The organism is Pseudomonas sp. FP597, from assembly GCF_030687435.1.
In the GTDB taxonomy this organism is placed as follows: domain Bacteria; phylum Pseudomonadota; class Gammaproteobacteria; order Pseudomonadales; family Pseudomonadaceae; genus Aquipseudomonas; species Aquipseudomonas lactucae.
In genome coordinates this window covers 1,957,876-2,419,248 of sequence record NZ_CP117432.1, presented here as the reverse complement: position 1 = coordinate 2,419,248, position 461,373 = coordinate 1,957,876, and the positions used below count along the sequence as shown (strand labels likewise).

At 59.4% G+C, this 461,373-nt stretch carries 411 protein-coding genes, 11 tRNA genes, 3 rRNA genes and 14 pseudogenes (2 of these 439 cut by a window edge); 206 read left to right on the top strand and 233 right to left on the bottom strand.

Annotated elements, in window-relative coordinates; all coding sequences use genetic code 11:
* The 3 genes in view from PSH66_RS11310 to PSH66_RS11300 are tightly spaced (at most 16 nt apart) and all read right to left on the bottom strand, a layout consistent with a single transcriptional unit that may run on beyond the window.
* On the bottom strand, positions 1-541 hold the 5' portion of the coding sequence (locus PSH66_RS11310) for a glutathione S-transferase family protein (RefSeq protein WP_205489462.1). It extends 116 nt beyond the left edge of the window; 541 of the gene's 657 nt are visible here — the first part of the coding sequence; it begins with the start codon at positions 539-541; its stop codon lies beyond the left edge, outside the window.
* Positions 538-2,025: an FAD/NAD(P)-binding protein gene (locus tag PSH66_RS11305; protein WP_305429080.1), complete on the bottom strand. Its 1,488-nt coding sequence runs from the start codon at positions 2,023-2,025 to the stop codon at positions 538-540. The genes PSH66_RS11310 and PSH66_RS11305 overlap by 4 nt, the downstream gene beginning before the upstream one ends.
* A gap of 16 nt (positions 2,026-2,041) precedes the next feature.
* A complete protein-coding gene (locus tag PSH66_RS11300; protein WP_205489464.1) occupies positions 2,042-2,476 on the bottom strand; it encodes a nuclear transport factor 2 family protein in 435 nt (144 codons plus the stop codon).
* 175 nt (positions 2,477-2,651) lie between these two features.
* Between PSH66_RS11300 and PSH66_RS11295 the strand changes: the two are divergent.
* Positions 2,652-2,894: pseudogene (locus tag PSH66_RS11295) on the top strand (MFS transporter); the annotation flags it as partial.
* Positions 2,895-3,358: 464 nt separating this feature from the next.
* Positions 3,359-3,718: pseudogene (locus PSH66_RS11290) on the top strand (L-serine ammonia-lyase, iron-sulfur-dependent, subunit alpha); the annotation flags it as partial.
* A 518-nt stretch (positions 3,719-4,236) separates the two neighbouring features.
* On the opposite strand, the gene PSH66_RS11285 reads toward PSH66_RS11290, so the two are convergent.
* Positions 4,237-5,856, bottom strand: coding sequence for a GMC family oxidoreductase (locus tag PSH66_RS11285; RefSeq protein ID WP_205489465.1), 1,620 nt, complete (start codon positions 5,854-5,856; stop codon positions 4,237-4,239).
* 638 nt (positions 5,857-6,494) lie between these two features.
* On the opposite strand from PSH66_RS11285, the gene PSH66_RS11280 reads away from it, so the two are divergent.
* Both PSH66_RS11280 and PSH66_RS11275 read left to right on the top strand, forming a co-directional pair.
* Complete coding sequence (locus tag PSH66_RS11280; protein ID WP_205489466.1) at positions 6,495-7,250, top strand: class II aldolase/adducin family protein; 756 nt, start codon at positions 6,495-6,497, stop codon at positions 7,248-7,250.
* Between the two features lie 609 nt (positions 7,251-7,859).
* The gene (locus PSH66_RS11275; RefSeq protein WP_205489467.1) at positions 7,860-9,227 is read left to right on the top strand and encodes an FAD-binding oxidoreductase; all 1,368 of its coding nucleotides are present in this window, start codon (positions 7,860-7,862) and stop codon (positions 9,225-9,227) included.
* 76 nt (positions 9,228-9,303) lie between these two features.
* Here the strand turns inward: PSH66_RS11275 and PSH66_RS11270 are convergent, their stop codons facing one another.
* From PSH66_RS11270 to PSH66_RS11235, 8 genes are all read right to left on the bottom strand, one after another.
* Entirely contained in the window at positions 9,304-10,707 is a 1,404-nt protein-coding gene (locus PSH66_RS11270; protein WP_205489468.1) for an MFS transporter, read from the bottom strand.
* 193 nt (positions 10,708-10,900) lie between these two features.
* Positions 10,901-11,767 carry an alpha/beta fold hydrolase gene (locus tag PSH66_RS11265; RefSeq protein ID WP_205489469.1) on the bottom strand — a complete coding sequence of 289 codons (867 nt, stop codon included), beginning with the start codon at positions 11,765-11,767 and terminating at the stop codon, positions 10,901-10,903.
* A 92-nt stretch (positions 11,768-11,859) separates the two neighbouring features.
* Positions 11,860-12,840, bottom strand: a complete 981-nt coding sequence (locus PSH66_RS11260) for a YCF48-related protein (protein WP_205489470.1) — start codon at positions 12,838-12,840, stop codon at positions 11,860-11,862.
* A 19-nt stretch (positions 12,841-12,859) separates the two neighbouring features.
* Positions 12,860-15,208, bottom strand: coding sequence for an RND family transporter (locus tag PSH66_RS11255; protein ID WP_205489482.1), 2,349 nt, complete (start codon positions 15,206-15,208; stop codon positions 12,860-12,862).
* A 59-nt stretch (positions 15,209-15,267) separates the two neighbouring features.
* Positions 15,268-16,914 (bottom strand): DUF1302 family protein, encoded by a 1,647-nt coding sequence (locus PSH66_RS11250; RefSeq protein WP_205489483.1) that lies wholly within the window; start codon positions 16,912-16,914, stop codon positions 15,268-15,270.
* A gap of 93 nt (positions 16,915-17,007) precedes the next feature.
* Complete coding sequence (locus tag PSH66_RS11245; RefSeq protein WP_305429075.1) at positions 17,008-18,408, bottom strand: DUF1329 domain-containing protein; 1,401 nt, start codon at positions 18,406-18,408, stop codon at positions 17,008-17,010.
* Positions 18,409-19,156: 748 nt separating this feature from the next.
* Positions 19,157-20,332 carry a cell wall metabolism sensor histidine kinase WalK gene (locus PSH66_RS11240; RefSeq protein WP_205489471.1) on the bottom strand — a complete coding sequence of 392 codons (1,176 nt, stop codon included), beginning with the start codon at positions 20,330-20,332 and terminating at the stop codon, positions 19,157-19,159.
* A gap of 5 nt (positions 20,333-20,337) precedes the next feature.
* The gene (locus tag PSH66_RS11235; RefSeq protein ID WP_205489472.1) at positions 20,338-21,027 is read right to left on the bottom strand and encodes a response regulator; all 690 of its coding nucleotides are present in this window, start codon (positions 21,025-21,027) and stop codon (positions 20,338-20,340) included.
* A 97-nt stretch (positions 21,028-21,124) separates the two neighbouring features.
* Here PSH66_RS11235 and PSH66_RS11230 point away from each other — a divergent pair, with 97 nt between their 5' ends.
* The 4 genes from PSH66_RS11230 to PSH66_RS11215 are packed head-to-tail and all read left to right on the top strand — an operon-like array spanning position 21,125 to position 27,585.
* Entirely contained in the window at positions 21,125-22,606 is a 1,482-nt protein-coding gene (locus PSH66_RS11230; RefSeq protein WP_205489473.1) for an efflux transporter outer membrane subunit, read from the top strand.
* Positions 22,603-23,412, top strand: a complete 810-nt coding sequence (locus PSH66_RS11225; RefSeq protein WP_003173773.1) for a MipA/OmpV family protein — start codon at positions 22,603-22,605, stop codon at positions 23,410-23,412. The genes PSH66_RS11230 and PSH66_RS11225 overlap by 4 nt, the downstream gene beginning before the upstream one ends.
* A gap of 16 nt (positions 23,413-23,428) precedes the next feature.
* On the top strand, positions 23,429-24,547 hold the full coding sequence (locus PSH66_RS11220) for an efflux RND transporter periplasmic adaptor subunit (protein ID WP_305429073.1): 1,119 nt from the start codon (positions 23,429-23,431) through the stop codon (positions 24,545-24,547).
* Positions 24,544-27,585, top strand: a complete 3,042-nt coding sequence (locus tag PSH66_RS11215) for an efflux RND transporter permease subunit (protein WP_305429072.1) — start codon at positions 24,544-24,546, stop codon at positions 27,583-27,585. Before PSH66_RS11220 ends, PSH66_RS11215 begins: the two co-directional genes overlap by 4 nt.
* 181 nt (positions 27,586-27,766) lie before the next feature.
* Here PSH66_RS11215 and PSH66_RS11210 read toward each other — a convergent pair whose 3' ends face one another.
* Positions 27,767-29,098: a D-serine ammonia-lyase gene (locus PSH66_RS11210; RefSeq protein WP_205490791.1), complete on the bottom strand. Its 1,332-nt coding sequence runs from the start codon at positions 29,096-29,098 to the stop codon at positions 27,767-27,769.
* A gap of 1,071 nt (positions 29,099-30,169) precedes the next feature.
* On the opposite strand from PSH66_RS11210, the gene PSH66_RS11205 reads away from it, so the two are divergent.
* Positions 30,170-31,279, top strand: a complete 1,110-nt coding sequence (locus PSH66_RS11205) for an MFS transporter (protein ID WP_205490794.1) — start codon at positions 30,170-30,172, stop codon at positions 31,277-31,279.
* Between the two features lie 404 nt (positions 31,280-31,683).
* Here the strand turns inward: PSH66_RS11205 and PSH66_RS11200 are convergent, their stop codons facing one another.
* Entirely contained in the window at positions 31,684-33,336 is a 1,653-nt protein-coding gene (locus tag PSH66_RS11200; RefSeq protein WP_205490796.1) for a GMC oxidoreductase, read from the bottom strand.
* Between the two features lie 60 nt (positions 33,337-33,396).
* Positions 33,397-34,257 carry an alpha/beta fold hydrolase gene (locus tag PSH66_RS11195; RefSeq protein ID WP_305429070.1) on the bottom strand — a complete coding sequence of 287 codons (861 nt, stop codon included), beginning with the start codon at positions 34,255-34,257 and terminating at the stop codon, positions 33,397-33,399.
* Positions 34,258-34,499: 242 nt separating this feature from the next.
* On the opposite strand from PSH66_RS11195, the gene PSH66_RS11190 reads away from it, so the two are divergent.
* The 13 genes from PSH66_RS11190 to PSH66_RS11135 all read left to right on the top strand — a co-directional run bounded on the left by PSH66_RS11190 (position 34,500) and on the right by PSH66_RS11135 (position 46,883).
* The gene (locus PSH66_RS11190; RefSeq protein ID WP_305429069.1) at positions 34,500-35,207 is read left to right on the top strand and encodes an FAD-dependent oxidoreductase; all 708 of its coding nucleotides are present in this window, start codon (positions 34,500-34,502) and stop codon (positions 35,205-35,207) included.
* A 272-nt stretch (positions 35,208-35,479) separates the two neighbouring features.
* On the top strand, positions 35,480-35,713 hold the full coding sequence (locus tag PSH66_RS30135; RefSeq protein WP_205490891.1) for an FAD-dependent oxidoreductase: 234 nt from the start codon (positions 35,480-35,482) through the stop codon (positions 35,711-35,713).
* Between the two features lie 1,522 nt (positions 35,714-37,235).
* On the top strand, positions 37,236-37,991 hold the full coding sequence (locus tag PSH66_RS11185; RefSeq protein ID WP_205490802.1) for a hypothetical protein: 756 nt from the start codon (positions 37,236-37,238) through the stop codon (positions 37,989-37,991).
* A 109-nt stretch (positions 37,992-38,100) separates the two neighbouring features.
* Positions 38,101-38,331: an AlpA family transcriptional regulator gene (locus PSH66_RS11180; protein WP_205490804.1), complete on the top strand. Its 231-nt coding sequence runs from the start codon at positions 38,101-38,103 to the stop codon at positions 38,329-38,331.
* A gap of 4 nt (positions 38,332-38,335) precedes the next feature.
* Entirely contained in the window at positions 38,336-39,178 is an 843-nt protein-coding gene (locus PSH66_RS11175; protein WP_205490806.1) for a ParA family protein, read from the top strand.
* A gap of 82 nt (positions 39,179-39,260) precedes the next feature.
* Positions 39,261-39,470, top strand: coding sequence for a hypothetical protein (locus PSH66_RS11170; protein WP_205490809.1), 210 nt, complete (start codon positions 39,261-39,263; stop codon positions 39,468-39,470).
* 14 nt (positions 39,471-39,484) lie between these two features.
* Complete coding sequence (locus PSH66_RS11165; RefSeq protein ID WP_205519991.1) at positions 39,485-41,071, top strand: ParB family protein; 1,587 nt, start codon at positions 39,485-39,487, stop codon at positions 41,069-41,071.
* Positions 41,068-41,616 carry a DUF2857 domain-containing protein gene (locus PSH66_RS11160; protein ID WP_205490812.1) on the top strand — a complete coding sequence of 183 codons (549 nt, stop codon included), beginning with the start codon at positions 41,068-41,070 and terminating at the stop codon, positions 41,614-41,616. The genes PSH66_RS11165 and PSH66_RS11160 overlap by 4 nt, the downstream gene beginning before the upstream one ends.
* Entirely contained in the window at positions 41,613-42,809 is a 1,197-nt protein-coding gene (locus PSH66_RS11155; RefSeq protein ID WP_305429067.1) for an STY4528 family pathogenicity island replication protein, read from the top strand. The genes PSH66_RS11160 and PSH66_RS11155 overlap by 4 nt, the downstream gene beginning before the upstream one ends.
* 146 nt (positions 42,810-42,955) lie before the next feature.
* Positions 42,956-43,711, top strand: coding sequence for a PFL_4669 family integrating conjugative element protein (locus PSH66_RS11150; RefSeq protein ID WP_205519993.1), 756 nt, complete (start codon positions 42,956-42,958; stop codon positions 43,709-43,711).
* Positions 43,708-44,226, top strand: a complete 519-nt coding sequence (locus PSH66_RS11145; protein ID WP_305429065.1) for a DUF3158 family protein — start codon at positions 43,708-43,710, stop codon at positions 44,224-44,226. The genes PSH66_RS11150 and PSH66_RS11145 overlap by 4 nt, the downstream gene beginning before the upstream one ends.
* Positions 44,223-44,702, top strand: coding sequence for a single-stranded DNA-binding protein (locus PSH66_RS11140; RefSeq protein ID WP_205490814.1), 480 nt, complete (start codon positions 44,223-44,225; stop codon positions 44,700-44,702). The genes PSH66_RS11145 and PSH66_RS11140 overlap by 4 nt, the downstream gene beginning before the upstream one ends.
* A gap of 213 nt (positions 44,703-44,915) precedes the next feature.
* Positions 44,916-46,883, top strand: coding sequence for a DNA topoisomerase III (locus PSH66_RS11135; RefSeq protein ID WP_305429063.1), 1,968 nt, complete (start codon positions 44,916-44,918; stop codon positions 46,881-46,883).
* Between the two features lie 37 nt (positions 46,884-46,920).
* Here the strand turns inward: PSH66_RS11135 and PSH66_RS11130 are convergent, their stop codons facing one another.
* Positions 46,921-47,178, bottom strand: coding sequence for a hypothetical protein (locus tag PSH66_RS11130; protein ID WP_205490819.1), 258 nt, complete (start codon positions 47,176-47,178; stop codon positions 46,921-46,923).
* A 209-nt stretch (positions 47,179-47,387) separates the two neighbouring features.
* Between PSH66_RS11130 and PSH66_RS11125 the strand changes: the two genes are divergently transcribed.
* The gene (locus tag PSH66_RS11125; RefSeq protein ID WP_027912505.1) at positions 47,388-47,729 is read left to right on the top strand and encodes a helix-turn-helix domain-containing protein; all 342 of its coding nucleotides are present in this window, start codon (positions 47,388-47,390) and stop codon (positions 47,727-47,729) included.
* Between the two features lie 753 nt (positions 47,730-48,482).
* Here the strand turns inward: PSH66_RS11125 and PSH66_RS11120 are convergent.
* The 4 genes and pseudogenes from PSH66_RS11120 to PSH66_RS11105 all read right to left on the bottom strand — a co-directional run bounded on the left by PSH66_RS11120 (position 48,483) and on the right by PSH66_RS11105 (position 50,963).
* Positions 48,483-48,709: pseudogene (locus tag PSH66_RS11120) on the bottom strand (DUF2274 domain-containing protein).
* 88 nt (positions 48,710-48,797) lie between these two features.
* Positions 48,798-49,054: pseudogene (locus tag PSH66_RS11115) on the bottom strand (LysR family transcriptional regulator); the annotation flags it as partial.
* 7 nt (positions 49,055-49,061) lie between these two features.
* Positions 49,062-50,243: an MFS transporter gene (locus tag PSH66_RS11110; protein ID WP_205519995.1), complete on the bottom strand. Its 1,182-nt coding sequence runs from the start codon at positions 50,241-50,243 to the stop codon at positions 49,062-49,064.
* A 15-nt stretch (positions 50,244-50,258) separates the two neighbouring features.
* Positions 50,259-50,963, bottom strand: coding sequence for a type 1 glutamine amidotransferase domain-containing protein (locus PSH66_RS11105; protein WP_205519996.1), 705 nt, complete (start codon positions 50,961-50,963; stop codon positions 50,259-50,261).
* A 153-nt stretch (positions 50,964-51,116) separates the two neighbouring features.
* Between PSH66_RS11105 and PSH66_RS11100 the strand changes: the two genes are divergently transcribed.
* Positions 51,117-52,025, top strand: coding sequence for a LysR family transcriptional regulator (locus PSH66_RS11100; protein ID WP_179028440.1), 909 nt, complete (start codon positions 51,117-51,119; stop codon positions 52,023-52,025).
* A gap of 36 nt (positions 52,026-52,061) precedes the next feature.
* Here PSH66_RS11100 and PSH66_RS11095 read toward each other — a convergent pair whose 3' ends face one another.
* Genes PSH66_RS11095 through PSH66_RS11085 form a run of 3 tightly spaced genes read right to left on the bottom strand, consistent with a single transcriptional unit; the run spans position 52,062 to position 53,803 of the window.
* Entirely contained in the window at positions 52,062-52,901 is an 840-nt protein-coding gene (locus tag PSH66_RS11095; protein WP_179028441.1) for an MBL fold metallo-hydrolase, read from the bottom strand.
* Between the two features lie 21 nt (positions 52,902-52,922).
* Complete coding sequence (locus tag PSH66_RS11090; RefSeq protein ID WP_205490827.1) at positions 52,923-53,249, bottom strand: hypothetical protein; 327 nt, start codon at positions 53,247-53,249, stop codon at positions 52,923-52,925.
* A complete protein-coding gene (locus PSH66_RS11085) occupies positions 53,237-53,803 on the bottom strand; it encodes a sugar ABC transporter (RefSeq protein ID WP_205490828.1) in 567 nt (188 codons plus the stop codon). The genes PSH66_RS11090 and PSH66_RS11085 overlap by 13 nt, the downstream gene beginning before the upstream one ends.
* A 156-nt stretch (positions 53,804-53,959) precedes the next feature.
* Between PSH66_RS11085 and PSH66_RS11080 the strand changes: the two genes are divergently transcribed.
* The gene (locus PSH66_RS11080) at positions 53,960-54,862 is read left to right on the top strand and encodes a LysR substrate-binding domain-containing protein (RefSeq protein ID WP_069787745.1); all 903 of its coding nucleotides are present in this window, start codon (positions 53,960-53,962) and stop codon (positions 54,860-54,862) included.
* Here PSH66_RS11080 and PSH66_RS30130 read toward each other — a convergent pair.
* A pseudogene (locus tag PSH66_RS30130) lies at positions 54,852-55,118 on the bottom strand (DUF3363 domain-containing protein); the annotation flags it as partial. The gene PSH66_RS11080 and the pseudogene PSH66_RS30130 sit on opposite strands and share 11 nt — an antisense overlap.
* 885 nt (positions 55,119-56,003) lie before the next feature.
* On the opposite strand from PSH66_RS30130, the pseudogene PSH66_RS11070 reads away from it, so the two are divergent.
* The 20 genes and pseudogenes from PSH66_RS11070 to PSH66_RS10975 all read left to right on the top strand — a co-directional run.
* Positions 56,004-56,867, top strand: a pseudogene (locus tag PSH66_RS11070) (sigma 54-interacting transcriptional regulator); the annotation flags it as partial.
* A 160-nt stretch (positions 56,868-57,027) separates the two neighbouring features.
* Positions 57,028-57,585 (top strand): TetR/AcrR family transcriptional regulator, encoded by a 558-nt coding sequence (locus PSH66_RS11065; protein WP_205347505.1) that lies wholly within the window; start codon positions 57,028-57,030, stop codon positions 57,583-57,585.
* Positions 57,586-57,819: 234 nt separating this feature from the next.
* Positions 57,820-59,007, top strand: a complete 1,188-nt coding sequence (locus PSH66_RS11060) for an MFS transporter (RefSeq protein WP_205490830.1) — start codon at positions 57,820-57,822, stop codon at positions 59,005-59,007.
* Positions 59,008-59,012: 5 nt separating this feature from the next.
* Positions 59,013-60,128, top strand: a complete 1,116-nt coding sequence (locus PSH66_RS11055; RefSeq protein WP_179028444.1) for an FAD-dependent monooxygenase — start codon at positions 59,013-59,015, stop codon at positions 60,126-60,128.
* Between the two features lie 97 nt (positions 60,129-60,225).
* Positions 60,226-61,962 carry an FAD-dependent monooxygenase gene (locus tag PSH66_RS11050; protein WP_225908785.1) on the top strand — a complete coding sequence of 579 codons (1,737 nt, stop codon included), beginning with the start codon at positions 60,226-60,228 and terminating at the stop codon, positions 61,960-61,962.
* Between the two features lie 67 nt (positions 61,963-62,029).
* Positions 62,030-62,527 (top strand): hydroxyquinol 1,2-dioxygenase, encoded by a 498-nt coding sequence (locus PSH66_RS11045; protein ID WP_205347504.1) that lies wholly within the window; start codon positions 62,030-62,032, stop codon positions 62,525-62,527.
* A 27-nt stretch (positions 62,528-62,554) separates the two neighbouring features.
* On the top strand, positions 62,555-63,550 hold the full coding sequence (locus tag PSH66_RS11040; protein ID WP_179028445.1) for a hydroxyquinol 1,2-dioxygenase: 996 nt from the start codon (positions 62,555-62,557) through the stop codon (positions 63,548-63,550).
* Between the two features lie 98 nt (positions 63,551-63,648).
* Positions 63,649-66,825 carry an efflux RND transporter permease subunit gene (locus PSH66_RS11035; protein WP_305429054.1) on the top strand — a complete coding sequence of 1,059 codons (3,177 nt, stop codon included), beginning with the start codon at positions 63,649-63,651 and terminating at the stop codon, positions 66,823-66,825.
* A 14-nt stretch (positions 66,826-66,839) separates the two neighbouring features.
* Complete coding sequence (locus tag PSH66_RS11030) at positions 66,840-67,958, top strand: efflux RND transporter periplasmic adaptor subunit (protein WP_205490841.1); 1,119 nt, start codon at positions 66,840-66,842, stop codon at positions 67,956-67,958.
* Positions 67,959-68,678: 720 nt separating this feature from the next.
* Positions 68,679-69,260 (top strand): STY4534 family ICE replication protein, encoded by a 582-nt coding sequence (locus tag PSH66_RS11025; RefSeq protein ID WP_069787753.1) that lies wholly within the window; start codon positions 68,679-68,681, stop codon positions 69,258-69,260.
* A gap of 71 nt (positions 69,261-69,331) precedes the next feature.
* Positions 69,332-69,589 carry a hypothetical protein gene (locus PSH66_RS11020; RefSeq protein WP_069787754.1) on the top strand — a complete coding sequence of 86 codons (258 nt, stop codon included), beginning with the start codon at positions 69,332-69,334 and terminating at the stop codon, positions 69,587-69,589.
* Between the two features lie 100 nt (positions 69,590-69,689).
* On the top strand, positions 69,690-70,184 hold the full coding sequence (gene radC, locus PSH66_RS11015) for a DNA repair protein RadC (protein ID WP_205490844.1): 495 nt from the start codon (positions 69,690-69,692) through the stop codon (positions 70,182-70,184).
* A 52-nt stretch (positions 70,185-70,236) separates the two neighbouring features.
* The gene (locus PSH66_RS11010; RefSeq protein ID WP_205490847.1) at positions 70,237-70,983 is read left to right on the top strand and encodes an ABC transporter substrate-binding protein; all 747 of its coding nucleotides are present in this window, start codon (positions 70,237-70,239) and stop codon (positions 70,981-70,983) included.
* 106 nt (positions 70,984-71,089) lie between these two features.
* Positions 71,090-71,632, top strand: coding sequence for a PilL N-terminal domain-containing protein (locus tag PSH66_RS11005; protein WP_205490849.1), 543 nt, complete (start codon positions 71,090-71,092; stop codon positions 71,630-71,632).
* On the top strand, positions 71,629-72,300 hold the full coding sequence (locus PSH66_RS11000) for a chemotaxis protein (RefSeq protein WP_205490852.1): 672 nt from the start codon (positions 71,629-71,631) through the stop codon (positions 72,298-72,300). The genes PSH66_RS11005 and PSH66_RS11000 overlap by 4 nt, the downstream gene beginning before the upstream one ends.
* 9 nt (positions 72,301-72,309) lie before the next feature.
* A complete protein-coding gene (locus tag PSH66_RS10995; protein WP_069787759.1) occupies positions 72,310-73,029 on the top strand; it encodes a TIGR03759 family integrating conjugative element protein in 720 nt (239 codons plus the stop codon).
* Positions 73,011-73,559, top strand: a complete 549-nt coding sequence (locus tag PSH66_RS10990) for a lytic transglycosylase (RefSeq protein ID WP_069787760.1) — start codon at positions 73,011-73,013, stop codon at positions 73,557-73,559. The genes PSH66_RS10995 and PSH66_RS10990 overlap by 19 nt, the downstream gene beginning before the upstream one ends.
* Positions 73,556-74,071: an integrating conjugative element protein gene (locus tag PSH66_RS10985; protein ID WP_205490855.1), complete on the top strand. Its 516-nt coding sequence runs from the start codon at positions 73,556-73,558 to the stop codon at positions 74,069-74,071. Before PSH66_RS10990 ends, PSH66_RS10985 begins: the two co-directional genes overlap by 4 nt.
* 9 nt (positions 74,072-74,080) lie before the next feature.
* Positions 74,081-76,186, top strand: a complete 2,106-nt coding sequence (gene traD, locus PSH66_RS10980) for a type IV conjugative transfer system coupling protein TraD (protein ID WP_179028449.1) — start codon at positions 74,081-74,083, stop codon at positions 76,184-76,186.
* A gap of 90 nt (positions 76,187-76,276) precedes the next feature.
* Positions 76,277-77,008: a TIGR03747 family integrating conjugative element membrane protein gene (locus tag PSH66_RS10975; RefSeq protein WP_069787763.1), complete on the top strand. Its 732-nt coding sequence runs from the start codon at positions 76,277-76,279 to the stop codon at positions 77,006-77,008.
* A 286-nt stretch (positions 77,009-77,294) separates the two neighbouring features.
* On the opposite strand, the gene PSH66_RS10970 is transcribed toward PSH66_RS10975, so the two are convergent.
* Complete coding sequence (locus PSH66_RS10970; RefSeq protein ID WP_069787764.1) at positions 77,295-77,666, bottom strand: histone-like nucleoid-structuring protein, MvaT/MvaU family; 372 nt, start codon at positions 77,664-77,666, stop codon at positions 77,295-77,297.
* Between the two features lie 307 nt (positions 77,667-77,973).
* Here PSH66_RS10970 and PSH66_RS10965 point away from each other — a divergent pair, with 307 nt between their 5' ends.
* The 10 genes from PSH66_RS10965 (at position 77,974) to PSH66_RS10920 (ending at position 85,836) form a co-directional block, all read left to right on the top strand.
* Positions 77,974-78,309 carry an RAQPRD family integrative conjugative element protein gene (locus PSH66_RS10965; RefSeq protein WP_069787765.1) on the top strand — a complete coding sequence of 112 codons (336 nt, stop codon included), beginning with the start codon at positions 77,974-77,976 and terminating at the stop codon, positions 78,307-78,309.
* A complete protein-coding gene (locus PSH66_RS10960; protein ID WP_069787766.1) occupies positions 78,306-78,545 on the top strand; it encodes a TIGR03758 family integrating conjugative element protein in 240 nt (79 codons plus the stop codon). Before PSH66_RS10965 ends, PSH66_RS10960 begins: the two co-directional genes overlap by 4 nt.
* 17 nt (positions 78,546-78,562) lie before the next feature.
* Positions 78,563-78,934, top strand: a complete 372-nt coding sequence (locus tag PSH66_RS10955) for a TIGR03745 family integrating conjugative element membrane protein (RefSeq protein WP_069787767.1) — start codon at positions 78,563-78,565, stop codon at positions 78,932-78,934.
* A gap of 7 nt (positions 78,935-78,941) precedes the next feature.
* Positions 78,942-79,355, top strand: a complete 414-nt coding sequence (locus tag PSH66_RS10950) for a TIGR03750 family conjugal transfer protein (protein ID WP_069787768.1) — start codon at positions 78,942-78,944, stop codon at positions 79,353-79,355.
* Positions 79,352-79,993: a PFL_4703 family integrating conjugative element protein gene (locus tag PSH66_RS10945; protein WP_069787769.1), complete on the top strand. Its 642-nt coding sequence runs from the start codon at positions 79,352-79,354 to the stop codon at positions 79,991-79,993. Before PSH66_RS10950 ends, PSH66_RS10945 begins: the two co-directional genes overlap by 4 nt.
* Positions 79,990-80,802, top strand: a complete 813-nt coding sequence (locus tag PSH66_RS10940; RefSeq protein WP_069787770.1) for a TIGR03749 family integrating conjugative element protein — start codon at positions 79,990-79,992, stop codon at positions 80,800-80,802. Before PSH66_RS10945 ends, PSH66_RS10940 begins: the two co-directional genes overlap by 4 nt.
* A complete protein-coding gene (locus PSH66_RS10935) occupies positions 80,792-82,309 on the top strand; it encodes a TIGR03752 family integrating conjugative element protein (protein WP_205490858.1) in 1,518 nt (505 codons plus the stop codon). Before PSH66_RS10940 ends, PSH66_RS10935 begins: the two co-directional genes overlap by 11 nt.
* Positions 82,272-82,688, top strand: a complete 417-nt coding sequence (locus PSH66_RS10930; RefSeq protein ID WP_069787772.1) for a TIGR03751 family conjugal transfer lipoprotein — start codon at positions 82,272-82,274, stop codon at positions 82,686-82,688. The genes PSH66_RS10935 and PSH66_RS10930 overlap by 38 nt, the downstream gene beginning before the upstream one ends.
* Entirely contained in the window at positions 82,688-85,438 is a 2,751-nt protein-coding gene (locus PSH66_RS10925) for a conjugative transfer ATPase (protein WP_205519997.1), read from the top strand. The genes PSH66_RS10930 and PSH66_RS10925 overlap by 1 nt, the downstream gene beginning before the upstream one ends.
* Positions 85,439-85,563: 125 nt before the next feature.
* A complete protein-coding gene (locus tag PSH66_RS10920; RefSeq protein WP_069787774.1) occupies positions 85,564-85,836 on the top strand; it encodes an HU family DNA-binding protein in 273 nt (90 codons plus the stop codon).
* A gap of 114 nt (positions 85,837-85,950) precedes the next feature.
* Here the strand turns inward: PSH66_RS10920 and PSH66_RS10915 are convergent, their stop codons facing one another.
* Positions 85,951-86,238 (bottom strand): LasR-specific antiactivator QslA, encoded by a 288-nt coding sequence (locus tag PSH66_RS10915; protein WP_205490863.1) that lies wholly within the window; start codon positions 86,236-86,238, stop codon positions 85,951-85,953.
* Between the two features lie 168 nt (positions 86,239-86,406).
* Between PSH66_RS10915 and PSH66_RS10910 the strand changes: the two genes are divergently transcribed.
* From PSH66_RS10910 to PSH66_RS10890, 5 genes are all read left to right on the top strand, one after another.
* The gene (locus PSH66_RS10910; RefSeq protein ID WP_069787775.1) at positions 86,407-86,661 is read left to right on the top strand and encodes a helix-turn-helix domain-containing protein; all 255 of its coding nucleotides are present in this window, start codon (positions 86,407-86,409) and stop codon (positions 86,659-86,661) included.
* Positions 86,662-86,766: 105 nt separating this feature from the next.
* Entirely contained in the window at positions 86,767-87,723 is a 957-nt protein-coding gene (locus tag PSH66_RS10905) for a TIGR03756 family integrating conjugative element protein (protein WP_205490866.1), read from the top strand.
* Complete coding sequence (locus PSH66_RS10900) at positions 87,720-89,102, top strand: integrating conjugative element protein (protein ID WP_205490869.1); 1,383 nt, start codon at positions 87,720-87,722, stop codon at positions 89,100-89,102. The genes PSH66_RS10905 and PSH66_RS10900 overlap by 4 nt, the downstream gene beginning before the upstream one ends.
* A 3-nt stretch (positions 89,103-89,105) precedes the next feature.
* Positions 89,106-89,414, top strand: coding sequence for a hypothetical protein (locus PSH66_RS10895; RefSeq protein WP_205490870.1), 309 nt, complete (start codon positions 89,106-89,108; stop codon positions 89,412-89,414).
* Between the two features lie 10 nt (positions 89,415-89,424).
* A complete protein-coding gene (locus PSH66_RS10890) occupies positions 89,425-90,966 on the top strand; it encodes a conjugal transfer protein TraG N-terminal domain-containing protein (protein ID WP_205490872.1) in 1,542 nt (513 codons plus the stop codon).
* On the opposite strand, the gene PSH66_RS10885 is transcribed toward PSH66_RS10890, so the two are convergent.
* Positions 90,955-91,353, bottom strand: coding sequence for a DUF3742 family protein (locus PSH66_RS10885; RefSeq protein WP_205490874.1), 399 nt, complete (start codon positions 91,351-91,353; stop codon positions 90,955-90,957). The two genes, PSH66_RS10890 and PSH66_RS10885, sit on opposite strands and share 12 nt — an antisense overlap.
* A gap of 450 nt (positions 91,354-91,803) precedes the next feature.
* Here PSH66_RS10885 and PSH66_RS10880 point away from each other — a divergent pair, with 450 nt between their 5' ends.
* Complete coding sequence (locus tag PSH66_RS10880; protein WP_205490876.1) at positions 91,804-92,133, top strand: hypothetical protein; 330 nt, start codon at positions 91,804-91,806, stop codon at positions 92,131-92,133.
* Positions 92,134-92,245: 112 nt separating this feature from the next.
* A complete protein-coding gene (locus tag PSH66_RS10875) occupies positions 92,246-93,208 on the top strand; it encodes an ArdC family protein (RefSeq protein ID WP_205490878.1) in 963 nt (320 codons plus the stop codon).
* Positions 93,209-93,342: 134 nt separating this feature from the next.
* Here PSH66_RS10875 and PSH66_RS10870 read toward each other — a convergent pair whose 3' ends face one another.
* A complete protein-coding gene (locus tag PSH66_RS10870; protein WP_027912535.1) occupies positions 93,343-93,537 on the bottom strand; it encodes a hypothetical protein in 195 nt (64 codons plus the stop codon).
* 233 nt (positions 93,538-93,770) lie between these two features.
* On the opposite strand from PSH66_RS10870, the gene mobH reads away from it, so the two are divergent.
* Entirely contained in the window at positions 93,771-95,549 is a 1,779-nt protein-coding gene (gene mobH, locus PSH66_RS10865) for a MobH family relaxase (RefSeq protein WP_305429047.1), read from the top strand.
* 199 nt (positions 95,550-95,748) lie between these two features.
* On the opposite strand, the gene PSH66_RS10860 is transcribed toward mobH, so the two are convergent.
* The 15 genes and pseudogenes from PSH66_RS10860 to PSH66_RS10795 form a co-directional block, all read right to left on the bottom strand.
* Positions 95,749-95,964 (bottom strand): hypothetical protein, encoded by a 216-nt coding sequence (locus tag PSH66_RS10860; RefSeq protein ID WP_205490881.1) that lies wholly within the window; start codon positions 95,962-95,964, stop codon positions 95,749-95,751.
* 72 nt (positions 95,965-96,036) lie between these two features.
* Positions 96,037-96,813, bottom strand: a complete 777-nt coding sequence (locus PSH66_RS10855) for a class II aldolase/adducin family protein (protein WP_205490884.1) — start codon at positions 96,811-96,813, stop codon at positions 96,037-96,039.
* 34 nt (positions 96,814-96,847) lie between these two features.
* Complete coding sequence (locus tag PSH66_RS10850) at positions 96,848-97,435, bottom strand: VOC family protein (protein WP_205490886.1); 588 nt, start codon at positions 97,433-97,435, stop codon at positions 96,848-96,850.
* Positions 97,436-98,998: 1,563 nt separating this feature from the next.
* Positions 98,999-99,727 carry a hypothetical protein gene (locus PSH66_RS10845; RefSeq protein WP_205490888.1) on the bottom strand — a complete coding sequence of 243 codons (729 nt, stop codon included), beginning with the start codon at positions 99,725-99,727 and terminating at the stop codon, positions 98,999-99,001.
* 46 nt (positions 99,728-99,773) lie between these two features.
* Positions 99,774-101,075, bottom strand: coding sequence for an NAD(P)/FAD-dependent oxidoreductase (locus tag PSH66_RS10840; RefSeq protein ID WP_225908786.1), 1,302 nt, complete (start codon positions 101,073-101,075; stop codon positions 99,774-99,776).
* Positions 101,076-101,654: 579 nt separating this feature from the next.
* Positions 101,655-102,359: a methyl-accepting chemotaxis protein gene (locus PSH66_RS30125; RefSeq protein WP_370694847.1), complete on the bottom strand. Its 705-nt coding sequence runs from the start codon at positions 102,357-102,359 to the stop codon at positions 101,655-101,657.
* A gap of 201 nt (positions 102,360-102,560) precedes the next feature.
* Positions 102,561-102,887, bottom strand: a pseudogene (locus tag PSH66_RS30120) (methyl-accepting chemotaxis protein); the annotation flags it as partial.
* A 985-nt stretch (positions 102,888-103,872) separates the two neighbouring features.
* Positions 103,873-105,315, bottom strand: a complete 1,443-nt coding sequence (locus PSH66_RS10830; RefSeq protein WP_205491539.1) for an aldehyde dehydrogenase family protein — start codon at positions 105,313-105,315, stop codon at positions 103,873-103,875.
* A gap of 86 nt (positions 105,316-105,401) precedes the next feature.
* A complete protein-coding gene (locus PSH66_RS10825) occupies positions 105,402-106,976 on the bottom strand; it encodes an acetolactate synthase large subunit (RefSeq protein WP_205491541.1) in 1,575 nt (524 codons plus the stop codon).
* Positions 106,977-108,211: 1,235 nt separating this feature from the next.
* Entirely contained in the window at positions 108,212-110,053 is a 1,842-nt protein-coding gene (locus PSH66_RS10820) for an integrase arm-type DNA-binding domain-containing protein (protein WP_205491543.1), read from the bottom strand.
* A gap of 235 nt (positions 110,054-110,288) precedes the next feature.
* A tRNA-Gly gene (locus PSH66_RS10815) sits at positions 110,289-110,364 on the bottom strand.
* 60 nt (positions 110,365-110,424) lie between these two features.
* Positions 110,425-110,985 carry a CDP-diacylglycerol--glycerol-3-phosphate 3-phosphatidyltransferase gene (gene pgsA, locus PSH66_RS10810; RefSeq protein WP_078732521.1) on the bottom strand — a complete coding sequence of 187 codons (561 nt, stop codon included), beginning with the start codon at positions 110,983-110,985 and terminating at the stop codon, positions 110,425-110,427.
* A 32-nt stretch (positions 110,986-111,017) separates the two neighbouring features.
* Positions 111,018-112,841 (bottom strand): excinuclease ABC subunit UvrC, encoded by a 1,824-nt coding sequence (gene uvrC / locus PSH66_RS10805; RefSeq protein WP_078824239.1) that lies wholly within the window; start codon positions 112,839-112,841, stop codon positions 111,018-111,020.
* A 1-nt stretch (position 112,842) separates the two neighbouring features.
* On the bottom strand, positions 112,843-113,484 hold the full coding sequence (gene uvrY / locus PSH66_RS10800; protein ID WP_017530522.1) for a UvrY/SirA/GacA family response regulator transcription factor: 642 nt from the start codon (positions 113,482-113,484) through the stop codon (positions 112,843-112,845).
* Between the two features lie 151 nt (positions 113,485-113,635).
* Entirely contained in the window at positions 113,636-114,001 is a 366-nt protein-coding gene (locus tag PSH66_RS10795) for a helix-turn-helix domain-containing protein (protein WP_305429039.1), read from the bottom strand.
* An 82-nt stretch (positions 114,002-114,083) separates the two neighbouring features.
* On the opposite strand from PSH66_RS10795, the gene PSH66_RS10790 reads away from it, so the two are divergent.
* On the top strand, positions 114,084-114,323 hold the full coding sequence (locus PSH66_RS10790; RefSeq protein WP_078824237.1) for a DNA-binding protein: 240 nt from the start codon (positions 114,084-114,086) through the stop codon (positions 114,321-114,323).
* Between the two features lie 34 nt (positions 114,324-114,357).
* On the opposite strand, the gene PSH66_RS10785 is transcribed toward PSH66_RS10790, so the two are convergent.
* Complete coding sequence (locus tag PSH66_RS10785; protein WP_305429036.1) at positions 114,358-114,789, bottom strand: GNAT family N-acetyltransferase; 432 nt, start codon at positions 114,787-114,789, stop codon at positions 114,358-114,360.
* Positions 114,790-115,539: a carbon-nitrogen hydrolase family protein gene (locus PSH66_RS10780; RefSeq protein WP_305429034.1), complete on the bottom strand. Its 750-nt coding sequence runs from the start codon at positions 115,537-115,539 to the stop codon at positions 114,790-114,792.
* A gap of 620 nt (positions 115,540-116,159) precedes the next feature.
* Here PSH66_RS10780 and PSH66_RS10775 point away from each other — a divergent pair.
* Both PSH66_RS10775 and dkgB read left to right on the top strand, forming a co-directional pair.
* Positions 116,160-117,230: a 3-deoxy-7-phosphoheptulonate synthase gene (locus tag PSH66_RS10775; RefSeq protein WP_305429032.1), complete on the top strand. Its 1,071-nt coding sequence runs from the start codon at positions 116,160-116,162 to the stop codon at positions 117,228-117,230.
* 156 nt (positions 117,231-117,386) lie between these two features.
* Positions 117,387-118,205, top strand: a complete 819-nt coding sequence (dkgB, locus tag PSH66_RS10770; protein ID WP_305429031.1) for a 2,5-didehydrogluconate reductase DkgB — start codon at positions 117,387-117,389, stop codon at positions 118,203-118,205.
* On the opposite strand, the gene PSH66_RS10765 is transcribed toward dkgB, so the two are convergent.
* From PSH66_RS10765 to PSH66_RS10735, 7 genes are all read right to left on the bottom strand, one after another.
* On the bottom strand, positions 118,202-118,624 hold the full coding sequence (locus tag PSH66_RS10765; protein ID WP_078824232.1) for a chemotaxis protein CheY: 423 nt from the start codon (positions 118,622-118,624) through the stop codon (positions 118,202-118,204). The two genes, dkgB and PSH66_RS10765, sit on opposite strands and share 4 nt — an antisense overlap.
* Positions 118,625-118,749: 125 nt before the next feature.
* Positions 118,750-122,370 carry a transporter substrate-binding domain-containing protein gene (locus PSH66_RS10760; RefSeq protein WP_305429029.1) on the bottom strand — a complete coding sequence of 1,207 codons (3,621 nt, stop codon included), beginning with the start codon at positions 122,368-122,370 and terminating at the stop codon, positions 118,750-118,752.
* Position 122,371: 1 nt separating this feature from the next.
* The gene (locus PSH66_RS10755) at positions 122,372-123,004 is read right to left on the bottom strand and encodes a response regulator transcription factor (RefSeq protein ID WP_003173097.1); all 633 of its coding nucleotides are present in this window, start codon (positions 123,002-123,004) and stop codon (positions 122,372-122,374) included.
* 303 nt (positions 123,005-123,307) lie between these two features.
* On the bottom strand, positions 123,308-124,024 hold the full coding sequence (locus PSH66_RS10750) for an MgtC/SapB family protein (RefSeq protein ID WP_141064842.1): 717 nt from the start codon (positions 124,022-124,024) through the stop codon (positions 123,308-123,310).
* A gap of 223 nt (positions 124,025-124,247) precedes the next feature.
* Entirely contained in the window at positions 124,248-126,953 is a 2,706-nt protein-coding gene (gene mgtA, locus PSH66_RS10745; RefSeq protein ID WP_305429027.1) for a magnesium-translocating P-type ATPase, read from the bottom strand.
* A gap of 483 nt (positions 126,954-127,436) precedes the next feature.
* Complete coding sequence (locus PSH66_RS10740; protein ID WP_003173091.1) at positions 127,437-128,018, bottom strand: GNAT family N-acetyltransferase; 582 nt, start codon at positions 128,016-128,018, stop codon at positions 127,437-127,439.
* A gap of 14 nt (positions 128,019-128,032) precedes the next feature.
* On the bottom strand, positions 128,033-128,377 hold the full coding sequence (locus PSH66_RS10735) for an FKBP-type peptidyl-prolyl cis-trans isomerase (RefSeq protein WP_305429025.1): 345 nt from the start codon (positions 128,375-128,377) through the stop codon (positions 128,033-128,035).
* Positions 128,378-128,772: 395 nt separating this feature from the next.
* Here PSH66_RS10735 and PSH66_RS10730 point away from each other — a divergent pair, with 395 nt between their 5' ends.
* The 3 genes from PSH66_RS10730 (at position 128,773) to PSH66_RS10720 (ending at position 131,199) form a co-directional block, all read left to right on the top strand.
* Positions 128,773-129,018, top strand: coding sequence for a DUF3077 domain-containing protein (locus tag PSH66_RS10730; RefSeq protein WP_003173089.1), 246 nt, complete (start codon positions 128,773-128,775; stop codon positions 129,016-129,018).
* Between the two features lie 310 nt (positions 129,019-129,328).
* Entirely contained in the window at positions 129,329-130,825 is a 1,497-nt protein-coding gene (locus PSH66_RS10725; RefSeq protein WP_003173088.1) for a PAS domain S-box protein, read from the top strand.
* A 101-nt stretch (positions 130,826-130,926) separates the two neighbouring features.
* Positions 130,927-131,199, top strand: a complete 273-nt coding sequence (locus PSH66_RS10720) for a DUF1652 domain-containing protein (protein WP_042944462.1) — start codon at positions 130,927-130,929, stop codon at positions 131,197-131,199.
* Here PSH66_RS10720 and PSH66_RS10715 read toward each other — a convergent pair.
* Together PSH66_RS10715 and PSH66_RS10710 are read right to left on the bottom strand one after the other, a co-directional pair.
* A complete protein-coding gene (locus PSH66_RS10715) occupies positions 131,162-132,355 on the bottom strand; it encodes an MFS transporter (RefSeq protein ID WP_305429022.1) in 1,194 nt (397 codons plus the stop codon). The genes PSH66_RS10720 and PSH66_RS10715 overlap by 38 nt on opposite strands.
* A gap of 75 nt (positions 132,356-132,430) precedes the next feature.
* Positions 132,431-132,739, bottom strand: coding sequence for an RcnB family protein (locus PSH66_RS10710; RefSeq protein ID WP_003173086.1), 309 nt, complete (start codon positions 132,737-132,739; stop codon positions 132,431-132,433).
* A gap of 183 nt (positions 132,740-132,922) precedes the next feature.
* On the opposite strand from PSH66_RS10710, the gene PSH66_RS10705 reads away from it, so the two are divergent.
* The 4 genes from PSH66_RS10705 to PSH66_RS10690 all read left to right on the top strand — a co-directional run bounded on the left by PSH66_RS10705 (position 132,923) and on the right by PSH66_RS10690 (position 138,329).
* Entirely contained in the window at positions 132,923-135,085 is a 2,163-nt protein-coding gene (locus PSH66_RS10705) for a WG repeat-containing protein (protein WP_305429020.1), read from the top strand.
* 217 nt (positions 135,086-135,302) lie between these two features.
* On the top strand, positions 135,303-135,860 hold the full coding sequence (locus PSH66_RS10700) for a helix-turn-helix domain-containing protein (protein ID WP_042945660.1): 558 nt from the start codon (positions 135,303-135,305) through the stop codon (positions 135,858-135,860).
* A 10-nt stretch (positions 135,861-135,870) separates the two neighbouring features.
* Positions 135,871-137,217, top strand: a complete 1,347-nt coding sequence (locus PSH66_RS10695) for a glutamine synthetase family protein (RefSeq protein ID WP_305429019.1) — start codon at positions 135,871-135,873, stop codon at positions 137,215-137,217.
* 14 nt (positions 137,218-137,231) lie between these two features.
* Entirely contained in the window at positions 137,232-138,329 is a 1,098-nt protein-coding gene (locus tag PSH66_RS10690; RefSeq protein WP_141064848.1) for a DNA alkylation repair protein, read from the top strand.
* A 69-nt stretch (positions 138,330-138,398) separates the two neighbouring features.
* On the opposite strand, the gene PSH66_RS10685 is transcribed toward PSH66_RS10690, so the two are convergent.
* Positions 138,399-139,292 (bottom strand): LysR family transcriptional regulator, encoded by an 894-nt coding sequence (locus tag PSH66_RS10685; RefSeq protein ID WP_003173081.1) that lies wholly within the window; start codon positions 139,290-139,292, stop codon positions 138,399-138,401.
* A gap of 129 nt (positions 139,293-139,421) precedes the next feature.
* Between PSH66_RS10685 and PSH66_RS10680 the strand changes: the two genes are divergently transcribed.
* From PSH66_RS10680 to PSH66_RS10655, 6 genes are all read left to right on the top strand, one after another.
* Positions 139,422-141,068: a GMC family oxidoreductase gene (locus tag PSH66_RS10680; protein WP_003173080.1), complete on the top strand. Its 1,647-nt coding sequence runs from the start codon at positions 139,422-139,424 to the stop codon at positions 141,066-141,068.
* Positions 141,069-141,133: 65 nt separating this feature from the next.
* The gene (locus PSH66_RS10675; RefSeq protein ID WP_305429016.1) at positions 141,134-142,756 is read left to right on the top strand and encodes an MFS transporter; all 1,623 of its coding nucleotides are present in this window, start codon (positions 141,134-141,136) and stop codon (positions 142,754-142,756) included.
* A 225-nt stretch (positions 142,757-142,981) separates the two neighbouring features.
* Positions 142,982-144,931: a DNA topoisomerase III gene (locus PSH66_RS10670; protein ID WP_305429015.1), complete on the top strand. Its 1,950-nt coding sequence runs from the start codon at positions 142,982-142,984 to the stop codon at positions 144,929-144,931.
* A 128-nt stretch (positions 144,932-145,059) separates the two neighbouring features.
* A complete protein-coding gene (locus PSH66_RS10665; RefSeq protein ID WP_003173077.1) occupies positions 145,060-145,500 on the top strand; it encodes a CBS domain-containing protein in 441 nt (146 codons plus the stop codon).
* A gap of 8 nt (positions 145,501-145,508) precedes the next feature.
* A complete protein-coding gene (locus PSH66_RS10660) occupies positions 145,509-146,354 on the top strand; it encodes an NAD-dependent protein deacetylase (RefSeq protein ID WP_305429014.1) in 846 nt (281 codons plus the stop codon).
* A 510-nt stretch (positions 146,355-146,864) separates the two neighbouring features.
* Positions 146,865-147,194 carry a hypothetical protein gene (locus tag PSH66_RS10655; protein WP_003173075.1) on the top strand — a complete coding sequence of 110 codons (330 nt, stop codon included), beginning with the start codon at positions 146,865-146,867 and terminating at the stop codon, positions 147,192-147,194.
* 59 nt (positions 147,195-147,253) lie between these two features.
* On the opposite strand, the gene PSH66_RS10650 is transcribed toward PSH66_RS10655, so the two are convergent.
* Positions 147,254-148,156 (bottom strand): LysR family transcriptional regulator, encoded by a 903-nt coding sequence (locus PSH66_RS10650; RefSeq protein WP_003173074.1) that lies wholly within the window; start codon positions 148,154-148,156, stop codon positions 147,254-147,256.
* Between the two features lie 137 nt (positions 148,157-148,293).
* Between PSH66_RS10650 and PSH66_RS10645 the strand changes: the two genes are divergently transcribed.
* The 3 genes from PSH66_RS10645 to PSH66_RS10635 are packed head-to-tail and all read left to right on the top strand — an operon-like array spanning position 148,294 to position 150,879.
* Positions 148,294-148,992: a CoA transferase subunit A gene (locus PSH66_RS10645; protein WP_003173073.1), complete on the top strand. Its 699-nt coding sequence runs from the start codon at positions 148,294-148,296 to the stop codon at positions 148,990-148,992.
* Between the two features lie 34 nt (positions 148,993-149,026).
* Positions 149,027-149,686 (top strand): CoA transferase subunit B, encoded by a 660-nt coding sequence (locus PSH66_RS10640; RefSeq protein ID WP_003173071.1) that lies wholly within the window; start codon positions 149,027-149,029, stop codon positions 149,684-149,686.
* 11 nt (positions 149,687-149,697) lie between these two features.
* Positions 149,698-150,879: an acetyl-CoA C-acetyltransferase gene (locus PSH66_RS10635; protein WP_003173069.1), complete on the top strand. Its 1,182-nt coding sequence runs from the start codon at positions 149,698-149,700 to the stop codon at positions 150,877-150,879.
* A 170-nt stretch (positions 150,880-151,049) separates the two neighbouring features.
* On the opposite strand, the gene PSH66_RS10630 is transcribed toward PSH66_RS10635, so the two are convergent.
* Complete coding sequence (locus tag PSH66_RS10630) at positions 151,050-151,469, bottom strand: PaaI family thioesterase (protein WP_305429012.1); 420 nt, start codon at positions 151,467-151,469, stop codon at positions 151,050-151,052.
* A gap of 157 nt (positions 151,470-151,626) precedes the next feature.
* On the opposite strand from PSH66_RS10630, the gene PSH66_RS10625 reads away from it, so the two are divergent.
* Complete coding sequence (locus PSH66_RS10625; RefSeq protein ID WP_141064852.1) at positions 151,627-152,421, top strand: DUF4349 domain-containing protein; 795 nt, start codon at positions 151,627-151,629, stop codon at positions 152,419-152,421.
* Here the strand turns inward: PSH66_RS10625 and PSH66_RS10620 are convergent, their stop codons facing one another.
* Positions 152,422-153,507: a DUF1615 domain-containing protein gene (locus PSH66_RS10620; RefSeq protein ID WP_141064853.1), complete on the bottom strand. Its 1,086-nt coding sequence runs from the start codon at positions 153,505-153,507 to the stop codon at positions 152,422-152,424.
* Positions 153,508-153,651: 144 nt separating this feature from the next.
* On the opposite strand from PSH66_RS10620, the gene PSH66_RS10615 reads away from it, so the two are divergent.
* The 3 genes from PSH66_RS10615 to PSH66_RS10605 all read left to right on the top strand — a co-directional run bounded on the left by PSH66_RS10615 (position 153,652) and on the right by PSH66_RS10605 (position 159,622).
* Entirely contained in the window at positions 153,652-154,266 is a 615-nt protein-coding gene (locus PSH66_RS10615; RefSeq protein WP_305429010.1) for a LysE family translocator, read from the top strand.
* Positions 154,267-154,467: 201 nt separating this feature from the next.
* Positions 154,468-159,204 carry an RHS repeat-associated core domain-containing protein gene (locus tag PSH66_RS10610; RefSeq protein WP_305429603.1) on the top strand — a complete coding sequence of 1,579 codons (4,737 nt, stop codon included), beginning with the start codon at positions 154,468-154,470 and terminating at the stop codon, positions 159,202-159,204.
* Complete coding sequence (locus PSH66_RS10605) at positions 159,173-159,622, top strand: hypothetical protein (protein WP_370694829.1); 450 nt, start codon at positions 159,173-159,175, stop codon at positions 159,620-159,622. The genes PSH66_RS10610 and PSH66_RS10605 overlap by 32 nt, the downstream gene beginning before the upstream one ends.
* 84 nt (positions 159,623-159,706) lie before the next feature.
* Here the strand turns inward: PSH66_RS10605 and hemB are convergent, their stop codons facing one another.
* From hemB to PSH66_RS10590, 3 genes are all read right to left on the bottom strand, one after another.
* A complete protein-coding gene (gene hemB, locus PSH66_RS10600) occupies positions 159,707-160,681 on the bottom strand; it encodes a porphobilinogen synthase (RefSeq protein ID WP_305429009.1) in 975 nt (324 codons plus the stop codon).
* Positions 160,682-160,797: 116 nt separating this feature from the next.
* The gene (locus tag PSH66_RS10595; protein WP_305429008.1) at positions 160,798-161,640 is read right to left on the bottom strand and encodes a PhzF family phenazine biosynthesis protein; all 843 of its coding nucleotides are present in this window, start codon (positions 161,638-161,640) and stop codon (positions 160,798-160,800) included.
* Between the two features lie 2 nt (positions 161,641-161,642).
* Complete coding sequence (locus tag PSH66_RS10590) at positions 161,643-162,341, bottom strand: glutathione S-transferase N-terminal domain-containing protein (RefSeq protein WP_305429006.1); 699 nt, start codon at positions 162,339-162,341, stop codon at positions 161,643-161,645.
* A gap of 254 nt (positions 162,342-162,595) precedes the next feature.
* On the opposite strand from PSH66_RS10590, the gene PSH66_RS10585 reads away from it, so the two are divergent.
* Together PSH66_RS10585 and PSH66_RS10580 are read left to right on the top strand one after the other, a co-directional pair.
* Positions 162,596-163,297: a hypothetical protein gene (locus PSH66_RS10585; RefSeq protein ID WP_003173059.1), complete on the top strand. Its 702-nt coding sequence runs from the start codon at positions 162,596-162,598 to the stop codon at positions 163,295-163,297.
* 45 nt (positions 163,298-163,342) lie between these two features.
* Positions 163,343-164,398 carry a permease gene (locus tag PSH66_RS10580; RefSeq protein WP_305429005.1) on the top strand — a complete coding sequence of 352 codons (1,056 nt, stop codon included), beginning with the start codon at positions 163,343-163,345 and terminating at the stop codon, positions 164,396-164,398.
* 42 nt (positions 164,399-164,440) lie between these two features.
* Here PSH66_RS10580 and mnmH read toward each other — a convergent pair whose 3' ends face one another.
* Together mnmH and selD are read right to left on the bottom strand one after the other, a co-directional pair.
* Positions 164,441-165,544: a tRNA 2-selenouridine(34) synthase MnmH gene (gene mnmH, locus PSH66_RS10575; RefSeq protein WP_305429004.1), complete on the bottom strand. Its 1,104-nt coding sequence runs from the start codon at positions 165,542-165,544 to the stop codon at positions 164,441-164,443.
* Positions 165,544-166,578, bottom strand: a complete 1,035-nt coding sequence (selD, locus tag PSH66_RS10570) for a selenide, water dikinase SelD (protein WP_003173056.1) — start codon at positions 166,576-166,578, stop codon at positions 165,544-165,546. The genes mnmH and selD overlap by 1 nt, the downstream gene beginning before the upstream one ends.
* 212 nt (positions 166,579-166,790) lie before the next feature.
* Here selD and PSH66_RS10565 point away from each other — a divergent pair, with 212 nt between their 5' ends.
* Complete coding sequence (locus tag PSH66_RS10565) at positions 166,791-169,256, top strand: Ig-like domain-containing protein (RefSeq protein WP_305429003.1); 2,466 nt, start codon at positions 166,791-166,793, stop codon at positions 169,254-169,256.
* Between the two features lie 123 nt (positions 169,257-169,379).
* Here PSH66_RS10565 and PSH66_RS10560 read toward each other — a convergent pair whose 3' ends face one another.
* The gene (locus PSH66_RS10560) at positions 169,380-170,129 is read right to left on the bottom strand and encodes a TerC family protein (protein ID WP_003173053.1); all 750 of its coding nucleotides are present in this window, start codon (positions 170,127-170,129) and stop codon (positions 169,380-169,382) included.
* 28 nt (positions 170,130-170,157) lie between these two features.
* A complete protein-coding gene (locus PSH66_RS10555; protein WP_003173052.1) occupies positions 170,158-170,409 on the bottom strand; it encodes a hypothetical protein in 252 nt (83 codons plus the stop codon).
* Between the two features lie 133 nt (positions 170,410-170,542).
* Here PSH66_RS10555 and nhaR point away from each other — a divergent pair, with 133 nt between their 5' ends.
* Positions 170,543-171,445: a transcriptional activator NhaR gene (gene nhaR, locus PSH66_RS10550; protein WP_042944452.1), complete on the top strand. Its 903-nt coding sequence runs from the start codon at positions 170,543-170,545 to the stop codon at positions 171,443-171,445.
* Between the two features lie 161 nt (positions 171,446-171,606).
* A complete protein-coding gene (sstT, locus tag PSH66_RS10545) occupies positions 171,607-172,827 on the top strand; it encodes a serine/threonine transporter SstT (protein WP_003173050.1) in 1,221 nt (406 codons plus the stop codon).
* A gap of 69 nt (positions 172,828-172,896) precedes the next feature.
* Here the strand turns inward: sstT and PSH66_RS10540 are convergent, their stop codons facing one another.
* Entirely contained in the window at positions 172,897-173,406 is a 510-nt protein-coding gene (locus tag PSH66_RS10540; RefSeq protein WP_003173049.1) for a DUF1993 family protein, read from the bottom strand.
* A gap of 119 nt (positions 173,407-173,525) precedes the next feature.
* Between PSH66_RS10540 and PSH66_RS10535 the strand changes: the two genes are divergently transcribed.
* Positions 173,526-174,173 carry a YceH family protein gene (locus tag PSH66_RS10535; RefSeq protein WP_003173048.1) on the top strand — a complete coding sequence of 216 codons (648 nt, stop codon included), beginning with the start codon at positions 173,526-173,528 and terminating at the stop codon, positions 174,171-174,173.
* Positions 174,174-174,246: 73 nt separating this feature from the next.
* On the opposite strand, the gene PSH66_RS10530 is transcribed toward PSH66_RS10535, so the two are convergent.
* Positions 174,247-175,065: a shikimate 5-dehydrogenase gene (locus PSH66_RS10530; protein WP_003173046.1), complete on the bottom strand. Its 819-nt coding sequence runs from the start codon at positions 175,063-175,065 to the stop codon at positions 174,247-174,249.
* 156 nt (positions 175,066-175,221) lie between these two features.
* On the opposite strand from PSH66_RS10530, the gene PSH66_RS10525 reads away from it, so the two are divergent.
* The 3 genes from PSH66_RS10525 to PSH66_RS10515 all read left to right on the top strand — a co-directional run bounded on the left by PSH66_RS10525 (position 175,222) and on the right by PSH66_RS10515 (position 176,279).
* Complete coding sequence (locus tag PSH66_RS10525; RefSeq protein WP_003173045.1) at positions 175,222-175,575, top strand: hypothetical protein; 354 nt, start codon at positions 175,222-175,224, stop codon at positions 175,573-175,575.
* 235 nt (positions 175,576-175,810) lie between these two features.
* The gene (locus PSH66_RS10520; RefSeq protein ID WP_003173044.1) at positions 175,811-176,005 is read left to right on the top strand and encodes a hypothetical protein; all 195 of its coding nucleotides are present in this window, start codon (positions 175,811-175,813) and stop codon (positions 176,003-176,005) included.
* Between the two features lie 91 nt (positions 176,006-176,096).
* Complete coding sequence (locus PSH66_RS10515) at positions 176,097-176,279, top strand: hypothetical protein (protein WP_003173043.1); 183 nt, start codon at positions 176,097-176,099, stop codon at positions 176,277-176,279.
* A 3-nt stretch (positions 176,280-176,282) separates the two neighbouring features.
* Here PSH66_RS10515 and PSH66_RS10510 read toward each other — a convergent pair whose 3' ends face one another.
* Positions 176,283-177,350: an AI-2E family transporter gene (locus tag PSH66_RS10510; protein ID WP_141064984.1), complete on the bottom strand. Its 1,068-nt coding sequence runs from the start codon at positions 177,348-177,350 to the stop codon at positions 176,283-176,285.
* Between the two features lie 159 nt (positions 177,351-177,509).
* On the opposite strand from PSH66_RS10510, the gene yegQ reads away from it, so the two are divergent.
* Complete coding sequence (gene yegQ / locus PSH66_RS10505; protein ID WP_305429002.1) at positions 177,510-178,823, top strand: tRNA 5-hydroxyuridine modification protein YegQ; 1,314 nt, start codon at positions 177,510-177,512, stop codon at positions 178,821-178,823.
* Between the two features lie 5 nt (positions 178,824-178,828).
* Here the strand turns inward: yegQ and PSH66_RS30115 are convergent.
* From PSH66_RS30115 to PSH66_RS10475, 7 genes and pseudogenes are all read right to left on the bottom strand, one after another.
* Positions 178,829-179,419: pseudogene (locus PSH66_RS30115) on the bottom strand (methyl-accepting chemotaxis protein); the annotation flags it as partial.
* A gap of 315 nt (positions 179,420-179,734) precedes the next feature.
* Positions 179,735-180,508 (bottom strand): annotated as a pseudogene (locus PSH66_RS30110) (cache domain-containing protein); the annotation flags it as partial.
* A 71-nt stretch (positions 180,509-180,579) separates the two neighbouring features.
* The gene (locus PSH66_RS10495) at positions 180,580-181,899 is read right to left on the bottom strand and encodes a Na+/H+ antiporter family protein (protein ID WP_305429600.1); all 1,320 of its coding nucleotides are present in this window, start codon (positions 181,897-181,899) and stop codon (positions 180,580-180,582) included.
* A gap of 256 nt (positions 181,900-182,155) precedes the next feature.
* The gene (locus PSH66_RS10490; protein ID WP_305429001.1) at positions 182,156-183,475 is read right to left on the bottom strand and encodes a sensor histidine kinase; all 1,320 of its coding nucleotides are present in this window, start codon (positions 183,473-183,475) and stop codon (positions 182,156-182,158) included.
* Complete coding sequence (locus PSH66_RS10485; protein WP_003173037.1) at positions 183,472-184,140, bottom strand: response regulator transcription factor; 669 nt, start codon at positions 184,138-184,140, stop codon at positions 183,472-183,474. The genes PSH66_RS10490 and PSH66_RS10485 overlap by 4 nt, the downstream gene beginning before the upstream one ends.
* Positions 184,140-184,451 carry a PepSY domain-containing protein gene (locus PSH66_RS10480; protein ID WP_078823961.1) on the bottom strand — a complete coding sequence of 104 codons (312 nt, stop codon included), beginning with the start codon at positions 184,449-184,451 and terminating at the stop codon, positions 184,140-184,142. The genes PSH66_RS10485 and PSH66_RS10480 overlap by 1 nt, the downstream gene beginning before the upstream one ends.
* Positions 184,451-184,753, bottom strand: coding sequence for a PepSY domain-containing protein (locus PSH66_RS10475; RefSeq protein ID WP_003173035.1), 303 nt, complete (start codon positions 184,751-184,753; stop codon positions 184,451-184,453). Before PSH66_RS10475 ends, PSH66_RS10480 begins: the two co-directional genes overlap by 1 nt.
* 160 nt (positions 184,754-184,913) lie before the next feature.
* Here PSH66_RS10475 and PSH66_RS10470 point away from each other — a divergent pair, with 160 nt between their 5' ends.
* From PSH66_RS10470 to codA, 4 genes are all read left to right on the top strand, one after another.
* Positions 184,914-185,993, top strand: coding sequence for a patatin-like phospholipase family protein (locus PSH66_RS10470; protein ID WP_003173034.1), 1,080 nt, complete (start codon positions 184,914-184,916; stop codon positions 185,991-185,993).
* A 75-nt stretch (positions 185,994-186,068) separates the two neighbouring features.
* Positions 186,069-186,425 carry a 6-carboxytetrahydropterin synthase QueD gene (gene queD / locus PSH66_RS10465; protein ID WP_003173033.1) on the top strand — a complete coding sequence of 119 codons (357 nt, stop codon included), beginning with the start codon at positions 186,069-186,071 and terminating at the stop codon, positions 186,423-186,425.
* A 217-nt stretch (positions 186,426-186,642) separates the two neighbouring features.
* Positions 186,643-187,929, top strand: a complete 1,287-nt coding sequence (gene codB, locus PSH66_RS10460) for a cytosine permease (protein ID WP_305429000.1) — start codon at positions 186,643-186,645, stop codon at positions 187,927-187,929.
* 46 nt (positions 187,930-187,975) lie between these two features.
* The gene (gene codA, locus PSH66_RS10455) at positions 187,976-189,220 is read left to right on the top strand and encodes a cytosine deaminase (protein WP_003173030.1); all 1,245 of its coding nucleotides are present in this window, start codon (positions 187,976-187,978) and stop codon (positions 189,218-189,220) included.
* On the opposite strand, the gene PSH66_RS10450 is transcribed toward codA, so the two are convergent.
* The 5 genes from PSH66_RS10450 to PSH66_RS10430 form a co-directional block, all read right to left on the bottom strand.
* On the bottom strand, positions 189,221-191,371 hold the full coding sequence (locus PSH66_RS10450; protein WP_305428998.1) for a lipase family protein: 2,151 nt from the start codon (positions 191,369-191,371) through the stop codon (positions 189,221-189,223).
* Between the two features lie 13 nt (positions 191,372-191,384).
* Entirely contained in the window at positions 191,385-192,161 is a 777-nt protein-coding gene (locus tag PSH66_RS10445) for a hypothetical protein (RefSeq protein ID WP_042944449.1), read from the bottom strand.
* The gene (locus PSH66_RS10440) at positions 192,154-192,990 is read right to left on the bottom strand and encodes a DUF4123 domain-containing protein (RefSeq protein ID WP_305428997.1); all 837 of its coding nucleotides are present in this window, start codon (positions 192,988-192,990) and stop codon (positions 192,154-192,156) included. Before PSH66_RS10440 ends, PSH66_RS10445 begins: the two co-directional genes overlap by 8 nt.
* Complete coding sequence (locus PSH66_RS10435; RefSeq protein ID WP_305428996.1) at positions 192,990-195,020, bottom strand: type VI secretion system tip protein VgrG; 2,031 nt, start codon at positions 195,018-195,020, stop codon at positions 192,990-192,992. The genes PSH66_RS10440 and PSH66_RS10435 overlap by 1 nt, the downstream gene beginning before the upstream one ends.
* A gap of 304 nt (positions 195,021-195,324) precedes the next feature.
* Positions 195,325-196,311 (bottom strand): diaminopimelate epimerase, encoded by a 987-nt coding sequence (locus tag PSH66_RS10430; RefSeq protein WP_305428995.1) that lies wholly within the window; start codon positions 196,309-196,311, stop codon positions 195,325-195,327.
* Positions 196,312-196,531: 220 nt separating this feature from the next.
* On the opposite strand from PSH66_RS10430, the gene PSH66_RS10425 reads away from it, so the two are divergent.
* Together PSH66_RS10425 and PSH66_RS10420 are read left to right on the top strand one after the other, a co-directional pair.
* Positions 196,532-197,191 carry a carboxymuconolactone decarboxylase family protein gene (locus tag PSH66_RS10425; RefSeq protein ID WP_141064976.1) on the top strand — a complete coding sequence of 220 codons (660 nt, stop codon included), beginning with the start codon at positions 196,532-196,534 and terminating at the stop codon, positions 197,189-197,191.
* A gap of 267 nt (positions 197,192-197,458) precedes the next feature.
* Positions 197,459-198,610, top strand: coding sequence for an MFS transporter (locus tag PSH66_RS10420; protein ID WP_305428993.1), 1,152 nt, complete (start codon positions 197,459-197,461; stop codon positions 198,608-198,610).
* A gap of 58 nt (positions 198,611-198,668) precedes the next feature.
* Here the strand turns inward: PSH66_RS10420 and PSH66_RS10415 are convergent, their stop codons facing one another.
* From PSH66_RS10415 to PSH66_RS10365, 11 genes are all read right to left on the bottom strand, one after another.
* The gene (locus PSH66_RS10415; protein WP_305428992.1) at positions 198,669-199,379 is read right to left on the bottom strand and encodes a hypothetical protein; all 711 of its coding nucleotides are present in this window, start codon (positions 199,377-199,379) and stop codon (positions 198,669-198,671) included.
* Between the two features lie 461 nt (positions 199,380-199,840).
* Positions 199,841-200,098, bottom strand: coding sequence for a hypothetical protein (locus PSH66_RS10410; RefSeq protein ID WP_141064974.1), 258 nt, complete (start codon positions 200,096-200,098; stop codon positions 199,841-199,843).
* A gap of 143 nt (positions 200,099-200,241) precedes the next feature.
* The gene (locus PSH66_RS10405) at positions 200,242-200,787 is read right to left on the bottom strand and encodes a hypothetical protein (protein WP_305428990.1); all 546 of its coding nucleotides are present in this window, start codon (positions 200,785-200,787) and stop codon (positions 200,242-200,244) included.
* 661 nt (positions 200,788-201,448) lie between these two features.
* Positions 201,449-202,084 (bottom strand): CGNR zinc finger domain-containing protein, encoded by a 636-nt coding sequence (locus PSH66_RS10400; protein WP_141064973.1) that lies wholly within the window; start codon positions 202,082-202,084, stop codon positions 201,449-201,451.
* 96 nt (positions 202,085-202,180) lie between these two features.
* Positions 202,181-202,789: an adenylyl-sulfate kinase gene (cysC, locus tag PSH66_RS10395; protein WP_003173017.1), complete on the bottom strand. Its 609-nt coding sequence runs from the start codon at positions 202,787-202,789 to the stop codon at positions 202,181-202,183.
* Positions 202,782-204,011 carry a nitrate/nitrite transporter gene (locus PSH66_RS10390; protein ID WP_078823946.1) on the bottom strand — a complete coding sequence of 410 codons (1,230 nt, stop codon included), beginning with the start codon at positions 204,009-204,011 and terminating at the stop codon, positions 202,782-202,784. The genes cysC and PSH66_RS10390 overlap by 8 nt, the downstream gene beginning before the upstream one ends.
* Before the next feature lie 10 nt (positions 204,012-204,021).
* Complete coding sequence (locus PSH66_RS10385) at positions 204,022-204,792, bottom strand: bifunctional 2-polyprenyl-6-hydroxyphenol methylase/3-demethylubiquinol 3-O-methyltransferase UbiG (protein ID WP_305428987.1); 771 nt, start codon at positions 204,790-204,792, stop codon at positions 204,022-204,024.
* Entirely contained in the window at positions 204,792-205,937 is a 1,146-nt protein-coding gene (locus PSH66_RS10380; protein ID WP_305428986.1) for a hypothetical protein, read from the bottom strand. The genes PSH66_RS10385 and PSH66_RS10380 overlap by 1 nt, the downstream gene beginning before the upstream one ends.
* Entirely contained in the window at positions 205,934-206,659 is a 726-nt protein-coding gene (locus PSH66_RS10375) for an SDR family NAD(P)-dependent oxidoreductase (RefSeq protein ID WP_003173013.1), read from the bottom strand. Before PSH66_RS10375 ends, PSH66_RS10380 begins: the two co-directional genes overlap by 4 nt.
* 9 nt (positions 206,660-206,668) lie before the next feature.
* On the bottom strand, positions 206,669-207,397 hold the full coding sequence (locus PSH66_RS10370) for a sulfotransferase family protein (protein ID WP_003173012.1): 729 nt from the start codon (positions 207,395-207,397) through the stop codon (positions 206,669-206,671).
* The gene (locus PSH66_RS10365; RefSeq protein WP_305428985.1) at positions 207,394-209,280 is read right to left on the bottom strand and encodes an HAD-IA family hydrolase; all 1,887 of its coding nucleotides are present in this window, start codon (positions 209,278-209,280) and stop codon (positions 207,394-207,396) included. The genes PSH66_RS10370 and PSH66_RS10365 overlap by 4 nt, the downstream gene beginning before the upstream one ends.
* 304 nt (positions 209,281-209,584) lie before the next feature.
* Between PSH66_RS10365 and PSH66_RS10360 the strand changes: the two genes are divergently transcribed.
* Genes PSH66_RS10360 through PSH66_RS10350 form a run of 3 tightly spaced genes read left to right on the top strand, consistent with a single transcriptional unit; the run spans position 209,585 to position 213,109 of the window.
* Entirely contained in the window at positions 209,585-210,385 is an 801-nt protein-coding gene (locus tag PSH66_RS10360) for a glucose 1-dehydrogenase (protein ID WP_003173010.1), read from the top strand.
* Entirely contained in the window at positions 210,378-212,204 is a 1,827-nt protein-coding gene (locus PSH66_RS10355) for a glycoside hydrolase family 15 protein (RefSeq protein WP_305428983.1), read from the top strand. Before PSH66_RS10360 ends, PSH66_RS10355 begins: the two co-directional genes overlap by 8 nt.
* A 17-nt stretch (positions 212,205-212,221) precedes the next feature.
* Positions 212,222-213,109, top strand: a complete 888-nt coding sequence (locus PSH66_RS10350) for an alpha/beta fold hydrolase (RefSeq protein ID WP_305429599.1) — start codon at positions 212,222-212,224, stop codon at positions 213,107-213,109.
* Here PSH66_RS10350 and PSH66_RS10345 read toward each other — a convergent pair.
* Entirely contained in the window at positions 213,079-214,047 is a 969-nt protein-coding gene (locus PSH66_RS10345) for a GlxA family transcriptional regulator (protein ID WP_305428981.1), read from the bottom strand. The two genes, PSH66_RS10350 and PSH66_RS10345, sit on opposite strands and share 31 nt — an antisense overlap.
* 90 nt (positions 214,048-214,137) lie before the next feature.
* Here PSH66_RS10345 and PSH66_RS10340 point away from each other — a divergent pair, with 90 nt between their 5' ends.
* The 5 genes from PSH66_RS10340 (at position 214,138) to PSH66_RS10320 (ending at position 220,633) form a co-directional block, all read left to right on the top strand.
* Positions 214,138-214,818, top strand: coding sequence for a DJ-1/PfpI family protein (locus PSH66_RS10340; protein ID WP_305428979.1), 681 nt, complete (start codon positions 214,138-214,140; stop codon positions 214,816-214,818).
* Between the two features lie 177 nt (positions 214,819-214,995).
* A complete protein-coding gene (locus tag PSH66_RS10335; protein WP_003173005.1) occupies positions 214,996-215,511 on the top strand; it encodes a sigma-70 family RNA polymerase sigma factor in 516 nt (171 codons plus the stop codon).
* The gene (locus tag PSH66_RS10330) at positions 215,498-216,448 is read left to right on the top strand and encodes a FecR domain-containing protein (protein ID WP_305428978.1); all 951 of its coding nucleotides are present in this window, start codon (positions 215,498-215,500) and stop codon (positions 216,446-216,448) included. Before PSH66_RS10335 ends, PSH66_RS10330 begins: the two co-directional genes overlap by 14 nt.
* Positions 216,449-216,552: 104 nt before the next feature.
* Positions 216,553-219,039, top strand: a complete 2,487-nt coding sequence (locus PSH66_RS10325) for a TonB-dependent receptor (RefSeq protein ID WP_305428977.1) — start codon at positions 216,553-216,555, stop codon at positions 219,037-219,039.
* Between the two features lie 133 nt (positions 219,040-219,172).
* Positions 219,173-220,633: a mannose-1-phosphate guanylyltransferase/mannose-6-phosphate isomerase gene (locus PSH66_RS10320; RefSeq protein WP_305428975.1), complete on the top strand. Its 1,461-nt coding sequence runs from the start codon at positions 219,173-219,175 to the stop codon at positions 220,631-220,633.
* A 99-nt stretch (positions 220,634-220,732) separates the two neighbouring features.
* Here PSH66_RS10320 and PSH66_RS10315 read toward each other — a convergent pair whose 3' ends face one another.
* The 4 genes from PSH66_RS10315 to PSH66_RS10300 all read right to left on the bottom strand — a co-directional run bounded on the left by PSH66_RS10315 (position 220,733) and on the right by PSH66_RS10300 (position 225,128).
* On the bottom strand, positions 220,733-221,314 hold the full coding sequence (locus PSH66_RS10315) for a DUF4174 domain-containing protein (RefSeq protein ID WP_042944439.1): 582 nt from the start codon (positions 221,312-221,314) through the stop codon (positions 220,733-220,735).
* 164 nt (positions 221,315-221,478) lie between these two features.
* Entirely contained in the window at positions 221,479-222,111 is a 633-nt protein-coding gene (locus PSH66_RS10310) for a glutathione S-transferase N-terminal domain-containing protein (protein WP_003172997.1), read from the bottom strand.
* Positions 222,112-222,182: 71 nt separating this feature from the next.
* Positions 222,183-224,540: a DNA polymerase II gene (locus tag PSH66_RS10305; protein ID WP_141064965.1), complete on the bottom strand. Its 2,358-nt coding sequence runs from the start codon at positions 224,538-224,540 to the stop codon at positions 222,183-222,185.
* Between the two features lie 87 nt (positions 224,541-224,627).
* Positions 224,628-225,128: an SRPBCC family protein gene (locus PSH66_RS10300; protein ID WP_078823929.1), complete on the bottom strand. Its 501-nt coding sequence runs from the start codon at positions 225,126-225,128 to the stop codon at positions 224,628-224,630.
* Positions 225,129-225,225: 97 nt separating this feature from the next.
* Between PSH66_RS10300 and PSH66_RS10295 the strand changes: the two genes are divergently transcribed.
* Positions 225,226-225,627, top strand: coding sequence for a GFA family protein (locus PSH66_RS10295; RefSeq protein WP_141064964.1), 402 nt, complete (start codon positions 225,226-225,228; stop codon positions 225,625-225,627).
* 1 nt (position 225,628) lies between these two features.
* Here PSH66_RS10295 and mrdA read toward each other — a convergent pair whose 3' ends face one another.
* The 6 genes from mrdA to PSH66_RS10265 all read right to left on the bottom strand — a co-directional run bounded on the left by mrdA (position 225,629) and on the right by PSH66_RS10265 (position 233,034).
* Positions 225,629-227,521 (bottom strand): penicillin-binding protein 2, encoded by a 1,893-nt coding sequence (mrdA, locus tag PSH66_RS10290; protein ID WP_003172993.1) that lies wholly within the window; start codon positions 227,519-227,521, stop codon positions 225,629-225,631.
* Between the two features lie 232 nt (positions 227,522-227,753).
* Positions 227,754-227,869, bottom strand: a 5S ribosomal RNA gene (gene rrf / locus PSH66_RS10285).
* Between the two features lie 157 nt (positions 227,870-228,026).
* Positions 228,027-230,917 (bottom strand): 23S ribosomal RNA (locus PSH66_RS10280).
* Positions 230,918-231,151: 234 nt separating this feature from the next.
* Positions 231,152-231,227, bottom strand: a tRNA-Ala gene (locus PSH66_RS10275).
* A 30-nt stretch (positions 231,228-231,257) separates the two neighbouring features.
* Positions 231,258-231,334, bottom strand: a tRNA-Ile gene (locus PSH66_RS10270).
* Between the two features lie 163 nt (positions 231,335-231,497).
* Positions 231,498-233,034 (bottom strand): 16S ribosomal RNA (locus tag PSH66_RS10265).
* Together the 16S, 23S and 5S rRNA genes with 2 tRNA genes alongside form the textbook arrangement of a ribosomal RNA operon.
* Before the next feature lie 627 nt (positions 233,035-233,661).
* On the opposite strand from PSH66_RS10265, the gene rhtA reads away from it, so the two are divergent.
* Both rhtA and PSH66_RS10255 read left to right on the top strand, forming a co-directional pair.
* On the top strand, positions 233,662-234,549 hold the full coding sequence (gene rhtA, locus PSH66_RS10260) for a threonine/homoserine exporter RhtA (RefSeq protein WP_003172991.1): 888 nt from the start codon (positions 233,662-233,664) through the stop codon (positions 234,547-234,549).
* 168 nt (positions 234,550-234,717) lie between these two features.
* On the top strand, positions 234,718-234,999 hold the full coding sequence (locus PSH66_RS10255; RefSeq protein ID WP_042944436.1) for a hypothetical protein: 282 nt from the start codon (positions 234,718-234,720) through the stop codon (positions 234,997-234,999).
* A 99-nt stretch (positions 235,000-235,098) separates the two neighbouring features.
* Here the strand turns inward: PSH66_RS10255 and PSH66_RS10250 are convergent, their stop codons facing one another.
* The 3 genes from PSH66_RS10250 to PSH66_RS10240 all read right to left on the bottom strand — a co-directional run bounded on the left by PSH66_RS10250 (position 235,099) and on the right by PSH66_RS10240 (position 238,611).
* A complete protein-coding gene (locus tag PSH66_RS10250; RefSeq protein WP_003172989.1) occupies positions 235,099-236,907 on the bottom strand; it encodes an aminopeptidase P family protein in 1,809 nt (602 codons plus the stop codon).
* Between the two features lie 39 nt (positions 236,908-236,946).
* Positions 236,947-238,107, bottom strand: a complete 1,161-nt coding sequence (locus PSH66_RS10245) for a cysteine desulfurase family protein (RefSeq protein WP_305428972.1) — start codon at positions 238,105-238,107, stop codon at positions 236,947-236,949.
* A 234-nt stretch (positions 238,108-238,341) separates the two neighbouring features.
* On the bottom strand, positions 238,342-238,611 hold the full coding sequence (locus tag PSH66_RS10240; protein WP_003172987.1) for a hypothetical protein: 270 nt from the start codon (positions 238,609-238,611) through the stop codon (positions 238,342-238,344).
* Positions 238,612-239,009: 398 nt separating this feature from the next.
* Between PSH66_RS10240 and msuE the strand changes: the two genes are divergently transcribed.
* The 4 genes from msuE to PSH66_RS10220 all read left to right on the top strand — a co-directional run bounded on the left by msuE (position 239,010) and on the right by PSH66_RS10220 (position 243,069).
* Positions 239,010-239,573 carry an FMN reductase gene (gene msuE, locus PSH66_RS10235; RefSeq protein ID WP_003172986.1) on the top strand — a complete coding sequence of 188 codons (564 nt, stop codon included), beginning with the start codon at positions 239,010-239,012 and terminating at the stop codon, positions 239,571-239,573.
* A 9-nt stretch (positions 239,574-239,582) separates the two neighbouring features.
* Positions 239,583-240,725: an FMNH2-dependent alkanesulfonate monooxygenase gene (ssuD, locus tag PSH66_RS10230; protein ID WP_141063615.1), complete on the top strand. Its 1,143-nt coding sequence runs from the start codon at positions 239,583-239,585 to the stop codon at positions 240,723-240,725.
* Between the two features lie 76 nt (positions 240,726-240,801).
* A complete protein-coding gene (locus PSH66_RS10225; protein WP_181408598.1) occupies positions 240,802-241,953 on the top strand; it encodes an acyl-CoA dehydrogenase family protein in 1,152 nt (383 codons plus the stop codon).
* 12 nt (positions 241,954-241,965) lie between these two features.
* A complete protein-coding gene (locus PSH66_RS10220; RefSeq protein WP_003172983.1) occupies positions 241,966-243,069 on the top strand; it encodes a sigma-54-dependent Fis family transcriptional regulator in 1,104 nt (367 codons plus the stop codon).
* Here PSH66_RS10220 and PSH66_RS10215 read toward each other — a convergent pair.
* Positions 243,058-243,423 carry an antibiotic biosynthesis monooxygenase gene (locus PSH66_RS10215; protein ID WP_003172982.1) on the bottom strand — a complete coding sequence of 122 codons (366 nt, stop codon included), beginning with the start codon at positions 243,421-243,423 and terminating at the stop codon, positions 243,058-243,060. The two genes, PSH66_RS10220 and PSH66_RS10215, sit on opposite strands and share 12 nt — an antisense overlap.
* Positions 243,424-243,521: 98 nt before the next feature.
* Here PSH66_RS10215 and soxR point away from each other — a divergent pair, with 98 nt between their 5' ends.
* The 5 genes from soxR (at position 243,522) to PSH66_RS10190 (ending at position 246,864) form a co-directional block, all read left to right on the top strand.
* On the top strand, positions 243,522-243,962 hold the full coding sequence (gene soxR, locus PSH66_RS10210; RefSeq protein ID WP_305428971.1) for a redox-sensitive transcriptional activator SoxR: 441 nt from the start codon (positions 243,522-243,524) through the stop codon (positions 243,960-243,962).
* A gap of 88 nt (positions 243,963-244,050) precedes the next feature.
* Positions 244,051-244,509, top strand: coding sequence for a VOC family protein (locus PSH66_RS10205; RefSeq protein ID WP_003172980.1), 459 nt, complete (start codon positions 244,051-244,053; stop codon positions 244,507-244,509).
* 290 nt (positions 244,510-244,799) lie between these two features.
* Positions 244,800-246,002, top strand: coding sequence for a PepSY domain-containing protein (locus PSH66_RS10200; protein ID WP_003172979.1), 1,203 nt, complete (start codon positions 244,800-244,802; stop codon positions 246,000-246,002).
* Positions 245,999-246,538 (top strand): thiamine pyrophosphate-binding protein, encoded by a 540-nt coding sequence (locus PSH66_RS10195; protein WP_141063618.1) that lies wholly within the window; start codon positions 245,999-246,001, stop codon positions 246,536-246,538. Before PSH66_RS10200 ends, PSH66_RS10195 begins: the two co-directional genes overlap by 4 nt.
* The gene (locus PSH66_RS10190; RefSeq protein WP_003172977.1) at positions 246,535-246,864 is read left to right on the top strand and encodes a hypothetical protein; all 330 of its coding nucleotides are present in this window, start codon (positions 246,535-246,537) and stop codon (positions 246,862-246,864) included. The genes PSH66_RS10195 and PSH66_RS10190 overlap by 4 nt, the downstream gene beginning before the upstream one ends.
* A 61-nt stretch (positions 246,865-246,925) precedes the next feature.
* Here the strand turns inward: PSH66_RS10190 and PSH66_RS10185 are convergent, their stop codons facing one another.
* Positions 246,926-247,651, bottom strand: coding sequence for a UTRA domain-containing protein (locus tag PSH66_RS10185; protein WP_305428970.1), 726 nt, complete (start codon positions 247,649-247,651; stop codon positions 246,926-246,928).
* 351 nt (positions 247,652-248,002) lie between these two features.
* Here PSH66_RS10185 and PSH66_RS10180 point away from each other — a divergent pair, with 351 nt between their 5' ends.
* The 6 genes from PSH66_RS10180 to PSH66_RS10155 all read left to right on the top strand — a co-directional run bounded on the left by PSH66_RS10180 (position 248,003) and on the right by PSH66_RS10155 (position 253,327).
* Complete coding sequence (locus tag PSH66_RS10180) at positions 248,003-249,079, top strand: ABC transporter substrate-binding protein (RefSeq protein ID WP_305428969.1); 1,077 nt, start codon at positions 248,003-248,005, stop codon at positions 249,077-249,079.
* 143 nt (positions 249,080-249,222) lie between these two features.
* Positions 249,223-250,029, top strand: coding sequence for an alkaline phosphatase family protein (locus tag PSH66_RS10175; RefSeq protein ID WP_042944435.1), 807 nt, complete (start codon positions 249,223-249,225; stop codon positions 250,027-250,029).
* 5 nt (positions 250,030-250,034) lie between these two features.
* Positions 250,035-250,871 (top strand): ABC transporter permease subunit, encoded by an 837-nt coding sequence (locus tag PSH66_RS10170; RefSeq protein WP_176156617.1) that lies wholly within the window; start codon positions 250,035-250,037, stop codon positions 250,869-250,871.
* On the top strand, positions 250,858-251,658 hold the full coding sequence (locus PSH66_RS10165) for an ABC transporter permease (protein WP_003172972.1): 801 nt from the start codon (positions 250,858-250,860) through the stop codon (positions 251,656-251,658). The genes PSH66_RS10170 and PSH66_RS10165 overlap by 14 nt, the downstream gene beginning before the upstream one ends.
* A complete protein-coding gene (locus tag PSH66_RS10160) occupies positions 251,655-252,644 on the top strand; it encodes an ABC transporter ATP-binding protein (RefSeq protein WP_305428966.1) in 990 nt (329 codons plus the stop codon). Before PSH66_RS10165 ends, PSH66_RS10160 begins: the two co-directional genes overlap by 4 nt.
* 29 nt (positions 252,645-252,673) lie before the next feature.
* Positions 252,674-253,327 (top strand): HAD family phosphatase, encoded by a 654-nt coding sequence (locus tag PSH66_RS10155; protein WP_003172970.1) that lies wholly within the window; start codon positions 252,674-252,676, stop codon positions 253,325-253,327.
* 64 nt (positions 253,328-253,391) lie between these two features.
* Here PSH66_RS10155 and PSH66_RS10150 read toward each other — a convergent pair whose 3' ends face one another.
* Positions 253,392-254,576, bottom strand: a complete 1,185-nt coding sequence (locus PSH66_RS10150; RefSeq protein WP_003172969.1) for a thiolase family protein — start codon at positions 254,574-254,576, stop codon at positions 253,392-253,394.
* A 171-nt stretch (positions 254,577-254,747) separates the two neighbouring features.
* Positions 254,748-256,262 (bottom strand): polyphosphate:AMP phosphotransferase, encoded by a 1,515-nt coding sequence (gene pap / locus PSH66_RS10145; RefSeq protein WP_141063619.1) that lies wholly within the window; start codon positions 256,260-256,262, stop codon positions 254,748-254,750.
* 154 nt (positions 256,263-256,416) lie between these two features.
* Here pap and mnmC point away from each other — a divergent pair, with 154 nt between their 5' ends.
* The 5 genes from mnmC (at position 256,417) to PSH66_RS10120 (ending at position 263,786) form a co-directional block, all read left to right on the top strand.
* Positions 256,417-258,402 carry a bifunctional tRNA (5-methylaminomethyl-2-thiouridine)(34)-methyltransferase MnmD/FAD-dependent 5-carboxymethylaminomethyl-2-thiouridine(34) oxidoreductase MnmC gene (mnmC, locus tag PSH66_RS10140; protein ID WP_305428964.1) on the top strand — a complete coding sequence of 662 codons (1,986 nt, stop codon included), beginning with the start codon at positions 256,417-256,419 and terminating at the stop codon, positions 258,400-258,402.
* Positions 258,403-258,626: 224 nt separating this feature from the next.
* Entirely contained in the window at positions 258,627-260,399 is a 1,773-nt protein-coding gene (locus PSH66_RS10135; RefSeq protein ID WP_141063662.1) for an N-acetylglutaminylglutamine amidotransferase, read from the top strand.
* Positions 260,400-260,402: 3 nt separating this feature from the next.
* Positions 260,403-262,151, top strand: coding sequence for an N-acetylglutaminylglutamine synthetase (gene ngg, locus PSH66_RS10130; protein ID WP_003172964.1), 1,749 nt, complete (start codon positions 260,403-260,405; stop codon positions 262,149-262,151).
* A 163-nt stretch (positions 262,152-262,314) separates the two neighbouring features.
* On the top strand, positions 262,315-263,499 hold the full coding sequence (locus tag PSH66_RS10125; protein ID WP_305428963.1) for an osmoprotectant NAGGN system M42 family peptidase: 1,185 nt from the start codon (positions 262,315-262,317) through the stop codon (positions 263,497-263,499).
* 59 nt (positions 263,500-263,558) lie between these two features.
* On the top strand, positions 263,559-263,786 hold the full coding sequence (locus PSH66_RS10120) for a YheU family protein (RefSeq protein ID WP_003172962.1): 228 nt from the start codon (positions 263,559-263,561) through the stop codon (positions 263,784-263,786).
* An 8-nt stretch (positions 263,787-263,794) separates the two neighbouring features.
* Here PSH66_RS10120 and csrA read toward each other — a convergent pair whose 3' ends face one another.
* Complete coding sequence (gene csrA / locus PSH66_RS10115; RefSeq protein WP_003172961.1) at positions 263,795-263,992, bottom strand: carbon storage regulator CsrA; 198 nt, start codon at positions 263,990-263,992, stop codon at positions 263,795-263,797.
* Positions 263,993-264,119: 127 nt separating this feature from the next.
* A complete protein-coding gene (locus tag PSH66_RS10110) occupies positions 264,120-264,935 on the bottom strand; it encodes an SDR family oxidoreductase (RefSeq protein WP_305428961.1) in 816 nt (271 codons plus the stop codon).
* 328 nt (positions 264,936-265,263) lie between these two features.
* Here PSH66_RS10110 and PSH66_RS10105 point away from each other — a divergent pair, with 328 nt between their 5' ends.
* The gene (locus PSH66_RS10105) at positions 265,264-265,416 is read left to right on the top strand and encodes a DUF3309 family protein (RefSeq protein ID WP_015885095.1); all 153 of its coding nucleotides are present in this window, start codon (positions 265,264-265,266) and stop codon (positions 265,414-265,416) included.
* Between the two features lie 52 nt (positions 265,417-265,468).
* Here the strand turns inward: PSH66_RS10105 and PSH66_RS10100 are convergent, their stop codons facing one another.
* The 5 genes from PSH66_RS10100 to PSH66_RS10080 all read right to left on the bottom strand — a co-directional run bounded on the left by PSH66_RS10100 (position 265,469) and on the right by PSH66_RS10080 (position 271,117).
* Positions 265,469-267,556, bottom strand: coding sequence for an LTA synthase family protein (locus PSH66_RS10100; RefSeq protein WP_305428960.1), 2,088 nt, complete (start codon positions 267,554-267,556; stop codon positions 265,469-265,471).
* 291 nt (positions 267,557-267,847) lie between these two features.
* Positions 267,848-268,039: a PLDc N-terminal domain-containing protein gene (locus PSH66_RS10095; RefSeq protein ID WP_003172956.1), complete on the bottom strand. Its 192-nt coding sequence runs from the start codon at positions 268,037-268,039 to the stop codon at positions 267,848-267,850.
* A 67-nt stretch (positions 268,040-268,106) separates the two neighbouring features.
* Entirely contained in the window at positions 268,107-268,637 is a 531-nt protein-coding gene (locus tag PSH66_RS10090; RefSeq protein WP_305428959.1) for a hypothetical protein, read from the bottom strand.
* A gap of 41 nt (positions 268,638-268,678) precedes the next feature.
* Positions 268,679-269,194: an ankyrin repeat domain-containing protein gene (locus PSH66_RS10085; protein WP_078732399.1), complete on the bottom strand. Its 516-nt coding sequence runs from the start codon at positions 269,192-269,194 to the stop codon at positions 268,679-268,681.
* A gap of 96 nt (positions 269,195-269,290) precedes the next feature.
* A complete protein-coding gene (locus PSH66_RS10080; protein WP_003172953.1) occupies positions 269,291-271,117 on the bottom strand; it encodes a long-chain-acyl-CoA synthetase in 1,827 nt (608 codons plus the stop codon).
* A gap of 394 nt (positions 271,118-271,511) precedes the next feature.
* Here PSH66_RS10080 and PSH66_RS10075 point away from each other — a divergent pair, with 394 nt between their 5' ends.
* Positions 271,512-271,790 (top strand): DUF3509 domain-containing protein, encoded by a 279-nt coding sequence (locus PSH66_RS10075; protein WP_003172952.1) that lies wholly within the window; start codon positions 271,512-271,514, stop codon positions 271,788-271,790.
* A 74-nt stretch (positions 271,791-271,864) separates the two neighbouring features.
* On the opposite strand, the gene PSH66_RS10070 is transcribed toward PSH66_RS10075, so the two are convergent.
* The 4 genes from PSH66_RS10070 to aroC all read right to left on the bottom strand — a co-directional run bounded on the left by PSH66_RS10070 (position 271,865) and on the right by aroC (position 275,133).
* On the bottom strand, positions 271,865-272,134 hold the full coding sequence (locus tag PSH66_RS10070; protein WP_003172950.1) for a response regulator transcription factor: 270 nt from the start codon (positions 272,132-272,134) through the stop codon (positions 271,865-271,867).
* Between the two features lie 209 nt (positions 272,135-272,343).
* Entirely contained in the window at positions 272,344-272,874 is a 531-nt protein-coding gene (locus PSH66_RS10065; protein ID WP_141063667.1) for an acireductone dioxygenase, read from the bottom strand.
* On the bottom strand, positions 272,871-274,037 hold the full coding sequence (locus PSH66_RS10060) for an MFS transporter (RefSeq protein ID WP_181408600.1): 1,167 nt from the start codon (positions 274,035-274,037) through the stop codon (positions 272,871-272,873). Before PSH66_RS10060 ends, PSH66_RS10065 begins: the two co-directional genes overlap by 4 nt.
* A 4-nt stretch (positions 274,038-274,041) precedes the next feature.
* Positions 274,042-275,133: a chorismate synthase gene (aroC, locus tag PSH66_RS10055; protein ID WP_003172947.1), complete on the bottom strand. Its 1,092-nt coding sequence runs from the start codon at positions 275,131-275,133 to the stop codon at positions 274,042-274,044.
* 143 nt (positions 275,134-275,276) lie between these two features.
* On the opposite strand from aroC, the gene PSH66_RS10050 reads away from it, so the two are divergent.
* Both PSH66_RS10050 and PSH66_RS10045 read left to right on the top strand, forming a co-directional pair.
* Positions 275,277-276,239, top strand: coding sequence for an alpha/beta hydrolase (locus tag PSH66_RS10050; protein WP_141063669.1), 963 nt, complete (start codon positions 275,277-275,279; stop codon positions 276,237-276,239).
* Between the two features lie 99 nt (positions 276,240-276,338).
* Positions 276,339-277,145 carry a hypothetical protein gene (locus PSH66_RS10045; RefSeq protein WP_141063670.1) on the top strand — a complete coding sequence of 269 codons (807 nt, stop codon included), beginning with the start codon at positions 276,339-276,341 and terminating at the stop codon, positions 277,143-277,145.
* A 58-nt stretch (positions 277,146-277,203) separates the two neighbouring features.
* Here PSH66_RS10045 and PSH66_RS10040 read toward each other — a convergent pair.
* Positions 277,204-277,335: pseudogene (locus PSH66_RS10040) on the bottom strand (NAD(P)H-quinone oxidoreductase); the annotation flags it as partial.
* Between the two features lie 138 nt (positions 277,336-277,473).
* Here PSH66_RS10040 and PSH66_RS10035 point away from each other — a divergent pair.
* Both PSH66_RS10035 and PSH66_RS10030 read left to right on the top strand, forming a co-directional pair.
* On the top strand, positions 277,474-279,555 hold the full coding sequence (locus PSH66_RS10035; protein ID WP_176156614.1) for a carboxy terminal-processing peptidase: 2,082 nt from the start codon (positions 277,474-277,476) through the stop codon (positions 279,553-279,555).
* A gap of 117 nt (positions 279,556-279,672) precedes the next feature.
* Positions 279,673-281,439, top strand: coding sequence for a bifunctional diguanylate cyclase/phosphodiesterase (locus PSH66_RS10030; protein ID WP_305428956.1), 1,767 nt, complete (start codon positions 279,673-279,675; stop codon positions 281,437-281,439).
* Here PSH66_RS10030 and PSH66_RS10025 read toward each other — a convergent pair.
* The 4 genes from PSH66_RS10025 to PSH66_RS10010 all read right to left on the bottom strand — a co-directional run bounded on the left by PSH66_RS10025 (position 281,436) and on the right by PSH66_RS10010 (position 283,771).
* Positions 281,436-281,807, bottom strand: a complete 372-nt coding sequence (locus tag PSH66_RS10025) for a hypothetical protein (protein ID WP_003172941.1) — start codon at positions 281,805-281,807, stop codon at positions 281,436-281,438. The two genes, PSH66_RS10030 and PSH66_RS10025, sit on opposite strands and share 4 nt — an antisense overlap.
* On the bottom strand, positions 281,804-282,142 hold the full coding sequence (locus PSH66_RS10020) for a helix-turn-helix transcriptional regulator (RefSeq protein ID WP_003172940.1): 339 nt from the start codon (positions 282,140-282,142) through the stop codon (positions 281,804-281,806). The genes PSH66_RS10025 and PSH66_RS10020 overlap by 4 nt, the downstream gene beginning before the upstream one ends.
* A gap of 96 nt (positions 282,143-282,238) precedes the next feature.
* Positions 282,239-282,694, bottom strand: coding sequence for a YkvA family protein (locus PSH66_RS10015; RefSeq protein WP_003172939.1), 456 nt, complete (start codon positions 282,692-282,694; stop codon positions 282,239-282,241).
* Between the two features lie 345 nt (positions 282,695-283,039).
* On the bottom strand, positions 283,040-283,771 hold the full coding sequence (locus PSH66_RS10010; protein ID WP_003172938.1) for an FKBP-type peptidyl-prolyl cis-trans isomerase: 732 nt from the start codon (positions 283,769-283,771) through the stop codon (positions 283,040-283,042).
* A gap of 258 nt (positions 283,772-284,029) precedes the next feature.
* On the opposite strand from PSH66_RS10010, the gene PSH66_RS10005 reads away from it, so the two are divergent.
* Together PSH66_RS10005 and PSH66_RS10000 are read left to right on the top strand one after the other, a co-directional pair.
* Entirely contained in the window at positions 284,030-285,838 is a 1,809-nt protein-coding gene (locus PSH66_RS10005) for a di-heme-cytochrome C peroxidase (protein ID WP_305428953.1), read from the top strand.
* The gene (locus PSH66_RS10000; protein WP_305428952.1) at positions 285,835-287,001 is read left to right on the top strand and encodes a catalase family protein; all 1,167 of its coding nucleotides are present in this window, start codon (positions 285,835-285,837) and stop codon (positions 286,999-287,001) included. The genes PSH66_RS10005 and PSH66_RS10000 overlap by 4 nt, the downstream gene beginning before the upstream one ends.
* A gap of 88 nt (positions 287,002-287,089) precedes the next feature.
* Here PSH66_RS10000 and PSH66_RS09995 read toward each other — a convergent pair.
* The 12 genes from PSH66_RS09995 to PSH66_RS09940 all read right to left on the bottom strand — a co-directional run bounded on the left by PSH66_RS09995 (position 287,090) and on the right by PSH66_RS09940 (position 295,861).
* Positions 287,090-287,166, bottom strand: a tRNA-Asp gene (locus PSH66_RS09995).
* 19 nt (positions 287,167-287,185) lie between these two features.
* A tRNA-Val gene (locus PSH66_RS09990) sits at positions 287,186-287,261 on the bottom strand.
* Between the two features lie 258 nt (positions 287,262-287,519).
* Positions 287,520-288,017 (bottom strand): flavin reductase, encoded by a 498-nt coding sequence (locus PSH66_RS09985; RefSeq protein ID WP_003172935.1) that lies wholly within the window; start codon positions 288,015-288,017, stop codon positions 287,520-287,522.
* Between the two features lie 11 nt (positions 288,018-288,028).
* A complete protein-coding gene (locus PSH66_RS09980; protein WP_305428949.1) occupies positions 288,029-288,988 on the bottom strand; it encodes a PDR/VanB family oxidoreductase in 960 nt (319 codons plus the stop codon).
* A 50-nt stretch (positions 288,989-289,038) separates the two neighbouring features.
* Positions 289,039-289,779, bottom strand: coding sequence for an SDR family NAD(P)-dependent oxidoreductase (locus tag PSH66_RS09975; RefSeq protein WP_305428947.1), 741 nt, complete (start codon positions 289,777-289,779; stop codon positions 289,039-289,041).
* An 11-nt stretch (positions 289,780-289,790) separates the two neighbouring features.
* Positions 289,791-290,267, bottom strand: coding sequence for an aromatic-ring-hydroxylating dioxygenase subunit beta (locus PSH66_RS09970; protein WP_305428946.1), 477 nt, complete (start codon positions 290,265-290,267; stop codon positions 289,791-289,793).
* Between the two features lie 15 nt (positions 290,268-290,282).
* Positions 290,283-291,557: an aromatic ring-hydroxylating dioxygenase subunit alpha gene (locus PSH66_RS09965; protein ID WP_305428945.1), complete on the bottom strand. Its 1,275-nt coding sequence runs from the start codon at positions 291,555-291,557 to the stop codon at positions 290,283-290,285.
* 20 nt (positions 291,558-291,577) lie between these two features.
* Complete coding sequence (locus PSH66_RS09960) at positions 291,578-291,940, bottom strand: hypothetical protein (RefSeq protein ID WP_003176746.1); 363 nt, start codon at positions 291,938-291,940, stop codon at positions 291,578-291,580.
* Between the two features lie 17 nt (positions 291,941-291,957).
* Entirely contained in the window at positions 291,958-293,130 is a 1,173-nt protein-coding gene (iacA, locus tag PSH66_RS09955; protein WP_305428943.1) for an indole-3-acetate monooxygenase, read from the bottom strand.
* A gap of 364 nt (positions 293,131-293,494) precedes the next feature.
* Entirely contained in the window at positions 293,495-294,118 is a 624-nt protein-coding gene (locus PSH66_RS09950; RefSeq protein WP_141063678.1) for an NIPSNAP family protein, read from the bottom strand.
* An 86-nt stretch (positions 294,119-294,204) separates the two neighbouring features.
* Positions 294,205-294,735 (bottom strand): nuclear transport factor 2 family protein, encoded by a 531-nt coding sequence (locus tag PSH66_RS09945; protein ID WP_141063679.1) that lies wholly within the window; start codon positions 294,733-294,735, stop codon positions 294,205-294,207.
* 1 nt (position 294,736) lies between these two features.
* Positions 294,737-295,861, bottom strand: coding sequence for an amidase (locus PSH66_RS09940; RefSeq protein WP_003172928.1), 1,125 nt, complete (start codon positions 295,859-295,861; stop codon positions 294,737-294,739).
* Between the two features lie 192 nt (positions 295,862-296,053).
* Between PSH66_RS09940 and PSH66_RS09935 the strand changes: the two genes are divergently transcribed.
* A complete protein-coding gene (locus PSH66_RS09935) occupies positions 296,054-296,530 on the top strand; it encodes a MarR family winged helix-turn-helix transcriptional regulator (RefSeq protein ID WP_141063680.1) in 477 nt (158 codons plus the stop codon).
* 138 nt (positions 296,531-296,668) lie between these two features.
* Entirely contained in the window at positions 296,669-298,153 is a 1,485-nt protein-coding gene (locus PSH66_RS09930; protein ID WP_003172926.1) for an aldehyde dehydrogenase family protein, read from the top strand.
* Between the two features lie 116 nt (positions 298,154-298,269).
* Here PSH66_RS09930 and PSH66_RS09925 read toward each other — a convergent pair whose 3' ends face one another.
* The 3 genes from PSH66_RS09925 to feaR all read right to left on the bottom strand — a co-directional run bounded on the left by PSH66_RS09925 (position 298,270) and on the right by feaR (position 301,215).
* Positions 298,270-299,520 carry a hypothetical protein gene (locus tag PSH66_RS09925; protein ID WP_157135711.1) on the bottom strand — a complete coding sequence of 417 codons (1,251 nt, stop codon included), beginning with the start codon at positions 299,518-299,520 and terminating at the stop codon, positions 298,270-298,272.
* A gap of 150 nt (positions 299,521-299,670) precedes the next feature.
* Positions 299,671-300,135, bottom strand: a complete 465-nt coding sequence (locus PSH66_RS09920; protein WP_003172924.1) for a DUF4440 domain-containing protein — start codon at positions 300,133-300,135, stop codon at positions 299,671-299,673.
* 216 nt (positions 300,136-300,351) lie between these two features.
* Entirely contained in the window at positions 300,352-301,215 is an 864-nt protein-coding gene (gene feaR / locus PSH66_RS09915) for a transcriptional regulator FeaR (protein ID WP_232291294.1), read from the bottom strand.
* Positions 301,216-301,488: 273 nt separating this feature from the next.
* On the opposite strand from feaR, the pseudogene PSH66_RS30105 reads away from it, so the two are divergent.
* The 3 genes and pseudogenes from PSH66_RS30105 to PSH66_RS09905 form a co-directional block, all read left to right on the top strand.
* Positions 301,489-302,724 (top strand): annotated as a pseudogene (locus PSH66_RS30105) (chemotaxis protein); the annotation flags it as partial.
* A gap of 21 nt (positions 302,725-302,745) precedes the next feature.
* The gene (locus tag PSH66_RS30100) at positions 302,746-303,630 is read left to right on the top strand and encodes a methyl-accepting chemotaxis protein (protein ID WP_370694846.1); all 885 of its coding nucleotides are present in this window, start codon (positions 302,746-302,748) and stop codon (positions 303,628-303,630) included.
* Positions 303,631-303,734: 104 nt separating this feature from the next.
* On the top strand, positions 303,735-304,235 hold the full coding sequence (locus tag PSH66_RS09905; RefSeq protein ID WP_042944429.1) for a hypothetical protein: 501 nt from the start codon (positions 303,735-303,737) through the stop codon (positions 304,233-304,235).
* A 16-nt stretch (positions 304,236-304,251) separates the two neighbouring features.
* Here PSH66_RS09905 and PSH66_RS09900 read toward each other — a convergent pair whose 3' ends face one another.
* From PSH66_RS09900 to PSH66_RS09870, 7 genes are all read right to left on the bottom strand, one after another.
* Complete coding sequence (locus PSH66_RS09900) at positions 304,252-305,463, bottom strand: MFS transporter (protein WP_258317819.1); 1,212 nt, start codon at positions 305,461-305,463, stop codon at positions 304,252-304,254.
* A gap of 39 nt (positions 305,464-305,502) precedes the next feature.
* Positions 305,503-306,810 (bottom strand): FAD-binding oxidoreductase, encoded by a 1,308-nt coding sequence (locus PSH66_RS09895; RefSeq protein WP_003172919.1) that lies wholly within the window; start codon positions 306,808-306,810, stop codon positions 305,503-305,505.
* 122 nt (positions 306,811-306,932) lie between these two features.
* Positions 306,933-308,129 carry a multidrug effflux MFS transporter gene (locus PSH66_RS09890; RefSeq protein ID WP_305428939.1) on the bottom strand — a complete coding sequence of 399 codons (1,197 nt, stop codon included), beginning with the start codon at positions 308,127-308,129 and terminating at the stop codon, positions 306,933-306,935.
* On the bottom strand, positions 308,126-308,974 hold the full coding sequence (locus PSH66_RS09885; protein ID WP_078823877.1) for an alpha/beta fold hydrolase: 849 nt from the start codon (positions 308,972-308,974) through the stop codon (positions 308,126-308,128). Before PSH66_RS09885 ends, PSH66_RS09890 begins: the two co-directional genes overlap by 4 nt.
* Positions 308,975-309,040: 66 nt before the next feature.
* Positions 309,041-310,333: an FAD-binding oxidoreductase gene (locus PSH66_RS09880; RefSeq protein ID WP_305428938.1), complete on the bottom strand. Its 1,293-nt coding sequence runs from the start codon at positions 310,331-310,333 to the stop codon at positions 309,041-309,043.
* Between the two features lie 58 nt (positions 310,334-310,391).
* Entirely contained in the window at positions 310,392-310,814 is a 423-nt protein-coding gene (locus PSH66_RS09875; RefSeq protein ID WP_003172914.1) for a RidA family protein, read from the bottom strand.
* 33 nt (positions 310,815-310,847) lie between these two features.
* Positions 310,848-311,987 carry a tyramine oxidase subunit B gene (locus PSH66_RS09870; RefSeq protein ID WP_003172913.1) on the bottom strand — a complete coding sequence of 380 codons (1,140 nt, stop codon included), beginning with the start codon at positions 311,985-311,987 and terminating at the stop codon, positions 310,848-310,850.
* A gap of 185 nt (positions 311,988-312,172) precedes the next feature.
* Between PSH66_RS09870 and PSH66_RS09865 the strand changes: the two genes are divergently transcribed.
* The 4 genes from PSH66_RS09865 to PSH66_RS09850 all read left to right on the top strand — a co-directional run bounded on the left by PSH66_RS09865 (position 312,173) and on the right by PSH66_RS09850 (position 315,600).
* The gene (locus tag PSH66_RS09865) at positions 312,173-313,000 is read left to right on the top strand and encodes an AraC family transcriptional regulator (RefSeq protein ID WP_078823874.1); all 828 of its coding nucleotides are present in this window, start codon (positions 312,173-312,175) and stop codon (positions 312,998-313,000) included.
* Positions 313,001-313,131: 131 nt separating this feature from the next.
* Complete coding sequence (locus PSH66_RS09860) at positions 313,132-313,860, top strand: response regulator (RefSeq protein WP_042944422.1); 729 nt, start codon at positions 313,132-313,134, stop codon at positions 313,858-313,860.
* Positions 313,857-314,948: an ATP-binding protein gene (locus tag PSH66_RS09855; RefSeq protein WP_305428935.1), complete on the top strand. Its 1,092-nt coding sequence runs from the start codon at positions 313,857-313,859 to the stop codon at positions 314,946-314,948. Before PSH66_RS09860 ends, PSH66_RS09855 begins: the two co-directional genes overlap by 4 nt.
* Positions 314,949-315,237: 289 nt before the next feature.
* Positions 315,238-315,600, top strand: coding sequence for a hypothetical protein (locus PSH66_RS09850; RefSeq protein WP_141063685.1), 363 nt, complete (start codon positions 315,238-315,240; stop codon positions 315,598-315,600).
* Positions 315,601-315,698: 98 nt separating this feature from the next.
* On the opposite strand, the gene PSH66_RS09845 is transcribed toward PSH66_RS09850, so the two are convergent.
* The 9 genes from PSH66_RS09845 to PSH66_RS09805 all read right to left on the bottom strand — a co-directional run bounded on the left by PSH66_RS09845 (position 315,699) and on the right by PSH66_RS09805 (position 325,174).
* A complete protein-coding gene (locus PSH66_RS09845; RefSeq protein WP_003172907.1) occupies positions 315,699-316,643 on the bottom strand; it encodes a helix-turn-helix domain-containing protein in 945 nt (314 codons plus the stop codon).
* Positions 316,644-316,720: 77 nt separating this feature from the next.
* Positions 316,721-317,500: a 2-keto-4-pentenoate hydratase gene (locus tag PSH66_RS09840; RefSeq protein WP_305428934.1), complete on the bottom strand. Its 780-nt coding sequence runs from the start codon at positions 317,498-317,500 to the stop codon at positions 316,721-316,723.
* Entirely contained in the window at positions 317,497-319,104 is a 1,608-nt protein-coding gene (locus PSH66_RS09835) for a bifunctional 3-(3-hydroxy-phenyl)propionate/3-hydroxycinnamic acid hydroxylase (protein ID WP_305428933.1), read from the bottom strand. Before PSH66_RS09835 ends, PSH66_RS09840 begins: the two co-directional genes overlap by 4 nt.
* 61 nt (positions 319,105-319,165) lie before the next feature.
* On the bottom strand, positions 319,166-319,768 hold the full coding sequence (locus PSH66_RS09830) for an amino acid synthesis family protein (RefSeq protein WP_078732378.1): 603 nt from the start codon (positions 319,766-319,768) through the stop codon (positions 319,166-319,168).
* Positions 319,755-320,243 (bottom strand): VOC family protein, encoded by a 489-nt coding sequence (locus PSH66_RS09825; RefSeq protein WP_003172903.1) that lies wholly within the window; start codon positions 320,241-320,243, stop codon positions 319,755-319,757. The genes PSH66_RS09830 and PSH66_RS09825 overlap by 14 nt, the downstream gene beginning before the upstream one ends.
* 11 nt (positions 320,244-320,254) lie before the next feature.
* Positions 320,255-321,295: a YCF48-related protein gene (locus tag PSH66_RS09820; RefSeq protein WP_003172902.1), complete on the bottom strand. Its 1,041-nt coding sequence runs from the start codon at positions 321,293-321,295 to the stop codon at positions 320,255-320,257.
* A 12-nt stretch (positions 321,296-321,307) separates the two neighbouring features.
* Complete coding sequence (locus PSH66_RS09815) at positions 321,308-322,102, bottom strand: SDR family NAD(P)-dependent oxidoreductase (protein WP_305428931.1); 795 nt, start codon at positions 322,100-322,102, stop codon at positions 321,308-321,310.
* A gap of 28 nt (positions 322,103-322,130) precedes the next feature.
* The gene (locus tag PSH66_RS09810; RefSeq protein WP_305428930.1) at positions 322,131-323,621 is read right to left on the bottom strand and encodes an aldehyde dehydrogenase family protein; all 1,491 of its coding nucleotides are present in this window, start codon (positions 323,619-323,621) and stop codon (positions 322,131-322,133) included.
* An 11-nt stretch (positions 323,622-323,632) separates the two neighbouring features.
* Positions 323,633-325,174, bottom strand: coding sequence for an acetolactate synthase large subunit (locus PSH66_RS09805; protein ID WP_305428929.1), 1,542 nt, complete (start codon positions 325,172-325,174; stop codon positions 323,633-323,635).
* 239 nt (positions 325,175-325,413) lie between these two features.
* Between PSH66_RS09805 and PSH66_RS09800 the strand changes: the two genes are divergently transcribed.
* On the top strand, positions 325,414-326,172 hold the full coding sequence (locus PSH66_RS09800; RefSeq protein ID WP_078732374.1) for an IclR family transcriptional regulator: 759 nt from the start codon (positions 325,414-325,416) through the stop codon (positions 326,170-326,172).
* A 20-nt stretch (positions 326,173-326,192) separates the two neighbouring features.
* Here PSH66_RS09800 and PSH66_RS09795 read toward each other — a convergent pair whose 3' ends face one another.
* The 3 genes from PSH66_RS09795 to PSH66_RS09785 all read right to left on the bottom strand — a co-directional run bounded on the left by PSH66_RS09795 (position 326,193) and on the right by PSH66_RS09785 (position 330,557).
* On the bottom strand, positions 326,193-327,515 hold the full coding sequence (locus PSH66_RS09795) for a hypothetical protein (RefSeq protein ID WP_003172897.1): 1,323 nt from the start codon (positions 327,513-327,515) through the stop codon (positions 326,193-326,195).
* A 90-nt stretch (positions 327,516-327,605) separates the two neighbouring features.
* Entirely contained in the window at positions 327,606-329,027 is a 1,422-nt protein-coding gene (locus PSH66_RS09790; RefSeq protein ID WP_141063690.1) for an aldehyde dehydrogenase family protein, read from the bottom strand.
* A gap of 81 nt (positions 329,028-329,108) precedes the next feature.
* Positions 329,109-330,557 carry an APC family permease gene (locus PSH66_RS09785; RefSeq protein WP_042944419.1) on the bottom strand — a complete coding sequence of 483 codons (1,449 nt, stop codon included), beginning with the start codon at positions 330,555-330,557 and terminating at the stop codon, positions 329,109-329,111.
* 416 nt (positions 330,558-330,973) lie between these two features.
* Here PSH66_RS09785 and PSH66_RS30095 point away from each other — a divergent pair.
* A pseudogene (locus tag PSH66_RS30095) lies at positions 330,974-332,206 on the top strand (cache domain-containing protein); the annotation flags it as partial.
* Between the two features lie 150 nt (positions 332,207-332,356).
* Positions 332,357-333,112 carry a methyl-accepting chemotaxis protein gene (locus tag PSH66_RS30090; RefSeq protein ID WP_370694845.1) on the top strand — a complete coding sequence of 252 codons (756 nt, stop codon included), beginning with the start codon at positions 332,357-332,359 and terminating at the stop codon, positions 333,110-333,112.
* 46 nt (positions 333,113-333,158) lie between these two features.
* On the opposite strand, the gene PSH66_RS09775 is transcribed toward PSH66_RS30090, so the two are convergent.
* Positions 333,159-334,121 carry a helix-turn-helix domain-containing protein gene (locus PSH66_RS09775; protein ID WP_305428927.1) on the bottom strand — a complete coding sequence of 321 codons (963 nt, stop codon included), beginning with the start codon at positions 334,119-334,121 and terminating at the stop codon, positions 333,159-333,161.
* Here PSH66_RS09775 and PSH66_RS09770 point away from each other — a divergent pair.
* The 4 genes from PSH66_RS09770 to PSH66_RS09755 all read left to right on the top strand — a co-directional run bounded on the left by PSH66_RS09770 (position 334,120) and on the right by PSH66_RS09755 (position 337,865).
* A complete protein-coding gene (locus PSH66_RS09770; RefSeq protein WP_157135710.1) occupies positions 334,120-334,272 on the top strand; it encodes a hypothetical protein in 153 nt (50 codons plus the stop codon). The two genes, PSH66_RS09775 and PSH66_RS09770, sit on opposite strands and share 2 nt — an antisense overlap.
* A 62-nt stretch (positions 334,273-334,334) precedes the next feature.
* Positions 334,335-335,711 (top strand): aspartate aminotransferase family protein, encoded by a 1,377-nt coding sequence (locus PSH66_RS09765; RefSeq protein WP_003172890.1) that lies wholly within the window; start codon positions 334,335-334,337, stop codon positions 335,709-335,711.
* 37 nt (positions 335,712-335,748) lie between these two features.
* A complete protein-coding gene (locus PSH66_RS09760; protein WP_141063694.1) occupies positions 335,749-337,203 on the top strand; it encodes an aldehyde dehydrogenase in 1,455 nt (484 codons plus the stop codon).
* A 98-nt stretch (positions 337,204-337,301) separates the two neighbouring features.
* Entirely contained in the window at positions 337,302-337,865 is a 564-nt protein-coding gene (locus PSH66_RS09755; protein ID WP_305428924.1) for a cytochrome b, read from the top strand.
* Between the two features lie 268 nt (positions 337,866-338,133).
* On the opposite strand, the gene PSH66_RS09750 is transcribed toward PSH66_RS09755, so the two are convergent.
* Positions 338,134-338,210 (bottom strand) — tRNA-Asp (locus PSH66_RS09750).
* 19 nt (positions 338,211-338,229) lie between these two features.
* Positions 338,230-338,305: transfer RNA gene (locus PSH66_RS09745), tRNA-Val, on the bottom strand.
* A gap of 159 nt (positions 338,306-338,464) precedes the next feature.
* On the opposite strand from PSH66_RS09745, the gene rdgC reads away from it, so the two are divergent.
* The 3 genes from rdgC to sugE all read left to right on the top strand — a co-directional run bounded on the left by rdgC (position 338,465) and on the right by sugE (position 340,864).
* Positions 338,465-339,385 carry a recombination-associated protein RdgC gene (gene rdgC, locus PSH66_RS09740; protein WP_003172886.1) on the top strand — a complete coding sequence of 307 codons (921 nt, stop codon included), beginning with the start codon at positions 338,465-338,467 and terminating at the stop codon, positions 339,383-339,385.
* Positions 339,386-339,478: 93 nt separating this feature from the next.
* Positions 339,479-340,444, top strand: a complete 966-nt coding sequence (locus PSH66_RS09735) for a bile acid:sodium symporter family protein (RefSeq protein WP_003172884.1) — start codon at positions 339,479-339,481, stop codon at positions 340,442-340,444.
* A 105-nt stretch (positions 340,445-340,549) separates the two neighbouring features.
* Entirely contained in the window at positions 340,550-340,864 is a 315-nt protein-coding gene (gene sugE, locus PSH66_RS09730; RefSeq protein WP_003172883.1) for a quaternary ammonium compound efflux SMR transporter SugE, read from the top strand.
* Positions 340,865-340,986: 122 nt separating this feature from the next.
* On the opposite strand, the gene PSH66_RS09725 is transcribed toward sugE, so the two are convergent.
* From PSH66_RS09725 to PSH66_RS09710, 4 genes are all read right to left on the bottom strand, one after another.
* Positions 340,987-342,861, bottom strand: coding sequence for an MFS transporter (locus PSH66_RS09725; RefSeq protein ID WP_003172882.1), 1,875 nt, complete (start codon positions 342,859-342,861; stop codon positions 340,987-340,989).
* Positions 342,862-342,926: 65 nt separating this feature from the next.
* Positions 342,927-344,075 carry a TDT family transporter gene (locus tag PSH66_RS09720; RefSeq protein WP_003172881.1) on the bottom strand — a complete coding sequence of 383 codons (1,149 nt, stop codon included), beginning with the start codon at positions 344,073-344,075 and terminating at the stop codon, positions 342,927-342,929.
* A 106-nt stretch (positions 344,076-344,181) separates the two neighbouring features.
* Positions 344,182-344,493, bottom strand: coding sequence for a cupin domain-containing protein (locus tag PSH66_RS09715; protein WP_003172880.1), 312 nt, complete (start codon positions 344,491-344,493; stop codon positions 344,182-344,184).
* A 42-nt stretch (positions 344,494-344,535) separates the two neighbouring features.
* Positions 344,536-345,729, bottom strand: coding sequence for an MFS transporter (locus PSH66_RS09710; RefSeq protein ID WP_305428922.1), 1,194 nt, complete (start codon positions 345,727-345,729; stop codon positions 344,536-344,538).
* Positions 345,730-345,819: 90 nt separating this feature from the next.
* Between PSH66_RS09710 and PSH66_RS09705 the strand changes: the two genes are divergently transcribed.
* On the top strand, positions 345,820-346,359 hold the full coding sequence (locus tag PSH66_RS09705) for a TetR/AcrR family transcriptional regulator (protein ID WP_003172878.1): 540 nt from the start codon (positions 345,820-345,822) through the stop codon (positions 346,357-346,359).
* Between the two features lie 71 nt (positions 346,360-346,430).
* On the opposite strand, the gene PSH66_RS09700 is transcribed toward PSH66_RS09705, so the two are convergent.
* The 4 genes from PSH66_RS09700 to PSH66_RS09685 all read right to left on the bottom strand — a co-directional run bounded on the left by PSH66_RS09700 (position 346,431) and on the right by PSH66_RS09685 (position 349,608).
* On the bottom strand, positions 346,431-347,210 hold the full coding sequence (locus PSH66_RS09700) for an ABC transporter permease (RefSeq protein ID WP_003172877.1): 780 nt from the start codon (positions 347,208-347,210) through the stop codon (positions 346,431-346,433).
* Entirely contained in the window at positions 347,207-348,139 is a 933-nt protein-coding gene (locus PSH66_RS09695) for an ABC transporter ATP-binding protein (protein ID WP_003172876.1), read from the bottom strand. The genes PSH66_RS09700 and PSH66_RS09695 overlap by 4 nt, the downstream gene beginning before the upstream one ends.
* 135 nt (positions 348,140-348,274) lie before the next feature.
* Positions 348,275-348,892: a glutathione S-transferase family protein gene (locus PSH66_RS09690; protein ID WP_003172875.1), complete on the bottom strand. Its 618-nt coding sequence runs from the start codon at positions 348,890-348,892 to the stop codon at positions 348,275-348,277.
* Positions 348,893-348,948: 56 nt separating this feature from the next.
* Positions 348,949-349,608 (bottom strand): transglutaminase family protein, encoded by a 660-nt coding sequence (locus PSH66_RS09685; RefSeq protein WP_003172874.1) that lies wholly within the window; start codon positions 349,606-349,608, stop codon positions 348,949-348,951.
* Positions 349,609-349,797: 189 nt separating this feature from the next.
* On the opposite strand from PSH66_RS09685, the gene PSH66_RS09680 reads away from it, so the two are divergent.
* From PSH66_RS09680 to ltrA, 3 genes are all read left to right on the top strand, one after another.
* Complete coding sequence (locus PSH66_RS09680; protein WP_305428919.1) at positions 349,798-352,245, top strand: acyl-CoA dehydrogenase; 2,448 nt, start codon at positions 349,798-349,800, stop codon at positions 352,243-352,245.
* Positions 352,246-352,320: 75 nt separating this feature from the next.
* The gene (locus PSH66_RS09675; RefSeq protein WP_003172871.1) at positions 352,321-352,728 is read left to right on the top strand and encodes a PA2817 family protein; all 408 of its coding nucleotides are present in this window, start codon (positions 352,321-352,323) and stop codon (positions 352,726-352,728) included.
* 620 nt (positions 352,729-353,348) lie between these two features.
* Positions 353,349-354,716, top strand: a complete 1,368-nt coding sequence (gene ltrA / locus PSH66_RS09670; RefSeq protein ID WP_305428917.1) for a group II intron reverse transcriptase/maturase — start codon at positions 353,349-353,351, stop codon at positions 354,714-354,716.
* Between the two features lie 442 nt (positions 354,717-355,158).
* Here ltrA and PSH66_RS09665 read toward each other — a convergent pair whose 3' ends face one another.
* On the bottom strand, positions 355,159-356,142 hold the full coding sequence (locus tag PSH66_RS09665) for a LysR family transcriptional regulator (protein WP_305428915.1): 984 nt from the start codon (positions 356,140-356,142) through the stop codon (positions 355,159-355,161).
* 89 nt (positions 356,143-356,231) lie between these two features.
* On the opposite strand from PSH66_RS09665, the gene PSH66_RS09660 reads away from it, so the two are divergent.
* A complete protein-coding gene (locus PSH66_RS09660; RefSeq protein WP_141063700.1) occupies positions 356,232-356,858 on the top strand; it encodes an alanyl-tRNA editing protein in 627 nt (208 codons plus the stop codon).
* A 25-nt stretch (positions 356,859-356,883) separates the two neighbouring features.
* On the opposite strand, the gene PSH66_RS09655 is transcribed toward PSH66_RS09660, so the two are convergent.
* On the bottom strand, positions 356,884-358,458 hold the full coding sequence (locus PSH66_RS09655) for an alkaline phosphatase (RefSeq protein ID WP_305429598.1): 1,575 nt from the start codon (positions 358,456-358,458) through the stop codon (positions 356,884-356,886).
* A gap of 167 nt (positions 358,459-358,625) precedes the next feature.
* A complete protein-coding gene (locus PSH66_RS09650) occupies positions 358,626-359,285 on the bottom strand; it encodes a sulfite exporter TauE/SafE family protein (RefSeq protein ID WP_305428913.1) in 660 nt (219 codons plus the stop codon).
* 605 nt (positions 359,286-359,890) lie between these two features.
* On the opposite strand from PSH66_RS09650, the pseudogene PSH66_RS09645 reads away from it, so the two are divergent.
* The 4 genes and pseudogenes from PSH66_RS09645 to PSH66_RS09630 form a co-directional block, all read left to right on the top strand.
* A pseudogene (locus tag PSH66_RS09645) lies at positions 359,891-360,052 on the top strand (MotA/TolQ/ExbB proton channel family protein); the annotation flags it as partial.
* 51 nt (positions 360,053-360,103) lie between these two features.
* Positions 360,104-361,321 carry a phospholipase D-like domain-containing protein gene (locus PSH66_RS09640; RefSeq protein WP_003172863.1) on the top strand — a complete coding sequence of 406 codons (1,218 nt, stop codon included), beginning with the start codon at positions 360,104-360,106 and terminating at the stop codon, positions 361,319-361,321.
* A gap of 94 nt (positions 361,322-361,415) precedes the next feature.
* On the top strand, positions 361,416-363,155 hold the full coding sequence (locus PSH66_RS09635) for a dipeptidase (protein ID WP_305428910.1): 1,740 nt from the start codon (positions 361,416-361,418) through the stop codon (positions 363,153-363,155).
* 77 nt (positions 363,156-363,232) lie between these two features.
* Positions 363,233-367,894, top strand: a complete 4,662-nt coding sequence (locus PSH66_RS09630) for a dermonecrotic toxin domain-containing protein (protein ID WP_305428909.1) — start codon at positions 363,233-363,235, stop codon at positions 367,892-367,894.
* 51 nt (positions 367,895-367,945) lie between these two features.
* Here the strand turns inward: PSH66_RS09630 and PSH66_RS09625 are convergent.
* The 4 genes from PSH66_RS09625 to PSH66_RS09610 all read right to left on the bottom strand — a co-directional run bounded on the left by PSH66_RS09625 (position 367,946) and on the right by PSH66_RS09610 (position 368,360).
* A tRNA-Gly gene (locus PSH66_RS09625) sits at positions 367,946-368,021 on the bottom strand.
* Between the two features lie 3 nt (positions 368,022-368,024).
* Positions 368,025-368,100, bottom strand: a tRNA-Glu gene (locus tag PSH66_RS09620).
* A 105-nt stretch (positions 368,101-368,205) separates the two neighbouring features.
* A tRNA-Gly gene (locus PSH66_RS09615) sits at positions 368,206-368,281 on the bottom strand.
* Positions 368,282-368,284: 3 nt separating this feature from the next.
* Positions 368,285-368,360: transfer RNA gene (locus PSH66_RS09610), tRNA-Glu, on the bottom strand.
* A gap of 356 nt (positions 368,361-368,716) precedes the next feature.
* On the opposite strand from PSH66_RS09610, the gene PSH66_RS09605 reads away from it, so the two are divergent.
* Together PSH66_RS09605 and PSH66_RS09600 are read left to right on the top strand one after the other, a co-directional pair.
* Positions 368,717-369,487, top strand: a complete 771-nt coding sequence (locus PSH66_RS09605; protein ID WP_003172859.1) for a hypothetical protein — start codon at positions 368,717-368,719, stop codon at positions 369,485-369,487.
* Positions 369,488-369,621: 134 nt separating this feature from the next.
* Positions 369,622-370,440 carry an alpha/beta fold hydrolase gene (locus PSH66_RS09600; protein WP_305428907.1) on the top strand — a complete coding sequence of 273 codons (819 nt, stop codon included), beginning with the start codon at positions 369,622-369,624 and terminating at the stop codon, positions 370,438-370,440.
* A 36-nt stretch (positions 370,441-370,476) separates the two neighbouring features.
* On the opposite strand, the gene PSH66_RS30085 is transcribed toward PSH66_RS09600, so the two are convergent.
* The 4 genes and pseudogenes from PSH66_RS30085 to PSH66_RS09585 all read right to left on the bottom strand — a co-directional run bounded on the left by PSH66_RS30085 (position 370,477) and on the right by PSH66_RS09585 (position 374,928).
* Positions 370,477-371,181: a methyl-accepting chemotaxis protein gene (locus PSH66_RS30085; protein ID WP_370694844.1), complete on the bottom strand. Its 705-nt coding sequence runs from the start codon at positions 371,179-371,181 to the stop codon at positions 370,477-370,479.
* Positions 371,182-371,382: 201 nt separating this feature from the next.
* Positions 371,383-371,562: pseudogene (locus PSH66_RS30080) on the bottom strand (HAMP domain-containing protein); the annotation flags it as partial.
* Positions 371,563-372,558: 996 nt separating this feature from the next.
* The gene (locus PSH66_RS09590; RefSeq protein WP_305428905.1) at positions 372,559-373,971 is read right to left on the bottom strand and encodes a PLP-dependent aminotransferase family protein; all 1,413 of its coding nucleotides are present in this window, start codon (positions 373,969-373,971) and stop codon (positions 372,559-372,561) included.
* 195 nt (positions 373,972-374,166) lie between these two features.
* On the bottom strand, positions 374,167-374,928 hold the full coding sequence (locus tag PSH66_RS09585) for an SDR family oxidoreductase (RefSeq protein ID WP_305428904.1): 762 nt from the start codon (positions 374,926-374,928) through the stop codon (positions 374,167-374,169).
* A gap of 228 nt (positions 374,929-375,156) precedes the next feature.
* Here PSH66_RS09585 and PSH66_RS09580 point away from each other — a divergent pair, with 228 nt between their 5' ends.
* Positions 375,157-376,164, top strand: a complete 1,008-nt coding sequence (locus PSH66_RS09580; RefSeq protein ID WP_305428903.1) for an NADP-dependent oxidoreductase — start codon at positions 375,157-375,159, stop codon at positions 376,162-376,164.
* Between the two features lie 74 nt (positions 376,165-376,238).
* Here PSH66_RS09580 and pyrF read toward each other — a convergent pair whose 3' ends face one another.
* Entirely contained in the window at positions 376,239-376,937 is a 699-nt protein-coding gene (gene pyrF / locus PSH66_RS09575; RefSeq protein WP_003172851.1) for an orotidine-5'-phosphate decarboxylase, read from the bottom strand.
* 259 nt (positions 376,938-377,196) lie between these two features.
* Between pyrF and PSH66_RS09570 the strand changes: the two genes are divergently transcribed.
* Both PSH66_RS09570 and PSH66_RS09565 read left to right on the top strand, forming a co-directional pair.
* The gene (locus tag PSH66_RS09570; RefSeq protein ID WP_003172850.1) at positions 377,197-377,961 is read left to right on the top strand and encodes a response regulator; all 765 of its coding nucleotides are present in this window, start codon (positions 377,197-377,199) and stop codon (positions 377,959-377,961) included.
* On the top strand, positions 377,961-378,998 hold the full coding sequence (locus tag PSH66_RS09565; protein ID WP_003172849.1) for a HAMP domain-containing sensor histidine kinase: 1,038 nt from the start codon (positions 377,961-377,963) through the stop codon (positions 378,996-378,998). Before PSH66_RS09570 ends, PSH66_RS09565 begins: the two co-directional genes overlap by 1 nt.
* Here PSH66_RS09565 and PSH66_RS09560 read toward each other — a convergent pair.
* The 9 genes from PSH66_RS09560 to PSH66_RS09520 form a co-directional block, all read right to left on the bottom strand.
* Complete coding sequence (locus PSH66_RS09560; protein ID WP_003172848.1) at positions 378,995-380,056, bottom strand: AI-2E family transporter; 1,062 nt, start codon at positions 380,054-380,056, stop codon at positions 378,995-378,997. The genes PSH66_RS09565 and PSH66_RS09560 overlap by 4 nt on opposite strands.
* A 71-nt stretch (positions 380,057-380,127) precedes the next feature.
* Positions 380,128-380,946, bottom strand: coding sequence for a DUF4892 domain-containing protein (locus tag PSH66_RS09555; protein ID WP_305428901.1), 819 nt, complete (start codon positions 380,944-380,946; stop codon positions 380,128-380,130).
* A gap of 102 nt (positions 380,947-381,048) precedes the next feature.
* On the bottom strand, positions 381,049-381,903 hold the full coding sequence (locus PSH66_RS09550; protein WP_003172845.1) for an alpha/beta hydrolase: 855 nt from the start codon (positions 381,901-381,903) through the stop codon (positions 381,049-381,051).
* The gene (locus tag PSH66_RS09545) at positions 381,900-382,703 is read right to left on the bottom strand and encodes an alpha/beta fold hydrolase (protein ID WP_003172844.1); all 804 of its coding nucleotides are present in this window, start codon (positions 382,701-382,703) and stop codon (positions 381,900-381,902) included. The genes PSH66_RS09550 and PSH66_RS09545 overlap by 4 nt, the downstream gene beginning before the upstream one ends.
* A 97-nt stretch (positions 382,704-382,800) precedes the next feature.
* Entirely contained in the window at positions 382,801-383,244 is a 444-nt protein-coding gene (locus tag PSH66_RS09540; protein ID WP_003172843.1) for a hotdog fold thioesterase, read from the bottom strand.
* Between the two features lie 30 nt (positions 383,245-383,274).
* Positions 383,275-384,924, bottom strand: coding sequence for an AMP-binding protein (locus PSH66_RS09535; RefSeq protein WP_305428899.1), 1,650 nt, complete (start codon positions 384,922-384,924; stop codon positions 383,275-383,277).
* Positions 384,925-385,009: 85 nt separating this feature from the next.
* Complete coding sequence (gene sixA, locus PSH66_RS09530; protein WP_003172840.1) at positions 385,010-385,459, bottom strand: phosphohistidine phosphatase SixA; 450 nt, start codon at positions 385,457-385,459, stop codon at positions 385,010-385,012.
* Positions 385,456-385,803 (bottom strand): DUF4389 domain-containing protein, encoded by a 348-nt coding sequence (locus tag PSH66_RS09525; protein ID WP_305428897.1) that lies wholly within the window; start codon positions 385,801-385,803, stop codon positions 385,456-385,458. Before PSH66_RS09525 ends, sixA begins: the two co-directional genes overlap by 4 nt.
* Before the next feature lie 10 nt (positions 385,804-385,813).
* Positions 385,814-386,839, bottom strand: a complete 1,026-nt coding sequence (locus tag PSH66_RS09520) for an NAD(P)H-dependent glycerol-3-phosphate dehydrogenase (protein ID WP_141063709.1) — start codon at positions 386,837-386,839, stop codon at positions 385,814-385,816.
* Between the two features lie 195 nt (positions 386,840-387,034).
* On the opposite strand from PSH66_RS09520, the gene PSH66_RS09515 reads away from it, so the two are divergent.
* The 5 genes from PSH66_RS09515 (at position 387,035) to fabB (ending at position 393,983) form a co-directional block, all read left to right on the top strand.
* Complete coding sequence (locus PSH66_RS09515; protein ID WP_370694828.1) at positions 387,035-389,155, top strand: TonB-dependent receptor plug domain-containing protein; 2,121 nt, start codon at positions 387,035-387,037, stop codon at positions 389,153-389,155.
* 1 nt (position 389,156) lies between these two features.
* Positions 389,157-390,086 carry an ABC transporter substrate-binding protein gene (locus PSH66_RS09510; protein ID WP_305428894.1) on the top strand — a complete coding sequence of 310 codons (930 nt, stop codon included), beginning with the start codon at positions 389,157-389,159 and terminating at the stop codon, positions 390,084-390,086.
* Complete coding sequence (locus PSH66_RS09505; RefSeq protein WP_305428893.1) at positions 390,083-391,984, top strand: ATP-binding protein; 1,902 nt, start codon at positions 390,083-390,085, stop codon at positions 391,982-391,984. The genes PSH66_RS09510 and PSH66_RS09505 overlap by 4 nt, the downstream gene beginning before the upstream one ends.
* A gap of 250 nt (positions 391,985-392,234) precedes the next feature.
* Complete coding sequence (gene fabA / locus PSH66_RS09500; RefSeq protein WP_003172830.1) at positions 392,235-392,750, top strand: 3-hydroxyacyl-[acyl-carrier-protein] dehydratase FabA; 516 nt, start codon at positions 392,235-392,237, stop codon at positions 392,748-392,750.
* A 12-nt stretch (positions 392,751-392,762) separates the two neighbouring features.
* Positions 392,763-393,983: a beta-ketoacyl-ACP synthase I gene (fabB, locus tag PSH66_RS09495; protein ID WP_003172829.1), complete on the top strand. Its 1,221-nt coding sequence runs from the start codon at positions 392,763-392,765 to the stop codon at positions 393,981-393,983.
* A gap of 139 nt (positions 393,984-394,122) precedes the next feature.
* Here the strand turns inward: fabB and PSH66_RS09490 are convergent, their stop codons facing one another.
* On the bottom strand, positions 394,123-395,145 hold the full coding sequence (locus PSH66_RS09490; RefSeq protein ID WP_305428892.1) for an amidohydrolase family protein: 1,023 nt from the start codon (positions 395,143-395,145) through the stop codon (positions 394,123-394,125).
* A 139-nt stretch (positions 395,146-395,284) separates the two neighbouring features.
* Here PSH66_RS09490 and PSH66_RS09485 point away from each other — a divergent pair, with 139 nt between their 5' ends.
* Both PSH66_RS09485 and PSH66_RS09480 read left to right on the top strand, forming a co-directional pair.
* A complete protein-coding gene (locus PSH66_RS09485) occupies positions 395,285-395,701 on the top strand; it encodes an OsmC family protein (protein ID WP_003172826.1) in 417 nt (138 codons plus the stop codon).
* Positions 395,702-395,765: 64 nt separating this feature from the next.
* The gene (locus PSH66_RS09480; RefSeq protein WP_305428891.1) at positions 395,766-396,632 is read left to right on the top strand and encodes a pirin family protein; all 867 of its coding nucleotides are present in this window, start codon (positions 395,766-395,768) and stop codon (positions 396,630-396,632) included.
* A 97-nt stretch (positions 396,633-396,729) separates the two neighbouring features.
* On the opposite strand, the gene PSH66_RS09475 is transcribed toward PSH66_RS09480, so the two are convergent.
* The 4 genes from PSH66_RS09475 to PSH66_RS09460 form a co-directional block, all read right to left on the bottom strand.
* Positions 396,730-397,458: a dienelactone hydrolase family protein gene (locus PSH66_RS09475; RefSeq protein WP_003172823.1), complete on the bottom strand. Its 729-nt coding sequence runs from the start codon at positions 397,456-397,458 to the stop codon at positions 396,730-396,732.
* Positions 397,459-397,524: 66 nt separating this feature from the next.
* Complete coding sequence (htpG, locus tag PSH66_RS09470; protein ID WP_003172821.1) at positions 397,525-399,429, bottom strand: molecular chaperone HtpG; 1,905 nt, start codon at positions 399,427-399,429, stop codon at positions 397,525-397,527.
* Positions 399,430-399,518: 89 nt separating this feature from the next.
* Positions 399,519-399,971, bottom strand: coding sequence for a PaaI family thioesterase (locus PSH66_RS09465; protein WP_078823813.1), 453 nt, complete (start codon positions 399,969-399,971; stop codon positions 399,519-399,521).
* On the bottom strand, positions 399,968-400,444 hold the full coding sequence (locus PSH66_RS09460) for a PaaI family thioesterase (RefSeq protein ID WP_003172819.1): 477 nt from the start codon (positions 400,442-400,444) through the stop codon (positions 399,968-399,970). The genes PSH66_RS09465 and PSH66_RS09460 overlap by 4 nt, the downstream gene beginning before the upstream one ends.
* A 158-nt stretch (positions 400,445-400,602) precedes the next feature.
* Here PSH66_RS09460 and PSH66_RS09455 point away from each other — a divergent pair, with 158 nt between their 5' ends.
* Entirely contained in the window at positions 400,603-400,854 is a 252-nt protein-coding gene (locus tag PSH66_RS09455) for a hypothetical protein (RefSeq protein WP_003172818.1), read from the top strand.
* Positions 400,855-400,958: 104 nt separating this feature from the next.
* Here the strand turns inward: PSH66_RS09455 and PSH66_RS09450 are convergent, their stop codons facing one another.
* The 11 genes from PSH66_RS09450 to sdhC all read right to left on the bottom strand — a co-directional run bounded on the left by PSH66_RS09450 (position 400,959) and on the right by sdhC (position 415,220).
* Positions 400,959-401,696, bottom strand: coding sequence for a DUF599 domain-containing protein (locus tag PSH66_RS09450; protein ID WP_003172817.1), 738 nt, complete (start codon positions 401,694-401,696; stop codon positions 400,959-400,961).
* Positions 401,697-401,876: 180 nt separating this feature from the next.
* Entirely contained in the window at positions 401,877-403,190 is a 1,314-nt protein-coding gene (gene brnQ, locus PSH66_RS09445; RefSeq protein ID WP_141063716.1) for a branched-chain amino acid transport system II carrier protein, read from the bottom strand.
* A gap of 634 nt (positions 403,191-403,824) precedes the next feature.
* Complete coding sequence (gene sucD / locus PSH66_RS09440) at positions 403,825-404,706, bottom strand: succinate--CoA ligase subunit alpha (protein WP_003172813.1); 882 nt, start codon at positions 404,704-404,706, stop codon at positions 403,825-403,827.
* Positions 404,706-405,872, bottom strand: coding sequence for an ADP-forming succinate--CoA ligase subunit beta (gene sucC / locus PSH66_RS09435; RefSeq protein ID WP_003233235.1), 1,167 nt, complete (start codon positions 405,870-405,872; stop codon positions 404,706-404,708). Before sucC ends, sucD begins: the two co-directional genes overlap by 1 nt.
* 204 nt (positions 405,873-406,076) lie before the next feature.
* Positions 406,077-407,513 carry a dihydrolipoyl dehydrogenase gene (gene lpdA, locus PSH66_RS09430; protein WP_003172811.1) on the bottom strand — a complete coding sequence of 479 codons (1,437 nt, stop codon included), beginning with the start codon at positions 407,511-407,513 and terminating at the stop codon, positions 406,077-406,079.
* 105 nt (positions 407,514-407,618) lie between these two features.
* Positions 407,619-408,854 (bottom strand): 2-oxoglutarate dehydrogenase complex dihydrolipoyllysine-residue succinyltransferase, encoded by a 1,236-nt coding sequence (gene odhB, locus PSH66_RS09425; protein WP_305428887.1) that lies wholly within the window; start codon positions 408,852-408,854, stop codon positions 407,619-407,621.
* A gap of 44 nt (positions 408,855-408,898) precedes the next feature.
* Positions 408,899-411,730 (bottom strand): 2-oxoglutarate dehydrogenase E1 component, encoded by a 2,832-nt coding sequence (locus PSH66_RS09420; RefSeq protein ID WP_078823810.1) that lies wholly within the window; start codon positions 411,728-411,730, stop codon positions 408,899-408,901.
* Between the two features lie 261 nt (positions 411,731-411,991).
* Positions 411,992-412,696 carry a succinate dehydrogenase iron-sulfur subunit gene (locus PSH66_RS09415; RefSeq protein WP_003172807.1) on the bottom strand — a complete coding sequence of 235 codons (705 nt, stop codon included), beginning with the start codon at positions 412,694-412,696 and terminating at the stop codon, positions 411,992-411,994.
* Between the two features lie 11 nt (positions 412,697-412,707).
* A complete protein-coding gene (sdhA, locus tag PSH66_RS09410) occupies positions 412,708-414,480 on the bottom strand; it encodes a succinate dehydrogenase flavoprotein subunit (protein ID WP_003172806.1) in 1,773 nt (590 codons plus the stop codon).
* A 3-nt stretch (positions 414,481-414,483) separates the two neighbouring features.
* A complete protein-coding gene (gene sdhD, locus PSH66_RS09405) occupies positions 414,484-414,852 on the bottom strand; it encodes a succinate dehydrogenase, hydrophobic membrane anchor protein (protein WP_003172805.1) in 369 nt (122 codons plus the stop codon).
* Positions 414,846-415,220: a succinate dehydrogenase, cytochrome b556 subunit gene (gene sdhC, locus PSH66_RS09400; protein ID WP_003172804.1), complete on the bottom strand. Its 375-nt coding sequence runs from the start codon at positions 415,218-415,220 to the stop codon at positions 414,846-414,848. Before sdhC ends, sdhD begins: the two co-directional genes overlap by 7 nt.
* Before the next feature lie 365 nt (positions 415,221-415,585).
* Between sdhC and gltA the strand changes: the two genes are divergently transcribed.
* The gene (gene gltA / locus PSH66_RS09395; protein WP_003172803.1) at positions 415,586-416,875 is read left to right on the top strand and encodes a citrate synthase; all 1,290 of its coding nucleotides are present in this window, start codon (positions 415,586-415,588) and stop codon (positions 416,873-416,875) included.
* Positions 416,876-417,109: 234 nt separating this feature from the next.
* Here gltA and PSH66_RS09390 read toward each other — a convergent pair whose 3' ends face one another.
* The 3 genes from PSH66_RS09390 to PSH66_RS09380 all read right to left on the bottom strand — a co-directional run bounded on the left by PSH66_RS09390 (position 417,110) and on the right by PSH66_RS09380 (position 420,203).
* Complete coding sequence (locus PSH66_RS09390) at positions 417,110-418,768, bottom strand: cation acetate symporter (RefSeq protein WP_003172802.1); 1,659 nt, start codon at positions 418,766-418,768, stop codon at positions 417,110-417,112.
* Positions 418,765-419,076, bottom strand: coding sequence for a DUF485 domain-containing protein (locus PSH66_RS09385; RefSeq protein ID WP_003172801.1), 312 nt, complete (start codon positions 419,074-419,076; stop codon positions 418,765-418,767). The genes PSH66_RS09390 and PSH66_RS09385 overlap by 4 nt, the downstream gene beginning before the upstream one ends.
* 275 nt (positions 419,077-419,351) lie before the next feature.
* Positions 419,352-420,203 (bottom strand): glycine betaine ABC transporter substrate-binding protein, encoded by an 852-nt coding sequence (locus PSH66_RS09380; protein WP_003172800.1) that lies wholly within the window; start codon positions 420,201-420,203, stop codon positions 419,352-419,354.
* A gap of 332 nt (positions 420,204-420,535) precedes the next feature.
* Here PSH66_RS09380 and PSH66_RS09375 point away from each other — a divergent pair, with 332 nt between their 5' ends.
* A complete protein-coding gene (locus PSH66_RS09375) occupies positions 420,536-422,089 on the top strand; it encodes a glycosyl hydrolase family 17 protein (protein ID WP_042944407.1) in 1,554 nt (517 codons plus the stop codon).
* Between the two features lie 5 nt (positions 422,090-422,094).
* On the opposite strand, the gene PSH66_RS09370 is transcribed toward PSH66_RS09375, so the two are convergent.
* Positions 422,095-422,457 (bottom strand): hypothetical protein, encoded by a 363-nt coding sequence (locus PSH66_RS09370; RefSeq protein WP_305428886.1) that lies wholly within the window; start codon positions 422,455-422,457, stop codon positions 422,095-422,097.
* 235 nt (positions 422,458-422,692) lie between these two features.
* On the opposite strand from PSH66_RS09370, the gene PSH66_RS09365 reads away from it, so the two are divergent.
* Positions 422,693-423,991: a hypothetical protein gene (locus tag PSH66_RS09365; protein ID WP_003172794.1), complete on the top strand. Its 1,299-nt coding sequence runs from the start codon at positions 422,693-422,695 to the stop codon at positions 423,989-423,991.
* Positions 423,984-424,772 (top strand): VacJ family lipoprotein, encoded by a 789-nt coding sequence (locus tag PSH66_RS09360; protein ID WP_003172793.1) that lies wholly within the window; start codon positions 423,984-423,986, stop codon positions 424,770-424,772. The genes PSH66_RS09365 and PSH66_RS09360 overlap by 8 nt, the downstream gene beginning before the upstream one ends.
* Before the next feature lie 69 nt (positions 424,773-424,841).
* Here the strand turns inward: PSH66_RS09360 and PSH66_RS09355 are convergent, their stop codons facing one another.
* The gene (locus PSH66_RS09355) at positions 424,842-425,213 is read right to left on the bottom strand and encodes a DUF805 domain-containing protein (protein WP_080547076.1); all 372 of its coding nucleotides are present in this window, start codon (positions 425,211-425,213) and stop codon (positions 424,842-424,844) included.
* 136 nt (positions 425,214-425,349) lie between these two features.
* Positions 425,350-426,264 (bottom strand): DUF808 domain-containing protein, encoded by a 915-nt coding sequence (locus tag PSH66_RS09350; protein ID WP_042944405.1) that lies wholly within the window; start codon positions 426,262-426,264, stop codon positions 425,350-425,352.
* 281 nt (positions 426,265-426,545) lie between these two features.
* On the opposite strand from PSH66_RS09350, the gene PSH66_RS09345 reads away from it, so the two are divergent.
* The gene (locus PSH66_RS09345; RefSeq protein WP_042944402.1) at positions 426,546-427,151 is read left to right on the top strand and encodes a TetR/AcrR family transcriptional regulator; all 606 of its coding nucleotides are present in this window, start codon (positions 426,546-426,548) and stop codon (positions 427,149-427,151) included.
* 64 nt (positions 427,152-427,215) lie between these two features.
* Here PSH66_RS09345 and PSH66_RS09340 read toward each other — a convergent pair whose 3' ends face one another.
* Positions 427,216-427,656 (bottom strand): heme-binding protein, encoded by a 441-nt coding sequence (locus tag PSH66_RS09340; protein ID WP_003172789.1) that lies wholly within the window; start codon positions 427,654-427,656, stop codon positions 427,216-427,218.
* A 255-nt stretch (positions 427,657-427,911) separates the two neighbouring features.
* Here PSH66_RS09340 and gcl point away from each other — a divergent pair, with 255 nt between their 5' ends.
* The 8 genes from gcl to PSH66_RS09300 all read left to right on the top strand — a co-directional run bounded on the left by gcl (position 427,912) and on the right by PSH66_RS09300 (position 437,199).
* A complete protein-coding gene (gene gcl, locus PSH66_RS09335) occupies positions 427,912-429,687 on the top strand; it encodes a glyoxylate carboligase (protein WP_003172788.1) in 1,776 nt (591 codons plus the stop codon).
* A gap of 10 nt (positions 429,688-429,697) precedes the next feature.
* Complete coding sequence (gene hyi / locus PSH66_RS09330; RefSeq protein WP_305428881.1) at positions 429,698-430,480, top strand: hydroxypyruvate isomerase; 783 nt, start codon at positions 429,698-429,700, stop codon at positions 430,478-430,480.
* A complete protein-coding gene (locus PSH66_RS09325; protein WP_232291293.1) occupies positions 430,453-431,409 on the top strand; it encodes a 2-hydroxy-3-oxopropionate reductase in 957 nt (318 codons plus the stop codon). The genes hyi and PSH66_RS09325 overlap by 28 nt, the downstream gene beginning before the upstream one ends.
* Before the next feature lie 138 nt (positions 431,410-431,547).
* Entirely contained in the window at positions 431,548-432,828 is a 1,281-nt protein-coding gene (locus tag PSH66_RS09320; RefSeq protein ID WP_305428879.1) for a glycerate kinase, read from the top strand.
* A gap of 96 nt (positions 432,829-432,924) precedes the next feature.
* Positions 432,925-433,797, top strand: coding sequence for an urea transporter (locus PSH66_RS09315; RefSeq protein ID WP_003172784.1), 873 nt, complete (start codon positions 432,925-432,927; stop codon positions 433,795-433,797).
* A gap of 31 nt (positions 433,798-433,828) precedes the next feature.
* The gene (locus PSH66_RS09310; RefSeq protein ID WP_141063726.1) at positions 433,829-434,653 is read left to right on the top strand and encodes an ion transporter; all 825 of its coding nucleotides are present in this window, start codon (positions 433,829-433,831) and stop codon (positions 434,651-434,653) included.
* A 94-nt stretch (positions 434,654-434,747) separates the two neighbouring features.
* Positions 434,748-435,752 carry a sulfate ABC transporter substrate-binding protein gene (locus PSH66_RS09305; protein WP_078823798.1) on the top strand — a complete coding sequence of 335 codons (1,005 nt, stop codon included), beginning with the start codon at positions 434,748-434,750 and terminating at the stop codon, positions 435,750-435,752.
* Between the two features lie 250 nt (positions 435,753-436,002).
* The gene (locus PSH66_RS09300) at positions 436,003-437,199 is read left to right on the top strand and encodes an MFS transporter (RefSeq protein ID WP_003172781.1); all 1,197 of its coding nucleotides are present in this window, start codon (positions 436,003-436,005) and stop codon (positions 437,197-437,199) included.
* A 29-nt stretch (positions 437,200-437,228) separates the two neighbouring features.
* Here the strand turns inward: PSH66_RS09300 and PSH66_RS09295 are convergent, their stop codons facing one another.
* Entirely contained in the window at positions 437,229-439,010 is a 1,782-nt protein-coding gene (locus PSH66_RS09295; RefSeq protein WP_305428877.1) for a M10 family metallopeptidase C-terminal domain-containing protein, read from the bottom strand.
* Positions 439,011-439,222: 212 nt separating this feature from the next.
* Positions 439,223-440,344, bottom strand: coding sequence for a cytochrome P450 (locus PSH66_RS09290; RefSeq protein WP_141063728.1), 1,122 nt, complete (start codon positions 440,342-440,344; stop codon positions 439,223-439,225).
* Positions 440,345-440,419: 75 nt separating this feature from the next.
* On the opposite strand from PSH66_RS09290, the gene PSH66_RS09285 reads away from it, so the two are divergent.
* Positions 440,420-441,112, top strand: coding sequence for a helix-turn-helix transcriptional regulator (locus tag PSH66_RS09285; RefSeq protein ID WP_305428875.1), 693 nt, complete (start codon positions 440,420-440,422; stop codon positions 441,110-441,112).
* Between the two features lie 32 nt (positions 441,113-441,144).
* Here PSH66_RS09285 and phnN read toward each other — a convergent pair whose 3' ends face one another.
* Positions 441,145-441,717: a phosphonate metabolism protein/1,5-bisphosphokinase (PRPP-forming) PhnN gene (phnN, locus tag PSH66_RS09280; RefSeq protein WP_078732266.1), complete on the bottom strand. Its 573-nt coding sequence runs from the start codon at positions 441,715-441,717 to the stop codon at positions 441,145-441,147.
* A 571-nt stretch (positions 441,718-442,288) separates the two neighbouring features.
* Here phnN and PSH66_RS09275 point away from each other — a divergent pair.
* Positions 442,289-442,564, top strand: coding sequence for a DUF6124 family protein (locus PSH66_RS09275; protein WP_003172778.1), 276 nt, complete (start codon positions 442,289-442,291; stop codon positions 442,562-442,564).
* A gap of 89 nt (positions 442,565-442,653) precedes the next feature.
* On the opposite strand, the gene PSH66_RS09270 is transcribed toward PSH66_RS09275, so the two are convergent.
* The 10 genes from PSH66_RS09270 to ccmA form a co-directional block, all read right to left on the bottom strand.
* The gene (locus tag PSH66_RS09270) at positions 442,654-443,049 is read right to left on the bottom strand and encodes a hypothetical protein (RefSeq protein WP_003172777.1); all 396 of its coding nucleotides are present in this window, start codon (positions 443,047-443,049) and stop codon (positions 442,654-442,656) included.
* A gap of 15 nt (positions 443,050-443,064) precedes the next feature.
* Positions 443,065-444,249 (bottom strand): c-type cytochrome biogenesis protein CcmI, encoded by a 1,185-nt coding sequence (ccmI, locus tag PSH66_RS09265; RefSeq protein ID WP_003172776.1) that lies wholly within the window; start codon positions 444,247-444,249, stop codon positions 443,065-443,067.
* Complete coding sequence (locus PSH66_RS09260) at positions 444,242-444,715, bottom strand: cytochrome c-type biogenesis protein (RefSeq protein ID WP_003172775.1); 474 nt, start codon at positions 444,713-444,715, stop codon at positions 444,242-444,244. Before PSH66_RS09260 ends, ccmI begins: the two co-directional genes overlap by 8 nt.
* Entirely contained in the window at positions 444,712-445,248 is a 537-nt protein-coding gene (locus PSH66_RS09255; RefSeq protein ID WP_003172774.1) for a DsbE family thiol:disulfide interchange protein, read from the bottom strand. Before PSH66_RS09255 ends, PSH66_RS09260 begins: the two co-directional genes overlap by 4 nt.
* On the bottom strand, positions 445,245-447,230 hold the full coding sequence (locus tag PSH66_RS09250; RefSeq protein WP_305428872.1) for a heme lyase CcmF/NrfE family subunit: 1,986 nt from the start codon (positions 447,228-447,230) through the stop codon (positions 445,245-445,247). Before PSH66_RS09250 ends, PSH66_RS09255 begins: the two co-directional genes overlap by 4 nt.
* A gap of 3 nt (positions 447,231-447,233) precedes the next feature.
* On the bottom strand, positions 447,234-447,689 hold the full coding sequence (gene ccmE, locus PSH66_RS09245) for a cytochrome c maturation protein CcmE (RefSeq protein WP_003172772.1): 456 nt from the start codon (positions 447,687-447,689) through the stop codon (positions 447,234-447,236).
* Positions 447,686-447,862, bottom strand: a complete 177-nt coding sequence (gene ccmD, locus PSH66_RS09240; protein WP_003172771.1) for a heme exporter protein CcmD — start codon at positions 447,860-447,862, stop codon at positions 447,686-447,688. The genes ccmE and ccmD overlap by 4 nt, the downstream gene beginning before the upstream one ends.
* Entirely contained in the window at positions 447,859-448,614 is a 756-nt protein-coding gene (locus PSH66_RS09235) for a heme ABC transporter permease (protein ID WP_305428870.1), read from the bottom strand. The genes ccmD and PSH66_RS09235 overlap by 4 nt, the downstream gene beginning before the upstream one ends.
* A gap of 84 nt (positions 448,615-448,698) precedes the next feature.
* Entirely contained in the window at positions 448,699-449,367 is a 669-nt protein-coding gene (gene ccmB / locus PSH66_RS09230; protein WP_003172769.1) for a heme exporter protein CcmB, read from the bottom strand.
* A complete protein-coding gene (ccmA, locus tag PSH66_RS09225; protein ID WP_003172768.1) occupies positions 449,364-449,999 on the bottom strand; it encodes a cytochrome c biogenesis heme-transporting ATPase CcmA in 636 nt (211 codons plus the stop codon). The genes ccmB and ccmA overlap by 4 nt, the downstream gene beginning before the upstream one ends.
* Before the next feature lie 200 nt (positions 450,000-450,199).
* Between ccmA and PSH66_RS09220 the strand changes: the two genes are divergently transcribed.
* Together PSH66_RS09220 and PSH66_RS09215 are read left to right on the top strand one after the other, a co-directional pair.
* Positions 450,200-451,792 (top strand): flagellar hook-length control protein FliK, encoded by a 1,593-nt coding sequence (locus tag PSH66_RS09220; protein ID WP_003172767.1) that lies wholly within the window; start codon positions 450,200-450,202, stop codon positions 451,790-451,792.
* A complete protein-coding gene (locus tag PSH66_RS09215) occupies positions 451,789-452,118 on the top strand; it encodes an EscU/YscU/HrcU family type III secretion system export apparatus switch protein (RefSeq protein WP_003172766.1) in 330 nt (109 codons plus the stop codon). Before PSH66_RS09220 ends, PSH66_RS09215 begins: the two co-directional genes overlap by 4 nt.
* A gap of 40 nt (positions 452,119-452,158) precedes the next feature.
* Here the strand turns inward: PSH66_RS09215 and glp are convergent, their stop codons facing one another.
* Together glp and moaB are read right to left on the bottom strand one after the other, a co-directional pair.
* Complete coding sequence (gene glp / locus PSH66_RS09210) at positions 452,159-453,385, bottom strand: gephyrin-like molybdotransferase Glp (protein ID WP_141063736.1); 1,227 nt, start codon at positions 453,383-453,385, stop codon at positions 452,159-452,161.
* Complete coding sequence (gene moaB, locus PSH66_RS09205; RefSeq protein WP_003172764.1) at positions 453,369-453,908, bottom strand: molybdenum cofactor biosynthesis protein B; 540 nt, start codon at positions 453,906-453,908, stop codon at positions 453,369-453,371. The genes glp and moaB overlap by 17 nt, the downstream gene beginning before the upstream one ends.
* A gap of 76 nt (positions 453,909-453,984) precedes the next feature.
* On the opposite strand from moaB, the gene mobA reads away from it, so the two are divergent.
* Together mobA and PSH66_RS09195 are read left to right on the top strand one after the other, a co-directional pair.
* Positions 453,985-454,587 (top strand): molybdenum cofactor guanylyltransferase MobA, encoded by a 603-nt coding sequence (gene mobA, locus PSH66_RS09200; protein ID WP_305428868.1) that lies wholly within the window; start codon positions 453,985-453,987, stop codon positions 454,585-454,587.
* Between the two features lie 80 nt (positions 454,588-454,667).
* Positions 454,668-454,889 carry a YgdI/YgdR family lipoprotein gene (locus tag PSH66_RS09195; RefSeq protein WP_003172762.1) on the top strand — a complete coding sequence of 74 codons (222 nt, stop codon included), beginning with the start codon at positions 454,668-454,670 and terminating at the stop codon, positions 454,887-454,889.
* A 54-nt stretch (positions 454,890-454,943) separates the two neighbouring features.
* Here PSH66_RS09195 and PSH66_RS09190 read toward each other — a convergent pair whose 3' ends face one another.
* From PSH66_RS09190 to PSH66_RS09180, 3 genes are all read right to left on the bottom strand, one after another.
* Positions 454,944-455,834 (bottom strand): pseudouridine synthase, encoded by an 891-nt coding sequence (locus PSH66_RS09190; protein ID WP_305428867.1) that lies wholly within the window; start codon positions 455,832-455,834, stop codon positions 454,944-454,946.
* Between the two features lie 74 nt (positions 455,835-455,908).
* On the bottom strand, positions 455,909-456,244 hold the full coding sequence (locus PSH66_RS09185) for a hypothetical protein (RefSeq protein ID WP_003172759.1): 336 nt from the start codon (positions 456,242-456,244) through the stop codon (positions 455,909-455,911).
* A gap of 74 nt (positions 456,245-456,318) precedes the next feature.
* Complete coding sequence (locus PSH66_RS09180) at positions 456,319-456,558, bottom strand: glutaredoxin family protein (RefSeq protein WP_042945630.1); 240 nt, start codon at positions 456,556-456,558, stop codon at positions 456,319-456,321.
* 152 nt (positions 456,559-456,710) lie between these two features.
* Between PSH66_RS09180 and PSH66_RS09175 the strand changes: the two genes are divergently transcribed.
* A complete protein-coding gene (locus tag PSH66_RS09175; RefSeq protein WP_305428866.1) occupies positions 456,711-458,441 on the top strand; it encodes a monovalent cation:proton antiporter-2 (CPA2) family protein in 1,731 nt (576 codons plus the stop codon).
* Here PSH66_RS09175 and PSH66_RS09170 read toward each other — a convergent pair.
* Complete coding sequence (locus PSH66_RS09170; protein WP_042944396.1) at positions 458,428-459,636, bottom strand: ammonium transporter; 1,209 nt, start codon at positions 459,634-459,636, stop codon at positions 458,428-458,430. The genes PSH66_RS09175 and PSH66_RS09170 overlap by 14 nt on opposite strands.
* Before the next feature lie 345 nt (positions 459,637-459,981).
* Here PSH66_RS09170 and PSH66_RS09165 point away from each other — a divergent pair, with 345 nt between their 5' ends.
* The 4 genes from PSH66_RS09165 to PSH66_RS09150 all read left to right on the top strand — a co-directional run.
* Positions 459,982-460,296 carry a YqjD family protein gene (locus PSH66_RS09165; protein ID WP_003172755.1) on the top strand — a complete coding sequence of 105 codons (315 nt, stop codon included), beginning with the start codon at positions 459,982-459,984 and terminating at the stop codon, positions 460,294-460,296.
* 4 nt (positions 460,297-460,300) lie between these two features.
* Positions 460,301-460,690 carry a phage holin family protein gene (locus PSH66_RS09160; protein WP_003172754.1) on the top strand — a complete coding sequence of 130 codons (390 nt, stop codon included), beginning with the start codon at positions 460,301-460,303 and terminating at the stop codon, positions 460,688-460,690.
* The gene (locus PSH66_RS09155; protein WP_003172753.1) at positions 460,687-461,028 is read left to right on the top strand and encodes a hypothetical protein; all 342 of its coding nucleotides are present in this window, start codon (positions 460,687-460,689) and stop codon (positions 461,026-461,028) included. The genes PSH66_RS09160 and PSH66_RS09155 overlap by 4 nt, the downstream gene beginning before the upstream one ends.
* A gap of 93 nt (positions 461,029-461,121) precedes the next feature.
* A protein-coding gene (locus PSH66_RS09150) for an EAL domain-containing protein (RefSeq protein WP_141063741.1) crosses the window boundary here: on the top strand, positions 461,122-461,373 show its 5' portion. It continues 912 nt past the right edge of the window; 252 of the gene's 1,164 nt are visible here — the first part of the coding sequence; the start codon lies at positions 461,122-461,124; its stop codon lies beyond the right edge, outside the window.

The window sequence follows — 461,373 nt, the reverse complement described above, 5'->3', positions numbered from 1 at the left end:
GGTACTCAAGAAAGGGAGCCTGGGTGCGGGGGATATGGCTCAACGGTGCGGCCAGATCGAAATCCGCCAGCGTAAGTGAATCACCCACCACGAATTGCCGAGTGCGCAGATGCTCATTCAAAACAGAGGTATAGCGATTGATTGCACGCAATGCTTCCCCAACCAGCGACTCATCCTCGACATGCCCTTTGAGACGTTCCATGAAACGTTGCTCAATCAATACCGTTGGCCCACGGCGGAAATGCTCGGCAGCCCAGAACATCCACTTTAGGGTTTCGTACTTCGCGTTGCCCGCAGGCAACAAGGGCGCCCCCACCTTCTCTGCCAAGTAAATCATGATCGCAGAGGCCTCGAACAACACCACATCGCCGTCGACGAATGTCGGGATCGTGCCGTTCGGATTGAGCGCCAGATACTGCGGCGTGCGGTTCTGTCCGCTGAACAGATCGAGGAAGACGAACTCCACTTCCAGGCCCAGGTAAGCGGCCGTCGCCAGCACGCGACGGGTATTGCTCGAACCTCTGTCGCCATACACCTTCATACTGTTGCCCCCAGTGCGCACTGATCCATTGGCCTTGTACTGTCTTGCAAGTCACTAATCATCTGCGCTGTCTCGCTGGCTTGGCGCACTGATTGGTAAACCGAGTTGACCATGGGTGCCGCGAGATAGGAGGCCACACCCAGCATCCAGACTCTTTCGGGATGGCTGGATCCTGGCAGGCTGACTTGCAGCTGCGCCGATACATAAGGCGGCGTGCACGGCAGCAACGGGTCCACCTGCAATTCAAGGCCATCGTGGGTGGCATGGAAGTGCTGTTTGTGAAAACCGGTGGCGCATACCACGGCATCCACCTCTTCAATACCATCATGGCTGTCGTAAACCTGCCAATTGCCCTGCCACTCAAGTTTCTGCGGCACTTGCGTGGCAAGTTGCAGGAGACTTTCATCAATGAATCGCAGCAAAGTGGTTGCCGTTTGCAACGGTACGGCAAATAGATAGCGGCCAACCGCCTCCCAGCAATTTTGCAGGGCGGCAACCCGTACCGTCGGCGGGGCATTGCGCAACTTCATATCGGCAATATCCATGCAATGCACCAAAAGGTTTTGCCAGTCTGTCGCGCCACCGCTGGCCAAGGCCACTTCGCCACGCAATCGCTGCGTCGGATCAGTGGCACGATCAACCTGCTCGCGTAGCGAGCGGCCACTGATAGCTTTGGCAGAGCGCGCCACAATGCGCAGTAAATGCCAATACAACCGAGGACTCTCAAGGTTTAGCTGCGCAAAACGCACTTCATCCAAGGCCACTTTACAGACCCGCGGTGTGCCCGTTCGCACCCCGGGCAAGCGTCCGGATGGCGAGGCCATCAATACTTGGTGGCCGGCTCCGCACAGTAGCAACGCGCTGTCGATCGCCGAAAGCCGGCTGCCCAGGACCAATACCCGGGAGGGACGCTGGAAGTAATCAAGCAAGCGTTTTGCGGGGTAAGGCGTGGAAAAAACACCTGGCGCACCGGCGTGTGCACTGACCAGGGGCGGCACGAAGGCAGTGCCATTTCCCGTGCAAATCAGCACGTCCGACGCCTCGATAGCGTCTCCTTCGTCCAACTGCAATTGATAGTTACCCTGGGCAATCACCGTGATACGACGCACCGCAGAACAAATGACCCTGTGCTCGATGCCCCTGACCTGGGCGAGATCGCGATACTGGGCATACCGTTCCCTGAGGTAATCCGAGACCCAGGAGCGCGGAACAAAAGCATCTTCGTCGACAGTGATCCCCTTCTCCTGGAGATAATGCAGGAAATCATTCATGTCCTCGTCAAGAACCGACATCGTCTGCACCGAGGTGTTGCACAAGAAAAGGTCATGGGACGTGTTGAAGGCCATCGAGTTGGCAATGCCGTCGGGGTCGATGATCTCGATGCTGCTGACCGTCCCTGACCGTACAAGCTTGATAAAAGCGGCTACTCCGGTCACTGCCCCACCAATAATGGCTACCTTCTTGCCGCTCGAATTTTGACGCATAGCTGCCCCCTGCATCCTAGAGTGCCTGCGCCTTAGCCAGAGCCGGCAATAGCAACCGTATGCCATACCAACCCCAGTACACACGGTGGCAGGTGATCAATCCATTATCGATTTCCATCATTTCCATGAGGTCGATCTGTTCGCCCTTAGGGGTCTTGCGCGGGTATTCCCAGGTCAGTTGCCTGCCGTTGATGAACGCTTTATCACTGCGATACCACTCGGCGAGATCACTGGGGAATCGACGCACACTGTCCTCCATGAACCTTTGTATAGTGGCGCGCCCTATTAATATGCCGCTGCCATGGTCGGGATAGACCGCCAGCACCAGTGGTGTTTCGAATACCGCGTCCTCGCCGTACAGGGCCGCCGTCGCAGTGAGGTCGCGAACTCGGACCGTTGCGTGCCACGTTTCATAGATATGGATTAATCCGGGATCGATGGACAAGGTCATGGTCTCTCCTGAGATGACGGGCAGCGCTGTAAGGTGGCAAGACTATAATTGCCTGCGGCGGCTATATGTTTCGACCTGGCCCGAAGTGTCACGTCCGAAACGCTGCCTGATTGCGCCCTATGCATCAGACCGTTGTCATTCAGAAGCTTTTCAGAAAGCAGCAGTTTGACTTAACGAAACAGTCACGCACGTCAGTGTTTCCATACTGTCGCTGATGTTGCTCGTCCTGGCTCTGGCGGGCCTTGCGGGAACCTTCCTGATTGAAGCGCTCTTGAAAAATAGCCTGCATCGAACCGTCGTCGTTTTCCCAATCTTGATGGCGGTGATTGCACTGGCGCTTGTTCCATTCGGTAGCTCGGCGGTCACCACGACTGTCTTGCTGGGCTTCTGGGGACTGATTGCGACTGCTGAGGGAGTGATACGCTCAGTGAATGACCCGGAGCACCGTGCCTGATTTTTCCCCCGCTAAGCTTTCGCTAATCTCCCCAGATAGCTCGAGGGAATTTTTATGAACAACTTGTTGCGTGGACAGCTAAAAGAAATACGAATGGCTCGTGGCATCAGAACCCACCTAAATCTCTCAGCCGAATAGACATCATTCGGCCAAGAGCCGATACCCGAGAGTGACGACAAATCAAGTTAGAGCTCAATGATGAGCCTTGTGATGCGTACTAGCCCAGCTCGTATCAAGGAATCGACGAGCGCCCATCAGGATGTCCTCGTGCTGGACACAGTGTGGGCACCGATGCCGAATTGACCCAGTTGCCGAGATATCACTGACCCAGTCTGTTCCTCTCGAACCATTGCCTATGCGGAATTTGTGCAGATTTAGAGGTGGGTCAGTCTAGCTTCAGCTCGTGGGTCAATTCAGCGCCGGCGTCCACAGTCGGATGTCAGGGAGAGGTCGGTTCGGCTTGCGCGATGGCTGCGGCTGGTCTTGCAGAGATACTGGGGGCTACGCCTGAACAGGTCGAAAATGCAGCAGAGATCGGACTTGAGCATAACCTCGGGCTGACCTGTGATCCTGTTGGGGGGCTCGTACAAGTACCATGCATCGAGCGAAATGCGATTGCTGCGGTAAAAGCGATCAACGCCGCGCAAATGGCGATTCGTGGAGATGGGGATCACTTTATATCCTTGGATCATGTAATTCGAACCATGCGCGATACGGGCGCTGATATGCACGACAAGTACAAAGAAACGTCACGTGGCGGCCTGGCGGTAAATCTGATCGAGTGCTGATCATAGCCAAAACTAAAGTCTTAGTTGGCGCCTACTTCTGCGACGGCGCCATTGAAATCGCATTAAGCTAATGCGACACCACGGATGCCTGTAGGCACCGTCAATGCCCAGCAATTAAGGCGAGATCGATATCCGATCAAAGCTGCTTTTGCTCGCGACTGGCCGAAATAGCAACTCACTGGGTACTCTTGTATATCGATCATCGCCGTATTACTTCTTCGCGGACAGCGGGCTGCCATAATTATGAGGTTGAGCCAATTGCGCAACGGAATGAGCATGATTAACATACTTATCTTAAGCGTCTGACCACGCACATGCCGACATAGCGAACGAGTGAGAACGGTCGTTGGTGCCACACAGGCGACAAACCGGATTAATCACACGAGGCGAGACATCGGGACGCTTTCAGAGCTTGATACTACCGACTGATAAGAATCCAACGAGTAGTATCAAGCAGTCGAAAGTCAACTAATGGAGCCCTTATAGAAGAAACAAGAGCATCAAGTGAAAAGCCTGTTTTATTCTTTTCCGCGCGTCCACATTGCCGCCACTTTAGCCGCAATCATCATGATCGGTACGTTAGGATTACCAGAGATCAGTGTCGGCATAACCGAAGCATCCACCACACTTAGTCCTTCCAGCCCTCGCACGCTTAGGTCCGGATTGACTACTGCTCGCTCATCATTGCCCATCCGGCAGGTCCCTGCGGGATGGTATTGCTGAAATGCTTGTTCGCGAATGAATGCATCAATCTCGGCATCATCATTGAGCGCACGATCCGGCAAAAGCCGTTGTCCGCGATACAGTTTCATTTCGTCCGTACTCAATAGCGCACAGGCCCGCTTGAAACCTTCACGCATCACTTGGATATCCGCTGGCGCTGACAGCGAATTGTAAAATATGCGCGGACGATCATTCGGGTCCAGCGACCTCAGCGTAATCTCCCCCCTGCTCTCGGAAGCCATTAGTTGCACCTTGACTTGCAGGCAGTCTTGATAAGGCTTCTTCCACCCTGGAAACCAAGCATCCGCTTCCGGCGGAGGAATTTGGATGTAAAGTTGCAAATCAGGCTTTTTTAAAGAGGCTCGGGACTTGATAAAGCCAAGGATCACCCCGGGCAACGAGGACGACGGACCACTGCGGAACACCAACGCACGGAAAATATTGACCAGCGCTCGATCAAGCCTCAACGAACGGTGCAACGTACCGGTTTTTTTCCGCGCCCACATGACTGAGAATGCCAGATGGTCTTGCAGATTTTTCCCGACCGGGAGATCTATGAGGGGTTGGATGCCCATCGAGCTGAGATGTTCTGCTGGCCCAATGCCCGAAAGCATCAGCAGTTGAGGTGTGTTAATTGCACCCAAGCTTAACACTGTATGTGCGGCGTGCACGGTACAACGCTGTCCTTGCGTGAGGTATTCCACGCCGATGGCACGCTTACCGTCGAATAATAATCGGCTCGCCATCGCGTCTGTTCGCACAGTTAAATTGGGACGCGAGAGTACAGGATGTAGAAAAGCTTTGGCTGCCGAGGACCGTTGACCATTCTTGATGGTGTATTGCAAAACGCCTATGCCTTCGGGTTTCTCACCGTTGTGATCATTCGTGATCGGATAACCAAGTGCTCGGCAGGAGCCAAACCACGCGTCATAAACAGGGTCATCCAATTTGCCGGCGATGGCACCCAGCTCACCGGCCTCACCCCGCCATTCATCGCCTCCGCCTGCCCAAGTTTCGCACTCTTTGAAAAAGGGTAGCACCTCCTTGTAGCTCCAACCTGTCGCCCCATCCGCAGCCCAATTATCATAATCGGAAGGGTGACAACGGGTGTGCGCCATATAATTGATGGAGGATCCACCACCAATAACCTTGCCATGGGGAACGTAATTTCGACGCCCATTGAGGCCAGCGTCCGGCTCCGACATATCGTTCCAACGATATGCTTGCTTGGCCGTCATCGGTTGAATTCCCACAGGTAAGGCAATCATAGGATCCTTATCCCATCCGCCAGCCTCCAAAAGAAGAACGCGCGTAGCAGGGTCACGGGTGAGCCGATTGGCCAACACACAACCCGCCGATCCAGCGCCGACGATGACGTAATCAAATTTTTCCAGCCCCTGCTTGTCCTGACTCACCGGCACACCCTCGGATCATTGTGTTGGCTATTTTTATGGGTGATGAATGACGCTCATCTACTTGAGAATTTGAGCGTTAGGCGATTTTCACGATCATAGACATCGCCCATAAGTAGATTTTAGTCAGATATAAGGCGTTAAACAATCCCTATGGAAACGAATCGATAACGCAATTCGGCAAAAAAACAGGAAAAATGTCGAATTTGGCCCTATAAGTCCTCAGCTCGTGCAATACCGTCACGCTTGCCCAATCAACCATATTCTGATAAAACCTGACTAAAATCCATTTTGTGCGCAGATATCTAGGAGATAGCAACGGTGCAAAGAATCGTATCGGTGGGGGTCATCCCATACGAAGTAGATTGCGCCAACAGGACGGTGGCGCACTGGAACAACCTGGGCGCAGGCGATTTCTTCCAAGGTTACGGTAACTCACTAAACCGGCGAAAACCTGGCCACGCCCTCTCAGCCCCACTGGCAAGAACGGCGCTTTGCCGTTACGGCAACGTGCGCACAACCTACGGCGCTACATTGCTAGCGAACAACGTAGATAACCCCGAATTGGCACGACTTTCTAACCGGGGTAATGACGATTCCGCAGGGTTTTCTTCGCTTCTATTATCCCGGGGACACTAAAAATGCAGACTCAATCAATCAAAGACAGCGTAAGCCCCGAAGAGTGGGAGCTGCGCTGCGATCTTGCGGCTTGTTACCGACTCGTGGCGCTCTATGGTTGGACAGATTTGGTGTTCACCCACATAAGCGCCCGCCTCCCAGGGACCGCTCACGAGTTTCTGATAAACCCCTACGGACTAATGTTCGAGGAAATCACCGCATCCTCACTGATACGCATAGACCAGGAGGGCAACAAGATAGGGCACTCGCCGTTTGAAGTGAATCGAGCAGGTTTTGTGATCCATAGTGCCGTTCACGCTGCGAGGGAGGACGCTCAATGCGTCTTACACACCCACACCCGCGCGGGGATCGCCGTCAGCGCACAGGAATGCGGTTTACTCCCAATCTCACAACAGTCAACTTTCGTCCTTGGTTCACTGGGTTATCACGTATATGAAGGGGTCGCGCTACACGATGAAGAGAAACCAAGACTACAAGCCGACCTGGGCAACAATAAATTCCTGATACTTCGCAATCATGGTTTGCTCGCTGTGGGCGCCAGCATAGCGGATGCGTTCATGCACATGTATGTACTGGAAACCGCTTGCCAGATTCAATTGTCGGCACAGTCTGGCGGTCCGCTAATCATGATCCCGGAAGCGATTAAACTCACCGCCATGGCCGCCGCCAAAACTCAAACATCGGGGTTGGGCGGAAAACTTGTTTGGCCTGCCCTTCTACGAAAGCTCAACGCGGCCAACCCTGGTTACGATACCTGACACAACGAGAGAGGCAATCGGCCAGCGACGCTTGATGGGGGCAAGCCCATCAAGCACCGGCCACTCTGGATAAAGCTGAGTATTATTCGCCATGCTTATAGCTACACACCTTCGACTTCTGGCAAAACCAGACACACACTTGTGTATGTCGATCTGAAGCTTTGGCTGTTAGTCGCCCATGACTAAAGGTGCACCTGGATCACCTACTAGAAGTCGCTCACACAAAAACTGCCTGTGCACACGTATAGACCTGCGCAGCCCGGATAACTGTATAGAAGCTGACGGACTAAAGGGACCTTTAGGTGCTAGAACCTGGTGGCAAACGTCATGCTCCCTCTCAGGGATATTGCAGGTACACCACTACAATGTTTTTAATCAATAATATATCGCTACTGAAACATCACCGCCCATTCAGGCCTAATGCATTCTGGAAGCTAAACGAATTGAACGGGCTCAGTAGTCGCGACAATTACAAAATATAATGGGAGCGCACTTCCATGTGATCTCAACGACCACACGGAAAAATGCCCCACTCCGTCAACCGCCTCCAACCAACAATGGAAGCATCAGCATAACAACTATTGAAGAATAACTCAGGATGCTAGAATCATGTATGACAATCTATCTTATTGGTTTAGCTCAACCGAACCCTACGTACCTAATGAGGCCTTGAGCACGAGTGTAACGGTCGATATTTGTATAATAGGCGGCGGAGTAACGGGGCTGTCCACTGCTTATCACCTGCGTAAAACTGATCCACACGTCTCGGTAGCATTATTGGAAGGACAAATCATCGGCTACGGTGCCAGCGGCCGGAACGCCGGCCAATTGATTGTAGCCGCTGGAGATAATAATTTCCGGGCACAATTGAAACGCTATGGCGCGGATAAGCTCCGCGAGCTCCACACCTATGTGCATGAGGGTATCGATGTCATCCAAACAATGGCCCACGAGCATAATATTGATTGCGACCTAAGTCTAACCGGCTATTTATTAATGGGGCTCAAGTCCGAGGGCAATGGAAAACTGAACAGTTACATGAAGTTCAGCCAGAGTATTTTCCAAGACCAATTCCTTGAATCGATTCCTGAGTGTGATATTGCTAATGAGTTTGCCAGTGCACACTTTGGATCAGCGATATTTGACCGGCGTGGAGGGCAATTTAATCCGCTAAAATTTATTCGAGGTTTAAAACAGGTCGTCATGACACAGGGCACGAATATTTTCGAACAGAGCCCGGTAGCAAGTATTGAGCGCAACGCCTCGCACATCACCTTGCGTACGGGCCGCGGCGTCGTACGCTGCAATAAACTGGTGATTGCGACCAACGCCTACTCGCACCTTTTGCATGGACTTAAAGATGTTGCATTTGAACGTAACCAAACGCCCATCATGGTATATGCAAACGTGACGGCACCGCTATCTGCAAGTCAGTGGCAGCAATTGGGATGGGCTAGGCGATGTGGCGTTAATGTATTGTCGGATCTGTTTTATTCGTTCGCTCCCACTGCGGATGGGCGTCTTCTATACGTAGGTGGTTACTACACTCATGCGCCCTCCGGCAATGAAATGTCACCGGAGCTCAGTAACGGCTTTATGAACTGCGGACCGAAACAGCTGGCTACATTTTTCCCTAAACTTGCTGGCGTACCCAATGCACAAAGCTGGGGAGGACCTATCTCGGTTACTAGGGATTACATCCCTCACGTAGGCGTACTTTCTGACCCGCGGATATCTTACGCCAACGGCTGCTGGGGGCACGGAATGCCTTTAGGCGCCCGCAATGGACAGACACTATCAGACTTGGCATTGGATCTACAAAGCACGGATACGCGGACCTGGTTCGTCCAACGCGACAAATCCGATTGGCCTCCACGCGCGATAACACCATTAATAGTGCAAAGCGTATCTTCGGTTATGCGGTACGGCGTACGAAAAAAAGCTTCCAAGCTGGGTATGCGGTTCGATCCCGAATAACTCTAGCGATCATAAATGCTACGCACTTAATAGTATTGTGGCCCACCCGGATAAGGTGGGCGCACATGCATCAAACTCAAGGCCGGGAAGCTGAACAACCTGCGATATCGGAGATAAATTTTTCTACCCCAGGCTCACTCTCCACAGCGCTCGCTGCAACTCGCTGGTCAAATCTCCGGTAAAACGACAACATAATCAGCGACAGCGCATTCAAGCCCGCAGGAATCACCGAAGCGGCCAATGTAATGGCCATCACTGCCGAGCCCGGTTGTTGAGTGATACCTTCCTGGGTCTCGATCAACCCTCCGGACGCTAGTAACCCCCCAGTGACCAGCGCGCCCAGGGTTAAACCCAGACGCTCCATAGCGATGAATACACCACTCAAAAGTGCTTCCGGGGGTTGCTTGTCAGCCCTAATATCGCCCTGCCTAATACAGTCGGTCAGCATCGAGTAGGAAAAGACCTGATTGCCGCCCTCGCTCATCCCCGCAAGTACCACCACAGTTAATACGATAGCCACCGGTGTCGAAGCATCGAGGAAGAGATACCCGCATCCGGCAATGGTGGACATGAAGAGTGCAATAGAGAACGCGCCATATTTGCTCATCCGCTTGCCCAAATAAAGAAACAACGGTATGGCAAGAACCGACGAACCAAACGAAAGAAAGAACACCAGCGAAAGAAACTCTACGCCCTGATTCAACACATACGTCACATAGTAAGCTAGGGCAGCCGTCACTACGCCCGCACCAAGCATGTGAAGCAGCCAGACAGCGCACAATATCAGAAACGGACGGTTATGAGTCAGCGCCAACCATAGTTGAGAGGTGCTAATTTTCTCCGTCGCGACCTTGCGAACAGGCTCTTTCGACGCAAAGAAGGTGGTCAAAATACTCAGGGACATGATAGCTCCCATGACGGCTCCCATAGCCAAATAACCTGCTTTCCCGCCACCGCACTGCTCTACAACCAAAGGGGCCCCAGCGCCAGCCAATAGGCAACCCAGCATCGAATACATGCTTCTATAAGAGGTCAGCGCAGTGCCCTCTTGGTAGGTCGCGGCGATCTCGGAATTTAGAGCGCAATAAGGCACTAGAAAGGAAGCAAAGCAAAACGAACACAGACTGAACATTAGAGCCACGAAAATAGCCGATACCAGAGACGAGCTCGCGGGGGCAGCCCAGATCAGAAAGAACGTGGGCAATAGGGCCAAGCCAGCAAACAAGATATATGGGCGTCGGCGTCCCAGACGCGTAAAAGTGCGATCTGACAGGCCTCCGACCAACGGGCTAGCGAGGAGGTCAACCAATTTGGGCAGGACCGTAGCGGCGGTAGCAATGCCCACGGAAATGCCCAGGATATTGGTCATGTAAAACATTAGAAGAATGCCTGGCGCGACGGCATAGATGCCGCTGGATAAATCACCGAGGGTGTACAAAGCATAATTGACGGGACGTGACGGCTTAGCTTTTTGTTTCATCTTATTAACGCTCCGCAGAAATAACCACTGAACGACGCGGCTCGACGGAAGTATCGCCCAAATACAAATCTAGACGCTGCGCCATCGAATTTATCGATTACGTGCCCCGCAATCGATGAACACCGCGTCGTCCTGACGAATGTAGCGTTCCTGACAAGTCGCTGCCGTTTGGCCGGTCAGCATCGGTAACCAGTTAACGCGATGAAGCGAGCTCCAATAACGTCTTAATAGCTGCCAGGGCCTCCGGTTCATCCATTAGAGGTGGATGACCACGTCCTTTGACGGTCGTCAATGTGGCGTTGGGATGCTCAACCAGCATCCGCTCAGCACAGTCGGCGGTAAAGTACTCGGACAGTTCTCCTCTCAGTATTGCTGTCGGCACGTCGCGCGTAGCCCGGTATTGCGGCCAGTTGTCCGGGCGTTCGGCCTTGAGACGCGGGACATCGGCGAGAGAAAGCGGATCCACGTCGCGTGCGAATTTGCCGGGTTCGATTTCACGGTAAGCACGCAGAGTCAAATCCTCCCATCGTGCGTGTGTAAGTCCTGGGTAGCTGTCGCCAAAGTGCATCTTCATACGGCTGACCGCTTCGTCGAACGGATAGGCGTGGGTGTCGAAATTGCCGGACATCTTGTTGCTGGCGCTTTGGTTGATTTCCGTACCCTGGTCGTTCAATACGATGCCCCTGATACGCTCCGGGTTTTCAGTTGCCATGTCCATAGCCAGTAGCGCACCCAATGCGATGCCGAGCACCACGACCTTGTCTATTCCCAGGTGATCAAGAAGATCCCAGACATCTTGCTTTATTAGGTCGTAGTGATAGTCGGCCGCCGAGGTGAACGTCGCAGACAGCCCACGACCACGCAAATCTGGCGCGATCAACCGAATTCCCAAGCCTGAAAAAGTACGGCCCAACTCCGAGAAGTCCCTAGAGGAGCGCAAGAAACCGTGTAAGCACAGAAGCGGTACCGTGGCTCCCCCTTCAACGGGCCCGAAGTCACGATAAAACAATTGTGCTCCGGTAGACGACAAGAAACGACCTTCCTCATAACGCTCAGACATGGTGTAACTCCGGTATTGTCAGTTTATAAAAAGTTGCTTAATTGCAAGAAAGTTGTAGGGTTTCACAAATCGCGACGCATTTAGGGCATGCGTTACTCAGACCCTGGTACAAGCCCATGTCTTGAAAACAAGGCCCATTTATCTCCAGGCGTCGGCAGAGCGACAGTCAGTGAATCTCCAACATCATTTGGAACCGCGAAGAAGGTTTTCCCACCGTCGCGGCTGCGTCTTTGCAGGCCGTCCAGGCCCACCAGAAGCACATCAGCGCCATCACTGGCAATCGAAGTTATTGAGCGAGTGGTATCGAGATTTATTCGCGTCCAAGTCTGTCCGGCGTCCTCGCTGCGGAGCAGCGTCCCACGCTGCCCCCCTACTAGCAGCGTCTGGCTGTCGAGTGAAAGTCCACACCACAGCGAACCCGCGTATCCCGTGTTCAAGTAACGCCATGAATTCCCCTTGTCAGCTGAATACAACACCCGCCCCTGTTCAGCAGTGGCATAAACACTGCCGCTGTTATCCGCGAACAGACTAGTCAGGTTAAGGTCTGCAAGGTCTTTCAATTCAGAATTGGCCTCTTGTTCAACCCAAGTCTTTCCAGCGTCTTGAGTCACCAGTACAAGCGACCACAACCCAACTGCGACACCGTGCTGCGCATCGAAGAAATGCACAGAAAAAAGAGGCCGGTCCTCCTCCGTGATTAGCCGCTGGACTTGCCAGCGCCGCCCACCATCAGTGGTGGCCAGAACAGCTCCCCAGTGGCCGACCGCCCAACCATGCTCGGCGTCGACAAAACTCACTCCGGTCAAAGTGGAACTCACCGGAACATCATCAGCCTGACGAAAAGAGCGAGCCTGATCATCAGAGAGTAATACGACGCCATCCGCGCCCACGGCGACGACACGCGACCCCGCCCATGCAGCGGCCAGGATGGGTGAGCGCAGTGCCTGGACTGAATGCGCGGCGGGCGACGGTTGAAGCGGCCCCACAGATTCATCCGCGACCGCGCATGCAACCTGTAGCCCAATCCCCACAGCCGTGAGCCCGCATAGCGAATACCTCAATAATGCTTTCATGAATGCTGCTACTCCGGATTCAATGCGAGAGAAGACCAGGTGCACGGACGGGACGTTTCCGTGGAAACCATCGTTCCAGCCACACCGCAAACGCAGGAAGTACAGTCATGGCCATAATCATATTCACGAGAAACATGAAGGCGAGCAGTTTCCCCATATCGGCTTGAAACTTGAGTTCTGAAAACGACCAAGTCGCCACGCCGATCGCCAGGGTGATCGCAGTAAAGATCGTGGCCGTTCCTACTTCCAGAATTGAATACTCCAAGGCTTTGACAATAGGAATACCGTTAGCCATATGAAGCTGCAGTCGGTTGTAAATGTAGAAGGCGTAGTCCACACCTATGCCTACTGCGAGCACCATGACCGGAAGCGTCGCCACCGTGAGTCCGATCTGCAGCTCTTTCATAAACCAATAACCAACAAAGGTTCCGATGGTTAAGGGCAAGCAACACGCCAGCACTGCGCGCAAGTCTCGATAGGTCAAAAACACCAGCAGAATTATCGTCGTGTAGACATAGAGCATCATCGGAAATTCGCTATGCTCAATCTCCTCATTCACCGCAGCCAACACACCGGCATTTCCCGAAGCTAAGCGAATAGTCACGCCCGGTAACTTCTCGTTCGTACGAAAAGCTTTTACCGCTTCAATCACGCGATTGATCGTGGTTGCCTTGTGATCAGCCAGATAGATATGCACGGCCGTCATGCTGCAATCTTTGCGCATGATGCCTGGTAGTCTGCCGATCTCAACACCCAAAGCGGCGTAGTTGGCCGGGTCAATCGGGACTACGGACATCTTCGGGTTTCCCTCGTTGTAGCCTTCGTTGTACTGACGTAGAAGAGATGCGAACGAGAGAATCGACATAACCCCTTCAACCGGCTGAATGGCGGAGTCGAAGCGATCCTGATAAACCCCTATCTGCGGCTTTTCACAGGATCCGGGCGGAGCTTCAAACACCACAGTCAACCAGTCGAGCCCAAGATCATATTTGGAAGCAATCGACACCGCGTCTTTATTGAACCTGGCGTCCGGGCGCAGCTCGGGAGCCCCTGCCTGAAGCGTTCCCACCACGCGATCCCGACTCTGCCAAATGGCAGTGATCGAGATGATCATAGCCACAGCGAGTACTACCGCAGCGTTACGCGGCTCAGCGACCCGCGCTAAAGAACTTAGCCAACGCGCTCGATGTGCGGCCTTCAGCTCCACGCTCTCAGCATAGCCTTGCCCCACTCGTAGCAAGGATGCCGCCAGAGGGAGCATGATCAAGTTAGTGACTATTTTAAACGCCACCCCCAGAGCAGCTGTGATGGCTAGCTCCCTGACCATGGGAATTGGCATAAGGATGAGCGTTACAAACGAAACAAATGCGGTCACTAATGCCAACGATCCCGGAATGAACAAACCGCTGAAACTGGATCGCGCGGCGGCCTCCATACTTTTGCCGCGAGCCAATTCACGCACGATAAAATTCAACTGCTGCACACCGTGCGAAACCCCGATGGCAAACACGAGAAAAGGCACCAGCACACCCAACGGATCCAGACCGAAACCCAACAAATGCAACGCGCCGAATTGCCAGACCAGCGATACCAGCGAGCAGACCAATGGCAACAGCGTGAGCTTGAGTGACCTGCAGTACCAGTACACCGCCAGGCCAGTCAGGATCAACGCAATCACACAGAAATGCAGAACGGAAGCAGCGCCCTCGGAAATATCTCCAATTTGCTTGGCGAATCCGATTATCTGAATTTCATAGTCATCGTCTTCGAACTTAGAGCGGATGTTCGTCTCAATCCCACGATCGAACGCCACATAGTCAATGTGCTGACCCTGGGCATTGATTTCATCCAAGTCGGCAGTGATCATCGCACTGGATTGATCCCTCGCAACCAGACTGCCAACAAAACCACCCTGCATGACCGACTGTGAGATTGCGCCTATGCTGTCAGTAGTCAAATTCTCCGGGGTTATGGTGCCGGGGATGATCGGCTCAGCCCTGAAACCGTCCTCTGTAATCTCTGTCACAAAGGTATTTGGCGTCCACAACGATTGCACAGAACCACTTGCGACATTGGGCAAGAACGTTAGGGCTTGGGTTACGTCGTACAACTTTCTCAAGCCCTGCGGTGTCCAAATCGTCCCATGTCTGGCCTTGACGACGACGGTCAGGCGATTGGCCCCTAAAAGATCACTGCGGTATTTTTTGAACGTCTCAACATACTCGTGCCCTAATGGAAGTTGCTTTTCAAAACCTGCATCCATCCTCAGCTGGACGGCGAAGTAGGCCATCACCACCGTGAACAGAATCAACAGCCCAAGCACTACGCGCCGATAACCGAACAAACCATTCTCTAGCAGCTTCAACATCCGAACCAACACGCCCGAGCGTGTCGATTCGATTTCAGACGGGACTTTCATGGGCGGCCTCAGAAGTTACGAGATACGTTCAGACCGACAAAGTCGCGGTCACGCAACGGATTCGTCAAAGCATCGGAAGGTCCGAAGAACGAGGTGTAATTCACCCCGACTTGCCAATTCGCCGGGTTTTGTACGAAGTTCACATACATATTGACCGAGGTCACACCAGCCATGAACTGCTCATTGATATTGGGCGTGTAACCGAACATTCCTCGGCGCACGTACATGCCGGGAATGACCTGCCATCCGCTGATTAGCGAGCCGTCATAGACCCAGTTGAAATCGACGTCGATCCCCCCTGAGTACTTCGTACCTTTGGCATCACCAGGACTATTGAGAGCTCCCGTCTGTATTAGATCATTTTTCTGATTGCCCCATACCAGACCACCTGACGCGATGGGCGAGCCGCCATAGTTGTCATGCAACCCCGGATAGTTAATGACCACTGTTTCCGTGGTTAATGTTGCAGAGTCCGCGCCGAGAAAACTCAGTACGCCGCCCGCGTTGGAAGGTTGCAATGCGAAAATTGACGTGAGGTGCCATTGAAACTTCTTCTCATCGACCCAGCATTGTCCTCCTTGGGCCACACAACCACTGGCGGGATTCAGCGGAACAGCATCCTTGGGACGATATGAAAGCTCTGTGCCGATGGCCCAATCACCCACGGGAAAGTTGGCACTGACACCGTACATATGGCGATCTTCCGGGAACCGGTAGACTGTTAATCCATTCGCATCAAGCGTGGTTTGCGGAAGCTTGTCATGGTAGGTGATTGCATATAATCCAAGATTCAGATCGGTGCCTGCAGGCTTATAGCGCAACGCGACTCCGTACTGACCTCCGTCTCGTGCATCCTTGGTTTCCACACCATAGGCACGACTCCCCTTACCCACAACCGACGTCGACCAATAACTGCCAGTTGGCGGCAGATAACTCTCGTTCCATTTGGTTTGGACATAGGCTTCAACGTTGAACCCACCACCAATACCCGTGGCGAAGCTCACGATAGGTGCTGGCAGCACGTACTCTTTAACCTGAGCCCCGGGTTGCGACGCGCGGTTAACGTCGATAGCGTTGATGGCGTTTATACCGCCAACTTCGTAGATGTTTTCACCCCAACTCACAACTTGATTACCCACCCTGACCCTGGCCTGCTGGTCGCCAATTTCAAATGTTTTACTCACCCACAAATCAAGCAATTGGGTCCTGAACCGCATATCATCACGGGCACTTGAAGCTAAACCATTATTGATGACCGGCGCAGTGGCATTAAACGCATCCTGTCCACTGAGGTTACCCGTCGTTTCAGTGGCGGAAAAATCACGCAACCAAGTACCGCGAGCCATAAATGCCAAACCCTGCTCCGGCATTTTAAGCAGCAACTCATGGCTGCCTTTGAGATAGGTAGTGAATGGATCACCCTTATCGTAATTAATATCACCCTGATCACTCAGGCCACTGACTTGACCAAGCTTTCCGCCGCCCGATTGCGCACCGGTCGACGAGTTATAAGTCGGTGAAACCAGGGCATTGCTGGCGGACTGGGTACGGATACCCGTGCCCGCCGATATCGTCGAATCGAAACTTCCCCTAACGGTGTCGCTGTCATTTGAGAATGTAAACGCGTTCGCGCTGTTGCTGGTAACGGTAAACATCGCTGCCAGTGCGACTCCCAGTGGCATACCGAGATCGCTATCGCGGCGTATCGAAAAATATTTCATTTTAATTTCCCCACCGTCTTACTCTTATTAACGTTCGCTCATTGCGCGAAGATTTTCAGGATTGTAAAAACTCATTTTCATATGTGGATTACCGGCGCCATCGACAATCCACTTGAGGTCTTTACCGCTGGCAAGTGGCGAGCCATCCATGACATAGCGACCACTGGACAAGTTATATTGAACGAACGCATAAGAGTCGCACGTGCCAGTTTCGTATACCGGGATCACTTCGCCTTCCCGAACTTTTGAAATATTGCCCTGTGCGTCATAGTCAACAGCGCCGACCAACGCCCAGCTATCCTCATCTATATAAAATAGCCGTTTAGGAGCGGAATGGCGCATGCCTTCCTTTACGGTGGCCTCTACCACCCAGACACGATGCAGCTCATAACGCCGTTGCGATGCGGCAATAAAATCAGGCTGCATCACATCTTCGTATTTCGCTTTGAAGTCATACATGCCCAGGGCATTGTAAGGAACAATTAATTCTTGTTTCCCTAGCAACTTCCAATCAAATCGATCCATCAATCCTGCGAAAACGTAGGACTCATCAATATTATATTGATTTTCATAGCCAAGTTGCGGCGCGTCATAAGAATAGGACGGCATACGACGTGTACGCCGTTGCCCCGGAAAGTAATAGTAGGCTTCCGCAGGTTTATCGGCAGCGCCGGTGAACGTTGCCGCCTGCCCCGCCAAAGCTGCGGGTTGCAAAAAGCTAAAATACGCCATGCCTTCCACGCGACTTACATCGGCAAACGTCGTTCCGTCTTTAACGCCCCACGGATAATAGTTATATTGATCGGCCGTTGCCCTAATCCAATCCGAACTTCCTTTGCGAGGAGATACAGACACGATCAAGCTATATTGCTCTAGACCAACGCCGCGATAACGCAGTTTTGAGTTCCACATAGCTTCTACGCCACTGCTAGGTTTCGGAAAAGGAAATCCAGGCAAGTGGGCATCAACGAGTGAATTATTTTTATCATCAACGCGTGAAAAACCAACATTTTTTTGGGTGTTTTGCGCAACGAAATCCGGCACTCCGCAGGTACGCCGTGAAGGATAGACAGGCATGCTATAACCCTTGACCCCCTTTAAAAGCGCCACCTGCCCGGGGTTCAATTGCGTCGCATATTTCTCCATATTACTGGCGTCAATGGAAAATAGTGGGACGTCAGTTTTATATTGAAAAAAGTCTTTTCTAGGCTGCCCATAGGTCCAGCCAGGCAACATAGGCTGTGGCGCGCGCCATTCCGGAATACCGCTTGCTGTACCTGCCTGCTCCGCACCCGACGGCGTCATCCCAGCGGCTTGTAGCGACGAGCAGAAGACCGCCATCAGAAGATTAACGGTGATCAATGAGGGGGTGATGGCTCGTTTAACGTGGGCGCTTTTAGAAGCGTGCTTATACGTTTTTGTTATCACGACAGGATCCTCTATACGGACTGGCTTGAGACCCTCAGCAACGAATCAATCGGCGCGAAGGCAAGGTAGAGATAGTGATACAACCTCCGAAACCCGACGTTAGTCAATTTTCTAGGTTGTCACAATGCCAGCAAGCAGCTTTCATGCCTAAATTCATCGGCTGTATAAGCAAACATTCGCCATCAGCACAAAACCAAGCCTCCGAGGTGCTGACTAATGACAGTTTTTTTAAGAAATACCGCCTCGCTGTACCTGCTCCGAAAGGAGAAGCACGGCACAACTCACCAAACTGGTGCGTTATTCAGTAGTCTTGCTCTATTGACCAGCAAAAATGCTGACGAGAAAAACTTGAGGCACAATCACTGAGAATAGCGCTGAAAAGAGCCGATGAAAGCCTGCTCTCCGGCAAGCCGAGATTTGGAGATGGGTAATACCGTTACGTGCGGTGTGTTACGCGTTACGCGTTAAGCGCTTGCATGCGCTCTGGGAGGTAACAACGTAAGCAGGCGATGCAAGCCCTATCCACGCTTACTCCGTGGTCATGTTCAAAGAGTTGGCGAAATTGCTTGCCGGCCGAAAAAGCGAAATCACCACGTCAATTCTGCAAGTCAAGATTGACAAAATTAAGCTCCGTGCCGGAGCGAAAATGGCACTTTTCAGCCTTCAGCGCACATTTATATTCAGCTTCACTCGAACCGCTTCAATTGCGGTGTCATCCAAATATAGTCACCACCATATAGCTGACGGACTACACCGGAAACTCTGCCCTGATCAACGTCCCGCCCTGGGCACGGTTGCTGGCAGTAATGGCCCCGCCATGGGCCTGGCAAATTGCTCGCGCGATGGACAGGCCCAATCCGCTGCCCCCCGAGTAGCGCGCCCTGGAGCGCTCCGCCCGCCAGAAACGGTCGAAAACACTGTCCAGATGCTGCGCGGCGATACCCGGCCCCCGGTCACCAATTTCAATCACCACCCGGTCTTCAATACGACGCGCCATGATGTTCAATTCGCCGCCCCCTGCTGCGTAGCGCAGCAGGTTATCGACGAGGATGCTCAATACCTGTCCCAACCGATCACGATCAGCATATATACAAAGCCCCTCCTCAATAATGACTTCTAACCGAATAGCGGCCTCCTCTAATTGAGGCTGAAACCAAGCAAGCCGTTCGTTTACAAGTGCTGCCAGCGAAAAGTCGGCACGCGCCAAAACTAACTGACCCGCTCCGGCCATCGACAAGAGATGCAAGTCATCCACTAGCTTTCTGAGTTGATCGAGTTGACGTTTGACCATGCCCAACTGCACTACGTCGCTTGGAAATACCTCATCAAGCATGCCCTGGACCCGTCCCATGGCAGCATTCAACGGCGTGCGCAGTTCGTGGGCGATGACCGTGCTGGACTCACGCACATCTCGCTCGTAACGCTCCAACTGCGTGGTCATGCTGTTGAAATCGCTGACCAGCCGCTGCAGCTCATCAGGCGCATGCCGGTGTAGAGGCAGCCGCGTAAAGAAATCACCGCCGGCCACGCGCCGCGCCCCTTGGGCTATCGCTGAGAACTGGCTGGACAAGGGGCGCGAGAACCATAGGCCGCAGATGATGATAATCGGGATGAAAGCCAACACCAGACAGGCCAGAATCAGCCAGTCTCGATTGGCGATATCCGGCTGAAAGAACTCCACCGGATAGTATTGGGCGACCAACTGACGCAAACGTACCTCGTCGAGTTGTGGCTGGGCACGCAGGTGCAGCAGCTCTGCGCGCGGCCCTTCAGGCAAGTGCTGCAAGAAATACCAGTCCGAGAGCCTGAAGTTGATCCACATGCACATGGCGATCACCACTACAGCACCGATTGCCAGCAGGCTCATGCGCAGGCCGACCCAGCGCCACAAAGGTTTATCGTCAACTCGTGCCTTCTCGAACATGGTGCTTACCTGAATCGATAGCCAATGGAGCGCACCGTCACCAGGACCCCGGCAATGCCATGAGTTTCCAGCTTGCGTCGCAGGTTGTGCACATGGGCATCGACGACCCGCGCCAGGGCTTCGCTTTCCGGCAGGCAGATCTCCAACAACTCATCACGAGTGAACGCCTTGGACGGTGTCTTGAGCAACGTGACCAGCAATTTGAATTCAGTGGGTGTGAGGTCCAACAGCTGCGGCGGCCCATCAAGACGCTCGATGGCTGCGGTGAAGGCTGTGAGGTCCACCCGCAGATTTTCATGGCGCAGCAGCTGCTCCACCGGCTGGCTGCCCGCAGTGCGTCGCAACACCGCGTGCACCCGCGCCACCACTTCACGCGGGCTGTAGGGCTTGACCACATAGTCGTCCGCGCCATAGCGCAAGGCGCCGAGTTTCTCCGGCTCGTCGCCCATGGCCGTGACCATGATCACCGATGTGTCACTGCTACGGCGCACCGCGGACAACACCTCGGTACCACTCAATCGGGGCAGCATCACGTCCAGCAGAATCAGGTCGGGCTGCCAACTTTTGTGCAGGTCAAGACCGCGCTGACCGTCTTCGGCCAGGGCCACCTCAAAGCCATCCCGGCGCAGATAGGCTTCAAGAATATTGGCACTGTCGGCGTCGTCTTCGACGATGAGGATACGTTTTCCTGACACAAAGAAGCCTCTTGATGAAACCTTGATAATTCACGAACGGTTTATTGAAAGTCTGCTGCCAGTATTGCCCTACGCCCGACTTTCGCGAACCGATCCTATGCCGACCACCGCACCGCTGTCCAAGCCTATCAAGCCGCCTGAACGCCCCTGCGCGATTTTGCTGCTGATCGGCATGCTTGGCGGCTGCTCGCTGGCGCCGGCTTATCAGGCCCCTGCATTGTCGGTGCCGGACAACCAGCGAAGCGCAGCTGTGAGTGCATTACCCTCGTCAAAAACGAATGCCATAGAGGCGCTGTCCGAGGAAGAAAAACAGCTGCTGGCGGGTCTGGATTCATCAGAACAATTGCCGCAACTGGTCGATCAAGCCCTGAGTTTCAATCGCGACCTGCGCCTGGCGGTGTTGCGTGTCGAGCAGGCCCGCGCCCAATACGGTATTTCCCGCGCCGATCGCTTGCCTACGGTGGCCCTGAGGCTTCAACGCGACCGCCAGCACTTGCACGACAAGGCCGCCGACGAACGTTATGGACAGGACATCGCGGTGGCGTCGGTGGGCGTATCAGACTTCGAGCTGGACTTCTTCGGTAGAGTCCGCAGTCTGTCCGAAGCGGCGCAACATGACTACCTGGCGACGCGCTACGGTGCGCTGGCCGCGCGCAAGGCGCTGATCGTCGAAGTGGCTCGGCTGTATTTGCAGGAGCGCCTGCAGGCGGGCGTGCAGGTCGACACCCAGTCCATTTTCGACAACCAAAACCAGCTTCTGAGCGTGTTCGCAGGCCAGCAAAGTCAGGGCCTGATCGCCCAGGACGCGGTCGACACCCAGCGCATGGCGGCTCGTCGTGCCGCCATGCAATTGCAGGATGCGAGCGCTGAGCATGAGCGCGCCTTGCAAGCGCTGGCGTGGGTCACCGGCTATCAGGCCGCCCCTGCGAGCGCGACCACTCAAAGCCCTGCCATCGACCTCGACCCTCCGCCATGGCTGGTCGAACTGCCGTCCCAACGACTGTTGCAGCGCTTCGATGTACGACAATGTGAAGAAGCCCTGCGCGCGGCGAATGCGAACATCGGCGCCGCGCGTGCAGCGTTCTTCCCCTCGATTACCTTGAGCACCGGCGCTGGCATCGCCAGCCCGCGCTTGAGCAACCTGTTTTCCTCCGGCAGCGGCGCCTGGCTGTTCACCCCGCAACTGAACCTGCCGCTGTTCGACGGTGGCCGCAACCAGGCCAACCTGGACCTGGCCACCGCGCGCCAACAGTCCGCCGTCGCCCAATACGAAAAGACCGTGCAGGACGCCTTCCGCGAAATCGCCGACCTGTTGAGCCAACGCCAACAGGCGCTGGCCAACGCCACCACGCAAATCGATCTGGCGGCGTTGACCGCACTGAAAGCCAAGCGTGTCGAGCAACAGATTGCCGCCGGTGCGGCGGCACGTACGGAACACCCAGCGGCTGCCATTCGCCTGACTGAATCGGCTATCGAATTACGCAAGGCCACCTACCAATTGTTGTTCAACCGCCTGGCGCTGTATCGCGCGCTGTCCGGCGCACCGCTATTTTCCTCCGCTGAAAGGGTTTCACCATGAACTTGACCACTCCCCCGACCCGTACCGTGCTGTGGGGCGCCGCCTTGATGGCCTGCACCCTCGCGACCTCGGCACAGGCGGCCGACGCCGGCGCGGCAGCCGACAAGACCACCGCCACCCTGGGCCTTGGCATGGGTGTCACGCCGCGCTACATGGGTGCCGACCGTTACCGCGCGCTCGTGCTGCCGATGTTCAGCATCCAGCACGGCGTGCTGTTCGCCGACACCACCCGTGGCGTGGGCCTGCAATTTCAATCCGACAGCGGCTTTGGCGCCAGCGCGGCGATCAACTATGACCTGGGCCGCAAGGAGAAGGACAGCACCAGCCGCCCGGGCGACCGCGAGTTGAACGGCATGGGCGATGTCAACGGCGCCACCGTCGCCGACTTCACCCTCAGCCAACAACTGCTTGACTGGCTGTCGGTCAGCGGCGAAGCCGAACTGCGCATGGCCGGCGAACACCGTGGCAACCGCTACCGCTTCGGCCTGGAAGGCATCCTGTTTCATACCGACAGCGACACCCTGGCCCTGGACCTCGATGCGCACGCCGGCGATGGTCGCTACAACCAGACGTTCTTCGGCGTCACCCAGGCGCAGAGCCAGCGATCGCTCTACGGAAGATACAACGCCGATGCCGGTATCTACGCCTACTCCGCCGCCTTGAACTGGCAGCACAGCCTGGACGCGCACTGGTCGACACTGGCCAGCCTGACCCTGACCCAGTACGCCGACCAGGCGCGTAACAGCCCGCTGATCCGACGTGAAAGCGCTGGCCTGGGCATGTTCGCCATCAACTACACCTTCTGATAACGAGGCGCCAGGCATGCAGGGTATTGCTCAGTTGTTCCGTCCTTGGGGCCGTCCCCTGCTGCTCGGCGTTGCCTGCCTGATGGTGGCGGCCTGTTCGCGCGAGGAACCGGTGCCGGAGCCGGCCGTAAGGTCGGTGAAAGTCACCACCGTGCACGCCGCAGAGGCCGACGCTGCGCCGTTGACCGGTGTGGTGCGCCAACGCCAACGCGCCGCCTTGGCCTTTGAAGGCGCGGGCCGATTGATCGCGTTGAACGTCGACGTCGGCGATAGCGTGAAACAAGGCCAGGTGCTGGCAAGCCTGGACACGGCAGCCGTGCGGTTGCGCCTGAAACAGGCGCAGGCGGCCCTGTTCGCCAGCGTGGCGCAAACCGGCGAGCGCAAGCGCAACAAGCTGCGCCAGCAACAGCTGTATGCCCAGGGCAGCGTCGCGGCCAGCGCCGTGGAGCAAGCCGAAGCCGCGTGGCAAGCCGCGGTTGCACAGCAGGCCGCCGATGAAGCGGCGCTGGACCTGGTACGCCGCGATCAACGCCTGGGCCAACTGATCGCGCCGTTTGACGGCCGCGTCGTGGCCAGACCCGCGCAGTTATACAGCGAGTTGTCGCCCGGCCAAGTGGTAATGGAACTGGAGGCCGGCGGCGCGTTGCAGGTCATCGTGCAAATCCCGGTGGAACAGGCTGGCGGCCTCAAGCCTGGCGACCACGCCATCGCCAACGACCCGGCGGCGCCCGGCTCCACCCTGCCGCTGATACTCGAAGGCGTGTCGACACGTGCACAGAACGGCCTGTTGCAAAGCGCGCGTTTCCGCCTGGACGCCCGTGACCTCGCGCTCCCCAGCGGCGTGAACCTCAACGTGCGATTGGCGGCGCCTGCCGCGCTCACGCTGTCGATTCCGACCCAGGCGCTGCGCATGGGTGGCGACGCCAGCCAGGTGCAGGTGTTCGTCTATGACCCGGCCCAGGGCAAGGTCGCCCTGCGTGGGATCAGGATCGGCCTGATCGACCAGGGCCGTGTCGCCATCGACAACGGCCTTAAGGACGGCGAGCAAGTGGTCGTCACTGGCGTGGCGTTCCTCACCGACGGCCAGCCCGTCAACCTGCTCTCGCCCTCCAGCCGTTTGAGCACGCCCGAATGATCAATCTGACCCGTCATGCTCTGGGCGCGAGCCGCCTGACCTTATTCACCGCCCTGCTGATCCTGCTCGCAGGCGTGGCGACGTTCCTGAGCTTCCCGACCCAGGAAGAACCCTCGGTGACGATCCGCGATGCGCTGGTAAGCATCCAATTCCCCGGCCTGCCCAGCGAACGCGCCGAAGAGTTGCTGGCCCGGCCCACCGAAGAAAAACTGCGTGAGCTGTCGCAGATCAAAAACATCGTGACCACCGTCCACCCCGGCAGCGTGATTATCCAGGTGACGGCCCGCGATGAGATCAAGGACCTGGGCGTGCTGTGGCAGCAGGTACGCAATAAAGTCGCCGAGGCCGGCGCCAGCTTTCCAGCGGGTACCCAAGGGCCGTTTGTCGACGATAATTTCGGACGCGTCGCCGTCGCGTCCATCGCTGTCACCGCGCCCGGCTACAGCATGAGCGAGATGCGCGGGCCGCTGAAGCGCCTGCGCGACCAGTTGGGCGGGTTGCCCGGCATCGGCCAGGTGACGCTGCACGGTGTGCAAGACCAGCAGTTGTCGATCGACTTCAGCCCGCAGCGCCTGGCTGGGCTGGGCTTGTCTCCCCAACAACTGTTCCAGCAATTGCAGCAACAGAACGTGTTGGCGCCCGGCGGCATCGCCGACATTGGCGGGCAGATCACCACCCTGACCGTGACCGGCGAAGTACTTAGCGTGGAGCAACTGCGTCAGTTGCCGATCCAACTGCCCGGCGCCGACGGCACCGCGCAATCGGTGGCCCTCGGCACCATCGCGCAGATCTCGGTGATGGCGGCCGACCCGCCCCAGACCGCTGCGGTGTATCAAGGCCAGGACGCCGTGGTGCTGGCAGTGTCCATGGCGCCAGGACAGAACGTTCATCAATTCGGCGTGGCCTTGCGCAAGCGTTTGGCCCAGCTGGAACAGCAGCTGCCGCTGGGCTTCAGCGCCCATATGGTGACGTTCCAGGCGGATGTGGTCGATCAGCAGATGGCCAAGATGAAGCATGTGATGATCGAGACGGTGGTCATCGTCATGGCCGTGGTCATGCTGTTCCTGGGCTGGCACACCGGGCTGGTGGTGGGCGCGATTGTGCCGCTGACCATCCTCGGTACCTTGATCGCCATGCGCATGCTCGGGGTCGAGCTGCAAACCGTGTCGATCGCCGCAATCATCCTCGCGCTCGGCCTGCTGGTGGACAACGGCATCGTGATCGCCGAGGACATTGAACGTCGGCTGCACGCCGGTGAGGATCGGCGCCAGGCCTGCGAGGACGCCGGACGCACGCTGGCGATTCCATTGTTGACCTCGTCGCTGGTGATCGTGCTGGCGTTCTCGCCGTTCTTTCTCGGTCAGACCAGCACCAATGAATACCTGCGTTCATTGGCTGTCGTGCTGGCGCTGACGCTGCTCGGCTCGTGGTTGTTGAGCATCACCGTCACGCCGCTGCTGTGCCTGTATTTCGCCAAGGCCGCTCCCCAGGACACGGCAGAGGACAGTTATGACAGCGGTTTTTACCGAGGCTACCGGGCGGTCATCCGCCGCGTACTGCAGCACAAAGTGTTGTTTTTGCTGGCGATGCTGGGGTTACTGGCCGCCGCGATCTTCGAGTTGATGCGCGTGCCCTATGACTTTCTGCCTCAGTCGGACCGGCTGCAATTTCAGATACCCATCACCCTGGAACCCGGCAGCGGTTCGCGCAAGACCTTGCAAAGTGTGCGCGAGATCAGCCGCTGGTTGAGCAAGGAACCTCAGGTCATCGACAGCATCGGCTACGTCGCCGATGGCGGACCACGGATCGTGCTGGGTCTCAATCCACCCTTGCCAGCCCCAGAGACGGCTTACTGCACCGTCAGCGTTAAACCCGGTACAGATATTGATAAGGTCATCGCTGACACGCGCCGCTACCTGCTCGAACAACATCCCGAACTGCGCGGCGAACCCAAACGCTTTTCCATGGGCACCACAGAAGCCGGGATCGCGATCTACCGGGTGACCGGTCCGGACGAAAGTGTATTGCGAACGGTGGCAGGCAAACTTGAATCAGCCCTGCGTAACTTGCCAGGCACATTAGATGTGCGCGATGACTGGAACATACGCTTGACCCGCTACACCGTTGAGGTTGACCAACAAAGCGCCCGCCGCGCCGGTGTAGACACCCAAGCCATCGCTCAGGCGCTACAGCTGCACTTTGGCGGAATCCAGATTTCGTCATTGCAGGACAACGAAACCCGCGTACCAATGGTAGTGCGCGAGCCCGCAACGGCGATCAGTGCCTCCCCCGATCTAAACGGCATACTGGTTTACCCGGTCGATGGCTCGACGCCCCTGCCGCTGGCAGCCTTTGCCCATATCGTCGCGTCCAGTGAGCCCTCCACACTGATACGGCGCAATCAGGAACGGACTATCACGGTGGTCGGGCACAACCCGTCGCTGACGGCCACCTCGATCGTCGAACAGCTGGCGCCACAGGTGGCTGCACTGGCCTTGCCGCCGGGATACCGCATCGAACTGGGCGGCGAAATCGAAGACTCAGCGGACGCCAACCAGGCGCTGTTGCAATACCTGCCACACGCGCTGGTTGCGATGCTGCTGCTGTTCGTCTGGCAATTCAACTCGTTCCGCAAGCTGCTGATCGTGGTCTCCGCCATCCCTTTCGTATTGATCGGCGTTGCGGTCGCGCTGCTGATCACCGGCTATCCGTTCGGCTTCATGGCCACGTTCGGTTTGTTGTCCCTGGCGGGGATTATCGTCAACAACGCAGTGTTGCTGCTGGAACGTATCGAGGCAGAACTGCGCGATGGCCTGTCGGTGCACGAGGCCGTGGTGAATGCCGCCGTCAAACGCCTGCGCCCAATCGTCATGACCAAACTGACCTGCATCCTCGGGCTGATCCCATTGATGCTGTTTGCCGGCCCCCTATGGAAAGGCATGGCGATCACTATGGTGGGCGGCCTGGCGCTCGGCACATTGGTGACACTGGGGTTGATTCCGGTGCTGTATGTGTTGCTGTTCACCCGACGAAGCTGATTAAGATCATCAAACTTAGGCCGTTAAAGGTATAGGCCCTGCGCCAGTTTAAAAGCCGGCATCTGTCGGCTTTTAAACTGGCGTGATCGCTATAATCTAATACCTGTAAAGAAAGCGACCTCGAACGGTCACGGTACGGACCGCGGCTTGGCAAGTTCGTCGACGGTGAACCGCGGGCACCTCACCCCTTCAATGACTCACCTCGGGCATAGAACTTGTCATATTCGCCAGAGGGTACGAACAGCCCCCCAGTCGTCCATATGATATGGGTTGCATTCGCCAGATATGGCTCGAGCCCATTGGCGGCGGTGTATGCTCTTCCAGCAAGAGACTCGGTTACCCAGAGTGGACCGTCGAAGGCTGCAGTGGCAGATGGCTCGACCTTGATTGACTCCGCTTGCCAAGCAGTGTGGACGTGCTTAAACAGCATATCGTCATCAATCGTAAATACTCCTGAAAGCACTGGTCGCATCACCTCCACCGCGCGTTCAGATGCCCGGGGAACTGCCAGCCCGTCTGCCTCTGTGTGATTACTAAGCCCGATGTCATAGACGCTCGGATGGCCTCCACTATCATCTTTCATCGCAACCAAGAAGCATGGTGCTTCCGTAGGCTCGGCAAAGAAACAATGAACATATGATCCAAAGAGATGCGCCAACCCGAACGCAATCCCTCCGGGTGCGCCACCCACGCCACAAGGGATGTAGACGAATAGTGGATGATGCTCATCCACGATAACTTGCTGCTCAGCTAACTGCTTTTGCAACGCCAAAGCGGCAACGCTGTAACCAACAAAGAGAGAAAATGAACTTTCATCGTCGACGAAATGGCAATACAAGTCCTGCTCTGCCTCCGTACGCCCTGCGGCAACGGCGGCAGCATAATCTCCCTCATGCTCTACTACGTTTACTCCGCGATCCCGAAGCCGCGTCTTCTTCCACTCTTTTGCGTCCGCCGACATGTGAACGATGGCTTCAAAACCGAGAGCAGATGCGATAACACCTATACTCAAGCCCAGATTGCCAGTAGATCCAACTGCAACACTATACTGATTCAATAGCTCCTTCCCGGCGAGGCTGAGTACGTTTTTCGGATCACCTTCGGTGATCACTCCACGCCCCAACGCGATTTTTTCGGCGAACTCCAATACCTCGTGTATTCCACCGCGAGCCTTGATAGATCCTGCAATCGGCAGTCCGTGGTCTGCTTTTACGAATAACCTTCCGCTATCCGAGCTCAGGCCTAACGCGTCCTGAAGCTTAGGTACTTTAAGGAGCGGAGATTCAATAATGCCGTTGGACTGTTCCAGCTCAGGAAAAAGGGTGGTCAAAACTGGAGCGAATTTTTTAAATCGCTCCGAAGCCTTGAAGATGTCGGCCTCACCAATAAGTTCAGAGCCCCAAGCTTTTCCAGGCTTTCCACTAGCCCCCCGCCCTGGATTAATCCACATTACTGTTTGCTTGTTCCGCAGCGCGAGATCCACAGAATCCAGCGTATCTAGAGTACCGCTCATCGTTATTCACCCTAAGGTATTGATTGTGTGTGGCCCATTTCAAAAAGCACTACAGGCAGAGAAGATTCTTGCCGACCTAGCAGCAATCGTCATGATTGGGGCAGCGGGCTTTCCAGGGGTAGGGGCGCCATGATCGAAGCATCATCGACGCTATGGTCATCAACCCCATGCCGCCTCAGAGCAAGATCAAGAACGGACCTATTGTCGTTGCACAAAGGGACTTCAAGCGACAGCCTCCAAGAACAGCAGGCGGCGATTGGAGCTTTCAAAAAAATCATTCGTAAGGGGACGACCTGCTGACCGAGCCCCACGTGAATACAGTCACGAGCAGTACTATCGGTTTTTGTTATAGACATCCCGGCGCTCTCCTCTCTGCCCGCATCTCTAAAATGCTAGCGACCTAGAAAATTTCTCGAAAAAACATATGGTTGCGGATCTTAAGGGCCCTCTACCTCTTCCTAGAGGCCAGATTTGTAAGGATGGCATGCGGATTAAACGGCACTATAGGTTGAAGCAAAAATCTGACATAAGTCAATATATAGATCAAGACCCGTTCAGAAACCGTGCGGGAAAATCTGATGGATTCACGTACAAGGTCATATAATGATAACAAACTGGAGAAAGCGAAGCGGCGCATGTTGCGAGCGTTGTACCAAACCGGTATCTTTAACCTGACTAATGACAGGTTACGGCGTAAAAAATGAGCTGGCACGCTCAGGATCATATCGCCTACGTAGCAACCACTACCTCGGCTCAGCTATTCGCCACTGGAATCAACCGAGGATCGACACCCAGTTTTTAAATGAGCGCAAATCAAATCCGGTTCGCCGCAGGCCCGCAGTTGCCTCCCGCTGATTACGAAGCCGGACCCAGCATTCATGTAATGAGCCCGTACTACCTCTTAGGAACCTTGCTGTTGATTTTGGTCCCTCCTTCTTAATCGTCAGGTGCTCCCGGTTATTAACGCGTGCCCCCCTTGCCTAGGTTAAATAGAAAATGCACCTCTCTCATGTAAAATCTTATGAAAACCTATCGTTCGCCTTTCTGTCGCTTGTGCTGTGGACATTCTTTATGGCCTCCAGCGCCCCTACTCCGTTATATCTAATTTATCAACAGCAATGGGGGTTCTCCTCGATTGCCCTGACGTTAATATTCTCTATGTATGCTATTGGCATGCTTTCTGCGCTCTTTACAGTAGGCTCACTGTCGGATTATTTGGGTCGCAAGCCCGTCGTAGCAGGGGCAATTATTCTTGAATTGGTATCAATGATTATATTTTTACAAGCAGACAGCCTCACGCACCTCTTATTCGCTCGATTCATCCAAGGTTGCGCAACCGGGATGGCTACAGCCGTGCTGGGCGCCTTCTTGTTAGATATCAATAGTGACAGAGCGACAATTGCAACGAGCGTAATTCCGCTCCTGGCAACGGGCGCTGGCGTCGCTCTCTCAAGCCTAAGCGTCGACTTTGGACCGATGCCGCTTCAACTGATATATGCGCTGATTGCAATAGGCCTTGCATTCCAGTTAGTGGGAGTCCATATGCTTAATGAATCAATCTCTAAGCGCCCTTTGACTTTCAAAGCATTGCGCCCGTCACTAGCCATTCCAGCGTCCGCTAAGGCCACGTTCTTGGCTATCATGCCGATGAACATAGCAGTGTGGTCGTTAAATGGGTTTTTCCTGTCCCTGGTACCCTCCTTGGTAAAAGCCTCAATCTCAACCACCTCAACGAGCGTTGGAGGTATCGTAGTCAGTTTACTGAGTTTCAGCGGTGCAATGTCCGTAGTACTACTTCGGCGCAAGCGATCAGATTACACTAATCGACTGGGGATAATTTTATTAGTGATCGGCGTTGCAGGCATATTAGGCGGTGTCTACTCCAGCAAAACCTACATATATTATACTTCAACAATCATTGCTGGATTTGGAGTAGGCGCGTGCATTATCAGCATGACCAAAGAGCTTTTACCGCTAGCGTTACCATTTGAGCGAGCAAGTTTAATATCGGCTTACTGGGTTGCGAGTCAGCTCTCTCTTATCGTTCCGTCAATTTTAGTCGGCATATTAGTCCATTATGCAGGATTAACCATCGCCACCTATTACTACGGCGCCGTTGTACTTCTGCTATTAGTTATTTCTCCAATTGTGATGAGTCGGCGCTTAAAGACAATCAGCTAGCGTATGACTTTCATCAACAACCATGCGCTAGCTAGATGCCAACCCTATAGAGCGCAGCGCAAAAAAAGGCTGATCAACCTATTACGTCAATCAGCCAAAAATATAACATTACAAAATATATCGCTAATATTACAAAATTCGATAATCACCATACCAAACGATTAACATCCAGACAACAATCCAGCCGCCGACCCCAATTATTGAAGCTAAGACGCAACACATCCGATCGGCCACATCATTACTCTTGTCGGCTTCCTTTTTTGACAAAGAATTAGCACGAATGCTCCCTATCGATCTTATATTTATTTTCATTTATAAGCTCCCCTGATCAATACCTTATAGCACTCAAACAGGCCTTTTAACTCTATCGCTCCCTTATACTTGTAAGATCCCTCACCCCCACCTCAACGATTAACTTTATCGGCTGCCCTCCCACCAATGTAAGACGCGTTAATTATTAAATCAGCCACCCTTAGGGCGTTCGCAGCAATCGTAAGCGATGGATTAGTACCCGAACTGGTAGGAAAAAAAGAACTATCGACAACATACAAGTTATCTAACTCATGCGCTTTGTTGTTTCTGTCAAGTACACTATTGTGAGGTAAATCACCAAAACGACAAGTTCCACATGCATGACCTAAAATACTATTTTTTTCCGCAGCCGGATTCAAACGTGTGCGATACCCTTTGAATACAGATTTTACTTTTCTACGAAATAGGGCGAGCCGATCTCTATCTTCCTTATGAATTGAATATTCAATTCTGATTTGCCCATCCGCGCTCAAAGTCACCCGATTATCAGCATATGGAAAGTCCTCCATGATCCCTGCAAAGACCATTGTATCTCGCAGCGATGCTTTCACTCCCCATTCAATAATCGAAGACATCCTGGATGCAAGCAGGCCTAGCAACCTAGAGCTACGCGTCAGATCCTCTTTTACAGTATGTGCGATTACACTCACCGGCGGAAGATTGCCATTCGACTGTACGGTACCTAACTTGATACCGTCACTGACATATAAATCATTCCACGCCAATTGTTTGATTAGATCTTTTTCGCGCGGCGGCATACGCATCTTAACAATGTAGTAATCGAGAAAATGACGCATCAAATTTCGGCCAACCTGATCCGACCCGTTAGCGAGCCCACGCGGCCACTTTTTGGAGGCTGAGCGTAACAGTATAGCTGGAGTGCCAAGGGCTCCAGCAGCCAATATGATGGTAGTCCCCCTAAGCGTTACAAGCTTACCATTCCACAGACAAAGAAAAGACGTTACACGAGCAGCTTCAGTCTGCAGCTTGAGAACTTCACAATTGTCAGCGAGAACGGCACTATTCTCCTTTAATGCAGGTACAAGACAAATATTTACACTATCGCCCTTACAGCGCTTATCGCAGATAAAGCCGATGCATTCGCGACAACTAGGTCTATACTCGCATGCCATGGGGAGATGATAAGGATGACAACCCTGCGATGAGAGGTATTCGTACAGCTCCCCATTCGCTGGGCTATATGGCGGCGGAGGCAGAATCGAACGGCTTTCTTTGCCAGGCCGCAGGGGATCTAAGGTTGCTTTAACATTATAGAGAGCCTCCGCTTTCGCGTAATACGGCTCAAGTTCTCCAGATGCTATAGGCCACTTATCAGGAGTCTGCGCGCCCGAGGCACCATTGGCGTAAACAGATGGCTCGAAGTCGACTGGAAAAAACCGCTCCATGACCATCCCATAAAGCACACTCGATCCACCCGTCCCCTCACCCAGAATAGGTAAAACCGATTTTGAGCCCCCTCCCGTTACTTCAAGTATGGGGGAAGATAAGCGACCTGCTCGCTTAAGATAACTAGTGTACGAATTGTTAGAATGCTCGCCTTCGAAAAACGTCTCCGCCCACTTGCCAACGAGTGCATCAGGAGCCGTCAGATGGCTCGCTCCTTTCTCACAGAAAAGCACGCTCATGCCAGCCTGCGCCAGGCTTTGCCCGAGGGTAGCTCCTCCAATTCCCGTGCCTATCACGATCGCATCCCAATGACGCAGCTGAATTTCGGCAGGTGTCATGAACTCTCTCTCGCCTAGTAAAGTGATCTGAAAATGATCTTGCTAATTAGCTCTGACCGGCTAGTCGACTCGCTCTAAAAGCGCGTCTATCGCAGCCAACGATTGAGGCTCGTTTAACAATGGCGGATGCCCTCTGTCGGCAACAACGGTAAGGACTGCATCAGAGTTCAATTCAATCATCCGCTGCGCGATTTCATCCGTTAGCAGATCTGATAGCTCCCCTCTAATGAGTGCTACCGGCACAGCGCTTGCTTTGGAAAACTCATGCCAGAACTCGGGCCGCTCTGCCTGCATACGTGCTGATTCACGCATCGTGAGCAAATCGAAATCACGAGCGTATCGACCAGGCGCAATTTCACGATAGGCACGGAGCATCAAACGTACCCAATCATCTTTATCAAATCCCGGATAGATCGCCTCGTTGTGGTCTTGAACTCGCGCAACCGCCTCCTCAAATGAATAATCCGCACTTTCAGCATGGCCAGCCATTCGCTTAAGTGCCGGTAACGGTATTCGCCCCCCGATATCATTCACCACGATCCCCGCGACGCGCTCTGGTCTCTTGCCTGCCATTTCGATGGCCATCAAGCCACCTAATGTTGTCCCGATAATCACCACGCGCTCAATGTTCAAATGATCAAGAAGCTGCCACATATCCTCAATCAATAAGTCGAAGTGATAATCCTCTGCATTCGTCATGCGGGCAGAGTTTCCTCGTCCGCGCAGGTCGGGAGCGATGACTCGCCGGCCCGCAGCCAAGCGCGGCGCAAGGTCTTCGAAATCCCGAGAATTACGCATAAATCCGTGCAAGCAGAGCACGGGCGTTCCCGCTTCTCGCGATGTGTAGTCTCGATAGAACAGCTCTAAACCGGACCGACCCGTGAATAGCACGCTAGAGAATTGCGATTCGTTGTTAGGCATCACCCTGCTCCATTCTTAGAAATTTAGCCAAAGGCCCCAGGGGCACGGTCTCAAAATTGCCTGTAGCACCCGAAATCAGCTTCGTGCATAATCCGACTTAAGTCAACTTTAACAAAAATCTTATGGGCGTTTGACACTGCTTTGGCGGTGGGGGGATACAAAGTGAGTAAACACGTGATCGTAATTGGAGGGGGATCACTGGTCTCGCGGCTGCGACGGCGTTGAGCTTGCGAGGCCAAAAAGTGACCATTCTTGAGGCATCTGATCGTCCAGGGGGCCGAATCCAAAGACTTACACGTCATGGAGACTCGGTAGAGGCTGGAGCTCAAGGCATTCATTCAAATTACACAGAGATGCTCGGCTTGGTAGAGCACGCAGGGCTACGCGGAGATCTTATGCCATTGGATGGAAAGGTTTCCTACCTGGATCGTAACGGGGCTAGCCGTATCCCTAATGGCAATCTAGGTATAACTAGCCTGATGAATGGACGAGGAGTTCGTGACCTCTCTTGGTTTGTAGCTCGCTATTTAGCCCTCGCAAGGCGCTATCCTCAATTTGAAATTGTTCGCGATTTGCCCGCTTATGACAACATCTCAGTAGAGGAAGCGCTCAATTGGGCAGGCAGTGATTTTCGTGATTATATTTTACATCCAATGATGCACGCAATGACCAACACTGCTCTTGAATTCACCAATCTCTATCACATGCTTAATTCCACCAAATTGGAACTTACTACCAAAGTATTTGGCCTGCGAACGGGGATAGTAACCCTAGCGGAGCGATTGGCCTCCAAGTTGGAGGTCCGATACGAGAGTCCGGTACTTAAGATATTATCATCCGGACGCAAGGTTGATGGTGTTCTTCTTGATAGCGGCGAGACCATAAAATGCGACCATGTTATAGCCGCGTGCCTATTAATGTTTCCGCTCGAATTTTACCTTCAGAACTAGAAACCTCAGCTGAATTCCTAACGGAGTTTACTAACACCCCTATTGTGCTGGTATATTTTTTCCTAGACAGACCAGTTTCATCGCCTGCATATGTGTACATGGGACACCCTTATCGCGATGTCACATTTAATATGGCTATAAATCATAGCAAGAAAACACCCTATATGGTACCAAGCGGTAAGGCAATAATTTCTGCATAGTCATGCTATCCAAGCTCTGCGCTATTAATTACTCAACCAGACAATACGATCATTAGCCACGCCCTTCGAGATATGGAAGCATTCTTCCCTAACATATCAAACTGGGTCGATGAGGCTCAAGTTGTGAGACATCAATGGGGCATGGCTCGTTATGCACCTGGTGCTCATAGGAGGATTCTGGACTTCAAACGCCACGCCGAATCTCTACACGGCATCTCGTTCGCGGGCAATGATTTTGATGGTGTGCACATGGAATCCGGGGTTAGGAGCGCGCGGCGGGCGGCTCACCGCGCGGAGCAAACCTGATCGGTAACAGCCAGCTCCTGCCGAGGATATAGGGTGCAAAACGCATCAATAAACTTCCTAAACGCAAGGCTATGGGGAGTGGCGAACCCTATTGATCGGCAACTATTTAATAATTAAAAGTTTATAGAACGCTTTTAATTCTTCACCAAAAATCAATTTAGGACGTTAGCTTCAAATCAAAATCAGACCAATAAAAATGTCGACAACTGTAATAAGGCAAACACGTTCAAATACTCACTCGACACCATTATGCTTCGATATACGCCTAGAACACCTAAAACCATCACACAAAAATCAATACCCTCTCCAGAGTATCGGCATGTCCGACCAAGCACTAAAAAAATAAAAAGCGGAAGCCTTTAATTCACCCCCACATACAAACATAAACTTACAAACCAAGCCAGCCAGTAACCATAATAGATAACATGAAACACTCAACATCTTGAGCATACCACCCTTAACTCCATACGCAATATTGAATACAAGCACCCCTCACATACGATAATATTGAAAATACGCCCAGCGAAATCTATTAATACACTACCCAGACACACTTAACACTAATAAATCCAAGCGGATATCTTATTATCTAGCGATCCATAACACACATACAAATTCATGTATATTTTTCCTGAGACGCCCACCCAACCTATTGCTGCATTGATGACAAGGTCTTTTCCAATGCTAGAAATTCAGCATTCTGTTACCCCGTTTACAGCACTCATATGAATGCCCTTGAGCCAAACTCCAACTACGCCACACATAAAATTAATCCAATAATTCACGTACATATTTAAAGCTTACTATTTTCCCTGAATTCAAATTGCTCTTTAACCTGTCATTTTATGATGACTCTGTGTCGCAAAATTCCCCCCCCACGCCATCCACGCCGCTGCTGCGCCAATTCACTATCGCTAATTCCCTGCCCTTCCTCCCTGATGTCAGACGACGCAGGCGACGATGCTTGCAGTCCCACTACGATGCCCTGGCCCAACGCAGTCGAATCGGACCGGTACTGTGATCTGGTCACCTGGTATGGGCACGGCTTGCAAAACCAAACCGACCGCGATAACCTGACTTAAAGCTGTTTTTGTGCGTACCAGGTGCATTCAACGCCAGTCGTTGTATTTTTTCTCGGAATCTGAGATGAGCTGGGTCGGATTACGGCCCTGCTTCTACACATTTGTAATTTCTATCGACATTCGGATGAGCATAATGAGGACTGATAGAACCCCACAAAACCAAACAAAACCTGCTCGATTCCAGGTATTTTCACAGTCATCGCAGGGCGTCAATGTAACCCCAGTGCCCCGAAGGCGATGCGTCTGGAATTAAGCACACCAAGACAACATCGTCGCACCATATAGCCAGAGAGGCGATGTTTAGGCTCCTATTGAGCTGAGCGCTCTAATTCGACGCCTACAAATGAAGTACAGGACAGCAACCGCACGGAAGCCTAGGTCATAGCATTAGACGTTTAGACAGAACCTAGCGGGTCTGCCCTTGCATAGAAGCTGCCGCTATGTACAAAAATAATGGATCTGGTGTCGTCGAAAAGCTCTTCTACAAGCCCATTGAAGCGGCGATACGCTGGTGCGACCTGATTGCTCATGAGGCGCAGATTCTCGAGTCAGCCTGGGAAGATCCGGATCGTCTCATCAATAGCTTTCCTCACTGGCCATGCTTGCATGCAAGCTTAGGTAAGATCTTGGATGCCATTAGAAATCATGAGATGCCGTACGGAGCTTTAGGTATTACCGTTACTCACAGCACCCCAGTCGATCTAACGCTACTGACCATAAGACATTCGGACCTAAAGCGGTGGATGCTGCACTACCACCCAGATCAGCGACCGTCGTTTCTTTTTAACCAAACCGCAACTGACAAGGAAACTATTCATTACAGCACCTATTTGGTTTTACAGGCAGACCGTGATGCCCTCCAGGTACAGTTGAAAGCAACAGAAACCAAACTTCAATTTCTGATCGACGAGCTAAAGGCGGCCGGGCTGGAGCGCGAAAGCCTACGCCAGCACGCTGAGAACAGACAACAGCTTAGCGACCACAGCAAAGCAGGTTTTCTGAACGTAATCGGAGCCTTAGTCAACACCATACTGGGTTCGTCACAGGCAGGAAGAAAGCACTCTATCTTCGATAGTCAGGCCGCTGTTGTCGACTCTATAACTGCGCACTATGGTGGCGTCGCCGGACTGAGCAAACGCTCACTTGATGAAAAGTTTGCAGCCGGCAGACGTAGCCTTGCCAAGGCCAAAAGCTGAGCATTGCAGTGCAATGACGTCGCTTGCATTGCAATGACTCACGTCTTTTTCTGGCATTGAATCCAAGTCACTTCCCACCCAATGCCATCTGGCGCTAGGAGTGACTACCATGACCAATCAGTCCTCATCTTTCGTTGAAGCCACTCAAACGCCGGTCGAACGCCACATCATGCGCCGCGATGAGGTAGAACGGAAAACCGGCTTCAAACGTGCGCACATTTACAATCTGATGAAGGAAGGAAAGTTTCCTCAGGCCAAGCGCATTGGACTTCGCGCAGTCGGTTGGGACTCGCTGGAAATCGAGCAGTGGGTCACCGAACGCTTGGCGCAGCAGGGCTGATGCCATGCGTGTGGTATCGGTAGTTTCCACCAAAGGTGGTGTAGGTAAGACCACAGTAACCGCCAACCTCGGAGGTCTTATCGCGGATGCTGGACTGCGTGTTCTGCTGCTGGATCTTGATAGCCAACCCACCCTTTCCAGCTATTACAAGTTGAGCCATGAGGCTACCGCAGGCGCGTACGAGCTTATCGCGCTCAAACTGACAAACCCTGTGCAGATAGTTTCTAACACTGCGGTTGCCGGCCTCGACCTGATCCTCTCCAACGACGATCAAGGTCGGCTGAGTCAACTTCTGCTGCACGCCCCTGACGGGCGATTGCGGCTGCGCAATGTGCTCGACAATTTCAGCTCCCGCTATGACCTCTTGCTCATCGACACTCAAGGTGCGCGCAGCGTACTGCTGGAAATGGCCGTGCTCGCATCCGATCTCGCCATCTCCCCCATTACGCCGGAAATGCTCGCAGCCCGCGAACTGCGACGCGGCACCTTGAATCTGCTGAGTGAGCTAGAAGCGTTCCGTCACCTAGGCATTACAACACCACCGTTGCGACTGCTACTAAACCAGGTGAATGCCATTAGGGTGGACACACGAATGATCATCCGCAGCCTGCGCGAATCTTTCGCCGAGACTGCCAACATTTCGGTCCTAGACACCGTAGTGCCGGATCGAGTGGCGTACCTCAATGCCGCTTCCCTAGGCCTACCGGTCCACCGAGTCGACACACGCCAGTCACGTAAGCGATGCTCGCCAACGGCGCTGGAAACCATGCAAGCACTGGCCATCGAGTTGTTTCCGGAATGGCGCGAAGCGATCTCTACGGTAAGCAGGCGGTTGGAGGCTAAATGAAATAAATCGCCAAGCAGGCACTTTTCACCAAGTCATTTTTACCAATCTTGATGCCAACGGTGCTTGGCTAGGAGTCTTCTTGATGTTGGATCAACCCACCATCATCGCCCCACCTGCTATCCAACAACTCCACCCGCCTTGCGATGAGTATTGCACCGTAGTCTTTCGCCTGCAGGGCGGGCGCTCGGCCATGGGGTGGTTCCTTGCAGAACTATCCCGACATTTCGAAGGTTCGGGCACTACCGAGGTCGTCAAGTTCGAGGTCGGTGACCATTTGCGTAACCGGCGTTAACTGAGGTTGTTCCGATGAAAAAGCTCAGTCAGGAGCAGATCACCGACAAGCTGCACCAGGACCACTTCCCTCGAGCGCAGGAGTTGGAGCGGCTGTCCGATCCACTTACTGACACGCCTATGTTGGTCACGCTGGAGGAAATGCGGCCCTACGAACACAACCCGCGCTTCATCCGTAATCCGCTATACGACGATATCAAGGCTTCGATCCGTGAACGGGGGCTGGATCAACCGCCACCGATTACCCGACGGCCGGGTGAAACCTATTTCATCATCCGCAACGGCGGTAATACGCGCTTGGCGATTCTCGGCGAGCTGTGGCAGGAAACTCGCGACGAGCGCTTCTTTCGCATTCATTGCCTGTTCCGACCTTGGACCAATGAAATCACCGCCCTACTCGGCCATCTGGCTGAAAGCGATCTGCACGGCCAACTCACTTTCATCGAGCGGGCTCTGGCGGTAGCCAAACTCAAAACCATGCTCGAAGCAGAGGGGACTGTGTTCTCACAACGGGAACTGGCACGACATCTTGCCGCTGGAGGCTATCCGATTTCGCAGCCGCACATCAGCCGGATGCTGGACACTCTCGAACATTTACTGCCCGCGATTCCACAAACGCTGTATGCCGGATTGGGTAAGCCCCAGATCGAACGCCTGATCGGCCTACGCAGCCAGGCAGAACGAACCTGGAACCGATATCCAACCGCCCCCGTTGCGTTCGTCGATTTCTGGCTCGAGACCCTGGGCTATTTCGATGCAGAACCCGAGTCATTCGATCTTGAGCAAATCCAAGATGAACTGCTCGAACGCATGAGCCACTTACTCGGACAGTCCTACCGTATGTTGGCCCTTGAGCTGAGCGACACCCAACGGGTCATCTCGACGCCTGGCGTTGCCCTCACCGAGCCCTCGGAGAATATTCATTTGCCGAGCATTGATGAAGCCTCGGCAGGACTTCTTTCCTCCGATCCTCATCCCAAATCAACTGAGACCAAATCCCAGACTGAAACAGCGCAAGAGGAACTGCTCACACCGCCCCAAACGAATGCCATATCAGCAGTCAGCCCTCCGTCTCGCGTGCAACAGATTCGCGAACAGATCGATCGCGAGACCGCCACCGACGCAGCATCTTCGGTCGACACCTATGCGATCGACGACATCTGGACCATCGCTACAGCACTGGACAGCCCCGAACAACTGCGATCCGCCATTGCCACACTGGCGCGGGAAATGGCGGCCTATGCCGGACATCCCGAGAGCATCATCGACCAGCAGCATGGCTTGGGCTTCGCCCTGAACATCGAGCGAGTTGATCTTGCAGTGCCTCGCGCGACCGGCGTTCACCTACTGCTCCTGGCCCTGCTGCGCGCTCAAGACGACGTGAACTGGGAAGATCGTAAGCAACTGCCGTCAGCGCTGTTCGGCCAGTTGTTGTTGGGGATCTATCAACTTCCGCTGACAGATCGTCCCGCCCTGGATGTGGGACTGGAGCGATTGCCAGACAGCCTGCTCATCAAACTGTATCGGCTGATCCGCCTGGCCCGTCGCCTGATCGACCTAACGCTTCCCCCTGAAGATGAGTCACCGAAGGAGCTGCCATGAACCTTTCCTTCAATGTGCTCAACCAGGCCATGCTGACCCAGGTGCTACATGAACTGCGCCAAGGTAACCTGCAGCGCTGCAAGGCACTCGGATTGGGTGAAGACGACATCTATTTGTTGCAATCCTTACCGCCCACCACCCTGTCACGCCTGGCCCATGCCACCGTACCCTGGGTAGAGGTCAAGATCGACTCGCCGGTGCTGCACCGGTTGATCGAACAAGCCGAGCGCGACGAGCAGAACGAGCGCTTGATCAATCGAGCGCTCAAGCTCGGCGCCAGCAGCACCATCATGTATCAATGCTTCGGCTTGGCGCATTCGGAAACCGCCCTGCGCCGGCGTCTGCTCAAGATAGAAACCCGTAAGGGCCGCCCTCAACATTTGACCGAAGCCCAGGAACATGCGCTCTGGCAGCGATGGTGTCAGCTGCGCGCTCAAGACAGTACCGAGGATCAGCTCGACGCCATGATGATGCTGGCTGAAGAGCAACAGATCAGCTTGACCATCGTGTGGCAGCAGATCGACCAGTACAGCAACGGCACATGAACACTGCCCCTTCCAATCGCTGGCAGCGTGTCCTGCAGCAATGCACCCAGCAGTTGAGTGAACGCTGGCCCGTACGCCCCACCACTGAACATCCCTCCAACCAGGCCCTGCAGGCGGGCTTTTTGTTCAGTGGCCAATCTCACGAAGTCGTGCCACGTCGGCTGCTATTGGATAGTCGGCTGACGCCATTGGAACGCAATGCCTGGCAGGTATTTCGACTCATGCTGCAAGGCCAGGGCGTGGTCACACCGCGCTATGAGGATTTGCAGCCTTACCTTTCAAGCGTGCCCTACGGCGCGTCAGCCTCCCGTGAAACTATTGCTCGGGTGTTGACGATGCTCAGGTTGACGCGCTGGCTCAGTTTGGTAAGTCGCGGACGCGATCAGCTCAGTGGACGCCTTCAAGGTTCTCTGTACGTTCTGCACGATGAGCCGTTAACCCCCGCCGAAGCCATGGAACTGGATCAGGATTACCTGGCGCTGGTCGGACATGCCCTCTCTCATGCGACTAAGGCTGTGCGAATTGTCGCTCAGCATGTTTTGGAAGAAATCCGCCAAGACACCGATATCGATCAGGATCGGTTGCCGACCCGACTCGACAGTTGGAGCGACCATTGGACACAACAAGGATTGGGTCAGGCGATCGATAAAGCATTACACGATTCCGAACTGGGTGGCGATCACCGCGTTCGGAATCGTGCAGGCCCTCGTTCGGATTCCGAACCGGGCCTGAACGCCAGTGTTTCCCGCACCGTTCGGAATCCGAACGCCGCCTGTACTGTATTAAAAGAAAGTATTTGTACAGTACCGCGCGCGACCCCGGCGGTGGATAACCTGCTCTGGCCCACTCCGCTGCAACTGAGCCCAAGCGATCGTCAGGCCGTCGGCGTGGCGCTGAACAAGCTCAAACCCGCGGATCGGCAGGCGGTGCTCAACGAAGCGGGGGCACGCTGTGCGGTCGGTGGAATCCGCAAGCCAGCGGCGTATCTGATGGGCCTGATCCAGCGCGCACTGAAAGGCGACTTTCGTCCTTGGGCAGGTCAGGCAGAGTCGTCCCCCATTGCAGTACCGACTCCGTCCACACCGCCCCCCTCGCGCGCATCTCGACAACCGGGCGAACCTGCATCCGCCCTCGCCCAAGCGTGCCTAAATGAGCTACGCCAACTTCGCGGCAAAGGTTCTGGACGTCAGTAGATTTGATGCCACTGGCATCAAATCCATTGGCGTCTAAATGATTAACCCTCTTAAACCAAATCGAACAAACCGCATTCAGCTTTTTGGCTGTCCTTAGTCCTCACTTGTCGCAACGTTATCGTCCAAGCCGATGCGAGGACACTACCGTGGCCGATCACTATCAGCTCAACCTGGGCTCATTGCGCAGCAGCATCACCCTAACACTGCATACCCACCACGCCGCCCGTATCTGGCAAGGTCGAACCGCACGTGAAGGCGTCCATTCGATCATGGGCATGGCCGGCTACATCAGCGTCACCAATCTGATCAAACAAGCCGCAGCGCAGGACGACCCTTATGCCGATTGGGCTATCGTGCAACTCGAAGAAAAACTGCTGCAGGCTAAGGCTGGGATGCTGGAACTGACCCAACAATTAGATCGGATCAGACAGGACCTGCCAACGCAGATCGACATGAGCGACAACCTCAATATCCACCCGGTCACCTTGCCCTTGTACATCGGCAGCCAACTGGGGTTTCTCGCCGTCTACCTGCTAACTGACTACGACACCCTGGTGCGCCACACCCTGTTGGCCCATCACACCGCCTTGATCGGTCGTAGAGACATGGAAGCCTGGATCGACGACGGTGCCCATTTGCTGCGCAGCTTGTTTGGCCAGGTGCAGCGCTATCGACTTGCAGGTGTCACACGCGATGACATGGCCGCAAGTAATGCCCGCGCCATGGCGGCCATGGAGAAGTTTGGATTGCCCCCCACGGACATCCTTGAGGGGCATCGCCGTTCCCAGTTCGCGCCACCTATTGTTCGTCGGGGTGCTGGGGCGGTAGATGACACTGACGCGTCGACGGAGAACGCGATAGAGCCATCTGCGACAGTAGATGAGCCGGAGGACGAAGCATGAAGCCCATTATCTCGACTCAGCTAATCCCCCTCGAAACACTCACACCGGATGCCTATCGACAGCTCGAACACGCTGCCTCCCTAAAAGGCCTTTTAAAACCTTTTAAGGGTAAGGGGGAGTTGGAACTCCTGGCGCAGATGGCGAGGGAAATCGAGGCGCAATTATGTCACCTGATGGAGGCTGTGGCGCAGCAGGCCGGACAACCCCCTTACTCACTGCTGGATATTCGAATGGTGCTGCAGAACACCGGTGCGGGCAGCACCTTTTTGCGTTGGCGCACCCGCGATTTTGCTCGAATGGGTGTTGCAGTCTGGGAACGCCAGGTCTTCAACAAAGCCTTGCCCCAAGCCGTACGCGAGGGATTGCACCGTTTCGAATGCGAGCGTATCGCACTGAACTTGCAGATGAGCGTGGTGCACTCGCTCTACCGTCAGGCTTCAACCTGCGCGATCAAAATGGCCAGCGCCGAACGGCTGCTGCGCCAATTCACACCAGCAGCGGAGATATCACGATGAGTACTTTTTTCGTCGGCGAAGGCAACATCGGTAGTGCGCCAGAGTTCCAGGAGTTCCCATCAGGTAATGACGAGCCACGGCGTCTGCTGCGGCTGAACGTGTACTTCGACAACCCCGTGCCGCGCGAGGGCAGCTATGAGGATCGAGGCGGCTATTGGGCGCCGGTCGAGCTCTGGCACCGCGACGCTGAACACTGGAGCACGCTGTATCAGAAAGGTATGCGCGTATTGGTAGAAGGCCGCACCGTGCGCGATGAGTGGGAGGACAGTGAAGACAATGCGCGGGTCACCTTCAAGATCGAGGCGCGTCGTGTCGGCATCCTGCCTCATCGCGTGCTGAACGTGGTCATGCGGGAGCGCTCAGGTGAATCAGCTTCGTCTGCGGCCCCCATCGGACAGGCTACAGACCTGGCCAGCTCGCCTGCGTCGAAGTCCAAAAAACGCAGAGGGCAGCCTCCGTCGGCACGACTGACTTGAGGCACAAAAATTGCGCCTTTGCGCGAAGTTTCTGGCCCGCCACTACTCCCCGCTCGTGAAGCACTGTCCTCCACGTGATTACAAGGTAGCAGCCTCGCCCCCAATCAAGACTGCCCTCACCGACCAATATGAGGAACCTGCCATTCAGGTTTCTCATAGCTCGCCACTGCTGTTTCCAACAACGCTGCTCCGAACTCAACCCGGAGCAGTTCTATGCGTCTCTTTCTCTGCGAAAAACCCTCCCAAGCTCGTGACATCGCTAAGGTTCTCGGCGCCAGCCGACGTAGCGATGGTTGCTTGATCGGACCCGAGATAACCGTCACCTGGTGTATCGGCCACCTGCTGGAGACGGCCCCACCTGAAGCCTACGGCGATCAGTACAAAACCTGGTCGTTGGATCATCTACCGATCATTCCCGTGCAGTGGAGGGTTGAGGTCAAACCCAAGACTGTCGCGCAGTTCAAAATCATCAAACACCTGCTCAGCGAAGCTACCACCGTCGTCATCGCCACCGACGCCGATCGCGAAGGTGAAATGATTGCCCGCGAGTTACTAGAGCTCTGCAACTATCGTGGTTCTGTTGAGCGCCTCTGGTTATCCGCACTCAACGAGGCGTCAATTCGCAAAGCACTGTCCTCTCTGAAGTCTAGTCAGGAGACCTTCCCGCTCTATCACTCAGCCCTCGCCCGCAGCCGAGCCGATTGGCTGATTGGTATGAACCTCAGTCGTTTGTTTACCCTCCTAGGACGGCGGGCGGGCTATGACGGCGTGCTGTCGGTTGGACGCGTCCAAACGCCCACTTTGCGCTTGGTGGTTGAACGAGACCGCGCGATTGCCAGCTTCGTCTCTGTGCCGTACTGGGTGGTGGATGTGCACCTGTCTTCAATGGGGCAACCCTTCATCGCGTCGTGGGTACCGCCCAGCTCAGGACGTGACGAAGCCGGTCGCTGCCTGCAGCAGGCGCTCGCCAGTCAGACCGTCCAAGCGCTTTCTGGCAGCAAGACCGCCACCGTAGTCTCGCTGCAGACTGAGCATTTGCGCAAAGCGCCACCCCTGCCCTTCGACCTGAGCACACTGCAAGAAGTCTGTTCACGCAAGTTGGGACTCGGCGCTCAGGAAACACTGAACATCGCCCAAGCCTTGTATGAAACCCACAAAGCCACCAGCTATCCGCGCAGCGATTGCCGTTATTTGCCAGAGAGCATGTTCAACGAGGTAGCCGCAGTATTCGATGCCCTGCTCAGAATGGATCCCGCATTGCGCCCAGCGCTCGCAAGCGTCGATCAATCATTGCGCTCACGAGCATGGAACGATGCCAAGATCACCGCGCACCACGCCATCATCCCCACCACCGAGCCGGCGAACCTTGAGCGGATGTCTGAACAAGAGCGCCAAGTCTACGAACTGATTCGTAGCCACTACCTCGCGCAATTCCTGCCGCCTCACGAGTTTGATCGAACCGAGGTCGAACTGGAGTGCGGCGCCGAGCGTTTGACTGCTGTTGGCAAACAGATCCTCGTCCAAGGCTGGAAAGGCTTACTCTCCGACAACGCCGAAGACGATGAACCCAGTCAAAAGGCCCAGGTATTGCCTGCCCTACAACAGGGTATGCAGTGCGCAGTGGACGACGTCAAACTCAAGTCCATGCGCACCGCTGCGCCCAAACCGCTCACCGAGGGCGATCTGATCAAGGCGATGAAAAACGTCGCCAAGCTGGTCAACGACCCGCGCCTGAAACAGAAACTTCGGGACACCACCGGTATCGGCACCGAAGCCACGCGAGCCGGCATTATCAAGGGGTTGATTGATCGCGGTTACTTGTTGAAGAAAAAACGTGCCTTAACGGCCTCCGCAGCGGCCCATACCCTGATCGAAGCGGTACCCGCAGCAGTCGCGGATCCGGGTATGACAGCGATCTGGGAGCAAGCTCTGGAGGAAATCGAAGCGGGACGTCTGACCTTGGATGCATTCGTTGCCAAGCAGGCGCACTGGATTACGCAACTGATCGCAAACTGCGGAGCGCTCACTTTGTCGGTACCGGTCGAAGCCGGGCCGGCTTGCCCCAATTGCAATGCCTCAATGCTCAGGCGTAAGGGAAAATCAGGGCCGTTCTGGTCATGCTCCCAGTACCCGGACTGCAAAGGCACTGTGCCGATCAGCAAAGGTATACGTCGTCCATGAGGCACCATTGGCGCTCACATGAACCTCGTGGGTGTTGTCAGTGCATCATCAACGGCGCCTGATCCTTCTCCAAGTCGTCTAGCGGTTGTCCGATTTCACGGGCCAAGGCGATGCCTGCCGCGATCCATATCTGCCCCAGTTCATTGAACGCTTTCAGGTTAGCAGGATCTTCGTTTAGCCAATGAACAAGGCTGTCGAGATGTTCGGGGCTATCAGGGCAGTCATGGATCTTGATGAACAGCTCCAGTGTTCGATCCCAGATCAGGTCCATGACGTTCTCGCGCGGCTCATCCATGCTCAACCTTGCCTCCCTTTGGCCCTATCAGACCGTTCAGTCTCGCTGGTCACTTCGGCCTCTGATTCCTGGAGGAATAGATGTCACGTCGCGACAAACAGCTGTTTCAGTCAATATAACAACCCTTTAAGTCGATACTCAACCGTTAAGGATGTTCATGTCAATGGGTCTTTGCTCAACCATTCGGGTTGAATTGGAGAACTCATCACTTGGCACATAAACATCCAACCCAAGCCCAAATCGGACGCATGATCGCGAAGCACCGCACCCAGCGTAATCTGACCCAGGAAGAAGTGGCAGAACGCCTGGGAATCGGCAGCGAAGCCATTTCGCGCCTTGAGCGAGGTGTGGTCGAGCTTTCCGTGGTCAAGCTGATGCAACTGGCGGACATCTTCGACTGCCGGATGGATGAACTGCTGACGGAGTCGAGCAGTCGCCCCAACGACCAGGGCCAGATGATTGCGGGCCTGCTGAGCGGCCTTCAAGAAAGCGACCGTGCCTTTATCCTGACGACCGTCGAACAGCTGGCCGCTCATCTCAGTAGCAAATAACCTCTTAGCACACTGGCTTGACGTCCTCCCACCCCCTCTGCTGTAGTGCCTCAAGATCATCGCTTACGGCGACCCAAGACCGATTCGCTCCGGGTAGCTCGGTCGGACTGTTAGAGTTCGGAGCCTTCTCTTCTGCGGAATTTCATTCCCGCTTTGTGCTCGACCGGATCAATGTGGCGGATGACCGCTGTTGCCTCTGCCAGGCATCAGCGGTCATCCGCTACGGCAATCGCATTCAGTCCCGGAGCCCGCCGGGGAAACACTGGGCACCCTTTGTGCGCGGATGCGTGCCAGCATGTTCCGACCCAGGCCACGACAAGGGTCGGTTGGCGAATCATGGCGCAGTCAAACCAAGTTTTGCGAGGAGCTTGTCGACTGCGTCAGACCGCCTAAGGTGGCTTTTCTATTCCTCGCCTGGCACCCCGACAGGCCCGCTCTTCACTTTTTTAATTCAGTGACCGACACTATTTCCGGTCATGAAAATTTTGGCTGCCAAGCCTGTAGTACAGACATCCGACGGTGAAAAGCTCTTACGGGACAATAGAGTAAGCCAGAACTCTTCCTCCGCCTGCTCTAGCCGCATTTCGAGCTAGGTGCTGCATAGTTGCTTCACCGTAGCATTCCCAGAAGCGGCGTAGCGGGCAAAGTCGCAGCGTCATCATAGCCCGGCCTTGTCGCAAGTCACCCATCAAAGCGAAAGCGCAGCCCGTCGGCTGCGCTTTCATCTTGGGGGTGGTAGAAATGTCCGCACCGTCAATTCGGCGTAAGCGGTGTGGCCTTGCTCGTTCCTGCCTTACTGATTCCCCGGTCGCCTGCGATGAACGCCTGTAGCATGTGTGGGATCTAACCGTACACCTGTGCGTGCGGCGCGGCGTAGCGGTCAAGTTAGAGCTTGATGTCGGCTTTTAGGCTAGTCGACAAACGAAGATCAGCTTGATGCTCTCGGTCTTGGGCTGCGGCCCCGCCCGCTTGGCTAACATCGATTGTAAGTCCACGCGGCGTAGCAAACGATCAACCTGTCGCGCATGTCCTTAGCACGCCTACAGATAGCAGAGCACCAGCGGATAGCGCAGCAGTTCTTCCATAGCAATGCGTTTGTGGGCCAGCAGGCAATGCCCTGCAGACACGGCCAAAGAAAAGCTTGCCCGCACGGGTCAGGCGTGTGCTGCGTGTGGTACGTGCAAATAGCACCACGCCCGGTTCTTCTTCAAGTTCTTTGATGGCCCGAGACAGCGGCGATTGCTCAATGTGCAGTTTCTCCGCCGCACGGGCGAGTGGAATTCTTCGGCTCCGGCCAGGAAGCAGCGAAGATCCCGAAGATCCATCGTTCACCTATCTATGAGTTCTTGCGCCCAGGAACGTGGGACGCCGCATCTGCCAGAGCATCCAGACGATCCCCAGGCCCACGGCAACCGCACCGACCCAGGCCGTGCTGGTCAGACCCATCGCTTCCAGGCTGGCCCCGCCTAGCAGCGAACCCAACGCGATGCCGCCATTGAAGCCGGCGATGTTCAGCCCAGCCGCCACTGCCGGTGCCTCCGGCGCGTGGATGTGCGACAACCCGATCACCCGCGCCTGCAAGGCAGGCACCGCCGCATAGGTCAGCGCACCCAGCAGGCCCGTCAGCAACACCATCAACGGCAACGACGGTGCCGATGCCCATATCGCCAACAGCACGACGGCCAGGCCGACGAGCACAGTCATCACCGCAAAGTCGGCACCCTTGCGGTCGGTCAGCCGCCCGCCCCACACATTGCCAATGGCGGCCATCACGCCGTAGCCCAGCATCAAAAGGCTCGCCATGCTTTCACTCACGTTCGTCACTTGCAGCAGGATCGGCGAAATGTAGGTGTAGAGCGCGAAAGATCCCGCATACGCCAACACGGTGATACCGGCTCCGGCCAGCAGACGCTGATTGAACATAGCTTTCAGGCCATCCATCGCATTGGCCTGCGCCGAGGCATCGTTGCGATCTGTCGGCATCAGGGCCAGCAGGCCGACGAACCCAATGGCACCACTTGCGGCCACTGCCATGAAGATGACCTGCCAGCTCAACACGCTGCCCAGGTAGGTGCCGAGCGGTACGCCCAGCGCCAGTGACAGCGTCAGGCCGCCGAACACCACGGCCACCGCCGCACCGGCGCGATGTCGGCCCGCCAATTGGGTTGCCACGCTGGATGCTACGGCGAGAAATACCCCATGTCCCAGGCCGGAGGCGGAGCGGGCCACCAGCATGGGTGTCAGTGCATCGGACAGACTGACTACAGCGTTGCCCAACGTGAACAGCCCCATCGCCACCAGCAGCAGCCGCTTGCGCGGCCAGCGGGTTGCCAGCGCGGTCAGGCCGGGTGCACCAATCACCGCACCCAGCGCATAGGCCGTAACCGCCGCGCCAACCTGGCTGACGCTGACATGCAGATCAGCGGAAATAGTGGACACCAGGCCGATGGTGACGAACTCGGTAAAGCCCAGGGCGAACGCGCAAAGCGCGAAGACGTAGATGACGAAAGGCATACGTGGATTCATGGTTCAGGCTCGCTTCTCGGCTGTCACCGCTAATAGGGGCAGCATCGCTTCCGCGACGCCCTTGGCCGAGGCCGGGTTCTGCCCCATCACCCGGCGCTCGCTCACCACTACCTGCGCCTGGAAATTCGCCGCAGGCACATGCCGGGCGCCACGCTCCTGCAAAGCATCGGCCAGCAGGAAGGGCACCGTGTCGTACAGGCCGACCGCACGCTCCTCCTCGTTGGTGAAGGCCGACACGTCCTTACCCGTTACCAGATAGCCGCCATCGGACAACTTGAGGTTTACCAGCCCGGCCGGCCCGTGGCACACCGCCGCGACCACGCCGCCACGCTCGTAGATGAACGCCGCAATGGCCGCCAGTTCGGCGTTGTCCGGGAACTCCCACATCGTCGCGTGGCCGCCGGCGTAGAAGATCGCGGCGTAGGCATCGGGATCGACCTGCGTGGGTGCCATGGTGTTCTCGGTGGCGCTTCTTAGCGTCGCATCGTTCCAGAACGCGGCATTGATCGGATCGTCCAGACTGAGTCCATCGACGTGCGTCTTGCCGCCCTTGGCGCTGACGAAATCGACCGCATGACCGGCGTCTGCCAGCACCCGATGCGGATGCGTGACCTCGGACAGATAGAAACCGCTGGGCGCGGCATCGGCGGCGCCGGCCGGCCCCTTTCGGTCGTGGCTGGTCAGGACGAAAAGAATACGTTGGGTCATCAGAAGCTCCTGCAGCGAATCGAGCACACCACCGGACACCTCCAACGGAGGCATGCGTGTTGCAGCGTGGGAAGTTGGGATCCTCATTCTGGTGAATCCGGTATATCGTTTAAATGACCAAAATAGACAAACACTTTCCCCGGAATGACCCAAATGGCCCTGCGCAATCTTGATGACCTAGCGGTGTTCGTGCATGTTGTGGAGCGCCACAGTTTTTCCGCCGCCGCACGCGACCTGCACCTCGCGCCTAAGACGGTCAGCAAGCAGATCGCCCGGCTGGAACAAGCGTTGGGCACCACGCTGTTCGAGCGCAACACCCGTAACTTGCGCATCACCAGCGAAGGCCGCGCCATCGCCGAGCGCGCACGGGTGGCCCTGGCTGTGCTGGAAGAAGTGCAGGAACTGGCGACCGGCGGCAGCCAGGAACTGAGCGGCACTATCCGCCTGACCGCGCCCACGCCGTTCGGGCGCAAGTTCGTGGCCCCGGCTATCCACGATTTCTGCCGCCTGCATCCCAGGGTCGGTTTCGACCTGCGCCTGTCCGATCAAGTGCAGGATCTGTATAGCGGCGACCTCGACCTGGCGATCCGCATGGGCGAGTTGGCCGATTCGCGCCTGGTGGCGCGGCGCGTGGCCGAAAACCGGCGCATTCTGGCAGCGTCTCCCGCCTACCTGAAAGCGCATGGCAGTCCCGCGCAGCCGGAAGAACTGGAACGGCACAACTGCCTGGTGTTCGCCTATCCGGGCCTGCTGCAAAGCACCTGGCCGCTGCGCAAGGGCCGCCGGGAGACGCCTGTCGCGGTCAGCGGTACGCTGTGCAGCGACAACGGCGACGTGCTACATGCGTGGTGCGTGGCCGGGCTGGGCATCTCGCTGCGCGAGACCTGGGACATTCACGAGGAACTACGCGACGGGAGGCTGGTGCGCGTGTTGCCTGAATGGGAAGCCACACCCTCGAAGATCAGCATCGTGCGGGCGCGGCGCGAACCAGTGCCGCGCCGGCTGACGGCGTTCAGCGATTTTCTGTTCGACCGCTGGCAGGAGGCGCCGTGGGATCAATGACCTCATTCGCCGCAGCCGACGCATCTCGAACAGCCGCTAAGTTTCGTAGGAAATTTTGTAGGTTTTGCCTAGCCGCTCGACATGTGCAAAACCGAGTTCGCCAAGGTGCATACCAGCGATAAGAATCTTATCCGAGCTAACAACATTCAATAGTTTGGATCGTGTTTCGGCGGAAAGAAGCGGATCTTGGTCGAATGCAATGGTTACGTCGGGACGAGCAATCTGAATTTGGGGGAAATGAACGATATCCCCCCAAACCAGCAGACTACGACCATTGGAATCGAGACGATAACCGGAATGTCCTGCGGTATGCCCCGGAAGGGGCATCGCACTAATGCCAGGGAGAACTTCGCTATCAGTAAACAGGCGCGTCTTCTCCCGATACTGATCGAACACCTTCCGAGCAAACAGGAAGTTGCCACGAGCACGTTCACTCGCTCGACTGAGATTGCCATCGTCCTCCCAGAAAGAAACCTCACGCTGGTGGACGACTAGCTCTGCATCGGGAAAGGCTGCTTCCCCTGAAGAGTCAAGCAACCCCCCAACATGGTCGGGATGTGCATGGGTCAGAAGAATGGTGTCAATGTCAGCGGGTTGCACGCCAGCACGCGCGAGATTCGCCTTTAGCTTGCCGCCCCACTGCTTGAAACCACCAGCCCCCGCATCAATGAGGATCGTGCGGCCCATTCCACGCACCAGGTAACAGTTGATGTGGATCGAGAATGGATCGCTTACACCTGCGTCCTGCTGCAACTTGGACGCCTGCGCAGGATCGATATTGGAGAGAAGATCTAGACTTGCGCAAAGGTATCCGTCACTGATGGCCGTAATAGAAAACTCGCCGATCTGCTGGCCCGGAAATTTCATGTCGTTCATTGCGGCCCTCCTTGCGGGTCATCAGTTCCGCGCGTAGATGGTATCGGCTGGATAGCCAAAGCAACGAATGCGCGCCGTTAGCCCCGCATGGCGTTTTATTGCCTCATCCAGTCGCGCCATGAAATCGTCCATGACCGATGGCGTTCTAAACGGTTCGAGGCGGTACTTGATTTCCGCGTAAGCAGGATGCCCACGCCCCTGGCGGGCAGCGACGTAGATGACATGCACGTTGTCCAGCGCCGCCTGAAGGACGTCCGTGCAAAGTCGAGTGCATCGTTTGGTGAGTTCCGCCAGATTTGCGTCGGGTGGCATCTCGTCCGCCTGGATGAAGATCGTCAGGTTAGGCATGTCGGTTCTGCACCTGCGTCTGGGGGCTCTGCGCCTCTGCCACTCGTCAATTGCACGGTCATCGGGGCATAGAGATGCACGTTCTTCGGAAGGGTATCTACACCAAGACTAATGGCGCTATCCAGCTTCGCCAGCCACCTGTTTTCAGGACACTTCTCCAATGCGACGGCCCACATCTGCTCAGGCGTGAGCCCCATCTCGATGAGCGGCTCGGGACCGACTGCGCTCACGATCAGATGCTCGCCTTCACCGATGGCAGGCGCACGCTCAAGGCCGCCGTAAAGATTGCGGTGCCAATCGGTGATGTGCTGCTGCCAGCGTGCGAAGTTGCCCCCGCCCTTTTGGCGATACTCGTCGCCCTCAAGCACAGCCAGACCGTCGATCGAGTGCATGGCCAGGTAGACAGGGCAGCCATCGCTAAACGCCTTGAAGCGCTGCGAAGTATGGAACCCGCTCACGGAAATAAGCGCGGGTAGCTTTTCCAGGCTATAGAAATCATTCCACTCTGCTTCGCTGGCTGGGTCGGCAAAGCTGCACTCGACGGTATAGATCATGGAATCACGCTACCGAACCGCTTGTGCGCTCGGTCCTCACTGTTGATGTTTCATCATGGTATGACCTGAAAATCGACGTATAAAACGATTTTTCGGTATGCTTCAGTGACAAAAAATCAAGCTAAACCGATCACCAGTTTTAAGCTAGGAACGCTCATGCGAAGGAAGATCCCCAGCAGCACGGCACTGATGGCATTCGAAGTGGCTGCGCGCCACGGCAGCTTCGCGCGCGCGGCAGAGGAACTGTCTTTGACTGAAGGAGCTATCAGTCGCCAGATTGGCAGGCTGGAAGCCTTCCTCGGGGTCACCCTGTTCGAGCGGGTCGGCAATCGTGTCCGACTCCTTCCTAACGGAGAGCGTTACGCGGTCCAAGTTCGCGAATCGCTTGACCGCTTGGATCGGGACAGTCAGTACTTAATGGGGCAGCCGAACGATGGCGCAAGCTTGGACATTGCCACTATCCCGACGTTCGCGATGCGATGGCTCATTCCTCGCTTGGGACGATTCCAGCAGAAGCATCCGAACATTACTGTGCATTTGGCCGAGCGCATGGAACCCTTCGTCCTGGCCGGGAGCGGATTCGATGCTGCCATCCATTTCGAGCACCCAGCGTGGACGGGAATGCGGACTCACGAACTTTTGCATGAAGTGCTGGTTCCGGTTTGCCATCCTGAACTTCTGACAGGACGCAATCGAACAACCGCACTGGATGAATTACCGCGCCTTCACCGACGACAGAACCCTGAAGCTTGGCAACACTACGCCCAGGAGACGGGAAGCCCGCTGACCAATCCTGCAATTGGCGCACGCTTTGATCTCCATGGAATGTTGATAGAAGCCGCATTGGCCGGCCTCGGCGTTGCGCTAGTACCGCGCCTGTACGTTGAAGCCGAACTTGCGTCAGGAAGCCTGATCGCCCCGTGGCCGGAGGGGAAAACCATCTCCAAAACCTTCTGCCTCATCCTTCCTGAGCCCATCGGATTGGGCAGAAAGCCAATACAAGCTTTTGCTCAATGGTTGCTCGACGAAGCGAAGAAGGGGGCAGCGGTTAAATCGTAGGATATGTCTTTCCTCCATTGTTATCAGATAGAGGCGCTACGTTGCGCCTGATCTCCCACGACACATCACCGCCGCGGCCATTTGCTACCCAAGCTTCTTCTCTGTCGCTGGCTGCCAAGGCACCAGACTAAATCCCATGCCGTCATCCAGCATCGCGTAGCGCCCACTGGCGAGCATGACGGAACGCCGGTAGATGCCGGCCACGCGCTGCTCGTCTGTGACGGGGGCGATGCTCCACGCCAGTGTCGGCGGTTAACCGCCAACGGCGACCCAAGGCCGATTCGCTCCGGGTAGCTCGGTCGGACTCCCTGAGTTCGGAGCCTTCTCTTCTGCGGAATTACATTCCCGCTTTGTGCTCGACCTGATCGTGGTGGCGGATGACCGCTGTTGCCTCTACCAGGCATCAGCGGTCATCCGCTACGGATCGCATTCAGTCCCGGAGCCCACCGGGGAAACACAGGGCACCCTTTGTGCGCGGATGCGTGCCGGCATGTTCCGACCCAGGCCACGATAAGGGTCGGTTGGCGAATCGAGATGCAGTTAAAACACGTTTTGCGAGGAGTTTGTCGACTGCGTAAGTTCGCCAAAGGTGGTTCTTCTCTTCCTCGCCTGGCACCCCGCCAGGCCCACTTTTTTGTATTTTTTGCCGTAACTGCCATTGTATCCAGCGCTAGCAATTGAGACTGGCGCCGTTTCTGATCTGCCACCTGGCTTGAACCTTGGAACCGTTGGCCTTGAAAGCGCATGCCCGAGGCATCCTCCACCTCGAACCTCTATTCACTGCGTACCCTCGAGATTCGCCTTGTCCGTGAGTACAGGTGACACAGGCTCTTTCAGCAAACCAGCAGACGATCTGCGACCCGCCGATAGCCTTACCGTCGCCATCGCTCACATGGCTGCGATGATGAGCCTGAGCGCCAGTAGGATCAGTTACTCAAAGTGTACGCAGGCATTCATCAGCCTCCAGTAAAGCCGAGGGTCAGTCAGGTCGGAGCGTTCAGCAATGTTGGAAGAAACCGGCGTGGACAAGAAACTCACCTCCAATGTTTGACTCGGATCGCTGATCTTGATGGGCAGAAAGGCCGAAGCCTGATTCGAGTTGATGGTGAGATTGAGTAGGCCAAGGAGATGTTCGCGCGCCAGGCGTGACAGCCCGTTTGTGGCCCTCAATTGCGCAGCCATCCCGGACAACCTGATTGAGGCTGAACTTTTCGGCGTCGAACGCGGCGCGTATACCGGCGCGGCCCATTCACGACCTGGACGTTTTGAGCGTGCCCAAGGCGGCACACTGTTTCTGGATGAGATCACCAGCCTGAGCCAGGGCGGGCAAAGCAAGTTGCTACGGGCCTTGCAGTAACGGGAAATCGAAAGGGTTGGCGGCGTACGCGGGGTCAAGGTGGATGTGCGAGTAGTGGCCGCCACCAACCTTGATCTACGCAAATCCGTTGCCGACGGTACGTTTCGCGAAGACCTGTTCTACCGCCTGAATGTCTACCCCATCGCCCTGCCCCGCTGCGCGAACGCCGGGACGACATCCCGCTGTTGATCAACGCGTTCCTCACGCGCTTCTGCCAGGAATACGTGCGAACGCCGGTGGGCGTTACCATGCGCGCCCTGAAAGTTTTGCTGCGCTACGACTTCGCGGGCAATGTGCGCGAACTGCAAAACCTGATCGAACGCGGCCTGATCGCCAATGACGAAGGCCAACCCATTGACCTGGTGCACCTGTTTCACAACGAGCCGATGCCGTCTGGCCCCTACGGCGTGGATGGCCGCGGCAGCTTGCCCACCACCAGACTGTGCGCCTGCCCGCGAGCCGCCCGGCACTACTGTATACCTTGGCGAACTGGACCAGGGTTTTTCCATCGAAGGTCTGAAATCTCGCCTGATCAACGAAGCCTTGCAACAGAACGCAGGCAATCTGGCGGATGCGGCAAGACTCCTAGGGTTGAGCCGTGCTCAATTCACCTACCGCTTGAAGAAGCATCAGCGGCAACTCACCTGACGCCAACCACCATCATCATAGGCTACCACCTTATAATCAATGCGATAGATCGGCCGTAGGCAATACCTCGCAGATTGATTTGGGAACATCTATTACCTATAGTCATTGGATGAAAACCATCAAAACTACCCGGAGCCAAGGCCGTCCACGTGAATTTGACATGGACGAGTTTCTGGATAACGCCGCCAAACTGTTCTGCCAGCGCGGCTTTCACGGAACCTCCATCGTCGATATCTCCGACGCCACAAACCTCACCTGCGGAAGCTTGTATAAAGCTTTCAAGGACAAACGTGAAGTCTTCCTGAGCGCGTTGAAACGACAATCCAGCACCCGTGGTAGTCAGCTTCGACAGGCGATCAGCACCGGCAAGTGCGGTCGTGAGATGCTTCGCCAAGCCTTGCTTTTCTATGCAGCCATTTCAAGTGGCGAGGACGGTCGTGATGGCTGTCTCATCGTCAGCACCACTGTGGAGCTGGGGGCGTTCGACGCTGAAATTGCAGAAATGGCGCTGGTCTCGCTGCGTGATCGTGAGGCTTTGTTGCAGCGCCTGATTGACGTAGGCATCAGCGATGGGTCGATTGCGGCCACTGTCAACAGTGCTGCAGCCGCCAAATTCATGCTCTGTTTAATCCAAGGTTTACGCGTGATAGGCAAAACTTCTCCGGACCTCTCCGACATGGAAACCACCGTCGGTTTGGCCATGAAAACACTGGCCTGAGCGTCAGCATCGGGGCTTTCGAGCCCCTTATTGAATCCCTCCACAAAAATTGCCAAGTCATTTTTCTAAATGCCGCTTGATTTGGTAACATTCACTACCTATTATCCAAATCAGCGCTTCACACCAGTACTAGCGAAGCGGTAATCCTGGCCATCGACACCTAACTGCGCAGCAGGGGTGTCTTTTTATTGCCACATTAGGAAGTGATAACTTCCAAAAAGGAATGCATCCGCTATGAACGGCTCAGCCTCCATCAGTTTAGAAAAACCTGGTATTTCAACTTGGCTGACGTTGTTGCTGGCAACCGCTTGCGGCTTACTGGCGGCCAATATTTATTACGCCCAGCCGCTGGCAGGGCCGATTGCCAGCGCTATTGGCCTGCCCGCATCCAGCACCGGCCTGATCGTCACGTTGACGCAACTGGGGTATGGCGCAGGGTTGCTGCTGGTCGCCCCTTTGGGCGACTTGTTCGAGAATCGCAAGCTGACCATCACGTTGATCCTCATTGCTGCATCAGGGCTGCTGGTGTCCGGCCTTTCACACTCACCACTGCCCTTTTTGCTGGCGGCCCTGGTAACAGGCCTTGGCACGGTAGCGGTGCAAGTGCTGGTCCCTTATGCCGCGCACATGGCGCCGGAAGAAAGTAGAGGCCGGGTGGTTGGCAATGTAATGAGTGGGCTGATGCTGGGGATCATGCTCGCTCGTCCTGTTGCGAGTTTCATTACCCAACTATCGGATTGGACGAACGTCTTCTACTTTGCCGCTGCCGGTATGGTGCTACTCGCGCTGCTATTGAGTGTCGTGCTGCCCAAACGCGAACCTGCGGCAAAAATGAGTTATGCGTCGTTGATTGGTTCGATGTGGCACCTATTGCGCACCACGCCCGTGCTTCGCCGTCGCGCTATTTATCACGCTTGCCTGTTCGGCGCCTTCAGTCTGTTCTGGACAACCACGCCACTGCTCTTGACATCAGTGTTTCACCTGAATCAGGGAGAGATCGGCCTTTTTGCCCTGGCAGGTGTCGCTGGCGCGATTGCAGCCCCTATTGCCGGCCGAGTTGCGGACCGGGGGCGGACCAAATCTGCGACCGCAGCGGCGATGATCTGCGTCGCAGCCGCTTTTCTGATTACCCATATTGCCCCGCAGGGTTCCACTACCGCTCTGGTTTTACTGGTGATTGCCGCTGTCGTTCTGGACTTCGGGGTGTCGGCCAACATGACCCTGGGCCAGCGCACGATATTCGCACTGGGCAGTGAGTTTCGGGCGCGCCTCAACGGCCTGTACATGACCACCTTTTTCATGGGGGCTGCAGCCGGCTCCGCAATGGGTGGCTGGGCGTTCGCCGAAGGCGGCTGGTCATTGGCTTCTTGGCTGGGCTTCGCGTTGCCGGTCACCGCGCTGTTATATTTCATCACGGAGTAAGCACCATGGATCAACCATTGGACATCGCCGTTATTGGCTGCGGCTTAGGGGGCGCGGCCATGACCGCCCTGCTTCAAGCCAAGGGTTTCAACGCCTGTGTGTTTGAGCAAGCGCCCTCATTCGGCCCTGTAGGTGCTGGTATTCATCTAACGCCGAACTTGATGAACGTGTTGCACGACCTGGACCTGCAAAATCAACTGGTAGAGAAAGGTTTCACTCCCGCCAGTTTTACCAGCCGCTGCGGAGCCACTGCGGACGTCCTGTTCGAACTGCCGCTGGCAAGCCATATGAGCGTTCAATATGGCGCGTCTTATATCACCATCCGCAGGTCGGATTTTCACGAAGCGCTGGTGTCGCGCATCGCACCAGATAGCATTCATTACGCCAAACAACTGAACTCCATCGAACAGGGCAGCGAAGACGTCAAGCTCGGCTTTGCAGATGGATCACAACAGCGAGCCCGCCTTGTCATCGCGGCTGACGGCGTATTTTCCAAGATTCGTTCGGCACTCTTTGATCCCACCCCGCCCACGTTTGCTGGTCAAGCAGCCTACAGGGCAATCGTTGATGCATCGAAGTTGCCTCACGCACCACTGGACGACCTTACCAAATGGTGGGACGGGGAACGATTTGTCATCTCCTACTACCTGGACAATGACCGCAAGAATTACTACTTCGTCGCCGGTTTTCCCGAACCTGATTGGCCTGCGGACAGAGGTTGGCAGGAGGGCAGCCGTGACGAGTTACTGGAGCAATTCCACGGCTTCCATCCGCACGTTCGAGCGCTGTTGGACACCGCCACGGATTGGAAAAAATGGCCACTGTTTGAGCGCCCCCCATGCGATACCTGGCACGCGCAACGCGTCGCCCTGCTGGGTGATGCCTGTCACCCGATGCGACCACATATGGCTCAAGGCGCGGCGATGGCCATTGAAGATGCTGCGGTTCTGTCACGTTACCTTTGCGAGTTTGGCCTGCAGCGCTATGAGCAAGCCTTCGCACGCTATTACGAAGAAAGGATAGAACGGGTGTCTGCGGTCCAGGCAATGTCCAATGAAAATACCTGGCTGCGATCGGCCATGGACCCCTCTTGGGTTTTTGCCCACCAAACAGGCCGCTAAGTAGTCGTTCGCGGCAATGAAGCGCATGGATTAAACCGCAAGCCAACAAGATGAGCGTAAGGACTTTGGATTTAACAACTGCATAGGAGTGCGCTTCATGCTTGAAACAGATGTCATCATTATCGGCAGTGGGCCGGCCGGTTCGACCGCCGCACTGGCCCTGAGCAATGCCGGTATCGCCAACCTGGTCATCACTAAGTATCGATGGCTCGCCGATACGCCTCGGGCTCACTACATCAACACCCGTACCCTGGAAGTGCTTCGGGACCTGGGGGTGCATCAAGACGTGATTGCCAAAGCGGCACCGTTGGAGGTCATGGGTAACGTCGTCTTCTGCAACAGTCTGACCGGCAAGGAACTTGGTCGCTTGCCTTACGGCGCCAACGACCCCAAGCGGCGAAGCGACTACCTGCTGGCCAGTCCCTGCGAGCAATGTGACCTGCCCCAGCACTTGCTTGAGCCCATCCTGTTAGGCAGGGCAGTTTCCCAAGGCAGCCACGTGCGCTTTGATAGTCAATACCTGAGCCATCAGCAGGATCCGGACGGTGTAGTTGTCCAGGTCAGCGACCGCTTGAGCGGAAGCGAATACAGTATTCGCTGTAAATACCTGCTGGGGGCAGACGGCGCTAATAGCAAAGTCGCCGCGGACCTCCAATTGCCCATGGAAGGCAAGATGGGCAAAAGTGGCAGTATCAGCATTATTCTGCGAGCAGACCTGAGTCAATATGTGGCTCATCGTCCCGGTTACCTGTGGTGGATGCTGCAACCAGGGGCCGATATCGGGGGCATTGGCATGGGCCTTTTACGGATGGTCAGGCCTTGGAACGAATGGCAGATTGTCTGGGGCTATGACATAAACGGCCCAGCGCCTGAATTAACGAACGAGCAAGCGATTGCCATTGTTCATCAGTTTGTGGGCGACACGTCGGTGGAGGTCGAAATTTCTTCGATTTCCCTTTGGACTGTCAATGAGATGTATGCGGCGCGTTACAGCCAGGGACGGGTCTTCTGCCTGGGCGACGCGGTGCATCGCCATCCACCGACGAATGGCCTGGGCTCCAATACCTCGATTCAGGACGCCTACAACCTGGCCTGGAAACTATCGCTAGTCCTTGCAGGAACGGCGTCACCTTCACTGCTTGAAACCTACGATACCGAGCGCATTCCCGTCGGGCGGCAGATCATTCGCCGGGCCAATAAAAGCGTCGAGGACTTCGCAGCGCTCTTCCAGGCGCTGGACCTGACGACAGGTCTGTCCGCGGAGCAGATGAACCAGAATATTCGCTCGTTGGAACACGACACGCCAGAAGGCGCCCAACGCAGGAAGGCCCTCAGGAAAGCCATCCAGTTGAAAGCCTACGAATTTGCGACCCAAGGCGTGGAGCTGAACATTCGCTATCAATCCGATGCGATTGTAGAAGATGCAGATGAGCCTTTTGTATTTTCCCAGGACAGTGAATTGTTCTATCAACCCTCGTTGCGCGCGGGCGGTCGACTGCCACACGCGTGGGTGAATAAAAACGGCCGTCAACTGTCCACCCTGGATTTGGTAGGCAAAGGCCAATTCACGGTAATTACCGGTATTGCAGGTGGCGCCTGGGTCGAGCAGGCCAGGCAAATCAATGAGGTGTTTGGTCTAGCTGTTCGCTGCGTAACGGTAGGGCCAGGGCGCGATGTGGAAGACCTGTACGGCGATTGGTCGGCGCTGCTTGATGATAGAGAAGACGCGTGTCTTTTGGTAAGGCCCGATGCTCATATCGCCTGGCACGGCAACCTCTCGTTGTACTCGCCTGAGCACTTACGCAGCGTACTTTCTCGTGTGCTCGGACTGTAGCGATCCGCTGCAAAAAGTTATTAAAAACAGCATTGTATTTTTTAGCTCATACAGGGAAGGGATAGCTATGTCTGCATATACCGTTACAGGCTCATTGACCCACTTTAGAAAGGGATCATTGGACTTATTTTCCGCCAAGCCTGAGCACTACGCATTCTCAAATATCTTTGACGTCGCGCAACGTTCAGATTTTTTCGAACGCGTTGCCGTTACCAAAAATATCGAATACGTCACCGAAGTGATAAAGATCCAACATGACTCCCCTTGGTTCATCGCCGCCCATGATGAGTTTGCCCTCATCATGGATGGTGATGTCACGCTCACTTTTTTTACTGTTCCCCCTCAGACGTTGCCGGCGCCGGCGTCGCAAGGCGCTCATTTACTAGAAGCGCCGCCGTCGGGAGCGTGCATGGGAAACGTCCAGGCCCGCCGCGGACACCTTGTCCTGCTACCCGCCAACACCGCTTACCGTTTGGGAAGTGACCAACCTGCCGTTGCATTGATTCAGACCCTATCAGGCGACCTGACGCAAGAGCGTTGGGCCGACATTTGTGCACGTGGCTAACCGTTCGCCACCTTACCGGAGCTCATCATGTCGCAGACATTATCCGCAGCACCTCAATCATTTGAAACGCTCGACACGGAGTATCAACTCTTTAGCCTGGGACAGTTCTCCTTTAGCAGGGATAACAACTTTGCAATTATCCGCTGGCCGGGCGGTGTTCACTATATGCACGTTGAACTGTTCCTAAGCGCCATGGTACGAGACTTGGGCTGGGAGTTTCTTTATGGCTGGATTTTCTTCGACGATATATTCGGCACCATTAATTATTATGGAAAAGTTGAAGTGTTCGCGGGCACCCATCATCCCAGCTACAAAAAAGCCGGGATCGCTTATCACGAAACGTTCGATACGGAGCAGGTCCTGGAGGTCTTCCAAGGCATCGCGAACGACTGGATCAATGAAGGGTATGACCCATTGTGTGTCCCGCGCGAGACAGGTTCGGCTCACGGCCCCAAAGGCAGGCCAGCTCGGATTTCCCTGACGCGAGGTTTCACCCAGCCAGCAAAAAGGATGCTCGGCCTGCCCGGCGATGCAGTCGCCCGATCCAGCGCTTCCGGGCAGCCCATCAGTGAGTCGTTTAAAGATCTGCATCTGGAGTTTGATCGGCCACAGGTGAAAACAGAACCCGGTTTCGAGGGTAGCCTTCATGCAGTCAATGTGTTCGATCACATTGCTCGCTCCGAGGTGACCTGGATACCGTCGACGGTTTCCTCCACGCGCAACAGTCTTTTTTGCATGTCCAGCGAAGAGCACGTGTTACCGGTAACTCACGGTAACGACCGCCCGGAATGGTTCATACAACTGACCGATGAAATTCACTGGACGCTTCAGGACAAAGAAACAGGCGCGCCCTTAGGCCGAGTCGCCATGCGCCCTGGGGACGTGTGCGCGATGCCTGCCGATATTCGCCATAAAGGCTTTGCGCCCAAACGCGCCATGCTCCTGGTTCTGGAAAACAGCACGCCCGACCTGCCACCTTTATATGCCAACGGCACGTTAGCGCCTTATCCCGTCGAGTTCTGAAACTTAACCTCACTGAGGGTCCGCTTGCCCAGGGTTCATTCGCTGCCTGGGCGAGCGGCATCAATGCCCACCTCTAAAAAACAGATGAGTCACTGCAAATGTGGATTGTCCAATATGCACTGAGCCGCCGCTACACCATCGCGGTCATTGCGCTGATGCTGTTGATTTTTGGCGGGCTCTCTGCACGGCACATGCCGACCGATATCCTGCCCAGGATCGATATACCGTCGGTCAAGGTGCTCTGGACGTATAGCGGACTACCGGCGGCAGAAATGGCAGCGAAGATTACTTCACTGTCAGAAATTTCAATTCTTAATAATGTTGATGACCTGAAACAGGTGGGCTCACAAACAATCAATGGGATCGGGATGATTCGCGTGGACCTGCAACCCGGCGCGCCCATAGATCGTGCGCTGACGCAGATCACAGCAGTGTCACAGACCATGCTCAGGCGCATGCCGGCAGGGACTGCACCACCATTCATCGTGCGTAACAACGTTTCCAGTACGCCCGTGTTGCAGTTGGTACTGTCTTCTGACTCGATGACCGAAGCTCAGTTGTACGATTACGCACGGCTGCAACTGCGCTCCCAGATTCAATCCATCCCCGGCGTTCTCATGACGCTTCCGTATGGTGGCGCCGCGCGCCAAGTCATGATCGATCTCAACCCTGTGGCGCTGCAAACCTATAACCTCACGGCAAACCAAGTCACCAGCGCCATTGAACACGGTGCTCCTACGCTACCGTCGGGCAGCCTGCGTGAAGGGCCGCAGGAGTTGCAGGTTACTGTGCAGGCCAGCCCTGTCGACGTGAAGGGTTTCATGAGTCTCCCCATCAAGTCGAATGGAACTAACGTCATCTATGTCCGTGATGTTGCTTCAGTGCGCGATGGCGCAGCACTGCAAACCAGTATTGCGCGAATGGATGGCGCCAGCGCCGTTTCCGTATCACTGATTAAACTGGGCGGTGCGTCCGCCGTGGATATAGTCAGGGCCGTCCGGGCGCGTTTGCCGGAGGTGATTGCTTCGGCCCCTGCCGGAATGCGCATCGAAGCCGTGTTCGACCAGTCAATATTCGTCAACAACGCCATTCAGTCCGTTGTTCACGAGGGCGTATTGGTCGGCGTACTGGTAGCGCTGGTCGTGCTTATGTTCATTGGTTCGTGGCGTTCGAGTCTGATTGTGCTCGCCAACATCCCACTGGCGCTCCTGGCTTCGACGCTGGCGCTGCACCTGCTCGGCAATACTTTCAACATTATGACGCTGGGCGGCCTGGCACTTGCGATTGGCATACTGGTCGATAACGCGGTGGTCGACGTAGAGAACACCAACCGGCACGTCGCGATGGGTAAGGCGGTACCCACCGCCATTCTTGATAGCGCAAAAGAAGTGGTATTCCCAGAGTTTGTATCCACGCTGTGCATTTGTATCGTGCTCACGCCGATCCTATTGCTGACAGGCCTTTCCTCCTGGGTATTCGCCCCTCTGGCCCTGGCGGTAATCTTCGCCATGCTCGCATCTTTCATGCTCTCGCGAACGCTGATCCCCGTACTGTGTTCATTGATGCTGCCGAAGGACCTTGAAGCACGTGCTTCCCCGAAGGGCCGTATGGCGCCCTTGCTACTGGCTGCCAACCATCGGGTAGAGCAGGTCATCGACCACATCAGGGATCGGCAGAGTCGCCTGCTCAATAGCTTGCACCAGAACGGCACGAAGCTTCTCATCAGCTTGGCGCTCCTGCTTGGGCTGGGTGTGCTCGCAGCAACTTCCCTGGGGCAGGAGTACTTCCCGCAAATAGACGCTGGTCAACTGCGCCTGCAAGTGCGCTTTCCTGCCGGCCTCCGAATTGAGGAGACAGCTCAAAGGTTGGCAGCCGTACAGCGAGAAATTCGCAAGATTATCCCTCAGGACGAATTGCAGACTCTTTACGAACAAATCGGCATTCCCGACCCCATCAACCTAGGCTTTGTCGACAGCGCTGTCGTCGGCCCGTTCGAGGCGGAGGTGATGATCCAGTTGCGAGCCCATCACGCACCCAGCGCAGGTTATCTTGACGAAATACGTCAGCACATTGCGTCGAAGTTTCCGGATATCGTGATGTTTGACCGCCCAGCCGATGCTACCAGCCGCACGCTGGCGGGCTCGGCACTGGGTGCTTTCGAAGTAAAGATCACTGGGCGCGATACACAAGGCAACCTCAAGATTGCTCGTGCGATCCAGTCCAGGCTCAGGACGGTCCCTGGTGCGACGGATGTCGCGTTGCAGCAGGTGCTTGATCTACCGGAATACTACATCCAGATCGACAGAACCCGGGCGGCACAGCTGGGCATCAGCTCGGAAGATGCCAGCCGGGCAATATTGTCAGTACTGGGATCGGCAAGCACCGTCTCGCCCATTTACTGGGTAGACCAGGCCACGACATTAGCCTACGTCGTACAAGTGCAAGCACTTCCAAATGACCTTCAGAATATTGACACTCTGCTCAACATACCGGTGCGCACCTATACCAATGGCGAACAGGTCCTACTACGCACCATAGCCAGCGTGGCAAGACGCACCGTACCAGCCAGTATCGACAAAACGATGCTGGCCCCCACCCTCAATGTTATTGCCAATATCCGTCAAACCGACTTAGGGACCGTGCTTCATGCGCTGACGAATGTGATCAACACATTGAGTCCTCAGCTCAAACCCGGGAACCATATTGAAATAGGCGGACAGGCACAAGCCATGCAGTCGGCCTATACCGAGCTTACTAATGGATTGGCGCTCGCCGCACTATTGGTGTTCCTGCTCCTGGTGGTCAACTTTCAATCCTGGACCTACCCTTTAGTGGCCATGTGCGGACTACCCTTTGCCCTCACCGGCTCCGCGATTTCACTATGGGTTACCCACACCCCGCTTTCTGTTCCGGCGCTGATGGGCGCAATGATGGTCATCGGCGTCTCCACGGCGAACAGCGTACTGGTCACCAGTTTCGCCAGGAATCTCATCATTACCGGTCATGACCCTGAGCTCGCGGCCTTCGAGGCCGCCTCGGTACGCCTCAGGCCCGTCCTGATGACTGCGTGCGCCATGCTGCTTGGCATCATTCCCATGGCATTGGGCCTGGGTGACGGCGCAGAGCAAAACGCGCCTTTGGGCAGAGCCGTGATTGGCGGGCTATTGCTGGGAACACCAGCGACCTTGCTCGTCGTCCCGGCGATCCTTGCGGCGTCAGGTCGGCGACGCAAAGCCCGACACCTTTCTTCGCTCACTGCCGAACGCCTTTCTTGACCCCAGGATCCACCATGTCAACCTCACCTTGCACCGGCACTTCTTCTTGCTTGCGTTTCATCTCGTTGACGACGTTGCTTCTCGCATTCTCCCTTGCCGGCTGCGATGCAAAATCAGCATCGGCAACCGATGAAACTGCAAGCCCTCAAGTGAAAACCGTGACGGTAAGAGCCGCGCCGGACACGCAGACGCTCGTCCTGCCTGCGACGTCGCGCCCCGGCGAACACGCATTCATTTTTGCCCGAGCCACCGGCATTCTCACCAAACGGCAGGTGGATATAGGCGATACGGTGGCGAAGGGGCAAGTGCTGGCCGAGGTCAGTGCGCCCGAAATTGACCAACATGTTCGCCAGGCGAATGCCCAACTGCAACTGGCGGCGGCCAATGCAAAGCTATCAGCAAGCAACCTGAAGCGGGCACAGACATTGGTGTCGTCGGGGGCGATAGCGCGTGAAGTCTACGAACAGCGCCAGGCCAGCTATGCGGTGGATCAAGCCTCCTGGGCTGCGGCCACTGCGCAGTTGGCAGGCCTGGAAGAGGAACAACGCTTCCAGATCGTCAAAGCCCCCTTTGCTGGCGTGGTGTCGGCCCGCAACGTAGATGACGGCGATAGGGTGATAGGCGATCAAGCAGCGAGCACATTGCCGCTCTTTGAACTGAGCAGCCTGAACCCCCTGCGAGTTGTGGTTGACGCCCCGCAGAGTGCAGTGATGCACATCCGCCCCGGGATAGCGGCGACCGTCCAGTTCCAAGGACTTTCCGGCCCCGCCATGAAAGCAACCGTCACCCGTATGGCAAAAAACATTTCGGGAAGCAGCGGCGGCATGCGCATCGAACTCAGGCTTCCAAACCCAGGCAATCGAATCCCGTCCGGCATGGCGGGTGAAGTCGAACTGGCAATACCTGCTCAACCTGCGGTGCTTGTGCCAATCTCTACCGTTGTTCAGGACGGCGCCGGAGCGCATACCTTGCGCCTACGCAAGGACAACACCGTCGAGTACTGCATAGTCACACTGGGTCGTAACCTAGGGGACATGGTTGAGGTCATTTCCGGGCTTGGGGACGGCGACACATTGGTGTTAAGCCCCAATGCGCTGCTGCAACGGAATACGAAAGTGACCGCCATTCAATAGTGGCGAGATTAAAGGACAATCGATGACGGGTAAGTAAATGCCGCAGCCCTTAATTCTCGATCGGCATGGGTGGATAACGGGTTTGTCGGCCTTCATAATCGGAGAGACGAAATCTTGGCGGATGAACAAGCCCCATGAAAGACAGGGCACCGTTCCCCCCTTAAGATAGGGGATAGGCGAACGGGTAATGAGATGGTAACTCCCACACATTGCGAGGGCTAAGCTTTCGCAGGGTGTTTTTATTTCGGAGACCATCACATGAGCGATTTAGCACCAGTCTCTTTTTTTCCTTTTCTTAATTCCAGTGACTGCCACCGTATTCCGGCCTTAAAAAATAGGGTGGCAGCGTCTTGACGCTCCCCTGTGACAGGCTTATACAAAGGCCGTGGTTCGCTGTCGTCGACAGCCCAGCCCAGGTAGCCAGAACCTTCAAGGCTACGCCACGTTAGTGGTGGTTTACCCAAGTGCGATCAGCGTTCGGAAGCTCGCGCGGTTACCGCTTCAGCGGTGATGAATGCCCACTACCTCATGCCTGCGAATCACCACCGCAGACGTTTCTCTGCTGCACCGCTATTCCCCCAGACGCATCGTTCTGATCGTCATCGGCTTGCCGGTGGCGAGTCGTTCATTGCTCGACTTCACCTTACCTACCCTGACGGGGACTCACTTCCCCGTCAGGGACTGTGCGTCACCGTTTTCCCTTGAAACAGGAGAACCACCATGGCCCACGCCAACCATTCCCAAGAAGCGACCACCTACTTCAACCTGCACACCGTCGGTATCGGCTACCTCAACCGTGTTCGTGAAGTACAAGTCCGCCGCGGCCAGCCATTCATGGCCTGCGATATCGCAGCCCTGCACGGTGCCACCGATGCGGTCGAGTACACCCGCTTCGACTGCAAAGTCGCTGGGGGTGAAGCTGAACGCTTGATTCGTCTCTACATGGACGCCGTCAAAGCCGAGAAAAAGGTCTTGCTGTCGTTCCGTATCGGCGATCTGTGGATCGATCCGTTTCTCTACGAGAAAGGCGATAAACAAGGTCAACCGGGCGCCAGCCTGAAAGGCCGTTTGCTGTTCATCGACTGGATCAAGGTCAACGGCACGTTCGAGTACAAAGCGCCCGCCAGGCAGGAAGCAACAGCACCTGCTGAGCAAGCGCCGATCAATGAACCCTCTACAACGTCGGCTGATGCCGAAGCCGAGGAGACCGAACATCCAACAGAGGCTCGGGTCGAACCTGAATCTCAACCCACTCCCCGCACGGCTCGCCGTGACGCCTCCCGTACCGTTCAGTCCGCCTGAACAGTCCACGATGTTCCTCATCAAGGCGCTCCCTCGAGCGCCTTTTCTTCAATCAGCACAGGAGAACCAACATGGAATCCTTCTGGCTTTGCGACGACTGCCTGTTCGCGGCTGCTTACGAGGACTACAGCACGTTATCGCTCTACTACACGACGGATGAAATCGAGAAACGCATCGCCGGTATCCATCGTGGACTGGTTCGGTTAATGCCCATCAGTGCCGACTTCGATCCCGAAACCGGCTGGGGAATAAAAGCCTTTTCCCCATTGCCCTGCGACAGTTGTGGTTCATACCTACACGGTCAACGCCACCGATTCACTCGGCTGTAAACAGCGCGTCACCTGCTAACGCCCACAACTCTATATCCACCTCGGGGACACCACTCCCCTCGGGTGTGTACCCCTGATTGTTGCCTTCGGAGGTACCACCATGAGCACCCAACTCACACTGATCGAGACTTCGGATTTCGAGGCTGATCGTATCGTCCAAGAAAACCAGGTGATCGACGAAGCACTGCATATTCTGGATCGTCGGCTGTTCGCCCGAGGTCCTAACCTGACATCGCCCGACACCGTGGCCGCATACCTAAAACTGCATCTTGCGCAACAAGAGCATGAAGTCTTCGGTGTGATTTTTCTCGATGCCAAACACCGGGTGCTGGCGTTCGAAGTCCTCTTTCACGGCAGCATTGATGGCGCCAGCGTTTACCCCCGCCAAGTCGTTAAGCGTTCCCTAGCGCATAACGCTGCGGCCGCCATTTTTGTTCACAACCACCCCTCAGGGTGTACGGAACCCAGCCAGGCGGATCGCGTCTTGACCGCACGGCTGAAGGAGGCCTTGGCCTTGATCGAAGTGCGCTTACTGGATCACTTCATCGTGGGTGAAGGTCGTCCACTTTCTCTTGCCGAACATGGCTGGCTTTAATCCTCAAAGGCGTCTTCGGGCGCCTTGTCCATTATCATTCTGGAGAACCTTCATGAACCCCACGCACCAAGCTGCAGCCGTGCTGACGGCCCCCAACCCATTTGCTCGCGGTTACGACAACCTTCATATCGAACGGCTGCTACTGATCACCTACGAAAACGACTGCCCTCCCTGCTTTCGACCCGTGCACGACTCACAAGCCCATCTGCCCGACAATGAGCTGCAACTGTTCGCCTGCCTGTTCAATGACGATTTCGCCTTGATCAGCGAAAGCCAATCCATTTCGGATGATTTGGATGAACGCTGCCAGTCCACTGGGCTAGTACGCCAAGTAATCTACGCTGTGATAGGCGAAATGCTCAACGAGCGGCATCACCTCGGTGATCTGTACTCCCTGGAAGAGGCACAAGCCATGGTCCATCGCTTGAGCTTCGAAACGGGACACTACAGTCGAGCCTGGGAAATCAGCACCGCACATCTTCCCGAAGCAGCGATGCTTTATCTGAAAGAGTGGGTCAGTAACTTCGCTCTGCGGCAGACCGGCCTTTTGTTCGGGCTTTTTACGCTTCCAGATTGCTGCGGTATCGGTTGCAAATTGATCGGCACGCCATGGACGGACGATAACTTGTTGAACAATGAGGGCAATCGTTATTCGAGCTTGAGACAAGAACAACTCGACGCAGGCACACCGGAAGCCTTGGTCAACGTACTGCATCTGGCGGCATTGGCGGATGTGCGATTGTTGATCTTCGACCCCGACGCTGCCGTCTTGGATGGGCTCGCCATTTTCGATGAATAGCAACGTGTTCAGCGTTAACACGACCCACCTCAAATCAACTTTCTCACTGAATCGTTCCTTCACCTCATGTCAGGTTCTGCACTGAATCTGATATGAGGTTTCTTCCATGAAGCGTTTTTTCACGCCTGTCTGCCTGCTGGGTTTGTTGAGCGCCTGCACCGCGCAAATCCCCGACCCTTTGCCGACCAATCCAGAGATAGACAGTGGCTCCAATCGGGCCGAGCACTCGAAGGGCATAGCCGAAGAAAGCCATCCGGCAGAGCTTCGTTATGGCCGCTACACGCTGGTTAGCACCGAGCCCACCACGGAACAACGCGATCTTCTTGCCCAAATCATTGACGTGAGCATCCTGTCCAGCCTGAACCCTTCAGTGCAGGAGGCTATGCAGTACGTATTGCAGCGCTCGGGCTATGCGCTCTGCCCCGTTACCCCGTCGGTGAGGGTGCTGTTTACTCGGCCCCTGCCCGCGGCCCATTACCGGCTCGGCCCGATCTCTTTGCGCCGCGCGCTCCAAGTGCTCGCTGGCCCCGCCTGGCTACTCACGACCGACGAAGTCAGCCGTTCAGTCTGCTTCGAACAGCAGAAAACGGAGGCCGGCGGCACGCTGATCACACCCGTCTCGCCCCATCTGTTGGAGGCACACCCATGAGAGCCTCGACGTTTCAAACCCTCATCATTGGACTACTTTGCTTGGCGGTCGCCGGCCTGAGCGGTGGTTTGTATAACCAGTATCAACGCGTGGCCGAACTGCAGAGCACGAACAACCAACACCTACAAACCCTGGACACCCTGCAACATGATTCAAGCGCACTCAAGGATGCCCAGGAGAAGCTGCAGTACGCGCTGAAAGACCTTAAGCAGACGGTCGATACTGGTGAGCAACAGGTCAATACCCTCGATCCGATGTTGGATCAGTGGGCGCAAGAGATACAGGAACTGCGCGATAGTCTCGCAGCCCGCGCCACCCAGGCAGACCTGACAGCGCTGCGCGCACGCCTTGAACAGGTCGAGCAGCAGCTCCTGGAGCACAAGACCCAGCCATTACCCCCATCGCCGACGCCTTCTGCGACCAAACCGAAAAAGAACACTCGATCCGAACCCACCCCGCTCTCGCCACCGTTTTCAGTATTGAGTGTCGAGTCCCGCGGTGGTGAGCGCTTTCTGGCGGTCGCGCCTCATGACAGTCGCTCGCTCACGGATGTCCGGCTGCTACATAGCGGTGAGCAGCAAGGGGCTTGGCGCCTGAAAAGACTGGAGCCGAACTCAGCCATCTTCGCGGTGGCCGCTCAGCCAGATCAGACCGTGCACCTCCCTTGAGTAGTGATCATGAACAAAGCGCTACTGCCCACCGTTGTCTGTCTCGTTTCGCTACTGAGCACAGGAGCAGCGATGGGCAATCCCATGACGACACCGTCACGAATACAGGACACGCAGTCCGCTCCCCTAGGGCGCTCTCACTCTGAACAGGCGGCAAGCTGGGGTCTGACGGAGCAGGAGTGGACGCGTTTCGAACAGATCCAAGCCAGCCCGCGCGGTTTCTGGAGCCCGAACCTCGATCCGTTGACCGCACTCGGGGTCGAAGCCCAGACCGACCAAGAGCGCCAGCGCTATGCCGAATTACAGGTAGCGCTGGAAGCCAAACGCGCCGAGCGCGAGTTGGCTTACCAAAACGCTTACACCGCGGCATGGACCAAGCTATTTCCCGGGCTGCTGCCGATCCAGGGCATGGCGTCCCCACCCCCTGCCAGCTCATCAGTCATGCCGCGCCAGGCCCTGTTTGTGGAGGACCACTGCCAGGCGTGCACCGACGAAGCGCAGCGTCTGCAAAGCAGCGACACGGCGTTCGATATCTACCTGGTGGGCAGCCAAGGCCAGGATGAACGCGTCCGTAGCTGGGCTCGGCAAGCGGACATCGATCCGGCCAAGGTTCAACACCGGCAGATCACCCTGAACCATGACCGTGGTCGCTGGTTCAGCCTGGGTGCTCCGGGGCCATTGCCTGCCACATTTCAACAGGTGAACGGACAATGGCAACGCCTCGACTGAGTGGTCTTGCGCTCCTGCTGACGATGCTCGCCGCCCAGGCGGACGAACTTCCGCCTCCGGCCTATCAACTGGCGGCGCATAACGCCGGCATCCCTTCGACGGTGCTGTTCGCGATTGCCCAGCAGGAGAGTGGACTCCGCGTCCGTGATCGACTGCTGCCCTGGCCGTGGACCTTGAACATCGCCGGTAATCCTTACCGCTTCGCCACTCGCCAGGCCGCCTGTCACGCCTTGCTTCAGGCGCTCGCCCTGCATGACGCCAAGCGGGTCGATGTCGGTCTTGGACAAACCAACCTGGGTTACCACGGGCAACGTTTTTCCGTTCCCTGCGAAGCCCTCGATCCCTACCGAAATCTCGCCGTAACCGCCGCACTGTTGCAGGAGCATCACGCCGCCACCGGTGATTGGGTCTTGGCTGCCGGGCGCTATCACCGTCCGGCAGGAGGCGCGCCGGCAGCACGCTACCGTGCTGGCTTTTCCCAGAGACTCGAACAACTGCTGATTTCCTTTGAACAGGGCACACCACCATGAAGCGAATCACCATTGCCTGTTATTTCATCCTGCTCTTGGCACCTTTCGCCCAGCCGGAACTGACCGTAGCCGGAGATCAGCCTAGCGACTTCACACACCCCGATTCTCCAGCCATGGGCGTGCCGATAAATAACAGAGTTCAGGCTGATCGGCCCGTGCATGCGGACCTGTCCACGTTTGCCGATGAAACCTGGATACTGCCCGTCCGTAGCTCCCACTTGAGCCCCGGCCAGATCACGTCACGGGCTCTGAGCATGCCGGGCTTACAGCCATTTTTCCTGGTTGGTGACGATCCCCAGTCGCTGACTTGGCTGCGTCAACGCGCTCCTGAACTGCAGGAAATGGGCGCGGCAGGCCTCGCCGTCGAAGTGGTCGATAATGAAGCCCTGGCCCGGATTCGAGCAGTTGCTCCGGGCATCACCATCCTGCCGGTCAACGGTAACGACATCGCCACCCGCCTGCAGATTGAGCACTACCCCGTCTTGATCACTGCCACCTCACTGGTACAGTGAGTCCAGGTCATGGCCGAGCATGCGATGGAGTCCAAGCTCCGGCCAGCGGTGGAGCTGTACACCGTAGCGATCTGCATCGCTGCCGCGGTGTTGTGCGTATACTCGCCCTGGGCTGTGGCCCTGTCACCCGAGATCGGTCGGGTTGCAGCGCTGGCCTATGCCCTGTTCGGCCTGATCCGGCTGCGCCAAGCCAGGGAGGTGTTGCGCTATCGACGCAATATCCGCCGGCTGCCCCGCTACGAACTGACCAGTCGGCAGATTCCGGTTAGCCGTAAGTGGTTGTTCATGGGTCGTGGCTTTCGCTGGAGCCGTCTACACACCCAGCGCTTGGTCGAGGCCCAGGATCCGGCGGTCGCCCACTATGTCGACCAACCGACCAGCTACCGTCTGGCCCGTGGACTCGAACGGCGCCTGGAGCATGCACCGTTTCCACTCTCGATACTGGCCCGTGTCACGGCCTGGGACAGTGCCTTCAATCCGTTGCGTCCTTTGCCCCCGGTAGGTGGCTCGCCACTATTGCATGGGGTCGAGCCCGATGAAACGGAAGTCAGTCTGCCGCTGGGCGAACGAGTCGGACACACCCTGGTGCTCGGCACTACCCGTGTAGGCAAGACGCGACTCGCCGAGGTGTACATCACCCAGGACATTCATCGCATCGAACATGAGGTGGTCATCGTCTTCGATCCGAAAGGCGATGCTGAATTGCTCAAACGAATGTATGTCGAAGCCAAACGGGCCGGTCGGGATAAGGAGTTTTATGTTTTCCATCTAGGCTGGCCGGAGATCTCTGCTCGATACAATGCGGTGGGACGCTTCGGGCGTATCTCGGAAGTGGCGTCACGCATCGCCGGGCAGCTCAGCGGCGAAGGTAACTCCGCGGCCTTTCGCGAGTTTGCCTGGCGTTTCGTCAACATCATCGCCCGCGCATTGATCGAGTTGGGTCGACGCCCGGACTACCTGCAGATCCAACGGCATGTGGTCAACATCGACGCACTGTTCATCGAATACGCCCAGCAGTTTTTCGCCAAAACTGACCCGAAGGCGTGGGAAGTGATCGTCCAGCTTGAAGGCAAACTCACCGAGAAAAACATTCCCCGACATATGATCGGGCGCGAAAAGCGTGTCGTGGCCATCGAGCAGTACCTGGCGGTGAAACGGGTATTCGATCCAGTGTTGGATGGACTGCGTTCGGCGGTACGCTATGACCGTACTTACTTCGACAAAATCGTGGCCTCGCTACTGCCGCTGCTGGAGAAACTCACCACAGGCAAGACAGCCCAACTGTTGGCCCCCGACTACACCGATCTGGACGACCCACGGCCGATCTTCGACTGGATGCAGATCATCCGAAAACGCGGGATCGTCTACGTCGGCCTGGATGCGCTGACCGACGCCGAGGTGGCCGCCGCTGTGGGCAACTCCATGTTTGCCGATTTGGTCTCGGTCGCTGGCCACATATACAAACATGGCATTGACCATGGTCTGCCCCAATCGGGTAACAATAGTGACAAGTTGCCGATCAACCTGCACGCCGATGAGTTCAATGAGTTGATGGGCGATGAGTTCATCCCGCTGATCAACAAGGGCGGTGGCGCCGGCATCCAGGTGACGGCCTACACCCAAACCCTGAGCGATATCGAAGCGCGAATCGGCAACCGAGCCAAGGCCGGCCAGGTTATTGGTAACTTCAACACCCTGCAGATACTGCGGGTGCGCGAAACCGCCACTGCGGAACTGCTCACCCAACAGTTGCCCAAGGTTAACGTGCTGACCAAGACCCTGGTGTCGGGTGCCACCGACACCTCCGATCCTGAGGCCAACACGGACTTCACATCCTCCTCGCAAGACCGCGTCAGTAGCACCAGCGTGCCCTTGATCGAGCCGGCTCATATCGTCAGTTTACCCAAGGGGCAAATGTTCTCCTTCCAGACCGGTGGGCAGCTCTGGAAAGTCCGCATGCCGTTGCCAAAACCCTCCAACGACGATGCCATGCCCAAGGACCTGCAGGAGCTCACCCAGCGAATGCGGGCGACCTATAACGCGCAGGCGGGGCAATGGTGGAGCGCAAGCGGTGGCGGCCCAACTACCAACTTCGATCTGGATCAGGCCGGGTAGCCCGCCCCTGCTGCAGGTTTTTGACTCAGCAGAAAACTATCCAGAAGGATCGTGATGGCATCGACTCTGCAACGCACAATGGAGTGAACGATGGCGACTTCCACCCAGAACACGCCGCCACAACCAATCCAGCGCCCAGGATTAATCGTCTCGGTGATTGGCTTGGTTTTACGCATTATTGGTGTACTGATCGCCTCGTTGCTGTTCTCGATCCTGATCGAGTTTGCAGGTTTATTGCTCTTTTGGGGCGATCAGGGCTGGCGGCACAGCCAGGCCATGCTGACCAATGAACTGGGCTGGCTTAGTCAACACTTCAAATCTTCACTCATCCTCCAGCAGCCTGGGCGAACGATCATCCAGATACTGGAATTTCTCAATCAGTGGTTGTTGGTCAAGACCGGCTTTGCAGATTTTGCCCAGCAGGCGCGGGGGCCTAACCATGGCAATGGCTTCTGGGAGTGGATCAACCAGTTCTACGTAACCATTGAGGATTTCATGCTGACGGCTGTGTATGTCACCTTTACCTTCGTGGTGCGCCTTACCATTCTGGTCCTGGCCATCCCCCTGTTTCTGCTGGCCATGTTCACTGGTTTTGTCGATGGACTGATGCGCCGGGACCTACGTAAATTTGGCGCAGGGCGAGAAAGTAGCTTTGTCTACCATCGAGCTAAGCGAGCCGTGATACCACTGCTGATCGTGCCCTGGGTTATCTACTTGTCCCTACCCTTTTCGCTCAATCCCATGGCTGTGTTTTTCCCTTGTGCTGTGATGCTCGGCATCATTACGGCAATCACGGCAACGACATTCAAGAAGTATCTCTGATTCGGAAAAACCAGTTATTCTTTACATGTCCCGATGCCAGGATAGTTATCCTGCGACCCAAAACTGACACACCATACGAATGCAAATAAAACTGCTAGAGGTCGTCTTCGACTCCCATTATGGGTTAGAGCATCAGATGAAATGTAGGCTTCCAAGATTTTGGCGAAATTCAAGGATCTAACCAGCAATTAAACTGGTGCAGGACCGGGTCAAGACTTGCACTCTGGTTTTATCATTCGCACCGATAAAAAAGGGCCCTTACAGGCCCTTGGTCATCAAACTGATCTTACTGAGTACGCCACGAGTCAACAACGTCTGCGCCAAACTCGACTTTCCATTCTTTCAGTTGTCGATGATTTCCTCCCTTGGTTTCGATCACCTCACCCGAGTTTGGATTCTTGTAAATCTTCACTTCGCGAGCCTTACGGATGGCCTTTACGGAGGCAACTATTGGTGCCGAGGTACGACGGCCAGCCTCTGGATCCAGGATGCCAATGATGTTCTTCAAGCTGAAGCCGTACTCGCCAAGCAACGCACGTAGTTTGCTCTCAAATTCCATTTCTTTTTTCAGACCGGAGTCACTTTTCATCGACTCGAGCTCTGCGAGCTGTTCGGCCAGTTGTTGTTCAAGCTTGCGAAATTCAGCCAAACGAGACATGTGAAACTTCCTTCAGGTTAGGGAAATGAGAAGTGAACGCCCCCATACTAAGCGATGATTGACTCTTCGTCACCCATACGCGTTTCAAGCAAAAGTGAATCCACTCATTGCCCTATGAGCAACACATTACTCATGGGGAAGGATTGCTAGACTGGGCTCTCTTTTTCGCCCAATCGATTGCTAGTGTATGTGTGGGTAAGTTTCTTCCGCTCGCCTCCAAAAAAGCGATACATCCCATCTCGCGTTTTATACTGAGTAATTCAACCCCTAACTTGATGCTGGCGCCATCTCCACATGGACCAGTATCATGTCGACTACCGTCTTTCGCTGCTTGTTATTCCTTTCACTGGCCATCGCTCATGGCAGCGGCTATGCCGCATCGACTCATGAACTGGAACAGTTCAGCCTAGTCCAGCAGCAACTCGACACTCTCGAACGCCTTGCGACGCGAGCGGAGGCAGCCCGTACCCTTGAACCAATCGAACGATATCGATTCGACTACCCCCGACTGACCCAGGACATTCAGCGCATCCGCCAAGGGGTGCAGAGCTATCTGTTCCCCTCCCGTGCGCAACCCCGCGACCCCAGTGAACTGGTCGGCGACTACCGCCTCGACACTCCGATTGCAGAGTCCTCGCCATGAGCATGACTGACGCTCAGATCGCAGCGTTCCAAAACGCCGCCGGCTTCGCACCGCAGAGCAGTTCGACGCTGTGGTTGTCCCTAGTTCTCGTCCTGACCTTGCTGTGGTGCGCCTGGGTGATGTGGACGGCTTACCGGGGTTGGGCGAGCGGCAGCGTGCGCTTTGGAGCCTTCGGCGGCAGCGCCGCACGCGTGCTGCTCACCTTGCTGGTTTTGATGTTCTTCACCCTGTCCTAACCCAGGAGATCGCCGCCATGCTCAAGTGCTTTACCCCTCTGAAAAACAGCCTGCGTGATCGTGCGAGCCAGCGCTTGATCGGACTGCTGCTGGTGCTCGGCCCAAGCCTGGCTTTTGCCGAGCTCCCCACCATGGAAGCCCCTTCGCGCGGCGAAGGATCCGGGTTGATCGAGACGATCAAAAACTATGCCTACGACGGCGGCATCCTGCTCGGTCTGCTGATCGCCCTACTCGCTTTCTTGGGGGTGGCGTGGCACTCATTGACCGTCTATGCCGACGTGCAAAACCAGCGCAAGACCTGGAAGGACCTCGGTGCTGTAGTCGGAATCGGAGCTCTGTTGGTGGTGATCATCATCTGGTTCCTGACCAAAGCCGCCGCGATTCTGTGAGATCGATATGAGCGACACTATCGAACGCCTTGCCGACGGCACCTTGGTCTTTTTGCCTGAGCGACTCAATCGTGATCCGGCCGTATTGCGCGGCTTGACCAATGATGAGATGTGGGTAGCACTCGGTACCGGCGCCGTCATTGGCCTGCTGCTGGGCGTTCCTCTGACGATTGCCACCGCCTCCATTGCCGTGGCGCCCACCAGCATGATCGGGGCCATGGCGGTGGTGCTATTTTTCGGTGGCACGCTACTGCGTCGAGCCAAACGGGCCCGGCCAGATACGTGGTTGTACCGCAAGCTCGAATGGATACTGGCCAGTCGTTGGCGCCTGGGTCGTGGGAGCTGGATCCTTCACTCCGGCGCCTGGACGGTTCGCCGTTCGCGTCGGCTGCGCCCTGCTCTGTCGCGGTGGCAACCATGAGTCGCTTTCGAAACAAGGTGGATGCCCAACAGGCTCATATCTTCAGCTTGCGTCTGGCGGTAGTGATCCTTGCCCTGGTCTGTGCCGGGCTCTGGTACGGCTGGCGTTCGGCACCGACCGATCTGACCGTGCATGTACCCCCAGATCTGCGCTCGGGAAGCACGCGCAAGTGGTGGGATATCCCCTCAGAGAATGTGTATGCCTTCGCCCTGTACATCTTTGGCCAACTCAACCGCTGGCCTTCGGATGGCGAACAGGACTACCGCCGCGCTATCTACAGCTTGCAGTCCTACCTGACACCCGCCTGCAAGGCCTTCCTCGACGGCGACTATGAGTACCGCAAGGCCGCCGGCGAGCTGCGCCAGCGGGTACGTGGTGTCTACGAAATTCTGGGCCGAGGCTACAGCGAAGATCCGGAACTCAGGGTCAAGCAACTTGATCGCGATAGCTGGCTGGTCACCCTCGACCTCAACGCCGATGAGTACTACGCGGCCGAACCAGTGAAACGGGTGGTGGTGCGTTATCCATTACGCGTGGTGCGTTTTGATCTGGACCCCGAACGCAATAAGTGGGGGCTGGCACTGGACTGTTATCAGGGCACTCCGCAAAAAATCTCCCTGCCTGGAGGTGAACCATGAAGTGGATGTCTACCCTGGGGCTCACCATCGCACTGATGCTATGGGGAGTTGCAGCACAGGCCGTCGAGTTGATGCGCTGGGAACGCATCCCTCTCGCGGTCCCGCTGTTGATTAATCAGGAGCGTGTGGTCTTTATCGAGGAGGATGTCCGAGTCGGCGTCCCCTCAACTCTGACCGGCAAGCTGCGCGTGCAATCTACCGGCGGCACGCTGTACCTGCGCGCGTCAGAAGCCATTGCACCTACCCGATTACAACTGCAATCGGTCGCGACGGGCGAGATCATCCTGCTGGATATCGCCGCCACGCCTGGCGATCAACCACTCGAGCCCGTGCGTATTATCAAGAATGCTCCGGCGCAGACTACCGAGACGGAACCCAGCACCGTCCTTGTTCCAGAACGTACGCCGATCCCGGTCGCTTTGACGCGCTACGCCGCACAAAGCCTATACGCACCTTTACGTACCGTTGAGCCTCTGCCCGGCATACGTCGCGTCCCGCTCAAGCTGCGCACCGCACTGCCGAACTTGCTGCCGACTGAAAACGTGTCCAGCACGCCCATCGCCGCTTGGCGACTAGGTGATTACTGGGTGACGGCGGTGAAGTTACGCAACCTTGGTTCAGCGACGGTGCAACTCGATCCGCGTCAACTTCAGGCCAAGTTGTTCGCCGCGTCCTTCCAGCATGCTTTCCTCGGGCCTGTCGGCAGCCCTGAAGACACCACGATTGCTTACCTCGTCACCCGCGGTGCCGGCCTCGAACACGCCGTGCTGCTCCCGCCCGTTACACGAGGTGCTGACGATGAAAGCTAACGCCTTGCTCAAATGGCTGGTACCGGCTGTGTTGCTAGGCGTGGTGTTCATCATCCTGAAAACTTGGGTCGCGGGTGGTACCTCGCCTTCGTCGGTAAGTCCGACTGCTCAGGACAACCTCCAGTTATCCGCCGAGCAGGCCAAGTCGCTCGGCATTGCGGGTGACACCCCACGCGACACGGTTGCCACCCTGGTCGGCCAGGTGAAGGCCATGCGCAGCGACATGCTCGGCCTGAAAAAACACAACGATTCGCTGCAGGCGGAGAACAACCGCCTTCGCGAGCGGGAAAACAGCGTCGATTCGCGTATCCAGACGGCACTTGGCAGCGTGACCCAGCAGGTCGACGAAGGCCGCCGCCAAGCCAACGAGGCCCGGCTCAAAGCGGAACAAGACAGTCGTCAGGCTCGCGGTCTGCTGACGCAATTGCAGGATCAGTTGTCGGGGCTGGCTGGCAAGAGCAAGGACATGCCGATTGGATTGGGGCTTGAGCCCGGCGACGGCGCTCAGTTCGAAGGGCGACACTCTGCCAATGATGCGCTGCAGTGGATTGAACCCTCGGATGCTCCGTCCACCGACGCCAGAGGCAAAACCATGACTTCCTCCGCACTGAGCCTGCCTACCGCTTTCAACTCTCTGGACGGCTTGAAAGACAACGCGATTGATCGCAGCCAGAAACAGCTACGTGCAGTTACCAAGGGTGAGCGCGACCTGACGCGATCCGTTGATCGTACCGAAGGCGCGAAGCCGGTCTACACGATCCCCGAAAACGCCACGCTGATGGGCTCGGTCGCCATGACTGCGCTGATCGGCCGGGTCCCGGTGGACGGCACCGTGAATGACCCCTATCCCTTCAAGGTGCTGGTCGGTCCGGAAAACCTGACCGCCAACGGCATCGACCTACCGGACGTCGCGGGGGCCGTGATGAGCGGCACGGCGTCCGGTGACTGGACCCTGTCCTGTGTACGCGGACAGGTCGAGTCAATTACCTTTGTGTTTACCGATGGCACCATCCGCACGGTGCCTCAGCCGAAGGCAGTAGCCAGCCGCAATGCTTCCACCACCCAGAGCTCGAACACCGACAAGATCCGTGGCGGGCTCGGTTATCTGTCCGATCCGTATGGCATTCCTTGCATTGCCGGCGAGCGCCGCTCGAACGCCCAGCAATACCTCGGCAGCCAAAGTCTGATCACGGCAGCTGGCGCAGGTGTCGCTGCCTTGCTAGGAGATGAGCAGAACAACAGCAGTGTGATCAGTTCGGGCGGCAATACGCTCGGGCTTACCAACAGCACAGGCAACAGCGCGCTGAATTCAATTCTCAGTGGTGGGGTCAGCGACATCCGCGAGTGGATCAACAAACTGTATGGCGAGACCTTTGCTGCCGTGTACGTGCCACCGTCCGCCCAAGTCGCGCTACACCTCGACCATGAAATCACCATCGACTACGAGCCCAAGGGCCGGAGCGTTCGCCATGAAAAAGACCATGCTTCTCTGCCTGACTTGGATTAGCTTGCTCTGCTGGGTCCTGACGGGGTGTTCCACCGACAAAGAAACGCTTCTGCCCCATGGCGAGCAAACCATGCTGGACATATGGAACGGCGCCGGTTCGCAAGGCACTCAGCAGCAATTGTTAGATGCTCGGCAGCAGCTACGCCGCCCGTTGGCTCAGACGGATTTCTCCGCGTCTGTCCAGGAACCGTATACGCGCACCGCAGCGAACGAGATCCACAATCTGTTCCCTCGCCTGCCCAATCCCGATCTGGTGCTGTACGTGTATCCGCACTTGAGTGGTACCGAGCAGGCACCGATCCCCGGTTACTCGACCGTCTTTCCGTTCTACCAACGGGTGCAGTACGCATTACCCGGTGAACGCCAGGAAGACTTGTAATGCGTAGCGGCGGTTCGGGTAACCGCACTGGCGCGTGGAAAGCCTGGCGCAACCCATTACGTCCTCGCGCCACGCTGGCCGATGACGCCGCACTCTACGCACACAACCCCAGCTTCACCGATCACCTGCCTTGGGTCGAATACCTCGACACCGAGCAGTGTTTTCTGCTCGATGACAACCGCTCGGTGGGCGCGGTGCTTGAGTTACTGCCCATCGGCACCGAAGGGCGAGAACCCGATTGGTTGATGGCCGCCCGCGATGCCCTTGAGGATGCCTTGCAGGACAGTTTTGATGAGCTGGATCAAACGCCTTGGGTGGCGCAGTTTTTCTGCCTGGACGAAAACGACTTCACTCCCTACCTGACACAGCTCACCGATTATATTCAGGACAGCGCTGGAGGCACGGTCTTCACCGAGACGTATTTGGAGCTCATCCGCCGTCATCTCAAAGCCATCGCCAAGCCCGGTGGCCTGTTCGAGGATAAGGTGGTGACGCGCCTGCCCTGGCGCGGCAACAACCGACGGGTGCGCCTGGTGGTCTATCGCTGGCTTGAGTCTGGCGCCGAGGAGACGGGACTCACCCCGGTACAATCCCTGCAGCAGGCTTGCGAACGTATTGCAGCTTCATTGCAGGCGTGCGGCGTGCAATCGGCACGAGTTGATGGCCGCGGTTTTTATGCCTGGTTATTGCCCTGGTTCAATCCGGCGCCCAGGCTCACCGATGAAGCGCCCGAGGACTTTTACCAACGTATCGCCTATCCGGAGCCTGCTGATGGCGAGTCGCTGGAATTGCCCTTCGATCACGACTTCGCCGAACGGTTGTTCTTCAACGAACCGTGTTCGGATGTGCAACGAGGACTCTGGTACTTCGATGGGCAACCCCATCGGGTCATGGTGGTGGACAAACTGCGACGGGCACCGTCGATTGGTCAACTCACCGGAGAAACCCGTAAGGGTGATGCAGTCAATGCCCTGTTCGACCAGTTACCCGAAGGCACGGTGATGAGTCTGACCTTGGTGGTCAAGCCGCAGGATGTGCTCGAAGACCAGTTAAACCGGTTGGCGCGCAAAGCCATCGGTGAAAACCTGGCCTCGACCCAGACCCGTCAGGATGTCGAAGAGGCTCGTGCGATCATCGGTCGCCAGCACAAGCTATACCGCGGCACCCTGGCGTTCTACGTGCGCAGTCACGATGAACAGCAACTGCACCAGCGCTCGGTCAGCCTGGCCAACGCGCTGTTGGGCGCGGGGCTGCAACCGGTACGCGAAGGCGATGAAGTCGCCGCCTGCAACAGCTACCTGCGTTGGTTGCCGATGGCCTATAACCCGGCCCGCGACACACGCAACTGGTACACCCGCCTGATGTTCGCCCAGCACCTGGCGAACCTCGTCCCGGTGTGGGGCCGAAGCACCGGCACCGGCCACCCGGGCATCACCCTGTTCAACCGCGGCGGCTCGCTATTGAGCTTCGACCCGTTATCACGCCTGGACCGGGCCATGAACGGGCATCTGCTGTTATTCGGCCCGACCGGTGCCGGCAAGTCGGCCACCCTGGTCACCCTGCTGATGCAGGTCATGGCGGTGTACCGCCCTCGCCTGTTTATCGTCGAAGCAGGCAATTCGTTTGGTTTGCAGGGCGACTACTTCGCAACGCAGGGCCTCTCGGTCAATAAGGTCCAATTAAAACCTGGCGCCTCGGTCAGTCTCGCACCGTTCGCCGACGCTTGGCGCCTGGTCGAGCAGCCGGATCAGGTAGCGAGTCTGTCTGTCGATGAGCTGGACGATGAGGTGGTAACCAGTCGCGAAGACCAACGTGATGTGCTCGGCGAATTGGAGATCACCGCCCGGCTGATGATCACTGGCGGCGAGGCCAAGGAAGAGGCGCGCCTGAGCCGGGCCGATCGCAGCCTGATCCGTGAGTGCATTCTCGATGCGGCGCAGACTTGCGTCACCACGGCCCGCCAGGTACTGACCCGCGACGTGCGTGACGCCTTGCTGCGCGTCGCTGCTGACCCGCATTTGCCAGAGAAGCGTCGCGAGCGTGCCCAGGAAATGGGCGAGTCCATCGACCTGTTTTGCCAGGATTTTGAGGGCGAATTGTTCGATCGCGAGGGCACGCCTTGGCCCGAGAGCGATGTGACCATTGTCGATCTGGCCACTTACGCTCGCGAAGGCTATGAGGCACAGATGTCCATCAGCTACATCAGCCTGATGAACACCGTGAACAACCTTGCCGAGCGCGACCAGTACCTTGGACGGCCGATCATTATGGTCACCGACGAAGGCCATATCATCACAAAGAACCCGCTGCTGGCGCCATTCGTGGTCAAGGGCACGAAGATGTGGCGCAAGCTCGGCGCTTGGTTCTGGCTGGCGACGCAAAACCTTGCCGACTTTCCCTCTGCCGCGCAGACCATGCTCAACATGATCGAATGGTGGATTTGTTTGAACATGCCGCCCGCGGAAATCGAAGAGATCGCACGGTTCAAGAAACTCACGCCGTCACAGAAAGCTTTGTTGCTCTCCACCAGTAAGGAGCCTGGGAAATACACTGAGGGGGTCGTGCTGTCGAAAAAACTCGAAACGCTGTTTCGAGCCGTGCCACCCAGCCTTTACCTCGCTCTTGCCATGACGGAGCCCGAGGAAAAAGCCGAGCGCTGGAGGTTGATGCAGGAGAACGGTTGCTCGGAGTTGGAAGCGGCTTTCCAGGTAGCTGAGCGTATTGACCAGTCCCGAGGAATCGGGACATAAGGAAAGATTTTGAGCCCATATGGCGTTACATCTGCGCAGGGCTGGAGGGCGGTTTTGTGCTGGATATGTCCGAACTATCTGAGTAGATTACTCGTCGACACTCAGCCAAGCGGAAGGAGTCACCCATGGATAAAAACGATCTAATCGAGGCCATAGCGAGCTCCGCCGACCTCCCGAAGTCTGCCGCCGGGCGCGCACTGGATGCACTCACAACCATCATATCCACTGCGTTGAAAGGCGGTGAGGACGTCACCTTGGTGGGATTTGGTACCTTTGCAGTGAAAGCGCGTGCAGCGCGCGACGGACGTAACCCTCAAACGGGTGCCATCATCAAGATCGCAGCCTCGAACACGCCTAGTTTCAAAGCCGGTAAATCGCTGAAAGACGCGGTTAACTAGACGCTGGTGGCGATTACCCAATACCAACTCTGCGAGAGCCTTGGTATTGGGCTTCGGCAGCCGAAACGCTGGCTGAACTCTGGCAACCTTCAAACTAGGTGTTTGAACGCGTCTTTAGCGACGTTTCTTTCTGCTTTGATTTGGGCTGGGTGGCACACTGCTTAGCCGCTGCTGAATCCTCAACAAAAATCCAGCTTCAAAAGCATCCTGGCAGTCACCAGCAGGAAAGGTTTTGCGCTTTTGTGCCAATTCCCACCACAGTGGAATCTCGCCGGACGTATCAAGCCAAGCTTGGGCGCATTGCACGCCACGTTCGATCATTGGGGCAAATTCGTTGCCCCAAGGTGTCAGAAGACTCAAGCAACCATCCGCCGCAGGAATTGAAACGTAGTTTTCGTCCATACACACCCTAGATTTCTAATTTATTGTTAAACGCGCAGTCCAGCCTCGAAATCTTAACGACACCAAATGAGCGCTCGATAACAGGCAAGGGCATAAAATAGCCTAGATCAATACCAATGTAGACTATATCCCGTGGATTGAGAGTCCCTCAAGGCGCAATTTGCGCGCATGACTCAAGACTTTGAACAGCTCCGTCTGCAGTTGGCGGAAAACATCCGCTTGATGCGACGCGTGAAAAACCTTACCCAAGAGCAATTGGCGCTCATGGCCGAGCTGGATCGTACCTACGTCAGTCAAATCGAACGATGCACGGCCAATCCGTCGCTGCTGGTCCTATGCAAACTCGCCAATATTTTCGAAGTGACCGCAGATCAGCTACTTGTAGAACCCGATATCCTACGCAGCACCCTTCACGTCAAATAATAGTCTCTCGTCTCACAAATCCGACAGATCCACCTTCATAATTCCCACTGACAGTCTTCACTCCCTAACCGAACCTGCCCAGGCCATACACCGAGAGCCTGGATCATGCCCGTTGCCTGCTCGTCCATTCCGCCCACAAAGCTACGGCCATTGGCGCTGAGCGTGCTGCTGGCGTGCGGCCCAAGCATGGCGCTGGACACCGGCAGCATTACGTCCTCTGCGCTTTCGCCAAGCTGTCTCGAATATAGGGTCATCGGTATTTGTTTCTGGCTCCTTTGTACCCCCTTCGGCTGCACGGTCAAAACCTCAACGAAGGTTCGTCATTTCATTCCTGAATTGGTGGTTTCGAGCTATGCCACCACCGGCAGCAATCCCTGGACCGAGATGGCCTCCCTCTCCTCTCCCATCAGCGGTGCGGAAGGTGGCGGTAACCTGATCACTCCGAATACCCAACGCGATAATCTTCCTCGTTTCAAAAACGTTGATGCCATCGGTCATCCGGGTGGATGGGCTGCCACGCAACTGGCCTCGCAATCCGGCTACGCCTGCGCCAGCGGCGCCACTGCGCTCATGCCCTATTACCTGAGCACTTTGGACTCACTGGCCTGGCGTCATGGCATCCCTGAAAGCCTTTACCCCGAGTCACTCATGCCGGGAATTCGTGAAATCGGTCGTCAGGTCTCGGGGAGCACGTGGGGCAACGTCTATCCCCGTCAGGGCTTTCTGGTACAGCCCGACGATTTCAAAGCCGCCGCAGTCATGGCGCAGCGGGCGGGTGATTTCATTACTCGCAACTGGCAGCCACATGTGTACTTACCGCTCACACCCGCACCACGCGAGGGTTACTGGCCGCCCGGCCCGATCGTTGAAAATGACGCTTCGACCCACAAATGGCAATTGCTCTACCCTCTGGTTCAACCCACGTGCGCCATCTTTCCCAGCGGTCCTGTGCAGAGCGCGGATGGCGGCTATGCCTGGTCGCTGTGGCGTCCCTATAGCTGCTGTAAGCGTGAGGGACAGACCTTCCTGTTCAGCATCGACTTCGAAGGTGGTACGTCATGAGTCGACTTCTCGCAGGACCATGGTTGGGCGCGATGAGTCTGTTGTTCTTTGGACTGCTCGCCATGGCCACGCATGCCCATGCCGTCGAAGGCGATTACCGCCTGGGCACTCAAGGCGAAGTGCTCGACGACCGGGTGATGTACACCATCGGTGGCGGCTCGGCAGCGGGCTCACCAAGTTCGCTCTATCGCCCCAACGGGCTCGGTGTCGGCGCTTCATGGCGAGCGAACATGATGTGTGGAAACATGAGCCTCACCAACACCCTGCAAAACCAGCTGAACGGCGCCACCGAAGGCTTCCAGCAGATCATGGGCAGCATCGTACAGAACGCGACCCAAGCCGTGATGTCGCTGCCGGCGTTGATCATCCAGCGCGCCAACCCCGGTCTCTATGAGTTGCTGAGTAACGGGGTGATGCAGGGGCGTATCGACTTCGACCGCTCCAAACTGACTTGCCAGGCCATGGCCGAAAAAATGGCGGACAAGGTCGGTCAAGCCGGCTGGGGCGCGCTGGCCAAGAACCAAGAAATGCAAGGCAATCTGGAGCAAACCGGCGGTGATGCGGTGGCCGCGGTGAAAAACACCGAGGCCCATAACGGCAACAATGGGGTGTCCTGGGTTGGTGGCTCAAAGGCCGGAGGTAACGGACAGACGCCCATTAGGGTGACTTCCGACGTGGTGCGCGCCGGCTATAACCTGCTGCATAACCGGTCGGTGGATGACAACTCCTCGATTAGTAGCAGCGACTGCTTAGGCGGGGCTATTTGTCAGACCTGGGCTTCACCCCAGGAGGAATCCCAATGGGCCGTTCGGGTATTGGGTGAAAGCGAAGTCGCGACCTGCGATACCTGCGAAACCCTGCGTGCGACCGCGGGCAATGGGTTGACGCCGCTCATCCAGGAGGCCTACAGCGAACGCCTCCAGGCCCTGCAAGGGCTGCTGTCGGGTTCACTACCGCCTACCCCAGACAACCTGGCGAAAGCCTCCAGCCCGATGCTGCCGGTCACCCGCGGTGTGATCGAAGCCCTGCGCGACGATCCTGATCAGGAACTCCTGGCGCGGCGCCTGGCCAGTGAGACGGCCCTGTCCAGCGTGCTCGACAAAGCGCTCCTGCTATTGCGCACGCTGCTGGCAGGCAGCCACGAACCGAACATCGCTTCCGCTGAGCCGGCTCAGACCGCCTTGACGAAAAACATCGACGTTCTGGAGCGCGAAATACGCCTGTTGCAGACCGAGTTGCAGGTCCGGCAGATGCTGGCCACCAATACTGCCAGCCTGGTGCTTGATCGGCATGCCGGAGGTGCTGATGCGTCGCGCACCGTCGAGCAAGGCGACCCTGAGCCGGGCCGACTCAATGATGCTGACACCAGGCGTAAGTGAGCCATGAAACGCTCACCGCTATTCCCTCTGCTTTCAGGTCTGGGGATTGCCGCGCTGATGATCCTGACCGCCGCACTGGTGGCCTGGATCGGCCGTACTGCGCCGGGTAGTTTCGAGGCCTGGCAGCAGACATTCGAATCCATGCGGCCCTATTTGCGGTGGTGGCGTGCCCTGCTCCACGGCACCGTTTTTGTGCTCTGGTGGGATCTGCTGCGGCGTTATAAACATCAGCCACAAGATCGACTGCGAGTGAAACGTATCGGGGTATTAGGGCTCGCGCTCTTTACCTGCGTCGAACTCACCCGATTGTGAGGCCACTACCATGCTCATGAGCACCAACAGCTACCTGGAGTTTTACCTCTCGCTGCTGGCCTGGATCATCAACAACGGTATCTGGGACGTCCTGTCCGATACTGGTCTGTTCGCCGCCCCCTTTGGTGCAATCATCTTGCAAGAATGGTTGTCGGCCCGCCAGCAAGGCGCGGATGAAGGCAACAAGGGATTGCTCTCTGTACCGCGGATAGAGAACCGGCTGTGGCTGGCCTACATCGTCGTCTTGTTCGGCTGCGCGCCGGTCTTTCCGTTGAACCTTACCTCTATGGCGTTCGACGATGCAGCGAGCCAACGCTGCGGTGTCAGCGTGGCCAAGCCAACGGAAACCGCCTGGGGTATCACTTTCAACACCATCGGCGAACGCTCTGCCAACGTGCCGATCTGGTGGTTTCTGGTGCATGCCTTTAGCAAAGGCATAGCCGCGGCGGCCACCGCTTCCATTCCCTGCGTACCGGATATCCGGCAGATGCGCATGGAGATCGACAGTTCACGCATCGATAACCAGGTATTGCTGCAGGAAGTCGCCGACTTTACTCGCGACTGCTATGGCTATTCTCGTTCTCGGCTTTTCACCAATCGTCCGCAGTTGGACAAGGCGCAAAGTCGTGACGCGTCCTGGATCGGCTCACACTATTTTCTCGACACACCGGGTTACTACGACACCGACCGCTCACGGACACCACGAGTCAGTTGGCCCTATGATGAAACCCGCGATGTTTCCTTGCCACGGCCGGAAAATGGCGCGGGCTACCCCACTTGCAAACAGTGGTGGAACGACAGCGGTGTCGGGTTGCGAGAGCGTTTGATCGAGCAAGTCGATCCTTCGCTGCTGACTCAACTGAAAGGCTGGTTGACTGGCCGCTCAAGCAGCGAGGTCGAGGATGCCACCCTGCGCGAACTGGTCAGTCCGCGCCAGCAATCGATGTCCATGTCGCCCGGACAGGTGTACCAGGACTATGGCTCCAGTGCTCGCGGCGGCTCGATCAATCAGGGGCTCAATAACCTGGCTACCAACACCGGGCTGGCCCTCGGGTCCTTCAGCAACTTCCCCGCAATGAATGCATTACGCGCCGCCCTGCCCATGGTGCAAGCGTTCCTGATCATGGGCGTCATCATCAGCTTGCCACTGATCCTACTCGTCAGTACCTACCAGCTAAAAACCGTCATGACGGTCACGTTCGCGCTGTTCACGCTGCACATGCTGACCTTCTGGTGGGAGTTAGCCCGCTGGGTCGACTCCAGCATGCTCGATACCTTGTACAACCAAGTGTCGGCGTCCAATCAGGTGCTGCTGTCGCTGCCCACATCCGGCTTTATGGACGGAACCGTCACGGCGCAGGTGATTGAGTATGTGATGGGGGCGATGTTCATCGTACTGCCAATGCTATTCCTTGGAGCTATGAGCTGGACGGGATATGCAGTAGGAAACGGGATTCAAGGCATGTTGGCGAACGGCAGCAAAGCAGCAAGTGATTCAGCAAGCAAAGGTACGGATCAAATAGTGGGGGCGGCTAGCCGCTCAATTAGATGATTTGCTGTCGCCGATGTGATGCCCGTTATCGTCGAAGTCACCGATTTGGAGGTCGGCACCAAAGTAGTCTGGCCCGGGCGCCGCCTCTTTAATATCCGCATCAATGGCAGCCTTGGACACCAGAAGCCCAATCACAGCGAGCATCGTCACCACAGACGCGACCAGCCAGAAACCGATAAAGAGCAACCCAAGGATGAATGCCAGCTTCGTAATTAGAAAGGTCCCGCGAACCAATAGCCCAGCCGCAGGCATACCTGTCGCTACCGCACGTTTAGCCACACGAGATTCGAATCCTTTCAACCTGCGATAAACACGTTTTACCGACATACCGCATGCATATGCCCAGCGGTGTGCGCGGGAGATTTGAAGTGGCTGCTGAGCCGGCATGATTGCGCCCTCTTCTAAGCGTGTTCCTGTGGCAATCGAGATTACAGACTACTACTGAAAACCACCCATGCTTAACCGTTTATCAGCTTGCTCGGTCAAAAAACTCTTCACTGGAAGACAGAAGACGCAGCTCGTGCACCAGCGCCTCTATGGCCGTTGACCCATCCATATCATCCAGCTACATAGAGGGTACGGATCGCTGTTATCGACAGCACCTTCCCAGATAGCCAGAGCCTTCAAGGCTACGTCACTTCGGTGATGGTTCCCCCCAAGTGCGATTAGCGTTCGGTGGCTCGCACGGTCACGTTTCACGGTGATGAACGCCTACTGCTCTCCCGAGCGTCTTTCGAGCTCGGCTCGTCCCAACCCTCTTGCTTGTCTTCAACCCGCCGCGGGGAAATTCTTTCCCCTATGGGACAGGTTTCTACGCGCTTTCAAGGGAGGCACACCATGTCCGACTCACTCACAAGCGAAGCACTGAACACTCTGCGCTTGCCCGTTGTGTTCACTCCAGACGCGTGGCAACACGCAGTATTGCTCGGTGGTTCAAGTCATCCTGAAAAGCTGCAGCTCGATCAGCTGAGCAATGTGGTACGCGCAGCCTTCAAAGCTCACCTGGCCGATCCAAACGCACCCTGCGTGGTGTTCGAGGTAGGCAAAGTTGCCTCAGCACGTGATGAGAGTCATGAACCGTTGCTGCAACTGAGCCTCAGCCTGCTTCAGGCACCGGACCAGCCTGACGCCTTATTGATAGCGCTTGCAGAAGAGCATCAACGCTGAACGCATACACACTCAGACTGCGCGCAGTCCTGCATCAATCCAACCCAACACCCACCGGGGAACCCCTCCCCGACGGGCAAGGCGTTCCTCCGTTTTTCTCGAGGAAAATGCCATGCGTAATATCTATCAAGACGTGACTGACAAAATTGTTGCCGCGTTAGACCAAGGCGTAGCCCCCTGGATCAAACCCTGGTCCTCAAGTGGCTCAACTGACGTCGCTCATCACCAGCCCTATCCCGTCAACGCCATCACGCAGCGTCCCTATTCGGGCATCAATTTACCGTTGCTCTGGGCCGAGGCCAGGTTGCAGGGGTTCACTCAAGATCGTTGGCTGACCTTCAATCAAGCCAAAAAAGCGGGTGGGCACATCCGTAAGGGTGAGCACAGCACCCTGGCGGTGCTCTACAAGCAGATGGAGCGCGAGGAACAGACCGAGTCAGGCCAACCCGTACTTGATGAACATGGTCAGCCCAAGGTCGCTCACTTCGGTATTCTCAGGACGCATTTTCTGTTCAACATCGAGCAAGCGGAGGGGCTCGAAACGCTCAACGAAACTTTGCTCGAGACGGAACCGAGCGATCCCTTCTTCCCCAACGCTGCTGCGGAAAGTTTGTTGCTAAGTTCGGGCGCAAATATCATTCATCGATTTGCCGACGAAGCCTTTTACCACCCGATCAGGGATCTCATCCAACTGCCGACAAAAGCGCAGTTTCACGACCAAGGTGGATACTACGCCACCGCGCTTCACGAGCTGACACACTGGACCGGACACCACTCTCGATTGCAGCGTGAGGGTGTGACCTCACCTTGCCCATTCGGCTCGCCAGCCTATGCATTTGAAGAGTTGATCGCCGAAATGGGCGCCGCTTTTTTATGTGCATATGCCGGCATCCAGGGAGAGCTTCGGCACGAGGGCTACATCGACTCCTGGCTCAGCCTGCTCAAGGCTGACAATCGCGCCATCTTCCGCGCCAGTGGCCAGGCCCGATGCGCCTCGGAGTATGTGCTCAACCTGCGGCAGCAACGGAAGCAGACGGTAATAGATGACTCGCGATGCATGAACGATGGAGCTTGATCGTCACCTCACCGCTGCAAATGCTTCATAGGGTCCAACACGAGTTGGACCCTTTTTCTATGCCCAGAAAAACCCCCACACTGCGGAGTTCTGACGCAAAGAACATGAGGTAATCCCGTAACCCCAGTACGCCGTTACGTATCCAGATTCTCAGCCAGGTAATCAACCAGCTCAAGTGGACTTCGGCTATCGATCACCTTGTAGATCAGATCACGTTTGCTGCGCGGTAGCTTCTTGACCACGCTCTTCGCCGAGGCCCTGACGGCTTCGTCTGTTCCATGGATACGTGCCGCGAGCAGCAGTATGAGCGTGGCGTCAGTGAGGTTCATGGCAAGACCCGATAAAATTCGCACCGCAGTGTACCGACACTTTCCTTTTCCGCGCCAGCACGCGTACTCAGCAAAAAACAGCACCAGCATTAATCGATATTCCTATTGCCGCACAAACGGAAACGCGCCAAAAGGATAGGCAAGGGTTGGAAGGGGAATGGGGATTCAAGGGTAAGAGCCCTATCCGAAAAGGCTAAAAGGCCACCGATTCCGCCATTTCCCGGGAGGCCGCGATGCTCAGTCTGTTTCGCCAAAAAAGGCAAAAACCTCCCCCGCCACCCACCGTAAACGTCGCCGAAGGCTACCTGCCTATCGAATCGACCCAGAGCTTGTTAGCAGCCGAGCACCGCCGCCAGTTGCTCGATCACATCTGGCAGTACACCGCCCTCTCCCATCAGCAGTTCAGGCAGCTCTATTTAAATCCGATCCATCGCTACGCCGAGCTGGTCCAACAACTCCCGGCCAGCGAGACGCACCATCATGCTTATCTCGGTGGCATGCTCGACCATGGCCTGGAGCTGGTCGCCTGTAGTCTGAAACTGCGTCAGTCGTATCTGCTGCCCACAGGTGTCGCCCCCGAAGACCAAGCCGTTCAGACAGACGCTTGGTCCGCCGGCATCGCCTACGGCGCCCTGCTGCATGACATCGGCAAGATCGCCGTGGACCTGCAGGTCGAACGTCAGGATGGCAGTCCTTGGCACCCCTGGCAGGGCCCACTGGATCAGCCCTACCGTTTTCGCTACCTCAAAGGTCGCGACTATCACCTGCACGGCGCCGCCGCTGGCTTGCTCTATACCAAGATTCTCGACCGTCCTATCTTGGACTGGCTCAGTGGCTTTGCGTCACTGTGGGCCAGCCTGCTGTATGTCCTGGCGGGCCAGTACGAACGTGCCGGCGTGCTCGGTGAATTGGTAATTCAGGCCGACCGCGTCTCCACCGCGCAGAACATCGGTGGCAACCCGAACAAGGCACTGCAGGCCCCGATCCATTCGTTGCAACATCACTTGATCAGCGGACTGCGTCACCTGATTCAACACGAGCTGAAACTCAACCAGCCAGGTGCCGCAGGTTGGTTGACTGAAGACGCCCTGTGGCTGGTCAGCAAGACGGTCACGGACAAGCTGCGGGCCTATCTGCTGTCGCAGTCGATTGAGGGCATCCCCTCCTCAAACATCGCCGTATTCGACGAACTGCAATCTCATGGGTTAGTCGATTCGACCCCAGAAGGCAAAGCCATCTGGACCGCTCTTGTTGCGCAGGGGGACTGGCAGCAGACCTTTACGTTTTTGCGCGTTCAACCGGCTTTGATCTGGGGGAGCGAAGACCGGCCTGAGGCTTTCAACGGAACGGTGAGCGTTGCAGTCGATGACCTCCCGACTTACGCTCCGGTATCACCACCGCCGAAGACAGTCAGTACAAGGTCAACTCAAAGCCAATCGCAGCCCGGTCCAATGACTATGGAAGATGCGGACTACTTAGGATCGTTGCTGGATATGTTCGAGGTAGAGAAGCCTGAGGCCTGCGATGCACCGTCAGAAAGCGCTCTCGGAACTTCAACCCTCCCTTCGGATAACCCTGGCCAGGCATTCTTGAATTGGGTCAGGGAAGGCATCCAGAGCCACAAGCTGATCATAAATGACAGCAAGGCTAAAATTCATATCGTAAGTGGCACTGTATTTCTGGTCACCCCAGGCCTCTTCCAGCGTTATATCCAGGAGTTTCCGGGCATCTCAATGGATACCGATTACAAAGGTGAAGAGTGGCGCTGGGTACAGAAACAGTTTGAGAGGCTGAAGGTTCATAAGAAGCGAGATGACGGGTTAAATATCTGGGTATGCCAAGTGAAAGGTCCCAGAAAGTGCACGCAGTTGAAAGGATATCTAATTTCGGAGCCACAATATTTTTTTGAATTTATGCCTAATGACAATCCTTTTCTTAAGATCGACGCAAGACAAATATCCAGGAGCTCAATAACTGAGAGCACCAACCCCCACCACCAAAATGGCGCGTAGGGAGAAAAAATTAATTGCTGACTAGAAGAACAACCAGCTTAAACCTACTAAAACCAACAAGCAACTCATACATATCAAGAAAACAAAACGAAAAAAGCGTTTAAGAAAAAAGCATAAAAGAGTGGATAGACGAAAAGGAGCTTAAGAGCAGAGAAACGCGTTCCAATCCCTCTATCCACGCTGAAAATCTATCGTAACCTTACGCGCCTAACTGTTTCAAATCGACGTCTACTTGACCAAGTACCGCTTCATTGACAAGCCCACCTGAAAACGGCGCAATAGCTTTCAAAGCAAATCCCCTCCCCATAGTAATTTGCGGGTGATTTGATATACCCGGAAGATGCTTTTCAAGTATCGCTTTTGTTTCAGCGTTATCTAGCAACTCACCCAAAGTAGACTCGATTGAATAGCCCATCATTAAACTCCTAAGATATTAAACAAAGATAGAACTGACGCTCATTGCATTATGCCACTTAACTAAAACCCATCAATCTTGAAAGCTAGGATCGTCACGATACAGCTTACGTAGCAAGCCAGGCCAAGCATTATTACTGCCATCCCCAACGCTTGCCCTCAGCAGTTCAATTGGAAACGACGCAACTACCTCCGAAGGAATATGAGTAACCTCCGCACCACTATTAACACCACTCATTACCTGTATTCGGCATGCCTTTCTGGCCAAATGATGGAGCATGAAAGCAGCATCAATGCTGGGGGCTACAGTGACCACACCGTGATTACGCAAAAAAAGAGTATAGTTTGACGATCCCAGATCTCGTCGTAACCCGGGAATACGTTCCGCATACGTCTCAGCGCCTTCATAGGTATGGTATGAGAGCCCAGCGGCTATGATCAATGCGGCTGGTTGCGAAATCGGTAGCAAACCATGCTTGTTAGCGGCAACCGCAGCAATATAATCATCGTGTGTATGGATTACAGTATTGGCATCTGGGCGCACCTCAAATACCGCGCGCATTGGGTGCCAAACATTAGGAGTTACTTTAAATGGACTATCAGATATCACTTCTCCATCAATGTTCACCTTCAAGAGACATGAAGCTGTCATCTCCTCAAACAAAACACCGCTAGGAATAAACAGAAAATCTTTACCTGTTCTACAAGACACCAGTTGATTGGATAAATCGTCCCAACCCATCATCGGAACCAATCGGCAAAGTGCCGCGAGCTGAACCCTTGCAGACCACTCCTCTGCGGAAACTTGCCCTTTTAGGGATGGATACTCTACGTCACCAATTTTAGGCATTTTTCTTTTCCTTATAACCATTATTGACTAAAGATCAAAACTCGTGAATAGCCTGCCCCGTGCCATCCCACGACTCGGTAATTTGCTTCATCATTCCAAATCCAGCATCCAACGTTGGGGAGCGCTGAATCAACTCGAGAGTTGCACCGCTTTTGTGCGGAAAAGACATAAAAGCCGTTTCAACATCAATTAATGATGTCATTCTCTGAATCAGAGAATAACCAAGCAACTCAAGCGCTTCTATATCTGCAGCGATGTCGTCTGTCAAAACACCAATATGATGCACTCCGAAGCCTTGACTCCGTAAAAACTCCTCAAATACAGACGGTTTATCGTCATGCAGTTGAATTAATTCGATCTGAACATCACCAGAGTATGCAAACGCCGCACTGAAGTCGCTCTCTATGGACTGGCCGCGGTACACCTGAGTCTTGTACTTGGGGTGTCTGGACACGAAAAACGGCCCGACACCTAAAGCCAACCAGTCCTGAATGGAGCTATCAAGATCCTCAACGAGGAAGGCCTGTTGGATGATCGAACCAATCTGATGCTTGATCAATTTTTGCTCCTGATAAGAAGTTGCTGAAATCATAAATCCGACGTTAGTCAGATAATATTTCAAGAAGCATTCATCATCAAGAAATAAATGGCAATTTATGGAATAAAATAGAATCAAAAAATAATTTAAAATAACCATATGGAATATAAAGTAGACTTATATCTATTTTTGAGTCTTCAAGCAACTAATAGCCCTGCTAGGCATGTGACCGCTCGACAGCGTCGCCCCTAGCGTCACAACGGACTGTCGGAGTAGGCCTCGAAAAGGGCGTCCCACTCGGAGAGCCGTCTACAGTCAGCGCAAGCGGCTGACAGAATGTATCGATTACGTCATCGCAGTCTTGCTTTCCTGAATATGACGGAGATAAGGTCTCTGCGATGGAGGCAGGTTGAATCAACCAATTTCTTAGATCGAGTCCAAGTCTCAAAAAGAAAAAAGTTAGAGGGGGTTGCGAGCAAGCCGTCTCAACCAGAAAAACGCGAATTCCAAACGATAAATAGAATGAGCTAAAATAAACCGTCTACTGTCGAATGCACATTGAAATACCAACTCATAACCATTATGGGTGCGTTAAGTTTTAAAGCAAATCTCAGGAAGAGCGATAATAGGACGATGATCAGCGAACCGAGCTTTCAGAGGACTCTGAGTAGTGCTCAATGGATCACCGAGACGCGGGATATGCTAAAATTTCGATCGAGCTTTTTTGCAAACTATGAGGCTGAAAACACTAATTAACCAGCAGCGAAACCTGAAGGTGAAGTATTCAATTACGTCGATTTTTACAACACAAACGTCGCCAAGCTGCAACAATTACCATGTTCCATGGAAGGTGAAAATTATTATGCAGCGCGTCGATAAGGTAACAGCTGGGCCTTGGCTGCGGGCTTGCTGATACTAAGAGCAGCTCTTCTATCTGTTATCAAGCATAACGTGTGTGCGCTAAAATCCTTCAGAGTAAGTTAGCTCCCTATACACCTATTCCGAATTGCTGGAGCACCGAATGAAGAAACATTTAGCCTGGCTCACCAACCTGCTCCGAATATCCATAATTCTGGAGCGAACACTGCTCCATGCTTTATGGCAGCCCGCAATAGGACACGGGAAAAGCCTTAACGCCGACAATCTTTGCGTGGAAAATAAGTACACACGCTGACAAGCTCAAGGCACCAATAGCAACAGAGTCAGCGTAATACGTCATTCATCCTGTAACTTCTGTCGGCTCCGCAGTGAGCTACAATCTATATTTTTGTAGAACCTACGGACACCGCCTCTATAATTGGATAACCGCGCATCAAAACTTCAGCTTCAACACTGTTCGCCGGTCCAAGTAGACTTGTTGCTTACCAGTGAGAGGTTAAAATCTTATTTACCAAGATAGGCAGCTAAAAACGCTACCGCTGAACTGTCTATAGACAGCTAACGGGTTATTCGCTCTACAATACCAGCTGGGCAACCGCTATGAACAGGAGATATAGCTAAGTCTCGAATGCTAGACTTTATCGCTGACAACCTGGTAACCGTTCCTTAAGTATTTACGGAGTTATTAGTTAAGCCACATAAGATTTGGTACAGCACCGAGCGCATCCCAACTTATAAGTCAGGATGTCCGAGGCTCGGCCATAAAAATCAAATATCTTTACGCACGGTCATACTCTCCGGAAAGTAACACCGAAGATAGGCAAGATTCGCCCTGACTGACTCTGCAAATGTTTCATCATCAATGAGTCCATAACGCGCGTATGCTCCGCACCACAAACCATCAACAAGCTCAGCAGAAAACATTAGGTAAGTCGCCATACCAGGAATTTCCGGCACTGTAAAATAGCTTTCTAACAACTCCAAACTTGCTGTGCCATGATATCTGTTGGTTTCCAAATTATTCACCCTCATTGAGCGGTGCATGATAGGACCTAACATAACTTCAGACATCGCCCGATCAGCATTAAGCTCGTTTCTAGCTATTGCTAGGGAGGATCTAACTAAATCCTGCCAGTTACTAAGCTGATGAGCCTCAAGGTTCTGAGAGTGAGCGATGATTTTCTGTGTTAAATATTCATTGAAAATCTTGTTCAATTCAATGAATATCGCAGTGACCGTATTGAACAAATAATGAACGGAAGGAGCTGGTAACCCAGTAACCTTACCGATGTCGTGCAAGCTTATATCCTCGATGTTTGCGCTTTTTAACATTTCCAAAGTCGCATCCAATATGCTCTGATAACGCTTTTTGCTCCGTTCTTGAGTTGGTACACGGGCAGAACGCACAACCTGAGTTGTACGTCCCTTCCGATGAGATGCCTTCTCTCGAACAATTGCAACATCCTCTCTTACGAGATCATCATCCTCTTTCTTCACGTCAACGCTACACTTTTGCTGAGAGAAATTTTGAGTGAAGAGCTGGCTATTGACCACTAATCACCCGCTCTGCCGCCCTCGCACCGCTTTGAACTGCAGACTCCATGTGCACGCCATCATAGTCGTTACCGGCAAATGAAACTCCTCGTAACTCCTGAGCCTGGCGCTTGAATTCAAGAATTTTAGCATGCATGCCAGGGGAAAGTCGTGCAAACCCCCAGTGGTGACGCTGAACCTTGGCCTCCTCAACCATGCCAGCAATACCGGGGAAAAATATTTCCATATCATCCAAAGCCTTAGCAATGATCTCCGCATCGCTCTGCTGTGCAAGCAATGCAGAGTCGGGATAGCAGGGCCATGCAGAAATGATGGTCTTGCCACTCGGGACAAGGTGCGGCGTTTTGAGCGTGTGGTTCAACGCCATGTTAAAGGTAGCCTTACGATGCCCATGCCCCATGTAGACATAAGCAGAGGTCTTGAGAGGGCGATCCAGAAAAAAATAAACAAGAGACAGAGGCACGTTAGGAAACGCAGATAGAAACTCTCGCTGTACCACATACTCTTCTGGAACGATTTTAGCTGCTGCACCGATTGGGCAAGCCACGATGACGTGATCGGCCTTCATGGTTGCACCGCTTTTGAGCAATACTCCCGTCACATGACCACGCTCATAAAGAAGCTTTTCTACCTCTGATTCGTAACGCACGTCCAACGTATCCGCAATCGCCTCCGCCAAAGATGCAATCCCCCTTCGCAGGGTCATGACTTTAGTGGTCAGCACTAGCTTGACCAAATTTAAAAAGTGATAAAGATTAGTATGCTCTATATCTGTACCAACCATCGCATGTGCCGCAGGCCTCAGGAAGTAATCTTTAAACTCCTCGCTGGTCCCGCTGAAAGCCTCCGCGGTAGATATGTTGTCGTATTCCGGGATATCGCGATGAATTTCGTAAAGAGAGAATTTTTTCATCATTAGCATGTAGCGAACCATGAACCAAGCCAGCTCAGCAGTACCTCTGACGCCAAGAAGCTTTCTGACCCCAAAATTTCCAGATGGGAAGACATGCTCCCCCGAACGGGAGAGATAGCATGCCTGCGTATTGCTTTGTGGTATTAGATCCCCACTCAATCCGTACCGCTTGACTAATTTTAGCAACTCCAAATAACCGGAGTGAACGCCCTGCGCACCTGCCTCTGCAGCGTCACCGTTGTGAGTGATGCGCATCGTGCGCCCACCTGCGCAATTCGAAGCCTCAAGTACTACAACGTTTTTCCCAGCAGCCTTGAGCGTGCTGGCTGCGGTCAAGCCGGCAAGACCAGCACCAATCACAATCGTGTTGTCGTTCATAGGAAGGTACGTCTGAAAGTAATTTTGAAGATCAGATGATGCCGATACCATCATCGACTCGCAACATATTCCTGACTAATATCAGGTTTTAATGATTTAAGACATCCTCCGAGCGCCGCACAGGTCTACTACACAGAAAAATGCCCGTACCAATCGCTCAAAAACCAGCCCGGCATCGAAATCGCTATGGGCCATTCTCGACATAGATTTTGTTGGTCAAAAGACGTCGGGGGTTTCTGAATTGGAAAAGGGACTGGCGACCAATATCCTCGCTTCCGATCGCCCGCCCAGGGGCGAAAGAATATTTCACCTGGATGCCGATACCTTCAATCCTCCTCTCGGCGAGAATACGAACGCTGCCTCGCTCGCGCTGTAGACACCGATTTCGGGGGGGGGCACTTAATACCGGACACTTTCGGGTTAACATGATTGAGCCGTACCCATCAGCAACAGTGCCTTCTGGACCTTGAAAATCGTGCCCTTGACGAAAACAAAGGCGCCATTTCCGATGCAGGGCGTTGCAGTGGCTAGGACACCACCATATAAAGCAAGACAGGCCGGATAACCGACGCTCTCGCGCTACAAGCGAAACTGACTCACGAGCGCCTGCAGCTCGGCCCCCAATTGCGCAAGGTCGGCGCTAGAAACTGAGGTCTTCTCACTCGCAACTGCAGACTGCTCGGCGATGACACGAATACTGCTAATACTGCGGTCAATTCCTTCTGCCACTGAACTTTGTTGCTCTGCAGCGGTAGCAATTTGTTGGTTCATTTGTCCAATGCGCGAAACGGCCTGATCTATGAGCGCTAGAGCCTCACCTGCACTGCGTGCGACGGCAACACTTTCTCCAGCCATGCCACGACTTTTCGTCATCACGCTTACAGCACTTTCGGCACCACATTGAAGGGTAAGAATCAATTCCTCAATTTGCGCAGTGGATTGATGAGTGCGTCGCGCCAGAGCTCGCACCTCATCAGCAACTACCGCGAAACCGCGCCCGGCTTCTCCGGCACGGGCTGCCTCGATGGAGGCATTGAGAGCGAGGAGATTCGTTTGCTCAGCAATCCCTTTTATGACATCAAGAACGGTACTGATATTCGAACTATAATTTTTAACGCTTGCAATAGTTTCGGCCGAAATCTCAACAGACGTAGCTAGGTGCTCGATGCTGGTGATAGCCTTCTGCACAGTCTCTCCCCCCTTGCGGGTCTGCTCATCTGCTTGGCGAGCAGAGCCAGCAGCGATGTCCGCATTCCGAGCGACTTCCTGCACGGTAGCAACCATTTCATTCATGGCGGTAGCCACCTGCTCAGTTTCCAAAAGTTGCCCGGCGACTCCAACATTGGTTTGCTCGGTGACAGCCGAAAGCGCCCCTGCTGCAGAGGCGAGTTGTGCGATGCCGTTACCTAGCCCTCCTAGTAGCCCTCGTAAACTTGATGTCATCTGCTGTACGGCTAGCATCAATTGGCCAAGCTCATCACGGCGGGCGCTCTTCAGCACCACAGTAAGATCACCGCCTGCAACTCGCCTGGCAGCATCGACTACGCTTCCTAAAGGGCCAACGATCAAATGAGTGATAAATAGCGCACAAATGATGCCAATAAACAACGCCACTGAAGTAGCCCCTATCAAAATGCGTTTAGCCGCGCCGGACTCACTTTCAAGTTGCGAACGCTCCTGTGCTAGCGACTTTTGAGTTGCCTCTGTTACAGCGTGAGCACTTTCGCCTATTGATTTTTCAGTGTCCAGACGTTGTAGGACAGCTCTGTGCAAGCTGGCGAACTGCTTGTGGTATCCCTCAAGCAACTGCATGGCTTCATCAGTGGTCTTTTGAATATCGGGGTCATGACTCAGCGCCAACAATTGCTCTCCGTTAGTGGTAAGCGACATGAAGTGCTCTTCCATCAGACTGATATACTGCTCATCCTCACTCAGCAGGAAATCTTTCTCGACGCGCCGAGCTTCCAACAACTCGGCAGCGAGAGCGTTTGCTTGAAAGGCCTGGTCAAGTAACGTCAGACTACTCTGATCATTCGACTGCTGAATCCTTGTTACAGTGGCTTCACGCAGGCGCTCGGCTAGATCCTCGAAACGCTCAAGCGCTGCTCTCGCCGAGTCCTCCATGGCTTTTTGGGAGGAGCGATTGTCCTCAGTTGCCCTGCGAAGCAGCTGCAAATCCTCTCTATAGCGCATGACGTTCTGTTGGACCTGGTGCATCATACCCCTGCTCTCCTCGCGAGGTAACACCCTCTCAACAAGCTTGGCTTGGTCGTTTACTTTATCTACCAAACTGATCGCCTGCTCTATGAATGGGGCTTGACCGCGAATCAGATAGTTTTTTTCTAGCTGGCGCGCTAGAGCTAGATTGGTATCTATATCGCGTATGCGTAACAGGTCTTCGTAGCCATGCTGGTTACTTTCTAATGTTCGCTGCCCGATCCATGAGATTGCCAACGTAATCGTAAGAATGAGGCCAAAACCAGCCATCATTTTCATACGAATACTTAAGTCGAGCAGAATACGAATTAGGGCCTGCACAGTGACTCCTTGCGTTTAGCTTTATCAGTATGGTCGGGAAAACTCAAGCAGATGCCAAGTACATGTGATTCAAAAAAAAACAATCCAGAACAGCTCACTTTTACCGCTCATACTCTCAACGCTGTTTGATTGAAAACCACCCTTTTATTCTGCTGACCATAATACTGGCCTTCACTCTTCTTAACGAATATTAATAAAGCAGCGTCATTACTGCACTTAAGCACTCCCCTGATTACAAACCAGAGGAGTACCGCAAGTACTAACCGAGAAAAATTGACTTAGTTTCTAGAAACTCTTCGATCCCAGCGCCACCCCATTCACGACCATTGCCCGATTGTTTATAACCCCCAAAGGGAGCAGTAGGGTCGACGTTCGCCCCATTGAGATGAACCATGCCCGTTCGCAGTCTACGTGCTACTCGTTCAGCGTCCGCCTTGTCGCTACCATAAACGTAGCCCGACAGTCCGTAGATCGAATTATTGGCGATCGTTACCGCATCCTCCTCGCTGTCATACGGAATAATGACTAGCACTGGGCCGAATATTTCCTCCTGCGCGATAAAGCTTTTGTTGTCCTCAACCGTTAATACGGTAGGCTTTACATAGAAGCCTTTTTCCAATCCCGCGAGCGAATCCGCCCCCCCACACACGAGCCTTGCCCCGTCGTTAATACCTTGCTCAATCATCTCCCGCACTTTGAGAAATTGACGTCTATTGGCAATCGGTCCCACGGTCGTTTTCTGGTCCATCGGATTACCGACAATCAGCTCACCACACACTTTCGTGGCGATAGCTTCTACTCGTTCCAGATGATGCCGAGGCACCAACATTCGTGATGGAGCAGTGCAGCTCTGACCGGAGTTACTCATCATCAATGTGACACCATGAGTGACGGCCGTCTCTAAATCCGCACCTTCCAAAATAATATTAGCGGACTTACCACCCAGCTCCAATGAGACTCGCTTGATCGTTTCTGCGGCTGCTTTTGATACCTGGATTCCTGCATTAGTCGACCCCGTCAGCGAGATCATATCTATTAGGGGGTGCGAAGAAAGGATATGACCGAGACGCCCACCCTCACCTAAAATCATGTTAAATACCCCCGCTGGCGTACCAGCCTCCTCCATTATTTCCGCTAAGAGTTGGGAAGAGTATGGGGCATTCTGGCTAGGCTTCAGCACGATTGTGCAACCGGCAACCAGCGCCGGAGCAACCTTGCACACCACTTGGTTCATTGGCCAGTTCCAAGGAGTGATAAGGGCACAAACGCCAACCGGCTCTTTCACGATTCGCGCTGTAGAAACAAGCGTTTCAAAAGGATGCTGTTTTGCTAAAGCAGCAGTTACCCGAAAATGTAACAGGCCGATCGTCGCCTGCGCAGGCATCGAAAGACTATAAAAAGGGGCCCCCATCTCTTTAGTGATTGCATCCGCCATTTCAGGTAGGCGACGTTCATACACATTCGCGATACGCTCTAGCAGCGCGATACGCTCATCGAGCGATGTTTGCGAATAGGTCGCAAAAGCTTTGTGAGCAGCCTTAATTGCACATTCAGCATCTAACTCGTCGCCGAACAGTATTGTACCGCTAACCTCCCCATTTGCCGGATTGATAACATTATGTTGTTGCCCTCCGGACAACGGGGCGACCCAAGCCCCATCGATATAAAACTTGTCTAGATGAATAGCGCCTTCGTAATCCATAAGTCCTCTGCACTCTGCGTTAACGTTGCTATCAGGTAATGAGCGAAACCATTCATTTAATGAGACTCAGCTCAGCTCTTGGAACCTCATACAACGGCTTCAATAAGTCGAGGCCCGTGCCCCCGCATTGCAGACAAGTACATATCGTTAAACTCTTCTGCCGTAGTTGCACGACTAGCTTCAACACCGAACCCTTGAGCAATTTTCACCCAATCCAGCTCAGGATTATGTAGATCCAACATTGAAAGTGCTTTAGAACCTGCCCCGACAACTCCCACCCGCATCAACTCGATATTTAGGATTGCATAAGAGCGATTTGCATAGATCACGACAGTTACGTCAAGCTGCTCTCGCGCCATGGTCCAAAGTGCCTGCAAAGTATAGGCAGCGCCGCCATCGCCATGAGGACAAACCACCTTACGATCCGGTGCCGCGATTGCAGCGCCGATTGCAAGAGGAAGACCTTGGCCGATAGACCCGCCCGTCAGAGGGAGATGCGTGTGAGGCCGAGCAGTTGCCATGGATGCAAGAAGGTAAATACCACTAGTAGCCGACTCATCTGCAATAATTGCATTATCGGGCGTCAAGTGTGCAATAGCACGAGCAACACCATCAACCGTCAGCCTACCACTTGGCAGGTCAGGCAAGATGAGTGGAACACGCCGCTCAACGTGAGCAGGCGCTTTAAGCTCTTCAGCCAAAGAAATCATCCCATTAGCGGAGTCTTCATGGGGATGCGCCAGATAACTGATAATGCACCCATCAGGAGTGCACCAACTGGATTTACCAGGATAAGCGAAGAAGGAAACGGGCGGCTTGGAGCCAACCAAAATGAGTTGTTCTATGTCTTGAAGAAACGCTGTGATCTGTTCTGCAAAGTACGGAATTCTCTCCACCGCCACCCGTCCTGCACCGAGCTCAACATGAGGTGCAAAGGTATCGCACAGTAGCCGGGCACCCGTTGCCGCCTGAACTCGCCCTGCTGCCTCCAACCCGGCGCCATGCAGCACCGCACCTCTAAGTAGAATCGCCGTTTTCTTGCCATTCTTCAGAAGCTCTATAGAGCGCTCGATCGCCTTATCTGAAACCTTCGCCATTCCAGAGTCTGGGATGGGCCCCACAGCGTGCTCAGCAACCTCCCAAGCGGTATCCGCTGGCAATATCAGTGTCGCCACTCCTCCAGGAGCAGAACGTGCAGCCTGAACCGCCCGGGCGGCATCTACCGCAACCGTCTTTGCATTTTTTGATTCGTGAATCCACGAGGATACAGGTCGGGCAAAACCAACAATGTCCGAGGTCAACAGGGCATCGTACTGAAGATGATAAGTCGCATGATCCCCTACGATATTAACAATCGGAGTATTGGCGCGACGAGCGTTGTGCAGGTTAGCAAGCCCGTTGGCTAGTCCTGGCCCCAAATGCAGCAGAGTAGCCGCGGGCTTTCCAGCGATACGCCCATAGCCGTCCGCTGCCCCCGTAGCCACTCCCTCGAAAAGACATAGAACGCTCCGCATCCCTGGCACAGAATCCAATGCCGCCACGAAGTGCATTTCGGACGTTCCTGGGTTGCCAAAGCAGACCTCCACACCACAATTATCTAGCGTCTGTACGAGGGACTGAGCACCATTCACTGCTTCTGTAACACTTGTATTAATTGTCATTAGTTACACCTATACGGCTAGTCGAAGCATGGATTCCGCCAGGCACACATAAGAAACCTGCAACCCTATGTGGGCTTGAAATGCGACAAATCCACGGTTATCGCAGCCCTGGCCTCGCCACTATCATTCGCGGATTACAGGCAGTACCCCCGTGAAGCTAGCTATTCTGGAAAAGCCTTAAGCTGACGTTAGTCAGATTATAACTTGCATCGATTTCCAGCAAGAGCCAAATCACCGAGCATCTTCATCTGCTCAGATTTCAGCGAGCGGTACAGCCATACAGACGTTCCTTTTTTGCAGCACGCTACGAGCCTGCATTCTGGTGCGGCTGGACCTCAAGGGCTAACTCGGAGATGTTATTTCGTAGAATTGCCTGACGCCGTACACGCAAGAGAAGGCCACGGCTCCGGGCCAGGTGATAACCAGTCAACCCTGTTTCAGTGCCTGCTTGCATACAACGGGTTATATGACCAGCCAAATTGCGTCGATGCTAGGCAATGTGTGGCTCTCGGATAAAACGGGGACCTTCGGGGAAAGGATTTGCTGGCCGAGAGGAATCTTGACTCTAGAACCACTTGCTGGTCAGGGCGATTGAGCGACTCAAGCTTCGTCTGAACGACCGCGGGCAGGCGCAGCGCCGCAGCAGTCACGGCTAAAGCTATATCTGGTAGTTAAGTTCTATCGCCTGCGGAAGCTCGACAACGAACTGTCTCCCAGCGCTAGCACTGAAAGGCGTAGGTCTTCAGAGATCCGACATGAGCCCGCACAACTTTCCCGACCGCAGACGCTACCTAAATCTAGGATATTCGTGGGGGTGAATGTGGGGGTTTTTTTCTGATATGAAAAAGCCCAATCTTTTCAGATTGGGCTAAGTCACTGAAAAATATGGTCGGGACGGAGTGATTCGAACACTCGACCCCTAGCACCCCATACGAGGGGTAGCTGAATTCCATGTTTATCCGCCAGCCGTATCTGCCGAACGCATAAAAAACCCGGCACGAGACCGGGTGATTACCAGCCCCTCAAAAACACAGCCCCTAAATGAGAGGGATGGAGGGCTGACAAGAGAGTGCGGGAGCGGGATATTGGCCTAATGGCATCTTCCTGCGCAATAGAATCCTCTAGCCAACCAGCTCCGAAACGTCAGGCGACTTGCGTAGCCCACACACTCAGGAGTAGCTCTAGATGGGCCCAAGAAAGCAGCGACATTCGTTATCATCGCACGAGACAGTACCTCAGCTTGAGCCCAGGGCACTACAAACGATTCGCACAGCAACGTCGAAATTCTCCAGAGTGAGTACTTCGATTGGCGAGCGCCCCTTCAGTCGCTCATGAGGCTCACAGACCGTCCGATAGAGCCGCCACGCATCGACACCCGGAAACCGCGTTAATGCAGCAAGTACCAACTTGTGCCGCAGTGGATCAAGCTGCCAGTCGGGAATGCGCTGACCGCGATTCCCCAGGCTCAGCGACAGCAGACGGCGAGCCTTGATGTCGCGATTGATCTGATCTCGGGATTTGCCTGCCAATTTGGCGAAGACCAGCAGCGGCAAATTACTCGAAGCCTCATAAGTGGCCAGCATCTCGGCACGTTCGCGCTGGATGTCAGACACGTGGGATTTTTGCGGTTTTTCAGTCGACACCGAAAGAGGTACGACAGGCGACTGATGCGACACGACAAGAGCCGACTCGTCGTTAACCGAAGCCTTGGGCACCGAGACCGTTACCACTGGAAAGTTGCCGTTGAACTGAATGGAATTTGCGCTCACGTTTTCAAGTGACGGCAGCGAAGCAGCCCCCTCCAATCGGATGGTAAGCGGAGAGCTTGCCGCTTTCAGCTGACCCTGCCCCCACAGATCCAGACGGTTCGCCCAATCCTGCATCATGGTCCGACGCTGCTCGACATACTCCGCATGATTGTAGGCAGCACTCACCTTGTCCGGATCAGCATGAGAAAGCTGAGCATCAACCCACACCTTCGGGTATCCGATCTCGTTCAGTGCCGTCGAGATCGTCGCCCTCATGCCATGACCGGTGAGTTGATCGGCGTACCCCATCCGACGCAACGCGCCATTCAGTGTGTTCTCACTGATACGCTTGCTCAGGTCGCTTCGATGCGCAAACAAGTAGCGCTGTGCGGGGACAACCTGGTCCAGCAAGTGACGCACGATCTCCAGCGCCTGGACCGACAGCGGGACAATGTAGGGTGGTACATTTTGGGTCTGCTTACCTGGCTTCCGCATCGCTAGCTGGAGTTGTTTCACCACTTCCGCCGGTATGACCCACAAGCGCTTCTCCAGATCGAACTGGTCGGGTGTTGCCAACCGCAATTCGCCCGTGCGGACACCGGTCAGCAACAACAACCGAAGGCCAAGCCGAGTTTGGTCGGCACCACCGTAGTTTCGAAGCGCAGCCATCAACCCCGGGAGCTCGTCCATGCGGAGAAACGGATTGTGCGTTACGGGAGGTTTGGGAAGTGCGACCACATCGAGGTCTGAAGCCGGATTGTGTTCCAGCCCCTCGATTTTCACCAGCGCATAGCGGAACAATTGGTTGAACCAGGTCCGGCATTTTTCGGCTGTCGTTAAGGCCTTGCGCTGTTCGATCCTGCTCAGTAAATCCAGCAGATCGTGACGATTGATATCGTAGATGGACCGCGCGCCCAGGGTGGGCAGGACGTCTTTATTGAAGATTCTCAAGATCTGCGAGAGCGTGCTCTGGCGTCCTTCCTTCAGGCTTAGCCTGCGGAACTCCACCCACTGATTGAACACGGCCTCGAAGGTATGCTCCGCCGCAAAGCGAACAGCACGACGCTGTTGCTTACGGTGCTCATAGGGATTGATGCCTTGGGCGACCAAGGCGCGCGCCTCATCACGCCGCGCACGGGCTTCTTTGAGGCTGATTTGCGGATAACTACCAAGAGACATGCGTTTCTGCACGCCCGCCCAGTAATATCTGAAACGCCAGATTTTCCCGCCGCGTGCGGTCACGTTGAGCGCGAGCCCATCCGTGTCGCCTATTGTGTAGTCATTGCCGGTGATTCGGGCTTGCCGAACGGTCGTATCCGAGAGTGCCATAGCGAGCTCCTGAACAGAGTCAGGGCCAGATGCTCGTCTCGCTATCCAAGCTGCTCCAGCAAAAAACCGATTCAGTGCACATCCAAATCCAAGATCCTCATTTGGGACTTAAATCGGGACTTAAAAGCACTGGATGGAGCTGGATTTCAGTGGTTCCCGCTGGAACGAAAAAAGGGCCTAAAGGCCCTGATTTCAATCACTTACAGAATTCAGTGGAACTCTGTAGCGCAATATTTGGAGCGGGAAACGAGACTCGAACTCGCGACCCCGACCTTGGCAAGGTCGTGCTCTACCAACTGAGCTATTCCCGCTTGGTGATGCGCATTCTATAGAATCCTGAGCACCCGTCAACCCCTTGATTCAAAAAAGTTTTATTTCTTTTCGACGGTGGTGCGCAGATGGGGCCAGGCGGCGCGCAGGTACTGGAGCATGGACCAAAGGGTCAGGCCGGCGGCGATGAGCAACAAAGCGTAGCCCAGCACTACCCAGAAAGTGAAGGCCGGTGGGTTGGCCAGCAGGATGACGAGCGCAAGCATTTGTGCGGCGGTTTTCCATTTGCCCATGTTGGAGACGGCAACGTGGGCGCGGGCGCCGATTTCGGCCATCCATTCGCGCAGGGCCGAGACGACGATTTCGCGGCCGATGATCACCGCAGCCGGCAGGGTCAGCCACAGGTTGCCGTGTGCTTGCACCAGCAGGACCAGAGCCACGGCCACCATGAGTTTGTCGGCCACGGGGTCGAGGAACGCGCCGAAGGGCGTGCTCTGTTCCAGGCGTCGCGCCAGGTAGCCGTCGAGCCAGTCGGTGGCGGCCGCGAAGGCAAACACCGAACTTGAGGCCAGGTAGCTCCATTCGTAAGGCAAATAGAACAGCAAAATAAAAATCGGGATGAGCAGGACGCGTAGAACGGTGATCAGATTAGGGATATTCATCGGCACAACTGGCTACGAGGTGGAAAGGCATTCTATTCGCTGTGCAGATTCGCATAAATCAATTCAGCGAGCTTTTTACTGATACCGGGTGCTTTGGCTATCTCGTCAATGCTGGCACGGGACAGCTCCTGCAAGCCACCAAAATGTTTGAGCAAGTCGCGACGTCGTGTTGGCCCGACCCCCGCCACCCCTTCCAGGGTGGAGGTTCGCCGGGTTTTGCCACGGCGGGCACGGTGGCCGGTAATCGCGAAACGGTGGGCTTCGTCGCGAATCTGTTGGATCAAATGCAGTGCGGGTGAGTCGCCCTTCAACGTGAACTCATGGGCGGCGTCATTCAAGTACAACGTCTCGAAACCGGCCTTGCGCGTAGCGCCCTTGGCCACACCGAGCAGGATCAGGTCGGGCACGGCCAGCTCATTGAGCACATCACGGGCCATGGACAACTGGCCCTTGCCGCCGTCCACCAGCAGGATATCGGGCAGCTTGCCCTCGCCGTCCTTCAACTTGCTGAAGCGTCGCGTGAGGGCCTGGTGCATGGCGGCGTAGTCATCGCCGGCGGTGACGCCTTCGATATTGTAGCGCCGGTAGTCGGATTTGATCGGTCCTTCCGGCCCGAACACCACGCAGGAAGCAACCGTGGCTTCGCCGCTGGAGTGACTGATGTCGTAGCACTCCAGGCGCTGGGGCGGCTCATCCAGCTTAAGCACCTCGGCCAGGGCATCGAAGCGCGCCGCGACGTGCTGTCGATTCGCCAGACGTGCGCTCAAGGCCTGTTCGGCGTTGGTGACGGCCAGTTGCTGCCAACGGGCGCGGGTGCCGCGTACGCGGTGGCTGATGTCCAGCTCGCGGCCACGCAGTTCGTGGATAGCCTCGATCAAGGTGGGAAAGTCTTCATGCACCACGTTAACGATCAGCTCCGACGGCAGGTCGCGCTCGGGACTGCTCACGTAGTACTGGCCGAGGAACGCGGCCATGACTTCGGCCACATCCTCGTCGATACCGGTCTGCGGGAAGAAATTCTTGCTGCCCAGCACCCGCCCGCCCCGTACGCTGATCAAGTGCACGCAGGCACCACCGGGGTTGACGAAGGCGGCGATCACATCGACATCCCCCGTGCCGCCTTCCATGCTCTGCTGATCCTGAACCCGACGCAGCAGGGAAATCTGGTCGCGTAGCTCCGCGGCGCGCTCGAAATCCAGGGTACCGGCGGCTTGTTCCATGGCAGAGGAGAGCTCGTCGGTGAGCGCATTGCTGCGTCCTTCGAGGAACATCACCGAATGGCGTACATCCTCTGCATACTCCGCCGAATCCACCAGACCCACGCAAGGCGCTTTGCAGCGTTTGATCTGGTATTGCAGGCACGGCCGCGTGCGGTTCTTGTAGAAGCTGTCTTCGCATTGGCGCACAAAAAAGGTTTTTTGCAGCAGGCTCAAGCTTTCACGGATAGCGCCGGCGCTGGGATAGGGCCCGAAGTATTTGCCCTTGGCCTTCTTCGCGCCACGGTGAATGCTCAACCGCGGGAAGTCGCCGTCGGATAAAAACACGTAGGGGTAGGATTTATCGTCACGCAGCAGGATGTTATAGGGCGGCCGCCACTCCTTGATCAGCGTCTGCTCAAGCAGCAGCGCTTCGGTTTCGTTGGCGGTGATGGTGGTTTCGACCTGGGCGATACGCGCCACCAGAGCGGCGGTTTTCGGCGCGAGTCCCGACTTGCGGAAATAGCTCGCCAGGCGGTTCTTCAGGTTCTTGGCTTTGCCGACATAAAGCAGGCGCGCCTCACTGTCGAACATGCGGTACACGCCAGGGCGGCCACTGCAGGTTGAGAGAAAGGCACTTGGATCAAACGGTGTGGTCATGTCAGGCGCTGGCGTCCACCATGCCGTGGCGCACCGCGAGCAGGGTCAATTCAACATCACTGCTGATGGCGAGCTTCTCGAAAATGCGATAGCGGTAGGTGTTGACGGTCTTGGGCGACAGGCACAGCTTGTCGGAGATGGATTGGACCTTTTGGCAACCGACGATCATCAGGGCAATCTGGATTTCCCGTTCCGACAGCGCATCGAACGGCGAGTCGCTGGTGGGCTGGAAGGACTTGATCGCCAGCTGCTGCGCGATCTGCGGGCTGATATAGCGCTGGCCGGCAAACACCAGGCGAATGGCTTGCACCATTTCGGCCAAGCCTGCGCCCTTGGTCAGGTAACCCGCGGCACCTGCCTGTAAAAGCCGAGTCGGGAACGGGTCTTCTTCGCACACCGTCACTACCACGACCTTGATGTCCGGATGACTGCGCAGCAATTTGGTCGTGGCGCCAAGACCGCCAATCCCAGGCATCTTGACATCCATTAACACCACATCGGGTTTCAACTCCCGGGCCTTGATCAGGGATTCCTCGCCCGACTCGGCCTGGCCGACTACTTGCAGGCCATCGATGTCAGCCAGCATTCGTGTAATGCCTGTACGAACGAGATCATGGTCATCGACTACTAGCACCCTAATCAAGCAGACACCTCGCGAAATGGTCTTATAGGTTGCTGAACACCTTAGCAAAAAACCGAGGCTCAGACCTAGGTGCAAGTGTCATATATATAGAGTTTGGCCAGGCAGCCGCTATCCGCCGGGAAGCGGACGGTTCAATTTCCCGGGCGAAGTGTCAGGACTCCTGGGCCACCGGCTTGGCTTTTCCATTCAGTGAAACGGAATGTTTGGCCAGGGTCGACGCCAAGCGACGGATCGCGTCCTGATCTTCCTTGATCATCACACGGTAGTCCCCCAGCACTTTCTCTTCGATCTGACTGAGGGTTTCGAGTTGGATCGGCGTGGCCGTGCCGGTCAACACATACAGCACGTCCACCCCTTTTTCGGCGACACGAGACAAATAATCGGCTTTGGGCGTACGCCCCCCACTTTCATATTTACCTTGCGCATTGGCTTCAACGCCGCCTATCTCGCCAAACACTTTTTGCGACAGGCCGAGTCGCTCTCTTTCTTGCCTCAAACGCGAACCGATTCCACTCATTTGGATGTATGATCCTATTTGGCACACCCCAAGAGGTGATCCACTCATCTCTTAGTTAAACAAACTTGAACGGTTTTGAACTATGCCCGGAATCCGTACTGCCGCACAAGCCAAGGCCTGGCTGGAACATCAAGGAAAGTCTGTTCAAGCGTTCGCGCGTGAACATGGCGTGGATCCGGCAACCACCTATCAAGTGCTCGCCGGGCGCAAAAAGGGACGGCGTGGAGAGGCCCACAAGGTAGCGGTCCTTCTGGGCATGAAAGAAGGGATCATCCTGTCCGAGGCGGATGGCCAGACCCACGATCAGGACGCCGATGCTTGACGTCAGTATGCGCTTATTACGCCCAAGCACATGCTTAGCTTGAACGGCACACACGCTCCATGCGCCAGAAGCAGTCCTCTTCACCGACGATGCTGAGTCCGTTGCGCTGATAGAGCTCGCGGGCCGGATTGGACTTGAATACCGTCAAACGCAGCAGGCCCTGCGCCTGCGCCTTGAGTGCCATCTGCTCCAACACCCAACTGCCCGCGCCGAGTCCGCGATACGCTTGGAGCATATGCAGTTCGCGGATATAGAGCGCCCGGCTGTCGCGACTCAGGCTGATGAAACCGAGCACGGTGTCGTCCTGACAAATCAGCCAGTTTTCCCGGCCAGCCCAGGCGGTATCAAAGCCGTCGCCGGACCACCACAATCCGTATTGCACGTAATAGCGACTCATGGCTTCGTGGGTCAGCTTGCGTGCAAATGGTAAGTCCTGGTCTGTTGCCGTGCGCAGATAAAAGCTCATTCAGAGCACAACCACTTGGCCAGCCCACACGCCGCTATCGCGACGGGCGATCACCAGCACATCCCCCGTGCCAGGCGCAGCGGCAAGCAAGCTGCCATCAGCGGCCCAGATCGCACTGCGACCGGCGCAGGCCCAACCCCCTGACGGGCCGCCGTGATTGGCCATCAACACCAGCATGCGATGCTGAGCGGCATAGCCCTGAAGCAACGCACTGTCGGCGGCATAGCCACCTTCGCTGATCAATACACCGGCGGCGTACACATTTGCGTCTGCCTGCGCCGCGGCACGCGGGTGGCTGGCATGGGCAAAATCTGCGCACACCGCCAAGGCAATCCGGTCATTGCCCCACTCCAGGGCTGCACCGCCCTGCCCTGCGACAAACGCAAGTTCTTCGCCATCATGCAAATGCTGCTTGGTGTAGAGCGCCAGGGCTCCGTCCGCTCCCAGCACCAGTGCACCTATCAACACTGCCGAATCAGGCGCCAGTCGAATCGGCATACCCACCACTGCCGTCAATCGCAGTTCCCGTGCCATCTCGCGTAACGGCGCCAACAGTGCATCTTCCGGTGCAATCGCCAATTCGGCCGCCAGGGACGGCTCATACCCCGTCAACGACAACTCCGGAAATACCAGTAATTGCACGCCGTGCTCCGCTGCCACACGCATGAAGGCCAGGTGTCGCTGGATATTGGCCGGCACATCGCCCGCGATGGAAATGGATTGAGCAGCAGCAAGGGTCAAGGCAGTCATGGTCGCGTCCAGGCAATCATCGTCAAAGTGTTATCAGCATATCGGCACGTACCCCATAGCCGTAAGTCCCCTGCCGCAATAGAAATTACTGATTGAAACTGCCAGTGCGCCTCTAGTAAGCTCCCCCCATCATTTGGAGAACGACCATGTTGCCTCTCGCCCACTCTCAGGTTTGCCCTGCTGCCAGCGCCCCGCGCTCGGTGCCGGCTACCCGTGTGAACGGTTCGAGCGCAGCTGTAAGCTTTTATTTTGGGTATTGGTTTAGCCACTGGCGCGCCTGATACCTGAAATCGGCGCCCACTGTTCAAGGGGTCGCCTACCAGAGAAATCTAACCCCCGGTCGGCTCCCCGACCGGGGGTTTTGTTTTTTCAGCCTCTAATAAATTTTGTTTGATCACGAACACTTAAAGGACTCACGACATGAACTACGCCACCTATTACCGCTACGACACCTCTACCGCATGGCGATTTAGCCAGCTCCGTTCGGGACAGCCTGCCGCCTCCGACCGGTCACCTATCGGTGGCAAGCCAACACACGTAGCCAGTACGGCCAATTGTCGAACACCCCAGTAGGCCAAGCGCGCGGGAACAACCCGCCGCTTGCCCAGGAAGCCTTGAATATGAACTCCTCCGTCGCCGCTCTGCCCGTTTCGAACCTGATCAGCGCCAATGAAGCCCTGACCCAGCGCCTGCCCAGCGCCCTTGAGCTCAAGCACCAGTTAGCCCTCAGCCCGTTCCTCAATGAACAGGTCCACGCTCATCGCCAAGCCGTGCGCGCCATCCTTGATGGCGAAGATTCACGCTTGCTGGTGATTGTCGGCCCATGCTCGATCCACGACCCGGAATCGGCCATGGAATATGCCCGCAATCTGAAGAAGCTGGCACTCGAAGTCAGCGACCAGATGCTGCTGGTGATCCGCGCCTACGTCGAAAAACCGCGCACCACCATCGGTTGGAAAGGCCTGGCCTACGACCCGCACCTGGATGGCAGCGATGATATGGCCGCCGGCCTGCGCCTGTCCCGCGAGCTGATGCGCGAAATGCTGCGCCTGGGCCTGCCGGTTGCCACCGAGCTGTTGCAACCCATGGCCGCTGGCTACTTCGATGACCTGCTCAGTTGGGTGGCGATTGGCGCGCGCACTACCGAATCGCAGATCCATCGCGAAATGGCCAGCGGCCTGGGCATGCCCGTAGGCTTCAAAAACGGCACCGACGGCGGCGTGACGATTGCCTGTGATGCGATGCGCTCGGCCTCCCACCCGCACCGCCACTTCGGCGTCGACAGCCAGGGCCACCCGGCGATCATCCAGACTTCGGGCAACCCCGACACCCATCTGGTACTGCGCGGCGGTCACCGTGGGCCGAATTACGATGCGCACAGCGTCGCCCAGATCAAACATGACCTGGCCACGTCCAAGGTCACGCCGCGCATCATGGTCGATTGCAGCCATGCCAACAGTGGCAAAGACCCATTGCGTCAACCGGCAGTGTTCAACGACGTGCTGGAACAGCGCTTGCAGGGCGACACCTCGCTGATCGGCATGATGCTGGAAAGCCACTTGTTCGAAGGTTGCCAGCCGTTGAGCGCGTCGATGAAATACGGCGTATCGGTAACCGATGGCTGCCTCGGCTGGAACGGCACCGAGCAGTTGTTGCGCAGTGCCGCCGAACAGTTACGCGCCCGAGGCTGACCGAACAAGGCGCTGCTGCAACGGCTACAGCGCCTTCACGTCACGAGGGTCATTCGTGACGTGTCGTCAATAGTCCTTTTCGGATTCGACGGTGTTTCCAAAGGAACGACAAGCGGATACTCGACTCCACTGCCTACAGCCTTATTGGAGTCACTGATGTCTATCCCTACGCAAAAAGTCCCCGCCTTCGGTCTCGGCACCTTTCGCCTTAAAGGCCAGGTGGTGATCGACTCGGTCAGTACCGCCCTGGAACTGGGTTACCGCGTCATCGATACCGCGCAGATCTACGAGAACGAAGCCGAGGTTGGCCAAGCCATCGCCGACAGCGGTATTGCGCGTGCCGAACTGTTTATCACCAGCAAGATCTGGATCGACAACTTTGCCGAAGGCCGCTTGATCCCAAGCCTTGAGGAAAGCCTGCGCAAACTGAAGACCGATTATCTGGACCTGACCCTGATCCATTGGCCATCGCCGGAAGGCCAGGTGCCCGTCGCCGAATTCATGGGCCAGTTGCTGCAAGCCAAGCGTCTGGGGTTGACCCGCCAGATCGGCATTTCCAACTTCACCGTCGACCTCATGAAGCAGGCTATCGCGGCGGTCGGCGTCGAGCACATCGCCACCAACCAGATCGAACTGCACCCCTACCTGCAGAACCGGAAGGTGGTGGATTTCGCCACCGCCCACGGTATCCAGATCACCTCGTACATGACCCTGGCCTACGGTGAAGTGCTCAAGGACCCGGTCATCCAGCAGATCGCCCAACGCCACCAGGCCACCTCGGCGCAGGTCGCCCTCGCCTGGGCCATGCAACTGGGTTATGCCGTGATCCCATCATCGACCAAGCGGAGCAACCTCGAAAGCAACCTCAAGGCCCTGCACCTGGCCTTGAGCGCCGACGACATGGCCCGCATTGCCAGCCTGGAACGCGGCCAGCGCTTGACCAGCCCCAAGGGCATTGCGCCGAAGTGGGACTAAACCCCAGTCACCGGCAAACGGGATAACTCCCGCAGCCAGGGCAACACCCGCAGGCCACGCGTGGCCTCGGGTGGATCGATGATGTCCATGAAGTGTTCGAGGCTGACGTTGTCCGGCACCCCGGGCAAGCGCACCAGTACAGTCGGCGTTGCGCCGACAGACGTGCCCAGGTCCAGGTGGTCGTAGACCAGCACATGCCGCGCCTGAGGTTGCGGTTCGCAGGCATTGACCGCAAGCCCGGCATTGATGATGAGTACATCGAACGGTTCGGCCGGGATGGCCGTCAGTATCTGGACCTCTTCGAAGGTGTCTACCGGCACGATCCGGTGGTACCCCAGTTGGTTGAGCATTTTCTCGATATACAGCCGTTGCAGGTGCTGTTCATCGGCAATCAGGATAGACAGTGCTTTGTTCGGCATGGCAAACCCCTGGGCTGGCAGCGCGCGTCAGTAAGAGCGGCCCATTCTCCAGACATATCCCGAAGACAAAATCAGGCATGTTCCCCTTTATCGTAGGAGTTATCCCAAATACACCGAATGACCGTTCACTGCGGTAAAGCCTGATTGCAATATCGGGCCAGGCTGTGATGCAGCCCATCAATCGCAACACCTACCGCCTCAACCGCAGTGCCCACCGCATCGCTGTCCTGCCGTTCACAGACCCCTTCCAACGTCTCGCAACAGCCGATCAACCTCTGGGCCTTGATCATCCGCGCGCCGCCTTTGACGCGATGAGCGAGGTCATGCAGCGTGAAGAAATTCACGGGGCCCGACGGCCCAGGCAACAAGGCCCGATCCTCCTCAAGGCTGGTAAGCAATGGGGTCAGCAACTCGCCCAGAGCGCCCTTGTCGCCTGCGGTCAGCGTAATCAGCGGGCTTAAATCGAACACCGGCTCGGTCTCGACCGACAGGGCACCCGCCGTGCGCGAGACCAGGGCCGTGCGCAAGTCCTCAAGCCCCGTGGGTTTGAACAGGCAACCGTCCATGCCCGCTTGCCGACAGCGCTCGGCCTCCTCCGGCCGGGCATTGGCGGTGAACCCCAGCAACAGGCACGGCGGCGCCCCGCGCTGACGTTCCAGCGCCCGGATTTCACGGGCCAGCGCGTAGCCATCCTTGAGGGGCATATTGCAATCGGTGATCACGCCGTCGAAGTGCCCGGCCTGCCACAGCACTAGCCCTTGGCCGCCGTCCTCGGCCGTGGTGATGCGATGCCCCAGGAAGCTCAGTTGTCGCGCCAGCAAAAGACGGTTGGCCGGGTAGTCGTCCACCACCAGGATATTCAATGCGCGAGCCGTCGGAACAGGCGGTACGGGCAAGCCAGCCGGTGCGGCAGCGGTCAATGTCAGCGCCAACGTCACGTCCACCCGCGTGCCCTTGCCCAGCATACTGCTCAGGTGCAGTTGGCCGCCCATCATTTCGCACAGGCTGCGGCTGATCACCAACCCGAGGCCCGAGCCGCTGCGCGCGGATTGTTCATGGTTGCTGCCCTGGATAAACGGGTTGAACAAGCGCTGTTGATCCTCGGCACTGATACCGATGCCCGAATCCTCTACCCATAAGCGCAGATGCAACTGGCCGTCTGCCAATGCCCCGCTAGCGCCCAGGCGAACCTGGCCGGCGTGGGTGAACTTGATGGCATTGCCCAATACATTGGAGACCACTTGCTTGAAACGCAGCGGATCGATCAACACGGCACAGTCGATCGCAGGGTTCAGTTCCACATGCAGCATCAGCCCTTTGTCCCGTGCCAACCCCTCGAATACACGTGCCACCGACGCCAGCAATTCATGCGGATTGGCCGGTGTGAGGGTCAGTGACAGATGGCCGGACTCGATCCGTGCGATATCCAGAATATCGCCGATCAACTCCAGCATGCTGCGGGACGCCACCGACGCCACCTCCAGCGCATCAAGGTCCGCCCGGCCTTGCTCGGCATTTTTCAGGGCCAGTTCGATCATGCCGATCACCGCGTTCATGGGGGTGCGGATTTCATGGCTCATGGTCGCCAGAAACGTCGTCTTGGCGCGGTTGGCGGCGTCGGCCTCCTCTTTGGCCTCTTGCACCTGGCGCAGCAGACGCTGGCGTTCACTCACGTCGACCCAGCCGGCAATCATGCCGACCACTTTTTCGTCGCCATCACGGTAAGGCAGCATCCACTGGTAGATGGTCAGCACATCGCCGTTGGGCACCTTGAGCACGCGGTCATGGATCTGCGGTTCGCCCTGCTCCATCAAGCGCAAGTAGTCGGCATGGAACGACTGCGCCTGGGGCAGATTGCCGGTGTCGGTTTCCACCACGGTCTTGCCAATCACGTCTTCCAGCTTGAAGCCGAATACGTCCAGGTAAGCGTTATTGCAGGCCATCAGGCGGCCCTGGCGATCACGCACGTAAATCGGGTGAGGCGTACCGTCGATCAACACCCCCATGAAACGCATCTGGTCGCTCAAGGCGCGTTCGGCCTGGGCGCGCTTGCGTATCAGATTACGCAAATAGAACACCCACCCCAGGGTCACCAGCAGCAACAGCGCGGCCACGCCAAATCCCTGGATGATCACGTTGCGGTGGCGCAGCCAGTAACTGTCTTCGATGATGATTTCGCCGCGCCAATGGTTGGTCAATTCGTCCATCTCTTCAGGGCTGATGCTCAACAACGCCTTGTCGAGAATCGAATACAACTCCAGTTGGCTGCGGTTGACGCCAAAGGTGATGCGCGCAGGCTCCGCGCCGACCGTGCTGGTGATGCGCAGGCGATCACGGTAATGCCGCGCGATCATGTAGCGCGCGCTGATCAATGAAACGATGGTCGCGTCCACCGTGCCCTTGGCCACCATCTCCAGGGCTGTTTCCGGGTTTTCGACATCGACAAACTCGATACCGGGGTAATCCCGGGCAATCTGCGCGGCGAGGCTGTTGCCGCCAATAAAAGCCAGGCGCTTGCCGGGCATGTTATCCAGTGTCACCAGGCGGTCATTGCCCACAGGCACCACCATCACATAGGGGTTGGACAGGTACGGCCGCGTAAATCGAATTTTCTCGGAGCGCTCCACGCTCGGTGTGATGACGGCCAGCATGTCCACGCGCCCGGTGCTGGTTTCGTCGACTTGCCGCGGCAGCGAACTGCCCTGTTCCACGTCGAATTTGAGGCCGGTGCGCAGACTGATGCGTGAGAGCACCTCGGCGCTCAAACCCTCGAATTGGCCCTGCTCGTTGAAAAAGGACAGCGGTACGAATTTGTCGAGCACCGCGACTCTCACCCGCGGGTGCTTTTGCAGCCAGCGCTGTTCACTGTCACTCAAACGCAGCCGATCAGCCTCAAGAAAGCCACCGCCGCCAGCACTCCAGCGGCGCAGGATCTCCATCTGCTGGCTGGCCGGAACGGCGTTCAACGCGGCGTTGATGATGCCCAGCAGGCGAGTATTGTCTTTGACGAAGGCAAACCCGAACGGGTTGACCTCCAACGCGGAAAAGTCGGCCATACGTACATTGTTGAGGTGGTTTTTGTTGATCAGGTAGCGAGTGCTGATGGCATCGCCCAGATACACGTCCGCCTGGCCGAACGCCACGGCCCCGATGGCTTCGAAGGTCGAGGCAAACAACACCAGGTGCGCATCCGGGTAGAAGGCCTGGACGGTCTCGGGCTGCATATAGTGGTAAAGCATCGCCACGCGCTTGCCGGAGAGATCGGCACTCAGCGTGTGGCTCTCGCCGGCGCGCGTCACCAGCGCGGGTTGGTCGTTGGCGTAAGAACGTGACAACACCAATTGCGGGTCGGCTGCTTCGTAACCGTTGGCCGAGCCCAAAAAGTCCACCGCACCGGTCTTGAGTGCCTCGATCACTTCATCACGGGTGTCGTAACGCCGTACCTCAATCGCAACATTCAGCGCCTGGGCAACCAGCGCCGCATAATCGGCGGTGATGCCTTCCAGTTCGTCCTTATTGTTGCTCAGGTCGAACGGTGCGTAATCGGGCGCCGACACCCCCATCACCAGCGTGCGTCGCTCACGCAACCACTGCCAGTCGGTTTCGCCCAGCGCCACCTGGGGGTGTTCAAGGCTTGAGTGTCCCTGCAGGCTCAGCGTGCGGGGTTCATCCAGGGCCATCACTGGCCAGGACAACAGCCCCAGCAGCAGGATGGCCGCGAGTTTCAGCCGCCGGGAGGTGATCATTTCAGATCAGATGATTGCGCTGGGCGAATTTGGACAGATGCACCACCGACGACATGCGCAGCTTTTCCTTGAGGCGCGTCTTGTAGGTGCTGATGGTCTTGTGGCTCAGCAGCATTTGCGCGGCGATCTCGTTATTGCCCAAGCCCAGAGCCAGCATCTGCAGGACCGTCAACTCACGGTCCGACAAGCCTTCGATCATCTGCAGTTCGGTTTCTTGCAAGTCGTCGCGTCGCACCGAACTGGTGGGCAGGCTGGGGAAGCAACTGTAGCCGGACCGGATGGCCCGGATGGCCTTTTGCAGCTCATCGAGTTCACCGGTCTTGGCAACAAATCCCATGGCGCCGGCACGCATGCAGCGGGTAGAGAAGAACACCGCCAGGTAGGAGGTCAGCACCAGGATCCTGCACGGCAGGTCCAGCGCCTTGATCCGGTTGATCACCTCCAGGCCGCCGAGCTTGGGCATTGCCAGGTCAAGGATGACCAGGTCCGGGCGCTCCTCGCGGGCAATCTGCATGGCATCGGCACCGTTGCCCGCCTCAAAGATGGTCTCGAAACCTTCCTGCTTCAACAGGTACTTCACGGTGGCGCGTATAAAAGGGTGATCATCCACAATTAAAGCTTTGTTGTTGCTCATAAAATTCCCCTGCGAGGGTCAGTACGCTTACACATCACGCGGGACTCATCTACCTGTGAGAAATGACAGTTCCGACAAACGGCGCTGACGACTTCGCACACTACTTCAGGCAGAACAGGCCCCTCCTCTTGAAACCACACGGTAAACATGTAAAGCCGCGCCTGGATTCCTGAACGGGCACAAGCGCGCAACCTTAACAACGGCAAGTGGATTCAAATGAAGGGATAATCTCGAATTAATGTAGGACTATTCCTCGCTACAGCATGGCCAGCCTTGCGCGAGGTGTTGCCTCGCGCCAGCCGCCTATTCGGTGGTGCTGGGGCTCCAGAACGCCTGAACCACCAGGGTCGACAGGGAAATCCGCGCCACCAGGGCGTCCAGTTCGTCACCGTCCACCGACGTCACCGCCAGGGTGGCTTCGATTTCCACTTCCTCAGTGCCGAACGGGCGCACATCGACGTCGCTGGCCGGGTAGTTGCAGCGCGCAAGTTCAGCCTCCAGTAGCGCCAGCACGGCCTTTTGCTGGGTGCGTCGGGCGATCACATACAAGATGTTGGTGACCTCCGCCGACACCACATCCAGCGGCTGGCGGTTGATGTTATTGACGATCGGCCGCAGCAGGGTGTTGGCCGCCAGCACAAACAACGTGCCCAGCAACGCTTCAAGGATCAGGTCGGCACCGGCGCATGCCCCCACCGCCGCCGACGCCCACAGCGTGGCGGCTGTGTTGAGCCCGCGCACATTGCCTTCTTCACGCATGATCACGCCGGCACCGAGAAAACCGATGCCCGACACCACATACGCCACCACCCGCACCGCACCGTCCGCCCCACCCAGGCGGTTGGCCATGTCGACAAAAATTGCCGCGCCCACCGCCACCAGCACGTTGGTCCGCAGGCCCGCCGTACGCTGCCGGTACTGGCGCTCGAAGCCGATCAGGCCGCCGAGGATGAAGGCGGCGGTGAGACTGACCAGAGTGTCGATCAGGGAGTTGAGGTTGATGTTGTTGATTGCTTGCATAAAAAGTCTCTCTGTATGCAACTGCCGAACCGTATGGGAGCTGGCTGGCCTACGATGGCCATAGGTATCTACACAACCTCCGTTGAACGAAAAATCCACGGCCAACAGGCTGTTGTGGTGAGCGGGCTTGCCCCGCTCACCACAAGAAGGTTTTTCAATTTTTAAAAATTGTGCAGGCACCTATGCCCTGCTCCCACAAGGTCCAGGACATTGAATTAACGGGTTACTGCCAGCCGAACTTACGGATGTAGTAGCCCTTCACTGCCTGGGTCAGCGCCATGTACGCCAGCAGAATCACCGGCAGGAACACAAAGTACAGCGACGGCAACGCCTGCAGCTTGAAGTAGTGCGCCAACGGCCCCATCGGCAGGAAAACCCCCACGGCCATGATCACCCCGGTCATCACCATCAACGGCATCGCCGCACGGCTTTGCAGGAACGGGATTTTCGGGGTGCGGATCATGTGCACGATCAGGGTCTGGGTCAGCAGCCCCACCACGAACCAGCCGGACTGGAACAGCGTCTGATGGTCTGGCGTATTGGCATCGAACACATACCACATGAGCGCGAACGTGGTGATGTCAAAGATCGAACTGATCGGCCCGAAAAACAGCATGAAACGGCCCACATCCCCCGGCTGCCAGCGTTGTGGTTTAGCCAGCATTTCGTCGTCGACGTTGTCGAACGGAATCGCGATCTGCGAAATGTCGTACAACAGGTTCTGCACCAGCAGGTGCATCGGCAACATTGGCAAAAACGGAATGAACGCACTGGCCACCAGCACCGAGAACACGTTGCCGAAGTTGGAGCTGGCGGTCATTTTGATGTACTTGAGCATGTTGGCGAAGGTACGCCGGCCCTCCAGCACACCCTCCTCCAGGATCATCAGGCTCTTTTCCAGCAAGATGATGTCGGCCGCTTCCTTGGCGATATCCACCGCGCTGTCCACCGAAATGCCGATATCCGCCGTGCGCAGCGCCGGCGCATCGTTGATGCCATCGCCCATGAAGCCCACCACATGCCCATTGGCCTTGAGCAGGCGCACGATGCGTTCCTTGTGGCTGGGCGTCAATTTGGCGAACACATTGGTGACTTCAACGGCCTCTGCCAGTTCGGCGTCGGTCATGTCTTCGATGTCGTTGCCCATCAGCAGGCCCTGTTGCTCCAGGCCCACTTCGCGGCAGATCTTGGCGGTGACCAGCTCGTTGTCGCCGGTCAAGACCTTGACCGACACACCGTGGGCCTTGAGCGCCTTGAGTGCCGGCGCAGTGCTCTCCTTGGGTGGGTCGAGAAACGCCACGTAGCCAATCAATGTCAGGTTGTTTTCATCTGCCAGGCTGTAGGTGTCACGCCCCGGTGCCATCGGTTGCGCGGCCACGGCCACCACGCGCAGGCCTTCTTCGTTGAACGCCGCAGTCACTTGGCGAATGCGCGCCAGCAGTTCATCGGTGAGCGCCTCGCTGGTGTCGCCATGGCGCACGGTGTTGCACACCGACAGGATCTCTTCCACTGCGCCCTTGCAGATCAACAGGTGCGGCAAGCCTTGCTCGGCCACCACCACCGACATGCGCCGACGGTTGAAATCAAACGGGATCTCATCGACCTTGTGGAACGCCGTGCCCACCTTCAGCTCGCGATGCACCTCCACATGCTCCAGCACCGCCACGTCCAGCAGGTTCTTCAGGCCGGTCTGGTAGTAGCTGTTGAGGTAGGCCATTTCCAATACGTCGTCGGACTCTTCGCCCCACACATCCACATGGCGCGCCAGGAAAATTTTGTCCTGGGTCAGGGTGCCGGTCTTGTCGGTGCACAGTACATCCATCGCACCGAAGTTCTGGATCGCGTCCAGGCGCTTGACGATGACCTTCTTGCGCGACAGAAACACCGCGCCCTTGGCCAGCGTCGACGTGACGATCATCGGCAGCATTTCCGGAGTCAGGCCCACCGCAATCGACAGCGCGAACAGCAGCGCTTCGGTCCAGTCACCCTTGGTGAACCCATTGATGAACAACACCAGCGGCGCCATCACGAACATAAAGCGGATCAGCAACCAGCTGACCTTGTTCACGCCATGCTGGAACGACGTGGTCGCACGGTCGGTGGCCGTCACGCGTTGGGCCAGCGCGCCGAAATAAGTGCTGTTGCCAGTGGTGAGGATCACCGCCGTGGCCGCGCCGGACACCACGTTGGTTCCCATGAACAGAATGTTCTCCAGGTCCAGCGGATTACGCGTGTGGGCGTCCTGTTGCTGGGCGAACTTCTCCACCGGCATCGATTCGCCGGTCATCGCCGCCTGGCTCACAAACAGATCCTTGGCACTGAGCACGCGGCAGTCGGCGGGGATCATGTCGCCGGCCGACAGCACGATGAGGTCGCCTGGCACCAATTGTTTGATCGGCAATTCGATGCGCTTGGCTTCATCGCGGCGCAGCACCGTAGCCGTGTTGCTGACCATGGCTTTGAGCGCATCGGCGGCCTTGTTCGACTTGGCCTCCTGCCAGAAACGCAACAGCGTCGACAGCACCACCATGGAGAAAATCACCGTAGCGGCCTTCATATCTTCGGTCAGCCAGGAAATCACCGCCAGCAACGTCAGCAGCAGGTTGAACGGGTTTTTGTAGCAGTGCCACAGGTGCACCCACCATGGCAGCGGCTGCTCGTGCTCGACCTCATTGAGGCCATGTTGCGCGCGCAGGGTCTCGGCTTCCTGAGTGTTCAGGCCCTCGATATGGCTGCCCAAGGTACCGAGCAATTGCCCGGTGCTGCTGTTGGCCGCGACCACCAGGGTTTGCGCCAGGGTCGGCGGCACTTCGCGGCTGACGCTGGCATCGGTGACGGTCTCGAGCATGGCCAGGCGACGGAAATGCCGGGCGATGTGCCGGGTCCGCAGGAAACCGGCAAAGAACTCTTTCAACAGGGTGAGGTTCATGGTGTAACTCCTGCGCGAGGAAAAACCGTCGTGCAGGTACCGCCCCTCCGCACCGCGCCTGTTACACAGGCACAGCCGGCTTGGCCCGCCCACCCTGAAGGCAGGCGCGTCCGTCGCATCCCGAGGTTACCCAGGTGCTGGTCAGCGTCGATGAGAGGGAATCAAACAGCTGCCAGGACAGGCCGCTGCCGAGATGCCGCTTCTCGCTTTTTTGGCGAGACAACGGCATTGGATGAATGCGCGTTACCTTGCCAAGCCTGTGCCGGTTACCGAAACCGGCCGACTACTGTCACTCGAACAAGTACCCACTGAGGGTCTCCGCTATTGATGAAAACGCGCGAAGCTTACGCCCCGACCTCAGGAGAGTAAACCGTAGGAAAGTGTCCGAGTGGTGAATAAGAGGATTCTTCAGGATGGGTTCAGGAACCCCAATATTGAAGATGCCGATGCTTGAATGCGGGAGGGGACTGCGCACATCCGCGGCTACGGTGCCACGGGGCGATCGCGTGCCACCCGTATCAGGTAATCGTCCACATGGCCCTCCACCAACGCCTTGACCTGAATCGACACCCTGTTCACCTGACGACCCATCGCAATCCCATCCCGTGTACGCACCTGCACATACCCAAGTTTGGGCCAGAAGCGCTCGGCCCTGGTGTTACCCACCACCACCGTCAAGCGCAGCCACCGGGCGCCATTTTCTAATGCCCAACGCTCAAGGTCCGCATGCAGCCGTTGCGCAAAGCCAGTGCCATGCCTGCGCGAGTCCACCAGCAACAACCCGATATGCCATACGCCCTGCGCGAGCAAATCCGCCGCAATATTCACCACGGCGACCAAGCGATCGTCAGCGTCTCGATAGCCCAGCCAGTACATCCGGCTGCACGTCCACCCGGCCGGCAACGCCCCCTGCAACTCGTCGCGCGCTTCGGTCGGCGTGGCAGGCTCACCGTTGACCGCGATGAAGTAATCCGGCGCCTGCTCGAAAAACCGCTGCAGCTCGGCTGCGTCGCCTGCATTCAGCTCATCCACCCGAAGCCCCTCAAGAGAGCAAGTGATATCCATATCTCGCGCCTCTCTCAATCATCCCGCGTCAGCACTTCCAACAGCTCAATCTCAAAATGCAGGTTACTGTGGGGCGTAATATGCGCGCCCATCGACCGCTCGCCATAGGCCAGACGCGCCGGCACGAACAACCTGCGCACCCCGCCCACCCGCATGCCCATCAAACCCTGGTCCCAGCCTTTAATGACGCGCCCGGTGCCGATCACACACTGGAACGGCTTACCCCTTTTCCAGGACGAATCGAACACCGTGCCATCTTCCAGCGTGCCGGTGTATTGAGTGGTGATCAGCGCGCCCTTGACCACGGCCTTTCCGGTGCCTGGGCGGATGTCGGTGATCTGCAGTTCGTCGTGGCTCATGGGGTACTCGTTAAAGGCGTAAAGGCTGGGGTTTTCCCAGAATCGGTGGGGTTTGGCAAGTGTAGGAACAGTCGCAGCAGCGACATTTCCCTTTAACTTGCAGGACGTTTCCGAGAGAATCCCAACCGCTTGCGCCGCTTGCATCCGCTGGCTAGTCTTCGTCGGTCACTGCCAATTCAGTGACCGGGTTTAGCAGCCCGCCGATATGACTAGGCGCGAAGCGCCACCTTTTGCAGGGCGCTTTTTTTCGGCCCACGCTTCATGGTGGCCGTGCGCAGGGCACCTTCGGGTGCACCGGGTTCCTAGTCACCGGTCTGCTAACCTGCGCGTGGCCGCCACCCTTCAATCGTTTAGCAGCGATGTGGCGGCTCCTTACCGACTAGAGGAGCTTCAAAATGGACGAACTTGTCCCCGCACCACCCGCTTCAGAACTACAATTCTTCACCACCACCCCAGACCTCAGCTTCGAAGACGCCCTGGCCCACGCCAGCAGCGTACTGCGTTGCGCAGCCGTGGCCGCGCAAACGGCAGGGGATCAACTGGACGGTACTTCACGCACGCTGGTGCTGTCGGTCATGCACCTGGTGGACATGGCAAGCGTGATGGTGGATCGCTCGCTGGAATGCGTGCAGCCGCGCTAGCCTTCCATCCCCCTGTGACGAGCAAGCTTGTTGTGGCGAGCGAGCTTGCTCGCGCTGGGCTGCGAAGCAGCCCCGAAACCTGCCGCCGAGATTTAACTGAAAACACACCTTAACTTACATCTGGGTCGCTTCGCGCCCAGCGGGAGCAAGCTCCCTCGCCACAAGCCAATGGCGCCCGCCGCGTGGCATAGGTACGGCCCGAACGCCCCCTGCGCCCTAGTGCATTCGCACTGTGCGCCAAGCAATTGCTCTGCACTATCGGCCACCCCGGGTGTCGTAGTTTTCATGCGCTTTTTCCCAGGGAGACACCATGAGCCAGGACGTCCTTGCCAAAGAAACCAACCGTCGCCAACTGCAGCAGATCATCTCCGGGCTGTCCGATGGGGTGATTCTGGCCGAGGTCGACCAGACCATTCTCTGGGCCAACGAAGCTGCGCTGGCCATGCATGGGGTGGGCGACGTGATGGGGCTGGGCGCCAGCGGGCAGCAGTATGTCGAACGCTTCACCCTGCGCTACCGCAATAACCATCCCGTGCAACCGGACAATTACCCGTTGGCCCGCGCAGCGGCGGGTGACGAATTCAGCGACGTGGTGGTGGAAGTCACCCCCACCGCCGACCCGGACAAAACCTGGGTACACCGTCTGCGCAGCCTGGTGATCAATGATTCTCGCGGTGAGCCGGAGTTGCTGGTGCTGATTCTCAGCGATGCCACCGAATGGGCCAGTGCCGAGCAGCGCTTCGAAAAAACCTTCAACGCCAACCCGGCGCCCGCGGTGATCTGCCGTTTGAGCGACCTGCGCTACATCAAGGTGAACCAGGGCTTTTTGGAGATGACCGGCTACAACCGCGACCAGGTCATCGGTAAATCGGTGTATGAACTGGATGTACTCGAACAGGCCGAGCGCAAGGACCTGGCCATCCAGCGCCTGGGCGAAGGCTCGACCATCCCGCAGATGCAGGCCGAACTGCGCCTGCCCGAAGGTGGCAGCAAACTGGTGGTGGTCGCGGGCCAGCCGCTGGACATGAACGAAGAGGACTGCATGCTGTTTTCGTTCATGGACCTGGAGCCGCGACGCAAGGCGGAGATTGCCCTGCGCCAGAGCGAGGAGCGTTTCGCCAAGTCGTTCCGCCTCACGCCGGTGCCGACCCTGGTATGCAATGCCGCCAACCGCCAGGTGGTGGACGTCAACGAAGCGTTCATGAGCATTACCGGCTATATCAGCGAAGAACTGATCGGCAAATCCATCGAGGACATCGACTTTATCGACAACGCCGATTGCGCGGCGCAGTTGTTCACCACCCTCGAAAAAGCCGGCAACCTCGACGGCCAGGACCTCAAGGTGCGCAAGAAAGGCAACGAGGTGATCGATTGCGTGGTGTCCGCCGACACCGTGATCATCCAGGACGTACCGTGCTACCTGCTGGTGCTGATGAATATTACCGAGCGCAAGCGTTCGGAACTGGAGCTGGTCGCGGCCATCGAGGAAGTGATGCAGGACGCCTCGTGGTTCAGCCAGACCCTGATCGAAAAACTGGCCAACGCCAAGAGCGTGAACAGCCCCAACCTGCCCAACATCAGCTACACCGACCTCACCGCCCGCGAGCGTGACGTACTGGGCCTGATCTGCGAAGGACTGGCCGACAAGGAGATCGCCTCACGCCTGAAGCTGGCCCCCAACACGGTGCGTAACCATGTGGCCACGGTGTACTCCAAGCTGGGGGTGCACAGCCGCAGCGCGGCAATCGTCTGGGCCCGTGAACGCGGGCTGTTTGCCGGGGAGTTACGGGTAAAAAAACAGCGCTGACAGTGCAAATGCACTAGTAGACCTAGTGCTAATTCGCCTTATGGTGCACGCGGCCAATCAATAACCTTTAACGCATAAACCTATGCCTTGAAGGAAGCCGCATGTTTACCCTCGCTCAACTGCGAAATAGCATCGAAGAAGGCTTGTCGCCCCTGACCTGCGAATTCACCCTGTGCCGGGATGCGTCCTTGACCCTCAAGGTCTACGACGCCGAAACCGGCCGGGTGGACCTGGTGGTCACCGGGATCAGCACCAACCGGCTGCAGACCCCGCAGGAAGTGGAAAAGATGGTCGAAGAGCTGCGTTACGAACTGGACAGCAACAACGTGGGCAAACTCACGCTTGAGGATTGGCCTTCAACGACGCCCCGATGAAATAGAACACCCCACCGCCGATGATGAATGCGCCCAGCATATAGAACATGGTGTGCGCCGGCAGGCTGGCCAGCACCAGCCCACACAACACCGGCCCCAGCGCGGCGCCAAGATTGGACAGGTTCTGCGCCCCGTAGTACATGCCCCGCAGGTGATCCGGGGCGATCCGGTCGATAAACATGTATTCGGCCGGGAAGACGATAATTTCCCCCACGGTAAACACCGCCATTGCCACCACCCACCACAGCACGCTGGTGGACAGCGCAAACCCGATCAACCCCAACATGAACATACTCAAACCGGCGATCAGCCACTGGCTCAGGTAGCGATGCGAGATGCGCCGACCAATCAGGTATTGCAACGCGATCACCAGCACGGCGTTGGTGGTGAGCACGGCGCTGATCACGGTGTAGGTGTATTCGGCGGTGGTGGTCGTCACCAGGTACTGCGACAGGTAAGCGGTGAACTGACCGAATACCACTGCGCTGAGCAGGCCGCCGAGGGTGAAGCACACCAGACGATGGTCCTTGAGCAGCACGCGGCCCACCGCCAGGAATGACACGGTTTTTTGTGCGACATCCACGCGGGTCAATGTGCGGTCGCCCCAACGCCAGTACAGCAGGAAAAATCCCGCCCCCAACAGGGCCGACAGCATAAATGGCAGGCTGATATCCAGCTTGGCCACCATCGCACCGAAAAACGGCCCGACCGCATAGCCGATATTGGTCAGGGTGTACTTGATAGAGAAGACTTCGCTGCGTGCTTCTTCAGGCAACAGACTGGCAAAACCGGCCTTTATCGCGATATCGATGACCGCATAGGCCAGGTTGATCAGGATCAGGCAGCTGTAGAACGCCCAGATATTCTGCGCCAGCAACGTGCCGATAAACCCCAGCACGAACAGCACGCTCATCCCCAGGAGAAGGCGGTAACTGTTGATACGGTCGACGAGAAAACCGCCATAGACACTCAGCAACGAGCCGACGATCAACGAGCTGCCGATCACCAGGCCGACCTGGCTGATGTCGAGGGCAAAGTGACGGGTGAGGTAGATCACCAGGTACGGAAACGTGATCGCCTTGGCCAACGTCAGCAGCAACGTGGCGCTCAGCAACAGGTTTACGGTGCGAGGGTAATTTCTGAGGGTGGCAAGCATCCTGCTCTCATTCTTCCAAAGGTAACGCGACCATTACGGCCGGTTACCTTAACGCAGGAACAGTAAAAAAGGAGATCACTTTTTGACAGGCGTGATCTGCAAAATGGTGCCGTTGGTGGTTTTGAGCAGCACGTATTTATCGCCCACGCGCGCCCATTGGCTTTCGTCTTCTGGCTGCTTAAGGCCGCGTTTTTTCCAGTCGCCGATGGCCGACTCCTTGCGCATCAGGATATCCGGGGCGCGGTCGCCTTCTTTAAGATCACGGGCATTGATGTTCGAAGGCTGCACGGTTTCCTGGGGGCTATCACCGGCCTGAACGACAAAGCTGGCGGTGCTCAGGCTGGCAGCGACTAAAACGCAGGCAAGCAGGGATTTGGACGTCATTGGGTACTCCTTCAATGAATGGCGCATACCCAGGTTCCGACCGCAACCGCGCGCAATCATTCACTGCGTGAGATCCGCCTGGTATCGCGCACGCCGCTTGTAAAACAAACTGCGTACAACCAGACCGCCCGCCACCGTTCACCTGCTAACCTTGCGCCAGCCCTATTCTCGAGTCTGACAATAATGAAAACCGCCCTGACCCGAACCAAACTCCTTGCCAGCGCCCTGGTGGTTATCGCCATACTCGGCGGCGCAACCTATTACCTGGTTGACCGTCACGTCGTCACCGGCTTGGTCAGCGGCACCGAATACAGCGAAGACCAGCTCAATGAAGGCGCGGTGGACGACCTCCACAGCCTGACACTGGCGCAAGCAAAAAAGCGCCTGAACTACCTGGAAATGGACGCGCGCGACAGCATCAACCAGATCGCAATGATCGAAAGCATGCGCCTGGAAATTTCACCGGTAGCCAACCCCGACCAGCCGACCGGCGAGAAAAAACAGCTGCGCTATGACGAACCCTTTGTGCCGTTCCCCGCCGCCGAGCTGAAAACGGCGCTGGAAGAGCTCGCGCGGAAAACCCCGGCATTCGAGCAGCTTTTCTTCGACAACCAGTCGGGACTGAAACTGGACGTGGAACCGATCCGCGAGGTCCTCAAGCGTGGCGCCCTGCACGACCAGCGCGAGGAGGAACGTTACGCCGTACAAACCGTGTATTTTCGCGACGGGACGCAACAGGCGTTTGCCGACGTTGGGCTCGAAAATGTCGGAGAACAGGACACCTCCAAGGCCGAGCTCAAGGTCAACAAGCCGGTGGAGCGCGTCAGCGTCACCCTCACCTACCCGAGCTACCCCGACTTCAAGAAGATCGTGCTGGACCCCAAGCATCCGAAAGTCACCGGCGACAACGGTGAGGTCTACCAATTGACCGCCCTGGCGGACGATCGCGCCTCGCTGCTGTTGGTCACGCCAAAGGACAAAACCTACGTGGTCGAGGGCCTGAACGCCGACGGCAAGACACTCTACAGCGGCGGCAACAGCAGCAATTCCCCGCCGACCGCCGAGCAAAAGGCGAACCTGCGCGCGTACTACGACGAACTGCTGCGCATGCAGGACAATTTCTCCCGCTACACCACCAGCGCCGCGCTGCAGGAACACCTGGAGCAGTTCATCAACGGTCTGCCGGACAGCGCCCGCGCCAGCGCCCTGACCAACGTGCAAGCCACCTACCAGTTCGAAGACACCCCGGCGAGCATCGTCATCTATCAGCTGGACCCCACCCAACCGCAAACCCTGACGCTGGAGATGCACAACAGCGTGCCGCCCCAGGCGCGCTATATCGCTTACGACAACGCCACGAAAAAAAGCGGCTTTATCGACAGCAACGGCCAATGGGTGGTCAAACCGCGTTTTGAACGCATCGAGTACAGCCCGATGCCCGGCGTATTCAACATGCAGGTGGGCAAGACACCGCAGAAAGATGGCTGGAGCCAGTTGCTATTCAAGTACTTTGCGTTCGTGCCTGGGGGGCATACGTTGAAGGAGTTGCCGTTCGAGATCATCGAAAAGCCGATCAACGATGACCTGATGATCGTCGAACGCGAAACCAACGGACCGTACGGCGTATACGACGTGAAGAAGCAGCAAGTGGTGGTGCCGATGAAGTACGTCAATGTCCAGGTGGTCGGCGACCTGTTCATTGCCCGGCCTGGGCTGAAGACCTACGGCGGCGACTCGTCCTACGGTGTGTGGAACCTGGCCGGCAAGGAACTGCTGGCACCGCGTTTCTCCAACATCGACGTCGCCAGTGACTACCTCTACACCACCTCGGCTGACGGGGGACAAACAGACGTCTATACGCTGAAACTGCAAAAGCTCAACCCACCCGGCAGCACGGCCATCGGCGCTTTTATCCAGGGCCAGCCGCAACTGGTGCAAGACCGCAAAAGCCGGAAATACAGCTTTATCAACCCCGAAGGCAAACCCCTGCCCATCAGCTTGCCCTATGACGAAGTCGAGCCGTTCTCCAACGGCATGGCCGTGGTCAAAAAAGGGGAACGCTACGGCGCGCTCGACCTGACCGGCAAACTGCGCGTGCCCCTGAAGTACACCCGTCTCAACCCCTTCCAGAAAAACCTCGCCTCGGCGGAAATGGACGGTTTCAGAGGCCTGGTGCTGATCGACAAAAACAACACCCTGGTGAAAAAACTCGGCTCGTACACCACCTACAGCCTGCCCACCAACAGCAACGACGCGACGTACAGCATCTGGGACGCGAAAGACGAAAACCGGGTGAATGTGTTTAATGCCGACGGAGTTCAGGTGGACAGCTACCAACGCGAGTGACCGCCGTCGTGGCGAGGGAGCTTGCTCCCGCTGGGCTGCGCAGCAGCCCTAAAAAGCCCCACCGTAATCCACCTGAACGAACGCGGTGATCGGTTGGGGCCGCTTCGCTGCCCAGCGGGAGCAAGCTCCCACGGGGCATTCACGTATCAATGCTGCCCTCATTGCCTTCATGAAATTAATCCTGTAATTTTTCATGAAATTTCAAGATATAAATTTCATGACGCAACAAGAAGAACTCGCCACCCTCGCCGCCCTGATCCACGACCTGCGTAAGCACAAGAAGCTCACCCTGGCCCAACTCGCGCAAAAGATCGAGCGCTCGGTGGGCTTTGTGTCCCAGGTCGAACGCGGGCTTTCGCGACCCACCGTGGCGGATCTCACCGCCATCAGCCACGCGCTGGACGTGCCCACCACGTATTTCTACAGCCAACCCAAACCCAAGGCCGTGGACTGGATCACCCGCCCCAACGAGCGGCGCACGGTGTATTACGCCAACGGCATCACCGACATCCTGGTGTCCCCCAGCATGAACGGTGCGTTTTCCATGCTCGACAGCCTGCTGGCCCCCGGCGCCAACAGCGGCGAACAAACCATGAGCGACCGCGCCGAGCAGGCCGGTTTCGTGCTGGAAGGCGAGCTGACCTTGTGGGTAGACGGCGAGCCCGATTCGGTCACCCTCGGCCCTGGCGACAGTTTCCACCTGGCCAGTTTCGCCCATTGCCGCTACGCCAACCTGACCGACCTGCCCGCCCGTGTGCTGTGGGTTTACAACTAGGAGCAACCCCGTGAAAAGTCACTCCCCCGCGCTGCTGGCCGAAGTACGGACCTTTCGTCAGCTCCACCCCAAGGTGCGTTACGTCGACCTGATCGCCCTGGACATTCCCGGGCATTTCTACGGCAAGCGCTACCCCATCGAGATGCTGGAAAAGATTGCTGCCGGCAGCCCGCTGAAGCTGCCGCAGAATGCCGTGCTGCTGGGCGCGCAAGGCGGGTTGTTCAAGATCGGCGATTATTGCTTCAACGATGGCGACCCGGACGCCAACCGCCGCCTGGTGCCGGGAACGCTCAAGCCGGTGAGTTGGGAATCGCAACCCCTGGGCCAAATGCTGATCACCTCCGACGGCACCGAAGCGCCCATCGAATTCGAACCTCGGGAAGTGCTGGCCAAGGTGATCGAACGCCTGCACCGCAAAGGCATTCATCCGGTGGTGGCGTTTGAACTGGAGTTCTACCTGTTCGACAAAAAACTCGACAACGGCCTGGCGCAATTCGCCCGCGACCCGCTGAGCGATGATGCCGATGACCAGCCCAACCTGCATATCGAGCGGCTGTCGCGTTTCAGCGAGGTGCTGGACGATATGGCGCAAACGGCCAAGGACCAGGGCATCGACATCACGGTGATCACCGCCGAACTCGGCCCCGGCCAGTTCGAGATCAACTTCGGCCACCTCGATGACGGCCTGCGCGCCGCCGACTGGGCCGCCCTGTTCTGCCGCAGCACCCGTGGCGTGGCGCTCAAGCAGGGTTATCGCGCCAGCTTCATGGCCAAGCCGTACCTGCAATTTCCGGGCAGTGGCATGCACGTGCACGTGAGTCTCTATGACGGCGCGGGCAACAACCTGCTGGCGGCGCACCAGCAACAACCGCTGCGCCACGCCGTGGCCGGGTGCCTGGAACTGCTGCCGCACTGCATGCCGATTTTCTCGCCCAACCACAACGCCTTCCGCCGCCTGGGCGGCACCGTAAATGCCGCGACCCGCGCCTGCTGGGGGTTTGAGGACCGTGACGCGTGCGTGCGCATCCCCGAGTCCGACCCGCGCAACCTGCGCATCGAACACCGCCTGGCCAGCGCCGACGCCAACCCGTACCTGGTGCTGGCGGCCATACTCGCCGGCCTGGAGCATGGCCTTGAAATCCGACAGGAACCCATCGCGCCCCTGAACGAGGACCGCTCAAGCGGCACCGACTTCCCCGTGGAAATGCTCGACGCCGTGCGTGCCATGCAACATCACGCGGTCGTGCGCGATAAGCTGGGCGCCGAATTTGTCGATGTGTACTGCGAGAACAAGCGCCAGGATCACCTGGCCTTTCAGCAAGAGATCAATGCGCGGGAATACCGCTGGTTTCTCTAACGAAGGCACACCCCATGACCGAGCAAAGCGCCCCAGCCCTCAAGGAAATCTTCAACGTCGAACGCCTGCAACACATCGCCAGCGAGATGAAAGCGGTGTACCCGGCGTTCGATGACAAGGGTTTCCTCAAACACGCCACCGCCGGGCTGGCCGAGTTATCGGTAATGCAACGCATGGCGCGGGTCAGCGAAAGCCTGCACGCGGTGATCCCGCTGGATTATCCGCAAACGCTCAAACGGCTGCACGCCCTGGCGCCGCGGCTGAACAGTTCATTTGTCAGCCTGTTCCTGCCGCACTACGTGGCGAGTTACGGCCTGGCGGATTTCAAACGCTCCATGGCCGCGCTCAAATACTTCACTACCTTCGGTTCCGCCGAGTTCGCCATCCGTGCCTTCTTGCTGCAAGACTTGCCGCGCACCTTGGCGGTGATGCAGCAATGGTCGCTGGATGCCAACGAACACGTGCGCCGCCTGGCCAGCGAAGGCTCGCGGCCGCGCCTGCCATGGTCGTTTCGCCTGGCCGAGGTGCAGGCCAACCCCACGCTGTGCGCCTCGATCCTCGACAACCTCAAGGCCGACCCGAGCCTCTATGTGCGCAAGTCAGTGGCCAACCACCTCAACGACATCACCAAGGACCACCCCGAGTGGGTGCTCAGCCTGATCGAAGGCTGGAACCTGGATAACCCAAACACCGCCTGGATCGCCCGCCATGCGCTGCGTAGCCTGATCAAGCAGGGCAACCCCCGCGCGTTGACGATCATGGGCGCAGGGGCCAGGGCCGAGGTGAAGCTCCACCACCTGACAGTGACGCCAGCGGTGATCAAGCTCGGTGAGCGGATCAATCTCTCGTTCAGCCTGGAATCCACCGCCGCCATTCCACAGAAACTGGTGGTGGATTACGCCATCGATTATGTAAAAAGCGCCGGGCACAGTGCGGCCAAAGTGTTCAAGCTCAAGGCGTTTACCCTGGGCACGGGTGAGCAACAGCCCATCAGCCGTGAGCAACATATCCGCGAACTGACCACACGCAAGCACTATCCCGGTCGGCATGTGGTGCATGTGATGGTGAATGGGGAGCGGTTGGGCAGTACTGAATTTGAATTGCGCGATTGACGACAATTGCCGCGACGACACAGATCAATGTGGGAGCAAGCCCGCTCCCACAGTTTTGATTCGGTTTCTTCAGTTGGATTCGCCCAACAGCAGCCCCTGCTCGCGCGCGCACAACTCCACCACGTAATCCCACAGCACCCGCAGCCGCACCGATTTGTGCAGCTCCCGGCGCGAGCTGATCCAGTAGCTGCGCTGGATACCCTCCTGCGGCAGCAATGCCACCAGGTCCGGGTCGCTGGCGGCCATGAAACACGGCAACACCGCAATCCCCAAACCCGAGCGCGCCGCCTGGTGCTGGGCGATGACGCTGGTGCTGTGGAACACCACTTTGGGGTTGCGACAAAAACTGCTGAGGAACTTCAGCTCCTGGCTGAACAGCAGATCGTCGACATAATCGATCCAGGAATGGGCCGCCAGATCCTCGCGTTTTTCAATCGGCGGATTGCGATCCAGGTAGGCGCGGCTGGCGTAAAGGGAGAGACGATAATCCGTGAGTTTGCGCGTCACCAGTTGATCGACGCTGGGACGTTCGAGGTGGATGCTGATTTCCGCTTCACGGTTGAGGATGCTGACAAAGCGCGGCACGGCGACCAGCTCCACCTCCAGCCCGGGGTAGCGTTCGAACAGTCCGCCCATGCGCCCGGCGAGGAACATCACGCCCAGGCCTTCGGCCACGCCGAGGCGTATCTTGCCCAGGGGCGCGGCGCAGTGCGTGAGTTCGTCTTCGGCCAGCAGCGCGACGTTTTCCATGGCTTCGGCGTGTTTGAGCAGCGCCTCGCCGGAGGGTGTCAGTTCGTAGCCCTGGGCATGCTGCACAAACAACGCGGTGCCGAGGCTTTTCTCGATCGCTTCGATATGCCGCGCCACGGTGGCGTGGGTGGTTTTCAGGCGCTGCGCGGCAGTGAGCAGGCGGCCGCTGCGCTGCAACTCAAGAAAAAACCGCAGGTCATTCCAGTCGAACATGTCGCCTCCATTCCATCAGCCTGGGCAGCACTGTTTAAAAACGCACAGCAGCTGGGTAAAAACTAACATTTTTAAGACGAAAACTAACAACTAGGATGGGCCCAATAAGAAAAACAAGCGAGACCTCAGATGTCCATTGCAGCTGCGCAATACGATTACGTGGTAGTAGGCGCCGGCCCCGCAGGCTGCCTGCTGGCCAATCGACTGTCCGCCAACCCTGCCCACCGCGTGCTGCTGCTCGAAGCCGGCGGCCGCGACAATTACCCCTGGATCCATATCCCCGTCGGTTACCTGTTCTGCATCGGCAACCCGCGCACCGACTGGTGCTTCAAGACCGAAGCCCAGGAAGGCCTGCAAGGCCGTGCGCTGAGTTATCCGCGAGGCAAAGTGCTGGGGGGCTGTTCGTCCATCAACGGCATGATCTACATGCGCGGCCAGGCCCAGGATTACGATGGCTGGGCGGCTGAAGGCAACCCCGGCTGGGCCTGGAAAGACGTGTTGCCGCTGTTCAAGCAAAGCGAAAACCACTTTGCCGGCAGCTCGGAGTTTCACAGCGATGGCGGTGAATGGCGCGTCGAACAACAGCGCCTGCACTGGCCGATCCTGGACGCCTTTCGCGACGCGGCGGCGCAAAGCGGCATCGCCACGATCAGCGACTTCAATCAGGGCGATAACGAAGGCTGTGGCTACTTCCAGGTCAATCAAAAAGCCGGGGTACGCTGGAACGCGGCCAAGGCGTTTCTCAAGCCGATCCGCCAGCGGCCCAATCTCACGGTGCTGACCGGTGTGGAAGTGGACCGCGTGCTGCTGGAAAACGGCCGTGCCTCAGCCGTGATCGGGCGTCAGGACGACCAGCCAATGCGCTGGAAGGCAAACAAGGAAATCATACTCTGCGCCGGTGCCGTGGGTTCTCCAGGTATTCTGCAACGCTCGGGGATCGGCCCTTCCAGCGTGCTCAAACCGCTGGGCATCGAGGTGCTGCATGAACTGCCCGGCGTCGGCGGCAACCTGCAGGACCACCTGCAACTGCGGCTGATCTACAAGCTGGAAAACGCCCGCACCCTGAACCAGATCGCCGGCACCTTGTGGGGCAAGATGGGCATGGGCTTGCGCTACCTGTATGACCGCAGCGGCCCGCTGTCGATGGCGCCCAGCCAGCTCGGCGCGTTTGCGCGCTCCGGCCCGGAACAGACCTCGGCCAACCTTGAATACCATGTGCAACCACTGTCCCTGGAGCGGTTCGGCGAGCCATTGCACGGGTTCCCGGCGTTCACCGCCTCGGTGTGCGACCTGCGTCCGCAAAGCCGTGGCCGTATCGATATCCGCTCGGCCAACCCATCGGATGCGCCGCTGATCCAGCCCAATTACCTCAGCCACCCGCAAGACCTGCGCGTGGCCGCCGACGCGATTCGCCTGACCCGTCGCATCGTCGCCGCACCGGCCCTGAGCCAGTTCAACCCGGTCGAATATTTACCGGGCGACTCGCTGCAAACCGAAGCACAACTGCACGAAGCCGCCGCGCGCATCGGCACGACGATCTTCCATCCAGTAGGCACCTGCCGCATGGGCAGCGATAAAGACGCGGTGGTCGATGCGCAACTGCGGGTGCATGGCGTACCCGGCCTGCGCATTGCCGATGCCTCGATCATGCCGCGCATCACCTCCGGCAACACCTGTTCACCGACGCTGATGATCGCGGAGAAAGCCGCGCAGATGATCCTTTCGCCGCCTACAAGGAGCCTCGCCCAGGAGAAAGAACTGATTCATGCAATCTGAATAGCGGCGCCGTACCCGGCGCCGACAGTGGAACAACAATAAATAATCACTGTGAGGGCTACCCGATGTCAGAACACGCTCAACCCCTGGGCTCGACGCGCGACGCGAGCACCAGCAACGACTCCAAGAAAGTCATCTTCGCCTCGTCCCTGGGGACGGTGTTCGAGTGGTATGACTTTTTCCTCTACGGCGCGTTGGCCGCCGTCATCAGCAAGCAGTTCTTTGCCGGAGTCAACGACACCACTGCGTTCATCTTTGCCTTGATGGCCTTTGCGGCCGGCTTTGTGGTGCGGCCGTTCGGCGCGCTGGTTTTCGGCCGCCTGGGCGACATGATCGGGCGCAAATACACCTTCCTCGTCACCATCATCCTGATGGGCGTGGCGACCTTCTGCGTCGGACTGCTGCCGACCTATGCCAGCATCGGCATTGCGGCGCCGATCATCCTGATCGTGCTGCGCATGCTGCAAGGCCTGGCGCTGGGCGGTGAATACGGCGGCGCGGCCACCTATGTGGCGGAACACGCGCCGGCCGGCAAGCGCGGCTTTCATACCAGCTGGATTCAATCCACCGCGACCATCGGCCTGCTGCTGTCGCTGCTGGTGGTGCTGGCCTGCCGGTACTTCACCGGCGACCAGTTCGAAGTGTGGGGCTGGCGTATTCCGTTCCTGTTCTCCATCGTGCTGCTGGGCATTTCCACTTGGATCCGCATGAGCCTGCACGAGTCGCCAGCCTTCCTGAAGATGAAAGAGGAAGGCAAGGCCAGCAAGGCGCCGATCCGTGAGTCGTTCGGCAAATGGGAAAACCTCAAGGTGGTGCTGATCGCCCTGTTCAGCATCAACGGCGGCCAGGCGGTGACCTTCTACGCCGCGCAGTTCTATGTGCTGTTCTTCCTCACCCAGTTCCTGAAGATGGACCCGGCGTTGGCCAATATGCTGCTGATCATCAGCGTGGTCATAGGCGCGCCGTTCTTTATCTTCTTTGGCTGGCTGTCGGACAAAATCGGGCGCAAGCCGGTACTGATGCTCGGCCTGCTGCTGGCGACCGTGCTGTACTTCCCGATCTTCAAGAGCCTGGCGCACTACACCAACCCGGCCATGGACCAGGCCAGCCGCCAGGCGCCGATCACTGTGCTGGCCGACCCAGCCACCTGCACCTTCCAGTTCGACCCGGTGGGCAAGGCACGTTTTGACAGCCCGTGCGACAAGGTCAAAACCTTCCTGGTCAAGCAAGGCCTGCCGTACAGCAGCGCCGCCGCACCCGCCGGCAGCCCGGTGCAGGTGAGCGTCGGTGACGTGCGCATCGATGGATTTGACGAACAAGCCCTGCGCGGCGCGGTGACCCTGGCCGGCTACCCATCCTCGGCGGATATGGCGCAGGTCAACAAAGTGATGGTGGTGATACTGATCGTCGCGCTGATCCTGATCGCAGCCATGTGCTACGGCCCACTCGCAGCGCTGATGGTGGAACTGTTCCCGACGCGCATCCGCTACACCTCGATGTCGCTGCCCTACCACATCGGTAACGGCTGGTTTGGCGGGTTCCTGCCGACCGTGTCGTTTGCACTGGTGGTGTACACCGGGGATATTTTCTACGGCCTGTGGTACCCGGTGGTGATTACCGGCGTGAGCCTGATTGTGGGGTTGTTCTGCCTCAAAGAAACGCGGCATGTGGATATCGATAACAACTGATCTTCCAGACACCGACAACCCCCTGTGGGAGGGGGCTTGCTCCCGATAGCGATAGCTCAGTCACAGTTGCATTGGCTGAACCACCGCTATATCGGGAGCAAGCCCCGTCCCACATTGGAATTCAGCCACTCACACAAATTGCTGTACATCCATACAGATAATGGTTGCCGAATCGGCGCTGACTAAGCATCCTGCACAGCATCAACCCGATCTGATGTGGCGACCATGCGGCTGTACCTCTGTGAAAAACCCTCCCAGGCCAAGGACATCGCGGCCGTGCTCGGCGCCAGTCGCCGTGGCGACGGGTGCTGGCTGGGCAATGGGGTCACGGTCACCTGGTGTATCGGCCACCTGCTGGAAACCGCCCCGCCCGACGCCTACGACGCCAAGTACAAACGCTGGGTGCTGGCCGACCTGCCCATCGTCCCGGAAAAATGGAAGATGCTCGTCAAGCCCAAGACCGCCAGCCAGTTCAAGGCGGTCAAGCGCTTGTTGGGGGAAGCCCAGGAACTGGTAATCGCCACCGACGCCGACCGCGAGGGCGAGATGATCGCCCGTGAGCTGGTGGAGCATTGCCGCTATCGCGGGCCGATTCAGCGCCTGTGGCTGTCGGCGCTGGACGATGCCTCCATTCGCAAGGCCCTGGCGGCGCTCAAGCCCGGCGCAGAGACATTCAGCCTGTATCACTCGGCCCTGGGCCGCTCTCGCGCCGACTGGCTGATCGGCATGAACATGAGCCGCCTGTTTACCCTGCTTGGACGTCAATCCGGCTATCAAGGTGTGTTGCCGGTGGGCCGCGTGCAAACGCCAACCTTGCGCCTGGTGGTGGACCGCGATCGCAGCATCGCCGATTTCGTACCGGTGGCTTACTGGGCCATCGATGTGGATTTGCGTCACGAGCGCATGACCTTTACTGCTCAATGGCGTGCTGGCGAAGATGTCTGCGACGACCAGGGCCGTTGCCTAAACCCGCAATTTGCCAACGAAGCCGCCGAGGCGATGCGCAGCGCCGCCAGCGCCCACCTGGTAAAGCTGCGCACCGAACGCATGCGTGAAGTGGCACCCCTGCCCTTCGATCTCGGCACGCTGCAGGAAATCTGCTCCAAAAAACTCGGCCTCGGTGCCCAGGAAACCCTGGACATCGCCCAGTCCCTCTACGAAACCCACAAGGTCATCACCTACCCGCGCAGTGACTGCGGCTACCTGCCCGTGAGCCAGCACAGCGAAGCGCCGAAGATCCTCGCCGCGCTGGGCCGCGCCGATACGGCGGTGGCCGATCTGATGCCGCATATCGATCCCCAGCGTCGCTCGCGGGCCTGGAACGACGCCAAGGTCAGCGCCCACCACGGCATCATCCCCACCGGGGCGGGCAAAGACGTGGGGCAACTCACCGGCAAGCACCGTGCGGTGTACACGCTGATTCGCGCGCGCTACCTGGCGCAGTTCCTGCCCAACCATGAATACGACCGTACCCAGGCGGATTTCGACTGCGCGGGCCAGGCACTGCGCGCGGTGGGCAAAGTGGTGATTGAACCGGGCTGGAAGCGCGCCTTGCCCGAAGCCCTCGCGCCGGCCAAGGGCCGTGAAGCGCCGGCACCTCAGCCCCTGCCGACACTGGTGCAGGGTCAGGATTATGCAGTGGCCAAGGTCAACCTCAAGGACCTATGGACTCAACCCCCCAAACCCTTTACCGAAGGTGACCTGATCAAGGCGATGAAAAGCGTCGCCAAGCTGGTGGAAGACCCACTGCTCAAACAGAAGCTCAAGGACACCACCGGCATCGGCACCGAAGCGACCCGCGCGGGGATCATCCAGGGCCTGCTCGACCGCGGTTACCTTGTGAAAAACGGCAAGGCACTGTCGGCCACCGCGGCGGCGTTCAGCCTGATCGACGCGGTGCCCCGCGCCATCGCAGACCCTGGCACCACCGCCATTTGGGAACAGGCGCTGGACATGGTGCAAAGCGGTGAGATGAGCCTGGAGGAGTTCGTCGCCAAGCAGGCGGCCTGGATGAGCAAGCAGGTGGCGCGCTGCAATGGCATGCGCATGACCATCACCGGCCCGGCCAGCCCTGCGGGCCGAGGAGCCACGCCGTGGAAAAACAAGCGCAAGGCTGCCCCACGCAAGGCCGCCGCCAACCCCAAGCGCGGCAAAAAACCGGGAAATATGGGATAAACAGCGAAAAAACCGGCAAATGACGTTTTTCGACAGGTTTAACGCCGCATTGGACCTTGCTACGGCGGGTTCGGTCTAGGATTCTGTAGGGGATCTGGACTACCTACAACAACACCGGAGTGGCCGCCATGAAGACCGTCGCACAATTGCTCAAAGCCAAGGACCATAAAAACCAGGACGTCCACACCATCAAATGGGACCACACCGTGTTTGAGGCGCTGGTGCGGATGTCGGAAAAAAACGTCGGGGCCTTGCCGGTGGTCAAGGGTGACGTGGTGGTGGGTATCATCAGCGAACGTGATTACGCGCGCAAAATCATGCTCAAGGGCCTGTCGTCAGTCACCACCAAGGTGCATGAAGTGATGAGTTCGCCGGTGATCACCGTCGATACCCATAAAAGCGTGGAAGAATGCATGAACATCATGACCGACAGTCACCTGCGCCACCTGCCCGTGGTCGAAGACGGCAAACTGCTGGGGCTGCTGTCCATTGGTGACCTGGTCAAGGAAGCCATCGCCGAACAGGCCGCGTTGATCAAGCAGTTGGAGCAATACATTCGCGGCGAATAGGAGAACCCATGCTCGATACCCTGGCCTATCAGGAAGACGATCTCGACACCCTGCACAGGACCATGGCCGAACGGCGCTTTCTGGTGTTGACCGGTGCGGGGATCAGCACGCCATCGGGAATCCCCGATTACCGTGACAGCGAAGGCGTGCGCCGTGGCAAGGCGCCGATGCTGTACCAGGAATTCCTGGCCACCCCGCAAGCACGGCGCCGTTACTGGGCGCGAGCGATGCTGGGGTGGCCGCGAGTACGTATCGCCCAGCCGAACGACGCCCACCGGGCACTGGCAACCCTGCAACAGCGCCAAAGCATCACCGGCCTGATTACCCAGAACGTCGACACCCTGCATGATCAGGCCGGCAGCCATGATGTGATTGAGTTGCACGGCAGCCTGCACCGTGTGCTGTGCCTGGATTGCGGGCAGCGCAGCGAGCGCGATGTGATCCAGCGGATGATGGAGATGGATAACCCCTACCTGGCCGGCGTCGATGCCGTGCAAGCGCCCGATGGCGATACCTTGCTCGACCCCGCGTTCGAAGAGCGCTTCCAGGTGCCGCGTTGCCCCCATTGCGAGGGTCAACGTCTGAAACCGGATGTGGTGTTTTTCGGCGAGAACGTTGCACAGCCGACGGCGGCCAAGGCCATGGCGGCGGTGGAACATGCCGAAGGGCTGCTGGTGGTGGGCTCGTCGCTGATGGCCTATTCGACGTTTCGGCTGTGCAAGGCAATGGTCGAACAAGGCAAACCGGTCATTGCCATCAACCTGGGCAAGACCCGTGGGGATGAGCTGTTACAGGTGAAGATCGAGGCGTCGTGCGAGGCGCTGTTGCCGCTGCTTGCCAAGCGACTCGGATAGTCCGCCTCAACATGGGTTTGTGCTGAATCCAGCCCCTCACTCAAGCGACCCACCACGCCAGAAAATGACGCTCAAGTCACATTTCCATGCATGCCCCCGCCCCGCCTGAAATTTATGTAGTGAGCAAAAATAATCACTACATAACCGTTGACGTAACCTTTTTGTCCTTGCATGATCTAGACGTCTCCCGCATCGGGAGCGTTGGTAACAGGTGTTTTGAAAGCGCTCGTCTGACCGCCGAGCTGTTTTTTCCGGATGTGCACTGCCCACAAGGCAGATTGATGAAGCTGACCTGCTCCGAAAGGGATGGGTACAAGGAGCTCAAAGGCTGCTTGTCTTCGTTATGAATGCATTGCGTAGCAGTTCATCAGCAAAACTACATGCATCAGGTTCAAGACCCTGCCCGTATTCGGCAGACCGTCACTGACGCCCGGCGTTTAACGCCGGAGACAACTAAGCAGTTTTAACGGAATCAACTGATAGATCGCCAACTGGTCAAGGGGCTTACACATGAATCTGAACAATCAACCTACTATCGATGAATTGGCTGAGATGTTCGCAGCGCAGAAAGACACACTCGACGATCATATTCTGTGGGTAGGAAAATCGGGCGAAGTGCAAATTGACTGCCTGGCGCCCCATACCGAAGAAGCCGAGTTTGACCGCAATCACCGTGAGCTGGCGGCGCGCCTGAAGATGTACCGCCGTGGCCAGGGTTATGTCGGCAAGAAGGCCGCAGCCGATCGAAACTTTATCGAGCAAGTATTCGACACACTTAACAATGCCTGGGAATCTTTCAAGGATAACTCGCAAGTTAAGGTGATCGACCGCTATTACTAAGTAACAACTCGACTGACAACAACGAGGGGAGCTGATAGCTCCCCTCGTTGTTTTAAGCCTCAAAAAGTTGGAAACCGGCCTTTCCTCGCTTCATCCCGAAAAATATCAAACAACACCTGCGCCGCCGCCGACAGTTCGTGCCCTGGTTTGGTCAATACACCAATCGGTCGTTCGATCACCGGGCTGTTCAAGGTGATGCAATGGGCCCCTGCCTCCTCCATTTGCTGCGCACACAACGCCGGTACGGCACTGACGCCAAGGCCGCTGGCAACCATCTTGCCCACCGTCGCCAGTTGGTGGCTTTCCAAGGCCACGGGCAGCTTCATCTGCAAGGCACCCAAGTGCTCTTCCAGCATGACCCGCACGGTGGACGGCCGCTGCAAGGTGATGAACGGTTGTTCCAGCAAGGTTTTCCAGGTGATCTCGTCACACTGCGCCAATGGCGAATCACTGGGCACCACCGCGATGAAGCGGTCCAGATACAGCGGTGTGAAGGCCAATGAGGAGCCCTGCGCAGGCTCGAACGCCACGCCCAACTCCACCTGGCGGTCGCGGACCATCTCCAGCACCTGCTCATTGATCAAGTCATGCACCGTCACATTCACCTGGGGGTAACGTGCGCGGAATATCTTCAGGATCGGCGGCAGCAAATTGCCCGCAAACGAGGGCATCGCCGCCACCGTGACCCGCCCACGCTGCAGGGTGAAACGTTGGCGCAGTTCATCTTCGGCATTGTCCCAATCGGCAATCAAGCGGCGGGCCAACGGCAACAGGGATTCACCTTCCGGGGTCAGGGCCACGTTGCGGGTGTTACGGCTGAACAGGCGCCCGCCCAGGCCTTCTTCCAGCCCCTTGATGGTCAGGCTCAGCGCCGACTGGGACAGGTGCAGGCGCTCGCACGCGGCGGCAAAACTCAGGCTCTGGGCCACGGCCAGAAAGGCACGCATTTGTTTGACCGTCATGGCGCTGCTCCGGAAAGGGATGAACTATGCTGTTTTCTAAATCAATCAACCTAAAAAAACAACTTAACAAATCAATCTGTCGGCGCAACACTCGGTTCATTGGCTGGCCCACATACAATAAATAGAGGTGCATGCACATGGCAGGTTTCGATAAACGCGTGGCGTCCTACGAGGAAGCGCTGGCAGGCCTGGAGGACGGCATGACTGTGCTTGCCGGCGGTTTTGGCCTATGCGGCATTCCGGAAAACCTCATCAATGAGATCAAGCGCAAAGGCACCCGCGACCTGACAGTGGTTTCCAACAACTGCGGCGTCGACGGTTTCGGCCTGGGCGTGCTGCTGGAGCAAAAGCAGATCAGCAAAGTGATTGCCTCCTACGTGGGTGAAAACGCCCTGTTCGAGAAGCAATTGCTCAGCGGCGAAATCGAAGTAGTCCTCACCCCCCAAGGTACCCTGGCGGAAAAAATGCGCGCAGGCGGTGCCGGCATCCCGGCCTTCTTCACCGCCACCGGTGTCGGCACCCCCGTCGCCGAAGGTAAGGAAACCCGCGAATTCAACGGCCGCCCGTATCTGATGGAAGAGTCCATCACCGGTGACTTTGCCATCGTCAAAGGCTGGAAAGCCGACCACTTCGGTAACGTCATCTACCGCCATACCGCCCAAAACTTCAACCCACTGGCCGCCACCGCCGGCAAGATCACCGTGGTCGAAGTCGAGGAAATCGTCGAACCGGGCGAGCTGGACCCGGCGCAGATCCACACCCCTGGCATCTACGTCGACCGGATCATCTGCGGCACGTTCGAGAAGCGCATCGAACAGCGCACCGTGCGCAAATAATCTGCCCCCAGCCCGAACAATAAGGACGCATAACATGGCTCTTACCCGCGAACAAATGGCTCAACGCGTCGCCCGCGAAATGCAGGACGGCTTCTACGTCAACCTCGGCATCGGCATTCCGACCCTTGTGGCCAACTACATCCCCGAAGGCATGGAAGTGATGCTGCAATCGGAAAATGGCCTGCTCGGCATGGGTCCGTTTCCGACCGAAGAAACCATTGATGCCGACATGATCAACGCCGGCAAACAAACCGTGACGGCGCGTATCGGCGCATCGATCTTTTCCTCCGCCGAGTCCTTCGCGATGATTCGCGGCGGCCACGTCGACCTCACCGTGCTCGGCGCGTTTGAAGTGGACGTGCACGGCAACATCGCCTCGTGGATGATCCCCGGCAAGCTGGTGAAGGGCATGGGCGGCGCCATGGACCTGGTGGCCGGCGCGGAAAACATCATCGTGATCATGACCCACGCCTCCAAGGACGGTGAGTCCAAGTTGCTCAGCCAATGCAGCCTGCCGCTGACCGGTGCCAACTGCATCAAGCGTGTACTGACGGACCTTGCGTACCTGGAGATCGAGAATGGCGCTTTTGTCCTCAAGGAACGCGCACCTGGCGTCAGCATTGAAGAGATTGTGAGCAAGACCGCCGGTAAACTGATCGTCCCGGACCACGTTCCGGAAATGCACTTCCAGTGAGGACAGACTCCATGCAAGACGTCGTGATTGTTGCTGCCACCCGCACCGCCGTGGGCAGCTTCCAGGGTTCGCTGGCGAATATTCCGGCACCGGAACTGGGCGCCGCCGTGATCCGTCGCCTGCTGGAGCAGACGGGCCTGGACCCGGCCCAGGTCGATGAAGTGATCCTCGGCCAGGTACTCACCGCAGGCTCAGGGCAGAACCCGGCGCGCCAGGCCTCGATCCTCGCCGGCCTGCCCCACGCCGTACCGAGCCTGACCCTGAACAAGGTCTGCGGCTCGGGCCTCAAGGCCCTGCACCTCGGTGCCCAGGCGATCCGTTGCGGCGACGCTGACGTGATCATCGCCGGCGGCATGGAAAACATGAGCCTGGCCCCGTACGTACTGCCCGCTGCGCGCACCGGTTTGCGCATGGGTCACGCCAAGATGATCGACAGCATGATCACCGATGGCCTGTGGGATGCGTTCAACGACTATCACATGGGCATCACCGCCGAGAACCTGGTGGACAAGTACGGCATCAGCCGCGAAGCCCAGGATGCCTTTGCCGCCGCGTCCCAGCAAAAAGCCAGCGCGGCGATTGAAGCCGGGCGTTTTGCCGACGAAATCACGCCGATCCTGATCCCCCAGCGCAAAGGCGACCCGGTAACCTTCGCCGTGGACGAGCAACCGCGTGCCGGCACCACCGCCGAGTCCCTGGCCAAACTCAAGCCGGCGTTCAAGAAAGACGGCAGCGTCACCGCCGGCAACGCCTCCAGCCTCAATGACGGCGCCGCAGCCGTGCTGCTGATGAGCGCCGACAAGGCCAAAGCCCTGGGGCTGCCGGTTTTGGCGCGCATCGCCAGCTACGCCAACGCGGGTGTCGACCCCGCCATCATGGGCATCGGCCCGGTTTCGGCTACCCGTCGATGCCTGGACAAGGCCGGCTGGAAGCTCAGCGAGCTGGACCTGATCGAAGCCAACGAAGCCTTCGCCGCGCAATCCCTGGCGGTGGGCAAAGAGTTGGAGTGGGATGCCGACAAGGTCAACGTCAACGGCGGCGCCATCGCCATCGGCCACCCGATCGGCGCCTCAGGTTGCCGCGTGCTGGTGACTCTGTTGCACGAGATGATCAAGCGCGACGCCAAGAAAGGCCTGGCAACGCTGTGCATCGGTGGCGGCCAAGGCGTAGCCCTGGCCCTTGAGCGCGGCTGATAAAAGAGCAACACAGTAAAGGCCCGTTGTGGCGAGGGAGCTTGCTCCCATTGGGCTGCGCAGCGGCCCCCTTCGACAAGAGCAACACTGGAAAGGCCCGGTTCCACGAAAACCGGGCCTTTTCTTTATCCGGTAGACCTGAAAAAACCCCCTCCCGCACCAGATCCTCGTTACCTGTCACATTGAGGCACCGCAAACACCGCACTCGCCCGCGCCACCACCTTCTCCCCCACCTGCAGGCTCACCGTGGCAAACGCCATCTGCCGCCCCCGCTTGTGATGCTCCAAGCGCACCACGATCCACTCCCCGACCTGTACCGCCCCCAGGTAATCCACGGTCATGCTCGCGGTAATCAACGGCAACGGCGGCTCGCTGGAAAACGCCATGGCGTAGCCCATGCCGATATCCGCCAACGTCGCCAGCACCCCGCCATGCACGGTGCCGCGCCCGTTGGCATGGCGATTGTCGGCGCGCAGGCCGATCTCCAGGTGCAGGCCGTCACCCCGGCAGTACACCGGGCCCAGCAGATCCAGCAACGGACTGCTGCGGGGCAACGAGACAAAACCTTCGGGCACAGTGTGAGTAATCATAATGAGCTGTTCCTTGGCGTCAGGCTTGAGGTGTACGCCCGCTCCCGAATCCCGGCCACCACCATCAGCCGTGCAAATCTTGCGCGATACTTTGCGTTAATCCGCCAGACCCGCTTTAATCGCCGCCAATTGCTCTCGCACACCTCAAGGAACCACAATGCGCCACCTGGACGGCACCCCTCGCCCGTTTCGCATACCTCTGTTGTTCTTACTGACCGGCCTGATGCTGGCCGGCTGTTCGCCCAAGGACCACTCCCGCGCCGCCGCCGTCAACGGCGAGCAAGGCCGGGCCGGCGCGCAACTGGCCTACGAACATGAACTGACCCTGGCCCTGCCTGGCGCCCTGCTCGCACCGCGCATGCAGGCCACGCGCGAGGCCTGCGAAACGGCGCGGTTCGGCGCCTGCAATATCCTCGGCATCAGCGAAGACAGCAGCGGCGGCGAGATCATCCTGCGCATCGCGCCCACCGGTGTGGAACCGATGGTTGCCCTGGCCGCTGAAGGCGGCACGCTCGGCCAGCGCATCACTACCGCCGAAGACCTGGCCGACGTTGTCGCCGACGTGCGCCGCCGTCAGGAGCGCCTGCAAGCCCAGCAGCAACGCCTCGACGAACTGGCCAAGCGCAAGGACATCACCGTCAGCGACCTGATCGCCTTGAGCAAGGAACAGGCCGCCATCGAAAACGACCTGCAAGCGCTGGCCCAGGTCGCGGCCGGCCAGCAACGTCGCCTCGACACTAACCGTGTCACCCTGAATTTCCGCTCCTCGGACGGGGCGAACCAACCGTCACGCTTGAGCCGGATGTTCAGTAACCTTGGCACGAATATGCTGGAAGGCACCGCTGACGCCCTGGAACGTGCCAGTTACGTGCTGCCCTTTGTGATCCTGGCGTTCCCGGTGGTCTGGTTGTGGGTGTGGCTGTGGCGCAAGTTTGTGCGCCGCCGCCCCTGATCAGCGCTTCATACAGCGCTGATAGCGCTCATCCACGCGCTTGGCGAACCAGGCGGTGGTGAGATTGCGGGTGATCTTCGGGCTCTTGAGCACAATGCCCGGCAGGATCGCCCGTGGCATCGGCGTGCCGTTGGCCTTGTCGGCCAGGGCAAACACGCGTTTGTAGAGGGTGGTGTCTTCAAAATCCAACCGCTCGCCCTGCTCCAGTTGGCTGCGGATGCTGGGGTTACGCATGTCCAGCCTGGCGCCCAGAGAACGTACCGCCAGTTCGGTGGTGCCGGGCAGCAACGAGCCATAACGGATCAAGTCCCCATCCAGCGCCAGCTCAGTGCCCGAAGCCCGGCTGACCGCCGCCTGGAACGCGGCATTGCGACTCGCGTACCAGCCGGCATTGAAGTCGGCGAAGCGGTACAGCGGCTGGTCGTAGTTCACCGGATAACCCAGCAAGTGGGCGATGCCGAAGTACATGCCGCCACGCCGGGTGAAAACCTCCCGACGAATCGTGCCGTCCACCGTGTAGGGATAACCCCGCGCCTGTTGCTGCGCAAAGTCGATGCTGACCTGCATCGGGCCGGCGGTATGCACCGGGTTGAAGCCGCCAAACAGGGTGTTGCCCAAGGGCACCATGCTGATGAAGTCATCGAAGATGCCGCTGAGGTCTTTCTCGGTGCGCGCCGTGCTCAACCGCTCGGCGTAAGACTTGCCGGTGGGCGATTTCAATTGCAGCGCGCTGTTCACCACGAACGCAGGCACATGCACCTTGCCGGCCCGGCGCAGGATTTCGTCCTGGGCGATCTTGCCCATGTTCGGCACGGGTGGGTCGACCTGAAACGTCGACTCCTGCTCGGTTACCGCCAGCACGGCGCAGATGTTCTCGGTACTGGGGTAGATCTTCTGGGTATCGAAGGCGGTGTAGATGTCCTGGGCCCAGCCGTTACGGTCCGCTACCTTGGCCGGCAGCAAGCGCACGATCTGCGCCTTCACCTCGGCCTCGCTGCGCTCCGGCTGCTGCGGGCCGCGTGAAGTGGAGCAACCGGCCAGCACCAGCCAGGGGGTGAGGCACAGAATCAGGCGGCGTAGGGACATTGGGCTTCCTTGAAGGCGATGGGCCGGGCGTTGCCGATATGGACCGGTAAGTCTAACGCGGGTTCGCCAACTTGCCCTCTCGCCAGCACCGACTGAACGTGACAGGATCTTTCATCACCCATTCGTACAAGGAGTTTGAATGCCATGCTTAGCCTGAACTTCCTCGTCACCTGCCTGATCGTCGTGCTCATTCCCGGCACCGGCGTGATCTACACCATTTCTACTGGCCTCACCGCCGGCAAGCGCGCCAGCGTGTGCGCCGCGCTGGGCTGCACCGCCGGGATCATCCCGCATCTGCTGGCCTCGACCCTCGGCCTTTCAGCCCTGCTGCACACCAGCGCCCTGGCGTTCGAAGCGCTGAAATTCGCCGGGGCCGCCTACCTGCTGTACCTGGCGTACGCTACCTGGCGCGACCGTTCGGCCTTTGCCATGAATGACACGCCGGTGGTTTGCACAGCTCGCAGCCTGATAGTCCGTGGCGTCTTGCTGAATATTCTCAACCCCAAACTGACCCTTTTCTTCCTGGCCTTCCTCCCCCAATTCGTGACGCCAGGTAACACCGCCCCTGCCGTGCAAATGCTGGTGCTGAGCAGTGTGTTCATGGCGATGACGTTTGCGGTGTTCGTGCTGTATGGCCTGCTCGCCAACGTATTTCGCCGCGCGGTGATCGAGTCACCGCGCGTGCAGAACTGGCTGCGCCGCAGTTTTGCGGCGGCGTTTGCGGGGCTGGGGTTGAATTTGGCGTTTGCACAGCGCTAAAGGCTTTTTGTAGCTGACGATAACCGCTGAAACATCCCACGTAAGCGCCGGATAAGCTCTACTCCCCCGCCCTGAGAACCTCTGCAAAGTCCCTCGCCTGAATACACAGTGCGAGGGAGTGCAGATGGTTTTTGTCGTAATGGCCCTGGTTGATGGGGCCGTGTCTTGAACCCGGCCATTGGCCGGCTGGCCCTGACCCCAATGGACGTCAAGACAGTCGATATCGACGGCGTCTTGCGTGATTTTCGTGACTGCCTGAATACGTTTGACGACTGGGCCGAGCGCTTTTGGAGCTTCTCGGCACTGGATATCGAGCAGGTATTCAAGGTGGGCGATGAGGTGGCCTTGGCCGCCCCCATCAACCGCTCGCTCTTTCCCAGCACCACCGTCGCCACATGCCCGGCCAACGGCACCTTGACGCTGGTGCACCTGTTTCAAAGCACGCAGTTTGTGCCCATCGGTAATACACCGGTGGTACTGCAACGCATCGACCCAAACGGTGGCCCGCTGGGCGAGCCGATCCACAAGACCATTGGCCCGAGCGGCGTTCTCGAAGTCAGCGAGTGTGATCGCAACCAGCAGTACCGGATCAATTTCTATCCCAACGTTTCCAGGGATCACGTCAAGGCGCTGTATGCGTCTTATCAGTCGGTGATCGCGGTACTGGACACCCGCCTGCGTGAAGCGTGGACCACGACCTTCCAGGGCCAGTGGAAAGATTATGCCGACGCCAAGCCACTTGATCGTCGCCGAATGCTGGAAGCGGCGTTTATCAGCGGTCTTGGAAAAGCCCTCTTCAACCTGTGGGACAACGTCACACAGTTGTATGAGCTGCTGGCGGACCTCCAGGTCAACAGCGAAAAGTTGTTGGCCTTTATCTCCCAGGCCGAACTCGATGCGCTGCTGAAACTGGGCAGCGACTCGATTGCCAACGGCTTGCTGGTGCTCAGCGATGAGCCGCTGCTGTTTATCTACCTGTCGGCGATGGTCAGTTGGATGCGCATGTTGCCGCCGCCGCAGATGAATGAACTGTGGGGAGAGATCACCGGCGAGGTGCTGATCAATCTGCTGTTGATGCGTGCATTGGGTGCGATGGGGATCGCGGTGCGGCTGGGGGCTCAGGTGCTGGGCTCGATCAAGTCCGCCCGGGCGCGTGAGTTATTGGAACTGCTGGCCAAGCAGATTGTGGGGCCGGGTCTTGAACCGCATATCGCAGCGGCCAGGCCATTGCTGCTGGGCAGTGTGGCGACGCCGGTCAAGACGGTTCCGGTTGCGCCGTTGAAAGTTGGGGAGCAGGTGGTTTCGAACCCTGTTCCGTTGGTTCGTAACAAGTCCCAGCAGACGGTTTTGGTCAGGCAGGAGCATGTCGACGACGTGTCTGCGTCAGGGAAAAACCCGAACGGGGATGCGGCGGCCGCTTCGGATAAGACCGTCACCAATGGCTGCCCGGTGTCGATGGTGACCGGGGAGGAATTGCTCACCCTGACCGATGGTGTGCTGGACGGGATATTGCCGTTTGAGTGGACGCGGCTGTATCGCACCAGTGCGGTGGAAGTGGATGTTGGGCTCGGGTTTGGTTGGAGCCATTCGCTGGCGCAGCGGCTTTCTGTTTCGGGCGATTCGGTGGTGTGGACGGACCATGAAAACCGCTCGACTGAGTTTCCGCTGCCGACTGAGGCGCGACCGGCGATCACCAATAGCCTGGCTGAAGCAGCGATTTATTTGGGGCCTTCGCCGGATGAGCTGGTGCTGGCCCAGGCGTCGCGGTTTTATCACTTTCGCGACGGTGTGCTGGTCTCGATCAGCGATGCGTATGACAACCGGCTGCGGATTGCCCGGGATTTTATGGGCCGCATTGAGCGGTTGGATAACGGCGTCGGGCGCTCGTTGTGTTTGCGTTATGAGCTGGACCGCATTGTGGCGGTGGATTACCAGGTTCAGCGGGCCAAGGGGTATGAGCCTTACGAATGGATCACTGAGCAGAGCGTTGTTTCCTACGCCTATGACGACCTGGGACGACTGGTTTGCGCGACCAATGCGGTAGGCGAAAGTGAGGTTTATCGGTACGACGAGCAGCACGTCATTCTGGAGCGTGGACTGGCCGGTGGCGCGAGTTTCTTTTGGGAATGGGAAAGAGCTGGCAAGGCGGCGCGCTGTGTTCGGCACTGGGCCAGTTTTTCGCAGATGGACACGCGGTATGTCTGGGGTGATGACGGCCACGTTGTCGTGCATAACGCCGATGGCAGTCAGGAAGTGTATGTCCACGATGACCGCGCACGGCTGGTGCAGCGCATCGATCCGGACGGTGCCCAGCATTTCAAATCCTACGACGTTAAAGGCCGGCTGACGGTCGAGCAGGATCCGCTGGGCGCAGTGACGGCGTATCAATACGACGACGCCGGACGTTTAGTGGCGGTGTTTCCGGGGGATGATGAGCCGACGTCCTACGAGCATGACAATGGTTTCGTACGGGTTGTGCGGCGTGGGAAGGCGCTTTGGAAGTACGAGCGTAACGATCAGGGCGATGTGACGCGTAGGACCGATCCCGACGGCCAAGTGACGGACTACAGCTACAACCAATATGGGCAGTTGATTGGGGTTTGGTATCCCGATCACAGCTGTCATCGCCTGGTCTGGAACGAACGCGGCCAGTTGCTTGAAGAGCAATTGCCGAACGGAGGCATCAAGCGCTATCGCTACGATGATCTAGGTCGCCAGATCGCCCGCGAGGATGAACAAGGCGCGCTAAACCAATACCAATGGGACAGCGTTGGTCGGCTAATTCGCGTCGTACTCCCCGGCGGTGCAACGCGGGAATACAGCTACAACCCCTACGGAAAAATCACCGCCGAACGCGACGAACTCGGCCACATCACCCGCTACGAATACGCCGACGGCCTGCACCTGATCAGCCGCCGCATCAACGCCGATGGTACTCAGGTCAAGTACCGCTACGACAACGCTCGACTGCTGCTGACCGACATCGAAAACGAAATCGGCGAAATCTACCGACTGGACTACCACCCCAACGGCCTGATCCAACAGGAAATCGGCTTCGACGGCCAGCGCACCGCCTACGTCTACGACCTCAACGGCAACCTACGGGAAAAAACCGAACACGGCGACGACGGTCGTCAGCTAGTTACCGTTTACCAGCGCGATCACGCCGGCCGCCTCGTACGAAAAACCCTCCCCGACGGCAACACAGTCGATTACACCTACGACCGCCAAGGCAACCTCCTCAGCGTCGACGACGGCCACTGGGCACTGGCCTACGAATACGACGCTCAAAATCGCCTCACCGCCGAACATCAGGGCTGGGGCACCCTGCGCTATGGCTACGACGCCTGCGGCCAACTTCAACATCTACGCCTGCCAGACAACAACCGACTGGTGTTCAGCCACGCCAAGGGCGGCCACCTCGCCACCGTTGAACTCAACGGCGCACTGCTCACCTCGCACCTCTTCAAAGCCGGCCAGGAGCACCAACGCCAACAAGGCCAACTCCTCAGCCACTACCACTACGACGAGCAGCACCGCCTGCACGCCCACACCGTCACCCAGCAGGAGAACTATTTTTACCAACGCCACTACGACTACGACCCATCCGGCAACCTCACCCGCCTCAATGACACCCGCAAAGGCGAACACCACTACCGCTACGACCCGCTCAACCGGCTGACCCGCGCCGATCACTCGCAAGACCAGCAAGAACGCTTCGCCCACACCCCCGCCGGCAACCTGCTCATGCAAGACCGCCCCGGCCCCGACATCGTGGCGGGCAATCGGTTGATGATTCAGGGTGATCGGCACTACGACTACGACGCCTTCGGCAACCTGATCCGCGAACGGCGCGGCAAGGGTCATCAACTCGTTACCGAATACCGCTACGACTGCCAACACCGGTTGATTGGCCTCACCCAGCCCAACGGCCAGACCGCGAGTTACCGCTATGACCCGTTTGGGCGGCGCATCAGCAAAACCGTCAACGACATCACCACGGAGTTCTTCTGGCAAGGCGACAAACTCATCGCCGAGCACCATGCGGACCGCCATCGCAGCTACCTCTACGAGCCGGACAGTTTCCGGCCCTTGGCCCTGTTGGAAGGCTTTGGTCCACAGGAAACAAAACCCTACCACTACCAACTCGACCACCTCGGCACACCCCAGGAGCTGACCGCCCCAGACGGAGAAATGGTCTGGTCCGCCCACTACCGCGCCTACGGTCAAATCAGCCGCCTCGATATCGGAAAAGTCGACAACCCGCTGCGTTTCCAAGGCCAATACTTCGACCCGGAAAGCGGGCTGCACTACAACCGCCATCGCTACTACAATCCTGATATTGGTCGTTACCTGACGCCGGACCCGGTGAAGCTGGCGGGTGGGATCAACACCTACCAGTACGCGCCCAACCCGACGGGTTGGATCGATCCGCTTGGACTGAGTAAATGTCCTGGCACGAAAGGATGTAAACCATCCTTAGGCGTTGAAGATCCTTCAGCACAGACATCAAGTAAAAAAGCCGAACCCAACCTTCCATCTTCGCGTCGTGATGAAGAATATCTTTTTCGCGGGGACAAAATCCCTCCAAACGAAGTCTTCAAAAATGGGTTTAAAAGCAAAGGCAACAGCGAAGATTTATACCTACACGCAATTGACAGCGACGACCCGCCAAGCAACTTCATAAGTACATCGCCATCCCGAGCAGTCGCAATCACCTTTGCTACCAGCTATGGAGACAAAAAAGGCTATTTATATACGCTTAGAAATATTGAGGGCCATGATATAAATACAGAATTAGGAAAGCAGGCGCCTTACCCGAAAGAACAAGAATTTGCTATCCATCATAAAATTAATACAGAGGACATACTAGGCGCCACCCCAATAAAAGCTGATGGAACTTACGTTGGATATTCAATACCAAACCCCAACAGGTAATAAAATGAAAACCAAAAATATAAAAGCAATAATCAATAACGAACACAAACAGGTCACCGTCAAATATAACTCAACGAAACTCACCATGACATTTTCAGAAGCCGAAAACTTTAAAAAAGTTTATGAAGGAAAAGATCTGTATGTTTGCTTCGCAAAAATCCGAGCAGATTTCCCGCATATAACATTTCTATGCAAAGGGGCAAAAATAAATGTTAAACCCTCAAGAATGGGTTCTCAAATGAGCGCTGGGCTTGTCGCATACGAAATGACGCTAGGCCAACAAGCCACCAGCGACAACATAGTCCATTTATTTGACTATGAAGAAGAAAACCTAACAAATAACCCACAAGAGCAAGTTGATTTCTTCAATAAATGGTTGGCGTCATTAGGTGCGGAGGATTACGAAAAGTTTAACTAAGCACTGTTCAAAATAAATATGAAAGATCGCGTTCCTCCCCCTGTGATAAGTAAGCCCGCTCACCACAGGGGATAAACGGCGTCCTTAGACCCCAGCCAACGCCAAATCCATCGCAAAGTAGGTAAAAATCAAATCCGCCCCCGCCCGTTTGATCGAGCCCAGGGTCTCGCGCACCACGCGATCCTCATCAATCGCCCCCGCCTGGGCACCGAACTTGATCATCGCGTATTCACCGCTCACTTGATAAGCAGCCACCGGCAAACGCGAGGCCTCGCGGATGTCGCGGATGATGTCGAGGTAGGCACCGGCCGGTTTGACCATCAGGGCGTCCGCGCCTTCCTGTTCGTCGAGCAGCGATTCGCGTACGGCTTCGCGGCGGTTCATCGGGTTCATCTGGTAGCTTTTGCGGTCGCCCTTGAGCGCGCTACCGCCGGCTTCGCGGAAGGGGCCGTAGAGGGCCGAGGCGAATTTGGTCGAGTAGGCCATGATCGGAATATGGATGAAACCGGCGTCATCCAGGGCGCGGCGGATCGCCTGGACCTGGCCGTCCATGGCGGCCGAGGGGGCGATCACGTCGGCACCGGCGCGGGCGGCGGCCACGGCTTGTTTGCCGAGGTTGACCAGGGTCGCGTCGTTGTCGACATGGGCGCCGTGCATCACGCCGCAGTGGCCGTGGTCGGTGTATTCGCAGAAGCAGGTGTCGGACATCACGACCATTTCCGGCACCGCGTCCTTGATGATCGAGGACATGCGCGAGACCAGGCCGCGTTCTTTCCAGGTGTCGCTGCCGCTGGCGTCCAGGTGGTGGGACACGCCAAAGGTCATTACCGATTTGATGCCGGCGCGGGCATACCGCTCGATCTCGCCGGCCAGTTTTTTCTCGGGGATGCGCTGCACACCCGGCATGCTGGTGATCGGGACGAAGTCGTCGATTTCTTCTTCAACAAAAATCGGCAGTACCAGGTCGTTGAGGGTGAACTCGGATTCCTGGAACAGACCACGCAGCTCCGGGGAGCGGCGCAGGCGGCGTGGGCGGGCTTGAGGGAACTGGCTGGTCATGGTTTTCCTGACTTAAAGACAAAAACTTCGGGGCGAAAGCTTATGCCCCCAAACCCTGGCAACACAAATGCCCAGGGACCAACAGTGTATTGCGCGGTCCGTAATAATTCATTGATCTAGAGCCGTAGACGGCCTTCGATGCACACCGCGACGGCGCCGCCGACCCAGATTTCCTCGCCCTGGCGTTCAATGTGGATACGCCCGGCACGCCCCATGGCCGTGCCCTGGCTGACGATATAACACGCCGGCGCCAGGCCCTCACCCAGCAACCATTGGGCAACCCCGGCATTCAGGCTGCCGGTGGCCGGGTCTTCCGGGGCGCCGTCGCCGGCGATAAAACCGCGCACTTCAAAGTCTGCATCCACCTCGTCGCACGCCGGGTTGCACGGGGCGACTACGCCTACCGCGAGGCCAAGCAGTTGCGCATAGTCCGGCTGCAGATCAAGCACCGCCTGGCGATCAGCCAACATCACCGCCAGCCAACCGGCGCCGTTGTCCACCCACTGGCTGCGCACGATTGCCCCCGGCGCAAGGTTCAATGCCTGGCGCACGCGTTCGAGCACATCATCTTCCACCGGTCCCGCGCGCAACAACGGCGGTGCGATAAATGCCAGCCCATCGCCTTGACGACGGATACGCACCAGGCCAATTTCGCACTCCTGGATGATCTCCTCGCCTTGGGGCACCCCTCCCGCTTGCAGCCAGGCGTGGCAACTGCCCAGTGTCGGGTGCCCGGCGAACGGCAGCTCCTGGACGGTGGTAAAAATTCTTACCCGGTAGTCAGCCCTTGGATCGCGCGGCGTCAGCAAAAACGTGGTTTCGCTGAGGTTGGTCCAATTGGCGAAGTCGGCCATCTGCCGGTCGCTGAGGCTGTCGGCCCCCAATACCACCGCCAATGGGTTGCCTTTGAGCGGCACACGGCTGAAGACATCCAGTTGTTTGAAATCGAAAGTCGGCATGCTCAGCTCGGAATATTCAGGCTACGGATTACCGCAGGCCGGGCGATAAACCCATCCAGCGCGCGCAGTACGTTGGGGAAGTCGGCGATGCCCACCAGGTCACCCGACTCGTAGAAGCCGATCAGGTTCCGGATCCACGGGAAGGTCGCAATATCGGCGATGCTGTAGTCATCGCCCATGATCCAGGTGCGGCCGAGCAGACGTTTTTCCAGCACTTGCAGCAAGCGGCGGGACTCGGCGGCGTAACGGTCGCGGGGGCGTTTGTCTTCGTAGTCCTTGCCGGCGAATTTATTGAAAAAACCCAACTGGCCGAACATCGGGCCGATGCCGCCCATCTGGAACATCAGCCATTGAATCGTTTCATAACGTGTCGCGGGATCTTCGGAGAGCAACCGGCTGGTTTTTTCCGCCAGGTAGATCAGGATCGCGCCGGACTCAAACAGCGCCAGCGGCTGGCCGGCCGGGCCATCGGGGTCGATGATCGCGGGAATTTTGTTGTTGGGGTTCAGGGACAGGAACTCGGGGGACAATTGGTCCTGGGTCTCGAAACTGACCTTGTGCGCCTCATAAGGCAGGCCCAGCTCTTCAAGCATGATCGAGACTTTTACCCCGTTGGGCGTGGGCAGCGAGTACAGTTGCAGGCGCTCAGGGTGCTGGGCAGGCCATTTGCTGTTGATCGGGAAAGCGGCAAGTGCGTTCATCGGGACGACCCCAGGGGCAGAAAGCCTCCATGATAGTCACCTGGACGCTGTCCTGCATGGGTCATCAATGCGCAACATCAGCCGGCTATTATCCCGCACGGGCGAACCAATACGTCCTCGTGCACTCTTATGTGCGCTTATCGGGTGAACGGAGGCACCTCAGCTGTATCGACAGGGAATACCACAAGACGCCCAGGCGTCATTGGGGCCAGGCTTGTCAGCCTTAACGTGACGCATGAAGACTCGAACCTACAATGACGATCAAGCCTCTGCGCCTTGTGCAACGCCTGAGACACTATGCCTACATCATGCTGCCGCTGTTGCTGGTCAGCGGCGCCATGGTCGCTGCCCTCGACGCCCGTGAAAGCCGCGCCCAACCCGTAGACGGCGTACAAACCCTGGTGTTCCTGCGCCACGGCGAAAAACCCGCCGGCGGCCTGGGCCAACTCAATTGCCAGGGCCTGAACCGTGCGATGAACCTGGCCACGGTATTGCCAGAGAAATTCGGCAAGGCCGACTTCGTGTTCGCCGCCAACCCGACGCGCAATGTAGAGGAAGGCGAGCGGGATAACTCCTACAGCTACATCCGCCCACTGATGACCATCAGTCCCAGTGCCATCAAGCTGGGCCTGCCGGTGAATATCAAATTCTCGGCGAATGACACCAGTGACCTGGCCGATGAGCTGGTCGAAGACAAATATCACAACGCCACAATCTATACCGCCTGGTCCCACGGCTACCTGCCGGAATTGATCAACAAAGTGGCGAGTGAGGCCTCGGGCGAAAAACATACCATCACCGAAGATTGGTCCGGCAATGACTACGACACGCTGTACGTCCTGACGCTGACCTGGCACAACGGCAAGGCCTCGCTGTTGAGCCGCAACTACAAGCAAGGCTTGAATGACGGCGACCAAACCTGTCCGGAACCCACACAGGTGAGCGCCGAGGGCTGAGAGCGTATGATGCGTCGCTATTGACTCATCTGCGGATCATCACCCATGTCCAACCTCACCTCCATCCAGCCCAACCGGGGTTGGTCATTCTGGTGGAAACCAGCGCTGTTCCTGCTGGTCGCCTGCGTCGGCCTCTACTACGTGAAGTGGTCGCCCTACTACTTCAAGGCGTTTGCCGCGGCGGATAACCACAGCATCGGCGCCTCGATTCTCAATGATCAACAAAGCTCACCCCTGGCGGCAGCGCTGGCCTATGCCCAGGTGTATTTCCTGGCGATCTGGAAAGCCGCCGTACTGGCGGTGATCCTTGGCTCCCTTTTGCAGGTATTGATCCCTCGTGACTGGCTGCTGCGCCTGTTCGGCCGCGCCGGGCTGGGTTCGACCATGCGCGGCGGGCTGTTCGCCTTGCCAGGCATGATGTGCAGTTGCTGCGCAGCACCGGTGGCGGCGGGCATGCGTCGCCAGCAGGTATCGGTGGGCGCGGCGCTGGCCTTCTGGATCGCCAACCCGGTGCTCAACCCGGCCACTCTGGTGTTCATGGGTTTTGTGCTGGGCTGGGGCTTTACCGCGTTGCGGCTGGTGGCGGGGATTGTGCTGGTGGTGGGTGTGTCGCTGGTGGCGCAGCGCATTGCCCGACCGGAGCAAGTGCCGGAGGCGGCGCTGGACGCGGTAGCCGAAGTCAGCACCCTGGAATCGCAACCGTTCCTCAGCCGCTGGTTGCGCACCCTCTGGCAGCTGTTCTGGAGCACCATCCCGGTCTATATCCTGGCGGTGCTGGTGCTGGGCGCGGCGCGTGTGTGGCTGTTCCCCCACGTGGACGGCGCGATGGCCAACAGCCTGATATGGCTGGTGCCGTTGGCGATTGTCGGCACGCTGTTTGTGATTCCTACAGCGGCGGAGATCCCTATCGTACAAACCATGATGACCCTGGGCATGGGCACCGGCCCGGCCGTGGCCTTGCTGATGACCCTGCCGAGCGTGAGCCTGCCGTCACTGCTGATGCTGCGCAAGGACTTCGATGCGCGGGTGCTGGTGACGGTGGCGGGGTTGACCATGCTGGTGGGTGTGGTCTGCGGGTTGATCGGGGCGGTGATTCTGTAGGCATTGCATGAATGCCCGCATAGCACCAACACATAAATATGCTTATGCAGAGCGCCCGTTTCTATGGTGCAGATACTCCAACACGGCGCCCTGCTCCCCGACAAATTCGATACGCGCGCCTTTGCTTTCACGCTGGAAGGCGTACATCGGGTCGTAGTACTCGCGCAATAGGCCTTCGATCCAGCCACGATGCAGGTCCACCGCGCCGCTGCGTGCCTGTTCGGCCAAGGCATCCTGCATGATCGAGTGCAACCGCTGGAAGCGTTCACCGCCAAGGCGCTTGTGGATATTGGCCAGGCTCTGGGTCAGGCGTTCGGCAAACAGCGCGTGGCCGTTTTCGCCAAACACCCCGATAAACTCCGCACATAGCTCCACCACATAGTCGCGCAGGATGCGTTCCACGCGGCCTTCGACACTGTCCTCCAGCCACACCATCGAATACGTCTGCATGCCCTTGTGCAGCGGCAATGGCAATGCACAGCTGCCGATCATGCGGCTCTCGTCCTCGACCACAAATTGCTCGATACCCGCCGCGCGCTTTTTAAGCAGGTCCACCGCCAGGCGGTTTTCGAAGTCGATGTTGGACGGCTGCGTCGTGGCGCGCTTGCCGAAACTGGAGCCGCGATGGTTGGCGTGGCCTTCCAGGTCCAGGGCGTTATGCAGTTGACCGAGCACTTCGGTCTTGCCGGTGCCGGTCATGCCGCCCAACAACACGAAGTCACACTGGGCCGTGGCCTGCTCAATGGTTTCCACCAGGAAGGTACGCATAGCCTTGTAGCCACCGCCCACCCGCGGGTAGTCGATGCCGGCTTCGGTTTTCAGCCATTGCTGCACGATCTGCGAACGCAAGCCGCCACGAAAGCAGTACAAGTAACCGTTGGGGTTGGCCTGGGCGAACTGCGCCCACTGTTCGACACGTTTGGCCTTGATCGCCCCGGACACCAGCTCATGTCCCAGCACGATTGCCGCTTGCTGGCCCTGCTGCTTGTAGCAGGTGCCGACCCGCTGGCGCTCGTCATCGGTCATCAGCGGCAGGTTCATCACGCCGGGGAACGCGCCCTTGGTGAATTCGACCGGCGCGCGGGTATCCATCATCGGCCGGTCGTTGAGGAAGATATCGCGGTAATCGGTGATGTCCGTCGCCATCAAATCACCTCTACCGCGTTGCTCTGTCGCTCAACCAACGCGCCGATCGGCTCAAGGTTCAGGCCCAGTTCGGCGGCCACCGCGTGGAATTCGGCATCGCCTTGCGGGGTGACGGCGATCAGCAGGCCGCCGCTGGTCTGCGGGTCGCACAGCACACGCTTGTGCAACTCCTGCAAACGTCCCAGCTTGCTGGCATAGCTGTCGAAGTTGCGCAAAGTGCCGCCGGGCACGCAGCCCTGCTCCAGGTAGTACTCGACCCCTGGCAGGCGTGGGACTTTTTCATATTCGATACGGGCAGTCAGGCCGCTGCCGTCAGCCATTTCCACCAAGTGGCCCAACAGGCCGAAACCGGTGACATCGGTCATGGCGGTCACGCCGGCCAGTTTGCCGAAGCGGCTGCCTGGTTTGTTGAGGGTGCACATCCAATCACGGGCCAGGCCGATATCGGACTCGCGCAGCTTGCCCTTCTTTTCGGCGGTGGTGAGGATGCCGATGCCCAGGGGCTTGGTCAGGTAAAGCTTGCAGCCGGCGGTGGCGGTGTCGTTGCGCTTCATATGGCGCTTTTGCACGATGCCGGTCACGGCCAGGCCGAAGATCGGCTCCGGCGCGTCGATGGAATGCCCACCCGCCAAGGGGATGCCGGCCGCGTCGCACACGGAACGGCCGCCACGGATCACTTCCCGGGCAATTTCCGGCGCCAGTACGTTCACCGGCCAGCCAAGAATGGCGATAGCCATCAACGGGTCGCCGCCCATGGCGTAGATGTCGCTGATCGCATTGGTGGCGGCGATGCGGCCGAAATCGAAGGGATCATCAACAATCGGCATGAAAAAGTCGGTGGTGGAGACCACGCCGCGTTCGTCATCGATGGCGTACACCGCAGCATCGTCACGGGAGGCGTTGCCCACCCACAGGTTGGGGTCGAGGTTCTGTGCGCCGCTGCCGGCGAGGATCACTTCCAGTACTTGCGGCGAAATCTTGCAGCCGCAACCCGCGCCGTGGCTGTACTGGGTAAGACGAATCGGCTCGTTCATGGTGGACCTCAAGCTATCAAGTGCGCCGATTCTACCAGACAGCAAAAGGCCGGCTGGGCTCTTGTGAGCACCGCCAGCCGTGAGACGAGTCCGAGCCGTTTTTTTTGAGACAGGTCTTAGCGTTTAGCCGTGTTGAAACGGGCACAAATGTACCTGTGACTCGGGGGGGTCATAACTATTTATCCTCTCTATATTATTGGCGATAAGACCTTATGGACTCAAAGAAGAAGCATGCAGATGGCCGTGACAACGCTGAACGCGTTATCGATCACACCCAGGTGAGCCAAACGCTTCACGGCACAGCCAGTGCCCACTCGTTAGTCGAAATCCATGACACCTCCAACAATTGGCTGGGATCCACTCTGACCGATGCCAGTGGACAATGGGCTTATACATCGGACCAGCCGGTCAACGAACACGGGCAAACCTTCAAGGTTTTCATAGACGGCCAGGCCACCCAGGATTATTTGATCGACGTTGTGACCTCGGCTTCCGACCTGACACCGTTCGCTATTGCTGCGCCAGACATCATGTCGGATGAGGTCAGCCCGCAATTGCAGGTTGCACTCAATCCTCCATCTGCCGCCGAAAGCGTCTCGGTACACACCGATGTTACGAGCCTGAGCATAACGGCAGCACCGACCATCGAAAGCGCGCTCGATGAGGCAGGACTTGAGACCGGGCGAGTCGAAAGCGGTGCCACGATTGACGATACACGCCCTACCCTTTCAGGGAAAAGTGAGGCCATCGGCACATTCGTTGAGATCCATCACAATGGCCAATACCTGACCTCCGCGCGTGTTCTCCAGTCAGGCCAATGGTTCGCTCGCATCCCGGCCGATAGCGCGCTCGAACCCGGTGAGCATACGTTCGTCGTCATCGATAGCACGGGCCAACCGTCGGAACCTTTTACGCTGACCATCAGCGTTCCTGAATCTTCAAGGCCCGTGATTGATTCGGTGTTCGACAACGTCGGTGTGGTCGGGGATATCGCAAACGGCGCAACAACAGACGATGCCTCGCCCACCGTCCATGGCCGTGGCGAGCCGGGCACACAAATGTTTCTGTATAACGGTACCGTCGTTATCGGCTCGGATATCGTCCGTGCTGATGGTACTTATACGATACACGCTGACCGCCCTCTGACACCGGGTGAGCATACCTTGACGGTCGTCGCCAACCGTATTGCATCGCAACCGTTCACGCTGACCGTGGCAGATACGGAGCCGTTCACCAAACCGCTGATCGAGTCAGCGTTTGACAATTTCGGCCAGGTCGGTGAAATCGCCAACGGCGGTGTAACCGATGACGCCACGCCAACCTTGTCGGGTAAAACCGCCCCCTTTGTACAAGTGGCCATTTACGATGGCAGCACCCGTGTAGGTTATGCCTTGAGCGGTCCGGATGGCAGCTGGTCGTTCCCGGTGCCTACCTTGAGCCAAGGCGAGCACTCGTTCACTGCGGTCATCAAAACAAATATCGGCACCCCACTCAGTTCCGAACCGTTCACACTGATCATCGGCGCACCGGACTTAGCCAAGCCGCTGATCGAACTGGCATATGACAACTTCGGCAAAGAAAGCGAAGTCGCCAATGGCGGTGTCACCGATGACGCGACACCGACGCTGAAGGGCAAGGCTGAACCCTATACAAACGTGGCCATCTACGAGGGCAGCACCCGTGTGGGTTACGCCTTCAGCGGCTCGGACGGCAGTTGGTCGTTCCAAGTGCCAACCCTGAGCCAGGGTGAACACGTATTCACCGTGGTGACTGCTGGGGTCACTTCCGATCCGTTCACGCTGACTATTGGCGCACCGGACGCTATCAAACCGGAGATTACCTCCGTGGTCGACAATATCGGGGGAGTGACTGAGCTTGCCAGCAACGACACCACGGATGATACCCGGCCAACATTCCATGGCAGAGGCGAGCCGGGTACCATCCTTACTGTTCATGACTACGATAAGAAAGTCGGTCAAGTATTAGTGGATCAGGATGGTAACTGGACGTATACGGGTGAATTCAACAAGCTGAGCCAAGGCCTGCACAGCTTCACCTTCGTCGGCGATGGCGTAACTTCCGAGCCCTTTGTGTTGAATGTGGAGGGGGCACCTGTTACTCGCACGCCGCAAATCGATAGCGCATTCGATAAGGTAGGTATTGAGACTGGACCCGTCGCCAGCGATTCGACCATTGACGATAATCGCCCGGTATTCAGTGGGCAGGCAGAACCGGACTCAGTCGTGTTTGTGTATGGCCCCGGTGGGTTTATGGATACCGTCCCAGCCGACACTAATGGCAGGTGGACGTTCCAACCCCACGATTTTCAAGCGTTGGAACCTGGAAAACACACTTTTACCGTCATTTCCGATGGCCTGACCTCCGAGCCCTTTGTGTTGCATGTTGAAGCCGCCGCACACGCAGCGCCATTGTTGGCCAACCCGGCAGAGCCCGGATTACCAGCCTTGTCGGATCTGCTGCAGATCACTTCCGAGTTGTTCACCGCCGAAGCTGACCTTCCGGTACTAAGCGAAAACGTCGAACTGTCTCTCGTTGGGTTTGATGGCAGTCTGAATGACGGTTTACCCGTGACCGACACAGCAAAGGGTAACCTTGTGCTTTCACCTCAGTTCATTACACAAACATGGCAGCAAGACACTACCTATCAGGTAGTTTAAGGCGATAAGCCGGCCGTTCCGCAACGGGACGGCTGGCGCGGCTTAAGCAAGCAAAGGTTTCAATCGCACAACAAAAAGCCGGCTGAGCTCCAAGGAGCAAAGCCGGCTTTTTAATTTCAGCCCCTACTGCCGAGCAGCAAGCAAACGCTTATGGCGATTGCGCCGTGCAATGTTCAAGCACTCGATGGCCGCCGAGAAGGCCATGGCTGCGTACACGTAGCCTTTAGGCACATGGGCACCGAAGCCTTCGGCGATCAGCGTCATGCCGATCATGATCAGGAAGCCCAGGGCCAGCATCACCACGGTCGGATTGTCGTTGATGAACTTGGCCAGCGGTTCAGCCGCTACCAGCATCACGATCACCGAAGTCACCACGGCAATGATCATGATCGGCAAGTGCTCGGTCATGCCCACGGCGGTAATGATGCTGTCGATGGAGAACACCAGGTCAAGCAACAGGATCTGCCCGATCGCCGCCGCAAAACCGATGGTCACGACGTTGCTGGTGCTGGTCTTCTCTTCCGGCTCCGGGTCCATGCTGTGGTGGATCTCGGTGGTGGCCTTCCATACCAGGAACAGGCCGCCGGCGATCAGGATCATGTCCTTCCAGGAAAACGCCTGGCCGAACACTTCGAACACCGGCGTCGTCAGTTGCACGATAAACGCGATGGTGCTCAACAAGCCCAGGCGCAGGACCAACGCCATGCTGATACCGATGCGCCGCGCCTTGGCCCGGTGCTGCTCGGGCAATTTGTTGGTGAGGATCGAGATGAAGATCAGGTTATCGATGCCCAGCACGATTTCCATGACGATCAGGGTGGCCAGCGCGATCCACGCGGTGGGGCTGGCGGCCAGTTGTAAAAGGTAATCCATAGGTCAGTCCTGACGTTGTACTGGGAGATTAGGTTTCTTTAGTGTTCGATTCGGATTCGTTTGTTTCCTGCTCATCCTTTTTTTGCGGATTGATCAGGTCTTGCGTCGCTTCGCTCAACGCCTGCTCCGCGGCCTTCTGGGTATCGTCGATCGCTTGCTTGGCCGATTCGGAGGCTTTACCCAGCACTTGCTGTGCGCTTTTTTCGACCTGATCGCAACCGCCGATCATCATCAATGAAAGCGCAAGCAACGACGCCGCGCCCAGGGAATTGAGTTTCATGATGTATTCCTCGTTATAACCCTTGGGTCCAAATAGTGGCCCCGCGATAGCGAGGCATTCTATGCAGATGAACAGTTCAGTAAAATTCGTATTTTTCTCGCTTATACTTCGGTTTTTACGAAGTGAGGCAACCATGCTCAATTACCGACAACTGCACTACTTCTGGGTCGTGGCCAAGACTGGCAGTATCGTGCGCGCCTGCGAGCAGCTGAACCTCACGCCTCAGACCATCAGCGGGCAGATCAGCCTGCTGGAGCAGACCTTCGGTATAGCCCTATTTCAACGGGTCGGCCGCCAGCTTGAGCTGACCGAAGCCGGGCGCCAGGCCCTGCCCTATGCCGAGCAGATGTTCCAGACCGGCAATGAATTGGAGGCGATGCTGCGCGCGCAGCCCAACGAACAGCAGATTGTGTTCCGGGTCGGGGTGGCGGACGTGGTGCCCAAATCCATCGTCTACCGCTTGATCGCGCCAACCATGGAGCTCAGCGAGCCGCTGCGCATTACCTGCCGCGAAGACAAGCTCGAACGGTTATTGGCCGACTTGGCGATTCAGCGCCTGGACCTGGTGATTTCCGACAGTCCCATGCCCTCGCACCTGGACATCAAGGGCTATAGCCAGAAACTGGGGGAATGCGGCATCAGCTTTTTTGCCACCCAGGCATTGGCTGACCAACACAGCGGCGACTTCCCACACTGCCTGCATGGCGCACCGCTGCTGATTCCGGGTGCGGAGACCGTGGTCCGCAGCCGTCTGCAACGCTGGTTCGCCGAGCAGCAGATCCAGCCGCGGATCATCGGCGAATTCGACGACAGCGCTCTGATGCAGGCCTTTGGCCAATCCGGCAGCGGGATTTTTATCGCTCCCAGCGTGATTGCCGATGAAGTGGTGCGCCAGTATGGCGTGGCACTGATCGGCCAGACTGATGCGGTTACCGAGTCGTTCTATGCGATCTCCGTGGAGCGTAAGGTCAAGCATCCTGGCATCGTGGCGATTACCGAAGGTGCAAGACGGGAACTGTTTACTGCCCTGCCGTGACGGCAATGTAGGGCACGGCAAGCAAGTCCGACGGCCGTGGGTGACGGAATGTCACAGCGAATAGGACGCTTCCTACAGCGTGCTAGACTTCGCGCCTGCTTCCTACAGCGCTTTCCTCCTGCAATGCTGCGCCCTACTAAAAAAACTAGAGACATCCCTTTATGACTGCTGCCCCTTCCCTCTTGCAACGACTCATGCGCGTCAGCCTGGTCACACAAATCGTTATCGGCCTGATTGCCGGCATCCTGTTGGCCCTGTTGGTGCCCGAGGCGGCCAGAGCCACTGGTTTTATTGGCAAAGTGTTTGTCACCGCGCTGAAAGCCGTGGCGCCGATCCTGGTGTTCGTGTTGGTCATGGCCTCGATCGCCAACCATAAACACGGCCAGGAAACCCACATCAAGCCGATCCTGTTCCTGTATTTGCTCGGCACTTTTGCCGCGGCCGTGGTCGCGGTAGTCGCCAGCATGTGGTTCCCCTCGTCGCTGGTGCTGGCCACCCACGACGCTACCGTCAGCGCCCCCGGCGGCATCGGCGAGGTGCTGCAAAGCCTGCTGCTCAGCGTGGTGGACAACCCGGTGAGCGCACTGATGAACGCGAACTTCATCGGCATCCTGGCGTGGGCCATCGGTATGGGCATTGCCATTCGCCATGCGGGCGTTACCACCCGCACCGTGCTGGATGACCTGTCCAACGGCGTCACGCTGATCGTACGCGTGGTGATCCGCTTTGCGCCGCTGGGGATCTTCGGCCTGGTGGCCTCGACCCTGGCCACTTCCGGCTTCGGCGCCCTGCTCGGCTACGCGCACTTGCTGGTGGTGCTGATCGGCTGCATGCTGTTTGTGGCCTTGGTGATCAACCCGGCCATCGTGTTCTGGAAACTGCGCCGCAACCCTTACCCGCTGGTGTTGATGTGCCTGCGCGAAAGCGGCATCACCGCGTTCTTTACCCGCAGTTCGGCGGCGAATATCCCGGTCAACCTGGCGTTGAGCAAACGCCTGGGCTTGCATGAAGACACCTACTCGGTATCGATCCCGCTGGGCGCGACCATCAACATGGCCGGTGCCGCCATCACCATCACCGTGCTGACCCTGGCAGCCGTGCACACCCTGGGCATCAACGTCGACCTGCCGACCGCCGTGCTGCTCAGTGTGGTCGCGGCCGTGTGCGCCTGCGGGGCTTCCGGTGTGGCCGGTGGCTCGCTGCTGTTGATTCCACTGGCGTGCAGCCTGTTCGGCATTCCGAGTGAAATCGCCATGCAGGTGGTGGCCGTTGGCTTCATCATCGGCGTGTTGCAGGACTCGGCGGAAACCGCGCTCAACTCCTCCACCGATGTGCTGTTCACCGCTGCCGCATGCCTGGGCAAGGAAGAACAAGCGGCTTAACCGTCGGCTATAAAAAAGCCCGGTGCGGTTCTTGAATGAACCGCACCGGGCTTTTTTTTGACTGGATGCTTAGAAAGCGCCCATGTAATCGCGCTTGCCCACTTCCACACCGTTGTGACGCAGCAAGGCGTAGGTAGTGGTGACGTGGAAGAAGAACTGCGGCAGGCCGTAGGACAGCAGGTAGGACTGGCCGCTGAAGCGCTTCTCTTTCGGCGTGCCTGGGCGGGTGATGATCTCGATGCCTTCCTTGCCGTCGACTTGCTCGGGCTTGATGGTGTCGACGAAGGCCAGGACCTTGGCGATCAGCGCTTGCAGGTCGGCGAAGGTCACTTCGCTGTCATCGTATTTAGGCACTTCGATCTCGGCCAGGCGCGCGGACACGCCCTTGGCGAAGTCGACGGCGATCTGCACCTGGCGCACCAGCGGGAACATGTCCGGGAACAGGCGCGCCTGCAGCAGGGCGTTGGGCTCGATGTTCTTGGCTGTGGCATGGGCTTCGGCTTTGCTCAGCACATCGCTCAGGGCGTTGAGCATTTGCTTGAAGACTGGGATGGAAGCGGCATAGAGGGAAATAGTCATGACAGTCTCATCGGTAATGGCAGGGTTGGAACCAGCGGCGATTATAGCCATGCCGAGCGCTTGTCTTTTATTTTTTCAAGGATAGGCTAAAGGCCTTCACTGCATAGGGAACGCGCGCGATGACCGCCGAGCACGACACCGACACCCCTGAGCCGCGCCTGAACAGCACGGAAATCCGCCTCCTGGGCTGCCTGATCGAAAAACAGGCGACCAACCCCGAAACCTACCCCCTGACGCTCAACGCCCTGGTGCTGGCCTGCAACCAGAAAACCAGCCGCGAGCCGGTGATGAACCTTAGCCAGGGCCAGGTCGGCCAGAGCCTGCGCGTATTGGAAGGCCAAGGCTTTACCCGCCTGGTGATGGGCAGCCGCGCCGACCGCTGGGAACATCGCGTGGACAAGGCGCTGGAGTTGGTGCCGGCTCAGGTGATCCTGATTGGGCTGTTGTTCTTGCGCGGCCCGCAGACCGTCAACGAACTGCTGACCCGCAGCGGGCGCATGCATGATTTCGAAGATGCCGAGCAAGTGGTGCATCAGCTCGAACGCCTGATCTCACGCGGGCTGGCGGTACTGGTGCCGCGCCAGGCCGGACAGCGGGAGGACCGCTATACCCATGCGCTGGGCGACCCGGCGGATATTGAGGTGATCATGGCCGCGCGCGGGAATCCGGTGGAGCGCGGGGCTGGAGTATCCGTGGACCGTATTGAAGAACTGGAAGCGCGAATTGCGGCGCTGGAAGAACGCTTGGCGCAGTTGGAACAGGCGTAATACAGGCAAAAATGTGGGAGGGGCGGTGCGACGATTCGACTTGCCCCCTCCCACTTTTGGCTATCCGTGCTCTTCAGCTTCGGGCAAACGCCACGGCTTTTTCGAACTGCTCCTGGGTCGGCCGCACACCGGTATAAAGCACAAACTGCTCCAGCGCCTGGATCGCAATCACTTCCAGCCCGGTAATCACCCGCTTGCCCTTGGCCCGGCCCCGCACAATCAACGGCGTTTCGGCGGGGATCGCCACCACATCGAACACTGTTTCGGCTTTATCGATAGCGTCGGCCTCAAATGCCAACGCATCCGCCTCCGCCCCGCCGGTCATGCCGATCGGCGTGACGTTGATCAGCATCCGTGGGCGCAACCCGCCAAGGTCGGTTTGCCACTCGTACCCCAGGTTCTGCGCCAATCTGCGCCCCGCCGCCTCGTTGCGCGCCACGATCACACCGTTGGCATAACCACCGTCACGCAAGGCACTGGCCACGGCCTTGGCCATGCCGCCGCTGCCGCGCAGGGCAAAGGTCGAGTCCTTGGGCACCGCATGCTTGCCGAGCAGTTGCTCAACGGCGATGTAATCCGTGTTGTAGGCCTTGAGATGGCCGTTGGTATTGACGATGGTATTCAGCGAGTCAATCGCTTGAACCGAAGCGTCGAGTTCGTCCACCAAGGCAATGGCGGCCTCCTTGAACGGCATGGACACCCCGCAACCCCGAACGCCCAACGCCCGGATACCACTGATCGCGCCGGGCAAATCGTGGCTGCTGAAGGCCTTATAGTAAAAATTCAGACCCAACTGTTCATACAGGTGGTTATGAAATCGCAGGCCGAAATTCCCAGGGCGGGCCGACAGCGACATGCACAGCTGGGTGTCCTTGTTGGGGTGCATCTGCATGGAAAACTCCTTTGAGTAAGCAAATCGGTACAGACCTTACACAACCTTTACCTAGCGGCTGTGCTGTTTTTCAGAAATACGTTGTCTTAAAAGTATCCCCGCGACATTACTTGAGTCTATTGATTGCAGACCACAAGCGCAGGGGCTAACCGAGGAATGACCATGAATCGTAAAATCCCCAGGATCGCCTTGCTTATCGGTGCACTCGCCATGGCAGGCCAAGCCTCCGCCCACGGCGGTGGATGGGCTGGCCCGGCCGCCTTGGGTGCGTTGGTCGGCGCCGCCGTTGTGGGCTCCGTGGTTGCCAGCCAACCCCGCGAGGTGTATGTGCAACAGCCCGTGTATGTGCAACCGCAGCCGGTGTATGCCGCGCCCCCGCCGGTGTACTACGCACCGCCGCCGCCAGTGTATGTGCAGCAAGAGGTGTATTACCGCCCGGCGCCGGTCTATTACGGTCCACCTCGTGGCTACTACGGCCCTCCGCACGGCTACTACCGCCGCGGCTGGTAAATGCCAGGCATGACGTACGAAACAGGCCTCGCCCGCACGCGGGGCCTTTTTTTGCCTGTGAAGTCCGGATTTATCGTGCGAAGGTCGCTATGAGGACAATGGCCTGGCGCCAATCCCACATGATCAAGGTCCAAAGTCTACTTGCCCGATAGGGGCTCGCGCTGTCATGTTTGTGTCACGACTCACTCTCACTATTCGACCCTGTCCACCCAATAACAACAAGGACGACTGAACCATGCCCACACAAAACCCGCACCGCACCGCTGGCCTCTGTACGTCCAGCAAGGTTTACAGCGCACTCACCGAACTCAAGCACCTGGAAGGTCACCGCAGCGCGAAATTCCTGGCGTTGCTGGCGGAAAACCTGGTGCGCAAGGGCCTGCTCAACGAGCAGGAAGTCGTGAGCATGCTCGATCAGGTAGTCGACTGACGCCTGGCATTGATGTCGACTATCGAGCCAGGTGATTTTTCCTCAGCCGCCTGGTCTCGTAAGGTGGCCTCCATAGCGACTGGAGGTATGTATGCCCACTGTTCAAATCATGTCCGTCATCGGCAGCGCCGTCCCCGCCCCGCTTCGAGCGTCGGGCTTGCTCGCCTGCTGGTACCTGGTACGCGACGGCGAGGCCATCAGCGGCCCGCTCACGTCGCTGTCGGCCGCTGAAAAACAGCTGCAGCAAGCCTCGAACTTCCGGCTCCACGCCTGAGGTTCAAGGTAACGGCAGTTTGACCCGCGGCTTGCTCTCGACAAACAGCGCCCAACTGGACATGAACAGCGCCGCCACCAGCGGCCCGATCACAAACCCGTTGAGGCCGAACACCGACAGGCCGCCCAGGGTCGAGATCAGGATCAGGTAGTCCGGCATCTTGGTGTCCTTGCCAACCAGGATCGGGCGCAGCACGTTATCCACCAACCCGATCACAAACACGCCGAACAGGCCCAGCACCACGCCCTGCCAGATCGAGCCGCTCAACAGGAAGTAAGCCGCCACCGGGGCCCAGACAATCCCCGCCCCCACCGCCGGCAGCAGCGACAGAAACGCCATCAACACCGCCCAGAGCAACGCACTGGGGATATCCAGGAACCAGAAGATCAAGCCACCCAGGGCGCCTTGGGTCACGGCCACCAACACATTGCCCTTGACCGTTGCGCGCACCACGCGGTTGAACTTGAGTTGCAACCGACGCTTTTGCGGTTCGGCCAGCGGCACCGCCGTGCGCACCTTGCGCACCAGTTCCGGGCCGTCGCGCAGCAGGAAGAACAGCAGATACAACATGATGAAAAAGCTCACCAGGAAATCAAACGTGCCCTGGCCGAAGCTGAATGCCTGGGTGGCGAAGAATTGACTGCCCTGCATCGCGCTCTTGACGATCTTTTCGCGCAGCCCTTCCAGGTTGCCCAAGCCGAAACGGTCCAGCAGGTGCTGGAAATAGGGCGGCAGAAAGTGCTTGAACTGCTCGATATACCCGGCCACGTCCAGCTTGCCGCTCTCGACGTTCTTGTACAGCGTCGCGCCCTCCTGCACCAGCAAGGCGCTGGTGATGATGACCGGCAGAATCGCGATCACCAGGCACACCATCAAGGTAGTCAGTGAGGTGAGGTTGCGGTTCCAGCCGAATCGCTGCTGCAGGCGGCGCTGCAGCGGCGCAAAGATGATACCCAGGATGACCGCCCAGAACACTGCGCCGTAGAACGGCAGCAATATCCAGATAAAGGCGACGGTCACCAGGACCAGTAGCAACAACAGGGTCTTGAATTGCAGGTTGGTTTGGTTCATGTCCGGTCCATGTCAGAAAGCTCGGCGCGCACGCGCCCTGCTGCTTAGTCCGTGGCAAATCCTGCGAGTGCCATCTTTGTTGCGGTAAGCGTAGACCCAGATCAATAAACCCTTCGGCGCCGCCCGGTACCCTCGCGACCTTTTACGACTCGAATTTCCATGCCTCTGCTCCTTCCTCCCGAACTGCTCGCCCCCGCCGGCACCCTGAAAAACATGCGCTACGCCTTCGCCTACGGCGCCGATGCGGTGTACGCCGGCCAACCGCGCTACAGCCTGCGCGTGCGCAACAACGAATTTGACCACGCCAACCTGGCCCTGGGTATCGACGAAGCCCGCGCACAAGACAAGCGCTTCTACGTGGTGGTGAACATCGCGCCGCACAACGCCAAGCTCAAGACCTTCCTCAAGGACCTGGCCCCGGTGATCGCCATGGGCCCGGATGCGCTGATCATGTCCGACCCGGGGCTGATCATGCTGGTGCGCCGGCACTTCCCCCAGATGCCGATTCACTTGTCGGTGCAGGCCAATACGGTGAACTGGGCCAGCGTCGAGTTCTGGCAGCAACAAGGGATTTGCCGGGTGATCCTGTCGCGGGAGCTGTCCCTTGAAGAGATCAGCGAAATCCGCCAGCAGGTGCCGGCCATGGAGCTGGAGGTATTTGTGCACGGCGCCTTGTGCATGGCCTATTCCGGGCGTTGCCTATTGTCGGGCTATATGAACAAGCGCGATGCCAACCAGGGCAGTTGCACCAACGCGTGCCGCTGGAAATACCAGGCCACGCCGGCGGTGGAAAACACCACGGGGGACATCGTCCAGGCGTATGAGCCCACACTCGGGATTGGCACGCCGACCGACCAAGTGTTCCTGCTGCAGGAAGCCAACCGTCCCGATGAGCATATGCCCGCGTTCGAAGACGAGCACGGCACCTACATCATGAACGCCAAGGACCTGCGCGCGGTGCAGCACGTGGAGCGCCTGACCCATATGGGCGTGCACTCGCTGAAGATCGAAGGCCGTACCAAATCGCACTTCTACTGCGCGCGCACCACCCAGGTGTATCGCCGGGCGATTGATGATGCCGTGGCCGGACGCGCGTTTGATCGCGCCTTGATGACAGACCTCGAGTCCCTGGCCCAGCGCGGCTACACCGAAGGCTTCCTGCGCCGCCATGTGCACGATGAATACCAGAACTACCAGAACGGCAGCTCAGTGTCGGAGCGCCAGCAGTTTGTCGGCGAGTTGACCGGCGAACGCCGCGGCGAGCTGGCCGAGGTCAAAGTGAAGAACCGCTTTGCCCTGGGCAACCACCTGGAGTTGATGACGCCCACCGGCAACCTTCACTTTGATCTGGACACCCTGCACAACAGCCAGGGGCAAGCCATCGAGGTGGCGCCGGGGGACGGGCACACGGTGTATGTGCGCGTTCCGGCGCAGATGGACCTGCGTTTTGCGCTGCTGATGCGCGATGTCTGAGGACGTCAGATCCTGAACTGACCGACCAGTTGTCCCAGGCGCTGGCCGAGGTCCGCCAGGCTGCGCGAGGTCTGTGCGCCCAACTGCGTCTCATCGGCCACGCTGTCCACGGCCACTGCGATCTGGTGCACGCTGCGGTTGATCTCTTCGGCCACCGCGGTCTGTTCTTCGGCAGCGCTGGCGATCTGCGCGTTCATCGAGTTGATGGTGCCGATCAGCTGCGCCATGGCGTCCAGCGACGCGCCTGCCTGGTTGGCCTGGGCCGAGGTGCCTTCACCGGCGTCGCTGGAGCGGCGCATTGCGTCCACGGCAGCCTCGGTGCCTTTTTGCAGGCGGTCGATCATGCCCTGGATTTCCTGGGTGCTGGTCTGGGTACGGCTGGCCAGCGCACGCACTTCGTCGGCCACCACCGCGAAACCACGACCGGCCTCCCCTGCCCGCGCGGCCTCGATCGCCGCGTTAAGCGCCAACAGGTTGGTCTGTTCGGCAATCGAACGGATCACGCTCAACACGCTGACAATCGAGGACACGTCCTGCTGCAGGCTGTCCAGAGACACGCCGCTGCTGCGAATATCATTCACCAGCGCGTGGATCTGCGCGATGCTGCCGTCCACCACACGCTTGGCGACCTGGCCTTCGGCGTCGGTCTGTTGCGCAGCTACTGAAGCGCCCTGGGCGCTGCGCGCGACTTCTTGCGCAGCGGAGGACATCTGGTTGATCGCGGTGGCCACCTGGTCGGTTTCGTGGCGCTGGCGCTCCATGGCCTGCTCGGAACGCTGGGCCTGGTCGGACACCTGGCTCACCAGGCCGGTAAGTTGCGCGGTCATGTCGGTGATCTGGCGCACCAGGCCATGAATCTTGTCGACAAACCGGTTGAAGGCTCCCGCGAGGTCGCCCAGCTCATCCTGGCTGGTAATGGCCAGGCGGCGGGTCAAATCGCCTTCACCGGCGGCGATGTCGTCGAGGTTGGCTTTCATCAAATGCAGCGGACGCAAGATGGTATTGGCCAGCAACATACCCACGGCAGCGATCACCAGCAGCACCACTACGGCCACGCCGAGGATGCTCAACAACACGCCCTCCATGCGTTTTTCCACTTTGGCTTCGACCACCGCCACCTGGGCTTCGATGCCATCGAGGTTCACCGAGGTACCGATGACCATGTCCCACTTGGGCAAATACTCGGTGTAGCCCATCTTGGGCACCAGCTCCGTCTGGCCGGGTTGGGTCGAGCTGTATTGCAGGTAGTGGGTGCCGTCCTTGCCGACCTTGACCAGGTCACGGTTGACGTACACACCATTAGGGTCGCGGTTGTCCTTGAAACTCTTGCCCACGCCGTCGGGGCTGTTGCCTTTGAACAGGCGGATGGTTTCGGAGTCGTAGCCGAAGAAGTAGCCGTCCTTGCCGTAGCTTGTGTTGGAGAGCAGCTTGACCACCTCGGCTCGCGCCGCCGTATCGCCCGGGGCGGCCGCGTCGTAGAGCGGCTTGATCGTGCTCATGGCCACTTCCACATAACTTTGCAGGGTGGCCTTGGCGTTGTTGAGCAGGCGCTCGCGGGTTTCAGCCACCTCGTTGCGCGCCTGGCCCTGGAGAATCCACACGGTGGTCAGGCTGATCACCAGGGCAAACAGCAGCACCGGCACGACGGCGAGGGACAGGACTTTGGCCTTCAGACTCAGACGCATGATTTTTCTCTCTTATTTAAGCGACTTGAGAGGTTATCGGCCAACTGCGCAGGTTCTATAGGCGTGGACCGTCAGAGGGTCATGGCGGCCAGCCAGCCAAACGCCAGCAGCGGAAGGTTGTAGTGCAGGAAAGTCGGCACCACGGTGTCCCAGATATGGTGATGCTGGCCGTCGATGTTCAGGCCGGAGGTGGGCCCGAGGGTAGAGTCCGACGCCGGTGAGCCGGCATCGCCCAGCGCACCTGCCGTCCCGACGATGCACACGATAGCCACCGGGCTGAAGCCCAGTTGCACGCACAGCGGCACGAAAATCGCCGCAAGGATCGGCACCGTGGAAAACGACGAGCCGATGCCCATGGTCACCAGCAGCCCCACCAGCAACATCAGCAAAGCACCCACACCACGGCTGTGGCCGATGAACGCTGCCGAGGTTTCCACCAGCGAACGCACGTCACCCGTGGCCTTGAGCACTTCGGCAAAGCCTGAGGCGGCGATCATGATGAAGCCGATCATGGCCATCATCTTCATGCCTTCGGTGAACAGGTCGTCGGTATCGCGCCAGCGCACGATGCCCGACACCGAGAAGATCAGGAACCCGGCCAGGGCGCCGATGATCATCGAGTCCAGCCACAGCTGAATGATGAACGCCGAGGCAATCGCCACGCCCGCCACCAGCAGGGTCAGCGGGTTGTACTGCACCGCCACCTGCTCGACCCGCTCGATTTTCTCCAGGTCGTATACACGTTTTTTGCGGTAGCTGATAAACACCGCCACCAGCAGGCCGACCACCATGCCCAGGGCCGGCAGGCTCATGGCTTGGGTCACATTGACCTGGCTGATGTCCACGCCGCTGCTGGCCACGTTGGCCAGCAGGATCTGGTTGAGGAAGATATTGCCGAAGCCTACCGGCAGGAACATATACGGTGTGATCAGGCCGAAGGTCATCACGCACGCGATCAGGCGGCGGTCCAGTTGCAGCTTGGTCAGCACGTACAGCAGCGGCGGCACCAGCAGCGGGATAAACGCGATATGGATCGGCAGGATGTTCTGCGAGGCTATCGCGACCACCCACAACAGGCCGATCAACAGCCATTTGACGTGGTTGCCGCCGGTGGCATCCTGGCGGTCCACCAGCAGCAGTGCCTTGTCCGCCAGGGCGTGAGCCAGGCCGGACTTGGCAATCGCCACCGCGAAAGCGCCGAGCAATGCGTAGGACAAAGCCACAGTCGCCCCGCCACCCAGGCCGCCGTTGAAGGCCTTGAGCGTGGCCTCGATTCCCAGGCCGCCGGTCAAGCCGCCTACCAGCGCGCCAACAATGATGGCGATGACCACATGCACACGGGACAGGCTGAGCACCAGCATGGTGCCGACCGCGGCGATGACTGCGTTAATCATGGTTACCTCAAGCAGAAACATAAAAAACAGGCATGCCCGCGCCCAGGTGGCCATTAAATGGCAACCCAAGTGCAAGCTTTAAGGAGGTCTTATTAGAGGGCGCGCACTTTGCAGCAGGTGGGTCTGCATGTCAAAAAACCTGTTGCGAGGAGGCTCGCCCCAGATGGCCATGAGTATCTGCACACCCCTCGACAGCTGCTACGCAAGGGACTCGCTCAAGATGTGAAGATACCCATGCTGCGATGGCAGTGTGTCAGGAATGGCGCTTGGGCAGTTCAATCAGCACCTTGAGCCCACCCAATTCACTCTCTTTCAACCGCAACACCCCGCCCCACACGTCGACGATATCGCGCACGATACCCAAGCCCAGGCCATGGCCATCAGTCTGCTCATCCAATCGCGCACCACGGCTGAACACTTGATCACGCTGGGCTTCAGGGATGCCGGGGCCGTCGTCCTCCACCGTCAGCAGGTAAGCGTCCTCGGTTTCGCGGACGTTCAGGCGAATTTCGGCATCAGCCCACTTACACGCGTTGTCCATCAGGTTGCCAAGCAGTTCCAGCAAATCCTCACGATCCCACGGCAGTTGCAGCCCGGGGCCCGCGTGATAACTCAGGTCCAGGTGCTCGCCATGGATCATGTTCAAGGTGGCCAGCAGGCCAGGCAGTTCCTTCTCACAGTCAAACAACGCGCCCGGCAGGGTTTCGCCGGCCAGGCGCGCGCGGTTGAGTTCACGGTTGAGACGGTGCTGCACTTGCTCCAACTGCTCGCGCAACAATTTGCTCAGTTCGGGTTGGTCCTTGAGCGCTTCGCTCGACGCTGCGCTGAGCAGCACCGCCAGCGGGGTTTTCAGCGCATGCCCGAGGTTGCCCAAGGCATTGCGCGAGCGTTTAAGGCTGTCTTCGGTGTGGGCCAGCAGGTGGTTGATCTGCGCGACCAAGGGCTCCAGCTCCACGGGCACCTGGGTGTCGAGTTGCGAACGTTGTCCCTGCTGCAACTGGGCAATCTGGTTACGCGTGGTTTCCAGTGGGCGCAACGCACGGCGTACGGTCAGGCGTTGCAGGATCAGTACCAGCAACAATGCCGCCAACCCGAGCACCAGACCGATCTGACGCATCAGGCGGAAACTTTCACGCACCGGGGTGTAGTCCTGGGCCACGCTGATGGAAATCGACTGGCCAAAGCGCTTGTAGTCCGCACGCAGCACCAGCAGCTGCTGGCCTTCCGGGCCCAATTGCAGATTGCCCTTGATCCCGCTCTCAGGCAGCCGAGGCAGTTCCTGATCCCACAGCGAACGAGAGCGCCAGTGGGTGTCGGCAAAATCGATGCGGAAGTAATGCCCGGAAAACGGCCGCTGGTAGGCCGGAGATAAACGCTGCTCATCCAGTTGCACGCCGTTGGGCCCGCGTACCAGCGCCACCAGCAGGTTTTCGGCGTCGTTGCGCAACCCGGCTTCCAGGTAGCGCTGCAAACCGGCTTCGAACAACCACAGGCTGGTTTGCGCCAGTACCACGCCGACGATCACCATCACACTGATCAAGCCCAGGCTGAGGCGCCGCTGAATCGACCTCATGCAGGGCTGGCGCCGAACCGGTAGCCCTGGCCGCGCCGGGTTTCGATCACGCTGCGCCCCAGCTTGCGGCGCAGGTGGTTGACGTGGACTTCCAGCACATTGGAGTCGCGCTCGGTTTCACCGTCATACAAATGCTCGGCCAGGTGGCTTTTCGACAGGATCTGTTCGGGGTGCAGCATGAAGTAACGCAACAGGCGGAATTCGGCGGCGGTCAGTTGGATTTCTTCGCCATCACGCAGTACGCACTGACGGCCTTCGTCCAGATGCAGCCCGGCGGCTTGCAAGGTGGGCTGGTTGGCCTGGCCGTGGGAACGACGCAACAGTGCCTGGATGCGCAGGTGCAGTTCCTCGGGGTGAAAGGGTTTGCTCAGGTAATCGTCGGCACCGGCCTTGAGCCCTTCGATACGCTCGGCCCAAGAGTCGCGCGCGGTGAGGATCAGCACCGGCGTGACCAGCGCGGCGGCACGCCATTGCGCCAGCACCTCAAGCCCCGGCAGACCGGGCAGGCCAAGGTCGAGAATGATCAAGTCGTAGGGTTCACTGCGGCCCTGGTACGCGGCGTCGCGCCCATCGGCCAGCCAGTCGACGGCGTAGCCCTGGCGCTGCAGGCCGGCCAACAGCTCATCGGCCAGGGGTACGTTGTCTTCCACCAGAAGCAGGCGCATCAGTCTTCCTCATCTTTGATCAGCACACCGGTGGTCGCGTCGAGCTTGATCTCGCGCACCACTCCATCGGTGGTCAGCAGTTCCACTTCATAGGCATATTGGCCATGTTTTTTTTCAAGCTCGGCCTCCAGCAGGCGTGAACCGGGATACCGCGCCATGGCCTGCTGCAGCAGCTGCTCAAGCGGCAGGATCACGCCCTGCTGGCGCAGCGCCAGCGCTTCGTCCTGGTTGAGGTCGCGGGCCTGCAAACCTGAGCAGAACACCACGAGCACCAGTGCCACTCGACTGCCGGTGCGTAAATTTACCGTCATTACGTATCCTGATGATTCTTGAGAACCTGCCCGGAGAGCGCGTCCAATTCGATGTCCCACTCAATGCCGTTGCTGTCGCGCACTTCGACTTCATAGACGTACTTGCCGTAGTCCTCATCCAGATCGGTGTCCAGCAGTGTCGAGCCGGGGTGCAGAGCCAGAGCCGCGGCTTCCAGTTGGTCGAAGGCAACAATTGTAACAGTGGCGGGCACGATCAGTGGTTTGTCGGGGTCCACAGCGGCAACCTGGGTCGCCGTGACGCCGATCATAACGGTGGCGACCAGGGCTGTGAGGCGCTTCATGATGAGTCTCCGTTACACAATGTTTTTCCTACGCCTGCCACGGTAACGACTGCAACTTAACTGAAACTGAATTGCCACCATGGCAATTGCGGCGGCACGCCATTTTCCTGCAGCGTGCGAGATTTCCTATACTGCCCCGCTCGCTTCAACAGAGACCGGTATGACAGCCATCCACATCAAGTTCCCCGCCATGACCCTCAAGGCCGGTAAACGCGCCCTCACGCGCATTCGCGAACAGGGCTTGAAGCCGGCGGACGTCGGCATTCTCCCCGGCGCGGCCGGCGGCCCCAAGGCGCTGGGCATCCAAGGCCTGGACCTGGCGCTGTTCGGTGACTGGCTGCCGCGTGCGCCACGCGAACGGGCGCTGATCGGTGCTTCGATCGGCTCCTGGCGGTTTGCCAGTGCCTGCCTGCCCGACCCGGTGCAAGGCCTGCTTGACCTGGGCCGCCTGTATAACGAACAGAGCTTTGCCAAAGGCGTGACCATGGCCGAGGTCAGCCGCAGTTGCCAGCGCATGCTCGACGATTTGCTCGCCGGCCGCGATGCGCGGGTGCTGGACAATCCCGACTACCGCCTGAACATCATGGTAGTCAAAAGCCATGGCCTGCTCGCCGATGACCATCGTGGACGCCTGGGCCTGGGCCTGTCCTCGGTGATCGCCGATAACCTGCGCGGCCGCGCACGGCTGTCGCGGCATTTCGAACGGCTGATCATTCACGACCCACGCCAGGCGCCACCGGTGCATCCGCTCACGGATTTTCCCTCGCGCTTCCTTGAGTTGGACACCGGCAACCTGCGCCAGGCGCTGCTCGCCTCCGGCTCGATCCCCATGGTGATGCAAGGCGTGCGCGACCTGCCTGGCGCAGGCACCGGCACCTACCGCGACGGCGGCCTGCTGGACTACCACCTTGACCTGCCCTACCACGGCGACGACATTGTGCTGTACCCGCACTTTACCGACCGGATCATCCCCGGCTGGTTCGACAAGGGCCTGCCATGGCGGCGCAGCAACCGGCAGGGTTTGCAGGACGTGCTGCTACTGGCGCCGTCCATGGACTACCTGGCCCGACTGCCCCACGGCAAACTGCCGGACCGCAGCGACTTCAAGCGCTACATGGGCAATGACAAAGGCCGTAACAAATACTGGCAAACCGCGATGAGCGAGAGCCGGCGGCTGGGGGATGAGTTTCTGGAGCTGGCCGATAACGGTGGGCTGGGTGAGCGCTTGCAGGCGCTTTGACCGAGCGGTATGCGCGGTGACGGACCAAGCTGTTAAACTCGCCGCCTGCCAGATACTGACCGAGCTGAAAATACTGTGGAAATCTTCAAGGAATTTACATTCGAATCCGCCCATCGCCTGCCGCACGTACCGGACGGCCACAAATGCGGGCGCCTGCATGGGCATTCGTTCAAGGTGGCGATCCACCTCAGCGGCGACCTGGACCCTCATACCGGCTGGATTCGCGACTTCTCGGAGATCAAGGCGATTTTCAAGCCGCTCTATGAACGCCTCGATCACAACTACCTCAACGACATCCCAGGCCTGGAAAACCCCACCAGCGAAGTGCTGGCCAAGTGGATCTGGAATGAACTCAAACCCCTGCTACCGGAACTCAGCGCGATTCGTATCCATGAGACCTGCACCAGCGGCTGCATCTATCGCGGTGAGTAAACCGGCGTCGACTGTGGCGAGGGCTCCCTTGCCACAGGTCAAACACACACTGTTCGACTGATCCATTTTGTATCACCACTGCACTGCTTTCGTGCCCGGCCGGGCATCGCGAGCACTCCCGCCTGCGTTTTCCCCTGTCTGGCAATAAATACCCACGGCTGCTGCGTTGGCACGCGCGGTGCAACGGGCTTGCGTCACTCATTCAGGGAGCAAGACCATGACGCAGCCAGAACCGGGCAACGATTACCCCTTAAGCGAAGTTCCCCTGCACGCGCGCAAAGGCCTGGCGTCTACCGCCATGGTGCTGCTGGGCTTCACGTTCTTTACCGCGACCATGTTTGCCGGCGGCAAGCTGGGGGTAGCGTTCAGTTTTACCGAGATGCTCGGCGTGGTGGCCTTGGGGAACCTGCTGTTGGGCATTTATGCCGCGGGCCTGGGTTACATCGCCTTCAAGAGCGGCTTGAATTCTGTCTTGATGGGACGCTTCTGCTTTGGCGAAGTGGGCAGCAAGCTCAGTGACTTGATCCTCGGTTTCACCCAGATCGGCTGGTATGCCTGGGGCACCGCCACTGCCGCCGTGGTGCTGGGTAAATATTTCGAATTAAGCCCTGGCAGCGTGCTGGCATTGATGGTGGTGTTCGGCCTGGTGTTTTGCGCCACGGCCTACGTGGGCTATCGCGGGCTGGAGATTCTGTCCTACATCGCAGTGCCGGCCATGGGTTTGTTACTGATACTGTCGATGTGGGTCGCCACGCTAAAAGTTGGCGGTTGGGACGGCCTGCTGGCGGTCGTGCCAACCCGTGAGCTGGACTTGTCCACAGCCATCACTCTGGTGTTCGGCACCTTTGTCAGCGGCGCGACCCAGGCCACCAACTGGACGCGGTTTTCGCGTTCGGCCAGGGTGGCGGTGCTGGCCAGCCTGATCGGTTTTTTTATCGGCAATGGCCTGATGGTGCTGATCGGGGCCTACGGTGCCATCGTCTATCAACAACCGGATGTGGTCGAAGTGTTGCTGCTGCAAGGCTTTGCCATGGCGGCGATGGCCATGTTGCTGCTCAATATCTGGAGCACCCAGGACAACACCATCTATAACTTTGCCGTGGCCGGCTGCAACCTGTTGCGCACCCGGCGCCGCAAGACGGTGACGCTTGCCGGCGCAGTGATCGGCACCTTGCTCGCGCTGCTGGGCATGTACGACATGCTGGTGCCCTATCTGATCCTGCTGGGCACGGTGATCCCACCGATTGGCGGAGTGATCATGGCAGACTTCTTCTACCGTTATCGCGGCCAGTACCCACGCCTGGCCGAAGCGCGCCTGCCGGCGTTCAACTGGCCAGGGCTGGCGGCGTACGCCGTGGGCACCGTGCTGGCGTTCAATTCTCCGTGGGTTGCGCCGTTGGTGGGGATCGCAGCCGCATCGCTGACCTACATGGCGCTCACCGCCGTATTGCGCGTGCGTGCGCCGGCTACCCAATCTACAAGCGTGGTTTCACGAGAATGGTAATCTGGCCGCCGTCTGCCTGATTGTTTTAGCCAAGAGGAACTTGCCCATGCACATCATCAACGCCCGCCTGCGCAACCGTGAAGGCCTGCATGATCTGCACCTGGAACATGGCCGGATCGCCAGCATCACCGCACAAACGGGGGTGCCGGTTTTAGCCACCGGTGATTTGGATGCTGCCGGCAATCTGGTGATCCCGCCCTTCGTCGAACCGCATATCCACCTCGACGCCACCCTCACCGCCGGCGAGCCCCGCTGGAACATGAGCGGCACCCTGTTCGAAGGCATCGAGTGCTGGGGCGAACGCAAGGCCACCATCACCCTGGAAGACACCAGGACTCGCGCAAAAAAAACCATCCAGGCCCTGGCGGCCCATGGCATCCAGCATGTGCGGACCCACGTAGACGTCACCGACCCGGACCTTACGGCGCTCAAAGCCATGCTGGAGGTACGCGAAGAAAGCACGCACCTGATCGACCTGCAGATCGTTGCCTTTCCCCAGGAAGGCATCGAGTCGTACCGCAATGGCCGCGAACTGATGGAAGAAGCCGTTCGCCTGGGCGCCGACGTGATCGGTGGCATCCCCCACTTTGAATACACCCGCGACCAGGGCGTGAGCTCGGTGAAGTTCCTGATGGACCTGGCCGAACGCACCGGTTGCCTGGTCGATGTGCATTGCGACGAAACCGATGACCCACACTCGCGCTTCCTTGAAGTGTTGGCCGAAGAAGCCCGCAGCCGCGGCATGGGTGCCCGCGTAACGGCCAGCCACACCACGGCCATGGGTTCCTACGACAACGCCTACTGCGCCAAACTGTTCCGCCTGCTGGGGCACTCCGGTATCAGCTTCGTCTCGTGCCCGACCGAAAGCATCCACCTGCAAGGCCGCTTCGACAGCTTCCCGAAACGCCGCGGCGTGACCCGCGTCAACGAGTTGCTCGAAGCAGGCATGAACGTGTGCTTCGGCCAGGATTCCATCGTCGACCCTTGGTACCCGTTGGGCAATGGCAACATCCTGCGGGTGCTGGAGGCCGGTCTGCACATCTGCCATATGCTCGGCTACCGCAACCTGCAAAGCGCGCTGGACCTGGTGACGGACAACAGCGCCAAGGCCATGGCCCTGGGTGATCGCTACGGCCTGGAGCCCGGGCGCCCGGCCAACCTGTTGATCCTTTCGGCAAACAGCGACTACGAGGTGATTCGCAGCCAGGGCCTGGCGCTGTACTCAATTCGCAGCGGCAAGGTTGTGATGAAACGTCAGCCGGCACAGGTAGAGTTTGTGTCGGCACACTGATCAGACAATCGAGTCGATGTCCAGCGGCTGCGGCTTCCCCCTTTCGTTCTGCGTGGCGGGAGGTACGCTGGCGGCCTGGGACCATTCACGGTTTTCACGGTGGCTGAACCAACGCTTGAGACTCGGTTGCAAGTGGGCGGCATGGGCATGGCTGCCGTAGACATCGCGGGCTTCGAGGCGGCGCCAGCGCAGTGATTGCAAGCGTTCGCGACTGGCGTGCAGGCGGTCGATTTCGGCGTTCAATGGCTCGTGATGTTCATAGGCACGGTCATTGGCCGGTCGATGTCGGGTCAGTTCTCGCCGCTTGTCTTGAAGCTGTCTGCGCATGGTCGCGAGGGCATGGTCGATTAACTCAAACTCTCTTTGGGTCACCAGCGGGCCGTTGTTTTCCAGGGTTTGTTGCCAACGCCGCAGCGTCGCCCAAGCGGCCGGGATGTAGCTGGCCGTCATGAAATGCTGTTTGTATTGCACCAACTGGCTGATCAACCCGGCGCGCTCGGGCATATCGCTGTCAGCTTGCAACGCTCGATTGCGGCCTGCCTCTTCGATGGACTCACAACCGGGCTTCCACAGCACCGATGATTGCGTGCCATCCGAGAGCGTGATCGGCATGAAATGCTGTTGCTCTCCATGGTGTTGGTAGGGGTTACCACCGAACCGCACCAGGCCGGCGGCAAACAACAGGCCACCGGCTGTGGGAGCGCTGAATAGCGTGACGAGGCCCGGGACCCAGAGCTTGGCGGTGGTATTCATCCAGGGTGCCGGGACACTGGGAACGGGGTCGTTGTGGTTGACGATACGGTGGTGGACCAGGGTGGATGCACCGGCGGTGAATTCGGAATCGGCGGCGCGGGGGGCGCCGTAGGTGTAGAGGAGGACGTTGTAGTCATTATCCGACACACGACGCAACCCTTCGGCCAATAACAATGCAATGGCACCGCCCAGGCTATGACCGCAGATGACTATTCGTTGGTCGTTGTAAAACTGGCCGAGGTATCGCAGTACGAAATCACGCATCGCCCGGTAAGCCTGATAGAACCCTTCATGAGCCTTGCCGACACCTTCGGCAAACGGTGTTTGATGGGCGTTTGCGTCACGCAACCCGTCACTTGGGCTGGCGGTGCCACGTACTGCTATCAAGATTACGTCATCGTGATGGGTTATGAATGCCTGGGTGTCAGTACCGTCTTTTTCGTCATCAAAGAAGTGCAGGCGCGAAGGGTATTCCTGGTCGTCCTCAAGCTCTGGACGATTTTGTGGATACAGCTCGGGATCGAAGGGCAAAATTTCGAAACGTTTGGAGTAAGGAATGTCTTCGTAGAGCGGATAGAAACGCTGAGTTTGTTCAGGATCAATCCGCCAGGCCTCGTCGTGCCCCGAAAGCTGTTCGGCAAAGAGATTTCCAACGCTTGGGTCCAGCGGAAAATGAACTTTATCCAAGGGTTTGACCGGCGGTTCCTGACCGAAATCGCAATAACTCAACGCAGCAAACAACCCCAACTGATACAGGTTCAAGGCACAGAAGTTATCAGCGGTGGACAGCATCGGCCTCAGCGCTCGCAGGGGCCGCACCTCAAGAACAGTATGATTGTTAGGAAACAGTACGATGCCCGATAACGTTGACTGGGGTGGGCCGAAGCCCAGGTCGGCAATCATTTTCAAGGCATGCCGTTGGGGCTGATGAGTCCGGGGCGCAATTGGAGGTAAGTGTGCGACATGTCTGACCAAATCACGCACTTCGACCTGATAGAACCGATTGGCTTGCTGTCGAGCGGGATTATTTTCAACGCGCCGACCATCCGTCGCAGCAAACCGAGTTCCTTCCGCGCGAAACTGAAGTTCTGTAATAGGAAGCTTATAAGTGGGGCGCGTCATTAAGTACTGATAGGGTTGCTCGGCCCCAGAATAAAGATCGTCAAAAACAAGAACCACGGGGCCGCAATAGATATCCGTTAGTTTGGCAAAGCCGTCTCCGTTCAAGCGTCCTTTATAGTGTTGACCGGCACTGTCGTAAACGGTATACGGCAAACCACCATATGAAGAGCCCGTTCCAAACTCATCAACCAAACAAAAGCTAATCCAATGCCCTCGCAGTGAGCAGGCAGGTTTTTTATCACTGAAAAAAATTTGCTTCCGTGCGTCCAGCTTCATGAATTTCTCCTTTTTACTTGCAGGATGGATAAACCTCACAGATGCGACCATCCGGCATTTTTATAGGCTTAAAGTCGGTGATATTACCGTTGCAGTAAGCGTACGGGTCTTCGAAGCTTTTCCCTTTGCAACGCTTCCAACCATTCGGAACAGCTACCCACTTATCGTCGATAGCAGGCGCCTCCTCACCACTTAATCTCAGCGCCATCCTGAGGGTGTTCCCCGCTAGCTGATCTCGTTGTGCGACGCCACCCGCCGATGCGCTTTGCAGTTGGCCTGCAGCGTCTAGAGAATTGCATTTAAGAATTTTTATGATTGCCTGCTTTGGCCCTATCGTCCGGAATAACCATTGACACTGCCCCAACAACTGCTGAACTCCCTGCTGTGGCATCCCTGAGGAATGGGTGGTGCGATCTAAAATTGAAATGTTGCCAATGTCCCCGCCGATATCCCAATCACGACTCCCCCACTTCGCATAGACATCAAACTCCAACCCGCGCAATACCAACGGGCATCCATTGACAATTTCAGTCAGCGGCAGTTGATAACTCAGCCGATGAGCCACTGGTGTGTAATCGGTAAAGAATACTTTGCGTTCCGGCCTCTTGCCTCGACGACGCGGCAAGGTGCAGGTTTCCCCCGTTGCGGGCCGGTAATTGGCGGCCGTTTTGAGTTTAAAATTCGCAGGCAAATCCACCTCCAACGTAAAGCTCTCAACCGGCCGACCCACGCACCCAAAAAGCCCTGCCGTACCCAGCGCAATCAGCACGCCCAAAACTTGCCTATTCATCTTTCTTCTCCAGCGAATGCCACTGCCATACCACCCGGTCAAAGTGCTCCTCGGGTGCTTCCCCCTCTTTCGGCTGCCAGCGAATCACACTGGCACCAGTAGCTTCTTCCAACCGTCGCACGACCAAAAATTCCAGCTGCTCGGGCCGGGTCCATTGCCAGGCGCGAGCCTGTTCCAGCACCTTGGCCAGCCACACTTTGGGGTCTTGAAATTCGACCAGCGCGACCAGGTTTTCACTGTGTTCCGCCAACAGATAACGCAGGACATTGGCGTGCAGGATGGTGCGGGCGTTGGGGTTCGGAGCCTTCAGCCAAGGGGCGGGATCGGGCACCGGGTACTCGCCAGGGGCGGGATTATCGACGCTGTGCCAGCGGTTTTCGTGCCAGTAGCAAACGCTGATCAATGGACCGAGAAAGGCCGCCCAATCCTGCAATGGCAGATAATCCAATGCGCGTGCGAGTGTGCGATTGTCGTGAAAGCGGTACAGCGACTGGTGACCAGCCGGCCCGACCAGCAGCCGCTCGCGCCAGTGATGAGTCAAGCTCGACAAGTCAGTGGTGGGGATGCAGCCCAACCAGCCCCAATTCGTTTCTGGCTGCTCTAAAAGGTCGAGCAGCGCAGGCTCGCCCATCTGCTCCAGCAGCAGGATCACCGGGCCTGTGGTGGCTATTTCCGCCAGCGGGGTGTGTGCGTACAGGCTGCAATACGCTGACAAGTCGCGGACGGCCAGCATTGGCTGGCGTGCTGCGTTATCGCCCTCAAGTATCAGGCAAGGCCTGCGTCCTGCCTGCATCTGTTGGACCATCCACTGGTTTGGCTGAGTTTCCATCAGGCAGCCCTCTCGCGGATATCGCACAGGCCTTCCCGGCAGCGTTCACACACGGGGCAGAAGTCCGCGCCCAGTTGCCTGGCCAGGTTCATGATGGCGCCTTGTGCGGCGGCGACTTTCGGCTCCTCGGCCATCCACTGGGAACGCGTCGACGGGGTCGCGCACGGCGAGCCACCGAGCGTGATAGGGCGACTGCTGAAAATACCGCCCGCCTGGATGACCAGATGTTCCCCTCCCGCCTTGAGACTCAGCTGTGCACCTGCGTCGATTACCAAGCTGGCGCCGGCCTTCAGATGAACCTGCTGTCCAGCCTCAATCAACAGGGTCTGTCCCACATAGGTCCGGCTGTCGCCCTGCACATGCAGATGATCGTCAGCCTTCAGAACGACCTTGCGATCCCCGGTGACCTGGTGATGCTCCTGGTTTTCCAGGTGAACCGTGCTTAACCCGCGAATAATTTCCCGCCGCTCTCCCATCACCTCCAGGCGGCTGTCATGGCCCACCTGTTGTTCCAGGTCCCGTTGTGCCCGAAGGTAGATAAGCTCCTCACCGCGGCGGTCTTCCAGGTACACCTCGTTGGAGCCGCCACCGCCCAAGGTACTGCGGCTGCGCAGAACACTGCGGGTCTTGTGCTGAGGCAATGGATAGGACGGCATGTGCAACGCATTCGGCAGGCAGCCGTTAATCAGCGGCTGGTCGGGGTCGCCTTCGAGAAAGGTCACCAGCACTTCCATGCCCACGCGCGGGATCATCGTTGCGCCAAACCCGTCACCGGCCCAACCGGACGCCACCCGTACCCAGCAACTGCTTTTGTCATCGGACGTGTCCAGGCGGTCCCAATGAAAGCGCACTTTCACCCGGCCATACGCATCGCAGTGCACCTCCTCACCGGCAGGCCCGGTTACCGTGGCGGTCTGGCTGCCGTTGATACCCGGTTTGGGATGTTTGTGAGGCGGCCGATACGTCGCACGCCAGGGGGTTGCAGTGAAGCGGTTGCGATAGCCGTGGAAGCTATCGACCTCTCCCATCACCCCACCCGCCAGCTCTTCCAGCACCTGCGGCTGATAGCCTTCGTGACGTACCGAAGTGATCAACCACAGGTCATTGCAGGACGGGTCTGGATGATCATGCAGCTCAAGGAAATGCCCGCTGCGCAGCGCCGGCTGATCACTCCTGCCCGAGGCGCGCTGACGGTCGCTGTGATGACGCTCCAGCGCCCGACGCGCCAGACGCGAACCGTGGGCATGCCCGGTAAAGCCTGCCGGATAGCCGTAGTCTTCAAGGGGGTGCCTGCAATCCGCCCCCGCCGCTTCCTGCAGACACAGGGAAGGACGCTCGAAATCATGATCACGCCGCACCGTTCGCCGACTGCGCGTGGCCAGGCGCACATCGAAACGCTGGATTACCCGCATTTGGGCCTCGGGCCCGCCGGCAGCGCAATAATGCTGTGCGGGCAAGCGGCGAAATACTGTCTGGTCATCACCGAACACCAGCACATGCGCGTCTTCGCTGTGGCGAAAGTGGTAGTGAATGCCCTCTTCCTCACACAGCCGCTGGATGAAATGCAGGTCGGTTTCCGCGTACTGCGCGCAGAACGTGCGCGGTGGATAGAGCACCGGACCCAGCTCAAAGGAATAGGCGTCGGCCAGGATGCCATGGGACTCGAGGACCGACGCGATGATCTGCGGAACGCTGCGCTGCTGGAAAATTCGTTGGTCACGCCGATGGGCGAGGCACGCAAGGCGCGGCGCGAGCGTCAGGTGATAGCGGGTAAGTCGTCGTCCCGGGTCATCCCGGCCGATTGTGTATACCTGCCCGTGCAGCCCTTCGTTCGCTTCGCCCAGATCCAGGTAGGCCGGTTGCTGGAGCATCGCCTCCAGGTCCAGGGACGGGTTTTCACTCACCACCTGTACCTGGATGATAAAAGGTTGATCGAGAATCTCGCGACCTTTGAACGCTACGACCTGAAAGTCGGTATCTATATATGGAAGGATCAATTTGAAACGTGACGAAACAAACGCGTTAACCATCCGTTGTTACCCGCCCTAATTAACCAATATCGAACTGAAAGACTTCCTCCCGTAAAACAGCGAATAAGTTTTCGAGAAAAAGCACCTGAACGCTCTAAAGCTTAGCGATTTCAGGAAAAAAACGGCCGCTTAAAAATAAAAAAGAAGTTTCGCACAGCAAAAATGGAAGTATCTTTTGCAAAATAAAAAACGCATCAATGAGCCACTTCTTACATATAAGAAATGCCCTACACCGACTTGAGTTAATTAACTAACCAATAGAGAAACAGCTGACACCCGTACAGGCTATCAGCCGTTCAAAAACTTATGCCTGAGGTCGCGCGGTCCCGAACAGGCTGACGCTCAGCAACGTATCGTCCTGAACATGCAAGCGAACTGGCGCAATGCCACCCGGCATCACCACGGCCACTTCACCGGCCTCGACCCAGCCCGCCCGCCATGCGGCACAGGCCACGGCACTGGCGCTGGTTCCGGAAGACGCCGTGGGGCCTTCGCCCCGTTCGAAGACCCGGGCGACCACCCGGTTGCCGGGTTGTTGGGCGGCCCACTGCAAATTGATCCCGGCAACACAGGGTTGGCCACTGCCCGCAGGCGGTGCGAAGGCTATCGCCTGCAGCGCTTCGAACAGGGCCGACCGTTGCATCTGTGAGTTGTCCGGCAGGGCCGAAGCCTGTTCGACCAAAGTGACGCAATGGGGATTGCCCACACGCACAAACTGGCTGTGTGCCCAGTGCGGGTCTATCGCCGCCAGCGCGCTGACGTGGCTGAGTTCAGTGGTATCCAGCAACACCTGATCCACATCCTTGGCTCCCACGGCCGACGGTCCGAAGGCGGGTGGTCCCAAGGCCAGCCAGAATCCCGCGACCTGCTCAAAGGCCGCCGGCTCAACCCATGTCGCCACCGGTGACACCCCATCGGGCTGGTCATGGTGCACGCGCAACTCACAGCCGTCGGTCATCAAGCCCTGGTCGGTGAGCGCCTGGGCAAAGATGGTCAAGCCATTGCCACTGCGCTCGGCCAGTGAGCCGTCGGTGTTGACGATCAGCAGGTCGAACGGCGGCTGGGCCTGGAACGGGCCGACCAGCAAGCCGTCGCAACGATGGGCCTTGCCCTCGGCCGGGTGCGGGGTCTCTCCCCACTCGCATTCGGCGGCGATGGCCGATGCGGCCCAGGCCTTGCGCGTGCGCGCCGCTGACGCTGCGCTGTCAGGCACGTCGATGCCCTGGTGTCTTAAGGCAGCCGGGTTGACCACAGCATAAATATTGCCGCGTGCGTCATAGAACAGGGTCATCGGGGTATCCACTTCAGCAATCGCTACGATCAAAATAGAAACAGGCGACTCGATTGTGTGGGAAGCAAGCGTGGCACGCCACCACGAGGCGGCCGCACCCAGGCATGTCGAATCGGCCTGCGCGTCCTACACTGATGTTTCCGATGGATCGACGTTTCATCAGGCCGAAGTCCGTGCGCAGTCGAACAAACGCGGTCCTCTTCTCCCAGAGGCTGCACACATGAATAGCACTGCTCCTCGTAACCCCGTTGAAACCCTGTACAAGAAAGGCCGCAAGACATTTACCGAGCTGGTCCCCGATGGCGGCGCACGGCTGGATGCGTTGTTCCACACGGCACCGGCCCTGGGCGAGCTTGCAGTCGGTGTGGTGTACGGATACTTGCATGACCGCCAGGGCCTTGACCCGCGCCTTCAAGAGGCGGCGATCTTTGCCGCCATTGTCGCAGCGGGTATGGTCGGACCACCCCTGAGCGTGCACTTCAAGACCAGCCTCGCACAAGGCTTGGCACCTGCGGAGCTGACCGAGTTGCTGTTGGTGGCGTCGGCATTCACCGGGTTCCCCCGGGCGGTGGCTACCGCCGAGCAACTCAACCAGCTGTTCGCCAGCGCCGGTCTGCCCTCTCCCCCGCCTGCGACGCCACGAGCCGTTGTCGTGGCTTTTTGCGACAGTGTGCGAACGGGTCGACCGTCGTATCCGGTCGATGCCCAGGCCCGCAAACTCCTGCGCAAACCTCGGCGCCTTGCGCTGCACGCCACGGCGGCGGACCGCGTGGTGGTCGAGAGTTACATGGGCAAGGAAACCACCCCCAGGGGCATGCTGCTGGTGCGGGTCATCCATGCGGAGGTCGTCGAAGTAGCGGCCTATATGCCCATGTCCTGACTCATTGTCAGAGGCGGCCTGGAAGGTGGTAATCCACGGCGGGAACCCTGGGGTTCAGCATTTCCCACCGGGATTACGCACCTTCCAGAACGCCTCCTACACACCCGACAGTCTCTGTGTGGTCGACGGCCTGCATAGCGTTCCAAGTGTGTAAAAATAAAATTCACAGCAGGTTGCTCCCATGGAACCTCCCTCGTGCCCTATGGCCTGATGTGCAAGGATGTCGCGCCGGACATCGTTCGTTGAACGCAAAAACAAGGATTTTTCATGACTGCCATTCCCACCTCAGCCCCCGTGGTTCCAGGGCGCCTGGAGCAAATGTCGACCCGAATCGCGTTCTTCATTGCAGGCTTCGGTATCGCGGCCTGGGCACCGTTGGTGCCGTACGCCAAAGCGCGCGCGCAACTGAATGAAGGCACATTGGGTCTGCTGCTGTTGTGCCTGGGGGTGGGTTCGATCATCGCCATGCCCATGGCCGGTCTATTGGCGTCGCGCTTTGGCTGCCGTCGCGTGCTCACAGCCGGCACGCTCATGATCTGCCTGGCCTTGCCGATGCTGGCCACGGTCAGTTCGGTACCGCTGCTGATCGCCGCGCTGTTCCTGTTCGGCGCCGGCCTGGGCACGGTCGACTCCACGGTCAATTTGCAGGCAGTGATTGTCGAAAGGGCCAGTGGCAAAACCATGATGTCGGGGTTTCATGGACTGTTCAGTCTGGGAGGCATCGTCGGTGCGGCGGGTGTCTCGGGGCTGCTGGGCCTGGGTTTGTCGCCGTTGCAGGCAACGCTGGTGGTGGTGGTCGTGACCCTTGCGGCGCTGCTCAAGGCCGGGCCGCATTTGCTGCCTTATGGTAGCGAAAGCGCCGGGCCGGCGTTTGCGGTGCCCCATGGCGTGGTGCTGTTTATCGGCTGCCTGTGTTTTGTCGTGTTTTTGGCCGAGGGCGCCGTGCTGGACTGGAGCGCCGTGTTCCTCAGCGCCGAACGTGGCCTGGATGAGGCCTACGCGGGCCTCGGTTATGCCGCGTTCGCCTTGACCATGACGGCCGGGCGCCTCACCGGTGACGCCATCGTGCGTCGATTGGGCCCCATGTGGGTGATCGTGGGGGGTGGCTCTCTGGCCGCAACCGGCTTGTTGCTTGCCACCCTGTCACCCGCTTGGGAAATGGCGCTGCTGGGCTACGCTCTGGTGGGCGCCGGCTGTTCCAATATTGTGCCGGTGCTCTACACCGCCGTTGGTAAGCAGAATGTCATGCCTGAACACATTGCCGTGCCGGCCATCACCACCCTGGGGTATGCCGGGATACTGGCCGGGCCTGCCGTCATCGGGTTCATCGCGCATGGCAGCAGTCTGGCCGCAGCGTTCCTGTTGATCGCGGGAATGCTGGCGGCGGTTGCAGCCAGCGGCAAAATATTGCGGATATGAATACCCTCCGTTGTACGCCGCATGAATCACTCAGGGAGCTTATGCGAACCCCTGCGCCTTAATGACCCTTCTCTTTCCTGTCGTTTTCCAGCCAACGCTCGATGCTGTAGTTTTTCAGCCAGCCATCATTGTTGTGGCTGCCAAAAATATTGCTGCCGTTCGCCTTGGTGCTGTCCAGCGAGGCCAGCAGCCCCGGCCGCTCGACAAGGTTCTTGGCCAGGTATACCTGTTGTTCGCTGTACTTTTTCTTCGGGAAGCCGGTCGCCGGGTCCCGCACCGCCTCACCGTTTGCGGTGATTTCGTCGGGGTCCTTGCTCATCTCGATAAGCGTGTCTTTCTTCACGTAGCGGTGCTTCTCGAAAAAGAAGCTGTAGTCCTGAGATTTGTCACGCAAGTCGTCAAACATGCCGCTGAAAGCCTGGACCACCTGGGCATCGGTCTTGGCATGGTAAGGGTCTGCGCTCTGCGTGTTGGGGTTGGTATTACCGACCATCAGATCGGCGGCTTTGGAGAGGCTGTCTCGAGTGATGGAGCCATCCTGGGTGATCGCCTCGTTCAAGCGCGGTCGATTGAGTATCTCCCGGGCCAGCATGATCGTACGCTCGGACACGGTGCTGTTGTTCGGATCTTCGTCGGCGACTTGCTGCAGCGCTTTCTGGTCCAGACGCCCGTCTTTCTGAAATTTTTCCAGCAATGAAAAATTGTTTTTCAATGCGCTCGCCAACAGGTGGTCATCGGAACTGATATAGGGGTTACCGGGAGTGTGCATGGCGCCAAAAAAGTTCTGATTGTCGACATGCCGATTGGCGGAACTTCTACCGCCGATAAAAGGGAACGAAGAGAGCGGCGACTGAAGAGGCTGCGTACCGGTCGTCCGCGCATCGATGCCCTGCCTGGAATACCCGCCGCCGGCGGTGGAGACCTGCTGCCCACCCTGTGCTGACGGGGTATTGGATGTAAGAAGCGACCTGAAACCTGAATTATTGATGCCATTCGTCATTCTTTATCTCACTCTATTTTGAATTTTTTAGCCTGAATCGTCCGCCGGATGTCACAACCGTCTGGGCATTCGCACGGCACAAGCTACGGATATGTGGCGCTCTAAAAGTTATGGTTCCGGCAAGAAGAGGCTCAAGCCCTGAACAGGGCCTGGCAGACTTTGAGCGTTTGTAACCAGCCAGCCATACCCTGCATCCGCGGCCTGCAGAGCCAGTGGGTGAACACGCCTATTTATTGGCGGCCGGACAACTTGCCCCACAAACTGCCCAACACTGAAAGCCCCGCGCTTAACGTCGGTTTTTCCATGCGAGCCTGAGCGCCTTTATGAAAATCTTCGGCGGTGGGCGCCTTGAAGCTGCTCTTAGGAGAGGAGGTGAGGTTGAGCTTTTGAGGCACCGGGGGGGCTTGGTTTTCTACTTCACTTGCCGCAGCAGACAAGGTCGAAACAGCGTACTGGGAGTGACGAGATTCAAAGGATGTCGAATTCATGGTCCAGACCTGATCCAATAAATGGAAACATCCATCGGCAGTCAAAACGCCGGTGGGTGCTTTCTTCGTGGTAAATGGTCGTTATTGGTTCCCTGCACAATCTGCCCGGACGCTGCACGCCAGTCGCAGCGTCCAGGCGTCATTCAGCGGGAAAGCAATTTGAGCGCTTTGCGACTGATGCGACCGTCGTTGTCGTTACCCGCGCGGTTATCCATCCTTTTCAATACATCGCCGCGTTTGAGAATTTCCTGGGCCAACTGGATCAAGTGGTTCTTGTCGGAGTCTTGCGTGGGGGGTTGGCGCGCCAGTTTTCTCAGGTCGCTGATTTTGAGCTCGGCCCCCCGGCGCCCTTTCAAGTCATCGAAATGCTCAAGCATCTCTCCGGCCAACTCCTTATCGCTCTTGTATTTGAAATAGTTCTCGCCTTTGATGACCAGGCTCAGGTTTTGCCTGTCGATCAGCCCATCCAGCGCGCCCGTGCTGCTATGCCGATCGAGGGCATCGGTCAACTCGGGGCGCCGCAGCAGCTCTTGGGCCAGGCGAATGTTCTGGTTCATGAGCGGGTCGCTGGAACATGACTTGTTCGCCATGGCGTGCAGGCTCTCGGTGCTGATATACCCCGGTTTGCTCGGATCCTTGAAGGCGTCGAAATTGTTGAGCAGCAACTGCGCCAGCTCTTCTCTATTCATCTTCGAATAGTGTGGGTCAGGCCTGCCCGGCATTGTCGGGAAAGGTCTTGGCGGCGGATTGCCAATCGTCGGATCAGGCCGTGGAGGCGGGTTGCCGCAACCTGGACGATGGGGTGGGCGCCCCCCGCCAAACCACTGTGTCATCCATTGTTTGAACTGTTCCATAAAACTCGGCATTGCAGGAGCGCCGCCCTGATAACCGGGGTGGCAAGGGCGATAGTGCCGCTCGGTTGACGGCTGATAATTGCCGAAGACCGGACCACCCTGGGTTTCCCTGAATCGAAAATTGACGTCAGCAGCGCTGTGGCTGTTGAAGGAGAGCGCGGAAGGCATCGGGCGAGCGACCTTGGCCTCGGACGTGGCAGCGGTTCGTGATGGGGTTGGGGTTGAAGAAGGGTTGAGGGTTTTATCTAGCATCGGGACCGACATAGGTTTCTCCATCGAAGGGGACGATTTTCAGCCGGTAGCGTCAACCAGAAGTCGAAAGCCATCAGCTTTCCCCTTGTGTGGCCCATCTGTCGGAATCGGTTCCTGATCTTGCAATCAGTACGTGCCGGGAACGTAGGAAACAGATAAGAAATCGCAGCGAACGCAGCGCGTTTCCTCAGTCCTATTCAAGTCGAGCAATTGCCTGCTATCGACCTCGCCAGCGGTATCGAAATCAAAGCACCTGCTTAAGACGGCTCAACTTCTCCCGACTGCCGCACACGCTCATCTGGCACCACTTGCGCAATTTGTTCTTGGAGCTATCCAGGAACAGCCAGTCGCAGTCGGTGGCGGTGCAGCTCTTGAGTTCGCGAAGATTGCCGGATACCAACAGTTGCGTTGCCTCGATGGCCAGGCGGCCGATCAACATCGCGGTCAGTTCACGGCTACTGGCGCAGCTTTTCCAGGCCCAACCCGGCACGCCGTCCACCGAGCGCAATACGCGCCAGGCGACGCCTTGCTGGAACGTCAGGTTGATCTGCTGCAAGGCCTGATCAGGCGCAACCTGGCCCAGGGACAACGGATAGAACGCCGTATACAAACATTCCCTGAATGCAATCAGCGCCTCCAGGTCCGGCTGGTACGACATCGACGCTTCAAACACCATGGGTTTGTATGCCTCGAACTCCCGGGCGCAAATCAAAGAGGCATGCAGCGCCCACTCAAAGAAGAACTGGAAACTGGTGAGCCGCTCCTCCATGACCTTGAGCGAGGAGCCGGGCCGACGGCCATTCGTCGTATTGATGAAGTCCAGCACGCGGGTTCCACCAATCAGCCGAATCGACTTTGCAGTGCCGGTAAAATGCGTCATGCCTGCTCCTGATAAACACGCTAGTGCTGCGATGGCGCAGAGTACCGTGTTTTTCCTGGTTGCAGACACTGGGATAAAAAACGCAAAGACCAACGGCTAGGCGTGATCGTCGGCGCGCAGAGCCCGTTCAAGAATAGCCTCGACAGACTGCGCTACGGACAGCGCCTGGGTGTTCAGGTGTACGTCCGGACAGACCGGCACCTCATAAATCGAGTCGATCCCGGTGAAGTGCTTGATCTGCCCGGCCCGGGCTTTTTTATACAGTCCCTTGGGGTCACGTTGTTCAGCGATTTCCAACGAGACATCCACGTGCACTTCGACAAAATATTCATGGCCCACAATCGAGCGCGCGTGATGCCGACAGGCCGCCGAAGGAGAGATCAACGCCACGATCACCATCAGCCCCGCCTCAAGCATCAAGCGCGCGACCTCCGCGACCCGACGGATGTTCTCCTCCCGGTCCCGATCGCTGAATCCCAAGTCGCGACAGAGCCCGCCACGCACCGAGTCGCCGTCGATAATGCAGGTCACGTGTCCTCGCGCTTGCAGCGCACTGTCCAACGCATCGGCAATGGTTGATTTGCCGGACGCGGAAAGCCCCGTCAGCCAGATGACCCTGGGCTGTTGCCCGATGCGCAAACGCTCGCGGTGACTGAACGCAAACGCATGCAGATCAGGGTTTTGACGCTGTACAACATCACTCATGATCGCTCTCCCGCGCCGCAACGGAGGGGTTACCCAGCATGAAGACCATCACGCATTGCGCAAACAGCAACAGCGCCACCACCCAATAGACTGTCGAGAACGACCCGGTAACGTCCTTGGAAAGCCCCCCCAGAAAATTGCCGCACACGCCCCCCAAGCCGATCAGCACATTGGCTATGCCAAAGGCCTGGGTCAGCCGGCTGACCGGCACGATTTGCCCGATATAACTGGGGACCAACCCGAACACCGGATAAAACGCCAGCGCAAACAACAACGCCGCCAGGTAGAACAACGCGATGCTGTTGAAACTGAACACCAGGGCCGAGGCCAGCCCCGCACTCAAAAAACACATGGCCAACGAGACCCGCACGCCGACCTTGTCGGCAATCCACCCCACCAGAAACCCCGAAGCCATGCCCACCGCGCCGATGGTCGTCCAGATAAACCCGGCATCCCGCACCGACACGCCCAGCTCATCGCGCAGATACGGCGCCAGGTAGGTCTGGAATGGCAGTAACGCCATGCCATTGAGGAATGCAATCGCCCAGGTCAGGTACAGCGAGCGGCTCAGCCAGGGCACGGGGCGCTTGGCAGACGACAAACGCTCAGCGGCGACCTCGCCCTCCCCTCCCGCCGCCAGATTGCGCAACAGCAACCAGGCCATCACGCACAACACCACAGAAATCAGGCCGGCCGTCAGCCATATCGAACGCCAGCCGCCGTTCAGGGTAAGAAACGACACCAGCAAGCCGTTGATAAACACGCCGTAGCTGGTGCCGCTGGAGATCAGCCCCATGACCCGCGATCGGTTACCGGGGCTGAAGCCCTTGGTGACGATCTCCGCCAGCGGGATATACACCGAGGCCGAGCAGCCTCCAAGCAGAATCAACAGGCCGCCGGACAGCCAGATACTCTGGCTGACACTCAGGCCCAACAGCGCCAGCGAGGTGATCACGGTGGACACCAGGCTGATTTTCCAGCCTTCGACATAGCGGCTGATCACGCTGGTCACCGACGAAAACAGCAGGAAGCCGACTTGCGCCCCGCCGGTGATCAAGCCCACGGTGGTGTAGTCGAAGCCGATGTCGCGGCGCATATCCACCACCAGGTTGGCGAACAGGTAGACGCCAAAGCCATAGGTGCTGGCCACGAAGCCGGTCAGGACCACGGCCAGTACGACACTGTCCAACGGGCGGGTGCTGCTGTGTACCAGTGTGCTCATCAGGCCCTCCTCATATGGCGCGTGCGGTGTGGATGACAAAATCACAATCCATCATGTCGTAGTCGCGCTCGAAATCGCCGTAGGTTTCATGGGATGAAAACCCGGATTCAAGCACTTCTGTGGTCAGCTCCCCGGGTAGCAGCGGATAGACCTGCAAGCAGTACTGTTCCTGGTTGTCGAAGGAATAGATGAATTCGCACAGCGACTGATCCACTTGCCCCAGGCTGACCGACGCCTGTTTGCCGCAGTAGTAGTAATTGCCGCTGGACTTGAACTTGCCCGCGCGAATGGCAAAGAAGTTGCGTTGATCGACAATCAGCAAGCCGCCCGGCTTGAGCAGCGCGCGAAATTTTTCCAGCACACTGATTCGGTCACGCGCCGCAAACACATGGCACAGCGAACTGCCCAGGCACACCACGGCATCGAAGTGCCCCAACACGCTGGGGTCGAGGGTCTGCCAGTCCATGTAGTGCGATTCGATATCCAGCCCTCGCGCCCTGAAGTTCGCGCGGGCCTTGGTCAGCATCGTGCTGCTGCCGTCCGTGGCGACCACATCGAACCCCGCCTGCTTGAGTTGCACCGCGTGAAAACCGCTGCCCGTCGACACGTCAATCACCGACTTCACGCCGTGCCGCTTCAGCAGGTTTTCAAAGAAACCGTTCTCCCCCGCCTTTCTTTTTTCCCAATCGATCAAGTCATCCCAGCGCTCGACGAAGTCGGCCGAATATTGCGTCGCGTAACTGGCGACTTCGTTGTGCTTGTGCCACGACATCCGATTCATCACGCACCTACCCCAGTTGTATTTTTGAAAGCCGCGTACTTGCTCGCCAACTCGCGAGCACAGTCGGCGGATTGTTCGATGGACATGGTTTTTTTCGAGTAGCCGAGCATCGCCTGCATCACGGCCATGCACTGAGGGTTGTAGCTCACCGATCCATCGCAATGGATTTCGTCGATGCCATCCTGGCTTTGGCAGATGGTATTGATGCGCACGGCCTCGTCCTGCGGACAGGCGTGCGAGAACTGCACCTCAATGCGCCCATCGTGCAGCCACACCGGATACCCACCCGGCAGCCCCAACGGGCCGGGGGCATGCACCAGCACCGGCGTGGGTGAAACCAGCCCTTCGATCACCGTGACCGCCGAACAGGCTGTGAGAAATTGCCCATCGATGCCGCCCAGGCGCCGGAACGCGGTCTTGACCGTGGCAAAGATCACCTCGGCCGGCAGGCGTGCCACGTCCGGACGGTCGCGAACCTCATACAACAAGCGGTAATTGGCGCGTCCAGGCAAACCGCCGCGTGGCACGTAGTGGCTGAAGTAATGCTGGGCATACAACTGCACCTGCACATCGTCGGGTGCACACTCCAGCAGTCGCGCGAGGGAAAAACGCAGCGCCGGGATCAGGTTGGCTACGTTGCCCACGCCGATATCCGGCGCCAGCCCCACCCTGGCCAGTATCGGGTTGACGGCATCGGGGAACGCCGCATTGACGGTTCTGGCTGCGATGCCCGAGGCCTTCACGGCTTGCATCAGGCCGTGCATGAGCGTCAGGTGCATGGGCAGCCAGGGACCGAACTGCGCCTGATCAAGTTGCTCGAAGGACTGTTTGGGCAAGCCGGTGATCACCCGCCACGACTGCAGCGACGCGCAGTTCACCAGCAGGTCCGGCGCTTCTTCACGCAGCAGCCGCGTGACCCTGTCGATATCGGTAAGGTCGGCGATCACGGGCTTGATCGCGATGTAGTGCCCCAACTGCGCACACGACAACCGGACCAGGTTGCACAGGCGTAAGGTCGCCTCTTCATTACGACCGAGCACCACAAACTCGAACGCATTTTTTGGCCCGAGGATCTTCAGGATCTGCAGGCACAGGTTGCCCGCGCCCACCAGCAGCAGTTTTTTCTTGGGTGCCGACGCAGTCATCGTGGGTAGGCTCCGTTGTCGACCGGAATCACTCTGCCGCTGATATGACGCATGGCCTCACCGGCCAGCAGCAAAATCACCTCGGCGACCGCGCCGGGCAGGATCGGGTCCTTGAGAATTTCCTGGCGCGCATATTCCGCACGGCGGTATTCGGGGATGGTGTCGTAGATGGCGGTGTCGTGGATCAGCGCCGGCGACACTGCGTTCACCCGCACGAACGGTGCAAAATTCCACGCGTTGGCCTTGGTCAGGCCGATCACCGCCGCCTTGGTGGCGCCATACATCGCGTCGCAGCTGCCCACCTCCCCGGCCACCGAGGCGATATTGACGATGCTGCGCGGGGCTTCGTGACGCATCTCCCGTTCGGCGAAGTCTTTGGAGAGGTAGACCAGCGCCTTGAGGTTTACATTGAGGATCTCGTCGATTTCATCATCACAATAGTGGTAGATACTTTTGCCATGGTAAATACCGGCGTTATTGATCAATCCGTAAATCGTCGCGTGACGTTCGTAGAGCATGGCAATAAAACCCTTGAGGGTCGCACTGTCCGAAAAGTCTGCGACGTGCACTTCCAATACATCCGCGCCATACAGTCGTTGCAATGCGTATAAGCCATCCGCATCTTTGTCGGCGCCAATCACGAAGTAGCCTTGTTGGATGGCCTGTTCCACCGTTGCCCGACCAATGCCATTGGCAGCGCCGGTAATAATTAACTTTTTCATGCACCCACCCTATTGACAAAATTCGTTCATTCGCGCGTAAAACGGCCGATGAAAGTCATACATACGTTGCAGTTCCGGCGCGCGGTCGAATGCACTGAAGTCGACAGACTGAGGCTGCGGCAACACAATGCGCTCACTGTTTTCCGCGGCCACGTGCCAACTTCTCCAGGTTTTCCATTGCGGCGGGCACTCGCGTTTCCACGTCATGGCGTGGGGCAGGAATTCGATCTGCAGGTAATCACACAACTTGCGAATAACGCGTTCCGGATCGGCGGCAAGTTCATCTGCATTCATCACGTAAGGCACTTTGCCGGTGAGTTTGGTCACCACACAAAAGATCTCGTACAAGGCTTTATGCCCAATCGCCTGCAGGGGCATGTCCGGGTGTATACGGTGATGGGAAACAATACTGCTGGCAGGCTCGCGAATAATAAAGATGTTGTCCTGTTGCGCCAGGAAGTCCACATCCACTTTCAATGCATCAAGGCAGTGATAGCACATGTCTTTATGAAAGACGTTGGCCTGTTCCTTGGCCTTTATAAGATGCTGCCTTATCCCTTGATAGGTGGTGGGCAAACTGTGATCCCACTCATCCGACGGAATCGCCGAGTCTTCACGGAACGCCATATGCGCAAAAGGCTCGTGGAAGACCTCAAAGTCGCCGCGTTCGATAAACACCCGTTCCAGCACGGTGGAGCGCGAGCGTGGATGTGCCCATAAACCGATCATTCTGTTCATGCCAACACCCCGTATTCAGCAGCCAGAAGGGTGTTGAACGCCATTTTTAGGGGGCTGGTCGCAGGGCAGAGTCGAACGCAGTAATCGGTCAGGCGCCGGTACGCGCTGTTGGCTTCATTGCAGGCGTTGATAAACGCCTCATGATTGCCGAAGTCGTAGGGTTCGATGCTGTCGGCGAAGTACGCCTCGCAGAAGTACGGAATCCGCATCAGCGTGGCGAAGATCGACGACGGCACCGAAGCCGGCTCATTGGCGGGAACCACCGGTTTGCCGTGGCTTTCACGCTCGATCAGAAACTCCACCACATCGGGTGTCAACGTGTAGCATGTTGCCGTCCGCCCGGTTTTCTCCAGGTGCCAGCAGGATTTGTTGCCACGCTCGTCGACGTCGATTTTTATGCTGGAAAGCAGCGTCTTGACGGGCACGTTCGAGGCGCCCACCAGACTTTGTATCTGCTCGTAGATCAGTAATTCGGCCCAGCGCATCGCTTGCGGGCTCAATATCAGGCCGCGCTCTGCGGCCTGCAGCGAGAACTCGGGCTGACAGGAAAAACGCCCGATCATGAAGGTGATGACATATTTACAACGGCTCGTATCGATTCCCTTGCCGCGCGCGGTGGCCAGGCCTCGCTCTATCGCCTGGAGCCCGGCCTGGAATTGCGTGACGGTAAAGCAAAAGGTGATGTTGATCGACGTGCCTTGGGCGACCAGTTGTTCGACAGCCTCGAAGCCCTCCAGGCTGCCTGGCACCTTTACCATCACATTCGCGGCCAGGCGCTGCAGCTCCAGGCCCCGCGCAGTCATGCGTTCGCAGCAATGCACGTCCCCAGGGTCGACCTGGGCGCAGACCCAGCCCTCGGCCTGGGCCGATTGAACCCATCGCGGCATGAGCGTCGCGGCGCCTTCAACGATCACTTCGTCATACAGCTTCTTGCGCAATTGAGCGGCCGACAGGCTGGCCAGGTTGAAACGCGAGGACCAGTAGTCGCGCTTTTCCAGGATCACGGCAGCGACCAACCGTGGGTTGGTGGTTACGCTGGCGAACCCGCCGGGCTGCGCAAAGTCGTCCGGCATCAATTGCTCGATATGGGCAACGGCCGCCGGGTATTTTTCCAACAGGTATTTTTTATAGGGCGCGTATATAACAGGCGATGAATCCCACCACACTTCGCAAGATTGATCATTATGTTTAAGCCGCTCCATATAACCCAATGTACCCACAACGCCTGCTCCTTGAGTGAACTGTTCAATGATGCTCAGTAGTTCATGCATACTGGCAAACACAACTGCGCCCGCGTCGGCCAATACATCGTGACGGTGCACCGGGCCAAACCCCAGAACTTTTATGCCGGCCGCAACAGCGGCTTGAATACCCGTGACACTGTCTTCAACTACCAGGGCGTCATATGGCTTAACGTTATATGCAGCACACGCCGTTAAAAACACCAGAGGGTCAGGTTTCCAACGCCCCAACTCATAACAACTGAATATTCGCCCCTCGAAATAAGAGAACAAACCGGTCAGCTGCAAACATTGCTCTATCTTGTTTCGTGGCGCGCTGGAGGCCACACAATACGGCACCTGCAGCCGCTGCAAGACATCAATGATTCCATCGGTGGCTTTCAACTCAAGTGTCAATGCTTCCAGCGCACGCGCCCGAAACTCATCTTCAAACTGACACTCCAGACACATATCCAATAACTGCTCGGCTTCGCGCAGACAGTCCGCAATCTTTCGCCCACGAAAGTGCTCAATAAAATAAGCCTGATCGAGTGCTTTGCTGGCAGGTACACGTGCATTAAGCAAGGAGATCAATACAGACAGGGTAATTTCTTCACTTTGGACTAATACACCATCACAATCGAAGATAACCAACTTGGGCAACCGCGTTGCCCCCTGCCCTGGTAGTTCCCCTATAGCTGCCAATATAGACATAGGCGTCTCTTATAGGTGACTCCGCGTGACTGCTGAACTACCAGCGGAGCGGGTTGATGTGTGCCTATAAGACACGTGGCAAAAAATCCTGTCAAACGCTTTTCAGCGGTTTTTTAGTATCTTATGGTTATTTTTTATAATTCTTTTATTCCTTTTATCGCTATGGTTGTAGTCGCGAATTTCACATGGGTGAACTTCTATTGCGCGCCATCAGTCAGCTGAGCTGAACTCACGAATTCAAGGTCAGGTGGCAATGCACATTTCGCTGGAGCAACAAGTGGCGCTGGTGACGGGCGCCAGTTCCGGAATCGGCGCTGGCGCGGCCAAAGCGCTGGCGCAAGCGGGCGCTGCGGTAGTGCTGAACTACAACAGCCAGGCCGCGCCGGCCCAGGACCTGGCGGCACACATCAATGCCAACGGCGGCCGAGCGATTGCCATTGGCGCCGACGTGTCCAACGAGGCGGATGTGGAACGGCTGTTCGCCCAGACCCTGGATGCGTTTGGCCACTTGGATATCCTGGTGGCCAACTCCGGCATGCAAAAGGATGCGGCGCTGGTCGACATGACCCTGGACGACTGGAACAGCGTGATCGGCGTCAACCTCACCGGCCAGTTCCTATGCGCCCGGGCGGCCGTGCGTATCTTCAATCGCCAGGGGATTCGTGACGGCGTGTCACGGGCCGCCGGCAAGATCATCCATATGAGCTCGGTGCACCAACTGATCCCCTGGGCCGGGCATGTGAATTACGCGGCGTCAAAAGGCGGCGTGGAGATGCTGATGCGCACCCTCGCCCAGGAGGTCAGCGAGCACCGCATCCGTATCAACGGCATCGCGCCGGGGGCAATTCGCACGGCGATCAACCGCGCCGCCACCGAAGGCGCGGCCGAACAGGCATTGCTGAAGCTGATTCCCTATGGCCGCGTCGGTGACGTGGAGGACGTGGCCAACGCCGTGGTGTGGCTGGCCAGCGACGCCTCCGATTACGTCGTCGGCAGCACGCTGTTCATCGACGGCGGCATGAGCCTTTATCCGGAGTTTCGTGACAATGGTTGATCTCAGGAACGAACCCCAAAGTGCCATTGACGCCCACGGCATCATCGGCGATATGCGCAGCGCGGCGCTGGTGAACGATAAAGGGAGCATCGACTTTTTTTGCTGGCCGGAATTCGACAGTCCATCGATCTTTTGCGCCCTATTGGACACCCCCGATGCCGGCACCTTCCAGCTTACTCCGGACCTGCCCAACGCGCGCCGCGAACAGATCTACCTGCCTGACACCAACGTGTTGCAAACCCGCTGGCTCAGCGACGAAGCCGTGGTGGAAATCACCGACCTGCTGACCATCAGCGAAGAAGTCGACGACCTGCCCTTGTTGATTCGCCGCGTGCGCGTGGTCAGCGGCACGGCCAACCTGCACCTGCGCTGCGCGGTACGCCATGACTATGCACGCAAACCGACCCACGCCACCGTCGATAACGGCACGGTGACGTTCACCGCCCAGGGCCAACCCGGCTTGCGCCTGGCCGGCAGCCATGCGCTGCACATCGAAGACAATGCCGCCGTGGCCACCTTCACCCTGGCCCAGGATGAAGGCGCCGAGTTCGTACTCGGCGGCCAGGCGGACGAACGCGTCGACAGCGGCTGTACCGACCTCGCGCTGGCCCACACCTTGAAGTTCTGGCGTGGCTGGATCGCCCAGTCGAACTACCGCGGGCGCTGGCGTGAAATGGTCAACCGTTCGGCCCTGGCGCTGAAGTTACTCACCTCGCGCAAACACGGCGCAATCATCGCCGCCGCCACCTTCGGCCTGCCGGAAACTCCTGCCGGCGAACGCAACTGGGATTACCGTTACACCTGGATCCGCGACGCGTCGTTCACCGTCTACGCCTTCATGCGCCTGGGCTTTGTCGAGGAGGCCAATGCCTATATGCGCTGGCTCAGAGGCCGGGTCAGTGACTGCTGCGGCCAACCGGTCAAGATCAATATCCTCTATGGCATCGACGGTCGCCAGGAGTTACCCGAGACCCACCTGGACCATCTCAGCGGCCACGGCGACGCCAGGCCGGTGCGCATCGGTAATGAGGCGGTCGAGCAAATCCAGCTGGATATCTACGGCGAGTTGATGGACGCGGTGTACCTGGTCAATAAGTACGGCGAGGCCATCTCCCACGAAGGCTGGGCACATGTGGTGGACGTGGTCGATCAGGTCTGCGGGATCTGGGACAGCCAGGACGTGGGCATCTGGGAAATGCGCGGCGAGCAGCATCACTTCCTGCATTCGCGACTGATGTGCTGGGTGGCCCTGGACCGCGCGATCCGCCTGGCCTCCAAACGCTCGCTGCCGGCGCCCTTCGCCCGCTGGGACCAGACACGCCAGGCGATCTATACCGACATCTGGAGCAACTTCTGGAACGAAGAACGCGGGCATTTCGTGCAGCACATCGGCAGCACCGCGCTCGACGGTTCGATGCTGCTGATGCCACTGGTGCGCTTCGTCGCGGCCACCGACCCACGCTGGCTGAGTACGCTGGAGGCTATTCAGAAAAGCCTGGTACGCGACGGCATGGTCTACCGTTACCGCAACGACGACAGCCGGATCGACGGCCTGCAAGGCACCGAAGGCGCGTTTGCCGCCTGCTCGTTCTGGTACGTCGAATGCCTGGCACGCGCCGGGCAGGTGGACAAAGCTCACCTGGAGTTCGAGCAACTGTTGCGCTATGCCAACCCTTTAGGCTTGTATGCCGAAGAGTTCGACAGCCAGGCGCGGCACCTGGGCAATACGCCACAAGCGTTGAGCCATTTGGCGTTGATCAGTGCGGCGACGTTTCTGGATCGCAAATTGAGTGGGGAGAAAACCGTGTGGCAACCCTGAGAAACGTACGAACGTCCATGCTCGACATCGCCTACGAAACCCATGGCCCCGCCGACGGTGAACCGGTGATTCTGCTGCATGGCTTTCCCTACGACCCTCGCGGCTACGACGCGATTGCGCCAGTGCTCGGCGAGCGCGGCTACCGCGTACTGTTGCCCTACCTGCGCGGTTATGGGCCAACACGGTTTATCGACGACCAGGTGATGCGCTCCGGACAACAGGCGGCGCTGGCCAAGGACTTGTTGGACTTCATGGATGAGTTGGCCATCGCGCAAGCGACGTTGGCCGGCTATGACTGGGGTGGGCGCGCCGCGTGTATCGTCGCCGCGCTATGGCCGGAACGCGTGCGCGGCCTGGTGACCGGGGACGGCTACAACATCCAGGACATTGCCAAGTCGCTCAAGCCAAGGCCGCCGGAGACGGAACATCGGTTGTGGTACCAGTATTACTTCCACACCCAGCGTGGCGTGGACGGCTTGACCGCCAACCGTCGCGAACTGTGCAGGCTGCTGTGGTCGTTGTGGTCGCCATCCTGGGCCGAGGGGCCGGGGCTGTATGAGCAGACCGCGCCGTCGTTCGACAACCCGGATTTTGTCGAGGTGGTGGTTCACTCCTATCGCCACCGTTTCATGTATGCGCCTGGCGATCCCGCGCTGGCGTTCATCGAAGAACAACTCGCCAGACAACCGCCGATTTCGGTGCCGAGCATTTCCTTGTGCGGTGCCGATGATGGTGTCGGCCCGCCGTCGCAAGAGGACGATGACCTGGCGCACTTCAGTGGTTTTTACCGGCGCCAGGTGCTGCCCGGCGTGGGCCACAATATGCCCCAGGAAGCGCCGCAAGCGACGCTTGATGCACTGCTGGAATTGCTCGCTTACGACACCGGCGAAAAGCGTTCGCGGTAAGCCTGGGGCGTCACCGACAACGCTCTTAGAAAGCTGCGGCGCAGGGTTTCTTCACAGCCAAAACCGCATTGCACAGCAATGCGCTTGATTGGCGTGTGGCTGTCGGCCAATTGTCGGCGCGCGGTTTCGACGCGGATCAGTTCGACCGCGCGCGCCGGGGTCTGCCCGGTTTCGGCACGGTAATGGCGTACGAAGCTGCGCTCGCTCATGCCGGCCTGGGCGGCCAGCGTCGCGATGTTCAGCTCCAGGTTGAGGTTTTCGGCGATCCACGCGTGGAGTTCGGCGAAGCGGCTGTCGCTCTTTTGCAGGGACAGCGTGACGCTGAATTGCGACTGGCCGCCAGGACGCTTGAGGAACACCACCAGGTGCCGCGCCACTTCCAAAGCCACGGCGCGACCGAGATCCTCTTCCACCAGCGCCAGACACAGGTCGATGCCGGCGGTCACTCCGGCCGAGGTCCACACGCCGCCCTGCTGGATAAAGATAGGATTGGGCTCCACCGTCAGCGCGGGAAACTTGCGCGCCAGTTCTTCACAGCGCGTCCAGTGGGTAGCCACGCGGCAACCGTCAAGCATGCCGCTGGCGGCCAATAGAAACGCACCGGTGCACACTGACGTCATGCGCCGGGTGTACCGGGCTTTTTCGCGCACCCAGTCGACCAGGGCCAGGTCTTCGGCGGCTCCGTAGACGCCCCAGCCACCGGCGATCACCAGGGTGTCACACGGCGCATCGACGGCCGGCAGCGGCTCAGCCACCAGCGCCAGCCCGGCGGAGGTCATTACCGGTTCCGTCTGCGCCGCAATCACCGAGACGGCGTAAGGCAACGACAAGCCGCGCTGGCGTGCCAGGTCGTTGGCGGAAGCGAAGACCTGCAACGGCCCGGTCACATCGAGCACCTGAGCATTATCGAAAGCGAGGACGTGGACGATTCTGGGCATGATTGGCGTAATTTGTGGGCTCAATGGCGTATTCGCCAAAGCCTAGGCCTCTAGAGTGAAGCCGTCCACCCCTTTATCGGAGCATCATCGATGACCTTGCAGATCGGCTTTGTGTTGTTTCCCGGCATCCAGCAACTGGACCTGACCGGCCCCTATGACGTGCTCGGCTCGCTGCCGGATGTAAAGTTGCACCTGGTATGGAGAGACCTCGCGCCGGTCACTTCCAGCACCGGGTTGGTGTTTACCCCGACCATGACCTATGCCGACTGCCCGAACCTGGATGTGCTCTGCGTGCCCGGCGGTTCCGGCGTCGGCGCGTTGATGGAAGACCCGCAGACCCTGGACTTCCTCAAGGCCCAGGCGCAGACCGCACGCTATGTAACCTCGGTGTGCACCGGCTCGCTGGTGCTCGGCGCGGCGGGTTTGCTGCGCGGGCGCAAGGCAACCACTCACTGGGCCTACCACGACATGCTCGCCCCGCTTGGCGCCATCCCGGTGCAGGAGCGCGTGGTGCGCGACGGTAACCTGTTTACCGGTGGCGGCATCACCGCCGGGATCGACTTCGCGCTGGTGCTGGCGGCGGAGTTGTACAGTGAAGCGGCGGCGCAATTGGTGCAGTTGCAGATCGAATATGCGCCGGCACCGCCGTTTGAGGCAGGTAGCCCGCAGACAGCGCCGGAGCAGGTAGTGGCAGAGGCGAAAAAGCGTGTGGTGGACTCGCGCAGGGTGCGGGGCGAGATCACGGCCCGGGCGGCGGCTCGGTTGGGATGAGCGAGCCCCTCGCGTCGCAGTCGTCGTGGAGATTCATACTGCGATGCGACGTGCCAGGCGACCATTTTGCTCAATAGGTGGTTCGTTCGGGATACCCGTGCCGACGATTGCTCATTACTCTACATACGGACTAGAATGCGAAACATTATCAATTAAGACTGCTGCGCCAGGATGCCCATGTCGAGCGATCACCCACTGGACCATGCCGCGATCGGCCAGCTGTACCATGCCCATCATTCCTGGCTGCGCGGCTGGCTGAACCGACGCACCGGTTGCCGTGAACACGCCGCCGACCTTGCACAGGAAACCTTCGTACGCCTGCTCAACGCACGCAAGCAGCAGACCTTGCAGCAACCGCGTGCTTACCTGAGCAGCATTGCGCGCAGCCTGATGATCGACCACTACCGGCGCCGTGAACTGGAGCGCGCCTACCTTGAAAGCCTTGCGCACTTTCCCGAGGTCGAAGTGCCGTCGGAAGAAACCCGCTTGCTGATTCTCGACAGCCTGGAGCGTATCGACCGCCTGCTCGACCAGCTTAAGCCACGTGTGCGTGAAGCCTTTTTGCTGGCGCAACTGGACGGCTTAACCTGCGCGCAGATCGCGCTGCGCGTGGGTGTGTCCAAAGCCACGGTGGAACGCGATCTGTCCAAGGCACTGCATGCCTGTTATCGGTTGCGCTATGTCGACCTCTGACCCGCGCCTGGTGGACCAGGCTATCGAGTGGATGATCACGCTGCGTTTCAATGTCGCCGACGATGCCAGTACCGCGGCGTTCGAACATTGGCTGCAGACCAGCGCCGAACACCAGCGTGTGTGGCAACGCGTGGCGACGATGAATGATGATTTCGCCCTGCTGCCGGCACAAGTCGGACGCCATGCCCTGCGCGGTGCGCGCCAACGCATCAGCCGCCGTGAAGGCTTGAAACTGCTGGGGCTGGTAGCCGGCGCGGCGGGGTTGACCTGGCTGGGACGCGACTACACACCGCTGCCTGCATTGATGGCCGATTACCGCACCGCCACCGGTGAACGACGCTGGGTCGCGTTGGACGATGGCAGCCATGTCCAGCTCAACAGCGCCAGCGCCATCGATATGGCGTTCACTCAAGAGCGGCGCCAGGTGCGGTTGCGCCAAGGTGAAATATGCGTGAACACCGGCGCCGACAGCCGGCCGTTCTGGGTCAGCACCCGCGACGGCCACCTGCGCGCCCTCGACACGCGTTTCCTGGTCCGCGAAGACGCCCAAGGCACGCTGCTTGCCGTGCAACAGGGCTGCGTGGCGCTGTTTGCCGATAGCCATGGCGCCAGTGCGCGACAGTTGATCAACCCCGGTGAACAGGTGATGTTCGACCGCAACGGCATCCACCCTCCTGTCGCCAACGGCCTGGACCCCTGGGCCTGGAGCGACGGCGTGATCAGCGCCCAGCAGATGCGCCTGGATGACTTCCTCGCCGAACTGGGCCGCTACCGACATGGTTTGCTGCGCTGCAGCGAAGCGGTTGCCGGCTTGCGGGTATCAGGTACGTACCAGTTGGACGACACCGATCAAGTGCTGACCTTGTTGGCGCAATCGCTCAAGGTCGATGTCACCTTCCGCAGCCGTTATTGGGTGACCGTTTCAGCCCGCGTATAAAACACAAAAATAAATGAGGTGAATTCGCATTGCCGCTCGACCTGTAAGGAAAGGCCGATCAACAGGCCGGTTCTGTCCACTTCCTTAAGGAGCATCCTGCGGTCATGCAAGCGTTCCCCTCCCAACGTTCACCCCTCAAGCGCGCGGTGCAGGCAGCCTTGCTCGGCGCCTGCCTGAGCAGCGCCGGTGTGTCACTGGCCGTGCAGGCCGAAACCTCGGCCAGCGATACCCAGGCCCGCGACTGGAACATCGCCGCCGGCGCCTTCGCCACGGCGCTGGACCAGTTCGCCCGCCAGGCCGGGATCAGCCTGTCGTACGACGCTACCAGCGTCGCCGGCAAGAGCAGCGCCGGCCTCAGTGGCCACTTCGACCGCGAGCAGGCACTCGGCCAGTTGTTACGCGGCCAGGGGCTGCAAGCCCAACGCCAGGGCAATAACACCTGGCTGCTGGTGCCACAGCCGGCCGACACCGGCGCGCTGAACCTGGGCGCCACCACCATCACCGGCGACCGTCTGAGTGCCACCACCGACGGCACTGGTTCCTACACCACGGGCGCTGTAACCATCGGCAAAGGCCAACACAGCCTGCGGGAAACGCCGCAATCGGTCAGCGTGATGACCCGCCAGTTGATGGACGACCAACACCTCACCACCATCGACGACGTGATGGAACGCACACCGGGGATCACCACCTACGAATCGCCCATGGGCGGCAAATATTTCTATTCCCGTGGTTTCAAGATGCTCGGCCAGTACCAGTACGACGGCGTACCGCTCGACATGGGCAAGGATTACGTACAAGCCGACAGTTTCAGCGCCAACATGGCGATCTACGATCGGGTGGAAGTGCTCAAAGGCGCGGCCGGTATGCTCAAGGGCGCCGGTACCGCCAGCGGTGCGGTGAACTTCGTGCGCAAGCGACCCCAGGCCAAACCCACCACCAGCCTTTCGCTGTCCGCCGGGACCTGGGACAACTACCGCGCCGACGTCGACACCGGCGGCCCGTTGAATGACAGCGGTACGGTGCGTGGCCGCGCGGCGATCAGCCAGCAGCATCGCGGCTCCTACATGGACATTGCCAAGCGCCAGGACCAGGCGTTCTATGGCGCGCTGGACTTCGACCTCAGCCCCGACACTACCCTGGGCGTCGGCGCCAGCTACGAAGACGTCGACGCCACCCCGTGCTGGGGCGGCGTGCCGCGCTACGCTGACGGCAAAAGCGCCAAGCTCAGCCGCTCCACGTGCCTGGGCCAATCCTGGAACGACTGGCAGAGCCAGCGCGTCACCGTCTTCGCCGACCTTACCCACGCGTTCAACGACGACTGGAAACTCAAGGTCGCGGCCGTGCACAGCCGCAACCTGCAAGACATCAAGTACGCCGCCAGCGAAGGCACCATCGCCTACGACAACCCGGCGCCCACGGCCAATTCCTATGCGGCGCTGATGGACTACGACCACAAGGACTTCGGCCTCGATGCCTATGTGGACGGCAAGTTCGAAGCCTTCGGCCTTGAGCACGAGCTGATCCTCGGTGCCAACGGCAGCCGGGGCACCCAGGATGACGTGTATGCGATCCAGAACCTGCCCACGCGCCAAAGCATCTATAACCCCAATCACCATTTTCCGGAACCGCCCAACAACAGCTTCTGGCCGAACATGTACCGTGGCGGCACGGTCAAGGAAACCGCAACCCAGTACGGCACCTATGCGACGTTGCGCCTGCGCCTGGCCGAGCCGTTGATGCTGATCGTGGGCAGCCGCGTGAGCTGGTACGAAAACCGTCGCCAGTCCAACAACCTGGCCTGGGGCGAATGGGCGGTACAGGATGCACGCACCCGCGAAACCGGCGAAGTGACGCCGTTTGCCGCGCTGATCTATGACCTCGACGAGCACCTGTCGGTGTATGCCAGCTACGCCGATATCTTCCAGCCGCAAAGCTCCTACGCTACCGTTGACGGCGCGGCGCTCAAGCCGAAGATTGGCGACAACTACGAGCTGGGCATCAAGGGCGAATGGTTCGACGGGCGCCTCAACAGCTCCCTGGCGCTGTTCCGTGCCGTGGAGAAAAACGGTGCCGAATCCGACTACACCACCCAATGCGCGACCTCCGCCGATGGCTATTGCTACACCGACAAGGGCAAAGTGCGCGCCCAGGGCGTGGAAGCCGAAATCAGTGGTGAAGTGCTGGAGCGGATGCAACTGTTCGGCGGCTACACCTACACGCAGACCAAGGCCCTGAATAACATCGACGTGGCGAAGGAAGGCGGCGTTTCCAACACCTATGTGCCACGCCACATGCTGCGCCTGTGGGGCGATTACCAACTCGACGGCGCGCTGTCGAAATGGAGCGTGGGCGCCGGGGTCAACGCCCAGAGCAGCAACTATCGCGTGCAGACCATCAAACTTGAACAGGCCGGTTATGCGACCTGGAACACACGGCTGGCGTACCACATCGACGACACCTGGACCGTGGCGCTCAATGGCAACAACCTGTTTGATAAAACCTACTACAACACTGTCGGCACCGCCTCCTGGGGCAACTTTTATGGAGAGCCGCGCAATCTCACGGTAAGCTTGAAAGGCGACTTCTGAACCAGAGAACAGCCTGTCAACCTTCAGAACGTGTCGAATACGACGTGGCGTGCATCTCCCAATGGTCGGTGTGGGGCGACTTGCACCGTCTACATGACGGTGGCTGCCGTCCTTTCCACCAAGGAAATCATTGATGACGCCTCTCAACGGATTAATTCCCTGCATCATTTCCGGTGGTTCGGGCACGCGGCTGTGGCCGGTGTCGCGGCAGGACATGCCCAAACCCTTCATGCGCATGCGTGACGGCCAGAGCCTGTTGCAAAAAACCTTCCAGCGCGCCGCCAAATTGCCTGGGGTGGACAGCGTGCTCACGGTGACCAACCGCGACCTGCTGTTTCGCACCCTCGACGACTACCGCAGCGTGAACAACACCCACCTGCCCCTGGACCTTCTGCTGGAGCCGTTTGGTCGCAACACCGCGGCAGCCATCGCCGTGGCGGCCCTGCATGTGCAGGAACACGTCGGCGGCGACACGCAGTTGCTGGTGATGCCCGCCGACCACTTGATCCTCAATGAGGTGGCGTTTGCCGAGGCTGTGGCACAGGCCCGCGACCTCGCCGAGGCCGGTTACCTGGTGACCTTCGGCATCCGACCCGACTACCCCGAAATCGGCTTTGGCTATATCGAACAAGGCGAAAAACTGAGCCACGGCAACCGGGTCAAACGCTTCGTCGAGAAACCCGACCTGGCCACCGCCCAAGGCTACCTTGATGGCGGTAAACACCTGTGGAACGCGGGGATGTTCTGCTTCAAGGCCAGCACCCTGCTGAACGAACTGGCCGCCCATGCACCCGATGTGCTCCAAGCCAGCCGCGCTTCGCTTGCGCACGGCCATAGCCTGCAAAACCAAACGTTGCGCCAGCGTGAACTGGACGCGGACGCCTTCGCCGGCGCGCCGGATATTTCCATCGATGTGGCGCTGATGGAGCAGTCCAGCCAAGTGGCCGTGGTGCCCTGCGACATCGGCTGGAGCGATATAGGCTCATGGGAAGCCCTGCGCCGACTCGCGCCCAGCGATGCCCAAGGCAACCAGGTCAACGGCGAAGCGATTCTGCATGACGTGCACGATTGCTACATCGACTCGCCCGAGCGGGTAGTCGGCGCGGTGGGCCTGCGCGACCTGATCATCGTCGACACGCCCGACGCGCTGCTGATCGCCGATGCCCACCGCAGCCAGGATGTGCGCTATATCGTCGCCGAGCTCAAGCGTCAGCACCATCCGGCATACAGCCTGCATCGCACCGTCACGCGGCCGTGGGGTAGCTATACCGTGCTGGAGGAAGGCAGCTGTTTCAAGATCAAGCGCATCGTGGTCAAGCCCCAGGCGTCGTTGTCGCTGCAGATGCATCGCCACCGCAGCGAACACTGGGTAGTGGTCAGCGGCGCGGCGCAGATCACCAACGGCGAGCGTGAATTGTTGATCAACGCCAACGAGTCCACCTACATCCCGGCCGGGCACAAACACCGGCTGACCAACCCCGGCATCATCGACCTGGTGATAATTGAGGTGCAGAGCGGTGAGTACCTGGGCGAAGACGACATCGTGCGATTCGATGATCTGTACGATCGCGCACCCGCCGAGGTAACAGAATGACAGGCGCACTGGACTGCGCCCCCTGTGCTGACATTACCCTGACTCGACAAACGTCGACGGCCCGTTACTCGCCGAAAAAAGTCGCGCGATCATGCGTCGTCAGTCGTCCAGTGGTTGCGGTGCCGGTTTACTGCCTGGCTTGGCCGGCTTGACGGGTTTCGTACCCTTGGCCGGAGCAGGCTCGACGGGCGCGGGTTCCGCAGCGGCAGCGGCTTCTTTTTCAGCCATCGGCATCTGATCGATGGCGTTGAAGAACTCCTTCAGGTCGAGACTGTCAGGTGGCACGGTCTTCTCGAGTTTCTTCTCGCCATCCTTGCCCACCAGAATCACCTTGGTACCGCTGCCGACGCCAAGTTTGAGGGCGCGGATCAGCGCGTTGGTTTCCGGTGGCGAGAGCTTTTTGTTGTCTTTGGGATCCTTTGCGAACTTCTCCCCCTCCGCTCCGATGCTGCCGAACTTCACGGTGTAGAGCACCATGCTGCGCTCTTCGAAGGGCTGCTTGGTTGCAGGCTCGTCCAGCTGTTTCTTCAGCGTCGACAACGTGGGGTTACCGGCGTCAAGCTCTACCACTATCAGGGGCCGGGCCTTGCCCAGGTCCTGCTTGAGCGGATTATCATCAGCAGCCAACAGCGGCCCCGTAAAAGCCATCAAGGTAGCCAGGGTCAGCGACCGGATGAGCATGCGCACCTCCTTTGAATTCCATGCAGGGTTCTTGAGTTTCATGTCTGCGACACTCAAATTCAAGGATGATTCCTACACCACTTCAAGAAAGCGTAGGTCACGACGCCCGCTAAGCAAGGGGGTTGAAGCGACGAGGTTCATTGTTTCATCTGATTGCACAAACATTACGAGACATTCCACTGCGGCCAATGACGGGCAAACACAGGCGCCACGATGGGGTCTGCATCCACCTGCGCCAGTGTTTGCGCAAAGCCTGGCGCCAGAGCGCTCAATGCCTCCCGTGCTTCATCCCAGCGTGACACCGCTGCCGCCATGATGCCCAGGGCATTCGGCTGGCCACTCGAGGCAAACAATTGCCCGGCGAACTGATCGGCGAAAATCACCCAGGCTTGATGAAGGTAACGACGCGTGCCTGTGACCAACTGCGCCTGCAGCGTTTCGTTGCCACTGTCGAGCCAACGCTGCGGGTAGTCGATGATGCCGATCGCCGAGTAGCAATTGGCGGCGATGTACACCAACCCACGCAGGATCTGCGCGCGGTTGCCGTTCAATAGATCCGAAGAAGGAAACTCCAGGCCCAGGTGGATCAGGATCGCCGCGCTTTCTGTCAGCACCTGACCATCAGGGGTGACCAGCGTAGGGATCTGTTTGAGCGGATTGATCCGCGCCAGGGCATCACTGCCCTCGCCGTCCTGCCAGGAACTGGCGTCCACCCGGTGCCATGGCACGGCGCAACGCTGCAGGGCGATTTCGATCATGCACGAGCCGGATTCGTCGGTGCCGTAGAGTGTGTACATGGCGTGTTCCTCCCAGGTAATCGTCATCGGATGACAACAATGCATTGCCGGGGCTCAACGAGGCAAGCGTTCTAGAACAAGCCCATTTGACCGCCGACCAACGTGCCAAAATCGTCATTCACAAACGGCAGGATCGCGTCGGCCACCGGCTGCAATTGACGGGTGACATAGTGGTCGTAGTCGATCGGCGACTGGCGCAGCTCCAACGGTTCGGGACCGTTGACGCTGATCACGTAACGGATCCAGCCGCCGCGCTGATACTGGCGCGGGCGGCCCAGGTGGTCGTTGTATTCATCGGCCACGCGCGCGGCGCGTACGTGAGGCGGCACGTTGCGCTCATAGTCATCCAGCTGGCGGCGCAGACGCTTGCGGTAGATCAGCAGCTCATCGAATTCGCCGCTCAGGGTTCGCCGTACGTAGTCGCGGATATAGTCCTGATGAGGCTGGCGGTGGAAGACGCGCTGGTAGAGTTCCTGCTGGAACCGACGAGCCAGGGGCGACCAGTCGCTGCGCACGGTTTCCAGGCCTTTGTAGACCATGTCTTCGCTGCCGTCGGCACGGGTGACCAGGCCGGCGTAGCGTTTTTTGCTGCCCTCTTGCGCGCCGCGAATAGTGGGCATGAGAAAGCGCGTGAAGTGGGTTTCGTATTGCAGTTCCAAGGCACTTTGCAGGCCGAACGCGCTGCGCAGATGCTCGCGCCACCACTCATTGACGTGCAGCACCAATGCCTGGCCGATGCGGCTGGCGTCCTCCTGGGAATGGGCGCTGCCGAGCCAGACGAAGGTGGAGTCGGTGTCGCCGTAGATCACTTCATAGCCCTGGGCTTCAACCAGTTCGCGGGTCTGGCGCATGATCTGGTGGCCGCGCATCGTGATCGACGACGCCAACCGCGTATCGAAGAAGCGGCAGCCGCTGGAGCCGAGTACACCGTAAAAGGCATTCATGATGATTTTTAGCGCCTGAGACAACGGCGCGTTGTGCTCGCGCTTGGCCACTTCGCGGCCTTCGGAGACGCGCGCGACAATGGACGGCAGGCAGTGGCGCGTGCGGGAAAAGCGCGCGCCACGAAAACCTTCCACCGACTCACTGTCATCCGGGTGCTTGAGCCCCTCGATCAGGCCGACGGGGTCGATCAGGAAACTGCGGATGATCGACGGGTAGAGACTTTTGTAGTCGAGTACCAGCACCGATTCGTAAAGGCCGGGGCGTGAATCCATGACAAAACCGCCGGGGCTGGCTTGGGGCGGCTTGTCCCCCAGGTTGGGGGCGACGAAGCCCTGGCGGTGCATCAGCGGCATATACAGATGAGTAAACGCAGCGACGGAGCCACCGTTACGGTCCACCGGCAGTCCGGTGACGCTGGCGCGTTCGAGCAGGAACTTGAGCAAGTCGGTCTTTTCGAAGATCCGCGTGACGAGTTCACAGTCCTTAAGGTTGTAGCGCGCCAGGGCGGGCTTGTCCTCGGCGAACATGCGGTTGATTTCGTCCATGCGCTGGTACGGCGTGGAGATGTCCTTACCTTCGCCCAGCAAGGTTTGCGCGACGTTTTCCAGACTGAAGGATTCAAAGCTCCAAGTGGCTGAACGCAGCGCCTCGATACCGTCGATGATCAAACGCCCGGCTGCTGCCGCAAAGTAATGGTTGCGACTGCCGTGTTCGCGCCAGGCCATGGGCTCGTCGCCGCGGCCGAGCATCAGCGGGACGTTGAGACGCTGGGCGTGCTCGTGGAGCACGCGCAGGTCGAACTGCACCACGTTCCAACCGATAATGGCGTCGGGATCGTGGGTGACGAGCCATGCGTTGAGGCGTTCGAGCAGTTGGGCGCGGGTGTCGCAGTAGTCGAGCTTGAAATCCACCGCGTCGGTTTTGTTCGGCGGGCCGAGCATGTACACCTGGCGTTCGCCGCAGCCTTCCAGAGCGATAGAGTACAGATCGCCCTGGGCGGTGGTTTCAATGTCCAGAGACACCAGTTTGAGCGGTGGACGGTAGTCGGGCGCGGGTTTCATCTGGGCGTCGCACAGGGTGCCCGTGGCGTCGAGCGTGCCGCCGAACCACACCGGGGCGGTGATGAAGCGCTCCATCATGTAGCGCTCCGGCGGGCGTACATCGGCTTCGTAAACGTCGACCCCGGCCGCGCGCAGGCGTTTCTCCACGTCCATCAACTGGCGGTGTTGGCGGGTATAGAGTCCAAGCACCGGACGGTGATGGAAATCGCATAATTGCAGCGGGCGCAACTCGATATCGCGCTCACCCTTGAGCAGCCAATCGAGCGGCTTGCGATGGGCCTCGGGAATAAACATCACCGAGGTCTGCACCGGTAGGCGGACGTAGCGCGGCCCTTGGTCGGTGGCCAGCCAGAAACTGACCTCGGTACCCGCCGACGTGTCGCGCCAATGCCGGGTCAGGACAAAACCCTGCTGTAAATCCACCGTACCGCACCTCAGGAATCGCTTTCAGGCGATGATTCTACGCGGTGCGGGACGCGGGGCGGAAAGGAATGGTTCTGTGATTGAGCGTTATAAGTCACTGGGCTGATGATGAGGCCCAGGTTTTGAGTGCGAATCAGCCAGGTAGGTTTCAATGTTGCCCATTTGTTCATCCCAACCACGGGAGTTCATATTGAAAGCCTTTTTACGCCGTGCCTCGGGCACCTCATCAAAACCAGACTCAACGACCCGTAGCAAAATGCCAGGGGCACGATCTTCAATGATGAACTCAACCAGAGTCGGCTTTTCCTTGTCATAGTCGATGTTCTCTTTTACTGCGAAGGGGTGCCACCGGAAAGAAAACAGTGTTTGCGGCAGGATGCGTTCGATCCTTGCCTTCCAGACCACATGTTCGTAGCCCGGATAAGTAATCTGCGCTTCAATGGTTTCGCCGGCGCGGAAGGTTTTGCCCTTGAGGGCAATACCAAACCATGCGCCGAATTGCTCGGCGTCCGTCAGCGCTTCCCAGACCTGTTTACGTGTTGCGTTGAGCAGAAGAACCTTTCGCTCTATGCGATCTGATACGTGCATAAGTCACCTCCTTCATTGACAGTAGGCGACATCAAACAATGCGCAACCCGAGGTTGTAAGCAATGATGATAATCCGCCCCTTACCCGGCCATAGGTTATGACTGAACCACTCAATGGAAGTTGCTTCTGCAAAAGTGTGCGCTACCAGATAGACAGCCTGGACATGCCCATCAGCCACTGCCATTGCAACAGTTGTCGCAAAGTGCATGCAGCGCCATTTGTCGCTACCGCTGGGGTGATGCGCGTGCATTTCCGCTGGACGCAAGGTGCGCAGCTGCTGTCGTCCTTCGAATCGTCGCCCGGGAAATCCCGATATTTCTGTTCGCGCTGCGGCTCACATCTGATAGCTGAGCGTGGGCATCAGCCCCATGTGATTGTGCGGGTGGCGACGCTGGATGAAGATCCAGGCGTTAGGCCGACCTCGCATATCTGGACCGTTCATGATGTGCCCTGGCTTGCCTATGAAGACGCAGAGCATTGGGATGAATGGGAAGTGTGACTCAGACGTGCGGATCACCCGGTGCTTTCGCAGGCGTCGCGTACTGCGGTTTCAGATGACCCTCCTGGTCGAGCAACCAGGCGTCCATAATCTGCCGCACCACTGGCCCGGCAACGCGTCCACCGGCCTCGCCGTTTTCGATCATCACCGAAATTACGATTTTCGGATGTTCAGCGGGGGCAAAGCCGACGAACAAGGCGTTATCCCGATGGCGCTCCAATGTCTTCTCACGGTTGTAGCGTTCGCCCTGCTTGATCGCGACGACTTGCGCGGTACCGCTCTTGCCAGCAATACGGTACTGGGCACCTTGTGCTGCCGCCCGGGCGATACCGCGTGGGTCGTGCATCACCAATTGCATGCCGTGGTTGACCTGCTCCCAGTCACGCGGGTCCTTGAGGACCACATTGGGCATGGGGTTTTCGTCTACGGGCGGTACACCGTTGATAGTCTTGGCCAGATGAGGACGGTTCCACACACCCTTGTTGGCGATCAAAGCGGTGGCCTGAGCCAGTTGCAGCGGCGTGACCTGCATGTAACCCTGACCGATGCCGAGGATCACGGTTTCACCCGGAAACCACGGCTGGCGACGCGTGGCACGTTTCCAGGCCTGGGAAGGCATCAGGCCGGCTGACTCCTCGAACATATCCAGAGAGACTTTCTGACCCAGGCCAAATTCAGCCAGGTAGTCGTGCAGCCGGTCTATGCCCAGCTTGTGGGCCAAGTCGTAAAAATAGGTGTCGTTGGAACGCATGATGGCGGCGTCCATGTCCACCCAGCCATCGCCGCTGTGGTTCCAGTTGCGGTATTTGTGATCAAAGTCGGGCAGTTGATAGTAACCGGGGTCGAATACACGGGTTTGGGCGGTAACGACACCACTGTCCAGACCGGCGATGGCCACCTCGGGCTTGATGGTCGAACCCGGCGCGTAGAGGCCTCTAAGGACCCGGTTAAACAGCGGCCGGTCGATGGAATCGTGCAGCGCGGCGTATTCCTTGAAGCTGATCCCCGTGACAAACAGGTTCGGGTCGAAACTCGGCTTGCTGACCATCGCCAGTACTTCACCGGTCTGCGGATCAAGGGCAACCACCGAACCACGACGATCACCCAGGGCCTCTTCCGCGGCTTCCTGAAGTTTGACGTCGAGGCTCAGGACGATATTTTTACCGGGAATGGGGTCGGTGTGTTTGAGCACACGCAGTACGCGGCCTTGGGCGTTGGTTTCGACTTCTTCATAGCCCACGTGACCGTGCAGCTCAGCTTCATAGAAGCGTTCGATGCCGGTCTTGCCGATCGACTGCGTGCCGCGATACTCCACCGAGTCGAGGTCCTTGGACTCTTTCTCGTTGATCCGTCCTACATAGCCGATGGAGTGCGCAAAGTGCGCGCCCAGCGGGTAGTGACGAACAAACTGAGGTTCAACGTCTACCCCTGGCAGGCGGAACTCGTTTACCGCCAACACCGCGATCTGCTCTTCGCTCAGCTCATAGAACAATGTCACGGGAACAAACGGGTGACGGGCCTGTTTCAGGGCCTTATCGAACACTGCGCGGTCTTCAGCAGGCAGGTGCAGCAGATTAACGATAGCGTCGAGTTCCCCCTTGAGATCGGTGGTGCGCTCGCGAGTGATGGTCAGGTTATAGCTGGGGCGGTTGTCGGCCAGCAGCACCCCGTTTCGATCATAGATCAACCCGCGAGTCGGCGTGATCGGCAGCACGTGGACACGGTTGTTTTCAGAGATCGTGGAGTGATAGTCGAATTGCACCACCTGCAGGAAATACATCCGCCCCACCAGGGCACACGTGATGCTTATTACCAAAATGGCACAGGCAAGCAAGCGCTTGTTGACTAGACGGTTTTCTTTCTCGTGGTCTTTGATCGGTATCGGTTCAGGCATTTCTACAGCATCTCGTTGAGGAAGGTCGACGCCGCGTCCTGCGGATGAAAGATCATTCCTTGCGAAAATGTGCTGCACCATACCAAAAATGCGGAAACACTTTGCATGGATTTCTCCAACGGCAGTCTGGAGAGTGATTTTTTCATTTAGGAGAGTGATGGCCTTGGGGCTACTTTCCGAGCGCCCAAAACAAAACCCCACCTGCTTTCGCAAATGGGGTTTCGGAATTTAATCTTGACGATGACCTACTCTCACATGGGGAAACCCCACACTACCATCGGCGATGCATCGTTTCACTTCTGAGTTCGGGATGGGATCAGGTGGTTCCAATGCTCTATGGTCGTCAAGAAATTCGGGTACTGAGTCGTGACCTGATGGTCTCGCTTCAGCAAATTGGGTATGTGACAGCTGTCGGTGTTTTGTGAGCGTCGAACTTTCGGTTCATCTCGTCTTCACACACCGCAATCTGGTGCCTTCTCAGGTCAGCAAATTGCTTGGGTGTTATATGGTCAAGCCTCACGGGCAATTAGTATTGGTTAGCTCAACGCCTCACAGCGCTTACACACCCAACCTATCAACGTCGTAGTCTTCGACGGCCCTTCAGGGGACTCAAGGTCCCAGTGAGATCTCATCTTGAGGCTAGTTTCCCGCTTAGATGCTTTCAGCGGTTATCTATTCCGAACATAGCTACCCGGCAATGCCACTGGCGTGACAACCGGAACACCAGAGGTTCGTCCACTCCGGTCCTCTCGTACTAGGAGCAGCCCCTCTCAAATCTCAAACGTCCACGGCAGATAGGGACCGAACTGTCTCACGACGTTCTAAACCCAGCTCGCGTACCACTTTAAATGGCGAACAGCCATACCCTTGGGACCGGCTTCAGCCCCAGGATGTGATGAGCCGACATCGAGGTGCCAAACACCGCCGTCGATATGAACTCTTGGGCGGTATCAGCCTGTTATCCCCGGAGTACCTTTTATCCGTTGAGCGATGGCCCTTCCATACAGAACCACCGGATCACTAAGACCTACTTTCGTACCTGCTCGACGTGTCTGTCTCGCAGTCAAGCGCGCTTTTGCCTTTATACTCTACGACCGATTTCCGACCGGTCTGAGCGCACCTTCGTACTCCTCCGTTACTCTTTAGGAGGAGACCGCCCCAGTCAAACTACCCACCATACACTGTCCTCGATCCGGATAACGGACCTGAGTTAGAACCTCAAAGTTGCCAGGGTGGTATTTCAAGGTTGGCTCCACGCGAACTGGCGTCCACGCTTCAAAGCCTCCCACCTATCCTACACAAGCAAATTCAAAGTCCAGTGCAAAGCTATAGTAAAGGTTCACGGGGTCTTTCCGTCTAGCCGCGGATACACTGCATCTTCACAGCGATTTCAATTTCACTGAGTCTCGGGTGGAGACAGCGCCGCCATCGTTACGCCATTCGTGCAGGTCGGAACTTACCCGACAAGGAATTTCGCTACCTTAGGACCGTTATAGTTACGGCCGCCGTTTACCGGGGCTTCGATCAAGAGCTTCGCGTTAGCTAACCCCATCAATTAACCTTCCGGCACCGGGCAGGCGTCACACCCTATACGTCCACTTTCGTGTTTGCAGAGTGCTGTGTTTTTAATAAACAGTCGCAGCGGCCTGGTATCTTCGACCGGCATGGGCTTACGGAGCAAGTCCTTCACCCTCACCGGCGCACCTTCTCCCGAAGTTACGGTGCCATTTTGCCTAGTTCCTTCACCCGAGTTCTCTCAAGCGCCTTGGTATTCTCTACCCAACCACCTGTGTCGGTTTGGGGTACGGTTCCTGGTTACCTGAAGCTTAGAAGCTTTTCTTGGAAGCATGGCATCAACCACTTCGTCGTCTAAAAGACGACTCGTCATCAGCTCTCGGCCTTAAGATCCCGGATTTACCTAAGATCTCAGCCTACCACCTTAAACTTGGACAACCAACGCCAAGCTGGCCTAGCCTTCTCCGTCCCTCCATCGCAATAACCAGAAGTACAGGAATATTAACCTGTTTTCCATCGACTACGCTTTTCAGCCTCGCCTTAGGGACCGACTAACCCTGCGTCGATTAACGTTGCGCAGGAAACCTTGGTCTTTCGGCGTGGGTGTTTTTCACACCCATTGTCGTTACTCATGTCAGCATTCGCACTTCTGATACCTCCAGCAAGCTTCTCAACTCACCTTCACAGGCTTACAGAACGCTCCTCTACCGCATCACTTACGTGATACCCGTAGCTTCGGTGTATGGTTTGAGCCCCGTTACATCTTCCGCGCAGGCCGACTCGACTAGTGAGCTATTACGCTTTCTTTAAAGGGTGGCTGCTTCTAAGCCAACCTCCTAGCTGTCTAAGCCTTCCCACATCGTTTCCCACTTAACCATAACTTTGGGACCTTAGCTGACGGTCTGGGTTGTTTCCCTTTTCACGACGGACGTTAGCACCCGCCGTGTGTCTCCCATGCTCGGCACTTGTAGGTATTCGGAGTTTGCATCGGTTTGGTAAGTCGGGATGACCCCCTAGCCGAAACAGTGCTCTACCCCCTACAGTGATACATGAGGCGCTACCTAAATAGCTTTCGAGGAGAACCAGCTATCTCCGAGCTTGATTAGCCTTTCACTCCGATCCACAGGTCATCCGCTAACTTTTCAACGGTAGTCGGTTCGGTCCTCCAGTTAGTGTTACCCAACCTTCAACCTGCCCATGGATAGATCGCCCGGTTTCGGGTCTATTCCCAGCGACTAGACGCCCTATTAAGACTCGCTTTCGCTACGCCCCCCTATTCGGTTAAGCTCGCCACTGAAAATAAGTCGCTGACCCATTATACAAAAGGTACGCAGTCACCCAACAAAGTGGGCTCCCACTGCTTGTACGCATACGGTTTCAGGATCTATTTCACTCCCCTCTCCGGGGTTCTTTTCGCCTTTCCCTCACGGTACTAGTTCACTATCGGTCAGTCAGTAGTATTTAGCCTTGGAGGATGGTCCCCCCATATTCAGACAAAGTTTCTCGTGCTCCGTCCTACTCGATTTCATGACTAAGAGATTTTCGCGTACAGGGCTATCACCCACTATGGCCGCACTTTCCAGAGCGTTCCGCTAATCTCAAAGCCACTTAAGGGCTAGTCCCCGTTCGCTCGCCACTACTAAGGGAATCTCGGTTGATTTCTTTTCCTCAGGGTACTTAGATGTTTCAGTTCCCCTGGTTCGCCTCTTGCACCTATGTATTCAGTACAAGATAACCATCTTATGATGGCTGGGTTCCCCCATTCAGACATCTCCGGATCAAAGTCTGTTTGCCGACTCCCCGAAGCTTTTCGCAGGCTACCACGTCTTTCATCGCCTCTGACTGCCAAGGCATCCACCGTATGCGCTTCTTCACTTGACCATATAACCCCAAGCAATCTGGTTATACTGTGAAGACAACATTCGCCGAAAATTCGAATTTCTCGTTAAGAGAACTCACAAATTTTACCTTAGCCTGATCCATTACCAGTGAAAGTAACGGTCAGTCTATCTTTCTATCACATACCCAAATTTTTAAAGAACGATCTAATCAAAGACTAGAAATCAACATATCATCACAATAATTCATTTCTAAACTTTCAACAAAAGACAGTAGTGGTGGAGCCAAACGGGATCGAACCGTTGACCTCCTGCGTGCAAGGCAGGCGCTCTCCCAGCTGAGCTATGGCCCCGTATTTCTACAGGCGTTTCCCACACAAAATTGGTGGGTCTGGGCAGATTCGAACTGCCGACCTCACCCTTATCAGGGGTGCGCTCTAACCAACTGAGCTACAGACCCAATTTCGAGCTGCTAAGGCCGACCTCACCCTGCTCTTTACCACAGAGCATGGGGTGCGCTCCAACCAACTAAGCTACAACCCTATTTAGGCTGCTTCTTATCGTCTTCTTCAATGAATCAAGCAATTCGTGTGGGAACTTATGGAGCAGCTGATGTCGTCGATTAAGGAGGTGATCCAGCCGCAGGTTCCCCTACGGCTACCTTGTTACGACTTCACCCCAGTCATGAATCACACCGTGGTAACCGTCCTCCCGAAGGTTAGACTAGCTACTTCTGGTGCAACCCACTCCCATGGTGTGACGGGCGGTGTGTACAAGGCCCGGGAACGTATTCACCGCGACATTCTGATTCGCGATTACTAGCGATTCCGACTTCACGCAGTCGAGTTGCAGACTGCGATCCGGACTACGATCGGTTTTGTGGGATTAGCTCCACCTCGCGGCTTGGCAACCCTCTGTACCGACCATTGTAGCACGTGTGTAGCCCAGGCCGTAAGGGCCATGATGACTTGACGTCATCCCCACCTTCCTCCGGTTTGTCACCGGCAGTCTCCTTAGAGTGCCCACCATAACGTGCTGGTAACTAAGGACAAGGGTTGCGCTCGTTACGGGACTTAACCCAACATCTCACGACACGAGCTGACGACAGCCATGCAGCACCTGTCTCAATGTTCCCGAAGGCACCAATCTATCTCTAGAAAGTTCATTGGATGTCAAGGCCTGGTAAGGTTCTTCGCGTTGCTTCGAATTAAACCACATGCTCCACCGCTTGTGCGGGCCCCCGTCAATTCATTTGAGTTTTAACCTTGCGGCCGTACTCCCCAGGCGGTCAACTTAATGCGTTAGCTGCGCCACTAAGAGCTCAAGGCTCCCAACGGCTAGTTGACATCGTTTACGGCGTGGACTACCAGGGTATCTAATCCTGTTTGCTCCCCACGCTTTCGCACCTCAGTGTCAGTGTTGGTCCAGGTGGTCGCCTTCGCCACTGGTGTTCCTTCCTATATCTACGCATTTCACCGCTACACAGGAAATTCCACCACCCTCTACCACACTCTAGTCAGTCAGTTTTGAATGCAGTTCCCAGGTTGAGCCCGGGGATTTCACATCCAACTTAACAAACCACCTACGCGCGCTTTACGCCCAGTAATTCCGATTAACGCTTGCACCCTCTGTATTACCGCGGCTGCTGGCACAGAGTTAGCCGGTGCTTATTCTGTCGGTAACGTCAAAATTGCAGAGTATTAATCTACAACCCTTCCTCCCAACTTAAAGTGCTTTACAATCCGAAGACCTTCTTCACACACGCGGCATGGCTGGATCAGGCTTTCGCCCATTGTCCAATATTCCCCACTGCTGCCTCCCGTAGGAGTCTGGACCGTGTCTCAGTTCCAGTGTGACTGATCATCCTCTCAGACCAGTTACGGATCGTCGCCTTGGTGAGCCATTACCTCACCAACTAGCTAATCCGACCTAGGCTCATCTGATAGCGCAAGGCCCGAAGGTCCCCTGCTTTCTCCCGTAGGACGTATGCGGTATTAGCGTCCGTTTCCGAACGTTATCCCCCACTACCAGGCAGATTCCTAGGCTTTACTCACCCGTCCGCCGCTCTCAAGAGAAGCAAGCTTCTCTCTACCGCTCGACTTGCATGTGTTAGGCCTGCCGCCAGCGTTCAATCTGAGCCATGATCAAACTCTTCAGTTCAAACATCTTTGGGTTTTTAAGAAACCCTAAACTTGGCTCAGCAATCGTTGGTTACATCTTTGATTTCTCGCGGAGCAACTTGTGATGCTGATAATCTTGTTGACTATCAGTCTGACCCCACAAGCACCCACACGAATTGCTTGATTCAGTTGTTAAAGAGCGGTTGGTTAAGAGCTTTCGTCTCAACCGAGGCGCGCATTCTACATCAGCCTCATTTGCTGTCAAGCGGTTATTTTCAGAAGCTTTCGAAGATTTCTTCAACAACTTCAACCACTTGCGCTTCCGATCTCTCGTCAGCGGGAGGCGAATTCTACAGCGTTACACGCTGCTGTCAACACCTCTTTTTCAACTTCCTTTTGGCTTCGATGAACTGAAGCGACTTGCTGTCGAAAACTACTTAACTCATTGTTTACCAAGGAGTTTTCCGTTTCGACTGCGCCGGAAGTGGGGCGAATTATAGGCTCCCTGAATCTGTGGTCAAGCATTAAATTAGTTTTCTATCAAACATCCTAAGTACGTCCTATAAAGACACTTAGCCCAGCTAACTGAGCAATATATTGCTCAACCCACCACAGTTAAGCATCATAGCGCCCTCTGCCTCTCAAATATGACTTCGGACGCTCCCCCATGACCACCTCCCCCCGCAGCCTGGCCTCGGTACTGTTCCCAGTTGGCCTACTGTTGATCGCCATGGCTTCCATTCAATCAGGCGCCTCGCTGGCCAAGAGCATGTTCCCTGTCGTCGGCGCACAAGGCACGACGACTCTGCGCCTGATCTTTGCCAGCGTGATCATGCTGCTCATATTAAGACCGTGGCGTGCCAAGCTGACGACCAAGTCCCTGCGCACCGTCGTCGTCTATGGAATGGCATTGGGCGGCATGAACTTCCTCTTCTATATGTCATTGCGCAGCGTCCCCCTGGGCATCGCCGTCGCCCTCGAATTTACTGGCCCCCTCGCCGTAGCCATCTACGCGTCACGCAAAGCAGTGGACTTCCTCTGGATTGCTCTTGCGATCATCGGTCTGCTCCTGCTGATCCCCATGGGCGAAGCCAGCAGCGGCATCGACTTGACCGGCGCGGCTTATGCGCTGGGTGCCGGCGTCTGCTGGGCACTCTATATCCTGTTTGGGCAGAAGGCAGGCAACGACAACGGCGTTCAAACCGCAGCCCTTGGTGTGATGATCGCCGCTCTGTTTGTCGCGCCTATCGGCATCGTTCATGCTGGCAGCGCATTGCTCATGCCTGCGCTGATTCCAGTCGCCATCGGCGTCGCCATTCTGTCCACGGCGCTGCCCTATACCCTGGAGATGGTTGCACTGACTCGCCTCCCAGCGCGCACCTTCGGCACACTCATGAGCATCGAACCTGCATTCGGTGCGCTGTCCGGTCTGTTTTTCCTGCAGGAGTACCTGTCCCTGGCGCAATGGCTGGCCATCACCTGCATTATTCTGGCCTCGGTCGGCGCGACGTTGACCATGCGCAACGAATCAAAGCCTCTGGTTCCCGCCGATTGACTGTTCTTTGAAGGTTGCTCTGGTATTTGCCGTGCATTTAGGCCATGTTTAAGAAGCTGCAAACGAATGTCATTTCATGGAGATTTTCGACAAGGACAGCACGAACGCTACGCTCGAGAGCGAGTAGAGCCAGCTTCAAGCATTGCGAAGCGGCTATTAAGGATAGGAATGAAGCGAATTTTGATACTGCTGATGATCGTGGCCATTGCTGGCTGTGCCGCGACCACACGGACAGAAATAAAACGCGGTAAAAAAGGGCTGCACATCAACTGTTCCGGCCTGTCGTCTTCCTGGGACCAGTGCTATACCAGTGCGACCAACGCGTGCGGCACCAAGGGCTACCGGGTTATCGCCAAGTCCGGTGACAATTCCGAGGAACCAGGGGATTACCCCTTCGGCCTCAACCCCGCCGGCTATACCAGCCGCAGCATGATCGTCATTTGCAAGTAAGCGACCGAGCAGTCCGTGTGCGACTGCTCAACCGCCTTTACCAGAGATATTCACGGCAGCCCCAACACGCCACCGGCAGGTAGCGCGCAGGGGGCTATATCAAATTGCCGCAGTACGCACCTGCAGCCACTCCAGCGCAGCGCCACTGAGCAACGGGCTCAGACGTTCGCGCACCTCAGCGTGATACGCATTGAACCACTGGCGCTCTTGCGCCGTGAGCAGCGACGTCTCCAGGCATCGAGTGTCGATCGGGCACATTGTCAGGGTTTCAAACGCGAGGAATTCGCCAAACTCGGTTTTGCCCGCTTCGCGGTTCAACACCAGGTTCTCGATACGCACGCCCCAACGTCCCGGGCGATAAGTACCCGGCTCGATCGATGTGATCATCCCCGGCTGCATGGCGGTTTGCGGCGCAGGAGCAGCCTGGTAGGCGATCACTTGCGGGCCTTCATGCACATTCAGAAAATAGCCTACGCCGTGGCCCGTACCGTGGCCGTAGTCCACGCCTTCGGCCCAGATCGGCGCACGCGCGATCGAATCCAACAGCGGCGACAGAATCCCTTTCGGGAAATGCGCGCGAGACAAGGCAATAACCCCCTTGAGCACACGCGTGCAGTCGCGTTTCTGTTCCTCGCTCGGCGTGCCGACAGGCACCATCCGCGTGATATCCGTAGTGCCGCCAAGGTACTGGCCCCCCGAGTCGATCAACAGCAAACCATCGCCTTCGATCACGGCATGCTCTTCTTCGGTCGCATGGTAATGCGGCATCGCACCGTTGGCGTTGAACGCGGCAATAGTGTTGAAACTCAGCGACACATAACCCGGGCGACGCATGCGTGCAGCGGTCAGGTGTTCGTCGATGGTCAGTTCGGTAATACGCTCACGACCCAAGGCACTGTCCAGCCAGGCAAAAAACTCGCACAACGCCGCACCGTCCTGATCCATGGCCTGACGAATATGTTCGGCATCCGCCAGGCTCTTGCGCGATTTGGCGAGAGTGGTCGGGTTCAGGCCTTCCACCAGCTTGACGCCGGCATCGAGGTGTTCCAGCAGGCCGGCAGTCACGCGGGCCGGGTCAACCTGCAGGCTGGCTCCCGATGGCACCGCGCGCAGAGCATCGGCCACTTCGCTGTAGTCGCGCACTGTCACACCGTCGCGCTCAAGGACAACGCGCAGCTCGGCGTCAACTTTGCTCAACGCCACGAACAAGGTGGCCTGCTGTTGATTGATGAGTGCAAAGGACACAAACACCGGATTGAACGACACATCGCCGCCACGCAGGTTGAACAGCCAGGCGATGTCATCCAGGGTAGCGATGAAGTGCCAGTCGGCCCCCTTCTCTTTCAAACTGGCGCGCAGTGCGGCGAGTTTTTCGCCACGGCTGACAGTGGCCTGCGGCGGCAAGTGTTGATAGAGCGGTTGGTTCGGCAGGCTCGGACGGTCCTTCCAGACCTCATTGAGCAAATCGATATCGGTACGCAACCGCGCACCGCGCTCCGCCAGTTTGCTGCCCAGGGTACGCGCCGAAGCAACCGCCATCACAGCGCCATCCACCGCCACCACAGCACCCTCCGGCGTCTGTTCGGCCAGCCATTCCAACGGTCCTGGCTGGCCCGGCTGCAGCTTCACCAATTCGATGCCACTGCCCTTGAGCTCTTTGGTTGCCTGCTCCCAATAACGACTATCGGCCCACACCCCGGCGAAATCCGCGGTGACAATCAGCGTTCCGACAGAACCATGGAACCCCGACAACCATTGACGCCCCTGCCAATAACCCGGCAAGTATTCGGACAAGTGCGGATCGGCCGACGGCACCAGCAAGGCATGGATGCCCTCGCGGCTCATCAGTTCGCGGGTCTGCGCCAGGCGCTGGGGAACCGTTCCATGGGTCAAAGGCTGCGTACTCATTGTGTCTCCTGCTAACCACTCATAATTGTTATGTGAAAATCAAACGGCCCAGAACGCCGGTGCACTGGCGAGCGCGGCCTTGATCAATTGCACGGCCTGATCGATGTCCTGCTCAGTGGTAAACCGACCCAGGCTCAAGCGGATGGTACGGCTTGCACTGCGCGCATCATGGCCCAGGGCCATAAGCACGTGGGACGGTGCATTGCTGGCGGAGCTGCACGCCGAAGTGGCAGAAAAAGCGATGCCGGCGCTCAGTGCACTGGCGTTGAATTCACCTTCACTGAACGTCAGGCTGAGGGTATGGGGAATACGCTGCGTAAGGCTGCCATTGAGGCGCACGCCACCGACCGTATCCAATTGGTCCAGCAGACGCTGGCGCAAGGCGATAATCCTGGCTTTTTCTTCAGCAAAAGACGCAGCGGCCAAGGCGAACGCCGTGCCCATGCCCGCGATCTGGTGGGTCGCCAGGGTACCGGAGCGCAGGCCACCCTCGTGGCCCCCGCCATGAATCTGCGCCAGGACCTTCTGTTGCGCCCGAGGCCCCACGTACAACGCGCCAATACCCTTGGGGCCGTAGAGTTTGTGCGCGGAAAACGACATCAGGTCCACCGGCCACTGCGTCAGGTCGATGGCCACCTTGCCCGCCCCCTGCGCTGCGTCCACATGTAATAACGCGCCATGTTCACGCACGCACGCGCCGATGGCGGGGATGTCATTCAGGGTGCCCAGTTCGTTATTGACCAGCATCAGCGACACCAGAAAGGTGTCGTCGCGCAACGCTTCACTCACCGCGTCGGCACTGATCAACCCGTCGGCGTCCGGGACCAGGTAAGTCACCGCCACGCCCGCTTCCTGCAATTGCCGTGCGGTATCCAGCGTGGCCTTGTGTTCGATCTGGCTGGTGATGATATGCCCACCCGCCACGCCGCGTGCCTGGGTCACGCCTTTGATCGCGAGGTTGTTCGATTCGGTGGCGCCGGAAGTCCAGACGATCTGCTCCGGCTGGGCACCGACCAATTCGGCCACCTGGTGACGCGCCTGTTCAACCGTTTGCCGGGCCGCCTGGCCGAACGCATGGGAACTGGACGCAGGGTTACCGAAATTGGCGTTGAAGCCCAGGCACTCGACCATCACCTGGATGACTCGTTCATCCACCGGGGTAGTGGCTGCATAGTCGAAATACAACGGACGTTTAGTCATGACAGTTAAGACTCGCAGAGCTGGTTCCCGAGAGCAGTGTCTCAGGAGGCATCGACCGGAACAGAGGTCGTCAGGTTTACCGCATCGAATGCCATTAAAGAAGGACCACTTTATGTAAATGTGCGTAGGAACGCTCCTGAAACTCAGCTTAACAGGCTGAAGTCACGCCATGGAAAACAAAAAGCCCGAGGTTCCTCAGGGGAAACCTCGGGCTTTTTGCCGCACAGCGACTGCTCAACTGGGACGACCATGCAGAACCACGCTGCGCTCGGCGTTCATTTCGCCCTGACGATCAAAACCGAAGGGTTTCTGCGGCTGCCCGGTCAGTGCGGCGCGCTGGCGTTGATACTCATCAAACGACAAGCCGCGACGGCTAAGGGCTTCGAGGGCCAGTTGGCGTGATTCTTCGGCGGTGTAGGGACGCAGCTCAGGCGAAGGATGCGTCGCACAACCGGCGAGGACAGCGGTAACAAACAATAAGGAAACAGCGAGAAATCGGTTCATGGCGGTAGCCCTGCAAAGGAGGTTTCGAGTCAATGAACACAGGCTACTCCCGGCCTTACCCAGTGAAAAATCACCTCCCGTGATAGTCGCTATCAACCGCCAAGGCACCTTGGATAGCGCCAACTTAATATTTCATTAAGTTCTATAAATATGGAAATTTGTTCGTTTACGGAATAAACACAACCCTCTATAACTGGCTCCAATTCGGCCCTCAACTGTTCGCCACGCAACTGTTGTCCACGCAACAGCCATTCAACAAATCGGCGGGCAGACAACAGCGGCATTGGTCAGCAGCGGGGCCGCAGCCCACGGCGTTCAAGGCTTTCACTGATTGGTACAGCTCTTGCTCAACACCTTGCACAACCCTGCTATGTACCCTGTTGAAAAAGGAATTGTTCATGAGCCGTCCCCTGAATGTCGTCGCCCTCTCCGGCGGAACCTGGCGTCCGTCCCGCACCTTGGTACTGACTCAAGCGTTACTGGCCGAATTGGCCAGGCTGCTGCCGATCCAGGCCACCCTGATTGAACTGGGCGACATTGCCAGGCCACTCGGCGGGGCGCTGTCCCGTGACGAGTTGCCCGACGACGTCGAAGCACAATTGGTGGCTATCGAAAAGGCTGACTTGCTGATCGTCGCCGCACCGGTCTATCGCGGCTCTTACCCCGGACTGCTCAAGCACCTGTTCGACCTGATCGGCCTCAATGCCCTGATCAATACGCCGGTATTGCTTGCCGCCACAGGCGGCAGCGAGCGCCACGCCTTGGTCCTCGATCACCAGCTTCGCCCATTGTTCAGCTTCTTCCAGGCGTTGACCCTGCCGATTGGCGTGTACGCCACCGAGGCCGACTTCACCGACTACCAAATCACCAGCGAGCTGTTAAAGGCCCGAATTCAATTGGCGGCAGAACGTGCAGCACCGTTGTTTGCTGCGCATGCCCCCTCTCTGCTGAAAATCGCTTAAGGAAGGGTCATGGACGTTTTCTGGTTTCTACCGACTCACGGCGACGGTCACTACTTGGGCACGACCCAAGGTGCGCGGCCCGTCACCCTCAACTATCTGAAACAGGTGGCTCAGGCGGCTGACAGCCTGGGTTACCACGGCGTGCTGATTCCTACCGGACGTTCGTGCGAAGACTCCTGGGTCATCGCCTCGGCGCTGGTGCCGCTGACCGAACGCCTGCGCTACCTGGTGGCGATCCGTCCGGGCATTATCTCCCCCACCGTCTCGGCGCGTATGGCCGCGACACTGGATCGCTTATCCAACGGCCGTTTGCTGATCAATGTGGTTACCGGTGGTGACCCCGATGAGAACCGTGGCGATGGCAGCTTTCTTGACCACGCAGAACGTTACGAAGTCTCCGACGAATTCCTCAGAATCTGGCGTCGTGTATTGCAGGGCGAATCGGTGGACTTCGAGGGCAAACACCTGCGCGTGCAGAACGCGAAGGCGCTCTACCCTCCCGTGCAAAAACCGTATCCACCGCTGTACTTCGGCGGCTCGTCCGACGCGGCGCACGACCTCGCCGCCGAACAGGTCGACGTGTACCTGACCTGGGGCGAGCCCCCCGCCGCCGTCGCGGAAAAACTTGCGGATGTGCGCGAGCGCGCAGCTCGCCACGGGCGCACGGTGAAGTTCGGTATCCGCCTGCATGTGATCGTGCGCGAAACCGAAGAAGACGCGTGGAAGGCCGCCGACCGACTGATAGAGCACATCAGCGACGAAACCATCGCCGCTGCGCAAAAATCCTTCTCGCGTTTTGATTCCGAAGGCCAGCGCCGCATGGCGGCCCTGCACGATGGGCGTCGCGACAACCTGGAAATCGCCCCCAACCTGTGGGCCGGTGTAGGCCTGGTGCGCGGCGGTGCCGGCACCGCGCTGGTGGGTAACCCGCAACAAGTGGCCGCACGCATCAAGGAATACGCCGACCTGGGCATCGAGAGCTTCATCTTCTCTGGCTACCCGCATTTGGAAGAGGCCTATCGCTTTGCCGAGTTGGTGTTCCCGCTGCTGCCGGAACCCTATGCCAGTCTCGCCGGGCGTGGCATCACCAACCTTACTGGCCCGTTCGGCGAAATGATTGCCAACGATGTGTTGCCGGCGACAAAGGCCTGAGTTCAGTAAGAACGGCCAAATAGACATTGAGGAACACCGCGTGACAGCCAAACCCCACAGCGCCCTGCCATCACCGATGCAGACCGCCAAACTGCTGGCCGCCAAGTTCGCCCTCAGCGCCGTCGAACGCGATGAGCGCGGCGGCACGCCCAAGGCCGAACGCGACGCTCTGCGCCACAGCGGCCTGCTGGCGCTGAGCATTCCGACCCAATACGGCGGCCTTGGCGCGCGCTGGAGCGACACCTTGGGCATCGTCCGAGAATTGGCCAAGGTCGACAGTTCCATCGCTCATGTCTTCGGTTTCCACCACCTGATGCTCGCCACCGTGCGCCTGTTTTCGCGCCCGGAGCAATGGCAACCCTGGTTCGAGCAGACCGCACGCAAAAACTGGTTCTGGGGCAACGCCCTCAACCCGCTGGACACACGTACCGTGGTCAAGGATTTCGGCGGCTGGCGCGAATTTTCGGGCAAGAAAAGCTTCTGCTCCGGCGCCAGCGACTCGGAAATGCTGATCGCCTCCGCAGTGGATGAAAGCGCCGGCGGCAAGCTGTTGATTGCGGCCATCCCCAGCGGGCGCAGCGGCATCACCTTGCACAACGACTGGAACAACATCGGCCAACGCCAGACCGACAGCGGCAGCGCCAGCTTCGAGCGGGTGCGCGTCGAGGAGTCGGAACTACTGCTCGACCCAGGCCCGCTGAGCACACCCTTCGCCTGCTTGCGTCCGTTGATTGCCCAACTGACCTTCACGCATATGTTTCTTGGCATTGCCGAAGGCGCCTTTGACGAAGCACGCAACTACACCCTCACCGAAACCCGCGCCTGGCACAAATCGTCAGCCGAGGATGTGCGACAAGACCCTTACGTGTTGCACCACTACGGCGAATTCTGGGTGGCACTGGAAGGCCTGCGTCTGCTGGTGGAACGCGCCGCCGAGTTGCTCGACCGCGCCTGGGCAAAAGGCCCCGGCCTCAGTGAAAACGAACGCGGTCAACTGGCGATTGCCATCGCCACCGCCAAGGTCGCGGCCACCCGCCAGGGCCTGGACCTGTGCAGCCGCCTGTTTGAAGTCACCGGCGCGCGTTCCACCCATGCCTCCCTGCGCCTGGACCGCTACTGGCGCAACCTGCGTACACAAACCCTGCACGACCCGGTGGACTACAAACTCCACGAACTGGGGGACTGGGCGTTGAACCAGGTCCTGCCGACTCCGACGTTCTACTCATAAGAAGAGGTGCCCATGCAGCTTTTAACCTTACCGCCCTCGCCCGCCCTTGCGACGTCGATCCGCGCCACGGCCCAGGTCTTCGAGGACCCGAAGTCCCAGGCGCTGCTCGACCATATACAGCAAGTGGCACCCAGCGAAGCCAGCGTGCTGATCATCGGCGAGACCGGCACCGGTAAAGAGTTGGTGGCGCGCCACATTCATAACCTCAGCGCACGGCGTAACCGCCCATTCGTCGCGGTGAACTGCGGCGCCTTTTCTGAATCACTGGTGGAAGCCGAACTGTTCGGTCATGAAAAAGGCGCCTTCACCGGCGCTCTGAGTGCCAAGGCCGGCTGGTTCGAAGAGGCCGACGGCGGCACTTTGTTCCTCGACGAAATCGGCGATTTGCCGATGGCGATCCAGGTCAAATTGCTGCGCGTATTGCAGGAGCGCGAAGTGGTGCGCCTGGGCTCGCGCAAGAGCATTCCTATTGATGTGCGCGTACTGGCCGCAACCAATGTGCAATTGGAAAAAGCCATCAATGCCGGGCATTTCCGCGAAGACCTCTACTACCGCCTCGACGTGGTCAGCCTGGAACTGAGCCCGCTGCGCGATCGGCCCGGCGATATTCTGCCGCTGACCCGCCATTTCATCGAAGCCTACAGCCAGCGCCTGGGTTATGGCCCGATCACCATCAGCCGCGAAGCCGAACACAAGCTCAGAAGCTACAGCTGGCCGGGCAATATCCGCGAACTGGAGAACGTGATTCACCACACCCTGCTGATCTGCCGCAACGGCGTCATCGAACGCGACGACTTGCGCCTGTCGAACATGCGCATCGAGCGCCAGGACGACAGCCAACACAGCATCGACAACAGTGCCGAGGCCTTATTGGAACGTGCCTTCCAGAAGCTCTTCGAAGAACAGGCCGGCGCCCTGCATGAAAAGGTCGAAGACGCCCTGCTGCGCGCCGCCTACCGTTTCAGCCATTACAACCAGGTGCACACCGCCAACCTGCTGGGCCTGAGCCGCAACGTCACACGCACACGCCTGATCAAGATCGGCGAACTGGCGGTGAACAAGCGCCGACCAGGAGAAAACGTGCAGGGTGAGCGCATGCTGCACCTATCCATATAAGCGGCAGTGCAACGCATTGTCATGACTGCGCTCGAAACTGCGCAGTACCTGGAACGAACCAAAGGTCACGGCCGTAGCCTGGTGAGCGCGGATCAGCGTCCAGAAATCTTCGTCACCCTGCTCAAAACGCTTGAACGCCGCCTCGCCATCCGCACGGGACTGCCAGTGCAGGTAGTTGAGAACCCGGCGTCCGTCATCGCTGACCTGCACGCTTGCACTCAAGAAGCCGACATGGCCCTGGGCCAGACGTTCGCTTTGGGTAGACAAGGCCGCTACCAGGGCGACTTGCTGCCGGGGCTCGATATGAAACTCGATCAGTTGAGTGAAGCTGCGATTTTTCTCTGATACCTGCATGAACACTCCCCTTTCTATGTAGGCAGAATCTTGCGATCCAGTGCCACGCAGGGTAAAACCTCTAGTTAAGTCAAGGTCAAGTACTTAATCGGAGTTTTATGGTCACCAAGGAACTCACCGTTGGCCAATTGGCCGCGCGCAGCGGCGTAGCGGTCACGGCCCTGCACTTCTACGAAACCAAGGGCCTGATTACCAGTCATCGCAACGCCGGTAATCAACGGCGCTACCCACGGGATGTATTGCGCCGGGTGGGGGTGATCAAGATCGCCCAACGTCTTGGCATTCCTCTGGCAACGATTGGCGAGGCGTTGCAGACGCTGCCAAATGGCCGCACGCCGACGGCCAAGGACTGGGAGCGTTTATCGGCACTCTGGCGCGAAGATCTGGATGAACGCATCAACAGGCTGTTGCTGCTGCGCGACAAGCTCAACGGCTGCATTGGTTGCGGGTGTCTGTCGCTGGAGGTCTGCCCGCTGCGCAATCAGGACGATCAACTCGGGGAGCGTGGGCCGGGGGCGCAGTTGCTGGAACCCACTTGAGTCTTCTCGTCGGGACCCACGGAGGCCTTGATTGGCGTGGCCTATAGTGAAAAGGCCACCCTTCGCAATCCCAATCAAGGAGAACGAGATGAACGTTAAACCCATCCCCGAGGGCTATCACAGCATTACGCCCTACCTGGGCATCGACAAAGCCTCTGATGCCATCGAATTTTACAAAACCGCCTTTGGCGCCACCCAAGTCATGCGCCTGGATATGCCCGACGGCAAGGTCGGCCACGCCGAACTGCGCATTGGCGGCTCGCCGATCATGCTGGGTTCGCCGTGCAATGAAATGGCCCTGCGCAATCCGGGAGAACACACCAGCGTCGGTTTGCATCTGTATGTGGAAGATGTCGACGCGCAGTTCCAAAAAGCTGTCGCTGCCGGCGCCACCGTGGTGTCCGAACCGAAGGACCAGTTCTATGGCGATCGCTCCGCGAGTGTGAAGGATCCCTACGGCCATCTCTGGTTCCTGGCCACCCACAAGGAAGAACTGACCGAGGAACAGATTCGCGAACGGGCCCAGGCGATGTTTCAGCAAGGCTGACGGTCCAGGCGCAACGACTGCGCGGCGGTCTCCGGCCTTTTGGAGCGCTGCGCACTCCGGCGCAAGCAAGCTTGCTCACTCCAGAAAACCCGCCTCCCCGTTCATATCCCGCAAAGCCGCAACCCGATCTTCGTGCGCCGCAACCTCTGAAACATTTTATTTCATTTATGCCTTAGGGCTTTCTCACTCTCATCCGTCTTAACTTAGATACAGCCCGTCGCGTCAGCAAAAGCTACGACCGGCCTTTTCGGGCCCTGCATCGCCCTCCTCCGCTCAAGACCCTCGTTCCTATGTCGAAGAAGTCGCGCTCCAAACTCTGGTTTCTCGTACACAGCTGGCTGGCGTTGCCCATCTGGTTCTTTGTACTGATCGTCTGCGTCACCGGGACCCTGGCGGTGGTCAGCCAGGAAATCGTCTGGCTGGCCAACCCGGATATCCGCGCAAGCAAGCCGTCGGATAACGCTGAGCCACTCAGTTATGACCAGCTCATTGCCGCCATCAAGCGCGACGAGCCGCAGGTGTACGTCGAGTCGATCAGCCGTCCGGACGAATCGCACTTCGCCCTGAGTGTCAACCTCAGCTACCCCGACGGGCGCTCCGTCGAGGTGTATGTCAACCCGTACACCGGGACGATCCAGGGCATCAGCCCGTCCTTCAATTTCCAGGCCTTTACCCGCGCCCTGCACGGCTGGTGGCTCGTGCCGTTTACCAACGGCTACAGCTGGGGCTGGTACCTGGTATCGGCGCTGGGTATACCGCTGCTGGCATCGCTGGTGACGGGGCTGGTGGTGTACAAGAAATTCTGGAAGGGCTTCCTGCGCCCGACCCTGCGCGTCCGCCACGGGGCGCGAATCTTCTGGGGCGACTTCCATCGCCTGAGCGGTATCTGGTCGATCTGGTTCATCGCGGTGATCTCCATCACCAGCATCTGGTTCCTGATCCGCGCGATCCTGGGAGACAACCAGATCTCGATCTCCACCGAACCCGTCGACCCGGTGATCGCGCGGGACAAGGTGCCGATGTCCGCGCCTGGCGTACCGGCGCCGATGATTCCCTTGGACGATGCCATCAGGATCGCCACGCAACGTATCCCCGGCCTGGAGGCGAGTTTCGTCAGCCTGCCGCTCAATGCCTACAGCCACCTGCAGATCGGTGGGCGCGGTTGGTACCCACTGATGTACCAGACTGCGCAAATCAACCCCTATGACGGGGATATCGCCGCGGCGCACCTGCTGTCCGATCGCTCGAAACTGGAGTTCGTCACCGAGTCCATGCGTCCCCTGCACACCGGCGACTTCGGCGGATTGTGGATCAAGCTGATCTGGGCCTTCTTCGGCCTGATCATGAGCATGATGGTGCTGAGCGGCCTGCTGATCTGGACCAAGCGCACCGCCCTGGCCACCCTCAACGCCTTCAAGCGCGAAGCCAAGGCCCAGCGCAAACCTGTTTCCATTGCCGCCATGCCGGCTGAAACCTCGCAGGCCCCTCAATGAGCAACGTCGCTTGTGGTACACCGCGTTCGCCACTGCGCGCCTTTTGGCTCAAATGGCGCTTTCATATCAACCTTTTGCTGGTGCTTGTGCCCCTGGGTTTCATGCCCAGGTATTTCTCCGACGCCGCACTGCTTCGCGGCGACACCGGCATCGGCGAGCGGGTGGTCGGTGACGTGCAGGTCGGCCCCTGGAGCCTGACCCTCGCCGAGTTCCGCAATGAAGGCCCGCAGCCGGATCCGGCCGGTCCCATGAAGTTTTTCAACGCAGCCCTGTGCGCCACCTGCGCCGACCAGGTCAAGGCCACTTACCTGCGCATCGGTAAACCCCGCAGTCTGCGCGCCGCCGGGGTGATCTTTTTCGGCACGCCATACCGCATGGGCGCTGCCGTGCCGGTGCCGGAGCGCACGCCTGCCGACGCTCACCTGTGGGTCACCATGGAAGGCTGGGACGGCAGCGTGCACCAGGGTTCCATCCCGTTGAGCCAGGCCTCGCCCGCCACCGTCGCCTGGCTGAACAGGCAAGGAGTTAAACCATGACGTTAAAGCGCCTGACACAGGCCGGTGCTGCGCTGTTGCTGTGTGCCGGTTTCAGCAGCACCGCCCTGGCCCACCACCCGATGTGTGAATGCAAGGAAATTTCCGGCGAGCAGATCCAGTGCAAGGGCGGCTTCTCCGATGGCAGCGGCGCACCCGGCGTGACCCTGGACGTGATCGGCTACGACGAAACCATTCTGGTGCCCGGCAAGCTCGGCGAGGACTCGACCTTGACCTTCAAGAAGCCATCCGCCGAATTTTATGTGCTGTTGGATGCCGGTCCCGGCCACGTCGTGGAAATCGAGCAAGCGGATATCCAGCCACAATGAGTACCACACAGGTTGTATGCCCCGCCGGTATCAGCGCTGGAAACCAACGTGCACTCTGTGATCAAAGTGTTGACCCCATGACATCCACCCCCACATGAATCGCATCATGCCGCCAGAACTCCAAGTCGCAGTCGATCAAGCGCTGGTGCTGGTCATAATTGACCCGGGCGATACGCAAGCCGGGGCTGCCCACCGACACGCGCAACGTGGCGGCGGCTTCCACCGGCAGCGATGTCGGCACGATCTCAAAACGTACCCGGCCGTAGTGCAGGTCGTACTTGCGCGCGTACAACTCCGTCATCGACTGATTCAGATCGCACTCAAGAATCCCTGGAAAATATTGCGGGTTCAGGTAGTGCTCGACATACAGCACCAACCGCCCATCAATCCGCCGGCCCCGGCAGATCTGGATCACGCTGGACAGCGCCGGCAACTGCAACCACGCGCAGACCGCCGCCGAGGCCGGTTGCAGGCGCGCGCTTATCACTTCGGTCGAGGCCACTCGCCCCTGGTCATTGACCATTGCGTGAAAGTGGCTGCGTTGCATCAGGTTGTAGGCCAGCCGTGGCGGCGAAACGAACCAGCCCCGGCGCTCTTCACGATAAATCTGCCCTTGGGCTTCCAGTTGTAACAAGGCTTCCCGCACGGTGATCCGGGTGGTACCAAACAACTCGCTGAGCTTGCGCTCGGCCGGCAGCTTGCTGGCAGGCGGCAACAGGCCGTGGTCGATCTGCTCTTGCAGCGCCAGGCCAATGGAGGTTACCGCCTTGATTGCCTCATCACGCATCAACGTTACCTATCTGGACTAGACCAGCACCGTTCAGGTGCATAAAGCGCTCGGTAAATGTGCTTGTACTACCGCATACCAGCCTAGGTATTACAGATGACCGACAGATGACAGTCCGCGCACCGCCTCGCACTCCATCCTGCAATAGATCGGCCAAGTCCAGGCCATCCGGGCACTTAAGCATGGTCTACGCTAAGCCTGCGCGCAGCGACCTTGGCGCGCTAAAAACGACATCGACATGAAACTGTCATCCATCGAGCCTAAATTGGCTCAGGTATTGCTGACCTAGACCAACACCACCGCTAACGTTCATAAAAAACGCCGCGTTGAAAACGCCCAAAGGAGCTTCGGATGAAACAGCTTTTCCTGGCATCACTGTTAGGCTCGACCATTGCCATGTGCACCGCCGCCATGGCTGCTGATACCGATCTAAAAACCTTGGAAGCCGCCGCAAAAGCGGAAGGCGCCGTCAACAGCGTCGGCATGCCCGATGACTGGGCCAACTGGAAAGGCACCTGGGAAGACCTGACCAAGACCTACGGCCTCAAGCACATGGACACCGACATGAGCTCGGCCCAGGAAATCGCCAAGTTCAAAGCCGAAAAAGACAATGCCAGCGCCGACATCGGCGACGTGGGCGCAGCGTTCGGTCCGATTGCCGTGAAGCAGGAAGTGACCCAGCCGTACAAACCGTCCACCTGGGCGTCGGTGCCGGACTGGGCCAAAGACAAAGACGGTCACTGGGCCCTGGCCTACACCGGCACCATCGCGTTTATCGTCAACAAGAAGCTGCTGCACGGCTCCGAAGTCCCCACCAGTTGGGCCGACCTGCAAACCGGCAAGTACAAAGTGTCGGTGGGTGACGTGAGCACCGCGGCCCAGGCGTCCAACGCCGTGCTGGCGGCGGCCATTGCCAATAAAGGCGACGAAAAGAACATCGCACCCGGCCTGCAGTTTTTCACCAAGATCGCTCAGCAAGGTCGCCTCGGCCTGTCCAACCCGACCATCGCCACCATGGAAAAAGGCGAAATCGAAGTGGGCATCGTCTGGGATTTCAACGGCCTGAGCTACAAAGCCAAGATGGCCAACCCGGATGACTATGTAGTGCTGATCCCATCGGACGGCTCGGTGAAGTCCGGCTACACCACCATCATCAACAAATACGCCAAGCACCCGAACGCCGCCAAGCTGACCCGCGAATACATCTTCAGCGACGCCGGCCAACTCAACCTGGCCAAGGGCAATGCGCGTCCGATTCGGGCTGAAACCGACCTGAAACTGCCGGCCGATATCGCCAAGAACCTGATCCCGGGCGAGCAGTACACCAAGGCCAACCCGCAGCCGATCAAGGATGCCGATGCCTGGGAAGCGACCTCCAAGAAGCTGCCTCAGCTGTGGAACGAGCAGGTCATCGTAGAGATGAAGTAAGCCTGTCGCCCACATTGGAAATCCAGTGGAGATCCAATGTGGGAGGGGCGGTGCGACGATTCGACTTGCCCCTCCCACATTTTTGACCCCCCGTTCCTCCAGAGGCATTGAGCCAAGCCAATCGTTGCGGAGCATCGCCCCCCATGAAGCACCCAGTCATCCTTGTCGTGCTCGACGGCCTGAACTTCGAGGTCGCGAGGCACGCCATGGGGCACTTGCAGGCCTATGTCGGCGCAGGACGCGCAGCCCTCTATACACTGGAATGTGAACTGCCTTCGCTGTCCCGCCCGCTGTATGAATGCATCCTGACCGGGGTGCCGCCGATCCAGAGCGGCATCGTGCACAACAACGTCTCGCGCCTGTCCAACCAGCGCAGCATCTTCCATTACGCCACCGACGCCGGTCTTGCCACGGCGGCGGCGGCTTACCATTGGGTCAGCGAGTTGTATAACCGCACGCCCTTTCTCGCCGCCCGCGATCGTCATACCGACGACACGGCACTGGCGATCCAGCACGGGCATTTCTACTGGAATGACCATTACCCGGATTCCCACCTGTTCGCCGACGCCGAAAGCCTGCGGCTCAGGCACGCGCCGGACTTCCTGCTGGTGCACCCGATGAACATCGACGACGCCGGCCACAAGCACGGCCTCGACACCGCGCAATACCGCAACAGCGCACGCTCGGCCGACATCATCCTTGCCGACTACCTGCAAGGCTGGCTCGACGCCGGCTACCAGGTGCTGGTAACCGCCGACCACGGCATGAACAACGATCGCTCCCACAACGGCCTGTTGCCGGAAGAGCGCGAAGTGCCGCTGTTTGTACTCGGCGATGCCTTCAGCCTGGATGCCAAGGCCACGCCGAAACAAACCGACTTGTGCGGCACCGTCTGCGAACTGTTGGGCGTGCCCCACGACAAACCCGTCTGCCGGGAGCTATTGAAGTGAATGCCATGACTCGCGGCAAATGGCTGGCGCTGCTGTGCCTGGTGCCCTTCGCGCTGTTCTTTATCGTGTTCGAAATCGCGCCGCTGGTGTGGGTGCTGATCAACAGCCTGCAAACCGAGGAGGCCGGCTGGGGCCTTGAAAACTTCGTGCGCATCTTCAGTTCGAAGTTCTACCTGCAAGCGATCCAGTTCAGCCTGGAGATCAGTTTCTACTCCAGCATCTTCGGCATCATCATCGCCACCCTCGGCAGCTACTCGCTGCGCCGCGTGGATTCGCCGCTGCGCAACTTCGTCACCGCCTTCGCCAACATGACCAGCAATTTCGCCGGCGTGCCCCTGGCCTTCGCGTTCATCATTTTGCTGGGCTTCAACGGCAGCATCACCCTCATGCTCAAACAGGCGGGGATCATCCAGGACTTCAACCTGTATTCCAAAACCGGCCTGATCATCCTCTACACCTACTTCCAGATCCCCCTCGGCGTGCTGCTGTTGTACCCGGCATTCGATGCGCTGCGCGAAGACTGGCGTGAGTCGGCGTCCCTGCTCGGTGCCAACGGCTGGCAGTTCTGGCGGCATATTGGCCTGCCGGTACTCACGCCCGCGCTGCTGGGCACTTTCGTGATCCTGCTGGCCAATGCCCTGGGTGCCTACGCCACCGTTTACGCTCTGACCACCGGTAACTTCAACGTGCTGCCGATCCGTATCGCGGGGCTGGTCTCCGGCGATGTGTCACTTGACCCGAACATGGCCAGCGCACTGGCCGTGGTGCTGGTGGCGCTGATGACCCTGGTCACGGTGGTCCATCAACTGCTGCTCAAGAGGAGCTACCATGTCTCGCGCTGAAGCCGGCCCGGCCACCCTCTACCACCGGACGGTGGTGTACCTGCTGTTTGCAATCCTGGTACTGCCGCTGGTGGGCACGTTTATCTATTCGATTGCCAGCAGTTGGTCGGCGACCATTCTGCCGGCCGGCTTTACGGTGAAGTGGTATGTACAGCTGTGGAGTGATCCACGCTTCCTGATGGCTTTCGGTCAGTCACTACTGGTGTGCGTGGGCGCGCTGATCCTGTCGGTGGTGCTGATCCTGCCGCTGCTGTTCGTGGTGCATTACCACTTCCCCAAGCTCGATGCGCTGATGAACATCCTGATCCTGCTGCCCTTCGCGGTGCCGCCGGTGGTGTCGTCGGTGGGCCTGCTGCAACTCTACGGTTCCGGACCATTCGCAATGGTGGGTACACCCTGGATTCTGATCGGTTGCTACTTCACCGTGGCGTTGCCGTTCATGTACCGGGCGATCACCAACAACCTGCAGGCGATCAACCTTCGCGACTTGATGGACGCCTCGCAACTGCTCGGCGCGAGCACCTGGCAAGCGGCGATCTTCGTGGTGTTGCCCAACCTGCGCAAAGGCCTGATGGTGGCGCTGCTGCTTTCTTTCTCGTTCCTGTTCGGTGAGTTCGTGTTCGCCAACATTCTGGTGGGCACCCGCTACGAGACCCTGCAGGTGTACCTCAACAACATGCGCAACAGCAGCGGCCACTTCACCAGTGCCGTGGTCATTTCCTATTTCTTCTTTGTGCTGGTGCTGACCTGGGCCGCCAATATCTTGAACAAGGACAAAAGCCAATGAGCTTCGTCAGCGTCCAACATTTGCAAAAAGGCTACGCCGGTACGCCGGTGTTCAGCGATATCAACTGCGAGATCGCCAAGGGCGAGTTCGTCACCCTGCTCGGCCCGTCCGGTTGCGGCAAATCGACCCTGTTGCGCTGCATCGCCGGGCTGACCTCGGTGGACAGCGGCAAGATCCTGCTGGATGGCCAGGACATCGTCCCGCTCAGCCCGCAAAAACGAAACATCGGCATGGTGTTCCAGAGCTACGCGCTGTTCCCCAATATGACCGTGGAACAGAACGTCGCCTTTGGCCTGCGCATGCAAAAGGTCAACGCCGACGACAGCCACAAGCGCGTACAGGAGGTGCTGCAACTGGTGGAACTCAAGGACCTGGCCGGGCGCTACCCACACCAGATGTCCGGCGGCCAGTGCCAGCGCGTGGCCCTCGCCCGCTCCCTGGTCACCCGCCCGCGCCTGTTGCTACTGGATGAGCCGCTGTCGGCGCTGGACGCGCGCATTCGCAAGCACCTGCGCGAACAGATCCGCCAGATCCAGCGTGAACTGGGGCTGACCACAATCTTCGTGACCCATGACCAGGAAGAAGCCCTGACCATGTCCGACCGCATCTTTCTGATGAACCAGGGCAAGATCGTGCAAAGCGGCGATGCCGAAACCCTCTACACCGCGCCGGTGGACGTGTTCGCCGCCGGGTTCATCGGCAACTACAACCTGCTCGATGCCGACAAGGCCACCCAATTGCTGCAGCGCCCGATCAGCGGGCGCATCGCGATTCGTCCCGAGGCCATCGAACTAAGCCGCAGCGGCGAGCTGGACGCCTTGGTACGCAGCCACAGCCTGTTGGGCAACGTGATCCGCTACCGCATCGAAGCGCGGGGCGTGGAATTGGTGGTCGATGTGCTCAACCGCTCTGCCGACGACCTGCACCCGGACGGCCAGCGCCTGGCACTTTCCATCGACCCCAGTGCACTGTGTGAAGTAGCCTGATGCAACGATTGACTGAGAGAGCGTGACCGATGGCATTGGTAATTTTTGATCTGGACGAGACCCTGATCCACGGCGACTGCGCCACCCTGTGGAGCGAGCAGATGGGCCGCCTGGGCTGGGTCGACCCCGAGTCGTTCATGCGCAGGAACAACGAACTGATGGACGCCTACAGCCAGGGCAAGCTGCGCATGGAGGACTTCATGGACTTCAGCCTGGAGCCGATGATCGGCCGTACGCCGGAGGAGATCGAGCATCTGGTGGAACCCTGGGTGGAGGATGTGATCGAGCCGCTGATCTACAGCGACGCGACCAAGACCATCGCCAGGCATCGCGCGAATGGCGACCGGATTCTGGTGATTTCCGCTTCGGGCACCCACCTGGTCAAACCGATTGCGGCGCGCATCGGTATCGATGAGGTATTGGGCATTGAGCTGGACGTCGCCCACGCCGTGTACAGCGGCCGCACCGTGGGCGTATTGACCTACCGTGAAGGCAAGATCACGCGCTTGCTGGAATGGCTGGAACTCAACGGCGAGACGTTGGAGGGCGCTTACTTCTACTCGGACTCGCGCAACGACCTGCCGTTGTTGCTGAAGGTTGATCATCCACACGTGGTGAACCCGGACCCGGTGTTGCGCGAACAGGCCGAGAAGGCGGGCTGGCCGGTCCACCACTGGACCTGATTCAACAGCAATCAAAGGTGGGAGCCGAGCAGCTCCCACGTTGACCGCTGGCCTTCAATCAAAGCTAACGAACGGCTTCGAACAGGCCCGTCGCTCCCATGCCGCCGCCGACGCACATGGTCACGATGCCGTAGCGCAGCTTGCGCCGCTGCAGCTCACGCACCAGATGCCCGACTTGCCGCGACCCCGTCATGCCGAACGGATGACCGATGGAGATCGAGCCGCCGTTGACGTTGTACTTGGCGTTGTCGATTTGCAGACGATTGCGCGCGTACAGGCACTGGGAAGCGAACGCTTCGTTGAGCTCCCACAGGTCGATATCCGCCACCTGCAAGCCTCGCGCTTTAAGCAACTTGGGCACCGAGAACACCGGGCCGATGCCCATTTCGTCGGGCTCGCAGCCAGCCACGGTGAAGCCACGGAAAAACGCCTTGGGTTTGAGCCCCAGTGCCAGGGCTTTCTCAAGGCTCATCACCAATGTCATCGACGCGCCGTCGGACAATTGCGAGGAGTTGCCCGCCGTCACCGAACCGTCTTCGGCAAACACCGGTTTGAGCCCCTGCAGGCTGGCCAGGGTGGTGTCGGGACGGTTGCAGTCGTCCCGATCGACTACGCCCTCAAGGACCTGCACCGCGCCGGTGTTCTTGTCCTCGACCTTGTACCGCACCGCCATCGGCACGATTTCATCGTTGAACAAGCCTTCGGCCTGAGCCTGGGCGGTGCGTTGCTGGCTTTGCAGGGCGTACAGGTCCTGTTCTTCGCGGCTGACGTTGTAGCGCCGCGCGACGATTTCGGCGGTCTGGCCCATGGGGAAGTAAATGCCCGGCACCTGCTCTTTGAGCAGCGGGTTGATCAGGTTGTCGGTATTGACGCTCTTCATGGTCAGGCTGATGGATTCGACGCCACCGGCGACGATGATGTCGCTGCAGCCCGACGCGATCTGGTTGGCCGCAATCGCGATCGCCTGCAAGCCCGAGGAACAGAAACGGTTGAGGGTCATGCCCGCCGTACCGGTGCCCAGTCGCGACAGCACCGCCACGTTGCGCCCGATATTGTAGCCCTGGGCGCCTTCATTGGAGCCGGCGCCGACGATACAGTCTTCCACCGTGGCCGGGTCGACGCCATTGCGAGTGAGCAGCGCATTGACGCAATGGGCCGCCATGTCATCCGGGCGGGTCTGGTTGAACTTGCCGCGAAAGGACTTGGCCAGGCCGGTTCGTACGCTGTCGACGATCACAACTTCACGCATGGGCTACCTCGATCTTGTCGTTGTTGGGAGATGGATCGAGGATAAATCCAGGCCTGCCCAACCGCGACGATCATTCACCCCATGGATGCAAAAGCATGGGGGTGGCACACGGTTTGTGTGGGAGGGGCCATCGGGTCACGCCCCCTCCCACATCGGACCGAGCCATCCAGGCTATTTCCTTTTCTTCTTGTCGTGCTTGTCGGTTTTAGCAAACGCCTCCTCCAGCGCCTGGTTGATCGTGCGCAGTACCTTGACCCGCGCCCAGCGCTTGTCGTTGGCTTCCACCAGGGTCCAGGCCGACACCTCGGTGCTGGTGCGGTCGACCATGTCGCCCACGGCCGCGCGGTAGTCATCCCACTTGTCGCGGTTGCGCCAGTCGTCTTCGGTAATCTTGAAGCGTTTGAACGGGATGTCCTCACGGGCCTGGAAGCGCTCCAGCTGCGTCTGTTTGTCGATGGCCAGCCAGAACTTGACCACGATCACGCCGGCATCACGCAGTTGCTCTTCGAAGTCGTTGATCTCGCCGTAGGCACGCATCCAGTCCGCCGGGGTGCAGAAACCTTCGATGCGCTCTACCAGCACGCGGCCGTACCAGGAGCGGTCGAACACGGTGAACATGCCCCGCGCCGGGATCTTCTGCCAGAACCTCCACAGGTAGGGCTGGGCGCGCTCGTCTTCACTCGGCGCGGCAATCGGCACGATATGGTACTGGCGAGGGTCGAGCGCCGCCGCCACCCGACGAATCGCGCCGCCCTTGCCCGCCGCATCGTTGCCTTCAAACACCGTGACCAGCGCGTGCTTGCGCATGCGTTTGTCGCGCATCAGGCCGGAGAGCCGCGCCTGCTCGGTAATCAGCTGTTCTTCGTAGTCATCCTTGTCCAGACGCAGGGTCATGTCGAGACTGTCCAGCAGGCTCTTCTTGTCCACCGAGGCGATCAGCGGCGCCGGGTTCATGCCGCTGGCCTTGCCCTTGGGCAGTTTCAGCGCGTTTTGCATGCCTTCCAGGAGCAGCTTGCCCACGGTGAGCCCACGGTAATTGCTGTCGACCCCTTCGATCACGTGCCAGGGCGCGTAGTCGCGGCTGGTACGGCGCAGCACACGCTCGCCGAAATGCACAAATTTGTCGTAGGTCTCGGACTGCTGCCAGTCCAGCGGGCTGATGCGCCAGCTGTGCAACGGGTCGTCGGCCAGGGCCTTGAGCCGCGCTTTCATCTGTTTCTTGGAGAGGTGGAACCAGAACTTGAAGATCAGCGCGCCTTCATCGCACAGCATCTTTTCCAAGCGCTCGGCACCGGCGATGGCCTGGTCCAGACGCGCGTCCTTGATCTGTCCATGCACGCGGCCTTGCAGCATCTGGCTGTACCAATTGCCGAAAAACACACCCATGCGGCCCTTGGCCGGCAGTTGCCGCCAGTAGCGCCAGGCCGGAGGGCGCGCCAGCTCTTCGTCGGTCTGCTGGTCGAAGGTGCGCACTTCGATCAGGCGCGGGTCCATCCACTCATTGAGCAGCTTGACGGTTTCGCCCTTGCCCGCGCCTTCGATGCCATTGATCAGGATGATCACCGGGAAGCGTTTTTGCTGTTGCAACTCGTACTGCACCTCCAGCAGCGCTTCGCGCAGCGCCGGCACCTCGGCGTCGAAGGTGTCTTTGTCGATGGCGTGACCGATTTCGGCGGATTCGAACATGGGCAGCTCCGTTTCAAGATGGCTCAAGACTAGCGGATTGGGCAGCAACACGTAGGAGGAAATTCCACCCGCGATTGCCATGGATCAATTCATTGCCGGTTGATCAGCTAGAATGGCCGCCTTGCCTTTGCCTGCCGTTATTTATGAGCCGCCCATGACCCCCATCGCCCATGCCCAGCTCGACTGGGATGACCAAGGTCGCCCGCATTCGCGGGTCTTCGACGACGTGTACTTCTCCGACCAGTCGGGCCTGGAAGAAACGCGCTACGTGTTCCTGCAGCAGAACCGCCTGCAGGAACGTTTCGCGGCCCTGCCCGATCACGGCGGCTTTGTCATTGGCGAGACCGGCTTCGGCACCGGCCTGAACTTCCTGTGCGCCTGGCAGTTGTTCAATCAACAAGCGCCACGCGGGGCGCGCCTGCACTTTGTCAGCGTCGAAAAATACCCCCTGAGCCACGCCGACCTGGCCCGCGCACTGTCGCTGTGGCCCGAGCTCAAGGCCCTGGCCGATCAGTTGCTGGGCCAATACGTGGCCATCCACCAGGGTTTCCAGCGGCTGGTCCTGGATAAAGGCCGGGTGACCCTGACGCTGCTGATCGGCGATGCCCTGGACCAGTTGCCGCAACTCGATGCCCAGGTCGACGCCTGGTTTCTCGACGGCTTCGCCCCGGCGAAGAACCCGGATATGTGGACCGCCGAACTGTTCGCCGAACTGGCACGGCTGGCGGCCCCCGGCTCGACCCTCAGTACCTTTACCAGCACCGGCTGGGTGCGCCGGCTGATCAATGCTGCCGGGTTCAAAATGAAGCGCACACCGGGTATCGGGCATAAGTGGGAGATCCTGCGCGGTGAATTCCTCGGCTGGCCGGCCGAAACGCCGCTGCCCGCGCCCGGCAAACCCTGGTTCGCCCGCCCGGCGCGCCTTCGCGGCGAACGCAGCGCGCTGGTGATCGGCGGTGGCCTGGCCGGTTGCGCCACGGCGGCCAGCCTGGCCGCGCGCGGCTGGCGCGTGCGCGTGCTGGAGCGTCATGCGGCGCTGGCACAGGAAGCCTCGGGCAACCCGCAAGGCGTGCTGTACCTCAAGCTCTCGGCCCACGGCACGGCGCTTTCTCAGCTGATTCTCAGCGGCTTCGGCCACACCCGGCGCTTGCTGGAACACCTGCACCGCGGCGTCGATTGGGACGGCTGCGGCGTGCTGCAACTGGCCTTCAATGCCAAGGAAGCCGAACGCCAGGAGCAATTGGCGGACGCCTTCGCACCGAGCCTGCTGCACCTGCTGGACGCGGCGCAAGCCCAGGCCCGCGCCGGCGTGGCACTGGAACAGGGCGGGCTGTTTTTCCCGGAGGGTGGCTGGGTGCATCCACCCGCGTTGTGCGAATGGCAGGCACGCCACCCGTTGATCGAGGTGCTGGCGCATCATGAGGCCCTGGCCTTGCAACGCGTTGATGGCCAATGGCAGGCCACGGCGGGCGATACGGTGCTGGCCAGTGCCAGTGTGGTGGTGCTGGCCGGCGCCGCCGAAATCAAGCGTTTCGCCGTCAGCGCCGATCTGCCGCTCAAACGTATTCGCGGGCAGATCACCCGGTTGGCGCACACTCCGCGCAGCCAGGCACTGACCACCGTGGTTTGCGCCGAGGGCTACGTCGCCCCGGCGCGCCTGGGCGAACACACCCTGGGGGCCAGCTTCGACTTTAACAACGATGACCTGACGCCGACCGTGGCCGAACATGTCGGCAACCTGGACATGCTGCGCGAAATCTCCACCGACCTGCTGCAACGCCTGGGCGCCGATCATCTGCCTGCCGAACAGCTGCAAGGCCGCGCGGCCTTTCGCTGCACCAGCCCGGACTACCTGCCGATTGTCGGTCCGCTGGCCGAGCGCGGTGCCTTCGACCAGACCTACGCGGCGTTGCGCAAGGATGCCCGCCAGATCCCCGAGGCGCCCTGCCCATGGCTCGACGGCCTGTATATCAACAGCGGCCATGGCTCGCGCGGGCTGGTCACCGCGCCGCTGTGTGCAGAGCTGCTGGCGGCCTGGCTGGACAATGAACCCTTGCCACTGCCACGCAGCGTGGCCGAAGCCTGCCATCCGAACCGGTTCGCCTTGCGTGCGTTGATACGCGGCAAGGCCGAGTCATAACAAGGGCGGCTGACCCGAACTTTGCATTGAACATTGACCTGTCTACCGCACATTCCAGCGCAGCCGCGCCGCTCACCGGCTGAGCAGCAGGCCATCAAGGCAGATCGCCTTATAACGTATTGTTCTAAAACTCCCACAATCTGCTCGGGTCAGTTTCTGGGTACCGGCCATTTTGGTGCACGGTACGTTTATCCCTCCCCAACGGAAAAACCGGTAAGGAACCTATGTGCGGATTAGCTGGCGAGTTACGTTTCGATCACCACCCTGCAGACCTCGCGGCAGTGGAACGGATTACCCATCACCTGGCACCACGCGGCCCTGATGCGTGGGGCTTCCAGGCCCAAGGGCCGATTGCCCTGGGCCATCGGCGTCTGAAAATCATGGACCTGTCGGACGGCTCGGCCCAGCCGATGGTCGACGCCCAACTGGGGCTGTCACTGGCGTTCAACGGTGCCATCTACAACTTCCCGGAACTGCGTCAGGAGCTTGAAGCGTTGGGCTACGCGTTCTATTCCGGCGGCGACACCGAAGTGCTGCTCAAGGGCTATCACGCCTGGGGCGAAGCGCTGCTGCCCAAGCTCAACGGCATGTTTGCGTTTGCCATCTGGGAGCGTGACGCCAAGCGCCTGTTCATCGCCCGTGACCGTCTCGGCGTGAAACCGTTGTACCTGTCGCGCACCGGTCAGCGCCTGCGCTTCGCATCGAGCCTGCCGGCGTTGCTCAAGGGCGGCGACATCAACCCGATCCTCGACCCGGTGGCGCTCAATCACTACCTCAATTTCCACGCCGTCGTACCTGCGCCACGCACCTTGCTGGCGGGCATCGAAAAACTGCCGCCGGCGAGCTGGATGCGCATCGACGCCGACGGCACCACCGAGCAAAAAACCTGGTGGACTCTGCCCTACGGCCCGCATGACGATGAAAAAAACCTGACGCTGCAAGACTGGACCGACCGCGTGCTCGACAGCACCCGCGAAGCCGTGGCCATCCGCCAGCGCGCTGCCGTGGATGTGGGCGTGCTGCTTTCCGGCGGTGTCGACTCAAGCATGCTCGTCGGCCTGTTGCGCGAAGTCGGCGTGCAGGACCTGTCCACGTTCTCCATTGGTTTTGAGGATGCCGGCGGCGAACGCGGCGACGAGTTCCAGTATTCGGACCTGATCGCCAAGCACTACGGCACCCGTCACCACCAACTGCGCATCGCCGAAAGTGAGATCATCGAGCAACTGCCGGCGGCGTTCCGTGCCATGAGCGAGCCGATGGTCAGCCACGACTGCATCGCCTTCTACCTACTGTCGCGGGAGGTGGCCAAGCACTGCAAGGTGGTGCAAAGCGGCCAGGGCGCCGATGAATTGTTTGCCGGCTACCACTGGTACCCGCAGGTGGACGGCGCGAGCGACCCGTATGCCGCCTACCGCGCGGCGTTTTTCGACCGCAGCTACGACGACTACGCCGCCACCGTCGCACCGAAATGGCTGACCGCCAATGACGCCGCCGGCGACTTCGTGCGTGAGCATTTTGCAATGCCGGGTGCCAATGCCGCCGTGGACAAGGCCCTGCGCCTGGACAGCACGGTGATGCTGGTGGACGACCCGGTCAAGCGCGTCGACAACATGACCATGGCCTGGGGCCTGGAGGCGCGTACACCGTTCCTGGACTACCGCCTGGTGGAACTGTCGGCCCGTGTACCGGGCAAATTCAAGTTGCCCGGTGGCGGCAAACAGGTGCTCAAGGAAGCTGCGCGCCGGGTGATTCCGAGTGAAGTCATCGACCGCAAGAAAGGCTACTTCCCGGTGCCTGGCCTCAAGCATTTGCAGGGCGACACCTTGAACTGGGTACGCGATCTGCTGCTGGACCCGAGCCAGGACCGCGGCCTGTTCAACCCGGCCATGCTCGACCGCTTGCTGACCGACCCTCAAGGCCAATTGACCCCGTTGCGCGGCTCCAAGTTGTGGCAACTGGCGGCGCTGAACCTGTGGCTCAGCGAACAAGGAATCTGATCCATGAAACCTAACGCAGCGGCGTATAGCCAACGCTTGCTCAAAGGCCAGGCGCCCACGTACGAACGCCTGCAAGCACGCCTGGCCGAAGACGGCAGCCCATCGGCGGCCGAACCGATTGCCGTGCATTGCGGCTGGGGCCGGCTGTTGATCGGGCACACCTTCCCGGACCCGGCCAGCCTGGCCGGGGAACTGCTCAATGAGCACCCCGGCGAGCGCGACATCGCGCTGTATGTGGCCGCGCCCCAGCAAATTCTCGGGATCGATCCGCAGCAGCTGTTCCTCGACCCGTCCGACACGTTGCGCCTGTGGTTCACCGACTATCGCCCCTCAACCCGCGTGTTTCGCGGCTTTCGTATCCGCCGGGTACAGAGCGAGGCCGACTGGCAGGCGGTGAACCAGTTGTATCAAGGGCGCGGCATGTTGCCGATCGACGCCGAACGCCTCACGCCGCGTCATCAAGGCGGCCCGGTGTACTGGCTGGCGGAAGACGAAGACAGCGGCGCGGTGATCGGCAGCGTCATGGGCCTGAATCATCAAAAAGCCTTCCACGACCCGGAAAACGGCTGCAGCCTGTGGTGCCTGGCGGTCGATCCGCAATGCACCCGCCCCGGCGTGGGTGAAGTGCTGGTGCGTCACTTGGTGGAGCATTTCATGAGCCGTGGCTTGAGCTACCTCGATCTGTCGGTGCTGCACGATAACCGCCAGGCCAAGAACCTCTACGCCAAGCTCGGTTTTCGCGCATTGACCACGTTTGCGATCAAGCGCAAAAACGGCATCAACCAGCCGCTGTTCCTTGGCCCTGGGCCACAGGCGGGGTTCAATCCCTATGCGCGCATCATCGTCGAGGAAGCCCACCGTCGTGGCATCGATGTGCAGGTGGACGATGCCGACGCCGGGTTGTTCACCCTCAGTCATGGCGGGCGCCGCGTGCGTTGCCGGGAGTCGCTGAGTGACCTGACCAGCGCCATCAGCATGACCCTGTGCCAGGACAAGAGCCTGACCCACAAGGTGCTCCAGGCCGCCGGGCTGAACCTGCCGTCGCAGCAAATGGCGGGCAGTGCCGACGAGAACCTGGAGTTCCTCGACGAACACCAGCGCATCGTGGTCAAGCCGCTCGATGGCGAGCAAGGCCAGGGCGTGGCGGTGGACCTGCGAAGCATCGAAGAGGTGCAGCAGGCGATTGAGACGGCGCGGCAATTCGACAGCCGGGTGCTGCTGGAAAGTTTTCACGAGGGTCTGGACCTGCGCATCCTGGTGATCGGTTTCGAGGTGGTCGCCGCGGCGATCCGGCGCCCGGCGCAAGTGGTCGGTGACGGTCAACATCGCATCGGCGCGTTGATCGAGGCGCAAAGCCGTCGTCGTCAGGCGGCTACCGACGGCGAAAGCAAAATCCCGCTGGACGCCGAGACCGAACGCACCCTGGCCGCCGCGGGCTACGACTACAGCAGCATCCTGCCGCGCGGCGAAACACTGGCCGTACGCCGTACCGCCAACCTGCACACCGGCGGTTGCCTGGAAGACGTCACCGCAATCCTGCACCCGACGCTCAAGGATGCCGCCGTACGCGCCGCCCGCGCCCTCGACATCCCGATGGTGGGCCTGGACCTGCTGGTGCCTGCCGCCGATCAACCCGAGTACGTGTTTATCGAAGCGAACGAACGCGCCGGCCTGGCCAACCATGAACCGCAACCGACAGCGGAGAAGTTTGTGGACCTGCTATTTCCGCACAGCCAACCGGCCGCCCAATGACCTGTAGCGAGGGCGCTTGCTCGCGCTGGGTTGCGTAGCAGCCCTGAAACAGGCCAACGCGCTTTAACTGAAAGAACCGGGTGAATTGACTGGGGCTGCTCCGCAGCCCAGCGGGAGCAAGCTCCCTCGCCACAAAAGCACCCTTATCTCATCAGGAGTTTTCATGACCCGAACCATCCCTGAACCGGATCTCAACTACCTGCAGAAAGTGCTGCTGGAAATGCTCGCCATTCCCAGCCCCACCGGGTTTACCGACACCATCGTGCGCTATGTCGCCGAGCGGTTGGAAGAACTCGGCATTCCCTTTGAAATGACCCGGCGCGGCACCATTCGCGCCACCCTCAAGGGCCAAAAAAACAGCCCCGACCGCGCGGTGTCGGCGCACCTGGACACCATCGGCGCCGCTGTGCGTGCCATCAAGGACAACGGCCGCCTGACCCTGGCGCCGGTCGGCTGCTGGTCGAGCCGCTTTGCCGAAGGCAGCCGCGTCAGCCTGTTCACCGACAACGGTGTCATCCGTGGCAGTGTGTTGCCGTTGATGGCCTCCGGGCACGCATTCAACACCGCCGTGGACGAAATGCCAGTGAGCTGGGACCACGTGGAACTGCGCCTGGACGCCTACTGCGCAACCCGCGCCGATTGCGACTCCCTGGGGATCAGTGTGGGTGACTACGTGGCCTTCGACCCCTTGCCCGAGTTCACCGAGAGCGGGCATATCAGTGCGCGCCACCTGGATGACAAAGCCGGCGTGGCGGCCCTCCTCGCCGCACTCAAGGCGATTGTCGACAGCGGCGAGCCGTTGTTGATCGACTGCCACCCGCTGTTCACCATCACCGAGGAAACCGGCAGCGGTGCCGCCGCCGCGTTGCCCTGGGATGTGAGTGAATTCGTCGGCATCGACATCGCCCCGGTCGCCCCCGGCCAGCATTCCAGCGAACATGCGGTCAGCGTGGCGATGCAGGATTCCGGCGGGCCGTATGACTATCATCTGTCGCGGCATTTGCTGCGCCTGGCGGCGGACAACGACCTGCCGGTACGCCGCGATCTGTTCCGCTACTACTTCAGCGACGCGCATTCGGCGGTGACCGCCGGCCACGATATCCGCACCGCGCTGCTGGCGTTCGGATGCGACGCGACCCACGGCTACGAACGCACCCACATCGACAGCCTCGCCGCGCTGAGCCGTCTGTTGGGTGCGTATATCCTCAGCCCGCCGGTGTTCGCCAGCGATGCCCAGCCGGCCCAGGGTTCACTGGACCGCTTCAGTCATCAGATCGAGCACGAGACACAGATGGAGAGCGACACGCGCGTACCGTCGGTGGACAGTCTGGTCGGTAGTAAGTCCTGACGCTGGCAACACGGGTCCCGGCGCAGTAGCATCGCCGGGACTTGATACCCGAGGCTTGTATGCTGATTCCACACGATGCGCTTGAAGTCGATACCCTGACCCGACTGATCGAAGATTTCGTCACCCGTGACGGCACCGACAATGGCGACGACACGCCGCTGGAGACCCGCGTGCTGCGGGTGCGCCAGGCGTTGACCAAAGGCCAGGCACTGATCGTGTTCGATCCGGAAAGCGAGCAATGCCAATTGATGCTCAAGCACGACGTGCCCAAGCATCTGTTCGACTGACGCCTCTTTCAGGGGGCGGTCAGGGGCTGGGATTGGGCGGTTTGTTGCTCCTGGATTTTCTGGTACACCTCGGCGCGATGCACATGCACCTCGGCCGGCGCGGTTACGCCGAACTTAACCTGGGAACCGTTCAATTCAAGGATGTGCACGGCGATGTCATCGCCGATGGAGATGATTTCGCCTACGGCGCGGCTTAAGACCAGCATGGCGGTTGTCCTTTTTGAGTAACAGGACCTCAACCATGCGCGCTGGGTAGGGCTGCAGCAACGGCTTGCGATGAAATCAGGCAATACCTACACATGCAGGTAAATTGCCTGACAGACTCATACCCATTCAGCCTTTAGTAGCTTGGGCCTTGGCGCGCATTTTATCGGCCATGGTCGTCATCTCGTCATAAAGCAACTGCGGGTTCTTCTGCTTAAGCGCCCATGCCAGGCGCCCCTGTTCGTGGGGCAGGATCATGAACTCACCCTCCGCGACACGCTGGAAGATGTAATCGGCAATATCCGCCGCCGAAATCGGCGAACTCTCCAACAACTTGCCTACCTGGGCTTTCATCGCCGGGGTCGGACCGCGGAAGGAATCCAGCAGGTTGGTCTGGAAGAACGACGGGCACACCACATGCACCCCGACTTCCTGCTGTTTGAGTTCCACCAGCAGGCTTTCCGAGAGCGCCACCACACCGGCCTTGGCCACGTTGTAGTTGCTCATGGCCGGCCCCTGCATCAGCGCCGCCATGGAGGCGATATTGATGATGCGCCCCTTGCTCTTTTCCAGCAGCGGCAGGAAGGCCTTGCAGCCCTTGACCACGCCCATCAAGTTGATCGCGATCTGCCAGTCCCAATCTTCCAGGGACAACTCGGCGAAGAAGCCGCCCGAGGCGACGCCGGCATTGTTGACGATCACATCGATGCCCCCCAGCTTCACCTCGCACGCCTGCGCGAACGCGGTGAGTTGGCTGTAGTCACGCACATCGCAACGCTGGATAAACCCATCGCCGCCGGCCTCGCGCACGAGCCGCAGGGTTTCCTGCAAGCCTGGCTCGCTCACGTCCGACAAGGCCAACTGCCAACCCTCGCGGGCCCAGCGCAGAGCGATTTCACGACCCAGGCCGGACCCGGCGCCGGTGATCATCATGCGATTTTGCATAGGAAGTAGCCTTGTGGTTCACAGAAGAAGTGACCGGCAGTGTAGCGAAGGTTTTTCCCGCACCCACGCACCATCAGAGTGATGAATGCCCCAGGCAAACCGCAGGCTCGGTCGGATACCTGCGCAGCACCTTAGTTCAATCTTTTTTCAACTAAGATCGTTAAGTGCGCGCGGTTTAAAAGAAATAACCGACTGAGCGAAATGCTTTAAAAAAACTTGGAATTTTCTTCGATGGGACAGAGTCGGAGTTGTTAAGGCGTTCGTTACAAGATGTACGAGCGTATCGTTAACAACCGGTCTTTGCAGAAGGCCAATAAGGAAAAAAACCATGAGCCTCATTCTGATCATTATCTTGATCCTCCTGCTGGTCGGTGGCCTGCCGGTGTTCCCTCACTCGCGTAACTGGGGTTATGGCCCGTCCGGTATTCTGGGCGTCGTGCTGGTGGTTCTGCTGGTGCTGTTGTTACTCGGTCGGATATAAACACGAGATAAAAAAAGAGGCCTTCAAAGGCCTCTTTTTTATTGCCGGTTAGTTAGTCCGGCTTGCCGTCAACCACACCGGCGGTGTTATCCAGCAGGCTCTTGGTAGCCGTCTGCAGGAACGACTCAAGTTTTTGCTTGAGTGCTGCTTCGTCCGGCGATTCAGCAATCACTTTACCGGTCGGGTTGGCGCCCAATTCGTATTGCCACAACTTCGGCGGCATCTCCTTGGGCAGTACCAGGATACGGTCTGCGGTGACCAGGGCCACGGTCTGGTCGCTGCCCGACGGCTTGATCACACCAAACCCCTTGTCGCCTTCCGGCAGGTTCAGCAGGTCACGGCCCCAGCACTGATGCCGGGTATCGCCACCCAGGCGCCCCATGATGGTCGGCACGATGTCGATCTGGGTGCCTACGGTGTGGTCACGCTCGCCGAACTTCTCTTGCATGCCCGGTGCGATCATCAGCATCGGCACGTTAAAGCGGCCCAGGTCCATCTCGGTGATCTGCTGTTCGTTGCCGAAGCCGTGGTCGCCCACGATCACAAACAGGGTCTCTTTGAAATACGGCTCCTTGCGGGCCTTTTCAAAGAACTGGCCCAGGGCCCAGTCGGAGTAGCGCATGGCCGTCAAATGCTCGTTGAGGCTGCCACGGTCGGTGACTTTCTCTACCGGCAATGGGGTCGGCAGTGCGTACGGCGTGTGGTTGGACAGGGTTTGCAGGAGTGCGTAGAACGGCTTGCCGCCTTCACGCGCCTTCAACTCTTCCAGACCCCGGTTGAACATATCCTGGTCGGACACGCCCCACGTCGGGTCGGAGAATACCGGGTCGACGAAGTCGTTGCGGCCGATGAAGTTGGTCATGCCCTGGTTGCTGAAGAAACCCGACTGGTTGTCCCAGGCGAAGTCGCCATTGTAGACATATACATCGTCAAACTTGCGTGCACTGAGCAACTGCGGCAAGCCCGACAGTTTGTGGCTGCCTTCCGGGGTCTGCATCAGGTATTCAAAACCTGGCAGGTTCGGGAAGCACGCCATGGTGGCAAACATACCCTGGTGGGTGTGGGTGCCGTTGGAGAAGAAGCGGTCGAACAGCAGGCCTTCCTTGGACAGCTTGTCGAAGTACGGCGTGATGTTGCCTGGGCGGCCCAATGCGCCTACCGAGTGACCGGCGAAGCTTTCCATCAGGATCACGACCACGTTCTTGATCGGCAGGGTCTTCTCGGCCGGTGGCATGTAGTCACGGCGCACAGCGGCGGTGTCGGTATCGACCAGTTTCTCTTGCGGCAGCACCAGCATGTCGCGCACGGTCTGGGTGGCCAGCGGTTGGTCCAGCGTGGCTTTCCAGATATTGGAGCGGTCTTCGCCGAAACGCGCCTTGGCCGCCGCGATCAGCGACAGGGTGCCATTGAGGCCCAGTTGGTTGGCGAAATTCGAATCGGTGGTGTACACATCGCCCCAACGCAGCGGCGGGCCCTGGCGCAGGGTGCCACGGGCGGCAACCACGGCGATCAGCAGGCACACCACGAATACGGCGATGCGGCTGTACCACGGCGCGACCGGGCGCGTGCCGATGCTGCCACCGCTGAACGGCCCGCGTGGACGCGTGGCGCGGTCGGCGCCTTTGAACGCCATGCTCAGGATCAGCGTGCCTACGGCCCAGGCCAGCAGGTAGCGCACCACCGGGAAACCGTACCAGAGCATGCTCATCACGGTTTTCGGGTCTTCCTTCACATACTGGAAGACCAGGCCGTTGAGGCGCTGGTGGAACTCGCGGTAGAAGTCCATCTCCATCAGGCCCAGGAACAAGGCGATGCTGGACGCAATCGTCAGCCAGAAACGGAAGAACCCGCGCGCGGCCATCGCACGTACGCTGAACAGGGCCAGCAGCAGCGGAATCAGCAGGTACATCACCAGACGGATATCAAAGCGCAGGCCGTTGGCGAAGGCTTCAAGAAACGTCGAGGCCGGCGTGTCGAGGATCATCTCGCGGTTGTAGACCAGCAGCGCCAGGCGCAGCAGGGAAAACATCACCATCATGACCAGTGCGCAGAGCAGCGTGTACGCCAGATGAGATTTGACGGTCGGTTGCAGCAGGCGATTTGAAGCTCGCTGCTGACTCAGGGCGTCCGGGTTTGCCATGTCGTTTCAGGACCCATTGGAAGTTAAGTGATGAAATAGTGCAGTGGCGCGAATGGTGCCCGATCAAACACAGCAAGGCTATTAATTAGTGAACGGGCACGGCTGCACCACCTTGTTGGCAGGCAGATAAATCCGGGAAATTGTCTTGGACAGGGTGTGAAAATTCTGTGCAGCGAATATTTCGATACACAAATCTTCCGGACGCCTTAAACCAAATGTGGGAGGGCGGTGCGACGATTCGACTTGCTCCCTCCCACATTGACTGTGCCCACTCCAGAAGGAGTGAGGCGATCAGATCCGTACGTTACCGCGCGGCCCGGCAATCGCCCAGATGATCAGGCCCAGTACCGGCAGCAGCAGGATCAACAGGATCCACAGCACCTTGGCACCGGTGCTCGCGCCGCTTTTGAACACGTTGATGATCGCCCAGATATCCAGCGCCAGGATGATCAACCCGATCAAGCCATTAAAAGTGGAACCCATGGTGTCGCTCCTAAGTGGGGGCATGCACTTGTAGGATAGTCAGGCCTGGCAGGGGTTCCGTTTTATTTCAGGCGTGCACCGCCACTTTCAGCGCTTCCAGCGACGGCTCGGCCTGAATGCCGACTTCGGCGCACAGTTCCAGCACCCGCGGCAGGTCGTTGCCGAACACCAGCACGGCCTGGATCTGGTCATCCAGCAGTTGGCTGAAGTTGAGCAACACATAGCCACCGTCTTGCGGGCTCAGGGCGCTCATCTGGATCTGGATGCGGTTGAGCGCGGTAAGGTCTTCGGTCTTGGCCAATTGCTTGGGCTTGAGGTTGAACGCCACGCCCGGGCCGAACGAAGCGACGATCTGCGCAAACAGATCGCCATAGGTGTCGGCCTGGAACAGCACGGTGTCCGGCAGGCTGCCGACCACGACCCACTCCCCCAGCGGAATCGGGAAGCTGTCGTCGTAGTTGATGTCCGGGTTGGCCGCCAGGAACGCCACCGGATCGGCATAAGCCTGGGCGGCTTCATCGGCGATGCGCGCCACCTCGTCCTCGCCCATGACCCCGGCGCTGATTTTGCTGATGAGTTCGACGAGGGCGGTCTTCATGGGGTGATCCTGTAGCGGGCGGGTTTTGGAGGGCGCGTAGCCTACACCAGTTTCTGCAACCGCGCCGCCGTATCCGCGGCCCCCATCGTCTGGGCCGCCGCCAGCGCCGTCGCGCCCTGAGCATCGGTGGCCTTGGGGTTGGCGCCCTGACCAAGCAGGTAATCGAGCATTTCCACGCGGTTGAACATGGCCGCCATCATCAATGCTGTACGCCCGTCGGACGAAGCCGCTTCCACCGGCGTACCGCCTTCGATCAGCGCCTTGACCACCGGCAAATTGCCCTTGAACGCCGCGCCGGCAATCGGCAATTGGTTCTTGTCATTGGCAATCAGCGGGTCGGCCTTGAATTCCAGCAGCACTTTTACCGCCTCGGCATGGCCGTGGTAGGCCGCGAGCATCAGCAAGGTGTCGCCGTTGTGGTTGCGAAAGTTGGCTGGCAAGCCTTTGGCCAGCAGCGCGGCGAGCATGGCCGCGTCGCCTCGGCGGGCGACGTCGAAGACCTGCTCGGCAAATTCGGCGGCTTCGTCTTCGGTCATCTGTTTAGGCTGGTCTGACATGTAGGGGCTCCTTTCTGGTACTCACTATGGCGCCCAGTGTCGCGAGGGAGTTCCCACCTGTCATGGTTTTTTTGTCAAAAGCGCCCATAGGCAGAATCAATAGCGGAACTGGCCGCCCTGGATCTGCGCCCGCAACTGCGCCGTGACCGGCACGTAGCAATCCGATCCGGGCAGCCAGGCATATACGGGGTCAGTGCCGGCCTTGTCCGGATCAAACGCCTCTTCCTTGAGCTTGACCTTCTGGTATTTGAACGTACCGGTGGTTTCCATCTTGACCTTGATCCGCAAGAACAACGGCACCGCATAGTGCGGCAACTGGCCCTGGGCGAATTGCAGCAGCTCACGCATGTCCAGCGCAGCCAGCGACTCGCTTGGGGTGATGGCAACCATGCCGGCACGGCCATTGGTGTTTTCGACCTCGACACCGTAGGCCACCACTTCGGCGATCTGCGGGTGTTGCAGCAGTACATTCTCGACTTCGGTGGTGGAGACGTTTTCACCTTTCCAGCGATAGGTGTCCCCCAGGCGGTCGACGAATTGCGCATGACCGAAGCCAATGCTGCGCAACAAGTCCCCGGTATTGAAGTAACGGTCGCCCTTTTCAAACACGTCGGTGAGTACCACCTTGCGGTTCTTTTCCGGGTCGGTGTAGCCGTCGAACGGCGATTTTTCATCAATCCTCGCCAGCAACAGGCCCTGCCCGCCCGTGGGCACCTTGCGCATAAAGCCATCGCTGCCGCGCAGTGGCTCACCGCAGTCGTGGGCGTAGTCGACCAACGCCCAGTGCTGCAGGCAAAAGCCGATGGTGTTGTCGAAGTTCAGCACGTTGGTAAAGCCGATATTGCCGTCGCTGGCGGCGTACAGCTCACAGATATGCTCAACGCCATAGCGCGCCTTGAACTGTGCCCACACACCGGGGCGCAAGCCATTGCCAACCATCTTGGTCACTCGGTTATCCCGATCGCTCTCGCTGGGAGGCTGGTCGAGCAGGTAGCGGCACAGTTCACCAACATAACCGAGGGTGGTTGCCTTGAATCGGCGTGCGTCTTCCCAGAACTGACTGGCGCTGAACTTGCGGCGAATCGCAAAGCCCGACGCACCGACAATCGCCGAGCCCCAGCACACACACAGGCCTGTGGCGTGATAGAGCGGCAAGGTGCAATAGAGGACATCGTCCGGGCCCATGTCCAGGGCAATGCTGCCGAAGCTGATGGCGGTTTTGGTCCAGCGGCCATGCTTCATGATGCCGGCCTTGGGCAGGCCGGTGGTGCCCGAGGTGTAGATATAGAAACAGGGGTCGTTGAAGAAGACCTGTGCGGTGCTGGCCGGATTGTCCACCGGGCACTCGGCGCTGGACGCCAGCAGGTCGATGTAACCCTGCGGCACCGCGCCGGACTGCTGATCCGCGACAAACCAGGTTCGCTCGGCCTTGATCGCTACCTGGTCGCGCACCGCGTCATAGGCGCCCACTAATTCCGCACCGACTGCAATGGCTACCGGGTTCACCAGGTTCAGGCTATGGACCAGCGTCGCCTGGGTCTGCGCGGTATTGAGCATCGCGCAGATGCCGCCCAGCTTGGCCACGGCCAGCACGCTCAGAAGCAGTTCGGGGCGATTTTCGATAAACAGCGCCACCACATCGCCCTTGCCGACGCCCTGGGCGTGCAAGTGGTGGGCAATACGGTTGGCGCGCTCGTTGGCGTTGCGGTAGCTGAGCACGCAATCGCCGTACAACAACGCGGCGCCATCAGGGTTGCGCAACGTGGCTTGCTCAAAGTGCCAGCCCAACCCGCAGGGCTGCGCGGGGTCGGTGACATTGGCCGCACGCATGCCGCGGATCACGCGTGGCAGCGCGCTGACAATGGCAGGCACCTTACGCAGCAACTTGCCCCAAGTGATCATGTCGTTTTGCGGAGGGTTCATGGTGGAACGTCCTTTTTCTTATTATTCGTCTGATCCCGCGACGCCGACGCCTCTGTAGGCGGCGGCCGAATGCCTTGCAGGAAAATACGTCAGCCCTTGAGTGACTGTACACGCGGGATTTGAAAAGTTTTGTATCCCGATGAACGAGCACCCAAGCAGGGAATTTCACCGCGCGCCGGCAGTCATTATCAGTAGGCGTGTCGGCAATCGACCCGCTGCAATAAAGCAAAATGCAGGATGCATGATGGCCATTCATGCAAATTGCACGAAATCAAAAATCTACAAATTTTATAATATGATGATTTATAAAGACTTTTTAACAAGTCACTAGCTGGCACAATCACTGCACCTATCACTCCATGCTTGCCCACTTGAGCCAACGGAGCTGATAGACATGAGCCTGATCCAAGATAAATTCGCTTCTGTATTTTCCAACTACGACGTTACTACTCAGCCACGTCCTGATGGCGGTATTCTGTTGACCCTGCGCAACAGCGAAGGCAAACAGGTCAAGCGTTCGATTTCCTATCAGCAGTTGCACACTGCCGACCAACTGACCTGGGTCATCAGCGCCATTCGCCGCGACCTGGCCGAACAAGCCAGCGAACTGCCGCAAATCTCGATGCTGCAAAGCCAGAATCGCTTCGCCCTGCCGACCTATCATTCGGCCTGATCACGCATCACCGGCACGCTTGACTGAAAAAAGGGCCGCGACGCCATCCAGCGTCGCGGCCCTTTTGCATGGGTTCAATACAGCCCCTGACGCACCGCCTCGTTCATCGCCTGGACGCGGTTGCTGACATCCAGTTTGCCGTAGATATTGCGCAGGTGGAATTTGACCGTGGCTTGGGACGTGGCGCGTATCTGGCTGATCTCCCAGACGGTCTTGCCCTCCGATGCCCATCGCAGGATCTCCAGTTCTGAAGGAGTCAGGGGCTTGCCTGAAAGACTCAAGCGCCGTCTGAGCGCACTGGGCACGGAATACGGGTTCGGACACGGCTCCTGTGGGCCATTCATGGTTCTCTCCTTATTATTGGCTGATGCCCTATCACCCTTCGGATTCCTCCTATTGACAGGTGATATAAACATTGAGAGCGCAGAGAGTTACATATCGAATGGAATCAGTGGGCAAGGCTCGTGATAAACAGCCAAGCCCTACATATGATTAGGCTTCTTCCCACAGCAACTTCAAACGTACAGGGGTTGAACACCCCAATCCCTTGGGTTCAGTCGTCCAAACCAGGGAAGCGAGCGGCAATCGAATCGCCGGTCAACTCGGGCGCACAGCCGTCCACCGAATTGAAAAAACGCAATGCCACGAAGTGCGGGTTCTCGCCCCTATCAAACCAATGCGCCACCTCCGCCGGGATCACCAGCAGATCGTTTTTCTCACAGCGCACGGCATACACGTAGTCGCCGATATGCAGGCCGAACTGGCCCTGGCCCGCGATGAAAAAACGCACCTCATCCTCCTTGCAACGACGCTCGTGGAGACCCTGCGCGCGCAACTCGGCGTTTTGCGGATGGTCGTCGGTGACGCGCAGCACTTCTACGTGCGCGTAACCCAGGGCGTCGATCTGCGTCTGGTACGCCGCGATCAGCGCAGCGTCACTGGCGCCCTTCTCGACCGGCTCAGGCTGCCAACGCGCGAACCGCACGCCGTGATCGGCCAGGACAGCGGCGATGTCGTCAAAATGGGTCAGTACCTTGTTCGGAGTGTCCGGCGTAGCAACGGGGTAGACGGCGACATAACTCATTGAAGGGTTCCTTGGTTCTGCTCGTGCAATCGAAGGCCAATGATAACGGCTGCAGCGAAGGCGGCGAGGCTGGCAATACTAAAGGTGAAGGTCGGCCCCAGCAGATTCCAGCTGTAGCCGGAATACAGCGCGCCCAATGCCCCGCCGGTGCCGGCGAGGGCGGCGTAGAGCGCTTGGCCCTGGCCTTGCTGTTTAGCGCCAAAGCTGCGCTGTACAAAGGCAATCGCCGCCGCATGGAAGCTGCCGAACGTGGCGGCGTGCATCACCTGTGCCAGCAACAGCACCCAGAAAAACTCGGCGAACGAGCCCAGCAGCAACCAGCGCAGCGCCGCCAACAGGAAGCTCGCCAGCAGTACCCGGCGTACCGAAAAGCGCGTGAGGATGCGGCTCATGCCCAGGAACATCAGCACTTCGGCCACCACCCCCAGGGCCCATAACAGGCCAATTACGCCACGGCTGTAGCCCAGGTGTTCGAGGTGCAGGGTGAGGAAGGTGTAATACGGCCCATGGCTCATTTGCATCAATGCCACACAAGCATAAAACGCCAATACGCCGGGGCTGCGCAGTTGCTTGAGGAAGCCGTCACCCGCCAGGCGATTGCCATGGGTAGCCGGTTGCGCGTTCGGCACCCACAGGCTGGCGCCGATGATACCGGCCATGATCACCATGACCACCACCGGGTAGATGTCCAGGCTCAGCCAGTCGAACAGGCGCCCCATGATCACCACCGTCAGGATGAAACCGATGGAGCCCCACAGGCGGATCTGGCTGTAGCGCGAGGTTTGTTTTTGCAGGTGAGCCAGGGTGATCACTTCGAACTGCGGCAGCACCGCGTGCCAGAAGAACGCATGCAGGGCCATCACCAGGGCCAGCCAGGCGTAGGTCTGGCTGACGAAGATCAGCGAAAAACTGACCAGGGTACACACCGCGCCAAACCGCACGATGGCCAACCGCCGGCCGGTGTAGTCGCCCAGCCAGCCCCACAGGTTGGGCGCCACGCAGCGCATCAGCATGGGGATGGCCACCAGCTCGCCGATGCGCGCGCTGGAGAACCCCAGGTGATCGAAGTACAGCGCGAGGAACGGCGCAGTCGCCCCCAGCAGGGCGAAGTAGAAGAGGTAGAAGCTGGAGAGGCGCCAATAAGGAAGGGCTGTCACAACCAGCCCGTCACAGCTGGCCCAGTACCGGCGTACTCACACGCACATCCGCGTTTTGCCCGCGATTACGCAGCAAGTGGTCCATCAACACGATGGCCATCATCGCCTCGGCGATCGGCGTGGCACGGATACCCACGCATGGGTCGTGACGGCCCTTGGTGATCACGTCCACGGGGTTGCCGTGTACATCGATCGAACGGCCGGGAGTGGTGATGCTCGACGTGGCCTTGAGCGCCAGGTGCGCAACGATCGGCTGGCCGGAGGAGATACCACCGAGAATGCCGCCGGCATTGTTGCTGAGGAAACCTTGCGGGGTCAGCTCATCGCGATGCTCGGTGCCGCGTTGGGAGACGCAGGCAAACCCTGCGCCGATTTCCACGCCCTTGACGGCGTTGATACTCATCAGCGCGTGGGCCAGTTCCGCGTCGAGGCGGTCGAAAATCGGTTCGCCCAGGCCGGGTTTTACCCCCTCGGCCACCACGGTAATCCTGGCCCCGACCGAGTCCTGATCGCGGCGCAGTTGGTCCATGTAGGCTTCCAGTTCCGGCACTTTGTCCGGGTCCGGGCTGAAGAAAGCGTTGTCATCGACGCTGTCCCAGGTCTTGAACGGAATTTCAATCGGGCCCAGCTGGCTCATGTAGCCACGGATCACGATGCCCTGGGTGGCCAGGTATTTCTTGGCGATGGCGCCAGCGGCCACGCGCATGGCGGTTTCGCGGGCCGAACTGCGGCCACCGCCACGGTAGTCGCGTTCGCCGTATTTGTGGTGGTAGGTATAGTCGGCGTGGGCCGGGCGGAACAGGTCCTTGATCGCCGAGTAGTCCTTGGACTTCTGGTCGGTGTTGCGGATCAGCAGGCCGATGGCGCAGCCGGTGGTGCGGCCTTCGAACACGCCGGAGAGGATCTCGACTTCGTCCGGCTCCTGGCGTTGGGTGGTGTGGCGGCTGGTGCCGGGCTTGCGGCGGTCGAGGTCACGCTGCAGGTCTTCCAGGGATAGCTCGAGCCCGGGCGGGCAGCCGTCGACAATGGCGACCAACGCCGCGCCATGGCTTTCGCCCGCGGTGGTGACAGTGAACAACTTGCCGAAGGTATTGCCGGACATGCGGGGCGCTCCGTGAAATCAGTTGAATCAAGTCAACCGTAATAACTTAAGGCGGCCAGTATACGCAGGCTAACCGACTAGTTCATCCTCGAAACCTTACCGGTGGACGCGGGTCCAACCGGCACCTCCTCGATAATGGCGCAATGATGCTGCGAGTCTTACTGTTCACCCTCACCCTGTTTGTCGGCGTGGCCCAGGCCGCCGCCCCTGTCGTACTGCAACGCCCCATCAGCCTGAATACCAGCAGCGGCGAGTTGTTCGGCTCGTTGCTGTTGCCCCAGTCCGACAAACCGGTGCCGGTGGTGCTGATCATCGCCGGTTCCGGCCCCACCGACCGTAACGGCAACAGCGCCGACGGCGCGCGCAATGACAGCCTCAAGCGCCTGGCCTGGGTGCTGGCGCGGCATAACATCGCCAGCGTGCGGTATGACAAGCGCGGTGTGGCCGCCAGCCTCGCCGCCACCCCCGATGAGCGCAACCTGACCCTCGACGCCTACGTGGCCGATGCCGTGGCCTGGGGCCAATTGCTCAAGGCCGACAAACGCATGGGCCCGCTGATTGTGCTCGGCCATAGCGAAGGTGCGCTGGTCGCGGCCCTGGCCGCACCGCAACTCGACCCGGCCGGCGTCATTTCCCTGTCCGGCAGCGCCCGGCCGGTGGATCAGGTGATCCGTCAGCAACTGGCCGATCACCTGCCCCCTGCCCTGCTGTTGCGCAGCAATGAAATCCTCGATCACCTCAAGGCCGGCCAGGTGGATACCGATGTGCCAGGCCCGCTGGAAGGCATTTTCCGGCCCAGCGTGCAGCCTTACCTGATCAGCCTGTTTCGCGCCGACCCTTCGGCGGCCTTTGCCAGACTGCGCATGCCTGCGTTGATCGTTCAGGGCACTCACGATATCCAGGTGGGTGTCGGCGATGCCCGGCAGCTGAAGCAGGCCAAGCCCGACGCACAATTGACGGTGATTGAAGGCATGAACCATGTGATGCGCATCGTGCCCAATGACGTGAAACAGCAACTGGCCTCCTACAACGACCCGAAGTTGCCCCTCGCTGCGGAGTTGGGCGAGCGTGTGGTGCGCTTTATCCAGGGGCTTGACTCCCATTAAGCGGCAATTGGCCTCCAGTCCTGGCAAAAACGGCCGATAAGCCCTGGGTCGACAGTAAAAAGACTGTCGACTCGCAGGGCCTGGACAGGAACACGTCGCATGACAACCACTGAAGCTACACCCGAACCGACCGCCGACACACCGGCTGGAAACACCGAGACCGTCGACACGGCGCCGCTGCCGTGGGCGGACGTTCAGGCCGAGCATTTCAAAATGCTGCGCCTGGCGCCCCTGGTCACCGACCGCGCCACCGGTGTGCGGCCTTTGCGCTTCGTGCAGTTCGGCTATGCCGAGCGCCATGACCAGCACCACAGCCTGTTGCGCATGGTCATTCAGCTGCCGGCCCAACGGGTGCGGCGCGAGCAGAACCATCTGGATATCTGGGTTGATCACGACACCCATCGCGTGCACTTCGGGCCAGGCAACAGCCTGGAAATCGAGCCGGCCAACCGGGGTATCGGGCGCTTCCTCGTGGCCCAAGGCGCCGCCTGGGCGAAAAAGAAGTGGTCGCACTACCGCGTCGACGGCGTCGACCTGTCCAACAAGGACGCGCTCAACGAGGCCACGCGCCTGCGCCGTGATCACTTTCTGCGAATCCAGGGCTTTGATGTGGCCTACGCCGATGTGCAGCATTTGAAAGGCAACGTGCAGCCGGGCAAGGTCGGCAGCGTGCTGGACAGCTGGAATACCGAGAAGGTGCAGTTCGTGGAGATCCTTGAAGCGGCGCAGATGCTGCAACAGGCCGAGCACAAGCTGCTGGAGCATGAGGTCAAGCTGCGCAAGGAAGAGGAAAAAGTCACCAAGTTCAAACGTGAGGACAGCGGGTTGCGCTTTACCATCACCTGCCTGGTGGCATTTACGGTGTTTCAGGCGGGGCTGTTGATCTGGATTGCCACTCATCGCTGACACGCTAAAATGCAACCAACTGCAGGATCAGGCCAGGCTTTCGTCAATCACCAGCAGCCGTTTCCTGTAATAAATCGGTGCGATTGAGGCCCGCAGCCGCCACGCGAATGCGAACTTGGCCTACGTCACATGTAGGACTTGGTTGTTCCAACCACTCCACATGACCTTCAACGCCTTGCAATGCTTTCACAGTGCCTCCATAGTGACTCTGGACTGAGCCCGGCGCTGTAGCGTCGGGCTTTTTGCATTATGCGACCGGCCCCTATGGAACCGGCAACTTCAAAGACGGCCTAATATGCGTTATCAATTGCCCCCACGTCGAATCAGCATGAAGCATCTGTTCCCCAGCACCGCCCTCGCTCTTTTCATTGGTCTCGGCTTCGCGTCGATGTCGACCAATACGTTCGCAGCCAACAGCTGGGACAATCTTCAGCCCGACCGCGACGAGGTGATTGCCAGCCTTAACGTGGTCGAGTTGCTCAAGCGTCATCACTACAGCAAACCGCCGCTGGACGATGCGCGCTCGGTGATCATCTATGACAGCTATATCAAGCTGCTGGACCCATCGCGCAGCTACTTCCTGGCCAGCGACATCGCTGAGTTCGACAAGTGGAAGACGCAGTTCGACGACTTCCTCAAGAGCGGCGACCTGCAGCCCGGCTTCACCATCTATAAGCGTTACCTGGACCGCGTCAAAGCGCGTCTGGACTTCGCCCTGGGTGAGTTGAACAAAGGCGTCGACAAGCTCGACTTCACCCAGAAGGAAACCCTTCTGGTGGACCGCAAGGACGCCCCCTGGCTGACCAGCACCGCCGCCCTCGACGACCTGTGGCGCAAACGCGTCAAGGACGAAGTGCTGCGCTTGAAGATCGCCGGCAAAGAGCCCAAGGCCATCCAGGAACTGTTGACCAAGCGCTACAAGAATCAACTGGCGCGTCTGGACCAGACCCGTGCCGAAGATATCTTCCAGGCCTACATCAACACCTTCGCGATGTCCTACGACCCGCACACCAATTATCTGTCGCCGGATAATGCAGAGAATTTTGATATCAACATGAGTCTGTCGCTGGAAGGCATCGGTGCCGTCCTGCAAAGCGACAATGACCAGGTCAAGATCGTGCGTCTGGTGCCGGCAGGTCCGGCCGACAAGACCAAGCAGGTCGCCCCGTCGGACAAGATCATCGGTGTGGCCCAGGCCGACAAGGAGATGGTCGATGTAGTCGGCTGGCGCCTGGACGAAGTGGTCAAGTTGATCCGTGGCCCGAAAGGCAGCGTCGTGCGCCTGGAAGTGATCCCGCACACCAATGCGCCGAACGACCAGACCAGCAAGATCGTGTCCATCACCCGTGAAGCGGTGAAACTCGAAGACCAGGCCGTGCAGAAGAAAGTCCTCAACCTCAAGCAGGATGGCAAGGACTACAAGCTGGGCGTGATTGAAATCCCGGCCTTCTACCTCGACTTCAAGGCGTTCCGTGCCGGTGACCCGGACTACAAGTCCACCACCCGCGACGTGAAGAAAATCCTCACGGAACTGCAGAAGGAAAAAGTCGACGGCGTGGTCATCGACCTGCGCAACAACGGCGGCGGTTCCCTGCAGGAAGCCACCGAGTTGACCAGCCTGTTCATCGACAAGGGCCCGACCGTGTTGGTACGCAACGCGGACGGCCGTGTCGATGTGCTCGAAGACGAAAACCCGGGGGCCTTCTACAAAGGGCCGATGGCGTTGCTAGTCAACCGTCTCTCGGCCTCGGCTTCGGAGATTTTCGCCGGCGCCATGCAGGACTATCACCGTGCACTGATCATCGGCGGCCAGACCTTCGGCAAAGGCACCGTGCAAACCATTCAGCCGCTCAATCATGGCGAACTCAAGCTGACGCTGGCCAAGTTCTACCGGGTTTCCGGGCAGAGCACCCAGCATCAGGGCGTACTGCCGGACATCGATTTCCCGTCGATCATCGACACCAAGGAAATCGGCGAAAGCGCCTTGCCCGAAGCCATGCCATGGGACACCATCCGCCCTGCAATCAAGCCTGCATCGGACCCGTTCAAGCCGTTCCTGGCACAGTTGAAGGCTGACCACGATGCTCGCTCCGCCAAGGATGCCGAGTTCGTGTTTATCCGCGACAAGCTGGCCCTGGCCAAGAAGCTGATGGAAGAAAAAACCGTCAGCCTCAACGAAGTGGACCGTCGTGCGCAGCACACCGACATCGAAAACAAGCAACTGGTGCTGGAAAACATCCGCCGCAAGGCCAAGGGTGAAGATCCACTCAAGGAGCTGAAGAAAGAAGACGAAGACGCGTTGCCGACCGAGGCGGATAAAACCAAGCCGGAAGACGATGCCTACCTGGCCGAGACAGGCCGGGTGCTGCTGGACTACCTGAAGATCACCAAGCAGGTGGCCAAGCAGTAAATGATGGCAATTTAATGTGAACGCTCGTCGGAGTGTCATCATATAGACATCATTCTGTCGTGAAATGAAGGACCGCAGGCTCATCGCCTGCGGTCCTTTTTTTCGATCGAGATCACCATGACCATGACCGAACAGCTGAATGCACTGGGCTTTATCCTGGCTCAAAGCAGTTTGCACAGCCTGTTCCAACCGATCATCTGCCTGTCCGAACGACGCATCCTCGGCTACGAAGCCCTCAGCCGTGGCCCGTCCAACAGCCCGCTGCACTCCCCCATCGCCCTGTTCGCCGTGGCCCGCCACGCCGGGCGCCTCAACGAACTGGAAATGGCCTGCCGCGAAAGCGCCTGCCGACGCTTCAGCGAGAAGAAGCTGCCGGGCAAACTGTTCCTGAATGTCTCGCCGGAGTCCTTGCTGGAAACGGCGCACCAGCCGGGACGCACCCTGCAACTGCTGCGCGACCTCGGCATCCCGCCCAGCCAGGTGGTGATCGAACTCACCGAGCAAACCCCCACCGACGATTTCGACCTGCTGCAAACCGCCCTGCACCATTACCGCAACATGGGCTTCTCGATTGCGCTGGATGATTTAGGCGCCGGCTATTCGAGCCTGCGCTTGTGGTCGGAACTGCGCCCGGACTACGTGAAGATCGACCGGCACTTCATCGACGGCATTCATCAGGACGCACTCAAGCGCGAATTCGTCGGTTCGATCCTGCAAATCGCCCGAGCGTCCCGCGCCCAAGTGATTGCCGAGGGCATCGAACTGCCGGAAGAGCTGGCAGTGTTGACCGAAATGGGTGTGGACCTGGTGCAGGGCTACCTGCTCTGTCGTCCGCAGGAGCATCCACCGAACGAAGCGCGATTGATGCTGCCCAAGCCTGACCAGCATGCGGTGACCCTCAATGACGAAGGCAGCGACCTCAGCGCCCTGCTCAACGAACAACCGGCGGTAGACCAGGACACCGCCACCGCCCAGGTGCTGGAGGCGTTCCGGCGCCAGGCCAACCTCAACTCCCTGGCGGTCCTGGATGAACGCGGTCACCCGGTAGGCATTGTGCACCGGCATTCGCTGTCCGACGCGCTGCTCAAACCGTTCGCCACCGACCTGTTTGCACGCAAGCCCATCAGCCGTTTGATGAGCGCGGACTTTCTGGCGGTGGAACTGGGCCAGTCGCTGCAGCAAGTCAGCCGCTTGCTCACCAGCCGTGCCCGCCAGCGTATCGAAGAAGATTTCATCATCACGCTCAATGGCGACTATCTGGGCCTGGGCCGGGTAATCGATGTGCTCAAGCTAATCACCGAGCTGAAGATTCAACAGGCGCGCTACGCAAACCCCCTGACCCTGCTGCCCGGCAATGTGCCGATCCAGCAATGCCTCACGCGGCTGTTGCAGCAACAGCGCGAATCGGTGATCTGCTACGTGGATATCGACAGCTTCAAGCCGTTCAACGATATCTACGGTTATGGGCGTGGGGATGAAGTGTTGCTGTGCCTGGCGCAATGCCTGAACGACCGGGTCGACCCCAGTCGCGACTTTGTCGGGCATATCGGCGGGGATGACTTTCTACTGGTGCTCGGCCCGCAGGACTGGCGCAAGCGACTCAACCAATTGCTGGATGACTTCCATACCCAATGCCGACGTTTCTACCGCGCCGAGCACGTGGATGCCGGCTGCTTCGTCGCATTGAACCGCCAGGGCGTGCGACAGGAATTCGCGCTGCTGTCGTTGTCGATCGGGGTGGTGCATTTATATCCACAGGCCTGTGGACAACTCGATGCCAGCCAGTTGGCGGAACTCGCGTCGCAGGCCAAGCATCATGCAAAGAATGTAACCGGCTACAGCATCCATGTGATCGACAGCATGGACAGCCTGCCCGTGGTTTAAACTTCGGCGGACTCCGGGTATTCGTACTCGAACACCCGCACCACTTCCGAGGCGTGCCAGGAAGCGGCGGCCACGCCATCGGACGGCCCGCTGAAACGCCCCAGCCGCTCCACGCACTCGAAGAAACCGGTACGCGGCAGGCGACTGGCGCCCTGGCTGATCACCAGCGAGCTTCGCAACGGCTGCTCGGCCTTGGCGTCCAGCGCCGCCAAATGCTCAAGGGCAGCCGCCAGGGTCTGCATGGCCGGCGTCGGAAACTGCAAGCGCTCCAGCAGTGCGCGATACGTCAGCAGATGACGCTGACGGCGCGCCTGGTCCAGTTCGTTGAGTAACCCATCCCAATGTTGACGACTGATACGTAGGCTCAAGATTCATCCCTCCAACCTGCAACGCCCAATTCCCAGGCCAGGCTGCGGCGTATCGCAGCATCCGGCTGACGTTCACCCGTTTCGATCAATCCAAGATACGAGGGGCTGATGCCCACGGTACGGGCCAGGGTTTCAATGGCCAGGCCCTTGGCTTCACGCAAGCCGCGCAGGTCCGCCAACGGGCGCAGGGCCGGGTCAGGTGCGGCTTGAACAGTAGGAGAAGGAACTTGCGTAGGTTGTTGCTGACCGGCGGCTTTTAACAGCGCCTGGTACTGATCCCATGGCAACACCGCGTACTCGGGTTCGCCATTGCGTGAAATTATCTGAATATCCATGACCGCCCCGTAGGATAACAACTCTTACTAAGTAAGCTCTTTCCGTAGGAGTGTAATCCTAACAGCCACAAAGGGCGCAGGGGGATAGGCGCATCGTCAGTTTTTTTGCGGGTTTTCCCTGGCTAACAGAGCGGGCGTCGCCGGCAGGCGCTCAACCACCGCGAGCTTTTCCGGGCGCTGCGCATCACGCCAGGCACGGAAAGCGCTCAATTCGCCCTCCAGGGTCTTCATGATCCATGCCAGTACAGCGATGTCATCGAACATACCGAACATGGGGATAATGTCCGGGATCGCATCAATCGGGCTCAAAAAGTACATCAACCCTGCCACCACCGAGATCAACGCCTTAGGGCTGATCGCGCGGTACTCGCCGCGCCAGTACGCCAGGCACAGGGCCTGCAGCAGTTTGAGATCATCCTTGAGCTTACCCAGACGGTTGCCCTGGCTGGAACCTTTGGCGGCAACGGCGAACAGCAAGGTCGGCAAACGCCCACGGCCGAGCAAGCGCGCGGCCATCGGCAGGAAACGGGTGAAATTGAAGGGTGGTTTCATCTGTCACTCCAGTTCCATCAAACAGAAAGGTTATCCACACAAATTGTGGATAACCTTGTGAACAGAGCCTGTTTTACCGCCTGAAAGCCACGGAATACAAGGCTTGCGGTCAGATCGGGCGTTTTTTGCGCACATGAAAAAAACCCAAGTTTTCATTGACTTGGCGCTTGCGTATGGCTACCCGTGCTCGAGTCTTATATCAGACTGTAGCCCGCCAGGGACGTTCGTTCGGATTTGCAGCAGCGTCAATGTGGGAGAGGCTTGATCCCTTCTACATTAGATCGATGCAAGCCACAGAAACAACAACGCCCCGTCGAGACGGGGCGTTGTGTGTTCAGCTGCCGATTACTTCTTGGCGGCAGGTGCTGCAGGTGCGTCAGCCTTGGCTGGATCCTTGATGGCCAGCAGTTCCAGGTCGAATACCAGCACGGAGTTGGCTGGAATCGCCGGGCTCGGGCTCTGGGCACCGTAGGCCAGGTCGGACGGGATGTACAGTTCGACCTTCTCACCCACGTGCATCAGTTGCAGGCCTTCGACCCAACCCGGGATCACGCCGCTGACCGGCAGGTCGATCGGGCTGCCGCGGTCCACGGAGCTGTCAAAGGTGGTGCCGTTGGTGAGCTTGCCGGTGTAGTGAACCGTCACCACGTCAGTCGGCTTAGGCTGTGCGCCGTCGGCCTTCTTGATGATCTTGTACTGCAGACCGGAAGCGGTGGTGACGACGCCGTCTTTCTTGGCGTTGTCTTCGAGGAATTTCTTGCCGGCGGCTGCCGACTCTTCGCTCATCTTGGTCATGCGTTCTTCAGCACGTTTTTGCAGTGCGGCAAACGCCTCGACCAATTCGTCGTCTTTGAGCTTCTGCTCTTTTTTGCCGACGGCATCTTCGATGCCCTGGGCTACTGCTTTGGAATCCAGGTCATCCATGCCTTCCTGGGCAAGGCTTTTGCCCATGTTCAGGCCGATACCGTAGGAAGCTTTCTGCGCCGGGGTTTTCAGCTCTACGCTGGTCTGCGAATCACAACCCGCAAGTACCAGGCTAACCAGGGCCACCGCCGCCGCCAACCGATGCTGTTTCATGCTATTTCCTTGTTCATGCGCCAAAAGGGCATTCGAATAAAGTCGCGAGCTTATCAGGCGGCCACGACCAATGGCTACCGGCATGTGAGCAGGAAACTTCTGATAAGTTCACGTGTTTAAAAGCATTTTCATTGATCATGGGGGCCCACGAAGGATCGTGGGATCGCCTGGTACCGAGCTCATGGCCACTTGCCGCATGTGTGGCGTAGTGGCATAACAACACGACTCCTCGACAAGACCGAGACAAGGATAGCCATCTTGCGCATTGTTTACCGCGTTTTACTCCTGATACTCGCCGCTCTGGGCCTGATCCTGGCCGTGGTGCTCTATTACACCGTCAACCCCAAGCTGCCGGACTATGTGCCCGTTGAGCAGGTGCATTACCAGGATCAATGGAGTGCCGCCGACCGCCAGACTTATTACTTCACGCCCCAGGGTACTCAGGTAAAAGGCTTGCACTACGACTGGTTCACCGCCCTGGAACTGCCGTTTTCCGAGCAACGCTTTGCCACGCCTGCGTACCTGGCGCGCTTCGGTTTTCTGGTCGATCCCAAGCAGGTGCCCACCGCGCAAAACCCCGGCAACCTGCCGGTCGGTTTCGCCCGGCACAAAAACGCCGACAGCAACGTTGAATACCTGGATATCACCTGCGCCGCCTGCCACACCGGCGAGTTGCATTTCAAAGGCCAGGCGCTGCGTATCGACGGCGGTTCAGCCCAACATGTACTGCCTTCCAGCGTACCCACCTTGCGCGGCGGCAGTTTCGGCCAGGCCCTCGTCGCCAGCCTTGCCGCCACCTATTACAACCCGTGGAAGTTCGAGCGTTTCGCCCGCCAGGTACTGGGTGATCGCTACGACACCGAGCACAGCCAGTTGCGCCAGGATTTCAAGCGCTCGCTCGACAAATTCCTCAAGGTCGCCTGGAACGACACCCATCGCGGCCTCTACCCCACCGAAGAAGGTCCGGGCCGTACCGACGCCTTTGGCCGCATCGCCAACGCCAGCTTTGGCGACGCCATTACCCCGGACAATTATCGCGTCGCCAATGCACCGGTGGACTACCCGCAACTGTGGGATATCTGGACCTTCGATTGGGTGCAATGGAACGGCTCGGCCCAGCAGCCGATGGCGCGCAATATCGGCGAAGCCCTTGGCGTCGGCGCGACCCTGACGTTCTTCGACGATGCCGGCCAGCCGCTCCAGGGCGATTCCCGCTACCCGTCCAGCGTGCGGGTGCGCGACCTCAACCTCATCGAAGAAACCCTGCAACGCCTCAAACCACCCACCTGGCCCGAGGAGCTGTTCGGCGCCATCGACAAACCCCTCGCCGCCCAAGGCCGGGCACTGTTTGCCGAGAACTGCGCCGGCTGCCACGTGCCCACCGTCAGCCAGGAAGGCGGCCGCCCGGTGCAACACCTGAAAATGCTGCCCGTGGACTACATCGGCACCGACCCGAACACTGCCAGTAATATCGCCGACCAACGCTACGACCTCAGCAGCCTGCGATGGGACCCCGTGGAACTGACCAGGCTCAACGTCCAGTTGCATCCCACGCCTACCGAGCCCCTGGACCTGAAAAAAATGTCCGTGGCCAAAGGCCTGGCCTACGTGACCGCCTTCGTCGAAGACCACGCCTACCGCGCCGCCGGTGTGACCCCGACCGAGCGCCCCCGCCTGGATGGCTATGGCCTGCCCATCGGCGTGCGCGAGTTGCGTGCCTACAAGGCCCGCCCACTGGCGGGCGTATGGGCCACCCCGCCGTTCCTGCATAACGGTTCGGTGCCAACGATCTACCAGTTGCTCTCACCCCAGGACGAGCGCAGCGTCACCTTTTATAAAAGCACCTTCAACTACGACCCGCGCCATTTGGGTTTTGAGACCGATGCCTTCAAGAACGCCTTCCTGTTCGATACCAAAATCACCGGCAACCACAACAGCGGTCACGAATTCCGCGCCGGTGAGCGTGGCAATGGCGTGATCGGGCGTGGCCTGCTGCCGCAGGAACGCTGGGCGCTGCTGGAATACCTCAAAGTGCTGGGCGGCCCGCTGGAGCAACAACTGCCATGATTATCCGATCTCAATACAACCAACGCTCCCTGCTCGCACGCCTGTGGCTGCGCCTCGGCGCGTTTCTCGGCAAGACGCTGCTGTGGCTGGTGGGCCTGGGCCTGCTCGGCTGGCTGACGGCCACCGCCTGGTACGCCTGGCAACACAGCGGGCCGGTATCGCCGAATGAACAGATCCCGACGGGTGAAGCGACGATGACCCAGGGCATCATTCAGACCGCGGTGCGCATCGTCGACCAGCACCGTGAAGGCACGCGCTACCTGCGCGATGCGCACGCCAAGGCGCATGGTTGCGTGAAGGCCGAAGTCAGTGTGCTGGCCGACCTTGACCCGGCGCTGCGACAGGGCGTATTCGCCACGCCGGGTAAAACCTGGCAGGCGATGATGCGCTTGTCCAACGGCAACGCTTATCCGCAATTCGACAGCATCCGCGACGCCCGCGGCATGGCGATCAAGCTGCTGGATGTCCCGGGCAAACAGTTGCTGGCCGACCAGCAAGCGCGTGCCGAACAGGACTTCGTGATGTTCAGCCACCCGAACTTCTTTGTCAGCGATGTGGCCGAGTACGCGCAGAACATCGGCGCCCAGGCGGATGGCAAGAAGGTGTTGGCGTTCTTCCCCAGGCTCGACCCACGCAGTTGGCAAGTGCGCCACTTGTTTATCGCCCTGGCGACGCTGGCACCCGCCCCGGCCAGCCCGACGCAGACGACATACTTTTCGGTCTCGCCCTACAAGTTCGGTACGGCCAACGCCAAGTTTCGCGTGGCGCCCGACCCGCAAAACTGCCCGGAGTACGTGCTGCCCAAACAGAACCAGGACCTGCCGAACTTTCTGCGCAGCGCCCTGAGCCAGCAGCTTTCCACCGACCGCGTGCCGGCGTGTTTCGTGTTGCAGATCCAGCGGCAGAACCCGCAAAAATTCATGCCGATCGAAGACACCAGCATCGAATGGAAGGAAAGCGATGCGCCGTATGAAACCGTCGCCAGGGTGCGGATTCCTGCCCAGGACTTCGACACCCCGGCGTTGAACCTGGCGTGCGACACCCAGTCATTCAACCCCTGGTTTGGCCTGGAGGAACACCGCCCCATCGGCGGTATCAACCGTTTGCGCAAGGCCGTGTACGAAGCGGTCAGCGACTACCGACACAGCCGCAACGCGCCGTAGAGAAATAAAAATCGCAGACGAAAAAAAGCCCGCTCAATGAGCGGGCTTCTTGTGGCGACCTGGCGTTCAGCGTTCCAGGTACCGAATATGGCGCAGCGGACGGGACTCGAACCCGCGACCCCCGGCGTGACAGGCCGGTATTCTAACCGACTGAACTACCGCTGCGCGTAACACATGAAGCGAATGGTGGGTGATGACGGGATCGAACCGCCGACCCTCTGCTTGTAAGGCAGATGCTCTCCCAGCTGAGCTAATCACCCTTCGTTTCGGTGTGGGCGCATCATACACCAAAAAATCGTAATGTCTTGATTTAAATGCACTTTATTTAAAAAAAGTTTTCAGCACGATTTTCGCCATATGCCTGACAGCAGAAAGCCCGTGGTTAGCGGGCTTCTTGTCACCACCCGGCACTCAACGTTCCAGGTACCGACTATGGCGCAGCGGGCGGGATCATAACGCAGCTTCAAACGCTTTAAAAGGAAACGGCGCTGGCTTGCTCACGCCCGTCCGCGGCAGGCTCAGCAGGCCTTCGACGCTTGGCCCAGACGATGGTAGGCCCGATTGAAATACACCAACCCCTCGTCAGCACCGCTCTGGCGAATCGTCTGGATCTCGCAGTAGAAAATACTGTGGGACCCCACTTCGTGTACTTGCGCGATACGGCAATCGAAATTCACCAGCGCGTCGAGCATCACCGGCGCACCGCTTTCCAGCGTGATCCACTCGGTGACGGCGAAGCGTTCATCCATCGTCAACGTGCGGTCGGCAAAGGCGCCGGACAGTTGCTGATGATCACCACACAAGGTGTTCACGCACACCGAACCGTTACGCTTGAAATGCTCGTTGGAATGGGAGGACCGGTTCATGCACACCAACAGCGTGGGCGGTGAATCGGTCACGCTGCACACCGCCGAGGCGGTAAAGCCGAACCGACCCGCCACGCCATCGGTGGTGATAACCGACACGGCACCGCCCAGCATGGCCATTGCATTGCGAAAGCTGCCTACGTCTACCATGGTCGTTCCCCTTAGATATCCAGCACGAGTTTTTTGGATTTGGCTCGTGAACAGCACACTAGAATTTGATCGTTGGCGGCCTTCTCATCGTCCGTGAGGTACACGTCCCGATGGTCCGGCTCGCCGTCGAGCACATCGCACAGGCAGGTCCCGCACACCCCCTGCCCGCAGGAAATCTCGATCTTGATGCCCACCTGCGCCAGCGCGGCGAGAATGCTTTGCCCTTGCGCCACCTGAACGGTCTTGCCGCTGCGCGCGGCCACCACTTCAAAGCTGCCACCCGAGCTGTCCACGTCCACCTGGAAATACTCCTTGTGGATGTGCGACTCGCTGTAGCCCTGGTCGCGCGCGCCCTGAATCACCCAGTCCATGAAGCCCGCAGGGCCACAGGCATACATGTGCACGCCGGCCTCGCCCCTGCCCAATACCTTGAGCAGGTCGAGCTTCTGCTCGGGCCCTTCGTCATCGAAGTGGGTAAACACATGCGGGGCAAACGGTGCGCTGGCCAGTTCGGCCAAAAACGCACTGCGTCCACGCTCACGCCCGCAGTAATGCAGCTCGAATGACTTGCCGGCAGCGTACAGGGCATAGGCCATGGCGATCATCGGCGTGATGCCTATGCCGCCACCCAGCAGCAGCGAACGCTGCGCCTGCGCCGCCAGCGGGAACAGATTGCGCGGTGTGCTGATCCGCACTTCGCGGCCTTCGAGCAGGGTCTCGTGCACGCCCACCGAACCGCCGCGCGAGGCCGGGTCCTTGAGCACGCCCAATCGATACAGGCTCGAGTCGGCAGGGTCGCTGCACAGCGAATACTGACGCACCAGCCCCGGGCCGATATGGATATCGACATGTGCGCCGGCATCGAACCCCGGCAGCGGCGCGCCGTCACGACGGGTCAGGTCCAGGACGACAACGCCGTCCCCTTGCAGCTCGCGCTTGCGCACGACTACGTCCAACAATTCTTCAGTCATGGCCGTTATTCCATGGAGTTCGCCAAGGCCGCCGTGGCGGCCGGTATCAGTCAGCGCATGAACAGGCCGCCATTCACGTCCCAGGTCGCCCCGGTGGTGAAATAGGCTTCGGGCCGCGCCAACTGCACAATCAGGTCGCCGAGAAAATCCGCATCGCCAAGACGCTGCACCGGAATGTTGGCCAGCAGGCCCGGCAGGCGTTCGGGCGGGATCGCCGCGCGCACCGCCGCCGAGTCGATCGGCCCTGGGGCAATCGCGTTCACGGTCACTCCGCGTGCGGCAAATTCCTTGGCGAAAATCTTGCTCAACGTCAGGATGCCGCCCTTGCTCGCGGCATAATGCGCGCCGGTGGCGGTGCCGCCGTTCTGCCCGGCCAGGGACGCCATATTGATGATGCGTCCGTAGCCGGCTTCGGCCATGTACGCACCCATCACCTGGCAGCCGAGAAACACGCTGCGCAGATTCAGGCCCACGACGGCGTCGAACTCCTCGGGGCTGATCTGCAGCAGCGGCGTGGTCTTGGTCACCGCGGCGTTATTGACCACCACGTGTAGCGCGCCGAAACGCGCCAGCACCTGCTCCAGGCCCGCTTCGAAATCGGCCTTGTTGCCTGCATCCAACTGCAGGGCGAGGCTGCGTTCGCCACCGGGGTCGAGCTGTCGGGCACACGCTTGTGCGGCCTCCAGCGTGAGGTCGGTGACAACCACCGAGTAGCCCGCGTGCAGCAGGCTCGCGCAGAAATGCTGCCCCAGGCCCTGCCCCGCGCCCGTCACTAATGCTATCTGGTTCATGTCGGTGCGCCTCAGAGGATGTAGCCGATACCGGCGAGGGCATCGTCACTGTTGATCAGGCTGACCACCTTGCGGTGGATCTTGAAACCGCCGTCGCTGCGGATCAGGTCGTAGGTCAGGTCGGCGCTGTAGAACTTAAGGCTTTCCTTGCGAAACTCACGCACGTTCTGCGCACAGCGCACGCTGACCTGGAGGCCGTCGTCGGCCAACACCCGGAATCGCGATTGCATGCGCACCGTACGCGGTTGCGGGCTGGTGGAGATCGACTCGCCGCCGATCAGGCGCTGAACCCGCAGCTCACGCATATGATGGTCGTCGTAGGCGTAGTTGAGGGTGTTTTCGAAGTCGGTTTCCTTGGGGTCGATGGGAATGATGTAGGTGCCCTTCTCGGTCCACATCTTCAACCAGCCCTCGTACTCACCGTGGTCGAGCATGTCGCCTTCCAGCCAGATGAAAGCGGTCACTTCTTGCAGTAATTGCAGGTTCATAAGGTTCTCCACGGGTCAGGCCGACATCATCTTTTTCCACTGCTGGTACCCGGCGCGCATGCCGGTCTCGGCACTCACATCGGATACCCGCCCGTCTGCACTGGCCTGTTCGCCGGGCAGGCCGCGGTTGAGCATGATCCACAGGTCTTCACCGGCGCTGGCGCCCTTCTGTACCCGCTCCCAGGCTTCGGAGTCGTCCGGGGTGCCGAAACCCATCGGGCCCTGGAAGTGTTCGTGCAGGCGCAGGCGATAACGGTTGGCCACGGCCGGGCCGCCATCCATGGTGATCACCGAGTGGTGGATTTCCGTCTCGGTCACCGAGATCGGTTGCAGCACCCGGAAGAACGCCATCGAGCAAGCGACGTTGGGAAACAGGTTGAGGTTGAAGCCGGTGCCGCCGACCGCACGCACGATCCGGCGCACCTGTTGCTCTTCGATGCCTTCGTCACGCAGCTCGGCGGCCAGCCCTTCGAAACGCTCGGGGATCGGCTTGTCCAGGTCGGCTTCGAGGTCGATCAGGTCGGGAATCATCACCATCACGCTGTGGCCGTTGCCGAGGTCCTCGACGTAGCCAGGGCCCTTGACGAAGTCGAACAGCTCAAGGGTCTGCTCATCCACCGACGACAGGAAGCTCTTGTGCACCAGTGGGAAGTGGTAGGCGTCGGTGGTGTTTTCCAGCTGGATCTTCCAGTTGCCGGGGAAGCGGAAACGGTGCTCGCCCGGGACCTTGATGCCATAGCCGGCGCCCTGCTTCATGAACAGGTCCATCCATTTTTTCGCCGCGCCGAGGTAGTCCTCCAGCGGCTCGATGTCGTCCTTGAAGGTGGCGAAGATCATGCCGGCGTAACTTTCAGTGCGCAGGCTGACCAGCGGCAGCTCGGCCTTGTCGATGCAGTCGCCGTAGCTTTCCGGGTGCGGAATACCGCGCAGTGAACCATCCAGTGCGTAGCCCCAGCCGTGGTACGGGCAGACGAAGCTGTTGGTTTTGCCTTTCTTGTGTTCGCACACGGTGGCGCCACGGTGGCGACAGCGGTTGAGCAACACGTGCACGTCTTTCTTGCGATCACGCACCACGATCACCGGCTGCTTGCCGATGTAGGTGGTCTTGTAGCTGCCGTTGTCGGGAATCTCGCTGGCGTGGGCGACCCAGATCCAGGTGCTGTAGAAAATCTTCTCAAGCTCTGCGTCGAACAATTGTGCGTCGGTGTACATCGAGGTGTGGACGCGGTCGGCCTGCACCAGGTCGGCGGGGTCGACGGCGAGGTTTACAGCGGGAATGAGCTTGCTCATGGGGAGTGTCCTCGTCGGCATCAAGTACGCTGAATGATCAGCTCGCGCCCAACCCGGGCTTCGACCTTGGTGTAGCGCCACAGCTTGTACGGGCCATCTCCCACTTGCGTTGTGCGAAACAGGTTGCAGGCGGCGTGCACGGTCTCGATGTCCGGCACGTCGGCCAGCAGGTAGGTGGTCCACGGGAAGCCATCGGAAGGTCCGACCATGCTCTGGTCGTCATCCATGTTGCCCAGCACCTTGACGCCGGTGAGGTCGTGAATGCCGTTCCACATCGCGCTGAACGCTGCCCACACCTGCAATTGCTCGTCGCGCGGGGCGTCGAAAAAGTTCTGGTTGATGCCCATGCAGAACAGCACGCGCAAGGTCTTTTTATCAGTCATTTTTATGTTCTCGACGGTTAGAGGTAGCCAGGCAAAGGCTGTTTGCCGAAGAACATGGCTCCGGCATTCTGATAGGTGATATCGCCCATGAAGGCGTGCTGCGTGACTACCTGGGCGTCGTTGACGCAACGGGCCAGCGGGCTGTCGTTGTACACGCCGCTCATGCCCGAGAGCATCTGCGCGGTACGCGCCACGTCAGCGGCAACGCGGGTGGCATGGGTCGACGACAGCCGCAGCAGGTTGGTCGCGGCCACGGGCACCGCGTCGCCGGCCAGTACGTAGTCCCAGGCGCGGTCGATGGATTCGTAGAAGAACGCCCGCGCGGCACGTAGCTCGGCTTCGGCACGGGCAATGTCGACCTGGGCCAGGGGCCGATCGGCAATCGCCGGAGCACCGGTCACCGAGGCACGACCACTGGCCATGTCGGCCAGGACATCGAGTGCGGCACGGGCCACGCCCAGGCCGACCACCGAGAGCACCTGGGTGGCGAATGACAGCGATGGGTAGCGGAAGAACGGTTCGTCCAGGTTGGGCAGGCCGCCGCGCACGAAGGTCCACTCCTCGCTGACCCGCACATTTTCGGCGACCAGGTCGTGGCTGCCGGTACCCAGCAGACCGACGGTGTCCCAGGTTTCGTCGATGCGGATCGCGTTGCGCGGTATTACCGCAATGCGCGGCAGGCCGAAGGTATCGCCGTTTTTCGGGGCGATGCCGACACCGACGATATCGGAGCCCAGGGAGCCGCTGGAGTATTTCCAGCGACCATTGACCATAAAACCGCCCTCGACCACTTCAGCCGGTTGCGGCGGGAAGATGCCGCCGGCGAACACCACGTCCGGACCGTTGGCATACACCTTGGCGATGCTCTCGGGCGGCAATGCCGCCAGGTAGACCGGGCTCATGCCAAAACTGGCAACCCAGCCGGCCGAACCGTCGGCCTGGGCAATGCGCTCGATCACCTGGCAAAACTCGGCGGGGGAACACTCCAGGCCACCAAAGCGCTTGGGCACCAGCGCCCGGTAGACACCGTGCTGTTTGAAGGCCTCGATTACGTCCTGCGAAATGTGGCGCTGACCGTCGAATTCACCGGCTCTGGCACGTTCGCGCACATCGACCAGCAAGGCTTCGAAGGCGGGGCCACTGGCAAGCGAGCTCACCGCGCCAACCGCTGGTTTTTTAAGCGAATGCATAGAGTAACTCCGTTGTCAGGAACGGTATTGGGCTGGGCAGGAAGTCAGCGTCGAGCTGAGCCGCGGGGCGGAGCGAGGGCGATGGATCGGCATAGTGGTTACCTTTGTTTTTGTGGGTGCCGTTGTGGAGAATTTGAGCGCAATTACGTGAATTGTCAATTGAATTATCGTGCTTATAACCACCACTAATCACGTAAATTACTGCGGGAAAAACAAAGAAATAGTGACTTATACCTATGTTTTTATTGAGTAACGTCCTGAATTGAACCTTGGATATCTCCTAGATGCTTTTTAAATTAATTTATTTTTTCCAAAAAAAGTAGGAGTTGGCTTGTCCGCTCCCACACTGGCTCTGTGCCATTTTTCAGCGCAACGGCGAGAACGGTGCCGGCAGGTACACCGTGGAATGCATCTGCAGCAGTTGCGGCGCGGAATTTTCCGGCGGCCAGGCGCCTTCGGCCACGGCGCGGGTGCGCACTTCAAGACGCTGCTCCAGCGAGCTGTAGGGCCAGATGTGCAGATAGCGCGGAATCTGCCCGCTGGTGGCATAGAAAGCGGCATACACCTGGGAATAGTCCGGCCCGGTTCGCCGCTCCACGGCCTTGCCCCAACCGCGCAATGTTGGCGTCAGCCCACTGGGCACGAGGTTGTATTCGCGCAATTCATAGAACGGGCCATGAACGCCGGGAGGCAGTGGATCGACAAAGGCAAAAGCGCTGTAGTCATCCACCTGTTGTTCAAGCAGAAATTCGCCAATCGCAAAACCATCGGACGCCAACAAATAGCGCTCGCGTTCGCGCTCGCGACACCCGCCATCGTCGAACCCGCGCAGCACCGCGATACGGTTCTGCGAGCCGATTTCCGACACCCAGCAGCCCATCAAATGCACGCCCTCGCCCGTCTCCCGCAAGCTCTGCTCCAGGCGCGGCAAGGCTTGCGGCACGGTGCGCACCCGTAAAGTGAAGGTCAACAGTTCGAAGTGTTTCATGGCAATCTCCAGCGCTACGCGCACGGCACGACCGCCCTTGCGGGGCAGTCTTGGGAAACGGTGGGGTTATCAGTGCGCGTTATCGCTCACTGTGCGGCAGGCTTGGGCACCGGCAGCTCGGCGTCGCTGGTCCATGCCTGCACCGGACGACTGAACAGGTTTTCGGTCTGGAAATGCGCCATGCGCCACTGCCCGTCTTCCTCGGCAAAGCGCACGCTCAGGCGCGCGGCGTTGAGATGGGAGGCGCCGCTGGCGAAGGTGGAAGTCTGCAGCATCACCCAACTGCCGAGCACGGCGTCGGCCTGAACCTCGATCAGTTCGCTGGTGAGAAAGTGCACGTTGAGGGCAAAGTGCGCCGGAGTTTTCATGTAGCCGGCGAACATCGCAGCAATGGCTTCGCGCCCGCGATAACCGCCGAAGCTCTGGGCGTACTTGGCGCCCTTGCCCTCCCACACCGCATCCTCGGTGAACAGGCCGGACAGTTCGTCGAGCGGCGTGTGGGCGTCCAGGGCATCACACAGCACCATGTAGCGGTTCATGCAGGCGCGCGCGCTGTCCTGGATTTCAAAACGGCGCAGGCGTTGTTCCAGGTCCGGGCGGGGAATGGTTGTGCTCATCTCACACCTCATGCCCGCTATACAGGCGCTCAAGCAGGCGACCGGCGATGGCCAGCAGTTGCTCATCCGCGCCCTTGGCCCCTATCAATTGCAGGCCAACCGGCAGGCCCTCGGCACTGGCCAACGGGATGCTCAACGCCGGGTGCCCCGACAGGTTGAACGGGCGCACGAAAGCAGTCATGCCCAGCACTGCCTGGGTGTCGGTCGCCTCGGCCAGGGTCAACGGGAACTCCGGCATGGTCGGCAGCACGAGCACGTCGACCTGCTGCAGCGCCGCATCGACCTCGGCGGTGAAGCGCAGGCGCACCTGCTCGGCCTCGGCCAGCGCGGCCGCCGTGGTGTTGCCGGCGGCCGCCAGGCGCGCGGCGATGTCGGCGCCCACCTTGCCGGTGTCCAGCAAGTGCGCGCAGGCATTGAAGGTCTCGCGGTTGATCACCACCATGCCGGCGTCATAGGCCGCCTTGAGGCTGGGCAGCGTGAGGGTTCCGGTGGGCAGTCGGCTGTCGGCGATGGCCGCGTCGATCACGCGCTGTACCGCTGCGCTGGCCTGCACACTCACAATGCCCAGGCGCGGCGCGGCCGGCGCCGGTGCCGGCTTGAAGGCAGGGTCGATTGCCTGCATGGCCGTGACCAGCATCGGCAGGCTCGCGGCAAACGGGCCGACGCAATCAAGGCTGCTGTGCGTCGGCATCACGCCACGGCGGCTGATCCGGCCGAACGTCGGCTTAAAACCGAACACGCCACAACAGCAGGCGGGAATGCGCACCGAACCGCCGGTGTCCGTGCCCAGGGAAAAATCCGCCAGCCCGGCGGCCACGGCGGCGGCTGAACCGCTGGAGGATCCGCCTGGAATACGCCCGGGGAAACGCGGGTTCGGCGCGGTGCCGACCCAGTGATTGATCCCCGTGGTGCCAAAGGCCAGTTCGTGCAGGCTGGTCTTGCCCACCAGGCGGCAGCCCTTGTCCAACAGGGCTTGCACCACCTCGGCATGGGCCGCGGCCGGCGCGGCATCGTCCAGGGCCTGGCTCGATGCACGGGTAGGCAGGCCGGCGATATCGATGGTGTCCTTGACCATTACGGTCGGCCCATCGCCGCCAAGGGAAAGCTGTTCAATCACCAGGGTCATGTCACGTTACCTTCAGTGCGAATTGCGGAATGGGGGCGCCCGATGCGCCCTTTCCTTTTTTCACACTCACCGAATATTACGTGAATTGTCAATTATATTTCTGAACATCAGCCGGAATCGAACGGGTCAATAACCGTGCCCAATTCACGAGAAAAGTCTATGATTGCTCGTCTCCCTCGACATGAGCACATCATGAGCCCACCAAAAAAACACGCAGGCCGCTACAACCCCGGCAGTGAAGACTTTCACAAAGAAGATTTTCCGTTCTACTGGCTCGCTATGGTGCATGGCCGCTACAGTCAATACATGGAAAAGGCCCTGAAGAAAATCGGCCTGGACATCCCGCGCTGGCGGGTGCTGTTTATCCTCAAGGAGAACGGCCAGTCGAGTATTTCCGAAATTTCCACCCACGCCATCGCCAAGCTTTCGACCATCACCAAAACGGTGTATCGCATGAAGGAAGACGGCCTGGTGGACACCGCGCCCTGCGAGGACGACGGCCGCGTCACTCAGGTGCGCATTACCGCGCAGGGGCGCGAAGCGATTGAACGCATCCAAGTGGCCACCGGCGATGTGTTCAAGCGCAGTTTCAACGGCATGACCGAAGCGCAGATTCAGCGCCTGAACCGCATGCTCGAAACGGTGTTCAACAACCTCGGCGAACCCTAGGCCAGCCGCGACACAGCCTGTCGCGCATAACCAATTCCCTGGCAGGCTCGAACAAGCAGCCAGGCGTGTATCGGCTTTTAATGCAGAGGTCTTTCGAGCGCCCGACGGGCGCGACGAACCCTTCATTGGAGCGCCGTCATGCACATTGCCTTATTGCCCTCAGTCGTTGCTTTCCTGGGCCGCGACCATTCCAACTTCATCGATGGCGCCGTGCACACCAGCGCGTCGGCGCGACGCATCGGCATCGTCGACCCTGGTACCGGCGAGACCGTCACGCAGTTGCGTGACGCCCAGGCCGAGGATGTCAACCTGGCCGTCAACAGCGCCTCCGCCGCCTTCAAGGGCGCCTGGGCAAAGATCACGCCCTACCAGCGCGGCGTTCTGCTCAACCGCCTGGCCGATCTGATCGAGGCCAACGGCGAGGAGCTGGCGCAACTGGAAACCGTGAGTTCCGGCAAATCGATCAACCTGTCGCGGCATATCGAAGTGGGCCAGAGCGCGGTGTTCCTGCGTTACTTCGCCGGCTGGGCCACCAAAATCGGCGGCCAGACCATGACCCCGTCGTTTCCCTCCATGGACGGCGAGCACTACAGCGCCTACACCCTGCGCGAGCCGGTCGGCGTGGTTGCGGCCATCGTGCCGTGGAACTTCTCGTTGATGATCGGCGTATGGAAGCTCGGCGCCGCGCTGACCACCGGCTGCACCGTCGTGCTCAAACCCAGCGAATACACGCCGCTGTCCCTGCTGCGCCTGGCGGAACTGGCGATCGAGGCCGGGATTCCAGCTGGCGTGATCAACGTGGTCAACGGTCGTGGCCAGGTCGGTCAGCAGTTGATCGCACACCCGCAGGTGCGCAAGGTCTCGTTCACCGGCTCGGTGCCCACCGGCATTGCCGTGGGCAAGGCCGCCATGGGAGCCGACCTGACACGTGTGACCCTGGAACTGGGCGGCAAGAACGCCGCCGCGCTGTTGGCCGACGCCAATGTCGATGACGCCGTGGCGCGCTTCGTACAAGCGGCTTACGTGCACCAGGGCCAGGTGTGCGCATCACCCGAGCGCTTGTTCGTGCACCGCTCACTCGTCGAGCAAGTGACACAGAAGATGGCGGCGATGCTGTCGCAGATGATCATCGGTTCACCCCTGGATGAACACGCACAGTTCGGCCCGCTGTCGAACAAGCCGCACTTCGACAAAATCCTCGGTTTTTTCGAGCGCGCCCTGCAACGCAACCAGGTGGCATACGGCGCGCATGCGCTGGACCGCGCCGGTTACTACGTGGAACCGACGCTGATCGTGGCCACCGGCAAGGACGACCCCCTGCTGCACGAAGAAACCTTCGGCCCGGTGGTGTGTGTGCTGGCGTTCGACGACGAAAAGGAACTGGTCGAGCTGATGAACGACAGCCCGTTCGGCCTCACCGCCAGTCTCTGGACCAACGACCTGTCCAAGGCGTTGCGCCTGATCCCGCAAATCGAAGCGGGCACGGTGTGGGTCAACATGCACACCTTCGTTGACCCCAGCGTGCCGTTTGGCGGGATGAAGGCGTCGGGTGTCGGGCGTGAGTTCGGCAGTGCGTTTATCGACGATTACACTGAGCTGAAATCGGTGATTATCCGCTACTAACAAGCAGGCGCTCGCGGGCCGACCGGGTGTTTGCTCTGACGGCACAGAGATCCAAATGTGGGAACGAGTACGGCAGACACTAATCGGTCCACCGTACTCTACTGCTGGTTGAACGATCAGAACCTGGTCGAGATCAACACCGCGCTATACACATTGAGCTTGTCATCCCCCAACTGCACGCCGCCATGATCCGCATCTTTGCGCGGGTCGTAGAGACCCAGCATGGGCGACAGCGTGATAGTGGGTGTCACCGACCAGTCCAGGATCAAATCCAGCTCACGCCCCGAACTGTCGATGGCACCACGGGTACGCTGGTTACGAAAATCATAAGCCAGAACGTTCACCGCGAGTGTCTCGTACGGCTGCGCGCGCCAGTACACTTGCTGGATCGTGGTATTGGCGCCAAAGGGTCCTGCATAGTTGGCGGCAACTTCGCCCTGGAACCAGGTACCGTAACCACGGCTGAAGCCATAGAGAAGAGAGTCCCATTCGACCCCATACTGACTGAAGCGATAGCCCAGTGTCTGCTTGCCCGGCAGATCGGCGAAGGTCCATGCTGCCTCGACATAACCCGCCTTGGCATTACCCCGCCGGGTGTTTTGCACAGCGATTTCCGATGACAGGAACAGCCCAAGTACGCCGGCATTTCCCGTAGCGCGCAAGCTATAGACATCCATGCCATCGCGGTCCGCCTGAATACCGCTTGCGAGCTTCCGATCAACCCCAAGCCCATGCAGATATGTCAGGCCAATCGTTCCCATATCGGCAGTGTATTCAAGGGTGGAAAACGCCATCTCGACTTTCGCCTGAATCGGGTTGTCCGACTTGAACCAGCCGAGCGAGCCATGCAGTCCCTGCTGACCACCGAGCTTCAACCAGAAAGTCTGGTCAAATGCACGGCGCGGCGTGATGTAATAGCCGCCCCCACGATTGTAACGGTTGTCTGCGACGCCCCTGCCCGCGCTGATGCCGTCACCGGCGACGAGAAAACCGTCACCGAGCAGGATCGCCTGCCGGCCGGCGGAAACTTCCACGCCGTCTTTGCCAAGCGCCGGAAAGAGATCAGCCGAGCGCCAGCCGGCAAAGGCCTCTTCCCATTTATCGGTGCGCTCGGTGCCATTGGTAAAACCTGCCGCATCACCATCGCCCCACGTCGCCGACGCGGTGCGGTTCACCGTACCGAACACCGACCCCAGATCATCGCTGGTCAAACTGCCGCTCAAGCCATACTTGATGTAGCCCTCCTGCCAGCTGGAATGCCCCGGTGCGCGATTGCCCCACTGTTGATAATTTTTCTGGCTGTGGAAAACGCCCACGGTAGAACTCACGTCCAGCGACAACGTGCGATCGGGCTCATCGACCAGCACATAGGCCTGTCCGACAGTGCACCAAAGACTCCCCGCGATGCAGACGCAACACCCTATTACATTCGTCAAACCTGGTTTCATGACTTGCGCGCTCCCTGGCGCGCCGCACGGCGGCGCACCGTTATTATTATTGTGTTGACCAAGCCTCTATCACTGAGCGATTGCACCATTGGCAAACATGTCTGCGACGATGAACCAGTGACCGTGCTCTTTCTTCCAGACAAACAAGCTCTTCATCTTGAAGGGGGCCTCGTTACCTGCCGGAGTCACGTCCCACGTCACCCAGGTGTAGGCGGACTCATCGTTGAGTTGCACCAAGCGATTGAGATGTATGACGGTGCTCTTGGAGCCCTCCATCAGATGCTGAACCAGGCCGGTAAGCTGCGCTTTGCCCTGATAAAGCTCCGCTACCCCTTCGCCGGTGATCTGGGTCTGCTCGGTGTAGACCTGCTCCACAACTGTCTTGGCATCTTTCTTCGGCCAACTGGCGGCAATGCCGTCCAGCTTGCTCTCAATGATGGCCTGCAACGGTTCGGACGATTGCGCATGTGCGTAGGCAGAGCCGCAGGCCAGAGCAGCCAGAAGCACAAGGGAAGACGACATTTTCTTGTTCATGGAGCACCCGTTTCAAGAATGAATGGATCAGATCGCTGTGGGCCAGTTTCTAAACTGGCACACAGAAATTTTGATGCAGTTGGGCGCCGATTGATTGGACGTGCTGGACAGCATTTTGCAAATTATTGCCAGTTTGCGCTCAAATCGCGGACAACAAAAAGCCGCGAGGATGCGACACGAAAGCAGTCACATCCGCACGGCTCGTTGAACCCGGGCTCAGTGCCCGCGACTTCTGTAGATGCTCGGTGTCAGCCCCGTCTGCTTTTTGAACGTCTTGGAAAAATGCGCCGAGTCGGCAAACCCCCAATAGCTGGCGATCTCGGTGATCGAGCGATGCGCGCAAACGGGGTCGCGCAGATCCTGCGCCGCCTTCAACAACCGCTCACGCAGAATGTACCGGCAAACACTGTCGCCACTGGCTTCGAACAGCCTGTAGAGCTGGCGGTTGGAAATGCCCAACTCTTCAGACAACGACGCCGGCGACAGCCGCGGTGAGTCGAGCCGCTGCTGGATGAGCGATTGCACTTCATGCAATTGCCATCCCGGCGAGTGGTCGCAGGCACGGTATTCCAGCACTGACTCAAGCAAGGCAACCAATGCTCGTTGCACACCGTCACCATCCTGCGGGCAAGACCACTGCGCCAGCTCGCCTCCAGCAACCTGACGCACCAGCGTGCCAAGCAGTTGACCACAGCCCCCCGTAGTCGACAACTTGCCGAAGCGTGCACGCTCCAGGCCCTTGAACAGCTCACGCGGCAGAGGGATCGACACATGGGAAAACAACCCTTGAGGGGTCATTTTCACCCCCTCGGAAAAGTCGAGCAAAGCGAGGTCGCCCGCCCGCAGGTCAACCACCCGCTCCCCCAGTTCAATGGCCATTGAACCCTGCTGTTGTAACACAAGGAAACACCGACCCGCTGAATCGCGCACGCTTGCCCTACCCGCCTTGGCAATCATATGGGCATTGCTGCGGATGTGAGCAACAGCCGTGCTGCCTACCAGCGTTTGTTTCATTTCCCCGATGAAAAGGCTCTGGCAATGGTCATAGCGCGTTTCGAAACGACCGCAGGCCTGGTTCACACTTTCGTTCCATGCCGACAACGCTTGACCACTCATCGATACTCTCCTAGGGACATGCCCACTATTAGTGCGCTTTTCACGTGATTCAGGTGACAAAAAAATCTACTTTCAGTGACCAAGCACAGAGCGCGCCAACTCGTGGAAAAACCCACTGGAAGGTCGTTATTTGTCTGCTACTGCCAAGCCTTTGTGCAAGGGCGCCAACCCATATAGTTTGAAACCCAAGCCCGATAGCCTGTGGTGTCAACCACGCGCTGCGGAATCCAACACACCATGACCCTTGCATTGAGTATTCAAAACAAAATCGCCTTACTGGCAAGCGTCTGCCTGGCCGCAGTGCTGGCACTGGTTGTGGGGCTGTCTCTTGAGCAACGCCAAACCAGTGAGGATTTAATACTCGGCGCGTCGGGCCAGCTGTTGCTCACGGCCGCTCAAGGCAACTTGCAGGCCGAAGGTCAATCCCAGGCCCTGGCCATCCAACAAGGATTCAGCCAAACATACGAGTTTGGTCAAGGTCTCAGTCGTCAGGTGATGCACCTGCGTGATAGCGCCGACAAGAGCCCGGCGGCCTCCCGCGCACTAAGAAAGGACTTGGCCCAGGTACTGCAAAAGGCACTCTCCGGACGCCCCGAATTGCTGGGCCTGTTCGTTGCCTTCGAACCCGACGCCTTGGATGGTCACGATACGGAATTCAAAGGCCAGTCAACGCTGGCCAGCAACGACAGCGGGCGCTTCTCGATGTACTGGCTGCAGCCCTCGCCCGGCAAGCTGGAAATGATCCCGGGCGATGAAAAGCTCTTGGCCGATACCTCGCCAGGCCCCAGTGGCGCGCCGTTCAACACCTTCTTCACCTGCGCCCGCGACCACGCCAAAGCCTGCCTGCTTGATCCCTACATCGACACTTCAAGCGCGCCGGCGCGGCTGGTCACCACGATTGCCATACCGATGATTGAAAACGGTAAAGTCGTGGCTGTGCTGGGCCTGGACATCAGCCTGGAGACCTTGCAACGGAATGCTCAAAAAGCCAGCGCCAGTATCTATGACGGCCAGGGCGGCATTTCGATTGTGAGCGCGGCGGGCGTAATTGCCGCTGACAGCCTTCATCCGGAGCAACTGGGCAAGCAGTTGCAAGCGATAATTCCCGCACAAGCGGCCGATGTGCTCAAGGCTATGCGCGAAGCACAGGTGCGGCCCCTAGAAAATGATCAACGAATCAGCGTGATCGTGCCGATTCGGCCGTTTGCCGATGCGACACCGTGGGGCGTGATCGTCACCGTCGCAAAAGACGTCTTGGCCGCCCCGGTGGTCAACTTGAAGGACCAGATGCACACGCAGCGCGTCAGAAGCCTGCTGCTTGAACTCGTCCTGGGCATTGCGGCGGCGCTACTGGGGGGCGCAATGATGTGGCTGACGGCCCGCAGCGTCACCCGGCCCCTGCTGCGCGTGGCACGCATGCTGGAGGATATCGCCGATGGCGAAGGCGATCTCACACGGCGCTTGGCGTACACGGCCAGGGACGAACTGGGCCGAATGTGCAACGCGTTCGACCGGTTCCTGGATCAATTGCAGCCGGTGATCGCGGCGGTGCAGGGGGCTGTCCATAACGCGCGCGCGACGGCCGACCAGTCGGCTCAGGTCGCCAGCCGCACCCATGCCGGTATGCAACAGCAGATTCGCGAGTTCGAACAAATGGCCACCGCCCTGCACGAGATGTCAGCTACTTCGCAGGATGCCGCCCGGAGCGCCGCTCAGGCAGCGGATGCTGCTCGGCATGCCGACCAGGCCACCGGCAATGGGGTGCGCGTGATCGAAAACACGGCCCAGGGCATCCAGGCCCTGGCCGCCGGCATGAGCAAAAGCATGATGCGTCTGCAAGCATTGTCGTCAAGCAGTCAACAGATAGGCACGGTCATGGAAGTCATTCTCTCTATCGCTCGGCAGACCAACCTGCTCGCTCTGAATGCCGCCATCGAAGCGGCACGGGCCGGTGATGCAGGTCGCGGTTTTGCGGTGGTGGCCGATGAAGTCCGTAGCCTGGCCCGGCGCACACAGGCGTCGGTCGAAGAGATCGGTGCCGTGGTCGAAAACCTGCACAACGGCACCCACGATGTGACGACGGCTATGCAGCACAGTCATGACCTGGCCCAACACAATGCCACCGAGGCGCGCCTGGCACTTGACGCGCTGGAACAGATTCGCCAGGCGGTCGGCATCATCACCGACATGAACGTACAGATAGCCTGCGCCACGGAAGAACAGAGCAGTGTCGCCGAAGAGATCAATCGCAACGTCGAAGCGGTACGCAACGTCACGGCCTCGCTGTCGACCCAAGCCGAACGCTCGGCGAGCATCAGCCAGCAACTGAACGAACTGGCCACCGAACAACAGGCGCTGGTGCAGAAGTTCAAGACCTGAGCGCAATGGCCGGACCCTCTTTCCATCACCCAGGATGCCCCATGTTCAAGATCGCTTTACTGACGTTATCCCTGACATGCACACCTGTACTTGCCGAGACGACTATGAATTCAAAAGCCGATGAAACCGCATTTGCGGCGCTGATGCAGAAGGAAATCACCAACCGAGCCACGGCTCGCTACGCCATCGAAGCCATTCTGAATCGGGATCAGCCGCAGGCGGCCAGGCAATTCTGGAGCAGCTATCAAGCGCTTGAAACATTGAATGAGGAGGCCTATGCAGCACCGACCACGCAATTGAGCGTGGAGCCCAATCGCTTCAGCGCATGGCTCAAAGGTCAGTCAGCGGCGTTGTACTACTGGCTCGCGCCCAAGCGCATGATCAAGACCATGGCGCAGGCCACCGGGGAGTATTACAAAGAGCTGAACGCCGATGCCGCGCGGGTGCCTGCGCGGCATAAGGGTTTCTACCAGTATGTGTTGCGCCAGGAAAACGTCCAGGTTGAAGCGTTTGCCCTGGCGGACAAGGATGATTACGCAACTGCCAGCGAACGCCTGGGGGCGTTCGTCGACGCTCAGCGCAACAACGCGGTGCGCGTGGAATAACAGCTTGTCACCTGCCTTACAGTCTGGACATGACTGCGGTGTCTGAATCCCTGGTGCGATTGAACGCCAGTTGAACTCTCAACACCGCAGCACCATAAATGGCCAGGACCGCGACTGAACAGGCTCCAGAGAACATCAATACCGCCGAGTAGCCCAACGCCTCGATCAGAAACCCGCCAATGGCCGGCCCGAATGCCGCACCGAGAGACAGGCACAGCGCGCCCAGCGCGACAAGCTTGCCCGACAGGTCGAACTCGGCCATAACGCCAAAGGTGTAAGCCAGCACGAAGCTGATCGAAAACAGAAAACAGATAACCCCCACGACATAGGTCGTCAGAGAGGAGAACTGCGCCAGCGCCACCAGGCCCAGCAACTCCGCGAGGATGATCACTGCCACCGGCATGAAGCGCCCCACCTTCAGGCCGATCGCCGACGCGATGAAACCACCGCCTGCATTGATCAAAAAGCCCAGCGCCAGCACCATGCCGATGGTATCGGAGCTCAGTCCGGTCTTTTTACCCATCAGTTCGAGGAACGCCCACACCGACATGATGCCGGTCAGGAAAACCAGGCTGGCCACCAGACTCAACCATACGATGGCGCGACTTTCGGTGCTGGCAATCTGCACAGCAGCATCAGATGCATCCAATTGGCGCTCGCTACGGCGCGGTACCCAGGGCAGCGGCAGAATGCCCATCACCACCATGGCAAGGGCGATGGTAATCAACATGCCTTCAAAACCCCACACCGGCGCCACCGCCACCGGCAGCAGGATGAGCAGGAAGGCGCCCGGTACCGTCTCGATACCCAGCTTGAAACCAAACGCACGTTCGGGCTGGGAGCTGTCACCGAAAATCGTCATGGCCAGGGCATACAAGGCGCCTGTTCCGGCGCCCGCCAAGGCCATGATCACCAGTAGCATTTCATAGGAAGGGTCATGCAGAACAAATAACAGCGCGCCCACCACCAGCGCCGACGAGAGCGCTGAAATAACCCGCCAGCTAAGTCGGTGAATCCACAGCAATGACGCCAGCCCGAACGCGCCAAACCCCAGGTTCATGGCCATCGCGAGGTTACCCAGTTGGTGCTCGCCGAGCCCGAATCGCTCGGCAAACGCTCCAAACAGCACCGGTAGCACGTTCAATAACAGTGCGCCCGCCCCTGAGACCAATCCTGCACACAGGTAGACGGAAGTTTTATCGATCGGATTTGTTTTTGTAGTTTTCATTGAGGTATCCCGGCTTGATAAACAGAAGCTCATGTTTACTTAACGACGGCCTACACGGTAGGCATTGAGTTGGCGAGAAACCTTGCCCAGGGAGCACAGCACTGCCCTGAAACGATCCTTGCCGAAAATACGCTTGCGTGGAATCGAACTCATCGCATCCCAGGCGGGCGAGCCACCGCTCATGCCGTCGGCGATGACCCTGGCGATCACCTGGCTGGGTGTGACCCCGAACCCGGAATAGCCCTGCACATAGAACACATTCGGATGCTCATCCAACGTGCCGACCTGCGGGAAGAGGTTCAACGAGCAATCCATCGGGCCGCCCCAGGCCAAATCGATTTTGGTCGTGGCAAGGTAGGGAAAAAGTCTCAGCATCTTTTTGTGGTTCCACGCCTTCAGGTCCAGCGGGACATACTCAAGCAGCATGCCGGCGGTGCCGTACATCAGCCGGTTATCCGCCGTGATCCGGTAATAATCGATGATCGGCGTGATATCGCTGAAGGCGCCACGGATCGGGCTGATGCGCTCGATCATTTCATTGGTCAGCGGCTCGGTGACCGTATTGAACGCGTAGACGTTGATGGTGGAGTTGTCGAGCGAGCGGTCCAGTTTGTTGAGAAAGGCACCGCACGCAAACAGCAGTTTGTCGGCCTTGACCGAACCTTTTGCGGTTCGCACGGTGACTTGAGGCCCATAGTTCACCTCAAGCACGGGTGACTGTTCGAAAATTCTGCCACCGTGGATTTCAGTGAAGGCCTGAGCCTGACCCAGCAGCAGGTTCAGCGAATGGATATGTCCATTGCCCATATGCTTGAGCGCGCAGGTGTAGATGTCGGACCCGACGATGCTGCGCACCTCGGAACCTTCCAGGTAAGTGATTTCCTGATCCGGGTTCAGGCTCTGGAAATCCTTGGCCCAGGACTGCAACAGCTTCCCCTGACGCTTGTTGAAGCCCAGGTAACCATAACCGTGCCGAAAATCCGCCTGGATGTCATACCGCGCGATGCGCTGCTTGATAAGGCTCGCACCCAAGTCGCTGATCTCGAAGATTGCCTTGAGCCCCTCGGCGCCGACGTCCTTTTCGATATTCTCCAGATCATGGCCGATGCCCGCCATCACGTGGCCGCCGTTGCGCCCCGAACCGCCGAAGCCCAGATAATTAGCTTCCAGCACCACCACGTTGGTGATACCCCGCTCGGCCAGCTCCAGCGCCGTGTTGATACCCGAAAAACCGCCCCCGATGATCACGACCTCAGCCTCGATATCACCTTCGAGGTCCCGATAATGCAGGTCGTATTTACGGGTCATGGTGTAGTACGAAGAAGGGTTTTCCAGAGACAACGACATACCAGCCTACCTTTTTATTATCAGGGCCTATCACGTCCACAGTGTGGAACGGATTGGCCTGACAGGCATGTCCAATATTGCCGAATTCTTGGTCAGGGCTGACAACCCATCAGCAAGTTGGCTCAAGTCTTCACGGCGACCGCCCGGGCAGGCAGGCGCAGGGTCACACCATAAGCAACCAACGCGCCCAACCCGCAACACCCCACCACCAGGCACATCGGCCAAGCGCTGCCATCCGCCAAATGGCTGCCCCACAGACTGGCCAGCGCCCCGGTAGCAAATTGCACCGAAATCCCCAGCGCCACGCTCGCGCCGGCCTGGCGTGGAAACAGCATCATCAAGCTGGCCATGCAATTGGCGCCGATCAAACCGGTCACGCCCATGTACAGCACCATGCAACACACGATGCTCGCCAGCCCGCCCCAGCCGGTATAGCCGACCAGCATCATCGCCAGCCCTGCCGCGCTCGCCAGTACCACGCCCACGCCAAGCATGCGTTGCGGGCCGTAACGGCCGACCCAACGGGCGTTGATGAAAGTCACCAGGATGATGCCGAGGATGTTCAGGGCGAACAGTGCGCTGAATATCCGTGGCGACACCCCGAAGTACACGACGTACACAAACGGCGAGGCGGTGATAAAGGCAAACATGCCGCCGAACGCCAGTGACATGCACAGGATCAGCGCCACTGCCCTGGGTTGCCGGGCAATGGTCAGGTACGCCGCGAACGCCGCCTGCACTGACGCACCGCGCTCCTGCGGCGGCAGGCTTTCCTTCAAGGTCAGCGCGACCATCAACAGGCACAGGGCAGACAGGATGAACAAGGCGGCGAAGATCGTACGCCAGCCCTGGATCAGCACCAGCCAGGTGCCGATCATCGGCGCGACCAACGTCGCCATCATGGTCAGCAGGTGCATCCACGACAGCACCTTGGCCGCCTGCACCAGGCCCACCAGGTCCCTGGCAACCGTGCGGGCCAGCACCAACGCGCCCGCCCCACCCAGCGCCTGGACAAAGCGCCAGGCAATCAACTGCTCGACGTTGCCGGCAAACAGGCAACCCAGGGTCGCAACGACATACAGCGCCAGGCTGCCCAACAACAGGGGGCGACGGCCATAACGGTCCGACAACGGGCCGTAGCACAACATGCCCAGGCACAGCCCGGCGAGAAACGCGCTGATGGTGTGTTGCACCTGCGCGGTGCTGGTCGACAGGTCCTCGGCGATCTGTGGGAAGCTGGGCAGGTAAGTATCAATCGAAAACGGCCCGAAGGCCGTCAACGATGACAACAGTGCGATCAGGCGCGCTTGCGTCTTCATCGGCCCGCAATCGCGAGGCTTTCAAGGAACTCGATGACCAGCCGGTTGAAGGTTTCGCCCTGGTCGTCGTGCACATAGTGGCTGGCATCCGCGACCTCCGCCGTGCGCACCTGCGCATTGCTGTCGCGCAGGGCTTGCAACGTCGCCTCCGGCAGGAAGTCCGAGCGCATGCCGCGAATGAACAATGTCGGGCAATCCAGGGCGTGCACCGCCGGCCACAGGTCGGTCGGTTCAATGCTCAGGCGCGCCTCGGCGATGCCTTGTTGATCGTGGCGCCAGGTGATCGCGTCCGCGCTTTCCTTCATCGAGTGCGCCAGCCGCGACGCCAGGCCCTGCGCCGACAAGCCAGGACGCGACGCCTGCCAGAACGCGCGGGCGGCGTCCCAATTGTCGAAACGCAGCGGGGTCTGGGCCATCTCGCGACGAATGCGCGCCGCACCGTCACCCTGGCTGGACGAACCGGGGCCGATGTCTTCGATGATCAGGCCGATCAAACGCCCAGGGTGCTGCCGTGCGTATTCCAACGCATTGGCGCCACCCAGCGAGTGCCCCAGCAACACGAACCGCTGCAAGCCGACATGGGCGACAAAATCCTGCAGGTCCTGCACATAGGACTGCGTGTGATAGCTGGCGGCCGGCGCCCAGTCGCTCAGCCCTCTTCCGCGCTGGTCCAGGGCATAGATGCAATAGCCATCGCCCAGCGCTTCCACCAGCGACTCCCAGGTCTGGGCGTAAGCGCGTAAACCATGCAGCAGCACCAGAGGCACACCGCTCGGCTCGCCCCAGCGTAGAAAATGCAGACGCAAGCCTGCGCGATTGGTAAAAAAAACGCTGTCTGGTGACATTGCCTGGCTCCGCCGCTCAGTGAAGGAAAAACACCGCTGTTCTGGGACTGTCGCGGTGCATGCGACCTAGAAACGCTCAAAACGATAAGGGCTCGGGTCGATGATCGGGGCATGCCCGCTGACCATATCCGCGGCCAAGTGGCCCGCCGCCGGCGAGGTGCCGAAGCCGTGCCCGGAGAACCCGGTGGCCACGGTCAGGCCGGGGATTTGCGCGACCGGCCCGATCACCGGGTTCGAATCCGGCGTCACGTCGATCGTGCCCGCCCAGGCCTGGGCAATCCTGGCTTGTTCGAACACCGGCCAGGCCGCCTTGAGGTTATTCATCGCATCATTATTGAGCCGCAGGTTGGCCGCCGGGTCCTGCACACGCACACGTTCGAACGGGCTGATACGGTCGGCCGACCAGCGTCGCGCAAGCGCCAGGTCGTTAAAGAAATACTTGCCCAGCGACACGTTCAACACGCTGCGCTGCGCGCGAAATTGCGGCATGTACTGCTTGGCCAGCAGCAGGTGATCCAGGGTCAGGAAAGCGTCCAGTTTGCCGCGCTGGGTAATGATGAAGCCGCCGTCCTTATGCTTGCGAAACGAAAAGTCCGGCGCGCCCACGGCAATTTCGGTGGGTCCTTGCATCGGATGGGTACGCAACACCGAACAGGTCAAGGCCAGGGTCGGCAACGACACGCCGAGGTTGCCCAAAAAGCGTCGCGACCACATGCCGCCGGCGAGCAACACCTGGTCGCAACGAATCTCGCCTTTTTCGGTGACCACGCCACTGACCTTGCCGGCGGACATTTGCAGCGTACGCACCGCGCACTGCTCGATAATCACCACGCCCAGGGCCATGGCAGCCTTGGCGATGGCGCTGCTGGCCAGGGTCGGTTCCGCGCGCGCATCCGACGGCGTGTAGATGCCGCCGGCCCAGTCACCCTCGCCGCCCGGCACAAGCGCTTCGATCTCGCGCTTGCTCAGCAATCGCGAGTCAAGCGACAGGTGCTCGACCGATTTGAGCCAGCTTTCATGCATCGCCATTTGCGCCTCGTTGCGGGCGACGAACAGAATGCCTTCCTGGCGATAACCCACATCCGCACCGACCCGCTCGGGCATTTGCGCCCACAAACGGTCAGCGGCCAGGGCCAGCGGAATATCGTGCGCGTGGCGGCTGGTCTTGCGTACCCAGCCCAGGTTGCGTGATGACTGTTCGCAGGCGATACGGCCTTTTTCCAGGACCACCACCGGGATATTGCGTTCGGCCAGTGTCAGCGCAGCGGTCAAGCCGATGATGCCGCCGCCGATGATGACAACGGTGGTGGCGGTGGGAAACTCGGTGGACGTATTCACGGGCGCAATAGTCGGGGCCATGATCAAGACTCGCAAAACAATTGAGGGCGGCCGCGCGAACGCACGGCCGCAGGACGGGTTATTGCGACAGGCGAATCACTTCGACCTGAGCCTTGGAGGCGTTGCGATACGCCGTCACTTCCAGCTCCACCTTGTACACCGTCGAACCCAACGGCGGGCAGGTGACGGTACTGGCCGGATCGACGCCACGGAACTTCTCGCCGATCAGGCCCATCACCGCCGGCACGTCCTTGGGGTCCTGGATAAATACCCGCGAGCACACCACATCGGCCAGGCTTGAATCGACGGCGGCCAGCGCGGTCTCGATGTTGGCGAACACCTGGTGCGTCTGCTCGAGGATGTCTTGCGGGATCAGTTTGGTCTGTGGGTTGCGCCCGGCGGTATTGGACACATAGATCCAGTTATCCACGACCACCAGGCGCGAATAACTGGCCTGGTCTTCAAAGGGGGAACCGGTCTTGAGCTTGATGATTTTGGTCATGTCACAGGTCTCGTCAGTGAGTTAAAGGTTGGCTTAGCGCAGGACGGGGGTTTCCCACAGGTTGAGCTTCACGCCGATGCCTTTCTCCACGGCATTGCGATACACCACGGTGCCCCAGGCCACATCCTCCACAGGCATGCCGCCCACCGACATGATGATGATCTCTTCATCGTTGCGACGGCCCTGGGCATCACCGGCGATGATCTTGCCGATGTCTTCAAGCTCTGCGTGCTGCATCTTGCCTTCGGCGATCATGTCCATGAACCGCACGCCAATGACCGGCACGCAGTGGTGCGCAGGCTTGGGCAGCTCTTCGAACCAGGCTTCGTAGAGGCCGGTGTTGTCCAGCACTTTGCGCACGTCGGCGCGCTCCATGCCTTCATCCAGCGAGCAGGACGCCGGCATCGCCATGAAGCACCCCGGCTTGACCCACTCGCGCTTCACAATTGGGTAGATCGAGGGGTCGCCTGTCTCGCCGGAGCTACAATAAGTAACAAGGTCGGAACCCCGTACCACCTCTTCGAGGCTGTCGACCACGTTGATCGTGGTCACCTGCGGGTAGGTGTCCTTCACCCAGGCAATGAAATCGTTCAGGCTTTTCTCGCCACGGCCCTTGATCTTCAAGGTATCGATCTGCGGGCAGACGGCGATGAAGGCGGCGAGCGTGGTCTTGCCCATCACCCCCGGACCGAGCAGGCCGACTACCTTCGAATCCTTGCGTGCCAGGTGACGCGCACCCACGCCGGGAATCGCGCCGGTGCGGTAGGCCGACAGCAGGTTGGCGGACATATGCGCCAGCGGTGCGCCGGTGTCGGGGTCGTTGAGGGTGAACATCAGGATCGAGCGTGGCAGGCCTTTTTCGCGGTTGGCGATATTCGAGCCGTACCACTTGACGCCCGCGGTGCAGAAGCTGCCTCCCAGGTAGGCCGGCATCGCCATCATGCGACGGTCGGCGGTGGGCTTGGGCATGTTCGGGAACGGCGAATCTTTCGGGAATACCACCATCGCACCGTGGGAATCATTGTTCGGCCCGGCCATGCGGTAGTCACCGCTATAGAGCAGGCCGAACATCTCTTCCATGGTATTCACACAGGCGAGCATGTCGGTTACGCCAGCGCGGATCATGTCCTGCTCGGACAGATAGATGAAGTCTATTTTTGTAGTAGTGGACATAATTATTCTCGGGCTGAAGGTGATATCGCTGCGGTAGGCGCTGCTCCCACGCTATCGAGGTCGAGTATCACGGGGCGTTTTGCGCCGGTATTGTAAATTTCGGACATCAACCCTCGGTCCGCCCGGCCGAGTTGGCGCGAAACATGCGTGAATATTCCTGCTTCCAGCCATCCCCGAGTCCGCCCATGATCAACCCGAGTACGCCGACGCTGCGGCACCACACCGCGTACGAACAACCGTGGTTCGTGCTCAACTCATCGCGCTATTCGGTGATGCCTTCCGAACACCCGGCGATCTCGCATTTCTATGCCTTCGACGTCGCCCACTCAGCGGACCTGCTGGCGGTGCCGGACGGCTGCGTGGATATCGTGTTCGACTGTGACGCCACGCGCCCAAGCGTGAGAATCTGCGGCACCCCGCTGGAGGCGCAGCGAGTCGAACTGCTGCAGGATCACCATTACTTCGGCGTGCGCTTTGCGCCGGGGGTCATTCCAGGCTTCATCAACGTCATGGCCGAGGACCTGACCGAACAGGAGTGGGACCTGCTGGAAGTGTCGGCCTTTGCCCAGCGCATTTTCGAGAGCATCGTCCAGGCCCCACAGTTGCACGAGCAGATGAAGCTGTTCAGCGACTACCTGGCCCCGCGCCTGATGGGCAGGACCTCAAAACTCACAGCCATGGTCATTCAACAAGCGCTGGCCCACCGGGGTGACCTGCGCATTCAGCAGTTGGAAGACCTCAGCGGTTACACCAGCCGCACGATCCATCGCCAGTTCAGCCAGGACACCGGCGTGTCGCCCAAGACGTTCTGCCGGATCATTCGCTGCCAGGCGGCACTGGAAACCCTGAACACCCGGAACGACGTTTCGTTTTCTGACCTGGCCCTGGACCTGGGCTTTTCCGATCAGTCGCATTTTTTGCGCGACTTCAAAAAGCTGGTCAGTACCACGCCCTGCGATTACCAACGCAAAATGCTGCAGAGCGCCTGCAACGAGCGCATCCGTTTCGCCTGAACATCCCCTTCTGCTCGACGAAAATTAATTCCCCTCTCCATCATTTCTCCATAAAACCTTCGCTGAACGTGCATGCTTGCGGTGCATCATCCAACCCGTTGCTGAAAAACCGTGCACCGACCGAGCAAACCATGACTGAATCACTCCTTGCATCGCCCTCCCACCAGGCGCTGGTGCTGATCGCCGAAGACGAGCCGGAAATCGCCGACATCCTCACGGCCTACCTCAAGCGCGCGGGTTTTCGTACCGCCCATGCACAGGATGGGCGGCGTGCGCTCGAACTGCATCAACTGCTCAAACCGGACCTGGTGCTGCTTGATGTGATGATGCCCAAGCTGGACGGCTGGATGGTGCTGGCGGAGCTGCGTCATCGCGGCAACACCGCGGTGATCATGCTGACCGCGCATGACCAGGACATGGACAAACTCATGGGCCTGCGCATCGGGGCGGACGACTACATCGTCAAACCCTTCAACCCGGCGGAAGTCATCGCCAGGATCCAGGCCGTGCTGCGCCGCTGCGGCGACCAAGGCCAGGGCGCCGACCACCGTGTACTGCGTGTCGACGCGTTTGAAATCGACATCGACAACCATGAGGTGAACGTCCACATCGGCACGCAAAAACAGCCGTTGTACCTGACGGTGACCGAATTCAAGCTGCTCGCACAGTTGGCCAAGGCGCCGCGCCGCGTGTTCAGCCGCGCCGAACTGCTGGTGCTCTGCTCGCCGGAGAGCGACAGCCTTGAGCGGACCGTCGACAGCCATATCAGCAAGTTGCGCCGCAAGATCGAAGACCTCGGCCTGCACGGCGTGCCGAGCAGCATCCGTGGCGTCGGCTACCGCTTCGGGAGCCAGGCATGAAAGCGGCCAACAGTCTGAGCCGGCAGATCATCGTGTCGATGTCGGCGGTGGTGATGTGCGTGATCGCACTCGCGCTGGTCGGCTCCTACATATTCTATGCATTGCTCTGGACCTTTTCGCCGCCGACGGAGCTGGAGATGCAGTCAGATGAATGGCTGCCCAGCGGCGTGGAATGGGTGTGGATGGGCCTGATCACCTGCGTCAGCCTGGGCGTCGGCGCGGCGGTCGCCGTCAAGTTGTCCAAACGCATTCTGGCGCCGCTCAATTCGGTGGCGGCGAGCCTGCGCAGCCTGGCTGACGGTGACCTGGATGCCCGCGCCGTGGTGCCCGATCTTTCCTTGGGCGAAGCTGCCCTCTTGGTGACTGACTTCAATAGCATGGCGAACCGACTCAAACGCATGGCCGAGGAGCAAGCCTTCTGGAACGCCGCCATCGCCCATGAACTGCGCACCCCGCTGACCATCCTGCGCGGCCGTCTGCAAGGGCTGGCCGAGGGCGTATTCGCACCGGACACCGCGCAGTTCTACAGCCTCCTGGGCCAGGTCGAAGGCTTGACCCGCCTGGTCGAAGACCTTCGCGTGGTGGGCATGGGCGACAACGGTCACCTGAAACTGACACTGCGGGAGATGGAGTTGGCCGATGCGCTGGAGGCCGAAGCACGCCTGTTCGAACCGAGCCTGAACAGCGCCGGCTTTGTCCTGCAGTTGAACCTGCGCAGTGGCCTTGTGCACTGCGATGCCGATCGCATGCGCCAGGCCTTGCTGGCGCTGCTGGACAATATTCGCCGACACGCCACGCCGGGCATCGTCAGCATTGAACTGGGCAGTGACGAGCACGGCCACTTCCTGAGGGTCGCGGATGAGGGCCCAGGGGTCGACGCGGCGTTCGCCGAGCACATTTTCGATGCGTTCCAGCGCGGCGAAAGTTCACGCTCGCGCGCCCAGGGCGGCAGTGGCCTGGGCCTGGCCGTGGTGCGGGCGATTGCCATCGCCCATGGCGGCGCCGTGACGTGTCGAAGCGTAATGAACAGCGGCACTTTGTTTGAACTCCGTTGGCCAGGCGTCTCGCTGTTTAATCCTCAACCCTGACCCCTTATAAATATCAATTCTCACCAAGGTGATGGTATGCGTCTCTCTATTGGCCTGTTCAAGAGAGCTAAGAAATACCGCCACTTTGCCTTACTGGACACACACGGACGTTGTATAGCTTTCATGAGTTGCGAAGGGATTCCCGCCAGGGGTGAATGGGTGGAAGTCAACGAAGTCAATGTCGCCTGGCTCGGCCAAACGCTGCCAGGCCCAGGACGCCCGCACAGCAAATAGCTGCATCGCTTGCTGCCTGGCTCTGATGTTTAACGTTATTACGTGGATAACTGTTATGCCTACCCAGCATTCAGCTCGGAACCCTATCGACCTTAAACAGCTGGAAACGTCATTGACGCTCTACACGTTCAAGTTGAGAAAGTTGCAACGCGTGTGGATTCCCCTGCAAAAGTACGCGCCGCAGTGCGTATTGGCGCTGTGGCTGATCGGCGTGTGCGTTTCATTGGTCACGCTGTCGTATTACCACTGGCTGGTGATTGCCCCGGCCATTTGCCTATTGATCATCGTGGAAATCATTATCGAAGAGGTCCAGATCGACCTGTTGTTGATGACCGACGAAGCGCGTTATCTGCTCGACATCACTCGCGACATCTATCACCGCTCAACGCGCCCCACAGGTGCGCCATACCGTCCATAACGCCGCCGATTCTGCTCGAAGAAAGTAAAAATCGGCGGGTTCGTACCAAAAGCGGCAAAGCAACCAAAGCGCTCTTGCCCCACCACTTGGCACCTCGCTCAGGCTCGGTGTGCCCGGCGTGTTTCGGACGGCGATTCGCCAAACAGCTCACGGTAATGCGTAGCGAAATGGCTCAGGTGAAAAAAGCCCATGCCCACGGCAATCTCGCCGACGTTTTTCTCGCTCGCGGGGGTAGCGATCAACTGTCGCCGGACCGCGTTGAGGCGCAGATTGCGCAGGTACTCGACCGGGCGCATATCGGTGACGGCCTGGAAGCTGTTCTGCAGGGTCCTGCGACTGACGCGCAACTGTTCGCACAGGTCAAGGATGCTCAACGGTGTATCGCCGCTGGCAATGATCAATTCCTGGCTACGCCGGACCAGGTAGGCACTGACGGCAAAATTGCCACGTCGGCAACGCACCTCATCGCCGGCGTGACTGAACAGATCGAGGAATGCACCGAGCAGTTCATCCTCCAGCATCTTTTCGGTAGCCGGGTTGATCTCGTGCGCATGTTCCAAAAAGTGACGAAACAGCGGGTGGATGCGCTGGCGAATGCGCAACAGTAACGTTTCATCCACGCTGAGCGCGGACACGCGGGTCAAGCGTTTGAGCTGATCATTGGACAGTTCGAAGGCGGCCAGTTTGGCAAAGCGCACGGCATCGACATTGAGGGCGAAAAAGTGCGTGCCTTGCGGCGCATGCAACACGAACTCTTCGCCGTCGCGCAGCAGCACCACGCTTTGCGCGCTCACTTGCTGGCCTTGAACCACCGGCGGGCTGCCCAGCGACATGGCCGCGCACAAGCGGCCCTTGGGCGAGCGGCCGTGCTGTACCACGCGCTTGTCGAGCACTTCCTGGAAAATCTGAAAACGGTCGCCGGACAACTGCCACAGTTCGCTGGTCAGGCAACCACGACCGAGTTGGTCATATACCTGCTGCCAGCCCTGGATCGAGCCGGCGTGCTGTTGAGAGTCGTTGAAGGTTCGCACTTGCGCGAGCATATTCGTCATTCCTCGGCGGCCGGTTGCGCATCTTTGGCCTGAAGGGGGGCTCTGTCATCCCTGACGGCAGCTGGCGTTTACACGGACGCGACGTCCGCGTGAAACACCAAAGCCAGTTCCGTGCCAAGCATGTGCAGACGATAGGTGCCCGGCTGTATATCCATCGGCGCCAGCAACGCGCCGGACAGCACAATCTGCCCTGCCTGCACGCCCTGCCCCGCGGCCAACAGGCGCCGCACCAGCCAGCACAGGTTGAACAGCGGGCTGTCCTCGCGGGCCTGGGTATCGCCGTGGCCCAATGGCACACCGTCGTGCTCCAGACGATAAGTGACGCAGCCATGCCGTGCAGGATCGAACGGCGTACGCGGCCCCACGCAATACAGCCCGGCGGCGGCGTTGTCGGCGAGGAAGGCGCCCAGCCCGAAACGCCAGCCTTTCCAGCGGCAGTCGGCGATCTCGAACGCCGGCGCCACCTCGGCAATGGCCGCCAGAATCGCCTCGTCGCTGTGCTCACCCGGCGTCAACGTGCGCCCGAACACCAGCGCCAGTTCGATTTCCAGCTTGGGTTGGATCAGCCGCGTAAACGCCAGCGTGCTGCCCGCGTCGACTTGCATGGCATTCGTAAGGGCGCCATACACCGGTTCATCAAGGTCAAAACGCGCTTGCGCCGCACGGCCGGCGAAGGCCACTTTCCAGCCACTCACGCGTTCGCCTGCCGCCTGGCGCCGCGCCAATCCTTGATGCAGCAGCGCGTAGCCCTGCAACCGGTCCAGCGTTTCGGGCGGTAACGGCGCCAGCGCCTGGGCACTGCGCTCGGCCTGATGCAGTTGGTCGAGCAGATCAGGGGTGTGGCTCATGACAGTTGCTCCGCCAGTTTGCGCAACACCCCATCCAGGCGTTCGGGGGTGGTAATGGCGGCGACGAAACGGTCCGGACGCACCACGACAATGCAGTCGCGCACCTTGGAGAACCATTCACCCAGGCGGTTATCCACGTCCTCCACACTCAGGGCATCGACGGCCGTCAGCGGCTGGTTGCGCCCCACGCCGCTGCGCGACCGATTGACCTGGATAAAACGCGTGCCCCAACGGGCCCAGTACTCAAGCATCGGTTGGCTGAGCTGTTCACGCGGATTCACCCGGTAACCCAGCACCGCATAACCATGGCCCAGCACCTCGTCCAGGCGGCGGCGCTGGCCCTGGGCGTCTTCGATGTTCGGCTGGATGAACAACTGACCGACCAGATCATCCTCACGCAACTCCGCCCGCTCGTGATAAACCAGGCCCTTGGTGATGGTGGCCTTGGGTTTGAACTTGAACTCCAGCAAGTGCGAGCGCAGGTTGTCGACACTGTTCACCGCCTGGAACAACCAATCGCGCACGCCCGCCATCAGCGGGTTGGTCAGGCCCAGGACCGCGCCCATGTTGTCGGCCAGGGCCACCAGCTCGGTGGCATGGCCACGGCGTTCCTGATCGTAGCTGGCCAGAATCGACGGCGCCGCGCGCCCCTGGATGATTGCCGCGAGTTTCCAGGCCACGTTGGCCACGTCGCGCAGGCCGGAGTTGAGGCCCTGCCCGGCCCAGGGCGGCGAAATATGCGCCGCATCGCCCACCAGTGCCACCCGTCCTTGAACAAACCGCGCAGCAACCCGCGAATGGTGGGTATAGGCACGAATGCGGATGATGTTGAGCTGGTCGACGGCATCGCCGATATGCCCGTGGATCAGTTTGCGAATCGTCGTCTCTTCGCACATTTTCGCTTCGTCTTCGCCCTCCATCAGCATGAACTCCCAACGCCGCTGCTGGTACGGCAGGTAGATGCACACGAATGGTCGCTGCGGATCGGCATGCAACGCGGTGTAGGGCGCATCCAGGGTGTCGTTGGCCGTATCGACCACCACCCATTTACGCGGATGGGTCAGCCCGAGCAGCTCGATCCCCAGTTGTTTACGCACGGTGGAGCGCCCGCCGTCGGCGCCAATTACATAGTCGGCCTGGAGCTGGTAGATCTCGCCGTCGGCATCGCGCACCTGCAGGGTCACGCCGTGGTCGTCCTGCTCCAGTTCGAGCAATTCATGGCCCTGACGCAGCTCTACGCTGGCATGCTGCCCGAGGTGTTCACGCAAGGTGCCTTCGAGCAGTTGCTGCATGAAAATATTGCGCATCGGCCAGCCGTACTGCGCGGCACTCGGCTTGACCTCGGCGAAACACACACCGCGTGCGTTGTAATAGCGCAGCGGCACATCGCAAATCATGTCGCGCACCGCCACCTCGGCGATGCCGATGCTCTGCAGCACGCGCAATGCCTCATCGTCCATGCCCACCGCACGCGGGTAAGGCAGGATGCCGTCGGCCAGTTCAAGGACGACGCAGTCGATACCGTACATTCCCATAGAGTGCGCGGCCGTGATCCCGTTGGGGCCACCGCCCACGATGACAACCTGGGTTTTCTCCTGCTTCATCGCTATTCACCGCTTTTCTTGTTGTGGTTTTGATCGCGCATCACCCAAGCCTGCACCTTGATCAGTGCAGCCCGTCGATACCTTTTACATCGGCGGCCTGCAGACCGCCCAGCCGTGCATGCAAACGTCCGCGCGTGGCAAAGGCCCAGATCACCACCACCTCGTCCGGCGACGGCCCGTCACCGAAGGTCAGGGAAATACTGTCATAGTGCGAGCGTACGTACAGCGCGTCCTTGTGGGCCAGGGGCACGTCGATGCTCGTACCGGGGCCACCACGTTTGCCGGTGGACGGTACCCACGATTTGCCGCCGCCCAGCGCGACGCGGATCGGATCGGCGGCCGGGTTGGTCAGGAACGCGTTGCCGTGCTCGTACTCGCCCGCGCTGCCCACCAGGATCGCCTTGCCATAGCTGACAATCGGGTGCGCACCGGCCAATGCCTGGATGCGTCGGCCAAACTCTTCGCCCAGCAGCGGCGACGGCTCGACCAATTGCGCGAGGTCTTCGCTGTAGCGCCCGGCGTAAGGGTTGGCGATCACGGCGGCCACAGCGTATTTGAACAACGGCTCGCCATCGGCCAACTGGCCGGTTTCATTGGCCAGGGTTTCTTCAACGAAGCTGTACCATTTGCGGATGTGATAGCTGGCGAAATTAGCGGTTTTCATCGGATGTGCCTCGGTTCAAAGGAGGGTCGAGTGGGACGAGTGTGTAGTTGCGACTCGGCGCGCCGGCGGCCTTGAAGCGCGCCTTGCCGCGCGCATCGTCGTGCTCGGTCTCAAGAAAGAATTCCATGCGGTTGCAGTCCGGATCGTTGAAATACAGGCCGTGGCCGATTTCATGGTCGGTAATCTTCACCACCTCGACGCCCTTCTTCAGCAACATGCCGTAGAGCTGGCGCAAGGTGGTCATGTCACCGGCGATTTCCAATCCATAGTGCTGCAGCCCCAGCCCGCCCTGGTGAGCGCCGGGTTCTGCGCGAATCAACGCGATGTCGTGGTGCTTGGTGCCAAATGCCATCATCACCCAGCTCTCGCCACGGGCACTCTCGTGCATGCCCAGAATGTCGGCGTACCAGCGCGCCGACACATCAGGATCACTCACCCATAGCGATAAGTGAGTGCGAAGGATTTCGACTTTCATCGCTCGCTACCTCAATGCTGTTTGACGATGGATTGATGCCCTGCCTTGATCTGCGCCACCGCGGGCGTCCAGAGCACGTCGGCGATTTCACTGAACTCGCGCCACTGTTTCTGCCAACCGTCACCGCCGTTCTCGGAGGTGAACAGGTGGCCGTACTTGGTGCCGGCGACGATTTGCCGAGGGTTGGCCGGATTGAACGCCAGGGCCCAGACACAGGAGTTGGGCTGCTGCGGCAGCGGCAGTACTTCCCAGGTCTGCGCGGCGTCACGTGACACCAGGACCTTGCTGGTGGTGCCGGGAGTGCCATCGGAAATGCTCAGGTACAGCGTATCTTCGGTGCCTAGCGGTGCGTTCATCGCACGCAGGTAATACAAGCCGAAGGCTTCACGGCCGATGATGCCGGTCCAGGTCAGCCCTTCGTCCAGGCTGCGGTAGACCGCGTTGACGCACACCACCACGATGACTTTCTGGCCATGGTTGGGCAGCACCAGGATGTTATGCACGTCCGAGTTGAAGTCCCACAGCAGGCGGTCATCGACGCGGGTCCAGCTGTCGCCCCCATCGCGGGAATGGAACAGCCCGCCTTCCTCCAGGCCGAACCACAACTGGTTGCGGTCGCAGGGGTCGTAGGCGAAGGCCAGCAAACGCGGGCGACTGACGCCATCGCAGAATTCCGGAATCTCCACCGGCGCGCGGTCCCAACTCGTGCCGCCGTCCAGGGTGCGCCACAGCACGGCGCGCGAGGGCGCGCCGGTGCCGACGAAAATCCGCCGGGCATCCTGCGGGTCCACCGCTACCTTCCACACGGTCTGGCCGTTGAACGGTGAGTCGACCTGCTGCCAGCGCCCGCCGGTGTCATGGCTGACACACAAGCCGATGTCGGTGCCGGCATAGATCACCTCCGGCGTGCCGGGGTGCAAGCTCAGCGAGCGGGTGATCGCGTCGAACTCCAGGTCCTGCCCCAGGCCCAGGCGATGCCAGGTCTTGCCATCGTCGGCGCTGCGGATGACCGCCTGGCCGACGGTGGCGACTAAAAGAGTTCCGTTACTCATCGCAGTTGCTCCTCAGATGAAGATGCCACGGGTGAGGCCGCCGTCGATGCCGATGGATTCACCGGTCACCGCGCCTGCCTTGGGGGACGCCAGGAAACCGATCAGCCAGCCCATTTCGATGGGCGCCAGGGTGCGGCGAATCGGGGTGGCGTCGATGTAGCCCTGTTCGACCTGCTCCGGGGTCTTGCCTTGTTTGATTCCTTCGCGCTCGTACAGCTCGCGGATGTGCGGGGTGTCTACCACGCCGGGGTGGATCAGGTTGACGGTAATGCCGCTGGCGCCCAACTGGTCGGACAGGGTCTTGGTCATGTGCGCAATGGCCAGGTTGCGCATGCCCGACAGCACTTTGCTGCTGCGCCCGGTGAGGCCGCCGATATTGATGATGCGCCCGAAGCCGGCGGCCTTCATGTGCGGGGTCACGGCCTTGGCGCAACGGAAATAGCCGATCACCTTGGTGTTGAGGTCCGACAGCAGTTCATCGTCGCCGGCATGTTCGATGTCATTGCGCACCACGCCGGACGGCGCCGCCGCACCATTGACCAGAATGTCGATACGGCCGAAGTGCTTGTGCGCCGCTTCAACCATCGCCGACACGGCCTTCATGTCATTGGTGTCACAGAACAGCGGCAGCACTTCGTTGCCGGTCTGTGCGCTGATCTCTTCGGCGGTCTGGGTCAGGAACGCCATGCGGCGTGCGCAGATCACCACCTTGCAGCCTTCCTCGGACAGAAAACGTGCGACTTCCTTGCCGATGCCCATCCCACCGCCGGTGACGATGGCCACGCGGCCTTTCAATTCCAGATCCATAGCAACAACCTCGTAGTGATGATTCAGTTCAGGCCAGATCGACGAATACGCTTTTGGTCTCGGTATAGGCGTCGATCACGTTCTTACCCATTTCCCGGCCCCAGCCGGATTGCTTGTAGCCACCGAACGGCGAAGCCGCATCGACAACGTTCCAACAGTTGACCCACACCGAACCGGCCTTGAGCTGCGCAGCCAGGCGGTGCGCCGAGCGCAGGTCGCGGGTCCACAGACCGGCGGCCAGGCCGTACGGCGAATCGTTGGCGCGCAGTACCAGGTCGTCGACTTCGGTCCAACTCATCACGGTGAGCACCGGGCCGAAGATTTCTTCGCGGGCCACGCACGCACGTTCGGCGCGGTCGAGAAATACGCTGGGCTGGATAAAGTGGCCGCGCTCCAGGTGCGCGGGACGTTCGCCGCCGCAGATCAGTTCGGCGCCCTCCTCCTGGCCGCGCTGCAGGTAGCCCTTGACCGTCTCCAACTGCCGCTCCGACACCAGCGGACCCATGCTGCTGATCGGGTCCAGGCCGTTGCCGAGGACATGGGCGGCGGCATGGCGTTGCAGTTCTTCAAGCACCTGGTCAAGCACACTGGCGTGCACATACAGGCGCGACGCGGCGGTGCACACCTGGCCCTGGTTGTAGAAAATCCCATCGGCGGCGCCCTTGGCGGCGCGCACGATGTCGGCGTCGGGCAAGATGATGTTGGGCGATTTGCCGCCGAGCTCCAGCGAGACCTTTTTCATGTTGCGCGTGGCGGCCTGGGCAATCAGCCGGCCGACCTGGGTCGAGCCGGTGAAGGCGATCTTGTCCACGTCGGCATGCTGCGCCAGCGGCGCGCCGGTTTCGGCGCCCAGGCCGGTAATCAGGTTGACCACGCCCGCCGGAAAACCTGCGGCCTCGATCAACTGCACCAGCCGGATCGCCACCAGCGGCGTCTGTTCGGCGGGCTTGAGCACCGCCACGCAGCCGGTCGCCAACGCCGGGCCGAGCTTCCACACGCACATGTTCAGCGGGAAGTTCCACGGCACGATCAAGGCGCACACCCCCACCGGTTCGCGCAGGGTGTAGTTGAGCATCGGCGCACCACTGGCCGGCGAGACGGGCAAGGTGCTGCCTTCGATCTTGGTCGGCCAACCGGCGAAGTAGCGAATGATGGTGGCGGCGCTGGCCGCTTCACCGCGCGCGGTGGCGATGGGCTTGCCGTTCTCCAGGGTGATCAACTGCGCCAGTTCCTCGCGGTGCTGGTCGATAAGATCCGCCAGGCGAAACAGCAACAGGCCACGCCGGGCCGGCGACTGCATCGCCCAGGTGCCGGTAAAGGCCGCGCGGGCGGCTGCGACGGCGGCGTCCACATCACGCTCATCGCTCTGCGCGACTTCCGTCAGGGTCTCCTGGGTGGCCGGATTTTCCACGGCAAAGCGGCGACCGCCGGCGGCGTCCTGCCAGGTTCCGCCGATGAACAGGCGACCGGGCTGCGCCAGGAACGCGCGGACTTCAGGTAACACGTCAAGCTGCTTCATCATCGGCTCCTTCACAGTGCCATTTCGATCAGGCAAGGCCCCGCGTCGGCGGCGGCGTTGGCCAGCGCGCGTTGCAGTTCGGCATTGGTGTGTACGGTGCAGGACGGCACGCCATAGCCTTTGGCCAGGGCTTTCCAGTCGATGCGCGGACGATCGAGCACGGTCAGCTTGAGGGCCTGGGGATCCAGTTCGGTCATGCCGAAACGGCGCAATTCGTTTTGCAGGATCGCGTAGCGGTGGTTGGCGGCAATCAGGATGACCACCGGCAATTGCTCGCGGGCGATGCTCCACAGGGTCTGGATGGTGTACTGCGCGCTGCCGTCCGATTGCAGGCAGAACACCCGGTTGCCACGCTCGGCCAGCGCGGCGCCAAAGCCCACCGGAATACCCTGGCCGATTGCGCCGCCGGTGTTGGTCATGACCCGATGCCGCTTGGCACGCGCCGAGGCCGTGAAAAACGGATAACCGCAGGTGCCGCCCTCCACCGAGACAATGCAGTCGTCCGGCAGCGCGGCGGCCAATACCTGGCCGACCGATTGCGCGCTCAAGGCGGCTTCGCCCGCCGGCAGTTGGATGTCCTGCGGCGTGGGCACATAGGCCGGCGCGCTCAGCGCATCGGCCAGCGCGGTCAGCGCCCCGGCCACGTCGTCGCCGACCTCGGCCAGCGACAACAGGCGCTCACGCTCGGCCAGCCGCGATGGGATACCTTCATAACCGAAGTAACTGATGGGCTCCGGTACACCGGCGCACACCACCTTGTCGTATTGCTCAAGGATTTCGATGGCCACTTCCGGGAAATACGGCAGGCGATCCAGGTCCGGCAAACCGCCGCCGCGGTAGCTCAGGCGCGGGAAGGTTTCGGCGAACAGTCGCACGCCGGGCAGTTGCGCCAGGCGCCCCGCCGCTTCCAGGCCGGCCACCGACAAGCCCTGGTCACCGACGATGAACACCAGGCGCTGGCCATCGCGCAGCGCCTGGGCCACGGCATCGATGCGGTCGCCGGCAAAACGTCGCACCGGTGCACTCAGCGGGCTGAACCGGCCGCTGTGGGTCACCGTGTCGGCTTGCAGATCCATCGGCAGAATCAGGCTGGCGATCTGCCCCTTGGCTTGCCAGGCGGCGCGCATGGCCTCCTGCAGGTCTTCGCCGATCCCCGACGCGGTGCGCGAGGTGCGCACCCAGCTGGACACGCTGCCGGCCAGCGCCTGGATATCACTGGCCAGGGGCGGATCGTAATTGACGTGCCACGAAGCGTGGTCGCCGATCACATTGACGATGGGCGTGTTGGCGCGCCGTGCGTTGTGCAGGTTGGCGATGCCATTGGCAAAGCCCGGGCCCAAGTGCGTCAGGGTCATCGCCGGTTTGCCGGCGATGCGGCCATAACCATCCGCCGCACCGGTGCATACCCCTTCGAACAACGACAACACCGGCTTGAGGGCAGGCGCACTGGCCATGGCCGCCACCAGTGGAATCTCGGTGGTCCCCGGGTTGGCGAAGCAGTACTCGATACCGCTTGCCGCCGCCGCATTCACTATCAATTGCGCGCCATTCATTGCCAGCCCTCTCACTTGAGCGTTTTCTGTGGTGAGATTTATCACACACAAAAACATACCAAACAAGATTTTTTTATTAATTTATCTCTTTTATTGAGATTTACTGGAATTTTAAGCGCAACAAAATTACATTTTTCGCCGACTGGTATAGTGTGACGCAACCCCATAGCCCCACATTGGATCTGCGGCGTTTTCGCCTATAGTGCTTACCCGCGTGCCACCCCCTTTCTAGGAACGAAATGAGCAGCCTGAGCAAATTGCTGAGTGTCCTGGACCTGTTCGGTCCAGCGACGTTGAGGATCGACCCGGACACCATCGCCGAACGCATGGGCCTGTCGCGCGCCACGGCCTATCGCTACGTCAAGGAGTTGTGCGACGCCGGCCTGCTGAGCCGTGTGGATGCCGGCAGCTATGGCCTTGGCCCACGGGTGATCGAGTTGGACTGGAGGATGCGCCAGTACGACCCCATCCTCCTGGCGGGGCGCGAACTGATGCACGAGCTGTCGGCGCAGACCGGCCTGGCGGTGTTCGCCAGCGTGTTTTATGACGGGCGCATCATCAACACCTACATCGCCGAACCCACCGATACGTATCACTTCTCTTTCGGGCGCGGACACCCGCTGCCGTTCTTTCGCGGGGCTCAATCCAAGGTGTTGATCGCCTTCCAAAAAGGTCGACGCTTGCAACGCCTGTTCGAAGAACACATGGCCGGCGATCCGCACAGCCCTTACGACTGGGCAAGTTTTGCCAAGGCCGCCAAGAAAATCCGCAAGGACGGCTATTGCCTGACCCACGACGAGCTCAACCTGGGCCTGACCGGCATCGCCGCACCGATCATCCAGCCGGATATCGACGAGGTGATCGGCAGCCTGTCCGCCGTCGGCAGCACCCAGAGCTTCAAGCTGCTGCGCCAGGAAACCGTGATCGAGATGGTGATGGACACCACACGGCGTATCGCCGAGAACATGCGCAATCACACCCACACCGCCGCGCCCTGAAGCGCGACGGTCGTGGCGGGTCAGAACGGTACGGCGACGGTCAACTGGCTGTACAGGTTGGTGCCGTTGCCGACGGTCTGGTTGCCGCCGCTGGTGGCGTCCTCCTTGGGTTTGTAGAGGCCGATCAGCGGGGTGATGATCAAGTGCGGGTTGACCGCCCACTCGGCATACACATCGAGCTCCTGTGCATTGAGGTTCAGCGCATTGCTTTTGCGCACGGTGTCGAAGTCGAAGTACAGCGCGCCCAGGGTAAGATTTTCCAGGGGCATGGCCTTGAGACCCAGGTGCTGGATGCGGGTGTTGCTGTTGAACGGCCCGGCATAGTTACCGGCGACTTCACCCTGCAGCCAGGTGCCGTAGCCGGCGCTCAGGCCGGTGAACAGCGAATCCCACTTCTGTGAATAACGGGTGTAGCGATAGGTGACCTTCGGCGTCCACGCGACATCGGCGAAGGTATAACCGGCTTCGCCGTACCAGGCTTTTTCGGGTCCGCTGTCCTTGTCCTGCCAGGCATACTCGAACGCCAGGTTCACGTTCGGCAGGCCGGCGTCGCCCTCACCGCGTACGCTGTAGACATTCATGCCCTTGCGCTGGCGCTGAAAGTCACTGGCCCAGCGGTCGTTGACATCGATGCCATGCACCCAGGTCAACCCCAGGGTGCCGGGCTTGGTGGTGTAATCCAGCGTGCCGGCGGCAACTTCGCTTTCAGCCTGGGCGCGGTTGTCGGACTTGAGCCACAGCAGGCTGCCGTGCAAGCCGTCCTTGCCGCCCAGGCGCAGGAACGCGGTCTGATCGAAGGCATGCCGCGCGGCCAGGTAATACGCCCCGCCGCGGTTCAGCGCGCCATCGGCCGGGCCCTTGCCCAGGTTCGGGCCGTCGTCGTTGATCAGGAAGCCGCTGCCCAGCTTGACCACCTGGCGCCCACCGGAAATATCCACGCCGTCCTGGCCCAAGGCCGGAAACAGGTCGCCGGAGCGCCAACCCAGGTAAGCATCTTCGATCTTGGTCGTGCGTTCGTTGCCAAGGGTGTTGCCGGCCGGGTCACCCTCCCCCCAGGTGGCGGAACTGACCAGCGCGAAGGCGCCATAGGCGGTGCCATTGCCGGCCAGGGACTGGTCGCCGCTCAAGCCATACTTGATGAAACCTTCGCGCCAGGTGGAACCACCCGACGTACCGTCGTAGTTCTTGCGGCTGTTGAACATGCCGAATACGGCGGTCATGTCCGCATTGAGATGGCGGCTCTCGTCGCTGTACAGTTCGTAGGCCTGAGCCTGACTGATCGCGCAAAGCGTCAACGTACACGCCAATGTGCCGCTGAGAATTGAAGTGGCTGGATACCGCATGATCGAAGCTCCTCGGGATGCGCCTTTAAAGGCTGTCTTAGTTATTGGGCATAAGAGAGGCGCAGCGTTGCTGCGCCAGGTAGGCAGGGCTTACTCAGCAGCACGCTTATTGACGAACAGCAGCTGTTGACCGGTGAACTCGAGCAGCCCCTCCAGGCCGAACTCGACGCCGAAACCGGACATCTTGCTGCCACCGAACGGGGTATTGGGCTGGATGCGCGCGTGACAATTGACCCACGCCACACCGCTTTCCAGGCGGCCGGCCAACGCCTGGGCCTGCTCCACATCCGGCCCCCATACCGAGCCGCCCAGGCCCATGTCGCCGGCGTTGGCGCGGCTCAGCACCTCTTCGACATCGCGGTAGGCAATCAGCGGCAACACCGGCCCGAACTGTTCCTCGTCGACCAGGCGCTGGCCGTCGGTCACATCCGCCACCAGGGTGGGTGGGTAAAAGAAGCCGGGGCGATCCAGCCGTGCGCCGCCGCACAACACCCGCGCCCCTTGGGCCCGGGCATCCTCGACCAACGCCTCGACCAGCTTGAGTTGATCGAGGTTCTGCACCGGGCCGAAGTTGACGCCGGGCTCGAGGCCGTCGCCCACCACCTGACGCCCCGCAATCAGCGTCAAGGCATCGGCAAATTCCTGATACTGGGACTCATGGATATACAAGCGCTTGAGCGCCGCGCAGGTCTGGCCCATGTTCAGAAACGCCGCCTGGAAAATCTCTTCGGCCACCTGCGCGACCGGCGTGCCCGGCAATACGATGGCAGCGTCGTTGCCGCCCAGCTCCAGGGTCAGGCGCTTGAGGTTAGTGGCGGCGCCACGCATTACGCTCTGGCCGGTGGCGGTGGAACCGGTGAACACGATTTTCTGGATACCGGGGTGCGCGGTGATCGCACTGCCGAACCCCTGCTCGCCGGTCACGCAGTTGATCACCCCCTTGGGCACATGCCGCGCAATGATCTCCACCAGGCGCAGGGTGCTCAGCGGCGTCAGGCTCGACGGTTTGCTGATCACGCAGTTGCCGGCCCTCAGCGCCGGCATGATGTGCCATACCGCGATCATGAACGGCCAGTTCCACGGTGTGATGGAGGCCACCACTCCCAGCGGCTTGCGGTGCAGTTCGACGCGCTGGCTCGGGGTTTCTTCCACCAACTCCACGTCGATCTGTTGCCCGGCAGCGTAGCGGGTCCAGGCGGCGGCCCCCATGACTTCGGAAAACGCCAGTTCCAGCGGTTTACCTTGTTCACGCACGATCAGCCGGGCCAGTGCGTCGGCGTCCTGCTCAATGTCATCGGCAATCGCGCCGAGGTGCTCGCACCGCAGCGCATGCGAACGGTGGCGCCACGTCTTGAAGGCGGCCTGGGCGGCGTTCACCGCCGCGTCCAATTGGGCCAATGAGCCGGCCGGGCATTGCGCGAAGACGACGCCGGTGGCGGGATTGATCACATCAAACTGCCCGTTTTCACCGGCAACCTGGACTCCATTGATAAGCATTGTGTAGTGCTGCATGTGGAAGCTTCCTTTAACGCAGACGAGCCGTGCCGTGCGACGACAACTGAGCTCGCAGTAGGTGTAGGGGTGGAACGTGCCTTAGAGCTTGTGGCTGCCCAGGGCCAGGAACCGCTGCGGCGAAACCTTGCGCAGGCGCGCGGCCAGGTAGACGCCGGCCAACAAGGCCGCAGGAATGACCGCACACAGGCCGTAGGACAAAAGCTGGCTGGCACCGGTCAGCACATCGAAATGCACCACCGCCAGCACCAGCACCATCAGCAAGGCCAGGCAGGAGAAAATCGGCAGGATGCGCCCGCGCCAGAGGCCGACCTTGAGCTCGGGATGCCGATGGAAGTACACGCACACCGCGACCGAGGTCATCGCCATCAGCAAGATCACGCACAGGGTGGCCAGGTTGGAGAACCAGGCGAACAGCTGCAGGATCGGATCGGCGTCCATCGCCGCGAAAATCAGCACCACTACCGCGGCGATCAGGCTTTGCAGCGCCGAGCCCATGTGCGGGCTCTGGTGCACACGGTGGGTAGTGCCCAGCAGGCTGTGCAGCAAACCATCACGCCCGATGGCGTAGAAATAACGCGCAGCGGCGTTATGAAACGCGAGCAGTCCGGCATAGATGCTGACCATGAACAACACCCGAATGATCTGGGTCAGGTGTGGCCCGACAAAGTGGTCGGACATGCCGTAGATAAACGTGGTTGGGTCCTGCAGGGCTTGCAGCATCGGCACGATCTTGTCCGCGCCCACGCCCACCACCATCGCCCACACCGAGAGCGCATAGAACCCGCCGATCAGCAGCACCGAGCTGTAGGTCGCAATCGGAATCGTGCGCTGCGGGTCTTTCGCCTCCTCACCATAAATGGTGGTGGCCTCGAAGCCGATGAAGGCGGCAAAGCAGAACAGCAGACCGATCGACGGCGTGCCGCTGAATACGTGCTGGCTGCTGAAGGAATCAAGGTTGACCCCGCTGTCGCCACCGGTCTTCAGAATGGCGAAATCCAGGGTGAGGATCGCCAGGTATTCAGCGATCACCACCACCGACAAGACCCGCGCCGACAGGTCGATCTTGCGGTAGCCGAGAATCGCAATACTGGCCATCGCCAGCAGCGAATAGGACCACCAGGGCAATACCAGGCCGAAGACACTTTCCATGGTGCCGCTGACCACGCCACCGAACATGCCATACAAGGCAATCTGCAGAATGTTGTAGGCAAACATCGCCAGCACCGCCGCCGAGCCGCCGGCCAGGCCGCCCAGGCCACGCGAGGTAAAGGCGTAGAAACCGCCGGCGTTGGTGACATGCCGCGCCATGGTGGTGTAACCCACCGAGAACGCCATCAGCACCGCCAGCGCCAGCAACAGCAACGCCGGGGTACCGGCGCCGTTGCCCAGCATGATGCCGATCGGGAAACCGCCGGCAATCACGCTGAGCGGACTGGCCGCCGAAATCACGAAGAAGATGATGAAGCCGACACCCAGGGCGCCACGCTTGAGCTCCGTAGAGCCATTGACCGGCATTATTACACTCATGTTATTGACCTTATTGTATGAGGCAGTCGCTGTGGGGTGGCGCCGATTCAGCCGCTATCGGTGCCGGGTAGCGCTTTTATTCTGGAGATTGCACGCTGGATTCGATCCTATGCCCGCCCTCGGAAGCCTCGCTATCCCAAATCGGTAACATCGCCGCCAGTGCCCCAAAACAGGTCGCCGCGCCGCCACACTCCCCGCCGATTTGGGATAGCCGCGTGCAGATCCCGACCTGCATGCTAGGTTCAGGCGTCCTCTGCCCGGCTGTCGGCCAGTGGTGTCAAGCGCCGGTCAACCCTTGGCCAATGCCTATGCTGAAAACGTGGCGCAGGCCGATGCACTGACAACCCCAATAAGAAATCGGTAGCCCACGCCAACCGATGATCGATCAACACGCTGTTCACCCGTGAGATAGCCCAATGTTCGACACCCTCTCCATTCGCTTGAAAATAGTCCTGTTGTCGGGCTTGTGCCTGCTGGGCGTGATCAGCCTGATCGTCGGCATGAACCTCTACCAGAGTAGCCAGAACAATCGGCTGATCAGCACCTCAAGCACTCGGATGCTCACGGACAGTGGCGAGAACCTGCTGCAGGCCAAGGCCGCCGAGCAGGCAAGCAACCTGCAGCGGGTGTTCGGCAGCAGCTTGCAGATCATCAGCGCCTTTGCCGACCAGGCAGCCAACCTGCGTAGCATGGCCGCCCAGCGCGGGTTGGCCGCCACGACCCTGCGTGAAGAACTCAACCAGGGGCTCAAGACAACGTTCGACCGCAACCCGCAGGTACTGGGACTTTGGCTGGTCTACGAATCGAATGCGCTGGACGGTAAAGACGCCGAGTTCGCCAACGACGCCGCACGCGCCTCCAACGAAAACGGACGCTTTGCCAGCGCCTGGAACCGGGGCGCCGGCACAGCGGTGAATATCCTGATCCCCGAAGCCGATTTGCAGAAAACCGAACTGAGCATCAGCGGCACGCCTTACAACAGTTGGTACACCTGCCCGCGCGACACCCGACGCACCTGCCTGATGGCGCCCTACGCCGACACTCAGGCCGGGCAGGTGCAACTGATGACCACCTTGTCCATACCCTTGATAGTGGATGGCAAGGTGATCGGCACCCTCGGCGTGGACCTCGCGCTCGGCGCCCTGCAAGCCGCCGCCAGCGATGCCCAGCGCGCGCTGTTCAACGGTTCGGGGCGCATGCTGATTGTCTCCGACAGCGGCGTGCTCGCCGCTTACAGCAGCGATGCCAGCCAGATCGGCAAACCCATCAGCGCGCCGCTGGCGCAGGAAGGCCAGGCCGTGCTCAGCGCGCTGGCACAGAAACAACCAACCGTGCTGGCCCAGGATAAATCGATACGCGCGGTCTACCCTGTCGCGCCGATCCCCGAGGCGGCGCCGTGGGGCGTGGTCATCGACCTGCCCAGGGATGTCTTGCTGGCCGACTCGGTGAAGCTGCAATCCTTGCTTGACCAGACCCAGACCCGTGACACCCTGGTGTCGCTGCTGGTGGCCATCGGTGCCGGGCTGCTGGGCCTGCTGTTGATCTGGCTCACCGCGTCCGGCGTGACGCGCCCGATCAACAGCGTCGCGCAGATGCTCAAGGCGATTGCCAGCGGCGACGGCGACCTGACTCAACGGCTCGATTACCGCAAAAAGGACGAACTGGGCGAGCTGGTGCAGTGGTTCAACCGCTTTCTCGACAAGCTGCAACCGACCATTGCGCAGATCAAGCAGAGCATCACGGATGCCCGTGGCACCGCCGACCAGTCCTCGGAAATCGCGCGGCAAACCAGTGAAGGCATGCAGGTGCAATTTCGCGAGATCGATCAGCTGGCAACCGCCTCCAACGAGATGAGCGCCACGGCGCACGAAGTCGCCAGCAGCGCGTCAAATGCCGCCCAGGCAGCCCGGGGTGCCGACCAGGCGTCCCAAGAGGGCATCAGCATCATCGAACGCAGCACGAAGGACATCAACGCCCTGGCCGATGAGGTCAGCAAGGCCGTGGCCGAAGTCGAAGCACTGGCGATCAACAGCGAGCAGATCGGCTCGGTGCTGGAGGTGATCCGCAGCATTGCCGAACAAACCAACCTGCTGGCGCTCAACGCCGCGATCGAGGCCGCGCGTGCCGGCGAAAGCGGTCGCGGGTTTGCGGTGGTTGCCGATGAAGTGCGCAACCTGGCCAAGCGCACTCAGGATTCGGTGGAGGAAATCCGCCAGGTGATCGAACGCATCCAGACCGGCACGCGTGGCGTGGTGGCCGTCATGCACTCAAGCCAGGCGCAGGCCCAGAGCAACGCCAGACAGATCCACCATGCCGTGCAAGCGCTTGGCAAAATCAGCCAGGCGGTGACGGTGATCAGCGATATGAACCTGCAGATCGCCAGTGCGGCGGAGGAACAAAGTGCGGTGGCCGAGGAGGTCAATCGCAACGTTTCGACCATTCGCGGGGTGACCGAGACGCTGACGGAACAGGCTGCCGAATCGGCGCAGGTCAGCAGCCAGCTCAATGCTCGGGCCAATCATCAAATGCAGTTGATGGACCAGTTCCGCGCCTAGACTGCGGCGGCGCCAGGCTATTGATGCGCCATGGTGGGCGGGTATTTCAGGCGCGCGCGCAGGCGGGAATCGCAGCACGCGCGGTTTGGGAGGGCAACTCGGCGAACAGGGCGTGGTACTCCTCGGCAAAATGGCTGAGGTGATAGAACCCCCATTGGGCGGCGGCATCGCCGATCGAGAGATGGGACGCGGCGGTCGACATCAAGGCACGGCGCACCCCATTGAGCCGCACCGAGCGCAGGTAGTTCAGCGGCGTGGTCTCGGCCACCGCGCGAAAGCTGTTCTGCACGGTGCGTCGACTCACCTGGAGGCGCTCGCACAATTGGATCACGCTGGGCACGTTGAGCATCTCGGCGGTGGTCAGCCGGTGGCATTTCTCGACGATGAAACTGCGGGTGGAACTCGGGCTACGCTGCTGCTTGTCACAGGCCGGGTCGGTGAGCAGCTGCATCAACTCATCGAGCAGAGCCTGCTCCAGCCTGGGCTCACACCCGCTGTCGGGCGCCTGGTCGGTCACCGCCAGGGACAGCATCGCCAGCAATCGCCCTCGGGCCTGGGCAAAGCGCTGCGCGCAGACCCGGATCACCGGCTGACGCAGCAACCGACTGATCTCCTTGGCCGACGCCGTGTGCGCCAACGCCTGCTCGAACCATTCGCGCTCGAACGTGACGGACAACAGCTCCATGCCCATCGGCATATGGAACATGAACTCCTCGCCGCCGTGCAGAAAAAACAGGCTGCTGCCGTCCACCTCGCGACCCTGCATGCGCGTCGAACCCGGCACGCTGATCGGCACGGCAAAGCACATCTTGCCGCGCGGCGCCACGCCGTGCTGCACCACGCGCTGGTTGATCTGCTCACGGAACACGTGGCAACGCGCGGTCGTCAGTTGCATCAAAGAACTTTCGGCCAGGCCGGCGGTTAACTGGCTGTAGTCCTGGCTCCATTCCTGAACAGTGGCCGCATGTACATGGATATCGCGAAAGTGGCTGACATGGTGGTTTGTCATGATGCGTAAAACCTCTGTCGATATCAGGTTTTTAGCCCGCAATGTTTGCGATATTCCCACACAGAAAAAATATTGCAAAATTCTTTCTGCCATTGGCCATTCGTCGACAACGGCGCGCTTTTCCCTGCGTCGATTTGCCGATTCGGGCTAACGGTCAAGGCCCCACCATGAGAATGATCGGCACACTGAAAACCGTCAGCCAGAGAGTTCGTCATGAGTGAGTCCAAACTAGAAGCCCTGCATTTCGCGGATGCCCCGCGCATGATTTCCAAAACCCTGCCCGGCCCCATGACCCGCGAGGCGCTGGCGCTGTCGGCGCGTACGGAGTCGATGGCGCGCGGCGGCGGGCGCATGCCGATCGCGATGGACCGCGCGTTCGGCGCGACCTTCAAGGACCCTGACGGCAACACCTACATCGACTTGTCCGCGGGCGTGGGCGTCAGCAGCGTCGGCCGCTGCCACCCGAAGGTGGTGCAGGCCATCCGCGACCAATCCGAAGTGCTGATGCACGCCCTGGAAATCAACAGCACCCGCCGCACCGCGCTCGCAGCCAAACTTTCCGAGATCGCGCCCGAAGGCCTGCGCGGCGACTGCATCACGTTCTTTACACAAAGCGGCAGCGATGCGTTGGAGGCGGCAGTCAAGTTCGCCAAACGTATCACCGGGCGTCACCAGATCCTCGCCTTCCACGGCGGCTACCACGGCGTGTGGAACGCCTCTGGCGCGCTCACCACCGGCACGGCCTACCGCAAGGGCTACGGCCCGATGATGGGCGGCGTGATCCATGCGCCCTACCCCTACGCCTACCGCTTTCCTTTCGATACCACACACCGCAGCGCCGAGCAGATCGCCGGCGACTACGTGGATTACCTGCTGAACAGCCCCTACACCGCCGCCGATGACGTGGCCGCCGTGATCGTCGAACCGGTGCAGGGCGAAGGCGGCTACGTGCCCCCCTCGCCGGAGTTCCTGCAACTGTTGCGCAAAGCCTGCGACCGCGCCGGCGCGCTGCTGATCGTCGATGAAGTGCAATCCGGCGCAGGGCGCACCGGCAAGATGTGGGCGGTGGAGCATTCCGGCGTGAAGCCCGACATGCTCACGTTCGGCAAGGGCATCGGCAGCGACCTGCCGATGGCCGGGCTGATCATGCGCTCGGACCTGGCGGCCGCGATTCCCGACGGGTCGATGCCCAATACCTTCGCTGCCAACTCGCTGTCCGCGGCCGTGGCGTTGACCAACATCAGCATCCTGCAAGACCCGGAACTCGGCCTGCTTGAACGCGCCCACACCCTGGGACTGGAAGCGCAGGCACACATACGCGGTTTCAATAGCCGATGGGTGGGCGAAGTGCGCGGCCGTGGCCTGATGATCGGCATCGAACTGGTCGAAGACGCCGCCACCAGGACGCCGCTGGCGGGCGAAAAAATCGGCCGGCTCATGGGCTACCTGATGAACCACGGCGTGCTGATGATCCCGTGCGGCCGCTACGGCAACGTCATGCGCGTGATGCCATCGCTGACGATCCCGCGCGCGATGTTCTTCAAGGCGCTGGACATCTTCGGCGACGCCCTGGCCTCCCTCGAGGCATGAGGTGTATGCCTCCTGCTCATCACCCCTGGACACTCACATGAATCAACACCTGAACCACTTCATCCAAGGCGCGCCGCGCGAAGCCAGCGACGGTGGGCGCATCCCGCTCATCGACCCCGTGACCGAACAGACATACGGCAGTTGCGCACGCGGCACCGTCGACGATGTGGAACGTGCCGTGGCAGCGGCACACGCCCAGCTTGAGGGCGGAGATTGGAGCCGGCTCGACGGCGCCCAGCGTGGTCGACTGCTGTCGAAACTGGCCGACCTGGTGGAGCGTGACAGCGAGGTGCTGGCCGACATGGACGCCAACGCCATCGGCCGCTCCCCCCTCGAACCACGCCGGATGGACCTGCCCAATGCCATCGCCAACCTGCGCGCCGCCGCCGGCTGGGCCAACCAGCTGGAGGGCCGCACCATCCCTACCGGCGGTTACTTCGGCAGCAAGACCCTCTCGTACACGGTGCGCGAACCCGTGGGCGTAGTAGGCGCCATCGTGCCGTGGAATTCACCGCTGATGATCACCGTGTGGAAGCTCGCCGCACTGCTGGCGGCAGGTTGCACCGTGGTCGTCAAACCCGCGGAAGAGACCCCGCAGTCGGCCCTGCACCTGGCGGTACTGGCGCAGGAAGCGGGCTTTCCGGATGGCGTGATCAACGTGGTCACCGGCTACGGCGCGCAAGTGGGCCGCGCCCTGTGCGAGCACCCACACGTCGCCAAGATCAGCTTCACCGGCAGCCCCGAGGCCGGGCGCGAGATCCAGCGCACCGCCGGTGTGCTGTTCAAGCACGTCGCGCTGGAGCTGGGCGGCAAGAGCCCGCAGATCGTGTTCGACGATGCGCCATTCGATGACGCGTTGTTCGGCTGCGCACTGGGCCTGTTCGTCAACCAGGGGCAGATCTGTGCCTCCGGTTCGCGCATCCTGGTCCAGCGCAGCCTGGCCGAACGCTTCGCCGCCGCACTGGCCGATGCCGCACGTGCGGTCAAGGTCGGTGACCCACGCGAGCCCGACGTGCAAATGGGACCGGTGGCCAAGAAAGCGCAGTTCGACCGCGTCAACCGTTACATCCAGCTGGGTATCGATCAGGGCGCAACGCTGCTGGCCGGCGGGGTCTCCACCCCTGGGCAAGGCTGGTTCGTACGCCCGACGATCTTCGCCAACGCGCGCAACGACATGGCGATCGCCCAGGACGAAATCTTCGGGCCGGTCGGCACGGTGATCACGTTCGACAGCGAAGCAGAGGCCGTGGCCCTGGCCAACGACTGCGCCTACGGCCTGGCGGCCACGGTCTGGACCACCGACCTGGCACGCGCGCACCGCGTGGCCGCGCAGGTCAAGGCCGGCGCCATCGGCATCAACTGCTGGAGCCCACTGGACGCCAACCTGCCCTGGGGTGGCGTCAAGGCCAGTGGTCTGGGTCGTGAAGGCGGGTTTGGCGGCGCGCAGGCCTACACCGAGGAAAAAGTCATCACCGTGCTGCTGCCCGACTAAGCCCACGTCCCACCCAGCCACCCTGCGGCCCTCTGCCCGCGGGGCGGCCATCCAACCGTGCATTCCTCACGCCTTTGATGATCAATGGAGAGCCTGCGATGAACCCGATAGATCAACCGACAATAGATCGGTATCCGACCTCCCTGCGCGTCTTGCACTGGGTCCGTGCCGTGCTCATCCTGGGCCTGCTCTGGGCAGGCTGGCACATGACCGGCCTGAACGACGAAGTGGCAAGCAAATACGAGCTCTATTACCCCTGGCACAAATCCTTCGGCGTGCTGACGTTTTTGCTGGTGCTCACCCAGATCGCCCTGCGCTGGCGGGCACCGAACATTCCGCAACCGCTGGAAACCCTGGCCCCGCACGAACGGATGTTGTCCAGGCTCACGCAACGCGTCATGTATGCGCTGTTGGTGATCGTGCCGTTGATGGGCTACTCCATGTCGAGCACTTACACCATGAGTGACGGGGTGTTCTTTTTCGGAGTGAACCTGCCGGAGCTGCTGCCCAAAAATGACGCCTGGTTTGTCGTCTTCCAATGGCTGCACAAAATACTCGCCTATACCCTGCTCGGGCTGATCGTGCTGCATGTGGTGGGTGCCCTCAAGCATCGGTTTTACGACCGAGACCCTCGTAACGATGTTCTGCGCCGCATGCTCTGACCGGATGAGGCGTTGGCGCAAGATGCCAACGCCTCGCGCGTACGCTGGAGGAAAATTTGCCGTGGCCAATCGTAAGGAGGGGAATACAGCGCAGCGGTAGACACACCCATATGAAAATGGATGAGTAAGAAATGATAAAAAGGCTGTGCCAGCGGTGTAACCGTGGCTGGAGATGGATGCCAGTGAAATGCTGCAGACGAAAAAAAGCCCGCTCAATGAGCGGGCTTCTTGTGGCGACCTGGCGTTCAGCGTTCCAGGTGACCGAATATGGCGCAGCGGACGGGACTCGAACCCGCGACCCCCGGCGTGACAGGCCGGTATTCTAACCGACTGAACTACCGCTGCGCGTAACACATGAAGCGAATGGTGGGTGATGACGGGATCGAACCGCCGACCCTCTGCTTGTAAGGCAGATGCTCTCCCAGCTGAGCTAATCACCCTTCGTCTCGGTGTGGCGCGCATTCTACGGAGCGACCCTGGGTCTGGCAAGCACTTTCTTAAATCTTTTTTTTGAGGCCTTCCAATGGCTTAGGCAGGGTTGGCCTGAGCCGCTATCAAGAGAATAATGCTCCCCTTTGTATAAAGGAGAGACTCACCCCATGTGGTTCAAGAACCTGCTTATCTATCGCCTGACCCAAGATCTGCCTGTTGATGCCGAGGCGTTGGAAGCGGCCATGGCCACCAAGCTGGCGCGCCCTTGTGCAAGCCAGGAGTTGACTACTTACGGTTTCGTCGCGCCGTTCGGTAAAGGCGAAGACGCGCCCCTGGTCCACGTCAGCGGCGACTTCCTGTTGATCGCCGCACGCAAGGAAGAACGCATCCTGCCGGGCAGTGTCGTGCGTGACGCGCTCAAAGAGAAAGTCGAAGAAATCGAGGCCGAGCAAATGCGCAAGGTCTACAAGAAGGAACGCGACCAGATCAAGGATGAAATCATCCAGGCCTTCCTGCCACGCGCGTTTATCCGTCGCTCGTCGACCTTCGCCGCCATCGCGCCGAAACAAGGCCTGATCCTGGTGAACTCGGCCAGCCCGAAACGCGCCGAAGACTTGCTGTCGACCCTGCGTGAAGTGATCGGCACCCTGCCGGTACGCCCACTCACGGTGAAAACCGCACCGACCGCAATCATGACCGACTGGGTCACTACCCAGAAACCGGCGGATGATTTCTTCGTGCTCGACGAATGCGAACTGCGCGACACCCACGAAGACGGCGGCATTGTGCGTTGCAAGCGCCAGGATCTGACCGGCGAAGAGATACAACTGCACCTGACCACCGGCAAGGTCGTGACGCAACTGTCCCTGGCCTGGCAAGACAAGCTGTCCTTCATGCTCGATGACAAGATGACCGTCAAGCGCCTGAAGTTCGAAGACCTGCTGCAAGACCAGGCGGAACAGGACGGCGGCGACGAAGCCCTGGGCCAACTGGATGCCAGCTTTACCCTGATGATGCTGACCTTTGGCGAGTTCCTGCCGGCGTTGGTTGAGGCACTGGGCGGCGAAGAAACGCCACAGGGTATCTAAGCCGTGTGAAGATCAAAATGTGGGAGGGAGCAAGCCCCCTCCCACATTTGATATGTGTTTCAACTTCAAGAATCTAACAACAAGGACACCCCCATGCGCGCACTCGCCGCCATGAGCCGCTTCGTCGGCAATACCTTCGCCTACTGGGTGTTGATTTTCGCTGTCGTGGCCTTCCTCGAACCCGGCTGGTTCATCGGCCTGAAAAGCGCCATCGTCCCGCTGCTGGGCCTGGTGATGTTCGGCATGGGGCTGACCCTCAAACTCGACGATTTCGCCGAAGTCGCCCGCCACCCCTGGCGCGTGGCGTTGGGCGTGGTTGCGCACTTCGTGATCATGCCGGGCGTGGCCTGGGTGTTGTGTCAGGTGTTCCACCTGCCGCCGGAAATCGCCGTCGGCGTAATCCTGGTCGGTTGCTGCCCAAGCGGTACCTCGTCCAATGTGATGACCTGGCTCGCGCGCGGCGACCTGGCGTTGTCGGTGGCCATCGCCGCCGTCACCACCCTCCTCGCCCCGCTGCTCACCCCGGCGCTGATCTGGTTGTTGGCCTCGGCCTGGTTGCCGGTGTCGTTCATGGAGTTGTTCTGGTCGATCCTGCAAGTGGTACTGCTGCCGATCGTGCTCGGCGTGGTTGCGCAGCGCCTGCTCGGCACGCGGGTGCGCCATGCGGTGGAGGTGTTGCCGCTGGTGTCGGTGATCAGCATCGTGATCATCGTTGCGGCGGTGGTTGCCGCCAGCCAGGCGAAGATTGCCGAATCGGGCCTGCTGATCATGGCCGTGGTGATGTTGCACAACAGCTTCGGTTTTTTACTGGGTTACTTCACCGGCCGCGTGTTCAAGCTGCCTTTGGCGCAACGCAAATCGCTGGCGCTGGAAGTGGGCATGCAGAACTCCGGGCTGGGCGCCGCATTGGCCAGCGCGCACTTCTCGCCACTGGCGGCGGTGCCGAGTGCGCTGTTCAGCGTCTGGCACAATATTTCCGGGGCGTTGCTGTCGACCTACTTCCGGCGCATGAGCGAAAAGGAAGACCGCCGCATTTTGGAGAACACCCCGCAAACTTGATCGCCCGATCCGTTTTCGGCACTCTACGCGCTTCGCGGGGACGACCTCGCGACGCCAATGCGCGTTGACTCCGGGGACGACCCCGCCTGAAGAAGCGAGGTCATCATGTCCTGGATCATTCTGTTTTTTGCCGGGTTGTTCGAAGTCGGCTGGGCCGTGGGCCTTAAGTACACCGACGGCTTCAGCAAGCCGCTGCCCACCGTCCTGACGATTGTCGCCATGGCTGTCAGCCTCGGGCTGCTGGGGCTGGCGGTCAAAGAGTTACCGCTGGGCACCGCTTATGCCGTGTGGACGGGTGTGGGCGCCGTGGGCACGGTGATCGCCGGGATTATCCTGTTTGGCGAATCCATGGCGCTGTTTCGGCTGGCCAGTGTGGCGTTGATTATTTGCGGGTTGATTGGGCTCAAGATCTCCACTTAAGCCACTACCGCCATCGGGAGCAAGCTCCTCCCACATTCTGAATGTATTCACAAATCAAAATGTGGGAGGGGCGGTGCGACGGTTCGACTTGCTCCCGATGAGGCCACTCCTCCAACACAGAACTACCTGACACTCCCCCGCAAACCACCCACCACAGCCTGCAACTGCGCAGGCGTTGCAGCCTCCACAGCAAGCGGCTCACCCGCCACCAACACCACCCGCGACCAGATCCTACGCAAGAACCCCTTGTTCGGATCGCGACTGAAGAAACTCCCCCACAACCCCTGCAACGCCATGGGAATCACCGGCACCGCGGTTTCTTCCAGAATGCGCGTCACGCCGCCACGAAACTCGTTCATCTCGCCATCGGTCGTCAATTTGCCTTCCGGGAAGATGCACACCAGTTCACCTTCCTTCAGATACTGCGCAATCCGCATGAAGGCCTTTTCGTAGATCTGGATATCTTCATGGCGCCCGGCAATCGGGATCGCTCCCGCCGTGCGGAAGATAAAGTTGAGCACCGGCAAGCGATAGATTTTGTAGTACATGACAAAACGAATCGGCCGACGCACCGCGCCGCCGATCAACAAGGCATCGACGAATGACACGTGGTTGCACACCAGCAACGCCGCGCCTTCATCCGGAATGGCCTGCAGGTTGCGATGCTCCACGCGGTACATGGAATGGCTGAGCAGCCAGATCATGAAGCGCATGGTGAACTCGGGGACGATCTTGAAGATGTAAGTGTTGACCGCGATGTTGAGCAGCGACACCACCAGGAACAGCTCGGGGATCGACAGCTTGGCCACACTCAGCAACAGGATCGACACCACCGCCGACACCACCATGAACAACGCGTTGAGGATGTTGTTGGCCGCGATCACCCGGGCTCGCTCGTGCTCGGCGGTGCGCGACTGGATCAGCGCGTACAGCGGCACGATATAAAAGCCGCCGAACACACCCAGGCCGAGGATATCGAGCAACACCCACCACGCCTGGCCATAACTCAGCACGGCCAGCCAGTCATTGGCCTGCACGTTCTGCGGGAAACCACCGGAGTGCCACCACAGCAGCAGGCCGAACACCGTCAAGCCGAATGAACCGAACGGCACCAGGCCGATTTCCACCTTACGCCCGGAGAGTTTTTCGCAGAGCATCGACCCCAATGCGATGCCCACCGAAAACACCGTCAGGATCAACGTCACCACGGTCTCGTCGCCGTACAGCCACTCTTTGGCATACGCCGGGATCTGCGTCAGGTAGATCGCCCCGACAAACCAGAACCACGAGTTACCGACGATGGAGCGCGACACCGCCGGCGTCTGCCCCAGGCCCAGGCGCAAGGTGGCCCAGGATTGACTGAAGATATTCCAGTTCAGACGCAACCCTGGGGTAGACGCCGCCGCCCGCGGAATACTGCGGCTGGCCAGGTATCCCAGCACGGCCACGCCGACAATCGCTACCGACACCACCGGCGCGTAATGCGCGGACGACATCATGACCCCAGCCCCAATAGTGCCGGCCAGGATCGCCAGGAACGTGCCCATCTCCACCAGGCCGTTGCCGCCCACCAACTCATCGTCACGTAGCGCCTGGGGCATGATCGAGTACTTCACCGGGCCGAACAGCGCCGAGTGCGTGCCCATGGCAAACAGCGCCAGCAACATCAATTCCAGGTGATTGGTGAGAAAGCCCGTGGCGCCCACGGCCATGATCACGATCTCGCCGATCTTGATCGCACGGATCAACGCGTCCTTGTTGAATTTCTCGCCAAACTGCCCGGCCAGCGCCGAGAACAGGAAGAACGGCAGGATAAACAGCAAGGCGCACAGGTTGACCCAGATGGAGCGGTCACCGTCGATGGTGAGTTTGTAGAGAATCGCCAGGATCAACGACTGCTTGAAGATGTTGTCGTTGAAGGCACCCAGCAACTGAGTGACGAAAAACGGCAAAAAGCGCCGCGTGCGCAGCAAGGTGAATTGTGAGGGGTGGCTCATCGTCCGTGTTCCTGCGTGGCCTGAAGGCTTATAGATTGTCAGGCCACGACTTTACCTAATCCCGCTTACTTATTCCCTAATCCTGCAATGCACGGAGAAACAAAAAGCTCACCTTTGTAGGCGCCCTGCACGGTGCGCTTGGCCACGACCAGCCACATCAATGCCAACGCCACCACCAGCGCACTGCCCGTTACACTGAAGAACCCCAGGTGCAGCACGTTCGCCAGCTTCAGCGTGGCCAGGGCATAGACACCCAACGGGAAGGTAAAGCCCCACCAACCGAGGTTGAACGGAATACCGGCGCGCAGGTAGCGCAGGGTAATCAGCACCGCGATCAGCATCCACCACAAGCCAAAGCCCCACAGGGTGATGCCCGCCACCAGGCCCAGGCCATTGGCGATCTCACCGATGCCGGGCATGCCATTGGCGGCGAAGATGGCGGGCGCATCGCCCCCCAGCAACAACATGCCAAGGGCTCCGGTGCCGATGGGGCCGAGCGCCAGCCAGCTCGACGCGGCCATATTGGCGTGGGGCAGTTTGTGCAGGGCCATGCGCAGCATCAGGATGGTCAGGATGCTGAACGCCACCGGCAGAGAAAACGCCCACAACACGTAGCTGGTCACCAGCATCACCAATTGCCCATGGGCGTCTGCCAGGTGTGGCGCGAGCAAGCCACCGCTGGCCGCGGCGACTTCGGCGGCGACCACCGGCAACAGCCATACGGCGGTCATCTGGTCGATGCTGTGTTCCTGGCGGGTGAACATCATGAACGGGATCAACACGCCGCAGGCCACGGCCATGGCTACGTCCAGCCACCACAGGGCTTCGGCCAACGGGATCACATCAGCGCCCCAACGCGGCAGGCCGAACAGCAGCAAGCCATTGAGAATGGTCGCCAGGCCCATGGGAATGGTGCCGAAAAACATCGAAACCGTGGAGTGCCCGAAGATCCGGCGTGCCTCGTGAAAAAACATCACCCAACGCGCGGCATACAAGACGCTGAACAGTGCGAACAGGCCAGTGGTAAACAGCCACAACGTTTCGGCAATCGCGTGCAGACCTGGCAGATTGAGCGGCAATTGCGCCAGGGCCAGCGCCAGCACGCCCGTGCCCATGGTCGCGGCGAACCAGTTGGGCGTGAACTGGCGAATCACTTCCCGGGGTCGGGTCAGGTGGCTGAAGGGTTTGTAGCTGATGGTATTCGAGCAAGTCATGATGGCAATCCTCTTCCTCGCATGAGGTTGAGGCCATGGTAGAACCTGATCGAATATCTATATAACGGGTAATATCTCTAACTGTTATCTGTTTTACCAATAAGCGCTAGACACTGCCTTCGCTTTCAATCACCAGAATCCTCGCCGGGCCTTGGGGATGCGCCACATGTTCGGTACCGATACCGGCATAGAAAATATCCCCCACCGCCAGCTCTGCCACCTGCTCGAACCCCTGGTCGCGGTAGTGCATGTTCACCCGTCCATCCAACACCACGAAGACTTCTTCTCCGTCGTTGATGTGCCAGCGATACGGCTGGTCAGTCCAATGCAAACGGGTGGTGATGCCGTTCATGTTGGCGACATCCAGTGCCTCCCAGGCACGGCTGCCGGTGAAGTCCTTGCTGCGGATGATCTTCATGCTTGAATCTCATGGCTTTTTAAGTCGCCGATTATTACCGGATCAATGGCTGGATGTCGCCTTGCGCCTGGAAGAATCCTGCACCAGCAGCGCGACCAAGGCACTGAGTGCCAGCACGATCAGCAATACGCCATACGCGTCGGTAGTGGCAATCAAACCCAGGCTGCGGATCAGATTGCCCGCCAACAGTGACGGCACGCAGAACGCCAGGTAACTCAGCACATAGAACGCCGACATCAAGCCCGCCCGTTCGTGGGGCAAGGCCAGCGGCACGACGCTGCGCACCGCCCCCAGGAACCCCGCCCCGAAGCCGCTGCCGGCGATCAGCGTGGCGATGAAAAATAACGGCAGGCTGCCGGCATGCACAGCGCCGAGGATCAACGCCACGCCCATCGCAAGCAGCCCGGCTCCCAGGCGCAGGACCTTGTCGGCCGGGCGATTGCGCAGACTGTAGATCATCAGCGCACCGCTCAATGTCAGCACGGCCACCAACCCGCCACCGATCAGATTGGACGTGGAGCCGGTCGCCGCCCGCACCAGCGACGGCGCGAGGGACAGATAAAAACCACCCATGGCCCATACCGCGACGTCCACCGGCAATGCAATCCACAACGCGCGGCGGGCCTGGGCCGGCACGTGCAAGGTGGGCCACAGTGACGCCAACGCCCCAGGCATGCGGCTGACGGTTTCCGGCAGGCGCCACACATACAAGGCTTGCAACAGCATCAAGCTGAACAGCACCGCGTAAATCAAGGTCGTCGGGAACGGTGCAAACTCCACCAGCAGGCTGCATCCCATTGCTCCGCAGGCCATCCCCAACAACGGCGCCACGCTGTTGATCAGCGGCCCTTGCTGGCGATCGGTATCGAGCAACGCCGCCCCCAGCACCGCCGTGGCCATGCCGGTGGCAAAGCCCTGCAGCGTACGCGCGGCAAGCAACCAGGCCACACTGGACTCATTGATAAACAGCAACATCGCCAGCATATTCAGGACCAGCGCGGCAAACATCACCGGTTTGCGCCCCAGGTGATCCGACAACGAACCCACGGTCAACAAGGCCGCCAACAGGCTCAACGCGTACACACCAAAGATCAGCGTGAGCATGCCCGCCGAAAAATGCAGGCCCTCCTGATACACGTGGTACAACGGCGTCGGCGCGCTGGACGCGGCCAGGAACGTCAGCAAGGTGATCGCCAGGAACACCAGGCTGGAACGCTGAGAAGGAAGATTGGGCATAGGCACACTCCGCTAAAGCTAATATTTTGCTTTTGTAGAGTGTGCTACTGGCGAAGGCTTAAAGCAAATTCTTTGTGTTAAGGTCATAACATGGCGATTAAAGAAGGCCTCCGCCCGGGGGGCCGTAGTGCCCGGGTACAAGAATCCGTTCATTCGGCCGTGCGTGAGCTGCTGCAAGCCCATGACCGTTCCAGCGTGACCGTGCCGATGATTGCCGCACGTGCGGGCGTCACGCCGTCAACCATCTACCGGCGTTGGGGCGACCTGTCGGTGTTGCTCGCCGACGTGGCCCTGGCGCGCATGCGCCCCGACAGCGAACCGGCCAACACCGGCAGCCTGCGCGGCGACCTGCAGGCCTGGGCCGAGCAATACCTGGATGAAATGAGTTCGGAGCCGGGGCGCAACATGATGCGAGACGTGCAATGCAGCGTGACCCCGGGGTTTTGCGTGAGCATCTTGAGTGGGCAGTTGCAGGCGATTGTCGATCGCTATCCCGCCGAGGCGGCGCCAAGCGTGGACCGCTTGATCAACCTGCTGGCGGCGCCGACGGTGTTTCGGATTCTGTTCTCCAGCGCGCCGCTGGAAGTAGAAGAACTGCACAAGCTGATCGAGCTGGCGCTGAAGTCATAAGGCCTTATACAAAACCAAATGTGGGAGGGGCTTGCCCCTCTCACATTTTTTTACCGCATTTAGATCAGTACTTACGTACGCATCCCGCGCCCACTCACCAATAACCGCGCGCAACCGATATACAGCACCACCGTGGCCACGATCATGAAGGTGATCGCCACGCTGATCTTGATATCCGACACGCCCAGGATGCCGTAGCGGAAGGCGTTGACCATATGCAGCACCGGGTTGGCCAGCGATACGGTCTGCCAGAACGGCGGCAGCAGGGTGATGGAATAGAACACCCCACCCAGGTAGGTCAGCGGCGTCAGCACGAACGTCGGGATGATCGAAATATCATCGAAGTTGCGTGCGAACACGGCGTTGATGAACCCCAGCAGCGAGAAGATTGTCGCCGTCAGCACCACTACCAGAATGGTCAACCCCAGGTGATGCACCTGCAGGTGAGTGAAGAACAGCGACAGCAAGGTCACGATCACACCGACCATCAAGCCGCGCAACACGCCGCCCAGGGTGTAGCCGATCAGGATGGTATGCGGCGACACGGGCGACACCATCAGTTCCTCGATGGAACGCTGGAACTTGCTGCCAAAGAAGCTGGAGACCACGTTGCCGTAGGAGTTGGTGATCACCGACATCATGATCAGGCCCGGCACGATGTACTCCATGTAGGTGAAACCACCCATGTCGCCGATCTGCCGGCCGATCAGATTACCGAAGATCACGAAGTACAGGACCATGGTGATCGCCGGCGGCAGCAGGGTCTGTGGCCAGATCCGGGTAAAGCGCTTCACTTCACGGTAGACGATGGTTTGCAGGGCGACGAGGTTGGGCTGCAGTTCGGAACTCATACCGCCACCTTCGTCAGATTTTTCTCCACCAGGGACACGAACAACTCCTCAAGGCGATTGGTTTTGTTACGCAGGCTCAGCACCTCGATGTTCTGGGTAGCTAACTGCGTGAACAGCGCGGTGATGCCCATGGCCTTGTCCACCTGGACTTCCAGGGTATGGCCGTCCACCAGGCGACTCGGGTAACCGAGCAGTTGCGGCGCCGCCGACAGATCGTTCTTCAGGTCGAGCAGGAAGGTTTCCACATGCAACTGGCCCAGCAGATTACGCATGCTGGTGTTCTCGACGATGGTGCCGTGGTCGATGATGCCGATGTTGCGGCACAGCTGCTCAGCCTCTTCCAGGTAATGGGTGGTGAGGATGATGGTGATGCCCTTTTCATTGAGTTCGGTGAGGAAGGTCCACATCGAGCGACGAAGCTCGATGTCCACGCCGGCGGTGGGTTCGTCGAGGATCAGCAGGCGTGGTTCATGTACCAGCGCGCGCGCGATCATCAGGCGACGCTTCATGCCGCCGGACAGCGAACGCGAAGGCACGTCGCGCTTGTCCCAAAGGCCCAGTTGGGTCAGGTATTGCTCGGCGCGCTCCTTGGCGATTTTCGCCGGGATGCCGTAATAACCGGCCTGGGTCACGACGATGTCGAAGGTCTTTTCGAATTGGTTGAAGTTGAACTCCTGGGGCACCACGCCGATGGAACGCTTGAGCGCCGCGGGGGATTTATCCAGGTCATGACCGAAGATATTCACCGTGCCGCTGGTCTTGTTGACCAGGGTGGAGAGAATACCGATGGTGGTGGATTTGCCGGCGCCGTTGGGGCCGAGCAAGGCGAAGAAGTCACCTTCGGCAACGTCCAGATCGATACCACTCAGGGCCTGGAAACCGTTGCCGTAGGTTTTGGTTAGCTGCCGGATGGACAGAGCGGAACTCATATCGGATTACGCACCAAAGAAGGGAATAGAAAGGATAGATGAGGGCGCAGCACAGGTAGTTCAACCGGCGATGCATGGCGGGCATGGTGCGTGCCCGCATCACACAAGTACAGTCACCCGTATTAATAGTAGGTATTAAGTCAACGCAGTCATCACCGTTTTGCGGTAGGCCGGGCGTTGTTGCAGGCGCTGGTACCAGGCTTCCAGATGGGGCATTGCAGGGCGCTCGATGGGCATTTCAAACCAGGCATAGATGAAACAGCCCAAAGGAATATCGCCCATGCCAAACACGCTGCCGGACAGGTAAGGCTGCTCGGCCAGGGCCTGCTCCACGGTCGCCAGCGCATCGATACAGGCCTGGCGCCCGGCATTGATGCTGTCCCAGTTCTGTTGTTCGGCCGGGGTACGCACCACACCCCAGAACACGGCTTTGAACGGCTCGGCCAGGGTCGAAGTGGTCCAGTCCATCCACTTTTCGGCGCTGGCCCGGGCTTGCACGTCGCTCGGGTAAAACGCCGACGCGTGCTTGGCGCACAGGTAACGCACGATGGTGTTGGATTCCCACAACACGAAGTCACCGTCTTCGATCACCGGCACCCGGCCATTGGGGTTCATCGCGAGATATTGCGGCGTATCGACCACACCGAAAGCTCCGCCCGCATCAATTGCTTCATAGTCCAGGCCGAGTTCCTCGGCGCACCACAGTGCTTTCCTGACGTTTGACGAATTTTTACGACCCCAGATCTTCAGCATGACCGCGCCTTATTGTGGATGAACATGGCTTGATGAACGCAGCAGCATACGCCGGTTCACACGCCGCTTGAATCGCTCTGTAGATCTCCCAGCACGGTCGGCATCGTTTCGGCAAACAGGTGTGGGTAACATTTCTGAAGGTGCGCGAAGAAGAATTCCTCTGGCACGTCGGCAAATTGCCCATGGTCCACCACGTACTCCATCGAACGCCGGCCCTGGCGGTTGAACGCATGGAATACGCTGTCATTGACCCCATCGAACTCCAGCGGCGGCACGTCGAACACCTCGCACAATTGGCTGTTGAACGCAGGCGTGGCCTTGACCCAGCGACCGTTCAGGTACAGCTCGGTGTAGCCGTGCATGGCAAACACATCACTCTTGAGCAGCGCGAGCAGGCGCGGGGTCGACAGATGATTGCGCACATCCGCCAACCCGATGCGCGCGGGAATACCGCAGTGGCGGGCGCAGGCAGCGAGCAAGGTGGCCTTGGGCACGCAGTAGCTTTCGCCGGTGGCCAGGGCGAAGCTGGCGTTCAACGTGTCTGGATCGCGGCTGAAGGTGTAGGGGTTATAACGCACGGCCTCGCGGACGGCGACATAGAGACTGACTGCCTGGTCACGCAAATACGCGCTGGTTCCGCGATGTTTTTCGGCGAACTCCACCACCGCAGGGTGGTCACTATCGATGAAGCGGCTGGGACTCAGATACCTTTCCATGAGCTTTATCTCCAAAGCAAGCCTGGAGTTTAACGACCGGCCTGCCCCGGAGATAACGACGATTCGGCCAAATGTCGGCGCCTGCCGATCGTTGCCTCTCGTACAACTCGTTACACCCTGATCACCGCGCTTTCTCGGATGCCGACTAAGCTCCTTGGTGGTTTCGCCCTGGTTCACGGAGGATTGAATATGCTGTTGTTGTGGATACTGGTTCTGGTGGTCGGCGTTGCTTACCTGGCACACCGCCGCACCGCGCCCCTGCCCGCCTTGGGCGTGGTCGCCGTCTACCTGTTGGCGATGGGCGCCTGGAGCCATGCCCCGGGTTGGCTGCTGCTGATCTTCTGGGTGTTGATCGCCGTGATCGCGGTGCCCCTGTTGCTGCCCGACCTGCGTCGCCAATACTTCACCAAACCGCTGTTCAGCTGGTTTCAGAAAGTCCTGCCGCCAATGTCCGAAACCGAGCGCGACGCCATTGACGCCGGCACCGTATGGTGGGACGGCGAGCTGTTCAGCGGTCGCCCCGACTGGGACAAATTGCTGGCCTACCCCAAGGCGCAACTGACCGAAGAAGAACAGGCCTTCATTGACGGCCCCACCGAAGAACTCTGTGCCATGGTCAGCGACTGGGAAATCGGCCAGGCCATGGACCTGCCGCCCGCCGCCTGGGAGCACATCAAGACCCACGGTTTCTTCGCCCTGATCATTCCCAAGGAATACGGCGGCAAGGGCTTCTCTGCCTACGCCCACTCCCAGGTCGCGATGAAGCTGGCCACCCGCAGCGGCGACCTGGCGTCCACCGTGATGGTGCCCAACTCACTGGGGCCGGCCGAACTGCTGCTGCACTACGGCACCGAAGAACAACGCAACCACTACTTGCCGCGCCTGGCGCGTGGCGATGATATTCCCTGCTTCGCCCTCACCGGCCCGCTGGCCGGCTCCGACGCCGGCGCCATGCCCGACACCGGCGTGATCTGCAAAGGCGAATGGGAAGGCCAGGAAACCCTCGGCCTGCGCCTGAACTGGGAAAAACGCTACATTACCCTCGGCCCGGTCGCGACCTTGCTCGGGTTGGCGTTCAAAGCGTATGACCCCGACCACCTGCTGGGTGACGAGGCAGACCTGGGCATCAGCCTGGCATTGATTCCCACCGATACCCCCGGTGTGGAAATCGGCCGCCGCCACCTGCCACTGGGCGCCGCATTCATGAACGGCCCCAATTCCGGCAAGGACGTCTTCATCCCCCTGGACTACCTCATCGGCGGCCAGGACATGCTCGGCAAGGGCTGGATGATGCTGATGAACTGCCTGTCGGTGGGCCGTTCGATTTCCCTGCCGGCGGTCGGTACCGGCGCGGCCAAGTTCACCAGCCTGGTGACCGGCCAATATGCCCAGGTCCGCGAACAATTCAACGTGCCGCTGTCGGCGTTCGAAGGTATCCAGGAAGCCCTGGCGCGTATCGGCGGCAACGCCTGGCTGATGGACAGCGCGCGCATGCTCACCGCCAATGCCGTCGACCTGGGCGAAAAACCCTCGGTGCTGTCGGCCATCCTCAAGTACCACCTCACCGAGCGTGGCCGCGAGTGCATCAGCCACGCCATGGACGTACACGGCGGCAAGGGCATCATCATGGGCCCGAACAACTACTTGGGCCGCAGCTGGCAAGGCGCACCGATCTTCATCACCGTGGAGGGCGCGAATATCCTCTCGCGCAACCTGATGATCTTCGGCCAGGGCGCCATCCGCTGCCATCCGTTCGTACTCAAGGAAATGGCACTGGCCGGTCGTGAAGACCGCGACCAGGCCCTGAAGGAGTTCGATGGCCTGCTGATGCAACATATCGGCTTTGCCGTGAGCAACGCCGCCAGCACCCTCGTGCTGAACCTCGGTATCGGGCACTTCGAGAAAGCGCCGGGCAACCGCTTGAGTCAGGGCTACTTCCGCGCGCTCAATCGCCAGGCCGCCGCGTTCGCCCTGCTCGCCGACTTGAGCATGATGCTGCTGGGCGGCGAGCTGAAACGCCGCGAACGCCTGTCGGCACGCCTGGGCGATGTGCTGAGCCATATGTACCTGGCCTCGGCGGCACTCAAGCGTTACCACGACCTGGATTCGCCGGACCACCTGGAACCGCTGTTCACCTGGGCCATGGAAGAAAGCCTCGGCGAATCGGAGCGTGCCCTGGATGAATTGCTGAGCAACTTCCCGAACAAGGTGCTCGGCTGCCTGCTGCGGGTGATCGTGTTCCCGTTCGGCCGCCGTCATACCGGGCCGTCCGACGCATTGGACGCCGAAGTAGCCGCCGTGATCGGCCGCGCCAAGGGCGATCCGACCCTGGAAGAACTGCTCGCCGGCTGCTACCGCCCGCAATCGGCAGAGGATCCGGTCGGCGCCCTGCAACACGCCTACGACCTGCTCGGCGCCAGCCATGGGTTGCAGAAAAAGCTCCACACCGCACTTAAAAGCGGCCAGATCAAACCAGGTGCCGGCGAACATGCCATCGACGCCGCCCTGAACGCTGGCGTGCTGCAACCGGCCGAAGCGCAGACCCTGCGTAACGCCGAAGCGGCGCGGCGCAAGGTGATCGACGTGGATGATTTCAACAAGGAAGAACTGACCCAGGCACAGGGCAAAGTCCGCTGAGTCGAGCGGTCATATAAAAACGGGCGCGAGGGGCATATACTCTCGCGCCCGTTTTTGCTTTAGAGGACTTATCTCGTGTCCAACGTCGTTGCCGATCATCTCGTCTTGCTCGACCACCTGCGCAGCATCCTGGTTGCCGTCGGCGAAGCCGAACAGGTACCCGAGGAGAGCCACACCCTGTTCCTGGAGCGCTTTGACGAATTGCGCGCCCTGCTGCCGATCGACCCGATCGAGAGCCAGTACCTGGGCCAGGACCTGATGAGCCAGGTCATCCTGCGCTACCCGCAAATTGCCCACCTGGTGCCGCGCGACCTGCTGTGGTTCTTTGGCGGCGATTGCCTGCACTTCATGCCCGACGAAGAACTGGACCTGTACCAGGCCCTGGAAGAGCGTCGCCATGAAGCCGAATTGAACGACGAACCGTTCGACTGGAACCAGGAAAAGCAGCTGCTGGCCATGCCTCAGGATCAGAGCAAGCACTGACTCACCCGTCTTGAGGTGAGCGGGCTTGCCCCGCGCTGCATAGGTATGAACCTGTGGCGAGGGAGCTTGCTCCCGTGACGGCCTGATAGCCGACGAGTCTCTAACTGATGCCCTCGATCCCAAATGTGGGGGCTTGCTCCCGATGGCGGCCTGACAGCCGACCAGGATGTTGGATCTGACCGAGTACATATCCATTCCTGCGGTAACGGCCACTTAGGGTTACGCCCTTACGGCGTGTCACTTGTGCGCCCAGCATGGGCGCCATCCTAGAGGTGAAAGTCCTCTCTTGAGCTGGCCACAGCGAATGAAGCGAAGCGCAACTGCATGAGGGCGACCGAGTGTGGGAAGGAAGCGTGGAGCATAAACCGCGAGCCGAGGTACACAAACTGCATCTGAGGCGTCACCGGTCAGGGCGAGCAGCCAAGTGACTGCGAAGCTCTTGTGGCCAAAGTGCCGGCGACGTAAATGCAGCGGTTGTGCGGTGAAGGATGGCGTTCTTACCTGGGGAGATCTCGCCTCATGCCTGAAAGGGCGACGACGAAAGGCGGAGCGAGAAGTCAGCAGAGGCCGTAGTAGCTGCGTTGCGGCGAAGGGCCGAACGAGAAGAAGTGAGGTTCACCATGGCGATACAACAGGCCTTGCATCAGATGCCCGGGAAACCGGGGCGGGACGCAGCTGCGCCGGGTGAAACCCGACGCGAAGCGTCCAGCGATGAAGCGGGTTGTCCGCGCCATGACCTGAACGGCACGGGGTCAGGGCTTCTGCAAGAAGCCCTGACCAGAGAAAACCTGCAACTGGCGCTCAAGCGAGTCCGGTCCAATAAAGGTGCTGCGGGCGTTGACGGTCTTGGGATCGATGAGACGGTCGAGCATCTGAAAACGGCCTGGTCCGTGATACGGACGCAGTTGCTGGCGGGGACGTACCGGCCAAGCCCGGTGCGTAGAGTTCTGATCCCCAAACCGGAAGGTGGCGAGCGCAAGCTGGGCATTCCCACGGTGACGGACAGACTGATCCAACAGGCGCTGTTGCAGGTTTTACAGCCTCTGTTGGACCCGGGATTCAGTGATCATAGCTATGGTTTTCGTCCCGGTCGCAGCGCTCACCAAGCGGTACTGGCGGCGCAGCAATACATTCACTCGGGGCGGGACATTGTGGTGGACGTCGATCTGGAACAGTTCTTCGATCGCGTTGATCATGACCTGTTGATCGCTCGACTGAGCAGGCAGGTAACCGACCGAGGCGTTCTGCGTCTGGTCCGGGCCTATCTGAACAGCGGGACGTTGATCGACGGCGTAGTGGTCGCCAGTGAACGAGGGACGCCGCAAGGCGGCCCACTTTCACCCTTGCTGGCCAATGTGTTGCTGGATGAGGTGGACAAAGAGCTGGAGCGACGAGGCCATTGCTTCGTCAGGTACGCGGACGATGCGAACGTTTACGTGCGCAGCCTCAAGGCGGGTCAGCGGGTGATGGCAGTGCTCCGTCGCCTTTATGATCGACTTAGGCTGCAAGTGAACGAGAGCAAGAGCGCGATTGCCAGTGCGTTTGGCCGCAAGTTTCTGGGTTACGGCTTTTGGCTGTCAGCTCAAGGCGAAGTCAAACGTTGGGTGGCAAGCAAAGCGCTACAGACGTTCAAAGGCCGCATCCGACAGCTGACGTCTCGTAATGGAGGCCGAAGCCTGTCGCAAGTGGTGGAAGGTCTGAGACTGTACCTACTGGGTTGGAAAGCGTACTTCGGTCTATCGCAAACCCCGCGCCTGTGGCACCGGTTCGATGAATGGATACGCCGACGACTCAGGGCCCTTCAGCTCAAGCAATGGAAAACCGGAAGGAGGACGTACCGTGAACTGCGCAAACTTGGAGCGAACCCTGACGTGGCCGCGGCAATAGCCAGCAACAGCCACAGGTTCTGGCACAACAGTGTCGGTCTGATCCATGGAGTGCTGACGGTGGCGTGGTTCGACCGGTTGGGTCTACCTCGACTCTGCTGACCTCAACTTCTCGAACCGCCCGGTGCGGACCCGCATGCCGGGTGGTGTGGCAGGGGCGCGGCCAGATGGCCGCCTCCTATGCCGATTTGGAAAAGAGCCCGGAATGCCGGCCCAGCCAAAAGTAACCAAAAGGGCTCTTGCCCCAACACTCGGCACCTCGCCTAGGCTCGGTGTGCCCGAACACAGGCTTGAATCCGTGGGCCGCCGCCATGCGCCATCCATGGCGCAGGGCGGCTAACCCGGCGTCCTGCCGGGTTACCCACGGATTCAAGCCTGCGTTCGGCCAGCGTGTTTGACGGGGCGCCTGAGATCAAGATCAAAAGCCAGAGCAACAGCAACAGCGCAAGATCAGGCAGTCGTGTAGATACCTATGCCCGCGCTGGGCTGCGTAGCAGCCCATTGCAAAAACCTTGTTCCTCCAATCAGGTCTCGGTAACTTGTTTTAGGACCGCTTCGCAGCCCAGCGCGGGCGGTGCGACGATTCGACAAGCCCGCTCACCACACGCAATGTCGGCTCCTTCGCCATGCACGCCACCAGATAATCAATAAACACCCGCAACTTCGGCGGCAGGTAGCGTGTGGGCGAATGCAACAACCACGCCTCACCATGGTACGACGCAATAAAATCCCATTGCGGCAACACCTGCACCAACCGCCCCTCCTCCAGGGCATGGCGCGCGGTAAAGTACGGCAAGCTGGCAATTCCCACGTGCTGCAACACTGCGTCCAGCCGCACACCGGTGTGATTCGCCGCATAACGCCCGCGCACGCCGACCGTCACCGTTTTGCCGGCCTGACGAAATTTCCAGCGTGAGTCTCCCGGGGTTTCGCCGAGGTAGATGCAGCTGTGCTCCAGCAAATCGTGGGGGTGCGCGGGCGTGCCGTGTTCGGCCAGGTATTGCGGCGTCGCACACAGCAAATGTTCGATCGGCAGTAACTGACGACCCACCAGCCCAGGCGGCGGGCTGTCGGTGATGCGGATGCTCAGGTCGACGTTGTCATCGATCAGGTCTACCTGCCGGTCCTCAAGGATCAGTTGCACGTCCACCTTGGGGTAACGCCGCAGAAATTCCGGCATATGCGGATGCACCACAAACCGCCCGACCGCCTTGGGCACGCTGACCCGCACCAGGCCCTCGGCTTCGTGGGTGAACTGGCCGCCGACCTCCATCACCGAACGTGCTGCGTTGACCATCTCCTGACAGCGCTTGAACACCTCTTCACCGCCCTCACTCAGGCGCAATTTGCGCGTGGTGCGCTGCAGCAAGCGGGTGGCCAGGGCCTTTTCCAAGCGCGAAATACTGCGGCTCACCGCCGACGGCGAAACGCTCAGTTGCCGTGCCGCTTCGGAGAAGCTGCCGGCTTCCACCACCTTGACGAAAATCGCCATTTCACCCAGCAGCGGCAAGGGAAGATTGATGCTCATGATGCACAGGTCCATTGATAATTGAGCGGATTATCACCCATCCAAGCACTATTTATACTGCCCGCAAAACCCTGATGCGGAGGTAAAGAATGACCGAGCGCCTGTTTTTCACCCACGACCACCTGACCGCCGAACTTGAAGTGCTCAGCTGCACGCCTCACGAGGGCCAGTTTGCAGTGGTCCTGCAATCGACGATTTTTCACCCCCAGGGCGGCGGCCAGCCGTTCGACACCGGCACACTCGGCGATAGCAACGTGCTGCGCGTCATCCAGGAGGCTGATCGCGTGGTGCATTACCTCGACAGGCCCGTGCAACCGGGACCGATCAGCGCACGGGTCGATGCCCAGCGCCGCGCCCTGCACACTCGCCTGCATTCGGCCGGGCACCTGATCGGCAATGTCGGCGAAATCCTGGGCTGGATGCCGATCAAGGCGCACCACTGGCCGGGCGAAGGCAAGATCACCTTTATCCGCGGCGAAACCGCTCAAGCGATGGACGCCGAGGCGATTCAGCAGCAGATCAACCAGTGGATCGCCGCTGACTGCCCACGCCACATGACCCTGGAAGACGGCAGCCGCGAAGTGGGCTTCGGTGACTTGCCCGCGTATGCCTGCGGCGGCACCCATGTGCAGACGCTGGGCGAGTTGGGCCGGGTGACCATCCTGGCCCTGTCGGAGAAAAAGGGCGCGCTGTCGGTGCGTTACAGTCTCGACTGAATCACCGCTTGCTCACCCACAGGTATCAAACCGCAACCGCCCCCGCCCGCCCCGACTCCACCACAAACGACTTCAACGTCGACACCCCGGCCGCCGGATCACGCGGGTCGCTGATCACCCGAAAGTGCGTGAGCATCTGCTGCTCTTTCAACTCCACCGACATATATCCGCGCTGGCGGCTGTCAAAAAACTTCACATGCGGGTTGAGCGGCAGGATCTTGTTGAACGCCTCATAGGACGGCCCGTCGGACGTCACCGAGCTGCCGACGAACTCGGTGGCGACCACCGGCGAGTCCGGTTTGTCAGCCTCGGCGTGCAGGTCCGTCACCCAGAACGAATGGATATCGCCCGCCCAGAACACCGGGTTCTTCACGCGATTGCGCTCGATCGACGCGAGCATGCGCGTGCGGTTGGCCATGTAGCCATCCCAGCCATCGGTCCAGCGTCCCGGTTTGTGGTTGGTCAGGTCACGCTGCGCCAGCGGGGCGACCAGCAGGTCCTGGGCGATCAGGTTCCACTGCGCCTTCGACTGGGCAAAACCCTGGTCCAGCCAGGCCTCCTGCTGCCAACCGAGCATGGTGCGAGCGGGGTCGCGCAAGTCGCTGCACGGATTGGTGGCGATATGTCCTTGATGGCTGCCATTGGGCAGGACGCAGGGTTGCTCGGAACGGTATTGGCGACCGTCGAGCACATGCAATCGTGCAAGCCGGCCGTAGTCCAGACGCCGGTAGATGCGCATATCCGGGCCTCTCGGCAAGCTGCTGGCACGCAGTGGCATATGCTCGTAATAGGCTTGGTAGGCCGCTGTGCGTTGCTGAAGAAATTGCGCCACCGCGATCTTCGGGTCCTGGGACCAGCGGTTGGCATAGTCGTTCTGTACCTCGTGATCGTCCCAGGTTGCGACGCAAGGCGCGGCGGCGTGCAAGGCTTGCAAGTCGGGATCGGTCTTGTACAGCGCGTAGCGGTTGCGGTAATCACTCAGGCTCACCGCATTGCCGGCGCCGTGGGCACGCACGACCTTCCCGGAGTCGGCGGCAAAAGAGTTGTCGTAGATATAGTCGCCCAGGAAAAACACCAGGTCGGGTCGTTCAGCGGCGAGATGACGATAGGCGCTGAAATAACCGCGCTCCCAGTGGGAACAGGAAACAAAACCCAGGCGCGCGGATGCCATGGCGTGCGCGGCGGGTGCCGTGCGTGACTGCCCCACCGGGCTCTGGGCGCCAAGCCCCTCGAACTGATACCAGTACGGCCGGCCCGCCTCCAACCCGGCGACCTCCACATGCACCGAATGCGCAAACCGCTCGCTGGCCGTGACCTCGCCGTGGCGTACCACCCGCGTCATCGCCGCATCAGTGGCCACCCGCCAACGCACCGGCACCGCGCGACGCAAGCCGCCGCGACCGTCAGCGGCATTGAACAACGGCGCCAGGCGCGTCCAGATCACAAAGCCATCCGGCAACGGATCGCCCGAGGCCACACCAAGGGTAAACGGATAATCCACCCCGGCGCTGCGGGCGAAGGGACTGAGCAGCGAAAAGGTGGTGGCAACGGCCAGCCCGGCGAGTACGCGTCGACGGCTGTGGTCGATGCCGCCGCTCATGAGCGCAACGCCCAGTTCTTTGGCAGGGTGGACAAACATGGCAATTCGCTACTCATTCCCGGGGGCCCTCGATGTAAAGTTTTCGAGAATGCCCCCTCCGAGTTGCAGTTCTGTGACACCTGAAAAAACGACTGGTAAGTTGTCTGTATAAGATGAGTGTTTTCTGCTCACCAAAAGAGCATCCTCAATGCCAGCATGACCACAACGATATTGAAAGCTGACTCCACCCACTGGTCGCCTTTCTTTAACGCAAACTTCGCGCCGGCGTTTGCGCCTATTAGCGTGCCAATAATCAGGCAACATCCATACTGCCAGTTAATGATCCCGCTGACGCCGAATACTATTAATGAGCCCACGGAGAGCACCAGTCCGCCGACTTTACGGGTACCCACTGACTCGCTGATGGTTTTCCTGAAAAAAATAATGAATAAATACGTCGACAGTTTGGCTTGCCCACCCAATAACCCACCGATCATTCCTACTGGAATAAAGAGCATATAGCCAAACAAACGCCTGATCCCCGACGGAGGTGCTTCGTCGCTACGAGGTTTTTTTATGAGGGACAGTGCGACGAGCAGCAATGTCAGTCCGCCAATTATTTTGTGCAGCAGAGCAGGATCTATTTGAAGAAGAAGGCTCGCTCCTCCCAAAGCCCCAACCAACCCCAGTGCCGCAGCTGGAAAGGCCAGCATATAATCGACCTTTCCCTGATTATGGAAATGTCGCAGTCCGGCGACCATAGTGCCTACCGATGCCAAGCGCGCTGTGGCGATCGACGACTGAGGCGGAATTCCCAACCAGATCATCACCGGAACGGTTAAAAACACACTCCCACCGGTGTTGGTCCCGATGAACCCCGTAATTATTCCGAGCACAACCAGACCAACGCCTGTCAACCACTCATATACGTTGCATAAACTGAATAGCGATTGAAATATCATAGGCACAGTTGGGACCCACCTTTAACTGTATCTGTCCTCGATTTAAAGACTACACGCGCGCCTTGGGTGGTTATATTGCCTGTGGTTTGATAAAAATTTTTACATGGAACTTCTATCAATAACGCTTCAGCCTTAACAATGAGCATAGAGTGTCTCCTGCTGGCAGCATTGATGCTGAAAAATCAAGTAAATGTACTCGATTGATCGCGACAACATCAAGCATCGCAACTCAGCTATTCACAGCCACCAACATGAATAAAATTTCATGCTTTCAATCATTGGCTTTTAAATCCAACAACCTGTTGGATTTCCTTATTAAACACAAAGCATTTTATTTATGACACTTTTCGTACAAGGCAGTTTGCTATCTGTTCTTCCCGCTTCTTATAACCATTCACATCGATATAAGCAGTGGCCGTCGGAAAATGCCTGTTTCGTTGGCCAGTTCAGTTAAACCTTTAGCACGAGCCAGGACGCCGAGGGCCTGGCCTATTGCGCTCTTTTGCGTAGTGTTCCATAACTTCTTCCAGGACAGCCTGGAGCGTATCAACGACCAGTTGAAGATCCTGCTGATTCGCGCCGCCAGCGGTGCCCGTGAGCAAAGCGAAGTACCGCAACGGGTGCCGACGCCGTTGCACACCCGCACCGCGTGACCGTTTGGCGGGCGCACAGGGCGCCCGCCACTTCTGCAATGAAGGGAAGCTATGTCCGTCTCGTTGAAAGTGTGCATCGCAGGCCTGGCAGGCTTGCTCATGAGTCCGCTGGTCCAGGCGGATTTTTCAATCCCGGGGTTTGAACTGGTGCATACCGTACCGGTGGATAGCGCGCTGGGCACCGACGATTTGCGCCAGCCGGGTCCGGTATGGATCGAGTTGTTCGATGCGGCCGAAAGCACGATCGATATCGGCCAGTTCTATGCGGTCGACCATCCGGGATCGCGCATGGACGCTGTCCTCGAGCACCTTGCGGCGGCGGGTAAACGCGGTGTGAAGATTCGTTTTCTGCTCGAAGAAAAAGGCCTGAAACTGTCGGAGCCGGCCACACTTGAGCGCTTGCGCGCGATTCCCAACCTGACCTTTCGCGTACTGCCCTATGCGCGCGTAAGCGGCGGGATTATCCATGCCAAATACATGGTGGTGGATGGCAAGCAGGCGTTTATCGGCAGCCAGAATTTCGACTGGCGTTCCCTCGAACACATCCACGAGACCGGCTTGCGCATCAGCGACCCAACGGTGGTGAGCCAGGTGCAGGCGATCTTCAATCAGGACTGGCAAGCCCAGGCGGCGCTTGGCGCCAACAAACCCGTGCCCCTGCCCGCCAAAGGCCAGGCCCCCGCACGCACCGGCAACTACCTGGTCGCCAGCCCGCAACGTTACAACCCGCCGGGTGTCGGTGATTCACAGCAGGAATTGCCGCGCCTGCTCAACGACGCCAAACACGAAGTCCGCGTGCAACTGCTCGACTACGCACCGCTGTCCTATGGACCGGACAACACCCGGCCCTATTACGCGGTGATCGACAACGCGGTGCGCGCCGCTGCGGCGCGTGGTGTGTCAATCAAGTTGATGGTGTCCAACTGGAACACCGACGCGCTTGAACTGCCCTACCTGAAAAGCCTGGCAGTGTTGCCCAACGTGCAGATCAAAATCGTCACCCTGCCCCAGGCCAGGCAAGGTTTTATCCCGTATGCACGGGTGATCCACAGCAAGACGATGGAAGTCGATGGGCAAGTGGCGTGGGTAGGCACCAGCAATTGGCTGGGTGGCTACCTGGATAATTCGCGCAACCTGGAGGTGGTGATGCGCAGTGAAGCGATGGCCAAGCGTGTAGGAGAGTTGCATGAACAGTTATGGGACGGACCCTACGCCAAAGCCCTTAACCTGACCGATGAGTACGCAGTGCCACACCCTGGCCAGCCTTGACCATGGCCACCTGAGTAATGGTAATGTGTGGAAATATTTCTGACATATCGATCAGAAATCTCCCACTTCATCTTGCAAAGGAATGCCTCCAGCGATGCACTTTCCACTCAAGCAATTGGCGGCGGCCACCCTGTTCGCGGCCAGCCTCTCGATCATGACAACGCCCGCGTTCGCCAACATCACTCCAGAGCAAAGTACGGCGATTCTCAAGCAGTTCAATGAAACATCCGTCACAGATTTCCGCGGTTTCCTCGGCACGTTGGCGAAAGGCGAGCTGGGCAAAACCACTGGCGCAGTCCCGGCGATCAACGCCTTTCTCGACAACAAAACCCTGGACGCCGAACAGCAGAACGAAATCCACCGCCTGCTGGGCATTTATACGCGGGTGAAATACGGCAAAGCCGCCCTCGAGACTTTGCGCGAGCTGGTGGAAATCCCGACCTTCAACGTGGACGGTGTGCCGCAGTATAAAAACCCTGAATTCATCAAGATCGCCGGCAAGATCGAGGTGCTGGCGAAGGCCTTCGACCTGAACTTTCGCAATATCGACAACCGCGTCTACGAAATCTCCCTGCCAGGCCGCGGCGACGAGGTGGTCGGCATTCATGCCCACGCCGACGTGGTGCCGGTGACGCCGGAAAATTGGGTATTGAAGGACGGCACCAAACTCGACCCGTTCAAGGTCACGCTGATCGGTGACCGCATGTACGGTCGCGGCACCGAGGATGACAAAAACGGCATCGTGGTGGCGATGTACGCGATGAAGGTGATCAAGGACGAAAAACTGCCGCTGGCGCGTAACTTCAAGTTGCTGATCGACACCACCGAGGAAACCTCCGGCGACGCGATCCCCTATTACTTCGAACGCAACCCGACGCCGCAGTACAACCTGGCGCTGGACGGCGGCTACCCGGTGGTGATTGCCGAGAAAGGCTACGGTACGGTGATGGCCACTTTCCCGCGCCGCAAGGGTGAAGGCAAAGGCGCGGAAATCGTCGCGATGACCGGCGGCATGGCCACCAACCAGATTCCATCGGCGTCGGTGGCCACTTTCGTCAGCGATAAACCGGCCGAACTGGCGGCCAGCCTGCAAAAGGCCGGCGACGAATACGCCAAGCGCAACGGCGGTGACTTCACCGTCGTGGCAAAGGTCGACGACAAGGACGTCAAACTGACCGTCACCGGCGTGTCGGCGCACTCCTCCGAACCGGAGTCGGGCATCAACCCGGTGGCGCGCATGCTGGAGCTGATTCACAGCGTCGACGGCAAGATCGCCCTCAAGCACAACCACATCACTGACGCCGCGCGTTACGCCGCCGACAACTGGGGCCTGGACTACCTGGGCGGCAAATTGGGCGTGGGCTTCGCCGACGACTTTATGGGCCCGCTGACCACTTCGTTGACCTTTGTCGGCCAGGATGACAAGGCCTTCAAGCTGGCGGTAAACCTGCGTGTGCCCAAGGGCAAGTCGCCGGAAACCCTCAAGGCCCAGATCGCCGACAAACTCAGCGCCTGGGACAAGCAGACTCGGGTCGACGTGAACTTTACCTACTCCATCGCCGAACCGATGTACCGCAACCCGGAAGGCGAGTGGGTGAAGGCGCTGCTGGCGGTGGCCACGGAGAACCTGGGCATGGAACATAAGTTCGGCACCTCGGCCGGCGCAACGTCGGTGCACGAATTGCCCAACGGCGTGCAATTCGGCCTGGCGCGTCCGGAAGTGAAGTACACCGGGCACACCGACAACGAATTCAAGACCGTCGACCAGTTCCTGTTGGACCTGCAGATCGTCACCGAGATGATGGGCCGTATCGGACAGTTGCCGAAGCTCTGATTAGTGGAGGTTATTGTTTACCGCCGGGACGGGCGTTCGTTGCTCTAGGTTGCGGTCTTTGCCCGAGAAGACCCACCATGAACGCCCAACCCGCGCCCGCCGATCAACGCGTCCTGTCGCAGGCTTATCTGCAAACAGTATTCGCTGACAGACCCCGCCTGGAAGATGTCGCCAATGCCCTGCTTCAGCAGGGCTTGAACGAACGCTTCGCCCCCCAGGCGTTGCGCGCCGCCAACCTGGCCATTGGGCAACCCATCAAAGACAGCAGCGGCGGCTATACACAGATCCGCTCGGCGGCGAATGCGCTGATTGAACGCGTCATGCGGAGCGAAGCGCTCCACTACGCGCCCGACCGTCACGTTGTCCTCAATGTCAGCGGCACAATTCCCAAGGCGCTGAGCAGCGCGATGACGATCAATGACCTGGCGCAATTGATCAACCAGAGCGGCCCATTGTTGGTCGCGCATTTTCAACAGCGCCTGGCCGATTATTGGAGTGAACCGGCCACATTGGTCGACCCCTTGAGCAGTCGCTGGCGCATCGTGTCCAAGCACCTGAACCTGTGCCTGAAAAAAGCGCCACAAGTGCCGCCCCTCAGCGTCGAACACTCGCGGCGTGTGCTCGGCGACCTGTATCCCACGCGGGAAGAACGTGACACCGCTGCCGGACGCGACCAGTACCCCGTGTTCCTGGTACACGCCGTCAGCGGTCCGGGACCGGGAGAATGGCTGACCCTGTTACTGCTCAAACGCCGCTGGCAGGGCCGCGATGCCTGCTACCTCTATAGCCCGGGCGGGAGTTTGCTCAGCCTCGATTCGCTGAACAACGTGGCCCCGTTGCTGCCGCGCTATATGAGCGATCACCGCTCCGGCGAGGCCATACGCTGGGCGCTGTTGGAGCCGGACGGCGATGTGTTCGACCGACTGGCCCAAACGTTGCTGGAAAAGCAATTGCACGACTTGGCGCAAATCAGTTGGTCGACCTTCCCTTCGGTGGACTATTACAAACAACTGTTCAATACCCTGACCGCGCCCGATGCCTGGTTTTCACCGCCTGACTCGCCCCATGCCGAGCTTGACGAGTCCCGCTTGCCGGCCTGGTTGCAGGGCGCCAGGCCACAATTACGCCGGCTCTACAGCCAGTGGCTGGATAAATTGGCCGAGGTGGAGCGCGCCTCAGCGGGCGCCGATTACCTCGAAGGTGTGGACACGATCAACGTCTATACCCGCAAGGCCCTGCAAAAACAGATGGCGCTGGATTACCCCCAGGAAGTGGCAATCAATCCGGACGATTACGCGGTTGCAATCACCCGCACCCAGGGCGGAACCGTCGGCTGGACGCAAACGAGCGAACGCAGCCTGACGGAGTGGGCGCTGGACAATCCGTTTACGTCGTCGTACGCCCGCGCCGAGATCAAGAACCTCAAGGAACCCGGCTATATTCCGGATTGGTGGCTTACCACGGATTACCTCAAGACCTTGATCGAACAGGTCGATATCGGCCGACACTACCCGGTTTTTCTTGAGCAAACCCTTACCGGTGACAGCGCTGACGTGCGCCGCCGGCAACGGCTGTTCCATGACCATGCCCGTGCGCAACTGCCATTGCTGGCCTTGGAACACCTGCTGCGCGGGCGTGCCGGATTCACCTGGGAGGGATTCAAAACCCTGCGTGCGCTGCTGTACCCGGAGATGGCCAAGGAACTGGCCAGCGAACGCCTCCCCATCGTCGCCCGGCCACTGGCCTTTCTGTTGCACGCCGGTGCCCGCGCGCACGTAGCCGCCAATATGTTCCTGATCGGTTCGGCCAATGCGGCCAACTCTCCCCACCTGCTCTATCGTCCCGGCGGGCCGCAGATCCTTCAAGCGTTCGCCTCCAGACAAGGCGTGCTGGACGCCATCGCGCAAACCGGCGCGCCGTTGAACACCGCCGTACTGGACAGCCTCGATGAAGCGTCACGCGCCCTGTTTGGCAACGGCGGTTTTCTCAGCCCCCATACCCAGCGGCAACTGCCGGGCGATGAATACAGCCCGCGCACCACTTCATCACCGGCGCTACTCAGTGACGAACAGGTCGCCGGGGACTTTCTGCAGCACGTGTTCACGGAAAATGCCAAGGCACTGGTGGCCACGGCCAGGCAACAAGCAATTGCCACCCAGGCGCAACGCTGGGCCGCGTTTCGCAACGACCTCTGGACGGTGTTCAATGCCGTGCTGCCGCTGCTGCGAGGGCCACTGGCGACCACCGGGTGGCTGGTCCAACTGATGCGCAGCACCCAGGCGCAGGTGTCGGGCCAATCACAGGATGCGGCCGCCGCCAGCGCGGAGTTTATTTCGTCACTGGCCGGCCTGTTGCTGCACCACGTCGCCACCTTGAACGAACGCCTGGGCATTGCGCAGACCAAGCCGCACAGTCTGTCGGCAGAGGCCGGGGCGGTACCGGCGCTCAGGACGATTCAGCTGGAGGGCAGCACGCTGATGCGCTCGGTGCCGCCTAAGGAAATCAGCCCTATGTACACGCCCTCCTGGTCCAGTGCCACGACCACCTTATCGAAGTCCCAGCGCGAAAACCTGGCAACCTTTCGCTGGCGTCCGGAAAACGCGATGCCGTTTCAACGCAACCCGGTGCACCCCAGTTATATCGAAACCAAAGGCCCGACCAAAGGTTTATACCGGGTGTTTACCCGCGAGCAGCGGTACTACCTGCATGCGTATATCAATGGGGAGTTGTACCCGGTCACGGCGGTGGAGGGTGGCTTTCGCGTCATCGATATTCATCAACACACGCGCCTGGGACCCTGGGTCAAAAGCGATGGCAATGGGGTCTGGTCATTTGATTTGCGGCTGCGCCTGATCGGTGGCATGCCTCGAAGCAGGCAGTTGCCCCGTCTCGACGAAATTCGGCGCCGCAATCAGATGCTGGAAGAAGACTACAAACATGCCCGCACCGAACTGGTCAGCGCTGAACTAAGCCTGGAGACCGCTTTCAAGGTTTACAGCGCGATCCGCGATAACCCCGAGCATCCACGCTTCGACTACAGTTTCGAACGTTACAAACAGACACAGCAGGAGCAGGAGCGCTGCCAGGTCAAGTTATTGGAGGCGCTCAAGCGTAAACATGAAAACCAGCCGATCCACCAATTCAACACCGAACTGATCAAACAACTGGATGACATGGTGAGTAACCTGCGCCAGCAAATCGCCCTGCAAGTCATCGCGCGCAATGCCGCCAGGGCCCCCAAGGAGGTGTTCGAAGGCTGGGTAAGCAGTCTGGAGTCCACTGACGATGCCGTCGCCCTGCAGGCTCACCAGGCCATCTTCGAGCAGACGAACACCGCAGCCCGGTTCAACCGGCAACTGCTTGAACTGAGCCTCAAGGAACAGGCGCGCCTGCATGAGTTGTCGTCGGTTCCCAGCTACGACCCCGCCGCCCATCTGCCGGATGAAATGGCAAAAGTCATCGGAACGCCGATGAATTGGCGCATCAAGCTGATCGAAAACTATCAGATCCTGATGCTCAAGCGGCCTCCGATCGGCGCCGAGTACGAAAACTACGGCCCTCTCTCAAAGACGCTGGACTTGTTGATCCGCGAAGTCGTGACGCACGACAATCTGTCGGCGGCCGACGAGCTGCCACGCGACGAGCGTATCGAACTGCTGGGGGAAGTGATCAATCAATACACCGCCATCCAGGACCGTCTCGACTTTGTCGGCGCGCCGTCCTCCGACCTGTTCGACCTCAACGTTTTCGAGCAGTTGGAGCGTTTGATCACCGATGTGCGCGAGGAAGCCGAACAGGCACAGGCACAACTGCTCAAAGAGCAAGCCCGGGAACCCGTTGCCAAGGCGCCCACCCGGCGCCCTTCAGGCTCGCGGCAGCGCTTGATCGTGACCCGTAACAAACACGTGTTCAGGGGACAGGTACGCGAGCGCACACCGGAGCAGGACGCAGACATCGTCGACGTCGAAGAGCCCATTGACCATCAGCGCCTGGGAACCTTCAAAGCCAGCGAAGAGGCCGGAGTATGGGAAGAAATTCGCGCGCAAGCGCCCCGTCCCCATCCACCTGCGCGCAGTGTAAAAAGCCTGATGGACGATGCCGACATCCTGCTGGAACGCGCTGAGCACGCAATCATCGAGGCCCACAGGATAGCCCAGACCTCCAATTCGCCCATTACGGTCGAAGAAGAATTGACCCGGATTGCCGCAAACGCACGCGAGAAGGCCGGCAAGCTGCGCCAAGCCATTGTTCAACGCGCAAAACCCGCCAGCGCCCGGGAAGCGAGCCAGCTCAATGACCTGGAAACCACGGCAACCGCCTTGACGAAAGAAGGCCGCCTTCTGCGCATTGAAATCATCAAGCGAAACCCGCCGCAAGCTTCGCGAATTCAGTACCTCAAGGAGCAAGGCGAAATCGAAATCGTAAAGATCGAAGGCCGGGTCAAACTGCGCCGCGATGGCGACTACCTGCAGGAATACCTGATCCGCGACAACGACCGCACACCGCTGGCCTACGCGCACTTTCACTACCGCACGAAACAGGCGCCCCTCGCGGAATTCACCGCCGGGCACCTGAAACGAACCGACCAACGTTATGTGGGCTTTGTCTCAACCGAAGGGCAACCGGCGCAGAATCTGTTGCAGGTGCATCGCAGCGTGATCGGGTCGCGGCTGGCCGAGGCGCTGTTTTTCGGGGTTACGCGAAGCATGCCCCGCACTGGCAGGGGCAAATATTGGTAACGCGCACACACAAAAACGCCGATCATCTCTGATCGGCGTTTTCGTTAAATATGGAGCGGGAAACGAGACTCGAACTCGCGACCCCGACCTTGGCAAGGTCGTGCTCTACCAACTGAGCTATTCCCGCAAATGGCGTCCCCTAGGGGACTCGAACCCCTGTTACCGCCGTGAAAGGGCGGTGTCCTAGGCCACTAGACGAAGGGGACACGCTACTGAAATACATGGTGTGTACTTCAGTGCCCAGAGGCCTGGTCCGAAGACCGGGTCCTGGTTTCACTCAGCGCCGCCCGAAAGCCACACTGCTTGTAAATTGGAGCGGGAAACGAGACTCGAACTCGCGACCCCGACCTTGGCAAGGTCGTGCTCTACCAACTGAGCTATTCCCGCATATGGCGTCCCCTAGGGGACTCGAACCCCTGTTACCGCCGTGAAAGGGCGGTGTCCTAGGCCACTAGACGAAGGGGACACACGTACAACATTCACTCCCTACCGCGTTTCGCTGTGTGCTTTACGCTGTAAGTGGCGCGCATTCTATGGATGGATTGAAAGGTCGTCAACCCCCAAGGATAAATTTATTTAAATCAATGACTTCGCCCCCGTTTACCGGTCCATGAGGGCATTCTGCCTGTCCGGACCCTGGCGCCTATATTCTGGCACCCGACAAGACGCTATAGTTCACCCAAGCAAATGATGGCAATGTGCATCCATGCAGGGAGGCTACTATAGATAGAAGAAACTACCTGGCAATTGGTCGATCAATCCTATCCGATAGCCAGCGCAGTCACTACACTCCACTGTAAACCCTATAAAGAGGTCACACCGGTGACACCACTCATGATCACCCTGCTGGTAATAGCCGGGATCGCAATACTGATCGCCATTGGCTATATGAACCACGTGGTGGAAAACAACAAGCTGGAAAAGCAGCGCACCGAAATCGAACTTAACGATCGCCTGCGTCGCTGCGGTGAAATCACCGAGACTTTCCCCGGCCAGTTCATGACCCCGACGCTCAAGCTGTTGTTGACCCGCCTGGAGCTCAACGTCAACCAGCGGCTGTCGAACCTGAACAAGACCAATGCTACATACAAAGCGCGCATCACCGAGTTGAGCGCGCTGGTGGCCCAGGGCGAATCCATCCCGGTGAACAACCCACCCGCGCCGATCCAGACCGAAGCCAAGGCCAAGGATGTACGCTTCCTGCTCGAGGCCCTGCATGGCCAGGTCACTCGCGCCGCCCAGGACGGTTTCCTGCCGACCAACGAAGCCAAGCACTGGATCAAGGAAATACGCCATATCCTGGTGCTGCTGCACATCGAGTTCTTCAACAACCTCGGCCAACATGCCTTGCAGCAAGGTCAGCCGGGGCAAGCGCGCCTGGCCTTCGAGCGTGGCGCGCAATACCTGCGCAAACAGCCGGAGCCGGTGCTCTACAGCGCCCAACTGCAGCAGTTGGAAGGCCAACTGGCCCGCGCCAACGCCACGGTACTGGTCAACAGCAAACAGACGATAGACGAGGCCAGCGAACTGACCGAGGGCATGAAGGAAGTCGACGCCGACGCCGAATGGAAAAAGAAAGCCATCTACGACTGATCATGTCATCCGTGGCCTGTCTGGGGTGAGCGGACCCGCGCACCCCAGACAAGATGCCATTACTTTGCCCCTATCCCCTCGCCCCCGACTCGCGTAAAAAAGTGCCCCTCACTCCGTGAAGTTAGAGGCCTGCTATGCCTGTCGCCGTGATTGATGAACAACCGTTGCACTACACCGACCAGGGCACCGGCCCTGTCGTCCTGCTTGGCTCAAGCTACCTGTGGGATCGCGACATGTGGGCGCCGCAGATCAGCGCGTTGTCGCAAAAATATCGCGTCATCGTGCCCGAGTTGTGGGGCCATGGTGAATCAGGCCCACTGCCTGTATCGACCCGTTCCCTCGACGACCTGGCGCGCCAGACCCTGGCCCTGCTGGACCACCTGGATATCGAACATATCAACCTGGTAGGCCTTTCGGTCGGCGGCATGTGGGGCGCACGCCTGGCGCTGCTGGCGCCTGAGCGGGTCAACAGCCTGGTGCTCATGGACACCTACCTGGGTGCCGAGCCCGAGGCCACGCGCCAGTACTACTTCTCGCTGTTCAACATGATTGAAGACGCCGGCGCCATCCCCACGCCATTGCTGGATGTGATCGCCCCGATCTTCTTTCGCCCAGGTATCGACCGCGAATCGGCGTTGTATCAGGATTTTCGTCAGGCGCTGCAGGCATTTCCCCGCGAACGTCTGTTGGACAGCATCGTGCCGTTGGGCCGGTTGATCTTCAGCCGCGAGGACATATTGGCGCAGCTGTCGCGCCTGGATGCGGACACCACGCAAGTCATGTGCGGCGAGCAGGACAAACCCCGGCCGCCTGAGGAGTCCCGGGAAATGGCCGAGCTGATCGGTTGCGAGTTGATTCTGATCCCCGAGGCCGGGCACATTTGCGCTCGGGAAAACCCGGACTTCGTCAACGAAGCATTGCTGACCTTCCTCGCCAACAACACCAACACCTGAGCCCCCTCCCCGTTGATCGCCGCACTCAAGCGGCGATTAAAGGCGGAAGTGCCCCACCATGCCCTTGAGCTCGGCCCCCAACTGCGCCAACTCGATGCTCGACGCGGCATTGCCTTGCATGCTCAACGCCGATTGATCGGCACTGGCGCGGATGCTGGTGACGCTGCGGTTGATTTCCTCGGCCACCGAGCTTTGCTCCTCGGCGGCGGCGGCGATCTGCTGGTTCATCTGCTGGATCAACGAGACGGCCGCCGCGATGCTGCCCAAGGCGCTTTCGGTTTCCAGGGCATCACTGACCGCCAGCTTCACCAGTTCGCCGCTCTGTTGAATTTGCTGCACCGACGACTGCGCGGCGCTGCGCAAAGTGCTGACCAGTCGCTCGATTTCTTCGGTCGATTGCTGGGTGCGCTTGGCCAGTGCGCGCACCTCATCGGCCACCACGGCAAAGCCACGCCCCTGCTCGCCCGCACGGGCCGCTTCGATCGCGGCGTTCAACGCCAGCAAGTTGGTCTGCTCCGCCACACTTTTGATGACGCCCAATACCGCGCCAATGTTCTGGATCTCCGCACTCAGGCTGTCGATACTCGTGCTGGCACTGGCACTGGACGTGGCTAACAACTCGATGCGCTGCAAGCTCTGGCGCACCACTTGCTGGCCGCTCTCAACCTTGTCATCGGCGGTCTGCGCGGCTTGCGCGGCCTCTTCGGCGTTGCGCGCGACATCGTGCACAGTGGCCGTCATCTGATTCATTGCCGTGGCCACCTGCTCGGTCTCTTCCTTCTGGCTGCTGACCTCGACGTTGGTTTGCTCGGTGACACTGGACAGCGAATGCGCCGAACTGGCCAATTGCTCGATCCCCGCCTGCAACCCGCTGACCATCTGGCTCAAACCGTTGCCCATCTGTTGCATCGCCTGCATCAACTGGCCGATTTCATCACGGCGGCTGACCTCCATCCTGCCGGTCAAGTCGCCGGCGGCAATCTGTTGCGCTACCGCGATCACGCGGCGCAACGGGGCGACGATCAAGCGCGTGATCACCCAGGCCGCAATCAACCCCACCAACAATGCCAGCGCTGACGAGCCGATGATCAACAACGTGCTTTTCTTCAATTGCGCCTGCATCGACTGGTCTTCTGCGTCATATGCCTGGTTGACCCGGCTGACCACCTCGGCCGCACGGTCATGCAATTGTTTGTAGACCACCTTCTCCTGTGCCAGCAGGCCAGTGTACTCACCGAGCTTCTCGGTGAAGGCGGCGATGTGCCCTGAGACTTCGTTGAGCACCGTCTGGTAGCCAGGATCCTTGACCGCGATTTTCAGTTGCTCGACCTGAGCCAGGGCCTGGTCGGCCTGTTCGATCTTGCCTTGCTCGGCGTCGTCCGCATCGACCTTGCGACTCTGGTCCAGGCGTACATGCGCTTCGTTCATGGCTTGCAGCATCAAGCGCGACACTTGGCTGATCTGCCCGGACTGTTCGATAAACTCGGCGCCCTCCTTGCCCTGGCTTTCCTTGAGGCCATAAGTACCGTCGTCCGACAGGCCGGCCTGCAACACATCGAGGTTATTGGCCACACTGGACACTGACCAACTGGCCATTTCCAGCGCCAGGTCCTTGGTCTGAGTCAGCTCGACAAACTCATCGAACGCCTTGCGGTAGGCGGTCAGGGCCGACTCGACATCCGTCATGACCGGCACGTTGGCGGCGGACTGCGCCTTGAGGCTCGCCGCCAGGGCCGCCAGGGCAGCAACGCTTTCATGCAGCGCGTCGACGGCCTTGGGGTCGGCGTGCAATGCGTAGTCCTGCTCGATCAGTCGCACCTTGAGCAGGCCACTGTTGAGCGACGACATGGCCTTGAGGCCTTCGAAGCGCTGACCAACGGTTTGCAGGGACCACACGCCAATGGCCGCTACCAGCGCGGTCAGCAGCAGCACCAAGGCAAAGCCCAAGCCCAGTTTTATCGCCATACCCAGGTTGGCGAAACGTCGTTGCACGCCCGAAATCATTGCACTTGATCCTCTTGCAATGGCGGATGCCATCAAGCCCGATAGACAAGCAGAGAGATTCGCAACGACCAGGCCATGAGCACAAGCCATTGGCGCCACAATAATGGCAAAAAGCTACACGCTCGTCGTTTTCAGAAAGGTCGAGGTCGATCTGGCGGGCCCCATGGCCCGGAACAACGCCAAGGCCCGTTGATCACCAGCATAGGCCACATTGATGCGCAGCCACTCACTGGTTTCGCCGGTCGGGCTGAATAACGCGCCAGGCGATAACAATACACCCAACCGCCGCGCACACGCCTGCAAGCGCGATTGCTGTCCCGCCGCGGGCCGTGCCCACACAAACATCCCACCGGCGGGGACCGCGAAGACCTCCCATTCTTCGTCCTCCAGTACCTGCAGCGTGGCGGTCATTTCGGCGCTCAGGCGCTTGCGCAGGCGCTGTACCCACTTGCGATAAGTCCCGTTGGCCAGCAACACGGCGACCACCGCTTCGGCAAACCGCGAGGTCCCGAAGCCGGTCAAGGTCTTGAGACTGACCAATTGGGTGATGATCGCCGTGCTTGCGCAAAGGTAGCCCACGCGTAACGCACTGCTCAGTGTCTTGGAAAAACTCGCGACGTAGATCACCCGATCCGCATGAGGCAACGCCGACAGCCGCGTGCAACTGGCATGTTGCAGATCGGCGTAGACATCTTCCTCGATGATCAGGAAGTTCTCGCGGTGCGCCAGCTCCAGCAAGCGCTCGGCCACCGCTCGGCACAGGCTGGTGCCGGTGGGGTTGTGATACAGGCTTTGAGTGAACAGGCATTTGGGATGGTGCGTGTGCAGCAGCGCTTCCAGTGCCGAGATATCCGGGCCACTGCGCGTGCGCGGCACCTCCAGTAAACGAACCCCCTGGAACGCCAATTGGCGATAGAGGTTGCCGTACCCCGGAGTCTCGACTACCACGCTGTCGCCAGGCTTAAGCAACGTACGGATCAACAGGTCCTGGGCATGGCTGGCGCCAGCGGTGGTGAGGATCCGATCCAGGCTGCTGGCGATGTGATTGCGGGTCAAGCGCTTGAGCAATTGCTCGCGCAGTGCCGGCAACCCAAGTGGGGTGCTGTAGTTGAACAGGCCGGCGGTGTCGGTACGGGAGACCTCACGAATCGCGTAGCTGAGGTCATCGCTTTCGCGCCAGGCATCCGGCAACCAGCCACAGCCCAGCTTCAGCTCACCCAGAGGGTTATCGACAAAGGCCCCCCATACCTGCTCCGCACCTTCGTACCAGTGACCTTCATAGGCAGCAGGCGGATGGGCCACGACAAAACCCGCGCCTTGCCTGGGCGCCAGCAGGCCTTGGGCAACCATCCGTTCGAAGGCTTCGATCACGCTGGACTGGCTGAGCAGGTTATCCAGCGCCAACTGGCGAATGGACGGCAAGCGTGTGCCTGGACTCACCCCGTTCTCGCGAATCCACTGCGCCACGGCACTGACGATTTGCTGCACCACCGGTACAAGGGCTTGTCGATCGATCCCTAAATCCATGAGCCACTCACTGTCTGATTTCAACCCGAAGAGTTAAGCACAGAAGCGCGCCACAACCGGTCGCAAAAATCCATTAAATCGTTGATTTAATTGAATTATTTACCTACTGATACAATTCGATCACGGCGTTTTGCCAGCTCTGGAAAAGCCCCACACGCCCCCCTTATGTTTTCGAATACGCGACGGGGCAAGGTCCTAGATAGCCGTCGCGCCGCCGTCCACCGCCAAGGCGTGGCCAGTGGTGAACGCGGCTCCGTCGCTGCACAGGTACAGCACCGCACTGGCGATTTCCTCGACGGTGCCAATACGCCCCACCGGGTGCATGACGGCAGCGAAGTCGGCCTTGCGTGGATCGGCTTCATAGGCACGGCGGAACATGTCCGTATCGATCACTGCCGGGCAGACGGCGTTGACACGTATTTTCTTTTTCGCATATTCGATAGCCGCCGACTTGGTCAGGCCGATCACGGCATGCTTGGAGGCCGCGTAAATACTCATCTTCGGCGCGGCGCCCAAGCCGGCCACCGAGGCGGTGTTGACGATGGCGCCGCCGCCCTGGGCCAACAGCAGCGGCAACTGGTACTTCATGCACAGCCACACGCCCTTGACGTTGACCCCCATGATCGCGTCGAACTCATCCAGGCTACCGTCCGCCAACTTGCCTTTCTCGATCTCGATACCGGCGTTATTGAACGCGTAATCCAGGCGCCCATAGGCGGCAATGGTCTGTGCCATCAATTGCTGCACCTGCGCCTCCCGGGTGACATCACAGCGCACGAACAGCGCTTCGCCGCCCGCTTGCCGGATCAACCCAACGGTGCCCTCCCCGCCGGCCACATCCAGGTCGGCGACCACTACTTTCAAACCTTCAGCGGCGAACGCCAGCGCGGTGGCGCGGCCAATACCGGCGGCGGCGCCGGTCACCAGGGCGACCTGGCCGGAAAACGTCATGCTCATGGAGGGGTATCCTATAGGGGAAATAGCCGTTGGCCGAGTCTAGCCAACGCCGGGAATTGCGCGTCAGCACTATCAGAACCACGGTTAGCGCTGCATGAGCCGTAGTGATAACACCCCACGGCGCTGTATCAATGGCGCCTATCGATGGGCATTCGCCCCCTGCACTGGCCTTGCTCCCAAGCCCTCAAAGGTCTATCACTCAAGGTTCATTTCCAAAGAGTCTCTGCCATGACTGCCCAGACCAATCGTCAATTCCTGCTCGCCAAACGCCCGGTCGGCGCGGCCACGCGGGACACCTTCACGTACCAGGAAGTGCCGGTGGGCACGCCGCAGGACGGGCAAGTGCTGGTGCACAATGAATACCTGTCGCTCGACCCGGCCATGCGCGGCTGGATGAATGAAGGTAAGTCCTACATACCTCCCGTCGGTATCGGCGAAGTGATGCGCGCGTTGGGCGTGGGAAAAGTGATTGCTTCGAACCATCCGAACTTCGCCGTCGGGGACTACATAAACGGTGCGCTGGGCGTGCAGGACTACTTCGTCGGCGAGCCGCGCGGGTTCTACAAGGTTGATCCAAAACTGGCACCGCTGCCCCGCTACCTCTCCGCATTGGGCATGACCGGCATGACCGCCTACTTCGCCCTGCTGGATACCGGCGCGCCCAAGCCCGGTGAGACCGTGGTGATCTCCGGCGCGGCCGGGGCCGTGGGCAGCATTGCCGGGCAGATCGCCAAGCTCAAGGGCTGCCGTGTGATTGGCATTGCCGGCGGTGCCGACAAATGCAAGTTCCTGGTCGATGAACTGGGCTTCGACGCCGCCATCGACTACAAAAACGAAGACGTACCCGCCGCGCTCAAGCGCGAATGCCCCAAGGGCGTGGATGTGTATTTCGACAACGTTGGTGGCGACATCCTCGACGCCGTACTCAGCCGCCTGGCGTTGAGGGCACGGGTGGTGATTTGCGGCGCCATCAGCCAATACAACAACAAAGAAGCGGTGAAAGGCCCGTCCAACTACTTGTCACTGCTGGTCAATCGCGCGCGGATGGAAGGCTTTGTGGTGATGGATCATGCGGCCAACTTTGCCGCCGCCGGACAGGAAATGGCCGGCTGGATGGCGCAGGGCAAGCTCAAGAGCAAGGAAGATATCGTAGCGGGGCTGGAGACCTTCCCGGAAACGCTGATGAAGCTGTTCAACGGCGAAAACTTCGGCAAGTTGGTGCTCAAGGTCAACTGAACCACCCTGGAACCCCTCAATAGGGGAGCGGACTTGGCTCGCTCCCCTGTTTTTTTACCGCGTATGCGTCAAGGTCAGGCGATCTCGGCCACTACCGCCGCCAACGCCTTGGCCGGATCGGCCGCCTGGCTGATCGGACGGCCGATCACCAGGTAGTCGGAACCCGCGTCCAGTGCTTGGCGCGGGGTCAGGATGCGGCGCTGGTCATCCTGGGCGCTGCCCGCCGGGCGGATCCCCGGAGTGACCAATTGCAGCGACGGGTGAGCGGTCTTCAGCGCCTGGGCTTCCAGGGCCGAGCACACCAGGCCATCGAGGCCGGCTTTCTGTGCCAGGGCGGCCAGGCGCAAGACCTGCTCCTGGGGCTCGATGTCCAGGCCGATAGCGGCCAGGTCTTCGCGCTCCATGCTGGTCAGCACGGTCACACCGATCAACAAAGGTTTAGGGCCACTGCGCTGTTCCAGCACTTCACGGCACGCGCTCATCATGCGCAGGCCGCCGGAGCAGTGCACATTGACCATCCACACGCCCATTTCAGCGGCAGCCTTGACCGCCATGGCCGTGGTGTTGGGGATATCGTGGAACTTGAGGTCGAGGAACACCTCGAAGCCCTTGTCACGCAAGGTGCCGACGATTTCCGCAGCGCAACTGGTGAACAGTTCCTTGCCGACCTTGACCCGGCACAGCGCGGGGTCCAACTGGTCAGCCAGCTTCAGTGCGGCGTCACGGGTGGGGTAATCCAGGGCGACGATGATAGGCGTCTGGCAGACGGTCATTGGCATGGGCTCTCAGGCAAGTCGAAATCGGCGCGGATTGTAGCGCAAGCGGTGCCGTTGCGGGATCCGATGATCGGTAAATACTGACCAACCGCTGTCAGGCGGGTATTTTTTGAAATTATGTCAAAGCCGATACATTCACGACATGCCCCCAACATGCCCCGCCGCTAGCCTCGCTCGCACGACCCACCGACCAGCACTTCCAGCCATGGGGCTGGGCGCCTATGCTGACCGCAACGACCAGGCAGATGATCGCACTATGCATACCCCTTTGGCCCCAGTGAACGACGCACAAAAAGGCGCGGTGATCACCGATGACAAGCGCTGGAACACTCGCGCGCTGATCGTCGATGACGACGTGCCGATCCGCGAACTACTTATCGACTACCTGGCCCGCTTCAATATCCTTGCCATCGGCGTTACCGACGGCGCGGCGATGCGCCTGGCCATGCACGCCGAAGCCTTTGATGTGGTGGTGCTCGACCTGATGCTGCCGGGCGAGGACGGGCTGTCACTGTGCCGCTGGCTGCGCTCGGAGTCGGATATTCCGATCCTGATGCTCACCGCCCGCTGCGAGCCCACCGACCGCATCATCGGCCTGGAGCTGGGCGCCGATGACTACATGTCCAAGCCGTTCGAGCCGCGCGAGCTGGTGGCGCGTATCCAGACGATCCTGCGCCGCGTGCGCGATGACCGCACCGAGCAACGCGCCAACATCCGCTTCGATAATTGGCGCCTCAACAGCGTGCTGCGCCAGCTGGTGGCCGACAATGGCCTGGTGGTGCCGCTGTCCAACGCCGAGTTCCGCCTGCTGTGGGTGTTTATCGAACGTCCGCGCCGGGTGCTGAGCCGCGAGCAATTGCTGGATGCGGCCCGTGGGCGTTCCATCGAAGCGTTCGATCGCAGCATCGACCTGCTCGTCTCGCGCCTGCGCCAGAAACTCGGGGATGACCCCAAGGCACCGCAGTTGATCAAGACCGTGCGCGGCGAAGGCTACTTGTTCGACGCACGGGATATCGGTTGATGCGTGCTCCCTTCAACACACTGTTCGGTCGGTTGTTCGGCGTGTTGCTGGTGGCGATTGTGCTGGCCCATGTGTTGGCGTTCTTCTGGTTTCACCATTACGGGCCCCCACCGCCGCCACCGCAGGAGACTTTTGTGGAGCAGGCGGACGGCACGTGGGTGGCGCAGCACAAGGAGCATCGCCGTCCCTGGTTTGGCGGGCCGGTGGTACCGCTGACGTTCCAGTTCATTTCGCTGATCATCGCCGCCTGGTACGGTGCCAAGTTGCTCAGCCGGCCGATACAGCGCCTGAGTGAAGCCGCCGAGCGCCTGAGCCTGGACCTCGACAGCCCGCCCCTTGACGAGTCAGGACCCCGAGAGGCGCGCCAGGCCGCATCGACCTTCAACCTGATGCAACGCCGGATACGTGAACAAGTCAGCCAGCGCGCGCGCATGCTCGGTGCCGTCTCACACGACCTGCGTACCCCGCTGTCACGCCTCAAGCTGCGCCTGGAACAGATCGAAGACCCGCGATTGCAGGGCCAGATGCGCCAGGACCTGGATGACATGATCGACATGCTCGACGCCACCCTGAGCTACCTGCACGAACAACGCACCAGCGAAACCCTGCAGTGGCTGGACGTGCAGGCGCTGGTGGAGTCCATGAGCGAAAACGCGCAGGACCAAGGCTCGGACGTGCAATTCGCCGGCACTTGCGCCCCACTGCAAGTGCAGCCCATGGCGCTGCGGTCGTGCCTGAACAACCTGATCGACAACGCCCTGCGCTATGCCGGCACGGCGCGTATCGAGTTGACCGACAGCCGCGAGGCCCTGGTAATCCGCGTTATCGACCAGGGTCCCGGGATTGCCGCCGACAAGCGCGAGGCCGTGTTCGAGCCGTTCTATCGGCTTGAAGGTTCGCGCAACCGAAATTCCGGCGGCGTCGGCCTGGGCATGACCATTTCCAAAGACGCAGTGGAACGTCTCGGTGGCCGCCTGCGCCTGGAAGAGACACCGGGCGGCGGCTTGACCGCGGTGATGTGGTTGCCCAGGGCTTAAAGAGGCTTGTCTTCGGGGCGCCTCGGCGCGTGGGTCGCGCTCCAATCCATCAGCAGGCTGTACGCCACCGCCAGCAGAGTCGGGCCGATAAACAAGCCGATAAAGCCAAAGGCGATCAAACCGCCGAACACCCCGAGCAACACGATCACCAGTGGCAGGTTGCCGCCACGGCTGATCAGGTACGGCTTGAGCACGTTGTCCACGCCACTGATGATGAAAGTGCCCCACACGCCCAGGAACACGGCATAGGTGTAATCGCCCTTCCATGCCAGCCAGGCCGTGGCCGGGATCCACACCAGCGGCGGCCCCATGGGAATCAGGCTGAGCAGGAAGGTAACGATCCCCAGCACCAGCGCGCCCGGCACACCGGCGATCAGGAAGCCGATCAGCGCCAGCACCGCTTGGGCGGCAGCGGTGCCGATCACGCCGTTGACCACCCGTTGCACCGTACCGGCCACCAGTTCGATGTAGTAACCGGCGCGGTCACCGATCAGGCGCTCCAACAGCCGGTGCACAAACATCGCCAAGCGTGGGCCATCGCGATAGAAAAAGAACACGAATACCAGGCTCAGGGTCAGCTCAAGGATGCCGCCGCCGATCTGCGCACTGCGCGCCAGCAACCAGTTGCCCACCTGCCCCAGGTACGGCTTGATACTGACCATCAGCGCCGCGCCCTGCTGGTCGATGCTGTTCCACATGCCGACCAGGCGCTCCCCCACAAACGGGATCGACCCCAGCCAGGTTGGCGCCTCGGGCAGGCCGTCGACCTGAATATCCTTGATCAATGCCACGGCGTCGCGCACATGGTCCGCCAGATTGAACCCCAGCCACACCAGCGGCACTGCCACCAGCAACATCCAGCCCAGGGTCAGGATGCCGGCCGCCAACGATTCACGACCGCCCAGCCAGCGCGTCAGCAGCACCATCAGCGGCCAGCTGGCAAACGCAAGGACAGCGCCCCAGAACAGCGCCGACCAGAACGGCGCCATCACCCAGAAGCTGGCACCAAACAGCACCAGCAGCAGGATTTGCACCAGCAGGCGATCGTTATTGAGCATGGGGTCTCTCGAGAAGAAGTCCGTAGGAAGAAAGCTTAGGCGAACGGCGCGGGTCCGTTCGCCTGGGATCGTCAGCGTATCAGATGCAGGTGCAGGCCTTTGCTTTCACCGGTGCCGGTTTCCAGTCGCGCGGCGCGTACGCCGTTGTCGACCAGGGCCTGGCGCCAGGCTTCGGCGTTCGGCCCGGTCAGGCTGACGCGTAATGTGGTGTCGAGGTTCAAGCCACGTGAAATCAAGGTGAGCCAGGTGACGTCAGGCTCGGCGCCCAGTGCCGGGAAGTCCAGTTCACCGGTGCTTTTCAACTCGCGCAACAGGGTCGCCGAGGTGGGCAGCAGATCGCCCAGCGGCGCACTGGCGTCCATTTGTTCAACATGCAGGTAGGCGCGTCGGTTACCGCGTGTAATGCCATACAGAGCGATCAGGGAATTGGCCTGTGGCTCGGCCAGGCGCAGCAGCAGGTATTCCTGCTGTCCATCGGCACCGACCAGCTTGGCGTTGCCGAACACTTCGTTGGCCCACAAGCTGCTCTCGCCGCAATCGCGGGCCTTGCACCAGAACAACAATTGCGCGCCGTTGGCCTGCAACGCCTCGCGGGTGGCGGTGAACGCCGCGCTCGAGCTGTGTTCGGCGGGCATCTCGTAGGTGATTGCGGTGGTCTGGCCGCGCGCGGTGGCCTGGCCTTCATAACGCAACTGGCCGCTGATCTTGCGAATCGCGCCCATGGGGTAGATGCGTTCTTTTTCTTCAGCGGGGCGGTAATCGACGATTTGCGCATCGACCTGACGGGCCACGGTGGGCAGGTCCTGGCTACCGGGTACATCGGCGGCAAACACCAGAGGGCTGAGAAGGCTCAGCCCGAGGACACGGATACATCCGTTACGCACGCTCATAAGATCAACGCGCCTTGGCCATCGGAGGTCGCAGCGGTGTTGAGATCGTTCATGGTTGACTCCCTTTCAATCCGCCCAGCCTCGGCAGTTGACCGCGCCAAGTCAAGGCGCGGAGAAGAACCGATTGAAACAGTCTGCAACAAGGATCGCGCCAGGCTCGTCGTTCAGGTGCAAATGATGGCCACCCGGCAGAGTCGTCACGGTAAAGGGTAGCTGAGAAAGCAATTCGGGATGTTTCGCCAGCATCCCGTCGGCAGCCACCACCAACTGCGTAGGGCAACCCACTCGTCGCACGAAGGCCATGGCTTGTTCATCGGTCAGACGCATCGGCGACGCCAGGGTCAAGCGGCTGTCGGTACGCCAGGTGTAACCACCCGCCACCGGCATCAAACCGCGCTGGGCCAGCAGTTCGGCGGCTTCGCGGCTGACCGCCACCAAGCCTTTCATGCGCGCTTCGACCGCACGATCCAGGGTGCTGTAGACCGGCTTGCGCTTGTCCCGCAGGTTCAATTGCGCCTGCAAGGCCATGCCCAGCCGCTCGGCAGCGTTGTCACCACTGGCAGTGGGCGGGATGACGCCGTCGATCAAACCCAGGTGCGTCACGCGTTCCGGTAATGCCCCCGCCAACACCAAGGACACGATGGCACCGAGGGAGTGGCCAAGTAATGCAAAACGTTTCCAGCCCAGTTGCTCGGCCACTTGCAGCACGTCAAAGACGTAATCCCACAAGGCGTACCCGGCACCCGCAGGCCGATGCGCCGAATGCCCATGCCCGGCCATGTCCAGCGCGACGATGCGCAATCCCTGCAGTTTCGGCGCCAGGCGCGCAAAGCTGTTGGCGTTGTCCAGCCAACCATGCAGGGCGATCACCGGCAAGCCGTCTTCAGGGCCGAACAGGTGGGCGGCCAATTCGATATGCGCCAGGCTCAGGCGGACTTCTTCGACCGGCGTGCTCATGCGCAACTGCGCTCGCGGGCCTGCCAGCGGGCGAACAGGTTCTTGATCAAGGCCGCAGTGTCCTGGGGGCGTTCAAGCGGGAACATATGCCCGCCGGGCATGGTGAGCATTTCCCCCATGGGCAGACGGACGACGCCGCTGGCATGGTGACGCATCACCACCCGGCTCTGGCGACCGCGCACCACCGCCAGCGGCACCTTCAGCTGGCGCACCTGGCCGGGGCTGGTATGGGGCACGCCTCGGTAGATACTGATTTCGGTGGCCGGATCGAAGCGCAAACGCAGACGGTCGCCCGCCTGGTACAAGCCATGTTGCAGGTAGGCTTCGAAACAGTCCGGGTCGAAACCACGAAACAGGGTCTTGCCGGCAAAGTAGCTGCGCGCAGCGTCCAGGTCGCTGAATTCTTCCCGACGGCCCAGGGTGCGCCCGGCCGGCGTCAGGCGGTCGATGAAGCCCAGGCGCTTGGCAGCGCGGATCACCCAGCGGTCGGCACGGGTCAGCACCGGCGAGTCGAGCATCACCACGCCGCGATACAACTGCGGGCAACGCAGGGCCGCGTGCAGATGCAGAACGCCGCCCAGGGAATGGCCCACGCCCCACACCGGTTCCGGCTGCTGCTGTAGATGGTGGATCAACTCGTCCACCAGGTTCTGCCAGTTATCGTCCACCGGAAACCTGGGGTCGTGGCCATGCTGCGGCAAGTGGGCGACCGTGTACTGCGGCGACAACGCGGCAAACAACTTGCCGTAGGTGGCCGAAGGGAAGCCATTGGCGTGGGCGAAAAACACAGGCTGCGACATACCGGACCCATCACTGAAAACAGAAGTGAATTGTCACCATGCCGGGTCGATGCAGCAATGACTGTAACTGCCAGGAATGATGACACTCACGCCACACCTATCGCGCCGGCGGGTTCTCGCCCAGAGGCACCACGGCCATGGTCAGGCGCGAGACACAGCTGGCCTTGCCATCCTCGCTGGTCAGGCGGATGTCCCACACCTGGGTGGTGCGGCCGATATGGATCGCCCTGGCCACTGCCGTCACCCGCCCGCTGCGCACGCCGCGCAGGTGGTTGGCGTTGACTTCCAGCCCCACGCAATAGAATTTGCTGGTGTCGACGCACAGGTAGGCCGCCATGGAGCCGAGGCTCTCGGCCAGCACCACCGAGGCGCCACCGTGCAGCAGACCGTAGGGCTGATGGGTGCGATGGTCGACCGGCATGCTCGCGGTCAGGGATTCGTCGTCAAAGCTCTCGAAGCGAATATCCAGCAATTCACCAATGGTGTTTTTCTGGACGGCGTTGAGTTGTTCGATATTCGGTTGGGTGCGCCACAGGCTCATGCGATTGTCCTTATTAATTTTATTACGCCCCTAATCCTGCCACACAACCGCCTCGGAACGCTCGCTCCAGGCCTGAAAATATCGGCCGTAGGTCGACTCGATCACGTTGCGGCGGATTTTCAGGGTCGGCGTGAGGAAGCCGTTTTCCACCGCCCAGCTGTCTTTGACCACCACCAGTCGGCGCAGGCGCTCATGCTTGTCCAGCGTCTGGTTGACCTGTTCCAGCCAGCGCTCAAGGCTACTGCGCGATGCTTGCCGATCGTGCTCCAGCGCCGACAGCACGCACAAGCCGATCGGCGCGGGAAGGCCATCGCCGACCACGCACACCTGTTCGATGCGCGCATGTTCGGCCAGGCGATTTTCGATCGGCGCCGGGGCCACATATTTGCCTTTGCTGGTCTTGAAGATCTCCTTGAGCCGTCCGGTCAGGCGCAGGCGGCCGTCGGCATCCTGCTCGCCTTTGTCACCCGTGCGCAGGAAACCATCGGCAGTGAGTGTCTCAGCGGTTTTTTGCGGGTCTTTGAAATAGCCAAGCATGGTCGCGTCGCTGCGCACCAGTACTTCACCCGACGGTTCGATCCGCACCTCGACGCCCGGGCATGGCTGGCCGATCCAACCGATTTTCTGCGCGCCAGGGCGGCACACGTGGGAGTAACCGCAGCTCTCGGTCATGCCGTACACCTCAAGCACGTCCAGGCCCAGGCGCCAATACCAGTGCAGCAGTGCTTGCGGCACCGGCGCCGCGCCAGACAGCGCAATACGCAACGCATCCAGGCCCAAGCCGACAAGCACCTTGTGGCCCACGCGCTTGCCGATAAACGGCAGGCGCAGCAAGGTGTCGAGGCGCTTCTGCGGGATCTTGGCGTAGACCCCCATCTGGAATTTGGTCCAGATGCGCGGCACGCCAAACAGCGCGGTCGGCCGCGCCCGGCGCAAGTCCGTCAGGAAGGTGTCCAGGCTCTCGGCGAAAAACACGGTTTGCCCGGTATAGATCGAGGCCATCTCCACGAACATCCGTTCCGCCACGTGGCACAGCGGCAGATACGACAGCAAGCGGTCGTCCTCCCCCAGGCCAAACAACTCAGCGCCGTGGGTGGCGGCGAAACCCAGGGCACCGAAACTGTGCATCACGCCTTTTGGCAGGCCGGTGGTGCCGGAGGTATAGATGATGGTTGCCAGGTCGGCGGCCGCAGGCGCGGGGTTGTCCTGGATCGCTGAACAAGCCTGCAGGTCGGCCCAGGTGAAGTCGAACGCGCCCGCCGGGCACAATGGCAGGCTGATGGTCGGCACGCCGTCAGGTACGCCTGGGGCCATGGCGGGCCAATCGTCGAGCTTGCCGACAAACACCAGCGCCGCCTCGCAATGCCTGAGTACATGGGCGACCGAGTCAGCGGTGAGGTTGGGGTAAAGCGGCACCGAGACATGCCCGGCCATCCAGATCGCCAGGTCGGCGATGATCCAGTGCGCACAGTTTTTCGAGATCAGGGCAATAGGCGAGCCCTGGGGCAACCCCTGAGCGCGCAGCCAGTTCGCCGCGCAACGGGCCTGGCGGCCGACATCCGCCCAGCCAAAGTGTTGCACCTCGCCCCCGCCCACCGGCTGGACCAGAAAGGTCTGGCGCGGGTGGCGCGCCTCTCGCTCGAAAAAAACCTGCAACGGCAAACGAACAGCGACGGGCATGGGACGCGCTCCTGTGTGGTCCGACCATAGCCAACCAAGCACTTGCTTGGTTGACTGTATAGCACACACAAAGCCGCGACATCGATTATGGGTTTTTCACACTCACCAGGCTCATCAGCCCTGCCAGCGGGAAGTCGCCTTCCAGCTCCGCCAGGCTGGCGGTGTACATCGGTTGCGGTTGGCGCTGATGACCATGCTGCAGAAAGCTGATCAGGTTGCCGACCAATGGTTGATGGCTGACCAGCAGCACATTGTCATCGGTGTCGAGCTTTTCCAGCACCTGCACTGGGTTGCCTTCCGGGGTCAGCCACGGCACGGTGCGGATCTGAGCTTCAAAACCCAGGGCTTCGCGCACCAGTTGCGCAGTCTGCTGCGCCCGTACGTAGGGGCTGGCAATGATGGCGCTCAGCGGCTGGCCGATCAGGTGCGCCGCGCTGCGTAACACGTCGCCACGGCCATGCTCGGTGAGGTTGCGTTCGGCATCCGTACGGGCATGCCCTTCGGCCTCACCGTGACGCAGTATCCACAGCTTCACAGTTTTGTCTCTTCATCGCGCACCGGATGCGGCGCCGGCGGCACGCTGTGAGCGGCTTCGCCCTCGGGCGCGCGCGGGGTTGGCCAATCGGCGAACGGCCAAGGCTTTTGCTCGCTGTGGAAACTGCCGAAGCGGCCGATCTGTGCAAGGAACTGGCTGAGGCTGTCGCCAAAGTTCATCAGGCCCAGGTTCGGCGCACCGTAGACCAGGCGGTAGATCAATTGCACCACGACCAGCGCGCCAAGAAGGAACTGCGCCACTTGCCACACCAGGGCAAACACCAGCATCCAGAGGACGCGCAGCACAATGGACTCGTACTTGGGAGCTGCTTTCGGATCGTTCATGACGCGTTCCTCAGTTGAAACCACTGGTGGAAATAAAGTCGACGTCGGTTTTCGGCTCGGCCCGCATCAGCAGTTCGATGACCTGGTCCAGCGTGCGTCCTTCAAACAGGATCGCGTGCAGCCCGGCGACCAGCGGCATGTACACGCCGACTTCCTGCGCTTTGGCCTTGAGCACCTTGAGCGTGTTGACCCCTTCGGCCACCTCGCCCAGGCGCGTCACCGCATCGTCCAGGCTCAAGCCTTGGCCGAGGGCGAACCCGACCTGATAGTTGCGGCTTTTGGGCGACGAGCAGGTGACGATCAAGTCGCCCACGCCCGCCAGCCCCAGGAACGTCATGGGATTGGCGCCCTGGTTCACCGCGAAGCGGGTCATTTCCGCCAAGGCGCGGGTGATCAGCATGCTCTTGGTGTTTTCGCCCATGCCCAACGCCACCGCCATGCCGGCGATGATCGCGTAGACGTTCTTGAGCGCGCCGCCCAGTTCGACGCCAAAGCGATCGCCACTGGCATATACACGGAAGGTGCGACCATGCAGCACCGCCTGGACGCGCTCGCACAAGGCCTCGTCTTCACTGGCGACCACGGTGGCGGTCAGCGCGTGTTCGGCCACTTCCCGCGCCAGATTAGGCCCCGACAGCACGCCAATGCGTGCCTGGGGAGCGATCTCTTCAAGGATTTCGCTCATCAACTTGAAGGTCTGCGCCTCGATGCCCTTGGTCAGGCTGACCAGCATTTTGCCCGCCAAGCGCTCAGCGTGAGGCGCCAATACCGACCGCAAGGCGCTGGACGGCAGCGCGACAAAGCACAAGTCGCAATCGGTCAGGGTGGTTTGCAGGTCGGTGACCGGCTCGACCGCCGGATGAATCTTGATGCCTTTAAGGTAACGAGGGTTTTCCCGATGCACGCGGATGGCCTCGGCTTGTTCGGGATCACGCATCCACTGGCGTACCGGGCGACCGTTCTCGGCCAGCAGGTTAGCCACGGCGGTACCAAAACTTCCGCCTCCCAGGACCGCAATAGGGCGCTGTTCAGTCATATGCAATCCGTTAATCCATACCAGTGGCGATGGCCGCATTATACGGAGCGGCCCGCTTGCGGCCAGCCCCTGTGTCAATTCGTGCGTCTGTCGGAAAATGCCATGCCTGTGTGAACTAATTGCGAGGGCGCTGACTGGCAAATAACCCCGCCTCGGTTAACATGGGCGGCTATCCGTCATTATCAAGGCCGTGTCGTGTATCTGGGCCCTCCTCCCCGTTCATCCCTGTTGCTGATGCTGCTCTGCAGTGGCGCCGCGCTGGCCGACGATTTGTTCCTCGACAGCCAGCCACTGCCCCAGGTATTGACCGCCACGCGCCTCAAGCAATCGGCCGCCGCCGTGCCCGGCAGCATGACCGTGATCGACAGCGAATTGATCAAGGCCAGCGGCGCGCGGGACATCAGCGAGCTGCTGCGCCTGGTACCGGGGATGATGGTGGGCTACACCACCGGCAACCAGGCCGCGGTGAACTACCACGGCACCAGCGCCAGCGATGCGCGGCGCATGCAGGTATTGATCGATGGCCGCTCGGTGTATCGCGCGGGCCTGGCCACGGTGGACTGGAGCGATATCCCGGTGGCCATGGAAGATATCGAGCGCATCGAGGTCTTCCGTGGCCCCAACACCGTCAGCTACGGCGCCAATGCGCTGATGGCGGTAGTGAATATTCTGACGCGCTCACCGGCCAACAGCCACGGATCGCGGGTCAAGGTCATTCGCGGTGAACGGGGGATCAACGACGTCTATGCCAGCCAGGGCGTGGGCTGGGAAACTGGTGATTTGCGCTTGTCGCTGTCCGGGCAACAGGACGATGGCTTTGACAGCGATGCCACCGGTGCCGACCGGCGTGACAGTCGACGTATCAGCCGCTTCAGTCTGGCGGTCAGCCAGGCGCTGAACGAGCAGCAAAGTATCGACTGGCAACTGGACGCCAAGGAAGGCACTAATCAACGTCCTTATACGTACATCCCTGTATTCGCCGGGATTACCGAAGGCGGCGACAATTCCGATGTCGCTGCCAAGGACTACGCCGGCTCACTGCGCTGGAACTTCGACTTCAACCCCGAACACAGCCTGTACATCCAGGGCTCGGCCCAGCAATGGGATCGCCGGCAAACCTGGAAAGCCTGCGACGCCAAGGTCTCGTTCAGCCCCGAGCTGACCCAGTTGTGGCAGCTCAACCCCAATTACGCCGAACGGCTGGCGCGGCACATGGACACCTACAGCCAGGGCACCGCGCCTCCCGGCAGCGCCGCCGAGCAGGTCCTGGCCAACCAGGTGCTGGACCAATGGCGCAACGGTGCCAACCAGAGCGTGTGCGGCGACATCGATCAAAGCACCCGCGAAAGCCGCTATGACCTGGAGATCCAGGACACTCTCAGCCTATCCGACAGCCTGCGCCTGGTCAGCGGCATGAACTACCGCTATGACCGCGCCGATTCCGACACCTACTTCAACGGCACCCTGGACGACACCACCTGGCGCCTGTTCGGCCAATTGGAATGGCGCGCCAGCGAACATTGGCTGTTGCAGGGCGGCGCCATGTATGAAGACACGCACTTGAGCGGGAACTCGCTGACGCCACGGGTCGCGGTCAACTACCTGATCAACCCGCGCCACGGCCTGCGCGCGGTGTACTCCGAGGCGATCCGCTCGCCGGACATGTTCGAGAACAACGTCAACTGGAGTTACCGCGTCAACCGCCTCAGCTCGCCGACCTATGGGCAGGATTCCGGGCAGTATTTCGTGAAGACACGCGGCCCGGGCAACCTCGACAAAGAACTGATGCGCTCGCGGGAGTTGGGTTACAACGGGTTCTTTGCCGACAACGGGCTGAACCTGGACGTGAAACTGTTCTACGACGAAATCACCGACATGATCAGCTCACCGCTGCGCAACAACCAATACATCGCCAGCAACGCCAACAGTTCGCGGTTTACCGGCGTCGAATCGCAAGCGGACTGGCGCGTGAGCAACACCGACCGCCTGCGCCTGACCTACGCTTACGTCGACGCCACCGCCAGCAACCCGCTGGACAAAGCGCAGACGGCGCGCAACAGTGGCTCGGCCGGATGGTTGCGCGAATGGGGCCAGGGTTGGTCCAGCGCACTGTTCTACTATGGCGACGACGCGCTCAACGACTATCGCTTCGAACGCGTCGACCTGCGGGTGGCCAAGCGTATCGCCCTGGGCAAAGCCAATGTGGAACTGGCCGGCATGCTGCAACAACGCCTGGATGACCAGCCCACCACCTGGGCGGATAACAACTACGACCATCGCCATGTGCTCTACTTCAGCGCGGAGTTAGAGTTCTGACATGGGCGCCTCGTCACGGATGACCGTCTTCTTTATCTATCGGCTTTGGCGCTGCAGTGTGCTGCTGGCCGGCCTGCTGCTGATCGCGCCTGCGTGGAGCGCCGACATCCTGCTGACCGCCGCCGAAGACGGTGAGGGGGTGCGAGCGTTTACCCAGGCCCTGGCCAATCAACGTCCCGAAGACCGCGTCACCTTCACGCCCCTCAAAAACCTGCCGACACCCAGCCGACTGCCGGCCACTACACGCCTGATCCTGCTGGACTTGCCGGGCCTGGACTGGCGCCTGCAAGAGACCCAGGGCCCGCCCACCCTGGTCATGCGCATCAGCCGGCTGCAAGGCCATCAACACCTGGGCAGCGCGCCGCATGCACAGGTCAGCCTGTTATGGAGCGACCCGCCGCTTGCGCGGCAATTGCACCTGATCGCCAGCATCCTGCCGCAGGCACGACGCATCGGCGTGCTCTACGGCACCGAGAGTGAATTCCTGCTGCCGGAGTTGCGCCGGCACGCAGCGGCGCTGGAGCTGGAAATCGTGCCGCAGCGCTGGGACAACACCAACGACAGCCGCCCGTTGCAGAATCTGTTCAGGAACAGTGACGTGCTGCTCGGTCTCGACGACGCGCAGCTGTACAACCCGAAAACCGCGAAAAACCTGTTACTGAGCAGCTACGCCCAGCAACTGCCGCTGGTGGGCCCCAACGCCGGCTTCGTCAAGGCCGGCAGCCTCGCCAGCACCTACAGCGACCAGGCCGACTGGCTGGCGGTGCTTGACCGCTTGCTGGACCAACCCCCGGCCACCTGGCCGCGCGCGCTGTACCCGGAACACTTCAAAGTCGTGGGCAACCCGCAGGTCGCGCGCTCACTGGGCATCGAACAGGTCGACGAAACCAGCGTCGCCGCCCGCCTGGCCGAAGGAGAAAAACGCCCATGACCTTGCGTCGTCGTTGGGACATCAACACCCGCACCCAGCTCATCACCCTGGGCCCGGCACTGCTGCTGACGTTGCTGTTGATCAGCTTCTTTACCTTCGTGCGTATCCAGGACCTGCGCCAGGAACTGGACCACACCGGCCAACTGATCGCCAACCAACTGGCACCCGCCACCGAATACGGGGTGATCTCCGGCAACAACGATGTGCTCGAAAGCCTGCTGCGCGCCACCCTGGCCACGCCCCATGTGCGTTTCCTGGAGATCCAGGACAGCACCGAAAACATACTGGTCTACGTCGAACAGCCGTCGGACAAACACGACCGTTCATTGTCGGTGAAGGTGTTCCAGGCGCCGATTCGCCTGCAGCATATCCAGCTGGGTAATGACTTTTTCCAGGACAACCTCAGCGAACCCAAGGCACCGCGTGCCGACTATCTGGGCAGGGTGATCGTCGGCATGTCCAATGACGCGTTCAGCCAACGCCAGCAGGAGATCCTGTTCAAGGCCGGGATCCTCGCGTTGTTCGCCCTGTTGTTTACCTTCCTGCTGGCCCGACGCCTGGCGGCCAGCCTGTCGCAACCGATCAGCGCCATGGGCCACGCGGTCAAGGCCATCCAGAAAGGCGAATACAAAACGGCGCTGCCGATCGTGGATGACTCGGAGCTGGGCGACCTGTCGCGGCATATCAACAACCTTGCCGAAGGCCTCAACCAGGCCAGCCGCGAACAGCAGCAGGCCATGGCCCAGTTGATCCAGACCCGCGAAGAGGCCGAGCGCGCCAACAACGCCAAGTCGGACTTCCTGGCCATGATGAGCCATGAACTGCGCACCCCGATGAACGGCGTGCTGGGCATGTTGCAGTTGCTCGAAACCACCGAGATGACCGAGGAGCAGACCGAATATGCGGCCCTGGCCTCCGAGTCCACCGAGCATTTGCTCAAGGTGATCAACGACATCCTCGACTTCTCGCGCATCGAACGCGCAGCCCTGCAACTGGAACATATTCCGTTCAACCTGGCCGACCTGATCAACAGCTGCGCCCAGGCGTTCCAGCACAGCGCCCAGCAGCGCGGGCTGACGCTCACGCTGGGAGTTGCGCAGGGCTTGGAAGCGCTAAAGGTTCAGGGCGATCCGACGCGTATCCGACAGATCCTGGTGAACCTGATCGGCAACGCGCTCAAATTCACCGAGCACGGCACGGTCAGCGTCGAGTCTGATTGGCAGCCCCTTGACCATGAGCTGGTGTGGTTCACCTGCATCGTGCGCGACAGCGGTATCGGTATTTCCACTGAGCGCCTGGAGCGGATGTTCGATGCGTTCCAGCAAGCCGACAGTTCCATTTCAAGACGTTACGGCGGCACCGGCCTGGGCCTGCCCATCGCACGCACCCTGGCCGAGCGCATGGGCGGCACCCTGCGCGCCGAGAGCGAAGAAGGTCTTGGTTCGGTGTTTACCCTGGAAATCCCGCTGGCCATCGACCAGCACAGCCTTCCGGCAGTCGCCGCCGACGCTGGCGGCAAAACCGGCGCGGGGGATGGCCGCCATGTGTTGTTGGTGGAAGACAACCCGGTCAACCGTACGGTGGTCGAGGCCATGCTGCGCAGCCTGGGGTTTGAAGTGAGCCTGGCCACCGACGGCGCCGAAGCGATCCGCAGCGCCGAGAGCCTGATCTTTACGGCAATCCTGATGGATTGCCGACTGCCCCTGATCGATGGCTACGAGGCCACGCGACAGATTCGCCAGCTGCCGGGATGCGCCGACCTGCCGATCATCGCGCTGACCGCCAACGCCTTGCAGGGCGACCGGGAAGCTTGCCTGGCAGCGGGAATGAACGATTACCTGGCCAAGCCGTTCAAACGTACCGATTTGCAGCAAATCCTGCAGCGCTGGGTGCAATAGCTCCGGGCCATTATGCCAACTGTGACTGGCGTGAAAGGCGAAAGTGCGGCAGTCTTAGGCACCCAAACGGGTCGACAGACAGGCCCGGTTTAAAATTTCAGTGAACAAGTGTACATTCAGTGCCTTGACGCTGTGACTTTCACTACAACGCAATAGTCTATGAGTAGGCTGCCGACATGAGGCATGAACGCTTCATTCGGTTCGGGAAGATTTGCCCTACCCTGCCGCATGGGATTATTGAGGAGCTCGCATGACCAAACAAAACGCCTTTACCCGGGAAGACCTGCTGCGCTGCAGTCGCGGTGAGCTGTTCGGCCCAGGTAACGCGCAACTGCCCGCCCCGAACATGCTGATGGTGGATCGCATCACCCATATCAGCGAAGAGGGTGGCAAGTACGGCAAAGGTGAATTGGTCGCCGAGCTGGATATCAATCCGGACCTGTGGTTCTTCGCCTGCCATTTCGAAGGCGACCCTGTGATGCCGGGCTGCCTGGGCCTCGACGCCATGTGGCAACTGGTCGGCTTCTTCCTCGGCTGGCAGGGCCTGCCCGGCCGCGGTCGCGCCCTGGGTTCGGGCGAAGTGAAGTTCTTTGGCCAGGTCCTGCCGACCGCCAAAAAAGTCACCTACAACATTCAAATCAAGCGCGTCCTCAAGGGCAAGCTGAACCTGGCCATCGCCGATGGTTCGGTGAGCGTCGACGGTCGCGAGATCTATACTGCCGAAGGCCTTCGGGTCGGCGTATTCACTTCCACTGACAACTTTTAAAGGGTTATCCGCATGCGCCGCGTCGTTATCACTGGTCTGGGCATCGTTTCTTGCCTGGGCAATGACAAAGAGACCGTCACCGCTAACCTGCGTGCAAGTCGCCCTGGCATCCGCTTCAACCCGGAATATGCCGAAATGGGTCTGCGTAGCCAGGTTTCCGGCTCCATCGACCTGCCTCTCGAAGAACTGATCGATCGCAAGATCTATCGCTTCGTCGGCCACGCTGCCGCCTACGCCTACCTGGCCATGAAGGATGCGATTGCTGACTCCGGCCTGAGCGAAGACCAGGTGTCGAACGTACGTACCGGCCTGATCGCCGGCTCCGGCGGCGCATCCACCCTGAACCAGATGGAAGCGCTGGACATCCTGCGCGAAAAAGGCGTGAAGCGCGTTGGCCCGTACCGTGTAACGCGGACCATGGGCAGCACCGTTTCCGCCTGCCTGGCCACGCCATTCCAGATCAAGGGCGTGAACTACTCGATCTCCTCCGCCTGTGCCACCAGTGCTCACTGCATCGGTACCGCTGTCGAGCAGATCCAGTTGGGCAAGCAGGACATCGTGTTCGCCGGCGGCGGTGAAGAAGAGCATTGGAGCCAGTCGTTCCTGTTCGACGCCATGGGCGCGCTGTCCACGCAGTACAACGAAACCCCGGAAAAAGCCTCCCGTGCCTACGACGCCAAGCGTGACGGTTTCGTCATCGCCGGCGGTGGCGGCATGGTGGTGGTCGAGGAGCTGGAACACGCTCTGGCCCGTGGTGCCAAGATCTACGCGGAAATCGTCGGCTACGGCGCTACTTCCGACGGCTACGACATGGTTGCGCCAAGCGGTGAAGGCGCCATCCGTTGCATGCAGATGGCGATGTCCACTGTCGATACCCCGATCGACTACCTGAACACCCACGGCACTTCGACTCCAGTCGGCGATGCCAAGGAAATGGAAGGTGTGCGTGCGGTATTCGGCGACAAGGCTCCGAAGATCAGCTCCACCAAGAGCCTGTCCGGTCACTCCCTGGGCGCCGCCGGCGTTCACGAAGCGATCTACTGCCTGCTGATGATGGAAGGCAACTTCATGGCCGGTTCGGCCAACATCGACGAGATCGACCCGGTCGTCGCCGATATGCCGATCCTGACCAAGACCGTTGAGAACGTCAAAATCGACACCGTGATGAGCAACAGCTTCGGCTTCGGTGGCACCAACGCCACCCTGGTACTGAAACGCTGGCAGGGCAAGTAAGCCCTGTAGCTTGATCCATGAAAAAGCCCCGACTGGTTCGGGGCTTTTTTATGGGTGACCCTATTTGAAACGTGCGTGCCGATGTGTAGCAGCTGTCGAGCCTTGGCGAGACTGCGTTGGCGGCATGTCTGACACACCACTAATGTGCCGAGCTATCACGCGCAGTCTTCGGCAGGACCGCCAGAAAGTTATCCCTCGCCACCTTGCGGGCAATGTCCTCGGGCAATGCGTCAAGGAAAGGGTCAAAGCGGCGCATTTCCTTACCCAGCTTATTGAAACGCCCGACGACGTCCGAGCCCAGCATGAACCGGTCCGGGAAGCGCTCCACCAGCTTTACCCACTCCGGCCGGGGCTTGCCCGCCTCGTCCAGCAAATACGGCGTGAGCATGCTCCAGGACAGGTCAATGTACAGATTGGGGTAAGCCTCCAACAGGCGATCCAAGGTGGGCAATAAAAAATCCAGTTGCACCTGATGCCGGTGGATCTCCTTGCTGGTGCCCGCATGCGCCCAGATAAACCGGGTATGTGGATGGTTGCGCAGCGGCTGCTCCACTTCGGCCAGGTACAGCGGGTTGCGCTCGCGCTTGGAGGTGATATTGGAGTGCAGCATCACCGGCAGGTCGTTTTCGGCGGCCAGGTGATAGATGCGTGTCATGGCTTCGTTGTTGGCGCGCGGGGTGTCGCCGGATGTCAGGGCCGTGAGGTCGTCGTGCCGGGTGAAGACCTCGCCAATGCCCTGCCACAGCCCTGGGTTGAGGTCGAGCATGCGCTGGATATGTGCGTCGGAGTTCTTGTCATTGGGGTTGAAGCCGCTCAGAAACGGATGGAAGTGCTGACGCTGCTCGGCGGTGAGCTTGTTCACGGCGGCGGCGACGATCACATCCGTGGCGCTGTACCAATAGGCATCGGCATCATCACCCGCGTAATAGCGCGGACGCTTGGGCTCGTCTTCGTGCCATTTCTTCGCCACGGGAATGCCGGAAATCATCACATGTTCGATGCGATGTTCCTGCATGGCCTTGAGCAAGTTGTCCATGCCTGCCGTTTCCTGGAAAAAATCCACGTAATGCAGGTGCGCATCGCTGTAGGCATAGTCGCGGGCCTGCACGGCAAGGCTGCTGGCGCCCAGTAACAAGGCAAGACTCAGGTGGGTCCAGGGCACGGTGAAACCTCGATAGGGGCTGATACGGGTAGACCTTCAGCAACCCGCCAGGGTTCATCGAGGGAAAACACGGAACACCGGGGTGCCCGCATGCTCTATAACTGCATGACCTTCATCCTGCCACTCCATGAGGTTCGCCATGCCTGTTACCGTGAATACGCTGAACGCTGAAAACTTCCGCCACAGCGTCAACATCAATAACCACGAGCTGTTTACCGACCTGCCCAAAAGCCTGGGCGGCGACGACTCTGCGCCCTCCCCCCATGATTACTTCGATGCCGCACTGGCGTCGTGCAAGGCCCTGACCGTCAGGCTGTATGCACAGAAGAAAGACATCCCGCTCACCGGCGTCACCGTAGAAGTCACCCACGATGCCGCCGAGGAGCAAAAGGGCAAATACACACTCAACGTCAAACTGACCCTCAAAGGCGTGCTCACCGACGCACAACGTGACGAACTGCACCGCGTGGCCGACAAATGCCCCGTGCACAAGCTGATGACCACCGCCGAGATCAACATCCAGACCACGTTGTCGGAAGGGGCTTTCAGTCAATAGCAGCAGTCTCTCGCCGAGCGGGTTATGCTCAACGCGAACTAACCCGCTCAGATTGGGACGCACCATGACCCCCCTCACCGTGATCCGCCCTCGCCAGGAAGATGTCGAAGGCCAACCGATCCTGCGCCCGCTGCCATCGCGAGAATGTCGCAGCGTCGGGCCCTTTGTGTTTTTCGACCATATGCTGCCAACCCGCTATGCAGCGGGCAGCGGCATGAATATCCGCCAGCACCCGCATATTGGGCTGTCCACCCTCACCTATCTGCTCGAAGGCGCGTTGCAGCACAAGGACAGCCTGGGTTCCGATCAGGTGGTACAGGCCGGCGATGTCAGCTGGATGACCGCCGGCAGCGCGATTGCCCACGTGGAACGCACGCCCGAGGCGCTCAAGGCCAGCGGGTTCAGCCTGCACGGGTTGCAAGTATGGCTGGCCTCACCCAAAGACCATGAAACGGGACCGGGGCATTACAGCCATCACCCGGCGGCGAGCCTGCCGGTGAGCGATAACCTGGGTGTGCACATTCGCCTGATCGCCGGCAGTGGGTTCTGCCTCAAATCGCCGGTACCGGTGCTGTCGCCCACGTTATATGCCGAGGTACGGATGCAGACGGCAACCACCCTGCTGATCCCGGATGAGCATGAGGAACGCGCGCTGTACGTGCTGGCAGGTGACGCGCAGCTCGACGGCGAACCGTTGCAGGCGCAGAGCCTGGTGGTATTGCCGAGCGGACAGGCGATGACCGTGTGTGCCGACTCCGATTGCCACCTGGTGGTGTTTGGCGGCGCGCCGCTGGATGGACCGCGGCGGATCAATTGGAATTTTGTCGCGAGCGATCCCGCGGTGATCGAGCGGGCGAGGCAGCGCTGGGCGGCTGGGGATTGGCCGACGGTGCCGGGTGAATCCGAAAGAATTGAGTTGCCTGTGAAATAGTCATCGGGGGCAAGCCCCCTCCCACATTTTGATCTGTGAACACATTCAAGGTGGGAGGGGGCTTGCCCCCGATGGCGCCAGAACAGGCGCTAGAGATTTAGCCCTTGAACACTTCATCCAACAAGTTATGCATCGACCGGAAGGCCCGTGCAGCAGTCTTTGCGTCGTACATCATCTTGCCTGGCACATTGGCGTCGGGGTCGGTAAAGGAATGCACCGCGCCGCCGTAGCTCAGCAGTTGCCAATCCACGCCCGCCGCGTTCATTTCATCTTCAAACGCCGGCAGCTGTTCTTTGGGCACCAGCGGGTCGGAGGCGCCATGCAACACCAGCACCGAGCCCTTGATGTTGTTGGCGTCCGCCGGGTTTGGCGTGTCGAGGGTGCCGTGGAACGACACCGCAGCCTTCAATGGCGCGCCCGTGCGGGCCAGCTCCAGCGAGCAGCAACCGCCAAAGCAGAAGCCGAACGTCGCCAGCCTGGAGGTATCAACAGCCGCTTCGGTCTGGCCTTGCAGTTGCTCAAGGGCCGCCTGCATGCGCTTGTTCAGTAACGGCCGGTCATTCTTCAACGGCATCATCGCCGCCCCGGCTTCATCGCCATTCGACGGACGCACAGTTTGCCCGTACAGGTCGGCGATCAGCACCACGTACCCCTTGCCGGCGACGCTTTTGGCGATCTCTTCAGCACCGGCACTCACGCCCATCCAGTTCGGCGCCATCAGCAGGCCCGGCAAGGGGCCCTTGTGGCTCGCATCGAACGCCAGGCGGCTCTCATAAGACTGGCCATCAATCTGATAGACCACGGAACGCACAGTGACTTGGCTCATCATTCTCTCCAGTTGAGGTGCACTAGAACGAAAAAACCCGCCGAAGCGGGTTTTTCTACAACGGTGTTAAACCGACAGTTCAACCAACAGCTTGTTCAGTCGGCGCACATAGGCGGCCGGATCTTTGAGGCTGTCGCCAGCGGCCAGGGCCGCTTGGTCGAAGAGGATGTGCGACAGGTCGCCAAACCGCTCTTCGCTCTGCTCGCCGTCGAGTTTCTCGATCAGCGGGTGAGCCGGGTTGAATTCGAAGATCGGCTTGGAATCCGGAACCTTCTGACCGCTGGCTTCGAGGATCTGACGCATCTGCATGCCCAGGTCCTGCTCGCCGATGGCCAGGATCGCCGGGGAGTCGGTCAGACGGTGGGAAACCCGCACTTCGCTGACGGCATCGCCCAGGGCAGTCTTGATCCGCTCAACCAGGCCTTCTTTGGCCTTGGCGGCTTCTTCGGCTTCCTTCTTCTCTTCTTCGGAGTCCAGGTTACCCAGGTCCAGGTCACCACGGGCCACGTCGACGAAGGTCTTGCCATCGAACTCGCTGAGGTAGCTCATCAACCACTCATCGATACGGTCGGTCAGCAGCAGCACTTCGATGCCTTTCTTGCGGAAGACTTCCAGGTGCGGGCTGTTCTTGACCTGCGCGTAGGTTTCGCCGGTCAGGTAGTAGATCTTGTCCTGACCTTCCTTGGCGCGCGCCAGGTACTCGGCCAGGGACACCACTTGCTCGCCGTCTTCGCCTTGAGTCGAGGCAAAACGCAGCAGACCGGCAATTTTTTCCTTGTTGGCGAAATCTTCCGCCGGGCCTTCCTTCATGACCTGGCCGAAGTTTTTCCAGAAGCCCTTGTATTGCTCAGGCTCGTTCTTCGCCAGTTTTTCCAGCATGTCGAGGACACGCTTGGTCAGCGCCGACTTCATGGAGTCGATGATCGGGTCTTTTTGCAGGATCTCCCGCGACACGTTCAGCGACAGGTCATTGGAGTCGACAACGCCCTTGATGAAGCGCAGGTACAGCGGCAGGAATGATTCCGCCTGGTCCATCACGAACACACGCTGTACGTAGAGTTTCAGGCCTTTGGGCGCTTCGCGCTGGTACAGGTCGAACGGCGCACGGGCCGGCACGTAGAGCAGCGAGCTGTATTCCAGCTTGCCTTCGACCTTATTGTGGCTCCAGCTCAGCGGGTTCTCGTAGTCGTGGGCGATGTGCTTGTAGAACTCCTGGTATTCCTCATCCTTCACTTCGGTGCGAGGACGGGTCCACAGGGCGCTGGCACGGTTGACCACTTCCCATTCCTGGGCGGAAGCCTCTTCGCCTTCGGCGGCTGCCTGTTCTTTGGGCAGCTCGATCGGCAGCGCAATGTGGTCGGAGTACTTCTTGATGATGTTGCGCAGGCGCCAGCCATCGGCAAATTCGTCTTCACCGTCTTTGAGGTGCAGCACGATGCGCGTGCCGCGATCAGCCTTGTCGATCGTGGCGATTTCAAACTCGCCCTCGCCTTTGGAGGCCCAGTGCACGCCTTCGCTGGCGTCAAGGCCGGCACGGCGGCTGAACACTTCAACCTTGTCGGCAACGATGAAGGCCGAGTAGAAGCCCACGCCGAACTGGCCGATCAGGTGCGAGTCTTTCTTCTGGTCGCCCGACAGGTTCTTCATGAAATCGGCGGTGCCGGATTTGGCGATGGTCCCCAGATGGGTGATCGCATCGTCACGGCTCATGCCGATCCCGTTGTCTTCGAGGGTGACGGTCTTGGCGTCCTTGTCGAAGCTCACGCGGATTTTCAGTTCCGCGCCACCTTCCAGCCACTCCGGCTTGGACAGGGCTTCGAAACGTAATTTGTCGACAGCGTCAGAGGCGTTCGAGATCAATTCGCGAAGGAAGATTTCCTTGTTGGAATACAGCGAATGGATCATGAGGTGCAGCAGTTGCTTCACCTCGGTCTGGAAGCCCAGGGTTTCCTTTTGAGTTTCCACACTCATGGTCATCAAACTCCAATTGGATGGCAGTGGCCGCCCCCGAAAGGGTTGGCGGCGGGTTGTCATCAAAGTTGGGGGCTAAGACCAGGATTTCAAGGGCGAGCCGGTTCCTCGATTTTGAAATGCGCACGAGCGGTGGCAATCGGTTCCGCCTGGGTGCTTTGCCAGGCGGTAATCGCCACATTCGCCACTCGTCGCCCCTGGCGCCACACCTGGCATTTGGCGTAAGTGTCGCGAAACTGCCCGGCGCGCAGGTAATCCAGGGAGAAGTCGATGATTTTCGGCAGGCCCGGCGCACCGGTAAACACCAGCAGATGCAGCGCTGCGGATACTTCCATAAAGCCGGCAATCACCCCGCCGTGCAGCGCCGGCAATATCGGGTTACCAATGTTGTCCTTGTTGGCGGGCAGGCGAAACAGCAAATCGTCGCCTTGCCGGGTGCATTCGACGCCAATCAGCTTGGCGTAGGGGATCAGCGCCAGCAGCGCTTCATAGCTGCCCCGCGTGTGAGCCTGTTCCAGCCGGGTCTTGAATCGATGCGTCATGCCTGCTCTCCCTTGATCGTGCTGCCCAATCCTTGGGAGCCCTTGAGGCGTTTGCCCATGCGCATGAACGTACCCACCCCATGGGCGATGGGCTGTTCCGGGTCGTCCTGATAAGCGACGCCACGGGTAAAAATCACGTCGGTGGTCACCCGATAGCATTGGGCGAAGCCGTACACCGGTTTATGCGGTTCGGCGGGATGCATGTAATCGATACGCAGGTCGAGGGTCGGGCACACCTCGAATTCCGGCAAAACGCACAGGGTAGCCATGCCGCACGCCGTATCCATCAGCGAGGTCAAGGCGCCGCCGTGGATCACCCCCGTCTCCGGGTCGCCTACGATAGCCGGCGCATAGGGCAGCATGAGTGTCATGCCCTCCTCGCTTGCCGCATGCACGCAAATGCCCAACACCTGGCAATGGCGCAACGCGCCAACAAAGCGCCTGGCACGTGCTAACAGTGAGTTTTCGGTCATTGGTCCAGACTCTTATATGTTGGGTATCCGCTGAGTAGGCGGTGCGGGTGAAAGTTCCTTGGCGCACGCGGTATATATATCTGCGCAATAAAAGGAACTAATGCTGAGCCCTCAGGCTCGAAAGGCCAGTAGATATCTTCAATAAGGAGAAACACCCCATGCGCAAGACTTTAGCTATTTCCATGATGCTCGCCGCTGCCCTCGGCCTGGCTGCCTGCGACAAAAAATCCGAAGACAAAGCCCAAGACGCTGCCGCACATTCCGAGCAAGCTCAGAAAGACATGGCCAAGGCTCAGGATAAAGTGAACGACGCTGCGAAAGAAAACGCCGAAGCTGCCAAATCTCAGGCTGAATCGAACGAAGCTGCCGCAAAAGAAGCAGCACCTGCTACCCCTGCCACCGGTTCCTGATACCGCGGCTTGAAGTAGCTTGGCTGCATAAAGAAAGCCCGCTTAGATAGCGGGCTTTACTTTGTCTGCTGTTTTTATTCGCTGCGTTAATACGCCGACGCGGACTAAGCCGTCTCTTTAACAGTGTCGGACAGCGTCGTATCCGTCTGCGTATACACCATCACTTGCAGTACGTCGGAATGAAACTCGCGGCGATACAGCACGAACACCACCCCGGCACTCATCAACATGAACAGCCAAGGGCTGACGAACCACGCCAACATGGTCATGCCGAAGTAATACGCGCGCAGGCCAAAGTTGAACTGGTTGGCGGCCATGGAAATCACCCGCGCCGCGCGCAACGCAAACGCCTTGCGCTCCTGCTCCGACACCAGCCGCTCACCGATCATCGGCGCCGACCCCACCAGCACTGCCGCGAAGTTGTACTGGCGCATGCACCAACTGAACGTGAAGAACGCATAGACAAACACCAGCGCCAGGCACAACAGCTTGATTTCCGACATGCCCTGGGACGCCTGCTGCACCATGGGAATATCCGCCAGCAACGACACGGCCCGCTCGGAGGCGCCGAGTACAGTGAGAATGCCGGCGAGGATGATCAAGGTGCTGGAGGCGAAGAACGAGGCATTGCGCTCCAGGTTGCCGATCACGCTGGCATCGGCGATACGGTTGTCCCGCAGCAGCATCCGACGCATCCAGTCCTCGCGGTACAGATGCAACACACTGGCCAGGCAGGCCGTGTCGCGGGCCTTCCAGGTGGCATAACGGGTGTAGCCGCCCCAGCACAGGACGAACCAGAGCGCGGCAAGCAGGTGGACTTGGTTGGTTTCGATGAACGACATGCGGGCCCTATGACAAGGTGAATGATGGCGGAATGCGGTCCAACCGTGGGAGGGGCGGTGCGACCTGCTCCTTCCCACACTGACCGAGTTCAAACTTTAGAAGGTCGTCGCCTATTAAGCATAAAAAATGCCCCGTATCGATTGATACGGGGCATTTCAGTAGCGCCTGTGATCCGCTGGTTATGCGATCGCTTCGCTGCGTTTGCCGAGCAGACGGTCAATCACCACCGCCACAACCAGGACCATCACCGACGGCACCAGCCAAGCCAGGCCTTGTTCGCTCAACGGCAGGTTGGCCAACGGCGAAGGCATCCAGCCCGCCAAGCCCGCGCCCTTGAGCGCATCGATGCAGCCGAAGATGAACGACACCAGCATCACCGGGCCAACGATACGGCCCTGCTCCCGCCAGAAGTCTTTGCAGAAGCTCAGCGCCACCAGCACGATGCACGGCGGGTAGATCGCGGTCAGCACCGGAATCGAAAACGCGATCAGCTTGGTCAGGCCCAGGTTGGACACGAACAGCGAGAACAGCGCCAGGATCACCACCAGGGTCTTGTAGGACAGCGGCAGGATGCGGCTGAAGTATTCGGCGCAGGCGCAGGTGAGGCCCACGGCGGTCACCAGGCACGCCAGGGAAATCAGTACCGCGAGAAAGCCGCTGCCCAGGGAGCCGAAGGTGTGTTGCACATAGGCGTGCAATACGGCGGCGCCATTGGCAGCACCAGCCGCCACTTCATGGCTGCCCGCCCCGAGGCGGAACAGGCTGATGTACACCAGCGCCAAACCTACACCGGCAATCAACCCGGCAATGATCGCGTAACGCGTGATGAGCTTGGGCGACTCGACACCACGAGAACGGATCGCGTTGACGATCACGATACCGAATACCAGCGCGCCCAGGGTATCCATGGTCAGGTAACCATTGATAAAGCCCTGGGAAAACGGTGCGGCCACGTATTCCGGGGTGGCGACCCCCACTTCACCGACCGGCAACACAAACGCGGCAATCCCCAGGATGGCCAGGGCGATGATCTTCAACGGCGCGAGGAAGCGACCCACGGTGTCCAGCAGACGGCCTGGGTACAGCGAGACGAAGAACACCACCAGAAAGTACACCGAGCTGTAGAGGAACAGTGCCAGCGGGCTCTCGCCCGTCAGCGGCGCCAGGCCGACTTCAAAGGACACGGTTGCGGTACGCGGGGTGGCGAACAGCGGGCCTACCGCCAGATACGCCGCCGCCGCGAGCAGGCCACCGGCGATCTTGCCGATCGGGCTGCTCAACGCGTCCATACCACCGCCGACCTTGGCCAGGGCGATCACGGTGACCACCGGCAGGCCGACCGCAGTGATCAGGAAGCCCAACGCTGCCATCCAGACGTGAGGCCCGGACTGCAAACCTACGATAGGCGGGAAAATGATATTGCCGGCGCCCACGAACAGGGCAAAGGTCATAAAGCCCAACGCCAGGATGTCCTGGCTTTTCAACACTTTCATTTAAGGAAATACCACACTGCTGAATCGGAATTTAGAGGGGGATTCCCTGTGGATGAGGGAAATACCGCCGGCCCTGATGGGGCCGGCCGGTCTAGCGCGGAGCTTCCTTTTGGGAGGCGCACGCATAATAGAGGCGGCCAGGGTACAGAATTAGCTTGAAGAACGCACTGTTGCGGGGCGGACTGTCCGATAAGCGACATCTGAATGTCGCGTTTTCATACTTTATTTTGGTAATACGATCAAATGTGGGAGGGGCGGTGCGACTTGCCCCCGATGGCGGTGGTTCAGTCAATACATCAGGTGACTGGCATACCGCTATCGGGGGCAAGCCCTAATGCCAGCCAGTTAAGAGACAACACTGTATCTGTGGCGAGGGAGCTTGCTCCCGTTGGGCCGCGAAGCGGCCCCTCTCTTTGTTTACACAGAATGGGACTGCTGCGCAGTCCAACGGGAGCAAGCTCCCTCGCCACAGGTCACTTTTTACCCCTTCAAAGCCTTAACTGACTGGCATTAGGGCAAGCCCCCTCCCACATTTGCATCCCTGCCAACCTCAGGGAATTTTGCTGAACCCAAAATGCACAAAGGCCACCCGAAGGTGGCCTTTGTGTGGTGAAGCGTCAGCTAAGCGCGAGGCTTACTTGACAGCCCAACCGGTCAGCTCGGCCAGGGCCTTGCCGATGTCTGCCAGCGAACGCACGGTTTTAACGCCTGCGTCTTGCAGTGCAGCGAATTTCTCGTCCGCAGTGCCTTTGCCGCCGGAGATGATTGCGCCAGCATGGCCCATGCGCTTGCCCGCAGGGGCAGTCACACCAGCGATGTAGGAAACAACCGGCTTGGTCACGTGAGCCTTGATATAGGCAGCCGCTTCTTCTTCAGCCGAACCGCCGATCTCGCCGATCATCACGATCGCTTCGGTCTTAGGGTCTTCCTGGAACAACTTCAGGATATCGATGAAGTTGGAGCCTGGGATCGGGTCACCGCCGATGCCGACGCAAGTCGACTGACCGAAACCGGCGTCAGTGGTCTGCTTCACAGCTTCGTAGGTCAGGGTGCCGGAACGGGAAACGATACCGACTTTACCTGGCAAGTGAATGTGACCTGGCATGATGCCGATCTTGCATTCGCCTGGGGTGATCACGCCTGGGCAGTTAGGGCCGATCAGGACTACGCCCAGTTCGTCGCACTTAACTTTAGCGTCCAGCATGTCCAGGGTAGGAATGCCTTCGGTGATGCAGACGATCAGCTTGATGCCGCCGAATGCCGCTTCCAGGATGGAGTCCTTGCAGAAAGGAGCTGGAACGTAGATCACGCTGGCGGTGGCGCCAGTGGCAGCTACAGCATCTTTCACGGTATTGAACACTGGCAGGCCCAGGTGCTCGGTACCGCCTTTGCCCGGCGTTACGCCACCAACCATCTTGGTGCCGTATTCGATGGCTTGCTGGGTGTGGAAACTACCTTGCGAACCGGTAATACCCTGGCAGATAACTTTGGTGTCTTTATTGATCAGGACGCTCATTATTTGCCCTCCGCAGCTTTGACAACTTGTTGAGCAGCGTCGGTCAGGCTGGTAGCCGCGATGATGTTCAAACCGCTTTCTGCCAGTACTTTAGCGCCCAGTTCAGCGTTGTTACCTTCAAGGCGCACAACAACCGGGATTTTAACGCCGACTTCTTTCACTGCGCCGATGATGCCTTCGGCAATCATGTCGCAACGAACGATGCCGCCGAAGATGTTGACCAGTACTGCAGCGACGTTGGAGTCGGACAGGATGATCTTGAACGCTTCGGTAACGCGTTCCTTGGTAGCACCGCCGCCCACGTCGAGGAAGTTGGCTGGCTTGCCGCCATGCAGGTTGACGATGTCCATGGTACCCATGGCCAGGCCAGCACCGTTGACCATGCAACCGATGTTACCTTCCAGGGCTACGTAGTTCAGTTCGAACTTGGCAGCGTGCGCTTCGCGCGGATCGTCTTGCGACGGATCGTGGAAAGTCTTCAGCTTAGGCTGACGGTACATGGCGTTGGCGTCGATGTTGATCTTGGCGTCGAGGCAGTGCAGATCGCCGTCAGCCTTGATCACCAGCGGGTTCACTTCCAGCAGGGCCAGATCGTGGTCCTGGAACAGTTTGGCCAGACCTACGAAGATCTTGGCGAACTGGGCAACTTGCTTGCCTTCCAGGCCCAGCTGGAAAGCCAGCTCGCGACCCTGGAACGGCTGAGCGCCAACCAGTGGATCGATAGTGGCTTTCAGAATTTTTTCTGGGGTTTCGTGAGCGATCTTCTCGATGTCCACGCCACCTTCGGTGGAAGCCATGAACACGATGCGACGGCTCGAACGGTCAACGACAGCGCCCAGGTACAGCTCTTTAGCGATATCAGTGCACGATTCAACCAGGATCTTGGTGACTGGCTGGCCATTGGCATCAGTCTGGTAAGTCACCAGACGCTTGCCCAGCCACTGCTGTGCGAAGGCCTTGGCGTCTTCTTTGCTGCGAACCAGCTTAACGCCGCCCGCTTTACCGCGACCACCTGCGTGGACCTGGGCTTTGACAACCCACTCGGTGCCACCGATTTTGTCGCAAGCTTCTGCTGCTGCTTCCGGGGTGTCTACTGCGTAGCCCTTGGAAACTGGCAGGCCGTATTCAGCGAACAGCTGCTTACCCTGATACTCGTGAAGATTCATGCTTTTTACCGTCTTCGTTAGGTACTGCGCATTCGGCGCTGCGCTCATTATGAGTGCCGCGCCACCTGTGACTGCTGCTTGCGCAACTTGCAGGGCTTATGGCCCGTAAAGCTGCGCAAGGCTGCGTCCAGCGGATATTCCGCGGTGAGTCTTGCGCACAAGGCTCACGACGGGCAACTCCGCCGTGGTTTCTTATTATCTCGCTTAGCGCTTCTTGCGGTTGGCGATGTGGATGGCGCCGCCATTCACTGCCAACGCAGCTTCGTGCAACGCTTCGGACAGGGTTGGATGGGAGAAGACCATCATGCCCAGGTCCTCGGCACTGGTGCCGAATTCCATACCGATTGCGCCTTGCTGAACCAGTTCTGCAGCGCTTGGGCCAATCACGTGAACGCCCAATACGCGGTCAGTCTTGGCATCAGCGATGACTTTGACAAAACCACCGGTGTCGTTGGCTGCCATGGCACGGCCAGAAGCGGCGAACGGGAAGGTGCCGACGTTAACTTCAACGCCTTCAGCTTTCAACTGCTGTTCGTTCTTGCCGACCCATGCAATTTCCGGGTGAGTGTAGATAACCGATGGAATCAGGTCGTAGTTCATCTGGGTTTTGTGACCCTTGATGCGCTCGACAACCATGATGCCTTCTTCGGAAGCCTTGTGCGCCAGCATCATGCCGCGCACCACGTCGCCAATGGCGTAGACGCCAGGCACGGTGGTAGCGCAGTGATCGTCAACGTGGATGAAGCCACGCTCGTCGATGTTCACGCCGCTGTCAGCTGCCAGCAGGTCGGTGGTCACTGGACGGCGACCAACGGCTACGATCAGCTTGTCGAAGGTGATGGTCTGTTCGCCATCCTTGTCGGTGTAGGTCACGACCACTTCTTCGCCGTTGACCTTCGAGCCGGTCACGCGAGCGCCCAGCTTGATGTCCAGACCTTGTTTGGTCAGGGTTTTCAGCGCTTCTTTGGACACAGCGGTGTCGGCGGCCAGCAGGAACGTGTCCAGGGCTTCCAGCACGGTCACTTGCGAACCCAGGCGGGACCATACCGAACCCAGCTCCAGGCCAATCACGCCGGCGCCGATCACGCCCAGACGCTTAGGCACTGCCTGGAATTCCAGGGCGCCGGTCGAATCGACGATCACGTTCTGGTCGACCGGAGCCGGTGGAATGTCGATTGGGCGCGAACCTGGGGCCAGGATCACGTTTTCGGCTTCGATGACTTCAACCGAACCGTCCGGCTTGGTGATCTCGACTTTCTTGCCGGCCAGCAGTTTGCCGTGGCCTTGCAGGGAAGTGACGCCGTTGGCCTTGAACAAGGTGGCAACGCCGGAAGTCAGGCCTTTGACGATGTTGGCTTTACGGCCGACCATCGCTGGCACGTCCATGGTCACGCCAGCATGATTGATACCGTGGATCGCGAAGCCGTCTTGGGCTTCGTGGAATTTCCAGGAGCTGTCCAGCAGCGCCTTGGAAGGAATGCAACCAACGTTCAGGCAAGTACCGCCCAGTGCCAGTTTGCCTTCCTTGTCGGTGTATTTTTCGATGCAAGCAGTCGAGAGGCCCAGTTGCGCGGCCTTGATGGCGGCAACATAGCCGCCAGGGCCCGCACCAATCACTACAACGTCAAATTTCTGAGACATGAAAATAGATCCTCTATTAGCTACAAGCTGTCAGCCGCAAGCTGCAAGCAAAAGCCAAACTGCTTTTTCCTGCAGCTTGTAACTTGGCGCTTGCAGCTGCTTCTCTTAAATATCCAGGAGCAAGCGAGCCGGGTCTTCCAGCAGGTTCTTGATGGTCACCAGGAAAGTCACGGCTTCTTTACCATCGATCAGGCGGTGATCGTAAGACAGTGCCAGGTACATCATCGGGCGGATCACGACTTGGCCATTGATGGCCATCGGACGCTGGATGATGTTGTGCATGCCCAGGATCGCGGCTTGTGGCGGGTTGACGATCGGCGTCGACATCATCGAACCGAAGGTACCACCGTTGGTGATGGTGAAGGTACCACCGGTCATCTCGTCGATGGTCAGCTTGCCATCACGGGCTTTCTTGCCGAAGTTGGCGATGCCGCCTTCGATTTCAGCTAGGCTCATCAATTCGGCGTTACGCAGAACCGGAACCACCAGGCCACGGTCGCTGGACACGGCAACGCCGATATCTGCATAGCCATGGTAAACGATGTCGCCGCCGTCGATGGAAGCGTTGACCGCCGGGAAGCGTTTCAGCGCCTCGGTGGCCGCTTTCACGAAGAACGACATGAAGCCCAGGCGCACGCCGTTGTGGGACTTCTCGAACAGATCCTTGTACTTCGAACGCAGGGCCATGACTTCGGTCATGTCGACTTCGTTGAACGTGGTCAGCATCGCCATGTTCGACTGCGCTTCTACCAGGCGCTTGGCCACGGTGGCACGGACACGGGTCATCGGTACGCGCTTCTCGGTACGGTCGCCGGCAGCGAACACAGGCGCGGCGGCAGCCGGTGCGGCAGCCTTGGCAGGTGCGGCAGCGGGCGCGTTCTTCTTGGCTTCGACAGCGGCAACCACGTCTTCCTTGGTCACACGGCCGTCTTTGCCGGTGCCTTTGATGGAAGCCAGGTTGATGCCGTTTTCTTCAGCCAGCTGACGCGCAGCCGGTGCGGCGATTGGATCTTCACCGCCAGCGGCCGGAGCGGCAGCCGGAGCCGAAGCAGCAGCCGGCGCAGCAGCCGGCGCAGCGGCGGCGGCAGGCGCTGCAGCAGCGCTGCCCTCTTCGATCGAACCCAGTACCTGGTTCGACAGAACGGTAGCGCCTTCTTCGGCAACGATTGCGCCCAGCACGCCGTCAGCTTCGGCCAACACTTCCAGAACGACTTTATCGGTCTCGATGTCGACGATCAGGTCGTCACGCTTGACGGCCTCACCTGGTTTCTTGTGCCAGGTGGCAACGGTGCCATCGGCAACCGATTCCGGGAATGACGGGGCTTTGATTTCGATAGCCATTATCTGTGGGTCCTTAAAATTCGGTTTCAGTCAGCGCGAAGGCGTTAAACAGTGAAAGCATCTTGCAGCAGTTTTTCCTGCTGCTCGGCGTGCATCGACGCATAACCACACGCAGGTGCAGCAGAGGCATCACGACCGGCGTACTCAAGGCTCAGGGCCTTGTTGTGGTTGCCGATACTGCGACGCAAATGATGCTGGCTGCTGTACCAGGCGCCCTGGTTCATCGGTTCTTCCTGGCACCACACCGCGTTCGTGAGGTTGGTGTAAGGCGCGATGATCTCCATGAGGTCATCTTCCGGGAACGGGTAAAGCTGCTCGATACGCACGATGGCGATGTCTTCGCGGCCTTCGGCACGGCGTTTTTCCAGCAGATCGTAGTAGACCTTGCCGCTGCACAGGATCAGGCGAGTGACCTTGGCCGCGTCCAGTGTGTCGATTTCCGGAATAACGGTCTGGAACGAACCTTCGGCCAGATCTTCCAGGGTCGAGATGGCCAACTTGTGACGCAGCAGCGACTTCGGTGTCAGCACGACCAGCGGCTTGCGCAGCGGGCGGATCACCTGGCGACGCAGCAAGTGGTAGATCTGGGCCGGGGTCGTCGGCACGCACACCTGGATGTTGTGCTCGGCGCACAGCTGCAGGTAACGCTCCAGACGGGCCGAGGAGTGCTCAGGGCCCTGACCTTCATAACCGTGTGGCAGCAACATGGTCAGACCGCACAGACGGCCCCACTTGTGCTCGCCGCTGGTGATGAACTGGTCGATAACCACCTGGGCACCGTTGGCGAAGTCGCCGAACTGGGCTTCCCAGATCACCAGCGCGTTAGGCGTGGTGGTGGAGTAGCCGTATTCGAACGCCAGTACGGCTTCTTCGGACAGGAACGAATCGTACAGGTCGAAACGTGGCTGGCCTTCGTACAGGTTCTGCAACGGGATGTAGGTGCCCGCGTCTTTCTGGTTGTGCAGCACGGCATGACGGTGCGAGAACGTACCGCGGCCGATGTCCTGGCCAGTCATGCGGATCGGGTGACCTTCGAACGCCAGGGTCGCGTACGCCATGGTTTCGGCGTAACCCCAGTTGATCGGCAGGCCGCCGGCTTGCATCTTCTGACGGTCTTCGTAGATCTTCGCAACCTGGCGCTGCACCACGAAGCCCTCTGGAATTTCCAGCAGCTTGGCGGACAGTTCCTGCAGGGTCTTGAGGTCGAACGAAGTGTCGTGACGCGCCGTCCAGGTGTGACCCAGGTACGGACGCCAGTCCACGAACAGTTCTTTGTTCGGCTCTTTGACCAGGCTTTTTACTACATGCAGGCCATTGTCCAGCGCGTTGCGGTATTCATCGATTTTCGCCTGAACCCGCGCGTCATCCAGGATACCGGCCTTGGTCAGGCTTTCGGCGTACAGCTCACGGGTGGTGCGCTGCTTGGTGATCTGCTGGTACATCAACGGCTGGGTGCCGCTTGGTTCATCCGCTTCGTTGTGACCGCGACGGCGGTAGCAAACCAGATCGATCACCACGTCACGCTTGAACTGCATGCGGTAGTCGACAGCCAGTTGGGTCACGAACAGCACGGCTTCCGGGTCATCACCATTCACATGCAGGATCGGCGCCTGGATCATCTTGGCAACGTCGGTGGCGTACTCGGTGGAGCGCGCATCCAGCGGGTTGCTGATGGTGAAGCCAACCTGGTTGTTGATTACGATGTGAACGGTACCGCCGGTCTTGAAGCCGCGGGTCTGCGACATCTGGAAGGTTTCCAGGACCACGCCTTGACCGGCGAATGCCGCGTCGCCGTGGATGGAAATCGGCAGGACCTTTTCACCGCTGGTGTCGTTACGACGGTCCTGGCGCGCACGGACCGAACCCTCGACCACTGGGGAAACGATTTCCAGGTGGGAGGGGTTGAAGGCCATGGCCAGGTGAACTTCACCGCCTGTGGTCATGACGTTGGACGAGAAGCCCTGGTGGTATTTAACGTCACCGGAACCCAGCTCTACCTTCTTCTTGCCTTCGAACTCGTCGAACAGCTCACGCGGGTTCTTGCCGAAGGTGTTGACCAACACGTTCAGGCGACCACGGTGGGCCATGCCGATCACGATTTCCTTGGTGCCGTAGGAACCGGAACGCTGGATCAGCTCGTCGAGCATCGGGATCAGGCTTTCGCCGCCTTCCAGGCCGAAACGCTTGGTGCCCGGGTATTTGGTACCCAGGTATTTTTCCAGGCCTTCGGCTGCGGTGACGCGCTCCAGCAGGTGGCTGCGCACATCGGCGGACAGCACCGGACGGCCACGCACGCCTTCCAGGCGATGCTGGAACCAGTGGCGTTGCTCGGAATCGGTGATATGCGTGAATTCAGCGCCGATGGTGCGGCAATATGTCTGCTGCAACGCTTCGTGAATTTCGCGTAGGCTCGCTTCCTCTTTGCCGATGAACAGGTCGCCGGCACGGAAGGTCGTATCAAGATCGGCATTGGTCAAGCCGTAATGATTGATCGACAGGTCAGCCGGTGCAGGACGCTGCCAGAGCCCCAGCGGGTCAAGCTGGGCCGCCTGGTGGCCACGCATCCGGTAGGCCTGGATCAGTCGCAGTACTTCAACTTGCTTCTTCTCGTGCTCACTGCTCACGCTGCCGGCGGAAACCGGTTGGGCGCGGCGCTGGTTCTTTGCCAGCAGCACGAAATGATCGCGAATCGCAGCATGCGATACATCGGTGGCAGCGTTGCCGTCTGAAGACAACGTCTGAAATTTGGTGCGCCATTCTTCTGGCACAGCGTTAGGGTCGTGCAGGTAGAGCTCATAAAGCTCTTCCACATAGGCAGCGTTACCACCTGAAAGATAGCCGCTGTTCCACATGCGCTGCATCACGCTTTCTTGCATGCTTGGTCACCCTCGATTTGGGGACACCACCGGCGAAAACACCGAGTTTGCTTGCAAAAGGCCAAGTGCAGCGACCAAAACAAGCCACTTAGGATCACGCTGATAGTTCGGGTACCAACCCGAATGCCCCTGCTTGTCTCATTTCTTCAAAATAAGAGCCGCGGCTTTGTAAGTCGCTGCTCAAGTTAAAACTACGGCGCCGGTTGAAGCCTGCGCCGCAGCATTTACGGGCACAACGGTCCTGCTTTATTACAACGTCTGTTACACGCCGCTTTGCAGCAGCATGTTACGGATGTGACCAATGGCCTTAGTCGGGTTCAGGCCTTTGGGACATACGTTGACGCAGTTCATGATCCCGCGGCAGCGGAATACGCTGAACGGGTCATCCAGCGAAGCCAGTCGCTCGGACGTCTTGGTGTCACGGCTGTCTGCCAGGAAGCGGTACGCTTGCAGCAGGGCAGCCGGGCCCAGGAACTTGTCCGGGTTCCACCAGAAGGACGGGCAGGAGGTCGAGCAGCAAGCGCACAGGATGCACTCGTACAGACCGTCGAGCTTTTCGCGCTCTTCCGGGGACTGCAGACGTTCGATGGCCGGAGCCGGCGTGTCGTTCTGCAGGAACGGCTTAACTTTCTCGTATTGCTTGTAGAAGATGCTCATATCGACGACCAGGTCACGGATAACCGGCAAACCTGGCAGAGGACGAACGATCAGCTTGTTGCCTTTGACCACGGCCGACAGCGGTGTGATGCACGCCAGGCCGTTTTTGCCGTTGATGTTCATGCCGTCGGAACCGCACACACCTTCACGGCAAGAGCGACGATAGGAGAAACCCTCGTCCTGCTCTTTGATCAGTGCCAATACATCCAGCACCATCAGGTCTTTACCGCCGGTATCGACCTGGAATTCCTGCATGAACGGCGCAGCGTCCTGATCAGGGTTGTAGCGATAAACACTGACTTTCAACATGGCAGCCACCCTTAGTAAGTCCGAATTTTCGGTTCAAACGTCGGAACCGTCTTCGGCGAGAAGTTCACGGCACGCTTGGTTACGCGCTTGTCACCCGGGAAGTACAGGGTGTGGCACAACCAGTTTTCGTCGTCGCGATCTTCATAGTCTTCACGGGCGTGGGCACCACGGGATTCTTTACGAACCTCGGCGGCGATCGCCGTCGCTTCAGCCACTTCCAACAGGTTTTGCAGCTCAAGGGCTTCGATACGAGCGGTGTTGAACGCCTGGCTCTTATCGTTGATCTTGACGTTGGCGATGCGCTTGCGCAGGTCAGCCAGTTGGGCGATACCTTTTTGCATGTATTCGCCGGTACGGAACACACCGAAGTAGTTCTGCATGCAGCTTTGCAGCTCGCGACGCAGGGTCGCCACGTCTTCACCGTCCGTGCGCTCGTTCAGAGCGTTCAGGCGTGCCAGGGCAGCTTCGATGTTGGCATCGGTGGCGTCATCGTATTCGATGCCGTCGGTCAGTGCCTTTTCCAGGTGCAGGCCGGCAGCGCGACCGAATACCACCAGGTCGAGCAGCGAGTTGCCGCCCAGGCGGTTGGCGCCGTGCACCGATACGCAGGCCACTTCGCCTACCGCGAACAGACCGTGAATGATCTCGTCCACGCCTTCGGCGTTCTGGGTGATCGCCTGGCCATGAATGTTGGTCGGCACGCCGCCCATCATATAGTGGCAAGTCGGAACAACCGGCACCGGAGCAACCACCGGGTCAACGTGGGCGAAGGTCTTGGACAGTTCGCAGATACCTGGCAGGCGGCTGTGCAGCACTTCTTCGCCCAGGTGATCGAGCTTGAGCAGTACGTGGTCGCCGTTCGGGCCACAGCCGTTACCGGCGATGATCTCTTTAACCATGGAACGGGCAACAACGTCACGGCCGGCCAAGTCTTTGGCGTTCGGCGCATAACGCTCCATGAAACGCTCGCCGTGCTTGTTGATCAGGTAACCGCCTTCACCGCGGCAACCTTCGGTGACCAGTACACCGGCGCCGGCGATGCCGGTTGGGTGGAACTGCCACATTTCGATGTCTTGCACCGGCACGCCGGCACGCAATGCCATGCCAACGCCGTCACCGGTGTTGATCAGGGCGTTGGTGGTCGATGCGTAGATACGGCCTGCACCGCCCGTCGCCAGCACGGTAGCCTTGGCGCGGATATAGGTGGTTTCACCGGTTTCGATGCAGATGGCGATCACGCCGACGAACGCGCCGTCGGCATTCTTCACCAGATCCACCGCGTAGTACTCGTTCAGGAACGTGGTACCGGCCTTCAGGTTGCCCTGATACAGGGTGTGCAGCAACGCGTGACCGGTACGGTCGGACGCGGCACAGGTACGGGCAGCCTGGCCGCCTTTACCGTAATCCTTCGACTGGCCGCCGAATGGACGCTGGTAGATACGACCTTGCTCGGTACGGGAGAACGGCAGACCCATGTGGTCCAGCTCGAACACCGCAGCCGGGCCTTCCTGGCACATGTATTCGATAGCGTCCTGGTCACCGATGTAGTCGGAACCCTTGACGGTATCGTACATGTGCCAGCGCCAATCATCGTTCGGGTCGGCGGATGCGATGGCGCAGGTGATGCCACCCTGGGCCGATACGGTGTGGGAACGCGTCGGGAACACCTTGGTGATCACGGCAGTCTTGTGACCGCCCTGGGCCAGCTGCAGCGCTGCGCGCATGCCGGCACCGCCGCCACCAATAATGATGGCGTCGAAGGAAATAGTTGGAATGTTAGCCATGAATCAGATACCCCAAAGAATCTGCACACCCCAGACGAAGTAAGCGAACATCGCAACGCCGCATACCGCCTGGAAGAGGAAACGGACTGCGGTCGCGGACTTGCCGAGCGCCATTGGCGTCAGGTAGTCGGTCGCGATGGTCCACATGCCGACCCAGGCGTGAGCGCCCAGGGCTACAAGGGCCAGCAGACTGAAGATTCGCATTGCATTGTGGGAAAACAGGCCGTGCCATTGCTCATAGCCGATGCCCGGATTTGCCACGAGGTATCCGATCAGGAAAATGAAATAAGCCGCGAGAACGACCGCAGACACACGCTGTGCCATCCAGTCATAGAGGCCCGAACGCGACAGATTCGTTACGCTGGTTACCATATCCAAACTCCTGCCAGAACGATCAGCACCACGGAAATGGCGATGATGATTTTCGAGCCCAGGCGGCCGCCTTCCAGCGTCTCACCGATGCCCATGTCCATGATCAAGTGGCGCACGCCGGCTACCAGGTGATACAGCAGAGCGGACAGAAGACCCCATGCTACGAACTTGGCCAGCGGGCTGGTCAAGCATGCCTTCACCTCGGCGTAACCTTCCTCGGAACCCAGGGATTTGCTCAATGCATAAAGCATGATGCCCAAGCCCAGGAACAGGATGATGCCGGAAACACGGTGCAGGAACGACGTAACGCCGGTGATGGGGAGTTTGATGGTCCTTAGGTCTAGGTTTACAGGTCGTTGGCTATTCACGGCTTTTTTTCACACTGAAGAGCCCCTAACAATCAGGGCAAAGTTGTTGGGGAGTGCGACTGGTCAGGTAAGCACCACCCAGGGAGTGCGACCCCCAATGAAAGCAAGCCCAAAAGCCCTTGGCGGTCGGTGGCCGAGTATAGACAGTTAGGTTACTAATGACAACGCGCGCACCTCACCCTAATAGCGGATTGCGCTGGCGGGATAAAAGGCGTAAATGGCAGGCAATTTCGAGGAAAAAGTACGGTTAAAGCCTTCTGGAGCAAGACTTTAGGCAAATTGACATCTGAATTTATCTCACTATAGTGGTGCGGGCCCTGCGTGGGGGGTCTGTCTGATGATTTGAAGCATAAATAGGAGGCCACATGGCTGACAAAAAAGCGCAGTTGATCATCGAGGGCGCAGCCCCCGTCGAGCTGCCCATTTTAACCGGCACCGTTGGTCCCGATGTTATCGACGTACGGGGCCTGACGGCCACGGGCCGTTTCACTTTCGACCCAGGCTTCATGTCGACCGCCTCTTGCGAGTCGAAGATCACCTATATCGATGGCGATAATGGCATTTTGCTTCACCGGGGCTACCCGATCGAGCAACTGGCAGAAAAATCGGACTACCTGGAAACCTGCTACCTGCTGCTAAATGGCGAATTGCCGACAGCTGAGCAAAAAGCCCAGTTCGTCAGCACGGTGAAGAACCACACCATGGTTCACGAGCAGTTGAAGACCTTCTTCAACGGCTTCCGTCGCGACGCCCACCCGATGGCCGTCATGTGCGGTGTGGTTGGCGCCCTGTCGGCCTTCTATCACGACTCCCTCGACATCAATAACCCGCAGCATCGCGAAATTTCCGCGATCCGCCTGGTTGCCAAGATGCCGACCCTGGCCGCAATGGTTTACAAGTACTCCATGGGCCAACCCATGATGTACCCGCGCAACGACCTGACGTACGCGGAAAACTTCCTGCACATGATGTTCAACACGCCGTGCGAGATCAAACCGATCAGCCCGGTGCTCGCCAAGGCCATGGACCGGATCTTTATCCTCCATGCCGACCACGAGCAGAACGCCTCGACGTCCACCGTGCGCCTGGCAGGCTCTTCGGGTGCCAACCCGTTCGCCTGTATCGCCGCCGGCATCGCCGCACTGTGGGGCCCTGCCCACGGCGGTGCGAACGAAGCGGTGTTGACCATGCTCGATGAAATCGGCGATGTGTCCAACATCGACAAGTTCATTGCCAAGGCCAAGGACAAGAACGATCCGTTCAAGTTGATGGGCTTCGGTCACCGGGTCTACAAGAACCGCGACCCGCGCGCCACCGTCATGAAACAGACCTGCGACGAAGTGTTGAAGGAACTGGGCATCAAGAACGATCCGCAACTCGAACTGGCCATGCGCCTGGAAGAGATCGCCCTGACCGACCCGTACTTCATCGAACGCTCGCTGTACCCGAACGTCGACTTCTACTCGGGGATCATCCTCAAGGCGATCGGCATTCCAACCAGCATGTTCACCGTGATCTTCGCCCTGGCGCGGACCGTGGGCTGGATCTCCCACTGGAAAGAAATGCTCTCCAGCCCGTACAAGATTGGCCGCCCGCGCCAGCTGTACACCGGCTACGAGTCGCGTGACATTACCAAGCTGGAAGATCGCAAGTAAGCACTTAACTGCTTGTTTGTCATGAGAACGGCCTCCCTTAGTGGAGGCCGTTTTTGTTTGTGCCGTCTGGTCCGCTATCGGGAGCAAGTCGAACCGTCGCACCGCCCCTCCCACAGCTGACCGAGTACATCATTTGGAATGCGGTCGAGTGTGGGAGGGGCTCACACCCATAAACCCCAGACAAAAAAATACCCCAGCCTTTCGACCGGGGCATTTCCTTATCCAGCTACGCCCTTAGTGATTAACCGCCCCACTCGCCCCCAGGCCAGTCTGCGAACGCACAAACTGCGGGAAGTACAGCGCACGTTCTTTCTCTGCCGCCGCCGACTTGTCGGTGATGGAGAAGAACCAGATGCCGATGAACGCAATGATCATCGAGAACAGCGCCGGGTACTCGTACGGGAAGATGGCTTTTTCATGGTGCAGGATCGAGACCCAGATGGTCGGGCCAAGCACCATCAGGCCCACGGCACTGATCAGGCCCAGCCAGCCGCCGATCATCGCGCCACGGGTGGTGAGGTTTTTCCAGTACATGGAAAGCAGCAACACCGGGAAGTTACAGCTGGCGGCAATGGAGAACGCCAGGCCGACCATGAACGCGATGTTCTGGCTTTCGAACAGGATGCCCAGGCCGATGGCCAACACCGCCAGGGCGATGGTGGTGATCTTCGACACGCGAATCTCGTCCTTCTCGTTGGCCTTACCCTTCTTGATCACGCTGGCATACAGGTCATGGGACACCGCCGAGGCACCCGCCAGGGTCAAGCCGGCAACCACTGCCAGGATGGTGGCAAACGCGACCGCCGAAATGAAGCCCAGGAAGATACTGCCGCCCACGGCATTGGCCAGGTGCACCGCCGCCATGTTGTTACCGCCCAGCAAGGCACCCGCGGCATCCTTGAACGCCGGGTTGGTGCTGACCAGCAGGATCGCGCCGAAGCCGATGATAAAGGTCAGGATGTAGAAGTAGCCGATAAAGCCGGTTGCATACAGCACGCTCTTACGCGCTTCCTTGGCGTCGCTCACGGTGAAGAAGCGCATCAGGATGTGCGGCAGGCCTGCGGTACCGAACATCAGCGCCAGGCCAAGGGAGAATGCGGAGATCGGGTCTTTCACCAGGCCGCCAGGGCTCATGATCGCTTCACCTTTGGGGTGAACCTTGATCGCCTCGGAAAACAGCATGTTGAAGTCGAAGTTGACGTGCTTCATCACCATCAGCGCCATGAACGAAGCACCGGACAACAGCAGCACGGCCTTGATGATCTGCACCCAGGTGGTCGCCAGCATGCCGCCGAACAACACGTACATGCACATCAGGATACCGACCAGGATCACCGCGACGTGGTAGTCCAGACCGAAGAGCAGCTGAATCAGCTTGCCCGCGCCGACCATTTGCGCGATCAGGTAGAACGCCACCACCACCAGCGAGCCACAGGCCGACAGGCTGCGGATCTGGGTTTGCCCGAGGCGATAGGACGCCACGTCGGCAAAGGTGTACTTGCCCAGGTTACGCAGGCGTTCGGCGATCAGGAACAAAATGATCGGCCAGCCCACCAGGAAGCCGATCGAGTAGATCAGGCCGTCGTAGCCGGAGGTGAATACCAGCGCGGAAATCCCCAGGAAGGACGCGGCCGACATATAGTCGCCGGCAATCGCCAGGCCGTTCTGGAAACCGGTGATCTTGCCGCCGGCCGCATAGTAGTCGGCCGCCGATTTGTTGCGTTTGGAAGCCCAGTAGGTGATGCACAGGGTGGCGCCGACGAATGCGACGAACATCACGATGGCCGAGACGTTCAACGGTTGCTTGTGCACTTCACCGGTCAATGCGTCCGCCGCCCAGAGGGCAGGAGCAAAAAGCGAAGCGCCGAATACTGCCAGTAGACGACGAATCATTGCGCAGCCTCCTTGAGAATCGCATTGTTCAGGTCGTCAAACTCGCCATTGGCGCGACGCACGTAGATGCCGGTCAACACGAAGGCGGACACAATCAACCCGACGCCCAGGGGAATACCCCAGGTAATCGACGAACCGGGGCTGATCTTGGCCCCCAGTATTTGTGGCCCGTAGGCGATCAACAGGATGAAAGCGGAGTAAAGCCCTAGCATGATCGCCGAGAGAATCCAGGCGAATCGTTCCCTTTTTCTCACCAGCTCCTTGAAACGCGGGCTGTTTTGAATCGAGAGGTAAATGCTGTCGTTCATTGTTTTTATCCTCGCAGCACAGCTTTTTTATTATTGGAACATAGCCACTGTATGCGGCTCTGGAACAGGTTCCAGACGACCTTAGTAGTAGATCGAGTGTAGCGAGGGTTTGTGAGGGCGAAGAAACATTTGCGGGGGGTGAAATTAATGTGGGAGGGGGCTTGCTCCCGATATAGGTGGCTCAGTCAAAATATCTGTGACTGACACACCGCTATCGGGAGCAAGTCGAATCGTCGAACCGCCCCTCCCACAAGGTATTGCATCAAGGTAGTGGATTACTTAGCGGTCCACTCGGCTACGCGCTCAGGATGCTTGGCGACCCAATCCTTGGCCGCTGCATCAGGCTTGGCGCCCTCCTGGATGGCGAGCATGACTTCGCCGATTTCATCCTTGGAAGCCCACTGGAACTTCTTCAGGAAAGCCGCGACTTCCGGCGCTTTGGCCTCCAGGCCCTTGCTGCCGATGCTGTTGACGGTTTCAGCCGCGCCGTAGATCCCTTTTGGATCATCCAGGAAGCGCAGTTTCCACTTGGCGAACATCCAGTGCGGCACCCAACCGGTGACGGCAATGGATTCCTGCTTGTCTTCGGCACGCGTCAGTTCGGCGATCATTGCCGCACCCGAACTGGCCTGCAGCTTGTAATCGAGGCCGTATTGCTTGATCGCTTCGTCGGTCTTGAGCATCACGCCTGAGCCGGCGTCGATCCCGACGATTTTGTTCTTGAAGGTGGTGTCGGTTTTGAGGTCTTCAATGGACTTGGCCTTGACGTACTCCGGCACGATCAGACCAATCTTGGCGTCCTTGAAGTTGGGGCCGTAGTCGACCACCTTGTCCTTGTTCTTGGTCCAGTATTCGCCGTGGGTCACCGGCAGCCAGGCCGAGAGCATGGCGTCGAGTTTGCCGGTGGCCACGCCCTGCCACATGATCCCGGTGGCGACCGCTTGCAGTTTCACGTCATAACCAAGCTTCTGTTTGATCACCTCCGCTGCCACGTGAGTGGTGGCAACGCTGTCCGACCAGCCATCCACGTAGCCGATGCTCAGGGTTTTGCTGTCGGCGCTGGCCAGTGTGGAGCTCATCGCAACTACCAGAGTGGCAGCTGCGCCCAAGAGTCGTCGCATCTTCATCGTACTTCCCCGAAAGTGCTGCGCCCGACGGATGCCGAGCGACGTCAACCTGTTGTTATGTGGTGCACCGCGCCCCCTTCACGCGCATCGATCCGGTGGTTGCAGTATCAGTGGAGTGCTGACAGCTTGATCATCAACCTGCCGGGTTCATCGACCTGCTCTGTCAGCGACCTCAGCTAAGCAAGAAACGACATCACATCGCCAGTAGGACGTTTTGTAGGAAATAGCGTCAAAATCCCGCCCGAAGTTTGCATGTCAAAATTATGCAGCCCCACTGGCATCAGTCAAATCCGGGTAAGATGCGCGCCTTTGCGCCAACAGATAAGCCGACCATGCCTGCGACTGCCCGCTTCCCCGCCCTGCCCTATTGCTTCGCCTTGATCCTTGGCCTGCTGGCCCTCGCCGGCTACTGGTATACCCTCGGCCGGCCGGTGGTGCTGCCGGATGTGGCCAGCGCCAGCCATAAGCTGCAGTGCGCGTCCTACACACCGTTCGACAAGGACCAATCGCCCTTCGACCAGCCCTTCACCCTGCGCCCCGCGCGCATGGACGCCGACCTGGCCCTGTTGGCCACCCGTTTTGAGTGTATCCGCACCTATTCCATGACCGGCCTCGAAGCGCTGCCGGACATGGCGCGCAAGCATGGCTTGAAGTTGATGGCCGGCGCCTGGGTCAGCAGTGACCCGGTGGCCACCGCAAAAGAAATCGATGAAGTGATCGCGGCCGCCAACGCCAACCCCGATGTGGTGACCTCAGTGATCGTCGGCAACGAAGCGCTGCTGCGCAAGGAAGTGACCGCCGCACAACTGATCAAACTGATCCATACAGTCAAAAGCCAGATCAAGCAGCCGGTCACCTACGCCGATGTGTGGGAGTTCTGGCTAAAACACCCGGAAATCGCCCCGGCGGTGGATTTCCTGACCATTCACCTGCTGCCGTACTGGGAAGATGAACCGACCGGCATCGACCAGGCCCTCAAACACGTGGGTGAGGTGCGCCAGACCTTCGGCAACACATTTGCGCCCAAGGATGTACTGATCGGCGAGACCGGCTGGCCCAGCGAAGGTCGCCAACGCGAAACCGCAGTGCCAAGCCGGGTCAACGAAGCCCGGTTCATGCGCGGCTTCGTCGCCATGGCCGAGGCCAATGGCTGGCGCTACAACCTGATAGAAGCCTTCGATCAGCCGTGGAAGCGCGCCAGCGAAGGGGCCGTGGGCGGTTATTGGGGCCTGTTCGACGCGGACCGCCAGGACAAGGGCGTCCTCGCCGGGCCGGTGACCAACGTGCCGTACTGGCCGCTGTGGCTGGGCGCAGGCGGCCTCCTTCTACTGGCGACGCTGGTGCTGGGGGGCCGTGTGGGCAGCACGCGCAACGCGCTCGCGCTCCCGCTGCTGGGCGCCGTCGCCGCGTGCTCCATCGGCACCTGGGCTGAACTCACCCGCGTCACCGCGCGCTTTAATGATGAATGGGTATGGGCCGGCCTGCTGGTGGGGCTGAACCTGCTGGTGCTGGCTCACGCGGCATTGGCCTTGAGCGCTCGGCAAGGATGGCGCGAGCGAGCCTTCAACTGGCTGGAACAGCGGGCGGGCTGGCTGGTGGCGGTCGCAGGGTTCGCTGGCGCGGTGATGATGTTGGCGTTGGTATTCGATCCGCGCTATCGCAGCTTCCCGAGCGCGGCGTTGGTGCTGCCGGCCCTGGTGTATCTGGTGCGTCCGGTGACCGGGCCGCGTCGGGAGATAGCGCTGCTGACCTTCATCATCGGTGCCGGCATTGCGCCGCAGTTGTACCGGGAAGGTCTGTTGAATCAGCAGGCATGGGGGTGGGCGGTAGTCAGCCTGCTTATGGCGTTAGCCCTGTGGCGTTGCCTGCGGGTGCGCAAGGCTTAAGAGCGCTATCGGGGTTGTCTGACCAACCGCAACCCCGCAATCACCACCGCAAACACCGCAAATGTGGTGTTGTACAACGCCAGGGCCGGCAGCCCGAACATCAGCCCCAGTACCGCCAAGCCCCATCCGCCACGGCCCGGTACGAAAAACGCCAGCACCGAGGTCACCAGCGCGGCCCAGCCCAGCACCTTGAAGTGGATCATCAACCCCAGGTTCGAGCGCAACTGGCACTCCCAGCGGCTGGCCTCATCCGCGCAAATGCCTACCCACTGGCCATCCTCCACGAAGCCGTAACGTGCGGCATAACTGGCAGCCAGCCATAGCGGCAGGGCAATAAGCAGCAAAATCAACGGCAAGCGGCGGGACATGGAGCACTCCGATAGACAAAAACGGCGCTCAGCTTAATGCGCCGGCGGCCGTTAGCAAGGTACATACACACAATTTGTATTCACCCATGCGTGGCAAAGTGTATCGTCTCGCTACTATTACGCCGATTCCGACGGTATTTCCGAATTTTCGCACTGAGTGCTGGCACTTCGGTGATACGGCGGTGGTCATAGCCTGCGAACTTCATTCAGCACGTTTCCTCTTAGGGATTAAGTCATGCTCCGTTCCTTGCGCTGTGCTGCCTTACTGGGCAGCCTTTTTTTGAGTGCGTCAGCACTGGCGGTCGACATCGACCAAGCCAGCTATGGCTACCCTTTGACCAACCCGTTCGAAGCGACCATCGCCACCACCCCGCCTGACCTTCGGCCCAAATTGCCGACCGACGACGAGATCAACCAGTCCGACTACACCCTGACCATGCGCCCCGAGCGCGAGTTCAGCCTGCCGGACAACTTCTGGGCAGTGAAGAAACTCACCTACCGCATCGCCAAGCAAGACCGCGCCGCACCTCTGATTTTCCTGATCGCGGGCACCGGTGCGCGGTTTGACAGCAGCATCAACGAATACCTGAAAAAACTGTACTACCAGGCTGGCTACCACGTAGTGCAACTGTCGTCGCCCACCAGCTTTGACTTCATCGCCTCCGCGTCGCGCTTCGCCACCCCCGGCATCAGCCAGGAAGACGCCGAAGACATGTATCGTGTAATGCAAGCCGTGCGCGCGCAGAACGCCTCGCTGCCGGTGACCGACTTCTACCTCACCGGCTATAGCCTGGGTGCCCTGGATGCGGCATTCGTCAGCAAGCTCGACGAAACCCGCCGCAGCTTCAACTTCAAGAAAGTCTTGCTGCTGAACCCGCCGGTCAACCTCTACACCTCGATCACCAACCTCGACAAGTTGGTGCAGACCGAGGTGAAGGGCATCAACAACACCACCACCTTCTATGAGCTGGTGCTGAACAAGCTGACCCGCTACTTCCAGCAAAAGGGCTACATCGACCTCAACGACGCCCTGCTCTACGACTTCCAACAGTCCAAGCAACACCTGACCAACGAACAGATGGCCATGCTGATCGGCACCTCGTTCCGCTTCTCGGCGGCCGACATCGCCTTCACCTCGGACCTGATCAACCGCCGCGGCCTGATCATCCCGCCGAAGTACCCGATCACCGAAAGCACCAGCCTTACGCCATTCCTCAAGCGTGCGCTGCAGTGCGACTTCGACTGCTACCTCACCGAGCAGGTGATCCCGATGTGGCGCGCCCGCTCCGACGGCGGCAGCCTGCTGCAACTGGTTGACCAGGTCAGCCTGTACGCCCTCAAGGACTACCTGCACGCCAGCCCGAAAATCGCCGTCATGCACAACGCCGACGATGTCATCCTGGGCCCGGGTGACCTCGGCTTCCTGCGTAAAACCTTCGGCGATCGCCTGACCGTCTACCCGCTGGGCGGCCATTGCGGCAACCTCAATTACCGCGTCAACGCCGACGCCATGCTGGAGTTCTTCCGTGGCTAAATATCTTTTGCTGCTCGCCGCGCTGATGTGCGCAGGCGTCGCCAATGCCGACAACAGCAAGGCCCACGAGCCGGTGACGATCGATGCCGATGGCTTCAAGGAGCCGTTGACCAAGCTCAAGTTCAACCCGGGCCTGGACCAGCGCGAATTCGAGCGGTCGTCGCTCACCGCGCTCAACGTGTATGACCCGTTGGAGTCGTGGAACCGCCGCGTCTATCACTTCAACTACCGTTTCGACCAATGGGTGTTCCTGCCCGTAGTCAACGGCTATACCTACGTCACACCAAGCTTCCTGCGCACCGGCGTGAGCAATTTCTTCAACAACCTGGGCGATGTGCCCAACCTGTTGAACAGCCTGTTGCAACTCAAGGGGCATCGCTCCCTGGAAACCACCGGGCGCCTGCTGCTCAACACTACCGTCGGTATTGCCGGCCTATGGGACCCGGCCACCGCCATGGGCCTGCCGCGCCAAAGCGAAGACTTCGGCCAGACCCTGGGCTTCTACGGCGTACCCGGTGGCGCCTACCTGGTGCTGCCGATCTTCGGCCCGTCAAACCTGCGCGACACCGGCGGCTTGCTGGTGGATTACACCGCGGAGTCCCAGATCAACTTCCTGAACGTCTCCGAAGTCAGCTCCAACCACCCGGAAATCTGGGCCCTGCGTGCCGTGGACAAGCGCTACCAGACCAGCTTCCGCTACGGCCAGATGAACTCGCCGTTCGAGTATGAGAAGGTGCGGTATATCTATACCGAATCGCGCAAGTTGCAGATTGCCGAGTAAACAACGCACACAAAAAAGGCCATTCGAATGAATGGCCTTTTTATTGCGGTTGAGAAAAATCAAACCCTGCTAAGCGTTTTTAACCTCACGACAAGGTAATCCATAGTTGTTCTCTCCCTTGTCGCCTTTTTTCAACAGTTGCACGGTCACCATGATAAACCCCACGACCGGTAGCGCGTACCACAGTATGTAAGCCCCCGTCGTATTCACATCATGAAGCCGACGAAATGTTACTGATAGGCGGGGAATAATCATAAGGACAGCGTAAATACCCAGCGGTATATAAAACCATTTGCTGTGGGCAACCCCTGCCCATCCTGCAACAACAATCGAACCGTACATTAGCACCACGTCAAAAAATGCGAATATCCAATACTCCCTTCTGCGGGCTCGCCCACTGAACTTGGCATAGTTTTTTATCGCTTGAAAACACCAGTTCATCCTTAACCCCTTATCGATCCATTTTTTATCGCGCCACTTCACATGAAGAAGCGCGACGCATCCTATAAATGCCTGGAAAACCGAACTGTAGGATTAATCTTAAACAGCGTTTCAAACTCTACTCGATACGAACGAATCAGCGTTTCGCCGCTCGCCATGCTTTGCCAAGTATCGATACAACCGCCAGCACGACGGCCCCGGCAATAATCCCCGCCACCGCATTGAGCACTGTAGGCATCAACCACGCCAGGCCACCGACACTCTGGCTCACCGTCTCGATCCAGTGATGCACCACCGGCACGCCATGGGTCAGGATGCCGCCACCGACCATGAACATCGCCGCCGTGCCGATCACCGACAGGCTCTTCATCATGTACGGCGCCGCCCGCAGGATGCCGCCACCAACACTGCGCGCTACCTGGCCAGGCTTTTGCGTGAGCCACAAACCCAGGTCATCCAGCTTGACGATACCGGCCACCAGCCCGTAAACGCCCGCGGTCATTACGATGGCGATACCCGACAACACGATGACCTGCTGCGTCAATTGCGCATCGGCCACGATACCCAGGGTAATGGCGATGATTTCCGCCGAGAGGATGAAATCGGTGCGGATTGCGCCTTTGATCTTGTCCTTTTCGAACGCCACCAGATCGGTCGCCGGGTCGGCCACGGCTTCGACCAGTTGGGCATGTTCGGCTTGATCTTCTGCCTTGCTGTGCAGGAATTTATGCGCGAGTTTTTCGAACCCTTCAAAACACAGATAGGCGCCGCCGAGCATCAACAGCGGTGTGACCGCCCAAGGCGCAAAAGCACTGATGAGCAGCGCCGTCGGCACCAGGATCAGTTTATTGACGAACGAGCCCTTGGCCACCGCCCACACCACGGGAATTTCCCGCTCGGCCCGTACGCCGCTGACCTGCTGGGCGTTGAGCGCCAGGTCGTCGCCCAGGACGCCGGAGGTCTTCTTCGCGGCCATCTTTGTCATCAGGGCGACGTCATCGAGTACCGCGGCGATATCGTCGATCAACACCAACAAGCTGCTTCCTGCCATGAACCGTGCATCCATAAGGGAGAGAGGGCGCGAGCATAACGCGTCGCGGGCACATTGTTGAGACCTGCGGATAGCCGGTGCTACCATGCGCAACCGCCTGTCATGGCAAGGAAACCTCCCGTGCTCAGTTTCATAGATACGTTTCTCTTTTGGCGAGTGGCTGTTGTCGTCAGGCAAGGAGCCGCGACGACTCATCGCTCGCTATGGGGAGGAGCGGCGACGCAGAATGGCGGCAACAGACGCCGTCAAAAAGAAACAGTATCTGTGAGACTGAGCACTTTATGAGCAGCATTCGCGAGCGCAACAAAGAAAAAATCCTGCGGGCGGCCAGCGAGGAGTTTGCCGACAAGGGCTTCGCCGCGACCAAAACCAGCGACATCGCCGCCAAGGCCGGGCTGCCCAAGCCCAACGTCTATTACTACTTCAAGTCCAAGGACAACCTCTACCGCGAGGTGCTCGAGAGCATTATCGAGCCGATCCTGGCTGCCTCCACGCCGTTCAACCCGGACGGCGAACCTTCGGTGGTGCTCGGCAACTACATCCGCTCGAAAATCCGCATCTCCCGCGACCTGCCGTTTGCCTCCAAGGTCTTCGCCAGCGAAATCATGCACGGCGCCCCGCACCTGAGCGCCGAGCAGGTCGAGCAACTCAACGCCCAGGCCAGGCACAATATCGATTGCATCCAGAGCTGGGTGGATCGTGGTTTGATTGCCGCCATTGACCCTCATCACCTGATGTTCAGCATCTGGGCGGCGACGCAGACCTATGCCGATTTCGACTGGCAGATCTCCGCGGTAACCGGCAAGGCCAAGCTGGATGAAGCCGATTATGAAGCGGCGGCGCAGACGATTATCCGGTTGGTGCTCAAGGGCTGTGAGCCGGACTGATACACCGAGGGGCCTGTGCCAATCGGGGGCTTGCTCCCGATGGGGCCCTGACAGTAACCGAAGATCAGGCTGACACCCCCGCATCCGCCCGCAACCCCACCCCCTCGATCGCCGTAATCGCACACTGCTCGTCAATATCCGACGTATCCCCGCTGATCCCGATAGCCCCCAGCACCACACCGCCGTGATCCCGAATCAACACCCCACCCGGCGCTGGCACCACGCTGCCCTGCCCCAGGCTGTTCAGCGCGGCGATGAATGCCGGGCGTTGCTGTGCGTCCAGCGCCAGCAAGCGCGAGCCCTTGCCCAGGGCAATCGCGCCCCAGGCCTTGCCGATGGCGATTTGCGGGCGCAGCAGACTGGCGCCGTCTTCGCGCTGCAGCGTGATCAAGTGACCGCCGCTGTCGAGCACGGCGATGGTCAGCGGTGCGGCCGCGATGGTGCGCCCGGCGTTGAGGGCCTGGCAGGCCAGTTGGGTGGCGAGTTTCAAGGTTAAAGCGCTCATGGTGCCGTCCTTCTTTTGTTATTAGGAATGCAGTGGAGGTGTGTTTGATCAGATGCCCCGCCAAACAAATAGAACACAATAAAATTAATTTTTGTATACAATATTTTCATACAAACCCAAAATACGTCGGAAAAATGCCCTCCGACGAACGCCAAGGCCCTCCAATAAAATGCATTGACCTGCGCCGCTCGCCATGAATACACTTCGACCATAAACCACTTGTATACAATTACAAAACGCAAGAGGCACCAAAACATGAGCAAAATGAGAGCAATCGAAGCCGCCGTCCTCGTCATGCGCCGTGAAGGCGTGGACACCGCCTTCGGCATCCCAGGGGCCGCGATCAATCCGCTGTACTCAGCCTTGCAGAAGGTGGGTGGCATCGATCACGTGCTTGCTCGCCACGTTGAAGGTGCCTCGCACATGGCCGAGGGTTACACCCGCACCAAGGCCGGCAACATCGGCGTGTGTATCGGCACCTCGGGCCCGGCGGGCACCGACATGGTCACCGGCTTGTACAGCGCCTCGGCCGACTCGATCCCGATCCTGTGCATCACCGGCCAAGCGCCCCGCGCTCGCCTGCACAAGGAAGACTTCCAGGCCGTGGACATCACCAGCATCGTCAAGCCGGTGACCAAGTGGGCAACCACCGTGCTCGAACCCGGCCAAGTGCCCTACGCGTTCCAGAAAGCATTTTATGAAATGCGCTCCGGCCGCCCAGGCCCGGTGCTGATCGACCTGCCGTTCGATGTGCAGATGGCCGAGATCGAATTCGACATTGACGCCTACCAACCGCTGCCATTGGCCAAGCCGTTGGCCACACGCGTCCAGGTAGAAAAAGCCCTGGCCCTGCTCGATGCGGCCGAACGTCCACTGCTGGTCAGCGGTGGCGGCGTGATCAATGCCGACGCCAGCGAGCTGCTGGTTGAATTTGCCGAGTTGACCGGTATTCCGGTGATCCCGACCCTGATGGGCTGGGGCACCATCCCCGACGATCACCCGCTGATGGTGGGCATGGTCGGCCTGCAGACCTCCCACCGTTATGGCAACGCGACGCTGCTCAAGTCGGACGTGGTGCTGGGCATCGGCAACCGTTGGGCCAACCGCCACACCGGTTCGGTGGAGGTGTACACCGAGGGGCGTAAATTCATTCACGTCGACATCGAACCGACGCAGATCGGCCGCGTGTTCACCCCGGACCTGGGCATCGTGTCCGACGCCGGTTCCGCGCTGACGATGTTTATCGAAGTGGCCCGCGAGTGGAAAGCCGCGGGCAAGCTCAAGGACCGCAGCGCCTGGCTGCATGACTGCCAACAGCGCAAGGCCACCCTGCACCGCAAGACGCACTTCGACAACGTACCGGTCAAGCCGCAGCGCGTGTACGAAGAGATGAACCAAGTGTTCGGCAAAGACACCTGCTACGTCAGCACCATCGGCCTGTCGCAGATTGCCGGCGCGCAATTCCTGCACGTCTATAAACCACGCCACTGGATCAACTGCGGCCAGGCTGGTCCCTTGGGCTGGACCATCCCCGCCGCGCTCGGCGTGGTCAAGGCCGACCCGAGCCGCAAGGTGGTGGCGTTGTCCGGCGACTATGACTTCCAGTTCATGATCGAAGAACTGGCCGTGGGCGCACAGTTCAAGCTGCCGTACATCCACGTGGTGGTGAACAACTCCTACCTGGGGTTGATCCGCCAGGCCCAGCGCGGGTTTGAAATGGACTACTGCGTGCAGCTGTCTTTCGACAACCTCAACGCCCCGGAACTCAACGGTTACGGCGTAGACCACGTCGCAGTCGCCGAAGGCCTGGGCTGCAAGGCCCTGCGCGTGTTCGAACCGGGCCAGATACAGCCTGCGTTGCGCAAAGCCCAGGCAATGATCGAGGAGTTCAAGGTGCCGGTGATCGTCGAGATCATTCTGGAGCGTGTGACCAATATTTCCATGGGCACCGAGATCAACGCCGTCAACGAATTCGAAGACCTGGCCCTGGTCGGCAACGATGCGCCGACTGCCATTTCCCTGCTCGATTAAGGAGAACCCTATGCCGCGTTTTGCCGCCAACCTGTCGATGCTGTTTACCGAGCAGGATTTCCTCGCCCGTTTCAAGGCGGCCGCCGATGCCGGCTTCCAGGGCGTGGAGTACCTGTTCCCGTATGAATTCAACTCCGCCGAGATCAAGGCGCAACTGGACGCCAACGGCCTGACCCAGGTGCTGTTCAACCTGCCCGCTGGTGACTGGGCCAAGGGCGAGCGCGGCCTGGCGTGCCACCCGGACCGGGTCGAGGAATTTCGTGCCGGGGTCACGCTGGCCATCGCCTATGCGCAGGTGCTGGGCAACACTCAGATCAACTGCCTGGCGGGCATCCGGCCGCAGGGCGTGAACGACGGAACCCTGGAAAAAACTTTCGTCGCCAACCTCAAGTACGCCGCCGAGAAGCTGCAAGCGGCGGGTATCAAGCTGGTCATGGAGATGATCAACACCCGCGACATCCCGGGCTTCTACCTGAACACCACGGCGCAGGCCCTGGCGATTCGCGAGCAGGTGGGCAGTGACAACCTGTTCCTGCAATACGACATCTACCACATGCAAATCATGGAAGGCGACCTGGCCCGCACCATGGCCGCGCACCTGGGGCAGATCAACCACATCCAACTGGCGGACAACCCTGGGCGCAATGAGCCGGGGACGGGGGAGATCAACTACCGCTTCCTGTTCGAGCACTTGGACCGGATTGGCTACCAGGGTTGGGTCGGCTGTGAGTACAAGCCATTGACCACTACCGAGGCGGGTCTGGGTTGGCTCAAGAGTCACAACGCCATCTAACAAACACAACAAAGAACCCAATGCGGGAGGATTTCTTCATGGCTAAAATCGGCTTTATCGGCACCGGCATCATGGGCCAACCCATGGCCGCGAACCTGCAGAAAGCAGGTCACCAACTGTTCCTCTCCGAACACCACGGCAAGGCCCCGGCGGAACTGATCAGCGCCGGCGCCGTGGCCCTGGCCAACCCGCAGCAGGTGGCCCAGGAAGCCGAGTTCATCATCGTCATGGTGCCCGACACGCCACAGGTCGAGGATGTACTGTTGCGCGCGGACGGTGTGGCGGCGGGCCTGTCACCGAACAAAGTGGTGATCGACATGAGTTCGATCTCGCCCACCGCCACCAAGGTATTTGCCGCGAAGATCAACGAGCACGGCGCGCAGTACCTCGACGCACCGGTGTCCGGCGGTGAAGTCGGCGCCAAGGCCGGTACCTTGAGCATCATGGTCGGCGGCGAGCCCCAGACGTTCGAACGCGCATTGCCGCTGTTCCAGAGCATGGGCAAGAACATCACATGGGTGGGCGGCAATGGCGACGGCCAGACCGCCAAGGTCGCCAACCAGATCATCGTCGCGCTGAATATCCAGGCGGTGGCCGAAGCGCTGCTGTTCGCCGCAAAAAACGGCGCCGACCCGGCCAAAGTGCGTGAAGCGCTGATGGGTGGCTTTGCTTCGTCGAAGATCCTGGAAGTGCATGGCGAACGCATGATCAAAGGCACGTTCGATCCGGGCTTTCGCATCAACCTGCACCAGAAGGATCTGAACCTGGCACTGGCCGGCGCCAAGGAACTGGGGATCAACCTGCCGAACACCGCCGGCACCCAGCAGGTGTTCAGCACCTGCGCGGCAATGGGCGGCAGTAACTGGGACCACTCGGCGCTGATCAAGGGGCTGGAACATATGGCGAATTTTTCGATTCGCGATCAATAACCCACACCACTCCTTTTTTTGAAATGCAGTCAAATGTGGGAGGGGCAAGTCGAATCGTCGCACCGCCCCTCCCACAATAGATCGCATTCCAACCCAACACTTGATGTCCCCTATAACAAAAAATCCGGGAGTCCGCTTATGTCGGTCGATCCGCAACACCTGCTTCGCGAGCTGTTTGCCACAGCCATCGACGCCGCCCATCCCCGCCGAGTGCTTGAACCTTTTCTGCCCGCCGACCGCAGCGGCCGGGTGATCGTAATCGGCGCAGGCAAGGCGGCGGCCGCCATGGCACTCGTCGTCGAAAGTTGCTGGCAGGATGAAGTCACTGGCCTGGTGGTCACCCGCTACGGCCACGGCGCGCCGTGCAAAAAAATCGAAGTGGTCGAAGCGGCTCATCCGGTGCCCGACGCCGCCGGTCTGGCCGTGGCCCGCCGCGTACTGGCGTTGATCAGCAACCTGGGCGAAGACGACCGCGTGATCTTCCTGCTCTCCGGCGGTGGCTCGGCACTGCTGGCGCTGCCCGCCGAAGGCATCACCCTGGCCGACAAGCAAACCGTCAACAAAGCCCTGCTCAAATCCGGTGCCACCATTGGCGAGATGAACTGCGTGCGCAAGCATCTCTCGGCGATCAAAGGCGGCCGACTGGCCAAAGCGGCGTGGCCGGCGACGGTGTACACCTACGCGATCTCCGATGTGCCAGGCGACCAGTCCACGGTGATTGCCTCCGGCCCTACCGTCGGCGACCCTAGCACCTCGCAACAGGCGCTGGCGATCCTCAAGCGTTATGGCATCGATGCCCCGGCCTCCGTGCGCAGCTGGTTGCAGAACCCGGCCTCGGAAACCGTCAAGCCCGGCGACCCGATACTCGCGCACAGCCACTTCCAGCTGATCGCACGCCCGCAGCAGTCCCTGGAAGCGGTGGCGGTCAAAGTGCGTCAGGCCGGCTTCAGCCCGCTGATCCTCGGCGACCTGGAAGGCGAAGCGCGGGACGTGGCCAAGGTGCACGCCGGGATCGTCCGGCAGATCGTGCGGCACGGCCAGCCGCTGGCGGCGCCGTGCGTGATTTTGTCCGGCGGTGAAACCACCGTGACCGTGCGCGGCAACGGCCGTGGCGGGCGCAACGCCGAGTTCCTGCTGAGCCTCACCGACAGCCTCAAGGGCCTGCCCGGCGTCTACGCCCTGGCCGGCGATACGGATGGCATCGACGGCTCGGAAGACAACGCCGGCGCAATCATGACCCCGTGCAGTTACGCGCGCGCCGAAGCCTTGGGCCTGAGCGCCAGCGATGAGCTGGACAACAATAACGGCTACGGCTATTTCGCCGCGCTCGACGGGCTGATTGTCACCGAGCCGACGCGCACCAACGTCAACGACTTGCGCGCCATCCTGATCCTTGAGACTGCCCAACATGACGCCTGACTTCTTGCGTATAGAGGCGCTTGTTTAGCGCCTGTAAAGGCCCCATCGGGAGCAAGCCCCCGATGAAGACAACCCGGTCCCACTGACTCATTAAAAATGCACAACCCCACCTGCCCCGACTGGGCCGAAGCCCTGCTCAACGGCTTCAGCCAGATTTTTCTCCAGCGCCAACCGCTGTGCGGCCTGCTGTGCCTGCTGGCAATCCTGTTCGGCGCCCCTGCCCTGCTCGGCGGCGCGCTGTTGGGCGGTGTGGCCGGGCTGCTCACGGCCCAGCGCCGAGGCTATCCCAAGGCTGAACGCCAGGCGGGTCTATACAGCTACAACGGCGTATTACTGGGTGTGTTGATCAGCCAGCACTTTGCCTGGTCAGCGTTAGTGCCACCGCTGATCCTGGCGTGCAGCGGCTTGAGTGCAATCCTCACGCGACAGTGGCTCAAACACACCTCCCACCCCAATGACCTGCCCGCCTACACCGCGCCGTTTGTCATGCTGGGTTGGTTGCTGCTGGGCGGGATCCCACCAACCGCCTTTGCCCTGAGTGAGCCCGACGCGCTGACCCACCTCAGTGCGCCGTTCACCGGCCTGGCGCAAGTCATGTTGCTGGACCAGCCTCTGAGCGGCGCCTTGATTGCCTTCGGCCTGTGGCTGGCCGACCGCCGCGCTGCCGTCTGGGCCCTGATCGGCGCCAGCAGCGGCGTACTGATCGGCCTGGTGCTGGACGCCCCCGCCGCCCTCCTCGGCCTGCACAGCTACAATCCGGCCCTTGCGGCCCTGGCCCTGAGCCGGGCACGCCGCCAGCCCTGGTTGCCGCTGCTCGGCATCCTGCTGACGATTCTGCTCACGCCGGGCTTTGCCGCCCTGCACCTGCCCGCACTTACCGCGCCGTTTATCCTCGCCTGCTGGCTGGTGCGCGCCGGCCGCCGAGTGCTTCAGAAACCGCGCATGGACAGTCCCTTCGAATCGCCCTAGGCTTGCTCGATATTCGATTCGGGCGGGACTTATGGACAGCAACAACGACTGGCGCCAACGCCTGTACGTCATGATTTTTCAGAGCGACACGCTGGCCGGGCGGCGCTTTGACGGCATCCTCCTGCTGATCATCCTCGCCAGCCTGGTGATCGTGATGCTCGACAGCATCGACCAGATCCACCAGAACTACGCCGACGTACTGGCCTATATCGAATGGGGCTTCACCGTCATTTTCCTGATCGAGTACGGCCTGCGTCTGTATTGCTCACCCAAGCCGCTGCGCTATGCCTTCAGCTTTTACGGGCTGGTGGACCTGCTCGCCATCGTGCCCGGCATCCTCGCCCTGTATTACAGCGACGCACAGTACCTGCTGATCATCCGCATCATCCGCATGCTGCGTATTTTCCGCGTGCTCAAGCTCAGCCCGTACCTCAAGCAAGCCAACTACCTGATGGCGGCGCTGCGCGGCAGCAAACAGAAAATCGTGGTGTTCCTGGTCAGCGTGTGCACCCTGGTCACGGTATTCGGTACTTTGATGTACGTGATCGAAGGCCCGGAACACGGGTTTACCAGCATTCCCAAGGGCATCTATTGGGCCATCGTCACCCTGACCACCGTGGGCTTTGGCGATATCGTGCCGAAGACGCCGCTGGGCCAGGTGATTTCATCATTGGTGATGATCACCGGTTACTCGATCATTGCCGTACCCACCGGGATTTTCACCGCGGAACTGGCCAGTGCCATGCGCGGCGAGCAACTGCAAACCGACTGCCCGGTGTGCAAGAAAAACAGCCATGAGCCCAACGCGGCATTCTGTTCGCGTTGTGGCAGTAATCTTTTCAAAAAAATGGAATAAGCAAAGTTCTTTTTAATCTTTAAGCGACTATGGCGCCCGGCTATAGTCGCTGGCAAAGTGCCTCCCCCTTCTGTCGAACAACAAGGAATGAGCAGTGAAAAAATTCGTTAGCGCCTCTCTCCTGGCCGCCGGCCTCGCCCTGGCGGGTGCCGTGCATGCGGCCCCGGTCACACTGCTCAACGTCTCCTACGACGTGATGCGCGATTTCTACAAGGACTACAACGCCGCCTTCCAAAAACACTGGGAAGCCGAGCACCCGAACGACAAGCTGACCCTGCAGATGTCCTTCGGTGGCTCCAGCAAGCAAGCGCGTTCGGTGATCGATGGCCTGCCGGCTGACGTGATCACCATGAACATGGCCACCGACATCAACGCCCTGGCCGACAACGGCAAACTGGTGCCGGACAACTGGGTCACCCGCTTGCCGAACAACAGCGCGCCGTTCACCTCGGCCACTGTGTTCATCGTGCGCAAAGGCAACCCCAAAGCCTTGAAAGACTGGCCGGACCTGCTCAAGGATGGCGTGCAGGTGATCGTGCCCAACCCGAAGACTTCGGGTAACGGCCGCTACACCTACTTGTCGGCCTGGGGCTACGTGCTCAAGAACGGCGGTGACGAAGAAAAGGCCAAGGCCTTCGTCGGCAAACTGTTCAAGCAGGCGCCTGTGCTCGACACCGGCGGCCGCGCGGCCACCACCACGTTCATGACCAACCAGATCGGCGACGTGCTGGTGACGTTCGAGAACGAAGCGGAAATGATCGCCCGTGAATTCGGCCGCGATCAGTTCGAAGTGATCTACCCAAGCGTCTCCGCCGAAGCCGAGCCGCCAGTGTCGGTGGTGGATAAAGTGGTCGAGAAGAAAGGCACCCGCGTAGCCGCCGAAGACTACCTCAAGTACCTGTGGTCGCCGCAAGGTCAGGAAATCGCCGCCAATAACTACCTGCGCCCACGCGACCCGACAGTGCTGGCCAAGTACACCGACCGGTTCCCGAAAGTCGACTTTCTGTCGGTAGAGAAGACCTTTGGTGACTGGCGCACCGTACAAAAGACCCACTTCAATGATGGCGGGGTGTTTGACCAGATTTACTCAGGTCAATAACTGAATAAACGCGGTAAAAACTGTGGGAGGGGGCTTGCTCCCGATATAGGTGGATCAGTCAACTGATGGGTTGACGGGTGCGCCGCTATCGGGAGCAAGCCCCTCTCACATTGGTTTATGTCATGCCCCTGAAGTTGTGTCTGAATGTATCATCGCCCTGCATAAGTGATATCACCACAAGCGGCCTACTCAGGGTGGGACCTTGTCTTTACTCTCGCTCACCATCTTCCTTCGCTTTTATGAGAACACCATGAACCCAACCACCCCTGCCACCAGCACCCTGACCCGGGGCATGGTGATGCTCTTCGCGTTTTGCTGTGGCGCCATCGTCGCCAACATCTACTACGCACAGCCAATCATCGAGTTGATCGCCCCGGACGTCGGCCTCACGCCGGCGATGGCCAGCCTGATCGTGTCGCTGACGCAGATCGGCTATGCCCTGGGCCTGTTCTTCCTGGTGCCGCTGGGCGACCTGCTGGAAAACCGCAAGCTGATGCTCTCCACCACCGTGGTCGCCATCGCCAGCCTGTTGGGCGCCGCGCTCATCGAGCAGCCAAACCTGTTCCTGCTGGTGTCGCTGCTGATCGGCTTCAGCTCGGTGTCGGTGCAGATCCTGATCCCGCTGGCCGCGCACCTGGCCCCGGCCGAGTCACGTGGCCGGGTGGTGGGCAGCATCATGGGTGGCTTGTTGCTGGGTATCCTGCTGGCGCGTCCGGTGTCCAGCGTGGTGGCGGATCACTTCGGCTGGCGTGCGATGTTCATGGCGGCAGCGGCATTGATGGCGTTTATCAGCGTGGTGCTGATGCTGACCATTCCCAAGCGCCAACCTGATCACAGCGCCAGCTACGGCCAGCTGCTGGGCTCGCTGGGCACCTTGCTGCGTGAGCAACCGGTATTGCGCCAGCGGGCGTTTTACCAGGCCTGCCTGTTCGCCACCTTCAGCCTGTTCTGGACCGCAGCCCCGCTGGAACTGGCGCGTAACCATGGCCTGAGCCAAAGCGAGATTGCACTGTTTGCCTTAGTGGGTGCCCTGGGCGCCATCGCCGCGCCCATCGCCGGGCGCCTGGCCGACGCGGGCCACACCCACCGCGCTTCGCTGCTGGCGATGTTGTTCGCGGCGCTGAGCTTCCTGCCGGCCTTCGTGCACCCGCTGTACAGCGTGATCGGCCTGGCGGTGACCGGCGTGGTGCTGGACTTCTGCGTGCAGATGAACATGGTCCTCGGCCAGCGCGCCGTCTACGCCCTCGACGCCCACAGCCGCAGCCGCCTGAACGCGCTGTACATGACCAGCATCTTCATCGGCGGCGCCTTCGGCTCGGCCATCGCCAGCAGCGTGTATGAACACGGCGGCTGGCTGGGGGTGATGCTGGTGGGCAGTGCGTTTGCGCTGGTGGCGTTGTTGCGGTTCGTAAGTGCATCACGGCAGACCCTGGCCGCCGTCGCCTGATCCAACCGGCGGCTTTGATACAGCGTTCGCTAGTAGGGGCGAGCGCTGTTCAACTTCACACCCTTGATATCGCTTGGCTTGATTACATTGGGGCTTCTCACAATGAAATCACTGATCCTGTCGCCATCCAAATCCACCACCAACGAGTACAAATCGTCAAAGTCAGGATCGGGTGGCACGACAATCACCTCGCCGCGCGTTCCCGTAAATATATCCGTTTGTATGAGCGTCGTATGGGTCGCTTCGGCCATGGGTGACAAGTCGATCTCGTCTCTGCCGCTGACAAAGTCATTTAACGTATCGTAGTGTTCACCGTCCGATTCAGACGCCGACGCGTACGTATAGATCTTTGGCTTTCCAACATCGGTTTTGTCGACTTCATTTACAACGGGCTCCGGCGCGGGTTTATTCGGTAGTTCACCGTTGACTATCAAATCAGTGTAATGAATCCGCCCGCGCGTATTAACCTGAAAATCAGCTTTGCCATTACCGCTCAAGTCGAGCGTCACTTTACCCTCGCCCAAACCCTCGTTATAACTCAGCACCGCCTCGCCAGCGCGCCCGGTGAAACGCTCGACAATATAAAGAACCCGAATCGCGGCATCGGACAAGGGTCTTGATATATCGATTCTGTCCGCACCACTGGCAAAGTCTTTTATCAAATCCGGGTGGCTGGGCGTGGAGTCAGTGACGTTGTCATAAGCGAAAACATTGCGTCCGCCATTGCCTTCCAACGTGTCAGCACCGGGCCCACCCGTGAGGCGGTTGTTTGCTGTGTTACCGATCAACGTGTCATGACCGAAGCCGCCCACCGCGTTTTCCACGGTGACGCCCTTGGCGATCGATACGTTGCCTATCATGCCGCCTACGTCCGAAAACGATTCGGCTTTCAAACTGATTTTCTGGTCCTGACGAAAGCCGGAAAAGTCCAGAGTGTCAGTGCCGCCCGCATCCCATACACAGAACACCGGTTTATCCCTGGCACTTTTGAGCGTGTAGAAGTCCCGGCCCGCATTGGCGTTAAAACCGTAGGTGGTATCGGTTTTTCGAGTCTCGGTGTTCGCGCCGTACAACCGTTGCACAGCGGCAATATCGTGCAGCATGGGCGCCGAGACTTTTTTCCTTTCGTACGGGTGATCACCAAAAGACGCATCATGGTAGCTCATCACGGTATAGGCGCTTGTGTCCTCCCTGTAAGGCTCCACGTCGCCGTGAGGGTGCTTAAGGCCAATGGCGTGGCCGACTTCATGTACAAACGTCTTGTCGAACTGCGTCCCATGCTCCAGTTTCGTGTGGGTGCGGCTCGTTCCCACGTTGACGCTACCTTCCTCGAAGTACGGATTGGGCAGCGTGGCCCAACCACCGGGATAATCCGGCAGCCCCTTGATCTTGAGCACGCCGTCCCGGCCGGTGGCGTTTTCTGTAAAGGTGACATTAGTCACTTCCGCCCAGGACTTGAGGCCCTCTCTGATTCGGTGTTTTTCCGCGGAGGTAAAGCCCGGTGCCAAGGTATAGGAAAGATCTATTTTCTTGTCTTTATTGCGATCACTCCATCGGGAGCCTGATCGGGTGAGATGTTTCGCCGCCTTGTCCGTAGAGTAAGACGGTTTATCGGTTTCAGACGAAGGAAAGTTGGAACGCCACGTGTAGCGCGCGTACTCAACAGAAGGAGCGCTTATTGTCTTCATGGGTAATACCCTGGGTACTTGTAAATAACCTGACACCGAACGGTGCCAAAACCACAACATTAAAACGCATAAAACAAAACTAAAATCACACACATAAAAATAGTGAACAAGTGCGAATTCCATTCCAATTGAAACGTTGAAACATCAACAAAAACCAACTAACAACTGCTAAAAATTAATCCGCGGGTGAGCGTTGTATATGCCAGTCATGTCATCCCCTTCTCAATGCCTTCGGACTGGATGTTTGCCCCGGAGCTAGCCAGTGGCGAGGTCAAAACCATGCTCAACGGATGGCAAGTGCCACGGCGCAGGGGCTTGTTGAGTATGTGGAAGGGCTACTGGCTTAGCACAGCAGTCTGGAATCGAGGAATGCGGCTGTTTAGCGATGGCCAATAACTGTATTCAACGACGCTGTCCAGCCAGCTTGGCTGCCTGCGCAACATCGCCAGGACGGCCTGTGAGGCAATGCTCAACGCCAGTTGCTGTCCAGGGCATCGATGGTGTCCAGCACCGAAACTAAAGATGCGTCGTTGCAGCCGCTTGAGCATGAAACTGTCGGGCTTGGGGTTAGCACCTGGGTCCCGGTTGGCCGAAGCCAGCAACACCAGAACGATATCCCCCGCCTCCAACACGGTGCAGCCAATCGTGCATCGCCTAACCACGAATCGCCGTGTGTTTTGTACCGGTGAATCGTAGCGCGCCACCTCCTCAACCAGTGCCATCGCCAGGGCAGGTCTTTGCCGGACCTGCTCAATCAGCTCGGGTTGGCGAATGAGCGTCACCAGCGTGTTGCCGATGAGGCCGGCAGTGGCTTCGCAGGTCTGCGACAACAACCCGATCAGGTTGGCGGTCAACACGCCCGTATCCTCCCACTGCCCCCGATGGATGTGCGCCAATAGCGTGGCGTCCTGCAGCACCTCAGTGAATATCGTGTTCAACCGCGACGCGGCGGTATCGGCATGGCGCAATTGCACCTCATCGCTTAGAGGTGAGAGGCAGGCGACAAACTCCCGCGTCAGTCTCGCGACCGTGTCCAATTGCTCTGTCGGCAAGCCCAGCAGAGATGCAACCACCGAGACCGGCAGGCTGAACATCAACGAGTCCAGATCACCCAAATGCTCGATGACTTGTCCCACTGCCTCGACGATAGAGGGCACCTCCACAGCGCATAGCGCAGGTTCGATCGCCGCTCTCGGGCAGCGATGGGCCGCGCCTTCATTCATACGCATCAAACGCGCGAACACCTGCCCTGCCGCGCCTTGTGCAATCGCCGGCGGCACCGGCTCGTGCAGCGGTCGCACGCGGCAGTCGGGGTGCATGAGCACCGCTTCGACGCTCTGCGCGCTGCTGGCGACCCATAACCCAAGAGTGGTATCGAACAGCAATCCGGGGCCGAGTCTCAGGCGTGAATAATATTTATAGGGATCTGCGTGTGTGACAGCTTCAAGCGGAGTCATTCAGAGCATCCGGTCCAATAAAGAACCGTTACTATCAGCGCGACTACACGGCAATGATTCGCTCGGGAACGAACTATGGATACTCAGGACGACGCTGCGCTTTCAACGGTCGCCGGTGCAATTGCAGAACCTGCCCGTACGAAAATGCTCTGTGCGCTGATGGATGGCCACGCGCGCACCAGCACCGAAATGGCCGTGATCGCCGAGGTCAGCGCTTCTACCGCCAGCGCCCATCTGGCCAGGCTCAAGGATGAGGGCCTGATCAAGCTGCAGACACAGGGGCGCCACCGTTACTACCGCCTCGCCGGCGCGCACGTGGCCCAGGCGATTGAAGGCTTGATGGTGATCAGCCGCAACAGCGCCAGCGCATTTGTGCCGAATACGCCCACGCGCTTGCAGTTTGCACGTACCTGTTACGACCACATGGCCGGCAGCCTGGCGGTGCAACTGCATGATCATTTCATCGCATGCGGCTGGTTGAAGGGCAACGACAGCTATCAACTCAGCATGCAGGGCGAACAGGCGATGATCGAACTGGGCGTCGATGTGGCGGCACTGCGCACGCAGCGACGACGTTTCGCCTGCGCCTGCCTGGACTGGAGCATGCGCCGTCCTCACCTGGCCGGCGCCCTGGGGGCGGCTTTTTTGCAAAGCGCCCTGCGGCGCGAATGGGTCACCCAAGACCTGGACAGCCGCGCGCTGGGGTTGACGCCCAAGGGCCGCAAGGAGATGAGCGGCCGATTTGGAATAACTATCGAAGGACAATGAAGACCCACTGGGAGGGCAGTGGCGGCGCGGGGTCAGGCGCAGGTCGAGTGCTCGTGGTCCAGGCAACACAGCAAACGCTCGACCGTGTGTTCCAGCGGGCCGGAGTTATCCAGCACGAACAATCCCGCGCTGTTGCCCGTGATCAACTCTTCGGTGAACCGCGCATTGCGCGCCAGGCGCTCTTCAATATCCGTCAACGACTCACGCCCGCGCGCGATCAGGCGCTGACGCAATACGGCTTGATCCACCGTCAGCAACAGCACCAGCAACGTCGGGTAACGCTCGCGGGTTTGCGCCAGGTGCGCGCGGGAGCCATTGACCAGCACGTCCTCCCCGGCCGCCAGCCACGCGTCAATCTCCTTGGGAATACCATAGGACAACCCGTTGGCCTGCCAGCTGAGGGCAAATGCGCCCTGCGTCTGCATTGCGGCAAACTGCGCCGGGCTCACGCCTTGGGCCGCTTCGCCCACCGCCTCCGCCGAACGGGTGATTACCCGGCGCACAATGCGGCAGCCACGCTCGGCCAACCGTGGGCGTGCGGCGTCCAGCAGGCTGTCCTTGCCCGAACCCGATGGGCCGATGAGATAGATCAACCTGCCTGACATCAACACACTCTCTTTGCTTGTTTGCAGACTTCTTGGACCACGGCGCCGGGTAGTCGGCACAGGAAAGTTTACCCAGCACGTTCTCGGAAGCCAGGCCAGCGGCGGCCACATTACCGGAGCGCGACATGCCGTGCATCACGTTCTGCGTATCCTGCAATGGGCGCTGCCCGGTGGCGAGGGAGCTTGCTCCCGATAGGGGTGTGTCAGTCAGAGATGTTTCAACTGACCCACTGCTATCGGGAGCAAGCCCCCTCCCACAGTCGATTGCATCTCAAGTCGAGAACTTCGTTGTTAGGACCTGCCCTACACAGATTTCGGGTTGCGTCCGATCAGTGTCGCCGCTAACCTTCGCGGGTCGCTGCAAAATCAGCGAACGGGTGTGGTAGCCCGGTTCCTTCATAGATCCCAAAAACGCTCAAGGGCGTTTTTTTGTGCGGGCTGCTTTGTGGCGGCTGTGCACGGGAGGCTTCGGCCTGCCGGGTTTCTATGACCGGTCTACCACCCCGTGTACAGTCGCCTCCTTACATCGTGTGGTAGCGAGATGGAGGTGCTCATTCATAGGAGCTTCGCCATGAAAAAAGTTACGCCAAATCCCCCACCATCCACCTCGGATGACATCCTACAAACCCCACCCGACATCATCTTCACCGTCCGCCCTGGCCTCAGCACCGAAGCTGCCCTGAGCAATGCCAGCGAAATGCTGGAATCGGCGACGGCCTGTGCGTACGACTGTGCCGAGCATCTGGATGGCGCAAGCCGCAAGCGGGTGCTGGCGGTGGTGCAAATGGTGGAGATTGCGCAGTTGTTGGTGGAGGCGGCGCTGGAGCGGGAGTGTCCCGTGGCTTGATCGCACCGCCCCTCCCACAGTTGATCCCCAGTGTTTGGAAGGATGGATTTCACAAGCATGAAAAAGGCGACCCTCAGGTCGCCTTTTTGTCATTGCGCGTATTGCTTGCTCAACCCCGGCGGCACGCCCTGTACATCGGTTTCTTCCCACGGGCCATTTGGGCTGATGGAGCGGCTCCAGCCGTTGCTCCAGCGGTAGTAGGTGCGCTGGCGGTAGAAGGTGTCGGGTTGGTCGTCGAGCACGTAGACCTGCATCTTGCCGTCCCAGTGGCTGGCGGCGCCGGGCGGTGGGGCGAAGGTCGGCGATTTGCTCGGCAGCGGTTTCGGGGCCGGTGTTACCGGGCCGGACGGTTTGGTGCTCGGTTTGGTTGACGGGCCCGACGGCGGGATGGTCGGGCCGGTGGGGCCTGGAGGTGGTCGGTGGACCGCACAGGCACTCAGGCCTAATACGAGGCTGAGCAGGGTGATGCGTGCGAATGCGGTCATGGCGTTTCCTCGAATTTACTGGTCCGGACTGTCGATGGTCAGTTGCTGCTGCGCAGTGGTGCTGCTGGCCAGGGGTTGGCTGCGGCCGATCCACTCACCCTTGGTCGGAAGTCCGGCCCGGGAAATGCGCGCAACCAGTTGGACTTCGGGGAAGTTGGACAGTTTCAACTGCGGCATCATTGCGTCGGCGTCACCCAGTTCGACGGTGATGGGCAGTTCGGCGACGGTGACGCGCTTGGCCGCCAACGGTGCCGGCGGGCCGCTGACGGCGCGGGCGAAGATGAAGACGCTGTCGGTCGGAAGGGCTTTGGCTTTGACCTCGGCGGCGAGGTCCACGCGGACTTTTAACAATGCCTTTTGTGCGACGGTGCCACCGCTTTCTTTCAACTTTTCCGTCGCCCGGTCGATCCCGCCTTGCAGCGCGGCGCGGGAGTTATCGCCGGGTGGCAGTTGCGCCAGCAGGCGGCCCCAGTAATCAATCGCGTCCTGATAACGCTGGCCTTCAAACGCGGCAATGCCCAGCAAACCCAAGCTGGTGACTTCCTTGGGGTCGAGCTTCAGGGCTTCATCAGTCAGCGCCTGCACCTCTGGCGACCACTGTTTGTTGTCGGCAAAGTACTGCGCCTGGGCCCACTGGCCGAGCAGTTCCGGCTGGCGACCGGCCAGGGCCACGGTGCGTTCGAAGACCTTGGCCGCATCGGCCGAACGATCCTGGGCCATATACGCGCGACCGAGGAAGTACAAGCCTTCGGCCGAATCCGGCTGGGCCACGGCGGCACGTTCCAGGCGCTGGGTCATGTCTTGCAGGGACACCGGTGGCTGGGAGAATTCGCGGGTCAGTTCAACCTTGTCGCTGGCGCCGAAATGCAGATACAAACCCAGGCCGAGTACCGGCACCAGCACGGCGGCGAGCAATGGCAGCGGTTTGCCCAGGCGCGATTCGCGGGGTTTTTCCACACCTTCGGTATCAGCGAGCAATTCGCGGGCGGCTTCGGCGCGGCCGGTGTCGAGTTGCGCGGCATTCAATACACCTTCGTCCTGCTGCATTTGCAGTTCGGCGACGCGTTCTTGATACAGCGCCACGTTCAGCGCGGTGCGATCCTCTTCACGCTGGGCACGGCGGCCGCGCAATACGGGGATCAACAGGAAACTCAGGGCAATCAGAAGCAGCAGGCCGGCTGCGAGCCAGAAATCAATCATCAGTCTTGGTGTCCAGCAATTGGTCGAGGCGTTTACGCTCTTCAGGGGACAGCGCGTCGCTGCCATCGGCAGGCGCGGCGCGGCGGCGACGGACGATCACAGCCATCACCACCACACCGGCCAACAGCAGCCCGGCGGGGCCGAACCAGAGCAACGCGGTCTTGCCGGTGAGGGCCGGTTTATAGCGCACGAAATCACCGTAGCGGTCGACCATGAAGTCGATGATCTGCTGGTTGTCCTTGCCCTCGCCCAGCATGCGGAAGATCTCTTTGCGCAGGTCGGCGGCGATGGGTGCGTTGGAATCGGCGATGTCCTGGTTCTGGCATTTGGGGCAGCGCAGTTCCTTGGTCAGGTCGCGAAAGCGCTCACGTTCGGCGTCGTTGGCGAACTCATAAGTGTCGATGGCGGCGTGGGCCATACCGGCCAACCCCAGCGCCAGCACAGCAGCGGCTAACAGGCGCTTCATGGCTTGGCCTCATCGACCAGGGCCTGGTATTTGGCGGCCAGTTGTTCGCGCCACACCACTTCGTCGATCACGCCGACGTATTTGTCGCGGATCACGCCCTTGGCATCGATAAAGAAAGTTTCCGGTGCGCCGTACACGCCCAGGTTCAGACCGAGGTTGCCGTCTTCATCGCGGATATCCAACTGGTACGGGTTGTGGAACTCCGCCAGCCACTTCAAGGCGGCGGCGTTGTCGTCCTTGTAGTTGATGCCGTAGATCACCACGCCTTTGTCGGCCAGTTTGTTCAGCACGGGGTGCTCGACGCGGCAGGAGATGCACCAGGTGCCCCACACGTTGACCAGTGCCGGTTTGCCCAGCAGGTCGGCGCGGGCCAGGGTTTTGTCGCCCTGCACGTTCGGCAGCGAAAACGCGGGGAACGGCTTGCCGATCATCGCCGACGGCAACTCGGCCGGGTCCAGGTACAAACCGCGATAGAGGAACACCGCCACCACCAGAAACGCCGCCAGCGGCAACACCATCAACCAACGCTTCATACCGCAGCTCCCATGCCGAGGGCTTCACGCACCCGGCTCTTGACCTTGACCCGATAACGCCGATCTAGCGCCGCGAGCAAACCACCGAAACCGGTGAGCAAGCCGCCGAACCAGATCCAGCGCACGAACGGTTTCACATGCACGCGTACCGCCCAGGCCCCCTCGCCCAGCGGTTCACCCAGGGCGACGTAGAGATCACGGGTGAAACCGGCGTCGATGCCGGCTTCGGTCATCATCGAACTCTGCACGGTGTACAGGCGTTTTTCCGGGTGCAGCACGGCGATTTCGTTACCGTTGCGTAATACGCGCACGGTGCCTTTATCCGACGTGAAGTTCGGCCCCTCGAAGTGCTTGGCGCCTTCGAAGATGAATTGGTAACCGGCCAGGTCCATGGACTCGCCCGGCGCCAGGCGCAGGTCGCGCTCGGCGCTGTTCTGGCTGGAGAGCACCACGCCCAGGGCGCACACGGCGATGCCGAGGTGAGCGATCTGCATGCCCCAGTAGCTGCGGGTCAGTGTCGGCAGGCCTTTGATCAGGCCTTTGTGGCGAGTCTTGTCGGCAATATCACGTACACCGGCCAGCAGTACCCAGGCGGCGAGCATGAAGGTGGCGAGCACCGCCCAGTTGAAGTCGCCATAGGCAACCCCGGCGATCACGGCCAGGGCCACACTGCCCAACAGCACCGGCATCAGCATGCCGGCCAGCCATTTGACCGGGGTGTCCTTCCAGCGCACCAGCACACCGACGGCCATCACCCCCATCAGCAGGCCCATCAACGGAATAAACAACGCGTTGAAGTACGGTGGGCCGACGGACAGCTTGGCGCCGCTCAGGGCATCCAGCACCAACGGATACAGGGTGCCGAGCAGGATCATCGACGCAGTCACCACCAGCACCAGGTTATTGCCCAGCAGCAGGGTTTCCCGCGACCACAGGTTAAAACCGACCTGGCTCTTGACCACCGGTGCGCGCAGGGCGAACAGGGTCAGGGAACCACCGACCACGAACAGCAGGAAGATCAGGATGAACACACCGCGCGCAGGATCGGAGGCGAACGCGTGGACGGAAGTCAGCACGCCCGAACGCACGAGGAAAGTGCCGAGCAGGCTGAGGGAAAATGCCGCAATCGCCAGCAACACGGTCCAGCTTTTGAACACTCCACGCTTTTCGGTGACGGCCAACGAGTGGATCAACGCGGTGCCCACCAGCCAGGGCATGAACGAGGCGTTTTCCACCGGGTCCCAGAACCACCAGCCGCCCCAGCCGAGTTCGTAGTAGGCCCACCACGACCCCAGGGTGATGCCAATGCCGAGAAAGGCCCAGGCGACGATGGTCCAAGGCCGCGACCAGCGCGCCCAGGCCGCGTCGAGGCGCCCACCGAGCAAGGCGGCGATGGCGAACGCGAAGGCCACCGAGAAACCGACGTAGCCCATGTAAAGCATCGGCGGGTGCACGATCAGGCCGATGTCCTGCAACAAAGGGTTGAGGTCATGCCCGTTGGCCGGGATCTGCGGCAGGATGCGGCTGAATGGGTTGGAGGTCATGATCAGGAACAACAGGAAGCCGATGCTGATCATGCCCATCACCGCCAGCACCCGCGCCAGCATTACCTGCGGCAGTTGGCGCGAGAACACCGATACGGCGAAGGTCCAGCCACCGAGAATCAGGGCCCACAGCAGCAACGACCCTTCGTGGGCGCCCCACACGGCACTGAACTTGTAGTACCAGGGCAAGGCACTGTTGGAGTTGTTGGCGACATAGGCGACCGAAAAATCGTCGGTCATGAAGGCGTAGGTCAGACAGCCAAACGCGAACAGCAGAAAGGCGAACTGGCCCCAGGCAGCCGGCTGCGCCAGGCTCATCCACAGGCGGTCGCCACGCCAGGCGCCGAGCAACGGCACCACGGCCTGCACGATGGCGAAGCACAGCGCGAGGATCATTGCCAGTTGGCCGAGTTCGGGAATAAATAATGCGGACATCATCACTCAGCCCTCCTTCGCGGGTGTTGGCGCGGATTGGCCGCTGTCCTTGAGCGCCTTGGTGACCTCAGGCGGCATGTATTTTTCATCGTGCTTGGCCAGCACTTCATCGGCTACCACCACCCCGTCGGCGTTGAGCTTGCCCAGGGCGACGATGCCCTGGCCTTCGCGAAACAGGTCCGGGAGGATGCCGCGGTAGGTGATGGTCACGGCCTTGTTGAAGTCGGTGACCACGAATGTCACGTCGAGGGAATCGCCGGAACGCTTCAGCGAGCCCTTCTCCACCATGCCGCCGGCGCGGATGCGTGTGTCTAACGGTGCTTCGCCATTCGCGATCTGCGTGGGCGTGTAGAACAGGTTGATGTTCTGCTGCAGGGCGCTCAAGGCCAGGCCCACGGCAATGCCGACGCCGGCCATGATGGCGAGGATGATCAACAGACGCTTTCTACGCAGCGGATTCACTTTTCGGTCTCCCGGCGCAGACGACGCGCCTCTTGTTGCAGGTAACGCTTGCGCGCCAGGATCGGCGCGGCGACGTTGAGGGCCAGCACCGCCAGGCAGATGCCATAGGCCGTCCAGACATACAGGCCATGGTGGCCCATGGCGAGAAAATCACTGAAAGAAGCAAAACTCATCCACGCGCTCCCAGGCAGCTTTGCACTTCGGCCTTGACCCAACTGGCACGGGCTTCACGCTTGAGCACTTCGAGGCGCATGCGCATCAGCAGCACGGCACCGAAGAAGCAGTAGAACCCCAGCACCATTAGCAGCAACGGCGCCCACATTTCCACGGGCATTGCCGGTTTTTCGGTGAGGGTGAAGGTGGCGCCCTGATGCAGGGTGTTCCACCACTCCACCGAGTACTTGATGATCGGGATGTTGATCACCCCGACAATCGCCAGCACCGCGCAGGCCTTGGCGGCGCTGTCACGATTGCTGATCGCATTGCCCAGGGCAATCAGACCGAAGTACAGGAACAGCAGGATCAACATGGACGTTAGTCGCGCATCCCACACCCACCACGAACCCCAGGTGGGTTTGCCCCAGATCGCGCCGGTGACCAGCGCCACGGCGGTCATCCACGCGCCGATGGGCGCCGCGCATTGCAGGGCCACGTCGGCCAGCTTCATCTTCCACACCAGGCCGACGATGCCGCACACCGCCAGCATCACGTAGCAGGACTGGGCCAGCATCGCGGCGGGCACATGGATATAGATGATGCGAAAACTGTTGCCTTGCTGGTAATCCGGCGGCGCAAAAGCCAGGCCCCAGGCCAGGCCGATGCTGATCAGCAACACGGCGGCGACGCTCAACCATGGCAGCAGCTTGCCGCTGATGCCGTAAAACCATTTGGGCGAGCCGAGCTTGTGAAACCAGGTCCAGTTCATTGCTGTTTCTCACGGTTGCTTCTTGTCGTAGCAAGAAGCGCAGGGTCTTTACTGGCCAAGCGTGTAACGCCTGACCAGACCTCATTATTCGCCGACGCTGATCTTCAGGCCGGCCGCTATGGCAAAGGGTGTCAGGGTTACCGCCAGGGCGGTCAGGCTGCCAAGCCACAGGAGGTAACCGGTCGCCGGCATGCCCATCAGCGCGGCTTGCAACGCGCCGCTGCCGAGGATCAGGACCGGGATGTACAAAGGCAGAATCAACAAGGCCAGCAACAGGCCACCCCGTTTCAAACCGACGGTCAACGCTGCGCCCACCGCCCCCAACAGGCTGAGCACCGGCGTACCGAGCAACAGGCTCAGCAACAGGATCGGCAGGCATTCGCTGGGCAATCCCAACATCATTGCCAACAGCGGCGAAAGCAAGACTAGCGCCAAACCGGAAAAAGCCCAGTGTGCCAGTACCTTGGCCAGTACCAGAAGTGGCAAGGGGTGCGACGAAAGGACCCACTGCTCCAGGGAACCGTCTTCGAAATCACTGCGAAACAGCCCGTCCAGCGAGAGCAGGACCGACAACAGCGCCGCCACCCACACCAATCCCGGGGACAAGGTTTGCAACAGTTTAGTCTCCGGACCGACCGCCAACGGGAACAACGCGATGACGATGGCGAAGAACACCAGGGGGTTGGCCAGTTCGGCCGGACGACGGCACAACAGCCGCGCTTCGCGGGCGACCAACAGGGCGAATACACTCATGCCGACCACCGTCCCAAATCCAGGTCGCGGTAACCGGACGGCACACGGGCCAGAGTATGGTGGGTGGTAAGCAACACCGTACCGCCCTGCTCGCAATGCCGCGCCAAGTGCTCTTCAAGTTGGGCGACGCCTTGTTTATCGAGGGCGGTGAAGGGTTCGTCGAGAATCCATAGCGGCGGGCCCGGCAGGTACAAGCGCGCCAGCGCCACGCGGCGTTGCTGGCCGGCGGACAAGGTGTGACAGGGAACGTCTTCAAAACCCTTGAGACCCACGGCGGCCAGGGCCTGCCAAATGGCGTCACGGGAGGCGCGATGATGCAGGGCGCTGAGCCAGCTGAGGTTTTCTTCAGCGGTGAGCACATCCTTGATGCCGGCGGCGTGGCCGATCCAGATCAGGTTGCGCGCAAGCGTAGTACGTTGCTCATCGAGCGGTTTGCCGTTCAGGCGTACAACGCCGGCCGTGGGCTGCATCAACCCGGCCAGCAGGCGCAGCAAACTGGTCTTGCCGCTGCCGTTGGGCCCGCTGACCTGCACCATGTCGCCGCCCGCCAGCCGCAGCTCGAGGTGTTCGAACAGCAGGCGCAGGTCGCGTTCACAGGAGAGCGCTATGGCTTCAAGAAGAGGGCTGGTCAAGAGATCGCGGGCCTTTACGGTTCAAGTCGGCGGTGCAGCGGCCGTTAAAGAGAGATGCACAATAACGGCTTTGGCGACCGATTTTAGAGAGCTGGATCAAATAGTTGTGAGGTTTTTACCGCTCTCGTTGCAGACGGGCGGCATTATACATGTGATGCCCTACGCTAAAGAGGGCTATTTCCCCAGAGACGACGTGCACGATGACCGGCGAGATCAACCTTCCTACGCTTCCTCCCGCCCCGGTGGCAGGGCAAAGCCTTGCGCCTGCCACGGGTGAATTGCTCAAACTGCTGGAGCCGCAGATCGGGCTGATCGACCCCGGAAAAACCGCGAACGCCGAGGTGATCGCACTCAAGCAAGGCGGCGAAGCCTTTCAGTTGTTGCTCAAGCTGACCCTTGAAGGCGGCCGCCAGACGCTGGTGCAGGCCTCCAGCGCCCAGCCACTGCCGTTGGGCAGCAATGTAGCGGTGAGCCAAACGCCGGCGGGCAACCTGACCCTCAGCTTGCAGCAGGCGATAAGCGCCAATGTGGCCGCCCTCACCCGTATTGATACCACCCAGTTACCGGAAGGCACCCTGCTGCAAGCCAAGGTGCTGACCACGCAGATGCTGCCCCAGGGCACCGCACAACCGGCGATCTACCGCTCGCTGGTGACGGTGCTCAACAATGCCCTGGCCGGTGCAACCCTGACGGTGGAAAGCCCGCAGCCGTTGCGCGTGGGCAGTTTGCTCAGTGCCGTGGTGCAGAACGCGCAGACCTTGAGCTTTGTGCCGCTCAGCGGGCTCAAGGATCAACTGGCCATCACGCAACAACTCGCCACCCAGCAGAGTCGCCAGGGCTCGCTGGATGCGGTGTTCACCGCCTTGCTAAACCTGCCGAGCGACGACAGCGCCTCCGATAACAGCACGTCCGCCAACCTGCGCGCCGCAGCGGATCGCTTGCTGGCCGCCCTGCCCGACCTGGCCCAGGTGAGCAATCCCAAGGTGCTGGCCCAGGTGATCCAGAACAGCGGGGCGTTTCTGGAAGCCAAGCTGCTCGCCGGACAAAACCCGCAAGTACCGCCGCTGGACATGAAGGGCGCGCTGCTGCGCCTGGTGGCCGACTTGCTGCCTGCGCTGCCCACCGCCACCAACTTGAACGCCATCCTTGCGGCCAACACACTGGCCCAGATCATGCCGAACTTTGTGCGCAGCCCGCTCAATACCCTCGGCCAGGTCAGCGCACGGCAGGCACCGGTCAGCTTCCCACTGCCGGAGCGGGTCATGGCCAAACTGGAAGGCGAAGGCGACCTGGAAAACCTGCTGCGCCTGGCTGCCGGAGCCATCTCCCGCCTGCAGAGCCATCAACTGTCGAGCCTGGAACAGACCGGCACCACCGCCGATGGTCGCCTGCAAACCACCTGGCAGCTGGAAATTCCCATGCGCACCCTGCAGGACATTGTGCCGCTGCAGGTCAAGTTCCAGCGCGAAGAACCGGCGCAGGACAAGGACCAACCGGAACGCAAGGCGAATAAAGAGGCCAAGCAGATGCTCTGGCGCGTCGAACTGGCCTTCGATATGGAGCCGCTCGGACCGTTGCAGGTGCAGGCGCAACTGACCCAGGGCAAACTCTCCAGCCAGCTATGGGCCACGCGCCCGTTTACGGCGAGTTTGATCGAAAGCCACCTGGGTAGCCTGCGCGAGCGCCTGGTGACGTCCGGCATCAACGTCGGCGACCTGGACTGCCACCTGGGCACCCCACCACGCGGGCCGAAAACCGGACTGGAACAACGCTGGGTGGATGAAACCGCATGAAGAACACCGAATCATCACGCCAGGCGATTGCCCTCAAGTACGACGGCCAACAGGCGCCAACCCTCACGGCCAAGGGCGACGATGCCCTGGCCGAAGCGATCCTCAAGCTGGCGCGGGAAAATGAAGTGCCGATCTATGAAAACGCCGAGTTGGTAAAGCTGCTGGCGCGCATGGAGCTGGGCGACAGCATTCCCGAGGAGCTGTACCGCACGATTGCCGAAATCATCGCGTTTGCCTGGACGCTGAAGGGCAAGTTCCCAGTGGGGTATGACCCGGATGCGGGGCCGGTGGAGCGGGATGTGACCGAGCGTGGCGACGATTACTGAATAGCCACAGGCAAGCCACCTCCCACTGTTGGATTGGGTGTCAATTCAAGACTTCGCTCAGCGGGATGAAATTGACTCGATCACCCACCGACAAGGTCGTCCCCTCCACCACCTCCACTAACCCCTCGGCCCACGCCGCGCTGCGCAGCACGCCGGAGCTTTGGTTGCGGTAGATGATCGCCCGGCCCTGCTCGATGCGCCCGCGTAAATATTCACGGCGATTGCCCGGTTTTGGCCACTCGAAACCCACCGGCACTTCGAAGCGCAGTGGCTCCACGTCAGCCACGCCTTGACGCCGCAGGATGTAGGGCCGTGCCAACAGCGCAAACGTCACCAGGGTCGAGGCCGGATTACCGGGCAGGCCGATCACCGGCACGCCACGGAAATGGCCGACGGTCAGCGGCTTGCCCGGTTTGATCGCAAGCTTCCACAGCGCCAGCTCGCCCTCTTCGCGCAGGGCGATACCGAGGTAATCCGCTTCGCCCACCGACACACCGCCGGTGGACAGGATCAGATCGACGCTGCCCAGGCTCGCCAATCGCGCGCGTGTCTGTTCCAGGTCATCCGGCAGGATCCCGGCGTCGACCACTTCGCAGCCCATACGCGCCAGCCATGAGCACAGCACGCGGCGGTTGCTGTTGTAGATCTGCCCCGGGCCCAGCGGCAAGCCCGGTTCGATCAACTCGTCACCGGTGGACAGCACCGCGACGCGGACGCGGCGCACCACGTCGAGGCGGTCGCGGCCCAGCGAGGCAGCCAGGCCCAGCTCGATCGGGCCCAGGCGCGTACCGGCCGACAACACGTGTTCGCCGACGGTGGTTTCCTGGCCCTGAGGGCGGATGTTCTGATTGAGATGCAGGGGCTCGGAAAAACTCACGCGTTCATCGGCGTGAATCACGGCGTTTTCCTGCATTTCCACGCAGTCGGCCCCCTCAGGCACCGGCGCGCCGGTGAAGATGCGCGCACAGGTGCCGGCGGCCAAGGGCTGTGGCGCCTGGCCAGCGAAGATGCGCTGGCTGACCACCAGCGGCTCACCGGCCCAATCCGCCAGGCGCACGGCGTAACCGTCCATGGCACTGTTGGGCCACGGCGGCAGATCGAGGGTGGAGACCAGATCCCGCGCCAATACCCGGCCATCACATTCAGCCAGGGGCACGGCGTGCTGCTCGCGGATCGGCGCGGCTTCGGCCAACGCCAGCAGTTGCCGCAGGGCGGCTTCCACCGGCATCAAGGCGCCGGTCTTGCCGGGCTTACCCACGGGATTCACAGGGTTCGGCCTGTTTCAGATGCGGCACGAAGTTGCACGGGCGATGCCGGTTATCCAGTTGCTCGGCAAGGATGCCGTCCCAACCGGTGCGCACCGCATTGGTGGAGCCCGGCAGGCAGCACACCAGCGTACCGTTGGCCAAGCCGGCCAGGGCACGGGATTGCACGGTGGAGGTGCCGATATCGGCCACGGAGATCTGGCGGAACAGTTCGCCAAAGCCATCGACCTGTTTGTCCAGCAGGCAGCTCACGGCTTCGGGGGTGCTGTCGCGGCCGGTGAAGCCGGTGCCGCCGGTGATCAGCACCACCTGCACCACGTCTTCGGCAATCCAGTGAGCGACCTGGGCGCGGATTTTATAGAGGTCGTCCTTGAGCAGCACGCGCTCGGCCAGGTTGTGGCCGGCGGCGCTCAGGCGGTCGACGAAGACCTGGCCCGAGGTGTCGGTGTCCAGGGTGCGGGTGTCGCTGACGGTCAATACAGCGATATTCAGGGGTACGAAGGGCGCATCTGCCTTGGCTTTCATGGCACGGTCCGGTTGTCGAAGGAACAGCCCGGTGTTATATCACAGGCCCCCATTTGCCTGCCGCAGCGGAACCGCCATGCCTCTTGAATCTTTGCCCCTGCCCTGTTCGATTCTGTTATTGGCCGGTGGCCGCGGCCAACGCATGGGCGGCGAGGATAAGGGCCTGCTGCAGTGGCGCGGCCAACCGCTGATCGCCCATCTACAACGCCTGACCCGACCGTTGACGGACGACCTGATCATCTCGTGCAACCGCAACCACGACCGCTACGCGCCCTACGTCGACCAACTGGTGAGCGACGACAGCCCGGACTTTCCCGGCCCGCTCGCCGGCATCCGCGCCGGCTTGGCGGCGGCGCGCCATCCGCATCTGCTGGTATTGCCGTGTGATGTGCCGGCCCTCGACGTTCAACTGCTGAACGCCCTGCGCGACACCGGGCAGCGCAATCCGTTGTGGCCCGTCATGGTGCGTCACGGCGAATTCTGGGAACCGTTGATCTGCATCATCCCGACCTACCTGCAAGCCGAGATAGAACAGGCCTGGCACGCCGGTGAGCGCAGCCCGCGCAAGCTCTTCCTGCAACTGGGCGGCATCGGCCTGGAATGCCCGGCGGATGACCCGCGCCTGGCCAACCTGAATACACCGCAACTGTTGCACCAGAGGTCCGGCGTGTCAGAATGAACGTCGTACAAGGAACTTTGTCGGCGTGTCATGCGTCACAAGGTCAGCATTTAAAAAGTATTCTCTCGGAGACAAGACCCATGACTCAACGGACCATCGCCGCTCTCATGCTTGCACTGGGCCTCGCTACCCTCGCCGGTTGCGCCTCGCCTACAGTGATCACCCTGAATGACGGTCGCGAAATCCAGGCCGTCGACACCCCTAAATACGACGAAGATTCGGGTTTCTATGAATTCCAGCAACTGGACGGCAAGCGCACCCGTATCAACAAGGATCAGGTTCGCACCGTTAAAGATCTGTAAAGCTTAACGTTTGCCCCAAGGCCCGCCTCGTGCGGGCCTTGTCGTATCTGGGATTTACCAGTCCAGGGTGATGGCACTGTGAAAACGCCGCTCTTGCCCGGTGACCGGGTCGATAAACCGCACGCCCTGGGCCAACAGTTTGAGGGGGTTGGCGTAGTCGTCCACGGCATCCTTGATCACGTTCGGGTAGAACGGGTCGTTGCAGATGCTCGCGCCGAGCGCAGTCATGTGCACGCGCAGCTGGTGCTTCTTGCCGGTCACAGGGAACAGGCCGTAACGCCACAGGTCGCCGTTCTTCTCCCGCACTTGCACACCCGTTTCGGTGTTGCTGGCACCCTCGCCTTCCTGCATGCGGAAAAACGGTTCGCCATCCACCAAGCGGCTTTTGTGGACTAACGGAAACGTCAGCCCAGGCAAGGCCGGGGCGATGGCTTCGTAGAATTTGTCGATCTGACGTGTGGGAAAAAGCTGCTGATAGGCCGCGCGGCTGGCCGGGTTGGCGGAGAACAGCACCAGGCCCGCGGTGTGGCGGTCGATGCGATGCAGCGGCACCAGCGATGGGTTGTCCAGGCGGCGGATCAGACGGCGCAGCAAGGTTTGCTCGACGTACTCACCGGCCGGGGTCACGGGCAGGAAGTGCGGTTTATCCGCCACCACCAGGTGCTCGTCGGCGTACAGGATGGTTTCCTGCACGGGGATCGCTTTTTCGTTCGGTACTTCACGGAAGTAGTAGATACACAGGCCCTCTTTGTAAGCGAGGTCCTGGAGAATCGGGCCGCCGTTGATATCCAGCACGCGGCCACGGGCGATGCGGTCCAGCCACTGTTCACGGCCGATCGCCGGGAAGTGCTCGCACAGGCAATCGAGCACGGTCGCCCACGGGCCGGGCGGCAAGTACAAGGTGCTGGCTTGGTGCTGGGATGCGGAAAAACCGGAAGTGGACATGCCGATGCTCAAAGCCTTGGAAAAAACCGGCGGCCATTATCCCGCATGAAGCGGGATTCGGCCTAGGGCCGATCTCAGGCCTTGGCCAATTCGGCCCGCAGCACCTTTGAGGCACTGGCCGCCTCGGTAAACTCCTTGAGCCAGCGCAGCACGTCCACCGCTTCCCAGCGGCCCGGATCGTACAAGGCGTAGAGCAAACCCTGGTAACCCACCACGTCCAACTGCTTGTGGTAACCGGCGCGCTGGAACAACGCTTCGATCTCGGCAAAGCAGGTATTGAAATGCACTTTGTTAAACGGCGTCTTGCCTTCCGTGACCAGGCCATCGAGGCGCAGCTCGTTCACCGCATCGCGCACGACGTCGGCAGACATGCGATTGACGCTGCTTTTCAGTTGTTCAACATTCACCACGGGCGTTCCCTCTATTCAATCGCTGTACAAACATACAGTAACTTAATATTTGGAAACCCGCCATCGCATAAACCTCAGCGAAGAAAGGTGACAACCTGTTCAATGTCGAACGGCCAGTCCAGTTCCGCCCCCGTGTCCACCCGTCGAAGCACCGGAATTCTCAGGCCGTAGACCTCGGTCAGGTCGTCGGGGTCGGTGATATCCACCAACTCAACGAGCAGCCCCTGTCCGACGACGAACGGCATGATTACCGCCTCAGCAATCTCACACAAATGGCAACCCAGGGTGCCGAACAGCTGGCATTCAGGAAGCATGGCAATTGGACCTCGCAAGAGACGAGCGATCATTCTAAAGCCGCCCTCCCGCTGTGACCCACAAAAAAAACTGACCCAGATCAGCATGACCTATAACTGAATCAGCGATTCTCGCGGCTTTTTGTCCGCTCACCCCTGCAACGGAGCTGCTCGTGTTCGCCAACCTGCTGATCATTCTGGCCTCATCCCTGGTGGTGATTGCGCTGTTTCGCCGGCTGCAACTGCCGCCCGTGCTCGGCTATCTGTGTGTGGGCCTGGCCGTGGGGCCTACTGCTCTGGACTGGGTGAACGACAGTGAAGAACTGCCCGACCTCGCGGAGTTGGGCGTGGTGTTCCTGCTGTTCTCCCTGGGCCTGGAGTTTTCCCTGACCAAGATGCTGGCACTGCGCCGTGTGGTATTTGGCCTGGGCAGTTTGCAAGTGCTGGGTTGCGCGGTGCTGCTTGGCGGTTTGTTGATGGCCCTGGGCGTGGCGCCCGGCATCGCCTTGCTGCTCGGCGCAGGGCTGGCGTTGTCGTCCACGGCGATCGTCAGCAAGGAGCTGACCAGCCTCGGGGAAATCTTCAGCAGCCATGGGCAGAACGCGATTGGCGTGCTGCTGTTCCAGGACGTGGTGGCCGTGTTGCTGTTGACCCTGGTGCCCGTGTTTGCCGGCAGCAGCGACCAAGCCTGGTACTGGGCCCTGCCGTTGACCCTGGGTAAAACCGTGGTGCTGTTCGTGGGTTTGCTGCTGGCCAGTCGCTGGTTATTGCCGCGTCTGTTTCATGAAGTCGCCGCCTCCCATTCGGCCGAGCTGTTTGTGCTGCTGGCGCTGGTGATCGTGTTGCTCACCGCCTGGTTGACCCATTTGCTCGGCCTCTCCCCTGCCCTCGGTGCGTTTCTGGCCGGCATGTTGCTGGGCGAAAGCCATTATCGTCACCAGATCGAAGCGGATATCCGACCGTTTCGCGACGTCCTGCTGGGGCTGTTTTTCGTCAGCATCGGCATGCTCATCGACCTGCAGCTGTTCCTCAGCCATGGCCTGTTGATCCTCGGCCTGACCCTCACACTGATGTTGGTCAAGGGCTGCCTGGTCGCCGCATTGGTCAAGCTGCGCGGCAGCGACAGTGAAACCGCCTGGCGCAGCGGCCTGGCCCTGGCCCAAGGCGGGGAGTTCTGTTTTGCGCTGATGGCGCAAATGCAGCAAAGCCGGCTGATCCCGGACCAGTTCAATGGCTTGCTGCTCGCCGCGACCTTCTGCTCGATGCTGCTGACCCCGCTGCTGTTACGCGCCGCGCCCGCCATTGCGCTGCGCCTGCACCGCAAACCCAACCAGCAAGTGCAGTTGGAAACCATCAGTGCTCTCAACGCGCAATTGCAGGGCCATGCGGTGATCTGCGGGTATGGCCGGGTCGGTCAGTCCATCGGGCGTTTTCTGCGTCGCGAGCGACAGGCGTTTATTGCGCTGGATGACGACCCGGAACGAGTGCAGGAAGCCGCTACCGAGGATAGCAGCGTGCATTACGGTGATTGCCGTCGCGGCGCCTTGCTCAGCGCGGTCGGCCTTGAGCGTGCGCGGTTGGTGGTGATTGCGGTGGACAACAGTGACGTCGCGCTGCTGGTGTTGAAGGAGGCGCGGCGGATCAACCCCGAAGTGCCGATTCTGGTGCGCACGCGCGATGACAGCCAGTTGGCCGAACTGAAAGCGGCGGGCGCCAGCGAAGTGGTGCCCGAGCTGTTGGAGTCGAGCCTGATGCTTGCCTCCCACGCCTTGACCCTGCTGGGGTTACCGGACCAGCAGGTGCAGGCGCGGGTCGCTGAAGTGCGGCATGACCGCTACAGCTTGCTGCATGGTTTTTACGCGCACCCCAACAGCGAAGACGAGGCGCCGATCAATCCTGACTGACCGCGCCGATCTTGTGGATCGACAGGTCCGCACCGTAGTACTCCTGCTCCTGGCTCAGGCGCAGCCCGCTTGCGCGCTTGATCACGCCGTACACCAGCAGGCCGCCGCCAAACGCCACGGCCACGCCGAGGCCGGTGCCGATCAACTGGCTGATCAGGCTCACGCCGCCCAACCCGCCCAGCGCCGTCTGGCCAAAGATGCCGCAGGCGATGCCACCCCATACGCCACACAGACCATGCAGCGGCCACACGCCGAGCACGTCGTCGATCTTCCAGCGATCCTGAGCGGCGATAAAGCACCACACAAACAGCCCGCCCGCGACAACACCAGTGATCAGCGCGCCCACCGGGTGCATCAGATCGGAACCGGCGCAGATCGCCACCAGCCCGGCCAGCGGGCCGTTGTGCAGGAAGCCGGGGTCATTGCGACCGATCACCAGTGCAGCAACGGTGCCGCCGACCATCGCCATCAGCGAGTTGACCGCCACCAGGCCACTGACGCCGCTCAGGGTCTGCGCACTCATCACGTTAAAGCCGAACCAGCCGACGATGAGGATCCACGAGCCCAGCGCCAGGAACGGAATACTCGACGGTGCGAAGGCCACCAGGCGCCCTTCACGGTAGCGTCCATTACGCGGGCCCAGCAGCAATACCGCCGCCAGCGCCAGCCAGCCGCCCATGGCGTGCACCACCACGGAACCGGCGAAGTCATGGAAACTGGCGCCAAAGGTGGCGAGCAACCAGGCTTGCAAGCCGAAATTGCCGTTCCACACCATGCCCTCAAAGAAGGGGTAGATAAACGCCACGATCAACGCAGTGGCACACAACTGCGGAGCGAACTTTGCGCGTTCGGCAATGCCCCCGGAAATAATCGCCGGGATCGCCGCGGCAAACGTCAGCAGGAAGAAGAACTTCACCAAGCCATAACCGTGGTCGGCGCTGATCACGGCCGCCGGTTGCATGAAGCTCACGCCATAGGAGATCCAATAGCCTATAAAGAAGTAGGCCAACGTGGAGATGGCGAAGTCGCTGAGGATCTTCGACAGCGCGTTGACCTGGTTTTTCTGGCGCACCGTGCCGACTTCGAGAAACGCGAAGCCTGCGTGCATGGCCAGTACCATGACCGCACCGATCAGGATAAACAGGGTGTTGGAGCTGTGGACCAGCGTGTCCACCGCGCTTTGCAGATTTTCCATTGAGGTTGGCAGGCCTGTATAAGGCAAAAAAGCACCAAAGCGGTTCAAGCCTGGGTTGCGCGCACTAAATTGGCACCGACGGCACCGCCCCTCTGCAGAGGGCGTGAACCGCTTTAGCGCAGCGATCAACCTCAAAGGCCTTCGCCGACAGGGTTTTTCCGCGAGTTTCAGTTATTTAAGGTAAGGTTTTTGAGGGCTTGAGGCCTTACCGCCCAGCTTCAGCGCAGGCCTCGCGACCCGCGCACCAAGGCAAAGCAAAAGCTGTACCAGACAATTGCACTGAACCTTCACCGATGCCGGTGACTCGAAACCACACGTACAGATCAGCCCATCACGGAGATAACCATGGCCAGAAAAACAGCTCAGACCGCCCAAGAAATACTGATGGCGGATTTTAAAACCCTGGTCAGTGACACCGAAAAGTTGCTGGACGACACCGCGATCCTGGCCGGCGATCAGGCTGACGAATTGCGCAGCAAGATCCACGAAAGCCTGCTCAAGGCCCGTGAAACCCTGCAAGTGACCGAAGACTCCCTGCGCGAACGCGGCCAGGCGGCGGTCACCGCCACTGAAGATTACGTGCAGACCAACCCTTGGCAGGCAGTGGGCATTGCCGCCGGCGTGGGCTTTCTGATCGGTCTGCTGGCTACAAGGCGCTAACACTATGTCTATCGGCGAAAGCGGCTCGTCCACGGGCACAAGTTCAACCTCACGACGCCTGGGCGCAGCCGTTCTAGGCTTGCTGCACAGCCACGTCGAACTGTTTGGCATCGAATTGCAGGAACAGAAGGCGCGCACCGTCAGCCTGCTGTTGTTTGCGGGCTTGGCGCTGGTGTTTGCCCTGCTGTTGCTGGTGGGGCTGTCGACGCTGGTGATGATTCTGGTATGGGACACCGGCTATCGCCTCACCGGGATCATCTGCCTGTGCGTGTTCTACACCCTTGCTGCCGCGTTCTGCGGCGTGCGCTTGAAAGCGGCGGTGTTCGATGAGTCCACACCCTTCCACGCCACGCTCGAAGAGCTGGCCAATGACCGGGAGCGCCTGCTGCCATGAGCCTGACTGAAATCCCCCACACCACCTCCCGCCGGGAAATGCGCAAGGCATTGATCCGCCTGCGCATGGAAATGCACCGCCAGGAGATCCGTCACGAGTCCCAACAACTGATGGCGCCCCTGCACAAAGTCCGCGACATGCGCCACAACTGGCAGGACAGCCTGGGCATCAAGCACGCGCCGCTGTGGGGCGTGGCGGCGGTAACGCTGTTGGGCTTCTTTACCGGCAAGGGCGCCAAGAGCGGCAGCCTCAGCAGCCTGACGCGCCTGGTGCGGTTGGGCGCCGGTTTGATCCCGCTGATCAAATTGGCGATGGCCGGCGCTTCGCGTAAAGGCTGAGCCCTGCTGGCTGCATTCTTGCAGACAGAATCGGCCCGCCCCTCATCAACGAGGGCCGGGCCTTTTTTTCGCCACCTCGCTTAAGGAGGCCCCGTGATCGACGGGCAACCGCTCGCCTGCTTCCAGCCGTTCATCGATACCGCCACCGGGCGCATTGCCGGCGTCGAGGCCCTGGGGCGTCTACGCCAGGCGGATGGCCGCTTGCAGTCCGTGGGCCCGCTGTTCGACGACCCGCGCACACCGGGCGTGGCCTTGCGCCGCCTGGACCGGCAGATTCGCGACAATGCACTGAGCCGCCTACATGAGGCCCCCGAAGACTGGTTCCTGAGCCTGAATATTTCGCCG

Coding starts and splice junctions, on each gene's coding strand:
- PSH66_RS11305 (WP_305429080.1), bottom strand. CDS start 2,025: ATGCGTCAAAATTCGAGCGGCAAGAAGGTAGCCATTATTGGTGGGGCA.
- PSH66_RS11300 (WP_205489464.1), bottom strand. CDS start 2,476: ATGACCTTGTCCATCGATCCCGGATTAATCCATATCTATGAAACGTGG.
- PSH66_RS11280 (WP_205489466.1), top strand. CDS start 6,495: ATGCAGACTCAATCAATCAAAGACAGCGTAAGCCCCGAAGAGTGGGAG.
- PSH66_RS11275 (WP_205489467.1), top strand. CDS start 7,860: ATGTATGACAATCTATCTTATTGGTTTAGCTCAACCGAACCCTACGTA.
- PSH66_RS11270 (WP_205489468.1), bottom strand. CDS start 10,707: ATGAAACAAAAAGCTAAGCCGTCACGTCCCGTCAATTATGCTTTGTAC.
- PSH66_RS11265 (WP_205489469.1), bottom strand. CDS start 11,767: ATGTCTGAGCGTTATGAGGAAGGTCGTTTCTTGTCGTCTACCGGAGCA.
- PSH66_RS11260 (WP_205489470.1), bottom strand. CDS start 12,840: ATGAAAGCATTATTGAGGTATTCGCTATGCGGGCTCACGGCTGTGGGG.
- PSH66_RS11255 (WP_205489482.1), bottom strand. CDS start 15,208: ATGTTGAAGCTGCTAGAGAATGGTTTGTTCGGTTATCGGCGCGTAGTG.
- PSH66_RS11250 (WP_205489483.1), bottom strand. CDS start 16,914: ATGTTTACCGTTACCAGCAACAGCGCGAACGCGTTTACATTCTCAAAT.
- PSH66_RS11240 (WP_205489471.1), bottom strand. CDS start 20,332: ATGTTCGAGAAGGCACGAGTTGACGATAAACCTTTGTGGCGCTGGGTC.
- PSH66_RS11230 (WP_205489473.1), top strand. CDS start 21,125: ATGCCGACCACCGCACCGCTGTCCAAGCCTATCAAGCCGCCTGAACGC.
- PSH66_RS11225 (WP_003173773.1), top strand. CDS start 22,603: ATGAACTTGACCACTCCCCCGACCCGTACCGTGCTGTGGGGCGCCGCC.
- PSH66_RS11220 (WP_305429073.1), top strand. CDS start 23,429: ATGCAGGGTATTGCTCAGTTGTTCCGTCCTTGGGGCCGTCCCCTGCTG.
- PSH66_RS11215 (WP_305429072.1), top strand. CDS start 24,544: ATGATCAATCTGACCCGTCATGCTCTGGGCGCGAGCCGCCTGACCTTA.
- PSH66_RS11210 (WP_205490791.1), bottom strand. CDS start 29,098: ATGAGCGGTACTCTAGATACGCTGGATTCTGTGGATCTCGCGCTGCGG.
- PSH66_RS11205 (WP_205490794.1), top strand. CDS start 30,170: ATGGCCTCCAGCGCCCCTACTCCGTTATATCTAATTTATCAACAGCAA.
- PSH66_RS11200 (WP_205490796.1), bottom strand. CDS start 33,336: ATGACACCTGCCGAAATTCAGCTGCGTCATTGGGATGCGATCGTGATA.
- PSH66_RS11195 (WP_305429070.1), bottom strand. CDS start 34,257: ATGCCTAACAACGAATCGCAATTCTCTAGCGTGCTATTCACGGGTCGG.
- PSH66_RS30135 (WP_205490891.1), top strand. CDS start 35,480: ATGGAAGCATTCTTCCCTAACATATCAAACTGGGTCGATGAGGCTCAA.
- PSH66_RS11185 (WP_205490802.1), top strand. CDS start 37,236: ATGTACAAAAATAATGGATCTGGTGTCGTCGAAAAGCTCTTCTACAAG.
- PSH66_RS11180 (WP_205490804.1), top strand. CDS start 38,101: ATGACCAATCAGTCCTCATCTTTCGTTGAAGCCACTCAAACGCCGGTC.
- PSH66_RS11175 (WP_205490806.1), top strand. CDS start 38,336: ATGCGTGTGGTATCGGTAGTTTCCACCAAAGGTGGTGTAGGTAAGACC.
- PSH66_RS11170 (WP_205490809.1), top strand. CDS start 39,261: ATGTTGGATCAACCCACCATCATCGCCCCACCTGCTATCCAACAACTC.
- PSH66_RS11165 (WP_205519991.1), top strand. CDS start 39,485: ATGAAAAAGCTCAGTCAGGAGCAGATCACCGACAAGCTGCACCAGGAC.
- PSH66_RS11160 (WP_205490812.1), top strand. CDS start 41,068: ATGAACCTTTCCTTCAATGTGCTCAACCAGGCCATGCTGACCCAGGTG.
- PSH66_RS11155 (WP_305429067.1), top strand. CDS start 41,613: ATGAACACTGCCCCTTCCAATCGCTGGCAGCGTGTCCTGCAGCAATGC.
- PSH66_RS11145 (WP_305429065.1), top strand. CDS start 43,708: ATGAAGCCCATTATCTCGACTCAGCTAATCCCCCTCGAAACACTCACA.
- PSH66_RS11140 (WP_205490814.1), top strand. CDS start 44,223: ATGAGTACTTTTTTCGTCGGCGAAGGCAACATCGGTAGTGCGCCAGAG.
- PSH66_RS11135 (WP_305429063.1), top strand. CDS start 44,916: ATGCGTCTCTTTCTCTGCGAAAAACCCTCCCAAGCTCGTGACATCGCT.
- PSH66_RS11130 (WP_205490819.1), bottom strand. CDS start 47,178: ATGGATGAGCCGCGCGAGAACGTCATGGACCTGATCTGGGATCGAACA.
- PSH66_RS11110 (WP_205519995.1), bottom strand. CDS start 50,243: ATGCCTTTCGTCATCTACGTCTTCGCGCTTTGCGCGTTCGCCCTGGGC.
- PSH66_RS11105 (WP_205519996.1), bottom strand. CDS start 50,963: ATGACCCAACGTATTCTTTTCGTCCTGACCAGCCACGACCGAAAGGGG.
- PSH66_RS11100 (WP_179028440.1), top strand. CDS start 51,117: ATGGCCCTGCGCAATCTTGATGACCTAGCGGTGTTCGTGCATGTTGTG.
- PSH66_RS11095 (WP_179028441.1), bottom strand. CDS start 52,901: ATGAACGACATGAAATTTCCGGGCCAGCAGATCGGCGAGTTTTCTATT.
- PSH66_RS11090 (WP_205490827.1), bottom strand. CDS start 53,249: ATGCCTAACCTGACGATCTTCATCCAGGCGGACGAGATGCCACCCGAC.
- PSH66_RS11085 (WP_205490828.1), bottom strand. CDS start 53,803: ATGATCTATACCGTCGAGTGCAGCTTTGCCGACCCAGCCAGCGAAGCA.
- PSH66_RS11080 (WP_069787745.1), top strand. CDS start 53,960: ATGCGAAGGAAGATCCCCAGCAGCACGGCACTGATGGCATTCGAAGTG.
- PSH66_RS11065 (WP_205347505.1), top strand. CDS start 57,028: ATGGACGAGTTTCTGGATAACGCCGCCAAACTGTTCTGCCAGCGCGGC.
- PSH66_RS11060 (WP_205490830.1), top strand. CDS start 57,820: ATGAACGGCTCAGCCTCCATCAGTTTAGAAAAACCTGGTATTTCAACT.
- PSH66_RS11055 (WP_179028444.1), top strand. CDS start 59,013: ATGGATCAACCATTGGACATCGCCGTTATTGGCTGCGGCTTAGGGGGC.
- PSH66_RS11050 (WP_225908785.1), top strand. CDS start 60,226: ATGCTTGAAACAGATGTCATCATTATCGGCAGTGGGCCGGCCGGTTCG.
- PSH66_RS11045 (WP_205347504.1), top strand. CDS start 62,030: ATGTCTGCATATACCGTTACAGGCTCATTGACCCACTTTAGAAAGGGA.
- PSH66_RS11040 (WP_179028445.1), top strand. CDS start 62,555: ATGTCGCAGACATTATCCGCAGCACCTCAATCATTTGAAACGCTCGAC.
- PSH66_RS11035 (WP_305429054.1), top strand. CDS start 63,649: ATGTGGATTGTCCAATATGCACTGAGCCGCCGCTACACCATCGCGGTC.
- PSH66_RS11030 (WP_205490841.1), top strand. CDS start 66,840: ATGTCAACCTCACCTTGCACCGGCACTTCTTCTTGCTTGCGTTTCATC.
- PSH66_RS11025 (WP_069787753.1), top strand. CDS start 68,679: ATGGCCCACGCCAACCATTCCCAAGAAGCGACCACCTACTTCAACCTG.
- PSH66_RS11020 (WP_069787754.1), top strand. CDS start 69,332: ATGGAATCCTTCTGGCTTTGCGACGACTGCCTGTTCGCGGCTGCTTAC.
- radC (WP_205490844.1), top strand. CDS start 69,690: ATGAGCACCCAACTCACACTGATCGAGACTTCGGATTTCGAGGCTGAT.
- PSH66_RS11010 (WP_205490847.1), top strand. CDS start 70,237: ATGAACCCCACGCACCAAGCTGCAGCCGTGCTGACGGCCCCCAACCCA.
- PSH66_RS11005 (WP_205490849.1), top strand. CDS start 71,090: ATGAAGCGTTTTTTCACGCCTGTCTGCCTGCTGGGTTTGTTGAGCGCC.
- PSH66_RS11000 (WP_205490852.1), top strand. CDS start 71,629: ATGAGAGCCTCGACGTTTCAAACCCTCATCATTGGACTACTTTGCTTG.
- PSH66_RS10995 (WP_069787759.1), top strand. CDS start 72,310: ATGAACAAAGCGCTACTGCCCACCGTTGTCTGTCTCGTTTCGCTACTG.
- PSH66_RS10990 (WP_069787760.1), top strand. CDS start 73,011: ATGGCAACGCCTCGACTGAGTGGTCTTGCGCTCCTGCTGACGATGCTC.
- PSH66_RS10985 (WP_205490855.1), top strand. CDS start 73,556: ATGAAGCGAATCACCATTGCCTGTTATTTCATCCTGCTCTTGGCACCT.
- traD (WP_179028449.1), top strand. CDS start 74,081: ATGGCCGAGCATGCGATGGAGTCCAAGCTCCGGCCAGCGGTGGAGCTG.
- PSH66_RS10975 (WP_069787763.1), top strand. CDS start 76,277: ATGGCGACTTCCACCCAGAACACGCCGCCACAACCAATCCAGCGCCCA.
- PSH66_RS10970 (WP_069787764.1), bottom strand. CDS start 77,666: ATGTCTCGTTTGGCTGAATTTCGCAAGCTTGAACAACAACTGGCCGAA.
- PSH66_RS10965 (WP_069787765.1), top strand. CDS start 77,974: ATGTCGACTACCGTCTTTCGCTGCTTGTTATTCCTTTCACTGGCCATC.
- PSH66_RS10960 (WP_069787766.1), top strand. CDS start 78,306: ATGAGCATGACTGACGCTCAGATCGCAGCGTTCCAAAACGCCGCCGGC.
- PSH66_RS10955 (WP_069787767.1), top strand. CDS start 78,563: ATGCTCAAGTGCTTTACCCCTCTGAAAAACAGCCTGCGTGATCGTGCG.
- PSH66_RS10950 (WP_069787768.1), top strand. CDS start 78,942: ATGAGCGACACTATCGAACGCCTTGCCGACGGCACCTTGGTCTTTTTG.
- PSH66_RS10945 (WP_069787769.1), top strand. CDS start 79,352: ATGAGTCGCTTTCGAAACAAGGTGGATGCCCAACAGGCTCATATCTTC.
- PSH66_RS10940 (WP_069787770.1), top strand. CDS start 79,990: ATGAAGTGGATGTCTACCCTGGGGCTCACCATCGCACTGATGCTATGG.
- PSH66_RS10935 (WP_205490858.1), top strand. CDS start 80,792: ATGAAAGCTAACGCCTTGCTCAAATGGCTGGTACCGGCTGTGTTGCTA.
- PSH66_RS10930 (WP_069787772.1), top strand. CDS start 82,272: ATGAAAAAGACCATGCTTCTCTGCCTGACTTGGATTAGCTTGCTCTGC.
- PSH66_RS10925 (WP_205519997.1), top strand. CDS start 82,688: ATGCGTAGCGGCGGTTCGGGTAACCGCACTGGCGCGTGGAAAGCCTGG.
- PSH66_RS10920 (WP_069787774.1), top strand. CDS start 85,564: ATGGATAAAAACGATCTAATCGAGGCCATAGCGAGCTCCGCCGACCTC.
- PSH66_RS10915 (WP_205490863.1), bottom strand. CDS start 86,238: ATGGACGAAAACTACGTTTCAATTCCTGCGGCGGATGGTTGCTTGAGT.
- PSH66_RS10910 (WP_069787775.1), top strand. CDS start 86,407: ATGACTCAAGACTTTGAACAGCTCCGTCTGCAGTTGGCGGAAAACATC.
- PSH66_RS10905 (WP_205490866.1), top strand. CDS start 86,767: ATGCCCGTTGCCTGCTCGTCCATTCCGCCCACAAAGCTACGGCCATTG.
- PSH66_RS10900 (WP_205490869.1), top strand. CDS start 87,720: ATGAGTCGACTTCTCGCAGGACCATGGTTGGGCGCGATGAGTCTGTTG.
- PSH66_RS10895 (WP_205490870.1), top strand. CDS start 89,106: ATGAAACGCTCACCGCTATTCCCTCTGCTTTCAGGTCTGGGGATTGCC.
- PSH66_RS10890 (WP_205490872.1), top strand. CDS start 89,425: ATGCTCATGAGCACCAACAGCTACCTGGAGTTTTACCTCTCGCTGCTG.
- PSH66_RS10885 (WP_205490874.1), bottom strand. CDS start 91,353: ATGCCGGCTCAGCAGCCACTTCAAATCTCCCGCGCACACCGCTGGGCA.
- PSH66_RS10880 (WP_205490876.1), top strand. CDS start 91,804: ATGTCCGACTCACTCACAAGCGAAGCACTGAACACTCTGCGCTTGCCC.
- PSH66_RS10875 (WP_205490878.1), top strand. CDS start 92,246: ATGCGTAATATCTATCAAGACGTGACTGACAAAATTGTTGCCGCGTTA.
- PSH66_RS10870 (WP_027912535.1), bottom strand. CDS start 93,537: ATGAACCTCACTGACGCCACGCTCATACTGCTGCTCGCGGCACGTATC.
- mobH (WP_305429047.1), top strand. CDS start 93,771: ATGCTCAGTCTGTTTCGCCAAAAAAGGCAAAAACCTCCCCCGCCACCC.
- PSH66_RS10860 (WP_205490881.1), bottom strand. CDS start 95,964: ATGGGCTATTCAATCGAGTCTACTTTGGGTGAGTTGCTAGATAACGCT.
- PSH66_RS10855 (WP_205490884.1), bottom strand. CDS start 96,813: ATGCCTAAAATTGGTGACGTAGAGTATCCATCCCTAAAAGGGCAAGTT.
- PSH66_RS10840 (WP_225908786.1), bottom strand. CDS start 101,075: ATGAACGACAACACGATTGTGATTGGTGCTGGTCTTGCCGGCTTGACC.
- PSH66_RS30125 (WP_370694847.1), bottom strand. CDS start 102,359: ATGGTTGCTACCGTGCAGGAAGTCGCTCGGAATGCGGACATCGCTGCT.
- PSH66_RS10830 (WP_205491539.1), bottom strand. CDS start 105,315: ATGGATTACGAAGGCGCTATTCATCTAGACAAGTTTTATATCGATGGG.
- PSH66_RS10825 (WP_205491541.1), bottom strand. CDS start 106,976: ATGACAATTAATACAAGTGTTACAGAAGCAGTGAATGGTGCTCAGTCC.
- PSH66_RS10820 (WP_205491543.1), bottom strand. CDS start 110,053: ATGGCACTCTCGGATACGACCGTTCGGCAAGCCCGAATCACCGGCAAT.
- pgsA (WP_078732521.1), bottom strand. CDS start 110,985: ATGAATATCCCTAATCTGATCACCGTTCTACGCGTCCTGCTCATCCCG.
- uvrC (WP_078824239.1), bottom strand. CDS start 112,841: ATGACCACACCGTTTGATCCAAGTGCCTTTCTCTCAACCTGCAGTGGC.
- PSH66_RS10795 (WP_305429039.1), bottom strand. CDS start 114,001: ATGAGTGGAATCGGTTCGCGTTTGAGGCAAGAAAGAGAGCGACTCGGC.
- PSH66_RS10790 (WP_078824237.1), top strand. CDS start 114,084: ATGCCCGGAATCCGTACTGCCGCACAAGCCAAGGCCTGGCTGGAACAT.
- PSH66_RS10785 (WP_305429036.1), bottom strand. CDS start 114,789: ATGAGCTTTTATCTGCGCACGGCAACAGACCAGGACTTACCATTTGCA.
- PSH66_RS10780 (WP_305429034.1), bottom strand. CDS start 115,539: ATGACTGCCTTGACCCTTGCTGCTGCTCAATCCATTTCCATCGCGGGC.
- PSH66_RS10775 (WP_305429032.1), top strand. CDS start 116,160: ATGAACTCCTCCGTCGCCGCTCTGCCCGTTTCGAACCTGATCAGCGCC.
- dkgB (WP_305429031.1), top strand. CDS start 117,387: ATGTCTATCCCTACGCAAAAAGTCCCCGCCTTCGGTCTCGGCACCTTT.
- PSH66_RS10765 (WP_078824232.1), bottom strand. CDS start 118,624: ATGCCGAACAAAGCACTGTCTATCCTGATTGCCGATGAACAGCACCTG.
- PSH66_RS10760 (WP_305429029.1), bottom strand. CDS start 122,370: ATGATCACCTCCCGGCGGCTGAAACTCGCGGCCATCCTGCTGCTGGGG.
- PSH66_RS10755 (WP_003173097.1), bottom strand. CDS start 123,004: ATGAGCAACAACAAAGCTTTAATTGTGGATGATCACCCTTTTATACGC.
- PSH66_RS10750 (WP_141064842.1), bottom strand. CDS start 124,024: ATGCAAGCAATCAACAACATCAACCTCAACTCCCTGATCGACACTCTG.
- mgtA (WP_305429027.1), bottom strand. CDS start 126,953: ATGAACCTCACCCTGTTGAAAGAGTTCTTTGCCGGTTTCCTGCGGACC.
- PSH66_RS10740 (WP_003173091.1), bottom strand. CDS start 128,018: ATGGATATCACTTGCTCTCTTGAGGGGCTTCGGGTGGATGAGCTGAAT.
- PSH66_RS10735 (WP_305429025.1), bottom strand. CDS start 128,377: ATGAGCCACGACGAACTGCAGATCACCGACATCCGCCCAGGCACCGGA.
- PSH66_RS10730 (WP_003173089.1), top strand. CDS start 128,773: ATGGACGAACTTGTCCCCGCACCACCCGCTTCAGAACTACAATTCTTC.
- PSH66_RS10725 (WP_003173088.1), top strand. CDS start 129,329: ATGAGCCAGGACGTCCTTGCCAAAGAAACCAACCGTCGCCAACTGCAG.
- PSH66_RS10720 (WP_042944462.1), top strand. CDS start 130,927: ATGTTTACCCTCGCTCAACTGCGAAATAGCATCGAAGAAGGCTTGTCG.
- PSH66_RS10715 (WP_305429022.1), bottom strand. CDS start 132,355: ATGCTTGCCACCCTCAGAAATTACCCTCGCACCGTAAACCTGTTGCTG.
- PSH66_RS10710 (WP_003173086.1), bottom strand. CDS start 132,739: ATGACGTCCAAATCCCTGCTTGCCTGCGTTTTAGTCGCTGCCAGCCTG.
- PSH66_RS10705 (WP_305429020.1), top strand. CDS start 132,923: ATGAAAACCGCCCTGACCCGAACCAAACTCCTTGCCAGCGCCCTGGTG.
- PSH66_RS10700 (WP_042945660.1), top strand. CDS start 135,303: ATGACGCAACAAGAAGAACTCGCCACCCTCGCCGCCCTGATCCACGAC.
- PSH66_RS10690 (WP_141064848.1), top strand. CDS start 137,232: ATGACCGAGCAAAGCGCCCCAGCCCTCAAGGAAATCTTCAACGTCGAA.
- PSH66_RS10685 (WP_003173081.1), bottom strand. CDS start 139,292: ATGTTCGACTGGAATGACCTGCGGTTTTTTCTTGAGTTGCAGCGCAGC.
- PSH66_RS10680 (WP_003173080.1), top strand. CDS start 139,422: ATGTCCATTGCAGCTGCGCAATACGATTACGTGGTAGTAGGCGCCGGC.
- PSH66_RS10675 (WP_305429016.1), top strand. CDS start 141,134: ATGTCAGAACACGCTCAACCCCTGGGCTCGACGCGCGACGCGAGCACC.
- PSH66_RS10670 (WP_305429015.1), top strand. CDS start 142,982: ATGCGGCTGTACCTCTGTGAAAAACCCTCCCAGGCCAAGGACATCGCG.
- PSH66_RS10665 (WP_003173077.1), top strand. CDS start 145,060: ATGAAGACCGTCGCACAATTGCTCAAAGCCAAGGACCATAAAAACCAG.
- PSH66_RS10660 (WP_305429014.1), top strand. CDS start 145,509: ATGCTCGATACCCTGGCCTATCAGGAAGACGATCTCGACACCCTGCAC.
- PSH66_RS10655 (WP_003173075.1), top strand. CDS start 146,865: ATGAATCTGAACAATCAACCTACTATCGATGAATTGGCTGAGATGTTC.
- PSH66_RS10650 (WP_003173074.1), bottom strand. CDS start 148,156: ATGACGGTCAAACAAATGCGTGCCTTTCTGGCCGTGGCCCAGAGCCTG.
- PSH66_RS10645 (WP_003173073.1), top strand. CDS start 148,294: ATGGCAGGTTTCGATAAACGCGTGGCGTCCTACGAGGAAGCGCTGGCA.
- PSH66_RS10640 (WP_003173071.1), top strand. CDS start 149,027: ATGGCTCTTACCCGCGAACAAATGGCTCAACGCGTCGCCCGCGAAATG.
- PSH66_RS10635 (WP_003173069.1), top strand. CDS start 149,698: ATGCAAGACGTCGTGATTGTTGCTGCCACCCGCACCGCCGTGGGCAGC.
- PSH66_RS10630 (WP_305429012.1), bottom strand. CDS start 151,469: ATGATTACTCACACTGTGCCCGAAGGTTTTGTCTCGTTGCCCCGCAGC.
- PSH66_RS10625 (WP_141064852.1), top strand. CDS start 151,627: ATGCGCCACCTGGACGGCACCCCTCGCCCGTTTCGCATACCTCTGTTG.
- PSH66_RS10620 (WP_141064853.1), bottom strand. CDS start 153,507: ATGTCCCTACGCCGCCTGATTCTGTGCCTCACCCCCTGGCTGGTGCTG.
- PSH66_RS10615 (WP_305429010.1), top strand. CDS start 153,652: ATGCTTAGCCTGAACTTCCTCGTCACCTGCCTGATCGTCGTGCTCATT.
- PSH66_RS10610 (WP_305429603.1), top strand. CDS start 154,468: ATGGACGTCAAGACAGTCGATATCGACGGCGTCTTGCGTGATTTTCGT.
- hemB (WP_305429009.1), bottom strand. CDS start 160,681: ATGACCAGCCAGTTCCCTCAAGCCCGCCCACGCCGCCTGCGCCGCTCC.
- PSH66_RS10595 (WP_305429008.1), bottom strand. CDS start 161,640: ATGCCGACTTTCGATTTCAAACAACTGGATGTCTTCAGCCGTGTGCCG.
- PSH66_RS10590 (WP_305429006.1), bottom strand. CDS start 162,341: ATGAACGCACTTGCCGCTTTCCCGATCAACAGCAAATGGCCTGCCCAG.
- PSH66_RS10585 (WP_003173059.1), top strand. CDS start 162,596: ATGACGATCAAGCCTCTGCGCCTTGTGCAACGCCTGAGACACTATGCC.
- PSH66_RS10580 (WP_305429005.1), top strand. CDS start 163,343: ATGTCCAACCTCACCTCCATCCAGCCCAACCGGGGTTGGTCATTCTGG.
- mnmH (WP_305429004.1), bottom strand. CDS start 165,544: ATGGCGACGGACATCACCGATTACCGCGATATCTTCCTCAACGACCGG.
- selD (WP_003173056.1), bottom strand. CDS start 166,578: ATGAACGAGCCGATTCGTCTTACCCAGTACAGCCACGGCGCGGGTTGC.
- PSH66_RS10565 (WP_305429003.1), top strand. CDS start 166,791: ATGGACTCAAAGAAGAAGCATGCAGATGGCCGTGACAACGCTGAACGC.
- PSH66_RS10560 (WP_003173053.1), bottom strand. CDS start 170,129: ATGGATTACCTTTTACAACTGGCCGCCAGCCCCACCGCGTGGATCGCG.
- PSH66_RS10555 (WP_003173052.1), bottom strand. CDS start 170,409: ATGAAACTCAATTCCCTGGGCGCGGCGTCGTTGCTTGCGCTTTCATTG.
- nhaR (WP_042944452.1), top strand. CDS start 170,543: ATGCTCAATTACCGACAACTGCACTACTTCTGGGTCGTGGCCAAGACT.
- sstT (WP_003173050.1), top strand. CDS start 171,607: ATGACTGCTGCCCCTTCCCTCTTGCAACGACTCATGCGCGTCAGCCTG.
- PSH66_RS10540 (WP_003173049.1), bottom strand. CDS start 173,406: ATGACTATTTCCCTCTATGCCGCTTCCATCCCAGTCTTCAAGCAAATG.
- PSH66_RS10535 (WP_003173048.1), top strand. CDS start 173,526: ATGACCGCCGAGCACGACACCGACACCCCTGAGCCGCGCCTGAACAGC.
- PSH66_RS10530 (WP_003173046.1), bottom strand. CDS start 175,065: ATGCAGATGCACCCCAACAAGGACACCCAGCTGTGCATGTCGCTGTCG.
- PSH66_RS10525 (WP_003173045.1), top strand. CDS start 175,222: ATGACCATGAATCGTAAAATCCCCAGGATCGCCTTGCTTATCGGTGCA.
- PSH66_RS10520 (WP_003173044.1), top strand. CDS start 175,811: ATGCCCACACAAAACCCGCACCGCACCGCTGGCCTCTGTACGTCCAGC.
- PSH66_RS10515 (WP_003173043.1), top strand. CDS start 176,097: ATGCCCACTGTTCAAATCATGTCCGTCATCGGCAGCGCCGTCCCCGCC.
- PSH66_RS10510 (WP_141064984.1), bottom strand. CDS start 177,350: ATGAACCAAACCAACCTGCAATTCAAGACCCTGTTGTTGCTACTGGTC.
- yegQ (WP_305429002.1), top strand. CDS start 177,510: ATGCCTCTGCTCCTTCCTCCCGAACTGCTCGCCCCCGCCGGCACCCTG.
- PSH66_RS10490 (WP_305429001.1), bottom strand. CDS start 183,475: ATGAGGTCGATTCAGCGGCGCCTCAGCCTGGGCTTGATCAGTGTGATG.
- PSH66_RS10485 (WP_003173037.1), bottom strand. CDS start 184,140: ATGCGCCTGCTTCTGGTGGAAGACAACGTACCCCTGGCCGATGAGCTG.
- PSH66_RS10480 (WP_078823961.1), bottom strand. CDS start 184,451: ATGACGGTAAATTTACGCACCGGCAGTCGAGTGGCACTGGTGCTCGTG.
- PSH66_RS10475 (WP_003173035.1), bottom strand. CDS start 184,753: ATGAAGCGCCTCACAGCCCTGGTCGCCACCGTTATGATCGGCGTCACG.
- PSH66_RS10470 (WP_003173034.1), top strand. CDS start 184,914: ATGACAGCCATCCACATCAAGTTCCCCGCCATGACCCTCAAGGCCGGT.
- codB (WP_305429000.1), top strand. CDS start 186,643: ATGACGCAGCCAGAACCGGGCAACGATTACCCCTTAAGCGAAGTTCCC.
- codA (WP_003173030.1), top strand. CDS start 187,976: ATGCACATCATCAACGCCCGCCTGCGCAACCGTGAAGGCCTGCATGAT.
- PSH66_RS10450 (WP_305428998.1), bottom strand. CDS start 191,371: ATGAAGCTGGACGCACGGAAGCAAATTTTTTTCAGTGATAAAAAACCT.
- PSH66_RS10445 (WP_042944449.1), bottom strand. CDS start 192,161: ATGAATAGGCAAGTTTTGGGCGTGCTGATTGCGCTGGGTACGGCAGGG.
- PSH66_RS10440 (WP_305428997.1), bottom strand. CDS start 192,990: ATGGAAACTCAGCCAAACCAGTGGATGGTCCAACAGATGCAGGCAGGA.
- PSH66_RS10435 (WP_305428996.1), bottom strand. CDS start 195,020: ATGGTTAACGCGTTTGTTTCGTCACGTTTCAAATTGATCCTTCCATAT.
- PSH66_RS10430 (WP_305428995.1), bottom strand. CDS start 196,311: ATGACCCTGTTCTATGACGCACGCGGCAATATTTATGCTGTGGTCAAC.
- PSH66_RS10425 (WP_141064976.1), top strand. CDS start 196,532: ATGAATAGCACTGCTCCTCGTAACCCCGTTGAAACCCTGTACAAGAAA.
- PSH66_RS10420 (WP_305428993.1), top strand. CDS start 197,459: ATGACTGCCATTCCCACCTCAGCCCCCGTGGTTCCAGGGCGCCTGGAG.
- PSH66_RS10415 (WP_305428992.1), bottom strand. CDS start 199,379: ATGCACACTCCCGGTAACCCCTATATCAGTTCCGATGACCACCTGTTG.
- PSH66_RS10410 (WP_141064974.1), bottom strand. CDS start 200,098: ATGAATTCGACATCCTTTGAATCTCGTCACTCCCAGTACGCTGTTTCG.
- PSH66_RS10405 (WP_305428990.1), bottom strand. CDS start 200,787: ATGAATAGAGAAGAGCTGGCGCAGTTGCTGCTCAACAATTTCGACGCC.
- PSH66_RS10400 (WP_141064973.1), bottom strand. CDS start 202,084: ATGACGCATTTTACCGGCACTGCAAAGTCGATTCGGCTGATTGGTGGA.
- cysC (WP_003173017.1), bottom strand. CDS start 202,789: ATGAGTGATGTTGTACAGCGTCAAAACCCTGATCTGCATGCGTTTGCG.
- PSH66_RS10390 (WP_078823946.1), bottom strand. CDS start 204,011: ATGAGCACACTGGTACACAGCAGCACCCGCCCGTTGGACAGTGTCGTA.
- PSH66_RS10385 (WP_305428987.1), bottom strand. CDS start 204,792: ATGAATCGGATGTCGTGGCACAAGCACAACGAAGTCGCCAGTTACGCG.
- PSH66_RS10380 (WP_305428986.1), bottom strand. CDS start 205,937: ATGACTGCGTCGGCACCCAAGAAAAAACTGCTGCTGGTGGGCGCGGGC.
- PSH66_RS10375 (WP_003173013.1), bottom strand. CDS start 206,659: ATGAAAAAGTTAATTATTACCGGCGCTGCCAATGGCATTGGTCGGGCA.
- PSH66_RS10370 (WP_003173012.1), bottom strand. CDS start 207,397: ATGAACAGAATGATCGGTTTATGGGCACATCCACGCTCGCGCTCCACC.
- PSH66_RS10360 (WP_003173010.1), top strand. CDS start 209,585: ATGCACATTTCGCTGGAGCAACAAGTGGCGCTGGTGACGGGCGCCAGT.
- PSH66_RS10355 (WP_305428983.1), top strand. CDS start 210,378: ATGGTTGATCTCAGGAACGAACCCCAAAGTGCCATTGACGCCCACGGC.
- PSH66_RS10350 (WP_305429599.1), top strand. CDS start 212,222: ATGCTCGACATCGCCTACGAAACCCATGGCCCCGCCGACGGTGAACCG.
- PSH66_RS10345 (WP_305428981.1), bottom strand. CDS start 214,047: ATGCCCAGAATCGTCCACGTCCTCGCTTTCGATAATGCTCAGGTGCTC.
- PSH66_RS10340 (WP_305428979.1), top strand. CDS start 214,138: ATGACCTTGCAGATCGGCTTTGTGTTGTTTCCCGGCATCCAGCAACTG.
- PSH66_RS10335 (WP_003173005.1), top strand. CDS start 214,996: ATGTCGAGCGATCACCCACTGGACCATGCCGCGATCGGCCAGCTGTAC.
- PSH66_RS10330 (WP_305428978.1), top strand. CDS start 215,498: ATGTCGACCTCTGACCCGCGCCTGGTGGACCAGGCTATCGAGTGGATG.
- PSH66_RS10325 (WP_305428977.1), top strand. CDS start 216,553: ATGCAAGCGTTCCCCTCCCAACGTTCACCCCTCAAGCGCGCGGTGCAG.
- PSH66_RS10320 (WP_305428975.1), top strand. CDS start 219,173: ATGACGCCTCTCAACGGATTAATTCCCTGCATCATTTCCGGTGGTTCG.
- PSH66_RS10315 (WP_042944439.1), bottom strand. CDS start 221,314: ATGCTCATCCGGTCGCTGACCCTGGCTACCTTGATGGCTTTTACGGGG.
- PSH66_RS10310 (WP_003172997.1), bottom strand. CDS start 222,111: ATGTACACACTCTACGGCACCGACGAATCCGGCTCGTGCATGATCGAA.
- PSH66_RS10300 (WP_078823929.1), bottom strand. CDS start 225,128: ATGCACGTATCAGATCGCATAGAGCGAAAGGTTCTTCTGCTCAACGCA.
- PSH66_RS10295 (WP_141064964.1), top strand. CDS start 225,226: ATGACTGAACCACTCAATGGAAGTTGCTTCTGCAAAAGTGTGCGCTAC.
- mrdA (WP_003172993.1), bottom strand. CDS start 227,521: ATGCCTGAACCGATACCGATCAAAGACCACGAGAAAGAAAACCGTCTA.
- rhtA (WP_003172991.1), top strand. CDS start 233,662: ATGACCACCTCCCCCCGCAGCCTGGCCTCGGTACTGTTCCCAGTTGGC.
- PSH66_RS10255 (WP_042944436.1), top strand. CDS start 234,718: ATGAAGCGAATTTTGATACTGCTGATGATCGTGGCCATTGCTGGCTGT.
- PSH66_RS10250 (WP_003172989.1), bottom strand. CDS start 236,907: ATGAGTACGCAGCCTTTGACCCATGGAACGGTTCCCCAGCGCCTGGCG.
- PSH66_RS10245 (WP_305428972.1), bottom strand. CDS start 238,107: ATGACTAAACGTCCGTTGTATTTCGACTATGCAGCCACTACCCCGGTG.
- PSH66_RS10240 (WP_003172987.1), bottom strand. CDS start 238,611: ATGAACCGATTTCTCGCTGTTTCCTTATTGTTTGTTACCGCTGTCCTC.
- msuE (WP_003172986.1), top strand. CDS start 239,010: ATGAGCCGTCCCCTGAATGTCGTCGCCCTCTCCGGCGGAACCTGGCGT.
- ssuD (WP_141063615.1), top strand. CDS start 239,583: ATGGACGTTTTCTGGTTTCTACCGACTCACGGCGACGGTCACTACTTG.
- PSH66_RS10225 (WP_181408598.1), top strand. CDS start 240,802: ATGCAGACCGCCAAACTGCTGGCCGCCAAGTTCGCCCTCAGCGCCGTC.
- PSH66_RS10220 (WP_003172983.1), top strand. CDS start 241,966: ATGCAGCTTTTAACCTTACCGCCCTCGCCCGCCCTTGCGACGTCGATC.
- PSH66_RS10215 (WP_003172982.1), bottom strand. CDS start 243,423: ATGCAGGTATCAGAGAAAAATCGCAGCTTCACTCAACTGATCGAGTTT.
- soxR (WP_305428971.1), top strand. CDS start 243,522: ATGGTCACCAAGGAACTCACCGTTGGCCAATTGGCCGCGCGCAGCGGC.
- PSH66_RS10205 (WP_003172980.1), top strand. CDS start 244,051: ATGAACGTTAAACCCATCCCCGAGGGCTATCACAGCATTACGCCCTAC.
- PSH66_RS10200 (WP_003172979.1), top strand. CDS start 244,800: ATGTCGAAGAAGTCGCGCTCCAAACTCTGGTTTCTCGTACACAGCTGG.
- PSH66_RS10195 (WP_141063618.1), top strand. CDS start 245,999: ATGAGCAACGTCGCTTGTGGTACACCGCGTTCGCCACTGCGCGCCTTT.
- PSH66_RS10190 (WP_003172977.1), top strand. CDS start 246,535: ATGACGTTAAAGCGCCTGACACAGGCCGGTGCTGCGCTGTTGCTGTGT.
- PSH66_RS10185 (WP_305428970.1), bottom strand. CDS start 247,651: ATGCGTGATGAGGCAATCAAGGCGGTAACCTCCATTGGCCTGGCGCTG.
- PSH66_RS10180 (WP_305428969.1), top strand. CDS start 248,003: ATGAAACAGCTTTTCCTGGCATCACTGTTAGGCTCGACCATTGCCATG.
- PSH66_RS10175 (WP_042944435.1), top strand. CDS start 249,223: ATGAAGCACCCAGTCATCCTTGTCGTGCTCGACGGCCTGAACTTCGAG.
- PSH66_RS10170 (WP_176156617.1), top strand. CDS start 250,035: ATGACTCGCGGCAAATGGCTGGCGCTGCTGTGCCTGGTGCCCTTCGCG.
- PSH66_RS10165 (WP_003172972.1), top strand. CDS start 250,858: ATGTCTCGCGCTGAAGCCGGCCCGGCCACCCTCTACCACCGGACGGTG.
- PSH66_RS10160 (WP_305428966.1), top strand. CDS start 251,655: ATGAGCTTCGTCAGCGTCCAACATTTGCAAAAAGGCTACGCCGGTACG.
- PSH66_RS10155 (WP_003172970.1), top strand. CDS start 252,674: ATGGCATTGGTAATTTTTGATCTGGACGAGACCCTGATCCACGGCGAC.
- PSH66_RS10150 (WP_003172969.1), bottom strand. CDS start 254,576: ATGCGTGAAGTTGTGATCGTCGACAGCGTACGAACCGGCCTGGCCAAG.
- pap (WP_141063619.1), bottom strand. CDS start 256,262: ATGTTCGAATCCGCCGAAATCGGTCACGCCATCGACAAAGACACCTTC.
- mnmC (WP_305428964.1), top strand. CDS start 256,417: ATGACCCCCATCGCCCATGCCCAGCTCGACTGGGATGACCAAGGTCGC.
- PSH66_RS10135 (WP_141063662.1), top strand. CDS start 258,627: ATGTGCGGATTAGCTGGCGAGTTACGTTTCGATCACCACCCTGCAGAC.
- ngg (WP_003172964.1), top strand. CDS start 260,403: ATGAAACCTAACGCAGCGGCGTATAGCCAACGCTTGCTCAAAGGCCAG.
- PSH66_RS10125 (WP_305428963.1), top strand. CDS start 262,315: ATGACCCGAACCATCCCTGAACCGGATCTCAACTACCTGCAGAAAGTG.
- PSH66_RS10120 (WP_003172962.1), top strand. CDS start 263,559: ATGCTGATTCCACACGATGCGCTTGAAGTCGATACCCTGACCCGACTG.
- csrA (WP_003172961.1), bottom strand. CDS start 263,992: ATGCTGGTCTTAAGCCGCGCCGTAGGCGAAATCATCTCCATCGGCGAT.
- PSH66_RS10110 (WP_305428961.1), bottom strand. CDS start 264,935: ATGCAAAATCGCATGATGATCACCGGCGCCGGGTCCGGCCTGGGTCGT.
- PSH66_RS10105 (WP_015885095.1), top strand. CDS start 265,264: ATGAGCCTCATTCTGATCATTATCTTGATCCTCCTGCTGGTCGGTGGC.
- PSH66_RS10100 (WP_305428960.1), bottom strand. CDS start 267,556: ATGGCAAACCCGGACGCCCTGAGTCAGCAGCGAGCTTCAAATCGCCTG.
- PSH66_RS10095 (WP_003172956.1), bottom strand. CDS start 268,039: ATGGGTTCCACTTTTAATGGCTTGATCGGGTTGATCATCCTGGCGCTG.
- PSH66_RS10090 (WP_305428959.1), bottom strand. CDS start 268,637: ATGAAGACCGCCCTCGTCGAACTCATCAGCAAAATCAGCGCCGGGGTC.
- PSH66_RS10085 (WP_078732399.1), bottom strand. CDS start 269,194: ATGTCAGACCAGCCTAAACAGATGACCGAAGACGAAGCCGCCGAATTT.
- PSH66_RS10080 (WP_003172953.1), bottom strand. CDS start 271,117: ATGAACCCTCCGCAAAACGACATGATCACTTGGGGCAAGTTGCTGCGT.
- PSH66_RS10075 (WP_003172952.1), top strand. CDS start 271,512: ATGAGCCTGATCCAAGATAAATTCGCTTCTGTATTTTCCAACTACGAC.
- PSH66_RS10070 (WP_003172950.1), bottom strand. CDS start 272,134: ATGAATGGCCCACAGGAGCCGTGTCCGAACCCGTATTCCGTGCCCAGT.
- PSH66_RS10065 (WP_141063667.1), bottom strand. CDS start 272,874: ATGAGTTATGTCGCCGTCTACCCCGTTGCTACGCCGGACACTCCGAAC.
- aroC (WP_003172947.1), bottom strand. CDS start 275,133: ATGTCCGGCAATACCTTCGGCAAGTTGTTCACTGTCACCACCGCGGGC.
- PSH66_RS10050 (WP_141063669.1), top strand. CDS start 275,277: ATGATGCTGCGAGTCTTACTGTTCACCCTCACCCTGTTTGTCGGCGTG.
- PSH66_RS10045 (WP_141063670.1), top strand. CDS start 276,339: ATGACAACCACTGAAGCTACACCCGAACCGACCGCCGACACACCGGCT.
- PSH66_RS10035 (WP_176156614.1), top strand. CDS start 277,474: ATGAAGCATCTGTTCCCCAGCACCGCCCTCGCTCTTTTCATTGGTCTC.
- PSH66_RS10030 (WP_305428956.1), top strand. CDS start 279,673: ATGACCATGACCGAACAGCTGAATGCACTGGGCTTTATCCTGGCTCAA.
- PSH66_RS10020 (WP_003172940.1), bottom strand. CDS start 282,142: ATGGATATTCAGATAATTTCACGCAATGGCGAACCCGAGTACGCGGTG.
- PSH66_RS10015 (WP_003172939.1), bottom strand. CDS start 282,694: ATGAAACCACCCTTCAATTTCACCCGTTTCCTGCCGATGGCCGCGCGC.
- PSH66_RS10010 (WP_003172938.1), bottom strand. CDS start 283,771: ATGAAACAGCATCGGTTGGCGGCGGCGGTGGCCCTGGTTAGCCTGGTA.
- PSH66_RS10000 (WP_305428952.1), top strand. CDS start 285,835: ATGATTATCCGATCTCAATACAACCAACGCTCCCTGCTCGCACGCCTG.
- PSH66_RS09985 (WP_003172935.1), bottom strand. CDS start 288,017: ATGGTAGACGTAGGCAGCTTTCGCAATGCAATGGCCATGCTGGGCGGT.
- PSH66_RS09980 (WP_305428949.1), bottom strand. CDS start 288,988: ATGACTGAAGAATTGTTGGACGTAGTCGTGCGCAAGCGCGAGCTGCAA.
- PSH66_RS09975 (WP_305428947.1), bottom strand. CDS start 289,779: ATGAACCAGATAGCATTAGTGACGGGCGCGGGGCAGGGCCTGGGGCAG.
- PSH66_RS09970 (WP_305428946.1), bottom strand. CDS start 290,267: ATGAACCTGCAATTACTGCAAGAAGTGACCGCTTTCATCTGGCTGGAA.
- PSH66_RS09965 (WP_305428945.1), bottom strand. CDS start 291,557: ATGAGCAAGCTCATTCCCGCTGTAAACCTCGCCGTCGACCCCGCCGAC.
- PSH66_RS09960 (WP_003176746.1), bottom strand. CDS start 291,940: ATGACTGATAAAAAGACCTTGCGCGTGCTGTTCTGCATGGGCATCAAC.
- iacA (WP_305428943.1), bottom strand. CDS start 293,130: ATGCATTCGCTTAAAAAACCAGCGGTTGGCGCGGTGAGCTCGCTTGCC.
- PSH66_RS09950 (WP_141063678.1), bottom strand. CDS start 294,118: ATGAAACACTTCGAACTGTTGACCTTCACTTTACGGGTGCGCACCGTG.
- PSH66_RS09945 (WP_141063679.1), bottom strand. CDS start 294,735: ATGAGCACAACCATTCCCCGCCCGGACCTGGAACAACGCCTGCGCCGT.
- PSH66_RS09940 (WP_003172928.1), bottom strand. CDS start 295,861: ATGACCCTGGTGATTGAACAGCTTTCCCTTGGCGGCGATGGGCCGACC.
- PSH66_RS09935 (WP_141063680.1), top strand. CDS start 296,054: ATGAGCCCACCAAAAAAACACGCAGGCCGCTACAACCCCGGCAGTGAA.
- PSH66_RS09930 (WP_003172926.1), top strand. CDS start 296,669: ATGCACATTGCCTTATTGCCCTCAGTCGTTGCTTTCCTGGGCCGCGAC.
- PSH66_RS09920 (WP_003172924.1), bottom strand. CDS start 300,135: ATGAACAAGAAAATGTCGTCTTCCCTTGTGCTTCTGGCTGCTCTGGCC.
- PSH66_RS30100 (WP_370694846.1), top strand. CDS start 302,746: ATGTGCAACGCGTTCGACCGGTTCCTGGATCAATTGCAGCCGGTGATC.
- PSH66_RS09905 (WP_042944429.1), top strand. CDS start 303,735: ATGAATTCAAAAGCCGATGAAACCGCATTTGCGGCGCTGATGCAGAAG.
- PSH66_RS09900 (WP_258317819.1), bottom strand. CDS start 305,463: ATGAAAACTACAAAAACAAATCCGATCGATAAAACTTCCGTCTACCTG.
- PSH66_RS09895 (WP_003172919.1), bottom strand. CDS start 306,810: ATGTCGTTGTCTCTGGAAAACCCTTCTTCGTACTACACCATGACCCGT.
- PSH66_RS09890 (WP_305428939.1), bottom strand. CDS start 308,129: ATGAAGACGCAAGCGCGCCTGATCGCACTGTTGTCATCGTTGACGGCC.
- PSH66_RS09885 (WP_078823877.1), bottom strand. CDS start 308,974: ATGTCACCAGACAGCGTTTTTTTTACCAATCGCGCAGGCTTGCGTCTG.
- PSH66_RS09880 (WP_305428938.1), bottom strand. CDS start 310,333: ATGGCCCCGACTATTGCGCCCGTGAATACGTCCACCGAGTTTCCCACC.
- PSH66_RS09875 (WP_003172914.1), bottom strand. CDS start 310,814: ATGACCAAAATCATCAAGCTCAAGACCGGTTCCCCCTTTGAAGACCAG.
- PSH66_RS09870 (WP_003172913.1), bottom strand. CDS start 311,987: ATGTCCACTACTACAAAAATAGACTTCATCTATCTGTCCGAGCAGGAC.
- PSH66_RS09865 (WP_078823874.1), top strand. CDS start 312,173: ATGATCAACCCGAGTACGCCGACGCTGCGGCACCACACCGCGTACGAA.
- PSH66_RS09860 (WP_042944422.1), top strand. CDS start 313,132: ATGACTGAATCACTCCTTGCATCGCCCTCCCACCAGGCGCTGGTGCTG.
- PSH66_RS09855 (WP_305428935.1), top strand. CDS start 313,857: ATGAAAGCGGCCAACAGTCTGAGCCGGCAGATCATCGTGTCGATGTCG.
- PSH66_RS09850 (WP_141063685.1), top strand. CDS start 315,238: ATGCCTACCCAGCATTCAGCTCGGAACCCTATCGACCTTAAACAGCTG.
- PSH66_RS09845 (WP_003172907.1), bottom strand. CDS start 316,643: ATGCTCGCGCAAGTGCGAACCTTCAACGACTCTCAACAGCACGCCGGC.
- PSH66_RS09840 (WP_305428934.1), bottom strand. CDS start 317,500: ATGAGCCACACCCCTGATCTGCTCGACCAACTGCATCAGGCCGAGCGC.
- PSH66_RS09835 (WP_305428933.1), bottom strand. CDS start 319,104: ATGAAGCAGGAGAAAACCCAGGTTGTCATCGTGGGCGGTGGCCCCAAC.
- PSH66_RS09830 (WP_078732378.1), bottom strand. CDS start 319,768: ATGAAAACCGCTAATTTCGCCAGCTATCACATCCGCAAATGGTACAGC.
- PSH66_RS09825 (WP_003172903.1), bottom strand. CDS start 320,243: ATGAAAGTCGAAATCCTTCGCACTCACTTATCGCTATGGGTGAGTGAT.
- PSH66_RS09820 (WP_003172902.1), bottom strand. CDS start 321,295: ATGAGTAACGGAACTCTTTTAGTCGCCACCGTCGGCCAGGCGGTCATC.
- PSH66_RS09815 (WP_305428931.1), bottom strand. CDS start 322,102: ATGGATCTGGAATTGAAAGGCCGCGTGGCCATCGTCACCGGCGGTGGG.
- PSH66_RS09810 (WP_305428930.1), bottom strand. CDS start 323,621: ATGAAGCAGCTTGACGTGTTACCTGAAGTCCGCGCGTTCCTGGCGCAG.
- PSH66_RS09805 (WP_305428929.1), bottom strand. CDS start 325,174: ATGAATGGCGCGCAATTGATAGTGAATGCGGCGGCGGCAAGCGGTATC.
- PSH66_RS09800 (WP_078732374.1), top strand. CDS start 325,414: ATGAGCAGCCTGAGCAAATTGCTGAGTGTCCTGGACCTGTTCGGTCCA.
- PSH66_RS09795 (WP_003172897.1), bottom strand. CDS start 327,515: ATGCGGTATCCAGCCACTTCAATTCTCAGCGGCACATTGGCGTGTACG.
- PSH66_RS09790 (WP_141063690.1), bottom strand. CDS start 329,027: ATGCAGCACTACACAATGCTTATCAATGGAGTCCAGGTTGCCGGTGAA.
- PSH66_RS09785 (WP_042944419.1), bottom strand. CDS start 330,557: ATGAGTGTAATAATGCCGGTCAATGGCTCTACGGAGCTCAAGCGTGGC.
- PSH66_RS30090 (WP_370694845.1), top strand. CDS start 332,357: ATGCAGGTGCAATTTCGCGAGATCGATCAGCTGGCAACCGCCTCCAAC.
- PSH66_RS09770 (WP_157135710.1), top strand. CDS start 334,120: ATGATGCGTAAAACCTCTGTCGATATCAGGTTTTTAGCCCGCAATGTT.
- PSH66_RS09775 (WP_305428927.1), bottom strand. CDS start 334,121: ATGACAAACCACCATGTCAGCCACTTTCGCGATATCCATGTACATGCG.
- PSH66_RS09765 (WP_003172890.1), top strand. CDS start 334,335: ATGAGTGAGTCCAAACTAGAAGCCCTGCATTTCGCGGATGCCCCGCGC.
- PSH66_RS09760 (WP_141063694.1), top strand. CDS start 335,749: ATGAATCAACACCTGAACCACTTCATCCAAGGCGCGCCGCGCGAAGCC.
- PSH66_RS09755 (WP_305428924.1), top strand. CDS start 337,302: ATGAACCCGATAGATCAACCGACAATAGATCGGTATCCGACCTCCCTG.
- rdgC (WP_003172886.1), top strand. CDS start 338,465: ATGTGGTTCAAGAACCTGCTTATCTATCGCCTGACCCAAGATCTGCCT.
- PSH66_RS09735 (WP_003172884.1), top strand. CDS start 339,479: ATGCGCGCACTCGCCGCCATGAGCCGCTTCGTCGGCAATACCTTCGCC.
- sugE (WP_003172883.1), top strand. CDS start 340,550: ATGTCCTGGATCATTCTGTTTTTTGCCGGGTTGTTCGAAGTCGGCTGG.
- PSH66_RS09725 (WP_003172882.1), bottom strand. CDS start 342,861: ATGAGCCACCCCTCACAATTCACCTTGCTGCGCACGCGGCGCTTTTTG.
- PSH66_RS09720 (WP_003172881.1), bottom strand. CDS start 344,075: ATGACTTGCTCGAATACCATCAGCTACAAACCCTTCAGCCACCTGACC.
- PSH66_RS09715 (WP_003172880.1), bottom strand. CDS start 344,493: ATGAAGATCATCCGCAGCAAGGACTTCACCGGCAGCCGTGCCTGGGAG.
- PSH66_RS09710 (WP_305428922.1), bottom strand. CDS start 345,729: ATGCCCAATCTTCCTTCTCAGCGTTCCAGCCTGGTGTTCCTGGCGATC.
- PSH66_RS09705 (WP_003172878.1), top strand. CDS start 345,820: ATGGCGATTAAAGAAGGCCTCCGCCCGGGGGGCCGTAGTGCCCGGGTA.
- PSH66_RS09700 (WP_003172877.1), bottom strand. CDS start 347,210: ATGAGTTCCGAACTGCAGCCCAACCTCGTCGCCCTGCAAACCATCGTC.
- PSH66_RS09695 (WP_003172876.1), bottom strand. CDS start 348,139: ATGAGTTCCGCTCTGTCCATCCGGCAGCTAACCAAAACCTACGGCAAC.
- PSH66_RS09690 (WP_003172875.1), bottom strand. CDS start 348,892: ATGCTGAAGATCTGGGGTCGTAAAAATTCGTCAAACGTCAGGAAAGCA.
- PSH66_RS09685 (WP_003172874.1), bottom strand. CDS start 349,608: ATGGAAAGGTATCTGAGTCCCAGCCGCTTCATCGATAGTGACCACCCT.
- PSH66_RS09680 (WP_305428919.1), top strand. CDS start 349,798: ATGCTGTTGTTGTGGATACTGGTTCTGGTGGTCGGCGTTGCTTACCTG.
- ltrA (WP_305428917.1), top strand. CDS start 353,349: ATGGCGATACAACAGGCCTTGCATCAGATGCCCGGGAAACCGGGGCGG.
- PSH66_RS09665 (WP_305428915.1), bottom strand. CDS start 356,142: ATGAGCATCAATCTTCCCTTGCCGCTGCTGGGTGAAATGGCGATTTTC.
- PSH66_RS09660 (WP_141063700.1), top strand. CDS start 356,232: ATGACCGAGCGCCTGTTTTTCACCCACGACCACCTGACCGCCGAACTT.
- PSH66_RS09655 (WP_305429598.1), bottom strand. CDS start 358,458: ATGAGCGGCGGCATCGACCACAGCCGTCGACGCGTACTCGCCGGGCTG.
- PSH66_RS09640 (WP_003172863.1), top strand. CDS start 360,104: ATGTCCGTCTCGTTGAAAGTGTGCATCGCAGGCCTGGCAGGCTTGCTC.
- PSH66_RS09635 (WP_305428910.1), top strand. CDS start 361,416: ATGCACTTTCCACTCAAGCAATTGGCGGCGGCCACCCTGTTCGCGGCC.
- PSH66_RS09630 (WP_305428909.1), top strand. CDS start 363,233: ATGAACGCCCAACCCGCGCCCGCCGATCAACGCGTCCTGTCGCAGGCT.
- PSH66_RS09600 (WP_305428907.1), top strand. CDS start 369,622: ATGCCTGTCGCCGTGATTGATGAACAACCGTTGCACTACACCGACCAG.
- PSH66_RS30085 (WP_370694844.1), bottom strand. CDS start 371,181: ATGACGGCCACTGTGCACGATGTCGCGCGCAACGCCGAAGAGGCCGCG.
- PSH66_RS09590 (WP_305428905.1), bottom strand. CDS start 373,971: ATGGATTTAGGGATCGATCGACAAGCCCTTGTACCGGTGGTGCAGCAA.
- PSH66_RS09585 (WP_305428904.1), bottom strand. CDS start 374,928: ATGAGCATGACGTTTTCCGGCCAGGTCGCCCTGGTGACCGGCGCCGCC.
- PSH66_RS09580 (WP_305428903.1), top strand. CDS start 375,157: ATGACTGCCCAGACCAATCGTCAATTCCTGCTCGCCAAACGCCCGGTC.
- pyrF (WP_003172851.1), bottom strand. CDS start 376,937: ATGACCGTCTGCCAGACGCCTATCATCGTCGCCCTGGATTACCCCACC.
- PSH66_RS09570 (WP_003172850.1), top strand. CDS start 377,197: ATGCATACCCCTTTGGCCCCAGTGAACGACGCACAAAAAGGCGCGGTG.
- PSH66_RS09565 (WP_003172849.1), top strand. CDS start 377,961: ATGCGTGCTCCCTTCAACACACTGTTCGGTCGGTTGTTCGGCGTGTTG.
- PSH66_RS09560 (WP_003172848.1), bottom strand. CDS start 380,056: ATGCTCAATAACGATCGCCTGCTGGTGCAAATCCTGCTGCTGGTGCTG.
- PSH66_RS09555 (WP_305428901.1), bottom strand. CDS start 380,946: ATGAGCGTGCGTAACGGATGTATCCGTGTCCTCGGGCTGAGCCTTCTC.
- PSH66_RS09550 (WP_003172845.1), bottom strand. CDS start 381,903: ATGAGCACGCCGGTCGAAGAAGTCCGCCTGAGCCTGGCGCATATCGAA.
- PSH66_RS09545 (WP_003172844.1), bottom strand. CDS start 382,703: ATGTCGCAGCCTGTGTTTTTCGCCCACGCCAATGGCTTCCCTTCGGCC.
- PSH66_RS09540 (WP_003172843.1), bottom strand. CDS start 383,244: ATGAGCCTGTGGCGCACCCAACCGAATATCGAACAACTCAACGCCGTC.
- PSH66_RS09535 (WP_305428899.1), bottom strand. CDS start 384,924: ATGCCCGTCGCTGTTCGTTTGCCGTTGCAGGTTTTTTTCGAGCGAGAG.
- PSH66_RS09525 (WP_305428897.1), bottom strand. CDS start 385,803: ATGAACGATCCGAAAGCAGCTCCCAAGTACGAGTCCATTGTGCTGCGC.
- PSH66_RS09520 (WP_141063709.1), bottom strand. CDS start 386,839: ATGACTGAACAGCGCCCTATTGCGGTCCTGGGAGGCGGAAGTTTTGGT.
- PSH66_RS09510 (WP_305428894.1), top strand. CDS start 389,157: ATGGGCGCCTCGTCACGGATGACCGTCTTCTTTATCTATCGGCTTTGG.
- PSH66_RS09505 (WP_305428893.1), top strand. CDS start 390,083: ATGACCTTGCGTCGTCGTTGGGACATCAACACCCGCACCCAGCTCATC.
- fabA (WP_003172830.1), top strand. CDS start 392,235: ATGACCAAACAAAACGCCTTTACCCGGGAAGACCTGCTGCGCTGCAGT.
- fabB (WP_003172829.1), top strand. CDS start 392,763: ATGCGCCGCGTCGTTATCACTGGTCTGGGCATCGTTTCTTGCCTGGGC.
- PSH66_RS09485 (WP_003172826.1), top strand. CDS start 395,285: ATGCCTGTTACCGTGAATACGCTGAACGCTGAAAACTTCCGCCACAGC.
- PSH66_RS09480 (WP_305428891.1), top strand. CDS start 395,766: ATGACCCCCCTCACCGTGATCCGCCCTCGCCAGGAAGATGTCGAAGGC.
- PSH66_RS09475 (WP_003172823.1), bottom strand. CDS start 397,458: ATGAGCCAAGTCACTGTGCGTTCCGTGGTCTATCAGATTGATGGCCAG.
- htpG (WP_003172821.1), bottom strand. CDS start 399,429: ATGAGTGTGGAAACTCAAAAGGAAACCCTGGGCTTCCAGACCGAGGTG.
- PSH66_RS09465 (WP_078823813.1), bottom strand. CDS start 399,971: ATGACGCATCGATTCAAGACCCGGCTGGAACAGGCTCACACGCGGGGC.
- PSH66_RS09460 (WP_003172819.1), bottom strand. CDS start 400,444: ATGACCGAAAACTCACTGTTAGCACGTGCCAGGCGCTTTGTTGGCGCG.
- PSH66_RS09455 (WP_003172818.1), top strand. CDS start 400,603: ATGCGCAAGACTTTAGCTATTTCCATGATGCTCGCCGCTGCCCTCGGC.
- PSH66_RS09450 (WP_003172817.1), bottom strand. CDS start 401,696: ATGTCGTTCATCGAAACCAACCAAGTCCACCTGCTTGCCGCGCTCTGG.
- brnQ (WP_141063716.1), bottom strand. CDS start 403,190: ATGAAAGTGTTGAAAAGCCAGGACATCCTGGCGTTGGGCTTTATGACC.
- sucD (WP_003172813.1), bottom strand. CDS start 404,706: ATGAGCGTCCTGATCAATAAAGACACCAAAGTTATCTGCCAGGGTATT.
- sucC (WP_003233235.1), bottom strand. CDS start 405,872: ATGAATCTTCACGAGTATCAGGGTAAGCAGCTGTTCGCTGAATACGGC.
- lpdA (WP_003172811.1), bottom strand. CDS start 407,513: ATGTCTCAGAAATTTGACGTTGTAGTGATTGGTGCGGGCCCTGGCGGC.
- odhB (WP_305428887.1), bottom strand. CDS start 408,854: ATGGCTATCGAAATCAAAGCCCCGTCATTCCCGGAATCGGTTGCCGAT.
- PSH66_RS09420 (WP_078823810.1), bottom strand. CDS start 411,730: ATGCAAGAAAGCGTGATGCAGCGCATGTGGAACAGCGGCTATCTTTCA.
- PSH66_RS09415 (WP_003172807.1), bottom strand. CDS start 412,696: ATGTTGAAAGTCAGTGTTTATCGCTACAACCCTGATCAGGACGCTGCG.
- sdhA (WP_003172806.1), bottom strand. CDS start 414,480: ATGGCTAACATTCCAACTATTTCCTTCGACGCCATCATTATTGGTGGC.
- sdhD (WP_003172805.1), bottom strand. CDS start 414,852: ATGGTAACCAGCGTAACGAATCTGTCGCGTTCGGGCCTCTATGACTGG.
- gltA (WP_003172803.1), top strand. CDS start 415,586: ATGGCTGACAAAAAAGCGCAGTTGATCATCGAGGGCGCAGCCCCCGTC.
- PSH66_RS09390 (WP_003172802.1), bottom strand. CDS start 418,768: ATGATTCGTCGTCTACTGGCAGTATTCGGCGCTTCGCTTTTTGCTCCT.
- PSH66_RS09385 (WP_003172801.1), bottom strand. CDS start 419,076: ATGAACGACAGCATTTACCTCTCGATTCAAAACAGCCCGCGTTTCAAG.
- PSH66_RS09380 (WP_003172800.1), bottom strand. CDS start 420,203: ATGAAGATGCGACGACTCTTGGGCGCAGCTGCCACTCTGGTAGTTGCG.
- PSH66_RS09375 (WP_042944407.1), top strand. CDS start 420,536: ATGCCTGCGACTGCCCGCTTCCCCGCCCTGCCCTATTGCTTCGCCTTG.
- PSH66_RS09370 (WP_305428886.1), bottom strand. CDS start 422,457: ATGTCCCGCCGCTTGCCGTTGATTTTGCTGCTTATTGCCCTGCCGCTA.
- PSH66_RS09365 (WP_003172794.1), top strand. CDS start 422,693: ATGCTCCGTTCCTTGCGCTGTGCTGCCTTACTGGGCAGCCTTTTTTTG.
- PSH66_RS09355 (WP_080547076.1), bottom strand. CDS start 425,213: ATGAACTGGTGTTTTCAAGCGATAAAAAACTATGCCAAGTTCAGTGGG.
- PSH66_RS09350 (WP_042944405.1), bottom strand. CDS start 426,264: ATGGCAGGAAGCAGCTTGTTGGTGTTGATCGACGATATCGCCGCGGTA.
- PSH66_RS09345 (WP_042944402.1), top strand. CDS start 426,546: ATGAGCAGCATTCGCGAGCGCAACAAAGAAAAAATCCTGCGGGCGGCC.
- PSH66_RS09340 (WP_003172789.1), bottom strand. CDS start 427,656: ATGAGCGCTTTAACCTTGAAACTCGCCACCCAACTGGCCTGCCAGGCC.
- gcl (WP_003172788.1), top strand. CDS start 427,912: ATGAGCAAAATGAGAGCAATCGAAGCCGCCGTCCTCGTCATGCGCCGT.
- hyi (WP_305428881.1), top strand. CDS start 429,698: ATGCCGCGTTTTGCCGCCAACCTGTCGATGCTGTTTACCGAGCAGGAT.
- PSH66_RS09320 (WP_305428879.1), top strand. CDS start 431,548: ATGTCGGTCGATCCGCAACACCTGCTTCGCGAGCTGTTTGCCACAGCC.
- PSH66_RS09315 (WP_003172784.1), top strand. CDS start 432,925: ATGCACAACCCCACCTGCCCCGACTGGGCCGAAGCCCTGCTCAACGGC.
- PSH66_RS09310 (WP_141063726.1), top strand. CDS start 433,829: ATGGACAGCAACAACGACTGGCGCCAACGCCTGTACGTCATGATTTTT.
- PSH66_RS09300 (WP_003172781.1), top strand. CDS start 436,003: ATGAACCCAACCACCCCTGCCACCAGCACCCTGACCCGGGGCATGGTG.
- PSH66_RS09295 (WP_305428877.1), bottom strand. CDS start 439,010: ATGGAATTCGCACTTGTTCACTATTTTTATGTGTGTGATTTTAGTTTT.
- PSH66_RS09290 (WP_141063728.1), bottom strand. CDS start 440,344: ATGACTCCGCTTGAAGCTGTCACACACGCAGATCCCTATAAATATTAT.
- PSH66_RS09285 (WP_305428875.1), top strand. CDS start 440,420: ATGGATACTCAGGACGACGCTGCGCTTTCAACGGTCGCCGGTGCAATT.
- phnN (WP_078732266.1), bottom strand. CDS start 441,717: ATGTCAGGCAGGTTGATCTATCTCATCGGCCCATCGGGTTCGGGCAAG.
- PSH66_RS09275 (WP_003172778.1), top strand. CDS start 442,289: ATGAAAAAAGTTACGCCAAATCCCCCACCATCCACCTCGGATGACATC.
- PSH66_RS09270 (WP_003172777.1), bottom strand. CDS start 443,049: ATGACCGCATTCGCACGCATCACCCTGCTCAGCCTCGTATTAGGCCTG.
- ccmI (WP_003172776.1), bottom strand. CDS start 444,249: ATGATTGATTTCTGGCTCGCAGCCGGCCTGCTGCTTCTGATTGCCCTG.
- PSH66_RS09260 (WP_003172775.1), bottom strand. CDS start 444,715: ATGAAGCGCCTGTTAGCCGCTGCTGTGCTGGCGCTGGGGTTGGCCGGT.
- PSH66_RS09255 (WP_003172774.1), bottom strand. CDS start 445,248: ATGAAGCGTTGGTTGATGGTGTTGCCGCTGGCGGCGTTTCTGGTGGTG.
- PSH66_RS09250 (WP_305428872.1), bottom strand. CDS start 447,230: ATGATGTCCGCATTATTTATTCCCGAACTCGGCCAACTGGCAATGATC.
- ccmD (WP_003172771.1), bottom strand. CDS start 447,862: ATGAGTTTTGCTTCTTTCAGTGATTTTCTCGCCATGGGCCACCATGGC.
- PSH66_RS09235 (WP_305428870.1), bottom strand. CDS start 448,614: ATGAACTGGACCTGGTTTCACAAGCTCGGCTCGCCCAAATGGTTTTAC.
- ccmB (WP_003172769.1), bottom strand. CDS start 449,367: ATGAGTGTATTCGCCCTGTTGGTCGCCCGCGAAGCGCGGCTGTTGTGC.
- PSH66_RS09220 (WP_003172767.1), top strand. CDS start 450,200: ATGACCGGCGAGATCAACCTTCCTACGCTTCCTCCCGCCCCGGTGGCA.
- PSH66_RS09215 (WP_003172766.1), top strand. CDS start 451,789: ATGAAGAACACCGAATCATCACGCCAGGCGATTGCCCTCAAGTACGAC.
- moaB (WP_003172764.1), bottom strand. CDS start 453,908: ATGAAAGCCAAGGCAGATGCGCCCTTCGTACCCCTGAATATCGCTGTA.
- mobA (WP_305428868.1), top strand. CDS start 453,985: ATGCCTCTTGAATCTTTGCCCCTGCCCTGTTCGATTCTGTTATTGGCC.
- PSH66_RS09195 (WP_003172762.1), top strand. CDS start 454,668: ATGACTCAACGGACCATCGCCGCTCTCATGCTTGCACTGGGCCTCGCT.
- PSH66_RS09190 (WP_305428867.1), bottom strand. CDS start 455,834: ATGTCCACTTCCGGTTTTTCCGCATCCCAGCACCAAGCCAGCACCTTG.
- PSH66_RS09180 (WP_042945630.1), bottom strand. CDS start 456,558: ATGCTTCCTGAATGCCAGCTGTTCGGCACCCTGGGTTGCCATTTGTGT.
- PSH66_RS09170 (WP_042944396.1), bottom strand. CDS start 459,636: ATGGAAAATCTGCAAAGCGCGGTGGACACGCTGGTCCACAGCTCCAAC.
- PSH66_RS09165 (WP_003172755.1), top strand. CDS start 459,982: ATGGCCAGAAAAACAGCTCAGACCGCCCAAGAAATACTGATGGCGGAT.
- PSH66_RS09160 (WP_003172754.1), top strand. CDS start 460,301: ATGTCTATCGGCGAAAGCGGCTCGTCCACGGGCACAAGTTCAACCTCA.
- PSH66_RS09155 (WP_003172753.1), top strand. CDS start 460,687: ATGAGCCTGACTGAAATCCCCCACACCACCTCCCGCCGGGAAATGCGC.